Raw genomic sequence first — 461373 nt, forward strand, 5'->3', positions numbered from 1 at the left:
TGTTGCGCGACGCTCGGCGCTTTTGGTGCCGCTGGCCGGTGCCCCGGCGCTGCTCTCAGCGCAGTCTTCCATTCCCGGCTATTCGCCGTCGGCGGCGTATGCGCAGCGGCAGCTGGAGCAGGCGGCCATTGCCGGCCCGGTGGCGTCGCGCGCCAAGGCACACTCGGCGGCGCTCTCCAAGGAGCCACACATTGCCGGCACGCCGGCGCAGAAGCGCACCGCCGACTACGTCATGGCGCAAATGAAGGCCATGGGGCTCGAGACGGAGCTCCGGACGTATGACGTGTGGCTGCCGCACGCCACCTCGGTGAAGATCACGCGCATGCACCGTGATACCAGCGCACTCGACTTGGTGGAGCCGCCCATCGCGAGCGACCCGGCGACGCAGCTGCCGCAGTATCTCACCGTGAATGGCTCCAGCGGCGCCGGCGTGGGCGAAGGCGACGTGGTGTTTGTGAATTTCGGCCTCATTGAAGACTACGCCACCCTCGATTCTCTGGGCGTGAGCGTGAAGGGCAAGGTGGTGCTCTCGCGGTACGGCCGCAGCTTTCGTGGCATCAAGGCGCGCGAAGCACAAAAGCGCGGCGCGGTGGCGCTGCTCATCTACACCGATCCGCTCGACGACGGCTTCGTGACGGGCGATGTGTATCCCGAAGGCCCCATGCGTCCGCTGCAGGGAGTGCAGCGTGGCAGTGTGTTCAACGGCGCCGGCGATCCGCTCACGCCAGGCTATGCCAGCAAGGGCAACGCGCCGCGCCTCACCCCTGACCAGACGGAGCTGCCGCGTATTCCGGTGGTGCCCATCAGCGCGGCCAACGCGCAGGCGCTGCTGAGTGAGGTACGAGGCACCGATATTCCGCGCAATTGGCAGGGGGGGATGCCCATTCGGTATCACATTGGCGCCGGCCCGGTGCGCGCCCGCGTGGAAGTGACCACCGATGCGGCCACCGCCGGCACGAAGCAGATCTTCAATACGCTGGGGTATCTGCGCGGCACCGAGTTCCCCGACCAGTACGTGTACATCGGTGGGCATCGCGATTCGTGGGGCCCCGGCGCCGCGGACAACATCAGCGGTACGGTGAGCATTCTCGAAGCGGCCAATGCCCTGGCCGACATGGCGAAGAAGGGGCAGCGCCCCAAGCGCACGATTGTCTTTGCCACGTGGGACGCTGAGGAGTGGGGATTGGTGGGAAGCAGCGAATACGTGGAAGACGACTCGCTGCGTCTCAAGAAGGGCGCCGTGGCGTACCTCAATCAGGATGTGTCGGCGCAGGGGTCGCAGTTTGGTGGTGGCGGTAGCCCCAGCATGCGCGCGGCGCTGCGCGATGTGGTGAAGAGTGTGCCCGACCCGCGTGGTCGTGGCAGCGTGTATGAGGCGTGGCGGCTCACCACGGGCACGCGCGTGGATTCGCTGGAGCCGGCAATGGGCGACCCGGGCGGCGGCAGTGACTTTGCCGGCTTTTACAATCACTTTGGCATTCCCACTGCCGACTGGGGATTTGGTGGTCCGGCCGGTACCTACCATTCCGCGTACGACACGCACGCCTGGATGGAGAAGTTTGGTGACCCGGGCTTTTTGTATCACGCAGCGTCGGGACGCATTGGCGCGGCGTTCGCCCTGCGCCTGGCTAACGCCGAGGTGCTGCCGTACGACTACGCGGAGTTTGCCCGCACCATGCGTCGCTACCTGACGCCGGTGGAGCGCGGGCTCACGCAGAAGGGGTGGGCCACCGCCGGGGTGGGCACGTTGGGCGCGGCCATTACGAAACTGGAGAGCGCGGCGACCGCATTTGGCACGGCACGGGACGCGGCGCTGGAGAAGGGTGTGGCCAAGCCGGCCAAAGATGCGGCGAATGCGGCGTTGCTGACGGTGGAACGCAGCTTTGCCCGCGATCGTGGTCTCAAGAGCCGTCCGTGGTATCGCACGCTCATCTACGCATCCGACGTGGACAACGGCTACTCCAGCATGGTGTTCCCCGGCGTGAACGAGGCCATCCGATATGGCACGGAGGCCGAAACCAACGCGGAGATTACCGATCTCGTACAACGGTTCGAGGCGGCAGCCGCTGCGCTCGACACGGCTCGTGCCGCACTGACCGCGCCCGGCCGCTGAACTGTACCGGGTATTCCACGTTGCGTTGCGTATCGCTCTCGGAGTAAGGACCATCATGCCACTCGACCACCGCTCCGCCGCCGATGTTGCGGCGCTGCTCGCTACTGCCACGCCGCCGGTTGTCATTGATGTGCGGGAGCAGTGGGAGTACGACATTGCCCATCTCGAAGGCAGTGTGCTCATTCCGCTCTCCACGCTCCCCACGCGGGTGGACGCACTCGACCCTACGCGTACGTACGCCTTGCTCTGTCATCACGGCATGCGCAGTGAGATGGCAGGAAACTGGATGGCGCAGCACGGCTTTGCGCAGCTCATCAACATTGACGGTGGGATCGACGCCTGGAGTGTCGAGGTCGATCCGTCATTGGCGCGGTACTGAGCCGGGCACGAAGCCAATGAACACCGGGTGGCTGTTGACTGGCGCCGTTGGCGCGGCGGTGGCCCTCGGTGGGTGGGTCTGGCTGTGGCGTTGGCGGGTGGCGCAGCGTTTTGAGTCCAGCGATGCGGCACGTCGGCCGCGCGGCGCTAATGGGGTGGTGATTGGCGCCGAGGAGTTTTTCCTGCGCGGAACCAGCGACCGGGCGGTGTTGCTGCTGCACGGCTTCAATGACACGCCGCAGTCCATGGCGTACCTCGGCGCGCGGCTGAACGCCGTGGGGTACACGGTGCACGGACTGCGGCTCCCGGGGCACGGCTGTTCGTTGCCGGAGCTGGCCCGAGAGGCGCGGGCGGGTGCCTGGCGCGAGGCGGTGCAGTCGGCGTTCACGGCGCTCCACCTCGAGCACCGCCGGGTGTACGTGTGCGGCCAGAGCATGGGTGGTGCGCTGGCGGTGTTGCTGGCGGCGAGCCACTCCGAGATGCCGGCGGTGGCACTGCTGGCGCCATTCATTGGGCTGGAGCCGCGGTTGGGGTGGCAGTTCCGGCTGGCCCGTCTGAGTCCGGCGCCGTACCACAAAAGCCTTGGCGGGGAGCGGTCGCTGCACGATCCGGTTGCCCGCCGCGCGGCGCTGGGGCCGGGGATCGTCACCGCACAGGCGTTGCTGGCGCTGCGGACCATCGCGCTCGACGCACAGTCGGTGCTGGGGCAGGTGCGGGTGCCCACCTTATACGTGCAGAGCACCCTCGATAACCGGGTCAGTGCCGCCGCTGGTGAGAAGCATTACAACGCCATACAAGCGACAGATAAAGAACAGTTATGGCTTTCCGGGTCTGGCCACATCATTTCGGCTGACCTGGAGCGGGACCTGGTGGCCGACCGGGTGATTGCGTGGTTTGAGAGGCATCTGTGAGCTTGGCCGTTCTTGTGGGGCGGGTTGGGTGAACAGCTGGGCCCCCGCCTGCGGGGGCCCAGCTGTTGAGATAAAGCCCGCCCGACCCACGGAGCCCGGGGCCCAGCTGTTGATCGAAGCCCGGCGCCAAGCACTACGCCCGCCGCCGCCCCAAGCGACCCAAAGCATTGGGGAACAAAGCACTCCGGTATCCGGATTCTGCTCTTCCCGGGCGTGTCTGCAGCGCTGATTCAGCGGCTCGACCCGCCTGTTGTTCCACTTAGCCAGTCGCTCCCATGAAAATCTGCGTAGTCGCCGAAACAGCGCCCAACGAATCCCGCGTGGCGCTCATTCCCGACAGCGTCTCCAAACTGGTCAAGGCCGGGCACGAGGTGGTGGTGCAGGCCGGGGCCGGAGCACGCGCCCACTTCGACGATGCCAGCTACCTCGCCGCCGGGGCCTCCATTGCTCCCACCGCACTCGCCGCGCACGCCGGGGCCGAGATTGTCGTGCGGGTGCAGCGGCCAGATGACGCCGAAGTGACGCTTATCTCCGAAGGCGCGGTGCTGGTGAGCCTCATGGCCCCGGCGTCGGCCCTGGACACCGTGGTTGCGCTGTCGGCTCGCCGAGTGACCGCGCTGGCCCTGGAACTGGTCCCGCGCATTACCCGCGCGCAGAGCATGGACGTGCTCTCCAGTCAGGCCACCGTGGCCGGGTACAAGGCCGTACTCATTGGCGCGTCCTTGCTGCCGCGCTTTCTCCCCATGCTCACCACCGCTGCCGGGAGCATTACGCCGGCCAAGGCCTTCGTACTTGGCGCCGGAGTGGCCGGGCTGCAGGCGCTGGCCACCGCGCGCCGGTTGGGGGCCGTGACCAGTGGCTTCGACGTGCGCCCCGCCGCCGCCGAACAGGTCAAGTCACTCGGCGCCACCTTCGTGCAAAGCGATGTGGTGAGCGCGGCCAGCGAAGACAAGGGCGGCTACGCCAAGGCACAGAGCGACGACGAGGCGGCGCGGACCCTCGCGACGATCGCGAAGCATATCGCCTCGCAGGACCTCGTGGTCACTACGGCCCAGATCCCCGGCCGCGCCGCGCCTCGGCTCATTACGGCCGACATGGTGCGCAGCATGAAACCGGGAAGTGTGATTGTGGACCTCGCCGCCGACACCGGTGGCAACTGCGAACTCACCGTGCCTGGCGAAACGATTGAAGTGAATGGCGTGCAGGTGGTGGGCGCCACCAATCTGCCGGCCACCATGCCCACGCACGCCAGTCAGATGTTCAGCCGCAACGTGCTCACGCTGCTGCAGCACATCGTGAGCAACGAGGGCACGCTCACCATCGATCTTGCCGACGAAATCACCGGGGCCATGGCACTGACGCACGCCGGAACGCCGAAGAGCGATACGCCGAAGAGCGCTACGCCCACGAGGAGCTGACCTATGTCGATGACCGGATTCTTTCAGCTGTATGTGTTCATTCTCGCCGGCTTCGTCGGCTTCCTTGTCATTTCGCGCGTGCCGCATCTGCTGCACACGCCGCTCATGGCGGCGACGAATGCCATCAGTGGCATTTCGCTGGTGGGGTCCATTGTGCTCGCCGGCGGTCAGTACGGAAAATTGCCTACCATTCTGGGCGCCATTGCCGTGGCGTGCGCCATGACCAACGTGGTGGGTGGCTTCATCATTACCGACCGCATGCTCACCATGTTCAAGCGGCGTGACGACAAGCCGTCGTCGCCTGCGGACGGTGCGTCATGACCGACGTGCTCGCCATGACGGCAGCGGAAAGCACCGCCGGGAACGTGCAGGAGATCATTTCGCAGGTCACGTATCTCGCGGCCAGTGTGCTGTTCATGCTGGGGCTGCGCAGTCTCACGAAGCCTGACGAAGCACGTCGCGGGATGCAGCTGGCCGCCCTCGGGATGCTGCTGGCCATCATTGGGACCATGCTGCACCGGGAAATCCTCACGTACACGTGGATTGTCACGGGGCTCATTGTAGGCACGGTCGTGGGGTATCCACTGGGCAAGTTCGTGCCCATGACGGCCATGCCGCAGCGTATTGCCTTCTCGCACATGTTCGGTGCGCTCGCGGCGACGCTCGTAGGCATCGGCGAGTTCTACCACATGTATCAGGGTGAGCAGCCGTCCAACCCGTCGGCGAGTGACGCGCGCTTCAAGATGGCGGCGCTGGGCTTCGAGGTGCTCTTTGGCGCGCTCACGGTGTCGGGCTCGTTCATGGCCTTCGGCAAGCTGCAGGAGTTCATCACCGGCAAGCCGATCACGTTCAAGGGGCAGAACGTGCTCAACGGGCTGCTCTTTCTGGCCGCAGTGGGCTGCTTTGGGTGGTTGGTGGTGGAGCCCAACAACGTGCTGGCCTTCTACGCCATGGTGGGCATTTCGTTTGCCATTGGCTTCATGCTCGTGTTGCCCATTGGTGGCGCCGACATGCCGGTGGTGGTGTCGCTGCTCAATTCGTACGCCGGGTTGGCGGCGAGTGCCACCGGTTTTGCCATTGGCAACAATGTGCTCATCATTGCCGGCGCGCTCGATGGCGCCAGCGGGTTCATTCTGTCGATCGTGATGTCGAAGGCCATGAACCGCTCGTTCAGCAACGTGCTCTTTGGCGCGTTCGGGTCGGCTGGCAGTGCCGTGAGCGGCAAGACCAGCGAAGGACTCACGGCCCGCAGCGTGAGCGCCGAAGACGCCGCCGTGCAGCTGGCCTTTGCGCAGAAGGTGGTGATTGTGCCGGGCTACGGGATGGCCGTGAGTCAGGCGCAGCATCAGGTGCGCGAGTTGGCCGAGCTCATTGAGAAGAAGGGCGGGGAGGTGCGCTACGCCATTCATCCCGTGGCCGGCCGCATGCCGGGGCACATGAACGTGTTGCTGGCCGAAGCCAACGTGCCGTACGACCGCATGTACGACATGGACGAGATCAACGACTCGTTCGCCGAGGTGGATGTGGCGGTGGTGATTGGGGCGAACGATGTGGTGAACCCCGCCGCCAAAACCGACCCCGCGAGTCCCATTTATGGTATGCCCATTCTGCGCGTGAACGAGGCGCGGCAGATCATCGTGCTCAAGCGCTCCATGAACGCCGGTTTTGCGGGCATTGAGAACGAGCTGTTCTACGACGACAAGACCAGCATGCTCTTCGGGGACGCCAAGGGGTCGCTGACCAAGGTGATTTCGGAGATTAAGCAGCTGTGATTGGGGCCTTCGTGCGATCGGTTCACGGTGCCGGCGGATAGCCCCCGTGAATGCACGTGGCTAACTTTCCTCGGCTGGCCCCCGAACGGGCGGGTCAGTGCGCGATGTTCAACGTTTTGGAGCGGTCATGCCCGAGTTTGGAAGTTGGGGAGCCGATTGGTGGAAGCCGGTCGTCTTCGTGCTGGTTGCCGGTCATCTCACGAATATCTGCGTCACGCTCTTTCTGCATCGGTCGCAGACGCATCGCAGTGTGGTGTTCCACACCATTGTGGAGATGCCCATGCGCGTGTGGCTGTGGCTTACCACGGCCACCAAGACCAAGGAGTGGGTGGCTTGCCATCGCAAGCACCACGCCTTTGCCGACCGGGAAGGGGATCCACATAGCCCGGTAGTGGAAGGGTTGCGCAATATCCTGCTCAAGGGCGCCTTCTACTACCGCAACGCGGTGCGTCAGCCGGGCATGCTCGACAAGTACGGCAAGGGGACGCCCAACGACTGGATTGAGCGCCATCTGCTCGACAAGCGCTCCAACATGGGCATCTTTCTGATGCTCGCCATCAATATCTGGCTCTTTGGCTGGTTCATTGGCCCGGTGGTGTGGGGCATCCAGATGATCTGGATTCCCTTCTGGGCGGCGGGCATTGTGAACGGCGTGGGACACGCGCTGGGTTACCGCAATCATGATGTGAAAGATGAGAGCCGCAACATCACGCCCATCGCCATCATCATTGCCGGTGAGGAACTGCACAACAACCACCATGCCGACCCGCACAGCGCGAAGTTTGCACACCGCTGGTTCGAGTTCGATATCGGGTGGATGTACATCAAACTGCTGTCGCTCTTCGGGCTGGCCGAAGTGAAGTACGCGCGCGTCGGCGCGCATGTCCGCGTCGCGGAGTAACGATCATGGCTGATGTCACCTGCACGCGCTGCAGCACGACCCGTGAAGGGTTCGAGCGCCCGCCGTTCCCCGGCGCCATCGGCGCCCGCGTCGTCACCGAGATCTGCAAGGATTGCTGGGGCCAGTGGCTCAAGCAGCAGACCATGCTCATCAACCACTACGGCCTGAACGTGATGGACCCGCAGGCGCGCACCTTCCTCACCCGCAACATGGACGCCTTCCTCTTCAAGGGCGGCCAGGCGGACGACGTGGACACCTCCAAGCAGGGCACGATCACCTACTGATCTCCCCCCGTTCAATCGAAACGCCCCGGCCGATGACACTCGGCGGGGGCGTTCTGTTTCGGGGGGTTCTACCCCCTCTACTTCCGACGACCGGTCAGTTCACACCGGCGATGTAGCGGGCCAACCGACCACAGCTCGTGCATTTGAGCGTCACGTGCGAGTGCGGCTGTGGCGGGGTGCTGGCCGGGTCTCGGTCAATCTGACCTTCGCAGCTCGGGCAGCTCAGGGGAAGCCCAGTACGGTCCGTTGCAATAAGGTGCAGGGCCTGCGCTGGGTTATACGTGTTCGGTCGGGGCTTACGCATCACGCCTCCTCGCGGAAAGTACGCTGGCCAACAGTCCCTCCGGCCAGCGACGGAAAGGTATAACCACCTTTTTTTTCGCAACACCACTTTCCGTACTTTTGCGGTAACGGTTAACCATCTTTTAACTCTTTCGGTGGTTTTTCATTCGGAACGTTCGGTCCACTATTCATTAGGACTTGGCATCTTATACCCAAAAAATGAGTGCCCGAGCACCCTTGCGGAAAAAACCGGGATCGCTGAGGCTTCACCACTATGGCCACCACCACCCGACCCCAGCAGGACGCTTCGGTGCATTCCGAGGCGCATGAACCGGACCTCGACGAGGCCACCGCCGCCGCCTTGCGGTTGTGGGTCATCATGTCGCGCGCGCAGTCTGCCGTGACGACCCAGGCCGCGGCGCATGCGTCGCAGTATGGGCTGACGCTCGCCGAGTTCGGCATTCTCGAGGCGCTGTACCATCGTGGCCCCATGCTACTGGGCGAAGTGCAGAAGCGCATTCTCGTGTCGAGCGGCGGCATCACATTCCTGGTGGACCGCCTCACCGCCAAGGGGTTGGTGGAACGTCGGAGCTGCGACTACGATCGCCGCGCGCGCTATGCCGCGCTGACCCCCAAGGGGACCGAACTGGTGGCAGAGGTGTTCCCGTCGCACGCCCTCGTCATCGCCCGCGCCATGAGCGGTATTGGGACCGACGAGCAGACGGATGTGGCTAACCAGCTGCGTACTCTCGGGCGCGCCGCCGCCGCGCTCCCGCTCCCAGGCGGTCGAGAACAGGACAAATAGCTCAGTACCAAGAGGGCTGGCCGGAATAGAGAAGGGGCCGATGCAATGCATCGGCCCCTTCTCTATTCCGGCCAACTGCCATCGGTGTGGCTGCCGTCTGCTGTCTTTCAGTTAAGCCCCACTCTCCCCACCCGGCACCGTCGCTGCGGAAGCTACTTCCATTCCGCGATGAACAAGTTCGTCTCCCCCTGCTTCGTCGCCCCGCGATTGCTCGCAAAAATGAGCTTCTTGCCATCGGGGCTGAACATCGGGAAGCCGTCGAACTCGGGGTTCGTGGTGATCTGCTGGAGATCACCGCCGTCAAGCGCCACGGTGTACAAGTCGAAGTTGCGACTGCGCGGATTCTTGTGGTTCGACGAAAAAATGATGTGCTGCCCGTCGGGGGTCCACGACGGACCGAAGTTCGCGCCACCCAGCTTCGTGATCTGCCGCTGATCGCTGCCGTCGGCGTTCATGACGAACAACTCCATGCGGTTGGGGCGGATCATGCGCTTGGCCAGCAGATCCTGGTACGCCTTGAGCTCCTGCGGATTGTCGTAGTGCCAGGCGCGGTACACGATCTTCGTGCCGTCGGGGCTCCACCACGGGCCGCCGTCGTAGCCGGGCGTGGTGGTGAGGCGCTTCACGTCGCTGCCGTCCACATTCATCGTGTAAATGTCGAGGTCTCCGTCCTTGAGACTCGTGAACACGATGCGCTTGCCATCGGGACTCAGCACCCCTTCGGCGGTATACACGCCGTAGTTGGTGAGGCGCTTCATGTTCTTGCCGTCGATATCCGTGGTGTAGATGTCATACGGATCGATCCCCCACACGTAGCCGGCGCTCGGGTCGGGCTTGGGCGGGCAGGCGCTATCGGCGTGGTGCGTGGCACCAAAGAACAGCCGCTTGCTGCCGGGCAAAAACCACCCACAGGTGGTCTTTCCACCCTGCGACACCTTGGTGAGCTGCGAGCCGTCGGCGCGCATCACGTACTGCTGGTCACAGCTCCGGCCGTCGCGCGTGCTCTGGAAGGTGATGTACTTGCCGTCGGCGCTGAAATACGCCTCGGCGTTCTCTCCGCCGTCGGTGAGCTGCACCAGGCTGGTGAGATGCGCCTCGCCCGAATCAGACGCAATGGCTCGGCGCAGCGCCGACGCGCTCGCGGCAGGGGACGCAGGCTGGCTGCTGCAGGCAGCGACCATGGAGGCGGCAAACGCCGCGGCGGCGACTGAGCGCCGGGAAGTGGAGGTCAACGACATGCGCTGAACCGTAGTCCCGGGGGTGAAGGGTGGCAATCCGCATTTCTGCGGAAGGCGCCGGACCCTCGCTCCGGAGTTCAAGGATGGACCGCTGTGCCTGATCGGAGGAGGACTGGAGCTGAGGAGGTGGGGAGCACAGCAACAAAAAATGGGGTGTCCGGAAAGGACACCCCATCATGATTTTTGAATTACTTCTCCTCACCTCACCACGTCATTCCCTCCCTCAATCAGGCACAACCAGCCCCGATTCAGAGGGAGGCCCAGAGGTTCACGGCCCGCTACGGCGCGCCACGCCGGGCTTGCTGGGGGCCAGCTGCGCCCCGGCGGTGAACAGCTCCTGCTGGGTGCTGCCCTTGCGCATGATTTCCATGGCGCGGCGGAGCTGGTTGTCGTCCTTGAGGCTGCGGCGACGCACGAGCGTATCGCCAAAGGCAATCTTGGCCACGCGCTCCTCAATGCTGCGGTCCACATCGGTGGAGCCGGCGTCCCAGACGGCCTTGTCGATCTTGACCGTGTCGGCCACGAGGCGACGATACACTTCGTCGCGCCACGCGGGGTTCACCTCAAAGTTCGGCGCAATCTTCCCCTTCTGCTGTTCGGCCACGGCGGCCACGTGCGCGAGATACTTGCCGTACACCGGCAGCAGCGCACGACGCAGCTGCTGTTCGGCGGTGGAGAGCGTATCCGACTGCACGATCACGTCGGGGGTAATGGCGCCGCCGCCATACACCGTGCGACCGCTGGCCGACTTGAACACCGGACGCGCCTTGCGCACCGAGTCTGTCTCCAGGCTGTCGGGCATCACTTCAACAAACTGTCCGTCGGCGTTGATCTTCCGTTCCTTCTGAATGGACCGGCCCGACGGCGTATACCACTTGCCCGTCGTGATCTTGAGCGCGTAGCCGCCATCGAGGTTGTACACGCTCTGTACGAGCCCCTTGCCGAAGCTCGTGGTGCCAATCACCAGCGCGCGATCGTAGTCCTGCAGCGCCCCGGCCACGATTTCCGACGCGGACGCCGAGCCGCCATCGACCATGACCACGAGCGGGATCTCCGGCGCGAGTGGATCCTGCTGCGAGACGAACTTCTGGAACTCCGCCCGTCCACGTACCGACAACAGCTCCTTGCCCTTGGGGAGGAACAGGTTGGACATCGAGAACGCTTCCTCGAGAATGCCACCGGGGTTGCCGCGCAGGTCAATGATGAACCCCTTCGCGCCCTTCTTGCTGAGCGCCATGACGGCGTTGGCAATGTCTTCGGTGGTCTGCTCCGAGAAGCGTTCGAGCGGGATGTAGCCGGTGCGTTCATCGAGCATCATGCTGTAGCGCACCGCGGGCACATGAATTTCCGCGCGCTTGAAGCTGAGCTTCACCGGCTGCGGCACCCCCACGCGCAGGAACTGCACACTCACCGGCGTGCCAATGGGGCCGAGCAGCTTGTTCTGGACCTGCTGCGTGCTGAAGCCACGGGCACTGGTGGTGTCCACGAGGGCGATCTTGTCGCCTTCGAGCACGCCACCCTGTTCCGCCGGCGAGCCGGGGAAGACTTTGTTCACGGTCACATAATCGCCCACCTTCACGATCTCCATGCCAATGCCGGCATAGCGCCCGTTGGTGTTGCGCGAGAATTCCTCGAGCTGCTTGGGGGTAAAGAGCTCGGTGTAGGGATCATTGAGCTCCTTCACGAGTCCACGCGCCGCCTTTTCGTACAGCATCTGGGCGTCGAGCGTGTCCACGTACCGCAGGGCGACGAATGTCAGCACCTGGTCAAGCAATTGAGCCCCACCCCGGGTAGCGCGCGCCTGCAGGGCAAAGCCCGAGGCGAGCAGGGGGGCGAGGACGAGGCTGGCCAGGACGGCCTTGCGGTTACGGGTCATGCGGGTCTCGCGAAAAGGAGGATGCTACCAATATCACGTATAACGTACGTCTTTGACGGGGCGCTGTTCCCTGGTCTCAGATCTCAGATCGTCGAGCTGCGACCTGGAGGTGAGATCTGGGACTATTGAGGTGCGCTGGATATCGAGGGTGAGAGGCCCGATGCAAGCGAGTTGAGAGGTGCGAGTGCTTACGTCCGCTCGAGATTTGCGTGATGCCGTGGGGGCTGTGTGACGCCAATGCTCTGGTAACTGCCACTTCGGTAAGGAGTTACGGCCGGCCGGGGCAGACACCTCTCACCACTGACCTCTGAGCGTCTCCCACGCGGACGCCAGCACTCGCACCTCTCACCTCGCTTGCATCGGGCCTCTCACCCTCGATATCCATCGCACCTCGATCGTCCGACCTCTGACCTCCAAATCCCGCCTCGGCGGTCTCAGATCTCAGGCAATAGATGTCAGGTTTCCTCGCGCGGTCTCGAGCCCAAGACGTAGTCCACGTGCCATTGGCGGTCGTACTGGCGGATGGCAATGTCCCGCACCAGTCCGGCTGACAGCAGCATTTCGTGGGCTGGTTGTAGGACGCGCGAGAGGTGGCTGGGGTACCGCTGGGTGAGTGGCATCTGCTCGGCCAGCCGTTCCAGGGGGACGCGCCAGGAGAGGCGGCCGTCGGCCCGGGCCACCTCGAGAATGCGATACAGGCGGCGCGCCACGGGGCTGGAGAGGGCGTGGTAGCGGGCGGCCGAGAGGGTAATCACATGCCGGGCGGCGAGATTGGCCCGCAGGGTCGCCGAGAGCGTCACCCGGGCGTCACCTGGTTCGCCGGCGGCGAGGTTGCCGAAGAGATGCAGCTGTTCGCGGTCGGCCACTCGGCGGCGCTGCACCGATACCGTGCTGAGCACCGTGAAGCTGACATCCGACGCCCCCGACTGCGCGGACCAGTAGGCGCCATCGATGCTTTCGAGGGTGGTGCGCTCCAGGCGGCTCAGGGCGGCCCGCAGCTGCTCGTAGGTGCGGCCGTCGGCGCGGCGCCCCATGGAGCGCAAGAACGCGTGCAGTGTGAACGTCACCGCACCGTCCGGGGGCGACCCCCCTTCGTTGTATCGGTGCAGGATCTCCACGTACACGTCCTGGTCGAACGTGCCGGGGAGTCGATCGCCGGGAGCGGGGATGACGCGCCAGCGCCCGCCGTTCTCGGTCGTGTACGAGACGGGCGCATCATCGGCGGAATCGCTCAGGCGGAACAGCGGGAGATCCTCGAGCGAGCGATCGAGGACCACCCCGCGCACAGCCGGGCGCCTACGGGCGGCGAGAGTCATCGCCTGCAACTTGGCGGAGAGACGGGCGTTTCCGCCAGCCACCCCCCACGAGAGGGGCTGACGTCAAGGCTCGATGGTTCTTCCGAGGAGCGTATCCGCCGTGCACATTCGCCGCCATGAAAAAAGAGCTCTGGCTCCGCCTTCGCGCCTATCAGTTCGCGAATCTCGTGCCCCCCGATCTTTGGAACAAGGTCGCGGAAGCCTTTGGCGGTGGTGACGCCTCGACGAGGGCATTCGCCAGCAAGATCGCCCGCAAGCACGGGTGGACCACCAGCTTTGCACTGCGCGCCATTGCGGAGTACCGCAAGTTCGTCTTCCTCGGGGTCACGGGCGACGTGGTCGTGACGCCGTCGAAGGTGATCGATACCGTGTGGCACGAGCATGTGCTGTTCACCAAGGCCTATCGTGAATTCTGTCGCGATGTGTTGCAGCGCGACTTCGATCACCACCCCGAACTCCTTGCGACGGAGTCGCAGACCGCCCTGTTCGCGCAGCAGTATGACGCGACGTTGGAGCGCTACGAGGTCGAGTTTCGCGTACCGCCGCCAGTCGCGATCTGGGGAACCCCGAAGTTTCCGCGTGAGGCGTCCGCGGCGCGACGGCCCCAACCGGCCACGGCGACGGACGGTGGCGACGTGCCCTTGTACGCCCACTTTGATGGGCTGGGGGGCACCCCCGGCCACCACGACATGCCGGAGTTTGGTGGCGGCGGGTTCAGCGGTGGTGGTGGTGGCGACGACTGGGGGAACGAAGGCGCCGGCGGGGACGGTGGCGGGGATAGTGGCGGCGACGGCGGCGGATCCGGCTGTTCGTCAGGGTGCGGTGGCGGCGACTGACGGCAGCGCGCGATACACCTGCTCGTCCACAATGGCCGTCATACTCACCGTGAGCTGAATGTCGAGCTGCTCGCGGAGCCGCGCGGCCATGCCGTCGTCGAAGATGCGCAGCACCAGGCGAAGATCCGGCGCGATGGTGCGTGCGATCAGGCCGATCTCGAGATTCGCGAGGTCGTTGTTCACGATGGAGTACAGCGCTTTGGCCCGCGTGATGCCCACTTCCTGCAGTACACCCGGCACCCGGGCGTCGCCAATGTAGACGTCGGCGCCCAGTGCGCGCAGTGACTCCACCTTCGCGCCCTCCGCATTGAGTTCAATGACGAGCACGCGCTCGCCACGTGCAATGAGGCGCTCCGCCACGAAGTATCCCAGTCGCCCCAGGCCACACACGATGACATGTCCGGCGTGGGTATAGGTGCGACGGCCGAGGGCGAGCTGCACACGCCGCTTGATGACCCGATCGATGGTCAGCGAGAAGATCATCCAGATGAAGCAGGTGGCGCTCACGATAAGCGCAATGCCAATCAGCTTGCTCAGGGTGCTGGAATTCCGCAGGCTGATATCGCCGTAACCCACGGTCGCGATCGTCACGATGACGAAGTAGAGCGCATCGACCCATGACAGATCTTCGGCGTAGCGGAAGTAGCCGGTGGCGGCGACGATCACGACGCCAAAGCCCGCGCTCAGCCGACGCACGAGTGGATCGTCGTCAATTTTCCTGCGGCTGCTGATAGGCGCTGGTGGTCGTTCGTACGCGAACGTGTGCGAGAGCGGCGTGTCGAGTGTGTCAACCAACGCCGGCGCCGCCATCTTGAACGGGTTCACCACCCGCACATTGGGATTTGCGGCCTGCAGGTGCGGCGCGATGCTCTCGTTGGAGAGTGACAGGACGACCGGAAGCGTGGGGTGCACTGACAGCAGCGCCACCAGACACTGGAGATTGAGGTCGTCCCGATCGTCGAGGAGATACGCGGCGGGGAACGCGCCAGGATCAATGGCGCGCAGACGTTCAACAATGGACGCGAACGCTGGCGCGCTACCCGATGCGGCAACGGCCGGCAGGTGAATGACCTCCCGGCCGTCCGCGCGCGCCATGGACTCAATACGATGTGCCAGGTGTCCCGTGCCAACGAGAATGACCCGTGGCGGCGTCACGACGTCTGCACTCGAACGCGCGTGATTGGCTCCCGCCCGTCAGTCACGTCAGAGCATCTCCGGCTCGAGCGTCTTTTCGGTGGCCGTGCCATTCTCTCGGCTCACGTAGTAGCACTTGGCGCCTGCGCGCGTGGCCACGACGCGCTTCACGGTGTTGTCTTCGAAGTAGATGCCGGCGTCGTTGTCGCAGGCATAGCCTGGCTGCATCTCACCACTGCCAATGAGCTTCTGATACAACGGGCGCCGACCGGGCTCGGCGTCGTAATGCGGCGAGTGGCTGCCCTTGATGAAGCCCATGCACTTCACGATGGAGAGTGCTTTGGGGCGCGAGTCGGTGGTGCCTTCGTCAAACCAGCAGAGTGAGCCGGCGCTGGCACCGCCGAGGACGATGCCACGGTCCCACGCTTGACGCAGCACCACATCAATGCCCTGCGCTTTCCAGATGGCTTGCTGGTTGAGCGTGTTGCCACCGCTCACGACAATGCCATCCATGCTGAGCAGCACCTCTTCCCAGCTCTGCGTTTGCGACAGGCTTTCAATGAAGCTGTTCTGCACAAACGGCTCCACGTTGAGCGGCGCACACGACTGATAGAACGACAGCGACGCCTGCGGGCTGTCGGCGCTGGCGGTGGGCAGGAAGCAGATGCGCGGACGCGTCTTTCCCGAGAGCTGCGCCATGTAGCCAATGAACTTCGTGCGAAAGCCACCGCCGGCAATGAGGATCTTGCGGGTGGCGCGGGCGTCGGTGGCAACGGTCTCGGTCATGACGGGCGCGGGTGATGAGTGCGAGTGAGCGGTGGCGGGGAGCGCCATGGCGGCCGCGCCGAGTGTGGTGGTGGCAACGAAGTCGCGTCGGTTCATGGCATCACGCGGGTGGGGAGTCGTCGTGGTCGTCAGGGGCCTGTTCGGCGTCCTCGGCCTCCAACCGATCATACAACCGCTCAATGGTATCGAACCAGAGGCGACCGAGCTGTTGCTGTCCGTCGGCGGTCCCCGTGATGTCGGCGGGCATGGGCGGTGCACTCACCCCACCCGCTTCGTAGGCCGCGGCAATCACCTCCTTGCCCTCCGGCAGCGGCAACGGATGATCGTGCAGCCCGGCAAAGAGGTGCAGCCCGTCCACCTCCATCACGTACGCCAGCAGCAGCAGCTCGGCTTCGAGGTCGTGGGTAATGGCGTTCTCGTGCACAAACAGCGTGCGATCGCCGAGCCGGTCGTAAATGGTGGTGCCCACGCCGGGTTCAATGGTTTCCACCTGCCAAAAGCCCATGGTTGCGGCACCCTGCGCCTGCACGAGCGATACGACATCCGCGTCCATGCGCGCGCCCAGACGGGCCTGCTGCGCTTCCAGCCACTGCGCGGCCGCGGGCCGTTGGCCCGGCGTGGCTACGTAGTGGTGCAGCGCCCACATGGTGAAGAGGTCGCCTTCTTCTTCGGGGAGCTCTTCTTCGGCTGGCACGCCCCAGGCGGTCATGGCGGCGTCCATCCATTCGGCACCGAACTTCTTGTCGGTCCAGTCCACGATCTCCTGCGTCACGCGCTTGTCGCGCTGCAGGATCGTGGTGGCCCGCAGCAGTTCAGCGCGCTGCGCCGCTGGCAGCGCCGCTGCTTCGGGAGGCACCGCGGCGCCATGGCACTTCTTGTACTTCTTCCCCGAACCACAAGGACACGACGCGTTCCGATCCATAAGTAGGCCTGGCGGTTAAAGTCTGCTTCCTGCCTCCTGCCCCCTGCTCCCTCTCCCAACAGTGCGTCGGAGCACACGGAGTACGGAGGGCACGGAGCACAGCGGCAATCGATATAGCAGACTAACGAATCTTGCCTCCGGTCGTCGAAGTGAGTGGAGGAATTTTCATGATGAGACGACAGATTATTGCGATCTCCAAGCGGGCTCTGTGTGTCCACCCAATACTCGGCCACGGCTAAGACCACGCGTCCCAACGCGGGCGGGATGGGTGTCCTGCGATAAATGTCTGTTTCAAACAGACAATTTCAGCCGGGGGATGACGTCAGCCCTCGCGTCGGCGCGCCATAGACATTCCGTAGACAATCCGTCGACCGCACGAAGTAGCGTCGCCCCACGTTGGCACGGGGCCGACGCCACTTCTTCCTGCGATGGACACAAATGAACCGACTGCGACAAGCCACCGCGCTGTTGCTGGGGACGGTGCTCATGGCCGCCTGCCAAGCCGGGCCGGCAACGGCACCAACAGACGGGCTCGAGGCCGGGACGCCAGATCTGATGGTGATTGGCACGACCGATGATCTGGACGATGCACTGACCCGCATTCTGCCCGTGTTGGCCGCAACGCCCGGGGCGACCGGGCTCACGAAACACCTTGAGGCCGCCCGTGATGCCGCCGCGCGTGGCCAGGCCGTCCGGCTGCGAGAGCAGCTCGGGCTCGCGCTCCATGCCCTCGATGCCATGGAAGACGATACCGCACCAGCCGTGGCCGCCGATGTGGATGCCCTGCGGCTCATGCTCGATGCGCGATTCTGAACGCGCTTCCCTCACTCCATTCCTGACCACTACCCGACCATGCGCCTTCTCCGCCTGACCTCCCTGCTCGCCGCCGCACTCACGGTGTGTGCCACGCTCGCCCCCACCACGGTCTCCGCCCAGACCATCACCGCCTGTTCGGCCGATCGCTCGGGCACGCTGTACCGGGTTGGCATTCCCGGTGCCCCGGCCGATTGCACCAAGTCCAGCCACACCAAGGCCACCTGGAGCACCAACGGGTCGGCGCCGGACATCGTGGTGGACTCCACCTCAGTTTCCGCACCCGCCGGCACGCAGTTCAGTGGCAGTGTGACTTGCCCGACAGGCTACACCGTCATTGGTGGCGGCTTTGAAAGCTCTGGCGTGCCTACCACCGTCGGTGTCTGGACGTCCCGGCCGCACTACTACACGACCTATTCCTTCTGGCAGGTGCGCGGCTACAACTCGGGGGCCAATGGCTACAGCATGAAGATTCAGGCCATTTGCATGAAGCGACCCTGACGCAGCAACTGACCCGCTCCCTGAGGGGGCGGGTCGGTGCGGCGCGGGCTTCTCACGGCATTACGCCGAGAGCTGCGCATAGAAGGTGGCGGTATCAATGTTGCCGCCGCACACCACCAGTCCCACCGACTTGCCGGCCAATGATTCGCGCAACGGGTAGAGCAGCGCGGCCAGCGCCGCCGATCCGGCGGGTTCGGTCACCAGTTTGGCGGCGCGGAAGGTGAGGCGCATGGCGTCGCGAATCTGGTCGTCGCTGACCAGCACCACCTCGTCGACGAATTGTCTGTTCAGCGCGTACGAATACGGTTCGCAGCGCGGCGCCCCCAGTGAGTCGGCAATGGTTTGCACCTTCTCAATGGACTGCGGCGAGCCGGCGGCAAAGCTCCGGTGCATGGTGTCGGCGCCAAAGGGCTCCACGACGTACACCTTGGTCTGCGGCGACCGCTGCTTCACGGCGCAGGCCACACCACCGGTAAGGCCACCGCCACCGGCGGCCACAATCACGGCGTCGAGCGTACCACCAGCCTGCTCCACCTGCTCCACGAACTCGAGCCCTACGGTGGCGGTGCCGAGTGCGGTGCGCGGGCCCTCGTAGGGGTGCACAAAGGTGCGTCCTTCGGTGGCGACAATCTCGTGCACACGCGCAAAGGCGTCGTGCACGGTGTCCACCAGTTCAACGGTCGCGCCGAGTTCCTTGCACAGCGCAATGCGGTACGGGTTGGCGGTGCGCGGCATGACCACCGTGGCGGTGGTGCCCAGTTCGCGCGCACAGTAGCCCAACGAAATGGCGTGGTTGCCGGCCGACACGCCCGTCACGCCACGTGCGAGCTCCTCCGGCGTGAGCTCGAGCATTACCGTGAGAGCGCCACGCGGTTTGAAGCTGCCGGTCCGCTGAAAGAGCTCTTCCTTGAGCCACACCAGGGTGTCCGGCGCCAGACGCGCCGCCACCGCGTCGTCGAGCAGTTCACGCACGGGGGTGGTGATGACGCGCGTGCCCAGTCGTTCGCGGGCGGCGCGGATCTCATCGAGCGTGGGGATGGAAATGGGGGTGGTGGTCACAGGGGTGGTCGAGGGGCAGGCTGTCTGAAAGGGAACGGTGCTACGCCAACGAAATAACCTGCCCACTCACGTTTCGGGCGAGGGGGCTGGCCAGAAAGGCCACCACGTCGGCCACGCTGTCGCGCTCCACATAGTCGGTTTTGTCCCCCATGTCGGCCACGTTGCTGGCGGTGCGGATGGCGGTGGGGGCCACGGCGTTGGCGCGCACTCCGTGCGGCTTTTCCTCCAGGGCCACGGCGCGCATGAGAGTAAGCACCCCACTTTTGGCGGCGGCGTAGGCGGCCATGCCGGCGGGGTTCCCACCGGGGGTGGCGGCCACGCTCCCGAAGTAGACGAAGCTCCCCTTGGCGTCGCGTACGGCGGGGAGGAACGCCCGCGTGGTGGCAAAGGCGGTTTGCAGGTTGATGGTGAACTGCTTGGCCCAGGCGTCGGGGTCGGCTTCATCGAGCGGGCCGGTCATCCCGAAGCCGCCGGCCACGCACACCACGGCGTCTACCCGGTCGGCGTGCTGGGCTCGGTGCGCCCAGAGCACCTCGGCGGCGGCACTCTGCGCTGAGGCCGGGTCGGAGAGGTTGGCGGCGTGGGTGGAGATATGAGGAAAGCCCTGGCCCGTGAGGGCGGCGGCGCGTTCGGCCACCTGCTCCGGATTGAGATCGAGCAGCGCGAGGGAGGCACCGCGCTGGGCAAAGCCGAGGGCAATGGCTTCCCCCACCTGGCCGGCTCGACCCACGCCGGTAATGACGATGAGCTTGCCGGAAAAATCGAGTGTGGTCATGTGGTGGCCGAGTGGAGATGGGTGGCAGTGCGGGGCCCGGGCATTACGCGGGGAGTGGGTGGCCTGGGCACGTCGCGCGAACGCGGGGGACGCCTCAATGAATCGTGTGACGTGGGCCCGTTTTGTGCGAGTCCTGCGCCATGACCATCACCCGTCCTTTCATCCCACTGATTATGACCCGTTCCATCCGCCTTTGGGCGACGGCGCTGCTCGCCGTGACCACCATGACCAGCAGTGGCTGCTTTCTGTTGGCGGCCGGCGCCGGCGCCGGCGCGGCCGTGGCGTACACCAATCGCGGGGCCACCGCGAACATTGAAGGCGGCGTGAACGGCGTGTTTGATCGCGCGGTGCGCACCTTTGGCATTATGTCCATTACAGAAACCGGGCGCAGCACCGAAGACAGCGGCAACACCCGTCGCCTGGTGGGCAAAATGGGCGAGCACGAGGTGACCGTGGAAATCCAGCGTCAGAGCGACAACGTGTCCACGGTGGAAGTGACCGCGAAGAAGAACGTGGTGGACTACGACAAGGAAATCGCCACGCGGGTGCTGGAGACGATGGTGAAGTAGCTCGGAGTTGCCTCGGGTGCGCGCGCAAATGAGCGCGCTCAAGTACCATAAATACTAGATGAATACTGTCAGAGGCCTCACGCAGATTGTTGGTGCAGCATGCAAGCTGCTCAATGACAGTCTTCGGAGGTCTCTCGACTTTGTCCGTGTTGATTCTTCGCCCAACAAAATATCCTGAACCGTCAGGCTCAGTGTGAACTGTGAGTGGTACCATGTGCTGATCGCAGGTCCCCACTCAAGAGAGCCACCAGTATCCGCAGCATAAAGTCCTGGTGTGCAACCACCGAGAGAAATCCCTCTCCAACTGGAACGATGGGTATCGCTGAATGATCAACACCAAAGGACCGAATGATCGAATCAAACTAGTGTATGCGAAACAGTGAGTCCGTAAGACGCCCGAGATACGATTGCCAAGTCCTTAAGTGCCCAAAGGGCAATGCTTTGACAGTCAAGAGATGCTATGAAGCCATCTTCGCGCCTGAGCGACAAACATCCGCCACCCGCATGAAGGTGCACTTATGAAAGGAAGAAAACTGTTCTGTGTCGTCGTCAGCCTGAGTGCGTTGGCATGCGCTGATAGCACTCCAACCGAAGTGCAGAATCACGAAAGTATCGCCCGCGAGCCACTACTCGCATCCGGCCCGAATAGATGTAGCGGCCTCCCTCGTCGGACCACTTCGCTCGCGATAACCCCGGCGACAACTCAACTCCAGCCGGGGGGTCAACAGAAACTCACTGTCACGAATCAACTTGGCGAAGTCGTCCCTGATTGTGCTGTCACGTGGGCTAGCGCAGCCCCAAGTGTGGCAACGGTAAACGCGGCTGGAACCGCCACAGCGATTGCTCCTGGAACTGTCGTCGTTTCAGCGCGCTCAGGTGGTAAGAAATCCTTTCTGGCCAATGCACAGATTGTGGTATTGAATACATGTGGCGCACTACCCGCCAGTTTTGAAACGTCTCTGGAGTCTTGGTACCCGTTCTGTGGGAACGCCAATGAGCAAACAGGCAACGGTACTTTTGCGTCTGTTTTTGGCGCCACCTTGGTGGCCGATCGTACTGGACGTTCTAACGCCGCCTATCGATTCAACGGATCCAGCTACATCTCCCTAAGTCGTCCATTCTTCAACGGCGCGACCAACGTAAGCGCTATGAGTATGTCCGTTTGGGTGCGGCAGGACGTCCTTCACGACGGATACATCTCCGCAAAGGAAGGTTACTGGCGTGGGAAGGGCATTGTTGTGCTCGCGGATGGCAGCGTACTGTATTCGAATGCGGAACCAGAGCCCCAAGGCTATTTCACGCTAGTCACTGAACCAGGTCTCCTTGGTGCAAATACGTGGCATCATATTGTCTCCACGTTTGAACCAGGAATTATCCGGGTGTATGTGGACGGCGTGCTCCGTGGTACTGCTTCAGGGCCGTACAATACCTTTAACTTTTCGTGGCTTGCTGCAGGTAATTCAACAGCTACCAACTTGATTGGAGCTACTCACCCGGTCGATCTGGGCATCGTAGGATACTTTCGTGGTGATATTGACGATCTGGCGGTGTGGGGACGCACGCTCAGCGCAACGGAAGTCGCAACACTTAGCAAGTGGAATCCATAATTCTCCGTTCATTGAATCAATGACATGACACTGCGTTGGCGGCAGTGTGTTGCATCCTACTCACTGCGCACTGCCGTCTGATTCATCGTGCCCATCCTCCTCCGCACCCTCGGCGCCCCAAGCCTCCTCTCCGAGGCCAACGAACCAGTCCTCCCCAAGGGGAAGCCGCTGGCGCTGCTGGCCTACTGCGCGGCCGACCGGCGCCGGAAGCTGTCGCGCGACGAATGCGCGGCGCTGCTCTGGTCGGACATGCCCACCGAACGCGCGCGTCACAGCGTGCGCCAGGTCATCTGGCGCCTGCGCCGCGCGCTCGGTGAAGACTTCATCACCCGCGATGATCTGATCACGGGGATCGGGCCGGGGCTCGTCACCGACCGCGAACAGTTTCTCGAGGCGGTGCACAGCGACAACGCGGAGCTGGCGCTCTCCCTCTATGCGGGCCCGTTTCTGGATGGCATGGAGCTGCCGGGCGGTGAGGAGTTTGACGACTGGCTGCAATACGAGCGGCATCGTCTGCAGGATGCGCTGGTGCAGGTGGTGGAACGCGCCGCCGAACGCGCCCTCCACGATGAACGCCGGACCACCGCGCGTGCCTTGGTCGAACAGCTGGCCGAACGAGTTCCGAGCCATCTTGGCGTTCGCCGTCTGGCCATTGAAACGGCACTGGCTCTGGGCGATACGGCCAGCGCCAGGCAAGAGGCCGATGCGCTGGAGGCACTGGCCCACGCCGATGGCACGGTCCTCCCCGCCCGCGTGGCACAAACGGTGGCGCGCGCCCGGATGTCGTTCTCGCCTGCCGTGGAGAGCGCCCCGGACATCGCACTCGACTTTGTGGGACGCGATGGGCCATTCTCCGAAATACTGGGCGCCTGGCGCGAGGTGCAACGCGGCACCCCGCGGGTTCTACTGGTGCAGGGCGCTGCCGGCATCGGCAAGTCGCGGTTGCTGCAGGTGGTGCACCGGCGGTGTGCCGGGAAATCCACCCGCGCGCTCCTGGTGCGCGCCAACGCGGGAGAACAGGGCGTGCCCTTTGGCTACGCGTCGGCACTCGTGCGGGCGCTTACGTCGCTCCCGGGCGCGCTCGGCATTGGCGAGGCCTCGGTCAAGGAACTGGTGGCCCTCGACCCTGCTTCGGCGGCCTCCCTTCGCGCGGAGCCGGCCCCGTGGAACGCCGTCGAAAGTCCGCGCCGACGGGCCTTGGCGTTGCTGGATCTGTTGCAGGCCGTGACCGAGCAACAGCCGGTAGCGCTGCTTATCGATGACTGGCATTGGATGGATGCAGCGTCACGTGAAATGATCACGGTGGCGCTGGGGCGCTGTGAATCGGCGCCGCTGCTGGTGGTGATTGCGTCGCGGCACGGGCACGAACTCCCCGCCGTGCGTCATCCCGAACGCGTGACACTCATGCCGTTGGGGCTCGAGGACAGCGTGGAAGCGCTGCGCAGTACCGGCGCCTGGCCGAGTACACCGGAGGTAACGCAGTTTCTCACCATCACCGCCACAGCCAGTCGTGGCGTGCCGCTGGAGCTGTACGAGCGCCTCACCTTGGCCGTGGAGTCGGGGCTGCTGCAACTGCGTGAGGGGGAGTGGCACGCTGCCTCGTGGGAGGCGCTGGCTCACGAAGTCACGGGCGCCTCGCCACTCGCGCGTCGTTTGTTGGCCTGTTCACGGCATGAGCGACAGCTGCTGTTGGTGCTGGCGGTGGCCGGTACGCCGCTTTCGATGCCCGTGCTGCAAGACGCCTTGATGTCGTGGTCGTCGAAAGACCCATCGCTCCTTCACTCGCCACTTCCCCGCGAGGCGTTCGACGCCATGGTGGCCGTGCTGGAAGCGAAGGCGTTACTGCGTCACGACGGCCGGTATGTGCTGCTGGTACACGATACCATAGGCGAAGGGCTGCTCGAGCAGACCGGGACCGAGGAGCAGCGGCACGCGCACGGCGTGTTGGCGATGGCGCAGGAGCGCGCACTCAACGCGGGTGGCGCTCCTACTGCGGATGCGCTGCAGGCCGCATTGCTGCACGCGCTACAGGCTGGTGACGCGCCGCAGGCCGGCCGATTGCTGGCCCGACTGGTCAATGCGGTGCGCGCTCGTGGTGATGCCCGCAGCGCGCGGACGGTACTAATGGATAGCACCGGCGGCATCCCACGCGGCATTGATGAAGCGGTGGTGCTTCGCGCGGTTCCGCTTTGGCAACGCGGGGCGCGTCCGTCCGGCTGGGCGCTGGGTGTGGTGGGCATCGCCGTGAGTCTGGCAGCGCTGGTCATCACGTGGCGTGCCTCGGCAGCTCCCGTGGTGGAAGTACTGCAGGCGCCATCGTTGGCTGTTGCGGCACCGTCGTACGGTGACAACGTATTCCGCCTAACGCCTGCCCTCATGGTGGCGCGGGACACGCGGGGTGCCGACTCGGCGTTCGTGAAGGTGCGTTCGCTGGATAGCAACGCCGAGGTGGTGGCCGGTGCTGTGGCCTACGCCGGGAATGGCCCGGTGTCGCTGCAATCGTTGCGGGTGCGCTTTCAGGATTCCGTGGCGCGGCTCGTGGTGGAAATGGAAGGACATCGGCCGGCCGTGGTGACGGTGCGTCGGGACTACAACGGCACCGATCTGGCGGTGGGACGCTCGATCAAGGCCTCATTGCTGGAAGGAGATTTTGGCAAGCAGCATATCACACCAACCGCACGCACGGTTCGTGCGAGGGTGGGCGAGGATGTCTCTGGCGTGGTGCAGCTGCAATACACCTCGGTTCTTATTGCCGCGTCGGTGTGGGTGTCGTACACCCCCTCGTGGGGTGACCCGCAGCAACAGGGGCGCGAAGTGTTGCCGGTGCTCACCCCGACTCTGGCCGAAATCATCGATGTGCCCGTACAGTTCGTGGCCCCATCAACGCCCGGTCGCTACTGGATTCTGGTAACGGTGTCCGCCCAGCCATCGGGCGGGTTCACCCTGTCGGGGACCAGTTGGAGTGTGGAGCGGCCGCTCTGGAACGATGGCAATGACCTGGCACAGCTGTCGACCGCCCAAATTGAGCAGGCCAATCGCGAGGGGTCGATCATCACACCGTTCGCGTATCCCAAAGGATGGCAACGGACCCCAGGCGAATGCGAAACCGATCGGCGCCCCTCACCCGACACCAAGTTCTGCCTGAATTATCTGGGCGCGTTTGGTATTCCGGTGGTGGTGGAGCGGTGACGTAAATCCCCCTGGGGAATTCGCCCCATCCCACCGCGACAGCGGTTAGGTCGCCTGCCTGGGCGGCGACGGCTGAATGAGCTCGTCGGCGAACCGATCGATGAGCGACGTGTGGGCCAGGCGCTGGCGCCACTCCAGCGGAATACCGGACTCGCCGTAGAAGGCGCCGGCAATCTGCCCATAAATGGCCGCGGTGGTATCGGCATCGTCGCCCAGGTTGGTGGCCAGCAGGCAGCCATCGCGGAAGTTGTCGCTTCGGTAAAAGGCCCAGAGCGCCGCTTCGAGGGCATCAGCGGCGTAGCCGGTGCCGCGAATGGTGGGCGGCATCTTCTGCGTAAATGACCCGTTGGCAATGACCGCAATAGCCGGATGCAGTGGCGCTTCCTCCCAATAGCTCGGCACTGGAGTGTACTGCGGCGAGAGGAGTGCGTCTTTGGCGGCGCCACTCACTGCGCCCAGCAAAAGCGCGGCGAGGTAGCGGCAGCCGTCCACGGCGACAACAGCGCCATGCGTGGTGCGGGAGCTTTCGGCGGCCATGGCGATAGGGTCTTCGTGGCGCCCGAAAAAGAAGAGCGGCACAGGGGCGAGCCGCATGAGGGAGCCGTTGCCGGCAGACCACTCGTCGGTGCGTCCCGCGAAGGGATTACCGGTGGCCTGAAATGCGCGCAGCGCCTGTGACACCGTGTTGCCAATGTCGAAGCAGGTGCCCGTGCTGGAGAGATGCCCTTCGCGCCACCAGTTTACGTAGCGCTCCATCTGGTCTTTGGGATCGAAACCGCGGCATTCGATGAGACTTTCCGCCAGGCAGAGCGCCATGGAGGTGTCGTCGGTCCATTCGCCGGCTCTCAGCTGAAACGGGCCGCCGCCGGTCATGTCGGTCACCGGGGTGAAGGAACCGGGGCTCTTGAACTCCACCGTAGTGCCCACGGCATCGCCGACGGCGAGTCCGATCAGTGCGCCGCGCATGCGGTCGCGCAGGGCGTGAGAGAATTCAACGCGCGGGCGAAGCGGCTCCCAACGATCGTGGTGGTTCATGGAGACAAAAAGCCTCAATGGAAAATGTGGGACAACGCGTCACCGTTTGCTTCGGGACAAACGGTACCCAGACGCTGTACCCAGTCCTTGGTCATGACGCCTAGAGTACCGCGTGAATAAGCACTTGGGCGAGGGCGCAAGCCGCGACAAATGGCAGCAAAGGACGCCCATCTCCTGGGTAATTTTCCCCATCTCCCCACCGAACCATCCAGGTACCCTGCCTCATGTGCCCCCGCCCCCGCGGGGGCATTGTGCTTTCACAGCCCGGTCAGCGCGGACATGGGGTCCGCCGCGATCAGGGTTCTCTGGAGGCATACAGCTCATGATGTCCGCCACGCTTACCACGCCAATGGTCCTCGTTCGGCCACTCAACGCGCTTACGTCCCTGCACCTCATGGGGCAGCAGGCCATTCCGGCCCTCACCAGCGCCGATACGAAGGGTACTCTCTCACTGCTTCTGTACGTGGCGGCGCCCAACAGCGGACCGCCGCCACACCGGCACCGGGAACAGGACGAAACGTTCATTACCATCGACGAGGGCTTTGAATTCCTTGCCGGTGATATTTGGCAGGCCGTGCCGCCGCACACCGTGGTACATGTCCCCGCCGGCGCGCGACACACGTTCCGTAACAGCGGCACCACGCCGTCCCGCACCTGGGTGTTCACACGGCCGGGCGATATGGAGCTGTTCTTCGGGGCGCTTGCCGAAGTCAGCGCTGATGCCGAACGAACCGGTACGGATCCCGACCTGGCGCGTATCATGGCGCTGTACGACGAGTACGGCGTGGAGCCCATGCCATGAACCTGCTTGCACTCGCGCTGCTATCCGCCGGGCTCGATTGCTGGGCTCCCACCGTCGTGCAAACAGCCTCCTCGCTGTCGGCTGCGGAACGCACCGGCGTAGCGCCGCTCACGCACACGCTCGATCGCGCGGAACAGCTGCTGCGCGGTAACACCCACATCAATGCGCTTAGCGGTGTGCGCGCTCGGCTGCACCGTTTCATTGGGCACCCGGCCAGTCCCGGTGCCCCCCTCATGGCCGACGCATCGGTGTGGCTGCATCGCCGCGAGGAATTGTGGGGGCCGCAGTGCACACTGCGCTCGGGCGCCGACTACACCAGTCATGCCATGCTGTCGGCCCACGTCAATCAGCTCGACGCGCTCTTTGGGCTGCTGGAGAATCCGCAGGAGGTCACGGAGCGCGGCACGTTTCCACCGCCAGTCGTCACCGATTCCGTGCAAGGACATCCCATCTACGCGGGCCGCGTGCTATTGCTCACCCGCGAGGGTGTGCCGCCGCTTGTACCTGTGCCCGGCGACAGCACACGCTGGCGCGTGAATCCGGCGCTCTTTGCGGGCAGCCGCCGCGGCGAGGTGCGCGTCATTGCACTCTCCCTCGTGGTGAACAACGACGACGACCCGCAACTCCCCGCCATGACGCAATGGCTTACCGGCATGGACCTGCGCCCTTGGCGCGCCCTGATCACGCCCTGACCCAACACCACCATGCATCCCATAACGGTCACACTGCACCGCGCCGTGCTGCGCGTTGTCCTGAATGTCTTGCGGTACACGCGGCGCACGGCCATGTGGATACTGCTCATGACTCCGGCTCTCGCGCTACCCTCGCAAGCCGCGCCAGCCAACACACCCTTGGTGAACCTCTTCACCCGTGAAGCTGGCGCCCGCATTGCGGGGTTCTCCAGCGAGTTCGGCTCCATTTGGATTGCCGATAATCTCATCCCCACCGCCGAACAGCTCACGCCCACCGGCAAGCCCATCCACGATCTGGTGTGGAGCTCGGCCAGTAATGTGCCCTTTCCACACTGGATCACGATTGACCTGGGGCGGCGGCAGTGGCTCACGACGCTGGTGTTCAACAACGCACTCACTGAGGAACCCGACCACCCCGGGATCTCGGCCCGTCTACTGGAACTCCACGTGGGCGACACCCCTACCGAGCTGCGCAAGGTGGCGAGCTTTGAACTGCAGAAGAATACAAACGACCAGGCGGTGCAAATCACGCCGGTGGAAGCGCAGTACGTAAAGCTGGTGGTGCGCAGCAACTGGGGACATCCGTGGTACACCGAACTGGGGGCCGGTATGGCCTTTGACGATGGCACGCGCCCTGGCACATTGGCCGCTGCGCTGCGCAGCGATGGTCGCGCCGACGTATACGGCCTCTATTTCGATTTTGCGAGCGCCGTGTTGCGTGCCGAGAGCCGCGCTGCCATAGACGAGATTGTGGCGTGGCACACCACCAACCCCACCCGTGCACTGACGATTGAGGGACATACCGACAGCGTGGGTGGCGATGCGGCAAACGGTCCGCTGTCCCAACAGCGGGCCAGAGCGGTGGTGGCCGAGCTGGTGAAGCGCGGTGTGCCGGCGGCCAGACTGTCGGCAGCGGGTTTTGGCAGCACGCGTCCCGTGTCCGGCAACGACACGGACGCCGGTCGGGCTCGTAACCGGCGGGTGAGTGTGGTGGTGCAACCGTGAGTGCGGTGGCGGCCATGATACTGGGAGCGGTGTTGGCGGTGCAACCCATTACTCGTGCTCATCATCCGGCCAGCTCCTCGCCAGCGTCGGCCGCGCCTGCAGATTCCGCGTGGCGCGGCAGCTTCAGTCTCATTGAGCGCGTCACGCTCAACGCCGACACCGTTGAGGAGCTGGATGAAGCGCAGCGGCGCGCGGCGGTGGGCATGCAGGTCAATCAGGCGCGCGCCACTACACTGCGCAGCGAACGGCTGGTGCGGCTGGATGGCACACTGGTACCACGGATGGTTACGGGGGCGGCGGGCGCTCTGGTGCAGCGCGCAACGCTGGCAGTGTCATTGGCCAGTCATCTGCGCAGCACGGAGCTCATGCCCACCCGTGTGCGCTGCGAAACAAACGCCGCCGAGCAGCAGACCACTGTTGTGCGAACCATGGAGACCACTTCCACTGGCGTGGCGCAGGTGGAGGACGAGGTAACCGCCACGAATCTGGGGATCGAGGTGCTGGGGCCCAAGCTCATGGTGCGGTCGCGCATGGCGTCGAAGGTCATGGGTGATGATGTGTGCGGCTCACAACCGACGGACGCCACCGCGAATGATCAGCGTGACGAGTTCGAGCACGAGCAGGAGCTGGAGCGATACAGCGTGGATATCGCGCCCGACCCGCGGTATCCCAATGTGTCGGTTGGATCGCGCGTGGAGCGTCTGGGGGCGGTGACCCGCACCTGGACATGGGCGCTGACCCGCGGGCTGGCCACGGAAGCCTTGGCCATCGAGCGCGTGGTGTTTGAGCAGCAGGTCTTTCCCGATACGGGGCGTTGGCGCGCGCTCGGCCCAGACGGTACGGTGGACGGGAACGTGGTGCGGGTGCGCATCACGGTGCGCAATGACGGCGCCCGGGCGGTGGCGGATATGCTCACGCTCTCTGATCTGGCCGCACCGCGCGCCTTGCCCAATGGGCGAGTGCCGGTGCAGGTGGCGGCGCGCAGTACATCAACGGTGGAGTATGCATGGAACACGGCGGGGTGGGCGTGGGAGCCCAACGCGCGTGCCCTCGCTTCGCGACGCATTGAGGTGAGACTGGCGAGTGGTGTGGCAGGGGCAGAGGCCATCACCACGCCGGTGGTGGTGACCCCACGGCCCGTGGTGCTGGTGCATGGACTCTGGAGTGATGCCAGCACGTGGCAGCAGTACCCGGCGTTTCTGCGGCAGGCGCATTCCTTTGCTTGGGGGGCCTATGCGGTAGGCGATGGGCGGGTGGGGGGTCCCGAGCTGGTGCTGCGCACGGGCGTGCTCCGTGCCGGTGCGCTGCTCGACGAAACGAACAGTCTGTTTGTGAACGCCCATCTGCTGGCGCGATATGTGACGGCCGTACGCACGGGCAGCAATGCGTGGCAGGTGGATGTGGTGGGGCACTCCATGGGTGGTCTTATTGCGCGTCTGTATCTCACGATGGCCCCACCCGGACTACCGGGTACGCCAGCGGTGCGGCACCTGCTCATGCTGGGCACACCAAACCTGGGCTCACCGTGTGCGGTGCCGCTCAATGCACTGGGAGGCGGAGGCGTGGAGGCGTATCGGCAGCTCACCCCCGAGGTGGCAGAGGCATTCAACGCGCGAGTGCGCGACGTGCCGGCCGTGCAGTACGCCATTCTGGCCGGGGCGCCACTTCCCAAGTTTCCCTGTCAGGATGGTCCGTTGTCGTTTACCCCCAACGATGGCGTGGTGAGTGTGCCCAGTGCCTTTGCGTGGTACCATGACCGGGTGCGGTCGGGCAGTCTGCACACCGATATGACCGGGTCGGCAGGGGATTTCCGGCAATTTGTGTTGCCCCGGCTAGCGGTGCCGCCCAATGGGGATTGACCGGGGCGGCGGCGTGGCCGCCGCAACCCCGCAGACCAAGGGTGTGAAACTCCGGGGCGCCAGCCGGCATAGTGTAGGCTATGTCGATCGCTCTCACGCACGCCGAACAGCGCCGCCTAATGGCACTCTCCGACACGTTGCTGTCGCCACTGGCGGCCGCCGATCCGGACACGTGGCGCCGTGACGTGGACGAGGGGCTGCGGCTGGCCTTCGGGTGCGATCATGTCATGTTCGTCACCCCGGAGAGTGGGCGGGTCGTTTTCCGGTCGCCATCGATTGATGACGATGTGCTGCAGGTGTTCGCCGACCTTACCACGCCCGATCCGCGCACGGGGCTGTTCGCCAGCAAGGACCCCGTGGTGGACACGTGGTTCCAGGCGCGCCGCGCCGACCGCATGGAAGTCTTCACCGAGACGACCAACGCGAACATGCTGGCGCAGCTGGGGCATGACATGCGCCGCAGCGAGATTGCCAACACCGTGTGGCGTGGTGGCATGCTCGACTTTTTCGGACTCATGACCGACGATGACGGATCGGAAATGATGCTCATCACCGGCTACGAGCGACGGGGAGCGACGCGCCTGAGTGACGACGCCATTCGGCAGCGGCTGCAGCTCATTTTGCCGGCGTTCCGGGCGGGGCATCATGCGCTGGCCCGGTTTGGCGAGCGACGGGACGGGTTGATGCGTACGTTGGATTTCATGAGCGATGCGCTGCTGCTGCTGGACCGTGGCGGGCGTGAATTGCATCGCAATGTCGCCTGTCGTGCGTTGCTGTCTGCGGAGCCGCAGGCCGAGGCGTTGCTTGTGGCCTGTCGCCAACTGGCCTTTGCGGTGAGCAGCCCGCGGCTCGTGGTGGAGCGCGACGGGCCGGCGCCGGTGGAACGGACCCTGTCCACGGCGCAGTCGCGGTATACTGCGCGCGCGGTCCCGGCATCACGCGCCATGTGTGATGTGGACGGGGCGGTGCTCGTGTCGCTGGGGCGTGCAACGCCCGCCGCGGTGAGCGACGAGATGCTGCGTGAACGCTGGGGGCTCACACCACGCGAAATAGAAGTGGTGCGGCTGTTGGCCCGTGGCAGCAGTAACGCGGAGGTGGCCGCGGCCTTGGGAGTGAGCGCGTATACCGCGCGTAATCACACCGAGCGCGCGCTGCTCAAGCTCGGGGTGAGTTCACGGGCCCGGGTAGGGCCATTGCTGCGCGGTGAGATGTACGAGGGGTAAACCTTACCCCGCAAACCGCTCCACCGCTTCATCAATCAGCGTAAACAGCCGCCCGTCGTCATCACCATCAATGCGCCCCAGCAGCCCCTCGCGCCAGTCGGTGGGGATCCACGACGTGCCGTGCGCCGCGCCCATGGCGGCGCCCACAATGGCGGCAATGGTGTCGTTGTCGCGCGTATCGTTCACGGCCACGAGCATGGCTTCGCGTGGATCATGCCCATGCTGCGCTACGATGTGCAGCACGGTGGGCATGGTCTCCAGCAGGAACGCCCCGCTGTGCCACAACGGGCCGGTGGCACGTACGGGGGTTTTGCGCACAATGGCGTCGCGCACATGCGTATCGAGCAGCTGTGACAGACTGCCACGCCACCCGTGCAACGGGCCCAGCGTCACCCGCGTGTCGTACTCCTGATCGCTGTCCAGCACCCGCAGCACTTCGGTGTACGTCTCCAACCACTCGGCGGGGCTCTCCGGCAGGTCGCCGTTCAACAACCGCCACAACAACGCCACCCACGCCACGCTGCTGGCAACGGCCAGCGCATCGTTGTGCGTGACCGCGGCGCTGATGGCGGTATCCACCCAGAGCTGCATGCCGCCGGTGCGCAGATGCGGCAGTACCGTGGGCGCAATGCGCATGATGGCGCCGTTGCCGGCGCTTTGCTGTGTGGCCTCCCACCAGGGTGCGCCGCCGCGCAGGGCATCGCAAAAGTCCCGCGTGGCTCGGCCAATGCCAAAGATGCGGTCGTTGGCAATGCGGAACGCCAGCTCGTCGGGATTGAGCGTGCCATCGGCCAGCAGCTGCTCAATGGCGCGACAGGTGAGCTGCGTATCGTCGCTGGGAGTGCCCGCGCGCGCCCCGCCCGCGTAGCGCGTGGGCAGGTAGGTGGTAATGCGCCCGTGCTCGAGATCCCGCTCGGTAGGGAACATGCTCTCGGTGCGGTTGCCCAACGAATCGCCAATGGCCACGCACAACAGCATGCCACGCACGCGGTCGGCAATATCCGGCGCGTCAATGGGCGGGGCAGGCGGCAACACGGCCAGGCGGGCCGGGTCGAGGCGGGGAATCCAGCGGGAGTCGTCGAGCATGAGGTCACGTGAGGGGATACGGAAGCATAACGACGCACCACCTCACACCTGCACCCGTACTTGCCTGCAACGGCCGTTGCAGGCAAGCCGGTGCCGCTTCTACTTCTTCGTTGTTTCCACGCGCGCGCGTACCAGCACCGAGTCCGGCTTGGAGACCGGGGACACGGTGACGATGCCGCTCAGCCCTGTTCCTGTGGGCAGTGGCGCCACCACTCGCCACATCACCTGACCCACGTCCTTGGGCATCGCCGGGTCGGTGTACGGGGCCGACTCACTTATCAGATTGCCGCCTTCGATCTTGCCGGTGAAACGCGTCGTGTCGGTGGGGCGAGCATTGTTGACCGAGTAGCCGGTGCCATCGGCTTCGCTACGCGAGCTCCCCGTGCCGAGTACCGAGTCACCGACTTCCGCCTTCATGGTCCAGGTGTAATCACCGGCCATGGATTCAAACGTTGCCGTTGGCGCGGCGGCCATGGCGGTTGCGGTATCGGCTGCCGGAGCTTCTTCCTTGGCAGCACATGCAGACGTGAGCGCAACAAGGGCGAACAGTGCAGTCCATTGCTTCATAAAGCGGCTCCTGACGACGGTCGATCCAGCGGATGAGGCCGCACGTTCCCAGTTCGGCCCGTGCGGAACGGGGTGGGACCCGTAAAAATGTGGGATCCACTGTGATGGGCCGCCAGCAGATTGGCATGAGGGGTAAATCACGCGGGGAGCCCGCACCATTAACTTGGCGAGCTGAGCATAACTGCATGACGAGGACTGGCCCGTAGCGTCGGACAGCGCGTGCAAACGAGGACTGCGACGGTGGATGCGACAAACACTCTCCACCTCCGCGAGATCCAACCCCCCCAGCATGAACAGCCCCGCCGGAGCAGTACGCCGCTAGTCCATGCCGGAGCCAGTCCTCGTTTGCACGCACTGTCCGCTCAATCGGAGCAGTCCTCGTCATGCAGTTCTACGAGGCCAGCGGCGGTTCAACAACGCTGCCCCCGTGAAGGGGCCTAAACGGCCAGCAACTCCTCAATTCCCTCGGCGGTCGCTTCCAGCACCGCTTCCAATCCTTCCATGGTGTGGTCGCCCATGTGACCAATGCGGAAGGTGGTGCTCTTGAGCTTGCCGTAGCCGCCGCCAATGACAAAGCCGCGCTTGGCCACGGCTTTCACAATGGCGTCGGCATTGAGCGCGGGAGGCACGGTCACCGCAGTCACGGTGTGGCTGCGATGCTCGTCGGGCGCGTACACGCCAAAGGGTTCGCCAACACGCTGACGCAGTTCGTGCACCCAGCTGTAGGTATGCTCGGCCATTTGCGTATGGCGCTCCCATCGGCGCTCAATGGTTTCGCGCGCAATGTGCTCGCCCTGCACCGCCGTGGCGTACAACAGCGAGAGCGCCGGTGTGTTGGGGGTCTGGTTCTTGTGGATGTACTGCTCAAACTCCACGAGGTCGTAGTACAACCCGCGCCCAATCGCTTCACCGGCCGTGGCAATAAACCGCTCACTGGCCACACCAAACGCCAGACCCGGCGGTAACGCGAGCGCCTTCTGCGAGCCCGTGAGCACAAAGTCGAGATCCCACGCATCGGTCTCCACCGGCACACCGGCCAGGCCGGTCACGCTGTCCACCAGCACGGCGCAATCGTAGCGGTGCGCAAGCTGCGTGAGCTCGGGCAAACTGGTGAGCGTCCCCGTGCTGGTTTCGCTGTGCACCACCGTGAGCGCGGCATACGACTTGGCCTTGAGGGCACTCTCCACTGCATCGAGCGACACCGGGCGCGTCCAGTCGCCACCAATGACGGTGGACTCGCGCCCGCAGCTGTGCGCAATGTTGGCAAAGCGTTCGCTGAAGGCGCCGTTCACCAGACAGAGAATGGCGCCGGGGCGCGCGCAGCGAATGGCCGCTTCCATGAGCCCGGTTGCGCTGGAACTGCTCACATAGACCGGGCGCTGCGTGCGGAAGATGGGCTTGAGTCCCGACTGCACGCGCGCGAACAGCTGCTCAAACACCGCGCCGCGGTGCGGCAGCATGGGCTGCAGCATGGCTTCGAGCACATCACGGCGCACCTCGGTGGGGCCGGGGAGGAAAAACGTGCCAAACGCCATAGGACCAACCGGGGAGTGAGCGGAGCCTGCCAATGGTGGCGCGGCGATACCGGCCCTGCGAGCCATTACACGCGCGACGGATGCGACTCGAATAATAAGTCGTACAGCGCGTCAAAGCTGTCGGCTTCGGCGTCGGCCACGGCCACCACGTTGTCACGCCGCGCCACGCCGGTATACGCAAAGAAGTTGTCCACCACGCCACGCACGGCGGCGTCGGTGCTGCCGTCACCCACCATGGCAATGGGCGTCCGCAGCTGCAACTGCTGCACGACGCGCGGCTTCCCCTGCTGCGTGGCCAACGGCTGTTCGCCATCCAGCACGCTGTACGTGCCATCGGCATCCTGCGCCAAACTCACCGCGTGCACCCGGTCGGCGCGCACCCCCAGCTGCAGCGCCATCGGAATGATGCTGGGGCGCAGCCCACCGCTCAGCAGGTGCACCTGCACCCCGGCGCCGTGCAGCGCACCAATGAGACTCTTGGCGCCCGTCTGCATGGCCTGCTGATAGGCATCGGCCAACATCATCAACTCACCCGCCGTGGGACGAATGCGCGAGAGCCGCCGCGTGTACACGGCTTCAATGGGCATCTCGCCCGCCATGGCGCGCGCCGTCAGCTCTTCGCTTTCGGCGGCAATCTCCGGCCCGCGCAATGCCGCGAGCCAATCGATGCCCTCAATGTCGGCCAGCGTCGAGTCGACATCGAAGATGACCGTCTTGAAGAGTGGCTTGCCTGCGCGGTCCATGTCATCGCGGCGAAAGTGAGGCATACGGGTGATTCCGGGTCCGGTAAGTCGTGCCGAGCAGGCCGTGAAAACGGGCGAACTCGTGCAATCTGACTAGCGGTACCGAGAAGCGCTTTAGGAACGAACGTTCCGGACTACCTAGCCCAATACGTTGCCGGGGGCAAGCAGGCCGTACGGATCGAACTCGTTCTTGAGGGCGCGCATGACCCGTTGCTGGGCATTGCTGGCCTGCAGCGGCAGCCAGCGACTCTTGAGCTTCCCAATGCCATGTTCAGCCGCCACGGTGCCCCCCATGGCAATGACCTCGCGCAGGGTGGCATAGACCACCTGCTCAATACGGGCCAGTTCGGCGGCGTCCTGGGCAATGAAGTTCTGGTGCGGGTGGCCGTTGCCGGCGTGCCCGTAGGCAATGCCCCGCTGAATCCCGGCCTCGTCGGCAAAGCGGCGGGCCACCCCCAACGCTTCTGCCAGCCGCGGATAGGGGACCGCCCAGTCGGTGCTTACCTTGCGCCCGCCATGGGGGCGGCGGGCGGCGCCCCGCTCATTCATGGTGGCGGGTACCGCGTGACGCATGCGCCGAGCCTCCTGTTGCGAGGCCGGCGAGTCGTACACCCGAATGTCCTCGGCCAGCGCGCTATGCGCTTCGGCCAGCGCCAGCCATTCGTCCAACGGCAGTTCGCTTTCCTGCGCTTCGTTGGCGCCGGTTTCCTCCACGTATACCATGGCCGTGGCGGTGGTGGCCCAGCTGCTGCTCCCCTCGGCGGCGCGCGCAATATCCATGGCGCCCTGATCGAAAAACTCGAGGCAGCGCGGATGCACCAGGTGGCTGCGACGAGCGGCCACCACAAAGGCCAGCGCGTCGGCTTCCTGCTCAAAGGGCACCACCAGCCCGAGCACCTGCGCGGGGAGTGGGTACAGGGCAAACTCCGCCTCCACCACCACGCCCAGCGTGCCCTCGCTGCCCACAAACCACTCCACCGGATCGTGCGCGACCGGGTAGCCCACGGTGTTCTTTTCGAGCGCCGGGCGACGCAGCTGCAACGTGTCGCCGTTGGCCAGCAACACCGTCAGGGCGCGCACGTGCGGCCCCGTGGCGCCGTAGCGCAGTGAACGCGCGCCGCTGGCGTTGCAGGCAATGGCCCCACCCACGGTGCTCTCTTCTTCACTGGTGGGGTCGGGGGTAAAGAGCAGTCCGGCTGCTTCGGCGGCGCGACGTACATCGGCCACAATGGCGCCGGCACCCACCGTAATGGTGCGCGCGTCGGTATTGATGGCCCCAATGTGCGACAGGTTGCGCAGCGACAGCAGCAACCCGTGATCGGCAATGGACGCGCCGGTGGTGCTGCTTTGCGCGCCGGCCGGCGTAACGTGCGTGCGGTTGGCGGTGGCTTCGCGCAGCAACTCGGCCACTTCCTCGATGGTGGTGGGACGCGCGATGGCGTCGGCCAGCATCTCCAACCCCGAGGCGTCACGCGCAAAGGCGAGACGCACATCGGCGTCGGTGGTCAGTGTGGGCAGGGCGAACGGTACGCCAGCAACGACAGTGGTCACAATCCGTTACTCGTCGCGGAAGTGCACAACACTGGCGGTAATCACATCGGGCAGTTCCAGCAGCGCCCGGCGCGTCGTCTCGCTGACTTCACCATCTACCGACACGGCGGCCAGCGCGTCACCACCCTGCGCCAAACGCGCCTGGTGATATTCGGCAATGTTCACCGACTGTTCGCCCAGCAAGGTGCCCACACGCCCGATGACACCAGGCACATCGTGGTTGGTGAGAATGAGCAGCGTCTGCTTGGGGTTCACGTCAATGTGGAACGACCCGATTTGCGTCAGACGCGGCGTGCTGCCTTCAGGTGCCACGCCACTGACGGCCAACTGCTGCATGCCACCGGACAACGCCACTTCAATGGCGCGTGCCCCCAGCTCACTCGACTCCGCCACACTCAACTCCAGCCCGCGTGCTTCGGCCAGCGCCCGTGCGTTGATGAGGTTGAGGCGGTCCGTTTCGATGACGCCTTCCAGCACTCCCGCGGCCACGGCCGCGAGAATGGCGCCCGTACCGTGCGCGAGATCGGGGCTCACCCGCAGCGCCACGCGTCGAACGGCGCGCATGCCCTGGTCAGCCAGCACCGCACGTGCCACCGCCGCGGCGCGACGGGCCACCATCATGGCCGGCTGCAGATCGCCCCATTCACCGGCGCCGCCAGCCACGTTGATGCTCTTGCTGAGATCATTGCGAATCAGCGCATCGCGCACGGCGAGACACACATCACGTGACACGTTGCGCTGCGCTTCCACGGTGTTGGCACCAAGGTGCGGCAGCAGCAACAGGTTGGGAGCCTTCCGCAACGGCGAATCGGCCACCAGCGGCTCGGCGCTGAACACATCGAGCACGGCACCACGCAGCTGATCGGCTTCGAGTGCGGCGAGCAGCGCGGGTTCGTCCACAATACCCCCACGCGCCATGTTTACCACCACCGAGCGATTGGGGAGACGCGACAGTTCGCGCTTGCCAATCATGCCTTTGGTTTCGTCGGTGAGCGGGACGTGCAACGTGAGGATGTTCGCTTCGGCGAGCAGTGCGTCAAGCGACGGCGCGCGTCGCACGCGCAGCGCGGTGAAGCGTTCGTCGGCGATGTACGGATCGAAGGCCACCACGGTCATGCCGAAGGCGTGCGCGCGGGCGGCGACTTCACTGCCAATGCGGCCCAGTCCGACGATGCCGAGCGTCTTGCCCTTGAGCTCACGCCCGAGGAAGCTGTTGCGATCCCAGCCGCCGTTGTTCATCACATGATCGGCGCGCGGAAGTTGCCGCAGCAAGCCAATGGTGGCGCCAAAGAACAGCTCGGCCACCGCCACGGTGTTGCCCGCAGGCGCATTGATGACCGCAATGCCCAGCGATGTGGCTACATCGAGCGCAATGTTGTCGATGCCCACGCCGGCGCGTCCCACCACTTTCAGTTTGGTGCCCGCCTTGAGGAGATCGGCGCTGATGCGGGTCGCGCTGCGTCCCACGATCGCGTCGTAGTCGCCAATGCGCGCGAGCAGTTCATCCTTTGGCAGCGTGGGGACTTCGTCTACCTGCAGCAGGGGCTCAGCGGCGAGCAGCGCGAGGCCTTCCTGATCGACTTCATCGGTAACAAGAACGCGGAACATTGGGCTTGGTCGAGAGGGACAGCCGTGAGGCACGGATACTCTCTAAACTTAGATAGTATCCGTGGTGTTTCGTTCAGTTATCCATCGGGGTTGCCATACGGATCCCACCGGGATCGAACGGGAGCGTCAGACGCCCAACTGTCGGCGCAGGGTGTCCCGTAACGCCACGACGGTGTCGTCTTCGGCGGCCGGTGAGTCGTCGCGCACATGCAGCTCCACGCCGTCGGCAATGGTGATGCGTCGCCAGGCGGCCACGGGGTTGCCGTTTTTCTGCACCGGTTCGGCGGAGAGCGAGAGCGCCGGTGCGAGCGACGCCGCGACCCGACGTTCGAGCGCGTCGCCGGTGGTCTCCTTCATCTCGGCCTTGATGGCGTCGAGCGTTTGCCCTTCGCGCTGCCGGATCTTGATGGCGAGCAGCTGCAGCAGATGTCGATAGCCGTAGGTCGCGGCGGTGCCGGCGCCTTCCGGGCGATCGAGCAGGCCGTTGGCTACATAGAAGCGCACAGCGCGCGCACTGGGCATGGCCCGTGCCGACGCGTTCGTGGGCTTGACGCCGGCAGAATCGACGAGGGCCGCAGCATGTGCGGCGAGCCCGCGGGCATTCCACGGGGCGTGGCGCGCGTGCGCGCGAAGGAGCGGTACAGGAGACTCGGCCATGGACGGGCAAATATACGCGTCCGGCGGCGGACGTGCGGGTTAGACGGCGGCGGGGGTTGCCGGTGCCGTGAAGCCGAGGACAACGGCGTTGAATGCGTCGGGCGTTTCGTCGTGCGGGAGGTCGCCGGCGTGCTGCGGGGCGAACATCGCGGCGGGGGCGGCGGCACGCACCTGGGCCGATTCCTTGTACGGAGTCTGGCTGGCCTGCGTGCCCCACACCAGGAGCAGCGGGACCTGCAGCTGCCCGATGCTCTGCCGGATGTCGTGATTGAGGCGCATGCCCACAAACGCGGCCGGGGCGAACCGCGCGTTGGGCTGGTTGGCGCTGATCCAGTACAGATGCTCGGCCATGCGATCGAGGCCGAAGGCGTAGATGTCCTTGAGGAAGAACTTGATGCTGGCTCGCGAGACGAGGGCGCTGAAGAGCGCACGTCCGGGAACGGCGGTACGGAAGAGCGCCTGCACGGCGGTACCAGCGGCGCCGCCCACGTTGAAGAGTCGCGACACGCCGGCGGGGCCAATGGCCACTACGCTGCGCACGAGTTCCGGGTTCGCGTGGGCCACTGCCACGGCGTAGGTCCCGCCGAGGGAGGACCCTACGAGGTGCGCCGGCGTACCGACGACGTCCCGGAGGAAATCGTGAACGAGGCTGATGTATAGTTCGGCGGTGTACGGTATGGGCGGGCGATCGGAGGCCCCAAAGCCCAACAGGTCGATGGCGTAGCAGGTGTGCTGCTCGCTGAGCGCCGGTACGTTCTGGCGCCACTCGGCGTTCCATGCCGCGGCATGGATGGAGTGGATGAAGACGAGAGGTTCACCGTGGCCACGAACGACGTAGGCCACCTTCCAGCCTCGCCACGCATAGAAGCGGCGTTCCCCTCCAAGCGGATTCGGGAGGGTACTCATGTTGGGCTGACCGGAAGGAATACGGTGAAATGCACAAATCGCGCTGATCGCTGCCGACTCGCCTGGCCGCCCGTGTGACACTCCCCAGTATCACCCACCACCCACCGGAACGACCAGACGATTGTGTCGGCGCGATTGCGCGATTTGTGCCCGCCCACGAAGAGCGGTGTACTGCGTAGCTCCTGCAATTACTCGCTGAGACTAGTCGCGAAGGCCGTTCGGACACCAACCGTTGCCGCGTAATTAGCAATCGTAGCGAGGTCCACTGGCTTTTCGAGGAAGTGCAGCGCGCCCAGTCGGAACGACGCCTGACGATTGGAGTCGTCGGGGTACGCCGTCAGGACGAGTACCATCGCATCTGGCGAGAGCATGCCGGCGAGGGCCATGACCTGCAGCCCTCCGTCACGCTTTCCGCCAAGGCGCAGGTCCGTCACGATCAGATCGAAACGCTGTGTTCGGAGCTTGTCCAACGCCTCAGGAAGAAGCTCCGCGGACGTTATCGCGTTCCCATCTACTTCAAACAGTTCGACGAGGATATCGCGAATGCTCTGTTCATCCTCGACGACCAGCACGGACTTCACTGCTGCTTCGGTTTTCATGCTGACTACTAAGGCGAGAAGCGGGCCAGTTTATGGCACGATCAGTCAAGACATTATTTCACAATGATTTGCGCCATGGCACGGTCACGAAGCTGCTCTTTCGAAACTGACCGAAAATCGTCTGATGGGCACTTGGTGACTGATTTTCGGTCGACTGAAATCCGCTCAGTGTAGTTCTCCTCAGCTCCTCACCTCCCCACCTCCTTCATTCAGGCACTAACCGCAGTCGTGCCTGATTGGCGGAGGTGGGGAGGTCTGGAGATGACGAGGAAGCCTTAAAGAAAACGTTGTAGCATTCTTCAAACTGCTACAGCCCGAATTTCTTGAGCTTTTCGAGCAGGGTGGAGCGGGCAATGCCGAGGGAACGGGCGGCGGCGGAGCGGTTGCCGTCGTAGGCGTCGAGGGCGAGGCGAATGGTGTCGCGTTCGGCTTCCTCGAGGGTGCGCGGGGCGGTGGGGGCGCGAGGGGGCGCGGTGGCCGCGCTGTCGCTGGGGAGCCCCAGGTGCACCACATCAATGGGCGCGTGCTCGGCGAGGATGGCGGCGCGCCAGAGGGTGTTTTTGAGCTCGCGGATATTGCCCGGCCAGCGGTAGGCGACGAGGGCCTCTTCGGCGGCGCGGGTGAGGTTGGCGCCTTTCAGCAGAAAGCTGTGCGCCATGGGAAGAATTTCGTCCGGGCGGGCGCGCAGCGGCGGCAGGGTGAGGGTGAGCACCTGCAGCCGGTAATAGAGGTCGGCGCGAAAACGGCGGTCGGCGACGGCGTCAGCGAGGGGCTGGTGGGTGGCGCCAATGACGCGGGCGTTTGAGCGCAGTGAGGTGGTGCCGCCCAGGCGTCGGAAGGTGCGTTCCTCGAGAACCTTGAGCAGCCGAGGCTGTACGTCGCTGCTCAATTCGGCGATTTCATCGAGGAAGATGGTGCCATCGCCAGCCACTTCGAGGAGGCCGCGCTTGGCCTGGCGGGCGTCGGTGAAGGCGCCGCGCTCGTGCCCAAACAGCTCGCTTTCAAAGAAGGTGGTGGAGAGCGACGCGCAGTTGATCTCCACGAACGGCGATTGGTTTCGTGCCGAACGATCGTGAATCTGCCGGGCCACGTAGCCCTTGCCGGTACCAGTTTCCCCTTGCAGGAGCACTGGAGCGTCGGCGTTGCGGGCGGCCAGGTCGATGAGATCGTCGATGGTGGGGGCGAGGGACGGGGCGGAGGGGGCGTCGGCGCGCGCGTGGGCCCGCAGGACGGCGACTTCCTGCTGGAGGCGACCGCGTTTGGCGGCCCTTTCCACGGCGGCGGCGAGCGCTTCGAGGTCAACGGGCTTCTCGAGCAGATCGGCGGCGCCGTGGTGCATGGCTTTCACCGCGGTCTGCACATCGGCGTGGCCGGTGAGCACAATGACCGCGAGTTCGGGGTCATCGGCGAGCAAGGCGTCGAGGGCCACGATACCGTTGGCGTCGGGGAGCCGCAGGTCGAGCAGTACGACGTCTGGTGCATGTTCGGCGGCGAACTGTCTGCCCTGCGAAGCCGTGGCGGCCCCGCGGGCGGTGTAGCCGAAGGTCTCGAAGAATTCGACCAGCGTCCCCCGAACGGTGTCGTCGTCGTCCACGACGAGGATAGACAGCATCATGCGTCGATCACGTCGCTGCCGTGGCTGGCAGGGTCAGCGTGAGGGTGGTGCCGGTATCGTGCTGGCTGTCGATGCTGATGGTGCCGCCGTGTTCGTCCATGATGCGCTGGCAGAGGGCGAGGCCAATGCCTGTGCCACCGGCCTTGGTGGAGTAGAAGAACTCAAAGACGTGCGGCAGCACTTCGGCCGGGATAGGGGGCCCGCCGTTGGTGAGGCGGCAGCGCCAGCCGCCCACGGGGGAGACCTGGGTGGCGAGCAGCAGTTCGGTGCCTTCGGGGGCGGCGTCGCAGGCGTTGACCAGGATGTTGCGAAACACCTGCCCCAACTGTTCGGCGTCGAGCATGCTGCGCACCGGGCTGGCCGGCCGCAGGCGTTTGATGGTGAGGCGATGGGTGTCCAGGCGGGCACGTTCGCCTTCGAGGATGTCGTCCCAGACCACCTCGGGGTCGGCCGGTTGCAGGTGCACCGCGTTGGGGCGTCCGAATTCGAGCAGCGAGGTGACCATCTTGTTGAGCCGTTCCACCTCGCGCAGAATGCGCCCCACGTTCTTCTCCACCACCGGGTCTTCGCGGGAGCGGAAGCGGAGGAGCTGCGCCGCCGAGGAGATCCCAAAGAGCGGGTTGCGCAGTTCGTGGGCCACGCCGGCGGCCACTTCGCCAATGGCTTCAAGGCGGCGCTTGGACTCAACGCGCCGCACCAGCCAGGCGCGTTCGATGGCTACGGCGGTCTGGGCCGCGATCACGGCGAGCACCCGTTCGGTTTCCTCGATCGCCGATTCCGACTCCAGCGGTTCGGCGTAGAGGGTGAGGGCGCCCAGCACTCCCTCGGCGCTGACCAGCGGCGCGGTGATTTCGAGCCCGTTGGGGGTGGCTTCGCGCACCACGTTGCTGGTGGCGAGGGCGTCGAGCCAGGCGCGGGAGAGGCGCAGCTCGATCTCGTCGGGGGTGTAGGCGGCGTATCCCTGCCGATGGGCGATCTCGAACCGCCCCGATTCGTCGTCGGCAATGGCGATGACGAAGCCGGTGGAGGGGATGGCGCGCTTGAGCTGCAGCGCGACTTCCTCGTAGACGCGGTCGAGCGAGATGGCTTCGGCGAGCGCGATGCCGGTATTGATGAGGGCTTCGCGCGAGCGGTGGCTGGGCGTGATATCGACGGTGGCAAAGACAAAGCCGGTCACGACGTCGTTTTCGCGGAGCGCCGAGACCTGCATGAGGAAGACGCGTTCCTCGTCGGGGGAGCTGCAGGGGAATTCCCAGCGGACGGTGGAGACCTGGCCGTCCTTGAGCAGTTCCATGGCGTGCGCGATCTGCTCGCGCGAGGCGTCGTCGGCGACGCTGGAGAACACAGAGCACCCGATCACGGCCGATTCCGACGCGATGGCGGGTGCTCCGTTGTCTTCCGCGAAGCGCGACCAGGTGTTGTTGGTCGCGGTGATGCGCCCTTCGAGATCGACCGACCAGATCGTAAAGGGGAGCGCATCGAGCAGCCGCCGTGCGAACGACGGCTGCTCGGTGGTGACGTTCACCGGAACATCACCGACGCTTGGCGCCCTTTTTGGCGGCTTTCTTGGGCGCGGCCTTCTTGGCGGCCGGCTTTACGACCTTCTTAGGGGCCGCCTTCTTGGCCGGGGCGGCCTTTTTGGCGGGCGCCTTGGGGGCCGGCTTGGCGACCTTCTTGGGGGCGGCCTTCTTAGGGGCCGGCTTTACCGCCTTCTTGGGCGCCGGCTTGGCCGCCTTTTTGGGAGCGGGCTTGGCGGCCTTCTTGGCGGGCGCCTTGGCCGGTGCCTTAGCCGGTGCCTTGGCTGGTGCCTTGGCTGGAGCCTTGGCCGCGGGCGCCGCCTTCTTGGCCGGTGCCTTACTGGCCGGTGCCTTGGTGGCCGCTGCCTTGGGGGCGGCCTTGGCGGGTGCCTTTGGTGCTGCTGCCTTTGCGGGGGCCTTGGCCGGTGCCTTCTTGGCGGGCGCCTTGGCTTCCACGACCGGTTCGGCGGCGACAGGCGCGTCGACCACTTCTACCTTGGCGGCCTTCGGGGCCTTGGGGGCCTTGGGTTCCTTCGGAGCCTTAGGCTCCTTGGGGGCCTTGGGGGCTTTCGGGGCCTTGGCCGGGGGTTCGTCGCCGAGGTCGTCGATGCCATCGAGGCCGTCGTCCACGCCGTCTACCCCATCCTCAACATCATCGCCGTCCAGCGGATCGTCGGACTCGTCGTCGAGCAGCAGATCGCCATCTTCGTCGTCGAGTCCGGGCTCGTCGTCGGCGACTTCGAGCACCGGCGCCGGCTTGGGGGCCTTGGACTTGGGGGCCGGCTTGGGCGCGCCCGGGTTCTTGGGCGGACGGCCGGGACCACGACGCACGATGGGGCGGCCGAAGAGATCGTCTTCGTCGTCCTCTTCGTCGTTCAGGCCATCCTCTTCGTAGCCGTCATCGTCCTCGGCGTCCTCATCGTCCTCATCGTCGTCTTCGGCGCTATCCCACAGGGAATCGCCGTCCTCGGACGTGATGCCGTAGCCGTCTTCCTCGTCATCTTCGTCGTACGACGAGCGTCCGTAGCCCCTCAGATCAACCATCTCGTCACCGATCAGATGGAGCTTCTCCAACTCGTCGCCACGCGGCATGACGCCTCCTCTTCAGGCCTTAAGGAACACGGTAAACGCCCACGCGAAACGGTGTGCGTATTTCTCTTGCTCCTATTACACAGAAGCGGACGCAGAGTCAAGCGTTGGGCGGAAATTGGGGGCGGGGGTCAGGAGACCCTGGGCATTCCCGGGACGTCGCCGCGTGTGATCACGACCCGCAGCGCGTCGTAAATGCGCGGCTCCAACAGGCGCCCCGCCTGGGTGGCGAGGTATTCGAGCGTGGTGCCGGCGGTCATGGGGTCGCGGTAGGCGCGCTTGGAGGTCAGGGCATCGAAGGCGTCGGCCGCGGTAAGGACACGCCCGCCAATCGAGATCTCCTCGCCGGCCCGGCCGTGGGGGTAGCCGCCGCCGTCCCAGTGTTCGTGGTGGTCGCGGATGAAGTGCAGCGCGTCGCCGAGGTGGTGCAGGGGCTGCAGAATCTCGAGGCCGATTTTCACATGGTCTTTGACGTGGGCGAACTCGTCGACGGTGAGCGGGCCGTTTTTGTTGAGCACGGCTTCGCGGATGCCGATCTTCCCCACATCGTGCAGGCGGCCGGCGGTATGGATCAGCTCCACGACGTGGGCGCCTTCCCCCAATTCGGCCGCGATGGCCGCGCCCAACTCCGCCACCCGCTGGGAGTGGCCGCGCAGGTACAGGTCCTTGGCTTCCATGGCGTTGATGAGCGTTTCCGCCACGCTCACCGTGAGTTCACGCAGCGCCCCTTTTTCGCGCTCCAGCTGCAGGGTGCGCAGCGACACCTCTTCGCGGATCATCCGGTCCACCGCCCGACGCTCCATGGTGCGCATGCGGCGCATCATGGCCCGCTCCACGGCGGCCTGCAGGTCGGGGAGCTCCACGGGCTTGGTGAGGTAGTCGAAAGCGCCGTTGGAGAGCGCCTCGGTGGCGCTGGTGGCGTCGTTGACCGCGGTGAGCATGATGACGCCCAGATCCTGATCGGCCAGCAGCGCCTTGGGGACCACCTCAAGGCCACTCAGCCCAGGCATGCGCAGATCGCAGAGCATGAGCGAGAAGCGCTGGCGCTGCAACGCTTCCAGCGCCGCCACGCCGCTGTCGGCCGTCTCCACTTCAAAGCCGCGCGTGCGCAGAAACCGACTGAGCGCCAGGCGAATGGTGGTCTCGTCGTCCACCACCAGAATGCGGCGCAGCGAGTGATCGACCGTGGCCGCCACCGCGGCTTCAATGGCCTGCACTGCGCCATTGGGTTCGAGGTGCGGAGACGTGGTGTGGTCCATGGAGAGTATCATACAGCGAGGGCCGGAAGCACGATGGTGACTGTTGTCCCGACGTCGGGTTCGGAGTCCACGGTAATGGTGCCCCCGTGGGCGTTGATGATACCGTACGCCACGCTCAGCCCCAGCCCGGTGCCGATGCCCGCGGGCTTGGTGCTGAAGAACGGTTCGAAAATGCGACGGATGATCTCCGCCGGCATGCCCTTCCCCGTATCCGTGGCGTAAATGCTGACCTGATCGCCGTCGCGGGCGGTGCGCAGTGTGAGGGTACGTTCACTGCGCTCGTGCATGGCGTGTTCGGCGTTGCTGATGATATTGAGCAGCACCTGCTGCAGCTTCTGCGAATCGCCGCTCACCAGCGGATGCTGGGGGTCGAGTTCGAGCTTGAGCGACACCTTGGCGTTGCGCAGCGGATAGGAACGAAGCCGGATGGTTTGTTCGATCACGCTGTTCACATCCACCGGTCCGCTCCCCCGCTCCGTCTTACGCGCAAACAGCAGCAGATCGTTGATGACGCCCTTGGCCCGGTCGCTCTCCTGCTTGATGAGCTGCACCGACTCGCGCTGTTCGTCGCCCAGCTCCTCTTCCAGCAGGATCTGCGCGAACGCGGAAATGCCGGTGAGCGGGTTGTTGATTTCGTGGGCGACCCCCGCCACCAGTTCGCCGAGCGCGACCATCTTCTCCGTGGTCCGCAACTGTTCTTCCAGCCGGCGGTCCTGGCTCACGTTCCGCACGCTCACGACCTGCCCCAGCACGTCGCCATCGTGTCCGGTGAGCGGGCTCACCGTGACCACGGCGGGAAACTCCGTGCCATCCAGCCGCCGGTGCACATCGTTGGAGAGCCGAACGCCCGACGCCACCACGCCGCTGCGCATGTCAACACTTTCGCGGGCATCTTCGCCCACCACCAGATCCTCGAAGCGCATCTCCATGAGCTCCGACTGCGACCAGCCGTACTCCCGCGCGGCGGCCGGATTGGCATAGCGCACGCCCAGCCGGTCGAGAATGAAAATGGGGTGGTTGATGGTGGTGAGCGCGGTGGCCAGCAGATGTTCGCGCTCGCGGGAGAGTCGTTCTTCTTCGTCCAGCAGCAGGGCATCAATGGCCAGCGCCAGCGACGACGACAGTCGCTCCAGGGTGATGCGGTCGCGGCGCAGCAGCGGCGCGGCCTTGGGAGCGGACACCAGCAACACCCCCAACACACGATCGCGCGCCAGCAGTGGCACCAGATAGCCCCATTCATCGGGGACCAGCGTCTGCACGTCTCCCGAGGTGGCCTGACGCAGCGACGCAAACTCCATGGGCTTGCCGTCGCGTGCCACCTGCCCCAGGGGATCCGCCGCCAACGGTCGCACCCCCCGCAGGGTGTCCAGGGTGCCACTGCCGGAGATGTACTCCACCAAGCCGTCGCGCCCTCGCGCCACGCCAATGGCTTTCCCGATGGACGGGACGTTGCGGTCGAGGACGGCCAGCAGCTCCGCTGCCCCGTCCTCCAGATTCACCGCCTCCAGTGTGACCCGCGCCAGTTCGGCGGCGCCCTCAGCCCGCTGCCGCTGCAGATCCTGCAGCGAGAACAGCCGGGCCGTTTCCACCGCCGTGCCGGCGTGGCGGGCAATGATTGTGATGAGATCGAGATCCTGCGCATCAAACGGATGATCTGCCGCAGACATCAGCCGGATCACGCCGGCGCTGCGGTGCCCAAAGCGCACGGCGGCACACAGTTCCGTCGTCCCTCGTGGCGCATCCGGCCCCGCGTACAGATGCGAGGCGAGGCGTGAAATGCCGGTGTCGGCGGTCAGTCGCGCGAGCGTGAGGTCGGCGATGGGCGCGATGTCACTGCTGACCATGGTGCCGTTCTCGAGGCGCACCACGCGTCGCAGCTCCGTTCCGGACATGGTGAACACATCGCAGCTGCGACTGGGGAGCACCAGGTCCACCGCTTCGGCAATCCCGTTGGGGAGACTGTCTTCGCTGGCCAGCTGGGTGAGCTGTTGCTGGGCCCGGGCTAGCACCCTGAGCCGATGCGCACGCCGCTCCACCTCGTCCACGTACATGGTGTTGCGAAAGGCGAGGGCAAACTGCGCAGTGATGTCTGCCAGCAGCTGCTTTTCCCCTTCATCAAAAACGTGCGCGCCGGAGAAGCGGACCGACAACAGCCCCTGTGCGCGCTCCTCAATGAGGAGTGGCAGCAGCGCCGCCGAGTGCACGCCGGACTCCTGCAGGGAGACGTGCAGGAGGGTGTTTTCCTCGGCGTTGGAGAATTCCGACACGAAGACCGGCTCGCCCGAGCTGACGATATCGCCGAGGGCCGTGTGCCAGAAGTTCGCGGCGATCTGCTCGGCGTTCGCGTTGGTCACCCCCCACTGGGTTTCGAAGCGCGCCGTACGAAGGCGGGGATTGGCTTCGTACACGGCATAGCCAACGGCATGCAGTTCGTTGACGAGGACAGCGGCGAGACTGGCGTACAGAGCATCACGGTTGGGGGCGTTGGCGAAGGCCCGGGCCGACGCGGCCAACACGGCATTGGCATTGGCGGCGCGAGCCGCGTCCTCGGCGCGGGAGCGGGCCTCATCGGTGGCTTGGTGCGCCCGCTGCAACAGCTGTTCGGTGCGCAGCACGACGGCCCCCTGCGCGGCGAGATACTCGAGCAGCGCCAGGAGGTGCTCATCCACCGCCCCACTGGCCGGGTTCACTGCCGTGAGCATGGCAATCACCGCCCCATCGCGCACAATGGGCGCCACGGCCAGCTGCCGCATCCCCACCAGGCGCTGCACCTCGGGGTTGAGTCGCGGGTTGCCCTCCGCGTCGTTCATGTACTCGGCGCGGCGATGCCGGATGACGTCGCGGAAGATGGACGCGCCCTGTTTGAGGGCCAGGCGACGCCCGGCCAGCGCGGAGAGCGTTCCGCTGGGGGCGACGACGACGTAGTGCTCGTCGTCCACCATTTCTACGACCGCCGCCCCCTCGGCCTCAAAGAGCGTCCGCCCGGTGTCCGCGAGGCGACCGAAAAGTTCGTCTTTGGTCAGCGCGTGGCTGGCCAGGTCGCGCGCAAAGCGCGTGAGGACTGGCAGCAGGTCAGCCGGAGCGGCAGCCGCGGCGACGCTGGTGGTGACCTGCGGAGTGGTCACGGTCACGGATGCCTAACCCCTCAGGACAAAGGGCCAGCGGCTTCGCGAGGCCTATGCACGGCGGACACCGAGGGTACCGTGTCCACCCAAATAATACCGTTTTTCCGGGCGACCGGAGGGGCACTCCGAGGAATACCCCTCCGCGGTCGGCTACTTTTGCGCGTCGGCGACGGCGCGATCGATCTCGGCGCGGTGGACCTGGTAGTCCTCAAGCTGGGTGGCGAGTTGCGCCGCCAGCACCTTGAGCAGGCGCTGATCGAAACCCTTGGCGGTGGCGTTGTCCTGGGTCATGCGGGCCGCGCGAGCGGCCAGCAGCAGGCCGAGCAGGTTTTCGGGCTGCCCCTGCAGAATGGTGTCGGCCTGGGCCTTGGCGACGGCCGGGTTGTTGGTCACTTCGGCAATCCGGCCGAAGTGATAGCGCTCGTCGGCGGTGGGGCTTTCGAGCATTTCGTGCGACGCCAGCGCCATAGGGGCGAAGAAGGCCACCGAGTCCACCTTTCCGAACTCCGCGTATTCCATAATACGGGTGTAGAGGCGGTTGGCGCGCTCGCTGGGGGAAAGGTTGGCAATGTTGGGAGCGCCGGCGCCGCCCGCTCCACCGGCGAAGGGGGCGCCCGCGGGGGCCCCCTGCCCGTCGATGGCCTGGGTGGGGAGCGAGTTGGCTGAGCCGTCCACGGCCGATCCCTTGGCGGCGCCGAAGTTCTTGCCGGCGACCATGGCGATCAGGGCCAGCAGGGCGACAAAGGCCACGCCCCAGGGGAGCACGGCGGCGACGCCACCCGGCTGCGCGGCCTTCTGCGCGACGGGGAGGCCCTGGCCGAGGGGGGTGCCACAGCGGTGGCAGAAGCGGGCGCCTGCGGACAGGGCGGCCCCACAGGCGGCGCAGAACCCAGCGCCAGCGGAAGGATTTGGAGGAGTCATGAGCGGTGAAAGGTACTACTATACGGCATGGCCACGCCAAGCCGTTCCCTTGTCCCGACCAATCTGTCCGGCGCGACCGCAGCGGACATTCTCGAATTGGCCGAAGCGCAGCAGGTGCGCTTTCTGCGGCTGCAATTCACCGACATCCTCGGCGTCATCAAGAACGTCGAGATTCCCACCTCGCAGTTCAGGAAGGCCCTGCAGGGAGACATCATGTTCGATGGCTCCAGCATTGCCGGGTTCGTCCGCGTGGAAGAGTCGGATATGCTGCTCGCCCCCGATCTGAGCACCTTTCAGATCTTTCCGTGGGGGGATCCGTCGGCCCGGGTGGGACGCCTGATTTGCGACATCAACATGCCCGACGGGACGCCGTTCAGCGGAGACCCGCGCGGCGTGCTCAAGCGCCAGCTGGTGCGGGCCGCTGAGCTGGGGTACGTGATGAACGCCGGCATGGAAGCGGAATTCTTTCTCTTCAAGCCCACCGAAGATGGCCGGCCGGCCACGCACACCCATGATGTGGGCGGCTACTTCGATCTGGCGCCCATGGATCTGGGTGAAGATGCGCGCCGCGCCATTGTGGATGCGTTGGAGCAGATGGGCTTCGAGGTGGAAGCGTCACACCACGAAGTGGCGCACGGCCAGCACGAAATTGATTTCCGGTATGCGGACGCGCTCCGAACGGCCGACAACATTGCCACCTTTCGCTTTGTCGTAAAGCAGGTGGCTCGGCAGTTCGGGCTGATTGCGTCGTTCATGCCCAAGCCGGTGTTCGGGCAGAACGGCAGTGGGATGCACACGCACCAGAGTCTGTTCCGCAATAATCAGAACGCGTTCTGGGATCCGTCGCGCGAGTGGGCGCTGAGTGTGACGGCGCTGCACTACATTGGCGGGCTGCTCAAGCACGCGCGCGCGATGACGGCGGTGACGAATCCGCTGGTGAACAGCTACAAGCGCCTGGTGCCGGGATTCGAGGCGCCGGTGAATGTGGCGTGGAGTATGCGGAACCGTTCCCCCATGATTCGCGTGCCGGAGCGCCGTGGATCGGGGACCCGGTTGGAGCTGCGCACACCGGACCCGGCCGCCAATCCGTATCTCGCGCTGACCGTCATGCTGGCCGCGGGGCTTGATGGGTTGGCCACCGAAGCCGACTGGCGCGAGCCAGTGAACACGAATATCTGGGAGATGTCGTATCGCGAGCGTCGGCGATTACGGGTGGATGACCTGCCGCAGTCGCTGAACGAAGCGTGCGACGACCTGGAGAAGAACGAAGTGATCTGCGAAGCGTTGGGCGAGCATATCACGCAGCAGTATCTGGCGGCGAAGCGTGCCGAGTGGAACGAGTACAACCAGCGGGTGACTGAGTGGGAGCTGGATCGGTACCTGGCGAGATACTAGAGATCCAGCGCGTTGCACCAGATCGAGAGAACTGAGTACTGACAACTCGAGCTGAGCACTGAGAATTTGTACTGACAACTCTGGTGGCCTGCGGGAGTTTTCAGTTGTCAGTGGGAGTTTTCAGTTTTCAGTTCGAGTTGTCAGTTGTCAGTTACTTACACTTTGAGCCACCGGATACGGCGGAGCACACAGATGGATCGTCGGGGATTTCTGCAGCAGGGCGCGGGCGCGGTGGCGGGCGCGGCGTTGTCGGGGCTCGTGCCGCTGTCGGCGGCGAGTGGATTGGTGATGCCCAGCGCGACCTTGCTGGCGCCCGACGCGGTGCTGAGCCAGAAGTACCCGTTTACGCTCCCGGCGCTGGGCTACGCCAACAATGCGGTGGAGCCGGCGGTGGATGCGCAGACCATGGGCATCCACCACGATCGGCATCACGCGGCGTATGTAACCAATCTCAACAAGGCGCTCGAGTCGCAGCCAACGTTGCACGGCTATTCGCTGGGTGAGTTGCTGATGGGGTTGCGGCGGTGGCCGGCGGCGGTGCAGTCGGTCATTCGCAACAACGGCGGTGGTCACGCCAATCATGCCCTGTTCTGGAACCTGCTGGCGCCGGCCGCTGCGGCCACGGCCGCGGCGCCCAACGGCAAGCTGGGTGACATGATTGTGCGCGACTTCGGCTCACACGAGGCGGTAAACGCCGCACTCAAGACGGCGGCCGTGGGGCAGTTTGGCAGCGGCTGGTCGTGGCTGGTGAAAACTGCCACCAACCGGCTGGTGGTGCGCGGGTTGCCCAACCAGGATTCGCCACTGCTGGAAGGCGAACTGCCCATTGTGGGCATCGATGTGTGGGAACACGCCTACTACCTCAAGTATCAGAACCGTCGCGCCGATTACGTGGATGCGGTGCTCAAGCGCATCAACTGGGACGTCGCGGGCGCGCAGGTGCAGTAAGGCCCGTCGCCAGGAGGCGCGCGCGGAACGATTGTGGGGCCCATGTCAGTTGAGGCTGCATGGCACGCATCGTGATAACCACGTGGGGCACCTTTGGTGATGTGAATCCGTACCTGGCGTTTGGTACCGGATTGCGCGCGCGTGGGCACGTCCCGGTGTTGTGCATGCCGCCGTTCTACGAACCGGTAGTGCGGGCGGCGGGGTTGGAGTTCCGCCCAGCGGCGCCCGACGCCGATCCGGCGCTGGACGCGGAGATGGTGCGCCGCTGCATGCATCCGCGGAATGGTGCGCAAGCGATCTTCCGCGAGGTGCTTATCCCCTCGCTGGGCGAATCGCACGCGCGGTTGCAGGAGGCGGTGCAGGGGGCCGATTTGCTCATCAGTCATCCGGCGACGCTGACCGCGCCCATTGTGGCCGAGCAAACGGGGATCCGCTGGCTGAGCACCATTCTGTCGCCGCTCAACTTCATGTCGGCGCACGACCCCATTCTGCCGCCGATGGCCACGTGGCTTCGCCATCTGCCGTATTCCGTGCATGTGCGCTTTGCCGATTGGCTGGCGGATGGTGGCCGCCAGGTGGCGGCGCGTTGGATGGAACCGGTACAGGCGTATCGCGCGTCGGTGGGGCTGCCGCGTTCGGCGAACCCGTTGTTTGAAGGACAGCACGCGCCCTCAGGTGTCTTGGCGCTGTACTCGCGGGTGTTTGGCGGTCCGTACGCGGACTATCCGGCCAATACCGTGATCACCGGTCAGCTGCGCTACGATGCCTCGCACGGGGCCACGCTGGAGCCGGCGCTGCAGACGTTTCTGGAGGCCGGTGCGCCACCGGTGGTGTTTACGCTGGGGACGTCGGCGGTGGAGGTGGCCGGTCGCTTCTGGGAGGAGAGTCTGGCGGCGCTGCAGCGGCTGGGGCGGCGGGGGGTGCTCTTGGCGGGCCGCGCCGCGGCACCCCGGTTGCGCGCGTCGGCGCCGCCGTCGGTGCTGGTGGTGGAGCAGGCTCCGCATTCGCTGCTCTTTCCGCGCGCGGCAGCCATTGTGCATCAATGCGGCATGGGCACCGTGGGAACAGCGCTCGCCTCCGGTGTTCCCCAGCTGGCGGTGCCCTTTGCCAATGATCAGCCGGACAACGCGTGGCGCCTCACGCGCCTGGGCGTGGCGCGCACCGTGTACCCGTCGCGATATACGGGACGTCGCGCGGCAGAAGCGCTTCGCGAGCTGCTGTCGGACGCATCGTACGCCGCCCGCGCCCATGACGTGGCCAACGTGGTGCGGGCGGAAGATGGCGTGGCGGCAGCCTGCGATGTGGCGGAGCGCCTGCTGCCGCGCGCGGCGGCGGTGGCCTGAGGGTTTACTGTGGCAGGCGCGCCGAGAGGTTCCAGATGGTGTTGGTACCACCCAGACGGAATGTGAGCTGGAGATCCTGCCCGACCGTCGTCATGGTGTGAGAGAGTCCTCCCACCATGGTGGAGATGAGCTGGGCCGACCCATTGAGCCAGTTGTAGTACACCAGTCCATCATCGCGGACGATCCGACGACGCATCACACGTTCGATCACGTTGCCCTGCAGCGTGTATCGCTCGATGTCGGCCACGGCAAGACGCACCTCATACCGGTCGCCAACGACGACGTCTCCTGATTCCAGCCGTTCAATGAGCGTGTAGGTGGAGCCATCGTCCCGGGTGATCTCCTCTTCGTAGACCACCACCGGGAGCGTGATGTTGTTGATCCGCAGCACGGGGTAGCGCGTCCCGGCGGCAACGACCTGCACCGGTACAGAGCGCGACAGCGTTCCATAGCGCACCGTGATGCTGGCGGCGCCGGGGCTAATGGCCCGCACGTTGCCCGCGGCATCCACCTGCGCCACGCCAGTGTTGGAGGAGTGCCACGTGAGCGTCCGTCCCGTAAGCAGACGATTGTCGAGGCCACGCAGTGTGGCGGTGACGTTCGCGTGCTGATGCACCTGCAAGTCCAGTCGCCCGGTGCCGACGTCGATGGCCGTGGCCGGGTGCAATACCACGGAGAGCGTGCGGCGCTGCTGCACAGCGCGTGCGCCACTGCCGGTAATGGCCACGATGTCTGTGGTGCCTTCACGCAGGGCGGTCAGCACGCGGCCTCCGGTGATGCTGGCGACGGTTGGATCAGTCACCGTGAAGAGCACGTCAATGCTGGGCATGGGCCGCTGCTGCTGGTCCTTCACCACGGCGCTGAGTTCCACCACATCGCCGTCGCGCACGAGGCCGAGGTCCTGGATCTCAATCGATGTGGCGACGGGTGTGACTGGTGCGGGCGCCACGCTGTCGCCGGAGCAGGCTGCCACACCAATGGTCAGCATTGCGAAGCACGTACGGCGTACGCGGGACTGTCTGCGCGCGCGTGCTGCACTGTTGCAAATCGTTTGCATTGTCTTCTCTCCTGTTTTCCCGAAACTCGCGATACGTTGAGGGTCTCTCGCGATACCTTGCCTACGTTGTTTTCGTCACCGGGTTTCTCCCATGTCTCGAGTTCGTTGCGGCGGTTTGGTGCGGTGCATGCCCTTGGGCGCCGCCCTCCTGCTGTTGAGCGTCCTTTCCGTGCTGTTCGTCCCGCGACCCCTGAATGCGTGGGGCGACTACGGACACCGACTGGTGGGATTGGTGGCTGCTACCACGCTGCCGGCGGACATGCCGTCGTTCTTTACCGCGGCGGCACCGCAATTGGCCTATCTCAACCCGGAGCCGGATCGCTGGAAAGATCGGGCCGAACGGCAACTGGAGCCGGCCCTGGAAGGTGGGACGTCGCCCGACCATTTCATTGACAGTGATATGGTGACACCGCTCCAGCTGGCCGGTGCACTGGCGGCGCGGGATCGCTGGGCCTTTGCCGATTCCATTCGCGCGGCGGGGGTGTCGCCGCAGGTTATGGGGTTTCTCCCGTTCACCATGTTGGAGTACACCTCCCGGTTGCGCGGGGACTTCCGCTTGTGGCGCATTGCCCCGGACAGCACGGTGCGTGCGTGGATTGAACAGCGCATCATCGAAGATGCCGGCATTCTCGGGCACTTCGTGGCTGATGGCAGCAACCCGCACCATACCACGAAGCACTACAACGGCTGGGCGGGTGAGAACCCCAAGGGGTATACCACCGACAACCGGTTTCACGGACGCTTTGAATCGCAGTATGTGCAAGCGCATGTGCGCGAGCCCGATGTGCGCGCCGCGCTGACCGCCGCACCGCAGGTTTTCCCGCGCACCCGTGACGCGGTGCTCGCCTACCTCGATCGCACGCACCAGCTGGTGGATTCGCTCTATGCGCTGGAGCAGGCCGCGACCTTCCGTCCCGAAACCACGACAGCTGCCCAGAAAGCCTTTGCCACGGCGCGGCTGGCCGCCGGGGCGGCCATGTTGCGCGACTTGTGGTACACCGCGTGGATTACGAGTGCGCGCCCTGACTGAGCGCCATGGAAACGGCACGTAGCAGGTCCGGTGGCCCGAACGGTTTACTGAGCAGCGTGGTGTGGGCCAGGATCTCGGGTCGGACCATTTCGTCCGGGGCGTAGCCCGTCATCATCAGCACTCTGGTGCCGGGGCACTGCTCCAAAACGTTGGCCGCCAATTCGAACCCATTCATGCCTGGCATGACCACATCGGTGAGGACCAGGTCAAACTGGCCGCCGTCCTTCAGCGCCACGGCCAGCGCTTCATCGCCGCTTTCGCACGAGACCACGTGGTAGCCCGCATTCAGCAGAATGCGCACAATGAGCACGTTGAGCGTGGGTTCGTCTTCGGCCACCAGAATGCTGGCTTCCTTGCTACTGCTCTGAGCGCTCCGGACAAACACCGGTGCCTGTCCGGCGGGGGCGCAACGCGGCAGCAGGATCGAAAAGGTGGAACCACTGCCGGGCGTACTGGCCACCTCGACCCGTCCGCCGGCTTGCTCGGTAATGCTGTAGACTGTCGCGAGCCCGAGTCCGGTGCCGGTGCCGGGCTGTCTGGTGGTGAAGAACGGCTCGAAGATGTGCGGCAGGATGTCCTTGGGAATGCCCATCCCGGTATCAATGACATCGAGCCGCAGATACGCGCCGTTGGCGCTCGCGTCTGCACTGGCCATGAGGGCGCGTACGGCCTGGGCGCGAATGGTGCACCGCCCGCCATCGGGCATGGCGTCCCGCGCGTTGGCCACGAGATTCACAACCAGCTGGTCGAACTGTCGCGGGTCCAGCATGGTGTGCATGGGGACCGCATCGCACTCCACACGCACCTCCATATTGGCCGGCATGAGTCGCCGGAGCATGGGGCTCAGCGCGGCCAAGGCGTCGGCCACCGACAGCACCCGAGGTTGGAGCTGCTCCTTACGGGTGTAGGTAAGCAGCTGCCGCGTAAGTTCGGCGGCGCGCTCACTGGCCTGACGGGCGGCAATCAACTGGTGGCGGTCTGTTCCGCCCATGCCGCCGCCATCCAGTACCACATCCAGACTGCCGAGGATGATGGTAATGAGATTGTTGAAGTCATGGGCAATGCCGCTGGCCAGCCGGCCGACCGCTTCGAGCTTGAGCGCGTGCCGGAGCTGCACGTCGAGCGCCCGCGAGGCCGATACATCGGTGGTCACGCCGACCACGCCAACGAGTGTGCCGGTATCGTCAAAGAGTGGCGAATTCACCACGAACGCGGTGAAGGCGCTCCCGTCCTTGCGGCGCAGCGGAAACTCACCGGCCCAGCTCTCGCCCCGTGACAGTTGGGCCAGAATCTTTTCGGCCTCTTCGCGTGACGTGTTGCTGGTCGTGACATCCACCACCGGTTTACCGAGCGCTTCGTCGCGGGTCCAGCCGAACATGCGGCTGGCGTGCGCGTTCCAGAAGGTAATGCGTCCTTCGAGATCAGTGGCGATGACGGACTGCTGGACGGCATCAACCAATCGAGACTCGAGCGTACGCTCGAGAGCATTAGACATCGTGCGTGTGCGAAGAATTGACAGGGAGTGCTCTGCAGGCGGCGTCAATGGCGTGCAGCAGGCATTGCGCAGTGAACGGCTTCTCCACCACGCTGGTATACGGAGACTCTGTCAGCGAGGTGGGCCACCCTTCGCTGGTAAAACCCGACATCAGCACGACCGGGAGCTCCGGGTTCTGCTCGCGTAACCCGAGTGCGACCGCGTCGCCCCGGAGCTCCGGCATGTCGTAGTCGGTAAGGAGCACCTGCAACGACGTTCCCAGTTCGAGGCCGCGCGTCAGCGCCTCGCTGCCCGTGCTGGCAACGTCAACGATGAACCCCGCCGTGCTGAGCACCCGTTGCACGAGCAGTCGGACTTCGGGTTGATCTTCGGCGACGAGCACACGCGCGCCGCTGGACTGACAGGTGGCCGGTGCTGCGGCGATGGATTCGTCAAGCACGTCGGGCGGCGCTTCCGGGAGCCAGATGGTGACACAGGTGCCACGCCCCACCACACTCTCCACATGCACATGACCACCGTGATGTTGCACCGTGCCGTACACCATGGAGAGCCCCAGTCCGGTGCCTTCGCCCACTGGCTTGGTGGTGTAGAACGGTTCGAAGACGCGCCGCAGAACATCCGGGGGCATCCCGCTGCCGGTGTCGGTGACTCGAAGACGGATCCACTGTCCCACCGGGACAGGGGCGTCGGGCGGGTTGGTCTCTCCGACATCGTAATCGTCGAGCGCAATGGTCAACGTGCCACCATTGGGCATCGCGTCCCGCGCGTTGACGGCGAGATTCATGAGCGCCTGTTCAAAGCGGCCCGCATCCACCCGTACGAACCTGTGGCTGTGCGTCCGGACGTCGAGCGTCACGGTTGCCGGTACCACCCGTCCCAGCAGTTGCACCGCCTCCTGCACCAGCACGTCCAGTCGTTGCGGGGCGGAGCTGAGCGGCGTGCGGCGCGAAAAATCGAGCAGTTGCCGTGTGAGGGTGCTGGAGCGACTCGCGGATGATTTGATGCTGAGCAGGTCGTGGTACGCGGGATGGTCGGGAGAGAGCGCATCCAGTGCAAGGTCGGCGCTTCCCACGATGGCGGTGAGCATGTTGTTGAAATCATGCGCCACACCACCGGCGAGTCGCCCCAGTGATTCGAGGCGTTCCGCGTGGCGCATGCGTTCCTGCCGCCGCTCAAGCTGGGCAGCCATCGTGTCCACCGACGTGGCGATCTGGCCAATCTCTCCGGAGCGCTCGTCGAGTCCCGTTCGTGCGCTCAGATCGCCGGTGCCAAGCTTGCGGGTCGCGGCAAGAATGACGTCCACGTCGCGCAGCACGAGCAGTTGCGCGCCCACCCAGGCCAGCAGCAGCGCCACGAATGCCGTGCCGATCACCAGGGCAACCCGGGCACGGGCGCGCGCATTGGGCGCCGCGTAGGCCACGCTGGGCGGCATGGCAACGCCCAGACGCACAAAGGTGCCGGGGGCCGACTGCAGTTGCCGATGGGCGATGAGGCGCGTCACGCCATCGAGGGTGCGGCGAATGGTGAGCCCCTCGGCAGCCATGCCCTTGCGGCGGTCTTCTTCGAAGCGCGCATTCAGGCCGGGGCGCACCTGACCGATGTTCGGTGATTCCGGCAGGTGGGCAATGAGCAGCCCGGTGGAATCGGAAATCGTGACCAGCGTGCCCTGTGGCAACTCCACGTTGCGGGCCACGCGGTCCAGCCAGTCCAGACGGATGCCTACCGACAGCACCCCTGAGGCGCGTCCGCTGGCGTTGCGCAGGGGCAGGTTGAGCGGGAGCAGCGCCGGGTGCCTGGCACTGCCGGGGAGATACGGGCCGAGCGAAATACTGTCGCTGGCCATGACCGTCGTGAAGAGCGGGTTCTCACCAACGAACTGGCCGATACTGGCCGACGACTCGCCACCGCAATCCACGATGCCCTGCGCATTGATGCGCGTGGGAGTCGCCATATTCGGGGCGTAGCGTGATAGGCGCGCGAGCGCGCGCTCACATTGCACCTGTGTGCCCGAGGCAATTTCCGGGATCTCGGCCCAGCTGGCGATAATTCGTCGGCCGGCGGTAATGGCCGCGTCGTTGTCGGCACTGGCTTCGGCGAGCAACCCTCGCAGCCGTGCGCCCACGGCGTCGAGGGCTTCCGTGCGGTCCCGTTGAATCGTCCACACCGTAAAGACGGCCGCCGGGATATACGCGGCGACCACCAGCAGCAGCAAACGGGTGCGAAGACTGGACAGCGACAGGCGCACGACGTGTGAGAACGGACTGCGGGACTTCGAGACTCCACGAGGACGGCTTCGTCTGGCGTGGAGGGACAACATGTTGTGGTAACCTGCCAAGTCCGACGCTGAAGCGCCATGTTTTGTCACACAAATCCGTGCGAAATCATGCCGGATGTCTCATGCAAGGTGATACGTCGCGTTACGTTGCAGGGATGACCTCCTGGCTCTCTCGGTTGTTGGGTGCCGACACGCCGGATACCGGCACGCGCGATACCGGTACGCGGCGCATGGTGCGTGGCATTCCGGTGGAGTTGCGCAATTCACGGGCGGATATAGCTGATACTGAGGTACTGGTCCGTCTGGACGAGGCGCTGGCGTTGATTGCGCAATACCAGCCCATTCGCTTCCGGCACTTGCAGCGCGATGTTCGAGCCATTCGCGTGGAACGATTCCCCACCCGCGGGGCCTTTCTGCCGGCGGAGCGTGTGGTGCTCACCGAACTTACCTTTCTGGCCCGGCGGGATATTTCCGCGGCCCCGGTAGCGTCGAGCATTCTGCACGAGGGCGTGCATGCGCGTGTGCACGGGTTCCGGGCGCGTGTCATGGGCGGTTTCCCGGCGGGAGCCGACATGGCTCGGGAGGAGCGGTTATGCCGACGGGCCGAATTGACCTTTGGTCGTGTGCTCCCTGTCGATCTGGGGGTGCCGGTCATTGTACGGGCAGAGCAGTCGCTCGGATTGAGCGATCAGGAGGTGGCCCCCGTGGTGGATTGGGGGTTGGCGCGCGAGCGGCAGGACGCGGCTGACCGGGATGGCACGAGCGGTTCGCGGTCGTAGGTGATCCGGGATATGACTTCTCCTTCGGCCTCACGGCGTGAGTTTCTGCTGACCGCGACCGGTTGCGTGGCGCATGTGTTGCTGAATGCCGCCTGTGCGCCGCGCCACACGCGGGCCCGCTGGACGATGCCACTCAATCCTACGGTCACCACGATGCCGTTTGCGCGGCTGGATGCGGTGGCAACCAATGCATGGGCAGTGGTCTCTACGCCGCTTGGGGGCGATCGTACGACGTTCGCCAACGGCGGGATCATTGCCGGCCGTACGGGCGTCGTGGTGATTGAAGGGTTCTATCGCGAGGCCGGCGCCCAGTGGCTGGCGCAGCAGGCTCGCGCGCTCACCGGACGCTGGCCCACGCATGTGGTGGTGTCGCACTACCACGTGGATCATGCCTCTGGTGTGGGTGGCTATGCGCTCGACGGCGCGCGTCCGCAGTTACACGTGACGGAGGAAACGCGGGCCGCCGCGTTGGGGGGCACACCGGTGGCCCCGGCGCGCAGTGAGGCGTTATCGCGCGCGTTTGCGGATGTGGTCCTGACCCGAACGACCGGCGAAACGCGACTGGATTTGGGTGATCGTACGGTGACGCTGGAGCCGGTGCGTGGACATACCGCGAGTGATCTGGTGGTACACGAACACGACGCGGCGCTCACCTATAGCGGTGATCTGGTGTGGAACGGGATGTTTCCGAACTACGTGGATGCGAGGCCCAGGGCGCTGCACGCCAACGTGAACAGGCTGGTGGCGCTGGTGTCGAAGCGCCACCTGCTGGTGCCTGGGCACGGTGCTGTGGCCGACCTCGCGGCCATGACCCGCTATCGGGGGCTGCTGGACAGTCTGGAGCAGGCGGCCCGTACCGGATTTGCGGCGGGTCGGTCACCCCAGGAGACAGCGGCGGCTTACGTGGTACCACTGTCGCTTGGTGATTGGATGGCGAGCAAGACGAGCATTGAACGCGCCATGGGGGCGTGGTGGCGTGAACTTGGTACGCCGTGACTTTGATTGGAGACGGTGATGTTTGAACCCCTCGTACACGAGCGTTTGTCGCCTGAGGAGTCGGCGCAGCGGGGCGCGGCCTTTGCGGTGCACATGCAGCGTCGGCGCACCACGCGACATTTTTCGTCGGATCCGGTACCGCAGGAATGGATTGCGCAGGCCATTCGCGCCGCCGGGAGTGCGCCGAGTGGGGCGCATCAGCAACCGTGGACGTTTGTGGCGGTGAGTGATGCGGCGCTCAAGCAGCGGATGCGGGACGCGGCGGAGGCGGAGGAACGCCGGTTTTATGCCGAGGTGATTACCGACGAGTGGCGTGCCGCGCTGGAACCGCTGGGCACGGATTCGGTAAAGACGCATCTCACAGATGCCCCGTGGGTGGTGGTGCTCTTCCGGCAGTCGTTCGGATTTCACGCCGATGGACGCAAGCGCACGCATTACTACACGCAGGAGTCGTGTGGCATTGCGGCCGGGATGTTCATTACGGCTATCCATACCATGGGGCTGGTCACCCTGACCCACACGCCTTCGCCCATGGGGTTTTTGGGCGAACTCCTGGAGCGGCCGGCCAACGAGAAGGCCTTTCTGGTCCTGCCGGTGGGCTACCCGCAGGCGGGAGCGCAGGTGCCAGCACTGACGCGCAAATCAGACGCCGATACGGTGGTGTGGCGGTAGCCGCCACCCACCGGTTGGTAGATCAGTTGGCGAGCGCGACCAGGCGCTGCAGCGTGGCGATGTCTTCGGTCTTGGTGGAGAGCGTCATCCATTCGCGCAACCGCCCGTCGGCGCCGTAGACGGCGGCAATGAGCGGGGCGCGGTCGCCGCGGATGGGGCGCCCAATGACGCCTTCCCAGTCGAGGGCCACGGCGGCGCTGCTGTCCTTGGGGAACATGCCGCGGATGAGCCCCCGCAACAGGCGCGGGGCGCCGACCAGGTCGGCTACCGGAATGACGCTGGGTCCGCTGGGGGTCAGCGCCGCGCGAATGCGCTGGGTCCACCGTTCGGCAGCGGCGGCGCCGTTGCGGCCGGCCACAATGATGATGGAGGCGCGGCGGCTGATGCTCGAGTCGGTCACGAGCCGGTTGAACTGATCGAGCAGCCGGTAGGTGGGCAACTGGTCGGGGACCGAGGAGCCGCGGGCGGGTACGCGCCGCGCATCGCCGTGCGGATCCTGCGCGGCGAGCGACATGGGCGACATCAACAGCGCGGCACCTACGAGATGCCGAAGAGTTCTGGACATCGTGACCTCGGATGGGAACGAGCAGCCAGCCCAATACAGACGAACCGGGCGCGGCGCCGTCATTTTCCCGGTACCCTATGGCCGGTCGATTCGTTCGTCCCCGGCCACCATTCAACGAACTTCTCCCGACAAATGTTCATGCCTGTGGGTCTGCGGGGAGCCGGGCTGGCGGTCATAGTGACGGTGGCCCTGGCAGGATGTGCGGCCACGCCCGCGCCGCTGCGGGTTGAGGCAGTGGTGACCACGGCAGAGGCCGGGGAGCGGCTGGCCCCCCTGGCGGTGACGGAACTCCCCGTCGATTCGCGGGCCCGCGGCGGGGTGCGTATCCGCCTTGATCCCACCCGCCGGTTTCAGCCCATTGAGGGCTATGGGGCCGCGTTGACCGATGCCTCGGCGCTGTTGCTCACCGCGCTGCCGGCGCGGCTGCGGGATAGCGTGTTGCGGGAGTTGTACGCTCCCACGGCGGGGATCGGACTGTCCATGGTGCGTGTCCCCATTGGAGCCTCAGACTATTCCCCCGCGCACTACACGTTGCATGATGGCCCGGGGCAGCTGGCCGATACGCTGCTGGCCGGCGTGGTGTTTGCGGGGGAGGCGGCGCGGGTGGAGCTGTTACGGCAGCTCCGGCGCGCTCAGCCGACGCTGCGCATCATGGGCACGCCGTGGAGTGCCCCCGCTTGGATGAAGACGCCGCCCCGCTTGCCGGGCGGGACGCTGCGAGAGGAGGCGATGCCGGTGTACGCCCGGTATCTGCAGCGCGTGGTGCGCGCCTATGATTCGGCCGGGGTACCACTGGCCCTGTTGAGTGTGCAGAATGAGCCGCGTCATGAGCCTCCCGATTATCCCGGCATGCGCTTGTCGGCAGCGCAGCGGGCCCGGCTGATTGGCGGTCATCTTGGTCCGCTGTTGTCGCAGCTGCCCCGGGCGCCGCGATTGCTGGAGTGGGATCACAATTGGGATGCTCCGGAGGAGCCGCTGGCCGTACTGGCGGACTCGGCCGCCCGTCGGTACGTGCACGGGGTGGCATGGCACTGTTATGCCGGTGATGTGCAGGCGCAGGATTCGGTGCACGCGGCATATCCGGCGGTGGCGACCTACTTCACCGAGTGTGCCGGCGGTGACTGGGCGCCGACCTTTGGCGACAACCTGCTCTGGAATGTGCGCACGTTGCTGATTGGGGCCACCACGCACTGGGCGCGGGGGGTGATGTTGTGGAATCTGGCGCTTGATCCATTGCACGGGCCGCATCTGGGCGGCTGTACGAACTGCCGAGGCGTGCTCACGATAGATACCGTGGCGCAGACGGTGCAGCGCAACGAAGAGTACTACGCACTGGCGCACGCCAGTCGGTATGTGCGGGACGGTGCAGTCCGCATGGGCAGCACGCTCGCGGGCGCTGGCGATTCCTCGCTGGTGCAGGTGGCCTTTGCCAACGCCGATGGGAGTTCGGTGGTGCTGATGGCCAACTCGGCTCCGGCGGCGGTCCGGGTGGAGGTCGTGCGCGAGGGGCGTACCGTGGTGATGCAGGTGCCTGGGCGCAGCGTGGTGACGGTGCGTATGGGCGCGGTTCGCGACTAATCGCTCGGCACTTCCACCTGGCTGGATTGTGCCTGAACGGAGGAGGGAACGAGGGAGGAGGTGAGGAGCAAAGACGTTCGCTGTTCTCCGCGTCTCCGGGGCACCGCGGCTCCGATGAACTGGTCGTCGTTGCTGGTCCGGTTGGCCATTAGTGTGTAGAATCGCTGAAGCGCGATTCCTGTCCCGTTTGTCCGGAGTGACCCATGTTGATCAGTCCTGTCCTCGCTGCCGCCATCAATACGCAGATCGGGCACGAGTTTTCGGCGAGCCTGCAGTACTACGCCATTGCCACGCACTTTCACCGCGCGCATCTGCTGCAGTTGGCCACGTTGTTCTTCAAGCAGGCCGACGAGGAGCGCGAGCATGCCGTGAAGCTGCTCAAGTACGTGGTGGATACCGGTGGGGAGTTGCGGTTGCCGGCCACGAAGGAGCCGGTGCACACCTTTCCCAGCAGTGAAGCCGCCGTGGAAGCCGCGCTCACATGGGAGCTCGAGGTGACGGGGCAAATCAAGGGGTTGATGGATCTGGCGGCGAGCGAAGGCGATTATCTCGCGCAGAACTTCCTGCAGTGGTTTGTGGACGAACAGCTGGAAGAGGTGATGAAGATGCAGCGCCTGCTGGGCGTGGTCCGCATGGCTGGCGAGAAGCATTTGCTGAGCGTGGAAGCGTATCTGGTGCACGGCGCCTGATGCAGGTACGGGGGACCGGCGTGCTGGCGGCGCTCTGGCTGGTTATCAGTGGGTCGGCAGTTGGGGGGCAAGGCGGGCCGACCGCAGACAGCGTGGTGCCGGTGGCCGTCCCCCTCATGGTCCACCGTGTGGTGTCGGGCGAGTCGGTCGTGCTGTTGTCCGACAACCGCGTCACGCTCACGCCGACTCAGCGCAGCGTGGAGATTGCGTATGCGCCCCTCGCCGCGGCCGACACCGTTCCGGCCCGCTTCCGGTATCGACTGGCCGGTTACGACGACGAGTGGGTGAATGTGGGCGCGCGTCGCAGCGCGTATTACACCAAGCTCCCTCCGGGGAGCTATCGCTTTGTCGTACAGGTCACCGGCCCGCATGGGGAATGGTCGCCGCCGGGCGCCGAGCTGCTGGTGGAGGTGACACCGCGGTGGTGGGAAGGCACGCTCTTCCGGGTGGCGGTGCTGTTGTGTTGTCTGGCCGTAGGGTTGCTGCTGGTGTTCCGTCGAGTGCGCGTGCAGCGCACACAGACGCAGGAACTCGAAAGTGCGATGGCCGACCGGAGTGGCACGCTGGCGGCACGCGAGCAGGAGCTGGCGCGCCAGAACCATCTGCTGGCGGCACAGGCGCGGCAGTTGCAGGCACTCGATACGGCCAAGACACGTTTCTTTGCCAACGTGTCGCATGAATTACGCACGCCCCTCACGCTCACCATTGGTCCGCTGGAAGATCTGCAGGCGCGCGGCGGGCGCGACCCGCAGGAAGACCGGTGGGTGGATATTGCGTTGCGCAATTCCCGCCGGCTGCTGCGCCTGGTCAATCAGATTCTGGATGTGGCCAAGCTGGAAGCCGGACAGATGGAGCTTCGCCCGCGCCCTCTGGATCTCTCGCTGTTCGTGCGCGGGATCATTGGCGCCTTTGCATCGGTGGCGGAACGCAAGCATATCGCGCTGATGCTCGATGCTCCGCCGGTGCTCAAGGGGCTGTTCGATGCCGACGCCATTGAAAAGGTGCTGACAAATCTGCTGTCAAACGCCGTGAAGTTCACCCCGGACGGCGGGACGGTCCGCCTCAAGGTGGAGCGATCGATACGGGATGAAGCCCCGGCGGTCACCATGCGCGTCATCGACACCGGGCCGGGGATTCCGTCCGCGCAGCTGGCGCATGTGTTCGAGCGCTTTTACCAGGTGGATGAAACCGATGCGCGGCTGCAGGCCGGAACGGGTATTGGCCTGGCACTGGTGAAGGAGCTGGTGGAGTTGCATGGCGGGTCCATCACCGCCGACAGTGACCCGCGGGGGACGATGTTCACGGTGGAGATTCCGTACGGGGCGGTGGAAGAGGCCTCGGCGCGCGAGCCCCGCCCTGATCAGGTGACCGGTCCCAGCCGTATCCCGTTGCGCCCCACGCTCGAACAGCCGATTGCCTTTGAGGCCGACGAGGGGCAGGACGAGGCCCACGACGTGCCCACCATGCTGGTGGTGGATGACAGCGATGATCTCCGGGCCTACATCCGCGATCATTTCCAGCGGCACTACCGCATTCTGGAAGCTCGCGACGGGGCAGAGGGGATTGCCGTGGCGCGGCGGGAGCTGCCGGACATTGTCGTGTCGGACGTGATGATGCCCGGCACGGACGGCTTCACACTGGTGCGGACGCTGCGAGAGAGTCCGGAAACCGAGTTCCTGGCGATTGTCCTGCTCACGGCGCAGGCTGAGGATGAACAGAAGATCACTGGCCTCAAGACCGGCGCGGACGAATATCTGGTGAAGCCGTTTGACATGCGGGAACTGGACCTGCGGGTACGGAACCTCATTGCGGCGCGGCGGCGGTGGCAGGAGCGGGTGCCACGGCAGGGTGGGAGCGGGGCGGAGCTCGCTTCCGGGATTGTGGAGGCGGTGGCCGCCACGATTGCACCTACGCGGTACGACACCCCGGTGTCGGAGCCCGTTGCGGTCATGACGCAGGTGGATCTGCAGTTCCGGGAGCGGGTGTTGGCCGTAATCGACGGGCGGTTGTCGGATCCGGAATTTGGGGTGGCGGAGTTGGCCGACGCGGTGGCGCAGGATCGGTCGCACCTGTTCCGGCGGGTCAAGCATGTGTTTGGCACGCCGCCGTCCAACGTGCTGCGTGAGCGGCGGCTTGATGTGGGGGCCCGACTGCTGGTGTCGGAAACGGGCACGGTAGCTGATGTGGCGTACGCCGTGGGTTTCAACAGTGTGTCGTATTTCTGTCAGTGCTTTCAGCAGCAGTTTGGCGAAACGCCGGCCACGTATCGTTCGCGTCAGGTTGAAGCGCGAGGGTAGGTCGCCGCACGAAGGGTGTTGACGGGTGGTGGTGGATTCATCAGTGCCCACAGATGCCAATGGGGAGACCATGTACGCCGTCTATCAGAGCACCGGGTCCGGCGGCAACGAGCCGCGCACCAGTCCCTCCGCCCGCCTGGCGTTGGAGCTGCGCATTCTCGATGCCGACTACGCATCGCACCAGCCAGCACCGCAGCATGGTGTGCCCTCGGCGTCGGACGGAACCGGTCCGCTGGTGCTGGTGGTCTCTGGTGATGCCGACGTGCGCAACTATGTCCAGGAGCACTTGCAGACGCGCCCGGAATGGCGGACGGTGGAAGCCGACAGTGTGGCGCACGCCATCGAATTGCTGAAAACGCAGCGCCCGACGGTGCTGGTGCTCGATGCTCCCGAGGCCACCTTGCTCACGCACCAGGGGCCAGCCCGCTCTGGTCAGCTCCCGGTGGTCTTACTCGCCGATGCCTTTCCGGCGCACTTCGAAGCGCGCCAGGCCACGCAGGTGCTGCTACCGTGGCCGTTCGAGGTGAACGATCTTGTCAACACGGTCGCCCGGTTGGTTGGGCAGTACTAATAACGGGACGGCCCGGACCTTCATCCCCCGAGACATTGCTGCAGCATGGCGCGCAGTTCGGGGGTCGTGAAGGGTTTGGAAAGAATACCGCTCACGCCGGGATGCCCTTCGGGTGCCGTCTCGCCCGGATCGAGATTGCCGGTCATCACCAACACCGGTAGGGCCGGGCGTCGCGCGTGCACCTGGGCAGCGACTTCCCATCCCGACAGGACGGGCATGGACAGGTCGGTCAGTACCATCGCCGGGGCCGGTGTCAGCGTGTCAAACGCCTGCAGCAATTCTTCGGGCGTCGCGAAGCGGGTCACCTGATAGCCCAACCGCTCAATCAGCCGCGACGTGGCGCGCAGAACGGCCGGTTCGTCGTCAACCACGAGGATGTGCTGCGCGGGACCATTGGCGATGATGGGGGGGTGACTCGCCACTTGGGTGGCCACCGCGCTTGCCGGGGCAACCGCCGGTAGCAGCACCGCCATACGGGTGCCAACGCCCAGCGTACTTTCGCCGCGCATCACCCCACCCAGTCCGGTTACGGTCGCGTGCACCGTCGCGAGCCCAAGTCCCGTGCCATGCCCGGGGCGCTTGGTGGTAAAGAATGGCTCAAAGACGCGAGCAAGGGTGTCGCTACTCATGCCGATGCCGGTGTCTGACACCGTCAGCACCACGACGCGATCCGCCTGCTCCAGCAGCGTGTCGTGCAGATCCTCTCCGCCCAATCGCACATCAACCGTAATCGTTACCACGCCTCCGTCCTGCATGGCGTGCGATGCATTCGTGACGAGGTTGAGCAGCACTTGCTGCAGCTCCGCCGGCTCCGCCATGATATGGGCTGTCTGCATCACGTTGGTATGCAACGCGACCGATGATGGCAGAACGGCACGCAACAGGCGCTCACTCTCACCCACCAACGTCCCCAGATCGACGATTTCCCGCAGCCCTTGTGGTGGACGGGCGAAGCTGAGAATGCGTCGCACCAGCAAGCGGGCCCGGCTTGTTGTGATCAGAATATCGTCCAGCAGCGTGTGCGCTTCGTGCCCCTCGGCGAGCGTGCGGCGCGCATACTCGGCGCTGCTGACAATTGGCTGCAACAGATTGTTGAAATCGTGCGCAATGCCGCCGGTGAGCGTGCCGAGCGCGGCGAGGCGCTCCCGGCGATCGGCCTCGACTTCGGCGGCGCGACGGGCGGTGGCCTCGCGGGCCAACCCGTCAAAGAGGTAGCCGGCCGAAATGGCCACCAGTGCGCCCAGCGTGATCACACTGGCCGAACTGACCCACCAGAGGGGCGCCGCGAACGGGGTCGCCGCCGTCCAGGGCATGACGTTCAGCGGGATGATGAGGCCAAGGGTCAGTAGAATGGCCGTGGTGACGCCCACCGCCCAGAAGCCGGCCCCTACGCCGAGCAGCACACTGGCGAAGATGGGGAAGCAGAGCAGCCACGGAAAACCGGCGGCCACAAAGCCAAAATTGTAGAGGAAGAACAGGCCGAGCAGGGCCGGGAGGCAGACGAGCGCGCCGGCCCGCAGCGCGTAGGGCCATCGTCGCGCCACGGTGATGAGCACCACCAGCCCGTACACCAGGGTGTCCACGATGACGACCGTGAACACGCCGTTGGCCACCGCCACCGAGACCCCAACCGCGTAGGCCATGAATCCGAAGACGCAGACGCCCAACAGCAATGCGGCGAGAATGCGCTGCCGCCACGCTTCCAGTGGGGAGCCTTCGGGACGGGCAATCCACTCGAGGACGCGGCGAAGCTGCCGGCTGACCGCTTTCACGTCAGCGGGTCGTATTGAGGTTGTAGCGCATGATGCCCGCGTGCGGCCCGTGCGGGTCGCGCTCAAGTGTGTACACATCGCCGCGCGGACCGGGAGCGGCGGCCAGATGCGCGTTGAGCGCGGCACGCTCGGCCGCTGACAGCGAGAGTGCGAGCGCGGCGCAGGTGGCGGGGAGGTGGGCCGCGTGGCGCGCACCGACAATGACCCCGGCCACCGGCGCTTCGTCGAGCACGGCGCGAATGGCCACCGCGCCAATGGTGGTGTCATGGGTGGTGGCAATGGCGTGCATGGTGCGCAGCAGTGCCTGAAATGCCTCCCAGCCTCCAAACTCGTCGATGATGAGTTTGTATTTGACGAGCGAGCGGTTCTCGAACGGTTCGGTGGGCTCCGGAGCCCCCAGCCACCGCTCATGAAAGAACCCGCCCGCCAGGGCGCCGTAGCAGAGCAGGCCAATGTGTTCGGCCGTGCACAGCGCCGCCATGTCGCCAAGCGCGCGCCGGTCGAGGAGTGACAACTGCACCTGATGGGACACCAGCGCGACGCCGGCCTCGCGCATGCTGCGGACGTGCGGCGTATCGAAGTTGGTCAGGCCAAGGTGACGGATCTTTCCTTCCCGTCGCATGGCATCGAGGTGCACGGCCGCTTCGAGCCACCCGGGGGTGTTGTAGTCCCACCAGTGGAACTGCACGAGATCGAGGGTGTCCACCCCCAGACGCTGGCGCGATCGATCAATAAGTGCTTCGAGCTGCGAGCGCGTGATGGTGGCGAGGCGATCGCGATCGGGGACGCACTTGGTGTGCACGTGAATAGCCGGGGCGTTCGCGCCGTGGCGTGCGCTCCAGTTCCGCAGGAATTCACCAATGAGTTCTTCGACACCGGTATAGATGTCGGCACAGTCGAAGGTGGTGATCCCGGCATCTGCGAAGGCCATCATATCGGCGAGTGCGGCATCGCGCGCCACCTGTCCATGTCCGCCGGCGAGCTGCCAGCCGCCCTTGATCAGCCGGGAGATGTCGTAGCCGGGCGCCAACGCCTGGCGGGGGACGGTGGGCGAATCAGCCATGCGACGAGGAATCAGGAGGTAGCGGGACCAGCGTGACGTCGCCGTGGCGGAAGGTGGACGTGCCCACCCGGGTAATGCGAAAGCGTCCGCCGCAAAAGGGATCCGGGCAAGCGATCTCGGCGTCGGTGGTCATCCAGTCGTTCCGGTGGGTGGGGCGCTGTTTGGCCGGCAGCAGTGGAAGCAGGGCGGCCAGCGGGTACAAGGGGAACGATTGGCCCGGCGGAAACTCCAGGTTCTCGCCGCGAAGCGTGAACCAGTCACCGGCTTGGTGATTGCACACCATGGGTCGTTCGGTGGCAATCACTTCCACCTTGAGATCGAAGAGCGTGAAGGAGTCGTCGCCGGGCGTCGTCATGTCATTTGGGCTGCGGCACTACCCGGAGGTAGGGCGTAATCTCTTGCCAGCCATCAGGATAGATCTTCTTGGCATCATCGTTTGACACCGAACCAGCGATAATGACATCCTCGCCGGGCTCCCAATTGGCGGGGGTGGCCACCTTGTGGGAGGCGGTCAGCTGGAGGGAGTCCACGACGCGCAGGATTTCGTCGAAGTTGCGGCCGGTGGTCATGGGGTAGGCCAGGATCAACTTGATCTTTTTGTCCGGCCCAATGACGTAGACGGTCCGCACCGTCTGGTTGTCGGCGGCCGTGCGTCCTTCGGCGCTATCGCCAGCCCCTTCGGGGAGCATGTCGTACAGCTTGGACACCACCAGCTCGGTGTCACCGATCATGGGGAAATGCGGCGTTGCCCCTTGGGTGCGGGCGATATCGGCGGCCCAGAGGCTGTGCCGATCCACGGGGTCAACCGACAAGCCAATGACCTTCACGTTTCGCGTGGCGAACTCCGGTTCCAGCTTGGCGACGTAGCCGAGCTCGGTGGTGCATACCGGCGTGAAGTCCTTGGGGTGGGAGAAGATGATCCCCCAGGAGTCGCCGAGCCACTCGTGGAAGCGAATGGTGCCCTGAGTGGTGAGCGCTTCGAAATCCGGTGCGATCTGACCAATACGCATGGGAAGAATGTGGGTTGGGGTGTTGCCCTTCTGATGGGACCAGAGGAATGTACGGCGATGACCCGCCTCGTGTTCTCTCTCTTTCTGGCCATCACGGCAGTGACTGTCTGGTGGTTGGTGCGCGGGGTGCCTCAACCCGTCACTACCGCGATGGATGATGCACTCTTTGCGCCGTGCCCTTCGCGGTACGCGGCGGCCCGCACGGCAGGGGACTCGGCGCTGGTAGACGGGTACATTCTCAAGCCGCGGGCGCGCTTTTCAAAGGCGATCACCTGCGGAAGCGAGCGCAGCCGTCACGCTGAGGCTTCCCGTCGTTGAGGGGGGCCCTAGGGGGCAGCCACGGCAGGCCGACCCACTGGTGGGTTCGGCGTCCGGTCTAGCGTTCGGTGCGGCTTCTGCGTTGAATCACCGGACGGTCCAACCTCGTAGACATGGCCGGTGTCTCATCCCCTCGTGGGGAGACCTTTTCCCGGACCCAGACCTGTGCGTATGACTCCGACATCTTCCCTTCGACCCCTGAATATCCGGCGGCGGCCACTGCTCGCCGCAGGCGCCCTAGTTGGGGCCCTGCTGGTGAGCGGGTGTGCCAGCATGAACGCCGGCATTGCCAAGGATCCCCGCTTTCAGACCGGAGACGCTGGCGCCGTGGCGCGCGCGCGGGCTGACAGTGCGCGCTATCCCTATGTGAAGGCCGACATCGACTTCATGACCGGGATGATCCATCACCATGCGCAGGCCATTTATATCTCGCGGTGGGCCGTGGCCAATGGGGCCGATGCGGCCGTGCAACGGCTGACGGCGCGCATCATCAATGCGCAGACCGACGAGATCACGCTGATGCAGACGTGGCTCAAGGATCGCGGACAGCCGGTTCCCGTGGTGGATACGTCGGGGACCGTCACGATGCCGGCGGCAGCCGGCGCCGCGGCGGGTGGCCATGACATGAGTGCGCATATGGGGCACGATATGTCGGCCATGGGGGGCATGATGATGCCCGGCATGTTGAGCGACGCGCAGCTGAAGGAGTTGGAAGCGGCGCGTGGTCGTGACTACGATCGTCTGTTCCTGACGTACATGATTCTCCACCACCGCGGGGCGGTGACGATGGTGAAGCAACTGTTCGTCGTGGATGGCGCCGGACAGGACGAGACGATCTTCAAGTTTGCCAACGATGTTGAAGTTGATCAGAGCACCGAGATCAAGCGGATGTACACCATGATGCTCGAGCGGGGCTGGATTCCTCCGCAGTAGCCTCTGGTGCTTGCAGTTGCAGGCACGACCGGTTGTTGTTTCACTTTTCACTCTTCCTTTGGAACACATGCACTTCACTTCGTCACGCCTCGCTTCGGCGGCACTGGCTGGTGCGATGGCCACGCTCGCCGCGTGCGCGCCGGCCAAGAAGCCCCAGACGGCCCCCAATCCCGCCGCTGATCCGCGTAACACCCTGAAGGCCGGCCTGTTCGATGCGGGCGAATACACGTCGAACATGAAGGTGGTCGCCAAGGCGCAGTCGCCGAAGGGATTTCTGGGGATCACCAACTCCGATCTCGCCTTCACGGGCAACTACGTCATTCAGGGCAATTACAACGGCCCGGTCGTGTGGGACATCAGCAACCCGTCCAGCCCGCAGTTGGTGGTGGCCTACGAGTGTCCGGCGTCGCAGAACGACGTGTCGGTGTACAAGAACCTGATGTTCATGTCGGCCGAAGCGCAGAACGGCCGCGTTGACTGCAAGCCTGGCGGGGTGCGCGAGGCGGTGAGCAAGGAGCGCATGCGCGGCGTGCGCGTGTTTGACATCAGCAACATCAAGGAACCGAAGCTGGTGGCGAATGTGCAGACGTGCCGCGGGTCGCACACGCACACGGTGCTGGAAGATCCGAAGGACCGGAACAATGTCTACATCTACGTGTCGGGCTCCTCAGGCATTCGGTCCAGCAGCGAGTTGGAAGGGTGCGCGGGTGATCTGGCCGCCGCCGATCCGAACTCGTCGCGTTTGCGCATTGAAATCATCAAGGTGCCGCTGGCTGACCCCAGCAAGGCGGCCGTGGTGGGACGGGCCAACATCTTTACCGGCTTGACGGCGCCGCCATCGCACGGCCTCTCCGACGCCGACAAGGCGGCCGCGGCCCAGCAGCTGGCCACGGCGCGCGCGGCGGGGGCGTTCATTGCCAAGAATCCGCAGAGCGGTGCCGACATGGTGGCCCCGCCGCAGCTGGTGCGTCGCATGCTCGACGACGCCGCCAAGGCGCGTGGCGCGACGACCGTGACGTCGGCCGACAGTGCCACCGTGCGCGGCGGTCTGCAGGCAGCGTGGAACCAGATGTTTGCCGGAGCTGCTGGTGCGCCGGCCGGCGGGCGTCGTGGGGTGGAAGGCTCGCAGTGCCACGACATCACCGTCTACCCGTCGCTCGGGTTGGCCGGCGGCGCCTGTGAAGGGCACGGCCTGCTGCTCGACATCAGCGATCCGACGAACCCGACGCGTTTGGACGCGGTGGCGGACTCGAACTTCGCGTACTGGCACTCGGCCACGTTCAACAACGATGGCACGCAGATGCTCTTCTCGGACGAATGGGGCGGCGGTGGCGCGCCCAAGTGCCGTGCCGGTGACAAGCCGGAATGGGGCGCGAACGCGATTTTCGAGATCGTGAACAAGAAGCTGGTGTTCAAGAGCTACTACAAGATTCCCACGTATCAGACGTCGGCCGAAAACTGCGTGGCCCACAATGGCTCGCTGATCCCGATTCCCGGCCGTGACGTGATGGTGCAGTCGTGGTACCAGGGCGGCATTTCGGTGTTCGATTGGACCGACGCTTCCAACCCGAAGGAAATCGCGAGCTTCGATCGTGGTCCGATTGACGCGTCGCGCATGGTGTCGGGCGGCTCCTGGTCGGTGTACTGGTACAACGGCAACATCGTGAGCTCGGAGATTGCGCGCGGCATGGACGTGGCGCAGCTGGTGCCGAGCGAGTTCATCTCGCAGAACGAAATTGATGCGGCGAACACGGTGAAGTGGGACCAGCTCAACGCGCAGGGGCAGCCGAAGATCGTATGGCCGCCCAGCTTCCCGTTGGCGAAGGCGTTCACGGACCAGCTGGAGCGCAAGGGATGCGCGGCGCCGGCGGTGAGCGCGCTGCGGACGCAGATTGCCGCCGCCGAGAAGGCGAGCGGTGCGGCCCGTAACTCGGCGCTCGACGCCGCCGTCACGGCGGCCGAGGGCGCCCGTGGATGCGACGGCAAGAAGACAGACCTGCTGAAGAAGGCCCTGCAGGATCTGCGCGCGCCGGCGATGTAAATCGCTGTGCGGTACTGATGGCAAAGCGGCGCGCTCCGGTTTCCGGGGCGCGCCGCTTTACTTGTGCCACTCGTTCCGGCTAGGCAGCGCCCTCGGAGCTCTTGAGCAGTACGAGGCGTGGACGCTCGTCGTGGGTAGGTGTTTGCGGGGCGTCCGGGCGCAAGATCTGCTGGTGCAGCAGTTGAGCGACGATGCACATGGCACCTTCCTGCCGCAACTGCTTGGGTGATCGTGCCGTGTAGCGCACGATCTGTTTGCGCAGGGCCCCTGGTGTGGGATACCCCAGCACGTCGGCAATACTGGCGAAGGTCCGGCCGCGCTCGTCGATGTACAGGGCGGACAGCAGCAGGCGTGCCCACCCGGCAATGAGCTGTGGTGAGGGCAGCTGACGTGCCTCACAGAACTTTCGCAGGGTGCGCTCATGCATCTGCATGAGCGCGGCCACCTTGCTCGCGGGCAAGTGGGTATGGGCGTGACGCAATGCCCGCTTCAGGATGGTGGTCAGGTCGGTCGGACAGGCGTTGCCGCGCAGCGAAAACTCCTGTTCCACGGCGGTCAGAATCCGCTGTGCTGTCGCGTCGCTGTACGCTTTGGAGAGCGAGGTGCGAATGTCGTCGGCGCGCAACCCGTCGTTGGCGTCGAGCAGATCGCTCACGCCGAGCTGCGACAACCGGACAGCCGCCTGCATGCTGGACACGCCGGGCATGGCGACGGCGATCACCGGGATGTTGGGAAATCGCTCCCGCAGCACGGTATAATCGGTCCAAAAGGGGTCAAACCGATCACGCAGCACCGGTACGATCATGCACAGCGACGACCCCGAGCGCAGGATCTCCTGCGCCTCGGCGCCGTTACGGACCAAGGCCACGCGGGCCTCGCGTGCCACCGACCCACGAAAGACCGCCACGACAGGCTCCGGTAGTGCCCACGCCACGAGCGTGGCGGGCAACGGCAAGCGGAGGGCAGCAGTGCGCGTGAGTGGCATGGGCATGATCCGGCGGAGACTCAGACCAGCGCGGCCAGACGAACGAGCGCCGGATGCCGTTCGTGCTCCTGCCACACGGACGCACGCCGCGCAGACGGCGTGTGTTGGGCATCTGCTGCCGACAGCCGTTCACGCAACGTATCGGTACGGAATTGATAGTCGAAGAAGTCGTGCTCCGCGGCCAGCGCGCCGGCTTCCGCGAGATGCGTGTGAGCACCGGCGATGTCCTGCTCGCGGTGTTGCCACTCGGCCATGGTGATGAGCGCATAGGCGCGCTCGCGTGGCGCCAGCGGGGCGCTGAGCAAGGCCACGAGGGACTGCCGTGCGTTCTCGATTTCTTCGGCGGGGACGGTGAGTACAGGCGCGGCATCTCCGAGCAGGCAGCTGTTAATCGTTCGGGCACGGCCGGTGATGGCTGCGGCCTGCACGCGGAACTGCGCGCCAGTGGCGAGGGCCTCTCGATACGCATTGTTGAAGCCCGCAGCGGCGGCGTACAAGTCACCGACCTCCAGCGCGGTTTCGGCCATGGACACCACCAATTCCGCGCGGTGGGCACTGGCGTCTCCGAGTTGGTCGTACGCCGACCAGCTGTCGAGCAGGGCGTCAAGCCAACGTCGCCGTTTGCGCCGCGCAATGGCGCGCATTTGGTAGGCCGCCGCGGCGTGCACGGGCGCCAGGAGGCCGGCGGTACTTGCGAGCAGCGCGGAACACTGCTGCTCCACCAACGGATAATTCCCGCGCGCCACCGACAGGTTGATGAGTCCCAATTCTGCTGCCAAACGGGCGTCGCGCCACGGTGCACTACCGATCAGCGCGAGGGCTTCCTCAAAACAGGCCTGCGCGTCATCGAGTGCTCCGGCGACGCGGGCTATCCGTCCCCGGCGGGCCCAGCAAATCGCCAGCACTTCGCAGCGCTCTGCCTCGTACGCGTCGTCGTGTGGGCCGCGGGCCGTGTCGTGCTCGCCAAGCAACGCGGTGAGGGCGTTGAGTATGACCCCGGCCAACGACGGCTCGCCGAGGAATTCGGCCAGCGCCGACAAGCGGAGCCAGGGCTGAGCGGGGTGGGTCGGCAGCAGGTGCACCAGTTGCGCCGGGACACGCGCCAGGGCGTCGTACAGCCCCTCCCACAATGGCGACGACGGGGCGGTCAGCGTGGACTGTCGTTCCAATGTCGCCGCGAGAAACGCCAGCGAGACCAACTGTTCAGTACGGTGCGCATCGGACGCACTGCTGAGCGGTACGGCGGCGGCAGATAACCATTCACTGGCACTGGACGCACTAATGCGCGTCGGAGTCATGGAGGTCATACGCCCATGCTACGACATGGAGGGAAGCGAGAGTAGAGGGGAGTTGCGCCAAAGCGGACGTCAGCGGCCCGAAGTGGAGGGCCGCTGACGTCCGCTTCGGGCCGGACGAGGTCTTCGTCTCGTGAGGCCGCGCACGTCATTCTCCTTTCGTGAACGGTTTCTGGCGTCGAGGCAACGCCATATTGATTGAAATGGATCGAATTGCCGGTCGTGAGCGCCGGGACTGCGACGAGGCAGGACCGGCGCTCATGACTGGGGCCCCGGGCAATTGCCAAGCTCGACTATAAGCGGCTCGCGGAATATTCAGGCCGCTCACGTCCACTTCGGGCCGACCGCGTGCTCTTCATCGCGGCCCAAAATGTGAGACCGTAGCGGAGACCCCTTACCGGAGCCCCGCCCATGTGCCGTATGCCGACCCCCCGCCGTCTCTCCCTGGTCTTGATCCCCGCCGCGCTGCTGTCACTGAGCGCTTGTGCATCGCCAACGGAACCGCTGGTGGCCGAGGAGGCCGTGGTTCGTCGCCAAAACGTAGTGTGCATCGCCATGGGGGCGGATGGTTCGCCGGTCTTTTCGGAGCCGACAGGAACCCAGTGCCCGGCCGGGTTTGATCTGCAGCCCTGGTGGTAGGGGAAACGGGGGCGCCGTATCGCCTCCGTCGCGGCGCGGAGATAGCATTCGGTATGTCTCCGCGCAAAATGCCTCCCGACCAAGGCGGTTCGTCCAATTCCGAGCCGCCTGGTGCATCACCGCCCGCGTCGCTGGGGGACGCCTGGTTCCGTTTCGCCGGCAAACTGGCGGAATCGCTGGCCGTGCTGGGCGAGGAGCAGTACCTCATCCTCTCCATCCCCGGGCGTCAGCGATTCATTCAGTTTGGCGGCGGTCATCCGTTCATTGTGGAAACGGCGTCCAACGCCTTTCTCGACGATGACGAACGGCTGACGCGGGGTGATGAGGTACTGCTGGCCAAGCTTGGCTGGCAGCGTCCCACGTACAGTGCCGAGGATGTGGACGACCTTTCCGAGGACATGGATGGGTCGCCCAATTGGTATGTGCATGTGCACGAGGACGTGGTGCCCTTTGATGCGCTGGCCATGTTGGGGGTGCGGACGGCCATTGAGTGTTTCCGTCTTCCGGCCCCTTCGGCGTTGCGCTACCGGGCATTCCATGCCGAGGGCGTCCCCATTTTGCTACCAGGGCTGGAGCTCGCCCCTGAGGACCATGAGGATGATGTGCTGAGCGATCTGTCGGTTGCTCCTGGTGGCACGTTAGCCCAGCAGGTATTCGAAGCGTGTGCATTTGTGCCGGGCGCCGAAGTGGAGCCGGTAGACGAAACCGTGGCGGCGGTGGATATCGAGGGGCTCCGGCTGATGGTGGTGGTGGAGCCCGCCCTCGGTATCGCGCGACTGCTGTGCAATCTGTTTCCCGTGAGTCCCGACATGGACGATGTCACGGACACCCTGAACGCGCTGAACGCCGACCGTTTGGCATTCGGGTATGTGTATCTCAAGGACAATGACGTGCGCTACGGCGCCGATGTGGTGGTGGATCCCTTCTTCCCTGAGCTCCTGCCGGCGTCCATCAAGCTGGCGGTGGCGAGCATTGGCGCGATGATGCAGGGGGACGACGACGCATAGTAGCGTCGAGGGGGATCCCGGTAGGCGGACCGCAATGGTGATTCTCACGCACCACCTGTGGCGGAAACGGGATACACAACGGCCGTAAACGGGACCCCCCTCCGAGTCCGTTCACGGCCGCTGTGGCCCAACTCCCACCACTGCATGGTGCTACCCACGGGCGAAGGCCACGGTTCCAGCCGCTCGCGCGAGTGCTGTGCGCCAGATCACACGTGAGCGACGTCTCCTGAGCGTCATATGTGAATCACCGCTGGCTTGGCGAGCGATCGGAAAACTCCGGAATGTTCGGGTGGCCATCCCCCAATCGAGGCCTTTCGTCACGAACGTCATCTCAACGTCATCTCGCGACGAGAAAAATGCTCCCGGCGCGTCATTCGACACCGTTTTTCCGGCTCAGCACGGGTCGTGGCTATTGACGATGGTCACATACTGCAGGAGCCCATCACATCACCGACTTTTTCACCGTCTTCCGCCCCCGTCGCTGTGCAACCCAAAGACACCAACCGTGCCTTGCCGTTGGAGGCCTATCCCACCACGTCACCGTGTGTGAAGGTGTGTCAGTTGGATCTGGAGGACCGGTGTTACGGGTGCGGCCGCACACGGAATGAAGTGGCGCGCTGGTCCGGCATGACCCCGGAGGAGCGTCGTCTGGTGAACCGTCGCTTGGGCTTTCGCGGACATCCCGAACATCGCTGAACGCCACTCGATTCGATTGAGGACAAGCAATGGCCCTGGCCGATCGTTTTGAACAGATCGTGTATGGCCCCCGTCGCAACATGGATACGCCGGGGAGCAAGATCGACCGTCGAGAGCGGGTCCTTGGCTGTTTCCTGGGTGGCGCCGTCGGCGATGCGCTGGGTGCGCCGCTGGAGTTCCGCAACACCAAAGACATCTTCGCCGAGTTTGGCCCCACCGGGCTGCGCGATTTCATTCCCTGGTACGGGACTGTTGGCGGGATTACCGACGATACGCAACTGATGCTGTTTACCGCGGAAGCGCTGCTGCGAACGCGCGTCATGGGGCATGGCTACCGGTCGTATTATCCGCCCACCATTCTGCGCAATGCGTATCGCCGCTGGCTGATGACGCAGCGGCAGGAAGGGCCACCACCGGATCACCTCGAGACGGCGCGCGGCTGGCTGCTGGATGTGCCCGAATTGTGGGTGCAACGGTCGCCTGACCGGGTCAGCATTCAGTCGCTCAAGAAGAACAAGCTGGGCACCCCCGAAGAAGCCATCAACGATGGCAAGGGGTTTGGGGCCATTGCCCGCGTGGCACCGGCCGGCATGTTCATGCAGGATGATCCCTTCCGTTTAGGGGCAGAAGTGGCGGCCATTACCCATGGGCATCCCACGGCTACCTGCTCGGCCGGCTACTTCGCCGTGATCATCAATCACCTGATGCATGGCACGACCATTCGGGCCGGTGTGGAGGCGGCAGTGCGTCGGTCGGTGCCCATTGTGGGGCAAACCGAAACCATGGAAACGGCGCAGTATGCCGTGCAACGGGCCGACGAAGTACGCTTTGCCGGGATTGATCCGACCTGGTACGACGTAGAGCATTTTGGCGGCGGTACGCTGGCGCACGAAGCGATGGCGATTGCCATCTACTGCGCCATGAGTCATCCCGAGCCGACCCAGGAATCGTTCGAAAAGGCGGTGCGCTGGCGGTGAATCACAACGGCAACAGTGATACCACGGGCGCATTGACCGGGCAGTTGCTGGGGACCATGCACGGAGTGGGCGTCATTCCCCCACGCTGGCTGGAGCAGCTGGAACTCCGCGACGTGATTGTCGAAATGGCGGAGGACATGGCGCAGGAGCATGTGGTTGGCCCCGAGTGGAAGCGGAGGTATCCGCCGCTCTGATCGATTCTGAAGTCACCTCGAGGCGCACAACGTATTGACCGGTCTTGTCCCGAGGTCAATGTTCCGAGCTATGTCAGACGCTCTCCCTGTATCGGAAGGCCACGGCGGGCCCATGGACCCCGCGGGTTCGGTAGATGATCACTCATCCCGCCATGTCGTCGTAGACGTTCATCGTCTGCTGCATGACCTGGATGTCGGGGTGGTCGTGCAGGATCGGCAGTTGCGCATTGTGTACGCCAACCCCAAGGCGACAACCCTTCTGGGGATCACGACCGACGAAATCACCACGCGCACCACGGTGGATGAGCGTTGGGATGTCATTGCCCCCGACGGAACGCCAGTGCTCGACGACGCGCACCCTGGGCCGCGGGCCCTGCGCACCGGCGCCCCGGTGACCGGGGTGGTGCTGGGGGTGCGCCGATCTGATGCGGCGGAACGGGTGTGGATCATGGTCAGTGCCATCCCCGAATTCGACGCGCAGCAGCAGGTAGAGCGCGTCGTCATTTCCTTCAGTGACGTGAGCATGGCGCAGCGGTCGCTGCGCGCGCACGAGGCGATGTATCAGTCCGTGTTCCGGTCCATGTCGGAAGGGCTGGTGATTCACAACATGGACGGCACCATTCGGGCCGCCAATGCGGCGGCGGAACGGGTGCTGGGACTGACCGTTGAGCAGATGACGGGGCGGAGTCCAATGGATCCACGGTGGCGATTGGTGCGTACCGACGGCACACCGGTTGGCAGTGACTTCATTCCGTCCGAAATCACTACGCGGACGGGCGTCGCGTCGCAGGCCATTATCGGCGTGCATCGCCCCAGCGGGGAGTTGGCGTGGCTGGACGTGCACGCGGATCCGTTGCGCGAACCAGGCGAGGCGCACATGAGCGGCGTACTGGCCACTTTCACCGATATCACCGCAGAGCGCCTGGCGACGCTGGCGCTGGAGTCGAGTCGCGCGCAATTGCAGCGGGTGCTCGACGCTGTGCCGGGGATCGTCTACACCTTTCTGCATCGCCCCAATGGGCAGGGGCAGATCACCTTCGCGGCGGGGCGCATTACCGAAGTTACCGGGCTGGACGCGCAGCAGGTACGTGACAACCCGCAGCTCATCTTCAGCGTTATTGATGATGCATCGGCACAGCGGGTCTGGGAGAAGATTGAGGCGGCGGCCGCCGCGCGTGAGTCCTACGAGCAGGTCATCCAGTTCCGCCTCCCCGACGGCGAGGTGCGATGGGCGAGCACCTATGGCATTCCGGAAGACACCGCCGAGGGGCTGCTGTACACGGGGGTGGTGCTGGATGTGACGCGGGAACAGCGCATGGCCGATGCCTTGCGCAACAGTCAGCGTCGCGAAGCCATGGGTGAGATGGCGGGAGGGATTGCCCACAATTTCAACAACATGCTGGCGGTCATTCTTCCCAACGTCCAGCTGGCCCGTGAAGGGGCGACGGGAACTACGGCGCAGCATCTGGCTGACGCGGAACGGGCGGCCCTCAGTGCCAGTGATCTGGTGAAGCGCATGCTGGGGCTTGGACGTGTGGAGATGCGCGACGACTTGCAGGTGGATCTCGTCCCCATTGTGCGTGAGGCGCTGCATTTTTGTCGGCAGACGTTTGATCGCGCCATCACCATTGCCGACGATATTGCGGTGGCCGCGGCGCACGTGCGCGGTTCGGCCAGCAGTATGCAGCAGGTAGTGCTCAACCTGCTGTTGAATGCCCGAGATGCCATGCAGGGGGCGGCCCGCTCCGAACTCACGGTGCATTTGTCGCACGGCGCCGATGGGCAGGTGGTGCTGTCGGTCACCGATACCGGCGCCGGGATGAGTGCGGACACCTTGCGCCGTATTGGCGAACCGTTCTACACCACCAAGCCACCGGGGAGCGGCACGGGGTTGGGACTGGCGTCGGCGTTTCACTCCATCAACGAGGCGGGTGGCAGCTGGCGCGTGGCATCACAGACCGAACAGGGGACGACCTTCACCGTGCTGTTGCCCATGGTGGAAGCGGCTCCGGTGCCGGTCACGCCTCCTCCCGTGTCCGGCGGTGCGCTCGAGGGCACCATCCTCATCATTGACGATGAACCCATGGTGCGCTCGGTGCTGGCGAGGCAGATGACGCGCGCCGGTATGCGGGCCGAGCAGGCGGATGGGGCCGAAGCGGCGCTGGAGCTGTTGCGCGCAGGTGCCGTGCCAGACTTGCGCGTCATCCTGCTGGACTTGTCGATGCCCGGGCTCTCCGGGGAAGCCGCATTGCCACTGCTGCATGATGTCGCCCCCGGCGTGCCCATTGTTGCCCTCAGCGGCCACGTGCCCGACTCCATGATGCTCCCCGGCACGGTCGCCGTGCTGCAGAAGCCGTTGGGGCAGCACCAACTGGTGGACGCCGTGATGCGCGCGGTCGCCAGCGGCGCGTAGCGGTTGGGGGCGGCGTTACCGCATCGCCACAAAGAACTGGTACATGCCCCAGAACGTCGCGGGATGGCGTTGTTCGAACCGGGCCCACGCCTCGAGATGCCTTGCGGCACCGGCGGCGGGGTGCTCCCTCCGGAAGGCCTGTTGGATGTGGACCGGGAGCTGGAAGCCGAGGAAGCGGAGCTGTAATGCGTCCAGTTCCTCGGCGAGGGCCGGAATGGTGTACGTGCATTCCTGCACATGCATTACCAGGTCCCGACAGCCACTGAGCGAGAAAAAGTCGGTGGAATCGGTAACCGGCCGGGCAGCATGAGTGGCCGGGAGTGCCAGCAGTTTTTCCCGCGCGCGACGGACATCGTGGTCGGTCCCTGACCGTCGCTCATCCTCCAGCAGGCGGCGCGCCACCGTCACGGCCTGACGCGCGGTCTCACTGTACAGCGCAATCTTCATGATGCCCTGCGGATGCAGGCGCTTCGTGAGCTGCTGCCAACCTGCCCGTGGCTCCTGCAGGTGATGCAGTACGCCGGAGCAGAAGATCATGGCGAATTGCTCGGGCAAGGCGTCGAGGGCCAGGATATCCCCGTGCATGAATTCGACGTTGTTGATGCCCAGCGCCTGCGTTTGTCGTGCGGCAAAGCCAAGACTGGCGTGGCTGAGGTCGAGCGCCAGCAGCTGTGACGAGGGAAAGCTGCGCGCCGTGTGCGCCGTCTGTCGCCCGGTGCCGCAACCGGCAATCAGCAGGCGAAGGGTTTCCGGTGGTGCCGGGCGGCCGGTGAGCTCGGTGACCAGTGCGGACACGGTGGTGACGCGCGGGGTTCCCACGGTGGTCCATCGTGGATACGGGTGTGCTTCGTACATCGCACGCACCCGGGCCGATGTGTCCGTGGTGCTTGCCGGTGAACCGGTGTCGAGCGATGGCATGGCGTTGACCCGCTGCTGCTCATCCAGCCGCTCATGCACATGCGTGGTGATGATGGGCTCTATCCACTGGCCAAAGGGGTGCCAGCGGTCGTCCGGGATGTGCGCCAGCAGTTCCCACGATGGCAGATGGGTAAGCCGTCGATAGAGCGCGTACAGCAGCAGCATGGGCGCCGGCGTGTCACCGTACGCCCCAGCTGACGCAGCGGTGGTGAGCCACGAGGCGAGGTAGGCGTGTGCCGCGTTGACGAACTCGCGTTCATCGTCGAGCTCGCGCCACGCATACTCGCCGTTGAACGCCGACTGCCCCAACAACCACACGGCATCCCAGTGCCAGGGCTCCGTCGGCATTTCCCCTGTATGCAGCGCCAGCAGCACCCGTCGCGCAAAGGTACATACCCGCTCCGTGCGTAGACTGGAGATGACCACGCGCGGCAGCAGGGCGCGCACCAACGGCGCGGCACAGAACGTCTGCAATGCCGGGGCGAGTTGCTGCTCGTCGACCAGCGCTTCGGGAAGCGTGCTCCACCGCTCAAGTGCCGCGAACTCCGGCGTTGATTCAAGAAGCCCCAGCACCGCGCGCGCGATCTGCTGTGCATCGATGGCGGCATCCTGCAGCAGATCGAGCAGGACCCGATGAATGACCTCATTGCCGCCGTTCAACGCGACCCCTTCCAGCAGCTGCGCCAACAGCTGCTTTTCTTCGGCGGCGGTGAACGCCCGGTTGGGCGCCCCCAGCGCGTTGAAGAGCAGGATCAGGGCATCAGTGGTGCGACCGGCGGCATGAAGGTCGAGCGCATCGCGGGTGGTGGACATGCCGGGGAAACTACATCCGTCACCACATCGCGTGCGCGTGATCGTGTGCGTGATCGCGTGCGCTTCCACACGGTCACCGCCTGCAACGAGGGCTACCGCGCTGCGGTCACTCCGGTTTCGAGGGTGAGCGGCACGCCGAACTTGGGGAAGTAGGTGGCGGTGTCGAGAAAGTAGGTCATGCTGCCAATGCGGTCGCCGTCGAGGTCGAGCACCACGAGGGCCCAGGGTTGGGCGCCCCCGTTGCGATACTGGGCAAAGGCGGGCATGCCATTGGCCTGGGTGGGTACGAGCCGCGACCCCTTGCATCCGCACCCACGTCCTTCCAACCAGTCGGCAATGTCGGCGCGCCCCTGCAGCCACAGGTCGTAGGGCGGCATGCACATGGTGGCGTCTTCGCGCAGCAGCATGGTGAGCCGCGGCACATCGTAGGCTTCGAAAGCGGCGACAAACTGCTCAACCAGCAGCTGTTGCGATGCGGTAAGGGCACCGGGACTGGCACCGGTCCCGCGACGCTGCAGGTCGCTCAGTCGGTCCAGCTCCTGCATGCTGCGCCGCTCGGCCAGCGTGGCGCGCGCCCGCTGCAGCGCACTGTTGACGGCCGCGACGGTCATGTCCAGCGATTCGGCAACTTCGGCGGCCGACCAGTTGAGTACCTGGGTGAGGATGAGCGCGGCCCGCTGGCGAGGGGGCAGATGCTGGAGCGCCGCCACGAAGGCCAGCCGGATGCTTTCGCGGAGCACCGCCTGCTCGTGCGGGTCACTGTCGGCCGGGATGACCGACAGGTCGGGGATGGGCTCCACCCAATATTCCGCCGGCCTGGTGGCCAGCTCTTCGCGGGTGTTCCCGACGGGACGCATATCGAATGGTCGCCAGCGCGGCGAGCGTCCGCTGAGGACATCGAGGCACACGTTGGTGGCGATGCGATGCATCCAGGTGGACAGCTGCGCGCGCCCGTCGAACGACTCCCGCGACTTCCACGCCCGCAGCATGGTTTCCTGCACGGCGTCTTCGGCATCGGTGAGTGAGCCGAGCATGCGATAGCACAGACCCGTGAGGGCTGGGCGAAAGCGATCAAGATCGGAAGCGTGCATGAATCGGCAGGCGATGACGGGGCGGGGCGCGCGCGAACTGACGGACGAGCAACGGACGAGCAATTGACAGCGCTGCGCGAACAGGGCAAGTAGCCAAGCGTGGACAACGTAACGCATGGACTCGCGGGTCTGCTGGTCGCCGATGTGGCGCGGCAGGTCCTGACAGCACAGGGGACCACGGTGGGCACGAGACTGTGGCGCGCGTTGAGCGTGCTGGGTATCGTGGCCGCCGAGTTCCCCGATAGCGATCTCATCTACTCCGGCCCCGTGCTGGACATGGGATCCATGGGCTACCTGCTGCATCACCGAGGGCACACGCACACCATCGTCTGGGCAGTGGTGAGCGCCCTGCTGCTCTGGCAGGTGGCACGGTGGTGGGTGGGGCGCGCTGGAGAGCCCGTGCCCCGCGCGGCCTCGCGCACGCTGTTGGTGGTGGCCCTGGTGGGAACGCTGTCGCATCTGCTGCTGGACTATACGAACAGCTATGGCGTGCATCCCTTCTGGCCATTGGACGGCCGTTGGTACTACGGGGATGCGGTGTTCATTGTGGAGCCGTGGCTCTGGCTGGTGGCCATTCCGCCGCTGTTCTGGAACCGGCCGCGGGGCATTGGGCGGGTTCTGCTGCCCCTGTTCCTGGTAGCCATTCTGGCGGCGGTGCTGCTGCTGGGGCAGGTCGCGCGGGATGTGTCCGTGGTCCTGCTCGTGTTCGCGGCGCTATGGGCAGTGGGGCAGCGTTTCCTGTCTGTCACCGGACGCACGGTGTCGGGGGTAGTGGCGTGGCTGCTGGTGACGGTGGGCTTTTTCGTGGCCTCGTCGCGGGCCGAGGCGCGGGTACGCGATGCGGTGACGGTTGCGAGTGCGGCCAGTGGTGAGCGGGTGTACGATGTGGTGCTCAACCCGGGACCGGGTGACTGGGGGTGCTGGTCGGCCATGGTGGTAACGGGTACCGACAGCAGCTATCGGGTAACCACCGCATTCGTGGCTCCGTTTGCGTCGGTGCGGCCGCTGTCCACGTGCACGAGTGGCTATCTCACCGGGCGACTGGGGGCCGATGTGCTGGGTGCCCTGACGGTCCGCGACGTGGTGCCGTTTCTCGCCACGCCGCAGGTGCAATGGCGTTCCACGTGGCGCACCTCACGACAGGCGTTGTCCGCGCTGTATGCGACCTGCGAGGGATACGCCGCGTTGCACTTCATGCGGGTGCCGCTGTTTTTTGCCACCGGGAGCGGATATTCGCTCGACGACGCCCGCTTTGGATTGGGGGGCGGGTTCAGTCACGTGGACATTCCCACACCCGGGTGCTCACGGGGGACGTACTGGGTCCCGGGGTGGGTGCCGCCGCGGGGGGATTTGGTGGGGGGCCCTGATCAACTGGAAACTGAAAACTCCAACTGACAACTGACCACTTCCACTGACAACTGAAAACTCCGTGCGGGCCGCGGGAAGTTTTCAGTTTTGAGTTGGAGTTTTCAGTTCTCAGTTCGAGTTCTCAGTTGTCAGTTCTTCCCTAATCACCCCACCTGCCGGCAAACGGCGACGGGGCCTGGTTTGTAGTCGGCGGGCGCGGCAAAGACGCCAAATTCCTGCACGCGCGCGGGTTCGGTGGGGGCGAGGGTGATGCGCACGCGCAGGACCCCGGTGGCGCACGACAGACGCCATTCGCCGCGCAGGGCATTCTCGGCCCACATGGCGCCATCGGCGCGGCAGTTGCCCCCGGCGGCCTGCACCAGGCGGGCAATGGCGGCCGCTCGACGTGGCGCCGATTCATCACGATAGAGATTCATGGCCGCAATGCTATCGGCGAGCGGCTGCGTCCACCCCACGGTAATGAGCCGCGTGACCTGCTCGTGCATGACGGCGAGCACCGGTGAGGGCTGCACACGGCGTGGCGTGAGTCCGCCGCTGCGCACGAGTACTTCGTAGGCCGCATCAATGGGCCCGTTCCAGCCGGTGTACGTGAGATTGCCCAGTGCGATGATGCCTACGCCGTGTTCGGGGAGCCAGCGCATCTGTGACCCGAAGCCTGGCAGGCCACCACTGTGCGCCACGATGTGGTTGAACAGGCAATTCTGCGACACCCGCAGGCCATAGGCATACCCGCCGCTGGTGAGACTCAGGGTGCCGTTGGCCGAGCGTACGGCACTGGCCGGTGCGAGACGCCATACCTGCTGCATCTCACGCAACGACGAGCGCTTGAGCACCGGCGATTCGGCGCCGTCACGGGCGGGCCACGCGCTCAGCATGAGTCCTACCCAGCGACTGAGATCGGCACTGGAGGTGAGCATGCCGCCCATGGATCCGAACGAACCATCAGGCAGCGGCGGTTCTTCAAGCCACTGACCGTCTTGCAGGCGATAGCCATGCGCAACTCGAGCGGCCGGCACATCACGCGCTTCCATGGTGGTGCTGGTCATGCCGAGCGGGCGCAGCACTTTTTCCTGGATGTATTTCGCGTAGGGCATGCCGCCCACGTTGACCACAATGCGGCCAAGAATGGCGAAGCCGAAGTTGCTGTACTCGTACGCGACGCCGGGAGTATTGGAGAACGGAATGCCTTCGCGCATCATGCGCGACAGATCCGCTTCACTGGCCGACAGCTGCTGGTCGCCCCACGGATTGTCCTCGGGGAAGCCGGCGGAATGCGACAGCAGATGGCGCACCGTGACGCGCGGGGCGTCGCTGGTGGCATAGTGCAGCTGCCGCATTTCGGGAACGTACTTTTCCGCCGGATCATCGAGTGACAGCTTGCCGGCATCGCGCAGCTGCAGAATGGCCAGGGCGGTAAAGCTCTTGGTCATGCTGGCAATGCGGAACACGGTACTGGTGTCCACGGCGGCCTTGGAGGGGACCTCGCGCAGGCCGTGCGCGGCGACGTGCAGCAAGCGGCCGTCGACAATGATGCCGTAGGCGATGCCGGGGGCGCGCGTGCGTTCCATGAACGTGCGCATCACGCTGTCCACGGCCGGAATGGCGCGCGTGAGTTTGCCCAGCCGGTCGGGATCGTTGAACGCAGGCGTTGGCGCCACGCTCGACTGTGCGGCAGCAAGCGTGGGCGCGAGGGAGAGCGCCACGGCGACGGAGCGGGCGCGGGATGTCAGGCGAGTTGGCATGGGGAGGAAGTGCACTCCGAATAGTCGTTCGTCAATGCACGAGCCGGTACGGTGCGAGGCTACCTCGAGGACCCCGATGCCAGCTGCACATCACACTCCGGCAGCGATTCCAGGAAATGCGCCCCGAAGGCGGAGCTGGGGGTGTGGTAGCCGGGTTCTGGCGGGTGCACCAATACGCGTTGGGCGCACTCGACGGCGGCGATGGCGGTAAACCGGTAGCCTTCGGGCGTTACGGCGGTGCCTTCCAATGTCCGCCCGTCGGGGTGCGTCACCCGCCCCCAGATTTGCATGCGTGCGCGGGCGCGCACGGCGGCGTTGGGGCCGCTGACGCGCGCATCAATCTGCCGCTCCACGAGTCGCCGCACCGCAGGAATATCCAGCAGCGGTTGCAGGGCCCCTTGCACCGTCATGCCCAGTCGCGCGCTCACGGGGAGGGCGAGGTACGTGTGGATGGTGGGGATCTTGGTGGACCACTGCGCGGTGCTGACATCGCCCCACGGAATGGTGACCGACGTGCGCGGTTTGTCCCGGAACGGGATGACCCGCGTACGCCAGGCGCGGGGGACGGGAATGATGACGCCGTCCTGCCGGATGGCGCCGCCCTCTCCGCCGCCGAGGAGCATGGTTTTGAGCGTACCGCGACTGAAGCCACCTCCACCCGCGAATGCCAGTTCCAGCTGCGTGGCACCAGGCAGCGCGGCGGCGAGTCGGGCCGCCAGGCAATCGGTGGGAACCACATCGAATCCCACGCCCGGCAGTATGACGATTTCGCGCTGACGCGCAGCGGCATGACGATGCCGGCACGCTTCAAACACGGCAATCTCGCCCGTGATGTCGAGATAGTGCGCGCCCACTTCCAGGCACGCCTGCACCATCAGACCGCTGGTGCGAAAGAACGGCCCGGCGCAGTGCAACACCACGCTGACCCCGTCGAGCATCATCAGCAGTTCGTCGTGCGGCACCGGCGGCAGCGTCCCAGGTGGTGTGAGACGTGGCCGTCCCGGTGCGTGGCCGCTGAAGAGCGAAGCGACTCTCACCTCCAACCCGTACTGTCGGGCCAGTGGCATCAGCGCGTCGGCGCGTCGCCCGGCCAGAACGGGGCGGAGCCCACGGCGGACGCACTCCTCGACAATGAGTTGGCCGGTAAATCCATTGGCACCGTAGATGAGCAGCATGCGGAGCAATATGCGAGATTGCGCACATTCCGCACGATTCGGAGTGTGAGCCGCGGCTCATGCGTGTTGTATGGAGGGACATGCGGTGCGTCCTTCTACCGAACTCATCATGCCACCCGAGTCTGTTGCCCCGTTGGTCTTCCCTGATTCCGCGATGCCTGACCGGTCCCCCAAGCCGCCGTCCCCCGAACTGGTTGCGCGCATGCAGCGACTGGCGGCATTCATCGTGGCCAATGCGGAGCGGTCGCTGCCGTTGGCGGTGCTGGCCAAAGAGGCGGCCATGAGTGCGCACCATTTTCAGCGCGTGTTCACGGCGGTCCTCGGCGTGAGTCCTCGGCAGTACCAGGCGGCGCAACGGCTGCAGCAGTTCAAAACGCGCCTGCGCGACGGCGAGGCGGTACTGACTGCCACGTATGAGGCGGGGTATGGCTCCACGAGCCGGGTGTACGAACAGGTGACGGGCGGGCTGGGAATGACGCCGTCGGCGTATCGGGCGGGCGGTGCCGGCGAGAGCATCACGTACGCGGTGCGCACCACGGCGTTTGGTCAGTTGCTCATGGCAGCCACCGCCCGCGGTGTGTGTCTGGTGGAGTTCGGCGATGATGGCGATCTCCTGGTGGCGCGACTGCACGATGAGTTTCCGCGCGCGACGCTGGTGCCGGCCAGTGAATCGGCGCGTGAACCTCTCGACGCCTGGATGGATGCGTTGGACGCGCATGTGGTACAGGGGGCCCCGCGCCCGGAGTTGCCCCTCGATCTTCGCGGGACCGCGTTTCAGATCAAGGTGTGGCGCTTTCTCCTGAGCGTGAAGCCGGGGCGCGTGGTGAGCTACGGCGAACTCGCCGCGGCCATTGGGCATCCGGACGCCGTACGCGCCGTGGGGAGTGCCTGCGGGGCCAATCGTATTGCGGTACTCATTCCCTGTCATCGCGCACTGCGGGCCGATGGCAGTCTGGGTGGCTATCGCTGGGGACTGGAGCGCAAGCGCGTGTTGCTGGACAACGAAAAGCGGGGAGGCTGAGCGCCTCCCCGCTGGTGCTGCTGTTCATGACCGACGTCAGTTGCCGGTTTTCAGTTTGCGACTGGGGACGGTGAAGAGAAAGCCGGTGTACTGCATTTCTTCCCAGGTCTGATCGCCCCATTTCACGTTGATGGACGCGTCGGGGTTGCTGGGGTTGGTGGCCGAATTGTCGTACCAGGCTTTCGAGATGAGCTTGGCGCCGGCGGGAATTTCGAGTGGCTGCTTGAAGAAGTAGTACGTCTGCCAGTTGAAATCGTAGCGTGGTACGTCGAGCACCGTCTTGCGCGTGCCGTCGGCGAGTTGCAGTTCGTACGTCCACTTCTTGCCACGCAAATGCGTGTGTGGCAAGAGGCCGTGAATCATGACCGGCTCGGTAGGTTCGAGGACCGCTTCCACTGCCACGTTGTTGTTGCCGGCGGGCAAGGTGAAGGCGCCGTTGATGAAGGCGCTCATGCGCATTTCTTCCGAGGGCGCTTCGGTGGCGAACCGGAAGCCCACACTGGTGCGATCGGACATTTCATGACCGTGCGCCGTGTAGTGCATTTGGAAGGTGAGCACCGTGCCCTTGCGCACGCGAATGGCGGTGCCGGCCGGCATGTACATGGTGTTGGTACCGGGCGCGGTACCGCCAATGAGCGTGCCCAGCTGCCGCGGCGGCGGATTCTTGTCGCCGGGCTGACGCGGTGGGTCGGGGGGCGTTTCGTAGTGCGGCTGATTGACGAACAGAGGCTTGGGGCGCGCGGCCGGCGCCGCACCCGGTGCCGGTGCCGCGGTGGCGGTGGCGGCGGTGGTGACCTGCGTCTGCTGCGGCTGCGGCACCTTGGCGTACACGAGCACGTGGTGCACCACTTCGCGGGCGCCCGGCATGAACTCAATGGCCGTCACCCATTTGTCTTCGGTGAAATTCGTGGGAATTTCGAAGTACTGATAATCCACCGTACCCTTGGCGGGGACCGTGAAGTCGGTGGGCATGGTGACGATGGCGTCGGGCTTGCCAAGCTCCCAACCGGTGGTGTAGACCGGCTTGGCGGGCTGCTTTTTCAGGTCGCCCGGCTTGGCCCCGCCATCGATCCAGCGGAGAATGGTGCTCTTGTCGAGATCGGAGAGGCGGCGGTCATTGCTGAAGGTGCCGTGCGGACCCTCAGCGTGCCACGGCGGCATGTAGCCGGTTTTGACCGCGTCGCGGATATCCTTGACGTTCGCCTTGGCGCTGTCGTAGTCCATGAGCGAGAACGGCCCCAGTCCACCCTGTCGGTGGCAGCTGGTGCAATTCTCGTACAGAATGGGGGCGACGTCTTTGGCAAACGTCGGCGTGGCGTCCTGCGCCACCAGTGGTTCGCGGAACTGCAGCGATACGGCGCCAACCGTGATGGCCCCAACAAGGGCAATGGCCGGGGCACGCTGAAGAAAGCGCATGCAGGGACTCCGGTGGAATGAGGCAAGGGAAAATGCTGACCAGTACAAGCTAGGGCGAGGGGATCGAGCGGCCAGTGAAGAATGCGCCATGTCACGCGGCGCTAGATTGCGAGGAGCACGTTGGACCCAGGGTGCCGACGGCCCATTCAGCCTTTTGACCGGACATTCGATGATGCGCGTGGCAGATCAGAACGGACAGAGCGCCCAGCGGTGGGCATGCTCGTGGCGCCTGCTGGTCCTGGCGGTGGCTGGTGCGGTGAGCGTGCTGGCGATGCCGCGTGGCGTGCAGGCGCAGCCCTCGCTGGTGGTGCTCGTGCGTCATGGCGAGAAGCAGCCGGCGCCCGCTGACGATCCGTCGCTGAGTGACGCCGGTGTGGCGCGGGCGAGGGCGCTCAACGCGGCGCTGGCCGACGCCTCGCCCACCACCATCGTCGTGAGCCCGCGGAAGCGTACCGTCGAGACCGCCGCGGTGGTGCTGCAGCGCGTTGGGGTGGTGCCAACGGTGATTCCCCTCAACGGGCAGCACGTGCAAAACGTGGCTGCGGCCATTCTGCAGGCCAAAGGGGTGGTGCTGGTGGTGGGACACTCCAACACCATTCCAGCCATCGTGAACGCCATTGCCGGCACGACGCTCCCCGACCTCTGTGATGCCAGCTATGCCACCTTGTTTCTGGTGACCCCCGCCAGTGCCGGTCGCAAAGCGCAGCTGGTGAAATCGTCGTACGGCACCCCCGACACGATTGGTGCTGATCAGTGCGCTGGCATGACGCCGAAGTAACACGCGTAACTGCACTACCCGCCCCTGCGAGACGCGTCTTGTCCCAAAGGGTTTGCGATTCTGGAACGGCGCGTACATGGTGAGCAACGCTGTTCCCTATTCCCGCCAATACCCCGTGCCTCTCTCCTCTCTCCCCTCCTCCTCCCCCTCCCCGTCAACGGAATCGGCTGTCCCGACTTCCGATCGGTCCGGGCGAGATCCGTTGGGTGGGGGCCGCCGTTGGTGGCTGCTGCTGGGCGCTGGAAGCCTGGGGGTGGCGGCTCTCGTGTTGAGGACCGAGCGAGAACATGTGGCCCGCACGGCGCTGGAAAGCGGCCCGCTGCATGTGACGGTGCCCGCGGGTGCGCCAGCGCGCACGATTCCCCTGGCCGACGGTTCGCGCGTGACCCTGGCTCCGGGGAGTTCCATCGATAGCCGCGGCCCGTTTGGCGGGGCGGCGCGCACCGTGGATTTGCAGGGCGAGGCGGTGTTTACTGTCGCCACTGGTGAGGCGCCCTTTGTGGTGTATGCCTCGGGCGTTCGGGTGGAAGATGTGAGCACCGCATTCCTGGTGCGTTCGCTACCGGTGCGGGAGGGTGGGCGTACCGTGCCGGGGGTGCTGGTGGCCGTCACGCAGGGCAGTGTGCGGGTCAGTGCCCACGGATTGGCGTGGGCGGTGCCGGAGGGGCGCGGCCTCATGGTAGACAGTGCGGGCGAGCATGTGGCCATGGACCACAGCGAGGCGCTCAAGAGTGTCGCCTGGACCGGCGGGGCCCTGCTGTTTGAGCACGAGCTCATGCCCGAGGCGGTAGAGCGACTGGAGCGATGGACCGGGTTTCGCATTGTGCTCGATTCCGCGTACCGTGACACTCGGCTCTCCACGGCCATTGAGGGGGCGTCGCCCACGGATATGCTGGAGCTCGTGGCGCAGGCGTTACACGGCCGGGCCATTGCCCGCGGTGATCACTGGGAGCTCCGCCCCAACTGATCACGGGACCGCGGGGGGCCGAACGGCCCCCCGCGGCGCGTCGATCCCTTATTTTAGATGATGCTTCCCCTTGGCATCGTCACCATCTCCGATCGCGCCACCGCCGGTGTGTACGAGGACAAGTCCGGCCCGGCCATTCGCGAGGTGTATACGCGCTGGCTGGCCATGCCGTGGCAGGAGGCCTATCGCCTCGTGCCCGACGAGCAGCCGGCCATTGAAGCGGCGCTCTGTGAACTGGCGGATGTGGTACGCTGTCCGCTCATCGTGACCACTGGTGGCACCGGGCCGGCGCCGCGAGACGTCACCCCGGAGGCCACCATGGCGGTGTGCGACCGGTTGCTGCCGGGGTTTGGCGAGCAGATGCGAGCGGAGAGTCTCAAGACCGTCCCGACCGCCATCCTCTCGCGACAGATTGCCGGCACCCGCGGCGGTTCCCTGATCATCAATCTGCCAGGGAAACCCGCCGCGATCGAAGAATGTCTGCGCGCCATCTGGGCCGCCGTGCCGTACTGCGTGGAGCTCATTGGTGGCCCGCGCTTTGTCTGTTCCGATACCGCGCCCCGCTACCATCGCCCGTCGTAATTGTCGAACCGTGTTCACCCTCTTCCGTACACCATGAGCCTCGCCCCTGAACTGCTCAAGATTCTCGTCTGCCCCAAGAGCAAGGCCCCACTCGAATACCACGCCGGTCCGCCGGAGGTGTTGGTGTGCCGGGAGAGCCGGCTTGTGTACAAGGTGCAGGACGGGATTCCCGTGATGCTCATTGAAGAAGCCGAGCCCCTGGACGACGCCATGTATCCTCCCGCGGCGTAATCGATGACCGCACGGGATGTGTCGAACGACGCGGCCACGTGGCAGAGTGCCACGCGCGTGGTGCGCGCCGGTCTACCAGAGAAAGTGGCGGGGACCCCGTACCTGCCGGGGCCGGTGTTCGCGGCCCCCTACCACACGCCGGGTGATCCGTTGCTGTCGCCGTACACCTACGGCCGGTTTCACAATCCTTCGTGGACGCACTACGAAGCGGCGCTGGCCGAAATGGAAGGCGGGCCCTGTCTGCTCTTCCCCAGTGGCATGGCGGCAACGGCGGCGGTGCTGGCCACGCTGGTGCCACCGGGCAGTACACTCGTCATGCCGCAGGAGTGCTACTACACCACGCGCGTGATTGCGTCACAGCCGTTTCCGGGCGCCTGGTTCGCGTCGCAGGGGATCAAGGTGGTGATGGCGCCCACCGCTGGCGATGGTCTGTTGCGCGCGCTCGAACAGGAAGCCGCACACGGTGTGGCGATGCTGTGGCTGGAGACGCCCACCAACCCCGGGCTTGATGTGTGCGACATTGCGTTGCTCGCGGCCAAGGCGCACGAAGTGGGTGCACTGGTCGCCGTCGACAACACCACCGCCACGCCGCTCCTGCAGCAGCCGTTGGCGCTGGGAGCCGATGTATGTGTGGTGTCGGATACCAAAGCCATGACCGGGCACGCCGATCTGGTGCTGGGGCATGTGGCGGTGCGCGACGCGCAGCACGCCGAACAGCTGCGCCTCTGGCGCACGCGCATGGGGGTCATTCCGGGCCCCATGGAAGCGTGGCTCGCGCATCGCTCGCTGGGCACGCTCCACGTGCGGCTCATGCAGCAGTGCCGGTCGGCCATGGCCATTGCCGAATTCCTCAGCGGCTGTGCGCAGGTCTCGGGGGTGCGGTATCCGGGGTTGCCCAACGACCCCTCACATGCCATCGCCGCAAAGCAGATGAAGGCCTTTGGCGGCGTGGTGAGCTTTGAGCTCCCGTCGGCGGAGGCGGTTGCCCATTTCTTTGCGCATTCCCGGCTGGTGTACGAAGCCACCAGCTTTGGTGGCCTGCACACCAGTGCTGAACGCCGTGCCCGCTGGGGAGGCGATGCGGTCTCCGACGGGTTTGTGCGGATGAGCGTGGGGCTGGAGGATGTGCACGACCTGATTGCCGACCTGACGACGGCGTTGGCCCGTCTCTAGTCCGGCCACTTTCTTACGTCTCTGTCCCCGCCACTCATGTCTGACGGATTTTCCCGCCGCGGCTTTCTGGCTACCTCCTCCGTTGCGGCGGCGGGGCTCGCTGTTGGTGCGTCCGCGGCGCCCGCGGAGGCCTCGTCCGTTGTTGAGAATGCCCCCGACCAGCCAAAGCCATTCGCCTTCGATGAGGCGACGGTTGGTGAGCTGACCGCCCGCATGCAGCGCGGCTCGCTCACCTCCCGCGCGCTCACGGCGGCGTACCTGGAGCGCATTGCCGCGGTGGATCGGGCCGGTCCCACGCTGCGCAGCGTCATTGAAGTGAACCCCGACGCGTTGCGCATTGCCGAGGAGCGTGATGCCGAGCGTCGCGCGGGCACCATTCGCGGCGTGCTGCACGGAATCCCGGTGCTGGTGAAGGACAATCTCGACACCGGCGACCGCATGCAGACCACCGCCGGGTCACGGGCGTTGGTGGGTACGCCGGCCTCGGCCGACTCCACCGTCGTGGCCAAGCTGCGTGCCGCTGGAGCGGTGCTGCTGGGAAAGACCAACCTCAGTGAGTGGGCCAACTTTCGCAGCACGCGCTCCACGAGTGGCTGGAGTGGTCGCGGCGGGCAGACGAAGCATCCGTATGTGTTGGATCGCAATCCGTGCGGCTCGAGCTCCGGAACCGGGACGGCGATTGCCGCCAACCTGGCTACGGTGGGCATTGGCACGGAAACGGATGGCTCGATCATCTGTCCGAGCTCCATTTGCGGACTGGTTGGGCTCAAGCCGACGGTCGGGTTGGTAAGTCGCGCCGGCATTGTGCCCATTTCGGTGTCGCAGGATACGGCGGGCCCCATGACGCGCACCGTAACCGATGCGGCGCTGGTGCTGAGTGTGATTCGCGGTCGTGATGAGCGCGACGCGGCCACGGTGCAGCAGACCCTGCCAACGGACGATTACGTGAAGGCGCTGCGTCCTACGGCGCTGGAAGGCGCGCGCCTTGGGGTGTCACGCAACATGGCGGGCTTTCACCCTGCGGTGGACGCAGCATTCAACGCGGCCATTGCCGTACTGCGGGCCGCTGGTGCAGTCATCATTGACCCGTGCAACGTGCCCACAGTTGGCAAGTATGATGCCGCCGAGCTGGAGGTCTTGCTGTACGAGTTCAAGGACGGCCTCAACGCCTATCTGGCGTCGCGCGGCGACACGGTGAAGTACCGCACGCTGGAGGCGCTTATGGCGTACAACACCGAGCATGCCGCTGAAGAGATGCCGTGGTTTGCGCAGGAGTTGTTTGAGCAGGCGCACGCCAAGGGGACGCTGTCGGATGCCGCGTATCAGGAGGCGTTGCAGACGTGTCGCCGGTTGTCGCGCGACGAGGGGCTCGATGCGCTGTTTGCGCAGCACCAGCTGAGTGCCGTGATTGCGCCATCCAATGGACCGTCGTGGACTACCGATTGGGTGAACGGTGATCGCTACAGCGGCGGGAACTCCAGTGTGGCGGCGGTGGCCGGCTATCCTTCCCTCACGGTGCCCATGGCGTATACCGCCGGGTTGCCGCTCGGGCTGTCCTTCATTGGAACGGCGTACACCGAGAGCACCCTGTTGGGACTGGGCTATGCCTTTGAACAGAAAACCAAAGCGCGGCGTGTTCCCACGTTTGTGCGCTCCCTCTCGTAACCGCTGGTCATGACTGAGTCGTCTGCAGGAAAGCCGCCGCTGGCGGCTCTGGGAAGTTTGGCGCTTGCGTTGGTGGTTGGCGCGATCGCGTGGTACTGGTTCGGGCGTGCGGCCGATGCCGGCGTGCAGCGCCTGGAGCGGCTGGATACCATGCGGGCGTATTGTCAGGCGTTCTACGCGCAGGCGCGCGACAAGAACGACACGATTCGCGTGGATCGCGCGCCGGTGCCCGACACCATTGATGCCGGATCGAAGGATGCGTTTGATCGGTGTGGGGATTACCGCGGTCCCAGCATGCCCAACGAGCTGCCCAACCCCCGTGAGTTGAACGGTCAGGAAATGCCGCGCGGCCTGCGCTGACCACTCCTCTCTCTCCGGACTACACGCGCGTCATGAAAAAACTCCTGATCGGGGTCGTGGTTCTGCTGGTGGCTGGCCTGGTGGCGTTTCATACCATTGTGCCGGTGGTGGTGGACAGCCGCATGAACACGGTGGTGAGCCGCGAAATCCCGGCGGTGTCGCCGCAGGCGTCGGCGCTGCATCGCCGCATCTTTGTGGCTGACCTGCACGCCGACGAACTGCTGTGGGGGCGTGATCTGCTCGCGCGCGTGGACCGCGGCCATGTGGACTTGCCGCGGTTGCAGGAAGGGCGCGTGGCGTTGCAGGTGTTCAGTGCGGTCACCAAGACGCCGCGCGACATGAACTATGATCAGAACACCGGCGAGACGGACAACATCACGCTGCTGGCGATGGCGCAGCGGTGGCCGGCCGCCACACGGAGCAGCTTGCGGGCGCGCGCCGTGTATCAGGCCGAACAGCTGCAGGATGCGGTGTTGCGGGCCGGCGGGGCGATGACGCTGATCACGACCCGTGATACGCTCATGGCGTTTGCGCAGCGTCGCGCGGGCGACCCATTGCAGGTGGGAGCGCTGCTGGCCATTGAGGGGCTCCACGCGCTCGATGGTCAACTGGAGAGTGTGGACGTGCTGTTCAACTATGGCTACCGCATGATGGGGCTGACGCACTTCTTCGACAACGAAGTGGCCGGCAGTGCCCATGGCGTCACCCACGGCGGGCTGACGGCGTTGGGGCGTCAGGTGGTGCAGCGCATGGAGCAGCGGGGCATTGTGGTGGATCTGGCACACGCGTCTACGCAAACGGTGCAGGAGGTACTGGCAATGGCGACGCGTCCGGTGGTGGTGTCGCACACGGGCGTGGCGGCGGTGTGTCCGGGGCCGCGCAACCTCACTGACGCGCAGCTGAAGGCCATTGCCGCCAACGGCGGCCTCATTGGTATTGGCTACTGGGATGGCGCGGTGTGCCAGCCCACCATCGAAAACATCGTGAAAGCCATTCGCCATGCGGTGCAGGTCATGGGGGTGCGCCATGTCGCACTGGGCTCCGATTTTGACGGGGCCACGAAAACGCCATGGGACACTCGCGGCGTGATCGTCATAACTGACGCGTTGCTCAAAGCGGGAGTGAGCGAAGACGACGTGGCGCTGATTATGGGGGCCAATACGTTCGATTTTTTGATGCGCACGCTCCCCTCGGCGTCCTGACATGGACGCCAACCGCGCGTGGCTGTGGCTGCTGGTTGCCGGCCTGCTGGAAGTGGGGTGGGCCATTGGACTCAAGGCGTCCGATGGCTTTCGCCGGCCGGGCATTTCGGCGCTCACCGTGCTCGGCATGGTGGCCAGCTTTTATGGGTTGGCTCAGGCGCTCAAGGTCCTGCCCGTGGGTACTGGGTATGCAGTCTGGACTGGCATTGGGGCGGTTGGGACCGCCATTGCGGGCATTATCTGGTTTGGTGAGGCGCGCGATGCGGGGCGACTGATTTCCATCGCACTCATTGTGGCCGGTATTGTGGGGCTCAAACTGTCGGCGAGGTAGCGAACGTCACCGCCTCCGTATTTTTGCGTGCTGCAACAAATACCGTGAGACAGGTGTTCTTTAGCTCATGCTACAATTTGTCGCTATCGTTCCGGTGCTGCGCGTGTCCGATGTCGAGCGCAGCATTGCGTGGTACGTCGAGAATCTCGGGTTTACCCCGGCCCCGTTTCCGGCCGAGCCGCCCTTCGAAGGGTGCACGTTGCGTCGGGATCACACCGAGCTCATGCTCCGCAAATCCACAACACCCGTGGTACGGGCGCGCGACTCGTACGAGTGGGATGTCTACATCCGGCTGGATGGCGAAGCGCTCACGGAGCTGCTCGATCATGCGCGGCGGCGGACGCCGCTGGTGCGTGGTCCCGAAGTCATGCGTGAGGGAGCGGTGGAGTTCGAGCTGGAAGATCCGGACGGCTACCGGGTGTGCATTTCCGAAGTGCTGGCCGATACCCGCGGCTTTCCCCGCGCGGTGGCGTAACGCCGGTCAGCCGTCAGATGGCGCGCGCGTGAGCGTGATCACGCCCAGCGTGGCGACATTCGCGATAAGGGCCAGCACGCCGATGTTGATGTCGGTGAAGGCCGAGGGCATGGAGGGAAACGCGGTGGACATGGTGATGCCGGCCAGCGTCGTGTAGACCACCAGCCCAACGCCCACGGCAATGCCGGCACACGCGGCTCCCGCGTGACTGCGCCGCGGCCAGCGCAGCGAGACAATGACGGCCGGGAACAGCTGCGTGACAATGGCGTACGCGAAGAGCAGCAGCGTGACGATGGTCTGGCCGCCGCGGAACACGAAGTAGAGCGCCACGGTGGCCACCAGAGGGACCATGAGACGCGCCAGACGGACCTCACGTTCAGCACTGGCCGCGGCCGTGCCGGTGAACAGCCGCGCCAGAATGGTGGCGGCGGACATCAGAATGAGCGATCCGGGAACGAGCGCCGTGAGAACCCCCGCGGCACCCACGAGGCCCATGATCCAGGGGCCATACGTTTGCCGCGTGACCCGCAGCAGGGCGAGATCGACGTCGGCGCCCTCCAGGCCGGGCACCGCGGTAATGGCGGCAAAGCCAATGAAAAACACAAAAAGCAGGACGATCTGGTACAACGGCATCAGGATGGCATTCCGGCGGAACGAGGCCTCGCTGCGCGCCGTGAACACCGACCCGAACGTGTGCGGCCACATGTAGAAGCCGAACACCGTCATGAGCACGGTACTGGTGTACCAGGTGCCGGACAGCCCGGTGGCGGGGAACAGAAAGAGGTCAGGCCGTTGCGTGATGAGTATGTCAAACATTGGCCCAATGCCGCCGTACAACGTGTAGGGGAGCGCGATGCCCAGCCCCACGACTGAGACGAGGACCAGCGTGTCCTTGAGCGCGGCGGTTAGCGCCGACCCTCTCACGCCCGCGATGATGACGTACACCACCGTGGCACCGGTGCCTATCGGAATGGCCACATTGGGGCCGATGCGTCCATAGGAGGCTTCCGTGACGAGAATGCCCAGCCCCTTGAGCTGGAGCACCAGATAGGGAATGAGCGCACACACGCCCACGACGGCCACCACGCGTCCGAACCAGGGACTGTTGAAGGCCCGGGCGAAATACTCGGGCTGCGTGATAACCTGCCAAGCCGCCCCACGTCTCCAGATGGCCGGGAGCAGCCAATACGACGCCGTGTAGGCCACCGCCGCGTACCCAATGATGTAATACGCCGGCGCGCCGCGCGCGTAGGCCCATCCACTCCCACCCAGAAACGTGAAGGTGGTATAGATCTCGCCCGCCAGCAGCATGAAGATGAACACCGAGCCGAAGCCGCGGCTGGCGGCACTCCACTGCTCCAGCGACTGGGCGCCGCGGGCGCGCAGCGACAGCCCGAAGGCGGCCAGCAGCGCCAGCGTCATGAGTCCCAGGGCAATTCCGGCGTTACTCACGGGGCAGGGACGACCGTTCGCGCCAATCGATGAGCCAGAGCACAATCGACGTGCCCAGCACCCAGCCGGAGATCCAGGCCAACAGAAATGGCAAGCCGAGGATGCGCGGCTCGATGCGATTGGCAAACCAGGGTGCCCCCAGAATGGCCACCGCGGGGACCAGGGCCAGCAACCGAATGGGGTGACGCCGCACGATGGTCAGCTTACTCGCCGGCGGTGAGCAGATCGAGCGTGGCGGCGGTGAGATACCGCAGCCCTACATCCAGCGCCCGCTCATCGATCTGGAAGCGCGGATGATGGTGGGGATAGCTGATGCCGGCGTCGGCGTTCCCGGCGCCGACAAAGGCAAACACGCCGGGGGCCCGCTGCTGATAGGCGGAGAAATCTTCCCCACCCATGGTGGGGCGCATGTCCACGAGCATGTCAGGACCGAAGGTCCGTTCGACCACCTGCATGAGCCGGGTGCACAGCACGGGGTCGTTCACGACCGGGCGATAGCCCATTTCGTAGTGGAACTCCACGGTCGCCCCAAAGGCCTCGGCAATGCCCGTGATCACCCGTTCCATCTGCGCCGGGATGGCGCGTCGCACGTCGGGGTTGAAAGTGCGCACGGTGCCGGCGAGATAGGCGCTGCCCGGAATGACGTTGAAGGTGGTGCCGGCAATGAACTGCGTGACGGACAGGACCACCGGATCAAGCGGATCCACCGTGCGCGTCACCACCTGCTGCAGGGCGGTGACGATTTGCGCCCCAATGGCGATGGGGTCCACGCATTCGTGCGGTATGGCGGCGTGTCCGCCTTTGCCCACAATGGTGCACTGAAAGTTGTCGGGGGCCGCCATGGCCGGACCGGTGAGAATCCCGATGCGGCCGAAGGGCATGGGAGCCCAGAGATGCAGGCCGATGACCTGCGCCACCCCATCCATGACGCCGTGCTGGACCAGTTCTTCCGCGCCGCCGGGGGAGAGCTCTTCGGCGTGCTGAAAGATGAAGCGGACCGTGCCGGGCAACGCGTGGGCCTGGGCGGCGAGGACGGTGGCCAGGCCGAGTACGATGGCGGTGTGGCCATCGTGTCCACAGGCGTGCATCGCGCCGTCGGTGTTGCTGCGGTAGGCGACGTCGTTCTCTTCGTGGATGGGGAGCGCATCGATGTCGGCGCGCACGGCAATGGTGCGCCCCGGGAGGGCCCCGCGCAGTTCCGCCACAACGCTGGTGCGGGTGGGGTGGGAGACCTCGAGGCCGCCAATGGCGTTGAGCGTGTCCGCGATGAACTGGGAGGTGTTCACCTCATGGAACGCGACTTCCGGGTGCTGATGCAGGTGGCGACGCCAGGCGATCACCTGCGGGGCCATGGCGGCAACGGCTTCGAACGGAGCGAGCGTATCGAGTGCCGGAAAATCGGGGGTGCCCAGGAGACTGGTCATGCCGTGCGTCGGGGCCAAAGTGTAACCGGGGGGACAAAACCCGCGTACATTGCAGTATGCCTCTGATCCAGCCTCCCACGCCACCCACGCCCCCTACTCCAACTACTGTAGACGTCCCGGTCACCGGGCTGCCAACGGCGGTCGATGTGGGGACGGGGCAATCCATTCCGCTGGCCCGCCCAACGACCAAGGCGGACGTCGATGCCTTGCGCGCCAAACGGTCGGAGCTGTCGCGGCAGATCGAGAGTGCGACGGATCGGCGCGAAGATGTGGTGCAGGAGCTCGAAAAGGCCAACGAGTTCACGCGTCCGGGACTGCAGCAGCGCCTTGGCGTGCTCGATGAGCGCATTGCGCAGCTGGAGCGTGATATCGCGGCGAATGGGCGAGCACTGGCGAGCGCCCCTGGTGAACTGGCGCGTGAGGAGGCCGTGGCACCAACGGAGCGTTACGGTCCGTTTTCTTCGTCGCAGCTGACAGGTATTTCGATTGTCGGGACGGTGACGGTGCTGATGCCGCTGGCGGTGGCGGCGGCGCGCATGATGATGATTCGCGCCCGACAGCCCAAGCTGACCCCCGAAATGCTCGAGGCCACCCGTCGCATGGAGCGGATGGAGCAGGCGATTGATGCCGTGGCGGTGGAAGTGGAGCGCATCAGTGAAGGGCAACGCTTCGTGACGCAGCTCATGGCCGCCAAGCAGAAGGAGTCGGTGATGCTTGAGGGTGGCAGCACGAGCTGACCCCTCGAGAGGGATGGTCAGGCGGGCATGTCGTCGGCGACGCGATCGCCCAGCATGAGCGGCCGGCCTATCATTGGCGTGCTGATACTGCGTACGCTGATGCCGCGCAGCCGGTCGTAGTTGAGTCGGAACAGCGCGATGGCGGCGGGCAGATCGTGTTCGCTGCGCAGGCGATAGCTGATCCACCCGGAATGTGGCAGGGTGTGGTGCGGCTGTGCGCGTCCGGCTGCCACGAGGTCACGGCGCAGGCGGACGGAGACCAGCAGATCGGCAACGCCGCCAACGTGCACGTGGCCAATTTCCCGACGACTCACCCGGAACTCCACCCCACCAAAGCGGTGCGGTGAGACGGTCACCCCCTCCCACTGGCCCACCACTCCGGCCACAACGGCGCCATAATCCATGGTGCCCACACCGACTCCCGGCAAAGGTGGACAGACATTCCACGCAGAGAGCATGCAGCGGGAGCAGACCAAGGGCAAGTTTTTGGTACGCAGAGCTGCGATGGGCAAAGCGGGACGGTGAAGTGGGAGACGTGATGCCAGACGATGCGATGGCTATCGAATGTGAGAGTGTCGAGACAACCACGACGGTGAGAGGTCCGAGTAGTTACCTCCGCACGGATGTATCTCGCACTGGCTTGGGGTAACTGCGGGACGGCCGCTGTTCCAGCGGCGTCGGTGGGGGGCACGGCGGCGCGGACGAAGTGCTCGGATTTCGCAATGTCGCTGTCATCACGACATTCTCACATTCGATATCCATCGCAATCTCTGGATTCGCAGATCTCACCGTCTCAGTCCCATAAAATGCAAAACGGCCCCGCGGTCGTGAGACCGCGGGGCCGTTTTGTCTGTTGCCTTAGACCGGGAAGAGCATTTCGCGGTAGCGCGGCAGCGGCCACTGCTCGTCGGCAATGGCGAGTTCCAGTGCATCGCTGGCTTCACGCACTTCGGCCATGGTGTCGCACGCCGTCGTGGTGAGATACACGCCCTGTGCAGCGAGGTCATCGTGCAGATGCTCGGCCTTGGCGGTCACCTTGGCCAGCTCAGCGCGCTTCTTCTGCAACGTGGCGATGAGCTTGGACGTGGCGTTGGCGGCATCGACAATGGGCTGCATGTTGATGCCCGCGGCGGCGCCCTGCCCGGCGGCGCCGGCCAGCTGTCCCATGTACACGTACGACGCCGGCAACACCTGCGTATCCACGATCTGCTGCAGCGTGTGCAGCTCGATGAGGATGTCCTTCACGTAGCGCTCGAGGCGCACGTGGTAGCGGCTCTCCAGCTCGACATCGGAAAGAATGCCGGTGTTCTGGAAGAGCGCCTTCGCACCGTCGGTGCGCAGCTGCGCGAGCGCTTCCGGCGTGCGACGCAGGTTGAGCAGACCACGCTTGTTGGCTTCCACTACCCATTCGTCGGAGTAGTTGTTGCCTTCGAAGCGAACGGCAGCCGTTTCCTTGAAGGCCTTGGCGACTACGGCGAGCACCGCGTCGTCGGTGCTGTCGGCGGTCGCGATGGCCTTCTTGAGCTGGTCGATCAGGTCGCCAATGGCTTCCGCCACGGCGGCCTGCAGCAGCATGACCGGGAACGCGATGCTCTGCGACGCGCCCACGGCACGGAACTCGAACTTGGCACCGGTGAACGCGAACGGCGACGTGCGATTGCGGTCGGTGTTGTCCTGCTCCACTTCGGGGAGCTTGGCCACGCCGAGCTTGAGCATGGCCTGCTCGGCGCTGTTGCCCGACGTCTTGCCCGCGGCAATGTCTTCGACCACCTGCGTGAGCCCGGAGCCCAGGAAGGCGGAGATGATGGCCGGCGGCGCTTCGTTGGCGCCGAGGCGATGTTCGTTGCCCGTGACGGCAATACCGGCGCGCAGCAGGCCGGCATGCTTGTGCACACCCTTCAGCACGGCCGCCAGGAACAGCAGGAAACGCAAGTTCTGGTGCGGCGTCTTGCCGGGCTTGAGCAGGTTGGTGCCGTCGAGCGCGTTGTCGGCCACAATGGCCATGGACCAGTTGCAGTGCTTGCCCGAGCCGTTGATGCCGGCAAACGGCTTCTCGTGCACCAGCGCCTGCAGGCCGTGGCGCAACGCCACCTTGCGCAGCGTGGCCATGGTGAGGTGGTTGTGATCGACGGCCACTTCGGAGTCTTCGAAGTACGGCGCCATTTCGAACTGCGACGGCGCCACTTCGTTGTGCCGCGTGGTGATGGGCACGCCAAGCTTGTAGAGCTCATGCTCCACTTCGCTGATGCACGCCTGCACGCGCTCGGGGATGCCACCGAAGTAGTGGTCTTCGAGCTGCTGACCACGCGGCGGCGGCGACCCCACGAGGGTGCGGCCGGCCATCACGAGGTCGGGGCGCAGCGCAAAGTGGCCGCGGTCGATCATGAAGAATTCCTGCTCCACACCGAGCGTGGTGATGACGCGCAGCACGCCGCTGTCACCAATGAGACCCAACAGTTCGGTGGCGCGCGTGGAGAGCGTGTCGCAGCTGCGCAGCAGCGGCGTCATTTCGTCGAGCGCTTCGCCGTTGTAGCCAATGAACACCGACGGGATGCAAAGGTACTTCACCCCTCCCGTTTCGCTGATGAACACCGGCGAGGCCGGGTTCCACGCGGTGTAGCCGCGCGCTTCCCACGTGGCGCGCAGGCCGCCCGACGGGAACGACGAGGCGTCCGGCTCCGACTGAATGAGCTGTTCGCCAGTGAACGTCTCGATGGCGTGGCCGTTTTCGTCGAAGTTCAGGAAGGCATCATGCTTTTCGGCGGTGAGCCCCGTCTGCGGCTGGAACCAGTGCGTGAAGTGGGTGACGCCACGCGACATGGCCCACTCCTTGATGACCTGCGCCACGACGGGCGCAATGTCGGAGTCGAGCTTTTTGCCCAGGCGGATGGAGGCCGCGAGCTTCTTATAGACATCCTTGGGCAGCTTCGCGCGCATCTGGCGAATGCCGAAGGTGTTCATGCCGAACCAGGCGCTCGTGGGGAGCTGGACGCCGTTCTCCTCGGGGCGCGAGGTGTGGCGCGGCGCACGGTGCGAGATCTCGCGCATGGCGATTGCGCGAGGATTGTTGGTGTTGGCCATGGACGGGGCGGATAAGGAGTTCAGGCGACCTCTGGCGCAGGAGACCCTGGCGTCTGGTGTCGCGGGTTTTTTGCTTCAGGCGCAGAAATATTGCCAATTCAGCCGGTGTTTCCAACCGGGATCCGCGCGACTGCGCCCCATTTCGTGCAAAATGTGCACGGAGTGTGGTACGGATGAGCAATATTGTGATATGTCCCGTACAAAGACCAAAGATGGTGAGGGCTGTCCGGTGGGCGTCGCGGCGGCGGATCGGGTGTGGCTCCGGGTCCGGCGGGATGCTACTCTGGGAGGGTGCCCCGACTTCTTCCGTTTTTCCTGTCAGGCGCGGCTGCGGTACTGTGCGCTTGCGCCGACGCCCCCGAACCGGCGGCCAAGGCCCCGGTAACGTACAGCACGCCGGTGCCGCGTCCGGCAACGCCCAGCGATTCCCTCTGTCCGCGTGACGGCTTGTGGCGCGCCTGTCATCTCGAGGATCGCATCAACAAGTCGGGAATGATGATCAAGGTGCTCGACACCCTGCGGGTGACGCACGTCGATTTGCCGGGGACGCGGTACAAGATTGGCAAGACCGCCAAGCTGGTGGCGTACTTCTTTCCCGACTCACTGGCCGGCGCCCGGGCGACCGCGTCGCTGGACAAGCTGCGGCTTACGCCGCCGCGCGACAGCATCGGCCAGTGGCCCACGGCGCCTTTCGAGGCCATCCGGTCGGCGAACATGATTGCCGTGCTCTTTGAGGTGACGGCGGCGCAGGCCGAACGGGTGCGTCTGGCGCTCACGGCCGGGGCGCCGCAGAAGTTCAGCGCGCCGGCGCAAACCCCGCAGATGTTGCCACCGGCGACGGCGCGGTGAGGGCCCGCTGGGGGGTGGTGGCGCTGGTGTTCCTGGCGGCGGCTTGTCTATCGCCTGCCGCGGCGCAGGGGCAGGACACCGTCGCCGTTGACGCACGCAAGGCGGAGATCGCGGCCGAGCCGTTGGCCGTACGCTACCGGGCCCTGGCGCTCGGGATGGTGAGTTCGGCCACCTGGACGCAGGCGATGGGTGTGCCCGAGGGGTGGGACCGCACCTGGCAAGGCTATGCCAACCGGCTGGGCGATCAGCTGGGCTTTGGCGTGAGCGAGGAAGTGCTGCGGCTGGGGCTCGAGCACGCGACGCACTGGCGCTCGGTGACGCCGGCTTGTGAGGGCGCGCGTTCGGGCCGACCGTTTGTCGCGCGGTTTGGTGCGGCAACACGCTGCGGTCTGAGCAGCACGTTCGTGGCGCAGAACCGCGCCGGCGAGCGCCGCCCCAATGTGCCGCTGCTGGGCGCCGTGGTGGCGGCGAGTGCGTTGAGTCTCACCTGGCGCCCTGAGCGAAAGAGCGCCCACAAGGGACAGCTCTTCATGGTCACGCGCGTGGGGATCGTGACCGGGGCCATGGTGTTCAACCGTGGCCTCAAGGTGATGCGGAAGCGCTGAACGCGCCGGCATCGCCTTGAGGCGGTACTGCTCAGCTGGCCTTGCGCGATGGCGCTGCCTCTTGGCTCTCCAGCGCGGCACCGAGGGCCTCCGCCGTCCAGACGATGGCGTTGGTATAGAACTCGCCCAGCTTGTTCGGGTCGATGCCCATCTCCTTGGCAATCTCCGACGCGTTCTCAAACAGTCCCAGCTCGTACGACTCGGCGAAGTTGATCGCGTCGGCGTAGGGGCCGGTGCGATCGATGAGCGCTTCGGTGGCTTCGGTGCTGAGCACGACGCGCTCGAGGATTTCCGGGAGCGGCATACGGAACACCGCGTCGAGCAGTGAGAAGAGACCTACCAGGAAGAGCGTCCCCGAGTCGCGTCCACCGCCAGCGAGCTGTTCGCAGAGGCGACCGCGTTCGACGGCCTGACGCACCAGCTCCTGATCCACGCCCGTCTTGCTCTTGCGGGCGGCGGCGACAGCCACGGCCAGCCAGCGCAGGAAGGCATTGCGGCCAATGAGGCGCAGCGCCTGTCCAATGGAGGCCACACCGCGCCCGCCGAGGGCGGCGGAGTTGACGAGGCGGAGCAGCTGGAAGGTGAGGACCGGGTCGGTGGCGATCACGTCTTCGAGCTGGCGATCGCTGATCTTCTGGTCGCGGGCGAGCCCCATGAGCCGCATGGCCGCCACGGTGCTCTGTGGCATGTCGGCGGCGGGGAGGGGTTCGGGGCGGCTGAAGAAGGTGCCCTGGAAGCCGTCGAAGCCGCGTTCGAGGGTGGCCTCATACTGGGCAAGGTCTTCCACGTGCGACGCCACAAGACGCGGGCCGGCCTTGCCGAGTCCGCGGGTGATGCGGTCGCAGATGGCGTTGATGGTGGCCGGGTCGCCACTGCGGGAATCGATGCGGGCCCACGCCACGTGGGGGAGGAACGCTTCGGCGCTTGAGGGGGTGACCCCCACCTCATCCAGTGCCAGCGCGAACCCGGCGGCGATCGCGCGGGCGATCGCTTCGTTCACCTCGTCGTCTGGGGTGAGCGACGAGGGGAGCAGGATGACCACCGACCCCGGCTCGGCGACCAGAAAGGCATCGGCCAGGAGCTGCTCGCGCGTGCTGGCCACGAAGGCCGGCAGGCGGTTGCGCACGATGTCGAAGGTGCCGCTGAGGAAGCTCTGCGCGAAGGACCCCGGCCCGTCGGCATCATGGAATCGGATGTCGTATCCGATGAGCGAACCGGTACCACCAAAGACGGGCTGGCGAACAAGCGCGAAGTCAGACATGGAGAAAGCGAGGTGCGGCGTGATGCAAGGGGTGGCGCGGACACGGCGGTCCTGACGAGCTTCAGACGATCCAGATGCAGGGCGGGGCACGGCGCGAGGTGCGGACCGGATGTCCCTTGGTGGTAGTATCGACCCACATTCTCCCGAGATGAGTCTTTCGACGCTCGACGGTTCGCTGCACCGCGGTTGCGGGGGGCGTTATGCGCTCCAGACCGAGACGGTGACCATGCGTCTCAGTGGTATGGCGGCGGAGGTAACGCGCGAGTTTTACCGGTGCGAGAAGTGCGGACATGAAAATCGCACCATCGAGCAGCGGGACGCGGCCGAAAAGGCGGCGACGGAGCTGATCCGCGCCGAGCATAACCTGTTGATTCCCAAGGCGATAAAGCAGCTGCGGGAGTCGCTGGGGTTGACGCTGGCCCAGTTCGCGGAGCTGATCTACGGGACCCCGAAGGGGATCGTGGACGGTTGGGAGAAGGGGAAGTATTTGCAGAACCGGGAGGCTGACGCGCTGATCCGGGGGCTGGCGGACCGCGAGACCTTGGAGAAGCGGGCGGCCAAGGCGGGGGTGACGTTGCCGGTGGTGGAGGGGGCGGTGGGCGCGGCTCCCGTTCCGGCGGCGGTGGCGGCTGAGGCGGTCGCGGCCGAGCTCGCGGCGGTTGAGGGTGGCGCGGCGGAGCCGGTAGCGGAGGCAGCTCCGGCGGCCCAGTAGGGCTGCCGGGACTCTCGGCGCGAAATCCGTTTATGCTGCAGGCGCCGCAAGATAACGGCGGCGCTCAGGTGTCCGTGGGACGCGGTAAATGATGTTCTTGCAGTCAGTTACTGCGGTGCGAGCGGCGCACGTGATTTCTGTTATGCTGCAGAGAAACGCTGCATAACGTCCGCCTTGCAAGAGTTTCCTGCAGGCTAATAGGCGTTAGGTTGCGGCAATCGGCTCTCACTCACCGGACGGTTGATTGGTGCGCTCGCGAAACTCAGAGCAGGATGACTATCTCCTCCGCATGATCCAGCAGCTAGGGCGAGCCCTTGCCCGGATACGCGAAATGCTCCTAGGCGGCACCTCGACCGGCGCCGCCGTCCGCGCCGAGATTGCGGCGACCGCGGCAACGCTGTTCGGGCGAGACAGCGCGATGCTTGAGCGGCTCGATGCTGAGAGCGCGGTGCGGCTGATCGCGAGTCCCGAGCGTGTTGCGTTGTGGGTGCAATTGTTGGACGCGGAGGCGGAGTCTTGGGACCGCGAGGGTGGGTCAGCGCGCGCCAGCGCTTGTCGCGCGCGCGCGACGGCGCTTCGCCAAGCGTCGGAAAACGTGAAGTGAACAGCGGACATTCGCGCGGCCCCACCTAACCACGGTTGGTGACTGACGGTCACGGTAGGGAAGCGGCGGCTGCGCCGCCGCATCCTATTCGAGTGCCCGCAGCACAACCCAGCGTTAGGCAATCGCACCCACCTTCGGGCGAAGCCAAATGGTGATATGACATTCAACTCGCACTCGATCGATGGGACGCTACGGCGTACATGGATGTTCGCGCTCACGTCTTTGTTGTTGGGGTGTTACTCCTCTGCCACACCAATTGCCGACCGAGAATTTCGCCGAGCCCTCGCCGACGCGATTCAGGTTGTCGCAAATGTGTCAGCTCGTGACTCGGCAGTTGCCATAGCATTGCTTAGCCCACCTGCCGACTCAGCGACTTCCCGTGCTTCAGCAGGGGTTCGTGTTACGGGCATCAGCCGCGCCCAAGGAAAGGCAGTAGTTCGTGTGCTTCGGTGGGGCAAACTGGACCCTCCGGACCCGCCGATTTGTGCGTGGGCCGAGGATCAGGAGTACCAGTTCAGTCTCAGAAATCGTAGATGGTACTTCGATTCCGAACGGGTGCTCGTGTATGACGATGCGGCGTGCTAGCATGCCAGCTACGCGTCGCGACCGGTCGTCGCCTCACGTTGCATTGCTGTTGTAGCGCACTTCGGAGCGCGGCTGGCGGGCGCCGTGCTGGCGCACGTCGCCCGTCCGACCGCATTCTGCTTGATGCGCTGCAGCAGAACGCTGGGCGCTAGGCAGAATCAGGAGAGTACATGAATGATTTGCCGGCTGTGGTTGCATGGCTCATCGCCGGGGCGCTGGGGCTTGTCCTCGCGCCAATTTTGTGGCTCCTGCGAGCTCGCGGCGTACCGGTGGTACGTCACTGGCTTCTGCTGGGAGTCGGATGGCTTGTATCAGCCGCCGTCGTCGGCCCATTTATATTCGCCGTCGGTGCCGTCTTGTTGCCTGTAGCGCTAAACACGCTCCCGCCAAGCGAAACATTCAGCAGTTTACTCCTGGCGGTAGTGTATACAGGAGTAATGGCCTCAATCATGGCCGTGCTCTTCTTCGCGTTGCCCTACCTGCCAGTGCTGCTCCTCTGGGTGCGACTTGGTCACCGACTCGGGTGGCTCGAGTTTACGCAGCGCGGTGTGGTGGTCAGTTCGCTCTTGTTGGCGATGCCTGGGGCGCTCACAGGGATGGTGGCGTATGGCGTGATGGATGAGCCGTTCGGATACAAGGGCTGGGCGCTAGTCAGATTCGGAGGAGTGATTCATGCCGCCATCGCGCTCAGCCTCCTTGTGCCGCGGCTAGTATTCCCACCGCTTCGCGCAGGTCGCTTCGCCCCGCACGCAAATTCAACGGCGTCGTCTGCCTAACGGACCGTTGCAGCTGACGGCGGCGTGTTCGGAGTGAGTCCTTGCTCGCGGCGCTCGCTGGCCGTAACGTATGGAAACGCCGCCGCAGCTGAACGCTGGGGCGTTAGGTCGCACCTACAGGCTCGATCATTCCCCGCCGATGAGAATCTTGAAAGTCGTTCCCATTGTGCGGCGTCAGCACGGCGATCGGACCGAAGTGTTGGTCGTTGAGCATCCGCAGGCGGGCACGCAGCTCGTGAAAGGCACCGTCGAGGCGGGTGAGTCCGTGGCTGCTGCGGCGGTGCGTGAATTGGCGGAGGAGTCTGGTCTCGTCCAGGCGATGTACCGTCGGGATCTCGGCACGTGGGAGCAAGGGCCGCCGGATCAGGTCTGGCTTTTTTGCGAGATGTCGGTCGCGCGAGGGTTGCCGGACACGTGGACCCAAGTCACCGCCGATGACGGCGGCCACCGCTTCGCGTTCTGGTGGCATCCGCTCGCCGAGGCGCCAACCCCGAGTTGCCATCCCCTCTTTGTCGACGCGCTGGCGTTCCTGCGCACGCGCTGCCCTCCTGCCGGTCCCACCTCGACGCCCGCATGAACCAGCCTTCACTGTACACACCGCGCTTGATCCTGCGCCCCTATCAGCCCGCGGATGCGTCCGAGGTGCAGCGGCTCGCGGGCGCCGCCGCGGTCGCGGAGACGACGCTCAACATTCCGCATCCCTACGCGGACGGCATGGCCGAGGCGTGGATCGCGACGCATCGCGCGGCGTGGGAGGCCGGGACGGCGGTCACGTTCGCCATCACCACCGTCGACGATGCCCTGCGTGGTACGGTGAGCCTCCAACTGACGCGGTCGCACGGACGCGGGGAACTTGGCTATTGGATTGGGCAGCCCTACTGGGGCAGGGGGCTGGCGACCGAGGCGGTCACGGCGCTCCTACGGTTCGCGTTCGAGGACCTCCACCTCAATCGCTTGCAGGCCTCGTACTTGCCCCGCAATCCGGCGTCGGGGCGTGTCCTCGCGAAGGTCGGCATGCTGCGCGAAGGCCTGCATCGTGAGCGCTTTCGGAAAGGCGACACGTTCGAGGACGTGGTGGAGTGTGCCATCTTGCAGCGCGAGTGGCGCGCCGGCCGGGATCTCACGCGCGACGGTGCGACCTAACCATGCGTCGCTGCAGTCAAACGCTGCGAAACTCGGTGTAGCGACCGCGGGGCGCTCGCTGTAGCCTCAGGTGACGGAGCGAACGCCCCGCTTGCTGCGGTGTGGGCGTTTGCCGCAAAACGCAATCGTTAGACCAACTACCTTCCTCTGTCTCTCGTGCCATGTCACCTGATGAGCACTGTCCGGAGTGCGGCGCGCCCGTCGTGGGCCAACGGCTGGGGTGCCAGCAGCGGTTCGACGAGTGCCTCGCGCGCGAGTTCGATGACGACCGGTACGCGCGCGCGCAGCGCCTCATGGTCGATGCATACTCGCTCCAGCACCCGTCGGACTACATGCGTTCTGCGAAGTCGTTCGCGGCGCATCTCACGGGCATCTATGCGGCGCTGGAGCGCCGCGACGCGCCGGAAGTGAATCACGCGGTGCAGGCGTGGCTCAATGGGCCGAAGACCATGCCGCGTCCAGACCATCCGAGTGCACTACGCCGTGGTACACTTACGATCCTCCACGTCCACGAAGCTGGCGAGTCGGAAGAGCACGTTGTGCGCGTCCGCGAGTGGGCGCAGTCCGTGTGGGAGGCATGGCGGAGCTATGAGCAGATCGCAACGAAATGGATTGACGCCGCGATCGCGACCGTGCCCTCGCGCGCTACTCGTCCTCAGTGACGACCGGCGAAGATTTCTGCCGGAGTTGGTCTAACGCGAGCATTAGGCGGCGGCCGCGATGCACTCACATCTCACGATCAACGCAGGAATGGCCCATGAAAGGTTGGAGGCAAGTAGCGGCTGCGGCTTCGATCGGGATCTTTGCGGGCGCAGTCAGCGTCAAACTCGCCATGGCTGCGACCGCAAAGCCGCCAGCCTATTTGGTTGTGGAATACGAGATTACGGATCGTGACGCGTTCCAGGCATACATCAAGGGCGTAGAGTCGCTCCCGACAACCCGTGTGTTCTTGGCTCGCCACGCCAAGGGTGTACCCCTGACCGGTGAGCCGCCCAAGTGGATCGGAATCTTGAAATACCCGAGCCTTGAAGAGGCCTTAGCATTCGAGAACTCGACGCAGTACAAGGCTCTGGTCAGTGCCCGCGACAAGGGCACGAAATGGCGTGCGTACGTGGTCGAAGGGCTGCCGGAACAAGCGGCACAGCAATGACTATCCGGATGGTCTCACGCTGATGAAGTCACCTCCGCCTCACAAGCGTTTGCTGCGGTCGGGGCCTAACGCCTCGGCCCACGCGCCGTGAGACCGTCGCCACGCTTGGTATGCGGCGGCTCGCTTACACTCGGCGGCTGGTCAGTGGTCCACGCGGCGCACGCCGCTGCAGCCACTGCGGTGGTCAGTACGTTTGCCGTGCCGATGGCAATGGGTGCGCTGTTCGGTGGTGTAGCATCGGGCCTTCACGCGCTTGCCTCAAGAGGTGAGGGCTCTGACGTCGATTGGGTGGAACGCATCCGAGTCGGCGTCGTCTTCATCTGCGCCTACGTCCCGCTCCTTCGGTACCTTCGAGATCATCACGCGGCCAGCACGTGGTACGCTTTCGTCGGCGGGGCGCTCATCATGTACTCCTTGGTTCTCCTGCTCCAGCTGATCAAGGGACCCTCGCGGCCGTCAGCCGATAAGAGCGTCGGCGAAACAGACCACTCACGCCGTGCCGAACGGATCGCTGCTGCCGACGGGGCTGACTAGGGAGTGCGGCTGGCTCACTCCGTTCGTCTGCCGCATTGTTGAGAGACCCCGAGGCAGAACTTTGCGTTAGACCAACCGAGTGTTCTCACTGACAACAAGGAAGCAACCATTGAAGAACGCATTGAAGATCGCATCGACGATCACATTCCTGGCGCTCTGCCTTTCTGCTGCGACGTTGGCGGCCCAGCAGCCTGTTCCACGGCTGGTTGGGACGTGGCGCGTTATGGAGTTTTGCAACGTCGATACGCCGGGCGATACGACCTACCCACTTGGTCGACGACCGATCGGATTCTTCATCTACGATCCTGCGGGCAACCTCTCGATCCAGGCGATGCGGGCCGCACCATCCGGTGCGTTTATGCGGGACTCCATTCCGCTCGGCGGTATGGCGGAGTTGCTGTCCTGGTACTTTGGCTATTTCGGCACCTACACGATTACGTCCGACTCCACCGTCGTGCATCGTGTCAGGGGTGGCACGATTCCGAGCTACATCGGCACCGACCAACCTCGCAATTATTGGATTCGCGGCGACACCCTTTCGATCGGTGGCGGTGAACCGTGGTCGTGTCGCAAGCTCGTTCGCGTGCGCTCATGATTGGTGCGGACTAACACGAGCGTTCGCTACACCACCATCGATTCCGCTATGCCAGAATCCCGTCAGCTCCTGCAACACTTCCTCGCCGCCATCGCCTACCGAACACAGAAGGCGCTGCGCGACGCGCCAGTCGATTTCGCCGACTTCCGAGCCGGGACTCATGTGCGCACACCGCATGAGCTGGTCTGGCACATGACCGGCGTGATTGGCTATGCCCGCACCATGCTGCACGGGGGCGACTTCGCCCCACCGCGACTGGAATCGCTGGCGGCAGAGGTGGCGCGGTTTCACGAGACCCTCGCGGCCTTGCGCGATGATTTTGGCGATCCGGCACTGGCGGCGCGGATCAGCGATGCACAGTTCCTGCATGGCCCCCTCGCCGATACGATGACCCACGCTGGCCAACTGGCGCTCCTCCGTCGGCTCGCGGGCGCGCCGGTTCCGTCGGAGAACTTCATCTTCGCCGAGATCATGGCCGCGAACGTCGGGGAGGAGCAGCCGGCACCGGCCGCTCCAGATGCGTGGTGGCGGCCCGATCAACCGCCGCTTCCGCCGGCGCCGGATCCGCTGCAGGCACAGCGGGCCGGCGAACGAGGACGCGAAGCCGATGGGTGAGCGTGGGGCGCAAGGCCACATGCGGAGACGCCGGCTACCGGAGACGTCGAATGATTACGCTTCCTGTTCGCGAGCCGTGTGATCTGTATCTGGCCATTCGTGAAGACACGTGGAAGATCATCGCCCAGTGCGAGGCGGTAATGGTCGCGACTGAAGGTCGCGATAGACAGCTACCACGCACCGTCTCATCTTTGGGTCATGACCGAAAAACTCTACAAGCTGGTTGGCCCAGACGGACAGGAGGTGCTCAGTGCAGTACCGGGCACACTCGGCGGGAACCGCCGGCTGAAGATCTATGGGCACCTCGATTGCCGGAGCGCGATCGGCTCGCTCCCCACGGGATATGCGAAGCATCGGGTCTTCTTCGCAGACGAGGCGACGGCCATCGCAGCCGGCTACCGACCCTGTGGCACCTGCATGCAGGCGGAGTACGGTGCCTGGGTTGAGGAAGCCATGCGCTCAGGGCGCCTATAGCGTGGCATGTCCGGTGGCACACGTGCGCTGGAGAGGGCACGCGATCATTGGTGCCTCGCCGCGCTCAGCTTGTCGCTGCTCGCTTGCCGCTTACCGTTCAGCATCACCGCCTTCGCGCCCCGCGTTCGGCCAACCAGAAACCACGCTCAGCTTTCGAAGGAGATGCCCCACGTGAAGATCACGATCGAAGTGACGGTCGCTGCGCCTATTGATGCTGTGTGGAACGCCTGGATCACGCCCGATCGAATCACGCAGTGGAATGCGGCTTCAGAGGAGTGGTGCTGCCCGACCGCTGTCAACGATCTGCGCGTTGGTGGAACGTTCTCTTACCGCATGGAGGCCCGTGATGGCTCGATGGGGTTCGACTTCGAAGGCCAATACACACGGATCGTGGAACGCGAGTTGCTCGAGTACACGCTTGGTGACGAGCGCGTCGTGCGTGTGGAGTTCGCCCCAGGGAGTGGCGGGGTGACCGTCCGGCAGACCTTCGATGCGGAGAATGAGCACGCCGCAGAGCAGCAGCGCCAAGGTTGGCAGGCGATTCTGAATCGATTCGCGAGCCATGTCTGAACAGCCGGAACGATAGATGACACGTGGTCCGGGGCCATCGTCAACGGTCCCTGGAGCACCCCCTTCACTCGCCTCCCAACTGCCCCTCGTAGCATGTCGGACACATACCGTGCGTCAGCGAGATGTCCTTTCGCTGTGCCATGTACTGCTCAAGCCCTACCCACTCCCCGTCGCTCTTGATCTTGCGACACCACGCGCACATGGACAGCAGCGCTTGCAGCCGGCGCAGCTCAGCGGTCGTCTCACGCACCGAGAGGTCGTGCACGTAGAGCAGGCCGAGCGCGCTCATGAGGAAGAGTGCGACATCGATGCCCACACCATAGGACATCGGACGCGAACCGTTCACACTGATTCCCGACCTGGTCGAGAGGTACGCGACAATCGCGACGACGGCCAGCAGTGCGGCACCACCGGCTATGAACCCGGTTCGCCACGACTGAGACTCGGCAACCGTGTCATGACGCGGCACGGCAAAGGCACGCGCCGCCAGCGGCACGAGCAGGAACCAATAAAGCTGTCCCGCCTGGTTTTCACTTGGTACCAGCGCCGATGCCGCGAACAACAGACCGACCGTTGCAATAATCGTGAACGCCACCACGCGGATGGGCGCGCCCAGCCGTACGGCAAGCGCCTGCGCCAGAATGAGGGCCAAATACCCACCCGTCAGCGCGACGCCATGCCATTGCCCCGCTCCCGCGGCCGCTGTCACCGCCAGCGCCGACACAACGGTGGCGAGAGTGATGGCGCCGGCGAGGAAGCGGAGCTGATAGGCCTCGCCACCATCGCGGGCCCCGCCTGGCCGCAACCACGCCATTGGACGTCTGAGCCATCGGGCCCCCTGCGGCATTGCGACCAGCCATGCTTCCTGACTCGGCATTTCGACTCCGGGGAGGCACTGTGTAAGCGTCATGTAGGACAGGCAATTGCGGCACGTTGAGTATATGCCTCGCTCCCCTCCGTGGCGAGCACCGGCAATGAGGCATGGCGCGCGTCCCGCGCCCCGGGGCGTGTGCGGCGCGCATATTTCGTTGCCTATCCGCTTCTGGCGCCTCCGCATTCCACGGTATCACGCACTCTCCCGAAGGACGAGATGAATCCTCTGCGACACTCCGCCACTGCACTCGCGTTGCTCCTCGCGCTGGCCGGCGTGGCACGGCCCGTGTGCGCTCAGGCGACCACTCAAGGTGATGTGCTGGTCCTGACCACCGGGGGGACGATTGCCAGCCGCGCGACTGGCCCGATGACCGATGGCGCGTCGCTCGTTCGCGGTATTCCGGCGCTCGCGACGGTCGCGTCTGTTCGCGTGGACGAGGTGTTCCGCGTGCCGTCGTCACAAATGACGCCGCCGGACTGGCTCCGGCTTGTGAAGCGCATCAACGCCGAGCTCGCCTCGGCGCCGCGACTGCGTGGTGTGGTGGTGACGCACGGAACGGATACCATGGAGGAGACCGCCTTCTTCCTCAACCTCACTGTGCGCGATGCACGCCCCGTCGTGGTGGTGGGATCGATGCGCGGGGGAGATGAGGTGTCGGCCGACGGTCCGGCCAACATCCTGAATGGCGTGCGGGTGGCCGTGAGCGAATCGGCGAAGGGGCAAGGCGTGCTGGTGGTGCTCAACGAGGACATCAGCGCGGCGCGGGATGTGTGGAAGACGGACAACCGTCGCGTGGATACGTTTCGCTCACCCGAGCGTGGCTTCCTCGGCGCCGCTGACCCGGATAGCGTGGTCTTTTTCCGACGCACCGTGCAGCCCCACACGACCACGTCGGAGTTTGATGTCACGCGCCTTGAGACGCTCCCCGCCGTGGAGATCCTGACGGACTATGCCGGGTTCGACTCGACGGTGATGCGCGCCGCCATCGAGCGACGTCCGCGGGGCATCGTGTTCACCAGCTTTGCCGGTGGTCGTCTGAGTGGGGGCGGCCAGGCCGCGGTGCGCATGGCTGGCGCAGCCGGGATTCCAGTCGTCGTTGCGTCTCGTGTACCCGGCGGCCGCATCGTTGGTGCACCGCACAGTGGGCTGCCGCGCATCCTGGCCCGCGATCTCCCCCCGCATAAGGCCCGCGTGTTGCTCATGCTCGCGCTGACGCGTACCACCGACCGTGCGGGGTTGCAGCAGATCTTTGATCGCTACTGACACGCGCCGCTGGTGTTCCTCGGGCGCGAGACGCATACTCGGCAGATCCCTTCTGCGGAGCATGTGTTTCATGGTGCGTTTATCATCCGTCGTGCCACTGCTGACGGCGTCGCTGTTGTGTGGTGGCCTTCCACTCACGGCGCACGCGCAATCCGCCGCACCGGCGGCGCCACGGTTCGACGTGCTCATTCGTGGCGGTCGCGTTTTTGACGGGACGGGGAATCCGGCCGTTCCCGCCGATGTGGGCATTCGGGATGGACGGATCGTCGCCGTTGGCCGGCTACGGGGAGCCACCGCAACGCGCATCGTTGATGCGACCGGCAAGCATGTGGCCCCCGGGTTCATTGACATTCATTCGCACGCCGATGACGGCGCGAGCATTCAGGGGGGATTCCGGGACAAGGATGCGCGGTATCGCGCCGCCCCGAATCTCGTCACGCAAGGGGTGACCACGGTGGTGGTCAACCATGATGGACGCTCGCCGTGGCCCGTGGCGGATCAGCGCGAGTTTCTGGAGCAGAACGGCATTGGTCCGAATGCCCTGCTGATGGTTGGCCACGGGACGGTGCGGGCCCGGGTCATGGGGAATGACTTCCGCCGAGCGGCGCGTCCGGACGAAGTGGTGAAGATGCAGGAGCTGGTGCGACAGGCTATGCGTGAGGGGGCCATTGGTTTGTCGGCTGGACTTGAGTACGTGCCGGGTCGGTGGAGCACGACCGACGAAGTCGTGGCGCTGGCCAAGGAGATCGTGCCGTTCGATGGCGTGTACATCGCGCACCAGCGCGCCGAGGGCGGGGACCCCATGTGGTTCTGGCCCAGTCAGGACGCGCCGGGTGCTCCCACGCTCATGGATGCCGTGCAGGAGACCATCGATGTTGGTGAGCGTACGGGTGCCCGCGTTGTGGCGTCGCACATCAAAGCCAAGGGTGAGCATTGGCGCGGGACGAGTCAGTCCATCATTCAGTTGATTGAGCGCGCGCGGGCACGCGGCGTGGATGTCTGGGCTGATCAGTACAGCTACAACACCAGCGGAACCGACGGGAATACGGTGCTGCTCCCCGCGTGGGCCATCACGCCACCCACCGACGCGCGGGCGCCGCAAGGGACACGTACAGACTACTCGGCGGCACTGCGGGCGACGCTGGCCGACAGTGCGCGTGCCGTGATGCTCCGTCGCGATGTGACGCACGAGATCAGGCGCCGAGGGGGTCCGGAGAACGTGATGATCTTCGAGTATCCCGACACCACCGCCATTGGGCGGACGGTGGGACAGTTGGCGGCACGACGCGGCGTGTCGCCGGTGGAGATGGCCATTCAGCTGCAGCTCGAGGGGAACCCCTCACAGCGCGGTGGCGGCCGCATGCGCGGCTTCTCCATGGACGAAGGCGATATGGACCGCTTTGCCGCGCAACCCTGGGTGGCAACGGCCAGCGACGCCGGCATTGCCCTCCCGGAAGACGGCCCCAATGTCCACGCGCGATTCTATGGCACCTTTCCGCGCAAGCTCCGCCTCTACGCCATGGAGCGCGGCGTGATATCAGTGGAGAGCGCGATTCGCAGCATGACGAGCCTGCCGGCGCAGATTGTGGGACTCAAGGATCGCGGGCAGTTGCGCGAAGGGATGGTGGCCGACGTCGTGGTGCTGGACCTCAAGACCATCAGAGACCCGGCGACGTTTTTCGCGCCGCATCAATACGCCGAAGGGATTGAACTGGTGCTCGTGAACGGCGTTGCGGTGGCGGAGCAGGGGAAGCCAACGTGGAAGCTGCCGGGCAAGGTGCTGCGGCGGTAACGTGTGGGGGGCGCGGTGCGCTACCGCGGCACTCCCAACACCCGCAACACCGCCCCCATGACCGCGTTTGTCTGACGCGATTCGCTCTGATCGGTGATTGAGACCGCGATGGTAATGCCCGCCTCCGGGAATACCATCGCCGTCGTTCCCCAGAAGCCACTGTGGCCACGCCCGGTCTGACCGCCCACCACTGCGCCGAAGAGGCCCAGGCCATACCCGTTCATCTCCGGACTGCGCGGGCGCCGCATCGTGTCGAGCGTCGCTCCGTTCGCGAACACCTGGCCATTCAGGAGCGCGGTGAGGAAGTGCGCGAGATCGGCCATGGTGGCCACAATACCGCCACCACCATACAGGTCGAACGACGGGTCAATACCGTAGGCGTCGAGGCCACCGAGATACTGGTGCGCCCGATCTGAAACGCCCGGCGGCGTTGGCTCCAGCGTTTCCCACCAGGTATGGCGCAGTCCCAGCTGATCGAAACGCACCAGCGCGCGCACGGCAGGTCCGAGCGGCTGACCGCTGTATCGCTCCACGATCAAGCCCAGCAGCACATAGCCGCTATCGGAATAACGGAACTGCGCCCCCGGCGGCCCCACCGGCGCCAGACTGTCCACCAGCCACTGCAGCTGCTCGCGTGGCGTCCAGCGATGCTGCGGATCGGTGCGCAGTGACGCCACATAGCTTGGTACTGCGGGATGTTCATTGAACCCGGCCCGATGACTCAGCACCTGCTCAATGGTGATGACATCCGTTGCGTAGCCATCACGACGAAGCAGGGAATCCACCGCCGGTGGCAGATGCTTCGATAACGGGTCGCTGAGCGAGAGCCGTCCCGTTTCCACGAGCCGCAGCAGTGCAGCCGCGGTGTAGGTCTTGGTGTTGCTCGCCAGCCGGACGGGTTGGTCCGGTGTGAGCCGGATCTTGCGTGCGGTATCGGCGAGTCCGGCCGCGACGCTCCAGCGCTTTCCGGTGGCCTGCTGCTCCACCGCAATGATGATCCCCGGCATGCGCGGCCGAGCGGCAATGACACTGTCGGCGAGCTGCTGCAGGCGGGACTGCACCGAGTCAGATGCCGCCCGTGCGGGCGGCTGTGCCGCCACGGCGAACAGCGACACGAGAAGAAGCAGGGGAGTCATGGAACGCTGGATCGGGTGAGCAGTTGGACCAACCGGACAACGGGGATGCATCGCGCCGTGGCGGCGCTACTCGTCGCCCGAAGCGCCGCCCGTGGGATGCCCTGCCGTCATCAGCTTAGTGCGGCGTAATATGCGACCCGTCAGCTGGCGTTGTAGCCCGCACGACGGGAAGGACATCGCGCTCTGGACGTCTGTTGGCCATGATGTTGTTGAGGAAGCGCTGCCCTTCCGACAGGCGCTCCACTTCAATGGCAATGGCATCAACCGCCTGCACCAGCCGATCGTCGTTGCGCTCCGACAGCGCGTGATTGCGCCGCTGCTGTTCGGCCAACCGCTTGCCGCGCGCCACAGCAAAGCGCCAGAGCAACGCGCCCAATAGCAGAAAGCCACCGGCTTCCATTGCCATGAGGCGGAAATACTGCACACGTTGCGCTTGCAACAGATCGCCCGGGTCGAAGGGGGGCGGTGCCATTTCAAAGAAGGCCGGTGGCGCCTCTGCGTCCCCGATGCCCATGGGCAACTTCATCGCCTCATCGATCTGCCGATCTGCGTTCTGCAACGACTGCTCGAGTGTCTTGAGCCGGGCCCCCAATCGCTCCACCGTTGCTTCGTATTCCTTCACCATGCCCACTTCGCCACGGGCCTGCGCGTTCAGGCGCTCCTGCCCCACGCGACCCCGTTCTCGCATGGTGTTCTGATACTGCTGAGAGATGAGCTCGCGCCGCTCCTGCAGCGCCTGCAGGCGGGCCGGTGAACCATCAACGGTGACGGCGATGGGAGCGGGGCTGACTGAGGGCTGGGGCATGGGCGGGCTCGGCGGGAGGCCAGCGGAGGCGAATACGGGCGCGGACACGCCCGAAGGGCGTACGCGAGGGCGCCGAGGCCGGTTTCAGACGGCTCGCGCACCCTTGCCGAGTCGTGGATGCTGCCGTAGTTCACGGAGATGCAAATCTCATCCACTCTGAGCGCGGCGCTCGGCAGCCGCCGTGTCCGGCTTACCGCCGTATCCCTGCTGGCGTTGCTCGTGCCGTCGTTGGCCGGAACCCAATCGCGCGGATGCCCTCGCTTTGCCCGCGTCCCCGGCTACGGTGCGTGCACCAACACGGGGGGCAGCACCTGTGGATTCTGCACGTACCGCTGCAATGATGAGACCGTTGTGCGCTGGAACGTGTGCGGAGGATAATTGCGCGTGTCGTGATGGTGCTGGCGTTGCCGGTGTGGCTGCAGGGGTGCGACGATACCGTGAACGCGGCGGACGAAGCACCGCCGGCACTCCGGGCGGCGCTCGCGGCGCGCACGGTGTATCCGGCCAAGCGCGAGGAATGGCGCACCGATATCACGTCGTACACCGACAGCACCATGGAGCCCCGGGTCTTCCGGGCCAGCCAGGCCACGGTGGCGCTGCTGCAGGCGTCTCCCACGCGCATCTCGCTCTTTGAGCTGAACCGGAAGGGGATGCTGCTGTCAACGCGCCCGGCTCGTATTGATTCGGTGCTCAACGCTCAGGTGCCGCGCGACATTGTCTTGCCCACGGAACTGTCGCGCGTTACTGACGACGGGCAGGTCGATATCATCGATAGCGCCAGCAGCATCCTGATGCGCGAATCGATTGGCGGATTCATGTTCCGCCGCGACTTGCCATTGCTGCGCGGCGGGAGTGGCCGGCTGTGCACGGTGTCGCCGGCTACCCTGCTGCACGTTCGGGTTCTGGGAGAGCGGCGTACCCTTGAGGCATTTACACTCACGGCCATTGCCGCCGACGACGTGCTCAAGGGGCGCCACCGCTTTGTCGGGACACCGGGGACGCGTCTGCGATTCGGCACGGGTGATGCGCGTCGGTGTCTACTCCTCACCGAACGTGAGGTGCTGGTGGTGAGTGCGCCCGATGCGCCGGGGGCTGGTGTGCCTCCTCGTCTCGCACCACTTCGCGCGCCAGGCGCCGCGGCCCCCATGACTATCGATCAGATGAGCCCCGGTGCCTCACGCGATAGCGCCAACGTGTTGCAGCCGTTCATTGTGGACGCGGCCATTGTGGATGGCGGCTTTGTGGTGCTGGTGGGGATCGAGTCTGACCGGCAGGGGCGTATCCTCGACTACTACAACGAGCGCGGTGACTACCTGCAGAGTGCCATGCTCCCCTTCACCGCGTCCGCGATGACCGGCAGCGGGCCGCGCTTTCTGGCGCTGCATCAGGATACTAAGTTCCGCTGGTGGCTCTCGTCGTGGTTAACGCCCATGGCGGCGCGAGGCGCGACCCCGCCGCCCGAGCCGCGGCAGATCAACGCCACACCGGGACGTCAGCTGTTTGAGCTGCCGCGGCGGTCGGCAAAGCCGTAAGGCGCCCTGCGCTACTTTGGCGCCAACCGCACCACAATGACCTGCGCCCCGCCACACGCCAACGGGTGGGCGATATGCTGCGCGCGTGGGCGCGGCAATGCCGCCGGCAATGCCACCACATCGTGCAGCACCAGGCGTGGGGTAACGGTGTAGCGTCCGGGCACACTGAAGTCGAACACGTCGCTCAGCTCCAGGTTTGCGGTCCGTCGCTGACCGGAGCCCAAGCGCACGTATTCATCGCCATCGGGATCGCCACGCTTTACGGAGGCGCCTCCGTACGGGACCGGACGTCCGTCGCGCTCCACCTCAACGAAAGGCTGAAGCCACGCCTCTTCGAACGGTGTGCCCCAGTTGAGCAACGCGCGTGCCGTTCGGCTGCGGTTATGCAGAGTGACGGCAAAAAGCACAGGCTGCCCACGCTCCACCAGCGACGGCACACTCACGGTGCACACAATCACTGGTGGAGCAGCAGAAGGCTCAGCGGCGCCCACGTTGACGGGCATGGCAATGGCCAGCGCGACAAGGCTGTTCCGCGTGAGCCGAAGCACCACACTACTGCCGCTGCGGCGTGTTCTCCGCGAAGTACTCATGGTTATCCGCGTTATCGATGGCGCGAAGCGGATTGCTGAGCGCCAGACTGCGCGCCGCGCTCTGGCCGTAGGCCCAGTCGTCGGTGCCGGCAACAGCGTTGAAGTGGCTCATTTCGTGAATGAGCGTACCGCCACGCGAGTCAGTACCCGCCAACGGCGCACTCCAGAACGCCCTGCACACGTAAATCTTGTACGGCTGGCTCGGGTACACGTATGCGTAGTACGTCTTCTTGCAGCCGCAGTCGACGGTAATGGCCTTGGTGGCGAACGCGTTGTCGATGGCGGTGAAGTTGTTGCGTACGATGGTGGCGTTGGCGCTCGTCACGCCTCCAAACCACCAGGTATACCGGTCGCCGAGGGTGTTGCCCGCCAGGTACGCTTTGGACTGCGCCGCGTACGTGGCCGCCTGATTCAGGGCGGCCACCAGCTGTGTTTGCTGCGTCACGGTGCACTTGGAGTAGCTGATCAGGCTGGTCAGCGAGGAGAGACCGGTGGTGGAGATCCCGTTGGTGGCCAGTGTACGGCCGTACAACCGGACGTCCTGCCGCGCTGAGCGAAGACTGGGCTGCGCGCTGCTGGCAACCCGACTCTGGAACTCCACGCTGTAGCTGCCATCCTGTGCCAAGTCGTAGGCGCGCGACAGCTCAATGTCATACGTGAGCGTGGCCCCAGCCGCGATGCGGACCATTTCCGCCGCCATGACCGGTCCGCGCTTGATGTGCGGTCCTTCGTACCGCACCTGCTGGCCATTGCGCATCACCACGAATTGCGCCGTTTCCATGTCCTCCGAGGGCAGCTCCGTTTCGGAGATCTCCACCGCGGCACCCGTGAGATTCGTCACGGTGACACGGGCCATCACGGGGCCATTGCCGCGCTGCTCCGGCGCCAGTGACACGCGTACCTCGAGTCCGCTGCGCGACTGGGCTGAGGCGCCGTCCAGCGACGGCGGGGCTTCGGTCAGCGTGGAGCGATCGGTGCTGCAGCCAAGAGAGAAGAGGAGAACCGCGGTGGCGGCGGAAAGCGCCTTACGACGAGTAGCGTGCACAATTCGCTCCGAGGGAGGGGAGTGAGACGCGGCCGCTGCCGCCGCCTCGATACGCTATTCTACCGGCTGGTCCCACAAAAGCAACGAGAAGTCCCGTTGGTATGTAATTGGTACCGAATCAGGCACATGCTGGTCGAACGGCTCGGTGGTCGAGATATTCGCTTCGGAACTGGTCCGGCGGCGGCAAACGCCCCGCTGCCTCACAGGCATGCCTCCAGAGGTTGGCTATGAAGGGTGTTGGGCTCTTGTTGATGTGTGGGGCCGCCTTGGCGGCACCCCTGGCGGCACAGGTGGCACACGAGCCGCTTGTGCCACTCAACTTTCGCATGATTGGCCCGCATCGTGGGGGGCGAGCCACGGCGGTGACTGGCATCGCCGAGCAACCGCATGTGTTCTATATGGGCACCACCGGCGGTGGCGTCTGGAAAACCGATGACGCCGGCGCGCATTGGCGGAACATGACCGACGGCTTTTTGGACGTCGGCAACATTGGCGCGATTGATGTGGCAGACAGCGACCCCAATGTCATTTGGGTGGGTACCGGCTCGGCGTCCATTCGCGGCAATTCGTCCGTTGGTACTGGCGTGTGGCGCTCCACCGATGGCGGACGCACCTGGCTGTTCCGCGGCTTGCGCGAATCGGGGGCGATTGGTGAGCTCATTGTGCATCCCACCAATCCCGACATGGCGTGGGTGGCCGCAGTTGGGCATCCGTTTGGCAAAAATGGTGAGCGCGGGGTGTTTCGCACCGCTGACGGCGGCGCCACCTGGCAGCACGTGCTGGCGCTCGATGACTCCACCGGCGCGGTGTCGCTGGCACTCAACCCGGCCGATCCGCGCGAGCTGTATGCGGGTGCGTGGCGCGCAGAACGGAAACCGTGGACGATGATCTCTGGCGGCCCCGCCGGCGGCGTCTACAAGAGCACGGATGGTGGTGACCGCTGGACCAAACTGGGTGGTGGTTTACCCACGGGCATGGTGGGCAAAGTGGGGCTCACCATTTCGGCGGCCAATCCAGACCGGGTGTTCGCGCTGGTGGAGCATGCCACGCAAGGTGGTCTCTATCGTAGCGATGATCGTGGCAGCACATGGACCCGCGTCTCTGATGATTCCCGCGTGCGTTCCCGCCCCTTTTACTACGGTCACGTGGTGGCTGACCCCACCGATGCCGACAAGGTGTGGGTGCTCAACACGCCTTTGCTGCGTAGTACCGATGGCGGTCGCACGTTCACGCAGCTGCCCGTACCGCACGGCGACACGCACGACCTGTGGATCAATTCGCGTACGCCGCAGATTTTTGCCCTCGCTGATGACGGTGGTACCGTGGTCACGCTGAATGATGGCCGGACGTTCAGCACCATGTACAATCAGCCCACGGCCGAGCTCTACGAGGTCGTGGTTGACAACCAGCACCCGTACCGGGTGTACGGGTCGCAGCAGGACAACTCCAGCATCAGCGTGCCGTCACGTCGGCTGGGCAACACCCTCAGGCCGCAGCAGGAATGGGGCTATGCGGCGGGATGCGAAACGGGGCCGGTGGCACTGCACCCCGATCAGCCCAGCATCATTTTTGGTGGCTGTTACGGTGGGAACCTCAACCGCTATGATGTGGCCCGCGATTCGCGCGTGAGCGTTGGGCTGGGGCTGGAGAGTCAGCAGGCGGCGCCGAGTGTGTTGCGCGACCGATGGCAGTGGGTAGCGCCCATTGTGGTAAGCCCGCACGACCCGCGCACGGTGTATCATGCGAGTCAGTATCTCTATGTGAGTCGGGATGCTGGTGATACCTGGTCGCGCATCTCGCCCGATCTGTCGCGCAACGATACCACGGTGCAGCGCTGGGCCGGCGGTCCCATCACTCCCGACAACACGGGCGTGGAGATGTTTGGCACCATCTTCAGTGTGGTGCCTTCACGGCACGATGCGCGCACGATCTGGGTGGGCACCGACGATGGGCGCGTGCATCTGACACGCGATCATGGGGCTACCTGGCGTGATATCACGCCGCCTGAAATGCCGCGCTTCGCCACAGTCAATCGCATCGAGGTGTCTTCCCACGCGCCGGGGCGGGCGTTCGTGGCGGTACACCGGTATCGCATGGACGACTTTGCGCCCTACATCTGGCGCACGGATGATTTTGGTCGGAGCTGGGTACGGCTTGGCGCTGGTGCCAACGGAATACCCGCCTCCGCCTTCGTGCGGGTGGTGCGTGAGGATCCAGAACGGAAAGGGCTGCTGTATGCCGGCACCGAATTCGGCCTTTACGCCTCGCTCAATGACGGCGCCTCATGGCGCAAGCTGCAGGGCACGTTGCCCAGCTCACCCATAACCGACCTTCAGCTCCATCGTGGTGACATGGTGATCTCCACGCAGGGGCGTTCGTTCTGGGTGCTCGATGATCTGACGCCGCTACGGGAGCTTGCTGCGGATAGCGCTTCGCGCACCATGCGGCTCTTCACCCCTCGTCCTGCCGAGCGTGGTGCTATTGGCGTGGCGCTGCAGGAAGTGGATCTGGTGTTGCCGGATGACCGTCCGTTTGGCGCGCACCTGCAGTACACCCTGGCGCAGGCGCAGCCGGGGCTCGCGTTGGAGGTGCGTGACGCCGCTGGTCAGGTCGTACGCGCGTGGCGCGCGGACAGTGCGCTCCCGCGCGCTCAGCAGGCGCCCTCGAGCGCAGGGGCACATCGTGTGGTGTGGGACCTGCGCGGCCCGGGGCCGCGTTCGGCACGTGATCCCCTTGGCGCTGGGGGGCGCGGAGTAAAAATGCCCCCTGGGCAGTACATGGTGCGGCTATCAGCTGGCGGGATGGTTGAAGAGCGGCCGCTGCGGATTGTGCCCAATCCCACCGCTGGCCATACGCCGGCAGACTACAACGCGCAGTATGCGCTTTCGGTGGCGGTACGCGATACCATCTCGGTGCTCACGAAGACGCTGGATTCGTTGCGCGCCGTCCGTACGCGGGCCACGCAACTCAAGGCGCGGGCCGGCGGGGTGGCCGCCGTGGTGGCCCTTGCTGACACTGTGATTCGCGCGGCGGAAACCATTGAACGTGCCACGGGCGCTGCCACTGCCACGGGGCCCGTCGTTCCCGCCGGACTCGCCGTGCAATACCAGACGCTGTACGGTACGCTGGTCGGTGATGGCGGGTATGGCAGTGGCTCTGCCGAGGGACGTCCCAGTGCAGCGCGGGTGGCACGAGCGCAGGAGCTGGCAACGCAGTGGACGCGGCTGCGGGCGCAGGCGAACACGATTCTGGGAGAGATGCTTGGCCGGCTCAACGTGGCGGCGTCGCAGTCGGGCGTGGCGCAAGCTGCTCCAACGGTCGCGCCGGGAAAGCAAAAGGCGGTCTTCATATTGCTGGACGGAATCCCCGCTGATGTGGTTGAGCGCGTGGCCACACCCATGCTGGACGAGATTGCGAAGGCCGGCGGGTACGCGCGGGCGCATGTGGGTGGCGAGCTTGGTGGCGCCACCGAAACACCTACCGTCTCGGCGCCTGGCTATATGAGCCTGCTCACGGCCACCTGGGCCAACAAGCACAACGTCCGGGGGAACAGCAACCAGTCCCCCAACTATGCGTACTGGAACATCTTCCGCATTGTTGAGACGGTTGATCCGTCCCGGAAAACTGCGCTGTTCTCCACCTGGCTCGATAACCGCACGGTCCTCGTTGGTGAGGGACGCCCCGCTGCCGGCAACTTCCGGCTGGATCACGCCGTTGATGGGTTTGAAAAAGACACCGTGGCGTTTCCTCACGATGCCGCCTCTCGGTACATCCTCGCCATTGATGAGCGGGTGGCGTCCGAGGCGGCCTCGTTCATTGCGTCACAAGGTCCGGATCTCTCATGGGTGTATCTGCAACACACCGATGATGCCGGGCATGCACACGGTGACAGTGAGGCGTTCTACTCGGCGGTGCGGCAGGCCGACGTGTTGGTGGGGCGCATCTGGAACGCGGTGAAGCAGCGGCAGGCGCTGGGCGAAGACTGGATGGTTGTGGTCACCACGGATCATGGGCGTGATCCCCGGACAGGAAAAGGGCATGGTTTGCAATCCGCGCGGGAACGAACCACCTGGATTGTCACCAACAAGTCGGGGCTGAGTGAACGTTTCACGAGTGGATCCGCGGCCATTGTGGATATCGCTCCCTCCATCCTGCAGCATATGCGCATTCAGATACCGGCCGAGGTGGCCAAGGAGATGGACGGTGTGTCGTTCGTGCGGAAATGATGGTCCAGGCTACCCCATCACGTGCTGCTGACTAACTGTATCGCGCTGCTCAGTGGGGTCCTGGCGCTGCAGCCCCCCGCGACGCGTGTCGATTCGCTGGGGGTGCTGCAGGGCCGAGTGGTTGAGGCAAACACTGAAGTGCCAATTGGATCGGCCACGCTGGTACTTCGCGGAACCCGCGTGGGCACCCTGACGACGGACGATGGCCGCTTTGTGCTATCCGGGGTGCCCGTTGGCCCCGTCCGTGTGGTGGTCGGGCGACTGGGCTATCGGACGGATACGCTGTCCATCACCATTCGCCGCGGTGATACGACCCGGGTGACCATCCCGCTGCAGCCCGCCACCGCGCAGCTGCAGGCGGTGAAGGTGGCGGCGGCCGCAACGGAGCGCGACCAGTTCCGGCTGTCGGGAAGTCCCAGCGTCGTCACGGTGCGCGGCGAGACGCTCAAGCGTGTACCGGTTATCGGTGAGCCCGATGTGTTGCGCGTGGTGCAGCTGCTTCCTGGGGTGGTCGCCACCAACGACTTCACCGCGGGCTACAATGTGCGCGGTGGCGAGAGCGATCAGAATCTGGTGCTGCTCGATGGCTTCCCCATTTACAATCCATTTCACCTTGGTGGGTTGTTCGGCACTTTCATTGATGAAACCGTGGCGGAGTTCGAGTTGCTGCCCGGCGGGTTTCCGGCTCGTTACGGCTCCCGGTTGTCCTCTGTTCTGAGCGTGGTGCCAAAAGCCGAAGCGCGCAGTGGCGTACACGGGGCGGCGTCAGTCTCAGTGCTGGCCAGCACCTTGTCGTTGGGCGGCACCGTGCGGGGAGCGACCAGTTGGAACGTGGCGGCACGGCGCACCTATGCGGACCGTTTTGTTTCGCTGTTGAGTGAGCGGCAGCTGCCGTACTATTTCACCGATATGCAGGCGCATGTGCGTCATCAGCTGCGCAATGGCGGCACGTTGTCAGCGACGATGTATCGCGGCAAAGACGTGCTGGATGCCTCGCTGGCCGCGTTCGGCGATTCCACACAAGCTGGTGGCGGCGACATTCTCTTTGACTGGGGGAACTCCCTGCTCGGCGTGGCGTACACGCAGCCGCTCGGCGCGCGGTGGGGCGGAGATTCTACGCGGGTCATGCAGCGTCTCTCGTGGACCGGGTTCGGGACGACGCTGGATCTCGGCTCGGGGTCGTTTCGGTTTGTGAATCGCCTGAGCGATTCGCGGGCCTGGGGAGAAGTGACGCGCTGGCGTGGCGCGCAGGAGACGCTGCTGGGCTATGAATGGTCGGGGCTGCGCACCCGCTATGACGTGACCGCCGCGGCGTCGAGCGATCCCATTCTGGCGGTGGGGCAGCGCCCGTCGGCGGCGTCCGTGTATGTCGATCACACGGTGCGCGGGCGTCGCGTGGTGGCGCGCGCAGGTCTGCGGGGAGAAACGGTAACGGGCACGGGATGGGCGGGAGTATCGCCGCGGCTGTCACTCAAGTGGTTTGCCAATCCCAACCTTGCGCTCACCGTGGCTGGTGGAAGCACCACGCAGTGGACGCCTGCGCTTCGCAATGAGCAGGCACCCATTCGTATCTTCGACTTCTGGCTCACCGCCGATCGCAACACCCCGGTGGCGCGGGCCTGGCAGGGGAGTCTCGGAGGTGAACAGTGGTTCGGGGGAGAGCGCTTTGTGCGTCTCGAAGCATGGGTGAAGCGCTACAACGACCTTCCGTCCTCAAATCTGTTCAACGATCCCGATGTGCTGGGTGATGAGTTCATTGTGACTACGGGCCAGTCGTACGGCGCCGATGTGTTGGTGCGACAATTGGAAAGCGCGCGGGTTTCCGGATGGATTGCGTACTCCTACGCCGTGAATTGGCGCAACGGCGCCGATGGGCGCTTCGCACCGGTGCAGGACCGTCGGCACAACCTGAATGTGGTGACGTCGTTCCGGCCAGGTGGCGTGTGGAGCTATGGTGCACGACTGGGGGTGGGCACCGGCACCCCGTTTACGGATGTCGTAGGGCAGCTGGTCCGACGCCGCTACGACCCCATCACCAACAGCTTCGGCACGGGAAATCAGGAAGTACCGAGGGAACCCATAGGCGGCGTGCGCAACGGTGCTCGCTTTCCGCTCTTCCAGCGCATGGATCTGAGCGTCACGCGCACCAAACCGGGCAAGCGGACCTGGGCGCCGTATTTGTCGCTGGTGAATGCGTATAACGCGCGGAATGTGTTCACCCACTTTTTCGATTACAGCGACAACCCGCCAACACGTACCGCCATCTCGCAGTTTCCCTTCATCCCGACGGCGGGGGTGACGGTCTCATGGTGAATCCTCGGCGGTTAGTTCATGAGTCGTGGTGTAGGCTGCTGCACCGATTGTGGCACACGCACTGGCATGCCGCCACGGTGGCCGCCGCCGGCTGTCTGTCGGCGGTGCTGACAGGCTGTGAGTCTACGCCGGTGGAAGTGGCATCGCCTACGGCGGCCATTGTCATTCACGCCGTGTTGAATCCCGATGTCACGGAACAGGTCATTCTCGTCGAGTCGTCGCTTACGGGACGAATTGACATCAATGACGATCTCAAGTTCAATCCGCTCGATCCCATTCGGACAGCCGGTGGTGCTCCCATCTCCGGCGCTGAGGTCCGCTTGCTGACCGAAGGCGACAGTGTGGGCGTGCGTGCCGCTGAAACATTGGTTGGAACACGGGGCACGGGCCGGTACGTGGTGCCCCAGGCCGCACTCGCCGTCCAGCCTGGGCGTCGGTACCAGCTTCGTGTCCGTACTGGTGACGGGCGCGAGGTGACCGGAACCACGCTGGTGCCAGGGGCACCGGCCGGGTGGACGCCGGGCGCTGGCGCAGTGGCCACGCCGGTCCTGTTTGATCGCGGCCGCGATACCCTGCAGCTCCGCTGGCCCGCGGTGCGTGATGCACGGACCTACGCCATTCGCGTGGAGACGCCGTATGGACCGTGGGCGCTTTTTGCCGACTCTACCCAGTTCACGCTGGGGGGAGGGCTGCGAAACTTCTTTGCCGATGGACTACCCTCCGTCTGGCTTCCCGGCTTTGTCCAGATCGCCAGCGTGGTGGCCGTGGACGCCAATTTCTACGATTACAATCGCTCAGGCAACGATCCGTTTGGCGGGACAGGGCTCATCAGCAGTGTGCGTGGCGGCATTGGCCTGTTCGGAAGTGTGGTGAATATGCTGCGCCGAGAGGTAAGCGTGACCGAGCGCCAGCGTTTTCCGCTGGATGCGCGCTGGCGCGGGACGACCAGTAGTGGCGGCGTTGTCGAGATGGATCTCTGGGTGGACGTGGCCGGACCGACCGTCAGTTCGGTGAGCGGTCGCGAGGTGACGACTCCGCGGCGGTATCTGCTCGGTACGTTGCGCGGAGAAACCCTGCGTCTCGTGACGCTGGCGGCAGCCTCGAGTGCGGACACGGTATCCGTGTTGAGCGCCCGACTGGCCGGCGATTCACTCGTGGGCAGCTACGATACCCGCTTTGCGACTACCGGCCCCCGGGTGTTCCGGCGGATTGTGCGGTAGTCACGTATGTTCACAGCGCGTACCCGCCCGTAAACACTCCTGCACGGCCAACGATAATGACAGCGAGCCACACCATGGGTTTCAGCCGCGCGGTAGCTGCGGCGGCACTGGTCCTGCTGGGCATCGCCTCCGCACCAGTGGCTTCGGCACAATCAACCCCAGCCGCGGCACCAGCTCGTGCAACCGCACCAACGGCGGCACGGGACTCGGCGGATGCTCTCGCCACTTTCCGCGAGAACATTGCCGCCATTCATCAGCGTAACAAGCCGCGCTATCTCGCGACCTATGTGCATACGGAGCGCCTGGTACGCCATTCGCCCAATGCCTTGGAAACCGGATACGCCGGGTGGCCTGCCATTACCGACAGCGCGTGGCCTGATACTCTCATTGTGCGCGAGATGCGGGTGGTGCCCATAGCCCCCGGTGTGGTGTACGGCTACTACCGCTACATTGGCGTGCCGTCGCCCGGTGATACACTGACCGGGGTGTCCACGCGCGTGTTCGTGCGCACGCCGGAGGGGATGCGCATTACGGTGACGGCCTCGTGGAACGATGCCGTGCAGGCGGGGAAGAAATAGCGAAAAGCGCGTCAGGGGGCGCGTCGTTTGTCCAGTACAACGGCGCCGTCCTTCATGACCCACACGACCCGGCGTTGGCTCGTCGGCAATGAATCGGAGCCTACCATTGGCCCGTACCGCGAACTTCGCTTACACCGGCAGCAGCGGAAGAAAGACATTGAATACGGTGGATACCCCTGGTTCGGATTCCACGGAAATGTGTCCGCCGTGCCGCTGCACACCGCCATACACCATCGAGAGGCCAAGGCCGGTCCCGCGTTCCCCCTTGGTGGAGAAGAACGGCTCAAAGATCCGATTCAACTGGGATCGAGGGATGCCCACACCGGTATCGCGTACGGCGAGTCGGGCACACGGTCCTTCGGGGAGGGCGACTTGCGGCGCCGTGGAGAGCGACGCCGATGGGCCAGGCGTCTCCACCATTCCACTTTCAATGGTCACCGTGCCGCCCGCGGGCATGGCCTGAATGGCGTTGGTCACCAGATTGAGCAGCAGCTGATCAAGGAATGTGGCATCGATGGAAACGGCCAGAGGCAATTCGGTGAGCGCGAGCTGTACGGACACACCGGGCGCCGCGATGCGCTGGGTCATGGGATAGAACGCGCGAATGGCCTCGCTGAGGTCTATCCGTTGCGGGTGAACGACGTCGCGGCGCGCCACCGCGAGCAACTTGCGCGTCAGTGACGTAGCGCGCCGGGTAGTATCGAGAATGGCCATCAGCTCATCGGCAACATTCTCGCCGCGCGCCACCCCCTCCAGCGCGACCTCCGTATTGGCAAGGATGATGCTGAGGATGTTGTTGAAATCGTGGGCAACGCCTCCGGCGAGCATCCCCAGCGACTCCATGCGTTGCGCAGTCTGCAATTGCTCCGTGAGCTTCCGCTCGGCATCCAGCAGAAACGCGAATCCTACGCGGTCCGCAACCGACGCCACAAAGTCCTGTTCCTCGAACGTCCAGTCGCGCGGTACGTCGCGCTGCTCAACACACACAATGCCAAGGGCAAGGCCACGGGCGCGAATGCCGCTGTCGAGGAGTGCGCCAATGCGTAGTGGTTCGATGTACGTCGTGCGCAGATCGTCGAGGGCCGGATGCACGCGCGCATCGGTAATGACGAGTGACCGCTCTTCGTGAAATGCCGCCCAGTACTTCGGAGTATCTATGGAAGACAACTCGGTGCTGGGGAGCGGCTGCAGTCCGTTATCCCACAAGAGCACGCAGCGCATCGTCGCCCGGGTATCGTCGTAGCGCCAAATGCTTACACGTTCAACGCGAAGCGTTTGCGCTGTGCGTTCGGCGATCGCGGAGAGTTCGCTCTCAAGACCGGGCCAGTTGAGATTGGCGAGCTCGGCGAGCATATGTCGCATTGACATGTGACGACGGGACCGGGGGCCGAGGGGGGAATATCCGCGTGCGCACACGCCGCAATACTGGAGTATCTATCGGAGCCCCTCGTTCGTCGAGTCACAATACGCGTATGGCCACCAATTCATGGGCACGTAGGGTGTCTCCGAGATGCCATGGCGAGAATTCCGGGAATATTTTCACGAACTAGGAACGCACACGGTCACGAAGCCACGTATTGACGCTTGATTCGTACGTCCCTGTTCGCAAAAGGACCGGCGCCGGCGGCGTAGGCGTGTACTTCGGGCGTGCGGTCGGCGGGCGCGAGGCGGAGTGACTCCCGGAAGTCCTGATTCACGGTAGCGAGGGCCTGCAGCAGTACCTCATCGTCGGCGGCGCTCCAAGCGTCGTGTGGTGCGGACGTCTCTTCCACGGCAATCACGAGCCGCTTGTCGCCCGTGGCGTCTTCGGTGGTCCCCAGCTGAAACCCGTCAACGCGCGAGGCCAGCTGTGGCGTGCGGCAGATGGCATCCTGCACGTCGGTAGGCGGAATTTTGCAGCCGTACCAGCTCACACTCTGATCGGCGCGTCCGTACAGAAAGAGTACGGGCAAATCGAGTACTTCTGGCGCCAGCTGGGTGATGTCCACACCGTGCGCCGTCAGCACCCGCGCAATTTCCGCGTGGCGTACCACGTGCCCCAGATCCTGAATGTTGTAGCGAATCTTGGGCGCCAGATAGCCTGGGCGGCAGATGGTCACCAGCAGTTGGCCATCCGGTGTGGTCTCGAGAAAGAATTCCGCCGGATTGTATTGAAAGAGCATGGGGAGTGCGCCCTGCTGCTTCACCAGATCCCGCGCAATCTCCGGGCGGGCCTGTAGCAGGCGGCGCAGGGCGATGGTGTAGTCCGTTTCGGCCGCGATGTTGAGTTCAAGATCGGACGCGCCATACGATCCGTACACCCGGGCAACCCCCCGTTGCTGAAAGAGGGCGCGCATGGACTCACTCATCCCTTCGCCGCCGTAAATGAAGGAAACCTGAAAGGCATGCCAGTTCACGCCGGCGCGATCGAGCAACTGCCGGAGAAACGGGGGATAGCCCATCACCACGAGATGGTGCGTCTCACCAAACTCCCTGATCGTGTGCGCGATTTTGTCGATATCCGGACCAAGGGCCTTGAGATGCCCCATGGTGGAGAGCGCCATGGTGAGGTTGATGCCCGTGGCCCACGGACCCAGCGCGAAGGCATTGATGAAAAGCAGCGGACGAGATCCCACGAGCCGGCGCGAGAGTCCCATGCGAATGGTGCGGGCATTGGCGCGACGTTCTGCGGTACCGCGGACCCACGAGGTCGGTCGCCCGCTGCTGCCCGATGATTCGTCAAAGAGCACGCCGTGCGCAGGAATAACACCATCCATACACCGCTGACCGATGGCAAAGCGCTGCACGTAGCTGCGTTTGTCGGTCATGGGAATCCCTGCGTCTGCGCGTTCGTTCACCACGGTGGCATAGGCCGGTACCCGGCGACGCGCCTGGGCAAATCGGGCCCGTACACCAGCGCGGCCAATGGCCCAGCGTAGTCGTTCAAAGCCAGGGAGGAGCAAAACAGAGCGGCAGAGACCGGAGTGGTGCAAGCCATCGATCAGAGCCGTTAGCAGACGATCAGGTACCGAAGTCATGAGAACTGCTCCGTGTCATTCAGGAAGATGGCGGATGTCGGAATCCGCAGGCTGCGTGGCGGCTGGTCGCTGTACCCCATGCGCGCGAGCAGCCACATGGTGTTGGCAGGTCTGGACGGGCCGAGCATGGAGAGAAACCGCTGATGCGCGTCCGGGTTGGTGACCACCGAACCGAACGGGTGCAGGTGCACGCCCGCTTCCGACAAGAGCAGCCAGGCGTGTGCGAAGACCCGGCCGGCCCGTACCCAATCGGCAGGCGTGACGAAGGGCCCCGACCACCAGGCGAGCGTCCGGGTGCCGCGCATGCCGTGGGTGAGCAGTCGCTTGCCCAGCGCGGCCCGTGCCCCGTGCTGCCAGGCGCGATGGTTATCGAAGAAGTCCCGCAGCAACCAGCCAGGGAAATGCATGCAGCGTGACCAGAGGCCGTCGTTGGTTGCCTGCGCCTGCTGATCGGACGGACGAATCCAGCGGCGCAGTTCCGTGCGGGCCACCTCACTGTCCATATCGGCAAAGACGGCGTCGCGATTGATGGCTATGCCAGCGCGCACCTGTGCCCGGTCATGTGTCCAGCCAAACTGATGGCCTTCCGTGGCACTGCGCCGCTGAATGGTCTCCAGCACCTCGTTGTGCACACAGCTGCCGTCGTAGGGGAGACGTGAGGTCTGTCGTTCGCAGAGGGCGCTGCGTCGGGCCCGGGCATCGAGGCGCTTGGGGAGCGGCTCGAGCGACAGCATGGCGACCAGAACGGGCGCCCGCACCGTGTAGTCGATGGGCGCATCCACAAACTCGGCCGACAGGGCATACCCCTGCGCCGCAAATGCTATGGCCAGGTGCTCGGCGAACATGGACAGCGTGACCATGGTGAACGCCGACTGCGGATCCGTATTGGGTAGCTGGCGATCGGGGTCGCAACAGAGTTCGGCCTGCCAGGCGTTGAGCAACCGGAGCCGCCACGGCTGCATGTTGTGGGGCGACGGTGTCCAACGGGCGTAGTGCAGCGCCTCGGCCCAGCGTCCGTCGTGGTCGGCGGTGGCACGTACGGCCGGGGTGGTAGGCCACACGGGCGGCTTCACCAACCGAGGTGCGCAGGCCGCCAGCGCCAACGCTGACGAGGCCGCGCCCGTTGATCGAAGGAACTCCCGTCGCTGCACGCCGCCTCCCAGGGTCTGCGCCGCCCACGAACGGCGCCGGAACTGGCGCGGCGTCGGGGCGACCTACGAGTGGCAGTATCGGGGCGCTGCGAAAGGGGACCAATACGCCGTCTGACGTAGATGTCCTTGGGGTTGTCCTGAATATTCCGTCACATTTCCCGCCTCCCGGCCACTGTGCTGCGCATTTCCTGGTGTTCTGTTGGCAGCACGTTGGTGGTGGCCTGTGCACTTTCGATCGGTACGGCCACGGGGCAGGCACAGCCGGGGCCGTCTGCTCCCGTCGCAGCCAGCGTCGTACCGCGCGCGCCCAAGGTGGCTCAGGCCACCCGTCTGTCAGGCGCGGCGCCGCGCATTGATGGCGCGCTGGATGATCCGGTCTGGCAGTCGGCCACTCCACTACGGGATTTCGTCCAGCGCATCCCCGATGAGGGCGCCATCCCGTCGGAGCGCACCGAGGTGCGCGTGCTGTACGACGACCGCGCACTGTATGTCTCAGCGCACCTCCGACGCCAGGATCCGGCGGCTATTCGCACGTCGGTGACCCGCAGGGACGGCGAGAGCGATGCGGAGACGTTTACGGTCTCGTTGGACACCTACCTTGATCGCCGCACGGCATACAGCTTCACGGTGTCATCCGGAGGCGTGCGGGGCGATGCGTATCACTCCCAGGATAGTGAAGACAGCGGACGCGAACTCCAATTCGATCCCATCTGGAGCGCGCGGACACAGGTAGACAGCACGGGCTGGACGGCGGAGATGCGCATCCCCTTCTCGCAGCTGCGGTTCAATGCGGCCAGTGAACAGACGTGGGGGATGCAACTGACACGGTATGTGGCTGACAAGGCCGAACGGATTCAGTGGGCGCTCATTCCCATTGATGCGGCGGGGTTTTCGTCGCGGTTTGGTCGCCTGGAAGGTATTCGAGGGTTAGCGCCCGCCCGGCGCGTCGAGGTCCTCCCGTATATCGCTACCGAAGTGGCCTATCGCGCTGCCGACACGCGCGCCAACCCCTTTCTGGATCGTTATGGGGCCCGTCTTGGTGGTGATCTCAAAGTGGGATTGGGGCCCAATCTGACGCTGGATGCCACCATCAACCCCGACTTCGGTCAAGTGGAGTCGGACCCGGCGATTGTGAATCTCACCGCGTTCGAGCAGGTGTTTGAAGAGCGGCGGACGTTCTTCATTGAAGGCAATGAACTGCTCACCGGCCGTGGACAGAGCTTCATTGGCCGCCCCACGTGGTTCTACAGCCGCCGCGTTGGAGCGCCGCCGAGAGGGTCGGTACAGGGCGACTACGTGGATACGCCAACAAATACCACCATTACGACTGCGGCGAAGGTCACGGGCCGCCTCAAGTCGGGGCTGTCCGTTGGAGCGCTGGCCGCGCTCACACCGCGCGAGTTTGCGCGGAGCTATACAGCGGCCGACGAGTCCACGGGGCGCACCGCGGTGGAACCGCCCAGTTCCTTCGGCGTGATGCGCTTGCAACAGGAGTTTGGGTCGCAGCAATCGAACGTGGGCGTGTCACTGACGTCCGTGCAGCGTGCGTTGGATAGCCGTGGCGGGTTGGAGGCGCTCCTTCCGGGCAACGCCGTGGCCGGTGGTATCGATTGGAAATTGCGCTACAAGCAGGGCATGTACGAGATCACCGGATGGGTAGGCGGCAGTCATGTGTCGGGAAGCACCGCCGCCATTACTCGTCTGCAACGCAACAGTGCGCACTTCTTTCAGCGCCCTGACCAGCAGCACATCGCGTTTGACAGCACACGGCGTTCGCTCACTGGCAACAGCGCATCACTGCGTCTGGACAAGAACGCCGGCCGGTTTACGCTAGGTGGCATCCAGATTTCCGCCCGTTCCCCGGAGTTTGAAATCAACGATGCCGGTCAGATGCGCAGCGGCGACGATATCGATTTCAACGCCGATGTGCAGCTGCGCGATACCAAACCCAACAAGTATGTGCGGCTGTTCAATTTCGGCACGGCCACACAGGCGGGGTGGAACTACGGGGGCATTCGCCAGTACTGGCGCGTCTCGGAGAACGCGAGCGCCACGTTGCACAACTTCATGCGGGTGAGTGCCGGCGTGACCTTGCATATGGGGTCGCAGAGTGACGATCTCACGCGAGGTGGGCCACTGATGGCCACACCCAATGGCTATCAACTCACCGCCGCGCTGAACAGTCGCGCCAACGTGCCCACCACCTGGTCGGCGCGCACCACCTATTTCGACGACACCTTTGGCGGATGGAGTGTGAGTACGTCCACCACGCTCACGGTACGTCCCGCTTCACGCTGGCAGGCGTCCATGGACCCCACGTGGTCGCGGGTGGTGGACGGGCGGCAGTACATCGCAACGCGCAGTGGCGGGCGCAGCGCCACCTACAACCAGCGCTACATCTTTTCGTCCATTGAGCGCAGTACCGTCTCGGCGCGGTTTCGGTTGAACTATGCCTTTACGCCCAACTTCACGGTGGAAGGGTACGCCGAACCGTTTGCCGCCAGCGGCCGGTTCTACGATCATGGGGAGCTGTCGGCCCCACGCAGCGCCGAGCAGCGTGTGTATGGCACCGAGGCCAGCGGAACCTCCGTCATGGTGAACCCCGATGGCACGCGAACCGTGCGCGATGGCGCGTCAACATTTACACTACCAGCACTCGACTTCAACCGGCTCTCGTTTCGCTCCAACCTCGTGCTGCGTTGGGAGTGGTTGCCGGGAAGTACCGCGTTCCTGATCTGGCAGCAAAGCCGGGCTGGCCAGGACCCGACCGGTCGCCTCATTGGTGCCGGTGATCTGCTGGACGCCACGCGTTCCGCCGGAGACAATTTCCTGGTGGCCAAGCTGAGCTGGCTGTTCGGGGTACGGTAAGCCGGGACCACCGAGATGGGGCCGTTGTGACAGCCGGGTAGCCTGACCGGGTACAGCCCGGCAATCCCGCGCGATTTCCCCTGTCCCCACCCCATATGCGCCGCTTTCACCGTGTTTCCGTTGCCCTGCTGAGCGCTACGGTGCTGCTCGCGTCCGCTTGCTCCAATGGTACGGCACCCAGCGACCAGGTCACGGACTCGCTCACAGTGCTTCCCCGGGCGTTGAGCGGCGCGGAGCAGCAGGCCATCACGGCCGGCAATGACTTCGCGCTCCGGCTGCTGCAGCGTGTCACCAGTCAGCAGTCGGGGAACGTACTGCTGTCGCCACTCTCCGTGTCGTTGGCACTGGGGATGACCATGAACGGCGCGGCGAACGAGACGCAGAGCGAAATGCAGCGCACGCTGGGGTGGGGGAGTGCGAGTCGCGCTGACATCAACGTGGCGTATCGTGACCTCATGAGCATGCTGCCGAGCCTGGACGCGAGTGTCACGGTGAAGCTGGTCAACGGCATCTGGATGCGGTCCCCTCTCACGGCGGATACCGGATTCGTCAGTGATGCGCGCCGTTTCTTCGGGGCCCCCGTAAGCAGCCAGCCCACGCCGCGCGCCATGTTCGATGCGGTAAACGACTGGGGGAACCGGGAGACCAACGGGATGGTGCCCAAGGTGCTGACCCAGGAGCCGCCGGATGCGCTGGTGATGCTCCTGGCCAATGCCGTGTACTTCGCCGGGTCGTGGCGTAACCGCTTCGATTCGGCCCGCACTACGACCACTCCATTCTCGCGGGAAGGTGGAACACCGGTAACGGTTCCCATGATGTCGCGTGACGGTGGGTACCTGGGGTTCCGGGATCAACAGCTACAGGCCGTGGATATGGCCTACGGCAACAGCGCCTATTCCATGCTGGTCCTCATGCCAACGACGCAGGCGATCGGCCCCTTTGTCGCCACGCTCGACACCACCCGCCTGCGTCAGGTCATGACCGGACTGCGGCCGGCCGGCAGTGATGAGCTGCTGCGCTTTCCGCGCTTCTCCCTCACAGGCTCACTGGAACTGTCCCGTGATTTGCAGGCGCTTGGCATGGCACGCGCGTTCGACGGGGCTGCGCAGTTTCCGCGCCTGGTGCCCAACGTGGCAACCAAGCTGGACTTCGTGCAACACGCGGTGAAAGTCGATGTCGACGAAAAGGGGACGCGTGCTGCGGCGGTCACGGTCGTTGGCGTGGTGCGCACGTCGTTACCGGTGGGCTACGTGTTCAACCGGCCCTTCGTTTTTCTCATCCGCGAGCGGCTCAGTGGCACCATCCTGTTTACCGGTGTGGTGCGCAACCCGTTGGGCTGATCGCCCAACGGGTTGCGGGAATGGCCGCGTTACGCCGCCAGCAGCTCCTGCTCCAGTCGTGCATAGCTCGCTTCCATACCGGTGGTCATGCCGGTGCCGAGAATCATGTCGCGCAGCTCCTTGCTGGGGTACGTGATCAGGATACTGAGCAGCGTACCGCCTTCCACCGGCGTGAGCGTCATCTCGTTGCGCGTGGCCGGACCGTCGGTGCCAATCATCTGTTCGGAGGTCACGGCGCGATGCGGCGCCATGCTTTCGAGCAGTTCCCCCTCGAAACCAAAGCGCTGCGCTCCGTCGTTGGATGCCCATTCGTAGCGATAGCGCTCACCAACGCTCTTTGCGACTTGGCATACCGGCATGGTCCAGCCATCGGGGCCGGTGAGCCATCGCTGCATGAGCGCCGGCTCGTGATGGGCGCGCCACAGCTGCGCCGGCGTGCCACGCACCACGCGACTCACGCGCACCTGCGTATCGTTGAGCAGCTGAGCGTGCGTCGCGAGTGTGGCTGCAAACGTGGCCAGGTCGGTGAGCACATCGTCAATCTGGCTCATCGCCGAGCGCATCCCTTCCATCATGCCCATCTCCACCAGCTTCTCCATCTCCTCGACGCTGTTGAAGTAGGTGACACTCCGGAAGCGTGAGCCGGTTTCAGTGGCTTCGAACATGAACGTCATGCGCATGCCGGGCAGGTCGGTGTTGGGTTGCCCGTGCTCATCGGCAAAGCCGTCTTCCACTTCAATGAGCTGATGTGGCGTGATCGTGAGAAAGCGGAACCACCCGCGCGAGATGGTGCCATCGGGGCCGGTCATGTGGTAGTGCGAATAGCCACCCACCGCCATGTCGTGACGGGTGAAGGTGGCAGGCCACTCGCGCGGCCCCCAGAAGCGCTCGAGCTTGCGCGGATCGGCGTACGCATCCCACAACCGGGCCAAAGGCACCGGGTAGTCGGCCACAATGGACAGGGTGAGCGCCTCGGCGTTGGACACGACTTCGGTGATGGGCATGCGTTACTCGGGGAGTGAGGTGGTGGGGTCGGCGAACAGCTCGTCGAGTTGGCTGAAACGGGAGATCCAGAGCTGCTCGAGTTGCATGAGCAGGGTGCGCGCTTGCGCGAGGCGTTGCGGATTGCTGCGCACAATACGCTCCCGCCCTCGAGACTCCTTGCTCACCAGCCCGGCCTCCTCGAGTACCGCGACATGTTTCTGCACCGCCGCAAAGGACATGTCGTAGCGCGACGCGAGCGCGGAGACCGACGCGGGCTCTCCAGCCAACAGGCGGGCCACAATGTCGCGGCGGGTGGCGTCGGCGAGGGCGCGAAAGAGCTGGTCAAGCTCCGGATCGGTGAGCGATAAACGTGCAACCATATGGTTGTATGATACGTTAGGCATGCCGGACGCGCAAGTGCGACATTTCGGGTGTCTTCAGCCGAGGAGTCGTCGCATGAAATCCATTATCCCCGCGCAGGCCATTGATGTGCCGCACGAGATGACCACCACCGGTTTTGAATTGCCGGGCTATCGCATCCACCAATCGCTTGGCGTGGTACGCGGCGTAGTGGTGCGTTCGCGGTCGGTATTCGGCACCATCGGGGCCGGTTTCCAGACCATTCTGGGTGGCAATATTTCGCTCTTTACTGAACTGGCCGAACGTACGCGTCTGCAGGCGTTCGACACGATGCTGCATCAGGCGCATCTGGCCGGCGCCAATGCCGTCATTGGCGTGCGCTACGACGCCAACGAAATCATGAGCGGGGTGACTGAAGTGCTCTGTTACGGCACGGCGGTGCAGGTGGGACCAGCGGCACACGCGGAGTAAGCGCCCATGCCTCCAGCCAAGACCGCCGCACTGCTGAAGACACTGCAGGCGCGCTTCACCAAGCATCCCGAACGGCATGCCAGCCTTGCGTGGGCCGATGTCGAGGCTCGGCTCACCGGCAATGCCAGCGCGCTTAAGACGTTGGCCGCGATGGAGGAGACGGGCGGTGAGCCCGATGTGATTGGGCAGGACCCCACGACCGGCGCCTTTCTCTACTGTGACTGTAGCGCTGAGAGTCCGGCTGGTCGTCGCAGCCTGTGTTACGACCAGGCGGCACTGGACGCCCGCAAGGAGAACAAGCCCGCGGGCAGCGCCGTGGGGATGGCGGCGCAGATGGGGATCACACTGTTGACGGAAGCGCAATACCGGCAGCTGCAGCAGCTGGGGGCGTTTGATCTGAAAACGTCCAGCTGGATTGTGACCACGCCGAGTGTGCGTGCACTGGGTGGGGCGTTGTTTGGCGACCGGCGCTACGATCAGGTGTTTGTGTATCACAACGGCGCGCAGTCGTACTACGCGGCGCGGGGTTTTCGCGGGATGCTGACGGTCTAGCCGCTACCGCGAAAAATGCAGTAGTACGTTCGACCGGTCGCCCAGAAACAGTCGTGCATCCTGACCGGTGAACGCGCTGGTCCCCTTGATACTCGGGTCACCCAGGGCCTGCGCGTACCAGCTTGCGGCCGGCGCGTTGGGCAAGTCCTGGAGGCGCACCGGCATGCGCGGCACGGGCGCCGGTGCGGTCATGGAGGGGAGATACGTGACGTAGTTCCCCTCGGCGTCGAACACGCGCGCCCCCGACACGTTATTGAGCAGCAGTACAAAGGCGTTGATCTCCGTGTTCCACGACAGCGACGGCCCCCAGAAGCCTCCGCCATCGGCCTGTTGCCATGAGCGCAATGGTGGCAGAATGGGCGTGGCCTGACCAATGGGCGTTGGTGTCCACGACTGTCCGACGCGTGGTGAGCTGGTGCCCTGCAACCCCGGGCCGCGCCACTCGCCGTTGTGCCAGCGCACCGCCTTGCTGCGCCCATCGGCGTGCAGTGGTGCATCGAGGTCCTGCAGGGGAATGCGCGCCAGTTGAATGCCCTGGGTGGCGGGATTGGCGCCCGAGTAATCCGTAAACGCGATGTACGCGTACACGCTGTCGGGGCCTACGGCCATGCTGGGGTCGCCCACGCCGCCGGCAAAGAAGCGAATGGGTAAGTCGCAGTGAATGGGAAAGCTGCCGTCGCTGAGAATGAGGCCGAGATTCCGCCAGCTCTGCCCGTTGTCCGTGGATTTGGCGAGACCAATGTGCGGCACTGACAGATACGGTCGCTCGAACGGCGCCCCGCATCGTACGTACGGCCCCTCCTCGGTGTGATACAGTCCGTACAGCGCCCCGGTGGATGGGCGACGGTACACCGACTCAATCCAGCGCATGGGGGTGTTGGTGGGCCCCTCGCTGGTGTTGATGTCGTGCACATACCACTTGCGCGTGGTGTCCCACGCAAAGGTGGGATGGTCGTCGGCGAACCGCGCCAGCGTGAACTGCTGCGCGCTGGCCGCATCCCGGGCGCCGTTGCTGCGCCACGCGTGCTGGTTGGAGACAATCTGGTAGAACGTGTCGCCCACCCAGAACGACGGCCGGTTGCAATCACTGCCCACTGGGCTGCTGATGCGAAGCTCCGGCGCTGGCACCAGCGTGAGCGTCGGTGGCACGAAGGGGGGCGCCGCGGGCTCGGGGGTGGTGCAGGCGATGGTGAGGCCAGCGAGCGCGATGGCGACAAAGGCACGGGAGGTCATGCGGCCAATGTGCCGCCGAGTACCTGGTCGCGCGACTCACGATGGACCATCGCCCCAGCTCCCTGCTGCTATCGGCTCGCGTTTCGGACCCGATACAGGTAGCTGAACTTCACAAAGGCGCCGTCACTTGTGCGGGCGATATCGCCGGGACGCATGGTCTCGGAGGCATCCACCGCTGTCCCGTAGCCCACAAAGACCACAGTCCCGGGGCTGGGCAGGTAGCTGACCAGCCAATCGGCGCGCCCCAGCAACGACTTGCGTGCGCCCTGTACCGACAGCGCGCCCGTGGATGTGCGGCGGAAGAGCGGCTGCTCCGTCCGCGGGTCGCGCAGTGCACTGCGATCGCGCGATTCCACCTGGCCAATGAAACGGAGAAACAGCGCCCGCGAGAACTGATACTCGAGGCGCAGCCGCGGAACGACCTGCGTGCTGAACACCGTGCCGTCACGCTCGCGCACAAACTGCTGATAGCGCAAGAGCGTACCAATGCGCACCTGTGAAGAAGGGCGCAGGTCGAGCTGCGCTTCCACTTCCCGTCGCCGCACGGTGGAGGTTTCGAAGAACTCCGGCTCCGTGCCGGCCGTTGCGGTGAGCGTGGCGCCGGCGCGTCGCCATTGCGGCGTGTTCAGGGCAAAGGCCACGTTGTTCGTGATCTGCGCCACGTTTGGTGTAAAGCTGGCGGTGTCGCGTCCTGTGGCCGAGAGCACGGCATACGACGTGTAGCGACGCGGATCGAAGTCCACGCGTTGCAGGTCGGGGGTGATACTCACGCGCCATCCGCCGCGGATGGTCATGGAGTTATCAATGGACACGCGCATCTCCAACGGCGTGTCCCGATTGCCAAACCCGTTGTAGCTCCAGAGCGAGCTGGCACTCAGAAAGTGTTGCCGCTGATCCCACCATCCACCTTTGCTGCCGAACATGGTGTAACGCTGATTGATCTGCGCGCGCACGAAATCCACGCGATTCACGAAGCCGGTCTGGGTTTCGAATTGCGGACTGAAGCCTTGGAGATTGAAGCGATACCCCAACGCCCGTCCGGTGCGACCATGGCTGGCCTCCCACAGTGCGCCGGTGCGCGTCACGCTGTCGCGGGTCCTACTGGCAGCGTAGCGCAGGTCCAGACTGTACACGTTGGCGAACTGCAGCCGGGTGTCGAAGCCGGCCACGCGATTGAAGCGCGCCCCTTCGGAGCGGTCGGTAAACACAATGCCCGCATTGCTCTGTTCACCAAGATCACGGCGCAGTCGCACGATGTTGAAGCGCGGACTGGTCTTGCCATCGCTGCCGCTGGTGGGGGCGTCGATCGCCGACAGCAGCCCCACATCAGTGCGGGGAATCTTTCCCGTCAGCTTGATGGCGCCAAGCGGTTGCACAATGGAACGGGTATTCACCAGGCGATTGGGGGCATCAAACTGCTCGCTCCCTTCCACAAAGAACGGGCGGAGTTCCGGAAAGAAGAGGGCAAAGCGCACGTCGCCGGGAATCTGGCCCACGTCCGTTTCGACCTGGCTGAAGTCGGGGTTGGCGGTGGCGTTTACGGTGAAGTTCGAGGTAATGCCCCAGCGCACATCGCCGCTGGCTTCACTGCGGGTGCCGTAGCGCCATCCGTCGGAGTTCGGCCGCCCCGTCGTGGAGCTCACCGAGGTCGGCGTGAGGTCGAGCACCAGCCCGCGCTTCATGCCCGTGAGGCCACGCAGGTATCCCGATTGCGGCGTAAACGCCTGCAGCGAGCGGGAGGTGGGTGCCCACGTGTCCTGATAGCCGGTGCGTTGCGTCTGGCGTATGATCTGCACCCCCCAGTCCTGCGTCGATCCCATTTGAAAGCGGATGGACTTGAAGGGAATGCGCATCTCCACACTGAAGCCATCGTCGAGCAGTTGCCCTTTCGACTGCCATACATAGTCCTGCGACAGATCAACGGCTTGCAGCGACGCGCGTGAGACGCCGGGCCCGGCGGAGACATCACTGCGCATGCCGTCGGCTTGCACCCCGAACGCATTCACGGCAAAGACGAACGACCGGCGGTCGAGGAACGTATCCAAATGGATGGCCATCCAATCGTCGTTGGTAATGCGATCCCGCTCGGCCAGCGTGGCCCGGACGGTGCCGGGCGGGGCATAGGCGCGGATGCCGACATACAGGGCATCCTCGGCGTACCAGAGACGTACCTCGGTATTGTCCTGTGCCGGTCGCCCGTCCACGGGGCTGTACGACGAAAAATCGGTAAGCACCGACGCCTGCTGCCACGCCGACTCGGTGAGCGTGCCATCGATGGTGATGGAGTCCCGCAGGCGGGGGACATGCGCCGAGAGTTCGCGCGCGCGTCCTGAGAAGGTGCGGGCGACGACGGGGACCGGGGCGGGGGCCGCCTCCGGTGTGCTCCCGGTGGGACCGCTAACCTGCTGGAGCAACGCGAGCAAGACAGAAACCATGAGGGGATGTTAACTGCCTTGGGTCGTTGGGGCGATGTGCCGCTCACGCCGGTGGAGCGATGGGCGGCCAAGCGGCGTATGTTTGAGCGTGCCCCTCCTGACACTTCATTGTGACTGATCTCCCCACTGCGCTCGCCGCCGTTCTCGGTACCGCCTATCGCCTCGAGCGTGAGCTCGGCGGGGGTGGTCTTCGGTGTGCGTTCCTCTTTGAGGAAACTGCGCTCCGCCGGCGTGTCCGAGACGCCAAGCAGCGCGGGGACGGCGCTTCACAAAAGGCCACGCTGCATTGAGGAGTTCCTGGTGAACCGTTTGACCCGTGTCGTCTCTCCCACCGTCGCGCTGTTGGCGGTGGTCGTCGCTGCCTGCGCGCGTCCTGGTGCGGCTCGCGTCACGTCGGCGACACCCGCCGTATCGGTGCCAGCGGCGCCCGCGCCTGCCCCGCCCGTCGCCGCGCGCCCAGTGACCGTCGTCCCCAATCCCAATGCGCCCAAGGTGCTGGTGATTGCGACGGGCGGCACCATTGCCGGCGTGCAGAACGCGCCGGGAACATTGGGTTCCTATCGCGCCGGCACACTCACGGCGGAGCAGATCACGGGGTCGGTACCGGAACTCGCCCGTTATGCGCGGGTGGAGACCGAACAGTTCTCCAACGTGGCCAGCCCGCTCATCACGCCGGAGATGTGGGTCAAGCTCGCCAAGCGCATCAATGTGGTACTGCAGCGTGGCGATCTCGCTGGTGTAGTGGTCACGCACGGCACCGACCGCCTGGAGGAGACGGCGTTCTTTCTCTACCTCACCGTGCGCTCCAGCAAGCCGGTCGTGGTGGTGGGGTCGCAGCGCCCGGCCACGGGCATCAGCCCCGATGGTCCCATCAACTTGCTGAGTGCCGTGCGGACCGCCGCGTCGCCCAAGGCGACACAGAAGGGCGTGATGGTGGTGATGGACGACCGCATTCTGTCGGCGCGCGAATCACGCAAGCTGTATCAGCGCACCGGTGGCTTCAGTACCGGCGACATGGGGATGCTGGGAGTCGTTGCCTCGCAGGGGCCGGAGTTCTTCTTTGCGCCCGTGCGTCGCTTTGGAGAACGCAGTGAGTTCGACCTCGATGGCGTGGATACCCTGCCCAAGGTGGAGCTGACAATGTCGTACCCTGGTGGCACGGGGCAGACGTTCACCACCAACCCGAAGGGCGTGGTGGTGGCCACGACAGGAATGACCGCCGCCGAGAACGCGACGTACCGCGCGTTGCGGCAGACGGGAGTGGTCGTGGTGACCTCGTTTACGTCAGGGGAGAACGTGAATGGCGGCGGGGGTGGAGGCGATGGTCCGCCACCAGCGGCGCGCGTGGATACCACGGCGCCGCGTGATTCCGTTGCGCGCCCCGCAGCGCCTGCCGCGCCACCAGTACCGCCGGGTGTCGTTGCGCTGCACCTCACGGCCACCAAGGCGCGCATCCTGCTCATGGTCGCGCTTACCAAGACGAAAGATCCGCGCGAGATCCAGCGGATCTTCAACGAGTACTGACACGTCTTGATGACGGATCTTCGCGCGCAGCTCCAAACCACCCTGGGCGACGGCTACACCCTCGAGCGGGAGCTCGGTGGTGGCGGCATGTCGCGCGTGTTCGTGGCGCATGAGAACGCGCTGGGGCGCACGGTCGTGGTAAAGGTGATTGCGCCCGAGCTGGCCGAAGGGGTGAGCGCCGAACGGTTCGCACGGGAGGTGAAGCTGGCGGCGCGGTTGCAGCAGGCGAACATCGTACCGGTGCTCAGCACCGGCAGCTCGGGATCGCTGCCGTATTACACCATGCCGTTCGTGACTGGCGAATCGCTGCGGGCGCGACTGGCCAACGGCGTGCCGCTCACGGTATCGCAATCGCTCAGCATTCTGCGCGACGTCGCACGTGCCCTGTCGTACGCGCATGGACAGGGTGTGGTGCATCGGGACATCAAGCCGGAGAACATCCTGCTCTCGGGTGGCACGGCGGTGGTCACGGACTTTGGGATTGCCAAGGCGCTCAGTGCGTCGCGCACCATTGGCGACGGCGGTGCCGCTGCGCCAACGAGTGCGTCGCTCACGCAGGCCGGTGGTTCAATAGGCACGCCCGCCTACATGGCCCCTGAGCAGGCGGTGGGTGCTGATGTGGATCAGCGGGCCGACATTTACGCGTGGGGGGTGCTGGCCTACGAACTGCTCACGGGCGCTCATCCCTTTTCGGGCAAGGCGAACTCGGCGCAGATGATTGCGGCGCATCTCTCGGAAGCCCCGGTGCCGCTCACCCAGCGCAATGCCGTGTTACCGACCGCACTGAGTGACCTGGTGTTGCGGTGTCTCGAGAAGGATGCCGCGCATCGTCCGGCCAATGCGGAAGAAGTCTTGCAGAGCCTTGATGGCGTGGTAACACCAACGGGAACGACGGGCTCCCGTACGGGCGGCACGGTCACTCCGGCACGTGGTCCGCGCACGACTATGCTGATCGCGGGCGCTGTGCTCGTGGCGGCGGTCGCGGTGGCAGCGGTGGTGATGAAGCGTGGGGGCAATGTCGCGTCGTCCTCGGGCGCCGTCGCCAGCGCGGCGTCGGCTGCACCGAACCGCTCCATCGCGGTGCTGCCACTCGCCAATCTGAGCGGCGACAAGGCCGATGACTTTTTCGGGATTGGTCTTGCCGAAGAGATGACACGCGCTCTTTCAAAGACGGGCGTGCGCGTAATCGGTCGATCGAGCGCCGGCGCCCTGCAAGCGCGTGGCCTGGACGAAAGCGCCATCGCGCGCGAACTGGGCGTGGGCTCGTTACTTACCGGCAGTGTGCAGCGCGCCGCGGGGCAGGTGCGGGTGAACGTCTCGCTCGTGTCCGCCGGCGACGGTTCGGTCACGTGGACGGAGAAGTACGATCGGCCGCTCACCAATGTGTTTGCCTTGCAGGACGAGATCGCGCGGGCGGTGGCGACCAAGCTGCTCGGGGCGCTCGGCGGGGGACGCGCGGCGCAGGCCAGCCGGGTGGAGACCACCGATCCTGAGGCGTATGCGTGGTACTTGCAGGGACAGGTCTTGTTCGGCCGTCGCACGGCGGAGGCGGTGCGACAGTCCATCTCACTCTTCGAGCGTGCGGTGGCGCGCGACCCGAAGTTTGCGCGCGCGCAGGGCGCGCTGGCGTTAGCACTTACGTCGGTGCCGTTCTACGAGCAAGGCACGGCGCGTACGATATCGCCGCTCGCGCTCGCCGCAGCGCGCAAGGCCATCGCCATTGACTCCTCGGTAGCCGAGGCCTGGGTCGCCGTCGCCCAAGCGCAGGTGAATCTGTGGGAGAATCAGTCGGCTGAAGTGAACTTCCGGCGCGCTCAGGCCCTCGATTCCACGGTCGCGATCGCTTGGGGCTGGCACGGGCTGAGCCTCATGCATCTCGGCCGATTCGGCGAGGCACATGACCGCATGGCGCGGGCGCAGACGGCTGAACCCGCGTCACTGATTGCGCGCACATGGGGGGCGCAGCTGCTGCTGACGGAGCGCCGCTATCGCGAGGCGGATTCCGCCACGCGAGCCATCCTGTCGATGGATTCGACCTACGCCTTGGCGTGGGACGCACGCGGTGAAGTTCTGAGTTTTCTGGGACGGCACGACGAAGCGATCGCGGCTCTTCAGCGCAACCTCGAACGGCGTGCATCTAGCCTGCCGACCCAAACCGAGGGGATGCTTGCGTACGTTCTGGCACGAGCGGGGCGCGCATCCGAGGCGCGCCAGGTCATCGACCGATTGCGCGCGAAGAACGGGGGCGATCTACCCGCGATGGGGGTCGTCGCGGCGACGTTGGAACGGCTGGGCGATCATCAAGCTGCAGTTGTGACGCTGGATCGCGCGGCGAAGCAACCGGACAACTGGTTGAATATGGGTAACCGCGCCGAACGCTATGATGCGCTGCGAAAGGATCCGCGCGCGGATGCGATCATGAAGAGTATCGAGCAGTGAGCGATCTGCGCGCGCAACTGCAATCCACCCTTGGTGACGGCTATACCCTCGAGCGCGAGCTCGGCGGTGGCGGGATGTCGCGGGTGTTTGTAGCGCAGGAGCATGCGCTAGGGCGTGACGTGGTGGTCAAGGTGCTCTCCCCCGAGCGGGCCGCGTCGCTGAGCGCTGAACGTTTTGCGCGCGAGATCAAGCTCGCCGCGGCGCTGCAGGACCCGCACATCGTGCCGGTGCTGGCCGCGGGCGCCACGAACGAGGGGCTGCCGTACTACACGATGCCTTTCGTGCGCGGCGACTCGCTGCGCGCGCGGCTGGTGGCCGGCGCAGTGCCGGTGGCCGAGGCACTCGGCATTCTGCGCAACATCGCCCAGGCGCTGGCGTATGCGCACGAGCGCGGCATCGTGCACCGCGACATCAAGCCGGAGAATGTGCTGCTCTCGCGGGGCACGGCGGTGGTGACCGACTTCGGGATCGCGAAGGCGCTCTCGGCCTCCAGCACCAAGGCCGAGGGTAACACCCTCACCTCGGTGGGCACCTCCATTGGCACGCCGGCCTACATGGCGCCGGAGCAGGCGCTGGGCGATGTGAACACCGACGCCCGCGCCGATCTCTACGCGTGGGGCGTGGTGGCATACGAGGTGCTCGCGGGCGCGCATCCGTTTGCCGCGCGCAGCACGCCGCAGGCGATGGTGGCGGCGCATATCAGCGAAGCGCCGCCTTCTTTTGACGCGGCCCGGTTGGGTATACCGCGCGACGTCGCCGCGCTCGTCATGCAGTGTCTGGAGAAGGACCCCACGCAGCGCCCGCCGAGTGCGGATGCGCTGCTTGCTCGATTAGCCAGTGAGACGTCGGGAAGTGTCGAGCACGCGACGGTGCCGAGTCGGCGACGCGCGCCGTCGTTGCTGGTCAGCGCGGCGGTAGCCGTGCTTGCCATTGCCGGCTGGGCACTGCTTCGCCCGGGCGCCACCGAGCCGAGCGCGTCACGCACCGGCACCCCCGCCACCGACTCCACCGCGCCGGTGCGTTCGCTCGTCGTACTCCCCTTCGAAAGTGTGGGCGGCGACACGGCCAACGCGTACTTCGCCGAAGGGATGGCGGACGAACTGTCCAACGCCCTCACGAAAGTGCCAGGGCTCCAACTCACGGCCCGCAGTTCTGCAGCGGCATTCCGTGGCAAGAACGCCTCGGTGCAAGCGATCGGCAAGGCGTTGAACGTGGGCGCCGTGCTCGAAGGCACGGTGCGTCGTGCCGGGAGGAAGCTGCGCGTGTCCACGCAACTCACCAACGCCAGCACGGCTACGGTGATGTGGAGTGAGAGCTACGAGCGCGATGCGACGGACGTCTTTGCCGTGCAGGATGACATTGCCAACGCGATTGTCAGCGCGCTGCGCGTCACGCTGACCGGTGGTAACACCAACATTGCCCCTGCCGCGCGCGGTACCAGTAATCTCGAGGCGTACGATCTCTACCAGCGCGGCGTGTACTTCTACGAGCGCCGCGGGCCAGGGCTGTTCAGAGCACGCGAGTACTTCGAGCAGGCTATTCGGCAAGATCCGAACTTCGCCCGCGCGTATGCCGGGCTGGCATTGACGTGGCTCGGCCTCCCCATTTACACCGATGTGTTGATGCGCGATGCCCTGCCGCGAGCGCTGGACGCGAGTCAGCGGGCGGTGGCGCTCGACTCGATGTCGGCCGAGAGTTGGGTCGCCTTGGGGTTGGCCCATACGCATCAGCACCAGTGGCAATCGGCCGACCTCGAGACCGCACGCGCCGTACGACTCGATCCACGTAACGCGAACGCATGGCTCTATCGTCAAGGCCTCCTGAGCGCGATTGGTAGCGCAGAAGCGGCGGCCGAAGCAGCGCGCCGGGCCGCTGCGTTGAATCCGATGAGCGTCGGCACCCTAGGCAGCGCGTCGATGGCGCTATCGCTGGCCGGTCAGCACGCGGAGGCGATGGCGTTGAGCGACCGCGCATGGGAGATCGACTCTACGCTCGGCACACCGATCACCACGTCCCTCTTTGCCCTCTTGGACGGCGGGCGGCGGGCCGAGGCGAAGCGACGCGCGGAGATCGTGTTGCGGACAGCGACACGTCCGCAGGTGCTCGCACGCGCTACGTATGTGCTCGGTACGGCTGGTGAACGAGCGCGCGCGTTGACCATGGCACGGCAGTTGACCGAGCGGTTCGCGGGTAGCGTCGAGGGAGCGAATAGCCTTGGCACGGCGTGGTTGGCCGTGGGCGACACCGCCCGCGCGCTGACTTTGATGGAGCGTGCCGTCACGATTCCGGACTATTTCGTGCTTTCACACCTAGGCTTGCGGATGTACGATCCTGTCCGCCGCAGCCCCCGCTTCTCGGCCATCGTTCGCGAGCTCGGTCTCGACGTAGCGCTGTTCACGTCGCCCAACGGCGGGCGGCCGCGATGAGCGGGCGTTTGGCGGCGTCTTTCCGGCGGCCGGCACTTGTGTGCGGTAAGAAGACCGCGTAATTGTACCACATGTATTCTCGTCGACTGAAATCCCTCCTCGCGTCGTCCCGAAAGAGCGTGCTGCTGCTCGGGCCTCGACAGGTCGGGAAGTCCACGCTCATGCGCGCGCTGCACCCCACGCTCGAAATCAATCTCGCGCACGAGGCCACCTATCTCGAGTTCGCGCGCAATCCGCTCGAACTCGAATCGCGCCTCGACGCGCTGCCCGCGCCCAAGGAATCCGACGCCCTGCGCACGATCTTCATCGATGAAATCCAGCGCAGCCCGAGTCTGCTCAACACCGTTCAGTCGCTGCTCGACCGACCGCAGCATGGCCTGCGCTTTCTCCTCACGGGTTCGAGTGCACGGAAGCTCCGTCGCGGCGAAGCCAATCTGCTGCCGGGGCGGTTGCACGCATATCGCATGGGACCATTGACCAGCGCCGAGATGGGCTACGACGTCCCGACGACGACGGCGCTGATGCATGGTACCCTGCCGGGAGTCCTCGCGGAGGAGTCGGTGCGCGACCGCGAGAAAACGCTGCGCAGCTACGCGGCCATCTATCTCCGCGAAGAAGTCCAGGCCGAAAACCTGACACGAAGCCTCGAAGGGTTCGCTCGATTCCTCACGGTGATTGGGGAGTGGGCGGGGGCGCACCTCGATCTCGCCAAGATCGCCACGGCCGCGCAGGTGAGCCGTATGTCGGCGGGGCGCTGGCTCGACGTGTTGGAGGATACGCTGCTCATCCACCGCGTTGACGCGTTCGCCAAGAGCGCCACCCGCCGATTGGTGCAGCATCCCAAGGCGTACTTCTTCGACGTCGGCGTGCTCAACGGACTGCTCGGAAACTTCGTGGCCTCGCCCGATCGCATCGGTCGTTTGTTCGAGCATCTGGTCTACACGCAGCTGGTGCACAGCGCCGCCGCGTTCGACGAGGACGTGCGGGTCTCCGCCTTCCGCACTGAGCATGGCGCGGAAGTGGATTTCATCGTCGAGCGCGGAAGCGACCTCTTCGCCATCGAGGTCAAAGCCTCGCGCACCGTGGCGCCGTCAGACCTGGGCGGCTTGGCGCGCTTTGTCGACTACTATGGCAAGCCGCATCGGCGCATGGTGTGGTACCTTGGCAAGGAGCCCAAGCGCCTGGGAGACGTGGACGTCTTGCCGTGGCAGCAGGGCCTCAAGGCCATCGGATGGTAAGGACCTCGTGACGACCGACCTGCGCGCACAACTCCAATCGACATTGGGCGACGGCTACACCCTCGAGCGCGAGCTCGGCGGGGGCGGCATGTCGCGCGTGTTCGTGGCGCGCGAGAATGCGTTGGGGCGCGAGGTGGTGGTGAAGGTGCTGGCGCCGGAGCTCTCGGCGAGTGTGAGCGCCGAGCGCTTCACGCGCGAGATCGCGACGGCAGCACGGTTGCAGCAGGCGAACATTGTGCCGGTGCTGGCGGCGGGCACGTCGGATGGCGTGCCGTATTACACCATGCCGTACGTAAAGGGCGAGTCGCTGCGCGCGCAGATGGCGCGTGGCATGCCGTTGTCGATGCACGATCGGCTGAATGTGTTGCGCGATGTGGCACGCGCGTTGGCGTACGCGCACGGTGAAGGGGTAATTCACCGTGACATCAAGCCGGACAACATCCTGCTGTCGGCAGGCACCGCGGTGGTCACCGACTTCGGGATCGCGAAGGCCATTAGCGCGGCGCGTACCTACGATGGCCCGCCGGCGGGTACCAACGATGGCACGCTCACGCAGGCCGGGAGCAGCATAGGGACGCCGGCGTACATGGCGCCTGAACAGGCCGTCGGCGATGCCGTGGATCATCGCGCCGACCTCTACGCGTGGGGCGTGGTGGCGTACGAACTGCTCAGTGGCGCGCATCCGTTTGCCGGCAAGACGGGCACGTCCCAGTTGATCGCGGCGCATCTCACGGAAACGCCCGTTGCGCTCGCGATGCGATCGCCGGATGTGCCGCGCGAGGTGGTGGCGCTGGTCATGCAGTGCCTCGCCAAAGCCCCGGGAGATCGCCCGGCTTCGGCCCATGTACTGTTGGAACAGCTCGCGACCGTTTCAACGCACAGCGCCGAGCGGGCAGCCGCACCGTCCGGCGCCGCAACCGGTTCGCGTTCTTTCACCATGGTGGCGGCAGCACTGGTGCTGGTGGCAGGTGCCGCGGCACTTTGGTTCATGAACGGTCGCGGTGGCGACGGCGACACGCGCACTCCCGCTGCGGCAGGCGCGCCGGCGGAATCGCTCTCATCGCTGGCGGTGCTGCCCTTCGTGAACACGAGCGGCGATGCCAAGGATGAGTACTTCAGCGACGGCCTCACCGACGAACTTGCGCATGCGTTGTCCAAGCTGCCCGGGCTGCGTCTGGCAGGCCGCAGCTCCAGTTTTTCGTTCAAAGGCAAGACAATTCTCGCCCCCGACGTAGGCAAGGCGTTGGGCGTTGGTGCGATTGTGGAAGGCACGGTGCGCCGCGCTGGAGATCGCATACGCCTGACCGCGCAGCTCACGAGTACGCGCGACGGTCAGGTGCTCTGGAGTGATGCATTCGAACGTACCGGCGCCGACGTGTTTGCGGTGCAGGACGCGTTCACGAGTGCGATTGTTGCGGCGCTCACGCCACGACTTGGCCAGTCGCCGGGCCGCGGCATACGGTCCACTGCGACGGCGAGCGTCGCCGCACGCGGAACCACCGATGCGGTCGCATACGATCTCTATCTCAAGGGCCGCTACTACTGGGCGCAGCGTGGCGCCGGTCCACTCGACAGCGCGGTGAAGTATCTCGAAGCAGCGGTACAGCGTGACAGCATGTTCGCGCGCGGCTGGGCTGCACTGGCCTTGGCGTACGTGATCCGTCCCAACTTCAACTCCGACGTGGATTTCGCGCCATCTGATGCGAAGACGGAGATTGCCGCGCGTCGGGCACTGGCGCTCGATTCCACGAGTGCGGATGCACACGCGGCCATCGGCTTTGCGGCGATCCGCCAGTTCAACTTCGCGCAGGTCGCGACATCCATGGCCACCGCGCGACGACTTGAGCCGGCGAGCGCCATTGCCGCGCATTGGTCGGCCATCGCCTTTCACGTGCTGGGCGATACGGCGCAAGCCGACGAGCAGATGGAGCGGGCCCTCACGCTCGACCCGCTTTCGCCCACCACGTTCAACACGCGTTCCCGCATGCTCTCGGAGCGACGCCAGTTCGCGCGAGCGCTTGAGAACGACGCCAGGGCGGCGCAGCTGAGCACCACCTTTCTGACCAATTCGGCCCCGCCGTTGATATGGGCGGGACTGGCGGACAGTGCGTTTCGCGTGACGAAACGCGCCCTCGTGTCGGATCGGACCCGTGGTCGATTGGGGTACGCCATCCTGGCCGCCGCGGCTGCTGGCGAATGGAATGCCGCGCGCGCGTTGCAGCGGCAGATCGCTGCGCGTGGTGCCGACGTGCGATCGTTCGATCGCGCGGTCGCCGCGCTGGTGTTTGGTGATCGTGCTACGGCAGCCGCACTGTTTGTCGACCATCTCGAACAGGATGGCGCGCTCGCGAACCTGGCCTTCTCCGTCTGCTATCCTCCATACGACGGCATCCGCGCCGAGCCCGCGTGGAAGGCGTTCCTGGCGCGGCATCAGTTGAAGGAATGTCCGTACACATCGCCGTGGCCGATTCGGCCGGCGCCGACGGTGCCACGCTGAGGCGCATGGGAGGGTCGTCTATTCCGTCGTCCCTCCGCGTGGCGCTCATTGGGTTCGGTCCCGGCGGGGCATACTTCCATGCGCCGCTGATTGCGACGACGCCGGGACTGACGCTCAGCGTCGTGGTCACTAGCGATGAAGGTCGTCGCGCGCAGGCGCTGCGCGATTATTCCGGCGTTGCCGTAGTCGCCTCCGCGGCGGAGCTGTGGGACCGGTCGAGCGAGATTGACCTCGTGGTGATCGCCACACCGAACCGCAGTCATGCGCCGCTCGCACTGGCGGCGTTCGACCACGGAATCCACGTGGTCGTCGATAAGCCGTTCGCCGTGACCGCCGCCGAGGGGCGCACTGCGGCCGATGCCGCGCGCACCGCGGGACGACTGCTCATTCCCTACCAGAATCGCCGTTGGGACGGCGACTTTCTCACGGTGCGTGCCTTGCTCGCACAGGGAGCATTCGGCACCGTCCATCACTTTGAGAGCCGATTCGACCGCTGGCGTCCGCAGCCAACCGGCTCATGGCGTGAGTCCAGCGAACCAGGCGTGGCCGGTGGTCTGCTGTACGATCTCGGGAGCCATCTCATTGACCAGGCGTTGCTGCTCTTCGGCCCGGTGGCCGGGGTGTACGCCGAGCTGGACATGCGGCGGCCGGGCGTCACGGCAGAGGATGACGTGTTCGTGTCGCTCACGCACGTGAGCGGCGTGCGGTCGCACCTGCATGCCAGCGCGCTCGCGGCGCAGGCCACGCCGCGCTTCCGTGTAAGCGGGTCCGCGGCGTCGTTGGTGAAGTGGGGCCTCGATGTGCAGGAGGCGGCGCTCAAGGCGGGGATGAAGCCGGGCGGCGACGCGTGGGGTCAGGAGCCGCCCGAACGGTGGGGCATGCTCGGCACCGAAACGGCGAGCGCGCCGGTGCCAACACACCCCGGCAACTATCCGGCGTTCTATGCAGGTGTCGTCGCCGCCGTTCGCGGGGACGCGCCGCCCCCCGTGCAAATACACGAGGCCATCGCCATGCTCGATGTGATCGAAGCGGCGCAGCGCTCGGCGCGTGAGCGGCGCGTGGTGGAGCTGTCAGCGTCGAGCGCGTAGCGACCGTCAGCTCCGGCTGGCGACCGCCATCTCCAACGCCTCGGCCACTCCGTCCGACTCCACGTCGGCCACGATATGCTTTGCCAGCGCCTTGGCCACCGGCTCGGCGTTGCCCATAGCCACGGGCCACCCGACGATGCCAAGCGCCGGTGTGTCGTTGAGGCCATCACCGACGTACATCACTTCGTCGAGCGCCACGCCGTACTCGGCGGCGATCACCCGTAGCGCATATCCCTTGTCCACGCCGCGCCGCGTGAGATTCACGAACACCTGGTCCGGGAGTGCCGGACCCATGGCCGGAGAGATTTCCAACCCGTCGTGCGGCTCGGCCACGAGCGCGTCCAGCTCGTGGTGCGCCACGATCCACTGCGCGCGAACGATGGGCGGCGACAGCGATTCGTACGGCTGCGGCGCATAGGGCAAGCCAAGTACTTCGGCATGCACGCGTGCCACCCGCGTCTCGCTTTCCGTGACGTACTGCGAGTCCGTATAGAGTTCGAGCAGGCGATTCTTTTCGCGCGCGCGCGCGATGAGCATTTTGATGATGTCGTCGTCCAGCACCGCCGACTGCGAATGCCCGTCGTGCAGGCGCACGATGCTGGCGCCGTTCTGGAAGCAGTGCCATCCGGTGGCGTTCACCCGCTGCGCCAGCTCGCGCGTGACGCCAAAGCCCGGACGCCCCGAGCACATGGTGAGCTGAATGCCGGCGCTGCGCGCCATCTCCACCGCGTGCCAGACGGCATCGCGCACGGTGCCGGATTCCCCGAGCATGGTGCCATCTACGTCGAGGCACACCATGCGCACAGGGCGGCGTGAGCCGGCGCCGATGTCCCCGGCGTGCTGCTGTTGTGCGCTGCTCACCGCGCTGACGAAACAGAGGGTGCCATGGCCGCCGCGATTCCGGCGGCGTCTTCGCCAACGATGAGATGTACAACACCGCCGTCCATGCGCATCACACCGCGCACACCAGCCGCGGTGAGCGCGGACTCATTGAGTCGTGATGTGTCGTGCAATACCACGCGCACCCGAGTAAGTGCCACGGCGTCGGACTCGGCGATGTTGTCGGTGCCGCCGAGGGCGGCGGTGATGGCGGATGCGCGGGCGCGGTGGCCGTCGGTGATGACGACGGTTGGTGTGTCAGAAATGGCAGCCGGTGCGACAACGGATACGGGCGCAGACGCCGCCGGCATGGCACTCATGTACTCCTCCATGTCGGTCTTGAGGTTCTCCGATCGGGTCCCGAAGATCGCCTGCATGCCATTGCCCACCTGCATCACGCCGGATGCGCCCAACGCCTTCAGGGTCGAGGCACTGGCGCGAGAGACATCGTGCAAGTCCACCCGCAACCTGGTGATGCAGGCGTCGAGGTTACGGATGTTCTCCGGGCCGCCAAAGGCCGCCACCAGTTGGGCCGCCATACTATCGTCCACGCCCGCGCGAGTGCCCGAGGCTCGCTCCGCGTCTGCCGTGTCGTCAGACACCGAGGCACCGTCTTCCACCTCACGCCCCGGGGTCTTGAGGTCGCGCTTGAGGATCATGGTGCGGAACAGCGCGAAGTACATCGCCGCCCACAGGGGGCCCAGCCAGAGAAACCAGATCCCGCGCGTGGAGTTGGGGAAGAGGACGATGTAGTCGATCAACCCGTGCGAGAAGGTGGTGCCGTGCCGGATGCCCAGCTCCACCGCGACGAAGTACGCCACGGCGGCCAGCAGCGCATGCATGGCATAGAGCAATGGCGCCGCGAACATGAACGCGAACTCGATGGGCTCCGTGATTCCGGTGAGGAACGATGTGAGCGCCGCCGAGATCATGATGCCGCCCACCTTGGCGCGATTCTCGGGACGCGCAGTGCGCCACATGGCGAGGGCCGCGGCAGGGAGTCCCCACATCTTGAAGAGGTAGCCGCCCGCGAGGTAGCCAGCGGTGGGGTCGCCCGCGGCAAAGCGCGGGATCTCTCCGGTGAGCACCTGCCCTGTGGCCGGATCGGTGAACTGCCCCACCTGGAAGAAGAACGGCACGTTCCAGATGTGGTGCAGGCCGAAGGGAATGAGCGACCGCTCCACGACGCCGTACACGGAGAACGCCAACGCGGGATTGCTGTTGGCGGCCCAGTGCGAGAACACGTCGATCTGGTGGCCGATGGGCGGCCACACCACGCTGAGCACGATGCCGGTCACGACGGCCGCGAGGGCGGTGAGAATGGGCACCGATCGCTTGCCGGCAAAGAAGCCCAGATACGACGGCAGCGTGACGCGATAGTACCGGTTGTACAGCAGCGCCGCGATGGTCCCAATGAGGATGCCGCCAAACACACCCGTCTCAATAGACGGCATACCCATGATCTGCTTGGCCTCATAGCCCACCAATGGGGCCATGACGCCCATGGTCGCAATCATGACTGCGAACCCCACCACGGCGGCCAGCGCCGCCACGCCGTCGTTGCCGGTTAGACCTAGCGCGACCCCGATGGAGAAGATCAGCGGCAGGTTGCCAAAGATGGCCCCCCCTGCCTGCGCCATCACGCTCGACATGGCGGCTGGCAGGATGCTGAACTTGGCACTGCCCAAGCCGAGCAGCAGGCCCGCGGCCGGGAGCACCGACACGGGGAGCATGAGCGACTTGCCGATTTTCTGAAGCCACCCGAAGGCGGCGCGACCCTGACTCATCTGGATGAACTCATGTTGGAGAGCTGCGTCATGTATCGCGTCATGAACCGGATCATGGATGACGCTGCGCGACGATCGCTCGCACTTCGGTACCATCACCCGCCTCGAGGGCCAGACGCGCCGTCTCCCGGCACTCGGCCAGCGAGAGCGAGCGCACACGCGCCTTGACGGCTGGCACCAGCGGGATGTCGGCGCTGAGTTCGTCTACACCGAGCCCGATGAGGATGGGCACCGCGTGCAGATCACCTGCGAGCGCGCCACACACTCCCACCCAACGCCCGTGGGCGCGGGCGCCCGCCACCGTGCGCTCGATGAGTCGCAGCACCGAGGGGTGTAGCGCGTCCACCTGTGGCGCGAGCCGCGGGTTGGTGCGATCCATGGCCATCGTGTACTGCGTGAGGTCGTTGGTGCCAACCGAGAAGAAGTCGGCCTCGCGTGCGAACTGCTCCGCAATGAGCGCGGCGGCGGGGATCTCCACCATGATGCCCACTGGAATGGGCGCTACACCCAGCGCCTCACGCTCACGCTCCACGAGCGCCTTCGCCGCGCGCCACTCCGCCAGCTTGGCAATCATGGGGAACATCATCGCCACTTTGCCGGACGTGGACGCCCGCAGAATGGCCCGCACCTGCGTGCGGAACAACTCGGGACGCGCCAGCGTGAGACGCACCCCTCGTTCACCGAGAAACGGATTCAGTTCGGCGGCGACATCGAGGTACGGCAGCGGCTTGTCGCCACCAACATCGAGTGTGCGGATGACGAGGATGCGGTCGGGACCCAGTGCGCGGGCTACAGTGCGATAGCTCTTGGCCTGTTCGTCTTCGTCGGGGGCGGTGCGCCGGTCCATGAAGAGGAACTCGCTGCGCAACAGCCCCACTCCTTCGCCGCCAACGTCGGCGACGCGCGCGCCTTCGCTCACGGCACCGATGTTGGCCACCACTTCCACGCGATGCCCGTCGGTGGTGGTCGCGGGTTCCATGGCCACGGCGAGGTCGCGCTCGCGGCGTTCGCTGTCAACAGCCTGCCGCGCAACGATGCGGCTTTCTTCGTCGGCGCTGGGTGTGGTGTTCACGGTGCCGCGGTCGCCGTCTACCACCACGCGTGTACCCGCCGGCACGGCAAGAATGCGGGGATCTACGCCGGCCACCGCCGGTAGCCCCAGTCCGCGGGCGAGGATGGCCACGTGCGACGTGGCGCTCCCCATGGTGGTGCACAGCGCGCGCACCTTGGTGCGGTCGAGCGCGGCCGTGTCCGACGGGGTGAGGTCTTCGGCCACGACAATGGAGTCGGCGGGAACGTCCACCGGCGCCGAGCCGCCAACCAGGAGCTGCAGCACCCGGCGCCCCACATCGCGAAGGTCGGTGGCGCGTCCGCGCATGACGGCATTGGAGAGCGCGGAGAGCCGGTCGGCTTGTGAGGTGTAGGCCTGTCGCCAGGCCCAGGCGGCGGAGTCGCCGGCGCGCACCAGTGCGGCGGCGCGGTCGAGCACCTCCGGGTCTTCCAGCAGCTCCTGATGCGCCGCGAAGATGGCCGCGTGGTCGGCATCAGCCTCTTCGGTGAGGCGTTGCCGTAACCCTTCCAGTTGCACATGCGCGGCGCTCAGCGCCGACTCCAGCGCGCGTTGCTCCTGTGCAGGGTCAGCGCCCCGCTGCTCGACCACCGTGTCGTCGTGGCGCAGGTGGAAGACGTGCCCGATGGCCAGCCCCGGCGACGCGGCGACGCCGCGCAGGACGCCTTCGGCGACGGGCTCGGTGGTGGAGGGGACGATAGCCACGGGAGCTACGGGCGCGGCTTCTGCGTGTGCCTCGCCAGCACCCGCATCAAGATCGGACGCGAGCAATGCGACCAGCGCCTGAATGGCTTCGGCGGCGTCGCTGCCGCGCCCAACCACCGTGAGGGTGTCTCCGCCGCCCACTTCGAGGGCCATGATGGAGACGACACTGCGCGCGTTGGCCTCTTGCTCGCCTTTGTGCAGCCGGAGGTCCGCGGCAAAACGCCGGGCCGCCGCGGCGACCACTGCGGCGGGACGCGCGTGCAGCCCCGTGCGCGCGCCAACGACGACCGGGGCGGAGGTAATGGCCGAGTCTGCGGAGGCGGGCGCTGCGATGGTGCCCGGGTCGGTCGTGAGCTCCACCTCGAACAGCACGTCGTGCCCTGCCACCACCATCCCCGAGCGAGGCCGCAAGGCGGCCACGCGGTCCATGTTGGAGACGATCACCTCAGTGAGCAGCGATCGGGCGCGTCGAGCGACGTCGTCAATGTCGAAACGGAGGAGCACGTCGCCGGCGCGCACCTGCTGGCCGGCTTTCACGGCGGGGTGGAACCCGGCCCCCTGCAGCAGCACGGTATCCAGTCCCACGTGGATGACGATCTCGAGGCCCGACGCTTCAAGAGTCACCGCGTGGGAGGCGCGATGGACCTGCCGCACCACGGCATCGCAGGGGGCCACGACTTCGCTCCCGAGCGGGTCGATGGAGAGCCCGTCGCCGGCGAGTCGTTGGGCAAAGACCGGGTCGGGTACGTCCTCGAGGGGGACGATGACGCCCGAGACTGGGGCGAGCAGGGCGAGCGTCGCGCGACCAGTGATCGGCGCGAGGGTGGACTCCGGCATCAGATGGACGTGGCTGTGAGGGGTGAGGGCGGCGAGGAATCGTCGCTCCAAGTGCAGCCGCATGGAAGGGGGTTGTCGCTGGGGGGGCGCTTGACGAGATGTGCAAAAGGTATACTTTTTATACCAAAGAAGGGGGTTTTGTGGAGTTTGAGTTCGACCCGCTCAAGAGCGCCAGCAACTTCGCCAAACACGGCATCGACTTCGACGCCGCGCAGGCGCTGTGGCGTGACGACCGACTGCTCGAAGTGCAGGCGAGGACGACCGATGAACCACGGTGGCTCGTCGTGGGACGTATCGCGGGCGTCGCCTGGTCGGCGGTGGTCACGTATCGTGATCACCGTGTTCGTCTGATATCCGTGCGCCACGCGCGCGCTGAGGAGGTGGCGTTGTATGAAGGCGAAGGACTTTGACCGCAAGTTCGACCGCGAGGTCGACATCACGGACGATCTCGATCTGTCCACTGCGCGTCGCCCGACGCAAGCACCGCGTCGCGTGAACGTCGACTTTCCCGTCTGGATGATTGACTCGCTCGACCAGGAAGCTGCGAGACTCGGCGTCACGCGGCAGTCGATCATCAAGGTATGGATCGCCGAACGTCTCGAGAAGCGGGCGTCGTGAGCATCCGCAGCGGTCGCTCGTGACATTCGCGACACTGACGGCGACCCTCGCCGACCGCTACCGCCTCGACCGCGAGCTCGGTCAGGGCGGCATGGCCACGGTGTACCTCGCGCACGATCTCAAGCACGACCGCGACGTCGCTATCAAGGTGCTGCGCGACGATGTAGCGCAGTCGGTGGGGCGCGAGCGTTTTCTGCGCGAGATTCAGCTGGCCGCGCGGCTGAGTCATCCGCACATCCTGCCGCTCTACGATTCGGGCGACGCGGATGGTGCGTTGTACTACGTGATGCCCGTGGTGCAGGGGCAGTCGCTGCGCGATCGGCTCGACACGCAGCGTCAGCTCCCAATCGCCGAGGCAGTGCGCATTGCCAGCGAAGTGGCGGCGGCACTCGACCACGCGCATCGCGTGGGCATTGTGCACCGTGACATCAAGCCGGAGAACATCCTCCTGCAGAACGGCCACGCGCTCGTGGCCGACTTCGGGATTGGCAAGGCGATCAGCGACGCGCCGGGTGACACGCTCACGCAGATGGGGATGAGCGTGGGCACGCCGGCCTACATGAGTCCCGAGCAGGCCGTGGGCGAAGAGGTGGACGGCCGCAGTGATCTCTACAGCCTGGGGTGCGTGCTGTACGAGATGATCGCGGGAGAACCGCCGTTCACCGGTCCGACGATGCAGGCCGTAATTGCCAAGCGGTTCGTGCAGACGCCGGTAGAAGTCGCGGCGCTGCGTGAAGGTGTACCGGGGCCAGTGTCGCGCGCGGTGAGCCAGGCGCTCGCGCGCGTCGCCGTCGACCGTTACGAGACGGCGGCGCAGTTCAGCACGGCGATCAATGCTCCCGAAACGGTGTCGGTAAAACCAGCCGCGCCAGCCAAGTCACTAGCAATTCTGCCGTTCGAGAATCTCAGCGCCGACCCCGACAACCAGTACTTCGCCGACGGCATTGCGGACGACATTCTCGATGCGCTCGTGCCGATTGACGGCCTGCATGTCGCGGCGCGCAACTCGGCGTTCTCGTTTCGCGGCAAGCAGACGGTACTCGCTGAGATCGGCGACGCGTTGCAGGTTGCGACGGTACTGCAAGGGAGTGTGCGCAAGGCAGGCAATCGCATGCGCCTCGCGGTGCAACTGGTGTCGGTGAGCGACGGCTACCACTTGTGGTCGGAGCGCTTCGATCGCGAACTCACCGACGTGTTTGCCGTACAGGACGAAATCGCGGCAGCCATTGCGGCGAAGTTGCAGGTCACATTTGTGCCACCGACTGAGCCTTCAGGGAGGGTGACCAGCGCTCAGGTGGAGGCGTTTGAACTGATCGCAAAAGGCCGAGCGCTGACGGCGCAGCGAGGTCGAAGCTTGTTGGCAGCACGTGAGTGCCTTGAGCGCGCTATTCAGCTTGACCCGCTAAACGCAGAAGCGCATGCATCACTGGGTGCCGCACTGATGGAGTTCGTGCGCTTTGGCCTGCTCCCGGTAACGGAGGTTCGCCCGTTGGTGCAGGCAGCGCTCGCGCGCGCGCTGGAACTCGACGCCACGATGGCCGCTGCGATGGGGACGATGGGCATGGTATCCCTCTTTCTGGACCACGATCCGAGAGCTGCATTTTCCTGGTGGGAGCGCGCATTAGTATTGCAACCGCGGTTGGTTGAAGTCCGTGCGAGCTATGCACTGCATGGCTTGCTGATGTGGCACGGTGACGACGATGAGCGCGCCTTGACTGAGCTCGCGCGAGCGGCGACCGAGGACCCACGAAGCGCTTTCTGTGCGGCCCATTACGGCGTTGGCCTCGCGGCGGCCACGCGGTTTTCCGAGGCGACTGTGGAAGTGGAGCGCGCGTACTCGCTTGATCCGCAGGCGTTCCTCCCTCAATACGGACGGGTTGCCGCACTCTCGCGAACGGCGGATGCCGCTCGCACCGTCGAAGCCGCCAGAGTGGCCTTCGCCTCAGTCGGCCGGCATGTGCTCATCCTCGGCTGGCTCACAAAGTCATACGTAACCCAGGGCGACCGTATTCGAGCCGAGGGCCTGTACGCTGAGCTTCAGGCTCGCGCGCTCACTGATGATGTCTCAAACATGGCACTTGCGCTCGCGGCTGATGCCCTGGGTCGAGTGGACGAAGCGATCACGTACGCACTTGAGTCTGTCCGCTGCTGTGATTTCACCATCCCTTTTTGGACGCGAAGCGCGTTTTCGAGCGACGCCTTGCGCGCCCACCCGCGGTATCCGGAACTGCTGCGGGCGATGGGGCTGTGAACCGGCGACGATCCCTTTCCCTGGTGCTGCTCACGCTGTGCGGCTGCGGCGCCGGAGCGGCATCATCCCCGGTTGCCCCCGTGCCGCCGCCAGTCGTGTGGACCACCACCGCCATCAGCGCGCCGCGCGTGCAGTATCGCACCTTCTCCAGTGTGATTGCGCGCGCCACCGTGAGCTAACACGTCTACACGCCGCCGCAATACGACAGCGACGCGGCACGACGCTTCCCGGTGCTCTACTGGCTGCACGGCAGCGGAGGAGGACTCGGGGGCATCGCCATACTCACGGCGTATTTCGACGACGCTATTCGCGCGGGACGCATTCCGCCTATGCTCGTGGTGTTCCCCGACGGCATGGCGTCGAGCATGTGGGCCGATTCCAAAGACGGACGCGTCCCCATGGAGTCCATGGTGGTGCGCGACTTGGTGCCGCACGTTGACGCGACCTTTCGCACACTGGCCACGCGCGACGGGCGGTTGCTGGAAGGGTTCAGCATGGGCGGGCTTGGCGCGTCACGATGGGGACTGCGCTACCCCAAGGTGTTTGGCGCGATGACCATGTTCGCGGCGGGCCCGCTGGATCTCGACTTCAATGGGCCACGCGCGACGGGAAATCCCGCCGAACGGGCGCAGATCCTGCGCGACGTGTACAATGTGGGGCACGATACCATGACGCTCCTCGAGGGGCTCGGCGATCGGAACTTTGCGTTTTATCGCGCGGTGTTCGCCGCACGCTGAGACGCCGCGCTACGGCACCAACGACACCAAGCGGCTTCCGTTCGTGCGTACCGCACTGAAATGACGCCGGTCGGTGGTGAAGATCTCGCGCGCACCGAGTCGTTCGGCAACGGCAATGACCGTCGCATCCACGAAGCCCAACGGGACATCGATATACTCGCGCATCAGGGCCGATGCACGCATCACGTCGTCCGACTCCACCGGTTCGACAATCAGCTCGCCGTTGGCCACCGCTCGCACGAACGCCTGCTCCGCCTGCGCGCTGATGCGCGTTTGCAGCAAGTAGCACACTTCGGGTAGCACGGTGATGGGCACGCGAATGTGACGCGCCTGTGCCGTCCACCACGCGGTCACGCGCTCGTGCCACGCATCGCTGCGATCGATCAGCGCATATAAGGGCCCCGTGTCGGCAATGACCATCAGCCGTGCGGATCCTTCCAGAGCAGGGTGTCCACCTGCTCGGACGTGTCGCTCCTACCGCTGGAAAACTGACCCGCGATAGACGGCAGCGGCGACGTCGCCCCCGGGACGGCGAGGTACATCGCGACGGCCTCACGCACGAGCGACGCCGTGCTCACGCCCGTACGCTGCGCGGCCCGCTGCAGCTGGAGCATCATCTGGTCGTCAAAGAACACGGTAGTGCGCTTCATGCCATATGTATGCTGTATATGCATGACTATGTCAAACTCGCGGATGGGAACCCGTTCCTCCGGCGCCGACTTCTCGCTGTATGCATACCACGGTACGCTCCCGACTCCTTCTCCTTCTGCCAGTCCTGACGTTGGCGCTTGGCGCATCCGCCGGGCCTCGCCGCCCCGTCGCGGACCCCGTGTCCATGCCAGCGCCGGTCACGCTCTTCACTTTCGACCGCGCCGACGAAGCCAACTGGGCTGTGGTGAACGACGGGGTCATGGGTGGCCGCTCGGCGGGGTTCGTGGCTGTTGAGCAGGGCGCTTTGCGCTTCACAGGCACGCTGGTCACACAGGGGGGCGGCTTTACCTCGGTGCGGGCGCGGCGCGCCGTGGACCTCACCGGGCAGGTTGGCATCGAACTCCGCGTACGAGGCAGCGGCCGCCAGTTCGAGGTGGAGCTCGACGACGGCGAGCGCGCCTATGGCCGCACGGTCTCGCGGCGGGCGCCGTTTGCGACGTCGGCCGAATGGACGTTGGTGCGCGTGCCATTCAGTGTGCTACGAAGCACGATTTTCGGGCGGGAGGTGAACGCCCCGCCCATCAATGTGGCGCGCATCCGCGGCATGGGGTTGTACATGGCCGATGGGAAGGATGGCGCCTTTCGCCTGGAAGTGGACTACGTGCGGTCGTACGGGGCGGGTACCGAGTAGCGGTGTCGCTCCATCGTGAGCAGAGGCGCGCCATATTATCGGCAATGACCGCCTCTTCTCTGTTCACGATCCGGAAATACTTTGAGCGATAACCCGACGCCGATGCAGCGCCTGAGCGCGGCATTGTCCGACCGCTACCGTGTCGTTCGCCAGCTCGGCGAAGGCGGCATGGCCACCGTGTACCTGTGCGAGGACATCAAGCACGATCGCCAGGTGGCGCTCAAGTTGCTCAAGCCCGAACTCGCCGCCGTGCTCGGCGCCGAGCGCTTCGTGCAGGAGATCAAGACCACCGCGGCGCTGCAGCATCCGCACATATTGCCGCTCTTTGACAGCGGCGCGGCGGATGGATTCCTGTTTTACGTGATGCCGTTCATCGACGGCGAAACGTTGCGCGCCAAGCTCGATCGCGAAACACAACTGGGTGTGGAAGACGCGGTGCGGATCGCGCGTGATGTTGCCGATGCGCTGCACTACGCGCACACGCGCGGCATCGTGCACCGCGATGTGAAGCCGGAGAACATCCTGTTGCACGACGGCCGGCCCATGGTAGCGGACTTCGGCATCGCGCTGGCGGTAAGCGCCGCCGCGGGTGGGCGCATGACCGAGACGGGGCTGAGTCTCGGCACGCCGCACTACATGAGCCCCGAGCAGGCCACGGCCGAGAAGGAAATCTCGGCGCGCAGCGACGTGTATTCGATTGGCAGTGTGCTGTACGAAATGCTCACGGGCAATCCGCCGTTCACCGGCGCGAGTGCGCAGCAGATCATCATGAAGATCATCACCACGCCTGCCGAAGCGGTGACGGTGTACCGCAAGTCGGTGCCGCCGAATGTCGCGGCGGCGGTGGCCAAGTCGTTGGAGAAGTTGCCGGCCGATCGCTTCGAGACGGCGAAGGCTTTTGCGGAGGCGCTCGGCAATCCGGCGTTTACGGATGTTTTCTCGAACGCTCAGTCCCGGGGGGTGCGTGGCGGCGCATCATCCCGCTCCGCCGTCGCTCGATGGGGAGTGCTGGGCTGGGCGGTCGGCGCAGCCGGCTTGGCACTCGCCGCCTGGTCGTGGCGCGGCACGAGCGGACCGGATGACGAGCAAGCGAGCGCCACGTACTTGAATGTCGCGCTGGCTGACTCCACGTCGCTTGCCAATATCGGCCCGCTCGGCAGTGGGGTCGAGGCGATTGCCTTGTCGGCAGACGGACGGCTGCTGGTGTACGCCGCAAGTAGCGCGAGCGGCGTACAGCTCTATCGCCGGGATCTCAATCGATTCACGACGGAACCGATCAAGGGTACGGAGGGCGCTTACGCGCCGATGCTGTCGCCGGACAACAGGTGGGTGGCGTTCTTCGTCGGCAACGAGTTGCGCAAGGTGCCCATTGACGGTGGCACGGCGGTGTTGTTGGCCACGGTTCCCGAAATGGAGGGTGCCAGTTGGAGCCGTGACGGGCGCATCCTGGTGGCCGCACGAGAAGGGGACGTGCTGGGCTGGGTACCGGAGTCAGGTGGCACCATTGCGCCCATCCCCAATCCCTCCCGTGCCAATCGCCAGTCACCGCAGCTGCTGGCCGATGGACAGCACGCCCTCGTGTGGGCGGCAGGGCTGGCCGTGCCGCCTGGCGTCTATGCCGTGAATCTGGTAAGCGGTGCTCTCGTGGCCATCACCATGTCGGGGCCGAAGGCTGCCGACTCACTCGGCTCCGACCTGCCGTTGCGAGGCACGCAGCCCGGGCTCTTGCCCTCCGGCTACCTGACCTTCGTCACGTCGGCCGGGATGATGGCGGTTGCGTTCGACCCCTCCACTCTGGGTGTGCGCGGCCGTCCGGTCGAGGTGCTCAGTGGCGTGGCGCATTACGCCGTCGCGAACACGGGGATGCTGGTGTACGCGCCGAGCGACGGTGCCGATCGCAGCGCGCTGGTGTGGGTCACTCCGGACGGCGCCGTCGACAGCCTTGGCTTTAGTACGCAACGCTACGGCACGTTTTCGCTGTCACCCGATGGTCGCCGATTGGCCGTAATCGTGGAATCAACCAGCCTCGCGAATGAACTCTGGGTATACGACCTCCAGCAACGCGCCCGGGTGAAGGTGCGAACGCAGGGCTTCGTACGGTCGCCGTCGTGGTGGCCGGACTCCCGGCGCATCGTGTTCAACGAGTATGCCCTCGCTCCCGGAACGCCCATCATCGCGGTCCGCCAGTTGGTGGAAAGTGCCGGCGAGCGCGACACGTTGGGGGTGGGGTGGGAAGTGTCGGGCATTGCGCCCGATACCACGATCGCGGTGGGCACCAAAGGCTTCGGGCGTGGCGCCTGGATTTTCCCGTTGACCAAGGGCCAGCCGCCTGTTTCGCTGGATTCGTTTCCGACAGCGTGGGGACCCACGGTCTCGCCGGATGGTCGATGGATTGCTTATACGTCGAATGAGGCGGGGCAGTATGACATCTACGTCGCTCCCACGGCGCGGCGCGGAGAGCGCCGCAAGGTCTCACTGGGGTTTGGCGAAGAGCCCGTGTGGTCGCCACGTGGAGATAAACTGTTCTATCGGGCGGGAACGGAGTGGTACGGGGTGTCCGTGCCAACGGGCGCGCAAACCGAGTTCGGTCGTGCCGCGCCGGTGTTCCGCGGGCCGTACGCCAACGTGCTTGACCGATCGCACGACATCTCGCGGGATGGCCGTCGGCACCTGGTGCTCCTGGGCCCACCCAGGCGCCCCACGACGCATCTCAACGTGATTCAGAATTGGGTCGTGGACGTGCGCGCCAAGGTGGCGGCGCAGGACACGGTGCGTCGGTGATCTCCCGAACCAGCCGCTCCTACACTTCTGCCATCGCCTTCGCCCTGCCCGCGCTCTTCGCGTTGCGCAGCGGGAGCGCGGCAGCGTCTGACACACTGCCGGCTATCGGATACCACGACAACTCCGTCGCGGCCGGGCGCGATCGTGCCGGCGTTCGCGAGGTAACGTTCGAGATCCGCCGCGGCCTCTGGCGCCCCAACGGACCTGATCGTCCCGGTACGCGGATGCTGGCCTTCGCCGAGCCGGGACAGCCGCTCCGCTTGCCGGGGCCGCTCGTGCGCGTCAGCGCCGGCACCAGGCTCGCGATCACCGTGCGCAACGGCAGCGACAGCATTGTCGTGCTGCGCGGACTCTCCGCCAATCCCACGGACTCGCTCGTGCTCGCACCGGGCGCGAGCGGCACCGTGCGATCGATCGCCGACCAGTCAGGCACGCGGTTCTATCATGGCACCTTCGCCGGTCTGACGCTCAAGAACCTGCGCGGTGATGACGCGCACCTGGCGGGCGCGATCATCGTCGATCCACCGGACCAGCGGCGGCGGGACGCGGTCTTCGTCATCAGCTCGTCGTTCCATGGCCGCGATTCGCTGGGCCGGGTCAGCACGGAGCGCGAACCGATCTGGATCGTGAACGGCCGACCGTGGCCCTTCACGCAGCGACTCACAGGCGCGGTGGGCGACTCGCTCCGCTATCGGGTGCTGAACGCGTCGTGGGACGCGCATCCGATGCACTTGCACGGCACCTATTTCCGCGTGGTGGCGCGCGGCGGGCCCTGGCGCGACACCACGCTCGCGCCGGACGCCGAGCGCATGGTGGCCACCGAGCTCGTGCCGTCCGGCGCCACGATGGCGATGGCCTGGATGCCCGATCGCCCCGGCACCTGGTTGATGCATTGCCATTTCACCTCGCACGTGATGCAGAACATCGGCTTCGGCAGCGATTCGTTGTCGCCGGCGGAGTACGACGCGAGGCTCCTGCATCCCCATGGTGGGGATCCGAACCGGCACGTGGAGCAGGAGATGGGCGGGCTCTTCATGACCATCACGGTGCCGCCGCCGCGCGGCTGGACCCTGCCGACCGCGCCGCGCAAGGTGATCACCTTCGACGTGCCGCGCGATTCCGTCGCGGGCGATATGATGCCGGCGTTCTCTCCAACGGTGACCGATGGGGCCACCGTGTCGCAGCCCGAAGTGCGCGCCGGCCCGGGTGGCATGCTGCTGCTGCATCAGGGCGAGCCCACCACGGTGCGGGTGCGCAACCGGTCGGGCGAACACACGGCCATTCATTGGCACGGCATGGAGCTCGAGAATCTCTATGATGGCGTGGTCGGGCTGGGCGGAACACCGGGCAAGCGCACGCCAGCGGTGGCGCCGGGCGAAAGCTTTGACGCGTACATGACCCCACCGCGCGCGGGGACGTTTATCTACCACACGCACTTGATGGAGGTGCGGCAGCAGCAGCGCGGCCTGTACGGGGCCATGATCGTGTTGCCGGCTGGTGCAACCTGGGACGCCTCGCGTGACCATGTATTCGTGCTGGGCACACTCCGCGACTCGGGGCCCATGCTCAACGGGGCGAAGGTCTCGCCCACGCTCGATATCGCGGCTGGTGTGACGCACCGGATGCGGTTCATCAACGTGACGACCGGGAGCTCGAGCGCGCGCTGGCAGCTGGTGCGCGCGGATTCGACGCTCACGGAATGGACCCGACACGCCAAGGACGCGGTCGACCTGCCCGAGGCACAGCGCATCAGCGTACCGGCCCGTCAGGCGGTGAGCATCGGCGAGACGTACGACGTCCTCTTCTCACCGAGCGCGCCGGGCGAGTACCGCCTGGAGATCCGGCTCGCGTCGGGCAGACTGCTGGGGCAGCAGACTATCCGCGTGGTGGCGCGCCCGTGAGGCGGGGGGCGCGCCCGCCTCACGAATCACGCCGTCATTTGCCGCCCGACGCGGTCAGCCGACGCAGCTCTCCGAACCACCCCTGCAGGATGAAATACCGCACTGCGGCCGCTCCACCACCGGCGACGGTCGTCTGTACCGGCGCCGTGTAGACGAAGTGCTTGCCGTCCGGGTGCAGGTCCCAGTTCCAGACGCCATCCACATCCAGCGCGACGACGAACTCGGGTGCTTGTATGACTACGGACGGCGTGCGATCCACGCGCACCCGATAGAGCGAGTCCAGCTGCGGCGAGGGCCGCCAGTAATACAGATACCGCCCGTCCGGTGACCAGCGTGGTGCGCGCGACAAACCTCTCGACACGGCCCACTTGCCCACCGGCGTGGGGAAGTCGCGGAGCCACACGGACAGATCGCCTCCGCCTTCAGTGGAGGTGTAGGCGAGCAACCGACGATCAGGCGAGACCCGCGACTCGAACTCGTTCTCCGGTGACCGCAAGTAGGGCACCGGGGTGCTTCCGCTGTCTGGGCGCATGAAGAGGATGTCCCTCCGCCGCTCAGGCGAGAGGCTGGTAAACAGCAGCAGCGTATCGTCGAGCCACTGGTCGGCGATGATCTCGCGCGACCTGAGCGTAGTGATTCGGCGCGCCGGCGCGTGATTGTCAGCGAACGTGATGAACAGGTCTTCAGCGGCCGGATTGGAGTCCGCACGCGTCATGAATGCAATGCGTTGGCCGTCCGGCGACCACACCGGACTGTCGCGATCGCCGTCGAACGTCAGTTGTGTGTACGTCCTGGTATTCACGTCCAGCGTGAAGATCTCGGAGTCGCCGCTCCGCTGTGCCGAGCCGACCGTCATCGCCAGCGCGCGCCCGTCGGGCGAGAACCGCAGGTTCGTTCTCCGGCCCGTCGGCAACCGCAACGTGTCATGGGCGCCGCCCAACGTGACCAGCACCGGTACGTTGAGGCCTCCGATGTTGGCGGCAGCGTCGCGCTGCACCACAACGCCGTTCTGCGACATCGCGTAGCCGCGCGCCAGACCGGTCCTGCCCACCCGTTCGAGCACTCGCACCGGCGTCCCCGTCGCCATATGTGTTGCCAGATCGAAGGCGACGGCAAACAGCCCCCCCTCCGGCGACACAAAGAGCAGGTGCCCGGACGGCGCATACATGGGCGCATCACCGACTGGAAGCACCACGCTCACCGAGTCCTTCGCGAAGTCGTAGTACGACACCTGGTCGTTTTCCGCGAAGAGCAGGCCGGCGCCATCGGGGAGCGCAAAGATCGACGAACTTTTGACCTTCGGCATCGGCACGACGGGACCGCCCGCGGCCGGCACCCGGAACACCCCCGTCGGCCCAGTGAAGACGATGGTATCGGGATGGCCCCACTGCGGGAGAATCGGATCGAGCTTGCCCGCCGGGACCACCGTCACCGCGCCGCCACCGCCCACGGGGATCTTCACGAGCGAGCGATCGGAGGTGCGTTGGAAAGCGAGCCACTGTCCGTCGGGAGAGAACGTGGGGAACAGCCCGCTCTCGCTCCCGGCCAGCTTGCGGAAGCCAAGGTCCACGTCGAGGGTGCGCACGTAGATCGCCGTCCCGTCACTCCCCTCGCGGGCCGACAGGGCGAGCGTCCGGCCATCGGGGGAGATGGCGATATCGTTGGTCCCTGAGATCTGTAGCGTACCGAGGGTCAGGTCGTACCGACGGAACGGCTCCTCGGGCATCGTGCGCATCCAGCCGGCCGCCGCCGCGCCGAGCGCCAGCACGGCAACCACCGACGCTACCACCGTGGCCAGCCGTCTACTGCGCCCCTCAGGGGAGGCCTGCGCACCGCCCACCGCCGCCGTCGCGGCCAGCGCAAACGCCGGATTCCCCAGCGCCTCTGCAAACGCCTTGGCGCTTTCGAAACGATCGGCCGGCAGCTTCTCCAACGCCTTCGCCACCGCTGCCGCCACGTTGCCTGGCACGGACTTGCGATACTTCGTCACCGCCGCGGCCGGCTCGGTGATGATCTTCATGATGATCTGCTGCGCCGAGTTGCCCATGTGCGGCGGCTCGCCGCAGAGCATCTCATACAGCACGCTCGCCAGCGAGTATACGTCGCTGCGCCCGGAGATTTCCTTCTCCGCGGTGGCCTGCTCGGGGCTCATGTAGTGCGGCGTCCCGAGCGAGAGCCCCGTTTCGGTCATACGCCCGCCCGCGGCCGCGCTCACTGCCAACGCGATACCGAAATCCGCGATGAGCGGGCGCCCGCCCTGCATCAGAATGTTCTCGGGTTTGATGTCGCGGTGGATCACGCCGCGCGCATGCGCGTAGTCGAGCGCATCCAGCACCTCGCGGGCGATGCGCACCGCATCGTCGATGCCCAGCTGGGTCTCGCGATCCAGCTTGCTGCGCAGCGTCTCTCCGTCAATGAACGGCATGACGTAGAACAGGAACCCATCCGCCGTACCGCTGTCGAACAGCGGCAGGATATGCGGATGGCTCATGCTCGCCGTGGTCTTGATCTCCACTACGAATCGTTCACCGCCGAGCACCGCCGCCAACTCCGGCTTGAGCACCTTGACCGCCACCAGGCGATCGTGCTTGAGGTCCTGTGCGAGATAAACCGTGGCCATGCCGCCCGCGCCCAACTCGCGCTCAATGCGGTAGCGGTCGGCGAGGGCGGTGATCAATCGTTCGGGAATGGGACTCATAATGGCGGAAGCTATGCCGCCGAGGCCGCTCTCGCGACCAACGCCGCCGTCAGCGCGCCTCCATCAGTCTCCGTCGCAACTCCCGCGCCCAGTTGCTCACCAGCACTCCTCTCGCTTCCCCGCTCGTTGGCTGGAGGATGAGGAACTGCGTGCCGTCGGGCGTTACGTCATACGACGGATGCGTAGGATCGGCGACGCCCTGCAAGGACAGCGCGAGGCGTCGCGCGCTGACGCGCACGTCGGGGCCCGCGGTGAGCGACGCGGCGACGATGCCGCCAGGGCCGCGATAGTAGAGGGTGCGACCGCTGGCGTCGAAAAGGGGCTCGCTTCCGCCGGCGTCACTCACCTGCACGCGCGGGCCGTCGCCGGGAAAAGGGCGCAGGTAGATCTCGGCGCGGCCGCTCACGTCGGACTGGTAGGCGAGCCACTTCCCGTCGCGCGAGAGGCGCGGCATGATCTCCGAACTCGGCCCGACGGCGATCGGGCGTAAGGTGCGGTCGCCGGAGAGGTCCATGGCGTAGATGTCGCGCGGATAGCCGGCGCTGGGGGCGGTGCGGATCACGAGCCAGCGGCCGTCAGGGGAGAGCAGCGCCTCGTTCACCTCGCCGTTGCCCTTCAGGTCGCGTGACGAATTGAAGAGCGTGTCGGTGCTCCCGCTGCCGTCAACGGCGACCGAGAAAATCCGCCCGTCGCCGCCGATCAATGCCTTGTAGATGACGCGTCGGCCATCGGCCGACCACTCCGGTGCGGACGCGACGCCGATCGTGGTGAGCCGCGAGAATGTGCCGGCAGCGCGATCGAGCACCCAGATGTCGGTGCCATCCTTGCCGCCCACCACGACCGCCAGGCGACGGCCGTCGGGCGAGAAGCGCGGATCGGTGTGGATCGCACTGTCGGGCCGGATCGTGATTCGCGACGTGCCGCTCGCGAGGACCAGTTGTGACGACGCGTTGCCGGCGATGTAGGCCAGCGTCCCCTGAGGGCTGAGGCCGGCGGCACCCACCGATCCGACGAGCGTCACCGGGTCGCCGAGGACCTTGAGCGAGGCCGCGTCGAAGCGCGCGGCGGTGATGTCCCCACCGAGACCGAGGTAGACGAGGTGATCGTCCACCATCCCGATCGCGACCCGACCCGGGAGCGGTAGTTCGGTGACCGCTCCGGTGGCGAGGGTGATCGCCACGAGGTTCCCCTTGGGCGCCGCGTTCGCCGTCCCCACGATCACCGTCTTCCCGTCCGGCAGCACAACGGGATGGAATGCGGGTTGCGATGCTGTCGAGTCCGTGAGCGGAGTGACCGCCCCGCCGCGCGCGGGGATGGTACTGAGGCCGTTATAGCTTCCGATGAGCACGGTGCCGTCGGCCATCCACGCGAGGCCCATGATGTCCCACCCGCCGGTGCCGCCGAGCAGTGAGGGCGTTCCGCCCGTGGCGGCGGTGCGGTAGATGTCGTAGCCCTCGTTGTAGACGAGCTCGCGGCCGTCGGGTGAGAAGGCGTACCACCGCAGCGCGCGCGGCGCGAGGCGCACGCGGGCATCGAGCGAGTCCAGGCGCTGGACGATCGTGGCGTATCCCGCCGTCCCCTGCGTCACGTACGCCACACGGTCGCCCTGCGGCGAGATGACGATGGGGAAGCCGCCGGTCATGAAACGTTCGCCGGCCGGCGCGTCGATGGGCAGGCGGAGCACCGGTGCCTCGCTCGGCGTGGGGGGCTGCGCTCTGGTCCACGCGAACACCCCGACGGCGCCGACCATGGTGATCCACGCCGCGCGCTCCATCCACCTACGGCGCGTGCTTGGCGCCGCTGCGCTCGCGGTGATGTATCGCCCACCGCTGCTCGTGTCGCCCTTGCCCTGCAGCGCCTCGGCGAACTCGGCGGCCGTCGCAAAGCGGTCGGCGGCGAGCTTCTCGAGCCCCTGCATCACGGCCGCTTCGACGTGGGGAGGCACGGCCTTACGCTGCGTCGCGAGGGCGCGCGGTTGCTCGGAGAGCAATCGTGCCACCACGGCCTGCACGCTCGGACCGGTAAAGGGCGGTTCGCCCACGAGCATCTCGTAGGTCACGACGGCGAGCGCGTAGACATCGGCGCGCGCATCGACAATCCGTTCGCCAGTGGCCTGCTCGGGGCTCATGTACTGCGGGGTACCGAGCGAAAGGCCGGTCTGCGTCATGCGCTGTCCGCCCGCACTCTGGACAGCGAGGGCGATGCCGAAGTCGGCAACGAGTGCGCGTCCGTCCTGAAGGAGGACGTTCTCGGGCTTGATGTCACGGTGGACGATGCCCTGGCGGTGGGCGAAGTCGAGCGCGCCGGCCACTTCGCTCGCCAGCCGCACGGCGTCTGCCACCGGCAGTTGCCCTTCCCGTTGCATCCGGGCGCGCAGCGTCTCCCCAGCCACGAAGGGCATGACGTAGTACAGCAGCCCGTCGGCCACGCCCGAATCGATCAGCCCCAGGATGTGCGGGTGCTGCAGCTTGGCGGTGACCTTGATCTCGGCCAGGAAGCGCTCGGCGCCGAGCGCGGCGCCGAGGTCCGGGTGGAGGACCTTGATGGCGACTTCGCGTTCGTGGCGAAGGTCGTGCGCGAGATAGACCGTAGCCATGCCGCCCGCGCCTAACTCCCGCTCAATGCGGTAGCGGTCGACAAGGGCGGCCATCAATCGTTCGGGAATTTGACTCATAAAGGCGGAAGCTATGCCGCCGAGGGACCTCGCGCGACGAGCTCCGCCGTCACCATGCTGACGTTTCGTTCACGCGCGACGCACACGCCTTACGCTGGCGTCGTGTGTTGGCGAGCGCGACTTTTACCGCATGCCCATCCCCGACCGTCTCGTTGCCGCCCTCGCCGACCGCTATCGCATTGAGCGGGAGCTCGGGGCCGGCGGCATGGCCACCGTTTATCTCGCTGCGGACCTCAAGCACGAGCGGAAGGTGGCCATCAAGGTCCTCAAGCCCGAACTCGCGGCGGTGCTGGGCGCCGAGCGCTTCGTGCAGGAGATCAAGACGACGGCGGCGCTGAGTCATCCGCACATCCTGCCGCTGTTCGATTCCGGCGAGGCGGGCGGCTTCCTGTATTACGTGATGCCCTACATCCAGGGCGAGACGATCCGCGAGCGGCTGAACCGGGAGACGCAGCTCGGCGTGGACGAGGCGGTGCGCATCACGCGCGAGATCGCCGATGCTCTGGACTACGCGCACCGGGCCGGGGTGATCCACCGGGACATCAAGCCCGAAAACATTCTGCTGCACGATGGCCGCCCGATGGTGATGGATTTCGGCATCGCGCTGGCGGTGAGCGCGGCGGCGGGCGGGCGCATGACGGAGACGGGGCTGAGTCTGGGCACGCCGCACTACATGAGCCCCGAGCAGGCCACAGCCGACAAAGCCATCACGGGGCGCAGCGACATCTACTCGCTGGCCAGCGTGTGTTACGAGATGCTGACGGGTGAGCCCCCGCACATGGGGAATTCGGCGCAGCAGATCATCATGAAGATCATCGCCGAACCGGTGCAGCCGGCGACGGCGCTGCGCAAGGCGGTGCCGCCGCATGTCTCGGCGGCGCTGGGCCACGCGCTGGAAAAGCTCCCGGCCGATCGCTTCGACAGCGCGAAGGCCTTTGCCGAAGCGCTCGCCGATGTTCACTTCGCCGAAGGCGCCAGGGTCGTCGCCGCCACGCCGTTGAAGCGTCGCGGCGCCGTCCTCGCACTCGGCGCAACGTCGACCCTCCTCGCCTTGCTGGCACTCGCCGGGTGGCTGCGAAAGCCGCCAGCCGTGGAGCGCCCGGTGACGAAGTTCATCATCGATGCGCAGGCGATGGTAGAGGATGTCGACGTCTCGCCGGACGGAGGGTTCGTACTGTTCGGACTGCAGCAACTGGGGGTGATGCGGTATCGTGCCCTCGATCACGACACACTCGTGCCGCTGCCGTTTCAGGTCATACCGCCGAGGATCACGCGCGATGGCCGGTCGCTGGTGGGCGTCACGATCATGGGCGATCTGATCACGGCGGGCTTGCCTGCCGGCGCACCGCAGGTGCTCGCGAGGCCTGGGGTTGGCGCTTCGGCGATCCCGGGGAATGACGGCTTTGTGTACCTTGGGCTGGCTGGCGGTGGACTGGGCCGGATTCCGGAGAGCGGCGGCGCCATCGATACCCTGATCGCCGACAGCCCATCCGACGCGCGGCACGAGCCGCTCGATGTGCTGCCGGATGGGCAGACCCTGCTCATTACGCGCTACCGGGGCTTCGAAGATTCCCTCGCGCTGTTCAACATCGCGAAGCGCGCGGCGACGCCGCTCTTTCCCGCCCATCGTGTGCAGTCCGCCCGCTATATGCCGCCGGGCTACCTTCTGTACAATGACGGGAACCAGCTGGTTGCGCGGCCTTTCAACGCGCGCACGCAGACACTCGGCGAGGGAACGATTCCCATCGCGAGCGGACCACAACGGCGCCAGCTGGCGTTCGGTGTTGGCGGAACGACGCTGGCCTATGCCACGAGAGGGGGGGGGACGGGCATGCTCGTCCTCTCTGATCGGCAGGGCAACCGGCGGGTGCTCCCCAATCTTCCGGCCGGCGACTACAACTCGCCGAAAGTCTCCCCGGATGGACAACAGATCGCGGTGATGCACTTCGCACCGACAGGGGAGCGCGACCTGTCGGTGTATCGCTTGCCCGCGGGCCCGCTCACCAAGGTCACGCACACGGGCGATGTCCTGCTGGAGGGCTGGATCGGCGGCGGTGAGCGCGTCGCATACACCCGCACGGGAAAGGTCGGCGACGTATTCTGGCGCCGCGCCGATGGCTCGGGAGAGGAGCAACTCCTGCTGCACCGCGACCGGATCGGGTCCCCGACGTTCTTCTCCGATGGGCGGCAGGTACTGTACCGCGATCGGAACCAGCTGAAACTCGCCACGGTCGGTGCAGACGCCGAGACGGATCGGAGCGTACCCGGCATCCGGGGAGTGGAGCTGACCGTATCGCCGAACGGCCGCTGGCTTGCCTTCACCCAGCGCGATGCCGGCACCCAGCTGTACGTGCAGACACTCGCCGACTCCGGATGGCGGCAACAGGTGTCCCTGCGCAGCGCGCTCGATCCCCGCTGGTCACAGGACGGACGCTCGCTGTATTTCCTCGACGGCGCGAATCTGATGGAAGCGACGCTGTCGTTCGATGACGAGGTGCGGGTGAGCTCGCTGCGGACACTGCCGTTCTACGACCAGACGGGTGCCACCTGGGATGTGTTTCCCGATGGCAATCAGTTCGTGATGACGCGACAGACGGACGAGTCGGGGACGCGATCGGGTGAGGTCACCGTGATCGCCAACTTCGACGTGCTGCTCGCGCGCCTCGCGCGAATGCCCCGATGAGCGCCGCCGCCGATCGCCTCGCCGCCGCCCTGGCCGACCGCTACCGCATCGAGCGTGAACTCGGGGCCGGCGGCATGGCCACCGTCTATCTCGCTGCGGACCTCAAGCACGAGCGGAAGGTGGCCATCAAGGTCCTCAAGCCCGAACTCGCGGCGGTACTGGGCGCCGAGCGGTTCGTGCAGGAAATCAAGACCACGGCCGCGCTCTCGCATCCGCACATTTTGCCGCTCTTCGACAGCGGCGAGGCCGGCGGCTTTCTGTACTACGTCATGCCCTATATCCAGGGGGAGACGATTCGTGAGACGCTGAATCGCGAGACGCAGTTGGGGGTGGATGATGCCGTGCGCATCACGCGCGAAATTGCCGACGCGTTGGATTATGCGCATCGGGCCGGCGTGATTCACCGCGACATCAAGCCCGAAAACATCCTGCTGCACGACGGTCGTGCAATGGTGATGGACTTCGGGATCGCACTGGCCGTGAGCGCCGCGGCCGGCGGGCGCATGACGGAGACGGGATTGAGTCTCGGCACGCCGCACTACATGAGCCCCGAGCAGGCCACTGCGGAGAAAGAAATCTCCGGGCGCAGCGATGTGTACTCGCTGGCGAGTGTGTTGTACGAAATGCTGGCCGGTCAGCCGCCGCATCTGGGCGGCAGCGCGCAGCAGATCATCATGAAGATCATCACCGAGCCGGCGGCGCCGGTGACCGCCTACCGAAAGACCGTGCCGCCGTATGTGGCCGCCGCGGTGGGGAAAGCGCTGGAGAAACTGCCCGCGGATCGGTTTGCGAGCGCCAAGGAATTCGGTGCGGCCCTGAACGACCGCAGTTTCACCACGGCCATGACGGCCGCGTCTGCGTCGGGTAGGTCGCCGCAGCGCGACAAACGCTTCCTGATCGCGTCGGTGGTGGCGGCCGTCGCCCTGATGGCCGCCGTGGCCGGCTGGTTGCGACCGCGCGCGACGCCGGTCGTCTCGCGGTTCAGCGTGGCGCTGACGGAAGCGCCGATTGCCGAGGGAGGTTCGCCCGGCAGCCGGGCGACCCTGTCACCCGACGGGCGCACATTGGCGTGGGTGAGTGGCGAGGGCACGGACGCCCGCCTCTGGGTGCGGCCATTGGACCAACGGCGCGGCACGGCGCTCGCAGGGACAGAGGGGGCCGGTGATCCGTCTTTCTCCCCCGACGGCAAGCGCATCGCATTCACGTCCGGCACGACAAAACGCTCGCTGCGCGTCGTGCCCGTAGGAGGCGGTCCGGTCCTCGTGCTGACCGATTCCCTGGTGGGTCCGGCCGGGGTAAGCTGGGCCGACGATGGCTACATCTACTACGACGGCAATCTTCAGGGCGACGGCCTCGCGCGGATTCGCGAGACAGGCGGCAGTCCGGAAATTGCGACGGTTCGCGACACCAGCCGGAAAGAGGTGGCACATTATCGGCCCTCGGCGTTGCCCGGTGGCCGCGGTGTGCTCTTCTTCGCGCTGGGTGTACGGTCGGTCGGTGTGCTCGATGCGAGAACGGGGAAGCACAAAATGATCACCCGCGCGGAGGCTGCACTCTACGTCGAGACCGGTCATCTGCTGACGGTCACCACGGATGGCTCCCTCCTCGCGACGCCGTTCGACCTCGAGCGCCTGGAGTTGCGTGGAGAGCCCATTCTGTTGGCGGGTGGGCTTCTCAAGCGTGGCAATACCATCGATTTCGCCGTGGCGCGTGACGGGACGCTCCTGTACGCCGAGGGAGCGGATCAAACCGCAGCGAGCGAGTTGGTGTGGATCACGCGATCCGGTGTGGTGACCGCCGTGGATTCTTCGTGGCGTGGCACCTTTTTCAGCCCGGAGGTCTCGCCGGACGGGCGCTTCGTGGCCGTGGGGATGGGTGCTGCCAGCGGATCAACCGTGGTCGTCAAGCGACTCGATCGCGGTGCCGAGATCCGTGCGGCGCAGGGCACGTGGTCCACGTGGATGCCAGACAGTCGGAATCTGTTGATCTGGGGATCTGCACCGGGAGGAAGCAGCATCGGCATCGTGCCGGCGGATGGCAGCAAGCCACCGCAGTGGCTCGGTATCGATGGCCGCTTCCCGCGTGCCTCGCCCGACGGGGCGTGGATTGTTTATACGACCCGACCGAACCGGGTGGTGGCGCGTCGGCTGACCGGCGATACAAGCCAAGTTGTCCTGGCGTCCGAACAAGGAACCATCACGTTTGCTCCGGTGCTTTCACCCGACGGTCGTTGGTTGGCCTATGTCTCGCGGGACAATGGCGAACAGCTGTTCGTGCGACCGTTTCCCGACGCCGGCTCCGCCAGGTACGCCGTCGCCAGCACCAGCCGCATCAGCCAGCTCCCGTTCTGGTCGCCGAATGGGCGTGAGCTGTTCTGGGCTGGCGCCGACGGCAAGCTGATGCGCGTGTCCCTGGCGCCGGGCGCGGCGTTCGAGCCCAGCGTGGCGGAGCCGGTGTTCACCACGCCGCCAATGCTGTTTTCGGGCGGCGGGGTCACGATGGCGCCCGACGGCCGGTTCCTGGCGGTGCGAACGGCGGGTGGTGAAGCGGACAGGCCGGACGAATTGGTGCTGGTACAGGGGTTTTTTGAGGAGCTGAAGCGGGTGCGTCCGCAGTAGGCGGCGGGCGCAGGTCCATTCGGATTCTCAGGCGCGTGCCAGTTTCGCGGCCGCTCGTCGCTCTCTCGCTTGCCCAAGGTTGGGCGAGCATATTACTATATTCTAGTATAGAGAATCTCCCGCCTTTCTCCTCCGCTCCCTCCCCGCCTCACTCCCCCGAGCAGGAGTCCATATGCGCGTTCCATCCCTGTCACTGTTTGCCCTCACGACGTTGATCGTGGGCTGCGGCGAGGCCTCGGCGCCTGCCGATGCCAACAAGACCGACACCAAGGCTGACGCCAAGGCGGTGGTCTTTACCGAGTCGGCCTGGAAGCCGCCGCTTGAAGCCGATATCCCCGCGGATTCAATGGGGGCTTCCATCAAGCGTGGTCTCTATCTCCTGCGCTTCACGCCGGAGAGCCTCCCGAACTACGCGACCTCGAACCTCCGCTGTACCAGCTGCCATCAGCAAGATGGCCTCAAGCTTGAGGCCGCGCCGCTGACCGGTTCCCACGCGCGGTTTCCCAAGTACATGCCGCGCTCGGGCACGGTCATCGCGCTTGCTGACCGTGTGAACTACTGCTTCACCCGCTCGCTCGCCGGCAATGCCATCCCCGCTGAGAGCCGCGAGATGACCGACATCCTCGCGTACCTCGCCTTTATCTCCAAGGATATCCCAGTGGGCGTCAAGATCGCCGGGGCCGACGGGATTCTGTCGATGAAGGACACGCTCGTGGGTGATGTTGCCCGGGGTGAGGCGCTTTTCACCGCCAAGACCTGTGTGACCTGCCACGGCGCCAATGGTGAGGGGAACGGTCCCATTCCTGCCCTGTGGGGGGCCAAGTCGTACTCGGTGGGTGCCTCCATGACGCGCCACGAGCGGGCGGCCAGCTTCATCATGCACAACATGCCGCAAACGGCACCGGGATCGCTCACCCCGCAGGAAGCGTTCGACCTCTCGGCGTACATCAATTCCCATCCGCGCCCAGACTCGCCCGGCAAGGAGAACGACTGGCCAATGGGCGGCGCCCCCGCCGACGTGCCGTACAACACGGCGGGGCACAAAGCCTTCAATCCGCCGCCGCTCCTCCCGCGCGCCAATCCGCGCGGCGCGCTGGTGCCGAATCCGCCGGTTGTCGGCCGCGGTGGTCGCTGACGGTTCCCATGATCGATACGCCCGATTCCACTGACGCCGCTGAGGCGGCGTCGCCGGCGCTCACGCGCCGCGATCTCCTCGCTGGCGCGGTGGGTACCCTTGGGGGGGCCATGCTCGCCGGACTTCCCGCAGTCCTCGGTGCGCAGCAAGCCGTGGCGCCCGCGGCGCCTGCCGTACCCACCGACGCCACCAAGCTGCAGGGTGCGCCCACCTCGCCGCTCGGTGAGCGAAGCCCCTTTGAGACGCCCAAGCGCGGTCCCACCGGCGCCACTACGGGCTCGTCGCTTACGCCGCTGCAGGATCTCACCGGCAACATCACGCCGAGTGACCTGCACTTTGAGCGCCATCACGCCGGTATCCCCGCACTCGATCCCGAGCGTCATACACTCACCATTCACGGGCTCGTCGAGCGGCCGCTCACCTTTTCGGTCGCCGACATCAAGCGCTTCCCGCAGGTGGTGCGCACGCACTTCGTCGAATGCTCCGGCAACGGGCGCGCCGCCTACCGTGCGCCCAAGCCGGAGATGACGGCGCAGCAGGTCGCCGGCATGATCAGCACGACCGAGTTCACCGGCGTGACACTCGCCACGCTCTTTCGCGAGTGCGGCGTGAAGCCCGAGGCCAAGTGGTTCCTCGCCGAAGGGGGAGATGCCTGTGTGATGACGCGCTCGGTGCCCATCGAAAAGGCCTGGGACGACGCACTCATCGTCTGGGCACAGAATGGTGAACCCCTGCGCCCCGCACAGGGCTATCCGCTCCGCCTCGTGCTGCCGGGATGGGAAGGGAACATCAACATCAAGTGGGTGCGCCGCCTCGAACTCGGTACACAACCGTGGATGACGCGGTGGGAAACGTCGAAGTACACGGACCCGCTGCCGAACAAGACCGCGCGTCGCTTCACCTTTGAGTGCGACGTGAAGTCCATCATCACCAGTCCCACCGTTTCCGACCGCGTATCGGCGAAGGGGTGGCACACCGTCTCCGGTCTCGCCTGGAGTGGCCGCGGCCGCGTCCAACGGGTGGAGGTGAGCGTCGATGGTGGCACGACCTGGACCGACGCGCAGCTGCTTGGCGAGCCGCAGTCGAAGTCGACGGTACGCTTTCAGCACATGTGGGAGTTCTCAGGGCGCGAGAGCGTGTTGCTCAGCCGAGCTACTGACGATGCCGGCTACACGCAGCCTACGCGCGCCGCCGTGATCACCGCGCGCGGCCTCGGCACTGACTACCACTTCAATCAGATCGTGGGGTGGAAGGTGGTTGGAGACGGCACCGTCACGTTCCACGGGGAGACCTGAGTATGCGCTCGCTTGTGATCTTGGGACTCGTCGCGGGTCTCGCCGCCTGTGGCTCGAAACCGGCAGACAATGCGCCCGCGCAAGGCACGCGCTACGGCCTCGGCACGCCGGCAAGCGACTCGCTCATCCGTGCGATGGACATCGACATCGGCCCCGATGGCGCTGGTCTCCCGGTAGGACAGGGGACCGTGGCCGACGGCGGCACCCTGTATCAGGCGCAGTGCGCCATGTGCCACGGTGCCAAGGGCGAAGGGATGGAGCCTGCCTTTCCCCGCCTGCTCGGCCGCGTTCCCGCTGCCGAGGACTTCACCTTCTCGAGCGATCCCAAGCTGCCGCACACCATCGGCAACTACTGGTCGCACGCGACGACGCTGTTTGACTACATCCGCCGGGCGATGCCGCACACCAAGCCCGGCTCACTCTCCGACGACCAGGTGTATGCCTTGACGGCCTACCTGCTGGCCATGGATGACGTGATTGCGGATGACGCTACTCTCGATGCGGCCGCGCTGCGTGCCGTAAAGATGCCATATGCTGACCGGTTCGTCGCGGACGACCGCGCCCCCGGCAAGCCGTAGTCCTTCCTCCAACGTTGGAGCATTTCATGTCGCTTTCCGCTTCTCCCACGCTCGCGCCGGACAATCCGGTGCCCATGCTCGAGGCGCCCAGGACGCCCTGGGTGTTCTACGGGATTCTCTTCGGGATTCTCGGCGCCGCTTCCATCATCGTGTGGGGACCCATCGGCGTCTCTGGCACCTATCCGCGGTTCATCGGTGCGATCACGGAACTCTTCAATCCGGCGTACGCGGAGTCCAACCCCTACCTGAAGAAGATGGGGTCGCTGATGAAGCCCGAGACCTTCATCGTGCTCGGCCTGCTGATCGGCGGGTTCCTCGGGGCCCGCGCCAACAAGGAAAAGACGCCGGCGTGCGAGATGGCGCATCCTGGAGAAACCACCAAGGCCAAGCGTTATCGTGATGCCTTCATCGGCGGGTTCCTCATCGTCTTTGGCGCCCGTATCGCTGGCGGGTGCACCAGCGGTCACATCATCTCCGGCATTACCCAGTTGTCAGTGAGCGGGTTCATCTTCGCCATCGGTGTCTTCGCCTCCGGCATCATGTCAGCGAAGATGCTCAACAGCCGCCGCGCGGCAGGAGCCTGATCATGCTCGTTTCGTTCCTTGCCATCCTGATCGGCGTGGCCATGGGCTTCTTTATCCAGCGCGTGAAGGCCTCGAGCCCGGCGATGATCGTAAAGAACCTCCGGCTCGAGAACCTGTCGGTCATCAAGTTCATGGCTCTCACCATGGCTGTCGGCATGGTGCTGGTGTACGGCATGTCGCTCGTGGCGCCGCAGGTCCTGCACTTCGACGTGAAGCCCACTTACGTGCTCGGGGTGCTGCTCGGTGGCCTGGTGTTTGGCGTCGGCTTCGGTGTCGGCGGTTATTGCCCCGGTACCAGCGTCGTTGGCATCGGTGAAGGGCGCAAGGACGCCGTCGTCGCGGTCGTTGGCGGCGTGGTCGGCGCACTCGTCTTCACGCTCGTCTACACGACGCTCATCGATCCGATCGTGAAAGTGGCGAACCTCGGCAAGATCACTCTCGCCGACGTGACCGGCGTCAATCCTTTCGTGATGGCCCTCATCGTGGCCGCCATCTTCGCGGCCGTGATCAAGATCCTCCCCACCGATGTGCGGAAGGCCTGAACGCGACGCGTGACGTGGCGGACAGCACAGAGCCCCCGGCGGAACTATCCGCCGGGGGCTCTGTGCATCCGTCCGCTTACTTGATCGGGCGGAAGGTGAACCCCAGCAGAAGCGAGGTTTCAGAGAGCGAGTTGCTCACCAACGTGCCGGGGATGGCCTGCGGCCGAAACATCGCGCCCGTGATGGTATTCTCGAGCGCCTTGTAGGCGGCGACGTTCAGCTCCACGCCCTTCGCGATGGCCACTCCGACTCCGCCCGTGATGTGGTGTTGCACAACCGCCGGCGCGGCGATGTTGAACATCGACTGCTCGTCGGGAATCGGGTTGCCCGAGTAGTGGTAGCCACCACGCAGCGTCACCTTGTTGCTGGCCTTGTACTGGGCGCCCGCGGCAACCACGGTGATGTCCTGCCAGCCGAACCCTTGCACGGAGCCGTCGCCCGCATAGCCCTTGGCTTCGAAGCCTTCCGTACTGCCGTAGGTCACGTACTTGGCGTCGAGCCCCATCTGCAGGCGCTCGGTGGGCGCAACCGCGAGTCCCACGCCATAGATCGCCGGGACGTCCATGCGGAACGAGACGGTCCGCGCGGTTCCGAAGTTCGGGAGGTTGGGATTTGCGTGCGTCATCTGGAACTTGAAGTCAGTGAAGATCTGCGGCGATGTGTACGCGAGTCCCATGGTGACCTTGGGCGATACGACGTACTGCAGCCCCACCTGAAAGCCGAAGCCGAACACGGCGTCCGCGGCGGCCGCCGACGGATAGAAGGAGCGATCATCCTGGGTTCCTGGCCGGTTGTCCGGACCTGGATCGAAGTCCGGCGCCGCGATCGGCATCGGATCCACGGCCAGCGATTGCCAGTCGATGTTGGCGGCGACACCCAGGCTCAGCTTCTCTCCCGCCTTCCACGCGAGCGCAGGCGAAATCTTGAGCAACTGGAAGTTGGAGTAGACCTGCCCGAAGCCGTTTGGCCGCGGCATCAGGATGGGGTTGGACGGATCGGCCGCGTAGTTCACGCCGAAGCCGCCGATGCCGAGCCCCGAGAGTCCGATGACCAGCCCGTTCTCGAGGCGCGTGCTGAACCCGAAGGCCGGAATGGGACTCCAGTCGGAGTCGCTGGTGGTACTCCCGGACATCGTACCGAACGTGGACGATACGGTGCGATCGGGCTTCAGAAGTTCGAACCCCATCTCGAGATTCGTGCCGTCGAAAGAGGCGAGGCCGGCCGGGTTGGAATAGAAGGCGCCCAGCAGGCTGGCGTTGGAGGCAATGGCAACGCCGCCGAGCGCGGAATTCACGGCGCCGACGCCGTGCAGGAGGTGTCCATCGGTCGCGTGTGCGGTGCCGGGCACACTGATCAAAGAAAAGGCCGCGAAGGCCAAAGACCAGGAGTATCGCATCGTGGGGACCTCGAGAAGAGTTGGAGAAGGTGGTCGGGCAGGGCTACGGGGAGCATCAAGGGGTCGGCGGGAGCCGGCCGATGGCGCGCTCAAGTGCGCCACTGAGAGCGGGATCGGGCGGGAAGGCGCGTGCAAACGCGTCGCGCAGTGCACCGCTGTCTGATTCCGCGGGTATGGAGACGGCGTTGTCCGCCTCGGCAAGGCGCGCCAACCAGAAGCGACGATAGGCGCCGGCGCGCTCCGGGAGACGCCGGTCGAGCAGCGCGGCCCCACAGCGAACCGCGGCGAGGCTCGCACGTCGGGCGGCTGTGGGATCCCCCACGCGAAGGCCAGCCTCGCGCGCGGCCCGTGAGACGGCCGGGAAGCAGGACTCGCGGGTGAAGGCGAGCAGCGGTGCATCGGTGACACTGTCGGACGCGAAGCTCCCGACCGCCGCGAGGTTGTCCTTCCGGTCGGCGGTGCCGGCGAAGAGCCGCCCCTCGGCGCCAAGGGCGGGCGCGACGATGAGACGTCCCTCGTCGAGTCGTTCCGCCACCAGCCAGGGCGCAAGCGCCGGGAGGTAGCTAGAGTCGAGCATCGCCTGCCACGCAGCCGTGCGCGCTGCTCCAGGGGGAGTCGGTCGCACGGCGCCGAGTGCATCAGCGAGCGTCGGCAAATAGGCCCGGCGCGATGTCGGAGAGAGCACCTGTCTCAGGGCGCCCACGAGCAGCGTGGCGCGCGGTACCGGTGCCTCATCGCTGGCGGCGACGCGCAGCGCGTCGCCCAGCGCCAGGCGATCGGCGGACGGATAGTACAGGGGGAGGAAGTGGAGGATTTCCCACTCGCGCGACCCGGCGAGGGCACGGGAAAGTTCGCGTTCGGCAGCCCCGGGGGCGGCGCCGCCCGACGTGAAGGCGAACGCGCCGACTCCGGCGAGGCGCAGGTCGGCCAGCAGGGCAAACCACGCCTGCGCCGCCTCGGAGGATACGATGCGCCAGCGCACTGCGGCGGCGGGCGACTTGGCTGCCGTGGTCGGGGACACCCTCCCGGTGCCGCCCTGTGCCCAGAGCGGTGAGCTCACGGCCAGCCCGACGGCCAAGGTAACGGCGGCCCGCGCTCCCGGGACCCGAATCTTCGAGGATAGCATATGCATTATTCTGCATATAGAGAATTGATACGCTTTGCAATCCTCTTTTTTGACTGGGCGCGTGGGTATTCCCCCGACCGGGCCCCGCCAAGTCGCCGGTGCGGTCGCACGCAGCTCGGGTACTGAATTACCTTACACGCACATGGTTTCCAGCGTACGCCCAATTTCCAAGCGCGAGCCAACCGCCGCGCTGCTCGCCATGGTAGCGGGCCGTTTCCGGGCGCTCGCCGAACCGGCGCGCCTGGGGATCCTGCATGAGCTGGAGGCGGGCCCGCTCACCGTCACCGAGCTGGTGCAGCGCACGGGGCTCGGGCAGGGCAACCTCTCCAAGCATCTCCAGCAGTTGCATGCGACGGGCTTCGTCAGCCGCACGCGCAAGGGACTCTTCGTGTACTACGGGCTGGCCGACGACAACGTGCTCGCCCTCTGCGAGATCATGTGTGGCCGGCTCGAGCACGACATCGCCGCCGCCCGCGCGACGGTCAGCACCCCTCGCGACGAGTAGGCGGGCGGCCGGTGCCGCCACGTTATCTCAACGACCGGAATCCTGGCTCGCCTTTACCCGTGCGCGGCGAAGCACATCCTGCGCCCGTGGGTCACGCCGCAGCGCCTCGTATCGGCGCATATGCAACAAATCCAGTACGCGCGAGCTGTTGGAACTGACCGCGCGGTCCCACCACTGCACCGCCCGCTCGATGTCGCCAAGGGCAAAGAACACTTCGGCGATACCATCCTCGCGCACGTATTCGCGCACCGATCGTGCGATCGCAGCGTTCAGTTCGACTCTGGCGCTGACCGTATCGCCCGCGGCGAGGAAGGCCGCGGCGAGACCCGTAAGGTTCCCGCCGGAGCGGGCTTCGCGTTCGGCCGGAGTAACGCTCCGAAGGCGGTTGAGCGACATGCGACGGGCACTGTCTGCACGTCCCGCCTGCTGCAGTTGTCGAATCGCGCAGGTCGCCGATGGCGAACCCTCCAACTGCGCGATCAACAGGCACCGCTGTTCGCGCTGGGCCGGTGATAGTCGAGCGAAATGCTCCTGGACGAGCGACTGGCGCAACAGCGCGATGGCGCCGGGATTTGACCGTATACCGCGCTCAAGGACGGCAAAGGCGGAATCGCCAGACTCCCCGAACTCACTCGACAGCAGCCGACTGTACGATCTGGCGGCCTGGACGTTCGTCGAGTCAATCGCCAACGCCCGTTCGAATGCACGACGAGCGCTGACCGGATCCCAGTCGTACCACATGTGCAGCTCACCGGCCTGCGCGTGTGCGTCGGCCGATGACGGGTCGAGCGCGAGAGCACGCTCGACCGCGGGACGCATGCGCGGGAGGACCTCGAGTGGCGAGACGAAATCGTCCGCCAGAGTTGACAACGCGTGGGCCAGCGCTGCCCAGCCACCGGCATAGAGGGAATCCTTCTGAATCGCCAGCTCCGCCAGCGACACGGCCTGCCGTAGTGACGCGGCAGTGAATTGATCGGTCAAAAAGTACGACCGTTGCACCAGATCCAACGCCTCGGCGCTGCGCGTGCCGCGCGCCTCGACCTTCGCCTTCACCTCAGGTGAGAGGGTGAGCCTGAGCGCGCCGGCAATGGCGTTCACCAGCTTGTCCTGCAGGGCAAACTGATCCTGATCGCTTTCTTCGAACGTCTCTGACCACTGCACGGACTCGTCGGTCGGATCGATTAGCGACGCCGTCACGCGGAGCCGATTTCCCGATCGCATCAGCGAGGCGGTGAGCAGCGAGGACACATCGAGTGTCTTGCCCGCTTCGCCCAGCGGTTTGCCCTGCATGGTCTTGGACGACGAATACGCACGCACCACCAGCCCGGGTATCTTGCTCAGGCGCGTGGTGAGTTCGCCGGACAGGCCGTCGGCGAGGTAGGCATGGGCGGTGTCGCTGCCCATTTCGGTGGGGAGCACCGCGATGCTGCGCGGCGCGCTTCCGGCAGCGTCCACCACCTTCGTCGATGCGAACCACGCTGCTCCCGCCAGCGCCACGAGCGCGGCCGCGGCCGCAATCCAGCGCCCGGCACGCGAGCGCGCCGGCGTGGTTGCCGTGGACGCGGCGGTGGTGGCGATTTCGCTCGACACCGCTGCCACCGCTGTGGTGGGCGCCGAACCACCACTCGGCGTGGTGATCTGATCCAGCCCGTGCACCAGATCCAGCGCTGTTTGCGGCCGGTCGGCGGCGCGCTTCTCGAGACAGCGCATGACCAGATTGCCGAGCGCCGGCGGAATGGTCTGCCGCCGGCGCGTGATGAATTCCGGCGTCTCGGTTACATGCGCCGCGAGCAATCCCTGCGGCGTGCGCCCGCTGAACGGCGGTTGGCCGGTAAGCAGCTCATACGCCAACACGCCGAAGGCGTAGATATCCGCGCGGTGATCGACCGCCGGGTCGGCGCTGGCCTGCTCCGGCGACATGTAGGCCGGCGTGCCGAGGGCGACGCCCATGGAGGTGGTGTTGCCGGCTTCGCTGTTGCTGGAGGCCGAGATGGCCTTGGCCACGCCAAAATCGGTGATCATCGCGCTGCCGCCCGACAGCAGCACGTTGTCGGGTTTGATGTCACGATGCACAATGCCCCGATCGTGCGCGTAGGCGAGTGCTGAGGCGATCTCGCGCAACAGGCGCATGGCTTCGCTGAGCGGCAGCTCCCCCTGACGGGCGATGCGGGCGCGCAGCGACTCGCCCTCCACCAGCGGCATGGTGAAGTAGGGCAGTCCGCCGGCATCACCGGCGGTGAGCAACGGCACGACATGCGGATTCTGCAGCCGCGCGGCCAGCGCGATCTCGCGCTTGAAGCGTTCAAGCGACACCTGCCCGACCATCTCCTCGGGCAGCACTTTCACCACCACCCGTCGGTCCAGCGCGACTTCCGTGGCGACAAACACGCGCGACATCCCGCCACCACCGAGTTCATGCTCGAGGGTATAGGCGGTGCCAAGGGCGAGCTGTAGCTGTTCGCGAAGTGGGAAAGCGGTCACGTATGCGGGTGTTGGGATCGAAGTGTGGAGTATAATGAGGCTTGGGTCGGTGGTTGCGCGATGTTGATGTACGGGGCTTCACGTTTTGGCGTGCCGGCCACATTGCGCCGGTACCTTCGTCACGCAACGTTACCGAGACATGCCCCGGCCAACGTCCTCCTGATCGCGTGACCCCTTTCGACCGCCTCACCACCGCCCTCGCCGACCGCTATCGCGTAACCCGCGAACTCGGCGCCGGCGGCATGGCCACGGTGTATCTCGCGCACGACCTCAAGCACGAGCGCGACGTCGCCATCAAGGTGCTCCATCCCGATCTCGGCGCGGCGCTTGGCGGCGAGCGGTTTCTCACCGAGATCCGCACCACCGCGCGGTTGCAGCATCCGCACATTCTCCCGCTGCTCGACAGTGGCGCGGCGGATGGGCTGCTGTACTATGTCATGCCGCTCGTCACTGGCGAGACACTACGCGCGCGCTTGGAACGCGAACGCCAGCTGCCCATCGCCGACGCGGTGCGCATTGCACGCGAAGTAGCGAGCGCCCTCGACTACGCGCACCGTCAGAATGTGATTCATCGTGACATCAAGCCGGAGAACATTCTCCTGCATGATGGGTCGGCGCTCGTTGCGGACTTCGGCATCGCCTTGGCTGTGCAGAGCGCCGGCGGCCAACGCATGACGCAAACCGGTCTGAGCCTCGGTACGCCGCAGTACATGAGCCCCGAGCAGGCGATGGGCGAACGTACCATCGATGCGCGCAGTGACATCTATGCGCTCGGCGCGGTGACCTACGAAATGCTCGCCGGTGACGCACCGTTTATGGGTAGCAGCGTGCAAGCGATCGTGGCCAAGGTGTTGAGTGAAAAACCGACGTCGTTGCACACGCTGCGCGATACGGTGCCGGAGCACATCGAGGTCGCGGTGCTCACGGCACTCGCCAAGCTCCCCGCCGATCGCTTTGCCAGTGCGGCGGAGTTTGCGGCCGCCTTGGGCGCCAGCACATCAACCATCACGGTCTCCGGTGCACGTCGCGCAGCGCCGCCCTCACGCGCCGCACGTGTCGCGCGCATTGCGCCGTGGGCGCTGGCGGTGGGTTTCGCCGCCGCCCTCGCGGTCGTCTATGCCCGTCAATCGGGCACCGGCGTGTCGAACAACGCACCCAGTCGTCAGCAGGTCACGCTCTGGCAGTATCAGATGCCCTCGCCGCTCGATGCCGGCGCCACGCGTCTTGGCAATGAAGCGGCCATCGCGCCCGACGGCTCGGCGATCGTGTTCACCGACTCGACGCCCGCCGGTCGCATCCTCATGCGCAAGGCGCGCGACGCTACCGACGCCTCGCCGATTCCGGGGACCGAAGGAGGCATCGCGCCGTTCTATTCGCCCGATGGCAAGTGGATTGCGTTCCTGACGCTCAAGGGGCAGCTCCGGAAAGTCCCCGCCGCCGGCGGTGGAGCGGTCACGATCGTGGAGTCCAATATCGCCAGCGCGTTCGGCGGGAGCGCCTGGCTGGACGACGGCAGTATCGTGTACAACATGGGGCGCGACCTCAAGCGCATCTCGGCCGATGGGGCAACGATGCCTTCGCTCAACATCGCCGCATCGGGTACGAGTGCGGGCGGCCAGAACGACGTGGTGTCCATTGATGCACTCCCCGGAGCGCGGGGGTTTCTGTTCACCGTCTGCCGGAGCGCGTGCGCGGTAGGCTCGGATACGTGGGTGTACGACATGAAGGGCGACAGTGCGCGCCCGTTGTTGCCGCGGGCGCTGGGCGCGTGGTATTCGCCAACCGGGCATGTCCTGTATACGAGCCGCGACAACGGGCTGTACGCGGTGCCATTTGATGTCGCCACGCTCACGGTCACCGGCGGCGCCTTCGCGGTCATCGACGGCGTCCTCCCCACGAAGTTTGCACTGTCGCCGTCCGGCGCCGCGCTCTACACCATCGATCGCACCACGGCCTCCGCTTCAGGGCTGGTGTGGGTGTCGCGCGACGGACGAGCGGAGCCAGTCGATAGCTCGTGGCGCGCGCGCTTCGACTATCCGGCCGTCAGTCCCGACGGTCGCGCGATTGCCGTGAGCGTGCGCGACAAGACGACCGACCTGTGGATGTGGCGGAGCAACGGTACCCGCACGAAGGTGCAAAGCTCTGCCCCCACCAACTGGCGCCCGAGTTGGAGCGGCGACGGGCAATCGTTGGCCTTCGTCACCGTGCGCGATGTGAACGCCACCGACTCGCTGGCGGCGACCCCCGCAATGGCCCGCGCCGATGGTACCGGTGGTACGACGCCGTTGGTGGGAGGTCGAGTCAACTACTTCGAGGTGGAACTGTCACGCGACGGGCAGTGGATGGTGCTGCGTTCCGACGAAGCGGGGACCAGTGCGGCGCGCCTGTCGCGACTGTACGCGCGCCGGCGTACCGGAGACACGACCTTGCGCCTGGTGCCCACCGGAGACGTCTCGGCGTTGCAACCTGCGCTCTCCCCCGATGGCCGATGGTTGGCCTACGGCTCCGGCGCCGTGGTAGGTAGTCGCGAGATTGTCGTGCAGTCGTTCCCCGATGCACAGCAACGCGTGGTGGTGTCCGTCGCCGGAGGCTCCGAGCCCCGCTGGTCAGGCAACGGCCGCGAACTGTTCTATACGCTCGGCGGTCAGATGATGGCGGTGTCGGTGCCGCCCGGGCCTGTCTTCACTCCCGGGCCGCCGCGCGCGCTCTTCTCCGTCGCGGGGTACGTCTCGGCGCGTAACCGCGCGCAGTACGATGTTTCGCCCGACGGCCAGCGCTTTCTCATGATTCGCCGCGGTTCGGCGTCGCAGGTGGTGTACGTCGAGAACTGGTTCGCCGAGTTGTTGGCGAAGGCGAAGCAGTAGTGAGAGTTGACCATGGACACCGGCTATGCTGACTGACTGTCGCGAAATGTTGGCGCGGACTCGTACCGCAATCTTTGTTGCTGCCCTGCTCGCACTCTTCAGCGCCAAGGCCGTCGCCCAGCCGGTACAAAGGCCCGGTCCCGATCGCCCCAACGTCGTGCTCATCATCACCGACGACATGGGCTACGCGGACCTAGGCAGTTACGGTGCCCGCGACATCCGCACCCCCAACCTCGATCGTCTGGCGCGTGAGGGGGTGCGCTTTACCGACTTTTACGCCAACGCCTCCACCTGCACTCCCACCAGAGCGGGGCTTATCTCGGGACGATACCAGCAGCGTTATCTGCTCGAAGCGCCCCTCGGCGCGAATGGTGCTGCCTCTTCTGCAGGCCGTGGTCTCGAGGCGTCCCCGTATTCGTTGCCACGACTGCTCAAGTCACGCGGCTACGCCACCGCGCTCTTTGGCAAATGGCACCTCGGCTACACCGCCACGCAAAGCCCCAACGCGCACGGTTTCGACACCTTTTTCGGGCTCAAAAGTGGCTATCACGACTACTGGCGCCACAACGACAGTCGTGGTCAGCCCGATCTCTGGGAGAATGACACTCCGGTCACGGTGTACGGTTACACCACGGACCTGATCACGGCGCGGACGGTGAAGTTCATTGAAGCGCACGCCGCAGAGCCGTTCTTCATTGACGTGGCGTACAATGCCCCGCATTGGCCCTTCCAGCGCCCTGAGACGCCAAGTGTTGCTGCCAATAACGCGCGCTTCGTGAAGCCGGCCGATTCGCTCACCAGTTCGCGTGCGGACTACGTTGCCATGGTGGAGCGTGTCGATCGTGGCGTTGGCGAAATTCTCGCTGCGCTCGAGCAGCAGGGGCTGACCCGCAACACGCTGGTGATTTTCACCAACGACAATGGTGGCGAGTGGCTCTCCGACAACACGCCGCTGTTCAACCGCAAGTGGACCACGTGGGAGGGAGGCATTCGTGTGCCCGCCATGGCGCGCTGGCCAGGGCGTATCCCGCCAAAGCAGGTAACGCCGCAGGTCGGTATCACGATGGATCTCACCGCGACCATCCTTGCCGCCGCCGGAGTTGTGGTGCCTGCCGAAGCAAAGTTGGACGGCGTGAACCTGCTGCCCCTGATGGAAGGGCGCACGCCAGCCATGGAGCGCACGTTGTTCTGGCGAGCCGCGGTGGGCGCTGGCATCATGCGCGCGGCGCGCGACGGCGAGCACAAGATTGTGGTGGATGGCGACCACCTGTTTCTCTACAACGTGCGTCGTGATCCGGGGGAGCGCACCGATCTCGCGCGATCACGCCCCGATCTCGCCCGCGCCCTGCGCCTCAAGCTCGAATCGTGGGAGGCACAGGTGAACGCCGAGGCGGCGACGCGTCGGTAGTTGGGTCAGTGCGTCCTCATAATTTGTCTCCGGCAGCTCTCCATTGCGTTCATGGCCCGCGCCTGTCACGGCTAGAAGCCGCTGCCGCCGAGGAGTCGGAACGAATCGAGGCGTGGATTGACGATCGTGTTGAAGATTGACCCGAAGGTGTAGCTCACCCCGACGAACGTGAAGTACTGAAAGCCCGTGGCGAGTGCGCGTTGACGGACGAGAATCTCTTCGTTGCTGAGCTGAGCGCCCGGCAGGTAGATCTGATCGCGCACACGCGAGTAGCGTCCGTCGAGCGTCAGCGCGAGTCCGCGCACCAGCTGCAGCCGCATGGAGCCGCCGAATGACAGTTCGTATCGATTGAGATCGTGAAGGAACTGTGAGCCACGCGCCGAGAGATCGAGACTCCCCCACTTCTGCCGCACGTTGGTGGCAACGGTGAGCACGTGACTCGGGCGTTGTTCGGCCGTGCGTCCCAGTACCGTGCGCTCGAAGTACTGGAAATCGTTCCAGGTCACGGCGTAGCTGGCCGTCAGCTGTCGGCGCGTGGCCTCCTGCCATGGAAAAAGATTTGCTTCGACGACCGGGCCGCCTCGGATCGCCATTTTGGTGTTGAGAAAGTCGCTCCGTCGCGCCGACCCGACGACCCCCAATGACCAGCGCGGCGAAATCGAGCGCACACTCCGGAGCCGTGCGCCTTCGTTGCGCAGGATATTCGTGAACTGTGTTGCGTCACCGTCACGCCCGCGGAGTGTGAATCGGGATTCGTTGTATTCCGTCTCCACGCCCGCCACCAGCTTCCAGCGATCCGTAATCCGCCGGGCTTCGAAGGTCGCGCCGAGATTGGTGAAGCGCTGTTGCTGCTCACCATTGAGGAACGTGTTGACACTGGTTTCGAAGGTCCAGAAGTCCCACGGATCGCGAGTCGTCGCGGACGTCTTTTCCTGTGCCGCAGGCTTGGTATAGTTGATCGTGAACTGCGAGGCCAGCGACGTCTGTTTGATGAAGGGGTAGAGTCCGCGCACGAACAGCGTCGAGAGTGCGCCCCGGATGTCGTCTTCAGAGGCATTCGGCAGCGTGTTCACGGTCAATGTGTCGACCAGACCAGCGAAGCGTTCGCGACCGATAAACGCCACAGTCCATTCGGTGCCACCGCTGCCGCTGGTCAACGTACTCACCAGCAATTGCACATCGGCAAAGAGCCGGTCGCGCGTCCAGTCGGCGAAAGGCAGTTCCACGATGTAATAGTCGAGCGCGCATCCGGGCAGCCCCGGGCAGTCGAGGAACACGCGCAGTGCAGGTTGCGTCTTCGGCAGCACAGGTGATGTGGTGGCCGTTCCGCTCCCCGTGCTCGACTGCGCCCGCAGCGGCAGTGGGGCGAGTGCAATGCTGCCAAGTATGACAGCCACTGTGGCCGCGACTGAACGTCGAGCAATGAAAGTGAACATGAGAGACGGGCCGAGGGGAGCCGTTCCAAGTCATGGCAACAACGGCGTGATGGCGGAACGCGCGATCGTTGATAACTCATCGGCGTGCAATACCGTCACAAATCCTCAGCTCGTCCCAACCGGCCCAGCGTTTCCGAACCCGATGACAACGGACTTTGCGGCGGGGGGATGCTCCGCTGACGCCCGAAGTGCCGGCGGCTAGTGCCCCGGTAATTCCGGCATGCGGGTCTCCCCCGACGTCACGCCCAATCGCGCAATGATTTCGGTGGCGGACGGATAACGCGAGGTGAGTTCGTGTACAGGTCCCGCCTCGAAGCAGCCAGGCGAGAAGCCGGGGGCCATGGTGCATCCGTACAAGGCGTAGTCACCACCGGGTTGGAGTGCTCCCGCCTGCCATGTTCCTGCCGGCACAACACACTGCACTGCCTGGCCGGCGAGTGGATCGGTGCCCATCAGCACTTCGCTGGTGCTGCCGTCGTTGTGCAGCAGATACAATACGAACGGATCACCCGCGTACGCGTGCCATACCTCGTCGTGCGTCAGACGATGAAAGCGCGACACACTCCCCAGGCTATCAGCGAAGAGCCCAATCATGGCTGTGCCGACAGGACTGCCGCTGGCAAGTGTGTCCGCGGTTCGCCACGTCTCGCGATACAGGGTGCCTTCGAGGGGCAACCGCAGAAACCGGTACTGGCGGAGCAGCGCCATGGTGGCGGCTGACACGGGCTGTCCGCTGACATGGTCGAGCTCCATGACATCTACGATGGCCGCCGCCTTGATGGGACCATAACAGTGCGGATACAGCTCACCGGGCGCGTCGGCCTTGGGCGCATCCGAAGGCAGCGGAGCCGGTGGTTCGTACACCAGCGGTGCAGTAAGCAACGTCGGATCAATGACCAGTACGACGACGTCTGGCACGCCGGCAAAGTAGGCATGGGCCGTGGGCCGCACCTGATGCGCACGCGACAGATGGATGAACCCCTCCTGGCCGAGACTGTCGGCGCGGTACTCACCGCTGGCCAGCGCGCCGTTGGCGGCCGCTCGGCTGCACAGATGAAAGACCGCGTGATCGGTGGGTGTCATTATGCCCCGAACTGCCGCAAGTGATGATCAAGATGCTTCCACGCCAGCTGCCCCCACTGCGGGCCGGTCATGGGGCCAAAGAGCGGGTGCGGCGGCCACGTGGGGCGTGAGGCTTCCCGCGCAAAGCGTTCGATCAGCGCGACAATGGCCTCGCGTTCGTCGCCCCATTCAGCCGGTGGGCGCGCAATGAGTTCGCGTGCCGTGGGGGCGCCCTTGGGAAACGGGATAACGTTGAGGAAAAGCCACTTCACGAGACCCAGTCGGGCCAGCGGTACGTTCTTGGCGGCGCAAGGCAAGTCGCCGTAGGCCATGCGCAGGGCATCCGCGCAATGGGCCAGCATTTGCGGCGCGGTCATGCGCCCCCACGCCGGCAACGCCGAAGGAGAAAGCTGGGAGATGCGCGCCGCAAGAGCCGTGCGGGTGCTGTGGTCGGCGAGGGTTGGCATATGAATCGTGTGATGAATCGAACGATGAACAGTACAGTGTAATGACTGTGCTACATCTTGCGCCCAAAGAAGTCGATTGCCGCTTCAAACGTGCGCATCCACGACTCGTGACGCAGAAACCCGTGCACTTCATCGGGGAACACCACCTGCTCCACGGGCACCTGCTGCGCGCGCAGCTGCTGAATGAGCGTGAGTGTTTCCACGAAGCGCACATTGCGGTCGTCGTCACCGTGAATGAGCAGTACCGGCGCGCGCCAGTTCTTCACCTGCGCCATGGGCGATGCCAGAAACGCCGTGCGTGTTGCCAGTCGGTTGGCGTGCACATCATAGTCCGGCACAAAGGTCTGAATGCCCACGTTCCAGTCGTGCACGCCGTGGATGTCCACCCCCGCCTTGAATAGCTCCGGATTGCGCGTGAGCCCCATGGCCGTGAGATAGCCGCCGTATGAACCGCCCCAGAGTCCAATACGGGTGCGATCTACATCAGGGCGGGCCCCCAGCCACTTGGCAGCAGCCACGACATCGCCGTATTCGCTCCCACCGGTCGCCCCTTGGCGAAGCGCCTCGCGGAATTCCATGCCGTAGCCAATGCCACTGCGATAATTGAGCGACAGCACGATGTAGCCGCGCAGTGCCATGGCCTGATTGAGTGCGTACGCGTGGTGGTAGTAGGCGCCGTAGTTCCACCCCAGCAGCATCTGACGGCGCGACCCGCCATGCAGGAAAATGACCGTGGGATACTTCTTGCCCGGCTGGGCATTGGGGGGCAGGAACAGTTGCCCGTACGACGTCACGCCGTCGGCGGCGCGCAGTGATACCGCGGTGGGGGTCACCAGCGACGCGGCGGGAAAGTCGGCGGGCATGCTCTCCGGGGCCAGCATATTCCAACGCGACGTTTGCAGCACAGCCGCGTGCGCCGGCTGTTTGGCATCGCTCACCAGCGCGTACGTGCTACCCTGGCTGGAGTACACCGGGCTCCACGCAATATGAGCCCCTGACGCGGTGGGTACCGGTGCGGCCGAGCCGTCGGCCACCACACTCATCACGTGGCGTCGGTCGATGTCGCCGATATTGGTGTTGTATAGCACGCGGGTTCCATCGGGACTGGTGGACACGAACTCCACTTCACCGTTGCCGGGAGTGAGTTCCTTGGCTGCGCCGCCGTTGGCGGAGACGCTGTAGAGGTGTACCCACCCCGTGCGTTCCCACGGAAAGACAATGCGGTCGCCCGCCATCCACTGCAGTTGGTTGTCCGCCACGATGGCCCAATAGGCACTGCCGCGTCCTGCCGTGGCCCGAAAGACTTCTCGCGCTTCACCAGTGGCGGCATTGGCCACCATGATGCCCCACGGCTGTGCAGATCGGGTGGCGCGGAATCCGAGGCGACGTCCCGCGTACGGCACGCGCAAGAACGCCAAACGCGATCCATCACGCGACCACACCGGCGCGTTATCCGTGTCGGTGCTGGGCGCCATCCAGCGCAATGCCTTGCTGCTCAGCGTGTACACACCCACAAAGCTGTGCGTCCCACGATTGGAGACGAACGCAAGCTGTTCGCCATTGGGTGACCAGCGAAGCGAGCCTCCGCTGCCACGCATGCGCAGCAGTTGTGACACGCGCACCGAATCGCCAGACGACGGCGACGCCATCCAGATGGCGCCGCGACGGAGAAACGCCACACTGGTTCCGCGCGACGAGGGCGTGGGACTGGACCCTTCCATCAGTCGTGTGGCCGGCGTGCCATCAAGGCGTACACGCCAGATGGCTTCTTCGGCGCCGGCCGGGTCGCTGGTGGGGTTGGGAGTTTCTCCTGCGCGGTTGGGGCCACCGCCACGCACAAAGTAGAGCGTGCGGCCATCGGCTGAAAACGCCAGCGATGTGAGATCCTGCCCGTCGTCCTGCGTGAACGCGGTAACCTGTCGTGCGTTGGGCTGCGTGGAGTCGGTAACCCAGATATTGCGCACGCCACGGGCGTTCAACACGAAGGCCACCGCATTGGCGGCGGGGGCGGCCACCAGGGTCGCGGCAAACGGTGCGCCGTCGATTTGGCGGATGGTGGGCTGGGCGGCCATCCGGTGCGGCACTGCCAGCGCTGCCATGAAGAGCGCAGCGCGCAGTGGATGACGAAGCGTACGGAGACGGGTGACCTGGCGAATGGCGCGGCGCATGGTGGCATTCAGCAGAGGGGAGCGTCTGGCGCCTGAGGGGCAAGCCAGCATCACGAACGGCCCCAAACATAGCTGCCGGGTGCGCGGTCGGTGATGCGTCCATCGACCCGGACATCAACTCGGCGCCGATATTCGTCGCGGCGAACGGAAACGTTGCTGCCATAACCCGCGTACGGCACCGGGTATTACTGTTCAGCAACCCGCTCCCTGGCTCTCATCCCCGCGCATGACTGTCCCTCTCATTGCTGCCCGCGACCTGACCCGACGCTACGGGGCGGTTACGGCCCTCGACGCGCTGTCGGTTACCATGGAGCCCGGCATTACCGGGCTGGTGGGAGCCAACGGGGCCGGCAAGAGCACACTGGTGAAAATTCTGCTGGGCATTGTGGACCCCAGCAGCGGGAGCGCCGGGGTCATGGGGCACGATGTGGTGCGCGACCGCGCGCAGATCCGGGCGCTGGTGGGATACATGCCGGAGCACGATTGCCTGCCTCCCGATATGAGCGCCACCGAGTTCGTGTCGTTCATGGCACGGTGCAGTGGGCTGCCAGTCACCGCGGCTCGCGAACGGGCGGCCGAGGTGTTGCGGCATGTCGGGCTGTTCGAAGAGCGCTACCGTCCCATGGGGGGCTACAGCACCGGCATGGCGCAGCGTGTGAAGCTGGCGCAGGCGCTGGTGCACGACCCTCGTATTCTCATTCTGGATGAACCCACCAACGGGCTCGATCCGGAAGGACGTGACGAAATGCTCGCCCTGGTCTCCCGGACCGGTAGGGAATTCGGGATTTCGGTGCTGGTGTCGTCGCACCTGCTGGGTGAACTCGAGCGCATCTGTGATCGGATTGTGCTCATTGAACAGGGGCGGCTGCTGCGCGCCGAGCAGGTGGGCGCGTTGACCACCGAAACCGGCACGCTGGTGGTGGAGCTCGACGGCGATGCCCCAGCCGTTGATCAGTTTGTGGCGCAGGTGGCGGCCAGGGGGTTGCTGGTGCAGCGCGAACGGCAGCGGGTGTTGGTGGAGATTCCCGAAAATGTTGATGCGGCGGGCATTCAGCAGGCCCATGACATTGTGCGCGACGCGGCGGCCGCCAGTGATGTGGGGCTGCTGCGCCTCGAGCGCCGACGCGGCCATCTGCAGGATCTGTTTGCGGGGGCCAATGCATGAGTGATGTGGCACAGACCGCCGTGTCGCAGGCAACCAGTACCATTCATGACCTCGGCTACCGCCGCTACGAAGGCGCGCGGGAGGGAAGTCGCGGGGCGTTTCGTGCGCTTTTCTGGCAGGGCTTCCGCGCCATGTTCGGCCTGGGGCGGCCGTGGAAAACCAAGGCCATTCCGGTGTTCGTGAGTGTGGTGACCATGCTGCCGGCGCTGGCCTCCGTGGCAGCCAGCGGGGCCACGCAGGGGCAGCTCCCCATTACGTACGCCAACGTGATTGGGGCGCAGTCGCTGCTGTTTTTGCTCTTCAGTGCCGCGCAGGCGCCGGAGATGTTGTGTCGGGATCAGCAGCACCGTGTGCTGCCGCTGCTGTTCACGCGCGACGTGACGCGTACCCACTACGCTCTGGCACGATTGCTGGCGCTGTTCAGTGCCATGTTTCTCGTGGCCGTGGCGCCATTGCTCATTCTGTACCTCGGCGAGATTGGCGTGGCGAAAGATCCCGGCGCCGTTTTTGACAAGATGGGTGGCAAGATTGGGCCGGTGTTGCTTTTCGCCACGTTGCTGGCCTGGGTCATGAGCACCGTGAGTGCGTTTCTCGCCAGCCTGACCCCGCGACGTGCGTACGCCACGGCGTCCATCATTGGCGTGTTTCTTTCCACCGTCGTGATTTCGCAGGGGCTGCAGGATCTGGCCGGTTTGTCAGAAGCCACCACCAAACTCATTGATCCCATTGAAACGCTGCGCACCACGGCCATGCAGCTGTTCGGGGAAACGAAACGGTGGATGGAACTCACGCCCCCGCCCTCGGTGTGGGTGCACGTGGCGCTGCTGACCACGCTGGGAGCCGTTGCGGCGATTGGTCTGGTGTGGCGCGTGCGTCGGGTGTCGGTATGACCGCCGCCCTGTCCAGCAGCACGCCACTGGTGTTTGAGCATGTGTCGCACTGGTACGGCGATGTCGTGGCGGTGAACGACATCTCGGCGGTTGTCGAGCCTGGGATTACCGGACTGCTGGGCCCCAACGGCGCCGGCAAAACCACGCTGCTGCAATTGGCGGCGGGGCTCATGCGCCCCAGTGGCGGGACGGTGCGCGTCTTTGGGGAATCGCCGGTCAAGAACCCCGGCATCTTCCGGCATGTGGCGCTGGTTCCGGAACGCGAAGCGTTGCCGGGCATGCTCTCCGCTCGCGCCTTTGTGGAAGCGCGCGCCACGCTGCTGGGGCTGCGCGACGTGCACGGCGCCGCCAAGGCGGCGCTCGAGATGGTGGAGATGGACACCGTGGCCGATCGCGCGGTGGCGGGTTTCTCCAAAGGTATGAAGCAGCGCACCAAGCTGGCCGCGGCACTCGTGCAGCGGCCACGCCTCGTACTGCTGGATGAGCCCTTTAACGGACTGGACCCGCGCCAGCGATTGCAGATGATGCAGCTGCTGGAAGCGCGCGCGGCGGAGGGTGTCGCCGTGCTGCTCTCCAGTCACATCCTTGAGGAAATCGAGGGGGTGGCGTCGCGTATTCTGGTCATGCTCTCGGGGCGGCTGGCGGCGAGTGGCGACCATCGCACGCTGCGTCGCATGATGACCGACCGACCGCACACTGTCCGTATTCGCGCCAGCGATGTGCGTACGCTGGCGGCTCGTCTCGTGGCACAGCCAGCGGTCATGGGAATTGATGTGGAGGGCACCGACGCGATGCATGTCCGTACCACCGACTACACCGCGTTCTCGCGGCTGCTGGTGCGCGCGGCGCAGGGTGATACCAGCAGTGGTGCCGCCAACGCCGCGCCCATCACGCTGTATGATGTGCAGCCCACCGACGAATCACTCGAACACGTGTTTGCCTATCTGGTGGAGCGCTGATGACCGTTCCCGTTTCCATGACACCCGCGCCGGCCTTTGGTCGCGTGTCGCTGATGCGCACCGCGCTGGTGCTCATGCGCCTGGCCTGGGCCCGTACCGGGTCGTGGCTGTTGCTGTTGGGCGTGAGCGCTCTGTTGTTGTTGCCGGTGCTCTTCTCGCTCATCTTCGCCAGCCGCGGCGCGCTGTCGGGTGATCCGGTGGATTTCCTGCTGGCCCGGTACGACACCATCGTGTCAGGGCTTGCCACGCCGCTCATTGCGCTCTTGCTGGGTACCAGCGCGTTCAGTGCTGAAACCGATGATGGCACGTTGCTGTACATCGTGACCACCACAACGCCGCGCTGGTGGATTGTGTCGGCGCGCCTGCTCTTTGCCGCGCTGCTTACAGGAGTGCTGGCCAGTTTGTCGGTGCTGGCGTCAGGATTTGTCGCCGTTGGCTTGAGCAATCCGGAGGGGATCGTCACGGCATTCTCCGTGGCGGTGTTCTACGGCGGCGTCACGTACTCGGCGTTGTTCACCATGCTCGCGTTGCTTACGCGCCGCTCCCTGGTGATGGGGCTGGTGTACGTACTGTTCTGGGAAGGGGCGCTCAGCGAGACCTTCCAGGCCATTCAGTTTCTGAGTGTGCGCAAGTGGATGACCGCCGTAGCCGAGCCGCTCATTGCAGGGGGCGGCGATGGCGTGGGGCCGTCGGCCACGTACGCACTCATTGCCGCCGCCGTCGTGGTGGTGCTCACCGTGTACGTGGGCGGACGCCGGCTGCACGAACCGCGCATGGGGCGGATCGGGTCGTAGGTCGTCAGCGATCTTTCTGCGCCATGGCGGCGCGCAGTTCGAGATCGGGGAGCACTTTGCGCAAGACGGCATCCACACTGGCCAGTCGGACGGCCGGTTGGCGTTCAGCGAGCAGCTGATAGCGCAGGTCGCTGTCAATGTCGATCATGGACGCAATCGTCCAGGCCAACTGCGATGGATCGTCGGGGAGTGTGGGGAGGGGGCCCGACTCACCGTTGATGGCGTGCACCGCCTTTACGACGCGCTTGAAATTCTGCGCCACGTCGTCGGAGGTGACGGCCAGTACCACCGCATTGGCGCCGGGGGTGTCGGCAACAAACGAGACCTCGGCGACATGATACGGCGCGTCGTCGGGCACAAACTCGTCGAGGGCAAAGCGCTCACGCCCCACAATGACAATGTTGGCACGGCCGTCGGGCATCATCTCCACCTCGGTCACTTCCGCCACGCAGCCCATCCGCCCAAGGGGCAGGTCGCGTTCGGGGACACCACTGATGCTGGTGAGTATCCCGAATCGCGAGTCGCCCTCGCGAATGTCCTTGAGCAACTGCCGGTAGCGCGGCTCAAAGAGGTGCAACGGCATCGTCGTGCCCGGGTAGAGCACGACGTTCAACGGGAAAATGGGCAGGCGCTGATCTGACATCAGCGAAATGTGGCGATTCGCTCGACGCTGTGCCGGTGGGAGCGGAAGCCATCGTCGGCGCCGCGCCCCAGGGCAACAAGGGCCGTGATGGTGGCCGTGGCCGGGATGCCCAGAATCTCCTTCACCTGGTCCGCCTGGAAGCCGAGCATGGGTGACGTGTCGAACCCCTCGCTCTTGGCGATGAGGAGCAGGTAGCCCAGGGCAATATTGGACTGGGCATTGGCCCAGACGCCGCGGGCTTCGGGGGTCATGGGGCCGAAGGTGTTCTTCAGCATGGCGATGGTGCCGGCCTTCTTGTCGGCGGGCAGATCGGGGTGCACCACCTCGTCGAGATGGGCCATGGTGTCTTCCATGTCGGCGTACATCGCCACGACCACCGGCGCATCACCTACCTGCTTCTGCCCGTAGGCCGCCGCGCGGAGCTGGTCTTTGGTGTTCTGATCGCGCACCACGACAAAGCGCCACGGCTGGAGATTGAAGGCCGACGGGGCGCGACCGGTGAGTTCGAGGAGCGTATGGATTTCCTCCTCAGTCACCGCAACGTCGCGGTAGCTCCGAACGGAATGGCGGGCGAGGGCGGCGTCGGCGGCGGAGAGGCGGGGGGTTGAGACGCCGTGTTCACCGGTCAGGAGGGCAAGCGCCGCGATATCGTTGGTAATCATCTTAGTGTTGTCCTGTTGTTGCGAGGTTGTTCGTGAAAACAAGGATTGAGGCAAAGAAAAGGTTCCAGGTACGTACGGTTCAGCTTCCGGGGCAATTCTTCCGGATGCTGTGCAGCAGTTCGGTGAGGCGATGGCGGTCGGCGTCAGCCAGCCCTTCAAACACCGATAGTTCGGCCTGAGCGACGCTGGGTGCGGCGAGTTCGAGCAGTTCGCGACCTTTGTCGGTCAGGAGCGTATGCACGACACGACGGTCATTCTTGTCGCGTGATCGCGCCACTAACCCGGCAGTATCAAGCCTGTCGAGCATTCTGGTCACGTCAGGACCTGGAGCGGCCAGTTGACGCCCCAGTTCACTGCAGCCAGCCCCAGCCCCGGCATGCCGATCGATCACGACCAGCAGTTCGAACTGGGCCGCGGTGATACCGAAAGGGTCGAGCGCTCGGGACAGCGAACGCTCCACGTGCGCCGCCGCCGCCCGGAGGGCGAAGACGGAGCTGGCCATGCAGGCCGCCGAAGGAGCGTTTGGGGTGTCGATCATCTCACAACTAAGTTTGTCGTTAAAACGAATATTGTCAAGCGCTGCATGCTGGCCGGCGCGCTTCTGCCGCTTTTATGCGCAGATACGCTACCACTGACCGCCGGCGCGCCATACATTGCCACTCCTCGCGGACGTTCGCGAGTCGTGCGGCGCCGTCGCCAAGTGGTAAGGCAGGAGACTGCAAATCTCCCACCGTCGGTTCGATTCCGACCGGCGCCTCTCATAACGCAGTTTGGAGTTTTGAGTGGTCAGTTGTGAGTTCGAAGAAGCGGGCGATTCCCTTTGGGAGCCGCCCGCTTTTCGTGGCGGTACAGTCGGACGCTAGTTCCAGAAGGCGCTGAAGTCGTAGAAGCTGGCGCCGCCCTGCGGATCATAGATGCGAATGACCGCCGTATAGCCGTTCCACGCCGAGGGCTGCTGCACAATCTGCACACTACCGCGACCGGCGTTGCGGTCGAGTGTGAGCGTGACATCCCGCGACGGCAACCCACTGCCGCGGATGTTGCTGTTCACGTCGTCCACCCGGTTGCCGCTCCGGGTAATGGCATCCACCCGGCGACCGGAGATGCGGATCTCCACCACATCGTCCACGCGACCGCTCCAGCGCAGCGCACCACTGGTATTGTTTCCACCGCGGTCATCGTAGCCACCGCGGTTGTCGCGGTCGCGGTCACGATTCCCGTTGCCGTTCCCCGGGCGATAGTCGCAATCCTGGCGCCCACCGCGCCCCCAGCCGCCCCCGCGTCCGTTGTTGTTGGGGCCACAGTCGTCATTGCGCCCCCAGCGATCATCGTCGCGACGGTCGTTGCGATTGTTGCGGTCATCACGGTCATCGCGACGGTTCTCAAACCGGTCATCGCCCGCCCAGTATGCCAGCACGCGATAGTTGTCGGCGCCACTGCGGGGGTCACGAATGCGGATGGTCGTGGTGTAGCCGTTGCGGGCAGAGGGCTGCTCCACCACATCCACACTGCCGCGGCCATCGGCCAGGCGCACCAGCACATCGCCCCGGCCACGCGGGAGCGGATCGTTCACGCGGGCGCGGTTGGGCAGCCTCGCGTCAGGGCCGGTCGTCCGGACATCACGGCCGCGCATGGTGATGTACACCTCGCGGTCCACCCGTCCGGTCCAGGTAAACAGCTGACGGTCAATTGGCGCGGCATGAGCCACAGTGGCCGCCACGACGGTGGCCAGCAACGCGCCGGTGGCCAGCGCGATGGGGAGGAGGCGGGGCGCCTCAACAGCGAGGGAGCGAAGGCGACGGGTCGAACGAAGCACGGTCATGGTGTCCTCTCGGTGACAGGTGCCTCTCCTTAAAGCATCGGGAATGCCACAATGCCGTGCCATGGGACCAAGCGTGGCACCGGACCCCGTACATGGGGTGTAAGTTGTTGTGCCTGCTCTGCTTCCCCGCTCTTGTGAAGCGTGCAGTGCCACGCGTTATTGCCCTCAACGCGCTTCCCGCTGTCCGAAATTCCGGACAGTTTCTGTGACCGACGGCGGACGACTGAGTGACGACACCCCTCCTGCTCATTTTGGTGGCGGCGATGGCCTTTCTGGCCACGCACGTCGCTTACGAATGGCTGGCCAAACGGCTGCTGATCGTGTCCGGCGCCGAATACCTGGTACTGGGCGTGCTGCTCGGACCACAGGTCACCGGTCTGTTCTCTCCCGGAGCATTGGAGGCGTTTCAGCCCATAGTCATCCTCGGCATTGGCTGGATGGGGATTACGACTGGCATGCCATTGCGGCTCCAGCAATTGGTGCGCATTCCTGCCGTGACGTATCGGCTCGCCCTGGTGGAGAGTGTGCTGACCTTCTCACTGGTCGCGGCCGGTGCCACCAGCGCTCTGTCGTACGGTTTTCAGACGACCACCACCCTGGTACTGGCCCCAGCCATGATTCTGGGGGCGCTGGCCGTGGCGTCTACCCCGGCGGGGCTCGATGTCGCGTTTGGCCGTGGCCGCCGCGGAGCCCCTGTTCTGCGCCAGATCGAAGTGGCGCACGGGATGGATGGTTTGGTGAGTGTGCTGGTGTTTGGTGTGCTCACTGCCTTCCTGCACACCGAACAGCCCGTAGTCATGCGTGCGCTGACCACGACGGAGTGGGTAGTAGTCACCCTGGGTATTGGCGTGGTGGGCGGCGCCCTCTTTCACCTGTTCCTTGGCGACGAACGCAGCACCGACCGGCTCTGGGTCGCGCTCGGTGGCGCCGTGATTCTCACGAGTGGCGCTGCCGCCTACCTCAACCTGTCACCGTCGCTGGCCACGCTGATCATGGGGATGGTCCTGGTCAACTCCCTTCGGCAGCCGGCACCGGTCTTGGAGGTGCTGCGCGCCGGTCAACGGCCGCTGTACTACGTGCTCTTGCTGCTGGCCGGCGCGTCCTGGCGCCCCGACGCGAATATCGTGTGGTGGTTGATCATTGCTCACTACGTCATTCTCCGGACGCTGGCCAAGCTGTGGGGCACCGGGATTGCGACCTGGTTCAACCGCGCTCAGCAAAGCGTGGGGCTGGACTGGGGGCGCGCCCTCATTGGGCAAGGGCGGCTGACCATCGCACTGGCTCTCGACTACTCCCGGCGTGACCTCCCCTTTGGCGAAGTGATCTTCACCTGCGCGGCGGTCTCGGTGCTGTTTACCGAATTCTTTGCCGCGCGGTTCGTGCGTTCGGCGGCTGAGCCGCTGCTCGCGCCGCTGCAACAGCTGTCGGTAACGACCGACGCGGTGGTGGACAGCGTCACGGAAACCGTGGCGCACGCCCTGCCGGGCCTGCGCCGTACGACCACGCCTCCCGTGGCCGTGCCGGACGAGGGACAGTCGTAATGCGTCGCCTGGTCATTCTGCTCATTCTGTACGCCGTCATGCGGGGCGTGTTCGAGCTGGCCAGTGCGTCCGCCGGCACGCCAACGTTGATGCTGTTCGGCTTCCTGATTCTGGGAGCCTACAGCGTGGGAGAGCTGGTCAAGCCCCTCGGGATCCCGAAGATCGTGGGATACATGGCGGCTGGCATTCTGTTTGGGCCGTCGGCTTTGGCGTATGTCTCAAAGCCGGCGCTGGCAGAACTCACCCCCGTGAGCAATCTCGCGATCGCACTCATTGCTTTCCTGGCCGGCGCAGAGTTGCAGTGGTCGGAAATTCGTCAGCGCGGTGTGGCGATCCTCAAAATGATGTCGGCCGAACTGCTGCTCTGTTTTGTGGGAGTGGCAGGCACTTTGGCATTGTTGCGTGGACAGCTGCCGCTCCTGGCGCAGGCGCCGGCGGCCGAGGTCTTTGCCTTCTCCCTGCTGTTCGCAGCCGTCGCGGTGGTGCACTCACCGGCGGCAACCATTGCCTTGCTCTCCGAATCGAAAGCCAACGGCCCGGTGGCACGCTACACGCTTGGTGTGGTGCTCGTCATGGACGTTGCCGTTGTGCTCATCTTCACCGCAGTATTGTCGTCCGCTCGCGCCCTCGTCCCGCCAAGCGGTGGCGGAGGAGGCGTCCAGGTCGGAACGGTACTCTGGGAGATTGGTGGGGCCGTGCTGGTGGGTGGCGTGTTGGGGGCGGCCGTGTCTCTCTATCTGCGCTTCATCAGCCGAGAGCTGATGATTCTGGCCTTGCTGGTAGCCTTGTTGGGGGCGGAGCTGGCGCGCGTGCTCCATGTGGAAACGTTGCTCACGCTGCTCGTGGCCGGCTTCGTCACCGAGAACGCCGGTGGGGGGCGCGGCGAGAACTTCCGGCACGCCATGGAGCGCGCGGCGGCGCCCATTTTCGTGGTGTTCTTTGCCTTGTCCGGGGCGCGTATTGATCCGCTGGCGGTGCTGCCGTTATGGACCATCGTGGTGCCAATCGTCCTCGTGCGCATCGTCGCCATTTGGGGGGGCATCCAGCTTGGCGGGCGGTGGGCCAAGCTGGATCCGGCCATTCACCGGCACGCGTGGTATGGCCTGGTTTCTCAAGCGGGCGTGGCGTTTGGGCTGGCGGCCGTCGTTGCCGACGTGTACCCGGCGCGCGGTGAGACGCTCCGCGCGTTATTGCTGGCCACGATTGCGATCAATCAGACGATTGGGCCGATCCTCTTCCGCTTCGGGTTGCAGCGCGCGGGGGAGCTGAATGCGGAGAGCCCATCTACGCCGTTGCAACAAATACAGACTCACAACGCTCACCCGTAAACCGGAACGGATCGGTTTCGGGTTCTGGGTGAGCGTTGTGAATCTGGGTTCCCGTGAACGGTCGCGCGCTACGCCCGCACCTGTGACTGCACCCCACGCGCGAACATGGCTTTGCCGATGCGACGCAGCCAGCCTGTGCGCTTCTGCGGCAGTGGCGCAACATCATCGTCGTCAAACAGCGACGCACGATACGGGGCGACGGCATGCTCGGCGTGCGCAATGACGGTGCGGACCTGAGCTTCGTCGAGTGGTTCGAACGGCTTGAAATGAAACGGGTGCCGCTTGGCGTCGTCCGCAAAAGCGTGAATGGCCGGGAACTCGCGCGACAAGCGGGGCATGAGCTCCAAGACACTGGCCAGCAGCATTTTGGGGCTGGGTTGTTCGCCAAATGAATACTGCAGGTAACGATCCTGAGCGAGCCGCCAGAACGCATCGGTAGCTTCATTGATGCTTACGGCATCGTACTCGAGCGCCGTGCACATGAGCCCCCAGAGCACATGCTGCTCGCGTCCCGACATATTGCGCGTGGGTGACTCGGGCGCCTTGTGCCAGTGGCGTAAAAACCCCCGGTCGAGCACGTAGCCGGTGGGAAAACCGTGGCGCCACATGCGGAGATTGAACTCGGTCCATTCACCCCAGAATTGCCGACGCGGATTGAATCCGCCGATATCCGAGAACAATCGGCGATAACCGGCGACCAGCATGCCTTGCACGGGCATGTAGCGTATGCCATCAACATCCACGTGCGGCGTGGAGTCGCGGGGCTTGAAGCGCGTGTCGGTGTCTTCTTCGTACGACGGCAGTCCGACTATGCCGACCGGGCGCGTGCGGAGCGTGTCTTCGATGGCGCGCAGCACATCGCCATGCAAGGTGAGGTCATCGTCAATGAACGCCACCAGCGGTGTGCGACAGACGGACAGTTGCACGCGACGACCACCGCCAATGGTAGGATCGGTGGAGTTGATGTAGACCCGCACCGGAAGCGATGGCGCCATGGCGCGGATGCGCTGCTCCACGGCCATGGGTTCCTCGTCGGTGGCCGAGTTGTACACGATCACCACCTCGAAGGGCTGCCCGGTGGGCAGCACGGCGAGGGATTGCAGCAGCCGTCCCAGATACTCTACGCGTGATGGAATGGTGAGCATGGTGAACGTCCACCGCGGCGAGGTGGCAATAGCGCTGCCATTGGCAACCACCGATGCCATTACCGGGGTGCCCCAAGCAACGGCAGAACGCACGGAACGAGACGATCGAGCATTTCCATCCACCCTCCAGCCCCCTCGGCGTCGAGTACGACAACACCAGGGAGCGCGCTGAGCACCGGATGAGGACCCCGGTGCGGGTTGCGAATGACAAAGCCACGGTCGGCCTCCGCCAATAGTGACACGTCGTTTTCCTCATTGCCAATGGCTACAACCAGAGGAACTACCCCATTGTTGCCAAATTGGTGCCGTAGCGCACACAATGCTGGGCCTTTGCCGCCCGCCGTGGTGAGGGTGAACCATCGCCCCCCCCTTCGCAACTGCAGCCCGCGGGCTGCGCTCACCTCACGCAGGTGGGATAACTCGGGTGGGGACCACTCGTGCGGGTCGAGTAACACGCTGTGCGTGCGCGCGTGCAGTGCCCGTCGCACCGCGGCACGGGTGCGAAAGCCCAGCGCCTGCAGTGCGCCGAACGGTTGTTGTTGTGTATCGGCGCGAATGAACGCGGGCTCATCTTGCATGCGCGCACGCAATTCCGTCGCGGTCAGTGCGTGCTCGAACGTACGGAGGGTCCGGCGTCCGTGTTGCTCGATGTTTGTCGTGTGCACGCCATCAGGGATGGTCGCCACGTCGAGCGCATGACGGGCGCCATCTTCGGCAATGCAAGGGCCGGGCAGGCCGAGTGCCCTCTGCAGCACCGTGAGCTCACGCAGTGTGCGACTGGAGGCCAGCCCCAGGTGCACCGGGCCGCCCCACTCGGCGGCAACGTGCCCCAACTTGTCGCGCAGCGCGGCCGGTGAGGCCGGGAGCGTGCCCTCGTCGCTAAGCAAGGTGCCATCGACGTCGCTGAGCAGCAACAACGGCACACGCAGCGGGGTCATTCCGGCACGGGGGTGCTAACGGCACCGGAGATGCTCGTGCGCGTGGCCATGCGCGCCAGCAGCGTAGCGCCAATGATGCCAGTGAGCAGGGAGCCAGCCAGCACGCCCACCTTGGCAGCGTCCAACTGCGCACTTTCTCCAAAGGCAAGCCCTGCAATGAAGAGCGCCATGGTAAAGCCGATCCCGCCCAGCACCGACACCCCGAACAGGCCACTCCAGCTGCAGCTGGTCGGGAGTTCGGCCCAGCGCATTTTTACCGCCAGCCACGCGGCGCCAAAGATGCCGAGGGGCTTGCCAATCAGCAGGCCAAGCATGGTGGCGATGACCGCGGGCTGTGTGGCAAATGACGCCATATCCGCAGGGAGTGTGACGCCCGCGTTGGCCAGTGCAAAGACGGGGACGATGCCAAAGTTGACCGGTCGAGCCAGTACTTGCTCCAGCTGATGCTGCACGCAGTGCGCGCCCCGCGAGGGAATGGTGATGGCGAGCAGCACGCCGGCGATGCTGGCGTGCACACCGGATTTGTACACGGCGATCCAGAGCAGCAGTCCGCCGATTACATAGGGCCACACGGTGTGCACCTGCTTCTTGTTGAGCCAAAGCAGTCCACCCATGATGGCCAGAATCGCGGCGAGTGCCAGCGTGACGACGCTCGGGGTGTAAAAAATGGCGATCACCACGACCGCGCCGATATCGTCGGCAATGGCCAACGCGGCGAGAAAGATGCGCAGCGGAGCTGCCACCCGGTCGCCGAGCAGCGCCACGATGCCCAGCGCGAAGGCAATGTCGGTGGCCATGGGGATCCCCCAGCCGCGCGTGGCCGGGGTACCCACTGCAACGGCGGTATAAATGGCGGCGGGTAAGAGCATGCCGCCCAAGGCACCCACCACTGGCAGTGCCGCCTGACGCACGGACGAAAGGGCACCGTCCTGCAGCTCGTGCTTGATCTCGAGGCCGACGAGCAGGAAGAACACGGCCATCAGGCCGTCATTGATGAAGTGCATGGCCGACCACCCGGCCACGTCCACATGCAACAGGTGATGGTAGCTGGCCTGCCAGGGAGAGTTGGCCCAGATGAGGGCGGCGGCTGCACAGAGCAGCAGCAGCAGACCACTGAGCGCCTGGCTCGGCGGTGGCGCCTTCTCGGAGACGTAACCTTCCTCGATATCCATCACATTTTCTTCATGCATTCACGAAGAATAGTCGGCAGATTAAGGCTGGGACACCGCAAATGTGCTGATTGACGGATCACGCGGTGGTGCGTGTTGTATGTAGGAGATACGCTGCGGCGCCATTGGGTGGCCCGGCGAGTTGACTCGCCTTCCGGATTTCGTGTGCTCATGATGTCACCACGCATGCTCCTGCGCCCGTCTGTGCTGGCACCGCTTGTGGCGGTGGTGGTCGCGAGCGCGTTTGCGGGTGGCCGGTGGTATGAACGGCGTGATTCGCAGGCGCGGGATGAGTGGGCTGATGCGCGGCTCTTGTCCACCGCCATCGATTCCGTACGGGCCAACGCCCTCGATTCGCTCCCCAGCGACGAACTCATCCGGAGAGCGGTCTCCGGGATGCTGCGCGAGTTGCAGGACCCCTATGCGGCCTTGCTCCGGCCGGAGAGTTTCGATCGGTATCGCGGCGCCCTGCAAGGCAACGGTCGCGGTCTCGGGCTTACGCTGCGCCGGGGTCCTTTGGGGATGGCAGTGGCGCGGGTGGCCGCTGGCTCGCCCGCCGAAAAGGCGGGAGTGCGTGCGGGTGATCGCGTTCTGCTGGCCGATGGCGTCCCGGTCGGGGGCGATTCCACCCGGGCTGGTCGAGAGCAAGGGGGCGATACCACTCGGACTGCGTCCGACGCGGTCGTACTGACCCTCGTACGTGCACCACAGGGTGACACAGTGCAGGTCACGGTGAAGCGCGCTGCCTGGCATCTGCCGGCGGTCACCGAGCACGGACTCTTGTCCGACTCGGTGGCGTACGTTCGGCTGGTCACCATCTCGGCCCGTTCCTCATACGAGTTGGAGCAGGCGGTGGAGGGAGCCGTCCAGCGGGGTGCTCGCGCATTGGTGCTCGACCTGCGCGGCAACACCGGGGGCCTGTTTGAAGAAGGGGTCCGGGCGGCGGGGCTGTTCTTGCCGCGCGGCGCCGTGGTGGCGTCGCTGGTGGGGCGCGGTGGTGCCAATACGGAGCCGTACCGGGCGCGCGATTCACGGTGGAGCGACATGCCGATCACGGTGCTGGTGGACGAGCGCACGGCCAGTGCGGCCGAAGTGATTGCGGCGGCGTTGCACGATCATCGCCGGGCGCTGCTGGTTGGCGCGCGCACCTATGGGAAAGGCGTGGTGCAGCGCGTCGTGCGCCTGTCGCCCGATCTGGCACTTCGTCTGACGACCGCCCGCTGGCTCACGCCGAACGGTGTGTCGCTGGAACGGCGCCGTGGCAAGGGACTCAACCTGCACGGCGGCCTGGTGCCCGATGTCCTGCTGGACGATCCGGCCCGTCGTGACCTGGCCGCGGTCCCGGCGGAGTGGAGCGCGCGGGCGGCGTATGCGGTGGCCACCGCCGCCGACTCGTTGGCCATGTATGCCTTGCGCGAAGGGTGGGGCATTACCCCGCTTATTGCCCTGGAGGTACGACTGCGTGCCGCCTTGGCGCAGATGGCACCGGCGTCGGCCCGCACGGTGGAGCAGCGGGCCGACTGGGTGAGTGTAGCCACGCGACTGGCAATGGTCCGCATGCTCGAAGTGGAGCGGGCCGGGGAAGCCCTCCTGCGCTACGCGGTACGCGATGATGCCGCGTTGCGCGCCGGCGTGGACGTCGTGGCTCCGGGAACCGACATTTTGCCGGCCATCACGACACCGCTTCCTCCACGCATTTCGTCGCGGTCGCTCGGCCTGCGGTTGGCATTGCCGTGAGTGATTGGTCGTGAGTTGCCAGGCATGCTGATGCCCCTGCGGCCATGACCCGCCGTTGGTGGCTGCTGTCGGCCCTGAGTCTGGTGGGCGGCGTCGGTGCTTTCGTGGGGGGGACCAGCGCCCTCGATGCGTGGGTCGTGACGAGATTCCGCGGCGCCCAGCTGTTTCCGGATGCGGAATTCACGGCGACCTCACTGGCTACGCGCGGCCCCCGTCCGCGCATTGAAACCGTCCGCGTTGGACGGACCCAGGATACACTGCTGGCGGTGCACTTCAGCGCCATGTGGGCGGCGCCGGCGCTGGGAAAAACGGGCAAGGTGTATCTCGCTGGACCGTCGGGGACCGTGACCGCGCGAACGGCGCGCATCGTGGAGCGGCGCGCCTTTCGCGCGCCCCGTACGCCGGGGGCGTCTACATTGCGCCCGGACTCCAACTGGCGCTACGGCTGGGCGTATCTTGCGGTGGTGCCACACGATTCGCGCCAGGCGGCGTTGCGTTTCCGTGGGTGGCTGCTGCTCGACCTTCCGACCCCTTAGCTGCGTTCGATGCACCAATTGCTGCGCTGGGCCCGTTGTCTTGTTGGCGGGAGTATGGCTCTGGTCGCTGCGTTTGCCGGTACGGCGTTTCCCGCCTACGCGCAAACGACACCGGATCCCAAGCCGCTCCGCGGGACGTCCGGCACCTGGCAGGACCCGACGGCGGATACCCTGGTGTCGCGCGCCATTGCGCGTCGCGGCCTCCAACTCGCCGACAGCTCGCTGCTCAGCTATCGCGCGGATGCCCACGGGTTCCTGGCGTTTCTCGCGCAGTTGGGCGAAGGGATCATCATTCCCCCTCGCGTGGTGCAAAGCGAAGAACTCGCGCTCAGCATTGCATGGTGGCAGCCGGGGCGGAGTGCGCAGCGACTGGTGGGCCGACGCGATACCACGTTGCTGCCGGCCGACGTTGGGTATTACCGCGACCGCTACGGCGTCGTGCTCGACAATCTCCCCGATCGTATTCGGCTGGGAGACGGACAGGATGTGCGCGATGTGCCGCACCCGCTCGGCGCTGGTGCGATGGCGCAGTACGAATACACCATGGGCAGTCCGGTGCACATTCGTATTCCCGGTCGCGAGATTCTCGTGGACGAGGTGAAATTCCGTCCGCGCAACGGATCGCTGCCGGCGGCGATCGGGTCGGTGTATCTCGATCGCGAGACGGCGGCGGTGGTGCGTCTGAGTATGACGTTCACGCGGGCGGCCATCATTGACAAGCGTATCGAAACACTGGTGGTGACGCTGGAGAATGGACTGGTGCGCGAACGCTATTGGTTGCCGCGTCGTCAGGAAGTGGAAGTGTCGCGTGGCAGCACATGGTTTGACATCCCGGCGCGCGGCATCGTGCGCGGACGCTGGGAGATTTCCAACTACGAAGTGAATGAGCAAATCCCGACGCTCACAATGCTGCAGCCGCGTTGGAGTTCGGCGCCGCGCGATTCCTTGCGCGCGCACCCGTTTGAAGGGCGAGTGATTGATGCGTTGCCTCCCGAGATTCAGATCGCCAGCAGTGAAGAGGTGGTGCGTGCCAGGGTGCAGGCGGAGGCCGCGGTGCGGGCCTCTCTGCTCGCGCGCCCGGCTACGGCCTCGGTGACAGGACGCGGGGTCAGTGATCTGGTGCGCATGACGCGCGCCGAAGGGCTGGCTCTGGGACTTGGCGGCGCACACAAGAGCGCCACCGGATTCATGATCATGGGGCGCGCGCGCTACGGCTTTGGAGATGAACAGCTCAAGGGCCAGGTGGCCATTGGTCGCGCGCCGGCCTTTGGTCGCTTGCCTACGTTGCAGCTGTTCGCGGAGCGCGAGTATCGCGATCTGGCGATGGCCGAGCGCGCGGGAGTCACCAATTCGCTGTCGTCGTTGCTCTTCTCCAGTGATTACACCACGCAGGTGGATACGCGGGCCGCCGGTGTGTTGTATCGGCGGTCGCCAACCAGCGCGTTCACCTGGCGGCTGGCGGCAGAGCGTGATGAGGCCACCGGACGGTACGGACGAGGAGCCACGCGCACCTTTGCGCCCACTCTCGCTGCGTGGACCCTGCGGGGCGGGCGACTTGAAGTGAGTGGCGGGGGAGGGACTGTCCCCGCTCATGCCACATCGCGTCGGGCCGTGTGGATGTTGTCGGCCAGTGCAGGTGCATACGAGGGCACGGTGCCGACAGTGTTGAACCCGCTGGTCGATCCCATGCCCGGTGTGCCACTGGTGGGGCGTGCTGTTCGCCCGATCGTGGCGCGGGCACAGGGTCTGGTGCACATCACGCAGCCGGTGGGTGGTGACCGCGCCGTCATGCTCCAAACACTGGCGGGTGTTGCCGGTGGGCGTGACCTTCCATCGCAGTGGCTGGTGTTCGCCGGTGGTCCCTGGAGCGCTCCTGGTTATGACTGGCATACGTTCGGATCGCGCGCGCTGGTGTCGCAGCGGGTGGAGTTTCGGTCGCCGGTGCCGGCGCCCTCCATTCCGCTCCGGCGGTTTGGCAAGTCACCGCCGCATGTCACGCTGGCGCCGTTCGTTCAGCTCCTGGCCACCGCCTCGGGAACGGTTGAACGACCCGTGGTCGCGGGGGTGTATCCGTCGGCGGGCGTAGGCGTGTTGTTCTTTTACGACTTGTTGCGGGCCGATGTCTCGCGCGGCCTGCGCAACGGCGCGTGGCGCTTTTCCATTGATATCGATCGGACGTTCTGGGGGATTCTCTGAGCAGCTCGCGCACATCAGGTTCGCCGTTGGCCAAGGCGTACGATCAGGCGTACTTCGACAAGTGGTACCGGCATCCTGGACACCGTGTCAAATCACCGGCCGAGCTGGCGCGCCAGGTCGCGTTCGTGTTGCACACGGCGGAGTTTGTGTTGGGGCATCCCGTGCGCACTGTGCTGGATGTGGGATGCGGCGAAGGGCAATGGCGCGCGGCACTGCGACGGTATCGGCCGCGGGTACACTACGATGGAGTGGACCCGAGCGCGTACGCGGTGACGCGCTACGGTCGGGCCCGCGGCATACAGCTGGGCGGTATCGAGGATCTTGATGCATTGCCGTTGCGCGACCAGTACGATCTGGTGGTGTGTTGTGGCATGCTGAACTATCTCGCCGCGCCGTCGCTGCAGCGGGGGGTGGTGCAGGTGGCGCGACGCACCGGTGGCCTGGCGTACCTTGAACTATTCACCAAAGAAGACGCGTTCGAAGGCGACACCAACTGGCCTGCCCCGCGGGCTGCCTCGTGGTATCGCGCCGCGATGAAGCGTGCCGGGCTGTGGGCGGTAGGTATGCAGTGCTACGTGGCGAACGCATCCCGGGATCGTGTCTCTGCGCTGGAGCGTGTGTAATGGCATCTGATGCCGGTTGGCAGGAGTTCCTGCGCGCGCGGAAAGCGGAGCGGCAGGCGTGTGATGCACCGCGGCCGCTGCGCGCGATGGCGGAAGAGTTTGCGAATCGGGCGTTGGCGCTGATGTTTCCGCAGTTCGCGCACCCGTCGCGCCTGGGCGCCGAGGGGGTGGACAATGAAGCGGCGCATCTGGAGGCCTTGTTGCGCGCGGCCATTACCCCTCTGGTGCCCAACGCGGATGCTGTGGTTGCGGCCTTTCTGGCACGGATGACGGCGGTGCATGATGCGCTGGTGCTCGATGCCAATGCCATCACGAGTGGTGATCCGGCGGCGGGCAGTCTCGAAGAGGTCATCATTGCGTACCCGGGGTTTCTCGCCACGGCGGTGCACCGTGTCGCGCACGAGCTCTATCTGCTGGAGGTGCCACTGTTCCCGCGCGTGCTGTCGGAATGGTCCCATCGGGAAACGGGCATCGATATCCATCCCGGGGCGCGCATTGGTGCGGGCTTTGCCATTGACCATGGCACCGGCGTGGTGATCGGAGAGACCAGCGAGATTGGCGATCGGGTGCGCATTTACCAGGGCGTCACGCTGGGGGCGCTCGCGGTGAGCAAAAAACTGGCCAACCGCAAGCGGCACCCCACCATTGGCAACGAAGTCGTGATCTACGCCAACGCCACCATTCTTGGCGGCACCACCGTGGTGGGTGCAGGGTCGGTGATTGGCGGGAATGTCTGGCTCACGCAGTCGGTGCCGCCGCGGTCGGTGGTGCAGTTCAGCAGTCGGGTCGAGCAGCGTGATGGTGACGACGGTTTGGAGTTTCACATCTAGCGGGAGCGGCACATGAAGGCAGCGACAATTCTCGAGACCATTGGCCATACGCCGCACGTGCGCATTCAACGCCTCTTTGACGCGCCCGTCGAGGTCTGGATGAAGCTTGAGCGCGCCAATCCCGGCGGCAGTATCAAGGACCGCATAGCGCTCAGCATGATTGAGGACGCCGAACGTCGCGGGCTGCTGACGAAGGACAGTGTGATCATTGAACCCACATCGGGGAACACCGGCATCGGGCTGGCGATGGTGGCGGCCGTGAAGGGGTACAAGCTCGTGTTGGTGATGCCGGAGTCCATGAGCATCGAACGCCGGCGCATCATGGCAGCCTACGGCGCCACCTTCGATCTCACGCCGCGCGAGAAGGGAATGAAGGGGGCCATTGCACGGGCGCAGGAGCTGTTTGAGGCAACGCCCAATGCGTGGATGCCGTCGCAGTTTGATAACCCCGCCAATATTTCGGCCCACGTGGAAACCACCGCCCGGGAAATCCTCGCGGACTTTCCGGAGGGGCTGGACTATCTCATTACCGGCGTGGGGACCGGCGGGCATATCACGGCGGTGAGCGAGGTACTCAAGGCGGAGTGGCCACATCTGCAGACGTTCGCCGTGGAGCCGGCCAAGTCCGCGGTGATCAGCGGCGGCCCGCCAAGCCCGCACCGCATTCAGGGCGTGGGCGCCGGATTCATTCCCGCCAATCTGCGCGTGGAGACACTGAACGGCGCCATTCAGGTCACCGAAGAAGATGCGTTTCTGTACGCGCAACGGGCGGCGCGCGAAGAAGGGCTGTTCATCGGCATTTCCAGCGGCGCGTCGCTGGCGGCCGTGGCCCAGAAGATCCCCGAGATGACAAGCGGCGCGCGCGTGCTCACGTTCTGCTACGACACGGGCGAAAGGTACCTATCCATCGACGGCCTCTTTACGGCGTGAGATCTCAGATCTGAGAGTCAGAGTTGAGAATCGAAACAATGCGATGGATATCGAAGGTGAGAGTGTCGAGATAACCACGACGATGAGAAGTCCGAGTGGTTGCCTCCGCGCGCCTGTGCCCCGCACAGGCTTGGGGTAACGGCGTCCGGGGGTAACGGCGGGGACGACCGCTGTTCCAGCGGCGTCCGTGGGGGGCACCGTCACGCGGACGAAGTACTCGCACCTCTCACCGTCGTGGTTATCTCGATACTCTCACCTTCGATATCCATCGCACTTCGCGACTCTCAACGCTCTCAACACTCTCAGTTCGTCGTCTTGCCTCTGTCCTCGCACTTTCTCAGCATGGATCTCTTGTCGGGCGTGATTGGTTTGGTGTGTGGCGTGCTGCTCGGTGCACTTGGCGCCTGGCTGGTGACGCGCGCGCTGTCGCGGGCACATGTCGCCCGCGCAGTGAGCGAGGCGGAGTCGGGATTGCGGGCGCAGCTGGCGCGTCATGAGGCCGAGTCGGCGTTGACGGCGCGTCACGGCAACGTAGCGGAGCTGCTGGGGCCTATTCGCGATACGCTGGCGCGCTACGATGAGGTGCTGGCCCAGTTGGGGCGTGCGCAGGCTCAGGTGGCGGGGCAGATTGGCGAACGGCTGGATGCCGTGGTGCTGTCAGGTGAATCGCTGCGCCGCGAAACGCAGCAGCTCTCGCAGGCGCTGCGGGCGCCCACCGTGCGCGGGCAGTGGGGGGAACTGCAATTGCGCCGAGTGTGTGAGCTGGCGGGGATGCTGGCGTACTGCGACTTCGAACCCCAGGTGTCGGTGCGTACCGACGACGGCGTACAGCGCCCTGATCTCATTGTGCGGCTTCCGGGTGAGCGCCGATTGGTGGTGGATGCCAAGGCGCCGCTGTCAGGCTACCTCGAAGCCATGGCGGCGCCGGATGACCGGCAGCGCACGGCACGGTTGGTCGATCATGCGGCGCAGGTCCGTGCGCATGTGCAGAAGTTGAGCGCCAAGAAGTACTGGGCGCAGTTCGCCGACGCCCCGGACTTTGTGGTGCTCTTTCTCCCGGGCGAAGCGTTTTTTGCGGCGGCGCTCGATGCTGACCCAACGCTACTGGAGAGCGCGTTGGGCGAGCGCGTGTTGCTGGCCACACCCACCACGCTGATCGCGTTGCTCAAGGCCGCGGCCTACGGGTGGCGGCAGGAGCGCGTGGCCGAACAGGCGGAGCAGGTGGCACTGCTCGGGCGTGAGCTGCACGACCGGCTCGGGGTGTTTGACGAGCAGCTGGTGGAGATGGGGCGCGGTCTGCAGCGCGCGGTCGTGGCGTACAACCGCGCACTGGGCAGTCTCGAGTCGCGCGTACTGGTGTCGGCGCGCAAGCTGGGGGAGCTCAGTGGCGCCGATACGGTGTTGCCGGAGGTGCCGTTGCTCGACACGGCGGTGAAGGGGGCGGAGTGACGGCACTCGTGGCTACGCGGGTGGTACGCCGCGAACGCAAAGGGTCGTCGCTGCCGGTCGTGGTGGACACCCCCGATGGCGAGTGGTTCCTCAAGCTCACCGGCGCCTCGCAAGGCACGCTCCCGCTGGTAGCGGAAATGATCGTCGGCACGCTGGCGGAGCAGATTGGCTTGCACGTGCCATCACGCCGTTTGGTAGAGCTTCCGGCCGAGGTGCCCAGCGACGATCCGAACGACGAACTGCGCGATCTGTTGCGCGCCAGCACCGGCGTGAATCTGGCCTTCGCGCTATTGAGTCAGGCGCGTGATCTTACGCCCCCGGAATTCGAGCGGGTTGATGTGGCCACCGCCGCGCGGGTGCTTTGGTTGGATGCGCTGGTGCAGAATCTCGATCGCACGCCGCGCAATCCCAATCTCATGATGCGCCGCGGCACCGTGTGGTGCATTGATCACGGGGCCTGTCTCCCCTTTCAGCACGATTGGAGCGCGGTCACGGAGCAGACGCCGCAGCGCTCCTATGATGTGGACGCCCATCTGTTCGCGTGGGCCGCGCCTCTGCTACCCGATGTGCACGCGCAGTACGCGCCGGTGCTCACCCGTGACGTGTTCCGGGCCGCCGTCGCCGACGTCCCCGACGCCTGGCTGGGAGCCGATCCCGTGCGCCGCCGGGAAGGGTATGTGGCGTTTCTCTGGAAACGATTGGGGAACAGCGGTTTGGGTTGAGTGCTGCGGTTCGGGTTTGGACCTGCCACCTCAGTTCTGGACCACCACAGCGGTTCTGGACCACCACTGCGGTTGAGGAACACGGCGGTTTGGGTCTCTGCGGAAGTGCCGCCCGGCTGCGCCGTGGCGGCACGTTCTGGTGGTTGATATACCGGCCACTGCAGTTGAAGTGAGACCACCACCAAAGGAATGCGCCCGCCCGGCAAAGCCGGCGGGCGCTTCCATTTCCACCCCAACTGCGGTGTTCCTCAACTGCAGTGGTGGTCCAGAACTGCAGTGGTGGTCCAGAACTGCAGGAGAGGTTTCAAACCCGAACCGCAGTGGCAGGCAACACAAACCGCCGTTGCCCTTACAGCGACCCCAGCAGATCGTCGATCGCTTTGCGATCCGCGTCTTCCAGCGATTCGGCGCCGTGAATGATCCGCTGCAGAATGTCTACGGCTTCTTCGGCGAGGTTGTCGGGGTGCCGACGATCCTTCGCGAAGCGCACGATGTGCCCCAACAGGATCGTCTCGAACGGCGCCTCTTCCTCGTCGTCGTCGTCCTCGTCGTCATCTTCGTCGTCGTCATTATCGGCGCCCAGTGAGGCTTCGTAGCTGGGCACGCTCTCTTTCCAGGGCTCCGCGTTGTGCACGTCAGCCTCGAGCAGCGAGCGCGGCACGAGCGCAAACAGACGACACTGCAGTCCGGGATCCTCTTCGTAGGCGAAGAGCCCCAGGGGCACCGGTTCGTCGAACAGGTGCAGCTCCACCAGCCGCGCAATGGCCTCGGCCGGCATCGCACTGCGGGCCACCATGCGTCCATCAATGAACGCGCCGAGCGCCGACGAATCGGGCGCACGCGGATCATCGAGTTGGGTGATGGTGATCGTCACCGGCTCGCGCGTCGTGACAAAGACCGCCGGGCGGGCTTCGCCGTCCTCGTTGAGCGGGACGTCCTCGGGGGGATCAAAATTGTCAGCAGACATCGGCAGGAACCATCGAAGGCGCACGGAAACGGGCTCTCTCGCAGGTTAGGCACCTGACGGGCGCCCCGGAAGGGGACCACGGGGTGACATCACACCGTGGAGACCACCTCATTCACGTCGATATTCTCAAAGACGGTCCCCAGCCAGCGCAGCACCGGCCACAGCTCCGCGACAATGATGGCGCTGGCAAGCAGCGTGGCGGCTAGCACCGACCAGCCACCCCAGTCGTTGGTGATCCAAAGGATGAGCGCGCCCAGCCCCACCGGAAACACCAGCGCCACGGCGGCCACCAGCGTCGTCGCACCGGTCGTGAGCAGATTCTGCCCCATCGTTTCAAAGCCCCGTGACTCCGTCCCCAATCGCACCCAGGCCGGAAACAGCAGAGCGGTCCCGTTCTGAATGGTGAACATGAGCGCGTTGAACGCCGGGACGCCCACCGCGATCGACACCAGAATCGGCACCGTGGCGCCACTGTTCAGGAACAGCTCCGGATCCTGCAGAAACATGACCAGCGGCACCGTCATGAGTGACCACACGGTGATGGAGTGCAACACCGTGACCGCCGCAATCTCGGCGGCGACAATGCGCCACCCTTCCAACGGATAGGTCTTGAGGACGGTGAGTCGTGGCAGATCGAGGCGCAGGTCGAATCGCATCCAGAGCGGTCCGATAAAGAGCAACATCGCGCCCCAGCCGATCGTGACGCCCACAAAGGCAGCGCCCGCGCCATCGGAGGCCGATCGGGACACGACGGCGAGCGCGCCGAGCCCAATGATGAACGAGACGAGCTGCGTCTTCCACGAGCCCCCGCGCAGCGCCGCCACCACATTCTTCCACGCAATGGCGACCTCGGGACGCCCCGTCAGCGCGAGACGGGGGACCGACACCAGCTTCCCCTTCTTCGAGCGCGCCTGCCCCATCTGTGAGGCCCGGAAGCGTTGAATACGCTCGGCCCGGTGCTGCGTGGCCTCCAAAGCGGCTTCCTCGAAGGACGTGTCGAGCCGCACCACCCAGAAGTAGTGCCCCGTCACAATGAGGCCAGCCCAGAGCAGCGACATCCCCCACGCCGCCGTGCCGGCGGTCATGATGGGTTCAATCAGCACCCGCACCGGCAACAATGCACTCCACGGCACCGGCGCCTTGAGTGCGTCGGTGATGGCGGTGATGAGCATTTTGATGCCGCCGGTGCTGGCCAGACGGATACCCGGCAGTTCCATCAGCAGGCCGTACACGACCGCGCCAATGAGCCCACCGAAAATGAGCAGCGGCAGCACACCACGTTTGCGCCCCGCTCCCCCGTGCTCCACGGCGTTGGCCCGCACAATGGACGCGCCCATGCGATGCATGGCCAGTGTGGAGAAGAGCATCCACCATCCCAGCGCCCGCTCCCAGGTGGCCAGCTGCGTGGCGTTGCCGCGGAAAATGACGCTGAAAATGATGGTGTTCACGAAAATGGCGAGCTGCATGCGCAGCAGCTTCGTGTGCACCAGCCCGCGTCGGGAGACCGGCGCGGGAAAGAGGAATTGCACCTCGGATGGCGTGAACGCGAGTGCACTGCGGTCGGCGCCAAAGATCCACCAGCGGGCCGACGACAGCAGCGCCAGCGTGCTTCCCACGACCAGCGTGATGTCGGAGGTCAGGATGGAGGCAAGCGGCGCTCCGCCGGCGCGCGTGTTGCGGAAGAGTGCCCAGTAGAGATAGAGCGCCCCCAGCGCGACCGCGACGAGATAGCGGGGGCTGCGCACGCGGGCCGCCTGCGAACGCAGGCGATTGATGAAACTCCGCCAGTACAGGAAGAGCATGGCCTGTGCCGGAGCGGGCTGCCGCTCGGCAACGGTCGTGCTCATGGCGACGGTGGCCGTGGCTACCGAATCAACGGGGATGCTCACGGTCTCAGGCCGCGCCGCTGATCAGCCCGTTCGGCGAGCCATTGGACGTCCCGTCGCCGGTGAGCGCAATGAACATCTCTTCCAACGTCCGTCCGGCCAAATCGGGACGCGCGCTGACGATCTCCTCGATTGTCCCCAGCGCGACCATCTGCCCCCGCCGGATGACCAGCAGGCGGGTGCACAACTCTTCCACCAGGTGCAGCAGATGGGAGCTGAGGATGACGGCCGTCCCTTCGCGCGCCCGAGCGGCAATGGTTTCCTTCATGCGCCGGATGCCCACCGGATCGAGCCCGGTGAGGGGTTCGTCGAGCAACAGCGCCGCCGGGCGATGCAACAAGCCACAGGCAATAGCGAGCTTCTGCTTCATCCCGCGCGACAGCTCCGGCGGCAGCGCGTCCTTCTTGGCCGTGAGCTCCAGCTCTTCCAGTAATTCAGGAATGCGCGGTGCTGCATCAGTGACGCCATAGAGGCGCGCCACAAACTGCAAATGCTCGGTGACCGTCAGGTAATCGAACAGCTGCGGTTCGTCAGGGATGAATGCGAGGCGCGCCTTGGCGGCTACCGGCTGACTCTGCAGATCAATGCCCGCGACGGCAATGCTTCCCGACGTGGGCTGCAGAATGCCTGCCAGCGCACGCAATGTCGTGGTCTTGCCCGCCCCGTTGGGACCGACCAGCCCCAGCACGTCACCGGGGGCGACGTGGAACGACAACGACTGCACGGCAACGGTGTCACCGTAGAGCTTGGTATAACCGGAAACGTCAATCACGAAGAGACAATCACAGAGAGGAGGGGGTCAGGACCAGCGGTGCCGTCAGCGTAGTGGAGAGCGTGGCGCCCGCCGACAGACAACGTTCGATGGTGTTGTTGCGTGCCGCCGCAATGGTGCCCGCCGCGGCGCCACCCGCGGCCCCGATGACGGCGCCTTTCGTGCCACCGCCCATAACGCGCCCTAGAATGCCACCGATGATCGCGCCGGTAATCACCTTCCCCTGGTCGCTGCCGCCTTTCGACACCTTCCGCTCGGTAACCGCGCCGTCCACCACGCGCACCGTGCCCTGGGCAGGGTAGAACTCTCCATCCACCTGCACCCCGCGCAGTCGGAACGACATCTCACCCGTCGTGGAATCGACCCGCGCCAGCTCCACCAGCACCGGGGTCCCCGCGGCCAGCAACGCGCCATCCGGGCTGGTCACTTCCCGGTCGAGTGAGACAACAAAGCGGTCCCCCGGCCGGTTGGCTAACGAACAGATGGCGGCGTTGGTGGCGCCGCTGAGTTGCACCCCCTCGCCAATCATCCGACCGCGAGGCACTGGCGCTGGCGTTGGCGCCTCGGCCACCGGCGTTGGGGCCGGTGTGGGGGCCGGGATTGCGGCGGTTGGTGCCGGGAGCGGCGCCGGCGCGGGGCGTGGGGTGCGCGGGGCAGCCGGTGCTGGCGATGGCACCGCGACGGTGGGGCGCGGCGACGGGCGCGGCGCGTCCGGCAGCGGCAGCGGGGCCGACGGCGAATTGCTCACCGCTGTATCGCCAATGGCCACGTTCGGGGTGGCCGACGACGCCAGCGTGAGGTCGCGTGACAACGCGGAGTCGATGGCCGCCGAGCGCTCAGGGCGCGCATCGCCACAGGCGGCAAGCAGCGCCCAGGCGCTGAAGCCTGTCGCCACGCGATATACCAAGGCCCGCCGCGGGGTCAACACTCGAGGAAGTTGCGCCATGGACTGGACGATAGTCGGAAAGAGGAGTGCTCCGCCATGCTTTCATGGGGGGCGCCCTCCCGGTTGTGTAAACATTCTGTCGGGTATCGTACGCCCGCGCCCGGTCCGCGTTCCCCCATTATTCGCTTTACTCGCATGCGCTTCACCGATGTCGACGTGACGCCGCCGCCCACGGCGCAGCACGTGTTCATCGCTCGTCAACCCATTTTCGACGGGCGCGACAGGCGCGTGGCCTACGAGCTGCTCTACCGGGCCAGCCGGGAAGCCACCCACGCCTACGTCGGTGATGTATCCCCCGCGCTGATGTGCGGGGATACGGCCCTGCATGCCCTGCTCTCCATTGGCCTGGAGAAGTTGACCGCCGGGACGCGGGCGTATGTGAATGTCACGGAAGAGCACCTGCTGGGGGAGCTGTACAAGATCTTTGACCCGGCTGCGGTGGTGCTCGAACTGCTCGAGACCGTAGACGGGTCACCGGCTGTGGTAGACGCCTGCCAGCGGGCGGTGGCCGACGGCTACACCCTTGCACTCGACGACTACGACGGCCGTGCCTCTCTGGACCCACTGCTGGCGTTTGCGAAAATCGTGAAGGTGGACGTGCTGGCCACTCCCGATATTCGCACGCTGGCGCCCATGGTGGCGGCGCTCAACGCGCGTGGCATCACGGTGCTCGCCGAACGGGTGGAAACGCAGGAGGCTCTCGCCGCCGCGCGCGACGCCGGCTTCGCGCTGTTCCAGGGGTACGTCTACAGTCGCCCGGAAACTCTGGACGGTCGCGCGGTCAATGTGCAGCAGGCCACCGTCTTTCACATCATGGCGCTGCTCAACGAACCGGACGCCACCGACGGAGCGCTGGAAGAGGCCTTTCGCAGCCACCCGTCGCTCTCCCTCTCGCTCCTCCGCATCGTCAACTCGGCGTCGTTCGGCGGACGCGGCGTGGATTCCATTCCGTATGCCATCCGTTTGGTGGGGCGCGAGGCCCTGTCGCGCTGGATGCTGATCATGCTGGTGGCCAGTGTCGGATCGCGCAGCCCGGTGGCGCACGAGGCCGTCATGGAAGCACTGGTGCGTGGTCGCTTCTGCGAAACGGTGACGGCCCAAGGCGCCAGTGGCGACCCGGCGGCGCGCTTCCTCGTTGGGCTGCTCTCGCGCATGGATACGCTGCTGGGGCTGCCCATGGCGCAGGTGCTGGAGCGTCTGCCGGTGAGCAATGATGTCAGGGACGCGCTGCTGGAGGGCACGGGCCCGCACGCTGGCGTCCTGCGGTTGGCTGACGCCTACGAAAGCGCCGAGTGGGCCATGGTGGACATGCTGGCCACCGACACGCAACTCTCTTCGCTTTATGCGGAAGCGGTGACCTGGGCCAACGAACGGTTGGCCAAGATCACTAGCTGAGCCTCTCGCGGCGCTCGCGGCCTCACATCAGGCCGCGTGCGGCCTCAGTAATTCCGCTTGATCGGCGTGGCGATATCCGCGACCATCGAATCGGCCTTCTGCGCCGCCATCCCCGCCGCACTGCCGGCGGCCTCCGGTGTGTTCGTATAGGGGAGCAGAATGGAAATGCGGCGGTTGGCAGCGGACAGCGGATCGTCGGGCACGCGCAGCTTGGTATCGGCATAGCCGCGCACTTCCACTACGCGCTCCGGCGCCACGCCGGTGGACTGCAGCACGCGACGCGCGGCATTGGCGCGGTCGGCGGATAGCTCCCAGTTGGTGTACGCCGCATCGGCGCTGAACTTGGCCCCATCCGTGTGGCCTTCCAGCACCACCGACTGATTGATGGTGGCCAGCTCGGAGCCCACCAGCTGCAGCGTCAACATCGTGGCCGCGTTCATGCGCGACGAACCGTTGGGGAAATACACATCGCCACGTCCGGATTCGACCAGTTCGATGCGAAGGCCCTCGCGGGTCACCTGCACATCCACCACCGCGTTCAACTTCTTCAGCGAATCGCTGGCCGCGAGTTTGTCCAGAATGGTCTTGCGGATGTTCTCGAACGTTTTCTGTTCCGTCGAGCGCACAATCATGCGCATCGGCGTCTTCTGAATGGGATTGGGCGCGCTGCCGGTACTGAGTGGGCTGGAGCCGGCTCCGAAGCCTTTCTTGTAGCCGACGGGATTGGCGAAGTAGCCTTCGATGGCCTGCTTCGTCTTGTCGTCCATCCCAAGAATCCACATCACCATGAAGAAGGCCATCATGGCGGTCACGAAGTCGGCGTACGCCACCTTCCATGAGCCGCCGTGGTGTCCGCCACCACCGGCGACCTTCTTCTTGACGATGACGATCTTCTTGCCGCCGCGCGCCGCCATGGTTTAGGCCGCCTTCTTGCGCGTCAGCTCTTCCAGTTCCGTGAAACTCGGGCGTTCGTGCGGTTCGATGTTCCGCCGCGAGAACTCCACCGCCGTCATGGGCGCATCGCCGCGGGCGAAGCAGAGCAGCGCGGTGCGAATGCACAGCATGTAGTCGTGCTCGGCGTGCAAGCGCATTTCCATGGCCTTGGCTACCGGTCCGAATACGCCGTACGCCAGCAGAATGCCGAGGAACGTTCCTACGAGGGCGGCGGCCACTTTTTCGCCGATTTCCGAGGCGGCACCACCAATCGAGCCCATCGTGATGATCACGCCGAGCACGGCGGCCACGATGCCGAAGCCGGGCATGGCGTCACCCACGGTGGTGATCGCGTGAGGGGCCAGCATGCCCTCGTGGTGGTGCTTGTCGAGGTCCGTATCGAGGATATCGGCCAGGTTGTGGTCTTCGACGGTACCGGTGAGCAGCACCTTGAGCGTGTCGCATAACAGCGACAGCGCGTGGTGATTGTTGAGGAACGACGGATACTTCTGGAAGATGTCGCTCCCTTCCGGATTTTCGATGTGCGACTCCAGACCCACCAATCCATCCTTGCGGGCCTTCTGGAACACCTCGTAGAGTACCTGCAACAATTCCGCATACGCTTTCGCGCCGTACGGGTTAGGCTTGAGCAGCCCGAGCAACTGGGCCATGCACGCCTTCAGCACGGCAGGCGGGTTGGCAATGATGAGGGTGCCGAGGCCGGCGCCGCCAAGAATCAGGAACTCGTTGGGCTGATACAGCACGGCGAGGTCACCATGGTGCATGACATAGCCACCGATGACAGCGCCGAACACAACGACCAGGCCGATGATGACGAACACGGGGAATGTCCCGGGAAGCGAGTGGGGGATTCAGTGAGTGGCGAGCCCGGGCAACCGCGAGGTGCGGAGCACTGGCTCGCCATTCATGACGATCTGTTGCGCGGATTGGCGCACGCCATCAGCAACCGGCTCGCCACCATCACGGCGGCGGCGGGCGTGCTGGATGTGAGCGAGACGCCCGACCCGCGATTCCTGGACGGTCTGCGCAGCGATGCCGACCGACTCGACGGACTGCTGACGCTCCTGCGTCAACTCCCCCGACGTGCCGATGCGGGAGTGGAGCCCATGCTGCTGACCGACGCCCTGCAGAGTGCCATTCGGCTCGTGGAGGAGCACGCGCTCATGCGCGGCCGGTCCGTTGCCACGGTGCTCACGGGCGACGTGATGCCCGTGCGGGCGGAACCCGGCGCCGTGCTCCACGCGATGTGTGTCGCGCTGCTCGCGGCGGCCCGCTTGGGGACGGGCGCCATTGTGGCCGAACTCGAGACCGTCGGTGACGAGGTGTGCTTCGTGGCGCGCCCGGACCACCGAGGCGAAAAGCCCGCTGAGGACCTGCTCGAGCACGACGTGAGCGCGATCCGCTGGCTGCTGACGGGAAGCCAAGGGCGAAGCGCCCCCCTGACGGATGGATGTGCGCTGTATCTGCCCACGCTTCAGGCGTCGCGGCGTCGTCCCGGTTGACATCAGCCCTGCGCCTCAGGTGCGGGCGCTGGTGTCGCCACGGGCAGCGTGGCGGGTGCCAGGACGGACGCGCCGGATGTTTGTGGCGCGCCCAACGCGGCCAGCCAGTCGGCGCCTACCGGCGAACTGGCGGCGCGCTGATTCTCCTGGGCGACCTGTTGCGCAATTTCACCGCGCAGAATCTTGACGTCGCTGGGCGCTTCAATGCCAATGCGCACGCCCCCGCGGTCGCAGGACACGACCACGATACGGATTCCGCCGTCAATGAGGATGGAGTCGCCTTCACGGCGTCCGAGAATAAGCATCGTCAGACCAGACTGATCAGGGTGTCCAGCATCTCTTCCGCGGCTTTGATCATTTTCGTGGCCGCCTGATAAGACTGCTGTACGCGCAGCATGTTCACGAGCTCTTCGTCCGTGTTCACACCGCTCACAGACTGGCGACGCAGGTCGGCCTGATCGGTCAGACCGGCCGCCACGGCAGCATCATCCGTGGCCGACGACGTCTGAATGCCAAGCCGCGTCACCAGCCCGCGGAAAAATCCAATGAACGAGCCGGTTTCCGTGGCACCGGACGGAGAGGTCCACGTGACCGTGGCATCGGTCATGCGCAACGACGACAATCCCTGCGCAACCCCGTTGTCGGTGGGCCCATTCACTGATCCCGACGCGGCAATCCTGGAAGGGTCACCAGCGACTACGCTATGCAGCTTGAGACTGGCCGCCGACACCGGCGCTGCCAGTGTGCCGGGATCAAAGAAGTTGCCCGCTGCCGTCCCGGGGATGGTGGTACCGTTGAACGTGTAGCCACTGGTGTGCAGATCGTTGACCGCCGTGGCCAACTGATTGGCCATGGCATCAAGACGCCCGCGGGTATTGGGAATTTCGGTGTTCAACACCGTCACCATGGCCGACAGCTCGCCGGCCAACGGCGCCAGTCGATCGGGCGAACTCCCCAGGCGAATTCGCACCGGGACATCCGTGAGCGGCGTAGCCGGGAGCGGATTGGGCGTTTCGAACTGTACCGACAGCGGCGTGGCGGTATCGCCTTCCACCAGCATCGAGTTGCCAATGAGGACCGACACCGAGCCGTTCGGCTGCGGCACCACCCGCGTGCCGGCAATCTTCGACAGCTCATCCAGCTTGAGATCGCGCATATCGCGCAGATCATTCGCCATGTTGCCGTTCGATTCGGCACCCACAATGCGCACATTCAGTTCGGCCACCTGCGTGGCCACCGAGTTGATGCGCTCCACGGTGTTGCTCAGTCGTTCCAGCGTACTGCTGCGAATGGTCGTGAGCTGCGTGTCGTAATCGTTGAAGAGCTGCGCAACCTGTCGCCCGCGCTGCTGTACCACCGCGCGCGCCGCCAGGCTGTTGGGCTGCGCCGACAGATCACTCCACGAGTTCCAGAACTGGTCGAGCGCATTGGCCATGCCGGCGTCGTTCGGTTCGCCAAACACCGATTCCACCTGCGAGAGCAGGTCGCGGCGCATGGCCGCGTCACCGGACAAGGTGTTGGAGGAGCGGAACGACTCATCCAGCAGAATGTCACGCTTGCGAGTGATGGTGGACACGTTGACGCCGGTGCCCACATTGCCGTACGGGAAGCGCACCGGCGTGTTCGCCGACAGCACGGCTTCCTGACGCGAATAGCCAGGCGTCTCCGCGTTCGCGATGTTCTGCGATACGGTCTGGAGTGCCGTCTGGTGCGTGAGGAGCGCGGTGCGCGCGATGCTGAACAGGCCGGAGCTCATGGGTCAGACCGTCCGGTTGACCAGCACGCCACGCGGGGCGCCGGTCGTGGGCGGCACGACGCCTTCCGAGGCGTACGTGGACGGACTGGCCGGCGCACCGACCAGCGTGCGCACATGCGTGTCCGTGGTGGTCAGCGCTTCGCGCAGCATCTTCCGGTTCATGCCCACCTCGCGGGTCAGCATGTCGGCTGACTGCTGCAGACGGGCGCGCGCGTCGCGGAACCGATCATCTACCAAATCGCCCAGCAATTCCTCCACCTCGCGCAGCGTGCACTCTTCGGTACCGCCCAGCAGCACGTTGAGCTGACGACGGCGCGTCCGGGCCTGCCCCAGCGTGGCGAGGATGCGGTGCGTGGCAAAGGTGCTGTCGTCGACGCCCTGGATGTCGTCGGCAGCAACCGCCGTCCGCTGACGGCGCATCTGCGCGATGAGATCATCGAGCAAGCGCCGTTCGCTGATCAACGCGTCATGGAGCGCGTCGAGCAGTGCCGAGGACTGCAAGCCAACGCGTGACGCGGGTTCGTGTGCGTACAGAGTCGTGGGCGACATCAGCGGGTGGTGTTGCTTGAAGGCGACTGGGAAGACGAGGCCGCGACGCGACCCCGTAACTGGCGATAGACCGACTCGGCGAGACCGCCTTCCCATTGGCTTGGAGTTTCGGCAGCTAGGTGCTGATCCAATAGTCCCGTGAACATGTCTTCTCCGGCGCTGGCTGAAACGATTCCGTCCTGCTGTGGAACGGTTTCGCGCATCGCCTTGAACAGTTGTTGCACAAACAGCCCCTCGAGCTGCTTGGCGGTCTCGCGCAGCTTCTGGTCGGTGGCCTGGTCAATGACCGGCGGCGTGGGCGCCGCGGTGGCGACATTCATGCGGGCGCGGGCTGCGATGGGATCGATCATCGGACGATGATCTCGGCGGTCACGGCGCCCACTTCCCGCAGGGCGGCGAAGATGGCGGCGATTTCGCTGGCGGGAGTCTGCACGGCGTGCAGCGCCGAGGCGACGCGCTGCACCGCAATCCCGGCGGGGAGGCGTACACTTCCGGGAATGGCGGCAGTGTCGTTTGGCGCGAGATTGCCAATGGCGAGGGTAATGGCGCCGTGGCTCACGGTGGCGGCCCCGACCACCATGTCGCCACCGGCTACCACCGTGCCGTCGCGGCCATCAATGATGATGCGCGGTCGTGCCTCAGGTGCAATCGCGAGATCGCGGATCTTCGCCATTGCGACCGGCTTCTGCACCGAGTCGGGAAGCGTGACCATCACCGAGCCTTCGTCTTCCACGGTTGCCGTCTTTTCACCCATGGCGCCGTTGATGGCGGTGGCGATGCGCATGGCGGTCCCGAGATCCGGTTCGCGCAGCAGCAGCCGGGAGTTGGCGGCAATGGTGGGGCGTGGCAGATCGGCTTCGAGCACACCACCGGTGGGAATACGGGCGGCGGTTTCGTGCGTGGGCTGGTAGCGGGTGGTGGAGCCGCCCTGGCTGATCAGCATGGAGCCCTGCGCCGAGGCGAGGGGCGGCCCATTGGGGTCGGCGACCAGCGGCGTCATAAACAGTGTCCCGCCGCGGAGCGACCGGGCATCACCCATGCTGGAGACCTGCACCTCAAAGCGGCCACCGGCGCGCAGGAAGGGGGAGACCTCAGCGGTTACCAGCACTGCGGCCACGTTGCGCATGCGGATCAGATCGGCCGGCACTTCCACGTTGAAACGACGCAGAATGTTGATCACGCTCTGCACCGTGGGGCCGCCGGTCTGACCGCCAATCGCGCGGTCGCCCGTGTTGTCGAGTCCCACCGCCAGCCCATAGCCCACCAGGCGTACCGGGAGGGCGCCCTCGGCTGACGTGAGGTCGCGGATTTTGATGTCATTCTGGGCGCTCGCCGTGGTGGGCATGAGCAGCAACAGGACGGAGGCGGCAACGACGGTACGCACGAGGGCCTTCGCGAGACGCGTGGTGTAGTGGGCGAGCATGGGCGTAAGCAGAGAGAGCAAAAGCGACGCGGTCACGGCCACACGATCCCGAGCACCTTGCTCACGATGCCCTGCTTGGGTTTGCCGAGCGGTCCCGGCGAGGCATAGCCGAGTTGGACATCGGCCACGCGGCTGGACTCGACCACGTTGGAGACGGAGACATCCTGCGCGCGCACCCAGCCGGTGAAGACGATGTCCTGCATGGCCTTGTCCACGTCGATCTTCTTGGTCCCCTTGACCTGCAGCAGGCCGTTGGCGCCCATGGCCACCACGCGGACGCTCATCTCGTTCTGAAAGCGATTCTCACGACGGGCCTGTCCCCGCTGCGTCTGATCGGCCGAGTTGCGGGCGTCGATGTTGACGTTCTGCGAGGACGACGGCAGACGTGCACTGAGCCCGAAGCCGCGATTGCGGGTATCCTGCGCGGTATTTTCTTTCACCGCCGTACTGATGGTATAGTCATCCACCAGCACCGTGATGATGTCGCCTACCGCGAACTGGCGACGGTCGGACACCCAGCCGTTGCGCACAGGAATGGCCGATGTCGCGGTCGTTGCAGCGGCGCCGGAGGCGGGCGTCGCGCTGGCCGTGGCGGGCGGAACCGCGCCCGTAGCCGGTGGTGCGGCCTGCGCAATGAGCGCCGCAGGCCAGAGCACGAGGGCCAGTGGAGTGAGCAGCCGTGAGGTAAGACGCTGACGGGACATGACAGTCTCAGCGGAGGCGAACAGTGTTCGGCGCAATGGCAACGCCATCAAGCCGGCGAGTACGATTGATGCGGACGCCCACCGGGGCGCCGGCGGTGGCGGTGTTGGTCGCGACACCGTTGATGACCAACGTGATCGGACCATCCTGCCAAATGGCTTTGACCGTGGCGCCACTCTCGATGAGTGGCGCTGGCGACACGGCGGGTGCGCGAAGCACTTCGCCGGCCATGATCGGGCGACGGGTGACCCACCCCGGCAACGCGCGGGTGGTGTCGGGCGACTGGCCGTTCCAGCGCCAGGTGATGATCGTGTCCACGACCGCAATGTCGGTGAGCTGCAGCGCTTCGCCGCGCGCCAACGCGCGCGTGGCCACGGTGAGCGATACGCGACGCTGATCGCTCTTGAGCGGCGTTGCCGCCGCCGTCTGTGCGTGCAGCACGAACGGCAGTACCAGCAGAGCGCCAAGCGCCACCAGATGCCGGGACACGAACGACATGGTCAGTTCACGATGTTGTTGGCGATCTGACCCATCTCGTCGGCCGTCTTGATGGACTTGGAGTTGATTTCGTAGGCGCGTTGCGCCGCAATCATCTCCACCATTTCCTGGACGATCTCGACGTTCGAGCCTTCGAGGCTGCCTTGCTGCAAGCGTCCCATGCCTTCGTCGTTCGGGAAGCCCACCACCGGCTGCCCTGACGCCGTCGTGGGCGCGAGCAGATTCTGGCCGAGGTTGAGCAGACCGCTCGGGTTGGCAAAGCGCGCCAGTTCGATGCGACCGATTTCGGTGGGCATGATCTCATTGCCACGGCGCACGCTGACGACACCCGTATTGGAGATCGTGAGTTCGGTGCCGTCGCCCGGAATGCGCACGGGCGGCTGAATGGTGTAGCCGGCGCCGGTGACCAGCACCCCCTGATCGCTGATCTGGAAGCTGCCGTCGCGCGTGTAGCCCAGCTCGCCGTTGGGGAGCTGCACCTGGAAGAAGCCTTCGCCTTCAATGGCCACGTCGAGATTGCGCCCCGTCTGTTCAATGGGGCCTTGTTCGTGCAGGCGCTGCACGCCCGAGAGGCGCGTGCCACGGCCCACTTGAATGGCCGGAAGCGTTTCGGCTTCCGTGCCGCCAATGACCTGGGTGCCCTGAATGGTCTGGTAGAGCAGGTCTTCGAACTGGGCTCGGCTGCGCTTGAAGCCGGCCGTGTTCACGTTGGCAAGATTGTTGGCAATGACTTCGGTACGGGTCTGCTGCGCCATCATGCCGGTAGCGGCGGCGCGAAGTGCTGGATCCATGGGTCAGGTCTCCTTAGACGGGCTTGGCGAGGTCGTTCACGGCAATCCCGCGCGCCGCGTCAATCGTGGACAGGGTCTTCTGGGCTGCCTGGTAGCGATGCAACACGCTCAGCATGTCGGTCATCGCCGTGAGGGCATTCACATTCGATTCCTCGAGGAAGCCCTGTTTGATATCACGATCCTCAGGGGCGATGGCCTTCCGGGTCGCATCGGGGACGAACATCGTGCCCCCTTCGTGCTGGAGATCCGCGCCGCTGGCCACCGTTTCGACGCGCAGCCGCGTGAGCGGCTTGCCATTCACTTCGATGAGGCCGGCCTTGTTGATCTCAACCTGTCCCGGCGGGATGGAGATGGCTCCGCCGTCGCCCAGCACGGGGTTCCCCTTTTCATCCACGAGCTGCCGTTCGGCGTTCAACTGGAAGCTGCCGTTGCGCACGAGGCGTTCACCATTCGGGGTCTGCACCACGAAGAAGCCGTCGCCGTTGACCGCGAGGTCGAACGGGTTGTGCGTCTGGGTGAGCGTCCCCGGCGTGAGGTTGACCGCCGTATCAGTGGCCGCCAGCGCATTGCCCATGAGGCGCGAGAAGGCGGTTTCCGCCTTGAAGCCCTTGGTGGAGGCGTTGGCGAGATTGTTGGCGAGCACGGCCTGTCTGCGTTCCAGCATCTGGAGCGCGGAAGCGGCACTGCTCATTCCGTTTGTTTGGACGGGACCTGGCATGTCGTGGTCGGGAAATGGGTACACGAACTCACCAGGGGGAAAAGCAACGGTCGGGCCAAACGGCGCCCGACCGGAAAGATTTTCGTAAGTTGTTTGTTTGTAATAATTTAGGATCGCATCCCGGCAAAAGCTGCCGTCAACGAAACGCGACACCGGCACGGCAATTCGTGCCGCTTCCCCCTTTGCCCGGTCGGCTTTGCCGTGCCGTTACCGAGTGGTGCCGATTTCCAGCAGCATGGAGACCGCGTCCAGGGGCAGCCCGGTTTTCCAGGCAATCTCGGTGGGGGCCGCGCCGGCCGCCGCCAGCGCCCGCACAGCACGTGGCGTCCGACTGCCGCGCCCGCCCAGCTTGATCGTGGGTGCCGCCGCTGCCGCCCGGTGCCCTCCTGATAACGTGGCTCGCTTACTCCGCCGCTTCCGTATGGACGCCAGCCCCCGTCGCCCGGCATCGATGAGCAGCACCAGCCCCGCCGCGCCTCCCAACGCGGCAAAGGCTATAAACCGCTGCTCACGCGACACGTTCGGCGACATGAGAAACGCGCCGACCACCAGCCCCAGGATCGTGACGCCAATCCCCAGCGCCGCCACCTGCAGTCCTTCTTTCAATGCCTTAGACATAGTGCGATCCCCCCGGTTCGCGAATCAGACGTCACGGAGCGGCTTGAGCTCCACGCGCAGCTTGCTCAGCGCCTTGCTGCGAATCTGCGACACCCGTGACTCGGTGAGTTCGAGCACCTTGGCGATCTCGTGCAGCTTGAGCTCTTCGAAGTAGTAGAGCGACAGCACCACCCGCTCCTGCTCCTTGAGACGGAGAATGGCGTCTTTGAGGTGCGACACTTCCTGCTCGTGGGTCAGCGACTCTTCCACGTCACCATCGAGTTCGCTGGTGAGCGTCTCGGCCGGCACGGGCGACGTATTCTCGCGGTCACCCGGGGCCCGATCGAGCGGAATGTGGTGGGCGCCTTCCACGTCGGCCTGCCAGCGCCAGAGCGTATCGAGATCCACGCCCAGCTGTTCGGCGAGTTCGCGATCTTCCGGCGCGTGTCCATGGACGCGCTGGTAGGCCTCACGGGCGGCCGTGATCTCGCGCGTCTTGCGGCGGATGGAGCGCGGCACGTGATCCTGCTTGCGCAGCTCATCGAGAATGGCCCCGCGAATGCGCGGGGCGGCAAACGTGCTGAACGCCAGACCGCGCGTCGCGTCAAATCCTTCCAGTGCGGTCATGAGGCCAATGGTGCCGGCGCTGACCAGTTCATCAAAGTCCGCCCGCACCGCCAGCGTGCGCGATACCTGCCGCGCGACGTGGTGCACAAGGCCCAGATGTTCTTCCAGCAGACGGTCGCGGGCGACCTGATTGCCGGCCTGGTACGACTGCCAGAGCTTCGCATTCATGGCGGTGGATGCTGAAGGAGTAGCGAGGGTCACGGTCAAGCTCCGGAACGGGAGAGGGGGCGAGCCGCCAATACGCGCATCACGACATCGTGAGCAGCGATGGCCGCTGGCGATCCGGCAGCCGCATCGGGGAAGGGCATCCCGGCGCGGAGCGCAGCATCGAGTGTGGGGTCGGCCGGAATGGCTCCGGCCAGGCGCAGTGTGAGTCCCAGGAACTGACGGGCACCGGCGTCGATGGCGTCGTAGCAGCGAGCGGCGTCGCTGCCTTCATGCCGATTGACGAGCACGTCCACGGGAAGGGCACTGTGCCGCTGCACCACGGCCTTACACAGTGCGTAGGTCGCCGCGAGTCCTACCGGATCACTGCCGGCAGACACCGCCACGAGTCGTTCATCGGCGTGAGGCGCGATCGCGCCCAGCACCGTTTCCAAACGGGCCCCACAGTCCACCACCACAAGGTCCATTTGCTCGGCGAGGGCACTGACCCGACGCATGCACGCCTTTCGCTCCACCGCATTCATGGGTGTGGAAGACGTGTCACCAGCGAGTCTTGGCGCACCGCCGGCAACCAACGTGAGCGTCGCGCTCACGGGGGTGGCGACATCCTGCGACGTGGCGCGACCGCCACGCAAATCCGTCCAGCTGGCCCGTGGCACGACGCCAAGGGTCAGGGCCAACGGTCCTACAAAATCATCGGCGTCCACCAGCAACACGCGCTTACCTTCACCGGCCGCGCTCACGGCCAGTAACGCTGACAGCAACGTGGTCCCCGACCCGCCGCGTCCGCTGGCGATGAGCAACGTGGGCGTACCACCCCCTTCGGCGCCGCGCGCCGTGCGTGCGGCACGGACGGCATCGGCCTGTGAGAGCGTTGCAACCCCACGTGGCGGAGACATGAGCTGCGCAGACATCAGGCCGGCATCCAGTCAGACTCGGCGTCCGCCGAGAGACCCCAGGTGCGCAGGAGACGTGGGACGCCGGGCTTGAGATCGGCTGGCACATCCTGTCCGTCGGTGATCCAGCGCGTGGGCATTTCGAGCGACAGCGCGAGATCGGTGACCCCACGCTCACTGGGCACTTCGTCCAGCTTGGAGATGAGCAGGTGCGTGGTGCCGCAATGCGCCCGCGAGGACGCATAGGCGCGGCTGATATCCACCGCGAGATCGGCGCGCAGCGACGCGGGGAGCACCAGATGCACTTCGTCGGGCGCGATGGTATCCAGCAACGACCGCCACCGCTCGGTGAGTTCGGCGCTGGCGGGGCTACGGCCCGGTGTGTCAATGATGATGACATCGCACTCCTGCGAGAGGCGCTTGATGGCGCTCTCCACTTCGCGCGCGTCATACACCACTTCAAACGGGACGTTGGCGAGCTCCGCATAGGTGGCCAACTGTTCCATGCCGCCCACGCGATACGTATCGATGGTGAGTAACCCCGGACGCGCGGCGCCAAACATGCCGCGACGCACGGCCAGCTTGGCGGCGGTGGTTGTCTTGCCGGCACCGGTGGGCCCCACCAGCGCAATGCAGTATGGACGACCGTCGGCCTTGCGCAGTGTGGTCGGAAGTGGCTTCGGCTCCAGATGTCTGCGCACCGCATCAATGGCGTAGCTCGGCGCGGCCAGCACTTCCACCATGGGCACGCCACCATCGCGCACCGTGCGCGAGTGCAGAATCATGACATCGTCGCCCAAGGTGCGGCGGGCCCGATCGGCCACGCGCGACAGGTCGGCGCCCCGAAAGCGTTCGGCGGAGGTGAGATTAGGCATTGGGCATCTCCCAGGTTGCAACACTGCTCAGGGTGATCTGCGCGGGGAGCTCGGCGAGCGAGACCACGGGCAGGCTGGGCAGCACCGGTTCAATGAGGCGGCGCACACCCACGCGCAGTGACGGCGGGGTGATGAGCGGCATGGGGCGACCATCCACGGCGTAGGTGGTGGCGAGGTTGTTGAGGTCGCGCAGCATGGCGGCCAGCGATTCGGGGGTGAGCACCGGCGCGTTGGGCTGCGAGTTGCGCGGTGAGAAGAGCCCCAGCAACGCACTTTCCAGTCGCGAGCCAATCGTGATGCCGCGTACGGTGCCCGTCTGGTCGGCAAAGAGCCGCGCAATGACGTTGGTGAGCGACTTGCGCACCACTTCGGTGAGCGCTTCCGGATCCTTGGTAGCTTCCGCGCCGTCGCCAATGGCTTCGAGAATCGTGACGAGATCGCGAATGGGCACGCGCTCGCGCAGCAGGCGCTGCAACACGCGATGCAGCACACTGAGCGACACCTTGCCGGGGATGATTTCTTCCACCAGCGCCGGGTGCGATTTCTTGAGCGTCTCCACCATCTCCTGCACTTCCTGGCGCCCCAGCAATTCGGCGGCGCTACCCTTGAGCGTTTCCAGCAGGTGCGTTGCCACCACCGTGGTGGGTTCCACCACGACATAGCCCAGCGCTTCGGCTTCAGCACGGCGCGCGGCGGCCACCCACCGCGCCGGCATGCCAAACGACGGATCAATGGTTTCCATGCCGTCGATCTCGGCCACGACGCCGCCGGTGTTCAGGGCCATCATGAAGCGCGGCAGCACTTCGGCGCGCGCCACTTCGGAGCCGCGCAGCTTGATCACGTATTCGTTGGCCGGCAAACGGATGTCGTCGCGAATGCGAATGGGCGGTACCAGAATGCCCAACTCCAGCGCAGCCTGTTTGCGCAACAGTGAGATGCGCTCCAGCAGATCGCCGCCCTGACCTTCATCCACGAGCGGAATGAGCGCGTAGCCCACTTCCAGTTCGATGGGATCGATCTGCAGCAGATCATGCATGGGATCGGGGGCGGCTGGCGCTTCCGTGATTTCGCCGGTGGTCGGCGTCATCACGAGCGACAGCGCTTCACGTTCCTTCACTTTCTTTTCCGACACCTTGGCCAGCGTCGCCGCACCGGCGGCCATGGCGAGGAACGGAAACATGGGCAGGCCAGGGATGAGCGAGAACGCCAACAGCACACCGGCCACCATCCACATGGCGCGTGGCTGCGATCCCAGCTGCGTGCTGAGCGCGGACCCCATCTTCTCACTGCTCGTGGCCGCGGTGACCATGAGACCGGCCGCCGTGGAGATGATGAGCGCCGGCACCTGCGACACCAGGCCATCACCCACGGTGAGGAGGGTGTACGTGCTGGCCGCCTTGCCGATGTCCATGCCACGCTGGATGACACCGATGAAGATGCCACCCACGATGTTCACGATCACCACGAGGATGCCGAGAATCGCGTCGCCCTTCACATACTTGGAGGCGCCGTCCATCGCGCCATAGAAGTCGGCGGTGCGGGCAATTTCGTCACGACGGATGCGCGCATCCTTTTCGTCGATCAGGCCGGCCGACAGATCGGCGTCAATGGCCATCTGCTTGCCGGGCATCGCATCGAGGGTGAAGCGCGCCGCCACTTCGGCAATACGCCCGGCACCCTTGGTGATGACGATGAAGTTGATGCCGATCAGAATGAGAAAGATGACAATACCGACGGCGTAGTTGCCGCCGATAACGAACTGCCCAAACGACTCGATGACCTTACCCGCGTGCGCTTCCGTGAGAATGAGGCGCGTGGACGAGACGTTGAGCCCAATGCGGAAGAGCGTCAGCAGCAGCAGCAACGCCGGGAAGCTGCTGAAGTCCAGCGGATTGGTGGTTTGTAGCGCCACCAGCAGGACGACCAACGACGAGCCGATGGATGCTGCGAGAAACAGATCGAGGAGCGTAGGCGGCAACGGCACGATGATCAGCGCCAGGATCGTGACGACGACCAGCGCGAGGGCGAACTCGGCGACCTTGCCCTTGAGGGCGACCGGGGCGGGCAGGGCGGAGGTGGTCATGCGGCCACCGTGCCGCGCCACTTGCTGCCAAACCGTTCACGCTGGCGCATGACGAAGGCCAGCACTTCGGCAACGGCGAGGTACATCTCCACCGGAATCATGGTTCCCACTTTGGCGACTTTGATCATGGCGCGGGCGAGGGGCTTGTTCTCGATCACGGGGACCCCGTGCTGAAACGCGAGCTCCTTGATGCGCTGGGCGATTTTACGTTCGCCCAGCGCGACGATGTACGGCGCCGGCGCGACGGCCGGGTCGTACTTGATGGCGATGGCGATGTGCACCGGGTTTACCACGACGACGTCGGCGGTTTTCACGGCGGAGAACATGGCGCGGCGGATACGCTCGCGAGCGAGGGCCCGACGGCGCCCTTTCACTTCGGCATTGCCTTCCTGCGCCTTGCCCTCTTCCTTCACTTCCTGCTTGGTCATCTTCAGGTCTTCATTGGTCTTCCAGCGCATCCAGCCGTAGTCGGCGAGCGCGAGGACCAGGAACATCATGCCCGCGTTCTTCATGAGCGCGTATCCGTACTTCTGCATGAGCTCCATGAGCGACATGGGCGAGGTGTTGAGCGCCAGCCCCTGAATGTCAGGCCACGCCTCGGAGAGCGTGGCGTATACGGCGTAGCTCACGATGGTCATCTTGAGCAGCGCCTTGGCCATCTCGATCCACCCCTGCGTACCGATCAGGCGGCCCACGTTGCTGAGGGGATTGAGACGGCTGAACTTGGGTTCGAGTGTCTTCGTGGTGATCAGACCACCGGTCTGCATGGCCTGTACGCCAATGGCGATCACGGCGAGTGATGCCATGGCGCCAACGGTCGCCACGATCACACGGAAGCTCATGACCTGCAGGTAGGTGATGAGCCCCGGGCCATCGTGCGAGGCGTCACCGGCCTGCGACAGCGTGCCGCCCATGGTATCCATGAGGAAGCGCCAGAGCGGTGGCCAGGCGAACGAGAACACCATGAGGGAGCCGAGCAGGAACGCGGCGGTGACGAACTCGGGGCTCTTCGCGATCTGTCCTTTCTCGCGGGCGTCCTCGAGTTTTTTACCAGTAGGTTCCTCTGTTTTTTCGCCGGAGTCGTTGTCGGCCATGGTTAGCGCCTCCCCGCCAGCTCAGGGGCCAACTGCGCCGCCCGAACAAAAGAGTCTACGGTGAGGCCATAACCGGTGGTCCATTCACCCAGCGCCTGCACAACCAGTCCGAGCGAGCCGGCAAAGGTGAGCAGACCAATGCCGATTTGCAGCGGAAAGGCCAGGCTCATGACCTGCAGCTGCGGCGCCGCGCGACCGAGGACGGCCAGCGCGAGGTTGGTGAGCAGGACTGCGGCAATGACGGGCGCCGCGAACTGCATGCCGCTGGCAAAGATCGTGGTGCCCGCTTTGACCAACTGCAGGAAGCCCTGGTCGAGGGCGAGCGGGGCGCCCAGCGGCATGACCGCGAAGCTGCGCGACACGGCCTGCAACATGAGGATGTGCCCGCCGGCAATGAGCAGCAGGGTGATCGTGAGCAGCTGCATGAACGACGCGAGCAACGCACCCTGCGTGTTGTTCACCGGATCGAAGATCGCGGCGCCGGAGAGGCCGATGGTGTTGGTGGCCAGTTCGCCGGCGAATTCCGCGCCGGCCACCACCACGGCGGCGGCGAAGCCCAGGGCGAACCCGACCGCGGTTTCGGTGAGGAACGTGGCCGGCGTAATGGCGAGCTGCGCGCGGTTGGCGGTTTCCAGCGCGCTGGGGAGCAGCATGACGGAGAAGATCACGAGCAGCGCGGTACGCAGCCGCATCGGGACCGACTTGGCCGACCAGGCGGGCGCCACGAGCAACAGTCCGCCCACCCGCAACGCCGTCAGCACGAGGGCTGTGGCGACACCGGGAGCGAAGAAGTCGGGGAGACCGAAAATCGGCGAGTTCACTGGAGCGAGCCGGGAGGAGAGGGTTCGCTCAGGCGACCATCGCGGGAATGCCGCGAATGATCTGAGTGGTGAACTTGATGAGGATCTGCAGCAGCCAGGGGAGCCCGACGATGAAAGCCCCGCCCACGAGCACGAGCTTGGGGACGAAGACGAGCGTCTGTTCCTGGATCTGCGTGACCGACTGGATGATCGCGATGACCAGCCCGACGCCCAGTGCAATGAGCAACAGGGGCGCGGCGATCATGAGGGCGGTCATGATCGCGTCGCGGGAGAGGTCGATGACGAGCTGATGGGTCACGGTGTGTGGCTTCAGGAAATGGAGAGTGCTGCCGACACCGGAAAAAGCAGGGTTGGTGCCAGAATGCCCCAGTTCGCCGAATATCTTGTAAGTCATTCATTGATAGGTGCTTACGTGCTGCTGTGCAGCGCTGGCGCACCAGTCGTCTGAGGGTCGGCATCGGCAAAGATTGCCGAGTGCATCGATGCGACCCGTATCACCAAAAGTGCGGGCGGCAAATGCTGCATGGTAGGTCAGTTTGACCGATAGGAAGTTCTTGCACGCCATCGGTGGGGGTAATGCGAAACGGGCCGCCCGGAGCAATCGCCCCGTTCGGCCCGCGTTCGTTGTCGGTGACAGATCCCCCCGGACAGCCACCAACTCCCACAGCCTACGTCCAACGTCCATCGTCCAACGTCCTGCGCCCTGCGCCCTGCATCCTGCGTCCTGTCTCTACTTGAAGCTCTGTACCAGGCTGGTGATGGTCAGACTCCACCCATCCACGAGCACGAACAGCAGAAGTTTGAAGGGAAGCGAAATCATCGCCGGTGGCAGCATGAACATGCCCATGCTCATCAGCACACTCGCCACCACGGCGTCGATGATGATGAAGGGCAGGTAGATCGCGAAGCCAATCTGAAAGGCGGTGCGCAGCTCACTGGCCACGAAGGCCGACATGAGGACATGCAGCGGCACATCGTCCACGGTGGCGGGGCGCGGCATGCGACTGAGTTCCACGAACGTCTTCACGTCCGACTCGCGTGTCTGGCGCAACATGAATTCGCGCATGGGCTTCACGCCTTCTTTCATCATCTCCACCTGACTCATCTTGCCGTCGAGCCAGGGGGTAATGGCGGTGCGATTCATTTCGCTCAAGGTGGGTCCCATGACGAACCCGGTAAGCAACAGCGCCATGGCGGCCAGCAGCTGACCAGGTGGGGCGCTTTGGGTACCCATGGCCTGCTTGAGAAACTGCAGCACAATCAGGATGCGGGTGAATCCCGTCATCATGAGAATGAGCGTGGGGAGGAGCGTGAGCAGCCCCATCATCACCACAATGCCCACGGTGCCGTTGAGTCGGAGGCCGCCGTCCTCGCCGTTGCCGCCGAGCTTCACATCCATCTGCGGCATCATGCGCATGATGGCGTCGTCGGCGGCGATGGGGGCGGGCGATGCGGCCTGCGCGGTACGCTTGGGGTCCTGCGCGGAGTCCACCACCATGGCGTTGGTGGGGCGCCGGGCGGCCGCGGCCTGCGCGGTCAGGTCGGCGCCATTGCCCGGACGGGGCGCCCGTGGCGCCACCGGGGCTCCATTGTTGATGATGCGCGCCGGCTGGCCCTTGGTGATGGGGGCCAGAGGCGGCAGATCGAGTGGCGGCAGGTCGATGACCGTTGGCGCCTGCGCCGCCGTAGCGGGCGTGCTGGCTGTCGCGGGTGTGGCGGCAGGCGTCGCGGTGACGGCGGGTTGCGTGACGGGCGGTGTTGGCGGTGCGGCCTGTGCCGTCAGTTGCGAGGCCCCTGAGAACAGCAGGAGGCCGGCCAGGGCGACCAGGCGTGCGGCGGCCGAATAGGTGACCGGGGCGCCGTGGCGCGTGGTCAGTGGCGCGGTCAGGAAACGCGGAATCTCCGACCGTTCGGCGAGCGAGAAGGGGGCTACCGTGACGACGGGCGCCGACGCGGGCGCCTCTACTGCGGGAGCCGCCGTCGTCGTCACGGCCACTGGTGCTCCGATGACATCCTTCGCGATGGCCTTGCCCAGCATCGTGCCGAAGCGGGTCGCCATCCCTTCCCCTGGCAGCGTCGGGCTGAGCGACGCGAAGGCCGCGGTGGCTTCCGCGCTGGACGCCAACGGCTGCGGTACGGTGCTGCTGGCAATGATGCGCTGCCGATCGGATTCCTCGAGTTCAAAGAGGGGGGTCACGGTGCCGTCGCAGACGGAAAGCGCGACGACCTTTTCGCCCACGCGCACCACGGTAAGGCCGGTCTTGGGGCCGAGCGGCACACGCTGCACGACCTCAACGGCCACGCGCGATTTGGGCCCAAGCGCGCCAGTGCCCCAGCGCTTGAGTGCCCAGAGGCACACTGCGCCAAGACCGAGCACAAAGGCGAGGGCCGCAACAACCCCGAGAACGGCGGTCAGCATGAGACAGCTCGAAAATTCAGGTGGTGGGCGGCACGTAGTCAGTCATCGTGCAGCTCACGCGGCGTTCGCCGCGCTGGGGGCACCGGCGTTGGCCAACACCCGGGTGATGCGCACCCCAAAGTGTTCACCAAGTACCACCACTTCGCCTTCCGCGAAGCGGCGTTCGCCCACGTAGATCTCAATCGGCTCGCCGGCAAGGCGGTCGAGCTGAATCACGGAGCCGCGACCGAGGCGCAGAATCTCCTGCACCATCATGCTGGTCCGCCCGAGTTCGATGGAGACGGGCAGCGTGAGGTCGAGCAACATGCCAATGGGCACTTCGGTGTTGCCCAGCATCGTCTGCTCGAAGTCCGTGAACTGCGGAGCCCGCGCCGCGGGCGCCGCAACGGGCGCGGCACCGCCTTCGTTCAGCGAGGACAGTGGCTGGCCGGCTGCTTTGGCGGCCTGAGCGCTGGCTACCAGGGCATCAATTTCAGCGGGATTCATGAGCGCGGGGAGTCTGGAGTCGAAGCGGAGGAGGGGAGCGCGTCCACGATGCGCACCGCGAGATTGCCGTTCACGCGACCCGCGTGACCGATAAAGCGTTCCTGCGAACCGGCGCGCACAATGACGCGCGCGTCCTTCGGAATCCCGGTGGGGATGATGGTGCCTTCCACGATCTGCGCGATGTCGCGCATGGCCAGCTGAAAGTCGGGCAGGCGAGCGGTGAGCGGCACCTTGGTGGCGCGCAGAGCAGCTTCACTGCGCAAGCGGGTCTGCTCGCGCTCCTGCTCGTTGGTGGCCAGCAACGCCATACGCTGTTGCCCACTCGAGGTGAAGAACTTGTCCAGCACCGAGAAGGGGAGGCACAACAACACCAGACTGCTCACGCTCCCCGTGCTGAATTCCACGTTGGCCACCAGTACCGGATCTTCCCGGTTCACCACCTGCAAAATTTCCGGCGACGACTCAAAACCCGTGATGTTCAGTTCCATGGGCACATGGTCCTGCCAGATCTCCTGCAGCAACGACGTGACCCGGTCGGCCACACTGCGCACCGCCATGCGTTCAATGGGCGTCAGCGCGCGTGTGAGCGGCGTGCCCGTGCCCTCCCCACCGAACAGGCGGTCCACGATATATGTGCTGAATTCGGGGCCAATGTCGATAACGCCCTTCTGACCGGTGCCCTGAATGTCGAAAATGAACGACGAACACGGCATCGGGAGGGAGAGCGTGAACTCGCCGAACGAGAATTGCTCCACGCTCTGCAGGCGCACTTCGATCTGGCCGCGGACGCGCGAGATGAGCCAGGCTTCCAATCCCTTCACGAGGCGTTCGTACATGGCCTCGAGGGTGCGCAAGCGCTCCTTGGAGACGCGGTGCGGACGTCGGAAGTCGTACACCTGCACATCGAGCGCCGCGTTGGAGAACGGGGTCCCGACGGCGGCGTTGCCGGCCGTCCGGTTACCACCGCCCAGCAGGCGATCGATGTCTGTTTGCGAAAGGGTTTCCGAGCTCATCGCGTAGTCTGGTGGCTTACTGGACGACGAACTGGGGGAAGTACAAACTCTTGACCGCCTTCTTGCCGAAGCGCCCGTTGATGGCACTCACCAGCTCCGTCTTGAAGCCGTCACGACGGGAAATTTCCGTCAGCTCTTCCACGGTCTTGGTGCCCAGCGCGGTCAGGATGATGTCGCGCAGCTCGGCGTCACGCGTCTTGAAGTCTTCGCCGGCCTTGGCGTTGCCCACCTCAATGGCCACCGAAAGCAGCAGGTAGCGTGCGCCACCACTGGCGGCCGGATTGAGCACGAGGTTCTCCAGCAGATGCACGGCGGCCCCCGCTTCGCCTTCCTTGGCCGCCCCTTCGCCCTCCGCGGGCGCGCCATGATCGCCTTCAGCGTCTTCTTCCGATGGAGCCTCGCCATGCTCGCCGGCAGCGGCCACCACCGGCGTGGCCTTGCCCATCTTCTTGGCCACCATGGGGCCGACAAACACGGCGCCGGTGGCACCACCGACCAGAAGCCCCACGGCCACCATGCCAATGAGGACGGGGAGCTTGGGCTTCGCAGCGGGTGCGGCGTCAGCAGCAGGAGTTGGTTCGTTAGCCATGGAAAGAACGGACTAGGGTGAATTCGACAGTCCCCTAGAAAGCAGTGTCCGTGCCAACCGCACCGCTCATCGGCGAGTTGTCCGTAAAGTATTGTTATTGAACACTTTACGGGCGAATGCGGCAAAAAGGACCGCTTGGGTGCGGGAGGGCTTGCCCCCGGCAAAAAGCGCAAAGCGCACATACGTCGGCAGAAAATGCCGGGCGCTGATTGCTCATTCAACCAACTCAAGAGCATTCCAATTTATGGTAAACGCACGACGCGGGAGCCCCTCAGGGCCCCCGCGCCATCACTCAGTCAGCGTTACCGCTTGATGCCCATGAGCTCCTGCAGGAGCTCGTCGCTGGTGGAGACCACCTTGCCGTTGGCCTGGAAGCCGCGCTGCGCCACGATCATGTTCGTGAATTCCTGCGCCAGATCCACGTTCGACATTTCGAGCGCACCGCTGGTCATCTGCGACTGCGACCCTTCCAGCGCAAAGCCCAGCACGCCGCTGCCCGAGTTGGCCGATTCCTGCAGCATGTTGTCACCGATGCGGAGCAGACCCGACGGGTTGTTGAAGTCGGCGAGCACGATACGGGCGAGCGGCGACGTCGTGCCGTTCGTGAAGAAGCCCGTGATGAGCCCGAAGCGGTCAATCGAGAAATTCTGCAACGTGCCGGCCGTGTAGCCGTTCTGATCGCGCAGCACGGCGGTGGAGGCCGTGGAGGCAAACTGCGTGATACCGTTCACGCCGCCACCCAAGCTGAGGTCGATGCGCACGGGGTTGGCACCCGGCACCGCGAAATTGAGCGAGGCAATGACGTCCGTATTGAGAATACCTGCCTGGTCGAACGTGAACGTCCCGCTGTTTTCACTGGCCGTGGCGGTCGTGGGGCTCATGAAGTAGCCCACGCGAATCATGGAGTTGGACGGCATGTTCGACGTGAACTGCACGGCCGGCGGCGGGCCCGCCGAAAAGGCGAAATCGGCCGGTGACACGTACTCCACACCAGTCGTGCTGTACACCTTTACGTTGGCATCAAGGATTTCGTACCCGGCCGGCGGCGTTGGCAGCTCGATGTCGCCCGGCGGAGAGGACCCGTCCGTTTCCACTTCAAAGGTCTGCGCCGAGGCAATGGGATCAATCTGCCAATCCCACGAGTTCGGGCCCGTCTTCCACATCTGCAGCTTCACGTCGTGCTTCGTACCCTGCGAGTCGTACACACCGATTTGCGTTTCCGTCCACGCCTTCTCGTTGATGGGATCGGCGCGCACCAGCGGATCGGAGAAGTCGCCCTGAAAGACCGGGGCTGAGGCGTTGAGGTTGCCGGCGAGCGTCGCTTCGGTGGTGGGCTTGGCCGACACCTTCTGACCGAACGGCAACTTGATGTCCTGAATACCATCCAGCTGCAAGCCGTTGTTGTACATGCGGCCCTGCACGATGAAGCCGTTGGCAGGCGAAACGAGCTGGCCTTCCGCGTCTACCTGGAAGTTGCCGGCGCGGGTGTAAAAGCTCTGGTTGCCCTTGCGGACCACGAAGAACGAGTCGCCCTGAATCGCCACGTCGGTGTTGAGACCGGTGGTTTCAAGATTGCCCTGATTGAAAATCTGGTCGATGGATCCGATCTGCATACCGAGACCGATCTGCACCGGGTTGATACCACCCTGATCGCCAGGCGGACGGCTCGCGCCCTGCAGCAACTGGGCGAACCCTTCCTTGAAGGTGACGCGACCGGCCTTGAAGGCCACCGTGTTCACGTTGGCGATGTTGTTACCGATGACGTCCATGCGCACTTGGTTGTTGCGCAGGCCGGAAACGCCGGCATAGAGGGAGCGAAGCATGTGTGGGGTGTCCTCGGGTGAAGGGTCGCGGTCAGCCGCGAATCTGCGTGAGCTGTGACATGGGCAACGTGAGACTGTCGCCGATAATCAGGATGGGGTTCCCATTCTCGTACTTCATGCCGGTGATCCGACCGGCCGTGTACGTCTTGACTGTCTGGTACTGGCCGCCATCCGTTGCGACCTCGAACTTGTAGCTGTACTTCCCGGCGGGCAGCTTGGGCTCCGTGAAGAGCGATCCCAGCTCGAACGACTGTTGCCCCGCCTTGTCCACCGTGACGAACGCGCTGCCAACCACCGTGCCTTTGCTGTCGGTGATCGTCACTTTGGCCGGCCCTGTGCGCACACCGGTATCCACCACCAGTGTGCCCTGTCCTTCGCGATCGACGAAGGTGGTGTTGCCCACGGTCACGCCGGTTTTGCCAACCGTGGCCATGGCCATTTGCCCTTCCACGAGCTGCGCCAGTTCATCGGCGCGCGCATTCTGCGTTTCCTCGAGCTTCGAAATGGCGTCGGCGACCTTGTCGTCCTGCCCGGCCTGTGCTTCGAGGGTCTTGTTCATCTGGATCAGCTGCTCCACAGTGGAGAACTGGGCGAGCTGCGCCGCCATGTCCTTGCCATCCATCGGATTGAGCGGATCCTGATTCTTGAGCTGGGCGACGAGCATCTTGAGGAACTCGTCCTGGCCCATGGCCCTGCTGTTCTGCGGGAGTGTCCGCGGCCCCGACGGCTCGGCGGCGCCGACCGGTGGTTCGGCGGCGGGTACGCCGGTACTGCTGGTGCCATCGGCCGCCGTCGTGTTGAAGGCGGGAAACGCGATGGTGTTGCGAAGTGCCGAGATCATCAGAGGTTCTCGAAGAGGAAATCGGGCTGACGCGAGCGCTGCTGACGCTCCTGCTGCTCGCGCTGGTCACGTGCACGCGCCGCCTGATCCCGGCGCGACTCATCCTGGTTCCACTCACGCGACGGCGCGCGATCGCGCTGTCCGTTGTTGGCGGTGCCATCCTGCGCCGACGACTGCTGCGCGCCGTTCACCTTGAGGGCATCACGCTCGGCGTTGACGGCACGGACCGCCTCACTGCTGTCCGGCGCCTTCAGGCCGCTGATCTTCACCGTATCCGCTTCCAGTCCGTGACGGCCCAGCGCTTCCTGCAGATCCGCGGTGCGCAGACGCATCCGGTCGGCGGTGGCCGCATCGGTGGTGATCTGCGTGCTCACCGTATTGCCGCGCAAATCCACCGTAACCTGCTGGTTCACGCCGTTGGCGCCTTCCACGTTCAGCGTCATCCGATTGAGCGGCGTGGCCGGCGCGTCGGCGCGCATTTGCTGAATGTCCGACACGCGTTGTGCCTGCTCGCTTCCGGCCGCGGGACTCGCCTGCGCGGCGCGTTCAATACCCGTGACACTGGGGCTGTTCACGGTACCGGTCGACGTACCAAACGCAGGGGTGCCATCCTGCTGTTGTTTCTCGTGGCCCAGCTTGCGGCCATTGTTGAGTGGCTTGCCCTGTTCGTCGCGTTCCCCGCGGCCGAAGGCGTTGCCGTTGCCTTGTCCATCCGGGGTCCGCGATGTCTGCTGCTGGGCCGCATAGGCGGCAACGCCCACGCTCGGGGCGTCGGTGGCGGGAGCCGCGTCGGCCACACGGGCCACGCCAGCCACCTGCGCCACACCGGCCACCTGGGCTACACCGGCCGCGCTGGCCGGGTTGGCCATCTGCGCGCCGCGTGCGGAGGCCTGCGCCGACGCCTGGAGGCGCTGCGCATCAACGCGCGCCGTCAGATCGGCGGGCATGCCATTCCCCTTGGCCAACTCAAGATGGCCGGGGTCCTGCATTCCCAACGTGCGTAACCCCTCTTCGCGGGCAATACGCTGCAGTCGCGCAAAGCCATCGGGATTATCCCACGAGCCATCGATGATCACATCCACCGCTTCGCCACGCGTATGCGCGGAGTCGCGGGTCCAGGTTACCACCGGGCCACCGCGTGTGCGCCCCTGCTCGTACAGCCAATCCTGCCGTTCCTGTGAGCGGGCACTTTCCACGACTTTCACATCGTGACCGTATTCATTCTTCATCCGCTCCACGACCCGTTCCACGCGGGTGCGCAGCTCGGGAGCAACGGCTTCCAAATCTTTGACGGGTGTGGTGGGGTTGGCCGCACTGGCAGCGTTGGCGGCGGCGAGCGCCGAGGCGTGTGCGGCATGGGCCATGGCCGTGGCTGACGCGTGCGCCGTGGCGTTCAGGGCTCCGTTGGCATCGTTGTCGTTCCACGACGGTGCTCCCTCCACCGCGGCGCCCTCGCCAGTGAGCGACGCGGCGGCGGTATCCGCCATGATCATCTGTGCTGCCCGTTTGGCATCGGCCAGCCGGATTCCCGTGGGGGTGCCCGCCTGCGCGAGGATGGAGTCGATGATAGCTCGCGCGTCGGCACCCTTGGCATCACCAACGGCCAGCAGCTGCTCCAAAGAGGCTCCGCGGCGGGTGGCAACGCGATTCAATGCATCCAGTGCCCGTTCGTTTTCATGACCGCTCAGGTTCGAGGCGGCACGGGCCAGGCCGGCGAGTCCTGCCAGGCCGTTGCGCTTCTCGTCACGCGCCTTGGAGTACGCCGCCAGATCCACGACATCGGTTGTGCGGTTGTCTGACGCCGCCTCCTGTGGTAACACCTTGAGCATGCCATATCGCAGCGCTTCCTGCGCGGCGTCCTGTGACGTGCTGCCGCTCGCGGCTTCCTCCAGCAACGGTCCTTCCAGCAGCGTGTCCACGAGCGTGGCGCTCTCGTCCGGCTGTTGTTGCGCGAGTTCACCGCGGGCCTTTTCGCCTTGCCCGTTCAGCAGCGCCAGCAGCGCCGCGAATTCAGCGTTGTTGACGCGCGGAGTGTCATCCCTGTCGCTGCTTTCGCGGGTGTCGCGAACGGGCTCGTCGCGCGCAACGCGGTCGGCTCTTGGCGCGGCCGCACGCGGCGCGGGTGCCTTGGGGATCGCCTGCATGATGTTCATGGCGCTCATGGCGTAGGATTCCCGGGCGATTTCACTGCGCCCTTGGTAATGGCGGCCGCGCGGCCGGCGGAGAACGCGGAGAGAATGGCCGCGGCCTGCCGGTCGTTCATCATGGCGAGAATGGCGCGCACATCGCCGTCGGTCATCTGATCGAGGACCTTGGCGGCATCCTTGGGGGCCATGGCGCCGAAGATCTTGGCCAGGCGCGCTTCGGGCAGGGCCGTCTGCAAGGCCTGATCGCGGGCATCCTTGACCGATGCCGCCGCGGACGACGTCGTGGACGGCTTGGGGGTTGGCGGGGCAGGCGTCGACGTGTGCGACTCGGCCTTGGCCGGTGCAGGGGCATGTGCGGAGGCACCGCGTGCGGCGGGGCCGTGATCGGCCGGCGCGTGGGAGGTCCCTGCCTTGCGGGCCGCTTCGAGAGCCCGGAGGCTGTCGGCCGGTGTCATGGGCGCCTGCTCGGCCAGCAACGTGCTGTCGGCCGCGCCGTGAGCGGTGCTGTCCTCGCCTGCCGCGTGTTCCGTGCTGTCGTGCGCCGCTGAATCGGCGTGCGTCTTGAGGCTGTCGGCAATCCGCGTGGAATCAGCGACGTACTTGGCGGAGGCCTTCATGTACGAATAGCCAGATCCGCCGCCGATGCCGGCCAGCAAACCAATGACTATGGGGATGATCATCGCCTTCATCAAATCATTCCGGTCGGAGAGGGGTCACTCGGCATTCTCTGCCGAGCGGCTGTTCTTTTCTTCCTGCTTGCGGGCAAACTGTGTCAGGGCCACTTCGTCCATCTGCACCCGATCCTTCGTGGCTTCTCCCGTGCGCCAGACATCGGTGTGGCGCTCCTTCAGTCGGTCGAGAACCCGTCGATCACGTGCGGCTTCTTCCAGCATCGCTTTTGCCTTGTGCACACTGGCATCTGCGGCCTTGCAGACGTCGCCGGCGATCACCAGCCGCTCATCCAGAGAAGCGAGAACTGTGCCAAGCTGATGCAGGTGGCCAACGCGCGCCTCGGACTGCGTGGTGGCGTGGAGCTGTGCCACCGAATTGGCGCGGAGGGCGGCCAGGGACTCCTGCGCTTCGGCCGCTTCATCAGCGGTTTGCTGGGCTGACGCCAGCTGCCGGGCCTTGGCCTGCTCATGCTGTTCGCGCAACTCGAGGATGCGCTGCAAACGGAACTTGAAGCTCACCTACCGTCTCCGGACCGACGCTTCAATGACTTCCGCGATCTGGGCCAGCTGGGTGTAGGTGTCGCCGTAGTGTGTGATCTCGTCCGGGCGTTGCTGCAGAAACTCCAGCACCTTGTGTCGATAAGCGACCGCCGCGTCCACATAGGGATCACTCCCTTTCTGATACGCGCCCACCATGATGAGATCCTCCTTCTCGCGAAACGCTGCTTCGAGGCGCAGCATGGCGCCGCCCGACCGGCGTTGGACCTCATTCGTGATGTGGTCCTTCACACGACTCTTGGAGTCGAGGACATCGATGGCCGGGAAGTGATTCTGCGCGGCCAGTCGCCGGGTGAGCACGATGTGCCCGTCCAGAATGGAACGGGTGGCGTCGGCGACCGGCTCGTTGAAATCGTCGCCGTCCACCAGTACCGTGTAGATGCCCGTGATGCCGCCACGCTCGCCGTTACCGGCGCGCTCCAGCAGCCGCGGGAGATTGGCAAACACCGAGGGCGGATAGCCCTTGGTGGTCGGCGGCTCGCCGGTGGCCAGACCAATCTCGCGCCAGGCCATGGCAACGCGAGTGACGGAGTCCACCATGAGCAGGACCTGCTTGCCCTGATCGCGGAAATACTCGGCAATGGCTGTCGCCACGAGCGCGCCACGGGCGCGCACCAGCGCGGCCTGGTCGCCAGTGGCCACGATCACGACGCTGCGGGCCAGCCCTTCTTCGCCGAGGGAGTTCTCGAGAAATTCGCGCACCTCGCGGCCACGTTCACCCAGCAGGGCAATGACGTTCACATCGGCCTGCGCATGGCGCGCAATCATGCCGAGCATGGTGCTCTTGCCGACGCCGGAGCCGGCGAAGATGCCCACGCGCTGGCCGCGACCAATGGTGAGCAAACCATCGATGGCACGCACACCCGTTTCGAGCGGGCGATCAATGGTTTCGCGCATGAGCGGATTGGGCGGCTCCGCGGAGAGCGGTACGCGTTCGATGGTATCGAGCTTGCCCTTGCCATCAATGGGATGGCCGAGGCCATTGAGAACGCGTCCCAGCAGTCCAGGTCCCACATCGACGCCAAATGTGCGCCCCAAGGGCTGTACACTGGCGCCGGCGTGCAGGCCATCCAGCTCGCCCAGCGGCATGAGCAGCACGCTGCGCTCGTTGAAGCCCACCACTTCGGCCAGCACCGACCGCTCGCGCGAATGGCTCGTGATGCGGCAGAGCGATCCCAGTCCCACATCGATACCAGTGGCTTCCACCACCAGTCCTACGACACGGGTTACCCGGCCGTATTCACCAAAGCGCTCGGTCCGGTCAATGCGATCGAGCATGATATCCAGCGCCGTTTCGTTGGGGGCGTAGGCCGTATGCGAAAACGCCGGCGTGGCGTAGGCGGGGGTCATCATGCCTGCACCTGCGCGAGGGAGCGGTACACCCGTTCGAGCGCCGTATCCACGCGGCCGTCAATGATGCGCTCGCGGCCTTCGGTGAGGCAGCCGCCGCGGGCAATGTTGGCGTCCCCCATCCAGCGCATGGTGCGGGCGCCGTTCAGGTCGGCATCAATGACGAGGCGGCAGGTCGTGAGGTCTTCCGGATTCAGGCGCACGGTGATCTCCTGATCCACGGCGTATTGGGCGAGAGCGCTGGCCACAAGGCCCGCCACAAACGACGGATCCGCCACGATCTCCCGCTGCACCACGTGTCGAGCCACACTCACCGCGAGTGCGGCGATGTTTTCTTCGATGTTGTTCAGCCAGCGGGCCTCATGCAGGGCCACGGATTGGGCGGCCTGATCGAGGGCCCCCAGCGCGCCCTGCAACGACTGCTCGAGCGTCGCACGCGCCGACCGCTCACCGTCGACGCGCCCGCGGGCGTAGGCATCTGCTTCAATGCGCGCCCGCTCTGCCGCGAGGCGCAATTCGAAGTTGGCTTCAATGGCCCCGACATCCACAACGGATTCCCGCCGGGTCTCGGCGGCGTCTGGGACGGCGGACTGGAATACATCATGTGCTACGAATTCATCGAGCGACCACGGGGTAGCGTTCATGTGTCTCGGGTCAGACGATGACATCGTCGGTGCCTGCGCTCAGCACGATTTCGCCGGTCTCTTCGAGGGCTCGGACCTTGGAGACGATATCGGTCTGGGCCGCTTCGACGTCGCGCATCTTGACCGGTCCGAGGAACTCCATCTCTTCCTTGAGCCCCGCCACGGCGCGCTGCGACATAGTGCCCATGATCTTGGCCTTGAGATCCGGGCTTGCCGCCTTGAGGGCGAGCGCGAGTTGCTTGACATCCACTTCGCGCAGCAGTCGCTGCAGGGACTTGTCGTCGAGCGAGGAGAGATCTTCGAAGACGAACATGAGGTTCTTGATCTGATCGGAGAGATGCGGATCCTTCTCCGAGACCAGATCGAGGACTTCCTTCTCGAGCGAGCTGCTGACGAGGTTGAGAACCGCGGCCACGGCGGCCGGGCCACCAACGCTCGACATGCCTTGGGAGAACGCCAGATCCGCTTCGTTGCCGATGGCACGCTCAACCAGCGAGATCATCTCAGGCGAGACCTTTTCCATCCTGGCAATGCGAAACATCACCTCGCCGCCCAGCGCCGGTTCGAATTCACGAATGATGGCGGCCGTGTGCGCGGGATCGAGGTGCGCCAGAATGAGCGCGATCGTTTGCGGGTGTTCTCCGCGCAGCGTGTTGCCCAGCTGCTGCGGATCGGCACGACGCAGACGCCCGAAGCGGTCACTGTCGGCCAGCTGCCCCTGAATACGCTTGAGAATCTGCTGGGCCTTGGCCGGGCCGAATGCTTTTTCCAGCACGTCCTTGGCAAACTCCACGCCACCCGTGCTGAGGGAATCCACGCCGAGCGTGACTTCCAGCCACTCGTTGAGGACGAAGTCCACGGTGGCGGGAGGCACGCGATCGAGTTGCGCCATTTCCAGTGCCACAATTTCCGCTTCTTCCGGATGCAACGCGGAGGTCAGCGTGGCCGCGGCTTCGGCACCAATCGCCATGCAGACGATGGCCACCTTCTGACGCCCCGTGAGTCGTTCGGGGGCCCAGCGCTCCGTGGCGTTCTTCGAGATTGCGATCATGGTGCTCATCGGGGCTTACTGGCGCAGCCACTGACGGGTCACACGAAGTGCGGCGTCGGGACGCTGCTCCACGGTGGCGATGGCTTGTTCACGCTCAGGGGTGGTGGGCATCGGCGGCAGCTTGATGGGCGCGCGACGCTCCTCGATTTGCTCAGGCTGATCATAGCCGTCCTGCATGTCCTGCATATCCTGCATGGCCGTCTGCATCTGCGAGCTGGCCGGCAATTCGGCGTACGCCGTGCCCGGTGTCAGGGCGTTCGGCTGCGTTCCGGCGTCGAGCGCCTTGTTCTTCTTGGGGCGTAGCATGAACACGGCGGCCAAGCCGAGGATGAGCAGCACGACCAGCGCGGCCAGTGCGACGACCGGCTTCGGGTTGGCCTGGATCTTGGCAATCATGTCCTGCGGGGCCGCGGTGGTGTCGGGGGCGGTCACCACCGGCTGCGGCATGTCAAAGGGCGCACTCACCACGGAGATCATGTCGCCGCGCAGCGAGTCCACGCCGAGCGCGTTGCGTACCAGTGCTTCAATGCGCGTCAGCTCTTCCGGGGTGCGCGCGGTGATGACGGGCGGGGCCGGTTCGGTGGCGGTGGTGTCGAGTGGCGGGAGTGTGACTTTGTCGGCCACGAGCACGGCAACGGTAAGCTTCTTCACGTTGCCAATGGCGCCGCTGAAGCTCTCCACACTCTTCGTGTTTTCGTACGAAGTGGCGGAGGTGCTGTACCCGGCGCCCTGCTGCGGATTGCTGGGCGTCACTTCGGCCTTCTGTTCGGTAGACATCGCCTGCTTTTCCGGGTCCACCGCCTGCACCGTGCGCTCGACCTTGTCGAAGTTGATGGCCGCGGCCACCTGCACGCGGGCGTTGCCACTGCCCACCAGACTGGAGAGCAGCTTGTCCGCCTTCTGCTCCATGTACGTTTCGACTTCCTTCTGCACGGTGAGCTGACGGCTTGTCAGTCCGGCCAGTGAGCCTTCGTCCTGCATCGTGAGCGCCTGTCCCCGCTCATCCACGATGGTGACGTGCTCGGGCTCCAGCCCGCCCACGCTGCTGGCCACCAACTGCGCAATGCCCTGCACGGTGGCATGTGCGGGGGCGTCACCGCTGTTCATCGTGAGCGTCACCGAGGCTTTGCTCGGGCGCTCGCTCTGCTTGAAGGCTTTGTCTTCTTCGAGGGCGAGGTGCACCTTCACGCCCTTCACATTCTTCATCTTGCTGATGGTGCGCTCGAGTTCTCCCTCGAGGGCGCGACCATAGTTCACCTTCTGGGTGAAGTCGGTCATGCCCCAGGTGGGCTTGTCGAACAGTTCGAGGCCGGGGCGCCCGTTGTTCGGCACTTCACCCGCCGCCAGTTCCACCCGGGCCTTCGCCAGTTCCTCACTGGGCACCTTGATGGTGCTCCCGGTGCGATCAAGCTCAAAGGGAATGTTGGACTCAGTGAGCTTGTCGGTCATGGCCTTCACGTTTTCCACCGGGATGTCCGCGTACAGCGGCACCATGGTGGGCGCAGTGGCCCAACGCGATACGCCAAAGATCAGGCCAGTGAGCAGCACGCCTATCGCAATCAAGGCGATTTGGCGTCCGCGGCCGGCAAACGATTCGAAGAGGGAGTTCATCAGCGTGGGTAACTCAGGACTGCATGGAGATCACGGTGCGATACGCTTCCACGACTTTGTTGCGGAGCTCGATCATCATGTCGAGGGCAATGCCGGCTTCTTCGCTGGCCGCCATGACCTGATGCAGCTCCACGTTTTCGCCATTGGCAAAACGCTGCACGAGATCTCCCGCGCGATCGCGCGTGTCGGACACTTCGTTGATCGCTTTGGTGAGCGTATCGCCAAACGAGTTGTTGCTCTCGCCCGTGATGGGGAGCTGCTGCGTCAGCGCCTTGTCCTGGCCGAATTCGGCCAGGCCGCGCGCGTAGAGATCGAGACGGGTCTGCATGAGCGGGTCCGTTCAGGAAGAGAGCTTAGGCGCGGACATCGAGACGAACACCGCGCGCCGCGGGGGGCGTCTGCGGTTCCGTGGCGGCCTTGAAGCGGCTGTACGTGAGCGGGCCGAGGTTGGCGGTCTTGGCAAAGAAGTTCCGCTCCTCGGTGGTCAGCACACTCCAGAACGCGGGGTCGGTGCCAGCCGGTGCGTCAGCGGGCACGATTGACTGCGCGGCGCCTTGTCCGGCGATGGGCGTCTGCGGCTTGAGCGCATTGGCGTTGGCCGTGCGCGCCTGCTGGGTGGCCAGGCTCGCACGATCAAGGCCGTTCTGGCCAGCATTCTGCGTGCGCGCCGACTCGGCGCGGTTGGCGCCGAGGTTCGGGAGCAGCGGAGTGGAGTTGATGCCGTTGATGCTCATAAGACCGATCGGGTGCTGCGAGGAGTGAGACGAACGCGAGGAGAAAGGAGCGGCGGGCCGGGACTCAATGCGGTGTCGGAGAGGAGGAGGAGGAGGAGGTGACCTCGTACTGAATCCCGGACCCGCCGCAACAGGTGGTTAGCTGGGTGATGAACTCGTCAGATGTCGAGGGCCGCGCGGAGCATCGACTTGGCGGTCGTGAACACGGCCGCGTTGGCTTCGTAGATGCGCTTGGCATCCATGAGCTTCACGAGCTCCTGCGTGGTATCCACATCGGGGTAGCGCACGTAACCGGCTTCATTGGCGTCCGGATGCCCGGGCTCGTAGACCAAGCGTCCCGCACCCTGGTCTTCGGCAATGCCGGCAACGCGGACACCGAACTCACCGCCAATGGGGCCACCGACCCCTCCCTGAGCGGAGAGCACCGGTACTTCAATGGCTTTGGGGCCGTCTTCCATGGCGGGTGCGTCGAAGGCGGGCGAGCCGAAAACGCCATTGCTGGCGCTGCTCGAGCCCATGGCCTGTGCGGCCGGATTGCCGGGGTTGTAGACGGCGGTCTGCGACGACGCGGCCTCGAGAATGACCTCGCGGCGCTTGTATGGCTGGCCATCGGCGCCGCGCGTGACGTCGGCGTTGGCGATGTTCTGGGCAATGACTTCCATGCGCTGCCGTTGGGCGGCGATCCCGCTGGCGGCGATGCCCATGGACTTGAACATGGGGCGTACCACCTGCTGCCCCGGAATGGGCAGGAGGGCAGGCTGGCGGATCGGATTGATCGGCATCAGCCGTTACCTCCCTTGATGGCGGTGCGCAGGCTGGCGTAGGTCTTTTCGAGGAGGCGCGACGTCGCGAGAAAGCGCAGCTGTTCGTCGGCGAGGGCCACCATCTCGTCTTCCACGTTGACCGGATTGGCCGTGGTCTGGGGTTGGCCGGCTTTGGCCTCGAGGGCAAAGCCGTCCCCGTTCTGCAGCGTCGCCTTGGAGACGCGATCCGCGATACCCCGTGACCGCTCGACACTTTGGTCGAGTGCTCCTTTGAGCGACGTCGCGCGGGTGGTGCGATCGATGAGTCCGAAGAGCATCAGTGGGTACCGGAGTGAAAGGGCGAGCGAATCCGGTTCCGATAAAAGCAATGGGCGGGCCACAAGGCTCAGGTTGCCGCTCTACAAGTGTGGTTATTCAATAAGTCTATGTTTTACATAGTGTTAGACGGCGGGTGACAGGGGGCAGGAGGCAGGGGGCAGGTTCTGCCGGGGACGACAAAAACCGGCAAAACGGAAGTTTTTGCCGGTTGGAATGTGATCCAAGTTGCCGTGTGGACATCTGGCGCTTGCCCGGCAACACATGCCGAGTGGGAAGGAAACCCTCAACTCGAAACGCAAACTCAAGACCCGGAACTGATCAGTTTCGGGTTATGAGTTCAGGCTGCGGGTGATGGGTGACCGCCTGGATGGCCAGTCAGTCTTCGCCGTCGTCCTTGCCCGGGCCGTTCAGCTTGTTGCGCAAGGTGCGCACGCTGATCCCCAGGAGTTCTGCTGCCTTCGTGCGGTTATTATCGGCAGCTTGTAGCGCATGCTGAATGAGCACGCGTTCGGCATCGGCGACATTGAGGGAGTTGAGGGCAATCCCGTTGCCGTTGGTCCCCCCGGCGCCCGCGACGCCGGGGGCGCCGGGAGCGGCGGCGGCACCGGAGACGGCCAGCATGGGAACGGCCCCCGGGGTGGCAAACGCTCGGGGGCGCATGTTGGGGGCGCCCAGAGAGTGTGCCAGACCAAACCGCGTCCCTTCGAGGCAATGGGGCTGGATGACCGGATCGGGGGTCAGAATGACGGCGCGCTCAATGACATGCTGCAGTTCGCGGACGTTGCCTGGCCACGGATAGTGCTGCAGCGCCTCAAGGGCGTCCGGCGACAGCCCTTCGATCTTCTTCCCCAGTTCGGCGGCCACGCGCATGGCAAAGCGCAGGGCGAGGACTGGAATGTCCTCGGGGCGATCGCGGAGCGGCGGAATAAGGACCGGAATGGTGGACAGTCTATAGTAGAGGTCTTGCCGGAACGTCCCGTGATCGGCTTCCATGGCCAGATCGCGGTTGGTGGTGGCCACAATACGGACATCCACCTTGATGGGTGCCGTTCCACCCACGCGCTCGAATTCCTGCTCCTGCAACACTCTGAGCAGCTTGGCCTGCAGATCAAGGCGCATTTCCGAGATTTCGTCCAGCAGCAGCGTCCCGCGGTTGGCGCGTTCGAAGGCCCCCTCCACGCGCTTGATGGCCCCGGTAAAGGCGCCCTTTTCATGGCCAAAGAGCGCCGATTCCACCAGTCCTTCGGGGAGGGCGGCGCAGTTGAGCTTGATGAACGGCTTATCTCGACGCTCGCTTTGGTCGTGGATGGCGCGGGCGAACAGCTCCTTGCCGGTACCGGACTCTCCCTGCAACAGCACGGTGGCCCGGGTCGGGGCCGCCATGCTGACCGTTTGCAGGATGCGGCGGATGGTGGGTGAATCACCAATGATCTGCCGTTCGTTGCGGAACTGCATGACCTCCTTGCGGAGGGCTTCGTTCTCGCGGCGCAGGCGCACGAACTCCAGCGCCTGGTCCACGGCCAGCTCCAGCTGCTGCGGGCGGACGGGCTTGGTGATGTAGTCAATCGCCCCGGCCTTGATGCTGGCCACCGCGTGCTCGATGCTGGCATGCCCCGTAAGCATGATGAGCGGGATGTCATACCCCTCCCGCGTAAGCAGCTGGATGAACTCCAGCCCCGTCAGCCCCGGCATTCTGTAGTCGGAGATGATGAGGTCGATCCCGCCGCGCTCGAGCACCTGCAGGGCCTCGGGCACGCTCCGGGCGCCAACGGGCGAATGACCGGCCTGGGCGAGGGTGTCCTCGAGAATCAGGCCGACTGCCGCTTCGTCGTCGACGTACAGGATGGTGGCCATGGGTTCTGGAGGGGGAGACCGGCCGCCGGGTCCCAGAGTGGCGCTCACTGTGAGCTTTTTTCCGACACTGTGACCCCCGACCACTGCGTGCGTCCTTCTTCGGAGACGCACCCGGCAAAAATAGCCGCATGGCCGCCAAAACGCTAAAGTCCGTTCTGGATCAGGCGTTATGGATGAGCCAGCTAAAGGTCAACCGGGGGCTTCCGATACTCAGTTATAGACGGTCACTCCTTTCGGAGATCGACCGGCCCCCGATCAGCCCCGGTGCCAATGCGCGTCACCAATTCGATCATCACCTCCCGGAGTCAGCTCCGCCTGCAGCAAGGCTTGCAGGGCATCGATCGTGCGCGTGACGATATCGCGACCGGCGTGCGGATCCGGAAAATGTCGGATGACGCGACCAGTGGCGGTGAATTGGTGCGCATCGGCAGCTCCATGCGCGCGATCACCCAGTTCCGTCGCAACGCAGATGCGGGCATTGCGCGGGCCGTCGCGGAGGAAGGGGCACTCAATCAGCTCACCAACGTGCTGACGCGCGGTATCGAGTTGGGCATCAGTCAGTCCACTGCCACGGCCAATGCACAATCGCGCCTGATTGTGAAGCAGGAGGTGGATTCCCTGCTGAACTATGCGGCGTCACTGGGCAACACCCGGATTGGCGATGAATATCTGTTCGGCGGGCATCGCAGCGGTGAAGCGCCGTTTGCCACGCCAACGCCGACAACCGGCTCCTTCAGCGGTCTGCTCGATGCCGCCGGTGACCCGGTCAACCCGAGCGGTTCCATCTCGCTCGAGATCGGCGATGGCAAATTCATTACGCCGAATCACAACGCCACCGAGGTCTTTCTCGACACGGATGCGCTGGACGCCCTGCGGGAACTCTCCACGGCGCTGGGGAACAACGATCCCGCGGCCATTCAGGCGGCCAGCAGCCGCCTGCTGGCCGCCAACAGCAATGTGCAGGCCTTGATCGGCACGCAGGGCGCGCGCGTCAACGAGATGGATGACGCCAAGGTGAACCTCGAAACGATCGAAGTGAATCTCAAAGCCAGCCGGGCCGACCTGCGCGACACGGAAGTGGACAAGGCCATGGTGGAACTGGTTGGCAAGCAGACCCTGTATCAGGCGGCCATGAGCGCGACCTCGCGCATCCTTGGGCTCAGCCTGGCCAATTACCTCTGACGTACATGAGTCACGCCGTCATGGAACAGTCGCCGGAATCCGTTACGATCACGCACACGTTCGGGACCCTTGAGGTGCCCCGGGAGGCGGTGATGCGCTTCGTGACGCCCATGTGGGGATTTGAAGGGCATCAAGAGTTCGCGCTCTTGCCGGCGGCGCGGGCCGGGCTGTGGTGGTTCATCTCCACGGGCGACACCCCCACTACCTTCGTGCTGGCCGATCCATTCATCGCCAGCGACGGCTACAGTATCGATCTGGCCGATGCCGAGCGTGAGGCGCTGGCACTGCACGACGAGTCCGACGCGCTGGCGCTGATCCTGCTCTCCATGCCGTCCACGCCGGACCAGCCCGTGGCCGGCAACTTTCGCGCGCCCCTCGTGTTCAACATGGCGGAGCGATTGGTGAAGCAGGTGGTAAACCGCGACGAACAATATCCACTCACGATGGCGGTGGACCTGACGCGGTATCCGGCTCAGGCCGACGGGCTGCATCTGAGCTGAGGCGAGGCAGGGAGCGTTCACGCTGGTGACGCTCCTGATTGCGAAGTGGGCACTCCTGCGCCATGCTTCCAGCGCATGAATGGGTGCGGACGCTCGCACTCCCACGAGCCACTCCCGTCGCTTGGCAGGCAGGCATGCGCGATCTTCGCGGCAAGACCATCTGTGTCATTGGCGGCGCCGGATTCATCGGCTCGCACGTCGTAGACGAACTGCTCACCCGTGATGTCGGTCAGGTCATCGTCTACGACAACTTCTGTCGTGGATCGCTGGACAACCTCACCGACGCCCTGCGCGATCCCCGGGTGCGCGTGTTTGAGGCCGGCGGCGACATTCTGCAGTCGGACATCCTCTCCCAGGCTGTTGGCGAAAGTCAGTGTGTCGTCCACCTCGCGGCGCTCTGGCTCCTGCAATGTCACGAGTACCCACGCGCCGCCTTTGACGTGAATGTGCGCGGCACCTTCAACGTGATTGAAGCCTGTCGCGATCATGGCATTGAGCGGCTCGTGTACTCGAGTTCGGCCTCCGTGTACGGCGATGCGGTGGCGCTGCCCATGACCGAGCAGCACCCCTTCCATAACGACACCTTCTACGGGGCCACCAAGATTGCCGGGGAAGCCATGGTGCATGCGTTCGCGAAGCGCTACGGCCTCTCCACCGCCATGCTGCGCTACATGAACGTGTACGGCGCCCGGCAGGACTACAAAGGCACCTACATTGCCGTGATCATGAAGATCCTCGATCGGCTCGATCGCGGATTGCCCCCCATCATCCACGGCGATGGCGCGGCATCGTACGATTTCATCTATGTCAGCGACTGCGCGCGCGCCAATGTCCTGGCGCTCGAAAGCGACCGCTCCGACGAAGCGTACAACGTCGGCAGCGGCACGCAAACCTCGCTGCGCGAATTGGCAGAAATGCTGCTCCTGCTACGGGAATCGACGCTGGCGATCCAGTACGAGCCTCAGGCGCAGGTATTCGTGACCAATCGGGTGGGTTGCCCGGAGAAAGCCGCGCGTGACCTTGGCTTTCGAACTACCATTGCGCTACCCGACGGTCTGTCGCGCCTCATCGCGTGGCGCGATGCGCATCGGGCGCGGGTGGCGGCACAGGCCGCCGCGCACCGGTGATCGTTCGCGCCCACCGGACGCCCTGAGCCATGTGCGGCATCGCCGGTATACTGCAGATGGACGGAGGGCCGGTCTCGGGCCCCGTCCTTCAGCGCATGACGGACGTCGTGCGACATCGTGGGCCCGATGGGGAAGGGCAGTGGTTGGGCAACGGAATTGGCCTCGGACACCGACGGCTGGCCATTCTGGATCTCACGCGCGCCGGCCACCAGCCCATGCACGCCGGCGACGAAACGCTGGTGATTTCGTACAACGGCGAAATCTATAATTGGCGTGAACTGCGCGACGAGCTACGGCAGCGCGGCGCCACGTTCCGCTCCAACACCGATACGGAAGTGGTGCTGGAAGCGTATCGCGCCTGGGGGGATCGGTGCGTGGAGCGCTTCAACGGCATGTTTGCCTTTGCGCTCTGGGATAGGCGGCGCTCTCGCCTGCTGCTGGCACGCGATCGCTACGGCATGAAGCCATTGTACTACTGGTGGAACGGGCGCACCCTGCTGTTTGCAAGCGAGGTGAAGTCGTTACTGCAGCACCCCGACGTCCGCGTCACGGTGGATGAAACGGCACTGGTGGAGTACTTCACCTTTCAGAACATCCTCAGTGACCGCACGCTCTTTGCGGGGGTGACGCTGCTCCCGCAGGCTCACACCCTGACCGTCTCCCTGGGGGACGCCGCATCGTTTCGCACGCAGCGGTGGTGGGACTACTGCTTTACGGAAGAGAAAGGGGTTGCCGAGGCTGAGTACGTGGAGGAGTTGGACCGACTGGTGCGCCGGGCAGTGGAACGCCAGACATCGGCCGACGTGGAAGTGGGGACCTACCTCAGTGGCGGCATTGACTCGGGCGCCGTGACCTGCATTACCGCGCTGCAGCACCGCCACGTGAAGACCTTCACCGGTGGCTTTGATCTGTCATCTGCTTCCGGTCTCGAGCTGGGCTTTGACGAACGCACCAAAGCGGAAGCGCTGGCGGCCACCTACAAGACGGAGCACTACCAGGTGGTGCTAAAAGCCGGGGACATGGAAACCGTCTTGCCGGAGCTGGTGTGGCATCTGGAAGATCTGCGCGTGGGGCAGAGTTACCCCAATTACTATGTTGCTCGGCTCGCGTCGCGCTTTGTAAAAGTGGTGCTGTCCGGTGTGGGCGGCGATGAGATTTTCGCCGGCTATCCGTGGCGCTACTATCGCAATGTGCGGAACGACGATGCCGCGCAGTTCCTGTCGCGCTACTACGAATCGTGGCAACGCCTGCTGCCGGATGCGCATCGTACCACGTTCTGGCGCCCCGAATTGCAGGCGGTACAGCAACAGCATCCGCCCGAGCAGGCGTTCCGATCGGTGCTCCGCCGGCAGTCGTTCCTGGCCATGGCGCCCGACGATTATGTGAATCGCTCGCTGTACTTCGAGCTCACCACTTTTCTACACGGGCTGCTGCTGGTGGAAGACAAGCTGTCCATGGCGCACAGCCTGGAGACACGTGCGCCATTTCTGGACAATGATCTGGTGGACTTCGCCCTGCGTGTGCCCGTGCGCTACAAATTGAAGCACGTGGACCGCATTGTCCGTCTGAACGAAAACGATTTGCGCGAGAAGATGGCGCAGCTGTCGAACACCCGTGGTGACGGAAAGGTGGTGTTGCGCAAGGCGCTCGCGCGCTATGTACCCGCCGGATACGCCAACGACCGCAAGCAGGGGTTCTCCGCCCCTGATGCCAGCTGGTTCAAAGGGCAGAGCATCGACTACATCCGCACCCTGCTCGGTACCCGGGAGGCCCGTCTGTACGACTACATCGACCCGGATACCACGCGCATTCTGCTCGATGAGCACATGTCAGGGCAGGTGAATCATCGCTTGCTGATCTGGTCACTGCTCTGCTTCGAGTGGTGGCTGCGACGCTTCCGCGACAACGAAACGGCCGTGGTGGCCTGAGGTCTTCTATCTGTGAATCACTTCCCCATTACCCGCGCCATCTTCGACGACGACGACCTGGCCAGCATTCAGGAACCGCTCAAGAGCGGCTGGGTGGTGCAGGGACCGTTTGTGGCGGCGTTCGAACGCGGATTCGGTGAGTGGACGGGGGCGCCACACGCAATGGCGACCACTTCGTGCACCACCGCGCTGCAGCTGTGCATGGCCGCCCTTGGGGTGAAGCCGGGCGATGAGGTCATCGTGCCGGCGTTCACCTGGGTCTCCACCGCCAATGTGGTGGAGCATCTTGGTGCAACGCCGGTGTTTGTTGATGTGGACCTCGACACCTTCAACATCAATCCGGCGGCGATCGCTGCCGCCATGACGCCACGAACGGTGGGCATCATTCCCGTGCACCTCTTTGGTGAACCGGCGCCCATGGATGTCATCATGGCCCTGGCTGCCACGCATGGGTTGTGGGTGGTGGAAGATGCCGCCTGCGGTTTTGACAGCTGGCTCGATGGTCAGCATGTCGGCACCTTCGGTACGTTCGGCTGCTTCTCGTTTCATCCGCGCAAGTCGATCACCACGGGCGAAGGTGGCATGGTCATCGGGGGCAGCGCCGAGCAGGCTGCTCTCATTCGCACACTGCGCGATCACGGGGCCAGTCGCACGGATCTGGAGCGGCACGCGCGGCGCCATTCGTTCTTGCTGGCGGAGTATCATCATGCCGGCTTCAACTACCGGATGACCGATATTCAGGGCGCATTGGGCACGTCGCAGTTGCGCAAAGCGTCCGCCATCATGGCGGGGCGACGACAGGCCGCCGCGTGGTATGACGCGCTCCTGCAGGGCGTTGAATGGCTGCGGCCACCACGCCGGGATCCCCGCGTTCGTCATGGGCAGCAATCGTACGTGTGCCTGTTTCAACCGGAGCCGGTGACCCTCGAGGCCGGGGGGCGCCTGTTCGATCGCCGCAATGACGGTATGTCGGCCCTCGAGTCCCGCGGCGTGATTACCCGGCAAGGAACCCACGCTCCCCCGCACCTGGACTATTACACCAACCGATACGGATACCGCCCTGCGGACTTCCCCAACGCCTGGCTGGCTGAACGGTGCACCATCACGTTGCCCATGTACGCCGGCATGACGGCGAGTGACTGTGAACAGGTTGTGCAGGCACTGCACGAGACCTTTGCCGGTACCGTATGACCACCTCGTCTACGCAGCAGCAGACGTCGGACGCGTTCGGATACAAGTGGGCCCGTCGCGACAGCTATGAATCGCCAGCGGTGCGCGATGCGTCGCGGGCGTGGCTCCTCTCCCGCTACTGTGGGGGGGACGCCGCGGTGCTCGACGCGTGGCTGGCCGGCGGCCCCAAAACCATTCTGGATGCCGGCTGTGGCGCCGGCTTCTCGGCCTTGCTGCTGTTTGGAGAGCGACTCCGCGACCATGACTATGTGGGCGTCGATATTTCGTCGGCGGTAGAGGTCGCGGCACAGCGATTCGCCGAAGCGGAGATTCCGGCGCGCTTCATGCGCGCGGATATCGCCACGGTAGACCTTCCGCCGGCCTCGGTTGATCTGTTGTTCAGTGAAGGCGTATTGCACCACACGGACAATCCGGCCACCACCTTGCGTCATCTGGCCGGATTGCTGCGCGACGGCGGACGGGCGCTGTTTTATGTGTACGCCAAAAAGAGTGTTGTGCGGGAGTTTACCGATGATCACATCCGGCAGCAGTTGATGCCTCTGAGTGATGCCGAGGCCTGGGCGGCCCTGGAGCCACTCACCAAACTCGGCATCGCGTTGGGAGCGCTGGAGGGTACCATTGACGTGCCCGAGGATATCCCGCTGCTGGGGATCCCCAAAGGCAGCTACCCACTGCAGCGATTTTTTTACTGGCATGTGTGCAAGGCGTTCTATCGCGCCGACTTCAGCGTGGACGAGATGAACCACATCAACTTCGATTGGTTCAGACCGGCCAATTGCCACCGGCAAACCCCCGAGGAGGTGCGCGCCTGGTGCACCGCGGCCGGACTGGAGGTGGAGACGCTGCGTGTTGAGGAGGCCGGTATGACCGTGGTGGCTCGGCGTGTCTCAGCCGGTGCAACGTATGTCTGAGCGTCCCGCCGCCCTCTTGCAGGAGCTGCGACAGCTGTACGACGCCCAAACCGCGCGCTTGCGCGCGGAGCATCAGCGCAGTGTTCCGTTTGGTGATCTCGTGTCCGACCGCTGGGCGCGTGCGCGCACCCTGGGGTTTGGCGAAGGCGCGAGTATCTATGACAGCGCGCTGGTGATTGGTGAGGTGTCCGTTGGTGAACGCACCTGGATTGGGCCGCACACCGTGCTGGATGGTTCCGGTGGATTGACCATTGGTGACACCTGTTCCATTTCCGCCGGTGTTCAGCTGTACACCCACGATTCGGTGGCCTGGGCATTGTCCGGCGGCCGTGCCGAATACGTCCGCGAACCGGTGCACATTGGCGATCACTGCTACATCGGCCCCCTGAGTGTCATTGCCAAAGGGGTCACCATTGGCGCGCATAGTCTGGTGGCAGCCAACTCCGTGGTGACCAGATCGGTCGCACCGTTCAGCATCGTGGGGGGCGCTCCGGCGCGGGTCATCGGGCGAGTAGAGCTCACGGCCACCGGCGAGGTCACGTTGCACTATGGCAATGGCCCAGCGGGTGAGGGGGAGGCTTTGCGTGACTGATCCCGTGGTGGCGATCACGCTCGATGTGGACTGGGCCCCCGACGCCTGTATCGATGACGTCGCGTCAACGCTGCTCGATGCCGGTGTACGGGCCACGTGGTTCATCACCCATTGGTCTCCTGCCATTGCCCGCTTGCAGGCACATCCAGAGCAGTTCGAGCTCGGCTGGCATCCCAATTTTTTCGCCGGCTCCACGCACGGAGCTTCCGAGGCGGAGGTCCTGGCCCACTGTGCGACCTGGCTGCCAAACGCTCGCGCGGTGCGTACGCACGGGCTGCTCCAATCCACTCGACTGCTCGATCTGATGCGCCGCACCACGCCACTGCGCGTGGATGTGAGCCTCCTGCTGCGCCATCAGCCGCATCTGGCCCCGCATCGCCTGCCGCTGCCGTCGGGGGAAATCATTCGACTGCCATTCTGGTGGGAAGACGATGTCGAGATGGTCGCGAAGACACCGCTCTGGGCGTTGGCTACGGCATTCCGTGATGGCGTGCCAGGCTGGCGTGTCCTCAATTTCCACCCCATCCACGTGGCGCTCGACGCGGCGTCCATGCACCCCTATGAAGCGCTGAAGCGCCGAGTGCCCTCTCTTCAGGAGGCCACCGCCGATGATCTTCGCGACGCCCGGGGTGAGGCCGGCGAAGCGGGGAACCCCCGGCAAGGTGGGGCCGGTCAGGCGTTTCGCGAAGCGGTGATGTGGCTGCGCGAGCGGGGCGGCGGGGCAACGGTCTCGCAGCTGGTGGCGCCGCTGTTGGACTAGAGCACCCCCGTCGCTTTCCGATGTATGGCAGGGGAGGTGGGAACTCGGTCCCGGAAGAAATTGCCGGACGGCATGATCTGGCGCCGATCCAAGTTATAGGCTGACTCTGTAAGATTCTGTATTGTAAGGGCTTAGGCTAGCGTCTGCATTGGCACACCTGTTGCAAAACGGGAGCGCATGCTCATCCTCCATGCCATCCTCCTGGCCGTGCTCACCACGCTGGCACGCTTGGCCATGTTGTCCGATGCGACGAATTCGTCGAACGACAATGTGGGATCGGTGCGCGTGACGGCTGCCCAGCGTAAACAGCGCTGGCTGGGCTTCACGACCGAAAACTCCATTATTCAGGGGACGTACGGGTACCCCCCACTCGTCTACTGGATTGTCAGTCATTTTGACCGAAAACGCTGGGCGCAGCTGCGCTATTGGCTGAATTACCTCGCCGATACCGCCACGACGCTCCTCGTCTGGGGCGCCATCCTCTGGTTGGCTCCCGACCTGCCCCGCGAAGTGGCCTTACTGGTTGCTCTCGCGTTTGGGCTGAACACCCTGCTTTTGCCCGGTGTCGAGCACGCCCGGGTGTCGGCCCCCAATGCGCGGGCCATGGGGCTGCTGTTCAATACGCTGTGGATTGCCGGGCTCACGACCCTCGTGGCGCGCCCTGACCTGGCCGTGCCTGTCGCGCTTGCCATGGTGCCGTTGTCGTGGCTGACGGTGCTCACCTCGCAATTCGGCATGCAGTCCATGGTGGGACTCTCAGTGTGTACGGCCCTGGTGGCCTGGTCGCCGTGGCCGGTCGTGGCGCTGATGGCCGGTGTTGGCTCGGGCTACGCAGTGAAGGGGCTCGGCGTACGCGAAACGCTGCAGCACAAGTTTGTACACTGGCGCTGGTATAGCGTGGTCCAGCGCACCGTGGCCAATGCCGCCAGCTATCGCGCACGCCCGTGGCGTGTACGTACCGCGGCAATGCTCACGCTGTTTGCCTCTCCCTTCCGGAACGGCTGGACGTTGGGCACGGAACTGCAGCGGTCAGCGTGGTGGAAAATGCTGGCTGGAGTGGCGCCATTCCTTGCCTTTGTGGGCATGACCATATCGGCAGGTAGCGTGGACAGCGCGCTAGCCGCGCCGCTCACGCGCGCGTTGGCCATCGTATGCGCTTCCGCCGGCGTTCTGTTTTTTCTCACCACGCAGCCCCGACTGGTTTTCCTGGGGGAAGCCGAACGCTATATCGAACACGCGCTCGGGGGCATCGCCGTGTTGAGTGTGCTCTTTGCCGCCGGTCAACCGGAGCGTGCCCTTGCGGCCGCAGTGCTCGGCGTGGTCGTGGCCGTTACCCTGCTGGTGGCGCAACTGGCTCATCGGCAGTGGACTACCGCGCAGATCATGATGCAGTATCCCGCCTTGGGCTTCGGCGGCGAACGGGAGATGCTGAAGCGGTTCGTATCGCTTGGGGTGCCGGTGCGTATTGCCACCGTCCCTGTGAAGGCGGCCTTTTTGCTGCATGATCTCCTGCTGGATGAAGCCATGCCCGGAAGTGAACGTGTGTCCTTCTACTTCCAGCACGTCGTGCAACCCGGCGATGACCGTTTTCGCTACATGATGGACGACACCGTGGACGGCAATGAGTATCTGCGCGACGATCTTCCGGCTCTGGTTCAGAAATACGGAATTGATCTCATCGTCGTAGACAGCGCGTGGCTGTACGATCACACGAATACCGCTCCCATTCTCGAGACCCTGCGCCTCCGTCAGGTCCAGTACACCAGCGGACGTTTCGCCGTCCTTTCTCTGCAGGATCTCAAGCCCAATACCGCGGCCACGGGTGCAGGCAGCACCGTGGACTTGCTTTTTCCCAAGCCAAAGTCGGCACGTGAGATTGCGCGCGAGCGGGCAATGGCTGCGGCAGCCGCGTCGGCATGACGGAGGAAACCGGGGTGGTGGCGCAATCCCGTGCAGCAGAGCCATACGACTGGGCCATTGCCGAGGCGCAGCGGCAGGCGGTGCCAAAACAGAGCGCGGTAGAGGGCAAATCTGCACTGGTACGCGCGCTGCGATCCACGGGGCTGCTGCGTGCAGCGGCCGTTCTGGACACTGGCAAGAGCACTGGCGCCACCAGCCATGCCGACCTCACGTCGTGCGACGCCGCGCTCGCCAGCCTGCTGCAGCAGCACGGGACCCCCGCCATTCCTTCGGTCACTCTTGACCTGCAGGGTGCCCCGCGCTTCTTCGTCACGAGTACGAATCTCTCGTCGCTGGCTGAAGCGCTGCGCACCGAGCATGGTCCCACGGGCGTTGATGCAGAGTTGCGACTGTTTCTCGACGAAGCTCTCGTCAAAGGGGACTGTTTTGTTGACGCGTCGCCAGGGCTTGGGTTTGCGAGCCTCACTGCAGCCACCTGTGTGGAGCCCGTCCCGGTCATTGCCATCGCCCCATCGGAGGAAGCGGCCGGTGACCTGCAGAACTCGGCACGCTTAACGGGTTGTGCGGAATGGATCACAGTCCAGTCTTCTGCCCCACTCGATGCCGTGACGTACCCGCCCCTCGCATCCACGAGCTATCTCATCGTGCATGCCGGCGAGGCGCACAATGTGGCACCGCTTCTCGCGGGGGCGCAGCACGTTCAGCAGCGCGGGCTCATTGGCGCAGTCGCCTGGTCGCGCACCAGTGATGGCGCAGCGGTCGCCGAGGCGGTGCTGACGGTCCTTGGCTTCTCGCACTTCATCCTGTCGGAGGATGAGGACGGGATGCAGTTGGTCCCCGCGCAGCCCGACACGATGGCCACCACGATCTTCTCCATGAGCGCGGCGTTCATGGAGCGTGCCGAACGTGTCGCACCAGTCGCCCCGGCTGCGGGCGATGGTGCGTTGCAGCAACCCAGTGAGGCGCTCTTTGACGCCATCACTGACACGTTGGCCCCCGGTGCGCGCGAATTGGGCGGTGTGCCCAGTAAAGGACAGCTGGCTCTGGCACAACTGGAGTTTGCATGGGCATCGGCGCAAATCGTTTCGTTCGATATCTTTGATACGCTGCTCGTCCGCAAGGCGTCGGCGGCCACCGATGTGTTTCTGCATCTGGCGCGCTACGAGCCATTTCGCGATGTGCCTCTTGCACCGCTTGCACTCTCGCAGGCTCGGCAGGATGCCGAAGAGGAAGCGCGCCGTCGCGGCTATGCGGAGCACGGCTCTACCGAAGTGACCCTGCGTGATATTCATACCGTGCTGGCCGGCATGCTGGCGCTGCCAGACGCGGCAGTGCCCCGCATGGTGGATGCAGAATGCACGGTTGAACGCGCGCTCTGTGAAGGACACGCGCTACTGCAGCGGTGGTTTGCCCGCGCCGTCCAGGACGGAAAGACGGTGTGGTGCCTGAGCGATACCTACCACGATGCTGACTTTCTGGCCGAGCTGTTGACGCACTGCGGCTATGATATGCGTGGCATCACAGTGGTCAGTTCGGCCAACCTGCGGGCCAGCAAGAGCGAGGGGACCATGTTCCGCCGCGTGCTGTCGGAGACCGGGGTCGACCCATCGCAGATACTCCATGTCGGTGATCACCCCGTTGGTGACGAGTCCGTGCCGTTGTCATTCGGTCTGGTGGCGGTAGCACATCCGTGGGCCTCCATTCGCTCCGACGATGGCTCGGCTGACACCGCTGCCGATTCGGTGGCTCTCGGTCTTGCTGCGATCGGTGCGCGTACGCTGGAGCCGCCCGCGCCCTTCTGGTTTCGCTTTGGCTTTAGCGTGGCGGGGCCGTTGCTCACCGGGTTTGCGCTGTGGCTGCGCGAGCGTTTCCGTGCTGACGGCATCACGCGCGCGTACTTCCTGCTTCGCGACGGAGAAATTCTGCACGCGGTATACGAGGCGCTGGGCGCTGGTGATCCGTCGCACGACGGAGGGCCCACCTCGTCTCTTCTGGAGAGTTCCCGCCGCGCGTTTGTCCTGCCGGCCTTCGACGCACGCCGTAGCACGCTGTGGAGCCAACTGACCGCGACCGAGAACGCACGGCCGGCGCGTGAGTTTCTCAGTCGATTGGGCGTAGATGCGAATCGTATGGCGTCGGCATTTCCAGCGGCTGGTTTTGCGTCATGGGATGAGATGGTTGATCCACAGGACCGTGCGGCAATGATGCGGGTGTCCCGCCTGCTGCAGCAGCCGGCGGTGGAGCAGGCGCTGCATGCACGGTCGGCTGAAGAGCGGGCGTTGCTGATGGGCTATCTCGCGCAGGAAGGGGTGCTGGATGGTGGGCGCGTCGCGCTCGTCGATATCGGATGGAACGGGACCATTCAGAAATCCCTCATGGCCGCGTTGGAGCTTGAGCACCGCTCGGCGTCCATCTCCGGCTACTACCTTGGCACGTTAGGCACCGCCCATGTGGAAATGGGTGGGAGTGCGATGGCTGGCTACCTCTTTGAAGCCGGGCGTCCACACGCGCGTCAGCAAACCATCATGCAGCTGCCGCAGTTGCTGGAATTCGTGTGCAGCACTACGCGTGGCAGCCTGCGCGCCTTTGAACAGCGACACGGACGTGTCGAGCCGGTGCACAGTGCTGTGGATCACGATGCGGCCCAGCAGGAGGCCCACGAACAGCTGCGCGATGGTGTGCTGGAGTACGCAAAGCGTTTCCGCGAGGTGGCCACACCGCTAGAGACCGCCGCCATATCGCCAGATGCCGCCATGAAGCGATTGGCGCGCGTCATCCTGTCTCCCACGGCTGAGGAAGCCGCCACAATTGGAAGCGTCCGTCATGGCGAGGGAATGGCGACAGGCCGAGCGCGTGCGCTGGCGGAGTTCTCACCCGATGCGTGGACCGTACAGGCCGTCCATCGCGATCTGATGCAGTCGTACTGGCCAGCCGGATTGTCGGCGCGCCGCAGTGCGCAGGCGCAGATTCTGCGCACGCTGCAATGGTTGTCGCAGGGAGCGCAGGAATGACCCGCGGCGTCTTGCACGACCACACGCGACCGCTGGTGCTGGTGGTGGGAACCGACCCCGCGGCGCGTGAGCGCACGCTTGCGTCGCTGGCTGAGCAGTCAGTCACCGTTCGTGTGCTCGCACCAGGGGAATCGGTGGCCACGATCTCGAGCAGTCTGCTCGTGCTGGTGGCGGCGGGGGCAGAACTTGATGCGACCGCGTGCGAGCGTTGCGCGTGGTATCTGGCGACGCATCCTCGTGCCGGGTGGGTGTCTGGCGGTACGTATTCCGAGTCTGCGCCCGATACGTCGTTGCGCATGATGCTCAACGTGGTGGCGTTCCGCACAAGCGAGGTGCGGCAGGCACTTGGCGATGCCGTGTGGCGTCTCGCCGGTGACTCCGGTCGTGCCACACCGGGGATCACGCTGCGTAGTGTGGTGTCGCTACTGCGCACTGGCGCGGTGGGAGGATGGCTCGATCCGGTCCTGCGCGATGTCTCCTCGGGTGCCGAGGCCGAGGGCGACCTGCTGCAGGCAGAGGCGTCGCTCGCGCTGCTGTCGCTGAGTGAGCGCGATCTGGTGGAGCCGCGGCTGCTGGTGCCGTCGGGCATTCCTCTGCAGCGGGTGGAGGCGCCCGTGGTACCCACCTTGCCGGTGGTTTGCCACGATGCCAGTGGCGAGCGTGTGCTGGCCTTGCTGCAGGGATTCCCCATGGGCGGGTATGCGGCCTTCAATGCTGATCTCATTCCGCGTCTAGCCGCGCGCGGTCACGTGGTCACCACGGCGCTGCTCGAGTGGTGGCGGAGTGACTGGCGGCTCGCGCAGGTGCGTGCGGTGGCACCGGACATTCATCATGTCCCATCGGTCGTACCGTTCAGTGGCATTGTTGCCTACCTGGAGCATCTCATTCGCAGCCGCGGGATCACCGTGGTGTTCATGAGTCACTCCTTTCTCGGGTACCGTCTCCTCATGACGCTGCGAGCCACATTTCCCGACGTGGCGTTCGTGGACTACGTCCATACGGAATGGTTTGAAGCCCCGATGTACGGTAGCTATGCCACCATGTCGGCGCGGTGGTCACATGCGCTTGATGCGCAGGTGACCTCCAGTGCGGCCCTGGCGGCACAGATGATCCGTGACGGAGCCGACGCCTCGCGTACGCAGGTGGCACACATTGGAGTGGATACGGCCTGGTGGTCCCGCGACGGGGTGGACCAGGAAGAGATTCGCACGGCGTTCGGAGCCAACGGCAACAGTATCGTCATGCTCTTTGCCGGGCGGGTGTCCCCCGAAAAGCGTCCGCTGCTGGCGGTGGATGCGCTCGAGCGCCTGCGGGCGGCAGGGCATGACGTACGACTGGTCGTTGCCGGTGACGGTCCGCTGCTGCGGGAGCTGCATGACGCCGTGGTTGCCCGCGGGCTCGAACCGTGGGCCAGTCTGCTTGGTGAAGTGGACGAAGACACGTTACGGCAGGTGTACGCCGCCGCCGATCTGTTCTTTGCGCCCAGCGAAATTGAAGGCATTGCGCGCACCCTGTACGAAGCGATGGCGATGGGCTGTGTCCCGGTGGTCTCCGATGTCGGTGGCCAGCGTGAGCTGGTGGTGCCCGGCACGGGTTCGCTCGTTGCACCGCTGCCCGGAACGGTGGAGAGTTATCTCCCGGCGCTCACCAGCTGGTGCGACCGGCGCGCGCGCGAGCGGGCCTCGGCGGCGGCGCGCCAACACATCGTGGCGCACTTCGACAGCGCGCACACTGTACACGCCATTGAACAGGCGCTGCACGCCGCCCGACAGCGGGTGCCCCGGACGGGGGTGGCAGCGCCGGCGGAGCTTACAGAAGAGGTGGCCGTGCTCGGACTGGAAGTGGCGCGCCGGCACGCGGCGGCGATCGCCGCCGCCATGAACCGGAAGCTTTAGTCGGCAGATCTTGCCGCACACGCCGCAGCAGGCTTGGAAGCGTACGTGTAACGTGTTGATCTGCAAGGACTTGAAGGAGGCACGGTTTATGCAAAAGCATAGACCGTTCGGGTTCGTTCCTCTCCGGCTTCCCTGTGCATATGGACAGCACGTCCTCAGCGGTCAGTCGCATCGCTCCGCCATTGAATCTTGAAGCACGCAAACCGCGGGTTTGCGTGTCGCTTCCGTACGCGTCCCAGCTCCTGACCGGAACCGCGATGTATTTCGGCGGGGCCGAAGTGCGAGGCACCACGTTCCTCAATGGGCTGGCGGCCACGCAGGCGTGGGATGTCCATGCGGTGGTGGTGGGGCCGCCAGCGCCGCCGATGCGCCTCGCCAATGGTGTCACGGTGCACACCAAGCTTGAAGCGCCGTGTCGCATTACGGTCCCCCTGGCCACCCCGGCCGAGACGGTATGGGGGCGCGTCGCGGCCGATGTCTATCTCGCCTTTGGCGCCAATGAAGCCTCCGCGGAGGTGGCGCACTACTGTCGGGCCGCGCAGCGACCGCTGGTGTTGTCCATTGCCTCCGACGCGGCGTTTGATGCCACCGTGTACGAACTTTCCATCGTGTGTGATGCCTATGGTGTGGTTGGGCACTTTCCGTGGTATGCCATCAACGGCGCGCACACGGTGGTGGTGCAGACCGATCACCAGCAGGCACTGTACCGCGCGCGCTACGGCTCCGACGCCGTGCTGATTCGCAACCCCGCGCCACAACAGGGGCACCGGCCCCCGCGCACGGCCGTTGCGAACGGGGGACGAATGCTGTGGGTGGGGCGCGTGGATCCCAACAAACGATACGAAGAGGCACTGCTGCTGGCCGCCGCGCTCCCCCATCGCGAGATGATCATGGTGTGCAACAACATCCTGTCACTCGGCGAAGGCACGATTGATGAGTTGCAGACAGCCATGCCGAATCTCATGGTGGCGGATCAGGTGGCCCTCCCGGATATCGAAGGACTCTTTCGCTTCTCCGATGTGCTGGTGAACACCTCAGTGGTGGAAGGATTCCCCAACACGTTCCTGCAGGCGGGCCTGGCCGGCATCCCCATTGTGTCCATGGTTGTGGACCCGGATGGCATGCTGTCGCAGCACGGTTGTGGCCGGGTGTCTGACGGCACATCCGCCGGGATGGCGCACACCGTCGAGACGCTGCTGGCAAACGACAACGCCTACGCTGCCGCCGCAACGGCCTGCAGCGCGTGGGTGCATGGTCGCCATGACGCCAGCGCCCGCGTGGCCGAACTGTCGGCCGTGCTGGCACAGGCGCTCGCCTTATCACCGGCCGGTGATCTGGCGACCGGCGCCGCCGCCTGACGAACCTCTCACATCACGAACGCTATCATGTGCGGTATTGCCGGCATTCTCGCCCCGTTTCCTCCTGAACGACTTCGCCGCGCCGCCCTGGCGCTGGCGGATGCGCAGCGGCACCGCGGTCCCGATGGTGCCGGCGTGCAGGTCCAAGGCCCCGTCGCGCTTGCACACCGGCGACTGTCCATCATTGACCTGGAGGCGGGTGCCCAGCCGCTCAGCAATGAAGATGGGACCATTTGGATCACGTTCAACGGCGAGATCTACAACTACCAGGAGTTGCGGCACACGCTGCTGCAGCGTGGCCACCAGTTCCGCACGCGGTCTGATACCGAAGTCATCGTGCACGCCTACGAGGAATGGGGCGACGGCTGCGTGCAGAAACTCCGTGGCATGTTTGCCTTTGCCATTACCGACACCCGTCGGCATCGCCTGTTCCTCGCGCGCGATCATTTCGGGATCAAGCCGCTGGTGTATCTGGAGCAGGGCCACTGGTTCGCCTTTGCCTCTGAGTTGCAGGCGTTCCACACGCTCGAGGATGCCGCCGTTGACCTCGATATTCGCGCCATCGATGAGTATCTCGCGTTGCAGTACATCCCGGCGCCGCGCACGGTGTACCGCCAGGCGCGCAAATTGCCGCCGGGGCACACCATGTCGGTGGATTTCGACGGTCGGGTCCAAGGTCCGCAGCGCTACTGGCGTCCCGAATTCCGCGTCGGTGTGGACATGCCGGATGGCGAGTGGATGGAGCTGTTTGAGGCCACGATGCGCGACTCCGTCCGGGCGCACCTCGTCGCCGATGTACCCGTGGGGGCGTTCCTCTCTGGTGGGCTCGACTCCACCGGCGTCGTCGCGCTGGCGCAGGAGCTGACCCGCGAACCGGTGCATACCTACAGCATCGGGTTCCGCGATCCGGCGCACGACGAGTCGGCCTGGGCTCGCGAGGCTGCCGAGCGATTGGGCACCATACATCATTCCGAGATGCTTGAGGTGGACGCGCTCGATTCGCTGTCCGCTCTCGTGCAGCATTACGGCGAGCCGTTCGGTGACAGTTCGGCGGTGGCCACGATGGCCGTATCGCGCCTCGCGGCGCGGGACGTCAAAACGGTGCTGACCGGCGACGGTGGTGACGAAGGCATGGCCGGCTATCACTCGCACATGGCCTGGCTCACCGCGGCGCGTGGTGCCGGCGGAGAGTTTCCGGCCCGTCCGTCCGTCCAGACCTGGCAGGGAATGATTCACTACTGCGATCCCGCGCTGCGGGCGCAGCTGTGGCAGGGCAATCACCGCGGCAACACGCTGCTCCCCATCGAATCGTTTGAGGCGGCGTGGGCCGAGGCCCGTGATCTGGGTGCCGTGCAACGGCTCCAGTACATGGATGCCATGACGTATCTGCCCAATGACATCCTCACGAAGGTGGATATCGCGAGCATGTCGGCGTCGCTGGAAACGCGCACGCCACTCATTGATGTGCCGTTATGGGATGTCCTGACGCAAATGCCGGAGCGCCTGAACGTGGCCATGAATCCCCACGGCACACTGTCGGGGAAGCACATGCTCAAGCGGCTGTTGTCCCGCTATTTCCCGGAGCCGTTCGTGCACCGGAAAAAGCAGGGCTTTGCGGTGCCGCTCTCGCGGTGGTTCTCCTCGGAAGGTGAGGCGCGTCATCTGGTGGATGAGCGACTCATGGGCAGCGGGTCCATGTTGCACACGTTGTTCGATCCGACCGCGGCGAGAACGCTGCTGGACGGTGGGCGCTACGGCCCGCTCTGGGTCCTGCTGGTGCTGGAGGAGTGGCTGCGCCAAATGCAGTCGCACGCCGGGGCCGCAGATCCGCTGTCCTTGGCGTCGGAGACGGTGCACCTGCAGGAGTCGCCCATGGCACCGGCCGAGCGGCCCAAGGTGCTCATTGTTGCGGACGTCCCGAACTGGATCTTTGAACGGCACGCCCGCACACTGCAGACGCTGCTCGCCGATGAGTTCGACATTACGGTGCAGTATCACACCGAGGATTTCGACGAAGACGCGTGGGATCTGATTTACGTGATGGAGTTCGAGCTGGTCCCCGACGAGAAGTTCACGCAGCCGTGGAAGTACGTGACGGCGGTGCGTTCCCATGTCTCCTGGGACCATCTGGCGGCACCCATGCTGGCGCGGTTCCTTCGCGAACACTTTCAGCAGACGCACGTGGTGTCGCAGCGACTGCACCGGGAGCTGGTGCCGTGGCTTCCCACGATCACCACCATCAGCCACGGCATAGACGGGGCGCTGTTCAACTATGCGCCTCGCCCGCCAATGCAGGGACGCCCGCTGCGCGTGGGCTGGGCCGGCAATCGTCGTACGGCCGTGAAAGGCTTTGCGGAGTTCATTGAGCCGCTGGCCGCACTGGACGGCGTGGAGCTGGTGTTCTGCGGCTACGCCGATCGCAATCTCACACGCGAAGAAATGGCGGCCTGGTATCGCGAGGTGGATGTCTACGTGTGCGCGTCGCAAAGCGAAGGGAGCAACAATACCCTGCTGGAGGCTGCGGCGAGCGGATGTGCCATCATTACCACCGACAACGGGACCGTGCCGGAGTACCTGCGTCACCACGAGGAGGCGTTGATCGTCCCGCGCACACGCGAAGCATTTGCGGCGGCGGTCATGCAGCTGCGCGACGATGAGGCCTTGCGCCATCGATTGTCCGTGGCGGCCTCGGCGGCGGTGCTCCCCGCCTGGACTTGGTCGGTGAAGAGCGAGGCGTATCGTGCATTCTTCCGTGACGCGCTGGTCCATCAGGACGATGCGCGTCGGCGCATGGCCAGTACCACCCATACCGGTCGTCGGTGGATCCTGCGTTGCACAACGGCACTGGAAGCCGCGCTGGCGCACAATCAATTCGATGAAGCCATGCAGATGGTGGAACAGCTGATGGACGTTGACAGCGGCAATCCCGTCTGGATGGAGTTGCGAACCATGCTGGCCGACGGGGCGGCACTCACCGCAGCGTAGGTGACCGCCTGCGGTCAGGGCATGGCGCGAGGGCTCATCGCGCCCACGGCTCGCTGCAGTTCATCCAAGGCCCCTGCCCAGTCGCGGGGGCCCGGTTGCCGCACGAGCCGTGCACTCGGGTACCATGCGGTTCGGTCGCTGCGGAGCCCCCATCGCCAGTCAGGCGCATAGGGCAGCAGCACGAATACCGGGAGCTGCATCGCTCCAGCGAGATGCGCCACGGCAGTATCCACGGAGACCACGGCATCGAGGGTCTGCAGGAGTCGCGCCGTGTCGAGCCAATCGCCGCCGAGCGCAGGCTGTTCTGCGTGGTCGAGCGCCGGCGGGATGGGCTCCCCCATCTGCAACCACACCCACTGTATGCCGGGGATCTCGGCAAGTCGCGCCGCGTGGGACGCATCCAGGTCGCGCAACACGGTCGAGAGGAACGCCGGATTCCCGTGCGTGACCAGCCCCACGCGACGGTCAGCGTGCGGTGCGGGCGCCCCATCGCTCATCTCCGCGTGCAGGTAGGGCACCACATCGCCCGCCACGTCGGTATCGCTGCCAAGCCGGTGGGGCAACGACAGCAGCGGGACATACCAGTCGGTGCGGGGCAGCAGCCCTGTGGCCACCGCGTCAAATCCGCTGGCTTGTAGCAGGCGCAGCGCCGAGGGCGGACATTCCACGATGACCCGTGCCGCCCCGCGTGCTTCCAGGCGCCGCACGTACCGCACAAAATGAAACAGGTCGCCAAGACCCTGTTCCATCACCACGGCGATAGTGGCGCCCGCCAGGGGCTCACCGTGCCACGCCGGAACGCCCTCCGGTCCCTGGGGGAGCCCGCGGGCTTCGAAGGCGTCCCACCCTGCCTGACAGGCGCCTGCAATAAGGTGCGTAAAGGCCCGCTGCACGGAGGTGAGCGCATGGTCAGGCCGCAGGCGTTCGGCCTTCGCCAGCCACTGCCGTGCTCCGGACAGATCACCCAGCGCGTGACGAATCTGGGCGGCCGTCAGCAGTAACGCCGGAGCGGCGGTGGTCATGCCGATGGCCTTTTGTACCATCGCCCAGCCGCGTTGAGGATCGCCGTTGGCGCGTAACGCCGACGCCAGCGCACCAAGTGCGGCCGCATCGCGTGGCAGCATACGCACGACACGTTCAAAGCACGGCTGCGCCTCCTGCGGAGCCCCTGTCTCCAGCAAACCCGTGCCCAGCGCATACAACCCAGCGGCATCGCCCGGCGGCGCCGTTGTTGCGGCCCGTTGCCACAGTTGCCGCTCGGCCAGGACGTCGCCGGCCAGTCGTCGGGCGTTGGCGGCCACTTGTACCAGCGCAAACGATTCCCGGTGGAGCTGCCAGGCTTCTTCAAACCGCTCGCTGGCCTCATGAAAGCGCCCGGCATCGAGTGCCGTCTGGCCGGCTTCGAGGAGCTGTTCAAGGGTCATGGGAATTCTGCGGGGCAATCCATGCCCGCAATGTGACGATTTTCGCCACGGTGGTGAAGGGCATGCCGGAACTGTGAGGGTTTGTTCCCGCCAACCGAATCCGTGCGAAACTCGCGCTCAAGTTCTGCGCACTTGGTGCGACACTCGTAACTGACCGCGATTCACCACTCGAATCGGGACCGAGGCACGGATGCCTCAGAATTACCATCAAGGAGGATACCACCATGCGTATTAACACGAACGTCGGCGCCATCACTGCTTCCCGCAATTCTTTCGTCAACAACATGGCGACGGAAAACAGCATGCGGAAGCTGAGCTCTGGTCTCCGTATCAGCCGTGCGGCTGACGACGCGGCCGGTCTCGCCATCGCCAACAAGCTGCGTACGCAGAGCCGTTCGCTCGCGCAGGCAGCGGCGAACGCCGAGCAGGGCAACGCGATGCTCCAGATCGCGGAAGGTTCAGCGCAGACCATCCAGCGCATCATCGAGCGTCAGAAGGAACTGATCACGCAGAAGCTGAACGGAACCTCCAGCTCCGCCACCAGCACCACGATCAACGCCGAAATCACGTCGCTCGCCACGGAAGCCACGCGTATCCAGAACGCCAGCAACTTCCAGGGAACGTCGGTCTTCGCGTCGCTCACCTTCCAGGTGGGAGATGCTGACGCCGCGGGCAACAACGCGGTTACGGTGACGGCCACGCTCACGCAGACGGTGCTCTCGGGCACGTCGACGCTCGCCAATGCCGATACGGCACTGGACGCCGTGAACACGGTACTCGGCAACATCGGTGCCGGTCAGAACGTGCTTGACTACACGGTGCAGAACCTCAAGTCGGCGGTGGTGAACATCCGCGCGGCCGAGTCCACCATCCGTGACGTCGACATGGCCGAAGAAATGGCCAACTTCACTCGCAACAACATCCTCTCGCAGGCCGCGCAGGCGATGCTGTCGCAGGCGAACCAGGGCAGCCAGAGCGTTCTCCAGCTCCTCCGCTAAGCCTGAGTTCTTCCACAGGTGAGTAGCCCCGGGGTCGGCAAGGTTGCCGGCCCCGGGGTTAGGCCTTACGCAGCAGGACCGAGGCAGTCATGACAACACCTTTGAACTTCGGTGGGCTCAGCAGCGGCGTCCAGTGGAATGACATCGTCGACACGACGATCAAAGCGCTGGAAGCACGCACGCTTACGCCCATCACCGACAGGATCACCAAGCGCGCCGCGCAGAAGGAAGCATGGAACAGCTTCCAGAAGCTCGTCGAAACGCTCAATACCAATGCCACCGCAATCCGTCGCACGGGTTTCGGGGGTTTTGTCGCGACGGTGCCACCGAGTCCGACCACCTCGCGGACCCTGCTCACGGCCACGCCGGGACTCACCGCGACGCCGGGACGGTATCGCGTGGAAGTCCTGCAACTCGCCGACACCGCCAAGCTGGCCGGTGGGTCGGTTGCTGATACCGCCGCCGCCCGGAATCTCACGGGCACGCTCGATATCAACGGCAAAACGATCACGCTGGCCGCGACGGACACGCTCGCCGATATCCGCACGAAGATCAATGAAGCGGACGCCGGCGTCACGGCGACCATCATGAGCGAAGGGGGCACGGCGGGACGCCTGGTCCTGACGTCCAAGACGGCTGGAGCCACCGGGATCAGCATCACCGATGGCACCGGCGGGATGGCGCGTGAGCTGGGCTTCCTGGACACGCGATCGAAGCCGGTATCGTCGGCCACCTCGACGGCCGCGGCGGCGTTGGGATTGGCCGTCTATCCGCAGCCGGCGAGCATTCGCGTGGGCAATACGCTCATCACGGCGAACCTGGCCACCGAATCGATCGCCGCCATCGCGGCGAAGATCAACGCGGCGGGTGGCTCGGCGTCGGTGGAGTCGGAGCAGTACGGCAGTGAAACCCGATTCCGGTTGGTGACGGATGGCAACGTGACGGCGATCGATGGCGATGCGGATTCGCAGGCCATCGTTGACGCCTTTGGCTTCACGGCCGGTGTCGCGGGGACCATCCGTCAGACGGTGCAATCGCCGGTGTACACGGATGCCGCGGACAACGTGGCAACGTCGGCGTCCTTGCTGACCGGGCTCAAGTTGGATGGTGCCTCATCCAACCTTGCCGTGGGTGACGCGATCAACATTCGCGGCATGCGGGGCGATGGGACGGCCGTTACCATTGGCATCGTGGTCGGTGCCACCGATACCATGCAGACGCTGCTCGACAAGATCAATGACGCCAGCGACGGCTTTGGCGGGGGGACTCGCACGGCCACGGCGGCTCTGGGCGCTGATGGACGCATCCGTCTGACCGACAACACGGGCGGCGCCTCGCGTTTGTCGATGACGCTGGGTGTGACGCAGGTGGATGGCACGAGCGGCACGTTGGGCGCGGCGGTGGTATCGACCGTTGGTCGGAGTCGGGAACTGCAGACAGGCAAGGATGCCATTCTTCGGGTCGACGGCCGCGAGATTGTCCGCCAGACCAACAGCATCACGGACGCCATTGAAGGCGTCACACTCCAGCTCAATGCGGCCGAGGTTGGGACGGAGACCGACGTCACGATTGATCGTGATGTCAAGGGTGCCGTGGACGCGGTGCAGAAATTCACGGACGCCTACAACGCCATTCGCAAGTTCTTTGACGAACAGCGTCAGCCCGGTGCTCCGTTGTTTGCCGACTCCATGCTCCGCGGCGTTGTGGACAGCTTTACGGCGGCCCTGCGTACGGAAGTGGCGAGCAACGCGACCTACTCGCGCCTGACTATCGCAGGCGTCACGCTGGACCGTACCGGTGTCTTGACGTTCAATGCGGATACGCTGCGGACGGCCATGTCGTCCGTCCCGGAAGAGGTTGAAGCCCTCTTCGGCTTCAATGGGGTGGGCGGCGCCTTTGTGACGGCAACGGACAACGCCACCCGCTTCGGCGATGGCCCCATCAGTCTGCAGATCAACAGCATCAACGAGAACACCGTCATTTTGCGGCTTCGCGAGGTCGAGGCTCAGAAGCGACTCGACCTGCGTCGTGAGCAGCTTATTGCACAGTACACCCGCATGGAAGAAGCCATGTCGCGGTTACAGGCACAAAGCGGATCGCTCTTGGCGAGTGTTCAGGGACTCAACGGCAACAACTAGTCGCCGATCACGACATGCTGAGCACAGACGGACTGTCCGTGCTTCAGCAAGTCGGAGAGCAGCCGATACTCCAGTGTGTACCCCACCAGTCCTTTACGACTTCAGCCACACACTCTCAATGTCGTACGCTGCCCCATCGGCGAGTCATCGCGATAGCTACCGTGAAATGGAGATCCAGGCGGCAGGCGCCGAAAAGCTCCTCTGCATCGTCTTCGAGCAGCTCGTGGTGAATCTCGAGCGGGCCCGCATTTCCATGGAACGGCAGGATATCGAGCTCCGAGTGGTATCGCTGCGCCGCGCCCGCAATATCCTGACCGAGTTGCTGGCGACACTGGACTTTGAGAAGGGCGGGGCGATCGCCATTCAGTTGGCCGATCTGTACCAGTTCATGCTGTATGAGTTGGTGGACATCGGGCAGCGTGGCGATGTGGTGACTATGCGCAAGCTGGTCAACATCGCGTCGCAATTGCGCGATGGATTTGTGGGCGCCCAGCAGCAGCTGGCCTCCCAGAAGCAGCTGCGGTCGGCGTGAGCCGAGTCACTCTCCAGTCGTCCTCCTCTCCATGCGCACCTCCTCCGTTCCGGTAGTTGCCCGTTCCAGCCGTCTGCACGCCGCCCAGTCGGCACTGGCCTTGTGCGCCAGCGCGGATGAGTTGGCTCGCGCGGTGGAGCGGGAGGTGGTGTCGCCTGCCGACGACCACCGCCTGTTTGCCCTGCTCGAGCAGCGGGATGTCATGTTGCAGGATCTGGCCGAGCAGCTGGTGGTGCTTCGGCTGGAACGGCCCACGGCCGACAGTGCGCTGTATGCGGCCACGGAGCGGGTGGTGGATGATGCCGATGCGCTGGTAGCCGAAGTCTGTTCGGCGGTCGCCTCCTCGCATCGCCTCACGGTAGATCTGGCTACGAAAGTGGCCAAGCGCAGCGAAGAAATCCGCGCCGAACTCGACGCGGTGCAGCGGGCCTCGACCGCCAGTGTCGCGTACGGCCGTCCGGCCGGCGCTCACGTGGTGGATCGTCGCCGCTAACGCAACGCCTGACGCGCATGGCTGGTACCCCTGAACGTTTCGACCTGCTGTTGCAGGAAAAGCTCGACGAGTTGGACCAGGCGGCCGATCAGGAAGCCCGGTTGGCAGTGGATGAGGTGGAGTTGTTGCGGTTGCGGGCGGCTCACCTCGCCACCGCGCGGTCCGGCGGACCGTGGCACGCAGGGCCCGCCGTGCAGTACCAGCAGGACCCCGCCGTACAGGGTGTCGTTGCACCACCCACGTTGGACATCCGATTCCCGGCCCGCGTGCCGTGATCGGAGCCGGCGGAGGCTGAACAGGCCGCCGTCGGGCGACAGGGACGTCGCATTCCGTAGTTTGGAAACTAATCAAGGGTAAAGTTACGGCCCCTTGATGCCGATAGTCCCCAGTGAGGAGGAGGATCCTTATGAAAATCAACGGTTACAGCGACAACCTGCGGCCGACGCCAGTCGGCACCCCGGCGGTGCAGCGCCCGGCCCAGGAAGTCACGCAGGCCCCGGCGATCAAGCCGGTGAAGTCAGATTCGGTCCAGATCTCGGACGAAGCGCGGCGGCTCAGTGCCGACGCCAAGGAATCGCTCAACCCTGAGCGAGTCGCCGAGCTCCGGCAAAAAGTTCTGTCCGGCGCCTACAACACGCTCGACGTGGTGGACCAGGTAGCCCGGCGCATTCTGACGCGCGGCGATCTCTAGCCAGATCGCACCGCGCGCTCTCCACACCGGCTTTGTCAGGAGATCGGTCGTATGAAGTTTCTCGTGGTGGACGACTCAGCGACGATGCGTCGCATCGTCATCAATTCGCTGCAGCGCATCGGCTACAATGACACCGTCGAAGCCGGCGACGGTCAGGAAGCCCTTGCCAAGTTTGACAGCTCGATCAAGTTCGTCATTACCGACTGGAATATGCCGAACATGACGGGCACCGAATTCACGAAGGTGCTGCGTTCCCGCGACGACGGCCGCCACGTCCCTGTACTCATGGTGACCGCGCGATCAGTAAAAGAAGACATCCTCACGGCGATGGAAGCGGGTGTCAACAATTACATCGTCAAGCCATTCACCCCCCAGGTGCTCAAGGAGAAGATTGATGCGCTCCTGCCTGCGGTGGCCGCCTGAGGAATGATAAAATGAGTGATCCCCGTGCCCAAACGGCCTACTACGAATCCGAAGCGGCCCTGCGCCTTGTAGACAAGGAGCTGGATACCCTTCGTGATGGTGCGGAAGCCGTCTCCCGATTTGTCTCCGTAAGCCTCTCGGATCTTCCGCTCATCCTCGAGCGTGCCAACAATCAGATCCGGTCGGTACTCGCGCATCTGCGTGAAACACGCAATGCCCTGCAGACCACCACGTTCGACAAGCTCCAGACCACGCACGACAAGATCAAGGAAGTCACGTCGGCAACTGAAGACGCGGCCACCAACATCATGGATGCGTGCGATCGGGCCAGTCAGATCGTGGATGAGTTGGACGCCATCGATGCCGAACCGGCACCGGATCGTGAGAAGGCCGGGGCGCTCCGCTCCACCTTGCGCGACGAGCTCTTCATGATGATGGGCGCTCTCCAGTTCCAGGACATCACGTCGCAGCAGCTCGCTCATGCCTCGTCGGTCCTCGTGGAAATGGAGAATCGGCTGGCCGACATCGCCAACCTGTTTGACTCCAGCATCTCGATTGAGCGTCCCTTGGCTTCGCTCAATACGGTGGACGAAAAGACGTATGATCCGAACGCCACCACGCGGAACGCGGAACAGCGTCAGAATCTGGCCGATGAGATCTTCACCTCGGTGAAGGCACCCGCCGCCTGATCTTCACATGGTTCGCACCGTGTAACTCGCCCCCCGGGTTGCGCGATGCTGCTGAACGGCCCGTACGCTTGCGTGCGGGCCGTTCGTGTCTGTCTGGTGCCGGAACCCGACTGGCCCTGCCGATTGCAGGTCACAGTAAACCTGCACGACCTCCGAGCCGATACTCCTCACCGGACGCGGCGTCTTCCTGGCGCCGCATTGTAGTGCCCACTCGCACTGGCATGGCCTGTGTCTCCACTGAATCTTGATGATGCCGCCACGCTGCTCATGCAGCTTGAGGCGACCGATACTGCCGATCTCGCCGTCCTTCGGGATGCGCTGACTGATCTCGCTTTCGAGAATCGGGTCCCGCTCCGTGCCCAGCCCCATGTGGCGCGCGCCGCACGGGTGCTGGGGTCTGTCGTCAACGGGACTGCAGCCGATGTGTCCGCAGCGTTCGCCGAAGTGGGGCAGGCCATTGAGGCCGCCATGAAGGCGAGCGAAGGGCAGGTAGTGGAGGTGGGAGCCGACCCGGTTGCTCATGCCATGTCCGAGACGGTTGGCGGTGCGACGGCGATTGCCGTGGCCAGCGGGGCCACGCCCTCACTGACGTTGGCCCTGGTTGACGAAGTGCCACCCACACCGGTCGTGGTCGCGACGGCCGCCGTGGCGACGCCCGCCCTGGAGACATCCGCGGTGGTGCCCCCCGTGGCCGCCGCGCCCGCGGTCGCGCGCAACCGGCAGGAAGATCGACTCCCTGATGACGCCGACCGGGATCTGCTCCCGGACTTCCTCACGGAGAGCAACGAGTGCATCACCAACTCGGAAGCCGCGCTGCTCCAGCTGGAGGCCAACCCCTCTGACGAGGAAGCGGTCAATACCGTCTTCCGCGCCTTCCACACCGTCAAGGGTACCTCGGCGTTTCTGGGACTGACCCGCATCGCCGAATTCGCTCACGAAGCCGAGTCGCTGCTGAGCCGCGTGCGTGACAAGGAAATTGCGTATACGCGTGGCTGCGCTGATCTGTCGCTGCGCTCCGCCGACATGCTCAAGGCGCTCCTGATGGTGGTGGAGAAAGCGCTCAACGGGGACGGCCGCATGCCGATTCCCGAAGGGTTCTTCGAGCTGCTGGACGCGTTGGCCGGCTACGATCCTGCCCGTGACGCCGACGGCGTCCAGCTCGCCGTGTCAAGCGGTAGCGACGACATCTTCCCCACGCTTACGGACGGTGCCGATGACGCGGGAGCGCTGAGCGGTCCGGTGAGTGGTATTGCCGTGGCCAGGAAGCCCGAGGCGCCTGTTGCGCAGAGTGCGAACAACGCCTCTACCGGCAACAGCGGCAGCAATGCCGACGCCACCATTCGTGTGCGTACCGATCGCCTCGATCGCCTCATCGACATGGTGGGAGAGCTGGTGATCGCGCAGTCCATGATTGCTGGTGACGACACGTTCGGGAGCGGCACGCAGCACGAGCTGCTCCGCAAGGTGACCCACGCGGGCAAGATCGTGCGCGAGTTGCAGGACTTGTCGATGTCCATGCGCATGGTGCCGCTGCGCCCCACCTTCCAGAAGCTCGCCCGCGTGGTGCGCGATACCGCCACCAAGGCCGGCAAGACGGTGCAGTTCGTTACCGATGGTGACGAGGTGGAAATCGATCGGACGATGGTCGATCGCCTCGGCGATCCGCTGGTGCACATGGTGCGGAACGCCGTTGATCACGGCGTGGAACCGCCCGCTGAGCGTACGGCCAACGGCAAGCCCGGCCTGGGCGTGGTGCGACTGCACGCCTACCACGCCTCCGGCAATGTGGTGGTGGAGCTCGTGGATGACGGTCGCGGCCTCCACCGCGACAAGATCGTCAAGAAGGCGATCGAGAAGGGACTGATTGAGACCGACAAGGGGATGACCGACAGTGAGGTCTTCAACCTCATCTTCGCCCCCGGATTCTCCACCGCCGAAAAGATCACCGACATCTCCGGCCGCGGCGTGGGCATGGATGTGGTGCGGCGGAATCTGGAGGCGATCCGCGGCCGTATCGACATTACGTCGGCGCCTGGCAAGGGCACCACGTTCTCCATCCGGCTGCCGCTCACGCTGGCCGTGACGGATGGCATGCTGGTGCGCGTCGGCGACGAACGGTTCATCATTCCGCTGACGCATATCCATATGTCCTTCCGTCCGGAGCCGAGCATGCTCTCGACCGTCGTGGGCAAGGGCGAAATGGTGCACCTGCGCGGCGAACTCATGCCGATTCTCCGCCTGCACCGCCTCTTTGATGTGGCGAATGCCGTGCAGAACCCGCTGGACGGACTGCTCATGATCGTCGGGGATGGCGCCAAGCGGACGGCGCTGCTGGTGGATGAACTGCTCGGTCAGCAGCAGGTCGTCGCCAAGACGCTTGGCGATGGTCTGGGCAAGGTGGCCGGTGTGAGCGGTGGCGCCATTCTGGGTGACGGACGCGTGGGACTCATTCTCGACGTCAACGAGACCGTCGCTCTGGCCCAGTCCACCGATTGTTCCGCCCCACGGCACGAACGCGAAGCGGCTTGACGCCGCCGAGCGCGGCCAGGGCAGTTCCCTGGCCCCAAGGTCCCAGGGACAAACAGTGAAGCTCCGAGGCTGGAGCGCCGATACCTAACCGACAGGAGTCAGTGGACTCCGGTTTCCCTTCATTTTTCGAGCGAGCCATGAGCACGCAGAGCCTGCAGGTCATGAATTCCGACACCTCCTCCCTCGCGACGCTCGCGCCCACCCGCGCGGGCAAGTACCTCACCTTCTACCTGGCCGGCGAAGAGTACGGTCTGGAGATTCTCAAGGTGAGCGAGATCATCGGACTGCAGCCCATCACGCGCGTGCCCCGCATGCCGGAGTTCGTGCGTGGCGTGATCAATCTGCGGGGCAAGGTGATTCCCATTACCGATCTGCGGATGAAGTTCGGCATGGGCGCCGAAGATTCCGAAGACAGCTGCATCATTGTGGTGCAGATGCGCGGCATCCAAACCGGTATCGTGGTCGATCGCGTGAGCGAAGTGGTGGCCATCGCCGAAGCGGACATTGAGGATGCGCCCAGCTTCGGCTCCGGCATTCGCACCGAGTTCCTGCTGGGCATCGGCAAAGCCGGCGGTCGCGTGAAGCTGCTGCTCGACATCGACAAGGTGTTGGCCACGGCGGAAATTGCTGCGCTGCAGGACGCGCAGGCACACGCCGACTGAGCGGTGATGCTGCCGCTTTCGAGGCTGTCATCATGACGGCCCCCGCCACGCCATCGCTGTTGGCTGAATGTGAGCTGACAGCCGCGCAGTTCGCGCGCATCACTGCGGTGCTGCACGAACACGCGGGTATCCGCATGCGCGAAGGAAAGGAAGGGTTGGTGCGGGCCCGCCTCACCAAGCGGCTGCGAAAGCTCGGATTGAACGATTTCTCCGCGTATCTCGATTTCGTGGAGCGAGAGCCCGGGCGCAAAGAGTTCGCCGAGATGATCGACGCGCTCACGACGAACAAGACGAGCTTCCTGCGCGAGGTCTCGCACTTCGATTTCCTGCGCGACGCGGTGTTCCCGCAATTGCCGGGGCCGGTCCGCATCTGGAGTGCCGGCTGCTCCAGCGGCGAGGAGCCGTACACGCTGGCCATGTTGTGCAATGAGGCTTTCGCCGATATCGCCAAACGCGACGTCCGTATCCTCGCCACTGACCTGAGTCATCGGGTGCTTGCCCAGGCCAAGGCCGGTGTCTACCCGGCGGAAAACATGGGCGACGTCCCAGCCCCGTGGCTCCAGAAGTATTGGAGTCGGAAGCAGGACGCGGGTGGTCGTCCGGTGTTTGAAGCCGAAAAAAATCTTCGCCGCCTGGTGAATTTCGCCAAGCTGAATCTGATGGAACGATGGCCGATGCAAGGCCCGTTCGATGCCATTCTCTGCCGCAATGTCATGATCTACTTCGACAAGGCTACTCAGCAGCAATTGGTGGAGCGGTATTGGCAACTGTTGCGTCCGGGCGGGCATCTGTTCGTCGGACATTCCGAAAGTCTCACCGGTCTTGCACACAAGTTCCGCTATGTGCAGCCGGCCGTGTATGTGAAGTGATCATGGGGACCACCGTTACCGCACGCGCCAGTGAGCGCGTCGTCGGCGTCGCCGATCTCAAGGTGTCGAACGTGGCTGGTGAGCGTCTGATCACGTATGCGCTGGGCAGCTGCCTGGGCATCGTGGTGCACGATCCGGTTGCCAACGTGGCTGGCATGCTGCACGTGATGCTCCCCACCGGCACGATCGACCCGGCCAAGATGGCGGACAAGCCGGCCATGTTCGTGGATAGTGGAGTGCCGCTACTCTTCAAGGAGTGCTACAAGCTGGGGGCCAAGAAGGAGCGGATGCAGGTGAAGGTGGCCGGAGGAGCACACGCCGGTGCCCGTGAGGAAGATGATCGGTTCCAGATTGGCAAGCGCAACATGATCGCGTTACGCAAGCTGTTGTGGAAGAACGGTGTGATGGTGCATGCACACGACACCGGCGGCGTGCAGACGTCCCGGACCATGTGGGTTGAGGTGACCAGTGGCGAGGTTACGCTCAAGATCAACGGCGCCGAAAGCAAGCTCTGATGAGCGGACTGATCTATGGCCTTTAACGTGCTCGTGGTCGACGACAGCGCCGTCATGCGGCAGATGGTCGTGCGGACCCTCAAAATGAGTGGGATCCCGCTGGCCTCGGTTCTCGAGGCTGGGAACGGCGAAGAGGGGCTGTTTACGCTCCAGGAACAGTGGGTAGACCTGCTGCTGCTGGACATCAACATGCCCGTGATGAATGGCGAGGAGATGCTGCGACGTGTCCGCGCCAATCCGGAAACGGAAAACCTGCCGGTGATCGTCGTGTCAACGGAAGGCAGTGAAGCTCGCTTGCACACGCTCACGGAGCTTGGTGCGGCGATTGTCCGAAAGCCCTTCGCGCCGGAAACCCTGCGCGACACCATTTTGCGCATTACTGGAGTGACAGATGTCGAGTACTACGGTGCAGTCGCTGTCCCGAGCGACGACAGCGACTTTTGAAGATCTGGCACTTCTCTTCCCCGAGATGGAGCTGTCGCCTGAACAGGCGGCAGCGCCCCTCGATGTGGCGGTGTCGGTGGAGTTCCGTGGTCCGCTGACGGGGCGATTGGTCGTCCGCGTCTCGCAGTCCATCATGCCCACCATCGCCGCCAACATGCTGGGAGCGGAAGAGTCCAAACAGTTGCCGCTGCAGCGGGATGCGCTGGGGGAAATCGGCAATGTGATTTGCGGGAACGTGCTTCCCCTGATCGCTGGCGCCGACAAGATCTTCAACCTGGCCGCACCCGTCGTCGCGGAAGGAGGCAGTCTGCCGCATCGCGATGAGGACGAGCCGGTGGCGAGTGTGCAGGTGGGCGTGGAAGACGGTCGCGCCGAGGCGATCCTGTATCTGTTCAGCGCCAACGCGACCCGCGCCGCCTGATTCACGTGTCGACTCTCCTCACCCAGTCGCCCGCCTCTGGCGGAACTGCTCCGGCCCGAACGCCGGGAGTGATCCGCGTGCTTGTGGTGGACGACTCGGCGCTGGTGCGTCGCATTCTGACCGAAGCACTCTCCAAGCACGACGATATCGAAGTCGTGGGCACGGCCACGGATCCCTATGTGGCGCGCGAACGGATCGCCCAGCTCCGCCCGGATGTCATCACGCTCGACATCGAAATGCCCCGCATGGACGGACTCTCGTTTCTGTCCAAGCTCATGCGACATTTCCCGTTGCCGGTGGTGGTGTGCAGTTCACTGACGCCCCAGAACAGTGAGACGGCGCTGCGGGCCTTGTCGTTGGGGGCGGTGGAAGTCATTGCCAAGCCGGGTTCGTCCCTGGCGGCAGGCGACATCACCGAGGAACTGACCCGAGCGGTACGCGCCGCCTCGCACGCCCGCGTGGTCAAACGCGTGGAGAGTGCAGAGCCCCCGGTCACTGCACGCGCGGCAATCGCGTCGCTCAACACCACGAACAAGATCATCGCGCTGGGCGCGTCCACCGGTGGCACGCAGGCCCTCGAACAGGTCCTGCGCCGCTTCCCTGTGGATGCACCAGGCACCGTGATTGTGCAGCACATGCCTGAGCATTTCACGCTGAGTTTTGCCAAGCGCCTCGATTCCGTGTGCGCCATGCGCGTGCAGGAAGCGAAGGATGGGGACTATGTGGTGCCAGGGCTGGCGCTGGTGGCACCGGGCGGGAAGCACCTGGTCGTGCAGGCCAGTGGTGCACGGTGGGTGGCGCGCGTCAAGGACGGTCCCAAGGTGCACCACCAGCGACCGGCCGTGGACGTGCTCTTTCAGAGTGTGGCTCGCAGTGCCGGCCGGAACGCCGTTGCCGCCATCCTCACGGGGATGGGTGCCGACGGTGCCAAGGGCATGCTCGCCATGCGTGAAGCTGGCGCGTACACGGTGGCGCAGAATGAGGAGACGTGCGTCGTGTACGGCATGCCGCGGGAAGCCGTCAAACTGGGCGCCGCACAAGATATCCTCCCGCTGGACCGGGTGGCCGATGCCTTGCTGCACGCCGTGCACCTCGGCGCGCACGTCTAGCGTATCGGGGACGCCCGTGATGCGCTGATCCCGCGCCGCTGCTGGAATGCCCAGTGAGGGGAACGGCCAAAGGGGCCCGACGGCGAGATGCCGACGGGCCCCTTTGGGTCATGTCCCGGGGGACGGATTCAGCTTGCTGGAAGACGGAGCGTGACCACAGTGCGGTCGTCGTGCCGTTCGGCCGTCATGGAGCCGTTCAAGGCGCCAACAAACGCGCCGACAATGGCGAGCCCCATGCCGGCCCCGCGAACGCCAGCCTTGCCGCTGACCAACGGCTCGGTGGCCACGTCGGCCACATCGGCGGGAAATCCGGGGCCATGGTCTTCCACCGCCACGATCATGTGCTCCCCGTCCCGCGCGGTGCGCACCAGAATGGGGCTTCCCGCCGGCGCCGCGTCGTGCGCGTTCTGCAGCAGTTCCAGTACGACGTCCCGCCACCAGATCGCGTCGGCCTGAATGGTAGCCCCTGAGGTGGCCTCAAGTTGCACCGGCCGGGCTGGCACACTGGCGCCAAAGAGCGCCACCGCATCCTGAATGCCGGCGTCCGCACCGATGGGCGTGCGTTTCATCGATCCGGCGCGCGCGAATCGGGTGACCCGCTGCAGGTACTGCACCATGCTCTCCGCCGCGCGCTGAATCTCAGCGACATCGGCGTAGGTTGGTGAGTCGGGCGGCAGGTCGGACAGCAGTAACTCGCTGTAGGTGCGCACAACCGTGGAGAAGTTGTTCAGGTCGTGTGACACCTTGCGGGCGAACCGGACAATCGTCTCGTTCGTGACCGCATTTGTCGAAAGAGGCATATCAACCATAGAATATGCAGATCCGTTCGTGAGCCGACGAGGGGAAGCGGCCAAACGGGCTGCGAGGCAACGACACACTTGGCCGCCACAGGCGACGGCATGGTGTTTTCTTCATCAGAGACCAGCACATGACCAACCACGTCCTGCGAATCCTGTCGTTTGTGAGTGTCGTCACCTTGACCGCCGGACTGGAGGCGCAATCCGCTCCCAGCGCGGCCCAGCAAATTGCCGCGGCCACCCTGGCACTCCCCGAAAAAATGCGCGATGGCGCCGGCGTGATGGGTTACCGGACGCCGGGCAAGTTGGAGCTGTTGCGCCCCGCCAAGAACGGGATGCTCTGCCTGGCCGACGATCCGGCGGAGGCCGCGTTCCATGTGTCCTGCTACGCGACCTCGATGGAGCCGTTCATGGCGCGCGGGCGAGCGTTGCGGGCCGAGGGCGTGAAGGGCGCCCAGGTGGACACGGTGCGATTCGCCGAGGTCAAGGCTGGGAAGTTGAAAATGCCCACCGCCCCTGCGGCGCTGTACCAGATTTTCGCCAAGGGCTACGATGCTGCGACCGGCACCGTAAAGGAGGGGGAGAATCTGTTCGTGGTGTACGTGCCGTTTGCCACCGAAGCGACGACCGGACTGAGCACGGTCCCCTCAGATACCAAGCCGTGGCTGATGCTCCCCGGGACACCCAAGGCGCACATCATGTTCAGCTCCAAGATGTAAGTGGCACGCCCCACTGCCACGGCCAGTACGCTGACCCGGGCGCGGCTGACGCGCGCGCAGGCGGAATTGTCGGCCCGTGACCCGAAGATGGCGCTGGCCATTGAGCGCGTAGGGGCGTGCACGCTGCTGCCGCGCCGCGAGGGGTCACACTTCGGACACCTCGCACGCAACATCATTTTTCAGCAACTATCGGGCAGTGCCGCCAGCACCATTCACGGGCGCTTCACGGCGCTCGTGGGTGGCGATGCCCAGGCCCCCGATCCGCGTGCCATTCTGGCCACGTCCGAGGACGCGTTGCGGACGTGCGGACTCTCACAGGCCAAGGTGCGCGCCGTGCGGGACCTCGCCCAGCACGTCGTGGACGAGCGATTGCCGCTGCATGCACTCCACACGATGGACGATCAGCAGGTCATCGATGCGCTGGTGCCGGTGCGTGGCATCGGCCCCTGGACGGCGCAAATGTTTCTCATGTTCCGGCTGGGGCGGCCTGATGTCTTGCCGGTGCTTGACCTCGGCGTGCGCAAAGGGGCGCAGCGCATTTATCGCACCCGGGCGCTGCCGGATGCCGTGCGACTGGAAAAGCTCGCGCGGAACTGGCGTCCCTGGGCAAGCGTTGCCAGTTGGTATTGCTGGCGGGTACTCGATCTCGAGGACGCTGGCGGCTGGTAGCGTAGGTGGCTCTGCAGGAGTGACGCAATGCCGGAGTTTCGTCAGCGGGTACGGGTGCCAGTGTCGGCGCAGGAGCTGTTTGCGTGGCACGAGCGTCCGGGCGCCTTTCTTCGCCTGTCGCCGCCGTGGGATCGCCCCGAGGTGGTGTCGCACGTCGGGGGAATTCGCGATGGTGCCAAGGTTGAGTTACGGGTACATGCCGGCCCCATTCCCACCACGTGGAAGCTCGAGCACCGCGACTATATCGCCAACGAGCAGTTCCGCGATGTCATGATTGCAGGGCCGTTCACGTCGTGGGTGCACACCCACCGCGTGGAGCCGGACGGTCCGTCAGCCAGCGTGCTCGACGATCACATCGCGTATGAGCTGCCGTTGGGGACGCTGGGTGAGGCGGTAGGCGGAGGGTTCGCCGCCAGCACACTGGCACGGGTCTTTGCCTACCGGCACGCCATTACGCTGGGTGATCTGGAACGGCACGCGGAGTATGCGAGCCGGCCTCGTCTGCGGGTCGCCATTACCGGGGCGACGGGATTCATTGGCAGCCAGCTGGCAGCGTTCCTGAGCACGGGCGGCCACGAAGTCATTCGCATTGGTCGAGGGGCGGTACAGCCCGGTGTGGTCGATGTGTCGTGGAACCCATCACGCGGCCAGTTGGACGCGGGCTCTCTGGAAGGGGTGGATGCGGTGATCCACCTGGCCGGGTCCAGCATTGCCGAACGGTGGACGGCCGCGCACAAGCAGGCCATTCGCGACAGTCGCGTGGAAGGCACCTCGTTGCTGGCGCACACGCTGGCGCAGCTGTCGCGCAAGCCGCGCGTGCTGCTGAGCGGGTCGGCGATTGGGGTGTACGGCAACCGCGGCGACGACGTGCTCGACGAGCGCAGCGCCTTCGGCACCGACTTCCTTGCCGATGTGGGCAAGGCGTGGGAAGCGGCCACCGCGCCGGCTGAACGCGCGGGCATTCGGGTGGTGCACCTGCGCACAGGCATTGTGCAGGGAGCGGCTGGTGGCGCACTCGCCAAGCAGGCCCCGCTCTTCAAGTTTGGTGTGGGCGGCCCGTTGGGGAGCGGCACACAGTGGCTCAGTCCAATCGCTCTGGATGATCACCTTGGCGCCATGCACTTCTGTCTCATGCGCGATGACATATCGGGCCCCGTGAACCTGGTGGCACCGGAGGCGGTCACCAACGCCGAGTTTACGAGGGTGCTGGCTGAGGTCTTGTCGCGTCCGGCGCTGGTACCGGCCCCGGCCTTTGCCCTTCGGCTGGCACTGGGCCGTGAGATGGCCGATGCGACGGTGCTGACCAGTCAGCGGGTGCGTCCCACGGTGCTGGAGCGGGCCGGCTTCCGTTGGCGGTTTCCAACGCTCAAGTCAATGCTGCAGTTTGAGTTAGGGGCTTGATAGTGGTGCCGTTTCTTGCTTCCTCCAATTGGAACAGCAGTTTCTGAACTGGCCGCCTGTGCTTTTTTGACACTTTTTGTGCGCTGAATCGTAGGTTCAGTACACATGAACGCCATCATCGTAGAGAGTGTCCTCTTCGTCGCCCTGCTGGCGGTGGTGGGGACGCTTTTACTAAGAGCGCTGGGCATTACGCCCTTCGGTCGCCGCATCCGGCAAACGGCGAACCGCAAGCGCATCGATAAACAGGCCGAACTCACCTGTCCCATTCACGGGATGCAGCGCGAAGAGGATCTCGTGCGCCTCCCCACCGGTGAGCCGTTGTGTTCCCTCTGCTACAAGGAAGCTGTCCATGGCGACATCTCTTGATGACAAGCTCGACGGGCTGCGCGATTCGTTCACCAGTTCCGTGCGCAACAACCTCCAGAACTCCGACAACGGCAACGGCGGGCGCAACGTGAAGCGGTTGGCGTTGGCGGCAGTGGGGCTGGTGGTGGCCATTCTGCTGGTGCGCCCCACGGTCGCGTACATCGAACCCGGCCACGTGGGCATCGTGATCAACCGGGCTGGTGGCGGCGTGTCGCCTACGCCGTTGGGCCCCGGATTCCATCTGCGCAATCCGCTGTTCACGGCCATCACGGAGTATCCCACATTCATGCAGACGCTGGTGCTCACGCGGGAAAGCACAGAAGGTTCGCCCAACAACGACGAAATCAACGTGAACTCCATTGAGGGGCAGCCGTTGTCACTCGATGTGTCCATGTCGTTCGAACTCGACGGCTCAAAAGTGCCGGCGCTGTATCAGACCTTCCGTACGGACATCCAGACCATTTCGCACGGTTTCATCAAACAGGCCGTTCGTCAGTCGCTCCAGGAGACCGTCGGGCAGGAGATGATTGCCGATATTCTTGGTCCCAAGAAGGCGGAAACGGTCGCGCAGACGCAGATCGCGTTGCAGAAGCGCCTCGATCCTTACGGCATTTCGGTGCGGCAGTTCACGCTCAACGAGTTCCGCGCACCGAAAGCGGTGATGGATGCCATCTCGCTCAAGAACGTCATGTCGCAGCAGGCGCTCACAGCCCAGAACGAATTGCAGAAGAACACGTTCCAGGCGCAGGGTGACAGTATCAAGGCGGCGGGTCGTGCCAAGGCCATCATGGCGGAAGCCGAAGCGCAGTCGCGGGCGAACGAATTGCTCTCGCGTAGCATTACCCAGACGCTGGTGCAATACGAGATGGCCAAGCGGTGGAACGGCCAGATGCCGCAGGTCACTGGTGGCGCGATGCCCATGATGCAGTTGCCGGGTGTCACCAAGAACGAATAGCTTGGTGGTATGCCGAATGTGAATTTCGAGACGTTGCCCAATGCGGCGCGTCTGTGGGTCTTCGCTGCGGCGGCTCCGGTAACCGGAGCCGCCGCAATCGCGTTGCACGCCATGGTGGACGAGCACCTGCGCAACTGGCGCGCGCACGGGGCACCACTGGTGTGCGCGCGCGACTGGCGTGACGATCGTTTTCTGGCCGTCGCGGTGGACGAGGCGGCTACCGGTGCCTCTGGCTGTTCCATTGACGCGCTCTTTCACGCGCTGCGTGACATTGAAGCGCAGGTGGGTAGCTCGCTGGTGGCGAGCGGACAGCTCTACTGGCGCGATGCCGCGGGCGTGGTGCAGGTGAGCGACCGGCCTTCGTTTCGAGCGCTCGCGTCGGCTGGTGGTGTGACCGTGCAAACACCGGTCTTCGATACCACCGTCACCACGGTTGGTGCGTGGCGTTCTGCTTTTGAAAAGCCGGCAGCCGACAGCTGGCACGCGCGGTTCATGCCATAAGCGGTCCTCATTCACTCATCACCTCCCCACCTCTCCACCACCTCCGGTCGGGCCCGTACCGGATCGACGGAGGTGGGGAGCTCAAGAGGTGAAGAGAAACCAGCTACCGCAGCCAATCGTCGAGATGCGCCGCCACGAAGTCATCATCGACGAGTTCCGGATACAGCGCTGGCAAACGCGCCAGCATCTCACTTTGCCCCGGTGACAAGCGCTCGTGCGTGTCGAACGTCCACGTGCCGCGCACCAGCCCCTGGCGGCGGAGCACCTCGAGAATGCCCGGCAGGCACCCCGTGTAACTGTTGGCGGCATCAAAGATCACCGCGTTCGCCATGGTGAGTGCCGCGCCGCGTGTGAGCCATTCGCGCGGCATGACCTCACTGCCACTGGCGCGCCACGCCTGAATCTCCTGTAGCATCTGCACGGCACGTGAGGTCCACACCGCCCACTGTCCGAGCAGTCCACCAACAAAATGTCGCGTGTACGCCCGTCCACCGCTGGTGACCGGAATATCCGTCACCAGATCGGGCACAATGGCATCGTCGTTGCCAGTGTACAGGGCAATGTCATCGCGCCCTGCATCGGCCAGCGCGCGCACCACCTCCAGCGTGGCGTAGCGATCGAACGGCGCCACCTTGATGGCCACCACGTTGGATATCTCGGCGAACTCGCGCCAGAACCGGTAGCTCAAGCGGCGGCCGCCCACCGCGGGTTGCAGATAGAAGCCAAAGAGCGGAATGGCGTCGGCCACCCGACGGCAGTGCGCCAGAATGGCGTCGTCGGTGGCGTCACGCCATGCCCCCAACGACAGCAGCCCGCAGTGGTATCCCAGTGCCAGCGCCACCTGCGCTTCGCGCAGTGCCTGGGCGGTATCCCCAATGAGCCCCGCGATGCGTACGAACGGACGCGACTGCTCGCCCAACGCGTCGTTGGCCGTGTGCGCCGCCAACTCCAACACGGGGCGGTAGAGCCCGATCTTGGCATCGTGAATGGGGAAGCCGGTGGTGTGGACGCCCACCGCCACGCCCCCCGCACCAGCCGCCACGTAATAGCGAGTGAGTGCGCGCTGATGCATCTCGTCCATGTCGCGCGACGGCGTCAGGGCCAGCGGATGCGCCGGAATGACCAGCCCACCCTGCAACGCCGCTCGCACGTTGAAGGGCGCAGGCGCGTCAATAGGTGCCATCGCGCACCTCGAATTTCGTGGGCTTGTTCAACAGTTTACCATTGCTGCGAATCCAGGCCACCGCCCACGCGCACAGCGTATCCAGCGGCAAGGGGGTGAAGGGGAGCATTTCCTCCAGACGATCCACATTGCCCACCAGCGCGTGGTCTGATTCGCTCCCCGTGAACACCGGCGACACGCCGGCATGTGTCGCCAGCCGTTCGGCCACGTCACGCACCCGCACCATGGGGCCGGTGATGTTGAGCGCCAGCGCCGGGGCATTGGCCACCAGCAACGCACGCAGCGCCAGACGGTTGGCATCGCCCTGCCAGATGGTGTTCACCCAGCCGGTGGTGAGATCGATGGGTTGCCGCTGCAGTACCTTGAGCGCCAGTTCCGTGATCACGCCGTAGCGCAGATCACACGCGTAGAACAGCCGAAAGAGCAGCAGCGGTGACGCACTGCGGCGCATGATGCTTTCAAAGACGCGCTCGCGCCCCACACAGCTGGCGGCGTACTCCCCATCCGGCAGCAGCGCATCGCCCTCCTGCGAGCCCCCATGGGCGACAGCGCTGGGGCCATACACGTTTCCCGTGGAGAAGCAGACCAACCGCGACCCCGCGTACCGTTCGGCGGCGTGCACACTCGCCACCACATTCTGGGTCCACGTGCCCACCGGATCGCCGGCGGTGCCGAACTTCTGTCCCGCCATCCAGATCACGTTGGCGGCGTCGGGGAGCCCCTCCACCGCCCGCGGGTCGGAGAGGTCGGCGCGGTGCACTTCGACGCCCGCCGTTTCGAGGCCATCGGCCACCGCGCGGTCGCTGAAGCGCGATACCGCAATCACTCGGCGCGAGCGGTCGGCAATCGCGCGCCGCGCCAGACGCGCGAGCGACGGTCCCATCTTGCCGCCGGCTCCAAGGATCAGCACGTCGCCACTGAGCGACTCGAGGGCGTGCACCGTTTCCTCGTCGGGCGCCGCGAGTCGCGCTTCGAGCGAGGGCTCAGAGGTGGGCGCGCTGTCGAGTGGGCTGGCCATGGGAGTCTCGTGTGAGTCGGTGGCAGCGCGCCTGAGCGCCAAGTGCGCTGTTGCCGCTATACGGCGACGGCAGTCTCGGCGGGCACCGGCGGCATCGGGATCCCCAGTTCCGCCGCCAGCGCGCGACGGCCCGCGTCAATACGCTCACGGGCCATGAGCTTGAGGCGGCCAACGTCGTCGAGCGTCATGCCGGTGGTGTCGATGGGCTCGAGTACCTGCGCCAATGCGCGGGCCCGCAAAAAGCGGAAGGTCCCCTTGGCCATGGCGTTCCGCGTGCCAGCCACGGCAATAGGGAGAATGGGCACCCCACTTTCAATTGCCAGGCGGAACGCGCCGTCCTTGAAGGGGAGCATCTCCTGCGTCTTGGAGCGGGTGCCTTCCGGGAAGATCATCACGCTCACTTTCTTGGCCAGCCGATCCCGACACTGCGCGATGGCGTCCAGCGTGGAGTCACGGTTGCCGCGCACCAGCTTGATGTCACCGGCCATCTGCATCATCCAGCCCATGCAGGGGATCTTGAACATGGTGTCCTTGCTCAGCCACTTCATTTCCCACGGAAAGCAGCTGATGAGAAAGACATCGGCGTACGACTCGTGGTTGGCCACCACCACGTACGGACGACGCGGGTCGGCGAGCGACCCGCGCACCCGAAACGACCAGAGCCCGTTCAGGCGCATGGCCGTCACCCCCACCAGCCGGAACATGCGGCCGGCGGCGTAGCGCCCTTTGTCAAACGGGGCGGTGAACAGAAAAATGACACCCACGACGGGCGTCCCCAGCATCACCACCAGCACCGTTTCGGTCCACGCCCACCAGTTCAGCATCGTGCCCATCATCAGAATCCTTATCAGGCCGAAGTAGCGGCAGCATAGCGCTTGAGACGCGCCACCATAGCGGCAAGTCCGCTTTCGCGAGCGCCGAGTCCAATGTCCTGCATGAGCAGCCGCACGAAATCGCCCGGCAGGGCCAGGGTTGTCGCGGGCGGCTGATCGTTGACGGCCGCAAAGGTGATGGCCAGCACGGCCGCCACGGTGGGCGACTGCCGGGCGTTCACGTCGGCGTAGAAGTGCATCGTGCCGTCGGCCTTCCACTCGGGGAAAATATCCACCCGGGTCTGGCACTCCGGCACCGTAAAGTCGGCGCGGTCGAGGGCGGCAAACCGCTCCGGGAGCGGCTCCAGCTTCTTCGACCAGGATAGCAGCGCCTGCATCTTGTCTTCCCGCTCCAGCATCCGGAACTGCTTGAGGGTGCGGGCAAGAGAAGGGGGCAGGGTATCGGGAGCATCGGACATGGCTCAAAAGTAGCCTATCCGCGCGCGCCCGTGACCCTGCCCCCTGCTGCCTGCTGCCTGCTTCCTGCTCCCTGTGCCGGTCGCCTTACCGTGGCAGGTCGATGGACGGACTCCGGCCAAAGAAGCCCACCGGCTTGATGGCAAAGCTGTGCCAGGCCACCGGCATCACTGGCCAGTCTTCCGGCCGTGGGACGTGGTGGAAGCCGAGGGTGAGCCACGTGACGACGTCGGTATTGGCAATCGCCCGGTTGGCCGACGTCCAGCGGGTCAATCCATCGCCGGCGACGCTGTTGGTGGGGTAGTCACCGCTGGCGTACAGTTCGGCCGGTGCATACGGCGTGGTCCACAGCGTGTGATCCACAAAGCCCGCGCGTTTGCGCATGTAGTCGTCGGGGGACATGAGCGACATGGCGCCATGCCCTTCGATTTCGTAGCCCACTGGCCAGCCGAACGGATTCATGACCGCCGGGTTCACAATGCGCCACACTTCCGGCGCGTTCATGGCCGACATGCGCATACCGTCCTTTTCGGTCTGGGCGGTGAGCGTGTTCACCGTCCAGATGCTGCGCCGCGGATTGTCCTTGGGCAGCGTGGTGGTTTGCAGTTTGTCGACCAGCAACGAGTTCTGCGTGCCGTCCACGTCCATGTCGAGGCGGAACGAGAAGAAGTGGCTGTGGTTCACACCGACGAGCTTGTTGGCAATGATGCGGCCGTAGTCGTTGTCCTTCGGTGTGCCCGAGGCGGCCTTCACCTGGTCCATGCCGGTGGCGCCAAGATTCACCGTGATGGAGCCATCCTGCTGCAGCACCCAGTCAAAGAGGTAATCGTAGTTGCCGGCGTTCATGTACATGCGCAGCACGAGGTCGGTGCGCGGGCGCGCTTCGTTCACCCCGCCGCCGGCGCGCGTGTGGCGCCAGGCCACGTCGCCGGTGTTGCGCTCAAAGAGACAAGCTGTGCGCTGGCGTTCACGCGGCGCGCCTTTTTCCGTGACGACGTAGCTGTGGAAATAGGTGGCGTAGCGTGGGCACTCCACCCCCGGCTCCAGTGAGCTGGCAATGCCGCCAAAGGCAAACGGATAGGTGCCGAGGTCGAAATAGCCCTGATAGTTCCACGGGTCGGCGGCGTCCATGTACGGTACGAACAGCTCCGACAGTGAGCCCTGATACATGACTGAGCGTTCCTTGCCGCCATCAACATAGCGCACACGCGAGACCACCAGTCCGCGCCGCATGTCCATGCGGAAGTGGAACTTCCAGTTCTGCCACTCCACTTCGTGGCCATTCAGCGTGTACGTGGCGCCCTTGGGTTGCACCATTTCCACGGGGTTCACCGGCGCACGGGTGGCGCCGATCTCTTCCGGGGAATGTCCATCGGGAAGACCGCTGCGCGCCCCCCCAACATCCAGCACGCGCAAGACTTTTTCGTTGGTGAGATCGACCACGATCACCAGCCCATCAAACGATTCGCCATAGCCGGAGATGCGATTCCGATCGTCGCCGCACGACAAATGCAAGACCCGGGCGTTCCGCTCCTCGGGCAAATCGAAGTACCCGTTGTTGGCCGGACTGCACCCCACGTGAGTGAAATCGGTGACGCCGCGCTTGCGCAGTGCTTCCTTCACCCGTGGGTCTTTCATGGCCAGCGCGTCCGCGGCGCGCGACTCCGGGCCACTGGTCATGTACTGCTTGCCGGGGAGCTGCGTCCACGAGACGACGTTCTTGCCGGTAATGTCCACCACGGCTTCGTACCCGAACTTGCCTTGCGTGAGGTGCACCAGCGCTTCACGCTTGAGTGGCTGTCCCGGTCGCCACGCCAGCACCTCGCTCTTCACCGGCTCCTTGAGCCCCTCGTACAGCAGTCGGAAGGTGGAGTCGAGCTTCCCGGACGACTGCAGGGCGTCATAAATGGCCCAGTGTTCACGCGCCGAAAGCTGGTCCAACGGATGCAGCGGGGTCTGGCCGTGCAGGGCGGCTCCTGCCGGTACGAGCATCCCGGCCACCGTGACCATGGCCGCTGTCGCCGATTGGCGAATGGAACGTGAACAGTACCGCACGTGGGATCTCCAGAGTTCAAGACGGGATGAAAGCACCGGGCGTGGCGAAGGTCGCGCCTCGTCACTGCCCGCGCAATCACTGCTTCGGGTGTGATTCACCGGGGCGCTTCCGCATTTGACGTCCTGTCATTCTGGGGCAATGGTTCACAGACTGCCTGTTATTTCGATTTCATCCGGAGCCAAGTTGCCTCGCCACGTTGGGCCGAACGTTCTGCTGCTTTGTGCTGCCGGGGTCCTTGGGGCCTGCGGAAACGGAGAGGGTGCTGCCACTGCGGTGGGGACCCTCGAGATGATCGAGGTGGACGTTGGCCCGCTGCAGCCGGCGCGCGCGGTGCGTGTGCTGGTGCAGGAGGGGGATGTGGTGCGGGCCGGCGATACACTCGCCGTCTTCTCCACCCCGACGCTCACGGCCAGCGTGGCGCAGGCGGAGGCGCGAGCGGCGGCCGCGGACCAATCTTCCCAGGAGCTGTCGAGCGGTGCTCGGCCGGCGGAAATCGCCCGCGCGCAGAAGGAGCTGCAGGCGGTTGAGGCCGAGGCCACGCGAGCGGCGGCCGATCTGGCCCGGCTGGAGCCGCTCGCGGCCCGAGGAGACGTAAGTCGGGCGACGCTCGACGCGGCGCGAGCAGCGGCTGGCGTGACGGCCAACCGTCGGGATGCCGCGCGCGAGGCGCTTCGGCTCGTGCGCGATGGGGCGCGGGTGGAACGCCGGGCGGCCGCGGCCGCGGAAGCGCGCGGGGCACAGGCCGCGGCCGATGGCTGGCGGGCCACGGCCAATGATCTGGTGCTCGTGTCGCCGGTGAACGGCGTGGTCTCCAGCCGCAATGTGGAGCCGGGCGAAGTGCTCTCGGCCGGGCAAAGTGCGGTCACAGTGGGACAGCCGGACCGGCCGTGGGCGCGCATTTATGTGTCGCAGTTCGTGTTGCCGCAGCTCAAGGCGGGGGACACGCTGTTGGCACGGCTCGATGGCGATACCACGGCCTATGCCGGGCGCATCACGGCCATTGCCTCCAAGGCGGAGTTCACGCCACGCGTGGCGCTTACCGAACAGGAGCGCGAGGATCTGCTCTTCGGGGTGAAGGTGGAGTTCACCGCCAACACCGAACGGCTGCGCGCCGGCTTGCCCGTGACGGTGACGCTGCCCTCGGTATCCCGTTCGTCACCGCGTTGACGTGACAACAGGCGTGGGACCGACGACATCGGTGGTGCGGACACAGGCACTGCACAAGCAATTCGGATCGCTGGTGGCGGTGCATTCGCTCGATTTGGAGATCCGGCGCGGCGAAGTGTTTGGCTTGCTCGGTCCGAACGGATCGGGAAAGACGACGACTATTCGCATGTTGTGCGGCCTGGTGCTTCCAACAAGTGGTACCGCTGAGGTGGCCGGTTTTGACATTACCACCGATGCGGAGAAAGTACGGCGGCGCATTGGCTACATGTCGCAGCGCTACGGTCTGTACGATGAGCTCACCGTGGCGGAGAATCTGCGGTTCTATGCCTCGGTGTACGGGCTGGTAGGGAAAGCGCGTGACGTGCGTCTGGCTGAACACGTGGAGTTGCTGGGGCTGGGGGAACGCTTGCGGCAACGGGCCGGCACACTAAGTGGCGGGTGGAAGCAGCGGTTGGCGCTGGCCTGTGCCACGGCGCATCACCCTGATCTGGTTTTCCTGGACGAACCCACGGCCGGTGTGGATCCGGCGGCGCGGCGTACGTTCTGGCAGACCATTTATGATCTGGCGCAAGCAGGCACCACGGTGCTGGTCACCACGCATTACATGGACGAAGCCGAGCGGTGCCAGCGGCTCGCCTTTCTGTCGCGCGGGCATCTCATTGGGCTGGGCACTCCCGCCGAAGTGGTGCAACAGTTCGGCGCCAAGACGGTTGAAGATGTGTTCGTGATGCTGCAGCAGCGCGATGAGCAGGCCGCGCACGGAGGCGTGTCGTGAACGCGCTGTACGAGCGAATCCAGCGGTGGACTGCGTGGCCAATGTTGTGGAAAGAGTTTCTGCAACTGCGGCGGGACCGGCTCACCTTTGCGCTCATGACCGGCCTGCCGGCCATTCAGCTGCTGCTCTTCGGGTACGCCATTCAGACGGACGTACGCAAGCTGCCCACGGTGGTCGTGGATGAGTCGCGCACCAGTGAGAGTCGCGCGCTCATTCAGGTACTGCAGAATACCGACAACTTCCGGGTGGTGCAGGCGGTTGCCAATCGCGGCGAAGCACAGCGTTGGATTGAGCGCGGCGCGGCGCGGGTGGCGCTGGTCATTCCGCCGGAGTACCAGCGCAATATCCGTGGTGGGCATACCGGTGTGGCGCAATTGCTCATTGATGCCGCCGATCCGCAGTCAAGCGGCGCGGCCATTGCCGGGGCACAGCTGGCGGCGCAGGCGCGTGGTGCACAACTGCTGGCGCAGCGCTATCAGTTGCGGCCGCCGGTGGAGATTCGCGTGCGCCCGTGGTACAACCCGGCGCAGAAGAGCGCGGTGTTCATTGTGCCTGGCATTGTGGGGATCCTGCTCACCATTACCATGACGCTCATTACCAGTACGGCGGTGGTGCGTGAGCGCGAACGTGGGACGCTGGAACAGCTCATCGTGACCCCCATTGGCAAGATGAGTCTCATGCTGGGCAAGCTCGTCCCGTTCGTGCTGGTGGGGTATGTGCAGATGTCGGTCATTCTGCTGCTGGGGGTGCTGTTCTTTGATATCCCCGTGCGCGGCAACCTGCTGCTGCTCTATGCGCTGGCGCTGGTGTTCATTGTGGCCTCGCTGGGCGTTGGGCTCCTCATCTCCACGGTGGCGCGCAGTCAGGCGCAGGCGATGCAGCTGAGCTTTTTCTTCATGCTCCCCAACATTCTGCTGTCCGGCTACATCTTTCCGCGCGCTGCGATGCCCGAGCCGGCGCAGTGGCTTGGCCTGTTGCTGCCGCTCACGTTCTTCCTGGATATTCTGCGCGGCGTACTGCTCAAGGGCGTGGGCGTCCGCGATTTGTATGTGCAGCTGGGCGCGCTGGTGGTGCTGGCCAGTGTGCTGTTCACCGTGAGCGTGAAACGGTTCTCCAAGACGCTCGACTAGCTGCAGAGGGGAACGGCGGTTGGGGAGTCAGATGCCTCGGACAGGCTGGACACGATAGGGGCCTTCCAGTCGGCTGACCTCGTCGTGCGTGAGCACAAGCTCCACCGCACCGAGCGCCTCTTCGAGCTGTGCGAGTTTTGTGGCGCCCACAATGGGGGCGGCCACGGCGGGTTTGCTGAGCAGCCAGGCGAGGGCAATCTGCGCCATGGGCACACCACGTTGCGCCGCAATGTCGCGCACCGCATGCACCACGTCCCAGTTCACCTGGTCGTCGTACAACGTGTGTCCGTACGAGTCGGTGGCCGCGCGGGTGGAGGCACTGCGGTCGTTCACGCCACTGCGGGACCCGGCCAGCAGTCCACGCGCCAGTGGCGACCAGGGGAGGCAGCCAATGCGCTCCTGCGTGCAGAGCGGAATCATTTCCCGCTCTTCTTCGCGGTAGAGCAGGTTGTAGTGGTTCTGCATGCTGACGAAGCGCGCCCACCCGTGGCGCTCACTGGCACTCAGTGCCTGCGCGAACTGCCAGGCGTATCCCGAACTGGCGCCGATGTACCGCACCTTGCCGCTGTGCACGAGATGGTCCAGTGCGGCGAGCGTTTCCTCAATGGGCACGGTGGGGTCGAACCGATGGATCTGATACAGGTCGATGGTCTCGACGCCCAATCGCCGAAGACTCGCTTCGCAGGCCTGCACGATGTGTTTGCGGGACAGCCCCTGCGAGTTGGGGCCATCGCTCACCGGGAAATACACCTTGGTGGCGATCACCAGTTCGTCGAGTCGTCCGTACTCACGTAGCGCCCGTCCGGTGACCTCCTCGCTCACCCCCAAAGAGTACATGTTGGCGGTGTCGAAGAAGTTGATCCCCGCCTCGATAGCCCGCCGGAAGAAGGGGCGGGCGTCGTCCTCGTCCAGGACCCAGGGGCGCCAGGCGGAGGCGCCGTAGCTCATGCAGCCGAGGCAGAGTCGGGAGACGGACATCCCGGTGTGGCCGAGTGAGGTATAGAGCATGGGGCTGGGTGGTGTTGGGGAAAGCCACTGCGATTCGGGTAGGAGCTGCTCCCGCAGTTCTGGACTGCCACGGCAGTTTGGGACTGCCACTGCGGGTGAGGAATACGGCGGTTTGGGCCTTTAGGGAAAGTGCTTCCCCGGCGTCGCCGGGGAAGCACTCCCTTGGCGGTTGATATACCCGCCCCTGCAGTTGACGTGACAAAACCACCAGGAAATGCGCCCGCCAGGCGAAGCCGGCGGGCGCTTCCATACCGACCCCAACTGCCGTGTTCCCCAACCGCCGTGGCAGTCCCAAACTGCGGTGGCAGTCCAGAACCGCCGTGGCAGGTCCAAACCCGAACCGCAGCTAAACAAAAATGCGGGGAACCGTATTCCTGTCTCAGCGATAGAATATGTGGTCCCTGTCCGTATTCCGTTTCCGGTCCTCGCCATGCTGATTCGCCGTCCCGACGATATCCCCTCCTCCGAAATCACCCCGGAGTCGCTGTACCAGAACCGTCGCCAGTTCATGGGCACCGCCGGCGCGCTGGCGTTGGGCACGGTGCTCAGCCCGGCGGCGCTCGAGGCCATGGCGCGCACCGGCGGGGCGCAGGAGGACAAGGTCACCCCCGAAGAGGACGCCACCAGCTACAACAACTTCTACGAGTTCGGGACGGACAAGGAGGAGCCCAAGGTGCTCTCCCGCGGATTCGTGTCGACCCCGTGGACGGTGCAGGTGGAGGGGCTGGTTAAAAAGCCGCGGCCGTATTCGTACGACGAGCTGGTGGGCAAAATCGCCGTGCAGGACCGGACCTACCGCATGCGTTGCGTCGAGGCCTGGTCCATGGTCATCCCCTGGCGCGGGGTGCAGCTGCGCGACGTGATCAACCGGGTGGAGCCGCTGCCGAGCGCCAAGTTCGTGGAGTTCACCACCCTGTTCGACCCCAAGCGCATGCCCGGCCAGCGCAGCGCAGTGCTGCCGTGGCCGTACAAGGAGGCGCTTCGCATGGACGAAGCCATGCATCCGCTCGCCCTGCTGGCCACCGGGATGTACGGCAAGTCTACGCTGCCGCCCCAAAACGGCGCCCCGCTGCGCCTGGTGACGCCGTGGAAGTACGGCTTCAAGGGCGTCAAGAGCATCGTGAAGATCCGCTTCACCGATCGCATGCCCAACACCACCTGGAACGACGCCAACCCCAGCGAATACGGCTTCTACGCCAACGTGAATCCCACCGTGGATCACCCGCGTTGGAGCCAGGCCAAGGAACGCCGCATCGGCGAATTCCTCAAGCGGAATACGCTCATGTTCAACGGCTACGCCGATCAGGTGGCGTCGTTGTACAGCGGTATGGATCTGCGTCGGAACTACTGATCCCTTGGCCCCAGACCAGTCCAAAATCGAACACCTCGTCCGCCGGGTCATCCGCCCGGCCATGTGGGCGCTGGTCATTCTGCCAGCGCCCATGCTGGTGGCCCAACTCCTCCTCGATCAGCTGGGGGCCGACCCCATCGACAAGCTGGAGCGGCTCACCGGGCACTGGGCGCTGCGATTTCTGATTGCCTCGCTGGCCGTGACCCCGCTCATGCGCCTGACCGGCTGGGGATGGCTGGTGGCCCAGCGCCGCTTTCTGGGGCTGGCCGCCTTTTTCTGGGCCATCGGGCACCTGAGCGTCTACACCGTGCTCGACTGGTTCTTTGACTGGCAGGAAATCACCAAGGACATTCTCAAGCATCTGTACATTACGGTCGGAATGACCGCTTTTGTGCTCATGGTCCCGCTGGCGCTCACCTCCACCAAAGCCTCCATCAAGCGGCTGGGCGGTGTCCGCTGGAATCGGCTGCATTCACTGGTCTACGTCTCGGTGATTGCCGGGTGTCTTCATTTCTTCTGGGCCGTAAAGAAAGATGTAACCGAGCCGCTGATCTACGCAGGTATCGCGATGGTGCTGCTCGCCTTCCGGGTGGTCTGGCAACCGCCGGCCCGGCGCTGAAGGAATTCGCACCCACAGAGTGACGGTCATGCCAGCTGGGACGTCCTGCAAGGGACAACTTCGTCCTGCACTGCTCTGCTGCCATGACTGTTCCCGACGACGTCGAACGACGTCGCGCCAATCAACGTCCTACCCCCTATGATCGCCGCGTAACCGGTGGGGGCTTGTCCGCAGGCATTCCCGCCGTGGAGCCGGGACCAGAGAGCCCGTTGGGGGCGCTGGCGCGGTGGGACCGCGCGGTGCTTGGCGTGCTCATGGCGTATGCCGCCACCCTGGCGGTGTGGTTCAGTACCTCCCAGACCCCGCTGGCGCGCGGCCTCCTGGTGCGCCTGCTTCTCCCGGTGCCGGTGGCCGGCGTGGCCATGCTGCTCGCCTGGCGAGCCAGTCGGGACCTCACGCTCGATCATGGCACCCGCCGGTTCTGGCGCCTCATGATGCTGGCCACCGCGCTCGTTCCTACGGAACAGCTGGCCCGCCTGGCTCCCGCCCCTGGTATCAGCCCCTGGCAGGACGCGCTCTGGCTCGGCACCGCGCTCTCGGCGCCGGTCGTGATGTTTTATGCCCTGCTGCAGCTGCCCAGCGCACCGCGCGCGCCCGTGGATCGGCTCAAGCTGTATCTCGACATGGCAACGGTGGCGGTGGGCGGCGTGCTGTTGGGATGGTACAACTTCTCCACGATCACCTCCATTACCACCGACGCCGGTCGGCTCTGGTTCGTGCTGTTGCACGTGCAGGGCGTTTTTGACTTGGTGCTGGTGCTGGTCGCCTCAATCATTTGGCGTCGCACTGCGCTTCAGCACCGCGCCAATACGCTGGTCATCATTGGCGCCGCGCTGCTCGTGCACTTCCTCGGCCATACGGCGGCCGTGGTGCAAATGCTTCATGGCATGCTGGTCCCCGATGTCATGCATATGGTAAGCCCCATCGCCATTACGCTCGTGGCGGCGGCGGCCTGGGTCAGTAGTGTATCCGTAATGCAGCGCGAGGCGCGGCGCCCACGCGACAAGCGCGGCCCCTCGTCGAGTATCCTGCCCTATGCCGCCGCGTTGCCCGGTTTTGCGCTGCTGCTGAAGGTGGCGTACGAACAGCAGGCGCAGCCTCTGGTGGGATTGGTGATCGGGGCCGTGGCGCTCACCGTGCTCGCCTTCGCCAGACAGTTTGTCTCCACCCGTGAAGCGGTCATGGCACTGGCCGAATCGGCGGCCCGCGAGAATGAGGCCCGGTTCCGTGCGCTCGTGCAGCACTCCAGCGACGTCATCATGATCGTCGATCCGGATGGCACCATCCGGTACGCCAGCCCCTCGATGGCCACGGTGTTTGGGCATACCCCTTCCGCGCTGGTGGGCACCAATCTCCTCGTGCTGCTGCACGACGAGGATTATGTGGTGGGCTCCCGCTTTCTCGATGAGCTGGCCCGCACCACGGTCCGCACCGGGCACTCGTCGCCGGGGGTCCTCAAGTGCGAGTGGCGCCTGCGCAACGCAGCCGGTGCCTGGATGACGGTGGACAACGTGGGCACGAACCTGCTGCGCGAACCCGTCATTGGCGGGCTGGTGCTCAATACGCGCGATGTAACTGAGCAGAGTGTCATCAAGCAGCAGTACATGCATCAGGCGTTTCATGATCCGCTCACGGATCTCGCCAACCGTTCGCTCTTTCTGTATCAGGTGGGCCATGCGCTGGCGCGGCAGTCGCGTCATTCGCATCCGGTTACGGTGCTGTTCCTCGATCTCGACAACTTCAAAACGGTCAACGATTCGCTGGGCCATGCCTTCGGCGACCGTCTGCTTGTGGAAGCCGCCCGGCGGCTCGCCACCTGCGTGCGGGCCAGCGATCTCATCGCACGGCTGGGCGGCGACGAGTTTGCCGTGCTGGTGGAAGACGCGGAGTCGGTGGACGAAGTGCTCATCGTGGCCACCCGGATCGGCGAAGCGCTCTCGCGCCCGTTCATGCTGGGCGGAAAGGAAGTGTTCGTGAACGCTTCCATCGGGATTGCCCGCTCCACGAGTGGGGAGGGGTCCGACGAATTGGTGCGGAACGCCGACGTGGCGATGTACGTGGCCAAGACGCGCGGGAAGGGGCAGCATGTGCTCTTCGAACAGCAGATGCACGCGGCCGCGTTGGAACGTCTGGTGGTGGAAGCTGATCTCCGTCGTGCCATTGAGCACGAGGAGTTCTTCCTGCAGTACCAGCCCATCGTGGAGCTGGCGACGGGCGACATTGTAGGGGCCGAGGCGCTGGTGCGCTGGATGTGCCGTGATCGCGGCACCGTCCCCCCAGGGGTGTTTATTCCCATTGCCGAGGAAACGGGGCTGATTGTCCCGATTGGGCGCTGGGTGCTCCGTCGTGCCTGCCGTGAGGCCCAACGCTGGACTCGCGAACGTGGCATGTCGTGTCGGATTACGGTGAATCTGTCGGGTCGGCAGCTGCAGGATGCCAGCGTGGTGGACGATGTCCGACTTGCGCTTGAGGAGTCGGGGCTTGATCCCACGCAGCTCGTGCTGGAAATCACCGAGAGCATGCTGATGCACAACACCGAGCTGTCGATGGAGCGCCTGATGGCGCTCAAGGCACTCGGGGTGTCGCTGGCCATCGACGACTTCGGAACCGGTTATTCTTCCCTGAGCTATCTGCAACGCTATCCGATCGACATTCTGAAGATCGACAAGGCGTTTGTGGATGTCATCGATAAGGGAGGCGAAGGACCGGTGCTGGCACAGGCGATTGTGGCGCTAGGGGAGACGCTGCGGATGAACACCGTGGCGGAAGGGATCGAAACGGAGGCGCAGCGGGGAACGCTGCTCCGCCTGGGGTGCGAGTTTGGACAGGGGTATCTGTTCGCACCGCCCATCGATGCCGAGGACTATTGGCAGTTGCTCCTCGCCCGCGGCGCGCGCACGCCCATGACCAGCGGCCGGCATCGCGAGCGGCGTGCCGAAGCCGCGTAAGCCAACCGCACCGCCTCGGCGGACGCCCGTGGCCGCCGCAGCGCCGGCGTTGCCCCCCCAGACTGAGTGGCCGGACCTGTTGGATGTCTTTGCCGTGTGTGCTCCCGGTTTTGCACCACTGGTGGCCGCCGAGTGCGAAGCCTTGGGGTTCACCCCGGTGTCGGTTGAGCCAGCCGGGGTCGCGCTGTTGCTCACGCGTCGCGATCTGTTCCTGCTCAATTGCTGGTCGCGCTGCGCCAGTCGCATCGTGGTGCGGCTGGCCACCTTCGAGGCGCGCGACTTCGCCACGTTGGAGAAGCAGGCGGCGCGGGTGCCGTGGGTCCGTGTGATCGCGCCTGGCGGACAGGCGCGCATTCGCGTCACCTGCCGCAAGTCACGACTATATCACTCCGATGCCGTGGCGGAACGGGTGGGGCGTGGCATTGCCGGGGCGATTACGGGCTCTCAGGTTATCGGGCGCGCGCGCGACGACGAAGAAGACGATGATGAGGTGGCGACGCCTTCTCAGCTGATCGTGGTGCGCTTCGATCACGATATCTGCACGATCAGCGCGGACACGTCGGGCGCGTTGTTGCACCGCCGTGGCTGGCGGCTGGCCGTGGCCCGCGCACCGCTGCGAGAAACGCTGGCGGCGGGAATGCTGGCCGCGTTGCCGTGGAACGGCGAGGTCCCGTTGGTCGATCCGTTTTGCGGATCGGGCACGATTGGCATTGAGGCCGCGCTGCGGGTCCGCAACATGGCGCCCGGCGTGTCCCGGTCGTTTGCCATGGAGCAGTGGCCGGGAGCCGATGCCGTGCTTATGCGGGCCATGTACGCGTCGGTGCGTGAGGCGGCCCGTGCAGCGGCACGCCCCAGTGCGGGCGTACCCATCGTGCTGCGCGACCGGGATAGCGGAGCCATTGCCGCGGCGCGTGCCAACGCCGAACGAGCGGGCGTGCTGGATGATCTCGTTATCGAGCAGGGCGCGCTGTCCGACACTGATCTGGCGGCCATTGGCCCGCGCGGGGTGGTGCTGACCAACCCTCCCTACGGTCTACGCGTGAGCGAGGGGGCGGACCTGCGGGGCCTCTACGCGCGCATGGGCGATGTGTTGCGCGCCGGTGGACGAGGCTGGCGCTTTGCCATGCTGGTGCCCCCCGACAAAACACTCACCGGTCAATTGCGGGTGCCCATGGATCCGCTGCTGCGCACCACGAACGGTGGGCTCCCGGTGGAGCTCATGGCGAGTGAGACGCTGGCGGCGCACCGTCGCTAGCGCACCCGCCGGCGCTCAACCGCTACCGCCTTCACTCGGCGGAAATGGACTTGACGTGTCGGAGCAGTTTCTCGTGCGGTACCGCGAAGTTGCCGCTCACGCGCGCGCCGGCCGGCACGGACTTCGTTACGACGGCACCGAGGGAGATGGAGGCACCGTCGCCAACGGTGAGCCCATTGGAGATCATGGCACCGGGGCCAACCCACACATCGTTACCCAAGGTGACACTGCCGGCGACCATGGCGTGCGCCACAATGAGACAGCGTTGTCCGGTGTGCACACCGTGGGCGATGTGCACGAGATTGTCCACCTTGGTGTCGTTGCCGAGCTGCGTGTGCCGGAAGTGAAAGCCTTTGTCGAGGCAGCTGTTACCACCCACTTCCACGCGGTCACCCAGGACAACTGACCCGTCGTGAAAGACCGGGAGCAGTCCGCGAGAGGTGCGTTTGTACTCGTAGCCTTCGGTGCCAACCACCGCGTTGGCGCGGATAATGCACTCTGCGCCCATGGTGACATCGGGCAGAATCACGGCGCCCGGCTCAATGATGCACCGTGGTCCAATGTGCACATTGCATCCGCTGATGGTGGCGCGCGGGTGGATGACCGCCGTGGGATCAATGAAGGTGGGACGCTGAGTCGCGTGCTCCCGTCCCGCCACATTGAGCGTCTGATAGAAATCGTGCCGGGGATCGTCCGTCACAATGGCCACCCGTCCGGTGCCCAGCACGGCCTCTTTCAGCGCCGGGGTCGTCAGCACCACGGCAATGCCCGCATTGTCGGCCACCGCGGAGAGGAACTGCGCATCGTCCAGAAACGCCAGGCTCTGCGCCGCCGCCGGTTGTGTGGCGAGCGCAAAGCCGTGACAAACAAAAGGGGCGGGTGCCTTGAGCCCCGTTGCCCGCTCAAGCACCGTTTCATCAATGAGCATAGACCGCTCCTGGTCCGGGAATGCGCGACGGATCAGACGCGGAACGTATCGGCGCGCCAGTTGGTGATCTGCTGCTTGATTTCCTTGCCCTTGAGACCGGGATTGGCGATGACGTTCTGCACCAGTCCGGCCAGTTCCGCATCGCCGGCAAAACGGAGCGCAATGTAGTGGCGCGGTGAGAAGGTCGCCGCGGCTTGCTCCGCCAGCGCGGCGGGGAGCACGCGCTGATAGCGCAGCTGTTCTTCCAGTCGGATGAGTCGATCCTGCGCCCGGAGCGGCGACAGACGCGACACAGAAACGACGCCGAACATGGCCAGGGCCCCGATCAGGAAGTAGGTGGTGTCGTATCCCGGGTTCTTGAAGAAGCGGGTGAGGCTCCACACCAGAAACACCAGCGCGAGTGGGCTGGTGAAATAGTGATAGAGCGGGTTGTACTGCGCGTGATTGCTGTATGACTGCGAGCTGTTGGCCATGGTCCTGTAAGTATGCGGTCAGTGAAAGGTCAGCGGTGCGGCAAGACTACCTGCTCAATGCTACGAACGGCGGCGGCGAAGCGCTCCTGCCATGAACCGCTGATCCGGACGTACTTTGCCCCAAAGCGCTCCAGCGTCTCCTCGAACAGCGCCTGGACTTCCTCGCGACGTGTGCCCCGGTCACGGATTCCATCGGGAACCCACGGGACATCGATTTCGAGCAACAGGTACAGATCCGGCCGGCGGGCCTGCGCGGCCTCTTCAAGATAGGGCTCACATTTGCCGTGGTAATGCCAGTGATATACCACGGTGCTCAGCAAATCGGTGTCGTGTACCAGGAGCGAGTGGCCGTCGGCACGCGCCTGGGCCATGCCGGCATCTTCCAGCGCCGTCTGCCCCCGCACGAGGGCGGCATGATCGTCGTAGACCAGTGGCGAACCCTTGGCGGCGGCAAATTCACGCACGTATTCCCCCACACAAGGCACGCCAAAGCATGCCGCCAGCTGAGCGGCAAGGGTGGTCTTGCCCGTGCTCTCCGAGCCAGTCACCACCACGCGTGTGAGGGGCGTCATGCGTGTACTACCCCGGTCTGCGAGGGCTGGCTGCTCCGCCGCCACTGCACGTAGCCGAGCATGGCCAGTCCGAGGAAGACGGCGTACAGCACGGCGGTGAGTGGCAGGTCGCGGTTGATGAACAGGCCGATGTACACCACGTCCACCGCAATCCAGAGCAGCCAGTTCTCCAGCAGCTTGCGCGTCATCATCCACTGGGCCACGAGGCTGATGGCCACCAGCAGCGAATCGAGCCAGGGGAGGGCCGCCCCGGGAATGCGCGACGTGATCAGAGCGAGAGTCACCCAGGTCACGATCACCAGACCGCCCAGCATCGCGGCGAGACGTGACGGTGTACGGGTAACGGGGAGTGGCGTGCTGGCCTGCGCGCCACGGGTCCAGTGCCACCACCCGTATAACGACAGCACGAAATAGACGACCTGGAGGCCAGTGTCGCTGTACAGGCCGGTGCGGGCAAAGACCACCATGTAGAACAGCGCGTTGAGGACGCCCAGTGGCCAACTCCACAGGCTCTGGCGCGTGACCAGCCACACGTTGGCGACCCCCGTGATGAAGCCGAACGCCTCGGCGCAGGACGACCCATGCAACGACAGCCACCGGCAGAGCGAATCGAGCATGGTTGAGCTTTCCTGGACGAGGACACTGGTCATGTACGGCAAAGCTAATTACCGTTCCGGCACATGACCGGGGTGCCGGCGCCGCCAGTGAGCGTCCGGCTGAGATAACACCCGTCGAACCTGATCCGGTTTGCACCGGCGTAGGGAGTCCAACGTGTCTCGTCGCATCCTTGCGCGCCTCGTGCGCGCCGGGCGACCGGAGGCCAGCGTGTCGCGTGGTATTGCGCACGGCATGGCCACGGCAGTCGCCCTTCCGTTCTTCCTGTCTGCGTCTTCGTCTGGCCTGGCGGCTCAGGCGAGGCCCGACTCCACCCGTGCCGACAGCGCCGCGCGCCGTATTGAAGGCGTGTCGGTGCAGGCTATCCGGGCCGGGAGTACGGCCCCCATCGCGCAGAAAACCCTTGAGCGGGCGGTGCTCACGCAGCGGCACTACGGGCAGGACGTGCCCATGCTGCTCATGAACGCCGCGCCCAGTCTCATTGCCCACACTGAAACGGGCACCCAATGGGGCTACAGCTACCTGCGACTGCGCGGGCTTGATCAGACGCGCATCAACATCACCATTGATGGGGTGCCGCTGAACGACATGGAGGATCAGGTCCTCTATTTCGCCAACTTTGCCGATCTGTTGAGCAACGTGCAGAGTGTGCAGGTGCAGCGCGGCGTGGGAACCAGTACTGCCGGCACCGCGTCGTATGCGGGAAGCATCAACTTCGAGACGGTACCGGTGGCGCGCCAAGACGCCGGCGGCGATGTGCAGTTACAGATGGGGAGCTTCGGTGCGCAGCGCGCCACCGCGAGCTTCAACAGTGGCCTGCAGAACGGGTTTGCGACGTATGGCCGCGTGAGTGCGCTGCGCACCAATGGCTACCGCGATCACAGCGGCGTGGCCGGACGATCGGCGTTCCTGGGGGCCGGGTGGTTTGGCACCCGGGACATCGTGAAGCTGACGGCGCTGGTGGGGCAGTTGTACGACACACTCAGCTACACGGGCGCCACCCGCGAAGAGCTGGCCACGAACTGGCGGTTCAACCCGCTCGCGCCCAACGAACGCGACAAGTTCGGGCAGCAGCTGGTGTCACTGGCCTGGTCGCGCTCGCTGAACAACGGCGGGTCGCTCAACACGACCGTGTACCGCAACTCGGCGAGCGGCAACTACGACTACTTCGAGCTCCCGGATCGGTATCGGTTCAATCTGGCGCATACGTGGTATGGGGTGACCAGCGTGTACAACGTGGAGCGTGGGGCGCTCACGGTGAACACCGGCGTGAATGCCAACACCTATCAGCGCGCGCACCGCGGCTATTTCCAGCCCAGTACCGAGTTGTACGACAACACGGGACACAAGCAGGATGCGAGCGGCTTCGTGAAGCTATCGTACGCGGCAGGGCGCGCGACGTGGTTCGCCGACATGCAGGGGCGGTGGGCGCGGTTCCGCTACGAGCCCTCGGCCAACGCGGAGATCACGGAACGCAGCATCGACTGGACGTTCTTCAATCCCAAGGCCGGCGTTACATACGCCCTCGGCGCGGGCGTGTCGGCGTTTGCGAGCTATGGCATCACCGGCCGAGAGCCGGCGCGGAACGATCTCTTTGCCGGCGACGATGACCTCAACGCGGGCAACGTGGACGCCTACGGCGATTTCACGCGGGTCAAGCCGGAGCAGCTGCGCGACTTCGAGCTGGGGCTCAATCTGCGCAAGACGGCCTTCGACTTGTCGGCCAACGTGTACAGTATGGATTTCCGCAACGACATTGCGCGCATTGGAGCGCCGACGGCCAGCGGCTCCATTTTGCGGCGCAACGTGGGGAGCAGCTACCGTCGCGGGCTTGAGCTTGACTGGGCGTATCGTGGAATCGATCGCGTCGTGCTGGCTGGCAACGCCAACTGGAGCACGAACCGCATTGCGCAGTTCACCGACAGCTCACGCGGTACGCCGGTGGTGCGCCGTAATGTGGAGCCGCTGCTCACGCCGCGCTTCACCAGTGCCCATCGCGTGGAAGTCACGCCGGTGTCCCGGTTGTGGCTGAGCCTTGAGGGACGCTACCAGAGCCGTGCCTTCCTCGATAACACGAGCAGCCCCGATCGCGTGTTGCCGGACTACTACACGCTCGATGCCACCGCGCGCGTGTCGGCAGGGCCCGTCACGTTTACGCTACGCGGCCAGAATCTCGGTGACACGCGCAAGTTCGGCAGCGGTGCGGTGTCGAGCAGCGGGCGGGTGCGCTACTTCATTTTGCCGGCGCGCGCGGTGTTTCTGACGGCGGCGTACGACTTTTAACAGCTCGTCGGAGGCACGGAGGGCACTGAACCAGCTGTTCTCCTCTCCTCAACGGCTCTCCACCTCCCTCGGTCAGGCCCGGACCAGATCGAGGGAGGTGGGGAGCATTGGAGGTGAAGAGTGCTTGAAGAATGCTTCTGGTGTGGAACTCCGCGTCCTCCGTCCCCCCGTGCCTCCGACGAGCTGTTCAGCGGTGCTGGCAAACGCAGCGAGCGGGCGGTAGCGTGAGAGATGCGTCCATTTCTCCTAGCCGCCGCGCTGTTCGCGCCGATTGCCATGCAGGCCCAGCCGCTGCGCCCGCAGGTAGACGCGTGGCGTAAGGCCCACGAACGCGAGATCCTCGACGAAGCGTTCGCTCTGCTCGCCATTCCCAATGTGGCCAGCAATCAGGATGACATTGCCAGGAACGTGGCCTTCCTGACACAGGCATTCGCCAAACGAGGCGTCACGCTCGTCGAGCTGCGGGCGCCGAGTGGGGGGAGTCCGGCGCTCTTTGGCGAGATCAAGGTGCCGGGGGCCACGCGTACGGTGGTGATGTACGCGCACTACGATGGACAACCGGTGGCGGGAGGCGGCTGGGAGAGTGAGCCGTTCACGCCCAAGTTGAGCCGGTATGCGAACAGCGCCCCCACCGTGGATGTGCCGTTGCCGGCGCCGGGTGATACCGTTGATCCCGAGGTGCGTATCCGGGCCCGGTCGGCTAGCGACGACAAGGGGCCCATTGTGGCCATGCTGGCGGCACTCGACGCCATGAAGGCGCTCAATCAGCGGTCCACGGTGAACGTGAAGTTCTTTCTGGAAGGTGAGGAGGAGGCCGGCTCCAACCATCTGGGTGAGCTGCTGCGCACCCACAAGGACAAGCTGCAGTCGGACGCGTGGCTGTTCTTTGACGGCCCGGTGCATGTGAGCGGTACGCCGCAGATCGTCCTGGGGGTGCGTGGTGTGATGGGCGCCGAGGTGACCTTTTATGGCGCCAATCGCGCGCTGCACAGTGGGCACTACGGCAACTGGTCGCCCAATCCGGCGGTGGCGGTGGCCACGTTCATTGCGAGCATTCGCGACAACGACGGGCGTATCAAGATGCCCGGGTTCTACAACGATGTGCCCGCCCTGACGGCGGGGGACCGGGCGCTGGCGCGCGCGTTGAGCGTGACCGACGACAGCGTGCGGAGCTCGCTGGGGCTGTCGCGCACCGAAGCGAACAGTGCGCCGCTGGGCGAGCGCATCATGCAGCCAGCGCTGAATATTCGTGGAATTCGTGGTGGCAACGTGGGCGCCGGGGCCAGTAATGCCGTGCCCACCAGCGCCAGTGTGAGTATTGATTTCCGGCTGGTCCCCGACCAGCAGCCGGCCCGCATTCGCACGTTGCTGGAGCAGCATCTGGCAGCGCTGGGCTACACGGTGGTACGGGATGCCAACGCCGCCAGCCGCAGCAACGACCGTTCGCGGCTGGCGTATGTGAGCTATGACAGCGGCTACACGGCCGTGCGTGTTCCCAGTGCGTTGCCGGTGGTGCAGGCGGTCAAACGGCTCATGGCCCGCAGCTACGGGCAGGAACCGTTCACGCTACCCATCCTCGGCGGGTCCTTGCCTCTGTTTCACTTTGTGGAGCAGCTGGGCGCGACGGTGATCACGGTCCCCACCGTCAACGCCGACAACAGTCAGCATGCCCCCAACGAGAACCTGCGTGTGCGCAATCTGTGGGACGGCATCGGGCTCATGGTCGAATTGATGTCGAGCCTCGGGAAGGAGTGGGGCCCGCGCTCATGATTCGTTGGAACGTGCGATTCAGTCCGTGTCGGCGCTCGCTTCGAATGCTGCGGCCTTGCCAATCTGATGGGCCAGCACGGCCAGCAACGCCTCGGTGCGAAACGGTTTGGCCACGAAGTTGACCCCTTCCTGGAGGCCAAGCGTCTCCTCGTTCGAGGTGCCGGCGAACCCGCTACAGTAGACAATGGGAAAGCCCGGACGTTCGGCGCGAATCCGCTCCACGAGTTCACTGATCGGCATCTCGCCCGGCATGAGCAGGTCGGTCACGAGGGCATCGAACGATCCGGGGAACTCCTGCCACGCGTCCCACGCCGCGTCGGCGCTCGATGTGCTGTGCACCGTGAATCCATGGGCGGCGAGCACGCGGTTGAGCGCTCCGGATACGGCGGCATCGTCTTCTGCGATCAGCAACCGCGCCTGCGGCTGAACGCGCAAACGCTTAGGCCGCGCCACGGCCGGCGCACCGCCCGGGAGAGGCGGCGCCACGGCCGGCGCACCGCCCGGGAGAGGCTGCGCCAACACGGACAGTGGCGTACCTCTCATGGGCAAGAGCACGGTGAATACCGCGCCCCCGGTGTCCCGATTCGCCACCGAAACCGCGCCCCCGTGCATCAGGGCGATGTCGCGAACCGTGGCCAATCCGAGCCCGGTGCCTTCATGCTCGGCCTTGGTGGTGAAGAACGGCTCGAAAATTTGCGGCAGGACCTCGAGGGGAATGCCCGTTCCGGTATCCGCCACTTCGATACAGACATACCGGCCCGCGTTGAGGACCGGGGTGTAGCCCATCCCTGCCTCGTCCGTGAGCGTGACCACGCGAGTGGTAAGCGTGAGCCGGCCGCCGGATTGCATGGCGTCGTTGGCGTTGAGGCCGAGGTTGATGACCGTCTGCTCCAACTGATGCTCGTCCGCCAGTACGCCCGTGAACTCCGAGGTCGGATCCACATCGAGTTCGACGTCACGCCGCAGCAGACGCGACAACATTGAGGCGGCCGACCGGACAACGCTGTTCACTTCGCACCGTCGGCGCTGTGACTCACTGCGCCGACCGAAGGCCAGCAACTGCCTGGTGAGGGCGCGGCCGCGTTCGACGTTCGAGAGGATTTCGATGGTCAGCGCTTCCGTGTCGGGCGCGGTCTGCGGCAACACCTCAGCGGTCAGTCGAATGGCTGCCAGCAGATTGTTCATATCGTGGGCCACACTCGACGCGAGGCGCCCGACGGTCTGCACCCGCTGCATCTGCAGCTCCTCGCTCTGCAGCTGCTTCCGCCGGATTGCGTGGCGGAGGATGCGCCCGAGTCTTCGACCGTTCAGGTCGTTCTTCGGCAGAAAATCGTCGGCCCCGGCGGACAAGGCGGCCTCTCCCACTTCCGCGTACGAGCCCGTGAGCACGATGATCGGTGCATCGGCGGCGACAGAAGCCAGGAGGCGGATGGACTCCACGCCCTTCGCGTCCGGCAGCGACAGATCCGACACGATGGCATCGTACGCCTGCCGCTCGAGTTCGGCCAGCGCCGCCGTGACCCGGTCGACATGCACCACCTCGAACGGCTCGGCCGTGTGGTCACCCCCCAGCGCGTCCCGAAAGAGCAGGGCATCGGACGCGGAATCCTCCACGAGCAACAACCGGCGGCGGGCCGATGGGGCAGCCGGCTGTCCGGCAAGCGGGACCGGAGAGCCGGGCGGCACAATGGTGCCGCACCAGAACCGCATGGTCAGGCTTATCATCGCCACGAAGGCGTCATAATCCGTCGGCTTGCGGAGATAGCAGTTGGCATGCGTGGCATAGGTCGACTGCACATCACTTGGCGATTCCGACGTGGTCAGAATGACGATGGGAATCGAGCGCAGCTCAGGGTCTGCCTTCACGCGCCGCAGCAAGGTGCGGCCGTCCATGCCCGGCAAATTGAGGTCGAGCAATATGAGATCCGGGCGCGGGACCTCCTCAAACGGGCGCTCGCGACGCAGAAACCGCAGCGTATCCGTACCGTACTCCACCGAGTGCAGGACATGCGGGACCCCCGATTCCTTGAGCGCGAGCTCGGTCATCAGGCGGTCGCTCGGCGAGTCTTCGACGAGAAGCACGTGGTACGGTCCGTCTCGTCCGTGGGAATCAGCGCTCAGCATCGTGTCCTCGGGTGACGGGCAACGTGAAATGGACGATGCACCCTGCGCCGTCTTCGGGTTGCGTGAGCCAGATGGAACCCCCGTGGCGCTCGACGATCCGCCGGCACAGCGCCAACCCGACCCCGGTTCCGGCATACTCGTCGCGCGTGTGGAGCCGCTGGAAAATCTGGAACACGCGTTCGGCGGCAGCCGGCGGTACGCCGATCCCCCAATCTCGTACACGGACTTCGACCCGGTCGGCGTGCGTGAGGCTCGAAATCGTCACGCGTGGCGCCGCACGACCGGCATACTTGAGGGAGTTGCCGATGAGGTTCTGGAACAGTTGAATCATCAGCGTGCGGTCCGCGTCGACCGCTGGGAGGTCTGCCACCTCGATGATCGCGCCCGTTTCCGACACGCTATGAGCGATGTTGGCGAGCGCATCCTCGACGACCAGTCGCAAAGGCACCGTGGCGACGTTCGCGGTCCCTGATCCCACTCGTGAAAACGTGAGCAGATCATCGATAAGGGTACGCATACGAGTCGCCCCTTCGGTCATATGTCTGATAATGACGTCGGCATCGTCGTCGAGGCGACCCGTGTATCGGCGACCGAGGATCTGCGCGAACCCCGCGACCGCACGCAGCGGTTCCTGGAGGTCGTGTGACGCGGCGTAGGCGAACTGCTGCAGGTCGTCGTTGCTGCGCTGCAGTTCACGGGACTGGTGCTCGAGTTGCTGGCGCAACGTCACCGAATCCGTCACGTCCTGGTTGAAGAACATCATCCCCCCCACGCGACCCTCGTCGTCGTACCAGGGGCGTGCTTCCCACGCGATGTACTGGATCTCTCCGGACTCGCGCACGAACGGATCCTCCGGATGGCTGCACACGGTGCCGGACAACACCTGCTGGTGAATCTGCTTCCAGCGCTCGGGGATCTCGGGAAACACGTCGTAATGATGCCGTCCGACGAGCGAGCCTTCGGGAAGCGCGTAGAGCTCCGTCCAGCGCCGACTCGCTTCGATGTACGTGATGTTGGCATCGAGCATGGCGATGGCGGCCGGTGCATTGCGGATGAAGTCGCGCAACTTGGCGAGGCGACTCGCTCCCGCCTGCTCGGCCAGCACCTCGGCCGTGACATCCACACAAATGCCGATGATACGACGGCTCCGGTCCCCACTGTCTCCGTTCAGCTTGGCCGTGGCGCGGATGATGCGCTGTGAGCCGTCGCGCTGTCGCACGCGATACGTCGACAGAAAATCCTTCGTGCCGGCGATGGTCTCCTGCAGGCTGCGCTCGGCTTCGGCCCGGTCCTCCGGGAGCATGGCATTACGCCATACTTCGTAGCTCGGTGTGCACTCCTGCGGGAGATCGAACAGCCGGTGCATCTCGTCGTTCCACGTCAGCGTGTCATCATCCACCCACCAGTCCCACACACCGATCCCCGCGAATTGCGTCGCGAGCGCCGTACGCTCCAGGGCCACGTCGCGTTCATGGCGCGCCCGCACGAGCTCGGAGACGTCCTGAAACGTGCCGAAGAGCCGCGCGCTCCTTCCCTTCTCCGTCTGCGCCGGGTTGCACCGGGCGATGGCGAAGCGCCGTCCGCGCTCGGTGGATGCCAGCTCCACTTCGATCTCGAAGGCGATCCCGTCGTTTATCGCGCGGGCGAGCCCCGCGTCGAATCGACGCCAGCTATCCGTTTGAAAATGTGCCTGCACGTCGCCGAACGAGGGGACGGCGTCGCTGACGGGCAGTCCGAACAGGCGGAACATCTCATCGGACCACTGCAGCCGTTGCGTCCGGAGGTCGAGGCTCCAGCTGCCGGTGTTCGTGATGTACTGCGCCATCTCGAGCTGAACGCGCGCCCTCATCAGATCGGCGGTGCGATCGGCGACGCGCTGGTCGAGGTCTCGATGGAGCCCCTGCAGTGCTGCTTCCTGGTCGCGCAGGTCCTGCGTGTCGGTACTGATGCCGTACCAGCGGGCGATGGTGCCGTCTTCCAGCACCTCGGGAACGGCGCGGGTGGCGAACCATCGATAGGCGCCGTCGTAACGCCGGATCCGAAAGTCGATGTCGAGATCGGAGCGCGGGGCGACGGCCGCCTGCCACGCATCATTGGTGTGTTGGCGATCGTCGGGGTGGATCGCGTCGAGCCACCCGAAGCCAAGTTGCTCGGCGGCCGGACGACCCGTGTAGGCTACCCATTGCGGGCTCAGATAGTCGCATGAACCATCGCCACGACATGTCCACACGAGATTGGGGACGAGTTCGGCGATCCGGCGAAAGTCCAGATCCGCTTGACTTGGGAGTGGAGTCACTGGGAGGGCGAGGCGCGGGCAGGCCGTACCGCGCCTGAGGCAGGTCGAACGGGCCCGTCGGTACGGGCAAGTGTTCGGTCAATCTTGCCGCCAATTTCTCGCAAAACAATATAAGTGTGTGATAATTCATATTCCAGATTCGAGATTTTGTTGTCACCCCGCCGCCTTCCCCATCCGGCACTTGTCGCTGCAATAGCGCACCGACTCCCAGTCGCGCTCCCACTTCTTGCGCCAGCTGAAGGGGCGCCCGCAGCGAACGCACAGCTTGTCGGGGTGCCCGTTTACCGCGCCGGGCTGTTTGCCGGTCTTTCGAGATTGCGCCATGGCTCCCCAAGCCGCGCGCGGGGGTGCAGAGTTCCCAGATGACGTCGCCCATCAATCCCGCCGACTTTCCGGCCAGCAATCAGGACCTTCTCTATTCGGACTACCGAAAAACAGAAGAGCTCGGCACTCTGCGTCAGGTTGCGCGCGCGCTGGCAGCTGAGACCAATTCGCAGAAGGTGCTGGATACGCTGTGCCAGCTATCGATGGTCCGTGGACGTGCTAATGGCGCTGCAGTGGCGCAGATAAGTGGTGATAATGGCGTATATTCCGCTTGTGCCGGGCACGCGTTGTCGTTGCTGGGGATCACCTTCCCGCTGGAAGGGACGTTCACCGGACGGGTGGCTCGCGAGCATCGCACGCTCTCCATTGCCAACCCGTTGGAAAGCTCCCCCTTCTTTGCCCAGCTGCTCCCCACGCTGGGCATTGGGCCCATTCTGCTGCTGCCCCTGCTCGCCAACCAGCAGCTCTTCGGGGTGTTGTCCATTACGCGGGACGTTGGCCACCCCCTCTTCGACGAGGTGGATGAAGAGCGTCTCGGGGTCATGGCCGACCTGGCCGCCCTGGCCCTCTGGAAGGCCAGTCTGCTCGAGGAGGCGCGTTCGGCCGACGCGGCCAAGACGAGCTTGCTGGCTACGCTGTCGCATGAGCTGCGCACGCCCCTCACCGCGCTCGAAGGGTATGGCGAACTGCTGGAAGACGAGATTCTGGGCTCCCTCACCGACGCGCAGCGCGATGTCATTGTTCGGCTGCGTACCGTGGGCCGCCACCTGGGGAGTCTCATTGAGGACATCCTCACCTTTGCGTCGCTGGAGGCCGACCGGCTCACCGCCCGCAACGCCCCGGTGCGTCTCGACGAACTGCTCGATTCGCTGCACCCCTTCCTGGAGCCGCTGGCCCGCGAAAAGGGGATCGAGTTCCTCCTCGACCTTGAGCCCGGGCTCCCCACGCTCGTGACCGACGAAGCCCGGGTGCGCCAGATTCTGCTCAACCTGTGCCAAAACGCCATCAAGTTCACCGAGGTGGGCCGAGTCACGCTACGCGTGTCCCGGGGGTCGCCGGCCCCTGACGGTGGGGCCACGGTCCGTCTGGCCGTGCGTGATACCGGTGTGGGGATTGCCGCCACCGACATGCAGCGGCTGTTTCGGCCGTTCTCGCAGCTGGAGGACTCCCAGACCCGCCGTGCCCGAGGCACCGGGTTGGGGCTCTACATTGCCCGCCGACTGGCCACCATGCTGGGGGGGCGTATTGAGCTGGTGTCGCGCCCGGGCGAAGGATCCACCTTTACTCTGGTCCTGCCGCAGAACCACTGACGCCGCATAACCGCCGTTGCCAATTTTGCCGAGTTTGCCGGCGCAGTTGTGTCGCGCAGCCCACTACATTTCGTGTTTATGTCAGCTATTACGAGCGTATTCAACGACGGCATCTTTGCCGAGCAGTTCGAGAAGTACCGCCGGGACCCCGCGAGCGTCGATGAGACGTGGCGCCAATACTTCCGGATTGCGGAGTCGCTGTTTGGTGGTGCCGCCGGCGCCGCTCCGGTGGCGTCGGCAACGGACACCGCGCTCCTGACCAAGGTTGCCGCGGCCGCGTCGCTGCAGCAGGCCATCCGCATGTACGGACACTATGCCGTGCAGCTGGATCCCCTTGGATCCCCGCCGGCGGGCGCCGATGAACTGAGCCCGGAGTTTTACGGACTCACCGACGCCGATCTCGCCAGCATTCCCGGCGCGGCGCTGGGTGATGATCGGTACGCCACGGCGAAAGATGTGATTGAGCGCAAGCGCAGCGTGTATTCGGGGCGCGTGGGCTACGAAGTGTGGCACCTCGAAGTGAACGAGGAGCGCAACTGGTTCCGTCGCGCCTTCCGCGACGGAGTGCTGACGCGCCCGCTCACGGCTGACGAAAAGAAGCAGGTGCTGCAGCGCCTCAACGAAGTGGACGGACTGGAGCGTTTCCTCGGGCGCGCCTATCAGGGCTACAAGCGCTTCTCCGTGGAAGGCACCGATACGCTCATCCCCATGCTCGATGCCATGATCGACGCGTTGGGACGTGAAGGGGCCAACGAGGTGGTGATAGGCATGGCGCACCGCGGCCGTCTCAACGTGCTCACGAACGTGATGGGCAAGCCGTTCGAGGCGCTGTTCGCCGAATTTGAAGGGCACCACGAAGCGGCCGATGAGAACGCGACCGGCGACGTGAAGTACCACATGGGCTACAACGGCGCGCGCACGGTGGATGGCCGCGACGTGAAGCTGCGTCTCATGCCCAACCCGTCGCACCTCGAAGTCGTAAACCCGGTCATTGAAGGGGTAGTACGCGCGCTGCAGCGCGAGCCCGGCAAGCCGGGGGAGCGGAATGAGCATGTCGTGGTGCCGGTCGCCATTCATGGTGACGCCGCGTTTCCGGGCGAAGGCATCGTGGCGGAGACGCTGAACATCTCGCATCTCAATGCGTACCGCACCGGCGGTACGATTCACATCATCGTGAACAATCAGGTCGGCTTCACCACCGACCCGTCCGATGCGCGCTCCACGTATTACTCGTCGGATCTCGCCAAGGGATTCGAAATCCCCATCTTCCACGTCAACGCCGACGACGCCGAGGCGTGCATCATTGCCATGCGGCTGGCGTGCGCGTACCGCGCGACGTTCAAGAAGGATGTACTGATCGATCTGGTGGGCTACCGTCGTCATGGGCACAACGAAGGCGATGAGCCCATGTACACGCAGCCGACGCGCACGGCGGCCATTCGGAAGCATCCCACAGTGCCGCAGGTCTGGGCCAGCCGTCTGGTGCGCGAAGGGGTGATGGGCACCGATGATGCTGCCGCGGTCGAGCAGGCGGTGTCGCAGCGGTACGCCGAGATTCACAGCCGCTTCAAGCAATCGCTGCTGGGCAGTGAAAAGCATGCGCCGTGGCCGGCCGAAGCGGTGGTCGTCCCCAAGCCGGTGGTCACCGCGCTGCCCGCTGAACGGCTGCACTTCGTCAACGAGTCGCTGCTGCAGTGGCCGGCCGACTTTGCGGCCAATCCCCGCCTGGCCAAGCAGCTGGAACGTCGTCGCGACACGATGGGCGAGCAGGGTGGCATTGAGTGGGGGCACGCGGAAGCGCTGGCCTTTGGCTCGTTGCTGCTCGATGGCATGTCGGTGCGCATTACCGGGCAGGACGCCGAGCGCGGGACCTTCTCGCACCGGCACTCGGTGCTGAATGATGTGAATACCGGCCGCAAGTACGCGCCGCTGGCCAACATTCCCGGCGCCAAGGGCGCGTTCGAGGTCTACAACTCGGCGCTCTCCGAAACCGCCGTCATGGCCTTCGAATACGGCTACAGTGTCATTGCGACCGATACGCTCACGCTGTGGGAAGCGCAGTTCGGCGATTTCGTGAACGTGGCGCAGCCGATCATCGATCAGTTCATTGTGGCCGACCGCGCGAAGTGGGGGCAGGACAGTGGATTGGTGATGCTGCTGCCGCACGGCTACGAAGGGCAGGGGCCGGAGCACTCCAGCGCCCGTCTGGAGCGCTTCCTGCAGCTGTGTGCCGAAGGGAACATGACGGTGGCTTACTGCAGCACGCCGGCGCAGTACTTCCACTTGTTGCGTCGTCAGGCGTTGCGGAAGCACCGTCGTCCGCTGGTGTGCATGCAGCCCAAGTCGTTGCTGCGGTTGCCGCAGGCGGCGTCGCGGTTGGATGACCTGGTGCAGGGCGCGTTCCAGCCGGTCATTGATGATCCCATGACGGCGCAGCATCGCGACGAAGTGCGGCGCATCGTCTTCTGCACGGGCAAGCTGTACTACGATCTCGCGCTGTCGCCGTCGCGCAATCCGCAGGTGGCACTGGTGCGTGTGGAAGAGCTGTATCCGTGGCCGCACGAGGAGATCCAGCGCATCATGGATCTGTATCCGGCGGTGGAGCAGGTGGTGTGGGCGCAGGAAGAACCCAAGAATCAGGGCGCGTGGACGTACGTGCAGCCGCGGCTGCGCGCGTCGGCCGGTGCCGCCGTTGGGGTGCGCTACGTGGGCCGACCCGAGCGGGCCAGTCCGGCGGAAGGCTTTGCCGATGCGCACCAGGCCGAACAGGCACGCATTGTGGCGATGGTGATGGATACGGGTGAAGTGCTGGACGCACGCCCGGCCATGACCGCTACTCACTGAGAGCAAACACCATGCAGATGGCTTCGTTGAAGAAGCTGATGATGAGCGCCGCGGCCATAGCCGCGGCGTTCGTCGCTCAGCCCCTCGAGTTGACCGCACAGGTCGCTCCCGATCGCGGTGCGGCCGCACTGGGGTCCGTGTTGGCGGGTATTGGCACGACATCGCGCGTGCTCACGGTGGCGGCCCACCCTGACGACGAAGACACGCCCATGATTGCGTGGCTGGCCAAGGGACGCCACGTGGAGACGGCGTACCTCTCGCTCACGCGTGGCGACGGCGGGCAGAACCTCATTGGGAACGAGCTGGGCGAAGCGCTGGGGGCCATTCGCACGCAGGAGTTGCTGGCGGCGCGACGCATTGACGGCGCCACGCAGTACTTCACGCGCGCCTACGATTTCGGGTTCAGCAAGAACGCCGAAGAGACATATCAGCACTGGCCCAAAGACAGCATTCTGGGCGATGTGGTGCGCGTGGTGCGGGCGTATCGGCCGCACGTGATGATTGCGTTTTTCAGCGGGACGCCGCGTGACGGACACGGGCATCACCAGGTGAGCGGGCTGCTGGCGCGCGAAGCGTATGACCTGGCCGGCGATACCGTGCGCTTTCCGGTAAAGGACTTCGGGGTGCCCTGGACGCCGCAGAAGTTTTATCGCAGTGCCCGCCAGACTCCCGACAGTGCCACGTTGCGGGTGAATACCGGTGAGTACGATGCCTTGCTGGGGCGGTCGTACTACGAGATTGCGGCGGAGAGCCGGTCGCAGCACAAGAGCCAGGGGTTTGGCGTCTTGCAGCGGAAGGGCGTCATCTGGGGCTATCTATCGCGTGAGGCCTCGCGCGTGGGGCCAGCCGACGCGCGTTCGGAGCGCTCGCTGTTTGATGGCGTGGATACCACGTGGGCCCCGTTGCGGGCGCAGTTGCCGGCCTCGGCGCAGCCGGTGCTGGACTCTGCACTGAGTACGGTGCGAGACGCGCGCGCGGCCTACCGTGCCGATGCGCCAGCGCCGATGGTGCCGATATTGGCGCAGGCGTTGCGGCAGTTCCGCACGGTGCGCGGCAGCTGGCGCAGCGGCCCACCGCTGCTGATTGCCGGGCCTCCCGGGAGTCCGTCGAGCGTCGCGCGACGCCCGGCCGATGCTGCGCCGGCCGCGCTCTGGGATGCCCTGTCGACGACGGAAGAGCGCACCGAGCGGGCCCTCGTGCTGGCGGCGGGAGTGGTGGTGGAAGCCACGGCGCCACGAGCCACCTTTCCCGCGCGCGAACCGGTGAAGCAGGCGGTGAACGACTCACTGCCGGTCACGGTCACCGTGTTCAATCGCGGCACCACGCCGGTGCTGTTGCGCAACGCGAGTGTGTTCGGGCTGGGGCTGCGCCCGGGGGAAACGGGGGATCTCACGGTGGCGCCGGACAGTGCGGCCACGCTCAATCGGTGGGCGGTGGCATTCGTCTCGAACAGTCCGTGGTGGCGCGTGTACGGCCGCAAGCAGCAGGACTGGTTTCAGGCGCCTATCGATGCACGCCACGAAGAACAGCACCAGGAAGAGCGCGCGTCCATCGTGCAGGCGCGCCTCGAGATTGCGGGGCAATCGGTGGCGGTGAATACGCCGGTGGTGTATCGCTACGCCGATCCCATCAAGGGCGATATGCAGGTGCCGGTGAGTGCGGTGCCGGGCATTACGATCAATCTCGCGAGCGTCATGGAATACATCCGCGCCGGCGTGCCGGTGGAGCGGTACATCCCGGTACGCATACAGTCCAGTTATCCGCACGAGACCACGGTGTCGGTGCAATTGGAGCTCCCCGCGGGACTCAAGGCTGACAGCACGGAGCGTGTGCGCACGCTGGCCGCCGACGGCAGTACCATCCTGCAGTTCCGTGTGCGGGGGATGGTGAAGGAAGGGCAGCAACAATTGGTGGCGCTGGCGTTGCACGACGGTGCCATGAGCACGAGCGGCGCATACCTCATCAACTACGATCACATCACGCCCATGCGCCTGTACGGAGCGTCGGGGATGTATCTGTCGGCGGTGAATGTGAAAATCCCACCGCGCGCCCGGGTGGGCTATATCGCCGGCGTAGGCGACAAGGGGATCGAAGCGTTGGAGCAGCTGGATATTGCCGTGGAGAAAATTGAGCCGTCCATGGTGTCGGCCACCAATCTCTCGCGCTTTACCAGCATTGTGGTGGGACCGCGCGCTTACGAAGCCAGTGAGGCACTGGTACGCAATAATCCCCGGCTGCTGGAGTACGCCCGGCAGGGTGGTACGCTGGTGGTGCAGTATGGTGCGCAGAATATGAACGCGCTGCCGGGCATCACGCCGTATCCGCTGCAGTGGGCACCACGCGCCGCGCGCGTGACCATGGAAACGGCACCGGTCACGGTGCTGCAACCCACGCATCCGCTGCTCACGTTCCCCAATCGTATTGGTGCGGTAGACTGGGAAGGATGGGCGCAGGAACGCGCGACCTACATGCCGAGCACCATCGACAAGCGGTATACGTCGCTGCTGCGGATGAACGATCCGGACGAGCCCGCGAACGACGGCGCACTGCTGGTGGCACCGGTCGGCAAGGGGCGCTACGTGTACGTCACGCTGGCGCTGTTCCGCCAGCTACCGGCGGGGGTGCCCGGGGCGGCGCGGTTGTTGGCGAATTTGGTGGGGGGAGGGGTGGTCCTGCAGTAGACAATGCGGTTTGGGTTGCCTGGAACCGCGGTTCGGGTTTGGAACGTCCACTGCAGTATTGGAAGACACCTGCGGTTCTGGACTGCCACTGCAGTTGAGGTGCCCCGCAGTTGAGGTCTGTATGGAAGCGCCCGCCGGCTTTGCCGGGCGGGCGCATTCCTTTGGTGGCTGTCTCACTTCAACTGCAGTGGCCGGTACATCAACCACCAAGAACGTGCCGCCCCGGCGAAGCCGGGCGGCACGTTCCGCAGCGACCCGAACCGCTGTGCTCTTCAACTGCGGTGGCAGTCCAGAACTGCAGGAGTCTTCCAATACTGCAGTGGCAGGTCTATACCTGAACCGCAGTGGCAGTTTCTGCTCGACCGAGGCTGAGTGCCCACCCCACTACCACCACCACCACGGCACCAATCACGTTGTGCCAGAGGAAGCTGACCTGGGGGGCCCCGAAACTGACGGCGGCTACAACGGCCATGCCGGCCAGCAGGCCAACGAACGCGCCGATGGCGCGGGTCCGCTTGATCATCGCCAGCAGGAAGACACCGAGGATGGAGCCGTAGAAGAAGGATCCGAACCGGTTGACCACCTCGATGAGTGACCCAAGCGTGGCGGCGTAGGTCGCCACTACCATGGCAAAGACGCCCCAGATGGCGGTGCTGATGCGCCCCACCTTGAGAAAGTGGGCGTCGCTCGCCTCCGGCTTGTACCACCGCTGATAAAAGTCCACCACACTGGCCGTGGCGAGGGAATTCAGCTCCGCGGCAATACTCGACATGGCGGCCGCCAGCACGGCGGCGAGAAAGACTCCGGCAAAGCCAAGCGGCAGATGATCGAGCACCAGCCGCGGAATGATGTAGTTCACGTCGCGTGAGCTCTCCCCGGTGGCCTCGGTGACCGCCGCCAGTGCCTCCTTCCGCACCACATCCACCTGATCGTTGTGCGCCTTGAACGTATTCAGGGGTGCCGAGCCGTGTACGGTGGCGGCCTCACGGGCCGCCTGATCGCGCGCCGACAACGCGGCGGTATACCGCGACGCCAGCGCGGCATACGCCGCCGGCCGCTGTTCCCGCAGCATGGCATCGTGGCGTGGATTGTACAGCATCGGGGCCGGTGAGAAGGTGTAGAACAGAAACACCAGCACGCCGATGATCAGGATGAGCGCCTGCAGCGGAATCTTCCAATAGGCGCTCATCAGGAGCGAGCTGCGGGCTTCGTCCACCGAGCGGGCCGCGAGATAGCGCTGCACCTGACTCTGGTCGGTGCCGAAGTAGCTGAGCATGAGGAACGTGCCGCCCAGAATGCCTGACCAGAACGTGTAGGTCTCCGTAAGTGAGAATGAAAAATCGAAGACGCGCAGGCGGCCCGTGGCGCCAGCAATATGGAAGGCCTCATCGAGTGGTACGGGGAGCCGCCACACCAGGACCACGACAATGGCCAGCAAGGCGGCGACGATGATCACCATTTGCTTCACGTCGGCCCACGCAACGGCCTCGACGCCCCCAAGCACTGTGTACCCAATGGTGGGCACCCCGATGAGCAACACGCACCAGGTCAGGTCCCAGCCAAAGATGGCACTCAACACCACACTGGGGGCCGCGATGATGGTCCCGGCGGACATCCCCCGCGACAGCAGGAAGAGCAGAGACGTGAGCGAACGAGTCTTGGCGTCGAACCGACGCTCGAGATACTCGTATGCGGTATACACCTTTGCGCCGTGCAGAAAGGGGACCAGCGTCACCCCCAGCAGCACCATGGCAATGGGCAACCCAAAGTAGAATTGCACGAAGCGCAGGCCGTCCGTGGCGCCCTGCCCCGTCGTGCCAATGAGCGTCACCGCGGACAGCTGCGTCGCCATCACGCTCAGGCCGACGGCCCACCAGGGGAGGCTCCGGCTGGCGAGAAAATACCCCTCGATGTTCTTGGTGCCGCGTGTCCGGCGGAGGCCGTCAAAGACCACCACGAACAGATACACCGCGACTATGACCCAGTTGATCCAGTGCATCGTGAGGCGGTCAGAGCGTATACCGTGACTGCATGAGCCACAGGAGGGCGAGGGTAATGCCCTGAATGACCAGGACGCGGATGAGCGTACGCTTGAATTGCGACATGCCCCAAAGGTACAGGGAAACCCGCATCGTCGTGATGACGACCGTTACACGGCGAGCATACGCTTTTGTCACCGGCCGATCCTCGGACGGGCGCGAGGGGCCAGAGGACTCAGGATTTGGTTCTGGCGTTTGACCACCGGGACCAATACGCGCTACAATACAGTGGTTTCTGCTTTGCGGAAACGATCGCGTCCTCCGGGCAGGCTCAGTCGCAACGGTGCCACTGACGTATCGGATGGCGCCCTCAGCTATGCGATGACCCAACCTCTCAGCTCGGCAGACTTGATGCAGGACGGCTCCGAACGCGAGCGTGCGCGCCTTGGCGCACTGCTCGAATCGTTGCCATCAGCTGCCGCGCTCTTCCGACACGATGGATACGCCATCACGGTCAATACGCGCGGGCGAGCCATGTTTGTCGTGGATCCGCTGGCGCCCATTGTTGCGCAACACGCGAACGTGATGCTGCAGCCGTTTGGTCCCGCGGCGCAGGAAGCCATTCGCTTTGCTTCGAACGGTCGTCCCACGGAAACCATGCTGGTGCCGTTCGGTCGCGATGGACGCATGGCCGATATGCGTGTCCTTGTGTTCGATCATGACTTGCTGCTGGTCTCGGCGGTGGACGTCACGGCGCGCGAACAGGAACGCGTGCACGCCACGCGCGCGGAGCGGGAGTTGCGGGCGTTGTTCGATCTCACGCCGTCATCGGTGCGTGTCGTGGATGTCACCGGTCGTCTGCAGCAGGTGAACGACAACGCCTCCCGCGAGCATGAGGACCGTCAGCCGGTCACCGTGCGCGAGCTGTGGGAAATGGACGCCCCGCATGATGTGGTCCACCATCGCCCGCTGTCGTTTCTGGATACCCCGGCCATGCGGGCGCTGGCTGGGCAGACGGTTCGTCGACAGCTGTTGGAAGTGCGTCGTCAGGGGGGGCGCCGCGTGGTGGAGTCGTACGCGGCACCCATGCATGGTGAAGATGGACGCATTGTTGGCGTGCTGCTGCTCGATCGCGATGTCACCGACCGCGAACGGCTCGAAAAGATTCTGCACGATCAGGAAGGCGAACAGCGCGCCCTCAGAGCACAGGTGTCGCAGGATGAGCGGGAGTTGGAGCGCCTGGTGGAAGAGCGCTCACGGGCGTTGCTGGCCTCGCAGGAAGAGCAGGTGCGCGAGCGCCGTCTCTCCGCCGTGGGACAGCTGGCGGCCGGCGTTATGCACGATGTGAACAACGCGCTGAATCCCATCATGGCGGCCGCGTATCTGCTGCGACATCACGCCGAGTCGCCGGAAGCGGTACGCGACTACGCCGACCGTATTCGCAAGGCCGCCGAGATTGGCGCAGCCACGGCATCGCGAGTGGGACGGTTCATTCGTCAGGAGCCCGTGCACCCTGGCGGCGATGTCGAAGTCGATCTGTCGCTCCTCGCCGAGGAAGTCCTGGACCTTACCGAGCCCATGCGGCTGCAGCGGTCGAGTGAAAGCCGCGAGGTCCGCATCGTGCGTATGTTCACGGAGGGCGCCATTACCCGGGGGCTCCCCGGGGAAATTCGTGAAGCGCTGCTCAACCTCGTGCAAAACGCCATCGATGCCATGCCGGACGGCGGCACGCTGACGGTGCGCACGTCGGTGGAGGGGAGTGATGCCTGCATGGCTGTGCGCGACACTGGGGTAGGAATGACGGCGGACGTTCGTGAACGGGCCTTCGAGCCATTCTTTACGACGAAGGGGGCCAAGGGCTCCGGCCTTGGTCTGGCCGAAGTGTACGGCATTGCGCGTCGCCATCGCGGCACGGCGACCATTTCATCCGTGCCGGGCCGCGGCACTGAAGTCATGGTGCGCTTTCCGCTGCAGAAAGCGGCCGCGCCTGAGGTCGCCGCACCGGAAGAGATTCTCCCCACCCGCCCCAACCGCATTCTGGTGGTGGAAGATCACGACGACGGTCGGGAGTTCCTGCGCCGCATCCTGCAGGGAGACGGGCACACCGTGGTGGCGGTCGCCAGCTGTGCCGACGCCCGGCAGGCCCTTGCGTCGTATTCGTCCCAGCCAATTGATCTCATGCTCACCGATGTCGGTCTCCCCGACGGCAACGGATGGGAGCTTGTGAAATTCGTCAAATCGCACTACCCCACCATTCGGGTGGGGGTCATAACCGGCTGGGAGCCAAGTGTTGGCCCCGAAGAGGCCGATGGTGCGGAATTCGTGCTGCGCAAACCGTTGCGGGCACCTGAACTGAAGGCCCACATTGCCGGGACGCATGCTCCCGCATCACCAACCGAGTAAAATCATGTCGGAATTGCCCTCCACGATCCGCGTCCTGGTTGCCGAAGACAATGCGCTCGAGCGCTCCACCCTGGTGGACCTCCTGAGTGCGCTCGGGCACATGGTCGTTGCCGAAGTGGACAGCGGTACGGAAGCCATTGAAAAGGCGCAGCAATTCACCCCCGACGCCGTGCTGCTCGACATGCACATGCCCGGCGCCACGGGAGTGCAGGCGGCGGAAGGCATCGCCAGTGCGCTGCCAGGAACGGCGGTGGTGCTGATCACGGGCGACTTGTCGCTCACGCTGTCCACGGCGGATGTGCTGCGCTCGACCGCGGTCGCGCTGCTGCCCAAGCCAACCCCGCCCACCACGCTCGACGCCACGCTGCGCATGGCCGTGACCCGGGCTCGCGAGCTCCTGGCCGCCCGCCGCGAAGCGGCTGAGGCCAAGGAGCAGCTGGAAAACCGCAAGCTCATCGAGCGGGCCAAGGGCATCCTGATGCGCCGCACCGGCAGCAGCGAGCAGGAAGCTTATCGCATCATGCAGCGTTCCAGTCAGGATCGCAGCGTGCGCATGGTGGATATTGCCCGTGCGGTCATTGACAGCGAACCGGGCATGAAGAGCTGACGGTTACGACATGGGCTTGAGCGGCCCCGCCACCTGCTTCACCAGCTGATACAGAAAATCGAGCCCATCGTAGAACGCCTTGACGCGCAGCTTCTCATCGCGGCCATGCGCGTTGGTTTCGCCGGCGGCGGAGAAGATGCCGCTCACGCCGTAGGTGGGAATGCCAGCGGCCCGTAGACGGTAGCCGTCGGTGGCGCCGGTGCTCATGGTGGGAATGACCGGCACTCCGTTGAACATCTGCTTGGTGAGCGCTGTCGTTGCCTGCAGCAAGGTGGCGTTGATGGGCGCCGGTGCGCCATCCATGCGATCGGCACGATCACCGGCAATCTGCACTGTGCTGTCGCCAACGACGCGTTGCAGGACGGCCTTGACCGCTGACGCCTTGCTGGTGGGCGCAATGCGGCAGTTCACGTTCGCCGAGACAAACTGCGGCAACGCGTTGGGAGCATGCCCGCCATTCAGCATGGTGGCCACACAGGTTGTGCGCAGCATGCTGGCGTAGCGCGGATCGGTGCTGATAATCCGTGCCGCCGCCGTGTCGGCCGGGTTGGCCGACAGCGCCCGCATGGCCGCCGCCAACGACGGCATTTCCACCTTCGCCGTTTCCTCAAAAAACGGACGCGTCACCTCGTTGAGTTCGACAGGGAACGTGTACTGCTGAATTTTGAGGAGCGCGGCGGCCAGCGAATAGATCGCGTTGTCCTTCCGCGGGACACTGGAGTGGCCGCCGGTGTTTCGCACCGTGAGTGTGAAGTCGGCGTAGACCTTTTCCGCCGCCTGAATGGAGTGAAACAGGGGCTTGTCGTCGGGGCCCAGTGACCCGCCGCCTCCTTCGTTGATGGCGTATTCGGCGTCAATGAGTTCCTTGCGGTTCTCAATCAGCCAGGTGACCCCATTGGCATCTCCCCCTTCCTCGTCGGCCGTGAGGGCGAGGATGAGATCGCGCTCCGGTACCCACCCCTCCTGCTTGTAGCGCAACAGGTTGGCGGTGAGAATCGCGGCCATGCTCTTGTCGTCGGCCACCCCGCGGCCCAGGAAGTAGCCGCTCTCCTCGCGCATCACGAAGGGGTCATTCGCCCAGTCGCTGCGCTTGGCCTGCACCACATCGAGGTGGGCGAGCAGCAGAATGGGTTTGCCCCGTCCGCGTCCGCGGTAGCGCACGACCAGGTTCTGTTTGGCTGGTTTGTCGGCCGGGCCCACCAGATGGATGTCAGCGGCCGGGAAGCCGGCGGCCTTGAAACGAGCCGCCACGGCTTCCGCCGATTTGGTCACGCTGCCCACGGAGTCAGCGGTGTTGATCTCCACCATTTCGCGGTAGATGGCGCGGGCCGCCGCCTGCTGCGGAGTGAGTGTGGTGGGCGCACCCGGTGCCGGGCGCAGAATGGGCTGGGCGGCGGCCGCGCTGGACGTCGCGGCAAGCAGCAGAACGGTTATCACGGGGCGAGCGGCGGGACGCATACGGGCGGGCTTGAAGGGTGAGGCGCGAAGCAGTCGGTCAGAAACATCGGGGCCGGGACGCCGCCGCGCCAATGGCCTGGGAGAAGGTCAAACCCCAACACGACGACGCCCCGCGCCGTACATTGGGCAGTCCCCCAACCCCGCCTATGTCCAGATCACGTCGCGACTTTCTGAAGACTGGCGCTACCGTGGCCGCCGGAACGCTGGTTGCCACCTCGCCGCTGATGGCCGAGTCGTCCCGACTCGTCATTCCCTCCGCCGACCTGCCCCACGCCGATGACCCGGTCATCAAGGCGCTCATGCAGGTGGCCCTCGATACTGCCAAGTCCGGCGGTGCCAGCTACGCCGATGTACGCGTGGCCGCGCGCCGACAGCAGAACGTCAACACCCGCGATCGTATCGTGCAGGGGGTGAGTGACACCGACACCTTCGGGCTTGGCGTACGCACGCTGGTCGATGGCGCGTGGGGCTTTGCCGCCACCAGCCGTCTGGATAAGGACAGCGTGGCCAACGCCGCCAAGGCGGCCGTAGGGCAGGCCCGTGCGAATCGTGCGTCGCAGCTGCGGCCGGTGCAATTGGCACCAACACCCGGCAACCAGGTGGGCGAGTGGAAGAGCCCCATCAAGACCGATCCGTTCACGGTGCCCATCACCGACAAGGTGGCCTACCTGCTCGCCGCCAACGAAGCGGCGCTCAAGGTAAAGGGCATCCGCAACGTGAATTCGAGCATGTTCTTCCTGCGCGAAGAGAAGACGCTCATGACGAGCGACGGATCGTACATCGTGCAGACCATCTATCGCACGTCACCCAGCATGACGGTGACGGCGGTGAGCCCCGACTTCCGTGACTTCCAGTCGGTGCAGGGGAACGAGATTGCCCCCATGGGGCTGGGCTACGAACACGTGGTGGACAGCAAGCTGGCCGAACATGCGCCGCGCTGGGCCGAATTGGCCGTACAAAAGCTGAGTGCCAAGCCGGTGGAGCCCGGGCGCTATGACCTGCTGCTGCACCCGTCCAACTTGTGGCTCACGGTGCACGAAGTCATTGCGCACCCCACGGAGCTCGATCGTGCGTTGGGCTTTGAAGCCAACTATGCGGGCACGAGCTTCATTGCCCCGCCCAAGGATGTGCTCGGCAAGCTGCGCATTGGTACTGACTTGCTCAACATCGTCGGTGATCGTGAGCAGCCCGGCTCGCTGGGCGCCATTGGCTGGGACGACGAAGCGGTGAAGCCGGTGAAGTTCGACATCATCAAGGACGGGGTGTTCGTGGATTATCAAACCACGCGCGAACAGGCCACCATGATGAGCGACTATTACCAGAGCCAGGGCAAGCCGGTACGCAGCTACGGCTGTTCGTACGCACAAAGCTGGGCTGATGTGCAGTTCCAGCGTATGCCCAATGTGAGCATGGTGCCCGGCAAGAACGACGATACGTGGGAGAGCATGATTGCCAAGATGGACAAGGGCATTGCCATTGTCGGCGATGGCTCCTTCTCCATTGACCAGCAGCGCTACAACGGACAGTTCGCCGGCCAGGTGTTCTACGAAGTGAAGGGCGGCAAGATCGTCGGACAGCTCAAGGATGTGGCGTACCAGTTCCGCACGCCGGAGTTCTGGAAGTCGCTCAAGGCCATTGGTGGCCCGAAGAGCTATCACCTGGGTGGCGCGTTTGGCGATGCCAAGGGTCAGCCCGGTCAGTCCAACTCCGTGAGCCACGGCTGCGTGCCGTCGCTCTTTCAGCAGGTCAACATCATCAACACCGGGAGGACGGCATGAGCGACTTGGCTCCCCGGTCACTCTTTGCGCCGCCCAGCATCCTGTCCCGTCAGGAAGCGCAGGAAGTGGCGCAGCGTGTCCTGCGAAATTCCCCCGCGCCGGAAACGCGCGTGAGCATCAATAGCGCCGCGCGCGCCGATACGCGTTTCGCGCTCAATCAGGTGACCACGTCAGGCGAAAATCAGGATACGCAGGTCACCATCACTGCGTACGATGGCAATCGTGCCGCGAGTGTGAACACCAACCGTCTTGACGAAGCCTCGTTGGCGGCGGCAGCCAAGCAGGCGTACGAGATTGCCAAGCTCGTGCCGCCCAACCCCGAGCGTATGCCGGAGTTGGGGGGGCAGGAGTATCCGCCCATGCGGGAGCGGCAGATGTCGTTGCCCACGCCGGAAGAGCGCGCGGCCGCCGCGAAGATCGTCACCGAGTTGGCGCGCAAGAACGAGCTGATTGCCACCGGCTTCATCGAGTGCCGTGCCGGCGCGAGTGCGCTGGCCAACTCCAAGGGGTTGTTCGCGTACGACGCCACGTCGTCGGTGACGATGACGAGCACGGTGCGCTCTCCCGATGGCACGGGCTCCGGCTGGGCCTGCACGGACGGCAATAGCTTCGCCGATCTTGATCCGCAGACGCTGGCTGTCACGGCGGTACAGAAGGCCAAGGATTCGCGCAGCCCGGTGGCCATTGAACCGGGACGGTATACCACCATTCTTGAGCCCACGGCGGTAGGCAACCTGGTGCAGCTCATTGCCGGTGCCATGCAGGCGCGCGCCGCCGACGAAGGGCGCTCGTTTTTCACCAAGCCTGGCGGCGGTAACAAGATCGGACTCAAGGTCGTGGACGATCGCGTTACGCTGCTCACCGATCCGGCCGATTCGCCCAGCCTCAACGGCGGCTACGACGAAGATGGTCTGGCGCTGGAAAAGGTTGTGTGGATTGAGAACGGCGTGGTGAAGAATCTCAATTACGATCGCTACTGGGCCCAGAAGCAGGGCAAGCAGCCCACGCGCGCCGGAGGCGGCGGGTTCCGCGGCGCCGGTCGTTCGCTGCGCATGATGGGCGGCACGTCGAGTGTGGCCGACATGGTGAAGAGCACTGAACGTGGCGTGCTGGTCACACGCTTCTGGTACATCCGTCCGGTGGATGCCCGCACGATTCTGTACACGGGGCTCACACGCGACGGCACGTTCCTCGTGGAGAACGGCAAAGTCACGCGCCCCATCAAGAACTTCCGCTTCAACGAAAGTCCCATCTTTTTCCTGAATAATCTCGACGCCATGGGGCCCAGCATCCGCATCAACGCCAGCGAAAACCTTGGCGCAGGCGGAGCGGTGTACATGCCCGCCATTAAGGTGCGGGACTTTACCTTCTCGTCGCTCTCAGACGCCGTATAAAACTACGAAACAGCGTCATGGTTATGGGTTATCGGGTCACCGGGTACCTGCGGATAACGGCAATTCCCGCAGGTACTCGATGACCCGATAACTCATGACCCATAACGTTTTTACGGAGTTAAACGGCCTGTACGAAGACGCACCCTGCCTGTTGTGCGAGTACGTTCGCAAAAATGCCGCTCGGTTGCATGATGACGCCCGGGACGAGCATGCTCATGGCCTTCTTGCGTGATTCTGCCGCATCCAGCTTGTCCTGCTTCTGGATCATGCTCACCACCGAGCGGAAGGCGAGACCACACCCCAGCGCAATGGCACCGGCTCCGATCTGCTGGTCGAGCATATAGGCACGCATCGTCGGCGGAACATCCTTCCCGGGAGCTGGGAGGACGGGGTTGTGCAGAAGCGTCTTCTCGTCGTCGTCCTTGAGCTTTTCGGCTTCACCCACTCCGTAAGTGGTCCAGAAGTCCTGACTCATGGCGAGAAAAATGGCGTTGTGCCGAATGACCATGACGCTCGATAAGCCGCCGGCCGGCACCTTGAGCACGTCGGTGAACTGGCGCTGCCAAATGCCCGAACGCAGTACGCCTACGCCACCTTCGACTTCCGGAATGTCGAACATGGCCTTGTGGGTCCCCGTGATCTTCTTGACCCACGTGGTGTCCCACGGCTCAGCCTGCTGCTGTTCCCATTCGGCAGCGTGATCAAACGTGAAGGACGAGTGGCCGCGTGAGGCCACGCCGCTGCCACCCATGGCAACCGAAGGGAACACCGCCAGTCCGGAGGCAGTGAGACCCGCGTGCTTCAGGAAATCGCGACGGGCGGTGGACATACGTCGTTCTCCAAAAATGAAGGCAGCATGAAGGCCACATGGCGACACGATGTATTGCAGATGCTGTGTCGTTGAACCTATGGCCAGATTGATGTGTCAGTGCACATGATGGCGCCGTGCGGGACAAATGTCACGCCCATTGCCGTTCATTTCTCCCTTCCTCCCTCCCACCAATGCGTCGCGGACCCGTTCCTCGCGGGAATGCCGGTGTCGCGTTCACCCTCCTGATTGGTGGTGTAGCCCCCATGGGAGTGCAGGCTCAGACGACGGTCCCGCCACCCCGGCCGCCAGCTGCCGCGGCGGCCGCCGACACCACGGTCGTGACTGCGGCCCCCAACGATGCGCAGGATCGTTCAGCGCAAGCTGGCACGAACGTTCGCGTTGCTGTTGCCGCGTGTGTGGCCAAAACACCGCTTGCCGTCGCATTGATCTGACGTATCGCGCTCCAACCGTGGCGCCCGCCATTGAATGGAATCTGTTTCACTTTTGGCTCGCAGTATCTGCACAACACGCGCTTGAACAGTTACTACGGTTGTGAAAATCCACGGCGGTTATCCCCGCCCTTTCATCCACTTCACCCGCGAATAGGCCACTGCGAACCCGGCGCGTTGGGCATTCTTTTGTGACGAGCTGCCGGGCGCGGCTCCCATCATGGCGAGGTCGCATCCTGCGGCATGGGCGTAGGCGAGACGCGCGTCGAGGAGGGCACGCTGGGCGCCGCGGTTCCGTGCGTGGGGGAGCGTACTGGCGCCGGCAAAGAGGGCAACGCCCTCGTAGATGTGCAGGCCCCCGGTCGCGATGGCGTTGCCGTCCTCTTCCGCCATAAAACATATGGTACCCTGTGCGCGTGCATTGACGCGCCCCAGCGCGCGGACGAACTCGGCGACCTCGGCATGTTCGCCCCAGCCACCGGCAGCGATACTCGCCCAGTGGTCGGCTTCATCGGCCGACGTCACGCGGACAGTGATGGCGGTGGTTGGCGTTTCCACGACGGGCGCGCGCACGGCCTGCACCAACACGGTTGACCACTCCACCGCTTGGTAGCCGCGCGCCGCCAACAGCGACAGGATCACGGAGTCCGCCATCGGACTCACTTCATGGAAGACATCCGCGCCGCGCGCGCCAAAGAAGGCCTGCAGCGCGTCCATCTGTGCATCGGTGGGCGTGCTGAAGAGCCCCAGCCCAAAGGTCTGTGTGAGAGGCGATCCCACGCCATCGAACATGGCCCACGTGCCATCCACATCAATCCATTCCGCGCCCAGATCGGGGCTCAGGGAGGCTCGAGCCTCGACAAACGCCGCGTTGGCGTGAGCCTCCGTGCGTTCAAGGCGACGGGCGAGGGGCACATCTGCAAGGAGAAGCATGGGGGAAATATGCCTCTCGGGAGACGAACAGCGACCGCCTCAGATCATCTCCCTATATTGCACCCATGCTTCAGACCTTGCTTCTCCTTCGCGCGCTGCAGGAGATCGAACCGCCACGCGGGTATACCGGCGGAGGCGTCCCCAAGGGCGGCGTGATGATCATCGCCCTCATTTTGCTGTATTTCCTGCCGACGATGCTGGCGCATGCCGGCGGCAAACGTCGGAAGTTGAAGATCACGGCCATCAATGTGCTGCTGGGCTGGACCGTGATCGGATGGATTGCGTCGATGCTGATGGTGTGGGCCTACGAAGCGCCGTTGGAAGACGAGGAAACGTTGACCCCCTGAATCCGCTGGCCGCTGCTCACGGCACAAACAGACAGCTGGATTTCGCCGGTACCTGCACTGTGCTGCGGCCGCCGGCAACGACCGGGGCCCCACACACGCCAAGCGCATCCCGCCCCGCCATGGCGGACGGCACCACGACGGACACCGCTACCGTGTCGTTGTTGAGGGCCACCGTGGCGCGACCTCGCCGGAAAACAAACTGCTGATCCGTGACCACCAGATGCTCGGTGCGCGCGCGGCGCAGATCCGGCATGGCGGCGCGGGTGCGCAGCAGCGTCTGGACATGCTGCCAGACCGCCTGCTGGTCAGGTGTACGCCCGCTGGCTTCAAAGGCGTTCAAGGCATCACTCGTCCACCCGCCCGGAAAGTCCTTGCGATTGTCGGGGTCGGGGCCGCCGGGAATCGCAATCTCATCGCCGTAATACACCAGCGGCGTGCCACGCGTCGTGAGCACCGTCGTGAAGGCCAGCTTCAGCCCTGCCACTGTGGCCCCCTTTTCGCCCATGAAGCGCGAGACGTCATGCAGCCCCAGGAAGGGCATGAGCGCATCGGGCCGGTCGTAGAGGCGGTCGCGCATCAGCATCTGGGCAATCCCCTTGATGGGCTTGCCGCCAATGAAGGCGTCACGAATCGGATAGTACAGCGGGAAATCGAAGAGGAAGTCCACACCGGTGCGGATCCCGTCGTGCGTAGTGTTGGTCCCCTCGAAAAAACGGATCATGGCCGGATCCCCGTCAAACACTTCGCCGACCACACGCAGCGACGGATACTGCTTCTTGATGGCCGCCATCCAGTCACGCCAGAAGGCGACCGGCACATACGGCCAGGTGTCCTGCCGTATGCCATCCATCCCGCTCATCCCCACCCACCACAGCGTGTTCTGGATGATGTAGCGCGCGACTTCAGGGTCATCCTGATTGAAGTCGGGGAGAATGTTGATGAACCAGCCATCCAGCGTCGCGCGACGGAGCGAATCGTTCGCGTAGCTATTGGCCAAGGTCCATGTCTGCCACGTGTTGTCGGGATGCTTCGCCTGCGTCCCGTGGAACCACGTTGGGGTGGGTGCGTTCTTCACCCACGGGTGATACGGACCGGTATGATTGGCCACCATGTCCAGCACCACTTTGATGCCCTGCGCATGCGCAGCATCCACCAGCCCCTTGAAGTCGGCCATCGTGCCAAGGTGTTCATCCACCGCATACATGTCGGTGGCACCGTAGCCGTGATACCCAGTCGTGGGCTGCTTGTCGTACACCTCGAGCGTGTCCGTCCCATCGTTGTTGTCGTAGATGGGGTTCATCCAGATCGTGGTAATGCCAAGCTGCTTGAGATACGGCAGCTTCTGACGGACTCCGGCAAGGTCGCCGCCATGGTAGTAGCGTCCCTTGCTGCGATCCAGAATGGCCGGTGACTTGGCAGGCCGGTCGTTGGTGCTGTCACCGTTGGCAAACCGGTCGGGCATGAGGAGATACACCACATCGTCTACGCCAAAGCCCTGAAAACGCCCCAGCGTCGGCAACTGCGCTGATACCGTGAACGGCGCTTGCACACTGCCCTGCGCGGTCCGCAACGTGAGCGGGTACGCGCCAGGCGCGGTAGTCGGTGCAATCCGGACATCCACGAACGCGTAAGTGCCCTGGGCATTCACGGTCACGCGTCCGCACGCCAGTTTCGGACAGGTGACCCGCGCTCCGGAGAGATGCTGGCCGCGAATGAGCACCCGCACCGGGTTGATGGTGTGATTGGCCCACCAGTTGGGGGGCTCCACCTTCTCCACCTGCGGAGCCTGTGCCCCCACACTCGCGCTGGCGAGCACGCCGGCGCTCAGAGCGCAGGCGGATTGCCACCACAACCGCGATACCACTGCATGCCACGTCATCTCAGGCGGTCTCCTGCGGAACCTGTACTCGCAGCACCAGTACCGCGGCCAGCGCCATGAACGCCCCGCCAGCCACGACAGCCGCCATGCGGTTGTTGTTCAGCATGCTGTTCATCACCCAGCCAAAGCCCAGAGAGGCCACGATCTCGGGAATGACGATGAAGAAATTGAAGAGCCCCATGTACACGCCGGTCTTTCCCTTGGGCAGCGACGTGGACAGCATCACATAGGGCATGGAGATGGTGCTCGCCCACGCGATGCCCACGCCCACCATCGACAGCAGCAGCAGGTTGGGCGAGGTAATGACCGACACACTGCCCAGCCCCGCGGCACCGGCCAGCAGGCAGAGTGCGTGCGTGGTGCGTGGGCCGAAGCGCTTCGAGAGCGACGGCAGGAAGAACGAGAACAGGAAGGTGACGGCCGAGTAGGCGCCAAAGCACACCCCGCCCCACTCCACACCCTGCTGGTACCGCGGGTCACTGGTGTCGGTCGCGCCAAACACGTTGGTCGCCACCGCCGTGCCGAAGTACAACCACATGCAGAAGAGTCCCAGCCAGGTGCACACCTGCACCAGCGCCAGCTGCTTCATGGTGGTGGGCATGGCCTTGGCGGCGGCGACAATGTCACGCACGCCGGCGGCAAAACCGGCACTCGCCGCCTTTTCCCGCTCGAACGCCGCCAGATCCTCCGGCGGCTTCTCCTTCGTGGTGAGCACCGTGTACATCACCGCGCCGAAGAAGGCGAAGGCACCGACATAAAACGAGAGGCGCACGGTGGTGGGAATCGTACCCGGTGTGCTGGCCGCGACGCCAAACCAGTTGGTGAGCATCCAGGGCATGGCCGACGCAATCACCGCACCCAGCCCAATGAACAGCGACTGCATGGCAAAGCCACGTGTCCGTTCGTTGGCGGGGAGCAGATCGGCCACAAAGGCGCGGAACGGCTCCATGGAAATGTTGATCGATGCGTCGAGAATCCAGAGCAATCCGGCCGCCATCCACAGCGTACTGCTGTTGGGCATGGCAATGAGCGCCAGCGAACTGAGAATCGCCCCGATCATGAAGAACGGTCGGCGACGCCCCCACCGGGGCGACCACGTGCGATCGCTCAGGTGCCCAATGATGGGTTGTACGATGAGCCCCGTGAGCGGCGCGGCCAGCCAGAGCATGGGGATTTCATCGGGCTTGGCACCAAGGTATTCGTAGATGGCACTCATGTTCGCCATCTGCAGTCCCCAGCCGAACTGAATGCCGAGGAACCCGAAGCTCATGTTCCAGATGGCCCAGAAGTTCGTGGGCGCACTGGTGGCGGGCGCAGCGGCGCCTGCAGCGGCAGTACCAGCGGCGGAAGCGCTCATCGTTCGTAGGTCGTCGTGAGCGTCCGCAGACGCTCGGTGAGATCGGGCGTCAACTGCGCCCAGGTAAAGCGGAAACCCCAATTGCCGGCCTGACGCCCCGGCAGGTTCATGCGGGCATCGCTCCCAACGCCCAGCACATCCTGCAACGGAACGAGCACCGTGCTGGCTACCGATGCCAGCGCGGCGCGAATGAGCACCCAATGCATCTCGTGGCCATCGGTCCCGAGGTAGCGTTTGGCGAAGTCCTTCTCCCGGGCCACCGCGTCGGCGGCGCGCGTGGAGTCGCCCTCACCGGTGGACTGCCACCAGCCCATGGTGGTGTCGTTGTCGTGCGTGCCGGTGTAGACCACCAGGTCGCGCACGTACCGATGGGGGATGAAGTTGGAATCCTGTCCGTCGAACGCGAACTGCAGAATGGCCATGCCGGGGTAGTGGAACTGCTCGCGCAGCGTCTCCACCTCCGGGGTGATGAGCCCAAGATTCTCCGCCACGATGGGCATGGGGCCCAACGCCGCCGTGAGCGCGGCGAAGAGTGAGGCGCCGGGGCCCTTCACCCAACGGCCATGCACGGCCGTGGGCGCATCACCGGCGATCTCCCAATAGGCTTCGAAACCACGGAAGTGATCCAATCGCACGAGATCAAACTGCTGCAGCCCGGCGCGCATGCGTGCGATCCACCACGAATAGCCGTCGGCCTGCATCCGCTCCCAGTCGTACAGCGGATTTCCCCACAGCTGCCCGGTTTCGCTGAAATAATCGGGCGGCACTCCCGCCTGCACCTTGAGTGTGCCGTTGGCATGGAGCTGGAACTGCGTGGGGTTGGCCCACACATCGGCAGAGTCGTGCGCTACATAAATGGGCACATCGCCCATGAGCTTGATGCCGCGGTCGCGACAGGCCTGCCGCAGCGCCTGATACTGGCCAAAGAACACGAACTGCTGCTTGTAGATCCGGTCAATTTCCGGTGCCAGCGTTGCCCGCCAGCTGCGCAACGCCTCCGGTTCGCGCTGCGCTGCGCCGGCATCCCACTGTGGCCACGCCACGCCGCCATGCGCCTGCTTGAGCGCCATGAAGAGCGCGTAGTCGGGGAGCCAGTGCGCCTGCTCCTGGACAAATCGGCGCACCTCGTCGGTGAACGGCACGGTGTCCAGCCACGCGGCGAGCGCCGCCTGCTTGGCCGGAATGACCGCCCCGAAGTCCACGACGTGCGGATTGCCCGACGTCGGCTCGCCGGTAAATCCGGGCACGTGAATGAGCAGCGGATTGCCGGCAAACGCGGAAAAGCACTGGTACGGGGAATCGCCGTAGCCGGTGGGACCGAGGGGAAGCACCTGCCAGATCTTCATGCCGGCATCGGCCAGCCACTGTACAAAGCGATGCGCGTCCGGGCCAAAGTCGCCAATACCGCCGGCGCCTGGAAGTGAAGTAGGATGAAGCAGAACGCCAGCGGCGCGGGGGAACAACATGCGGGTGGTGGTCAGAGGAAACGATTACTGGGGAAGTCGGGCCCACACGTACTGCACGGCCAGATCGGTGGTGCTCCAGAGTTGCACGTCACCCCCGCTGCCATAGCGCACCGGCTGTGGCCGGCCATTGGGAAACGCGTAACTCCACAATTCACTGCGAAAGCCGGACGCGGCGACGGCGTCACGTACTCGGGTAGCCGCCATGCGCAGCAGTTCGGCCGACGCCGCATCCTGGGTCAGTAACGGCAAATGGCTGGCCACGCCGAGCAGGAAGAGATTGACCTCGCGCCCCCACACCACTTTGGGGCCGTGGTAGGCATCGTCTACGAAGGCCTGCCAGATGGCCGGAGTCGCGTACGCGTCACTGGCCACCACCGCCCCTACGGCCGGCACCAGCAACCCCTCCGGATAGTCGCGGGCAAAGAGCGAGACATCGCGCACGAGGGCGGCTCGGCCGGCCCCGGTCACGGACGCCGTGCCCATCAAGCCATCAAGAAAGAGGCGGGTGGCAGGATCGCTGTTCGCCACGCCAATAGGCGCACCACGCGAATCCAGAGCGACGGCCAGAAACTCAAGGCCGGCACCACTCGGTGGAAAGGCGCGCCAGTAGGTCTGCTCTTCGGCGGGCATCGCGCGAACACGCGCCGCCACCCGTTGTTGCACTTCGGCCGGCGTGAGTCGGACGACGAACGCTTGCATCGCTCCCTGCCAGGTGATCCGCGCCTGAGTGAGTGCACTGCTGTCTCGCAGGTAGCGGGCCAGCGTGGGGCTGCGTTGCAGCGCCGGCGTTGTGGTCAGGGTCCTTGGCGTCAGCACCCCGATCGACGACAGCGCTCGCAGAATGCGCTGCATCGCGTCCAACGCGTGCGGGATGTAGATCGCGTTCACATCCATGGCGTACTTGCCATTGGCATAGCCGGCGCCGCTGTCGCGCCAGCTCTGCGCAAACCACCGCGGGGCACCGTCGTACGTATTCGCCGTGGCGTCGCGCGGCGCGAAGGCGACAAAGTTTTCCGTAACCGGGTTGGCCGCATACGGCGCGCTCCGGTCGGCGACCACCGCGAGTGCGGCCAGCATACGGGCCAGCCTTGTCTCGGTGCCTTCCCGGCCCAGCAGCCACGTGCGCTTGCGGGCCGGCGGAACGCGCGGATCCTCGAGATAGCGCGCCATCATGATGGGGAGCTGGTACTCGTCATCCACCATGTGATAGTTCTCGCGCGTCACCCGTCGGTCCCGCAGACGCTGCAGCGCCTGCGCACGCAGGGCATCGGCACGCGGCGCACGGGCGGTATCGGCCGCACGGAGCAGCGCCGTCGCTTCGGCGGCCGCTTCGCGGATCGCCTGGCCGCCCAGCGCCTCTTCGTGGCTTACTTCACCGCCTGCCGAGAGCTTGCGCAGCGCCGCGGCAATGACAAACTCGCTCATCTCGGGGCGCCAGATGGGTTGCATCATCAGCGCCGACACCAGCATGTCGCGTCCGAAGTACGTGGCGTAGGTGGGAAGCCCCGCCATCAGCTTTTCGCGGGACGCGAGCAACTCCACCCCGGTGATCTGACGCTCAATCCAGCGCGATCGCGTGGCATCACCGCGTCGCTGCATGTCGCCCGCCCACGCCAGGAAGTCATCGGTAAAGATCTCCTGACGGGTCAGTGGCGAGAGGGCTCGGCCGGTCGTGCTCACCGTTACGCGGAAGTGCAGTGGTGCACCCGAGGTGGTGCGCAGGACGACCTCCTCGCTCCGCGCCGATGCCAGAGCGGTCCCACGGAGCGGGGTAATGGTCACGCGCATCGTGTCGAGTGCGTCCAGCGAGAGCTGCTCGATGCTGGCGTCACCGGCGGCAGCGGCCGTGCCGGCGCGCGGCGCAACAAGTGAGGGCGTGACGCGCCGGCGCAGAGCGTCCACGGACGAGGCCCGTAACAGCACCAGGGCCTGGCGTTGCACCGCGGGCGATTGAGCGGCCACCTGCTGCAGCAGCTGCACAAACTCCGGCACGGCATAGGGCGCCTCGCTGAACGGCCTGGCGTGCTCCTTGAAATACTGCACATCCCGTTCGATCCGCATGGAGCCGAGGACGAACCGCCCCAGGTGCAGGGCGGACGCGCTGCTGCGCACCTCGTAGCTCAGGGTCTTGCGCCGCCCCGTCTTGGCCACCTGGGCGCCGGCACTTTCCCACTGCAGGTCGGCCGCCGCGCCGCGGGGATCGCGGACGGAAAATCCGATGCTTTCGTTTTCCCCGTTGGCGAACAGGTGTACGACTCGCCCCTCGCGGCGATCGAGATAGATCTGGAGGGTATTGCGTTCCGCGTCTCGGAAAAATCTGGTGGTGTATCCGGCGTACGCGGCACTGTCATCGAGTCCAGGCTCCGGAAAGGCGAGCACGGACGACGAAGGCTGGAGGGCGGCGGCCAGTTGGGCGGCCACGGCAAACGCAAAAAGGCTCACGAACGACCGGTGCGAGGCGTGCGTTGGAAGTACTTGCTGCGGAACGACTTAGGGAGGAACCGCCAAGGGGGGCGGCCGTCGTTCCGGGGCGGGGAGGCAGGGAGGGAGTGACGCAATCGGCATGGGAAATGTTCTCCAGCCGACATGTAACGCATGAAACATAGATCAGCCGAGAAACTTGCGCGGGGACCGTGTCCGCGCCAGCGGCGAGGCCTAAAGTGGATTAAAAAGACGAATCAATCCCACTTCAGCCTTGACAGGCTCTGTACAAACTTGTTTCATAGCGTTTCACATCCCTTCCGATACGCGACTCACCCCTTCCCTCCGAGTCGCGGGTCAGTTTGAGCCCCAGCCGCTGCCGGTCACTTCCCCGTGGTCGTCGGCGTTATGAACCTCCCCGGTTCACCCACCACTGGCGACCAATCCCTTCATATAGATGGAGTCCGGACCGTACGGTCCGAATTGTATCGAAAATGAATCCCACCCGGTCGCAGTTTCCCAGCCCCATGGAGGCATGAGTTTATGGCGGTAGGCGTCCGTTGGTTGGCCGCGGCAGCAGCGGGTACGCTGCTCTCGGCGAGCCAGGTCAGTGCCCAGCAAACGGGCAGAGTCTCCGGCCGCGTGGTTGATTCCGCGTCGACTGGCGTTCTCGCAAATGCATCGGTCCAGGTTGTCGGGACGCAGGTTGGCACCTACACGCGTAACGACGGCGGCTTCCTGCTGCCCGCCGTGCCCGCTGGCCAGCAGCGCCTCCGCATCGCCCGCATCGGCTACACGGCCAAGGAAGTCACGGTCACCGTGACCGCCAATGGTCAGGCCGCTGTGGAAGTGGCGCTGTCCGCGATCGCCTCCCAACTCACCGCCGTGGTCACCACGGGCTATGGTCAGCAGCGGAAGGAAGCCATCACCGGCGCCGTTGCCACGGTCAAGGGCGACGACGCGAACGTGGGCGTCCAGCCCAACGCGACGGGCCTGCTCACCGGCCGCGTGGCTGGTGTGAACGTCATCGCGAACAACGGTGAACCCGGCGGCGGCGCTCAGATCCGCATCCGTGGCGGCACCTCCATCTCGGCCTCCAACGATCCGCTGTACGTGATCGACGGCGTGCCCATTCAGAACGATCAGACGGAAGCGTCGGGTATCGGCATTGGCGGCGGCGCGGCACTCGCGCGTAACCCGCTCAACATGCTGAACCCGAACGACATCGCCAACATCACGGTCCTCAAGGACGCCTCGGCGACGGCCATCTACGGCTCGCGTGGCGCCAACGGCGTGGTGCTTATCGAGACCAAGCGTGGCTCGGCGGGCGTGTCGTCCATGGAATACGAGACGTTCGTCGCGGCCTCTTCCCCGTCGAACACGCTCGACGTGCTCTCCGGCAGCGAGTATCGCACGTTCGTCCAGCAGCAGGTCACCGCGGGCAAGCTCGCGGCGAGCGCGCTGACGAATCTCGGGACGTCCAACACGGACTGGGAAAAGGAGCTGATGCGGTCGAGCTCCACGGTCAACCACAATCTCTCGTTCTCGGGTGGGACGTCGACGACGCAGTATCGTGCGTCGCTCAACTATCTCGACCAGAACGGCGTCGTGGTCTCCAACGGCTTCCGCCGCTTCCAGGGACGCCTCAACGCGACGCATGCGGCGCTCGACGGCAAGCTGCGCGTCAACTTCAACATGACGTCGTCCAAGGTGGACAACGACTACCTCCCGTTCGAAAACACGGGTGGCTTTGAAGGCGGCGTGTTCACCAACATGGTGATCTTCAACCCGACCCGCCCCATCACGACGACCACGGACGGCGTCACGTCGTTCTACGAAATCGGCCCGGGCCGTCAGTCGGTGCGTAACCCTGTCGCCATTGCCGAACAGGTGGCCGACGTGGCCACCACCAACCGGACGCTCGGCAACATTCAGGCGACGTACAGCCTGACGGACTACCTCACGGCTTCCGTGAACGTGGGCTCCGACCGCACGAGCGGCGTGCGCAAGACGTATTTCCCGCGTGCCAGCGCCGTCGGCGCCGAGTGGAATGGACGTGCCCGTCAGGTGAACCGTGGCCTCAGCAACAACACGCTGCAGTCGCTGCTCACCTTCGCGCCGCGCCTGTCGGACACGCAGGAACTCGAAGTGGTCGGTGGCTACGAATACAGCGACTTCGACAACGGCGAATTCGGTGCGGAAGGCCGTAACTACCTGACCGACGCGTTCAGCTTCAACAACCTCGGTGGTGGCGGCACGCTCATTGCGCCGTTCTCCTTCCGTGAGCAGAGCCGCCTGGTGTCCTTCTTCGGCAAGGCCAACTACAGCTTCAAGGATCGGTACTTCCTCACCGGCGTGATCCGCCGTGACGGTTCGTCGCGCTTCGGTGAAGGCAACAAGTGGGCCGTCTTCCCCGCCGTCTCCGTGGGCTGGAAGATCAGCGACGAAGGCTTCATGCAGGGCAAGGGCTTCTCCAACCTGCGTCTGCGCGCCGGCTACGGCTTGCAGGGTAACCAGGCCGTGTCGCCGTACGCGTCGCTCATCCTGCTGGAGCCGAATAACGGTGCTCGCTATCCGTTCGGTGATGTCGTCACCACGGGTGTCGTGCCCACGCGGAACGAAAACCCGAATCTCAAGTGGGAGCAGACGGCGCAGTACAACGTCGCCGCCGAGTTCGGTTTCAAGGACAACAAGTACACGGGTACCCTCGAGTACTATCGCAAGAACACCGAAGACCTCCTCCTCACGGTCGCGGTGCCGCAGCCGGCCCTCGTGCCGACGCGCCTTGAGAACGTGGGCAGCCTGCACAACACCGGTATCGAATTCAGCTTCGACGCCAACCTGATCGAAAAGAAGAACCTGACGTACACCACCGGCATCGTGGCCTCGATCGAGCGCAACGAAGTGGATGATCTTGGCGGCCAGACGTTCATCCGGACGTCGGGTATCTCCGGTCAGGGTCAGTCCGGCAACACGGCCCAGCGTCTGATTCCGGGCCAGCCCCTTGGCACTTTCTGGGGTCCGGAGTTCGTGAACGTGAACGCCGAAGGCAAGCAGGTGTTCAACAACTACAAGGTCACCCGCACCAACGGCGCGGTCACGAGCCGCACGCTCGATGGCACCACCACGGCGCCGGATGCCGATGACTTCGGCATCATCGGCAACGCCAACCCGGCCTTCAGCCTCGGCTGGCGCGGCAACCTGCGTTGGAACAAGTGGGATATGAGCTACCTGTGGCGCGGTGAGTTCGGCCGTGACGTGTTCAACAACACGGCGCTGGTCTACTCCACGCAGTCCGCCGTCCTGCAGGGGCGCAACTTCCTCAAGAGCGCGCTGGATCAGAAGGACGGCATCACTGAGCCGGCCATCTACTCGTCGCGTTGGATCGAAGACGGTTCGTTCTTCCGTCTCCAGAACGTCACGGTGGGCTACACGTTCAAGATTCCGGGAACGCGTTCGAATACGGCGCGCTTCTACGTCTCGGGCGACAACCTCCTGCTGTTTACGCCGTACAGCGGCTACGATCCTGAAGTGTTCGTTGATGCCGGCCTCGCGTCGCGTGGCGTTGACTATCTCGTTTACCCGCGTGCCCGGACGTTCACGTCGGGACTCCGCGTCCAGTTCTGATCACTCCGGACGACACTGAACCGATCATGAAAAACTCCCGTACTCTCCGAACCGCGTCGTTGTGGCGCGCCGGTCGCATCAGCGCCGCGTTGTTGGCGGCGCCGGTGACGGTGTTCTCCCTGCAGGGGTGCACCGATCTTGAAGAAACGCCCACCAGCGCCATCACCCCCAACAACTTCTACAAGAACAACGTGGAAGTGCTTGGAGGGTTGGCCTCGGTGTATGCCTCGCTGCGCAGCACCATGTGGGGCTACTACAATCTCAGCCAGGTCTCGTCCGACGAAACGGTCGTGCCCACACGTGGCAGCGACTGGTTTGACAACGGCCGCTGGTTGGACCTGTACCGCCACACCTGGACGCCGACCTCGGGCTCTGGCCTCGAAGACATCTCGGGTGTCTGGAACGACCTGTTCAGCGGCGTTGCCCGTTCCAACGTGGTGCTCGGCGCGCTCGAGACCACTGAGGTCCCGAACAAGGCCGCGGTCGTCGCCGAACTGCGCACGCTGCGCGCGTTCTACTACTACCTGCTCATGGACTTCTTTGGCGGCGTGCCCATTGTCACGACCACCGAAGTCAAGCCTCGCGAACAGGCGTCGCGTGCCGAGGTGTTTGCCTTCATCGAGAAGGAACTCACTGAATCGCGTGCCTCGTTGCCGGCCACCTGGCCTGCCGAGAGCTATGGGCGCATGACGCAGGGCGTGGTGGATGCCATGCTCGCGAACATGTACCTGAACGCGCAGGTGTTCACCGGCACGGTGACGCCCACGGGTCTCACCCGTGGCGCCGCCAAGTGGAACGAAGCGGTCACGGCGGCGGATCGGGTGCTCAACTCGGGTCGCTACAGCCTTGCCGGCAACTGGCGCGCCAATTTCTCGCCGACGAACGAAAGTTCGCCCGAGAACATCATGGTGGTGCGCATGACGAGCTCGATTCCGGGTATCGGCATGTCGCTCCAGATGCGTGGCTTGCACTACAACTCGTTCAGCCTGTCGCCGTGGAACGGGTTTGCCACCATCGCCACCACGTACAACTCGTTCGATGCGGCTGACGATCGCCGTGGCGTGTTCCTCGTGGGTCCGCAGGTCAACCTGGAAACGGGTGCGCCCATCAACGACCGCGCTGGTAACCCGCTTATCTTCACGCCGGAAATTGTCGACGTGACGCAGGCGAAGGAGAACGAAGGGGCGCGTATCTACAAGTACCCCATCGATCCCACGGCCAAGGACGGCGACAGCCATGGCAACGACTTCGTCTACTTCCGCCTCGCGGAAATGATCATGGTCAAGGCTGAAGCGCTCAACGAACTGGGGCAGACGGGTACCGCCGTGAGTCTCGTGAACCAGGTGCGTGCCCGCGCTTTCTCGCCCGCCAAGCCGCTCCCGACCAGCATCTCGCAGGCAGCCCTGCGCGAAGCCATCTTCAACGAGCGTCTGTACGAGTTCATTGGTGAAGCCAAGCGCCGTCAGGACATGATCCGCGCCGGGACGTACACCAACGCCCGCCTCTTCAAGCAGGCGTCGTCGCCCTATCGCATCCTGATGCCGATTCCGCAGAACCAGATCGAAACCAACCCCCTGCTCAAGCAGAACCCCGGCTACTAAGCTGGTGGGGTAGGTTCACGGTAGTGACCACGGCCTGCGTTCGCCTTCGAACGCAGGCCGTGGCATTCGTGGCAGTTTCCCCCTCGAGATGTGAATTCGCTCATGCTGCGCCTGTTGTTGGCGCTATCGGTCCTGGCGGTTGTTGGTTGCGGTGAGTCCACCGCGCGCCGCGCCGAGGCGCCCCCGGTTGACTCCACGTTGTTCACGCAGATGCCCTCCGCGTACACGGGGGTCCGATTTACCAATCGCGTGGTGGACTCGCAGGAACGCAATGTCTTCACCTACCGCAATTTCTATAACGGCGGTGGAGTCGCCATTGGCGACCTGACGGGTGATGGTCTTCCGGAAGTCATCCTGACGTCCAATCAGGAAGGGCCCTCGCTGTATCTCAACGAAGGCCAGTTCCGCTTTCGTGACATCACCGACGCATCGGATTTTGACGATGCGCAACCCTGGACCACTGGGGTTACCCTCGCCGACGTGAACGGCGACGGCAAGCTGGACATTTATGTGAGTCATGCCGGTGACGGTGAACCGGCGACCCGCGCCAATACCCTCTGGATCAACCAGGGGCTGAACGCCGATTCGGTGCCAACCTTCAAGGAAATGGCCCGCCAGTTCGGCATCGCCGACGAGGGCTGGTCTACCCACTCGGCGTTCTTTGACTACGACCGGGACGGCGATCTCGATCTGTTGGTCATCAATAATTCGCCCCGTCCGGTGAACAGCTTCGGCCTGCGCAACACGCGCGACGAACGGCATCCGTATGGCGGCCACCACTTCTATCGCAACGATGGGGAGCGCTTCACGGAGGTCAGTGAGGCAGCTGGACTCTTCAGTGCCGAGATCGCCTTCGGACTCGGTGTCGGTGTTGGCGATGTCAATCGCGACGGCTGGCCCGACGTCTACGTGTCGAATGACTTCTTCGAGCGCGATTATCTGTACCTCAATCAGCAGAATGGCACGTTCAAAGAAGTGCTTGACCAGGTCATGCCGGTCTCGAGCTACTTCTCCATGGGTATGGATATCGGCGATGTGGACAACGACGGGTGGCCCGACCTGTACACCACCGATATGATGCCGGAGGATGAATTCCGCATCAAGACCACCGCGATGTACGAAGGGTGGGATGTGTACATGGCCAAGGTCCGTGACGGGTACCATCACCAGCTCATGCGCAACATGCTGCAGCGCAACAATGGCGATGGCACCTTCAGCGATGTGGGGTATCTCACCCGGACGGCCGAGACCGACTGGAGCTGGAGCGCCCTCATTGCCGATCTCGATCTTGATGGGCGCAAGGACGTCTACGTCACGAATGGGCTCGCGCGCGATGTCACGTCGCAGGATTATGTGGCGTTCCTGGCTGATCGCACCACGATGGAGCGCGAGGCCAGCGGTCCGCGGGTGGACTTCATGCGCCTCATCAATGCCATGAGTTCCACCCCGATTGCCGATTACGCGTTCCGCAATGACGGCAACTGGACCTTCAGCAATCAGGCTGCCACGTGGGGGCTGGCCGCGCCCAATATCTCCAGCGGAGCCGCGTACGGCGATCTCGATGGCGATGGCGCCCTCGACCTGATCGTGAACAACGTGAACGCCGAGAGCTTTGTCTATCGCAACAATGCGCGCACGTTGCTCAAGGACCGGCATTGGTTGCAGGTGCGTCTTGCGGGCGAGGGCAAGAATCCCTATGCAGTGGGCGCGCGCGTCACGGTGCACGCCGGACCGGATCTCTACATGCAGGAGCTCTATCCGGCCCGTGGGTTCCAGTCGAGTGTCGATTACGCCCTGACCTTCGGACTCGGAAACCATACCACGGCAGACTCGGTGGTCATTCTCTGGCCGAACGGTACGCGGAGTGCTGCCACCGTGACCGCCATCGATACGGCCATCACCATTGCGCAGCGCGGTGCGGCCGATCGCAGCCCGCCGTACGTGGCGCCCGCGGTCAGTCCACTGCTCGTGAACGTCACGGCGACCTCCGGTCTGGCGTTCACGCACGCCGAGAACGACTACGTGGATTTCGACCGGGAGCGCCTGATCCCGCGCATGCTATCCACCGAAGGGCCGGCACTGGCAGTGGGTGACGTGAATGGCGACGGCCTCGACGATGTGTACGTGGGGGGGGCCAAAGAACAGCCGGGTGCGCTGTTTGTGCAGTCGGGCAACGGGACGTTTACTGCGGTTTCCAACGCTGCCTTCGTGAGCGATGCCGCCTCGGAAGATGTACATGCGCTCTTCTTTGATGCCGACCGCGACGGCGATCGGGATCTCTATGTGGTAAGCGGCGGGAACGAGTTCAGCGAGGACAGCCCGGCTTTGCAGGATCGTCTGTATCTGAACGATGGTCGTGGACGCTTCACACGCGCGGAGGCGGCCTTGCCGGCTGCGCTCATCAGTGGCAGCGTCGTGGCTGCCGCTGACGTGGACGCCGATGGTGATCAGGATCTGTTCGTGGGCGGCCGCAGTGTGCCGTGGCGCTATGGCGCCGACCCCAGAAGCCAACTGCTGCTCAACGATGGGCGTGGCCGCTTCACTGACGTAACGGCCAACGCGCCCGGGCTTCAGAACATTGGCATGGTGACCGATGCGCTGTGGCACGATGTGGATGGCGACCGGAAGCTCGACCTCGTGGTCGTCGGCGAGTGGATGCCTGTGGTGGTGTATCGCAGCACCGGCAGCGCCCGATTTGAGCGACTCCTGGCGCCCGGGCTCGAAAACAGTGAAGGCTGGTGGAATCGAATCATTGCCGCCGATCTCAACGGTGACGGGCGCAGTGAGTTTGTGCTTGGGAATCTGGGGCGAAACTCGCGCCTGCACGCGAGTGCCACCGAACCGCTCACCATGGTCGTGAAGGACTTCGACAACAACGGCTTCGTGGAACAGATCATCGGCATGTACAACGGCGACAAGCAGTATCCGCTGGTCCTGCGCGATGATCTCATCAAGGCGGTGCCCCCCTGGAAAGCGCGCTTCCTGAATTTCAAGGATTATGCGCTGCAAACGCTCGATGACGTGATCCCCGCCGCGGAACGGAAGGAGGCGGTGGTCAAACAGGCCTATCGTTTCGAGAGCGTGGTCCTGCATCGTGATGCCAACGGCGCCTTCCGGTTCGAGGCGTTGCCATTGGATGCGCAGATGGCTCCGGTGTACGGGATCGTGGCACAAGATCTCAACGGTGATGGCCGCACCGATCTCATGCTTGGTGGCAACTTTGATGGGGTCAAGCCGGAAATCGGTCGTATGGCGGCGAGTGAGGGGCTCGTCCTCCTCGGTGCTGACGGTGGCGGATTCACGGCCCTCCCTCCGTCCCGTAGCGGCTTCCGCGTGGCGGGACAAACCCGTGGGATGGCGCGCGTCACCACGCGTGGTCGCTCCCGCATCCTCGTGGCGCGGAACAACACGACGCCCCTCGTTTTCTCGGTAGAACGCCCATGAACGTTTCGCCTTTGCGATCGCTGCGGTACCGGTCCCTCTGCGGCGCCGCGGTCGTGTGGTTGGTAAGTGGCTGTCAATCCACTCCTGCGGTCTCCATGGAGACGCTCAATTCGGCGGCGCTGCTGCACGAGTCCATGGGTGAACTGACCAGCACCATGGTCTACGACATCTTCAGCCCGCCTCAGGCCAGCCGGGTATACAGCTACGCCAGCATCGCCAGCTACGAAGCCCTGCGGCAAGGAGACACGACGTGGGTCTCTTTGGCAGGGCAGACGCGCAACATGCCCCCGGTGCCGGCGCCGGATCGCACCAAGGAATACTCATGGGCCTTGGCCGGCGTCCGTGCGTTCCTCACGGTCAGTCATCAGCTCACGTTCTCTCGTGAACGCATGGATTCCGTGCGTATGGTGATCTCGCGCCGCTACGAGCAGGCGCTCCCGGCCGATGTGTACGCCCGCAGCATTGCCTATGGTGATACCATCGCGACGCACGTGCTGGCCTGGGCGGGCTCCGATGGCTTCAAGCAATCGCGCGGCATGCCCAAGTTCAGCATTACCAAACAAGCCGGTCGCTGGATTCCGACGCCGCCGGCCTACATGGACGCCGTCGAGCCGAACTGGGGAACCATTGCCCCCTTTGCCATGGATTCCGGCAGTCAGTTCCGTCCGTCGACCGCCATTCCCTTTGACTCTGCCAAGGGCACGGCGTTTTACACGCAGGCGCTGGAAGTGTACGACACCGGAAAGACGCTGACCGACGAACAGCGCGCCATCGCCTCCTTCTGGGATTGCAACCCCTACGTGATGAACGTGCAGGGGCACACCATGTTCGCCACCAAGAAGATTACCCCGGGTGGCCATTGGATGGGCATTGCCGGCATCGCGTCGCGAAAGGCCAACGCCTCCCTGCTGCAATCAGCCGACGCCTATGCCCGCACGGCCATGGCACTGGCCGACGGCTTCATTGCCGCGTGGGACGAGAAGTATCACTCCGGAGTCATCCGTCCGGAGTCGGTCATCAACGCCTATATCGACGAGAAGTGGATGCCCTTGCTGCAGACGCCGCCGTTCCCCGAGTATCCCAGCGGGCACAGCGTCATCTCCACATCGGCGGCGCAGGTGCTCACCGCGATCTATGGTGAAGGATTCGCCTTCGCGGATTCCACCGAAACCCCGTACGGACTTCCCGTGCGCTCATTTCCGAGCTTCGAAGCGGCGGCCAATGAGGCGGCCATCAGCCGACTCTACGGCGGCATTCACTACCGGCAGGCGATCGAAGAAGGACAGCGACAGGGAAAGCTGGTTGGGCAGCATCTGCTGGCGCGGATTGCCACGAAGCCAGGAACCACCATCGCCACCAAGTGAACGCGGTGCGCGCGAAACATCGGAGCCGCCTGTCGCGGTGCGGGATAGCCGCGCTCACGGTGCTCCTCGCGTGCGGCGATCAGAATGCCGCGGGCACGGACAAGCCGTCCAGTCAGCGTCCGGCCTCGCCGCGCCTTTTTGAACTGCTCCCGGCTTCGCGCACCGGTGTGACCTTTGTCAACACGCTACCGGAGTCGCCCGAGTTCAACATCTTGAACTATCTCTACTACTACAACGGCGGTGGCGTTGCGGTGGGGGATGTGGATGGCGACGGCAAGCAGGATCTGTATCTGTCGTCCAATCTCGAACCGAATCGACTGTACCGAAATCTCGGCAATTTTCGCTTCGAAGAGATCACGGACAAAGCCGGTGTTGCAGGCCCACCCGGTTGGAAGACCGGTGTCTCAATGGCCGACGTCAACGGCGATGGTGCGCTCGATATCTATGCGTCCGCCGTGAACTACCTCTCGATGAAAGGGCACAATGTGCTCTACATCAATGACGGCACCGGCACCTTCACCGACCAGACTGCGGCGTATGGTCTCGAGTTCTCCGGATTCTCCACACAGTCGCTGTTTTTCGACTACGATCGGGACGGCGATCTCGATCTCTACCTGCTGAATCATTCCGTACATACTGAACGGCAGATTGGCGTCGCCGCGCGGCGTGATGTCCGGCATCCGGCGGCCGGTGACCGACTCTACCGCAACGACGGAGGGCACTTTACCGATGTCAGCACCGCGGCGGGAATTTACGGAGGCGTGGAAGGATTCGGCCTGGGTGTGGTGGCCAGTGATGTGAACAGCGACGGCTGCATGGACCTGTACGTCGCCAATGACTTTCAGGAGAACGACTTTCTCTACCTGAACGATTGCCGGGGACATTTCACCGAAGTAGGGACCTCGGCGTTCAGTCACACGAGTCGCTTCTCCATGGGGGCGGATGCCGCCGATATGAACGACGACGGCCGCCCTGATCTCATGACCGTCGATATGCTGCCGGAGCAGGAGGCCATCTTCAAGACCTCCGCCAGCTACGAAGGGTGGAATCTTTTCGAGATGCGGCTGCGGGCCGGCTACGGCGTCCAGTATCCGCGCAATGCCCTGCAGATCAATCGGGGCGATGGTTCCTTTGCGGAATCGGCCCTCCTGGCGGGCGTGGCGGCCAGTGATTGGAGTTGGGGGCCGTTGTTTGCCGATCTCGATAACGATGGGCGGAAGGATCTGTTCATTACCAACGGCATCTACCGGCGCCCCAATGATCTCGACTACATCAACTATGTCGGAAACGAGGCGGCGCAGTCGGCGTTGACCCGCGGCGTCACACGCGAGGAGAATCAGGATCTCCTCAAGCGCATGCCCCAGATTCCGCTGGCCAATCACGCCTATCGCAACGAGGGCGGTTTACGCTTTACGGATATGGCGACGGCCTGGGGGCTGGATGACCTGGGCTTCTCCAACGGGTCGGCCTATGCGGATCTCGATGATGACGGTGCGCTCGACCTCGTGATCAATCGCATCAATGCGCCGGTCGCCATTTACCGAAGCCGCATGCGCGAACAGTCGGACCCGGGGCACTACCTGCAGGTGAAGCTGGTGGGCCGCCGTGGCAACACCGATGGCATTGGCGCCAAAGTCATTGCGGTGACCGGTGCGCACCGGCAGTTGGTGGAGCAGCAGCCAGTGCGTGGCTTTCAGTCCAGTGTGGACAGACGGCTGCATCTGGGCTTCGGTGCGGACTCGGTTGCCGATTCGGTCACCGTCATCTGGCCTGACGCGAGCTATCAGCACTTCACCAACGTGGTGCTCAACCGCACGCTCATCGTGGTACAGGACAGTGCGGCCGGACAATGGCGCTACGAGCGACCGGCGGTTGTACCGCCACGCGACAACGCGCCGGCCCTTGGGGCCGCGGTGCTGCACGTGGAGAATGACTTCCTTGATTACAATCGCGAGCCGCTCATGCCGCACGTGGTGTCGGCGGAAGGGCCCGCGCTGGCCGTGGCCGATGTCAACGGTGACGGTCTCGACGACATGTATGTGGGGGGCGCCAAGTGGCAGCGCGGAACCCTGCTGTTGCAGCGCCCCGACGGCCAGTTCCGTTCCTCCAGTATCCCCACGTTTGCGGCCGACAGCACGGCCGAGGACGTTGATGCCACGTTCTTTGATGCCGATGGAGATGGCGACCTCGACCTGTACGTCGTCAGCGCCGGCAACGAATTCTGGAACGAGTTTGACGCACTCGACGACCGACTCTATCTCAACGATGGGCGCGGCAATTTCACCAGGTCGCTGAACGCTCTGCCTCGCGATGTTCGCGAGAATGGCAGTACCGTGACCGCCGCCGACTTTGATGGCGACGGAGATCAGGATCTCTTCGTCGGCTCCCGCGTGGTGGCCCGCGAGTATGGCCGCATTCCGCGCAGTCATCTGCTGCGCAACGACGGCACGGGGCGATTCAGCGAGGTCACCGACGCGGTGGCACCTGGTCTCGGGAACGCCGGTCTCGTCACGGACGCTCGCTGGGCTGATGTGAACGGCGACACGTTCCCTGACCTGATCGTGGTGGGCGAGTGGATGCCGGTGCGGATCTGGTACAACACCAGAGGACGTCTCGCAGAGCGTTCGGGTACCACCGGGCTTTCCGGGTCGGACGGATGGTGGAACAGCGTGACCGTAGCCGATCTCAACGGAGACGGCGCGCCGGATCTTGTCCTGGGCAATGCCGGCCGCAACGGCTTCCTCAAGGCGTCGGCCCGCGAACCGGTGCGCATGTACGTGCACGACTTCACCGGCACGGGGGCCACCAAACAGATCATCACCCGCGCTGTGAATGGCGTAGCCTACCCGCTTCCCGGCCGCGATGATCTGGTGAAACTCATGCCGGCGCTTCGTCCCAAATACCCGTCGTTCACGGCCTTTGGTGCCAGTCGCCTTGAAGAGATTTTCGAGGCCGCCGACCTCGCGAAAGCCGAGGTACGGGAAGCGCGCACGTTTGAGAGCGCCGTGGCGCTCAATGATGGGCGTGGGGGGTTCACGCTGACCCCGCTTCCTGTTGAGGCCCAGCTGTCGGTGATGTTTGCCTCGCTCGTGCTGGACGCCAACGGCGATGGCTACATGGACATTCTGCTGGCGGGCAACCAGTATGGGGTGCCGCCAGTCCTCGGGCGCTATGATGCCAGCCGAGGAGCGCTGCTGCTTGGTGATGGGCGAGGTGGCTTCCGAGCGGCGGGTTCATCAGTCACCGTTCCGCTTGATGGACAGGTCCGCGGCCTGGCCTTGGTGCATCGTTCGAACAAGCCGCCGCTGTTGGCCGTCGCACGAAACGGTGCGTCGCTGCAACTTCTGTCGTTCCCCGGTTCTTCTCCCCTGACGCCCTCCCGATGACACAGCTGACCACGCTCGACTATGTCGTGATGGGCATCTACTTCGTCGTGGTCCTCGGTATTGGCTGGGCACTGCGGCGCATGATGCGCACCTCGACGGACTTCTTCCTGTCGGGTCGGTCGCTCCCGCCGTGGGTTACGGGCCTGGCGTTCCTCTCGGCCAATCTCGGGGCCCAGGAAGTCATTGGCATGGGCGCGTCGGGGGCGAAGTACGGTATCGCGACCAGTCACTTCTACTGGATTGGCGCCATCCCCGCCATGGTATTCGTGGGCATCTTCATGATGCCGTTCTACTATGGCTCGAAAGCCCGCTCCGTGCCGGAGTATCTCAAGCTGCGCTTCGATGAGAAGACGCGCACGTTCAACGCGCTTGGCTTTGCGGCAATGACGGTGTTTTCGAGCGGTGTCTCCATGTACGCCATGGGGAAGCTGCTCAACCTGCTGCTCGGGTGGGACTTCGATACCAGTATCATTGTGTCGGCGGTCATCGTGCTGGCGTATGTCATGCTCGGCGGTCTCACGAGCGCGATCTACAACGAAGTGCTGCAGTTCTTCATGATCGTGTTCGGCTTTGCGCCGCTTGTGTGGGTGGGGCTCAAGCAGGTAGGCGGATGGGATGGCCTTACGGGCAAGCTGGCAGCTGCCGCGACGCAGCGCGGACTTCCGGAATACGCTTACACCAACGTCTGGCAGGGGATGGGGTCCGCGAGCACCAACTCCATTGGTATTGAGTGGTTCGGCATGGTGATGGGATTGGGCTTCGTGCTCTCCTTTGGCTACTGGTGCACGGACTTTCTGGTGGTGCAGCGCGCCATGGCGGCCGACAGCATGACGGCCGCGCGTCGCACGCCGCTCATTGCCGCCGTGCCCAAGATGTTCTTCCCGTTCCTCGTCATCCTTCCCGGCATGATTGCGCTGGCCATGGGTGACAACATCATTCCGGCCAAGCTTACGGCCGCCGGGGTGCCGTTGCTCGATACCAACGGGAATGTGGTGCTCGACTATGATCTCGCCACACCCATGATGCTGGTGAAGCTGTTCCCCACCGGCATGCTGGGTCTTGGCCTCACCGCCCTCATTGCCTCGTTCATGTCCGGCATGGCCGGAAACGTGACGGCGTTCAATACGGTGTGGACCTACGACATCTATCAGGCGCACATCAGGAAGCACGCGAGCGACGAGCACTACCTGTGGATGGGACGCGTGGCGACAGTGGGCGGCATCGCGCTGTCGGTCGCGGCCGCGTACGTGGCCGGTGCGTTCAACAACATCATGGAGTTCCTGCAGCTCGTCTTTGCGTTCGTGAACGCGCCGCTGTTCGCGACATTCGCGCTGGGCATGTTCTGGAAGCGCAGCACCGGGCACGGCGCCTTCTGGGGGCTCTTTGCCGGCACGGTGGCTCCGGCCATCCATCACGGCATTTCGCTGGCCAACGGCGCTGAGGTTGGCGTGAAGGGTGGGTTCTTTGGCGTCGTGCTCAACTATCCCAGTGAAATGGCGCAGACCTTCTGGACGGCGATTGCCGCCTTCACCACCTGTTTCGTGGTGACCATCGTCGTGAGCCTGGCCACGCCGGCCCGAAAGGAATCGGAGCTTGAAGGCTTGGTGTACTCACTCACGCCCAAGCCCACGGACGATGCGCGGGTGTGGTATGAGAAGCCCAGCGTCTTTGCCGTGGCGGTGCTGGTGGTGATGGTTGGCTTGAACGTGGCCTTCTTCTAACCGGAGCAACGACGATGAGTGGTGGAGCTGGTGGGATGGATCTCCGCCTGCCGATCGGCGGGCTCTTCGTGGTGCTGGGCGTCATTCTTGGCGTCTTCGGCATCATGACCAATGGAGACGTGGCCATGTACGAGCGCAGCGCCGGGCTGAACATCAATTTGGTATGGGGCGTCGTGATGCTTGGCGTTGGCCTCATCTTTCTCGGGCTGGCGCAACGCGCCGCCCGTCGCTGACCCGCACACCGGTTATCCCAGGTGTGCCGGCCCGCGTCGCAGGTGGAAAGCGCGATCAATCAGCCAATGGGCCCGATTGCGCTGCGGCGCAATGAGCCGGTGTTCGATATCCAGAATGGTGTCGATGATCGGCTCCCAGATGTCACGGTTACGCGCCATGCGCCGCTCGTGCGTATCGGCATGGGTGGCTTCGAGGAACACGGCCACGTCGAGTCCGTTCAGCATCAGCACGTAGGTGCCTTCGACAATCAGCACCTGCACGCCGTTGAACGCGCGGGTCTCCTGGTCGAAGCGGTTCTCCGGATAGTTCACTACCGGCGCCGTGACCGTGGCCCCGCGGCGAAACGCGGCCATGTGGTCGGTGATCAGGTTCAACTGCACCTCCTGCGGTCCCACATTGCCAAGATCCTGCAGGCGGAACGCGTGGTTGGTGCGGGGCGGCCGGATGAAGTAGTTGTCCTGATGAATGAGGGCAGTGGCGATACCCCGGGCGGTAAGTGCGTCGGCCAATTGCGTGGCCGCCGTACTCTTGCCGCTCCCCGATTCACCCGCCACGCCAATCACCAGCGGCGTGCTTCCAAGCCGATGTTCGGTGACCAGCTGCGCGACGAGTTCAGAGACGGCGGCGCTGTTCAACGGGTCCATGGGAGATCCACCTGGTTGAAGCGTGCCGTTTCCAGGAAGACAAACCCGGTGGCCGTATATGCCATGCCTTGGGTGCCAAGGGCTTCGCCCGTTACGCCGTGGAAGTACTCTTCGAAGTCGAAGTGTGACAGGCGGGCCAGATGCGCTGCCGTGAGCGCGTGCAGTGTCGCCACATCGGCGGGGCGACCATGACGCGCGAAGGCCAGTGCCAGCCACCCCAGCCACACGGGCCAGATGCCGCCGTTGTGGTACTCATGCGGGCGATTCCGAAAGCCGTGCAGGTGGTAACGGGCGAGCGGCTCCCAGTCCGGGTCTCCTTCGGCAATGACCGGCGAGAAGGCCGGGGGAAGCGCGTTGGCGTTCAGGAACGTGTCGCGCATGGCGTCCAGAATGCCCGTCGTCCGGTCAGGCACGAGATCGCTCAGCGCGAGCAGGGCGCAGGCGGCAAGATCCACGTGCTCGTCGGTCCGCACGGGCGAGATGGCCGCCACCGGGAAACGTCGAGCGCCACCGTACTGCCAGTCACCAGCGGGCCAGAAACGTTCGGCAATCGTGTGGCCAATCGCCTCGGCCTTGGCGACCCACGCTGGCTCGTTGGCGACCGTCCCCAGCAGACGAAGTCCCCACGCCCGCAGCACCTGATCGTACAGGATGTAGCCATCGAAGGGGTATTCGTCGGCCCAATTACCACCGGCCGGGACATACAGCAGGTGGCGGCCGTTGTATTCAATGCCGTCGAGCAGGGCGATCACGCGCGTGACGGCCGCACGATAGTCTTCGAAGTTCGCCTGGCCATGCTGACACGCGGCGCCCACACCCACCAGAAACCAGGTGGCCGAATCGAAGCGCGGGGCGAGCGTCCCGAAGCTCACGTGACGTGTGTCGTCGGCCTCCACCCGGAAGTTCGAGGCAATCTGCCCCTGCGGTCCTTGCAGGTCGCGCAGATGCTCGAGCGTTCGCACCAAACCGGCCGTGATCGGCGCATCGCCAATCGTGAGCCCGGCCAGTCCCGCCATAATCGCGTCGCGCGCGAAAATGGCGGCGTAGTTCGCCACACTGCTGCGTGAAGCGCGAATGCCCAGAGGCGTCGCGAGCTCACGGAGCAGCGTGATGGAATCGTTGAGAGGAAGATCGTCCTTCATGGAGAACCGATGGCCAGTACAATGACTGCGGGGTCGACGTCGGCGTCCGCGGGGAGTGCCCCCCAGCGTCCGCATTTGTCGTTCATGTCCATCGTGAACATGAACGTTGGATTCTTCGGAATCCAGTACAGCTTTGGGCTCCAGCAGAGCAACATGAGCCCCATTTACCGGTATCTGGGGGCCGACGAGGCCAGTTTGCCGCTGTTGTATCTGGCGGGGCCGGTCACGGGGCTCATTGTGCAGCCCATCATCGGGGCAATGAGCGACCGGACCCTGAGCCCACGCGGCCGGCGAACGCCGTTCTTTCTGGTCGGGGCGCTGCTCTGTTCTCTGTCGCTGCTGGCCATGCCCTTCAGTCGTACGCTCTGGATGGCGGCCGGCATTCTGTGGATTCTGGATGCGGCGAACAACATCACCATGGAGCCGTACCGTGCGTATGTCTCCGACCGGCTGAATGACGGTCAGACCTCGTTGGGCTTCCTGACGCAAAGTGCCTTCACGGGACTCGGGCAGACGCTGTCGTACATCACACCGTCCCTGTTGGTCTTTCTGGGCATGAATCGGGATGCGGTGAACGATCGGGGAATTCCGAACATCACCATGCTCGCGTTCCTCATGGGCGCCGTCTTTTCGACGGCGTCCATTCTGTGGTCGCTCAAGCAGGTCCCCGAGTTGCCGCTCACGCCCGACGAGCGCCGTCACATCGAACAGATGCCGCGGGGCTTCGGCAACACCCTGCGGGAAATCGTGGACGCCTTGCGCGACATGCCCACGACCATGCGACAGATGGCGGTCATGAAGTTCTTCCAGTGGTACGCCATGTTCTGCTACTGGATCTACATTGCACCGGCGCTCGCCCTCACGCTGTTCGACACCAAGGATGCCACTTCCGCCGGCTTCCGTGAGGCCGGGTTGGTAACGGGGCAGGTGGGCGCCTTCTACAACTTCATCGCCTTCGTAGCAGCGTTTGCCATGGTGCCCATCACGCGCCGCATCGGTGCGAAATGGATGCACACGATTGCCCTGGTTGCCGCATCCGTGTCCATGATGGCCATTCCCGCCATCGACAACCGCGCTCTGCTTTTTGTCCCCATGCTGGGGATCGGCCTGGGCTGGGGGAGCATGATGGGCAATCCGTACGTGATGCTCTCCGACTCCATTCCGCGCAATCGCGTGGGCGTGTACATGGGCGTGTTCAACATGTTCATCGTCATCCCCATGCTGATTCAGAATCTCACCCTGCCGCTGTACTACGAGTCACTGCTCGGGGGCAATCCGGCCAGTGTCATTCGTCTCGCGGGCGTGTTGCTGGGGTGCGCAGCGGTCGCCTGCGCCTTCGTCACGGTGAAGAAGGCGTCCACCGCCGTCGAGGCGTCGTGATGAAGCCGCGGCATGTGCTGAGCGCGATGCTCCTGGCCAGTTGTTCGACGGCCGAGCAACCGAGGGGCGCCGCGCGCATTCCTGCCGATAGCACCGGCACAGCGCTCGCCGTGACGCCGTACGATCCCTCGCGCGATCTCGGTGGGTTGTTCGTGGACGCGCAGATGATGAGCATCTACCCTGATTCAAAGACGCTGGTAGACGCGACCCCCAAGCGCGATCCGCAGCAGATTGCCGATGCGTATCTGGCAGAGAAGACCAAGGCCAACTTCTCGCTCAAGAACTTCATGAAGCGGGAGTTCGCGGCGCCGACCTCTCCCAACGTGGCTGCCTCCGACGCGGTCCAGCGAACCATGGAGGAGCATATTGCCGATCTGTGGCCGGTGCTCACCCGTCAGGCTGATGTGAACGATCCCCGGTCGTCGCTCCTCCCGCTGCCCAAGGCGTACATCGTGCCGGGTGGACGATTCCGCGAGGTGTACTACTGGGACTCGTACTTTACGATGCTTGGATTGATCGAAAGTGGCCGCACGGAGCAGATGGGGCAGATGCTGGATAATTTTGCGCATCTGGTGCGCACCGTAGGTCACATTCCGAACGGCAATCGCACCTATTATCTGAGTCGCAGTCAGCCGCCCTACTTTGCGGCCATGGTGGGCCGGTACGCACAGGCGACCGATAGCCTGAAAGGCGCGGCGTATCTCGAGGCCATGGAAGCAGAACATCGCTTCTGGATGGATGGGGCAGATACGCTCCGCCCCGGGTCCGCCTACCGACGGGTCGTTCGCCTCGCCGACGGCAGTGTGCTGAACCGCTATTGGGATGACCGTCCCGAACCACGACCGGAGTCGTTCAAGGAAGACTTCACGACGGCGCAGACGCTTCCCGAAGCCCAACGTGAACTGTTCTACCGCAACGTGCGCGCCGCCGCCGAAAGTGGCTGGGACTTCTCCAGCCGGTGGATGCGGAATCCGCAGTCCCTGGTTTCGTTGGAGACCACGGCGCTGGTTCCGGTAGATCTCAACAGTTTGCTGTACCATACCGAGCGCACCATTGCGGCGCTCCGGCGTGTCCGCAACGCCAAGGGTGACGATGACGTGGCCGAACGATTCGAAGAATTGGCTGAAGCACGCAAGGCGGCCATTCTTCGCAACATGTGGGATGCCGGCAGCGGCTTCTTTTACGATGTGCGCTGGAGTCGTGGGGAACGGGTGACCGATCGCCCCACGATGGCCGCCGCCGCGCCGCTGTATTTCGGCATCGCGACCGCGGAACAGGCCGCCCAGGTCGTGGCGCGGTTGCGGACCGATTTCCTCAAGCCCGGCGGCTTCACCACCACGCTGATTGCCTCTGGCCAACAGTGGGACGCACCCAATGGCTGGCCGCCGCTGCAGTGGGTGGCCATGGAAGGCGCGCGTCGCTACGGCCATGCGGAGTTGGCCAATACTGCGCGCGCACGGTGGCTGGCGCTCAACCGCAAAGTGTACAAGGCCACCGGCAAGCTCACGGAGAAATACGACGTCTGGGATCTCTCCAAGCGCGCCGGCGGCGGTGAATACCCAACGCAAGATGGCTTCGGATGGACCAACGGCGTGGCACTGACCCTCTCCCGGCAGCAGCAGAAGTGAGAGGGGAGATCGCCGAATCGGGAGTCCGAGGTCAGCAGTCGGACGTCAGAGCGTGCGATGGATATCGAGTGTGAGAGTGTCGAGATGACCACGACGATGAGAGGTGCGAGCACTTCGTCCGCGCGGGGAGTGCCCCTCACGGGCTTACGGTAACAGCGGGGACGACCGCTGTTCCAGCGGCGTCCGTGGGAGGCACGGCAGTACGGACGCCAGCACTCGCACCTCTCATCGTCGTGGTCATCTCGACCCTCTCACCGTCGATATCCATTGCACTTCGCGACTCGCAACGATCTGACCTCTGACTCCAGCCTCGGCGGTCTCGCCTCCGACCCACCCCGAACCCCGAAGAAAAGCCGCAGCTAAGTCGTTGTCTCACCGACGTTTCCGCGTCTCGGCTTTTGTCAGAGGGTCAGGCGATACTGCGTGCACACCTCCACATGGAGCTCGTGCATGAACGCAGCACTACAAGTCGATCACCACGCCGTCGACGCTGGCCAATCGCCCAATGCCCAGTCCGGAACCATTGTCCGGGCCCTCGTAACCATCAGTGGCACCGCTCTCTCCTCCGAGGCCCGCGCGCCGCTCAGTCTTTCCTTTGTCATCGATCGCAGCGGCTCCATGAGCGGCCCGCGTCTTGACGCCGCGCGGGTCGCCGTGGCGCATGCCCTCGAACGCTTGCATCCCGACGATGTCGTCTCGGTGGTGGCCTTTGATGACGTGGTGGAAACCGTGGCCGCGCCCGATCGGCGCGCTCGCCAGCCACTTCTTGTAACGCAGGTACAGAACATCGACGCACGCGGATGCACCAATCTCAGCGGTGGATGGCTGCGGGGGCGCGAGCATATGCAATACGCGCAGGGCGTCTCTGGCGCGGCCGATAGGGCGTCGCGGCGCATCCTGTTGGTCACCGACGGGCACGCCAATCAGGGGATCACCGATCCCGCCACACTCATCGAGCTGGCGCGCACCGCGCGCAACATGGGCATCACCACCTCCACCATCGGTATTGGGGAGGGATACGACGATGCACTGTTGCGTTCCATGGCCGACGCCGGCGGCGGCAACGCGTGGTACATCGAGCGCCCCGATCAGTCCAAGGATGTCCTTGGCGAGGAGCTCGGCAACTTGCTGTCCGTAGCGGCGCAGGGGCTTACCGTCACGCTCACGCTGCACGAAGCGGTCTCGGTGTTCATGACCCACTCCGACTGGCCAGTGGCCACCCCGTCCGCTCACACCTACTGCTTTGACCTCGGCGACCTGTACGCCGCCGAACCAAAGCCGTTGCTGGTGGAACTCTTTGTCCCCGCGCATCGGCTGGAGGAACTGGCGGCTGCCGCGCACCCGCTGGCCACGATGACCATCAGCGCGGATGTCGTGACGGCTGCCGGAAGTGTGGAGCACCGCGTCATGCACCTTCCCATGGCATCCACCATGGAAGGGCAGCAGAGCCTGGTCCCGGACATCGAACACGCGGTGCTGCTGGCCAACACCGCCAAGGCGCGTGAACACGCCGCACGTTTGCAGCGCGAAGGCAATGCCGCCGCCGCCGAAATGGTGATGCGCGAGGCACGCAACAGCGTGCTCGAAAGCGCCGTGGCATCGGACATCAAGTACAGTCACCGGATCAACTACGAAGCTGACGATCTGGCACAGCTGGCCGATCAGTATCAGCAAGGCACCTACACGGAACTGGATGCGAAGTACCAGATGCAACGCAGCTACAACGCTCGCCGCGGCAAGGCGCAGTACAACGAGAGTCTGCGTCGCAAGCGTCCCGACGCCTAACACGTCGGGCTGCCCATTGGTCGCAGGGCATTGGCCCTTGGCATAGCGTTGTCGATCTGGCTACGTCACGACTGCCGTCGTCTCGTGCCTGGCATCGTGAGTTCGTGCAGCGCTATGCTGCGGGTACCCTGGGCGAGGGAGAAGAATCCAAGGGCGCCCATGCAACCGCCCCGCTGGATGCCGCCGCCCATCCGGGCTAAGTTGGCCGGAGCGCGGTTCACCCGTCACGTCTCTCCCGCTCACTCCCCATGCGTTTCTCTGTCGGCTCGTCGCTGCTTGCCGCCTCTTTTGCGATCGGCGTCTCCTCGGTCGCCCAGGCACAAACGCTGCGCCCATCTACGACGGGGCTCAGTGTGGCCGTGACGGCGACGTCGGCGCGCGCCACCAGCGAAACAGATGGCGATGAAAGCTCCAGCAACGGATTCATTCCGCGCCTCGACATCAGCTATGGTGCCACGCCGCGCTTCAGTCTGGTGGCGGCCATTGGCCGCAGTGCACCGGTACTGGATGGGGCGGACTATTCCGTGCGCAATGTCGATATGGGGATGCGCTACCTTGGGTACGCCGGGCGCGTTGTGCGTCCCTTTGTCGAAGGCGGGCTTTCCGTGCGGAAGTTCTCCCTCGACAACACCTTCGGCGATATCACGTCGCAGGATGTCGGACCGTGGTTCGCCGCTGGCGGCATGTGGTTTCCCGGGTCTCGCGTCGCGCTCGAAGGCGCGCTTACCTACAGCTCGGTGCAATTCGAGAGCTGGCGTGTACCGGCGGGATCGCCCAATCTCCTGCCCGTTACGCTGCGTGAGCTTGGCGTGCGCGCCGGGTTGCGGTTGTTTCAGCGGGCACGGTAACCGGTACCTCGCGTCCTCAGGAAGCCGTCAGCTGCGCTTGCACAAACCGCAGGTCACTCGGCGCCAACGACAACTGCTGCAGGTCGGCCCAGTTGCCCCATTGCATGGCCACATGCTCCAGGCATTGCGGCTCCCCCAAAATGTCTGTGGGAAGAAACACGATGTCGTAGCGGGACTGTGCATCGGCAATGACCAGCAGCGGTGCCCCGACGGCGCCAACATCCACACCGAGTTCCTCGCGTAACTCCCGGTGGATGGCCTCGAGGTCGCTCTCTCCCGGCTCGCATTTCCCGCCGGGGAATTCCCAGAGGCCCCCGTGCTGCTTGTGGAGCGGGCGCTGGCAGACCAGAAATTCCGTGGTGGCATCGTGGCCGCGGCGAATCACCGCGGCCACCACGCGAAGGCGCGCCACCTCGCTCATCAGGGCGTGATGCCCATGAGGTACTGTCCGTACCAGCCAAGGTAGCGGTCGTAGCGATCCTTCACGAAGCTGGGGCGGCTGATGCCGTGGAACTGCCCCGGATACACCACCAGCTGAGTTGGGACTCCCACTGATTTCAGCGCCTGGTACATCTGTTCACTGCCACTGATCGGGACGTTGAAGTCCTTCTCGCCACCCATGTACAACGTGGGCGTGGTAATCCGGTCGGCCTTGTAGAACGGATAGCTGAGCTTCTCCCAGAGCTTCGGGTTCTTCCACGGTGCGCCGAGCTCGTTTTCGTACTGGTAGATGTACTGGTCGGTGCCATACATCGACGTTTGCAGCGCGCTGCCCGCGCCACTGGTGGCGGCCTTGAAGCGGGTGGTGGTGGCAATGGTGTAGTCGGTGAGAATGCCACCGTAGCTCCAGCCGCCAATGCCCAGGCGAGTGGGATCCACGAAGCCCAGAGAAATTACGTGATCCACACCGGCCAGCAGATCCTGGACTTCCTTGTTGCCCCAGTCGGCAAAAATGGCCTTCTTCCACCCCTGCCCACGGCCGCTGCTGCCGCGGTAGTTCACGGCCAACACCACGTATCCGTTGGCGGCAAAGAGCTCGCGCTCAAAGTTGAACAGATGCTGATCCTGTCCGTTCGGTCCACCATGAATGCGCAGCAGCATCGGGTACTTCTTGCTGGGATCAAACCCGGCGGGTTTCACCAGCAGGGCTCCCACGGTCAGCCCGTCCTTGTTCTTGAACTGCACGTCTTCCGTGGTCGCGACCTGCAACTGTGCAAACACGCTGTCGTTCACATGCGTGAGTGTGCGCAACGCGGCATTGTCCCAGGCATGCACTTCGGCCGACCGTCTGGCGGTACCGGTATTCAGTACCACGCGTCCGCTTGAAGCCACGTCGTATGCGGTGACCACGCGTCGCCCGTCAACCAGGCGCGTCACGGCACCACCGTTCACCTCCACCTGCGCCAGATGCTGGGCACGATCATCGCCCAGCAGGAATCGCAACCCGGTGCCATCGGCCGTCCAGGTCAATGCCGAAACATCCCTGTCCAACGTGGTAGCGAGCAGGCGGGCGGCTCCGCCGGCGCTGGGAACTATGGCAATGGTATTCTGGGCATACGCTGAGAGCTGTGGTTCACTGGCCTGCAGATACGCAATGGACGCGCCATCCGGGCTCCATGCCGGACTCGCATCCGGTCCGTTCCACGTGGTGAGCCGTACGGGCGTGGCACCGGGCGTCGCATCCACCACGTAGATGTCACTGTTGTTGGCACGATCAGCATCGGCAGCGGCGCGCTCACTAACAAACGCGAGCCGCTTGCCATCGGGCGACCAGCGCGCCTGACGATCATCGTAATCGCCGGTCGTGATCTGCACCGCTTTCTTCGTGCTGACATCCACCACCCACACATGATCGCGGCGGCGGTCCAGATAGCCGTCGCCGTCGCGCTTGAACGCAAAGCGATCAACGACGATGGGCTTCGGGTTCTTGTTCTTGAGCGAGTCGGGTTTGCTCTCTTCCGGGTCGGGATCATGCGACACCACTACAATACGCGACCCATCCGGTGACCATTCGTATTCGGCAACGCCGCCTTTGAGATCCGTCAGTCGAACTGCCTCGCCTCCCGCACGATCGAGCAACCAGATCTGTCCCCCCTTCGATTCAAAGCGGCCCGAAACGAACGAGAGATAGCGATTGTCCGGGCTCCAGCGCGGATTGCTTTCGCCTTCCGGGGAGCCGGCCATCTTGAGGGTGCGTGTGCCGTCCCAGCTCACCATCCAGACGTCGCTGTCGCTGCGGTCCTTGGCCGAATCCACCGTGGTGATGGTGTACGCCACCCACTGTCCGTCGGGGGAGATGCGACCGGCGCCCACGTCGCGGAATTTGTAGATGTCGGCCGAACGGAGTGGGCGCGGGGAGGCTGGCTGTGCCGCAACAATCAAGGGGGCCAGCACAGTCAGCAGCTGAAGCGGGAGCAAGCGCATACGCATGTTCTCGAGGAGGAAAGTCGGTGAACCCACGCCGGCGGACTTCGGGGCCAAACTCAACCCGTCGGCATTACCCGCTTCGGGGCGTACAATTCCAGATCGCGCCCCATCAGCAATGTGGCCAGCACCACCGCTGCACTGATCCAGAACGGGCTCTGCTTGCCGAACGCATCAAACGCGACGCCCAGAATGATCGGGAAGACCACGCGCGTGACGCCGCCAAAGGTCTGCTGCACGCCCATGTACAAGCCGCGCTCTGCGCTGCTTACCACGCGCGACAGCATGGCCGTGACACACGGAAATGTGAAAGCGGTGCCCAGTGGCAATAGCCCCACCGACAACGCCAGCACCGGCAGATTGGGGGAAATGGACAGCCCCACCAGCCCGGCCGCCAGAAACAGCAAGCCGGCGCGGCTCAGTCGCGGCTCCCCAATGCGGTCTACCAGCTTGCCAAGCATAAGTGCGCGCACCACCACGCTCAGCACGCCGATGTACATGAAGAAATAGCCAATGGTCGCTTCGGTGACTCCAAAGCGATCGGCCAGGAACAACGCGAGAATTGCGGTCGTACCCTGGAAGGCCCCAATGGCCAACGCATAAATCAGAATCAGTCGCGACGCCGGTTCGGAGGGGTGACTGACCACCCGGAACACCGCCTCGCGCGAACCTTTGGGTTTGCTCGTGCCGGGGGCCGCGCCGGGTTTGCGGATCTCAGTGAGATACTTCCAGGCGAACCCCATATTCACCACGCACAGGCCAGCTGCCACCAGCCCCGGTGTGTGCTTGCTGAACAATTGCATCCAACTGCCAATCACCGGGCCCAGTGCCACCCCGGCGTTCGTGGCCGCAGACAGCCAGCCCAGACTCTTGGCCCGATCTTCCGGACGCGTGGCGTCGGCCACGTACGCCTGAATCACACTCACGGTGCCGCCGCCCGCCCCTTGCACAATGCGCGACAGAAACAGCAGCCACAAACTGTCGGCGTAGGCAAACACAACATAGGCGATGGCACTGGCACCCAATCCCACCATCAACGCCGGACGGCGTCCGTACTTGTCGCTGAACCGCCCCCACACCGGAGCGCTCAAGAGCTGTGCAATGCTGAACGAACTCACCAGCAAGCCCACGACCGCACCACCCGCCCCCAACGACTTGGCATAGAAGGGCAGGAGCGGCAGAATCATCAACAAACCCAACATGTCGATGAATGCCGTGACCATCAGGACGGCGAGTTTCCCAAACGCAGACTTGCCGTCGTCTACCGGATGCTCGTCGGTGTGGTGTGATGGTGCGTTGCTATTGCTCACAAGGTGGGGTTATTCGGACTTGCCAAGGGCGGCCGGCGCCACGCTGCGCCCAACAACACCCGCGAGCGCAATGATGGTCAGCACGTAGGGAATCATCTCCACAAACTGACTTGGTACGAGCTGCGCGCCCTGCAGTTGAATCTGCAACGTCTCGGCCCCGGCGAACAGCAGGCAAGCCACCGCCACGCGCACAGGCTCCCAGCGCCCAAAGATCACCGCCGCCAGCGCAATGAAACCTCGACCGGCCGTCATGCCATCGGTGAACTGGTGCTGGTCGAGCGCCAGATAGGCACCGCCCAGACTGGCCAACGCACCGGCAAGATAGAGCCCCTTGAGGCGCATGGGATTCACGGCCACCCCCAACGTGGCCGCCGCTTCCGGCTTCTCACCCACGGCCCGTGCCCGCAACCCAAAGGGCGTACGGTACAGCAGCCAGCCAAGCGCCGGCAGCGCGGCGAGCCCAATCCACACCACCGGATTCATGAAACTCGACAACATGACGTTGCTCACACCTTCGCCACCAAAGCCTGGCACCCGCGGAGAGTTGCTGGAGCTGTCAAACACCAGACGCAGGAAGTACCGTGTGCTTGCCGCGACGAGGAGATTGATGGCCACGCCCACCACCACCTGATTGGCCCGGAAGCGAATCGTGGCGATCGCCAACAGGCTCGTGATCAACGTGCCCGCCACCAGCGCCCCCAGCAGGCCAGCCCACGGACTATTGCCGTAATAGCTGCCGAGGGCCGCACCAAAGGCCCCCGAGAGCATCAGCCCTTCCAGTCCCAGAGCAATCACCCCCACCCGTTCGGACATGACACCGCCCGCCGCCGCCAGCAAATACGGGACGGCAATGCGAATGGCCTGCAGAATGAACGCCAGAAGCATCATGTGGAGGCTCCCTGGGCGTTGCGCTGGCGCGTGAGCGACGCCGTGACACTTGCTGCGGCTGCACGGAGCTGCTTCTGCACTTCAGGCACCGCCGTGGCCACTGAGAGGATGACCGCCGCCGTGAGAATATCGGTCAGCTGCTTGGGCACCACCGCATTCACGGCCAGTCCGCCCTGCGACAGCGTGGCAAACAGCAGCGCCGCGGCGAGAATGCCGAACGGATGGTTGCGTCCCACCAACGCCACGGCAATGCCGAGGAAGCCGGCACCACCGGCGAAGCCTTCTTCGTAGTAGCCCTTATAGCCCAACACGAAGTTCACGCCGCCCAATCCCGCCAGCGCGCCCGAGAGCGCCATGGAGAGCAGCAGCACCCGCGGGACCTTCACCCCACCATACTCGGCGGCCTCGGGCTGCAGCCCCACCGCGCGCAATTCGTAGCCGCTGCGCGTGCGGAACAGATACCACCACGCCACCAGCGCTGCGGCCACCGCAAACACGATGGTGAAGTTCACTGCACTGCCCCGGAACATGGCAAAGGCATCGGCCAGTCGCGGCACATTGCCCGCGGCAATGTCGGGCGTGCGCAAAGTCTCCGGCAGGTGGAGCTTGGCCGACACAATCCAGTTCAGCAGCGCGAGCACAATGAAGTTCAGCATGATGGTCACGATCACTTCACTCGCGCCGAAGCGGGCGCGCAGCGCACCAGGCACCGCCCCGACCGCGCCCCCCACGAACATGGCGCTCAGCAGGCACAGCGGCACCGCAATCACCGCGGGTAGCGACGCCGGGAGCAGCAGCCCGGTGACCGCCGCACCGAAACCACCTGCGGCCAGTTGCCCTTCCGCGCCTACGTTGAACAAGCCGGCGCGCCCCGCCAACGCAAAGGCCAGACCGGTGCAGGTGAGCGTGGTGGCTTTGTACAACACCTGTCCAATACCGTACGCGTTCCCCCACGTGCCTTTCACCAGCAGTGCCCACACCGCGCCCGGGGATTCGCCGAACGACAGGATGAGCAGATCGCCCAGCACCGCGGCCAACCCCATCGCCACGACCGGCGGCAATACGGCTTCCAGCAGGCGTGTCCGGGTCATCGACACCGTTGTGGCGGTCGCACTCATGCGGCCGCTCCGGTCATGTAGGGCCCGAGCAGTTCGGCCGAACAGTCGGCGGCTGGCAGGATCGTGACGAATCGGCCACCGTACATCACGGCAATCCGATCGGACAGCGCAAGCACCTCCGGCAAGTCAGCACTCACCAGCAGAATGCCTTTGCCCGCATTGCGTGCCGCCCGCAGCTGCTCGTGAATGAACTCGATGGCACCCACATCCACGCCACGTGTCGGTTGCGCGGCCAGCAACACGGTGAACTCGCGTCCCATCTCCCGGGCAATCACGATCTTCTGTTGATTGCCCCCGGACAGCGCCCGTGCCGGCACGTGGGCTATGGGAGGGCGGATGTCAAAACGCTGAATCTGTTCGGCGGCATTGGCCGCTATCCGCGACCGATCGAGGCCCGTGCGTGTGGCGAAGTGGTGCTGCCGGCCGAGGATGAGGTTGTCGGCAATGGAGTAGTCCAGCACCAGCCCGCGACGATGGCGGTCTTCAGGAATGTGCGATAGCCCGTAATCGGCCCGGTCGCGCACCGACAGCCCGTGGCAATCGTGCGTGCCGAGCTGAATGCGGCCACTCTGCCATGTTCGCAAGCCGGCAATCGCCTCCAGCAATTCGGTCTGACCGTTCCCTTCCACGCCGGCAATCCCCACGATCTCCCCGGGGTGGATCTCCAGGGAGAGATCATTCACCGCGACGGTCCCGCGATCAGACATTACGCGCAGACCGTGTACTCGCAGCGCCGGCGCAGCGCCCGCCGTGGTGGCGGCTGCCCCGTGCGCCGTGCCGTGTCGCACCGCCCCCATGGCATCGAGATGCAGATTGACATCGCGACCCACCATGGCGCGGGCAATATCGCGTGGCGTAGTGCCCTGCGTGGCAAGCTGCGAGACCGTCGCGCCGGCTCGCATGACGGTGATGTTGTCCGACACCGCAATGACTTCGTCGAGCTTGTGCGTGATCAGCACGACCGTACCGCCATCCGCGCGCAAGGCGCGCAGCACCGTCCACAACTCCTGCACTTCCGGCGGTGACAGCACGGCCGTGGGCTCGTCGAGAATGAGCACCTTGGCCCCGCGATACAGCGCTTTGAGAATCTCCACCCGCTGCGCTTCGCCAACGGTGAGATCGGCAATGCGGGCCCGCGGATCCACATGCAGTCCGCAACGCTTGCACAACGATTCCACTTCCAGCACGGCGCGGTGCAGATCAATCGTCATGCCCTTGGTAGGCTCCGACCCCAGCACCACATTCTCTGCCACCGTCAGGGTGGGCACGAGCATGAAGTGCTGGTGCACCATGCCGACTCCGGCCGCAATTGCCTCGGTGGTCTTCCAGCCGGTCACTTCACGGCCATGTACTTCCACCGTCCCGCCATCAGGGGCGTAGAGGCCGGCCAGCACGCGCATCAGAGTACTCTTGCCGGCGCCATTCTCGCCAACGAGCGCATGGATCTCGCCCTGGTGTACTTCCAGCGAGGCGTCCCGATTGGCCACCACGCCGCCAAAGGTCTTCACCACGCCCCGCATGCGAATGGCCGGCGCCCGTGATGCCTCAGCGCTCATCACTTCTGCTCCCGCGTGGACGGCACGGCAATGCGTCCTGCCACGATATCGGCCGTCAAGGCATCCAGTCGTGCCCGTACCGCGACGGGAATGAGCGCCTTGTTGTTGTCGTCGTAGATATACCCCACGCCGTTCTCCGCCAGACCGAACTGCTGGACTCCGCCGGTGAACTGCTGGTCCTTCACGGCCCGCACGGCGGCCAGCACCGACGCATCGATGCCTTTCACCATGCTCGTGAGCACGTAGCCGGGGGCTTCGTTGAACTGATCCGCGTCTACGCCAATCGCCAGCTTGCCGGTGGTGCGGGCGGCTTCAAACACGCCAAGGCCGGTTGAACCGGACGCGTGAAAAATCACGTTGACACCCTGATTGTACATCGCCAGCGCCATCTCCTTGCCGCGCCCGGGATTCCGAAACGCTTCGGGGGTGACCCCGGCGTAGTTCGCAATGACGTCGCACTCCGGGCACACATGTTTGACGCCCGCCCGGTACCCCGCCTCAAACTTGTGAATGAGGGCGATGTCCATGCCGCCCACAAATCCCACCTTTTTGCTCTTGCCGACCAGCGCGGCCAGGGCGCCCACCAGAAACGACCCTTCTTCCTCGCGGAACTTGAGCGCCCGGAGGTTGGACGGGAGCGGCAGCGGATTGCCCACGCTGTCCGATGGCACGGACATATCCACGTTGGCGAAGCGCACATTCGGATATTCCTTGGCCAACGCCAGCACATCATCGGTAAAGATGAAGCCCACGCCGATGACCAGGTCCATCCCTTCGGCGGCCAGCAAGCGCAGGCCGGCTTCCCGGTCGGAGCCTTCGCCCGGTTCGATGTACGTAACGCGCGCGCCAAGCTCACGCTGTGCGCGCTCGCCCCCGAGATAAGCGCCGTCGTTGAATGACTTGTCCCCACGACCGCCGACATCGAAGACGATGCCGACATCGAGGCCGTCGGTGGTGTCCGCAACGGTGGCACCAGACGGGCGGACCGTGAGGAGGGCGAAATGGGCGAGGAAGAGCGCCCCGATCAGATAGAGGGTGCGGCGCATGGCCACGAAGGTTCGCCGTCTGGGCCCCGGACGGGAAGGGCCCAAAACGAAACGGCGGCCCCAGGAGTTTCTCCCGGGGCCGCCGTTGTCCGTTCCCTGCTTCCAACGCCCTGCCTGCTGCTCCCTCTTGGTAGCTACTTGATCGCCTTATACCGGTACGCGTAGATCTTCGCGCCCGTCGCCTTGATCTCCACGTTCTTGCGATCGCCCTTTTTGAGCGCGCCTGACTCCGCCGTGCCCGTGGCCACGACCGCTCCCGCTTCATCGAGAAATTCAGCGGTCACGTTGTACGACCCCGTGGCTGCAACCTGCTCCAGCGCCAGCGTCAGCGTGGCTTCGTTGGCGCCCCGGGAGAAACCGGCGACTTCCACCTTGACCGGCAGATTCTCGGCGAGCGTCTGGTACTTCACCAGCGAGTCCGTCCACGCCTTCTTCTCCGCCGGCAGCTTGGCCGCCTTGGCGAGCCCCTGCGACGCGTAGGCGAACATCATCCACCCATCGTAGTTGTTCGGGTCAAGCGCCACCAGCTTCGCGCTGGGAGCCCACATCTCCTTGAAGCGATCCTTGCCATAGTACGACGCGGCCACGTTACGCAGGCCGTCGCGGCTGTTCGGATTCTTCTGCACCGACAGCTCAAACAGCTTGAGCGCATCGTCGGCCTTGTTCGCGCGCGTGGCCACCACACCACCAACGGCCAGCACGATGTCGCTCTGCTTGTCCGGGTTGGCCAGCATGTCCGCATACACCTGCGACATGTTGGCCGTATCCTTGGCCAGCGTCAGGGCTTCGGCCCAGTTGTTGTAGTGGTTCGCCACATCCGGGCTGTCCGGCGCCGCGGCAATGAGCGTCTTGAACGTCTCGGCCGCCTCCTTGGCCTGCGCCTGCTGGTCGGCCCCCTGTGCTGTCGCCGCCTGCTCCAGCTGCGTCATGGCCAGATAGTACATGGAGCCGTTCTTGAGATCGCGGTACACCGTATCGGCGCCCGAGCGATCAATGACGTGCTTCCAGTGCATCATGGCCGCCTTCTTCTCGCCTTTCTGATTGGCCACATTGGCCAGCACATAGTGGGCGTACGGTCCATCACTCATCAGCATGGAACGCTTGGCGTAGTACTCCGCCGAGTCGAGGCTGCCGGCGCTGGACGCCGAAAGCGCGGCCTGCGTCTGCGCCAGCCACAGTTCGTTCTGGCGCTGGGCCTTGATGTCGGCTTCACAGGCTGGCGCCGCCGCCACGATCGCCTTGTATGCAGCATCAACGGCCACCACAAGATCGATCGTCTCGGTGGGGTTGGTCACGAAGCCCAGCGAGCTGCGCACCGGCGTGGCCGTGATCCCAGGCTCCAGCGCCCACAGCTTGAGCACTTCGCTAAGCATGAACTGGTAGCCAATCACGTTCTTCGCGAAACGCTCCGGCTTGGTATCCAGCTCCTTCATCATCTGCCCCAGCAGCTTCTTGCGCTGCTCAGGCGTCTGCGCGGCCTTGGCCTGCTGGTACGACAGCGACTGGATCGCCAGCTCCTTGGGCTGGTTTACGTCGATGGTGCAGGTGGCGGATACACCGCCTGGCTGCGCGGCTGCGGTCGCTGAAACGATTCCGGTGAGCGACACAGCGGCCACGGCACCAGCCATGAACGTCAAACGCATGACGTCTCCTAAAAGCGAAAAGAGGCAGGGAATCTGGCCGGTAACCCGGCCAGGGGTTCAGTTGGGGACCCGATGTCCTTTACTTGAAACTACTATGACCGAACGGATCCGCACCCGGTTCCTTGTGATTGGCAGCGGAGTGGCTGGTTTGCACACGGCGTGGCGGGCTTCGGCCCACGGGTCGGTGACGGTGCTCACCAAGCGCACCCTCTTCGACTCTGCCACCGCGTACGCACAAGGGGGCATCGCCGCTGCACTTGGGGCCGGCGACAGCCCGGAGCTGCACCGGGAAGACACCCTCGCAGCCGGCGCCGCCCTCTGTGACCGCGAGGCGGTGCAGGTGCTGGTAGATGAAGGCCCGACCCGAGTTCGTGAGCTCCAGGCCGCCGGCGCCCGCTTTGATCTCGACCCCGACGGCGATTTCAAGCTGGGCAAGGAGGCCGCCCACTCACGCCATCGCATTGTGCACGCCCACGGTGACCAGACTGGGGCCGAAGTGGCCCGCACGCTGGTGGCCAAGGTGCGGGAGGCCCAGTCTATCCAGGTTCAGGAAATGGCGCGGGTCCTCGACTTGCTCCTGGTGGAAGACGAGTTCGGGGTCCAGTGCGCCGGGGTTCGGGCCTCCATTTCGGGCCGACCGGTCGAAATCGTGGCCGACGCCACGGTCCTCGCCACGGGCGGGTGCGGACAGATTTTCCGCTACACCACCAACCCCCAGGTGGCCACCGGCGACGGCTTTGCCATGGCCCACCGGGCCGGGGCCCGACTGGCCGACATGGAATTTGTCCAGTTCCACCCCACGGCGCTGGACACCCCGGAAAATCCGCTGGCGCTCATTTCGGAGGCGGTGCGCGGGGAAGGGGCCATTCTGCTCAACGGACGGGGGCAGCGTTTCATGCCCAGCCGCCACAAGCTCGCCGAACTGGCCCCCCGCGACGTGGTGGCCCGCGAAATTTTCCGCGAGCAGCAGGCCCATGGCCGCGTCTTTCTCGACGCCACCAAGCTGGGGGAGGGGTTCCTCACTCGGTTCCCGGGCATTTCGGCGCTCTGTCGGGCCCGTGGTATCGACCCCCGCTTCGAACCCATTCCGGTAACCCCCGCCGCCCACTACATGATGGGCGGTGTGGTGACCGATCTGGCGGGCCGCTCCAGCATCTCGCGGCTGTACGCGGTGGGGGAAGTGGCCCGTACCGGTGTCCATGGTGCCAACCGGCTGGCGTCCAACTCATTGCTCGAAGGGTTGGTGTTTGCCGAGCGCGTTGCGCGCGACATGGTGCAGACACCGGAAGAGCTCGCTATCCCCGAACTCACCTCGTGGGATGTCCCGCCGCTGGATGATCGCGGCGCCGCCCAGGTCGCCGCTGACGAAATCCGCCAGATCATGTGGGATCACGCCAGCATTGCCCGCACAGCGGCCGGCCTCCGCCGCTGCCTGAGCGCGCTCCAGCGCGTGGGGGAACGGCTGACCCCCGGGGCGACCGAAGAGCGTAACCTGCTTACCACCGCCACCCTCGTGGCCGAAGCCTCGCTGCTGCGCAAGGAGTCGCGGGGAGGCCACTTCCGGAGCGATTTTCCCAAGACACGTCGGAAGTGGCAAGGCCGACACATTACGTGGTAAGAAAGGAAGCAGGTGGCAGGATGCACCCTCTACTCCCCGCTCCCTGCTCCCTGCTCCCTGCTCCCTGCTCCCCGCTCCCTGCTTCCTGCTCCCTGCTCCCTGCTCCCTCGTCTTCATGACCGTCCTCGAAGCGCACTACGATCCCGCCTTGGCCGCACAAATCCGCGACCTCGCAAAAGCGAAGAACGCGGTCATTCTCGCGCACAACTACGAACGTCCCGAAATCCAGGACGTGGCCGACTACGTCGGCGACTCACTTGGGCTTTCGCGCGAGGCGGCCAAAACCGAAGCCGATGTCATCGTCTTCTGCGGCGTGCACTTCATGGCCGAAACGGCGGCCATTCTGTCGCCGCAAAAAACCGTATTGCTCCCGGATCTCGCTGCCGGCTGCTCGCTCGCCAGCACCATTGACGCCGAGCAGCTTCGCGCCTGGAAGGCCGAACATCCCGGCGCTGTGGTGGTGGCCTACGTGAACACCACCGCCGAAGTGAAAGCCGAGAGCGATTACTGTTGCACCTCCGGCAACGCCGTGGAAGTGATCAACGCCATTCCGGCAGACAAGGAGATCCTCTTCCTGCCGGACATGTTCCTCGGTGCGCATGTCCGCCGAGAAACCGGCCGCGACAACATTCACGTGTGGATGGGCGAGTGTCACGTGCATGCCGGTATCGACCCCGAGCACATCACCCGCACGCGCGCGCAACATCCCGGCGCCGAATTCCTCATTCATCCCGAATGCGGCTGTGCCACCTCGGTGGTGGAGGCCATGAGTGCCGGCGCCGTCTCCAAAGACAACGCCCACATTCTTTCCACCGAAGGAATGATCAAGCGCCCATCGCAAACCCATCACGATACGTTCATCGTGGCCACGGAAATCGGGATCCTGCACCGGCTGCGTCGGGAGAATCCCACCAAGCACTTCATTGCCGCCAACGATCGGGCTCAATGCTCGTATATGAAGGTCACCACGCTGGCCAAGGTGCGCGATGCGCTGCTGTACATGCAGCATCGCATCACCGTGCCCGATGACATGGCGGCCCGCGCGCGCACGGCTATTGAACGGATGGTCAGCATTGGAGGCAATACCGGCGTCAGTCCCTTTGGTCCAGAGGATCCAGGCGAATGAACTCCTTCCACCCGCCCCTGCGTCCCACGCCGCCCACTTCCCAGGCGGCCATCGTTCCTCGCACCATCACGCCGCTCGACACGCGCGCCGTGACCAGGTCGTCGCTGGCGTTTCCGCTCAGCGCCGAGGACACCAGTGAACGCGTGCGGGTGGCCCTGCAGGAAGACGAAGCCTTCAACGACGTGTCCACGATCGCTACGGTGGTCAGCACCCGGCACGTACGCAGCGCCATTGTGGCCCGTCACGACGGCGTGATTGCCGGCATTCCGCTCGCCATCGAAGCGTTTCGTCAGCTCGATCCGTCCGTCACCATTCGCGTGGAAGCCGAAGATGGCACGCGCGTGGCGGCGGGGGCCACCGTGCTGGCTCTCACGGGACATGCGCGAGGCATGCTCTCGGCCGAGCGGACGGCCCTGAACTATCTGCAGCACCTCTCGGGCATCGCCACACTCACGGCCCGGTTCGTGGACGCCATCGCTGGCACCCGGGCGCGCATTCTCGATACCCGCAAAACCACTCCCGGGTGGCGTACCCTTGAGAAGTATGCGGTCCGTGCCGGTGGTGGCACCAACCATCGCCTTGACCTGCGCAGCGGTGTCCTCATCAAGGACAACCATTTGGCCGCCATTGGTGGTGATGTCGCCATGGCCGTGGCGCGCGCGCGGGCGTTGGCCATTCCCGGCACACCGGTGCAGGTGGAGTGTGATACGCTCGATCAGGTTGAGGCCGCCCTGGCCGCCGGGGCCGACTGGGTGCTGCTCGACAACATGGCCCCTGATGTCCTGCGCGACGCCGTGGCGCGCTGTCAGGGCCGCGTGACCACCGAAGCGTCCGGTGGAGTCAGCCTGGATACCGTTCGTTTAATTGCCGAATCCGGTGTGGATCGTATCTCGATTGGTGCGATCACCCATTCGGCTCCCGCTCTCGACCTCGGCCTCGATTTCGATGGTCTCTGAACCACGCTGAGGCTTCTGCCATGCCTGTACGACTCCCACCGCTCACGGAACACGCGTCCCGTATTCTGCTCGAAGGGATCGTGGACTACGCCGGACTCTTTCCACCGGCAGCACTCGGTATTCCGGCCGCTGTGCGCAACTTTGCGCACTACCGCGCCGGCAGCGCCGGGTGGATGCTGGGACGGTTCATTTGCCCGGCCAATCAGCTGGATGTGTTCTCGGACAAGGCCGACCCGCTCCTTCCGCGTGACGCCGGCGCCATTCCCTGGCGCCTGTCCGTCACCGCCAGTGGCAACGTCGTTGCCGACCTGCACGCCATTGCCGCCTTCAACGAACGGCATCGGGTCTGCTTCGACGAGTGCGGAGCCAAGGTGGACGCCTACGAGGTGAAAGTGACCTCCGTGCAGGAGATCATGACCCTGCATGCGCAGTTGCCCGCGGCGCTCGAGGTGTACATGGAGCTGCCGCTTGACGGCGACCTTGACGCGCTGATGGAGGCCCTTGCCCGCACCGGCCGTCGGGCCAAGATCCGCACCGGAGGCATCGTGCCGGACGCCTTCCCCGCGCCTGCGCAGATTGTGCGCTTTCTCCGAGCGCTGGTGACACACGATGTCCCGGCCAAGGCGACGGCCGGGTTGCACCATCCGCTCCGCGGCACCTATCGCCTGACTTACGATACCGATGCGCCCAGCTGCCGCATGTTCGGGTTTCTCAATGTCCTGCTCGCGGCGGCCGTGATCGCCAACAGCGGCACCGATCATGACGCCATGCTCATGCTCGACGAGGCTGATGCCTCGACCATCATGTTCAGTGAAACACACCTCGCTTGGCAAAGGCCCGGAGGGGTGATCATGCTCAACCGGCCGCTGTTGCAGCAGGTGCGGGAGCGTATACTGCTGAGTGTTGGCTCCTGCTCGTTTACCGAACCGGTTGACGAGAGTCGTGCCCTTGGCTGGATCTAGTATGCCCTCATCTTCCACCCGTGTGCTTACCACCTCCGGCGTCTTGCTCGGCGCCCTCGCGGGTGCGGCGGCGGCGTCGGTGCTGTACGGTGTGCTCGATGCCAATGGTTTCGGACAGACCATCTTTCGGACGCGCCTGTCCATGCTGCTGGTGGGCATTGGTACGCTGCCGTTCTTCACACTCGCCGGCGCCATTCTCGGCGGCGTCACCATGCGGCGGCTCGCGCCCAGCCTCTCGGCGCGTACCTCGTCTTCGTCTTCGTCTTCGTCGGCATGAGCGCTCTCGTCCCACCGCGCAGCTGGGTAACCAGCGCCAACGGCCACCTGGATTTTGCGTTGCAGAATCTTCCGTTTGGCATCTTTCGTCGCGCGGCCAGCAACGAAGCGCCGCGAGTTGGTGTGGCCATCGGCGACGCCATTCTCGATGTCGCAGCGTGTCTGGCGGCCGGGTTGTTTGATGAGCAGTCAGAACTTACGAGGCAGGCGGCTCGTACCTGTGCGTCACCGGCACTGAATGCGCTCATGGCGCTGGGGGCAGACGCCCGGCGCGCCCTGCGCGACGCGGTCATGGCGCTGTTGCATGAGGACTGTGCGGTGCACCGGCAACAGATTGCCCAGCACGCTCTGGTGCCACAGCAGGACGCCGAGCTGTTCCTGCCGGCGCAGGTGGGGGATTACACCGACTTTTATGCCTCGGTGCATCACGCCACGAATGTCGGCGCCATGTTCCGCCCCGACAATCCATTGCTCCCCAATTACAAGTGGGTGCCCATTGGCTACCATGGGCGCGCCTCCAGTCTGGTCGTCTCGGGAACACCCGTGCGCCGTCCCAACGGCCAGCGCAAAGGGCCCACCGACGATGTCCCGACCGTTGGCCCCTCCCGTTCACTCGACTACGAACTGGAATTGGGCGCGTTTGTCGGAACCGGTAATGCGCTGGGGGAGCCCATCCCGATGGCCAGCGCCGAGTCGCATCTCTGGGGGCTGTGCCTGCTCAACGACTGGTCCGCGCGTGATCTGCAGGCGTGGGAGTATCAGCCACTTGGCCCCTTCCTGGCCAAGAATTTCGCCAGCACGATCAGTCCGTGGGTGGTGACGCTCGAAGCGCTTGCACCCTTCCGTGCGCCGCTTGCGCCTCGCGCGTCGGGCGACCCGGAGCCGTTGCCGTATCTCACCGATGCGCGTGATGCCACACAGGGGGGCTTTGCCCTCACGGTGGAAGTGTGGTTACGCACCCCGCGCATGCGCGACGAGCAGGCGCCACCGGTGCGCATCTCACAGGGCAGTGCCCTCGATCTGTATTGGAGCTTCGCGCAAATGCTAGCGCACCATGCAAGCAGTGGCTGCAACCTCCGCCCGGGCGACCTGTTGGGCAGTGGTACCATCTCCGGCGCGACCCCTGACAGTCGCGGATGTCTGCTGGAGTTGACACGGCGTGGGGCAGAGCCGCTGTCGCTCCCTAACGGGGAAACACGCGGCTTTCTCCTCGATGGCGACGAAATCACCATGACGGCGTACGCCGAACGGGACGGGGTGGGACGCATTGGCTTTGGGCGATGCGTGGGAGAAGTACGGGCGGCACCGGCCCTCGCCGGAACGTGACCTGTGCAGGGGGCGTTGGTAAAAATGATGTCCGATCTGATGTTCGCGCGCTCGCAGATGGCGATGTCGCTGGCGTTTCATATTGTGTTTGCCGTGGTGGGCATTGGGATGCCGGCGCTCATGGTCATCGCCGAATGGCGGTGGCTCAAGACCCGTGACGCCGTGCAGCTCGAACTCGCCAAGCGCTGGGCCAAGGGTACCGCCATTCTGTTTGCTGTCGGGGCGGTGTCCGGCACGGTGCTCAGCTTTGAACTGGGGTTGTTGTGGCCCACGTTCATGGAGCATGCCGGCGCGGTAATCGGTATGCCCTTTTCGCTCGAAGGGTTTGCCTTCTTCACCGAAGCCATCTTTCTCGGTATTTACCTCTACGCCTGGAAGCGAATCCCGCCGCGCGCACACTTCGCCGCTGGTGTCGTGGTGGCGTTCAGTGGCGCGCTCAGTGGGGCCTTTGTGGTGTGCGCCAATGCGTGGATGAATGCGCCCGCGGGTTTCGAGATGGTGAACGGGCAGGTCACCAACGTCGATCCGCTGGCCGCCATGTTCAATGCGGCCGCGCCATCGCAAATCGTCCACATGACCCTTGCGGCGTACGCCGCCACCGGATTTGCCGTCGCCGGCATTCATGCGTTCGCTCTGTGGCGCGGTACACCGCATCGCGCGTTCCATCGCGCCGCTCTGCAAATTGCGCTCACCATTGGCCTCCCCACCGCGTTGTTGCAGCCGCTCAGTGGCGACTGGAGCGCCCGCGATGTGGCCAAGCGCCAGCCCGTAAAACTGGCGGCTATGGAAGGGCATCTGCGTACAGGGCCGGCCGCCTTTGTCATTGGCGGCTGGCCCAATGAAACCACGCTCACGCATACCGGTGCTATCGAAATTCCCGGCGCCCTGTCCCTTCTTTTGCACGGGGATGCGCAGGCGGTCGTTCCGGGCGTGGACAGTGTGCCGGCAGAAGACCGGCCGCCTCTGGGCATCGTGCATCTCGCCTTTCAGATCATGATTGCCTGCGGTACCATCATGGCCGCCCTGTCGCTCTTTGGTGCCTACCGCTGGTGGCAGCGCCGCCGGGAGCGTGGCGTGGCGCTCCCCGACGATCGCGCCTTTCTCATGGCACTCATGCTGGCCTCACCGCTGGGATTCATTGCGCTCGAAGCCGGGTGGACGGTTACCGAAGTGGGGCGGCAGCCCTGGATCGTGCAGGGTGTGTTCCGCACCGCCGATGCCGTGACGCCCATGCCCGGATTGGGCGTCACCTTCGCGCTGTTCACCGCGCTCTATCTCGGGCTGGCGGTCGCCGTGGTGTTCCTGCTCTGGCGGCAAATTCTCAAAACCGGCGTGACGCAGACACCGATCGATCTCACGAGCGAATTACCCATCCCCTCCCGCATGACCGGGGCCCATCCCGCGCCACGTGGCTGATCGCCTGTGAACACCACGGCACTCACGTGGACGCTGCCGCACATCGTGGCCGGCGTCATGGTGCTTTCCCTCAATGCCTACGTGCTGCTTGGCGGCGCCGACTTCGGCGGGGGCGTGTGGGATTTCTTTGCCCGCGGCAATCGACGCGAAGAGCAACGGGCGCTGATTGCCGAGGCGATTGGCCCCATCTGGGAAGCCAACCACGTCTGGCTCATTCTGGTGGTGGTGCTGCTGTTTTCCTGTTTCCCTAAAGCGTTCGCCCACCTCTCCACCGAGTTGCACGTCCCCATCACCATCATGCTGCTCGGGATTGTGCTGCGCGGATCGGCGTTCACCTTCCGCTCCTACGACAGCAAGAAGGACACGGTACAGCGCCGGTGGGGGCGCATCTTTTCCATGGCCAGCCTGCTCACGCCGGTCATTCTGGGGGTCTGCCTCGGCACGGTAGCCAGCGGAAAGATCCCCATGCGCACGCGTGAGGCCGCCGCCGCCCTGTCGTTCACGGAGCGCTTTATCAACCCGTGGTGTGCCTCCCTGTTCCCGTGGGCCGTTGGGGCGCTCACGCTGATGCTCTTTGCGTTTCTGGCGGCCAGCTATCTCACCGTGGAAGCCCCGGACGAGGCCCTCAAGAACGTCTTCCGGCGCCGCGCACAGCAATCGCAAATCGCGCTGTTGCTCACCGCCTTTGCCACGCTCCTCCTGGCACGCTTCGAAAATCCGCTGCTCTTTACGGGCCTCACCCGCGGCACCACCGCCTGGGCCATGCACGCCATCACGGCACTCAGTGCGGTCACATCGCTCTGGGCGCTCAAAACCCGTCGGTTTCAGGTCGCCCGACTGGCCGCGGCGGCCCAGGCCAGCTTCATCCTTTGGGGATGGGCGTGGACCCAGTTCCCCTGGCTGCTCCCCCCCGACCGCACCATTACCGCCCTGGCCGCGCCGCGCATCACCCTGCAGTTCACCCTTGGCGCCCTGGCGGTGGGGACCGCCATCCTGCTCCCGAGCTTCGTCTACCTGTTCCGCGTCTTCAAGAGTGGCGAGACCGCCTTCGGCGACCAGCACGGATAACCGTCACACCCTTTCCGGACCGCCGGTCCATGTCGTAACTTGCCGCCCATGCGCCCAGACCTCATTCGCGTGGTTCTCGTTGACGACCATCAGATCGTTCGCTCCGGATTGAAGGCGGTGCTGTCCACCGCCAAGGACATCACCGTCGTCGGTGAGGGTGGATCCGGCAAGGATGCCCTCGTGCTGGCCGAACGTCTCGATCCCCATGTCATCGTCATGGATCTCTCCATGCCCGACATGGACGGCCTCACCGCCACGCGCGAATTGCAGAAGGCCAACGCCACGCGTGTGCAGGCGCCCGATGAGCCGGTCACCCGCCGGGTGCTGGTGCTCACCATGCACACCGAGGACGAGCATCTGGTTGCCTTGCTCGAAGCCGGCGCCGGCGGCTATCTGCTCAAATCCGTCGCCGACCGCGAACTTGTGGACGCGGTGCGCACCGTGGCTGCCGGCGACGTGTATGTGCAGCCCACCGCCGCGCGGGCCCTCGCCCGTGGTCTTGCCAAGCGCGATGGCAACGCCGAAGAGCGCACCCGCTTCGAGAAGCTCACCGACCGCGAACAGGTGGTACTCAAGATGGTGGCCGAGGGGTATACCGCCCCGGAAATCGGCGAGCATCTGACCATCTCGCCCAAGACGGTGGATACCTACAAGCAGCGCATCGGCGAAAAGCTCGGCCTCACGCACCGCACGGACTACGTGAAGTTTGCGCTCAAGCTGGGGCTGCTCAAGAACGACGCCTGAGCAGCCGTCCACTCCGCGTCAGTCCGTCAGCCCCACCGCGCGCGCCTGCTCGTCACGCGTGAGACTCCACTGCGGTAACGGCGGGACCGCGACATCCAGCACCGCATCGCTGGACGCATAGCCCTGCTCGGCGCGCACCCGCTGCGCCACACTTCGGCGCAGGTCGTCGATACGATCGCCGGCGTCGCCTTCAAGCTCCGTTCGCAGCGCCCGGAAACGTCGGCCGCTCTGCAGGCAGAAGAGCTCCGTGAGGGCAATCTCGCGGGCGCACGCGTCCACCCCGCGCTCCGCGATGAGCTTCTGCGTGCGGGCAATGGTGGTCGCCCTGGCGTACAGCTCAATCGCCATGTCGGCCAGTCGTTCCACCACCAGCTGCCGCTGCAGAATCTCCTTGCGGTGCGTCGTGATGGCCTGTTGGGTGGCTTTGGCCAGTTCGGCTACGTGCCGCTCCACAAAGTCGGCCTGCGTCTTGAGCGCGGGATGGAGCGCCACCTGAAAGCGATCGCGCTTGCCGAACGCACTGGCCACTTTGTCGGCGGCAAAGCTCGACACGAGCACCCAGTTTTTCATGGGGCTCTTCATCGCGCCGGCAATTTCCTTCAGCTCTTCGGCGGGCCCCTGAATGCCGTTGAGGCCAACAAAGAGTCGCAGAATCTCGTTGGCGCCTTCAAAAATGCGATTGATGCGCGCATCACGCAGATAACGCTCGTACGGCCACGGCTTCACGAAGCCGCGCCCACCTGCCAGTTGCACGAGTTCGTCGGAGCTGCGCCACACCAGTTCACTGGCAAAGACCTTCACGCAGGCGGCTTCCAGCGACGCGTCCACGGTTTCCGTGTCGAGCGCCGCTGCCAATGCCCCCACCATGGCATCGGCGGCATACGTCTCGCTGGCGATGGTCGCCATCTTGCGCTGCGTAATCTCAAAGCTGGCCAGCGCGCCGCCAAACTGCGTGCGCGCCTCAGCGTATCGCGTGAACTCGCCCAGCAACTTCTTGCACGCCGTTGTGCACCCCGAAGCCAAGGATAACCGCCCGGCATTGAGGGCATTCACCGCCACGCGGAATCCCTTGCCCACCTCGCCCAGGACATGGTCATCGGGCACAAAGAGATTCTCAAACACCAACTCGGCCTGCGTCGAGGCGCGAATGCCCAGCTTGCGAATGGTGCCATCGACCCGAAAGCCCGGCATGTCGGGGCGCACGATGAAAGCCGTGGGGCGCATGACCGTCTCGCCGTTCTTGAGGACCGGCGTTTGCGCAAACGTGGCAATGACTCCGGCGCGTTGCCCGTTGCCAATCCAGTGCTTGCGGCCGTTCAGCACCCATCCCGTGTTGTCGGCGCTGCGTTCGGCGCGCGTCACGATGTGTTGGGCGTCCGATCCCGTCTCCGGTTCCGTGAGGGCGTAGGCGGCCAGCGTTTCGCCACGGGCGAGCCCGGGCAGATACCGCGCCTTCTGGGCCTCGTTGCCGGCTATGACCACCGCCTTGCTTCCCAGCCCGCAGTGCACGCCAATGAGCACGCCCAGTGAGGCGTCGATGGAGGCGACGGCGCCAAACACCCGTGCGTAAGCACTCGCCGACAACCCCAGACCGCCGTAGGCCTTGGGGATGGTCAGTGCCAGCAGGCCGGCGTTGGCAAACCCCTTGATCACCGCCTCATCAATCCCTTCCTGTTCATCGAAGCGACGGGCATCAATGAGCCCCGACGCCACCATGTCGTTCACCGCCGACACGAGACGCTGCACGGTGGCCGCTTCGTCGGCGTCGCGCGCGTCGAGCGTGGCAGGGTAGGGGAAGAGCAGCGATTCGTTGATGTCGCCGGCAAACAGATCGCGCAGGAACGATGGCTTGCTGGCCGCTGGGGCAGACGAACTCATGGCGGGAACTCCCGGGGGCAGACACGTACGACGCACACACAGGGCATGTACAACGGGGCGCCCCATCTGGAGCGCCCCGCTGACAAAGCTAGTATACCGACCGGCCGCGCGGTCAGGGCGCTCGTTTCAACCCGGTCGTGGCGGCCGTGATGGTGATCGTGACCGTGGAGGTCTTCCCTTCCGGTTGCCCGTTGCTGTTGAGCGCCCGCAGCGTGATCGTGGTGGTGCCCACGATGGAGGCGTTGATGGAAATCACCGTTCCCTGGGAGTTGGCCTGCGCCGTGGCCACCGACGGTGTTGTGCTCTGCACGTTCACCGACCGGTTGAACAGCTGGTTGCCGTTGGAATCCAGCAGGCGAATGGCGAAGGACTTGTTGGCCGCGTTCAGCGCAAAGGAGTACGTCGCCGGCGACACCGCAATCGAGTCCACCGGAATAGGCTGGATGGTCACCGACGCGTTCCCCGACCGGTTCTCGCTGGTCGCCGTGATGGTCACGCTCCCCGGCGCGAGCGTCGTTACCAGTCCTGTCCCGGAGACCGTGGCCCGCGTAGGGTCGCTGCTCACCCACTCCACGGTGCGATCCGTCACGGTGGTGCCGGTGGAGTCTTCGATGGTGGTGGAGAGCTGCACCGTCCCCCCCTGAATCACGCTCGACGACGTGGGCGACACACGCACGATGGTGACTGGAACACGCGTGACCTGCAACGTGAGTGTGTCCGTGGCCCCTTCCGCATTGATGGCAATGCGTGCCGTGCCCAGCGCCAGCCCGGTCACGAGTCCGGTAGAGTTGACCGTGGCTATGGTGGGCGTCGCGCTGGTCCAACTCACCACACGGCCGGCCGGAATGTTGCCGCCCACCGAGTCGGTGAGCACCGAGGCGAACTGCCGCGGAATGCCGAGTCGCAGCGAGCCGCTGGTGGGCGTGATCCGAGCCGTCACAATTCGGGCATCCACCACTTCCACGTTGGCCTGGCAGGTCACGCTCGGGTACTCCACCGACGACGCCGTAATCCGCGAGGTCCCGGCCCGGCGGCCCGTCACCAGCCCTGATCCGCTGACCGTCGCCGCCACTTCGTTGTCGCTGCTCCACGCAATCGGGCGATTGGTGTTGGACAGCACATTGTTCGCCGTATCACGCAGCGTAACCGCCGGTTGCGTCTGCTGGCTGACGGTGATCTTGGTGTTCGTCGGATTGAGCGAGCAGCTTCCCACCGGAATTTCCGTCACGATCACATTGGCCGTACCGGTTGTCTGGTCGGACTCGGCACTGATGATCACGTTGCCCGGCGCCAGCGCGGTGACCACGCCATTCTGGTCAACCGAGGCCGTGGCCGAGTTGCTGGAGGCCCAACGGAACGTGCGGCCGGAGATCACCACATTTTGCGAGTTGCGCGCGACGGCGGTGAACTGCCGAGTATTGGTGCGCCGCAGCGTCACCGTGCTCGGGCTGAGCGTAACCGTAGCCGCCTGTTCCGGGGTGACGGTCACCTGCACCGAGGCCGACTTGCCATCGGCGGTGGCCGACACCTGGGCGGTACCTACCGACACGGCGATGACGTTGCCTTCGGACGTGACCGTGGCCACCGCTGAGTTGCTGGACGAGAACGACACCCGCTTGTTGCGGATGGAGTTGCCGTCGCAGTTGAAGGCCGTGCCCACAATGGTGGTGGCGCCATTCACGGGTAGCGTGATGGACGCCGGCGCCACACTGACCGAGCAGGCCGTGGGCGGCTTGAGTGCATCACAGCCCACGGTGCCGCCCAAGGCGATCACCAGCAACGCGGTGCCCACGCGACGGGTACCCTGAACTCGCGAGAATGACACAACTCGGTCTGCGACCCGCATGCAGCTCCGTCCTGGAAACAAAGAGTGGGAAACGGCGGACCCATGCGGGCCAGCCGAGGAGATTACCAACAGTAGGACGCCCGGTCGTTAGAAGCCGTAACCGTTACGCCACGGGCACATGGGCACTCGGGCTGTCCCTCCAACCTGACGGGACATTATCCAACCGGCAAGCGGCGTACCACGAACCCGTGCCCGGCGTTACCAACGCGTTTCTACCCAATTCGCGATAATCCGTTCGAACCGCGCACCGCGTGGCGTGGCCATCCCGCTGCGGGAGCCACGGAGTGGCCCGATCCGTAGCGAGACCCTCGGGCATCCGTGCAAGTTACGCCGTACCGATGTCGATACCTGATGAAACTGCCCGCGCACAGGAACACACCACCCAGTGGCTGATGGTCGCGGGCTGGGTGGTCGGTGCCGCCCTGCTGCGTACGCTGCTGTCGGCCAGTGTGCCGCTGCTCCCCGATGAGACCTACTACTGGGAGTGGACCCGGCGACTTGAGGCCGGCTACTTTGACCATCCTCCCGGCATTGCCCTGCTGATCACCCTCGGCGTAAAGCTCTTTGGCAACACGGTGGCAGGGGTGCGCGCTGGCCCCGCCATTGCCGCGCTCGTCACCCATGTCGCCGCGGTGATGTGCGCATGGCAACTGGCCGGTCGCGGACCGGCCGGGGCCATCGCGGCGCGGCGCGCGGCCATGCTCATGACCGTGCTCCCCATTGCCACCCTGGGGCTGGTGTTGGCCACCCCCGACGCCGCCCTGTTTGCCACCGCCATGCTCGCGCTGCTGGCGGTCGAACGCGCCCTGGCCACCCCTGTCCGTTCGCTCGCCAGCCTGGCGTGGTGGGTGCTGGCCGGGCTCGCTCTGGGCGGCGCCTTCGTGTCCAAGTACACTGCCGTGCTGCTCCCCATGGGGCTGGTCATCGCCTGCCTCGTGCACCCGGCGCTCCGCAAGCGCTATCTCGATGCCGGCCCCTGGGTGGCCAGCGCCATCGCGCTCGCCCTCTTTGCCCCGGTCGTGGCCTGGAACGCCTTCAATAACTGGATCTCCTTCCGGTTCCAGTTGGGGCACGGCTTCAATGCGGCGGCGCGTGGCAACCCCCTCTCCCGTGAACTGGAGATGCTGGGCGGGCAGGTGGGGCTCGCCTCCCCCATTCTCTTCGGCTTGCTGGCCATGGTGGTGTGGTTCGCCCTTCGTGACGGATGGGTGGCACGCCACACTGCCCACCCCACCGATGTCGGGGTGCGCAGGTTTGCGCTGGCCGTCATTGCCGTGGTCCCGCTGGGATTCTTCGCCGTCAGTGCGTGGCGGCGGCCGGTGGAGGCCAACTGGCCCGCCATGATCTATCCCGGCGCCATGATGCTTCTGGCCACCAGCGACCGCCCCAGCCTCCAGGGGGCATGGTGGCGCCGTGGCATCTGGGTGGCCGCCGGCTTGCTCATAGTCGTGGCGCTGCAAGCCTACACACCCATTCTGCCGCTGAAGCCCCGCAAAGATCCTATCGCGCGCGCCCACGGTTGGACCACGTTGGCCGCCGCCGTACAGCAGGCCCGTCAGGACCCCTTCCTCGACGGCACCATTGATCGCTGGATCGCTGCCGATCGCTATCAGGACGCCTCGGAGATCGCTTTCCATCTCGCCGACCAACCCACTGTGTTTGCGCTCAACCTCGGTGGCCGCACCAATCAGTACGACGTGTGGCCCAACGCCTGGCAGAAGGTACGCCCCGGCGACGGATTGGTCGTGGTCTTCGATGCGGATGCCAAAGGTGATTCCCTGGCCGCCGTGGTGGGGAGCTGGTTCAAGGCATCACAGCAGGGCGCCTTGGTCTCCCTCACACGCAACGGGGGCGAGGTGGCGACGCGCCGCCTCTGGCTCTATCGCATTGCGCGTGATGTGCCGCGGGAAAGCCCGACGCATCCGCCACAGCCCACGACGGCGGCACCGTGAACACTATGCCATCGGTGGCCGCCCTGCTGGCCGTGGCGCTGGGAGGGGCGGTGGGAAGTGTGGCTCGCTATGTCACCACGCTTGCCCTCACGCCAGTGACCGCCACGTTCCCCTACGCCACGCTGCTGGTGAACGTGATTGGATCGTTTCTCATCGGGTATTTCGGTCGCGTTTTTTCTACCCCCGAGCATGACCCCGTGGTGCGGCTCGCCCTCACCACCGGGCTGTGCGGCGGCTTCACCACCTTCTCCGCACTGAGCGCCGAAACGGTTACCCTGCTGCAGCAGGGGCGAACCGGGCGCGCCATGACCTACATCGCGCTGTCGCTGGCCCTCGGACTCGGCGCCACGGCGCTGGGGCTCATGGCTGGCCGCAAGTAAGCTCTCGCCGCGTCGGCACAACGCGCCTTCACCGTCATCCAGACTCCTTCATGTCGCCTATTCCCGCCGATCTCGCCCAGTACTGCGATGCCCACGATGCGGGCGCGCTGGACGAACTCTTTGCCTTCCTGCGCATCCCATCCGTATCGGCGCGCTCGGAACACAAAGCCGACTGCGCCGCCGCGGCGCAGTTTGTGGCCGAGGCGCTTACGCGCATTGGATTCACCACCAGCGTGGAACCCACTCCCGGTCATCCCATTGTGGTCGGCGAGTGGCGCAAGGCACCAGCCGGCGCTCCCACGTTGCTCATCTACGGGCACTACGATGTCCAGCCGGCCGAACCGCTGGAGCTGTGGACCTCGCCGGCCTTTGAACCCACCATCCGCGACGGCCGTATTTATGCGCGCGGTTCGGTGGACGACAAAGGACAGTTGTACCTGCACATCAAGGCGCTCGAAGCCCATCTTGGCGCGCGCGGCACGCTCCCCGTCAACGTGATTGTGCTGGCCGAAGGCGAAGAAGAAGTGGGGAGCGTGAACCTCGAGCACTTCCTCGAGCGCGAGAAGCAGCGACTGGCCTGCGATGCCGTGGTGATCTCCGACAGCACCATGTTTGCCCCCGGTATTCCCAGCATTCTGTCATCGCTGCGTGGCATGGCGTATCTCGAGATCAACGTGCGCGGCGCCAACGGCGACCTGCACAGCGGCATGTACGGCGGCGCGGTGGTCAACCCGGCCATGGCGCTCGCCCGCATCCTTGCCACCATGCACGATGACACCGGGCGCATCGCCATCCCGGGCTTCTACGACGAGGTGCGGCCGTTCCCTGATCACGTGCGCGCCCAGATGCGCACACTCCCCTTCAGCGACGACGCGCTCATGCACGAGGTGGGCGTCACCGGACTTGGCGGCGAACCCGGATACACCACGCTCGAACGGCTCTGGACACGCCCCACCTGCGAAGTGAACGGACTGCTCAGCGGCTATACGGGAGAAGGCGCCAAGACCGTGCTGCCGGCGGTGTCCATGGCCAAGGTGAGCTTCCGTCTCGTGCCCGACCAGGATCCCGAGAAAATCGCCGAGTTGGTGCAGGATCATGTCGATCGCGTCGCCCCGCCGGGGGTGACCGTCATGGTGGAGCATCTGCACGGTGGTCGTCCGTGGCGCGCCGATTTGCAGGGTCCCATTATCGATGCCGGCAAGGCAGCGCTCACCGCGGCGTTTGGGCGCGAGCCGGTCATTACCGGCGAAGGGGGCAGCATTCCGGTGGTGGGCGACTTTGAGCGCATTCTGGGTGCGCCCGTGCTGCTCATGGGCTTTGGCCTTCCCGGCGAAAACGCGCACGCTCCCAACGAGTGGATCAGCCAGGAGAATTACCAGCTTGGCATCCGGGCGGCGGCGGTGCTGTACGAGGAGTTTGGCGTGCGCGGTACGCGCTGAGTGAACTCCAACCCCTAACCCAAACACAAAACCCGGAACTGATCAGTTCCGGGTTTCGCGTTCGAGTCTTGGGTTCTGGGTCGCTGAACTACTTCACATCCACCACTTTCACGCCAGCCGTCGACGCGCCGGCACTCACGTAGCCAATGGCGCCGGGCGTGGCCTTCACGTACGCCACTACGTCGTCATCACTCGCCTTGGCCGGCGGCGGCACATCCTTGCCGGAAAAAATCTGCTGCTGCCAGTACGACTCAACAGCACTCACGGCGCGGCCGAGCACCGTTTTGCTGAACGTGGCACGCACCGGGCTGGTCTTCGCCTGATCCACCGGTTGCGCCGCGGTGCCGTTGGGGAACTTGGTCGTTTGCTTGAGGAACAGCTTGGCCGTCACGTCGGCCGGAAGATCGGTCGTGCTGTTCGCACTGTTCACGATCACCTTGAAATCTTGCGCGGCGGCGGGGGCCGCGCTCAACGCGATGGCCATGAAGGCCACGGCCAGAGTCTTGAATGAAGGTTTCATGGTGGATCCCTTAGAAGCTGAAGGCGACGGACAGCAAGCCGTAGTACGTCTTCGAGGCCGGCGCAAGCGTGGCCACGAACGGCGGGGCCGTCGGCGGAATCACGCTCGGGACAGGTACGTCGAAGGCGTAGCCGTCGATCTTGTGCGCTTCGAGCTTGAAGGCCACTTGGGCGGACGGCTTGTAGGTCACGCCGATCGCGATGTCTTTGTTGAGCGGCAAATCAAGGTTCGGCAGCGGTGAGAGCTGGAGGTTGTTGTTGCCACCGCTGTACTCCACGGCAAGCGTCAGCTTCTCAGTGGGCATGACACCGGCCGACGTGTACCACGAGTTGACCTTGATGTAGTTCGGGTCCTTGCTGTCAAATGCGCTGTATTCCCCGCGGACAAACGCCTTTTCGAAAGTACCGTCCGCTGACAACATGTACGTGGTCGCCCGCGGCGGGCGCGTCGAATCCGGTAACCCAGCCGCTGGCGTCTGCTGATAGTTGGCCAGGAACCCACCCACCTTCACACCCTCGATGGGCGTGTTCAGCCACAGCTGCGTACCTACCATGTTTTCATTGCGCAGGTTGAACACCAAGTTCCGTGATTCAAAAGGAATCTGCCCCTTCAGGTCAAACCCGCCTCCAAAAGCGTAGCCTTCCACCGACCAGTCGTTGCCAAGGTCGACCTGCTTGCGAACTACCACACCATCAATGAACTCCAGCGTCTCGCCATATACCGCCGACCCAACACGATAGAAGGGCAGCAGCGTGCCGATGAAGCGTACTTCGTTGAACAGACCACGCGGCAGCGGGTTCCGGCCAAGCTTCACCGAAGCGCCGTTGTCGAAACGGTGTTCGTAGAATGCCCACACCGGCTCCACCACCGGCTGAATGGACTTGAGCGGGCTTGTACCGAAGTTGCGATGTAGCAACTGGGTGACCACGCGATCCTTGTCCGAAATCTTGTAGCCGAACTGCAGGGCAATCGCGCGGTAGTCCGACGTGCCGTCGCGATTCAGGCCGAAGTATGGCAGGCCATCGGTCTTGCCGTAGCCAATGTTCGCCGACCCGTGAATGGACAGCTTGTCATCCTGCGCCGAGGCCAGGGCTGGCGTCAAGGCGATCAGTGCGCACGCGGCAATGCGCGAAAATTTGTGGCTCAACATGAGTGTCGGGGGGGTGAGTATTTTCAACGCGGATACTGGGCGCCGCAGCAGAGAGACGCCCCGCGAAAAGGATGTCAGAACGAGCCGAGAATGTCGTCGGACCCGCTGTCGTCATCAAAGGGAATGAGAGCCGAGGCGCTCACCGGAAAGACATCGTCGCCTTTCGCTGCACCAGCGCCCACGGTCGCCTTGCGGGCGTTCGTGGCAACTGGGCGTTTGCGTGCCGGGGCCGGGCGAGCCGGCGCTGAGGCCGCGCGACGCGCGGCACTGGTGGTCACCGCCGCGTGGGTCTGCGTCCGCGAACCCACGTCAAACTGCGACGCCAGTTCCTGCATCTCGGCCGCCTGCGCCGAGAGTTCTGCCGCCGCGCTCGCCGATTCTTCGGCGTTGGCGGCAGTGCGTTGCGTCAGGCCACTGATCTGCGACATCGCCGTCGTGACTTCCGCGAGCTCCTTTTCCTGCTCCGCGGCGCCTTCGGCAATATTGTTCATGATCGTGGTGGCACGCAGCACACCCGTACGGATCTCTTCGAGGCGACGCTTCACGCTCTCGTTGAGCTGCACACCCGTCTCCGCCTTTTGCACGGATTCCTCAATGAGCGCCGCCGTATTCCGCGACGCTTCCGACGCGCGGATGGCCAGGCTGCGCACTTCATCGGCCACGACCGCGAAGCCCTTACCCGCGTCGCCGGCCCGTGCCGCTTCGACCGCCGCGTTCAGAGCCAGCAGATTCGTCTGGAACGCGATTTCGTCAATCGTCTTGACGATCTTGGCCGTCGAGTCCGCGGACTTCTTGATTTCGGCCACGGCATCGGCCAGCGCCGTCATGCGCTCAACACCCTGCTCGGTGGTTTGCGTCGCCTTGTCCATGGCGGCGCGGGCTTCCGCCGCGTCCGCCGCATTGGCCTTGGTACGCTCATCCACCACCGCGATGCGGTTCGACACCTGATCGATGGCGCCCGCCTGGTCGGCCGCGCCGCTCGCCAACTCCTGGCTGCCGTCACCGATCTCCCGTGCCGCCGAATTCACCTGGCTGATGGCCGTGGTGAGCGACGCAAACACTTCGGCAATATTCTCGAGCGCGGTGTTGAGGGACTCCTTGATGGCGGCATGTTCGCCCACGTAGTTGCCCTTCACGCGCGCCGACAGATCCTTGGCCGCCACCAATGCCAATACATCCTTGGCCTCGGTAATGGGCTCAATGACCGCATCCAGCGTGGCGTTCGTGCCGGTGATGAGTTCGGCGTACGCGCCGCGGAACTGCTCCGGGTTGCCACGCTTGGAGAGATCACCATGCTTGGCCGCTTCAATGACCGTGGCAATCTCGCCCGTCACGCCCCGCAGCGTCTCCGTGGCGCCGTTGATGCTGCGCGACAAGACATCGTGTTCGCTGCGCACTTCCACCTGCGCCGTCAGATCGCCACTGGCCAGACGATCGGCCGCATGGGCCACGCCGCCGATGTAGCCAATCATGCCGCGGAATGCTTCCGCCAATTCGCCAATTTCGTCCTTTGACGAAATGTCCACCTGCACGTCAATTTTGCCGCGCGCCAGGTCACGGCCCGTATCCGACAATTGGCGCATCGCTCCAATGACACTGCCCAGCGTGCCCCACGCCAACACACCCAGCACCGCCAGGGCAACCACCAGCACTCCGGTGGTGACCAGCAGGGTCGTGCTCTGCAAGCGGTCCGCCCCCACGAATGCCGACGCAATGGCCTTTTCGCGATCGGCAATCTGATCGGTCAGCGACTTGGACAGCGTGGCATACTTCTCCTTCACGCCAGTCATACCGCCCATGAGATCTTCCATGGAGCCGGTGATCATGCCGACGCTGGTGCTCTTCGCCTGCTCCGTGTACGCCACGAAAGCGGCAACCGTGGCTTGCGCCGCAGCGCTATCGACGGTCGCGTTCTTCCCCAGTGAATCACCCTTGGCGGCAAACGCCGCGATGACCGAATCCGCCTGGGAGATGGCCGCCGTATCACTGGCGCCAACCGCGTCGCGCAGCGCGCGCTGGTAGCTCTCCAGCAGCGCAAACTGTGCCCGGGAAAGGTCCAACGCCGGCGAGTGGCCGTTTCGGATGGCGGTGAGTTCCGCCTGTGCACGCCGACCGAGGACTGTGGAAATGCCAAGGGTGGCCAGAAATCCCACCGCCGCAACGACGGGGAGCGCGAGGATTTTGGCCCGAAGCGACAGAGTACGAAACATAGGTATCCGCAGGTGACTACAAAGAGGAACGGGGCAGGGTGCCAAGTCGCACCCTGAGCTGTCACCTTTGGTATCGGGCGTCGGGAATTGTTCTTTAGTGAACGCCACGAAATCGTCACACCGCCGGCACAACCGTCACGGTCTGCGCGGATTTTCCAGCTGGGGTATTTCAGGAAATGAAAAACGACGGCGCCGGGAGCATGCTCCCGGCGCCGTCGTCTTTTTTTGGTCGTGCAATTACAGGCCGTCGAGCAGCGAATCGTTATTCGACGTGGCGGCAATGCGCTTGATGAGCCACTCCATGCCTGCCTGCGGTGGCAGCTGGTGCAAGCCACGGCGCAGCAGATGCACTTTCTCCAACTGATCGGGACGATACAGCTTCTCCTCGCGACGCGTGCCACTGGTGGCAATGTCGAAGGCCGGGAAGATGCGGCGGTCGGCCAGTGAGCGATCAAGCTTGATCTCACAGTTGCCGGTGCCCTTGAACTCCTCGAAGATCACGTCGTCCATGCGCGAGCCGGTTTCAACCAGCGCGGTGGCGATGATCGTGAGCGAGCCGCCGCCGTGTTGCGGTGCAATCATGCGCGCCGAGCCGAAGAACGCCTTGGGCTTCTGCATGGCAGTGGCATCAAGGCCACCGGACATGGTACGACCGGTTCCTCGATCGACCGTGTTGTGCGCGCGGGCGAGGCGGGTGATCGAGTCGAGCACGATGACCACATCCTTCCCTTGCTCGACCAGACGCCGAGCGCGTTCCAGCGTCATCTCCGCCACTTCCACATGGCGCTTGGGCGGCATATCGAAGCTGGAGGCCACGACTTCGCCGTACCCCCACGTGATCATCTCACTCACTTCTTCCGGCCGTTCGTCCACCAGCAGTACGAGCAGCGCGGCTTCCGGATGATTGATGCTCACGCCTTCGACAATGGCCTGCAGCAGCGTGGTCTTGCCGGCCCGGGCCGGTGCCACGATGAGCGCGCGTTGGCCGTAGCCAATGGGCGCAATGAGATCGATGGCCCGCCGCGTGAGCTCAGGGCCGGTCTTGGCCGGACGTCCGGTCTCCAACGTGAGCTTCCGGTCAGGATAACTCGCCGTGAGGGTGTTGAAGTCGGGGCGCTTTTCCAGCACAACGGGTGATCCGTCGTTGAGCTGCTGCACCTCGACCACCACAAAGCGGCCGCGATGATCCCGGCCGTACGTGACATCGAGCTTGTCGCCACGACGCAGCTGGTGCAGCCGCACCAACGCGGGGGGAACGAACGGGTCGGTGGGTTCCGGGAGGTAGCTGTTTTCCGGACGACGCAAAAACCCTCCGTCGCGCGACGCATCAAACCACCCCGCCATCGTGCCTTCCACGGCCACCGGCGTTTGCGGCGCCCGATCAAAGCCGACATCCTGGGCGGCGCCACCTGCGGCGCCCGGGGCCCCGCCACCGCCGCCTCGACGGAAGCGGTTCCGGCCACGGCGACCATTGCGACGGTCGTTGTCGAAGCCCCCCTGACGCTCGGGGCGCTCCGGACGATCTCCGCCAAATTCTGCCGCGGGACGCTCCGGACGTTCAACGCGCTCCGGACGCTCCGGCCGTTCCGGGCGATCGGGACGGTCCACGCCCGGCGGACCACCCGGACGCTCGCCACGATCACGATTCCGGTGACGACCACGACGACGTCCGCCACGCTCACGACGATTGTCAAACGGGCGATCCGGACGATCGGGGCGCTCCGGGCGATCGGGGCGCTCCGTACGGTCCGGGCGCTGTTGTTCGGTGCGTTCCGGCCCATCGGTACGGTCGAAGGCCCGATCGTACCGGTTCTGCGGCTCCTGCCGTTCGCTGCGCTCGGCGGGATCGTACACCGGTGGCACATAGCGCTCAGCCCGGAATTCCGGGGCGGCCGGCGGCCGGGGCTCGTTGCGCGGCTCCGGTGTGGTCTCGGGGCGCGGCTCCGTACGGGTCTCGCTCCGTGGCTCAGCGGCGTCGCTGCCGGCCACTCGCCGAGGGGTGCCACGCGCGGGGCGGCGTTCGCGAACCTCGGCGCGGGGCGCGTCCGGGGCAGGGGTGGGGGCGGGGGAAGGGGCGGCGGCGGCAGGCGGTGCCGCGTCGATAGCGTCGCCCTTCGGCTTTCGCGGAGCGCGCGGCCGACGGGGCTTGGCGCCCTCGTCGACGGCTTCGGCCTTGGCGGCCGGCGCGGGTTTTTCGATCTTTGCGCGCTTCACCGGCGCGTCAAGATACGGATTGTCGTCCCCAGCGATCTCGGGGTTCGGCTGCGTACGCGGCCGGCGGGCTGGACGTTTCGGTTCGGTCATTCGACTACTGCGAGTGGTACTGGGCGCTCATGTCCGATCGGACCGAGCACGGCTCTCGCCTACGCTGCAAATCGCAGCGCAGGGCGAAGCCTGAGGGACGGACCCGCGAACGGGTCGCGAAGCGCGGAAGCGCAGAGTGATGCGGGCTGCTGGGGGACGGAATTGTGCCGTCACACTGCCGGATACACGCAGGCGGGCATCCGGTACCGCTGAGGGGAACGCGCGGAGGTCATGCCTCCGGTCTCTCGAAAGGGCCGATGTTCGGCTCAACCGCAGCGCGTCATTGCAAGGCGCCGCAGCACAGAACGTCCTCCGAGTTCCTGTGAGTATTACGAGGCAAGGCCAATCGCGCAACCCTTTGGGGGGAGTTGGAGTTCATGGAATGACGGGAATGTTACGGTTTCCCCTGCATATTCCCGGCCGCCCCATTCCGGCCCCTTCTAGTTTTCCCCCATGATTGCACCCCTCTCTGACTTGCCGGCGGCCCTCGCTGACGCCGTCGCCGCCTACGAAGCCTCCGGCAACATCGGTGGCCTCATGGAGCGCCTCCATCATATCCGTGATGGCGCCACCCCCGATGCCCTCGTGGCCGCCACCGAGCCGTGGCTGCATATGCCCGAGGTGGCTGGCCCTCTTTATGAACGCATCGTTGACCATCAGCCCAACAATGCCCGGGCCCTGGTCATTCTGGCCAACGCCTATTGGCTCTCCGGTCGCGGCCCCGAAGTCGTGGGGGAACTCGCCTCCCGCGCCCTCTCCGCCGACCCTGATAACCGCGGCGCCTGGCACATGTGGGCCCTTACGGAAGGCAATCAGCGCGATCGGACCATCCGCTGGCTGCAGGTCACGCAGCGCTTCCCCGACGACATGCTCGCCAAGGCCGCGCTCGCCGATAACGCCGCGTCACTCGCCGCCGCCGAACATGACCGCGAAGCACTCGACCTGGCCATTGGCGCCTACGAAGAGCTCTGGAACAACTCCCCCACCGAGCAGCAGCGCGCCGCCCTCGAGACGGCGCTCAACACACTCCGCAACTACCAGTTCTGAGTCCCTGATGTCCGATACCACTGCCGGCGGCCCCCCGCACGACCACTCCACTGGTCCCGAAAGCGCCGCCCTCGCGGAGTTCCGTCAGTTTCGCGAGCGCATGAACACCCGCATCCTCGGCGAAAACAATCTCGTCATCAATCGCTTCTTCAATCTCGACGGCCGCGCCTACGAAGGCGGCGCGCTGTCCGTCAAGACGAAAGAGTTGCTCGGGCTGGTGGCGTCACTCGTCTTGCGCTGCGATGACTGCATCACCTACCACATCGTGCGCTGCGCCGAAGAAGGTGTGAGCCGCGACGAAATCTTCGAGACGCTCAGCATCGGCCTCATCGTGGGCGGCAGCATCGTCATTCCGCATCTCCGCCGCGCCGTCGACCGGTGGGATGATTGCGAGCGGATGCGACAGGCGCAGGCGTAAGCGAACGGACTGCTGAACAGCCGTCGGAAGCAGGGAGAAGACATCCGACGCAAGGCAAATGGGGGCAGCTACGGCTTCGCCACCGTCTTCGGATTCCCATCCGACACGAACCGCGCCCACTTTCCGCTGGCCTTGTCCATTTCGTTCAGCGTCGTCGTCAGCTTCGTGCCGCCCTGCAGCGGCACGCGCGGCAACGCCTTCGGATTGAACTGCGGATCGAACGGGCTGCGGGCCGGTCCACCGGCCACTTCAAACACGGCCTCGTGGCTGTACACCACGGACCGCTTCCCTTTCTTGTCGTACCACGAGCCGCGCAGCGTGAGCGCCCGGTTCTTGGGCCACAAGCCGTACGGCAGCGCCATGCCGCGCACCTTGTAGCCGGGTACGGCACTGTCAATCGCCATCGCGCCCCGCGCAAACTGCTCCTGCACCACGGCGTCGGGATACTTGCTGAGCTTCGCATGCCACAGCGTGTGATTGCACAGCTCGAAGCCCTGCTTCACCAGAAACTGGACCTTGGGGAAGCGCCATTCCGTCTTTTGCCCCTGAATACCCTTGTCGCCAAAAAAGGCGTGCCCCGCCTCGGCGGCGGGGAGCATGCAGAACAATCCCTTGGCCTTCCAGTCGGGGTGGGTCTTGAGGAAGTCCATCAGAATGCCCACCGCACTCGTGGGGTCCACCACCAGCTGCCCGTTGCGCTCGAGATAGCGAAACTGACTGGGCGAGGCATCGTCGAACGTGAACAGCACCGGGGTCTTGCCGGCCGGCACATCGAACGTCTTGTCGAGAATCTCCGACAGATTCACCGGGACGTAGCCGCGGGCATGCAGTTCGGCGAGCTCGGCCCGGAAACGCTCGCGCGACACCTTGTACGAACCGTCCGCTTCCCCGACTTGATGCCACTCCACAATGGGGAAACGGCCGAGCTCGTTTGGGGTGCGTGGTCCAGTGGGGGACGAGGCCGTCCCGGCCGACACTCCCGACAGGGCGTTGGGGGGCACCTTGGACGGTGAGGCGGGGGGCTGCTTGGCACTTTCCCCCCGCTCGACTCGTACGAATGGGAGCGCTGCCGCCGGCCAGGCAAGAACGGACGACAGCGCGACAACCGCGGCCACCCTCCGCGGTGTCTTGGATGGCAGGGCCCGAAGGGTGAAACGGAACACGATGTTGGTCTGGCTGGCCATGAGGCAGTGGCGGCGATCGACGGCGGAGAACGACAAGCGATGAGTGATCAACCTAACGAGTCCAGGGAGCCACTTGCGGCTTCCGTGAGTGCGCCCGCACCATCGGCGCGCCCACGGTGGCGCTTGCGTGCGCCCCGGCTTGGCAAGGTGTTGCTGTACGGTGTGGCGGCTGCCATTGCCGGCGCCCTGATCACGACGTCGTGGTGGTGGAGTTGCGGATGGCAATCGTGCCCCACGCCGCAGCAATTGCAGGCCTGGCGCCCCACCGAAGGTGGTACGCTGCTGGCCCGCGATAGTGCCTTTGTCAGTGCCCTCTCACCGGTACGTCGGGTCAACGTGCCGCTATCGCGCGTGCCGCGGCATGTCACCGCGGCCTTCATTGCCGTGGAAGATCGTCGCTTTCACGAGCATCACGGTGTGGATTGGTATGGCGTCGCCCGTGCCATGGTCAGCAACGTACGGGCCGGTGGCGTACGCGAAGGCGCGAGCACTATCACCATGCAGCTCGCCCGCAACGTCTTTCTCGGCAACCGCGCCGCCGAACGCAGCTTCGGCCGCAAGTTTCTCGAATGGCGATACGCCGGCTTGCTCGAAGCCGCACTCAGCAAAGACGATATTCTCGAGCGCTACCTCAACGCCATTTATCTTGGCAACGGCGTGTATGGCGTTGAAGCGGCCAGCCGTGATCTGTTTGGCAAAAGCATCGCCGAGGTCACGCTAAGCGAAGCGGCCATGCTGGCAGGGCTGCCCAAGGCCCCGTCAAGCTATTCCCCGCGCAACAGTCGCAAGCGGGCGCTTGCGCGCCGGGCGATCGTGTTTGGTGTGCTCGAGCGTGAACGAATAGCCGATGCCGGCACCATTGAGGCGGCACGGCGCGCTCCGTTCAAGATTGCCAAACGCGAATTCGTTCCTACCCGTCCAGTCGATTCCTGGGCGGTGGAAGCGGTACGCGTGGTGCTCGATTCCCTGCGCACGGCTGGCGTGATTCCGCGCGCTCTCAACGACGCCCAGCTGCGCGTCTGGACCACCATCGATCGCCGGGCCCAATTGAGCGCCGAACGCGCCATCGCCGCTGGCGCAGCCGCCATCGATGACGAACGCCGCTGGGGTGGTTTTGACGTCCGCGGTGAAAATCGCACACAGGGCGCTCTGGTCGCTCTCGATCCCATGAATGGCGCCGTACGCGCCATTGTGGGTGGGCGTCGCGTCGAGCGCAAAGGCTTCAATCGTGCACTCCGCGCTCAGCGGCAACCGGGCTCCACCTTCAAACCGTTCGTCTACGCCGCGGCGCTGCAGCAGGGCTTTACTCCCGCCACCATGGTGGAGGACCAGCCGGTGGAAATTGACACGGGCAACGATGTCTGGCGCCCGTCCAACTACGGCGACAGCTACTCCGGTCGCATCACGCTGCGTGATGCGCTCAACCGCTCGGCCAACGCGGCAACTGTGCGCGTGAGTCGTGATGTGGGGGTCGCGAAAATTGCGGCACTCGCGCGGGCGCAGGGCATTACCAGTGACTTGCCGATCGTGCCGGCCTTGGCGCTCGGTGCCGCGTCAGTGACCCCCATGGAGATCACAACGGCCTACGCGGCCTTCGCCAACGGCGGCGCACGCGTGGTGCCCTATCTCATCGACAAAGTTGAAGATCCGTTCGGGCGGGTGCTGTGGCAGGCCCCTCCGCGTCGCAACCGAACCGTGCTCGCCGCCACCGACGCGTTTCTCGTCACCTCATTGCTGCAGAGTGTGGTGGATCGTGGTACCGGACGTCCGGTACGCGACGCAGGCGTTCGCGGACCAGTGGCCGGGAAAACCGGGACGACCAACGACGGCGCTGATGTCTGGTTTGTGGGCTATACCCCCTCGCTGGTCGCGAGTGTCTGGCTGGGCGCCGATCGCCCGCAGCCACTGGGCTGGAACGCCAGCGGCGGCCGACTGGCGGCACCGGTGTGGGCGCGTTTTCTGCGCGATGGGTGGCGCAGTCCGGAGGAAGATATTGCCTGGACGGCTCCCGCCGGCATTGAGACCAAGCAGATCGATGTCGGCACCGGCAAGCTGGCGAGCGACTGGTGTGGTCCCTCGCGTCGCGAGTTCTTCAAGACCGGCACCATGCCCACCACGTCGTGCGAAAACGAAGTGACGTGGGCCATGCGTGACGCGGAACCGCCGGATTGGCACGAAGACACCGACGGTACCGGTACTGTGGATCCGGAAATGCTGGGGAACGCGGTTGAGGCAGTGCTGGAAGCCACACAGGCCAACGAACAGCTGCGCGCCGTCTCAGGGCGCGTGATGCGCGAAATCCGTCGCGCCGCCGAACGCGAACGTCAAAGCATCGAACGCGATCGTCGCAACGCCGAGCGGCAGCAACGCAATCTTCCGCGTGCTCCCGCTCCGCCTGCGGCTCCAGTGCCTCCGCGCAACTAACCCAGCACGCCGAGCCAGTCTTTCGCGCTCCCCGTGTAACCGGGGAACATCGTCGAGGTATCGGTTGCGCCGAGATGTTTGTTGGCGATCTCGGAGAACACCGCACGGAAGTCGGTCGTGAGCGCCAGGTCGCGCCCTTCGTACAACTGCTCGGGGGCGAGCCCGGGCCACCGGCCGTGCACCTTGCGCGCGCTCCCCAGCGCACCGCCCAGCACGAACATCGCGCCTGCGTGGCCATGATCGGTGCCCCCGGTGCCGTTCTGTCGCACCGTGCGCCCAAACTCCGAGCAGGTGAGAATCACCACGTCGCCCATGCGATCGCCAAGATCGGTGACCAGCGCGGCAATGGCGTCGCTGAAATCGCGGAGCCGGTTGGCCAGTTGCCCCTGCGCGCCCCCCTGATTCACGTGCGTATCCCAGCCGCCCACGTCGGCAAACGCCACTTCCAGCCCCACGCCCGCCTTGATGAGCTGCGCAATCTGGAGCAGGCGCTGACCGAACGGTGACCGCGGGTACGCCGCGCCCGCGGCTGGCTTGTATTGCAGCGGGTTGGCCGCGCGCAGCACTTTCAGCGCTTCAAACATGTCGCTGCCGCTGCCGTGAATGAGATCGGCGTTGCCCGTGCGGTACAATGCTTCCAGGCGCTTCTCCGCGTCGCCGCCATTCGTGCGAATGGAGAACTCCTCAATGGCGTTCATCGCCACCACGGGAGAACTCCCCTCCAGAATGCGCGGTGTTTGCGCTGACATGGCGACCGCGCGAAAGGGACTGGTGGCAGCGCCGGGTGCACACGATTCGCAGGTGCCCTTGACGGCGAGATAACGATTGAGCCAGCCATCGGTGGTGCCTTTGCGGTCGGGCGTGCCGGTCTCCATGTAGTCCTGCGCATCGAAGTGCGAGCGTGTGGCACTGGGACTCCCCACCGCATGCACCGGGGCCAGCAGCCCGCGGTCCCAGAGGGGTTTGAGGCTGGCCATGGCCGGATGCAGGCCAAAGTACCCGTCCAGATCAATGGCGCCGCCGGTGCCGTTGCCACGCGCTGGCGAGGGAATGGCGAGCTGCGGACGTGCGGCGTAATAGCCGCGGTCACCGAATGGCACGAGCACGTTGAGCGCGTCGGCTGCTCCGCGTTGAAACAGCACAATGAGCGTCTTGCCGCGGGCGGCGCGCGGCAAATCCATGGCCAGTGCGGTGCGACGCAAAAAGCTGGGCGAGAGCCCAAGGGTGAGCAGTGATAACGCACCGCCCTTCAGAAATACGCGACGATCCATGAGTCAGGTCTCCGTAGCGGTGGTCAGCGACGCTGAAATTCGGGAGCGCCCAGGGCAAGCCCCACAATGAGCGCCAGCCCGGTGGGGGCCACCGTGGCTCGACGGGCCGCCGGTGTCATTCTCGGCTCGTCATCGTCCGGGTCGGTGAGCAACGTGTCAGTGCCAGCACCGCGGGCCGCAAGAAACGGATTGGTGCCGGTCATCAGCACCTGGCGTGTATCGCTGGAGACGGCGCCACCCAACAGATCACGAATCACGCCTTCGACCTGCGCCTCGCGATTGAGTGACGCCAGCGTGCGATACGACGGCCACTGCGCCAGTCGCACACCGGCCATCCGCCCACTGGCTACCGTAAGCCCGAAGTTGATGCGGTTGAGAATGGCGCCGGTGTTCATCCAGGCGCTCCCCACTTCGGGATAGCCGTTGGGTGCCTGGTGGCCAAAAATGGGTTGCCCAAGCCGGCTCACCACCTGCGCGGTGCGCGGCGTCCCGTCGGCAGGGGCCTGTAAGGCGCGCAACGTACTGGCCACCAGCTCAAACGGGCTTTTCACCTTGGCGCGATAGGCCGCTGTGCTGAAGAACTCCGGGCTCGTAACGATGGTGCGCACCGTTTCGCGAATATCCCCGTCGGTGCGACGGAACGTCGCGGCCGCGCGCGCCACCAACGCCGGCGGTGGGGTATCGCTCACCAGCCGTCGCGCCAGCTTTGAGGCAATGAACGTGGCCGTCTGCGGGCGCGATGCGAGCAGGTCGAGCACGGCCTCGCCTTCTTCCACCCCACGCCCCGCCGGGAAACTCTTCCCCAGAATGGTCTTGGCCCCAGCGTCGTGCACCTGACCACGAAAGACAAACCCGCCACCCTGCGCACCACGCTCCAGTGTCCAGCCGGTCAGCGCCTGCGCCACGGCAATCACATCCTGCTGCGTGTAGCCGCCGTCCACGCCCAGCGTGTGCAGCTCCATGAGTTCACGGGCGTAATTCTCGTTCAAGCCGCGGCGGCGCTGCGCCAGTTGCTGTAGAGCCGGATTCTGCGCCATACGATCCATGACCCGCTGCCGCGCCACGTCGGCGCGACGTTGTGCGGCCCGGCTACCAGCTCGGGCGTTGGCCCGCACCGGCTGCAAGGTGGGACGTCCGCTGTCGGCCACACTCTGCCAATTATCGAGGTAGTAGAGCATGGCCGGGCTCTTGGCCACCGCCCCCAGCAGCGCCCGGAAATTGCCCAGGGCATGCTGCCGTATGGTGCGGTCATAGTCCGTCAGGAAATAGCGGGTCCGATCCTTTCCGGCGAACACGTTGAAGTGATTCTCCCAGAAATCCACCAACACCTCTTCCAGCTGGCGCTCGCTGACCACAGCACGCGCCACCCGACTGGAGGCGAGCTCGCCCAGAAACTGCGTCGATCGGCGCGCCTGCTGGCGCAGCCGCGCCGAGTCTTCGGCTGAGACAACCCCGTTGCCGCGACGCGCCAGTGCGGCGAGCGCGACGTTGGCGGGTGGGTATTCTGCCAACAACTGTTCCGCCGTCATGGACACCGTCTGATAGCGGCCCATCAGCGCCGTCGTGACGCTGTCCGGCAAACGCTCCGGATGCAGTTGCTGCTCAATCCACGCATCTACCCCAAACCGGCGCACCGCCTCCACATCCCCCGGGCGCGGCCCGAACGCGAGGCGGTGCAGCACGTGCTGGACCTGTTGATCCGCCGTCTGTTCGCGGGGCAGACGCGCCTCGGCTGACAGCCGTTCCGGTGCGGCCCCTTCGAGCACCTGACCGGTCGCACTGGTGCCCCCGGCGGGTGAGGCGCAGCCACTCAGGAGCCACGCGGCACTGCACACCGGCCACACGAGACGGTGCCAACCACGCGTCACGAGAAGGGACGAACGGCGACCAACGGCATTCTGTACGGTCTGGCGCGATTTGGCGAAGCACAACGGCATGCGAACACTCCAGTGAAGTCCCCCGTTTGGACGCTGTGGGGACGATCCCGTTAAGCGGCGGTGATCGATGACCCCTGTGAAGTCATCCGAACCCTGTGCCTTCAGCGTATATCTTACCGCATGCATTCTTCTGCCCCGTCGGGACGATTCGAGCGATTGCTCGATGCCGCCTTTGCCACTGGTACCCTTGCCGCGATCGCCACCGGTGGGACGTTGCTGGGGTTGGGATGGCGTGAGGGGGAGGCGGGGCGGGTGTTCCGGCTGGCCGGGCGTGGACTCCTTGAGCGATTCGGGGTGGTCTCGGCCGCGGCCCCGCTCACCTCGGTGGCGCTCGGGTACCTGCATCATCTGCTGATCGCCTCCCTCTGGGGATTTCTGCTTTCCCTGCTTCTGCTGCCGCTCCGCGGAGCCCTTCGCTTCGTGGCCGCCGGCGTTGCGGCCGTGGGATATGTCGTGCTCGCCGCACTGTTTCTCCCGCCTGCCCTCCGCATTGGCTATGCAGTGACGTCGGACATACCCAGTGGGGTTCCTATAGGGGCGGCGTTGGCGTTGGCGTTGCTGGGAGGCGTCTGGTTGGAGGCCGCCCAGCAGGAGCCCTGACGACTATCCGGTCCGTTCCAATTGTGACTCGGTCGCAACACCCGGAGCACTCCGGAAGGCCGTTGGCACCAGTTATGCTCAGGAGTCGTTGCTCAATAGCAGGTGGAACGTCCTTCTCACGTGGACGGCGCACGTGACGAGGCGGAGCCCCACCGGTCCTTGCAGGACATTTTTTCAGGAGGTAGACATGGACGTCCTCGTACGACTCGAGGAGCGTCCGAGCGATTCGCCGGTACTTGCGCACGTGAACTCCATTCCCGTGCTTCCGTTCGGAACTCGCTCGCGGCGTGAAGTGGTAACGCTGTACGGACAGGCCGATGCCCAGTCACTCGCACTGGCACTGGCTGCCACGTTCGAGAGTGAGCGCATGGAAGCCTCGGCGTCAGGGGTTGTGCGTCACCTTGGTGTCTGGCCGGACCGCGGGGCAGTGGGTGATTCAGCGTGGCGCGATGGTGCCACTGGTCGCCTCGTCACACAGGATCTCGACATCCCGTTGCTGACGCTTGAAGCACGGGCCTCTGAACTGCTCGGAGCCTGTGGGACCACCATTCGGCGCGTGGCCGCAGGACTCGCCATGTCCGACTGGCCGGAAGGAACCGAACGGGCGTTGACCTTCTCGCTCGCAAGTGGTGTCAGTGGCGGCGGCGCGCTGGACGATGAGGCCGGCACCGAGAATTGGCTCGACTCGCTCCGACAGGCGGATGCGTACTCGTACGATGAAACGGAGGCAGACTGATCGGCCTTGTCTTGTCTGAACTTTCGCAGGAAAAAGCGGGCGAATCACTCCGGTGATGCGCCCGCTTTGTATTTGCGGTCAGATAGAACTGAAGACTGAAAACTCCCACTGCCAACGGAAAACTCCAACTCACAACTGAAAACTCCCCTCACGACGCAAGCGCCAGGCGGCGAGCAGGAGTTATAAGTTCTCAGTTGGAGTTCGCAGTTCTCAGTTGGAGTCTTCAGTTCTCAGTTCTTGAAGCTCAAATCCTGAATTTCAAATCTCACTGCTCATCTCTCCGCCAAATCCAGTCAGGCTTCCCCCGACCGTTCGTCCGGCCCAGCATGCTTGCTCCCCTCCGGTCCGGGGCGCACCGTCCAAGTGGTCAGTTCACCACCCCGGACCGGCCCACGGCATTCCCTGCGAATCGCCGCGACCGTCGGGATCACTTGCGGACCGTCTCCCTGTTCGTGCGGTTCGCTCACCACGCCGAGTGGCGTCCCCCGCCACCGGCCGTCAGGAGGGACGATGCGCGACTACGACAGCGCCGGCATCAGAAACATCGCCGTGGTTGGCCACGGCAGTAGCGGCAAGACCAGTCTCGTGGATGCACTCTGTTTTGCTGCCGGCTCCAGCAAGCGCCACGGCAACATCAAAGACGGTACCGCCCTCACCGATCATCTCCCCGAAGAGATCGACCGCGGCTACAGCATCAGCCTCGGGTGTGCCTATGCAGAATGGCAGGACAGCAAAATCAATTTCATTGACACCCCGGGCTCGCTCGACTTTCAGGGCGATGCGGTCGCGGGACTCGCCGCCGCAGATGGCGCGCTCTGTGTAATTGGCGCGGCCAGCGGTGTGGAAGTGGGCACCGAGCGCATGTTCCGCGCCGCCATGGCCAAGCAGGATCCGGTGCTCTTTGCGGTCAGTATGATGGACAAGGAACACGCCGACTTCGATCGCATTTACCGGCAGATCAAGGAGCGGCTGACCAGCAAGGTGATTCCGGTGGAGATCCCGTGCGGTGAAGGTGCCAGCTTCCGTGGTGTCATCAATCTGTTCACGCAGCGCGCCTACATGTACACCACCGGCACCAAGGGGGAGTTCGTCGAGGCCGACATCCCTGCCGAGTGTCAGGGGCAATTCGAGATCTACCGGCAGGAGCTCATTGAAGCCATCAGCGCCACCAATGACACCCTGCTCGAGCGCTACCTCAACGGGCAAGAGATCTCCCGCGACGATGCCATTCATGGCATGAAGGACGCCATGGCCCGTCTGGATCTCTTTCCGCTGTTCTGCGTGTCCAGCGAGAACATGATCGGGGTGCGGGCGCTGCTCACGGAGCTGGTGCAGCTCATGCCCAACGCGTGGGAGATGGAGGAGATCCATGCGCTGACGGGCGCGGAAGGGCACAATCCTGTGCAGTTGCACGCGAAAGACGACGGCCCGTTCGCGGCCCTGGTGTTCAAGACGTTGGCCGAACCCCATGTGGGCGACGTGACGTACTTCCGCGTGCTGTCGGGGAAAGTCACCACCGGACAGGATGTCTTCAACGCCAGCCGTGACGGCGCTGAAAAGCTGGGGCACCTTTCGGTACCGCTGGGCAAGGAACGCGTGGAAATTGCCACGCTGCACGCTGGCGACATTGGCTGCGTGGCCAAACTCCGCAACACGCACACCAACGATACGCTCTCCACTCGCGAACACCCGATCCGGTTGCCGGCCATTTCGTATCCCGAACCGGTGGTCCACTTCGCGGTCCGGGCAACGATCCGCGGCGAAGAGGACAAGCTGCAGCAGGGGTTGCACCGGCTGCACGATGAAGATCCCACCTTCGGTGTGCACTACAACCCGGAAACACACGAAACCATCGTGGGCGGGATGGGAGAACGTCACCTCGACGTGGCCATGGCGGTCCTCAAGCGCAAGTTCGGGGTGAGTGCTGACCTCGCGAAGCCGCGCATTGCGTACCGCGAAACCATCACCGCCAAAGCCGAAGGGCAGGGGCGCCACAAGAAACAGAGCGGCGGGCGTGGGCAGTTCGGCGATTGCTGGATTCGCCTCGCCCCCATGCCGCGCGGCGAAGGTTATCTGTTCGACGACAAGATCGTGGGCGGAGTGATTCCATCCAAATACATCCCGGCCGTGGATCGTGGGGTGCAGGAGGCCGCTGCCCGCGGGGTGCTGGCCGGGTTCCCCCTCGTGGATTTCCGCGCGGAGGTGTACGACGGCTCCACCCACTCGGTGGATTCGAACGAAATGTCCTTCAAGATGGCCGGCATTCTGGCGTTCAGGAACGTGGCCAGCAAGTGCCGACCGGTCATTCTTGAACCGCTCGATCTACTCGAAATCACCGTGCCCGATCGGTACCTGGGAGACGTGCTGGGCGATCTCTCCGGACGTCGCGGCAGCATTCTGGGCACCGACAGCAACGGCAAGGAGGCCATCGTACGCGCGGTGGTGCCGCAGTCGGAGTTGCATCTGTATGCCACGCAACTCTTCTCGCTCACCCACGGCTTTGGCATGCTGTCCCGTCGTTTCAACGGATACGATCAGGTGCCACACGATGCGGCGCTCAAGGTCATCGCCGAGCACGCGCGGGAAATGGAAGACGCCGACGTGTAGACGCGGAGGCGGTACGGTCAGTACACGGTGGACCACGCCCGTTGCTTGGTGCGGACGGGCGTGGCCAGTGAGGAGAATGCCTGATCAACGGCACAGCGCGAATACGCCATGGTGGCATTCCCGCGGAAGCGGGTGCCCGTCCCGTTGGCATTCCGCGACATCGCCGCGCCATGCAATGACATGTTGCCCGCGATGTCAAGTTCATCCCGAACGACAATGAGCCCAACAAAGGCAAAGTTGCCCGTGATCTTGAGACTGCCGTTCACCAGCAAGACGCCTTGCCCGCGGCCGTTTGATAACTGCAGGTTCCCTGCGGCATAAATGATGGGGAAATAGCCGTAACACCCGGCAACACTCCCCGTTCCGCGGGTGGGCTCACCCCAATTGCTGCTGTAGCTGAAACATTCCGTGCTGTTGCCGCTCGGTGTTGGTGAAGGATTTCCGGAGACCAGCACGTTGGCCCGTGCCACCAGTGAGTTCCAAGTCTCGGTCCCGAACGTGTTGTAGGTGCTGGTGTCCCCTGCGCGGGGATCGGCCTTCGTCCCCCCCACCGCCTGCGAACTGGGTTTCTGCACCTTGATGCTCGCGCCCGGCCGGTATGACACCGCCACCGTATCTCCTCCGGTACCGGCGCAACTGGTCCACCCTGGCGGTGTCGTGTTTTTCCCGGTGACGCTCGGAGAACCTTGGATGTCCACCGCGCCATACGACGTGAGCAGCCCGCCGGGCTTGACCGACGGTGCGCTTACTTGAACGAGCAGGCTCACCTGGCGCTGCGCCTCCAGCAGCCCATTGTCGATCCCGGCACGACCAACTGAAATCACATTGAAGGTGCGCGAGGTGAGCCGCTGAATGCGCACGGTCGCGCTGTCCCCGCTCGCCACTCCCACGATGGTGGAGTCGATCGCCCCGTTGGCCATGGCACTGCGCGCCGGTGTCCAGTTGGTGAGCTGCAGGTTGAGCCCGTACTCGGCCACCGACAGCGCCCGCTGCTGAATCTGCGCAGCGCGCGAAGAACGCGCTTCCTGAAAGGCGGTCATCATGGCGGCCGATGAGAGCACAGCCAGCACCACCATGGCGACCAACACCAGCAGCAGGGCGGTCCCGCGCCGCGGTCGACTGCCGCGACGGCGGACGCTCGGCGACATCATCGCCGGTTCCTCATGGCAACGCTCAGCTTCACGGAATCGGTGACGATTGTCGCCGACGGGTCCGACCCGCCTTGCCCTTGAGCGCGCAACGCGAGATCGATGCGGGCGATGCCGCGGCTGTTGCCGCCCACTGCCACCGTGGTGCCGGTACTGTCGAAGTAGCTCAACGCGAAACCGCTGGCACCACTGGGGGCTGGTGCCACAAACGGGCCACCCACAACAACCCCCTGCGTCCACTGGCCCGCCTGAATTTCCTTGCGTTGCAAGTACCAGCGTCCCGATGTCTGCTGAGCCAGTTCATAGCGGGCCGTCCGCGTGAACCGCAGTGCCGATCCCGTGACCACCGAATCGGGGAGTGTCGGCGTCACGGTGAAGCGATAGCGCGACTTGCCGGCATCAAGGAGGACATCGGTGTAGACCGAGGTGAGGCACAGCCCTGCACCAGCTGAGACAGCGGTGATGCGATGCGCGGACCAATAGTCACCCGATACGCCCGACGAGTCGTGACGCAACGCAAAGACGGTATCGCCTACCGCTGGCGTAACGACCCAATTGGAGGTCGAGGTCCGCGCCGTATTGATTGGCGGGACGTCTATCGATGACGATGACGTCTTTTCGCAGACGAAGGACGTGCCGATGGTACTGCGGAAGGTGAGCGACGAGGCCGAAAACGCCGAAATGTCGCCGCCTACCGAGGAGACCCCACGCAGTTCCGTCGGCATCGTGGAGAGCGCGGTGCGTAGTTCGCGGCGCACCTGTGCCTGATCCGACATACGCTGGAAAAACCGTTGTTGCCGCATCATGAGTTGCGCGACCATGGTCCCCATTACACCCAACAGGGTCACCGTGATGATCAACTCCACCAGCGTGAAGCCCACACGATGGCGCGCGCGAGGTGGCCTCCGCGCTACTGACACGGGACCAGCGTCGTGTAGGTGTACGGCGTCTTGAGGCGCGGCAGGACCAGTGAAAGGGTGACCCGTCGCGTGGCCCCACTGCCGGACACGGTCCACGACTCCTGAATCCCGCTTGAGACCCCGCTCCCAGTGGGAGTGGCAGACAGCGCGGAGCAAGGGACACTCAGCAAGGAGTCCAGACGTCGCTGGGCAATGCTGGCCGCCATCATCTGGCGACGCCCGGCTCCCATCTGCTGCGAGATGCTGGTGGAGGACCCCAGCAGCCCCAACACGGCAACCGTCATCATGACGGCGGCGATCAACACTTCCACGAGCGAGGTCCCGTTCCGTGGTCGGGCGATGGCCCGGCGAGCCTGTGGGGAACCGGTGCTCACAGCACACACCCCTTGGCCATCACGGTCCCCGCGCCGGTGAGGCACACCGTATCGGCCAGGGTGCCAATCTGCAGCTGATACCGGGCCACCGAGGTGGTCGTGGGGGTAATGAGTCCCCGGGCGTCGTACACAATGGTCGTGGGGGCGCCCGACAGCGGCGTCAACATTGCGCCCGTGGTGCGCTCCAGACGCAAGGGGCCGTAGATCTGCAGCGACTGCGCACTCAGCCCCGTCGTGGCGCTCACAACGATGGTGCTGTTGGACAGCGTCACACTGGCGGTCTTCCCTTTCTGGACAGACGCGGCCCGCGCCGCGGCCAACGCCGAGACGAACTGTTCCCGCGCCGCCCGCAGCCCACTGCGCTCACGGAGTTCCGAGATCGAGGGTACCACCATTGACGCGACCACCGCGAGCACGGCAATCACGGCCAATAATTCGGGCAAAGAGAAACCGCGGCGTCGTCGCACGAGGTATTCCGGGTTGGGCGAGTACAAATGCGTGAAGGCAGAGCCCCGACCTCCGGAAGGAGAACGGGTGATTCTGTGATCTCTCTGCTCTCCCTGTGATATCGGCAGCACGCGGCGTGACCTTGAGCGGGTGCCCCACATTCCGGAAGGGACAAAACGCGAAAAGGCCACGGTTTCCCGTGGCCTCCCCCGTTTTAAGCCCCGCAGCCAGCGCTTAGACCTTGTGGTACATGAGTTTAGCCGCCTCGCGCCGGTCGGTGGCCATGTAGATCTCAAAGTCACTGAAGAACGCCGGAGCTTCCTGCTGCAACACCCGCAGCACCATTACCGCGAGGCGACGGATCTCCACTTCCGCCCCTTCGCTGGAGCGCAGCTCCAGCAGCGTGCGCCACGCGCGTGCGTTGCCGGTCACCACGATCTTGGTTTCGGTGCTGTTGGGCAGCACGCCGCGCGCCGCTTCCCGCGCCATCTTGCGACGGTGCACCTTGTCATCCACCCAGGCGTAGCGCGTCATGAGAGAATCCACGAGCCCGATATAACTGTCGAGCGCCGAGGACACCTGACTGGTCCACGCCTCTTCGAGCGGCGCGTCGCCAATGATGGCGGGCGGCATCACGAATTGCGCATCGCTTTCGTCCACGTAGCGCTGGGACAACTGCGAGTACGCAAAGCCGGCGCGGTGACGGACCAACTCGTGCGTGAGCGAACGGCTCACCCCTTCCAGCAGCAAGGAAAAGTTGGCGTGCTCCAGCACACTGCCGTGTCCCTGTTTCTTGATGTTCTCGATGTACTCGCGCGTCGAGCGACCCGCCGGGTTCCGCTGGCTCATGTAGCACAGGCGGCCGGCAAACTCCGACAGTCGCTCGCCGTCGGTTGACTCGCCCATCCACTGCACCGGCATGTGGGCCGGCTCAGCAAACTGGGGGCGGGCAAGCACCGTGACCTTGGGTTCACGAAGAATGGCGGCAGCGGAGAGCGGCATCGAATGGGAGAGCAAGAGGGGTGGTATTGGGGCAGCCAGTGTCTCACGGCACCGCGCTGCGACTATAGTTTAACCAGAGCTGGGGCCGCTGTCGGTCCCAGTCCGCATTTTCCCTCCGTTGCACCCCATGTCCGACCGTCCAAGCTCCCGCTCAGTCCTGCAGGAGATCCAACAGACCCGCCCGTTCCGCTCCCGGGCGCAGGAGGCCACGATTGCCCTCATGCGCACCGCCTCGGTCATCTCCCGTCGGTATGCACGACTGGTTGAGCCCCACGGTATCAGTCTCGCCCAGTACAACGTGCTGCGCATTCTGCGAGGCGCCGGCCCCGATGGCTTGCCCACCCTGGCGATTCGCGACCGCATGATCGACGAGGGCTCCACGGTCACCCGGCTGCTCGACAAGCTCGAACAGGCCGCCCTGGTGAGCCGCGACCGGAGCCGCCCCGACCGCCGTCAGGTGCTCTGTCGTATCACCCCAGCAGGCGAGCAGCTCCTGGCCCAACTGGACCCCGTCATGGACAGCGCCGACGTGACCTCAATGGCCGTGCTCGACGACGAACAGCTGGCGCGGTTCATTGACCTGCTGGCCACAGTCAGAACGGGCCAAGACTAGAAACGCGTACAAGCGTTATGGGTCATGAGTCATCGGGTCACCGAGTGACGGCGGTGAAAACACGCCAAACCGCGGTACCCGCAGTTACTCGGTGACCTGATAACCCATAACCCATGACGCCTTTACACGCCGTTTCACGTCTGCAGTCTGTATCGTCCCCAGTCTCGCGTCTTTTCGATCTGAGCCAGCAGTGCCGCCGCCTCGGCCGGTAGTGCCGGCGCCTCCGGGTCATGCCGAAGGACGTCAAAGGGCACGTCTCCCGGTCGCGCCACTTTGCAGCCGGGGTTGAGAACGCCGCTCGGGTCGGCGGCGTCCTTGATGTGCGCAAAGGCGCCCAGCGCCTCCAGTCCCCACACGCGCCCCAGGAGCGGCGCCCGCAGGCGGCCATCGCCATGCTCGCCGGCCAGCGTGCCGCCCAGCGAGGCCGTGAGCTCGCAGACGCTGTCCAGAATGCCCTGCACCCGGTCGCGCCAGCCGGGAGCCGTCGTGTCCACCAGCGGGTTCACATGGGCATGGGCATCACCGGCGTGTCCGAAAATCACCCCCAGGGTGCCAAACCGGTCGAGCGTGGCGCGCACGCCCCGCACGTAAGCCGGGAACTGCTCGGGAGGGACGCAGCCGTCTTCAATGAACTGCATGCTCCGCAGCCGCGGCGCCAGCTGCGACAGAATGGGGCTGGCCGCGTGGCGCAGTGCCCAGAGGCGATGCTCTTCGGCAGGATCTGCTGCCTGATGTATCTCTATAGCGCCATGTTGACGCCATAATCCAGCCAATTGCTGCAAACTCCCGCCGCACGTGGAAACGGTATCCCCTTCCACTTCGGCAATCAGCACCGCCTCCGCGCTGGCCGGCACTCCTGTGGGGCCGCCCCGCGACGCGACATCCAGAAACGTCCGGTCCAGCAACTCGCACGCCGTCGCGCCCGCGTCGGCGGCCAGCCCGGCGCACACGGTCGCGGCTTCCAGCGACCCGAAAGTGGCCAGCACCGTGGCCGTGGCGCCGGCCACCGGGAGCAGCGCCACCTCCACCTCGGTGAACAGGGCCAGCGTCCCTTCGCTCCCCACCAGCACATCCACCAGATGCCCGCCGGGCGACAGCGCCGCCGCCAACCCGTACCCCGACGATTCCTTGCGCACCCCCGCGTGCCGAAGCTGCGCCAGCGGCACCCCGCGCCCAATCTCCTCCATCGCCTGCACCAGCCGACGCACCGCTGGCAGCGCGGTTGGGAGCGGCCGCTCGCGGTGAATCCACGCGTCGGTGCCGTCGTCAAATACACAGCGCACCCCCAGCACCCACGGGCGGGTGGCTCCAAAGCGCAGCGTGCGCGCCCCCGCCGCATTGGCCCCCACCATGCCGCCCAGCGTGCAGAACGCCCCGCTGGAAGGGTCCACCGGAAAGCGGAGCCCCACGGCGCGCGCCGCCGCATCCAGCGCGCCACGCAACACCCCCGTACCGGCCACCACCCGCCGAGCCTCGAGCTGCACCGGTCCCAGGCCGTTGAGTCGCGACAGATCTACCACGACACCCGGACCCACCGCGCCCGCCGCCATCCCGCTCCCGGAGCCGCGCGGAATGAGCGCCGCCCCCGTGCGCTTGGCCCACCGCGCCAACGCCGCCACATCCTCCGTACTCGCCGGTACCGCCACCGCCGCCGGCAGACAGCGCGCGATACCCGCCCCTTCGGCGTACAACGCCCGCGCCATCAGGTCGGTACGGAAGACGCCACCAAAGTCGGTCGGCCGATCGGCCGCATGCAAGGCAGAGAAATCAGTCACTCGCGCAACCTCTCGCCGCCCACGAGTCGCGGCAAGGTCCCTGGTCGATTGCCCGTCCAACTCCGTCAATCACAAGCATTCTCATCCGTGAGTCCGAACTCGGTGACGCAATCGCCCTCCTCGCGTATCTTCTCCGGTATGAGCCTGCCTGCCCCCGTTTACGACGCCCTGTCCCGCCGCGACGCGGCGCGCTTCTGCGAGGCGATCCTGCCCGCCGTCTCGCGCACCTTCGCCTTGGGCATCAAGGTGCTGCCGGGTGATTTGGGGCAGGCCGTGCTCGACGCGTATCTGCTCTGCCGCATTGCCGATACCGTGGAAGACGCCCCCGGCATTGATCCGCAGGTGAAAGCGGCGCTCTTCGACGATTTTCTCGCCGCGTTCGACGATCCCACCGCGCTGGCCCGCTTCAACGAGGGCGTGCAATTGCTCACGGGCGACGAGGCGCATCTCACCCTCACGCAAAACACGCCGCTGGTCTTTGCGCACTTTCAGCAGCTGCCGCCCAATACGCAGGCGCTGGTGAGAAAGTGGGTGGCCGAGATGGCGGTGGGGATGCGCAAGTTCGTGCTGCTGTACCCCAATGGCATCCGCATTCAGACCATCGACGAGTACAAGGAGTACTGCTACTACGTCGCCGGCACTGTGGGGTACATGCTCACCGATCTGTGGCACGAGCATTCGCCCAGTATTGGCTCCAAGCGCTACGAAATTTTGCGCGAGCGGTGCCGTGCCTTTGCCGAAGCGTTGCAAACGGTGAACATCCTCAAGGATGTGGCCATCGATGCGGAGAAGGAGAACTCGGTGTACGTGCCCGAAGAGCTCCTGCGCGCGCACGGCAGCTCACAGAGCAGCATTCTGGCCCCCGAGCTCATCGCCAGAAACCGCGAAGCGCTCTCGCAGCTCATCAAGCTGGCCTGGCATGATCTCGAAGAAGCGCTGGTGTATCTGCTCGACATTCCGCGGCGCGCCGTGAGCATCCGCCTCTTCTGCATTCTGCCGCTGCTCCTGGCCTACGCCACACTGCGCGACCTGGTCAAAAGCAACGCCATGCTCACCCCTGGCGGCAGTGTGAAAATCACACGCCGCGAAGTGAAGAGCCTGCTCATGACCGGCAGCATGCTGGTCATGAGCAACGCGGGGGTACGGTGGCTGGTCGCGCGCGTACGCCGCCGCAGCTTCGAGTTGGCGTTCGCGGGCTGAACGTCCCGCCCGGGTTACAGGCTCCCCGACCCACCCTTGAGCATGCGATCCAGTAAACTGGGCGACTGCTCCAGTCGCCCCTGCTGCGCTTCGTCCAGCAGATACTCCACGCGCTGTTGCACACGCCCCACCATGAGCCGGAACTGCTTGGTGAGCATGCGCCACGAAAACCACGTGACGCCCGCCGAGATCGTACCCAGCAGCGCCAGCACCACCGCGGCCACCTGCGGCACCACCAGCGATAGAAATACCAACGGCAGCGCGGCGATGAACATGATGAGCAGCATGCCGGCCGCGGTGCCAATGGTGGCGTTGCGCACCGAGCGACGGGCACCATCCACCACGGCATCAAAGCGCAACACCGAGCGCGTGTCGTCCACCTTGGTGGCACTGATCACCAGCTGATCGAGTCGCACCAGATCAAAGCGCCGGCCGCCGGAGCCCAGCGACCGAAAGAAGTTTCCCAACGGATCACGCCGCGGTTCCCATACCATGCGATCACTCGTGCGGCGGACCGCCACCATGAATTCGCCGCGCGGCAGAAATGCCTCGAGGTTCCGCAGCAACTGCTCCGGCGTACCGGTTACCGTGCGCTGCGCACTCACAACGGATGGTCCGAGCGAGGACAAAATCGCCCCGCTGCTCTCGGGCGCCAGCGACACCTGGGCGCGCTCCTCGGCGATGGCCTGACGCACATGATTCACATCGAGCCCAACCTCCTTGGCAATCTCCACCAGCCGCGCTTCGCTGATGGTGTCGCCCGGCTCGGTGGTGGAGCTGCTCTGCAACTCCGACGCGCGCGCCAGGACCCGCTCAAGGGACGTGCGGGGAAGTTCACTCATTGGGTACGCTCGTGGGCCACGTTCATATGCCACTCAGGACGATATCGATTTGCCGCACCAGCGCATCGCGAATGATGGGCGGCAGTGCAAACGTCTTGTCAAAGGCGGCTGCCACCGACCCGGTGACGCGCTGGCCAGCCTGGGCGAGATAATAGCTGTGATACGCCGACACGAGCTCCGGCGCGAGACGCGCCAGCAGAACAGCGCCCGCCTGCACCTGCGCCGCTGAGACATAGCGATCGGCCACGCCGGTGCGCTGCTCGGCCGGCGTCGTGTTGTCGCTCACGACCGGACCAGCCAACGCGCCGGTGACTTCGTGCGCCAGCACCAGCAACGCCTGCGCCGCATCGGCGGGGCGCGCCGGGTAGGTGACCGCCACCATGGTGCGCCCGGTATACCCCGGCCCGGTGCGCCCCTCACCGCCAATAGGAAGCGACAGCACCAGGTCGCCCTGCCGCTGCGACGTATTGTTCAGGAAGCGCTCAAATTTGGTGCGATACACCTGCTGCCAGAGGCTATCCACTGCGGTAATGGTGGCTGCACGCTCGCGCAGCAGTCGCTGGTGCTCCGGGAGAAAGAAGCGCGTGGCTTCGTCCTGCACGCCGGAAAGAAACAACCGCAGCCACTCCCGATCGGCCGCCGTCGTGAACACCGAGGCAAACTGCTGCATGCGTATGGCCGCTTCCCGGGTGGGCGCCCGCCGTGGGTCACCGGCCAGCTGCAGAAACTGTTCAGCGCTGGCCCGGAGCTCCTCCCAATTGGCGTACCCGAACGGCAGAAACTGCGCGTTCAGATAGCCGTTGCGGCGCAGTCCCTTGATGAGCGTCTCCCGATTGCCATCGAGCGCCGTGAGCAGGTTGCGCTGATTCTTGAGGACCGTGATGGAATCACGATATCCGCGACGGTACAGCGGTACCGTGGCCGAGTCGTCACTGAGCATGGCAAACGCGTGCAGCCACAAGTCTACGTGCGGCACGGTGCGCACCGGCCAGCGGAGCGGCGGCTGAGCGGTGCCGAGCGTGGGGTCGGCGGCGTCGGCTATCGGAGCGGCCGCCGGGGTAGCCGTTGCGGCGGGCCCGGCGGAGGCGCAGCCGAGGAACAGGCTGGCGCTCAGGCAAAGAAGCAAACGGAATCGCATCCTCTCAATACACACAGAGAGGGGTTCCGGATTCAAGACGGCAGAGCGCAGCGATAAGGAGCAGGCCTCGTTTTGCAGTCCCTGCGAGTCTTGCCATCATCACCAGTGACGGGGGAGGCACCGCTCAAAGACCTTACGGGGACTGTCCCGTGGATTCGGACAGGGCGTCCGACGAGGACTGCGACGGCGCAGGCGACGGCGAACGCCCGCCTCCTCAAGATCACCAAGAAAAATGCACTGCATGGCCGGAGCGGTACGGCACCTGAAGAATGCCGGGGCCAGTCCTCGTTTGGACGCCCTCGCCGCCCAGACGGAGCAGTCCTCGCAATGCAGTTCCAATCCAAGTGCCGACATCACCCATCCCGCGGTAAGCACCGCGGTACTGCCGTAGCAGACGGAAACAGCCGAACCTGACGTCGCAAACGGTCTAAATGGTCCTACCCGCTCCGCCCGCAGGTCACGCAGAACTTCCAGTGCGCTTCGAGCTCGGTGCTGCAGGCCGGACACTGCCGCTTGGTCTGATCCATGCCGCAATGCGGGCAGAAGGTCACCTTGCGACCTTCGGGGAGCCGGTTGTCGCAAAAGCGGCAGCAGGGCTTGGTGCTCTTGACTGGCGCCGACGGCGTGGCCGCGGCGGACGGGGCCGGAAAGAGGTCGTGTTCGTCGCTGGGGCGCGGCGCGGGGATGGTCACGGAGGCGCCACTGCCGGAGGGGTTGCCAGCCTGGGTGAGCTGCAGTGTGCTCGTGGCCCACGACCGGACCATAGCCATGGTGGGCGACGGAAACGCCAGCGCCTGCCGGCAGGCGTTCTGGAGCTCCGGATCGGTCAACAGGTAGCCACGCTCACCGGCAATGAGGCGCAGCAACGCCGACTCAAACGCATCGGCGCCACCGTTGGCCATCTCGCGGCGCACATCACGGAAGGGGAGCAGCCGCTCCTCAAGGTCGCTGAGGGTAAACCCCTGCGCCAACAGTTGCGGGTACTGCGTACGAATCGTGCGCGACAGCCGGAACGCCAGACGATCGAGGTCGTCGAGAGAGCGTGCGACGACGGTCACTTGGAGTCGCCCGTCCCGTACCGGGTATCAACGTCGTTCCCCATACGCTCACGCGTCTCGCCGCCGATACGCTCAATGACGCGTTCGGCGACGTTCTTTTCGTGCTGTTGCGCATCCTTCCAGCCGTAGCCGTAACCGATGGCCAGACCTACCAGAAGAGCGAGAAAGAACTTGAACATGGGCACCCAGGGTGACCCCAGCGCCCCTGCGCCGGGAGAATACTCACCTCAAGGACGCGCCGCCGAACTGGACGGTAACGGCGGAGCGGGAACAAACCGTTCCGCCACGGGAAAGGGGGACAGCGCCTGTGAGCGGGTTTTGGGCCCCTGCGCGGCCAGCCATTCCTCAAACTGCGACGGCACCAGCCCTTCCGACGCATTCTGTTCGGCGGCGGCGCGCGTGGCGAGGTGATTGGCGTATTCGTTCTGCGGGTGTCCGGCATGCCCCTTCACCCAGCACCACTGCGACTCGTGCAGCGCAATGGACGCCACGGCTTCCTGCCACAGTTCGACGTTCTCCACCGCCCCGTCTTTCCGGCGCCAGCCGCGGGCCATCCAGCCCTTCACCCAACTGGTCATGCCGTCCACGATGTAGCGCGAGTCGGTTGTGAACTGCACCGAGAGCCGGTTCCCCTTTCGCGACATGGCGGCGTAGCTGTCGATCACCGACCGCAAGGCCATGCGGTTGTTGGTGGTATCCGGCTCGGACGCCCAGAGGTCAAACCGGGAGACGGACCCGTCGGCCTTCCGGAACTCGATCAGCGCCCCCAGCCCCCCCGGCGTTGCTCCGCTCTTGCCATTCCCCAGACACGACTCGTCGGCGTATACGGCCACCAACGGGTAGCGGGCGCTCATCGCACCGCTTCCATGGAGTCGATTTCCGCAATAACGAGTTCGAGGCGTGCCCCGGTGCTGGGATGGCGGGCCACAATCACTTCGCGTCCACTCTCCACGCGCAGGCGCTCCGGAATGACGGCGTACTCCGTGCCCCGACGCATGACGGTGATGCGCGCGCCATCAATGATGGCACGTTCGAGCAGGTCGTACTGGGCGGTGGTGGGCTGCATCAGGTGGTGCCAAGGGGAAACGACAACAAGACGGTCTCCAGAATGGTTGCCGCCTGTGCAATCTGCTCCACTTCCACCCATTCGGTGGCCGAATGCGCGCGGGCAATGTCACCCGGGCCAAAACACAACGCCGGAATGCCCTGCTCAGCGAAGAGTGCGGCATCGGTCCAGCAGAAGAGCCCTTCAATGGCACCGTGCACCCCGTGCGTCACACACGCGGCGCGCATGGTCTGCACCAGCGCATGATCCACCGCGAGATCAAGCGGCGGCTGCGCTCCGCCCGAGGTGCAGGTGGCATGGAATCGCGCATCCCGCGCCCGTAGTGCGTCCAGTAGCGCCTGAATCTCCGCGGTCACCATCGCGGCATCTTCACCGGGCAACGTGCGACGTTCCAGGCGCACGAGGCACTGCTCGGCATAGGTGGACCAGCCCGTACCACCTGCGACAATCGGCGCATGAATACTGGCACGACCCAACAGCGGATGGATACGCGAGGTCAGCACCTCCTGCTCGAACGTGTCGAGGGCGGTAAGAAAACGCGCCGCCATGCGGTTGGCATCAATCCCGACCTCGTATTGGCTGCCGTGTGCCGCGTGTCCACGCACCAGCACTTCCAGCCAGGCGAAGCCTTTGTGCGCCGGCACCACGGCCAGGCCTGTCGGTTCGGTAATGATGGCGCCGGTCGCCGTGAGCCCATCGGCGAGCAGCGCCTTGGTGCCAATGCTGGCAAACTCTTCATCGCAGACGGCGGCGATGATCACTTCACGGCGCAGCGTGCCAGCGGCAGATGCACGCGCCGCGGCCACACACATGGCGGCGATGCCCGCTTTCATGTCCGTCGCGCCTCGCGCGTACAGATTGCCGTCGCGCGTGACCGGCGTGAACGGGTCGTGCGTCATGCCGTCAACGCCTACGACATCGAGGTGCCCGTTGAGCACCAGCGGTGACACGCCGGCCGGACCAATGCGCGCCACAACGTTGCTGCGACCGGGCTCCACCTCGGTGAGCGTCGTGGCACATCCCCACCCTTCAAGGACCTCAGCGAGAAACGCCGCGCACGCCTGTTCTCCGGGCGCACCGGCCACCAGGCTGGGGTTCCGCGAGTCTATCGCAACGAGCGCTTCCGTGAGCGCAACCGGATCGAGCGGAAAACGTGAGGGCACACCCGCAGTCTAGCGCGGGGCGTCGCTGTTGTGCAACACGAGTCGGGGGGGCGAGGCAATCGCTGGATGTGTGCCGGAGGCTGGGGGACCACAACAGCCGGGCGCCCTGCGGGCGCGACAACAGCCTGAGCTACGGCATGACAACAGCATGACAACAGCATGACAAAGCAACGAACAGAAAATGCACCGCTGTCACTGTGCTGCTCATCCGCTATTCCGCAGTGCTCATGCTGTTGTCATGCCGTAGCTCATGCTGCTGTCCCGGCAGTCGTCGCTGTTTCCCCGGCAGCCGTTGCCGCTACCCGGCCACCGCACCACCAGCCTCAACCCGCACCCCTGCTCGCGCTACGCGCCACGGCAGCACCTCTCCTAATTCCGCCACGGCGGCACGCACGCCTGCGGCCACTCCCACTGGCGACAGCGCCACCACGCAGCCGCCGCCGCTTGCGCCGAGGGCTTTGAACCCTGTGGCGCCAGCGGCGCGCACTGCGTGTTCAATGGCATCAATGCGTGCGGTGGTAATGGCCGGATGCAGCGATCGCTGGTGTGTCCAGTGTTCATCCACCAACGCCGCCAGATCGGACACACTGCCCACGTGCAGCGCTTCAGCCATCTCGCGCGCCAGCTGGGCCATGCGATCCAGCGCCTGCACCACGCGCGGTACCCGATCGCGATAGGCTTCAAGCACCGCGGTGATGGTTTGCGCCGAAATGCGCGATTCCCCGGTGTAGATCACCGTGAGGCGTGCTTCGAGGGCGGCGATGGCGACCTGGGACAGGGGGATCGGCGTTGCCACCCGCGTGCGTCCCAACGTCAAGGCAAGGGCGCCACCATAGGCCGCCGCGAAATGATCCTGGAATCCACCGGCCACTCCCAGCTCGTCCACCTCAGTGGCGCGGCTCGCCTCAGCCAAGGCGTGCGCGGTGGGGGCTTGGTGCTGCGCCGCGGCAATCGCTGCTTGCAGCGCCACACCAGCGGCCGATGAGCCACCCAACCCTGCGCCAACCGGAAAGTCACTGGCGATCGCAACGCGGACGTTGGTCATCCCCGCCCGTCGCAGCGCGGCCGCGACCAGCGGATCAGGCGCTGGTGCAGGTTCGTCGGACGACGACGCATGAAGTGTGACCGTCGCCCGCCGTTCGATGGCCAGGTTACAAACAAACCCGCCTCGCTCTTCGGGGAAGGGAGGGACATCTGTCCACCCTCCGCCGAAGTCGAGGCGGGTTGGCGCCGACGCGACGATCACGTCGGATTACTTCTTCTTCGCGGGCGCTTTCTTGGCAGGAGCCTTGGCCGGGGCCTTGGCGGCCGGCTTGGCCGGAGCCTTGGTGGCCGGAGCCTTGGCCGCGGGCTTGGCCGGAGCCGCCTTTGCGGCTGGCTTGGCCGCAGGTGCTGCCTTGGCGGCCGGCGCGGCCTTGGCCGGAGCCTTCGCCGCTGGTGCCGCCTTGGCCGGAGCCTTTGCTGCCGCCGGTGCTGCTTCCTTCTTGGTGGGCGCCGGTGCGGGGGCCGCCTTGGCTGCCGGCGCGGCTTTGGCGGCTGGTTTGGCTTCTACCTTGGGTTCCGGCTTGGCCTCAACCTTGGGTTCCGGCTTTGGCTTGGGCGCGGGCTTGGGGGGCAACGGCGCAAAGGTGACCTTGTCCGACGGCTTCTGCGGTTCGATACGCATGGCCGCCCGGGCTTCGAGGGCCGCTTCGGCCGCTGCTGCCGGGGCCTGCACCGCCTTGGGCATCTGCCCCAGCGGGACCGGCTTGGGGGGCGCCGCCTTGGGCTGCGGGGCAGGGAGCGCGCCGTGTTTGGCGATGTACGCGGCCTCGGCCTGCGCAATCAGCGCGTCGGCTTCGTCCTGGTTCATCTGGCCACGGCGGACCATGTAGTTGATCAGATCGCGCGCACTCTCGATAACAAAGCTGCTGAGGCCAGCGGCCGCACCAACAACGTCACGCATAGCGCCAGCCATCCGGCTACCCGCTTCGAGACTGATCTCATGGGCCCGCGCGGCCATTTCCGCTGCGGTATCGCGGGCGTCCGCCGCACGATGCCCGGGGCCGCGGCGCGGCGCTGGGGCAGATGCCGGCGCGTCGCCTTCCGCGAGGGTTTCGTCGTCAGCCTGGGGCAAATCGGCCATAGGTGGAGCGCACTCCTTCCGCCATACATGGAGGTCGAGGTGGTCGCTTCACGGAATTCGGGGGAGTCGTACAGTTGCCACCCGAGTGGTCCGCGTCCACCGGAACGGGGGTAACTATATGATTTTCAGTCATCTATGCAAGGCGTAGCACGTGCTTTCCCGGCGATACGCTCATATAATTGCGCAGCGACCCACTCCGCTCCAAACTCATAAGATAGATGAAATGCGCAAATTGTCTCCAGATCGTGGCACTCCAAAGAGTATTTATAAGAACACTATAAAAACACTAACGTGACATTGCCACTTTTTGGCGTACGGGTCCTCGATCTCTCCCGGGTGCTGGCCGGACCGCTCTGTTCCATGATGCTGGGCGACCTTGGCGCCTCCGTCATCAAGGTCGAACGCCCCGGCGCCGGCGACGATACTCGCGGTTGGGGGCCGCCTTTTGCGGAAAATGGACAGTCCGCCTACTTCCTGAGCGCCAATCGCAACAAGCTCTCCCTCGACGCCAATTTCGCCGATCCGATCGATCGTGCCCTCATTCTCGACCTCATCAGCGAAGCCGATGTCGTCGTCGAGAACTTCATGCCCGGGGCACTCGCCCGAAACGGCATTGATGCTGACGCGTTACTGGCGCAGTATCCGCAATTGCTCTGGTGCACTATCTCCGGGTTCGGGCCCGCCAGTGATCGCCCGGGCTACGACTTCGTGGTCCAGGCCGAAAGCGGCTGGATGGCCATTACTGGAGAGCCCGAGGGCGATCCCATGAAAGTCGGTGTGGCCATGGTCGATGTGACCACCGGCAAGGACGCCGCGATCGGAATCCTGGCCGCTCTCGCCGCGCGCGAGCGGGCAGGCGCCAGCGGGCTCCCGGCCTCGATGCGCCGTGTGCACGTCACCCTGCAGTCCAGCGCGCTGGCCGCCTTGGTCAATGTGGCGCAAAACACCCTGGTCAGCGGGCAGGAGGCCCGGCGGTGGGGGAACGCCCACGCCAATCTGGTTCCCTACCAGCTCTTCCAGACCGCCGACCGTCCGGTGGTCATTGCGGTCGGCGCCGACAGTCAATGGACGGCGGCCATGCAGGCGCTCGATCTCCCAACGCTCGGCGATAACCCGGCGCTCGCCACCAACGCCGGCCGGCTGGCCCAGCGCGACCATGTGGTTGCCACCATCGCGGCCCAGCTTCGGACCGCTGGGGCGGCCCACTGGATGGAGCGACTCACCGCCGTCGGGGTGCCCTGCGGCGTGGTGCGATCGGCACGCGAAGCCGTCACGGAATCGCTCAATGAAGTACCTTTCAGCGTTACCGACGCGGCACGCGTTGGCATGCCTCCACTGTGGAATGGTCGGGTTCGCTTCGAGCCGCCCTTTTGTGGCGAACACAGCGTTACGGTGCGGGAAAAACGCTGGGCTTCATTCGAGAAACTGACGTGACCCTCCACACAAAATCTGTGATATCGCTGTGACCTCTTTGTCTCCCCTTCGTCTTTTCCGCGAGACGTTCAGCAGGTGTCGCGATCAACGGAACGCAAGTTCCGGGTCGAGGTTGTGCGGCAGGGGTGTCAAACCCGTCCGATCGGCGTTATCCTAGCGCCGTGACTATGACGGAATCCGAAATCCCACCAAACGACGTCGATAACGATCAAGACGTCATCTCCCGGGTCCTTGCGGGAGATCGCGAATCGTTCGCGTTGCTGATTGGCCGGTACAGTGATCCGCTGTATCGACATGCGCTTGGCATGACGGGCAGCCCTGACGTCGCCGAGGACATTCTTCAGACATCGTTCATCAAGGCCTATCACCATCTCGGTGAAGTCCGTGGTCGCTTCGATGCCTGGTTGTTCCGGATCGTTGCAAACGGGTGCAAGGATTGGCTGAAGAACATTCGGCGCACGCACCTGAGCTACGACGAAGACGACCAGCCCTCTGGCTTCGCGAGTCCCGATGAGGACCTCGACCGCACGGAACTGCGGCAGGATCTCGATGCAGCACTCTCGCAGCTGGCGCCGTCTCTTCGGGAAGCCTTCATCATGAAGCATGTTGAAGGTCGCTCCTACGAAGAAATGGCGGACCTCCTGGGTACTACAGTTGGCGCCCTGAAAATGCGCGTGCATCGGGCACGTGAAGCACTTCAGGCCCTGCTCGAGGAGAAATACGCGTGATGCTCGACCGACACGAATCGCACGAAAATCTGAATCCCAAAGCTCGCGATTCTCGCGATGCGGCGGTGTCTGCTGAGCGTCCCCTGGCGGATCGCGAAGTGCCCCTTCCTGGCGTTTCCGCGGCTGACACGGCGGCTGATACGGTTCAGATGTGGCTCGATGGCGAGGCGACCGAAATGGAAGCCCGCGCAGAAAACGACAAGGCAGTGGAGTTCTGGGCCCGCGTGGCCAAGGACACCGACACGATGCGTCAGGTGAAGGCCCCGGCTCACTTCACGGCCAACATCATGGCCGCGCTGTCAGCAAAGGCGCCGCTGGCGGACTGAGTCTGCTGCCGTTCGATGTGAAAAACGCCGCCCGGGAAACCCGGCGGCGTTTTTCTCTTTGCCGAACCGTCAATTCGAAACTCGAACCCACGTCCCGCACCTGATCAGTTCCGGGTTCTGGGTTCGAGTGACGGGTTCGGGTTTCACATGTGAATCGCTCTCCCCAGCGCACTGAGCGCCGCTTCCTTCACGGTCTCGCTCAGCGTGGGGTGCGAGTGCACCGTGATCGCAATGTCCTCGGCGCTGCCGCGGTACTCCATGGCCAGCACCACCTGCGCGAGGTTGTCGGCCACGTGCGGGCCGAGCATGTGGCACCCCAGAATTTCGTCGGTGCTCTTGTCCACGATGAACTTCACGAAGCCCTGCGTCTCGCCCATGGTGCGCGCGCGACCGTTGGCGCTGAAGGGAAACTTGCCCACGCGGTAGGCACGGCCACTGGCTTTCACTTCCTGCTCGGTGAGTCCCACCGTGGCAATCTCGGGCCACGTGTACACCACGCCGGGCATGGTGCGGTAGTGCATGTGCACCGGCTTGCCGGCAATCACTTCGGCAGCAATGGTGCCTTCTTCTTCGGCCTTGTGCGCGAGCAGCTTGCCGCCCACCACATCACCAATGGCATATACGCCCGGCAGGTTGGTGCGCAGCTGGTCGTCCACCAGAATTTCGCCGCGCTGGCCCATGGCGAGTCCCAGTGCCGCCGGGTCCACCCCGCGCAGCGCCGGCTTGCGTCCCACCGACACCAGCACGTAGTCGCCTTCAATACTTGAGGCCGCGCCGTTCTTTTCCACGTGCACGGTTACGCCGTCGGCGCGCACGTCGGCCCCGGTGACCTTGGTGCCCGTGTGGATCTCCAGTCCCTGCTTCCGGAAGATGCGGTCGGCTTCCTTCACGATGTCGTCATCGTTGCCAGGAAGAATGGTGGGCGCGTATTCCACCACCGTCACCTTGGCGCCCAACCGACGCCACACGGAGCCCAGCTCCAACCCAATCACGCCGCCGCCCACCACAATGAGGTGCTTGGGGACCTCGGGAATGGTGAGCGCGCCCACGTTGGAGAGCACGCGCTGCTCATCGAAGGGGAGGAACGGCAGCTGCACCGGCACTGACCCCGTGGCAAGAATGACGGACTTGCCCTGCCAGGCGGTGATGGTGCCGTCGGCCGCCTGCACCTCCACCACGTTCCCCGGCTTGAGCGTGCCCCAGCCCTTCGCCCAGGTCACCTTGTTTTTGCGGAACAGGAACTCGATGCCCTTGGTGTTTTGCGCCACCACGTCGGTCTTGCGCGCCATCATGGCCGGCAGGTCCACCGCGGTGCCATCCACCTTGATGCCATGTTCGGCGGCGTGCAGGCGGAGCCACTCGTAATGCTCGCTGCTTTGCAGCAGCGCCTTGGACGGAATGCAGCCCACGGTGACACACGTGCCGCCGAGGGTCGTATCTGCTTCAATGCAGGTGACAGTCAGCCCGAGCTGCGCGGCGCGAATGGACGCCACATAGCCACCGGGGCCGCCACCGAGGACGACCACGTCGGCGGTCTGGATGTTGGGGGAGGTCATGGATTGCAAGATAATGGGGGGACCGTCACTGTCGAACGGGTTCTGGGTTTGCGCTAACCGGTGAAAGCTGAAATGCCGGTCTGGGGCAGTGAGACCCATAACCCGGAACCCGAACCCAGAACCCAGAACTGATCAGTTCCGGGTTCTGGGTTCGAGTTTTGGGTCGTGAGTATCTGCCGTCCATTTGTTACCCGGGTCACAGTCGCGCGTCCTGTACTTGACGGCACGAATCTCGCTGTTACCAATCCTATCGTTAGCAACGGCCCCAACCTTCGCGTTGAAAACGTCTGTTAACGAAGCCCGACGTCCCGGCGGAAACGCTTAGGGGCGTCGTGGTGCATTTGGGGGTGGATTTTGGAAAACTGACAACTGAAAACTCAAACTGACGACTGAAAACTCCCACTGAAAACTGAAAACTCCCAGCCGGGGCCAGGAGTGATCAGTTGTCAGTTCACGTTGTCAGTCGTCAGTCGAAGTTTTCAGTCTTCAGTTCTGAAAACCCTCAGTACACCAGCATCGCCCCCGGGTCTTCCATGAGCTCCTTGAAGCGCACGAGGAAGAGCACGGCCTGCTGCCCGTCAATGATGCGGTGGTCGTAGCTGAGCGCGACGTACATCATGGGGCGAATCTCCACCTTGCCATCAATGGCCACGGGGCGATCCTGGGTCTTGTGGAGCCCCAGAATGCCCACCTGCGGGTAATTGATGATAGGCGTGGAGATCAAAGAGCCGAACACGCCGCCGTTCGTAATCGTGAACGTGCCGCCGGTCAGATCATCCATGGACAGCTTGCCGTCGCGCGCCCGCTTGGCCACGGCGCCAATGTCCTTGCCGATCTGCACAATGCTCTTGGTGTCGGCATCCTTGATGTTCGGCACCACGAGCCCGCCGTCGCTGGCGACGGCGATGCCCATGTTCACATAGTGCTTGTAGACAATCGTGTCGCCATCGATCTGCGCGTTCACCACCGGGTACGCCTTGAGCGCCAGCGTGGCCGCCTTGGCAAAGAACGGCATGAACGACAGCTTCACGCCCTGCTCCTTCTCCACGCGTTCCTTGAGTCGCTCACGCAGGGCCGTAATGGCCGTCATGTCGATCTCGTTGAACGTCGTCAGGTGCGCCGTGGACTGCTGCGACTGCAGCAGGTTCTCGGCAATCCGCTTGCGGCGCGTGGTCATCTTTTCGCGCGTCTCGCGGCTGCCGGCGCTCACGGCCGGCGCGGCGGCCACGGGGGCCGGCGCCTTTGGAGCGGGTGCGGCCGGAGCGGCCGGCGTGGCCGCCACCGCGCCCATCACATCCGCCTTGCTCACCACCCCACCGCGCCCCGTACCCGCCACGTCGGCCGGGGTGATACCGCTTTCCGTGGCCAGGCGGGCCGCCGCCGGTGACACCTTGGCCTCAGCGGCCGGTGCTGTCACGGCAGGAGCAGGTGCCGCTGCCGGGGCAGCCACCGCAGCCGGAGCAGCCGCTCCCGCGCCCGTGCCGGCCCCGAGCTCACCGAGCACGTCGCCCACCGCCACCACATCGCCTTCGCCCTTCGCGCGCGACGTCAGGACGCCGGCCTCCAGGGCCGGCACTTCGACGGTGATTTTGTCGGTCTCGAGTTCGATCAGCGAATCGCCAACCGCCACGGCGTCGCCAACATTCTTGAGCCAGCGCGAGACAGTCGCCTCGACGATCGATTCGCCGAGGGGGGGAACCTTGATGGACGACATGAGCGGAACCTGAAGTGGATCGATGTAGGGAGCGAGCCTTGAATATATGGAGCGGTCAGGAGGAATTGCTCCCGGCTTACTAGATTCCGGCGTATGAGCCTCTTCCACACCATGCGGGCCCTCACCTTCACCGCCCATGGCGGCCCCGAGCAGCTGGTCGTCCGTGACGACCTGCCTCGCCCGTCGGTGCACGCCACCGATGGCGTCCGCGTGCGTATCCATGCCGCCGCGCTCAACCGGCTGGACTTGTGGGTGCTGCAGGGGATCCCCGGCTCCAAGGTGAAGCCCGGCTGGGCCCTGGGTTCCGATGGCGCCGGCATTGTGGAGTCGGTGGGTTCGGCGGTCACCTCGGTCAAGGTGGGCGACCGCGTGATTCTCAACCCGGGGGTGGTAGACCGCACCTGCCGCTGTGAGTACTGCCGCGACGGCGACCAGCCGCTCTGTCTCTCCTTTGGCGTCTTGGGGGAGCACTACCCGGGCACCATTGCCGACTACGTGGTGGTGCCCGAAGCCAACGTGCGCATCATTCCCGACTGGCTGCCGTGGGATGTGGCCGCGGCGTTCCCGCTGGCCACGCTCACCGCTTGGCGCATGATCGTCACGCGCGCCAAGGTGCGCCCCGGCGAACAGGTGCTCATTTGGGGCATTGGCGGCGGGGTCGCGCTCGCCGCCCTGCAGATCTGCAAGCACATCGGCGCCACCGCGTGGGTCACCTCCAGCAGCCCGGACAAGCTCGAACGCGCCATGCTGGTGGGCGCCGACCATCGGCTTGACCATCGCGAGCCGGAGCTGGGCAAAACCATTCGCGCCATGACCAACAAGCGGGGCGTGGATGTGGTGATCGACAGCGTGGGGGAAGCCACCTGGCCGCAGTCGCTCATTGCCCTCGGCCGACGCGGCCGGCTGGTGACCTGCGGCGGCACCAGTGGCCCCATTGTGCAGGTCGACGTGCGCCGCATGTTCTGGAACCAGTGGACCCTCATGGGCTCCACCATGGGCAACGACGCCGAATTCGACGCCATGACGGAGTTCTTCCGGCACGGGTCGCTGCAGCCCCCGGTGGACTCGGTGTGGACCCTCGAGGACGCCCCGCAAGCCTACGCCCGCCTCGCCTCAGGGGCGCAGTTCGGCAAGGTGGTCATTCGGCTGGTGCCGGAGGGGTAACCCTGTGGCCGCCAACGATTCCAGCGCCAACGGCGCTCCGCCCGACGACCCGTCTGCCAACTCGGCCACTCCGTCGGCGAAACCGGCCGGCGCCAACGCCCGTTTTACCCCTGACGAAGAGAAAGCCATGCGAGTCGTGGTGCAGGGGGGCGGGATGCCCGAGTGCCCGCGTTGTACGGTACGCATGACGCACCGGCCTCTTGGTGGTGGCTCTTTCGGCCTGGGTTATCATCGTCAGCGCGAATGGCTGCTGTGTCCGTCGTGCAAACGCAGCGCCATTTTTGATGTGCGCCGCGGCACGAGGTTGTGACATTGCACGAACCAGTGGAAAACGACAGCAATCGCACTAACGTTAGGTCAGAAATCACCGTTGGTGACGTGCTCGCGCCCACGTGGCTCGCACGTTCGTAGGACCCACATCTCCAACTGACCGCTTTGCAGCAGCTTTCTGATACCCTTCTCGTTGCCACCGCGGCAACGCAGGACGGCTCTGGCGCCGGGACCGTGACCAGCACCTTCTCCGAGCGGCTCGAACAGAGCTTTGCGCTGCTCGGCGAGTTCGTGCCGGCGCTATTTGGTGCGCTGGTCATCCTCTTCGCCGGCTATCTCGTCGCGAAGGTGGTGGAGAAGGGCACCGCGCGCCTGCTGCGCCGCATGCGCTTCAACCAGCTGCTCGAACGCGGAGGCGTGCTGCAGGCCGTGGAGCGGTCGGGGTCGCATCTCAACCCGGCCAAGGTCATTGCCAACCTGCTTTTCTGGGTGGTGATGTTCGCGGTGCTCCTCATTGCCGCCAGCGCCATTGGGCTCGACTCGCTGGCCAATGTATTCACCGAGCTCATGAGCTATATCCCGAGCGTGATCGCGGCCATCGTGATCATCATTCTCGGCATCGTGCTGGGCGGTTTTGTGGGCGGGCTGATTATGGCGTCGGCCGGCGGGTTGCACGGCGGCCCGTGGCTGGCTCGCATTGGCCGTGGCGGTGTGATTGTGCTGGCGGTGTTCATGGCCCTGCAGGAGCTGGGCATTGCCACCGAAATCGTGACCACCGCCTTTGCCATTCTCTTTGGCGCCGTGGCGCTGGCACTGTCGCTCTCCTTCGGGCTGGGCAACCGCGATCTGGCGGGGCAGGTGACGCGCGAGTGGTATGAGCGGTACCAGGCCGAGCGTCGCGCGATCGACGCCGAGGCGGCAGCCGAAGAGGCCGAAGAACTGGCCGAAGAACATTCGGAAGACGCGGCCGACGAAGCGGCGGAAGCGGCCGAGGCCGCGCAGGCGGCCGTGCGGCGCGAGGCGCAGGCGCGCGTCGCCCTCAATCGCTCAGCGTTGGATCGCCCTGCGTTGGATCGCACCGCGACCACGTGATTCCCTGACGGTCCCGGACGGTTGCGAGGTGTTATGAAGGGCGTGGTACAAGCATGGTCGATGGGTGTGGTGTGCGCCGTTGGGCTGTTCAGCCCCGCATCGGGACGGGCGCAGCAGGGCACGGCGGCAAAGCCGTCGGCGGCGAAAACCGTCCCCAAGGCGCCGATGGACAGCAACGCCATCGTGCTGCGCAAGCTGGCCGACGACGAACGGTGGGCCGTGGGGCGTCTGACGACGCTGCGGGCGCGCTATCTGCGCAAGGCCGACTGGGCCGATCTGGGCGACCGGTGTTCGCCGGGCGCGCTGCGGGTCTTCCCGCGCGATACCACCCCCGGCGGCCGCGATTCGGTGCAGGTGCTGGCCGAGGACATGGAGCGAATGGTTGTAGGGCGTGGAGCGGGGAGTCCGCTCAATACGCCCGAGGCGCGCGCGCTGTTGCGGGTCGTGGTGGGGTGGGAAGCGGGTATTGACCGTCCCAACTGGGATGTGGCCGGTACCGCCAAAACGCGCCAGGCCATTGCCACCGGGCTCACCGGCGAAGTGCCCGATCCGGCCGGACCGGGGTGTTTGCCGTCGCCGGCCATGGGCGATACGGTGACGTTCGTGGTTCCGGGGTTCACGGACATGGACTTCCCCAATGCGCCGCGCCCGCGGGTGAAGGCGTATTTCGGCCCCGAGGGGCAGCTGCGGGTGCGCGACGAGTTCTTTGCGGCGGTCGGGAGCAAGAATCCCACGGCGGAGCTCCGGTACATCGTCGTGGCGCCCATGGTGCTCTGGAAAGGGTACGCCATGGTGGGCGTGCGTCGCCCGCAGGAGTTGGGAGGCGTTCAGGTAGACGGCTCCAACCGCGGGGGGGCGGCATACCTGTTCCGGCAGGTCGGTAAAGAGTGGCGGCTACTGTCGATCGTACGCACCTGGGGTGGGTGAACGGCACGGAGTCGCCGGCCTGCTGCCGTGTCCCGGCGACTCCGTGGAGGGGTTTGGGGAACTCGCCTCGCTCCCGGCACTGCCGCAGGTGTCCAAAGTCAATCCCCGCAAACGATTTACGTGCCCTGAAGTTGGCCCGTTTGCCCCTGTGATTGAAGGCAAGAGGCGGGTAATTTTCACAGGTTGTATTCCTGCCGTGTGTGACCCATTTCCCGCCGTCTCATGACCGCACCGAACGCCCGCGAACGCATCCTGCCGCGCCTCATCGACGAGGAGATCAAGGAGTCGTTCATCAACTACTCCATGAGCGTCATCGTGTCGCGCGCCCTGCCGGACGTGCGCGATGGCCTCAAGCCCGTGCATCGCCGCGTGTTGTACGCGATGAACGAGCTCGGATTGATGCCCGGGCGTCCCTTCAAGAAGTGTGCGACGGTCGTAGGTGACGTGCTCGGCAAGTACCACCCGCACGGTGACAGCAGCGTGTACGACGCGCTCGTGCGTATGGTGCAGACCTTCTCGCTGCGTTATCCGCTGGTGGACGGGCAGGGGAACTTCGGGTCCATGGACGGCGACGGGGCGGCCGCGTACCGCTACACCGAAGCGCGCCTCACGCGCCTGTCGGTGGAAATGCTCAACGACATCGACCAGAACACCGTCGACTTCGCGCCCAACTTCGACGACCGGCTGGAAGAGCCGCGCGTGTTGCCGTCTGGCTTCCCCAACCTGCTGGTGAACGGTTCGTCGGGCATTGCCGTGGGCATGGCCACGAACATCCCGCCGCACAATCTCAAGGAAGTCATCGAGGCGGTCATCACGATCATCGACAACCCCGAGATCGAGCCGCAGGCGCTGCGCAAAATTGTCAAAGGGCCTGACTTCCCCACCGGCGGCTATGTGTACGGCCGGGCCGGCATTGCCGACTATCAGGACACCGGTCGCGGCCGCATCGTCATGCGCGCGCGTGCGGTCATCGAAGAAAAGGAATCGAGCAGCAAGTCGCAGATTGTCATCACGGAGCTGCCGTATCAGGTGAACAAGGCCAAGCTCGTGGCCGACATCGCCGAACTCGTGCGCGAGCAGAAGCTCACCGGCATCAGCGCGCTGCGCGATGAGTCGGACCGCGACGGCATGCGCGTGGTGGTGGAGCTCAAGCGCGATGCCATTCCGCGTGTGGTGCTCAATCAGCTGTACAAGCACACCGCCATGCAGAGCACGTTCGGCGTGATCATGTTGGCACTGGTGCCCGATGTGAACACCCGGCAGCTGGTGCCCAAGGTGCTCACGCTCAAGCAGTGCCTGGAGCATTACGTGACGCACCGGCACGAGGTCATCGTGCGCCGCACGCAGTTCCAGCTGGACAAGGCGCTGGAGCGTGAGCACATCCTGGAAGGGCTCAAGATCGCCGTCGACAACATCGACGAAGTGATCGCCCTCATTCGGGCCGCCGAAGACACGCCCATCGCGAGCACGCAGCTCCAGACGCGGTTCGGACTGTCCGAGCGGCAGGCGGAAGCGATCCTCAACTTGCGCCTTGCCAAGCTCACCGGCCTCGAGCGCGACAAGCTGGAGCAGGAGCTGCGGGAAGTGCAGGCCGAGATCATCGAGCTGCGCAGCATTCTCGAGTCGAAGCCGCGCCGCATGGAGATCCTCAAGGGCGAACTCCTCAAGGTCTCCGAGACGTACGGCGACGAACGCCGCACCGAGATCGTGAGCGACGAAGGCGAGTTCTCCATCGAAGATCTCATTGCCGAAGAAGAGATGGTGGTGACCATCACGCACAGCGGCTACTGCAAGCGGACGCCACTGTCGTTGTACAACCGCCAGGGGCGCGGCGGCCGCGGCAAGGCCAGCGCCGATCTCAAGGAAAACGACTTCATCGAACGCTTCTACGTGGCCAGTACGCACACGTACATGCTGATTTTCACCGATGACGGTCGCTGCTTCTGGCTCAAGGTGCACGAATTGCCGCAGGCCGGGCGAAACACGCGCGGCAAGCCCATCGTGAACCTCATCAACGTCACCCCTGATACGCGCATTCGCGCCATCGTGGTCACCAAGGAGTTCTCGGATACCGAGTTCCTGCTCTTCGGCACGAAGAACGGCACGGTGAAGAAGACGGCGCTCTCGCAGTACTCCAACCCCCGGTCCAATGGCATCAAGGCCATCAAGATCGAGGAAGGCGACGAGCTCATGGATGTGGCAGTGACCAGCGGCAGCAACGATGTGGTGCTGGCCACGCGCGACGGTCTGTCACTCCGTTTCCACGAGAGCGATGTCCGCGAGATGGGTCGTGATACCACCGGCGTGAAGGGCATCGAGCTCAAGCTCAACGACACCGTGGTGGGAATGGTCGTCATCAAGCGGGAGGCCACGCTGCTGGTGGTCACCGAGCGCGGCATGGGCAAGTGCAGCGAGGTGAGCGAGTACCGCGTGCAGAAGCGTGGCGGCAAGGGCATCAAGACGCTCGATCTCACGCAGAAGACCGGTCATGTGGTGGCGCTCATGGAAGTCGTTCCCGAAGATGAGCTCATGCTCATGACGAAGGCCGGCATCGCCATTCGCTCCAAGGTCAGCGAAATCCGGGTCACCGGCCGCATTGCTCAGGGAGTGAAGCTCGTGGCGCTCGACGACCAGGACATGGTCATGGCCGTCGCGCGCGTGATTCCCGAAGACAAGGATGATGGGGACGAGGGGGCCGAGGGCGCGGGCGACAACGCGGGCAGCACGGGCGGCGACAGCGATGCCGGTCCCGAGCTCGCGCTGGGTGACGGCGAGTAAGACGCCGTCGTCAATCTTCATCGGAGACCGCAGGTCCGGGGCACGTCCCCGGACCTCGCTCCGACTCAGTAGTGGGCAGCGCACAGGGCGCTGGCCGTGACCTCATGGGGTGGGAATGGCGACGTCGCGCATCCTGGTAGCTGATGACGACGAGGCGGTGCTCGAATCCGTGACCTGGTTGCTCCAGGAGAACGGATACGATGTCGTTCCCGCAAACGGCGGCACCGCGTGCCTGGAGCAGCTCGAGAAGAAGTCTCCCGACCTTCTCCTGCTCGACATCCTCATGCCGGATGCTGACGGCTGCCAGCTGCTGGAGCGCATCAAGGGCGAAGAGCGCTGGCGCGACCTGCCAGTGCTCATGCTCAGTGCACAGCCCCCCGAAGAAGCCTCCGTGCGGTCACTGGGGCTCGGTGCCGCCGATTTCATCCGCAAGCCGTATCGCCCCAAGGAGCTGCTGGCGCGTGTTCAGGCGCAGTTGCGCATGGGGGCCCTGTTGCGCTCTACGCGCGCCGCCTTGCTGCGCTCTGAGGAACAGCTCCATCGCGCACAGCAGGACGCCGACAGCCGCCGCAAGTTGGTGGACATCCTGCACGAGGTCACCGGTGACCTGTCGGTGAGCGAGCTGTTTCACCTGCTGGTCCGTCGCGCCGCCCGGGCCCTGGGAGTGTCGCACTGTTCCGTGGTGTTGGCCCGGCCCGGTGACGCGCATGCCACCGTCGTGGCGGCCTTTGAGAATCCGGGGCTGCAGCAGCTCGTCGTGCAGCTCGATCGCTACCCGGAACTCAAGGCGGCGCTGGAAAGTGGCCAGCCCGTGCTGGTGGAAGACCTCGATACGCACGAGCTGTACGAAGGGGTGCGCCACGTGTGGGGCATCGAAGGCATCGAGATCCCCATCCGTTCGGTCATTGCGCTGCCGTTCTCCATTGATCGCGGACAGTACGGCGTGTTCCTCGTGCGCCGCACGCGCGACCAGGAACGGTTCGGCCCCGCCGACCTCGAGTTTGCCCAGGCCGTGATCACCGCCGCCGTGGCTGTCATCCAGCGCGCGCAGATGGTGGAAAGCACCATGGCCGACAACGCGCGCCTGGAACAGCTCGCGCAAACCGATCCGCTCACCCAGCTGCTCAATCGGCGGGCGCTCACCGAACGCATCACCGCCGAAATGGAGCGGGCGCTGCGCTACGACAGTACGCTGGCGCTGCTCATGATCGACCTCGATCACTTCAAGCGCGTCAACGATACCTACGGCCACCTCGTGGGTGACGACGTGCTGCGCGATGTGGCCCAGCTGCTCAGCGACACCATTCGTGGCAGCGATATCGTGGCCCGGTACGGTGGCGAGGAATTTCTGGTGCTGCTCCCCGAAACCGACGACGCTGGAGCGGAGTCGTTCGCCGATCGCATTCGGGCCGCCGTGGAAGAACACCAGTTCGCCAGCGATTCCCTGGGTGGCGAACCGCTGCGCCTCACCGCCTCAGTGGGCGTGGCCGTCTATCCGGCCGCCCGCATTGAAAGCGTGGAAGACCTCTTCGCGCGCGCCGACGCCGCACTCTACCGCGCCAAAGCCGACGGCAGAAACAGAGTCAGAATGTAGAGCGGCCTCCGGATCTTCTCGTACTGAGTGATCCAGTTTGAGACGAGGACAGTGAGAGCGTTGAGACCATCGAGGTGCGATGGATATCGAATGTGAGAGGGTCGAGACAACCACGACAATGAGAGGTCCGAGTGCTGGCGTCCGCTCGTAACGGCGGGGACGACCGCTGTTCCAGCGGCGTCCGTGGGGGGCACTCACGTGCGGAGGCAACTGCTCGGACCTCTCACATCGTGGTTGTCTCGACCCTCTCACATTCGATATCCATCGCACCTCGATAATCGCAACGCTCTCACCTCCCCGTCCCGCCTCGGCAGACTGACCTCGCACGTCTGGACACGGGACCCGAAAGCGCCTATCGCCGTATTCTGTCCAGTTCCACTTTGACGCAGCGGTCCTGGATCACGTCGATCCCTGCGCGCGCCAACTGCTCCGCCACCTGAGCGTGCCGTATGCCCAGCTGCATCCACACCACGCTGGGCTTGTGCGCCAGGATCTCGTCGAGATGACGCGGCACATCATTGGGGCGCCGGAAGAGCTGCACCATATCGACCGGTGGTGAGATGGTCGCCAGTGAGCGATGTATTGGCGCCCCCAGAATCTCCTGGATGTCCGGGTAGTACACGGGCACCGGAATGATCTCGTAACCGGACTGCTGCATGCGTTCCGGGACATAAAACGCCGGACCACCCACCATCGCCGGCTTGATGCCGATGACGGCCACGCGCTTCACACGCTCGAGTATACGCAATACATCCGCCGTGCTTTCCAGCAGATGGTCCCGCCATGACGGAGCCGTCGCAATTACATTCTCCTGCACGATCTCCCTCCCCGGATTATCACCACTGGAGTACCCCCAATGCGTATGCTGGTGCTCGGGGCGGGGCTGCAAGGCTCCGCCTGCGCGTTTGATTTGCTGCAGGAACCCACGGTTACTCACGTCACCCTCGCCGACGTGCGCGTGGCGACGTTGCCCTCTTTTCTGCAGCAGCGCGCCGATGCTCGACTCGCGTGTGTCGCGCTTGATGTTCGTGATGCACACGCGGTCCGCGCGGCCTTTGCGCAGTGCGATGCGGTGTTGAGCGCGATTCCGTACTACTTCAACGCCGCCCTCGCACGAATTGCTGTCGAGGTTGGCGTGCACTTCGCCGATCTTGGGGGGAACACGCAAATCGTGCAGGAACAAAAGCAACTGCACGACGCGGCGTGTGCCAAGGGGATCAGCGTGATTCCCGATACCGGGCTCGCCCCCGGCATGGTCAACGTCGTCGCACAACATGGCATCGACCAATTCGACACGGTCGAGTCCGTACAGCTCTATGTCGGTGGACTCCCCCAGGTGCCGGAACCACCACTCGGCTACCAGATCGCCTACTCCATCGAAGGGATGGTGGACTACTACACCACGCCTTCACTCGTGGTGCGCGATGGGACTCCCACCACCGTGTCAGCGCTTTCTGAAGTGGAGTTCATCAAGTTCGAGGACGGTGTCGGGACTCTCGAAGCGTTTCACACCGCCGGCGGCCTGTCCACCATGGTCTATCGCTACGCGGGAAAAATTCCGGTCATGGAGTACAAGACGCTGCGCTATCCCGGCCACGCCGCCGTGATGCTGGCCATTCGTGATCTGGGGTTGCTGAGCACCACACCGGTGGATGTCAAAGGGCAGCAGATTGCGCCGCGCGATGTGTTTGTGAAGGTGGCCGGCGAGGCACTGCGCAAAGGCAAGCCCGATCTCGTCGCCCTGCGCGTGGTGGTGGTCGGCAGCAAGGACGGTGTCTCCCGCACCCGTGCGTGGGAGGTCGTCGACCGCTACGACAGTGCCCACGCCATTTCGGCCATGATGCGCACCACAGGCTACACCCTCTCGATCACCGGGCAACTGCAGGCGGCCGGTGCGATCGCGCCGGGGGTGCATACCCCGGATGAATGCATTCCCGCCGAGCGGTACTTCGCCTTGCTGGCGGCGCGTGGGGTCATGGTGCGCGAAATCGCTACACCCGAAACTCCGTAATCAGGCCGCGTACGCGTAGGCTGGCCGTCTGCAGCATCTCCGCCGTCGCGCTCACTTCCTGCGCCGAGGCGGAGGTCTGCTCGGTGCTCGCCGCCACCTGTTCCGCGGCGGCGGCGTGTCCTTCGGCGGTATCGCGCGCCGCTGTCAGCGACCGTTGCACCTGACCGAGTGATTGCCGGTTGGTCTCCACCGCGTTGGTCACGCGCGCGGTGGCAACATCCACCTGCGCCACGGCGTGCTCAATGCGCGCGAGCGCGCCGCCAACCGCTTCGGCCACCGTTTCCACGTCACGCAGCCGGGTCGCACCGGCTTCCACCGCCCCGGAGGCACTGGCGATACGCGAGCGGAACCGCTTGACGTTCTCCGTGACTTCGTTGGCGGCATTGGCACTCTGTTCCGCCAGAGCGCGGACCTCCTGTGCCACCACGGCAAACCCACGTCCGGCGCTGCCGGCGCGTGCCGCCTCAATGGCCGCATTGAGCGCCAGCAGGTTGGTCTGCGTGGCGATCTCGGAGATGACACTCACGAAGTCGTCAATCACACTCGTGGAGTCGCGCAGTGCCATCATTTCCTGACGCGACGCGGCTACCACTTCCCGTGCGTTGAGCAACGTATCCACGGCCACCTGCACCTGATCGCGGGCGCTGTTCGTGGTCGTGCGGATCTCGCGGCCCACTCGGTCGGTTTCGTCCGCTGCCTCACCAATCGTGGCGCCGGCTTCCGCCAGCTCCTTTACCGTTTCTCCCGCATGCTTGAGCGCAGACAGCTGCACACCAGCGCCGTGCGAAATGTCCATCACGGCCGTGGTGACATGCTGCGATGACGCCGCGGCCGACGAGGCCGACGCGGACAATTCGCTGGCGGCCAGCGTTACCTGATCGGCTTCTTCCTGCACCCGCGACAGCAGGATGCGCAGCCGTTCACGCGCCTGCTGCATGGCATCAATAAGCTCGGCGTATTCCTGGGCCACGCCACCAAAGCGGAGATCAATCTCCGGGTCGCGCAGATCGCCGGCGCCAATGGCCATCATCTCGTCGCGCAGCTGCACCAGCGGATCGGTCACGGCCCGCGCCGTGGACAACCCGAAAAAGGCGGCTACGCCAAAGGCCAGGGCCACCACCACGGCGAGACTCGCCTCGGCATTGAAGAGGCCGTCCCGCATGGACTCCATGGAGGCGTCCGCCCCGCTGCGTGCGCCTTTGCGCAGGGCCTGCAGTTCGTTCTCGATGGCGTCCATGTCGCGCGTGGTTTGCGCGAGCACGCGGTCGGCGTTGGCCGTTTGCCCCGCCACCTGCCACGCGCGTGTCACCGCAATGCGCACTTCGAGGGAGGCCTGCAGTCGTCCGATGTTCTCCAGGTGCCGCCGTTCGCTCGAGTTGAGCGCACCACGGCCCAGGGCATCATTGCGCAGCTGTTCGGCCTGCGTCACCAACGTGCGATACACCTGTTCGTCGTCGCTGGTGCCGGTGCTGAGGTAGCGCAGCCCGGCGACCAGTTCGCGCAGCACGGTGTTGGTGGCGCGTTCAATGAACTCCGACCGGTCGGCCAACGCGCGGACCGTGTTTTCGGCGTCGCGATTACTGCGCGAGAGCCCGTACCAGCCCAGGAGACCGGCCACGAGCAACAGCGTGATGGAAATCCCGAAGCCCGCAATGAGTCGGGCGCGAATGGTGGTGAGGCGCCAGATACCGCTCATGGCCGACCTCCCGATCCGCTGGCCGGCCCCGTGGGGGGCTCA

Annotated in this window: 389 protein-coding genes, 1 tRNA gene, 2 pseudogenes and 1 riboswitch (2 of these 393 cut by a window edge); of the genes and pseudogenes, 211 read left to right on the forward strand and 181 right to left on the reverse strand. The window is 65.0% G+C overall.

The features are described from left to right. The 9 genes from GEMMAAP_RS01260 to GEMMAAP_RS01300 form a co-directional block, all read left to right on the forward strand. Positions 1–2113 carry the 3' portion of a M20/M25/M40 family metallo-hydrolase gene (locus tag GEMMAAP_RS01260; RefSeq protein WP_053333910.1) on the forward strand. 20 nt of this gene lie to the left of the window's left edge, so only the last 2113 of its 2133 coding nucleotides appear in the window; the start codon falls outside the window, past its left edge; the stop codon is at positions 2111–2113. Between the two features lie 55 nt (positions 2114–2168). Then, on the forward strand, positions 2169–2492 hold the full coding sequence (locus GEMMAAP_RS01265) for a rhodanese-like domain-containing protein (RefSeq protein ID WP_026849112.1): 324 nt from the start codon (positions 2169–2171) through the stop codon (positions 2490–2492). Between the two features lie 16 nt (positions 2493–2508). After that, on the forward strand, positions 2509–3402 hold the full coding sequence (locus GEMMAAP_RS01270; protein WP_053333911.1) for an alpha/beta hydrolase: 894 nt from the start codon (positions 2509–2511) through the stop codon (positions 3400–3402). Between the two features lie 275 nt (positions 3403–3677). Further along, a complete protein-coding gene (locus GEMMAAP_RS01275; RefSeq protein WP_026849113.1) occupies positions 3678–4820 on the forward strand; it encodes a Re/Si-specific NAD(P)(+) transhydrogenase subunit alpha in 1143 nt (380 codons plus the stop codon). A 3-nt stretch (positions 4821–4823) separates the two neighbouring features. Then, on the forward strand, positions 4824–5141 hold the full coding sequence (locus tag GEMMAAP_RS01280; protein ID WP_043580121.1) for a proton-translocating transhydrogenase family protein: 318 nt from the start codon (positions 4824–4826) through the stop codon (positions 5139–5141). A gap of 14 nt (positions 5142–5155) precedes the next feature. Continuing rightward, positions 5156–6592 carry an NAD(P)(+) transhydrogenase (Re/Si-specific) subunit beta gene (locus tag GEMMAAP_RS01285; RefSeq protein ID WP_043580387.1) on the forward strand — a complete coding sequence of 479 codons (1437 nt, stop codon included), beginning with the start codon at positions 5156–5158 and terminating at the stop codon, positions 6590–6592. Between the two features lie 127 nt (positions 6593–6719). Then, a complete protein-coding gene (locus tag GEMMAAP_RS01290; protein ID WP_043580389.1) occupies positions 6720–7493 on the forward strand; it encodes an acyl-CoA desaturase in 774 nt (257 codons plus the stop codon). A gap of 5 nt (positions 7494–7498) precedes the next feature. Then, entirely contained in the window at positions 7499–7777 is a 279-nt protein-coding gene (locus GEMMAAP_RS01295; protein ID WP_053333913.1) for an oxidative damage protection protein, read from the forward strand. Positions 7778–8333: 556 nt separating this feature from the next. Continuing rightward, positions 8334–8864 carry a MarR family winged helix-turn-helix transcriptional regulator gene (locus GEMMAAP_RS01300; protein WP_053333914.1) on the forward strand — a complete coding sequence of 177 codons (531 nt, stop codon included), beginning with the start codon at positions 8334–8336 and terminating at the stop codon, positions 8862–8864. 152 nt (positions 8865–9016) lie between these two features. Here the strand turns inward: GEMMAAP_RS01300 and GEMMAAP_RS01305 are convergent, their stop codons facing one another. From GEMMAAP_RS01305 to GEMMAAP_RS01315, 3 genes are all read right to left on the reverse strand, one after another. Then, positions 9017–10102, reverse strand: a complete 1086-nt coding sequence (locus GEMMAAP_RS01305) for a TolB family protein (protein ID WP_043580122.1) — start codon at positions 10100–10102, stop codon at positions 9017–9019. A 268-nt stretch (positions 10103–10370) separates the two neighbouring features. Then, complete coding sequence (locus GEMMAAP_RS01310; protein WP_053333915.1) at positions 10371–11978, reverse strand: S41 family peptidase; 1608 nt, start codon at positions 11976–11978, stop codon at positions 10371–10373. Between the two features lie 455 nt (positions 11979–12433). Next, positions 12434–13294, reverse strand: coding sequence for a replication initiator protein A (locus tag GEMMAAP_RS01315; RefSeq protein WP_082820963.1), 861 nt, complete (start codon positions 13292–13294; stop codon positions 12434–12436). Between the two features lie 116 nt (positions 13295–13410). On the opposite strand from GEMMAAP_RS01315, the gene GEMMAAP_RS01320 reads away from it, so the two are divergent. Continuing rightward, a complete protein-coding gene (locus GEMMAAP_RS01320; RefSeq protein ID WP_053333916.1) occupies positions 13411–14130 on the forward strand; it encodes a glycine-rich domain-containing protein in 720 nt (239 codons plus the stop codon). Here GEMMAAP_RS01320 and GEMMAAP_RS01325 read toward each other — a convergent pair. The 3 genes from GEMMAAP_RS01325 to GEMMAAP_RS01335 are packed head-to-tail and all read right to left on the reverse strand — an operon-like array spanning position 14107 to position 16906. Continuing rightward, a complete protein-coding gene (locus GEMMAAP_RS01325; RefSeq protein ID WP_026849118.1) occupies positions 14107–15285 on the reverse strand; it encodes a potassium channel family protein in 1179 nt (392 codons plus the stop codon). The genes GEMMAAP_RS01320 and GEMMAAP_RS01325 overlap by 24 nt on opposite strands. A 48-nt stretch (positions 15286–15333) precedes the next feature. Further along, the gene (locus tag GEMMAAP_RS01330; RefSeq protein WP_026849119.1) at positions 15334–16146 is read right to left on the reverse strand and encodes a Type 1 glutamine amidotransferase-like domain-containing protein; all 813 of its coding nucleotides are present in this window, start codon (positions 16144–16146) and stop codon (positions 15334–15336) included. Positions 16147–16150: 4 nt separating this feature from the next. Continuing rightward, entirely contained in the window at positions 16151–16906 is a 756-nt protein-coding gene (locus tag GEMMAAP_RS01335) for a hypothetical protein (protein WP_043580123.1), read from the reverse strand. A gap of 504 nt (positions 16907–17410) precedes the next feature. On the opposite strand from GEMMAAP_RS01335, the gene GEMMAAP_RS01340 reads away from it, so the two are divergent. Together GEMMAAP_RS01340 and GEMMAAP_RS01345 are read left to right on the forward strand one after the other, a co-directional pair. Next, positions 17411–17785 (forward strand): hypothetical protein, encoded by a 375-nt coding sequence (locus GEMMAAP_RS01340; RefSeq protein ID WP_026849121.1) that lies wholly within the window; start codon positions 17411–17413, stop codon positions 17783–17785. 39 nt (positions 17786–17824) lie between these two features. Continuing rightward, entirely contained in the window at positions 17825–18286 is a 462-nt protein-coding gene (locus tag GEMMAAP_RS01345; protein WP_026849122.1) for a hypothetical protein, read from the forward strand. Between the two features lie 60 nt (positions 18287–18346). Here GEMMAAP_RS01345 and GEMMAAP_RS01350 read toward each other — a convergent pair whose 3' ends face one another. Next, positions 18347–19345, reverse strand: a complete 999-nt coding sequence (locus GEMMAAP_RS01350; RefSeq protein ID WP_026849123.1) for a threonine ammonia-lyase — start codon at positions 19343–19345, stop codon at positions 18347–18349. A 40-nt stretch (positions 19346–19385) separates the two neighbouring features. Then, positions 19386–20120 (reverse strand): SDR family NAD(P)-dependent oxidoreductase, encoded by a 735-nt coding sequence (locus GEMMAAP_RS01355; protein ID WP_053333917.1) that lies wholly within the window; start codon positions 20118–20120, stop codon positions 19386–19388. Positions 20121–20293: 173 nt separating this feature from the next. On the opposite strand from GEMMAAP_RS01355, the gene GEMMAAP_RS01360 reads away from it, so the two are divergent. The 3 genes from GEMMAAP_RS01360 to GEMMAAP_RS01370 all read left to right on the forward strand — a co-directional run bounded on the left by GEMMAAP_RS01360 (position 20294) and on the right by GEMMAAP_RS01370 (position 25485). Further along, complete coding sequence (locus GEMMAAP_RS01360; RefSeq protein ID WP_158514684.1) at positions 20294–20689, forward strand: DUF3568 family protein; 396 nt, start codon at positions 20294–20296, stop codon at positions 20687–20689. A 518-nt stretch (positions 20690–21207) separates the two neighbouring features. After that, a complete protein-coding gene (locus tag GEMMAAP_RS20455) occupies positions 21208–22296 on the forward strand; it encodes a LamG-like jellyroll fold domain-containing protein (protein WP_082820964.1) in 1089 nt (362 codons plus the stop codon). Positions 22297–22383: 87 nt separating this feature from the next. Continuing rightward, on the forward strand, positions 22384–25485 hold the full coding sequence (locus GEMMAAP_RS01370) for an AAA family ATPase (RefSeq protein ID WP_026849126.1): 3102 nt from the start codon (positions 22384–22386) through the stop codon (positions 25483–25485). Positions 25486–25530: 45 nt separating this feature from the next. On the opposite strand, the gene GEMMAAP_RS01375 is transcribed toward GEMMAAP_RS01370, so the two are convergent. Next, the gene (locus tag GEMMAAP_RS01375; RefSeq protein WP_043580399.1) at positions 25531–26451 is read right to left on the reverse strand and encodes an ADP-ribosylglycohydrolase family protein; all 921 of its coding nucleotides are present in this window, start codon (positions 26449–26451) and stop codon (positions 25531–25533) included. A 391-nt stretch (positions 26452–26842) separates the two neighbouring features. Between GEMMAAP_RS01375 and GEMMAAP_RS01380 the strand changes: the two genes are divergently transcribed. The 5 genes from GEMMAAP_RS01380 to GEMMAAP_RS21190 all read left to right on the forward strand — a co-directional run bounded on the left by GEMMAAP_RS01380 (position 26843) and on the right by GEMMAAP_RS21190 (position 32101). Further along, the gene (locus tag GEMMAAP_RS01380) at positions 26843–27322 is read left to right on the forward strand and encodes a cupin domain-containing protein (protein ID WP_026849128.1); all 480 of its coding nucleotides are present in this window, start codon (positions 26843–26845) and stop codon (positions 27320–27322) included. Next, entirely contained in the window at positions 27319–28014 is a 696-nt protein-coding gene (locus tag GEMMAAP_RS01385; protein WP_026849129.1) for a hypothetical protein, read from the forward strand. Before GEMMAAP_RS01380 ends, GEMMAAP_RS01385 begins: the two co-directional genes overlap by 4 nt. A gap of 12 nt (positions 28015–28026) precedes the next feature. Beyond that, a complete protein-coding gene (locus GEMMAAP_RS01390; RefSeq protein WP_026849130.1) occupies positions 28027–29019 on the forward strand; it encodes an OmpA family protein in 993 nt (330 codons plus the stop codon). Beyond that, positions 29016–30878 carry an esterase/lipase family protein gene (locus GEMMAAP_RS01395; RefSeq protein WP_026849131.1) on the forward strand — a complete coding sequence of 621 codons (1863 nt, stop codon included), beginning with the start codon at positions 29016–29018 and terminating at the stop codon, positions 30876–30878. Before GEMMAAP_RS01390 ends, GEMMAAP_RS01395 begins: the two co-directional genes overlap by 4 nt. A gap of 80 nt (positions 30879–30958) precedes the next feature. Then, the gene (locus GEMMAAP_RS21190) at positions 30959–32101 is read left to right on the forward strand and encodes a helix-turn-helix transcriptional regulator (protein WP_026849132.1); all 1143 of its coding nucleotides are present in this window, start codon (positions 30959–30961) and stop codon (positions 32099–32101) included. Between the two features lie 3 nt (positions 32102–32104). On the opposite strand, the gene GEMMAAP_RS01405 is transcribed toward GEMMAAP_RS21190, so the two are convergent. From GEMMAAP_RS01405 to GEMMAAP_RS01475, 15 genes are all read right to left on the reverse strand, one after another. After that, entirely contained in the window at positions 32105–33187 is a 1083-nt protein-coding gene (locus GEMMAAP_RS01405) for an ADP-ribosylglycohydrolase family protein (protein WP_053333918.1), read from the reverse strand. A 99-nt stretch (positions 33188–33286) separates the two neighbouring features. Further along, on the reverse strand, positions 33287–33754 hold the full coding sequence (locus tag GEMMAAP_RS01410; protein WP_026849134.1) for a hypothetical protein: 468 nt from the start codon (positions 33752–33754) through the stop codon (positions 33287–33289). 437 nt (positions 33755–34191) lie between these two features. Then, positions 34192–35289 carry a pyridoxal-phosphate-dependent aminotransferase family protein gene (locus tag GEMMAAP_RS01415; protein ID WP_026849135.1) on the reverse strand — a complete coding sequence of 366 codons (1098 nt, stop codon included), beginning with the start codon at positions 35287–35289 and terminating at the stop codon, positions 34192–34194. 65 nt (positions 35290–35354) lie between these two features. Then, positions 35355–36056 carry an HAD-IB family phosphatase gene (locus tag GEMMAAP_RS01420; RefSeq protein ID WP_053333919.1) on the reverse strand — a complete coding sequence of 234 codons (702 nt, stop codon included), beginning with the start codon at positions 36054–36056 and terminating at the stop codon, positions 35355–35357. A gap of 114 nt (positions 36057–36170) precedes the next feature. Continuing rightward, positions 36171–37583: an FAD-binding oxidoreductase gene (locus GEMMAAP_RS01425; RefSeq protein WP_026849136.1), complete on the reverse strand. Its 1413-nt coding sequence runs from the start codon at positions 37581–37583 to the stop codon at positions 36171–36173. Between the two features lie 6 nt (positions 37584–37589). Next, positions 37590–39191, reverse strand: coding sequence for a phosphoglycerate dehydrogenase (serA, locus tag GEMMAAP_RS01430; RefSeq protein ID WP_026849137.1), 1602 nt, complete (start codon positions 39189–39191; stop codon positions 37590–37592). 126 nt (positions 39192–39317) lie between these two features. Beyond that, complete coding sequence (locus tag GEMMAAP_RS01435; RefSeq protein ID WP_053333920.1) at positions 39318–39848, reverse strand: MerR family transcriptional regulator; 531 nt, start codon at positions 39846–39848, stop codon at positions 39318–39320. A gap of 39 nt (positions 39849–39887) precedes the next feature. After that, positions 39888–40754: an alpha/beta fold hydrolase gene (locus GEMMAAP_RS01440; RefSeq protein WP_026849138.1), complete on the reverse strand. Its 867-nt coding sequence runs from the start codon at positions 40752–40754 to the stop codon at positions 39888–39890. A 188-nt stretch (positions 40755–40942) separates the two neighbouring features. After that, entirely contained in the window at positions 40943–41353 is a 411-nt protein-coding gene (locus GEMMAAP_RS01445; RefSeq protein WP_026849139.1) for a response regulator, read from the reverse strand. 307 nt (positions 41354–41660) lie between these two features. Next, positions 41661–42968, reverse strand: coding sequence for a sigma-54-dependent transcriptional regulator (locus tag GEMMAAP_RS01450; RefSeq protein ID WP_026849140.1), 1308 nt, complete (start codon positions 42966–42968; stop codon positions 41661–41663). Positions 42969–42975: 7 nt separating this feature from the next. Beyond that, the gene (locus GEMMAAP_RS01455; RefSeq protein WP_026849141.1) at positions 42976–44493 is read right to left on the reverse strand and encodes an ATP-binding protein; all 1518 of its coding nucleotides are present in this window, start codon (positions 44491–44493) and stop codon (positions 42976–42978) included. A 7-nt stretch (positions 44494–44500) separates the two neighbouring features. Continuing rightward, a complete protein-coding gene (locus tag GEMMAAP_RS20755) occupies positions 44501–45577 on the reverse strand; it encodes a hypothetical protein (RefSeq protein WP_179947318.1) in 1077 nt (358 codons plus the stop codon). A gap of 128 nt (positions 45578–45705) precedes the next feature. Then, the gene (locus tag GEMMAAP_RS01465; RefSeq protein WP_053333921.1) at positions 45706–46833 is read right to left on the reverse strand and encodes an HD domain-containing phosphohydrolase; all 1128 of its coding nucleotides are present in this window, start codon (positions 46831–46833) and stop codon (positions 45706–45708) included. 8 nt (positions 46834–46841) lie between these two features. After that, on the reverse strand, positions 46842–49964 hold the full coding sequence (locus tag GEMMAAP_RS01470) for a GAF domain-containing sensor histidine kinase (RefSeq protein WP_026849142.1): 3123 nt from the start codon (positions 49962–49964) through the stop codon (positions 46842–46844). Between the two features lie 144 nt (positions 49965–50108). Continuing rightward, the gene (locus tag GEMMAAP_RS01475; protein ID WP_075071377.1) at positions 50109–50879 is read right to left on the reverse strand and encodes a zinc-ribbon domain-containing protein; all 771 of its coding nucleotides are present in this window, start codon (positions 50877–50879) and stop codon (positions 50109–50111) included. A 27-nt stretch (positions 50880–50906) separates the two neighbouring features. Here GEMMAAP_RS01475 and glnA point away from each other — a divergent pair, with 27 nt between their 5' ends. From glnA to GEMMAAP_RS01490, 3 genes are all read left to right on the forward strand, one after another. After that, positions 50907–52274: a type I glutamate--ammonia ligase gene (glnA, locus tag GEMMAAP_RS01480; RefSeq protein WP_053333922.1), complete on the forward strand. Its 1368-nt coding sequence runs from the start codon at positions 50907–50909 to the stop codon at positions 52272–52274. A gap of 288 nt (positions 52275–52562) precedes the next feature. Beyond that, positions 52563–53222, forward strand: a complete 660-nt coding sequence (locus tag GEMMAAP_RS01485; RefSeq protein ID WP_053334028.1) for a superoxide dismutase — start codon at positions 52563–52565, stop codon at positions 53220–53222. Positions 53223–53281: 59 nt separating this feature from the next. Next, positions 53282–54565, forward strand: a complete 1284-nt coding sequence (locus GEMMAAP_RS01490; protein WP_043580129.1) for a glycosyltransferase — start codon at positions 53282–53284, stop codon at positions 54563–54565. A 4-nt stretch (positions 54566–54569) separates the two neighbouring features. Here GEMMAAP_RS01490 and GEMMAAP_RS01495 read toward each other — a convergent pair whose 3' ends face one another. Then, positions 54570–55553: an Ig-like domain-containing protein gene (locus GEMMAAP_RS01495; protein WP_026849146.1), complete on the reverse strand. Its 984-nt coding sequence runs from the start codon at positions 55551–55553 to the stop codon at positions 54570–54572. 160 nt (positions 55554–55713) lie between these two features. On the opposite strand from GEMMAAP_RS01495, the gene GEMMAAP_RS01500 reads away from it, so the two are divergent. After that, a complete protein-coding gene (locus GEMMAAP_RS01500; RefSeq protein ID WP_145978938.1) occupies positions 55714–56652 on the forward strand; it encodes a phospholipase C/P1 nuclease family protein in 939 nt (312 codons plus the stop codon). Here GEMMAAP_RS01500 and GEMMAAP_RS01505 read toward each other — a convergent pair. Both GEMMAAP_RS01505 and GEMMAAP_RS01510 read right to left on the reverse strand, forming a co-directional pair. Further along, the gene (locus tag GEMMAAP_RS01505) at positions 56630–58147 is read right to left on the reverse strand and encodes an ATP-binding protein (RefSeq protein WP_075071378.1); all 1518 of its coding nucleotides are present in this window, start codon (positions 58145–58147) and stop codon (positions 56630–56632) included. The two genes, GEMMAAP_RS01500 and GEMMAAP_RS01505, sit on opposite strands and share 23 nt — an antisense overlap. Next, the gene (locus GEMMAAP_RS01510) at positions 58140–60392 is read right to left on the reverse strand and encodes an ATP-binding protein (RefSeq protein WP_053333924.1); all 2253 of its coding nucleotides are present in this window, start codon (positions 60390–60392) and stop codon (positions 58140–58142) included. The genes GEMMAAP_RS01505 and GEMMAAP_RS01510 overlap by 8 nt, the downstream gene beginning before the upstream one ends. 185 nt (positions 60393–60577) lie before the next feature. Between GEMMAAP_RS01510 and GEMMAAP_RS01515 the strand changes: the two genes are divergently transcribed. From GEMMAAP_RS01515 to GEMMAAP_RS01525, 3 genes are read left to right on the forward strand one after another with little or no spacing between them, the layout of a single operon-like run. Next, a complete protein-coding gene (locus tag GEMMAAP_RS01515) occupies positions 60578–61201 on the forward strand; it encodes a hypothetical protein (protein ID WP_026849148.1) in 624 nt (207 codons plus the stop codon). A 12-nt stretch (positions 61202–61213) separates the two neighbouring features. Further along, entirely contained in the window at positions 61214–62197 is a 984-nt protein-coding gene (locus GEMMAAP_RS01520; protein WP_082820970.1) for an MBL fold metallo-hydrolase, read from the forward strand. A gap of 18 nt (positions 62198–62215) precedes the next feature. Beyond that, positions 62216–62869 carry a nitroreductase family protein gene (locus GEMMAAP_RS01525; RefSeq protein ID WP_043580130.1) on the forward strand — a complete coding sequence of 218 codons (654 nt, stop codon included), beginning with the start codon at positions 62216–62218 and terminating at the stop codon, positions 62867–62869. A gap of 22 nt (positions 62870–62891) precedes the next feature. Here GEMMAAP_RS01525 and GEMMAAP_RS01530 read toward each other — a convergent pair whose 3' ends face one another. Then, positions 62892–63434: a hypothetical protein gene (locus GEMMAAP_RS01530; RefSeq protein ID WP_145978939.1), complete on the reverse strand. Its 543-nt coding sequence runs from the start codon at positions 63432–63434 to the stop codon at positions 62892–62894. A gap of 138 nt (positions 63435–63572) precedes the next feature. Between GEMMAAP_RS01530 and GEMMAAP_RS01535 the strand changes: the two genes are divergently transcribed. From GEMMAAP_RS01535 to GEMMAAP_RS01550, 4 genes are all read left to right on the forward strand, one after another. Continuing rightward, positions 63573–65012, forward strand: a complete 1440-nt coding sequence (locus tag GEMMAAP_RS01535; RefSeq protein WP_145978940.1) for a glycoside hydrolase family 30 protein — start codon at positions 63573–63575, stop codon at positions 65010–65012. A gap of 203 nt (positions 65013–65215) precedes the next feature. Continuing rightward, the gene (locus GEMMAAP_RS01540; protein ID WP_026849151.1) at positions 65216–65701 is read left to right on the forward strand and encodes a ferritin; all 486 of its coding nucleotides are present in this window, start codon (positions 65216–65218) and stop codon (positions 65699–65701) included. After that, on the forward strand, positions 65701–67998 hold the full coding sequence (locus tag GEMMAAP_RS01545; protein WP_026849152.1) for a hybrid sensor histidine kinase/response regulator transcription factor: 2298 nt from the start codon (positions 65701–65703) through the stop codon (positions 67996–67998). Before GEMMAAP_RS01540 ends, GEMMAAP_RS01545 begins: the two co-directional genes overlap by 1 nt. Positions 67999–68041: 43 nt before the next feature. Continuing rightward, positions 68042–68569: a response regulator gene (locus GEMMAAP_RS01550; protein ID WP_145978941.1), complete on the forward strand. Its 528-nt coding sequence runs from the start codon at positions 68042–68044 to the stop codon at positions 68567–68569. 20 nt (positions 68570–68589) lie between these two features. Here the strand turns inward: GEMMAAP_RS01550 and GEMMAAP_RS01555 are convergent, their stop codons facing one another. Genes GEMMAAP_RS01555 through GEMMAAP_RS01570 form a run of 4 tightly spaced genes read right to left on the reverse strand, consistent with a single transcriptional unit; the run spans position 68590 to position 72414 of the window. Further along, the gene (locus GEMMAAP_RS01555; protein WP_026849154.1) at positions 68590–70341 is read right to left on the reverse strand and encodes an ATP-binding protein; all 1752 of its coding nucleotides are present in this window, start codon (positions 70339–70341) and stop codon (positions 68590–68592) included. A gap of 1 nt (position 70342) precedes the next feature. Next, positions 70343–71404 carry an aldo/keto reductase gene (locus GEMMAAP_RS01560; protein ID WP_026849155.1) on the reverse strand — a complete coding sequence of 354 codons (1062 nt, stop codon included), beginning with the start codon at positions 71402–71404 and terminating at the stop codon, positions 70343–70345. After that, a complete protein-coding gene (locus GEMMAAP_RS01565) occupies positions 71397–71759 on the reverse strand; it encodes a TIGR04076 family protein (protein ID WP_026849156.1) in 363 nt (120 codons plus the stop codon). The genes GEMMAAP_RS01560 and GEMMAAP_RS01565 overlap by 8 nt, the downstream gene beginning before the upstream one ends. Position 71760: 1 nt before the next feature. After that, a complete protein-coding gene (locus GEMMAAP_RS01570; RefSeq protein ID WP_026849157.1) occupies positions 71761–72414 on the reverse strand; it encodes a peroxiredoxin in 654 nt (217 codons plus the stop codon). A gap of 57 nt (positions 72415–72471) precedes the next feature. Here GEMMAAP_RS01570 and GEMMAAP_RS01575 point away from each other — a divergent pair, with 57 nt between their 5' ends. From GEMMAAP_RS01575 to GEMMAAP_RS01585, 3 genes are all read left to right on the forward strand, one after another. Continuing rightward, positions 72472–72732: a hypothetical protein gene (locus GEMMAAP_RS01575; protein WP_026849158.1), complete on the forward strand. Its 261-nt coding sequence runs from the start codon at positions 72472–72474 to the stop codon at positions 72730–72732. Positions 72733–73005: 273 nt separating this feature from the next. Continuing rightward, on the forward strand, positions 73006–73665 hold the full coding sequence (locus GEMMAAP_RS01580; protein ID WP_053333926.1) for a DUF305 domain-containing protein: 660 nt from the start codon (positions 73006–73008) through the stop codon (positions 73663–73665). Positions 73666–73732: 67 nt separating this feature from the next. Then, positions 73733–75706 (forward strand): LVIVD repeat-containing protein, encoded by a 1974-nt coding sequence (locus tag GEMMAAP_RS01585; protein WP_053333927.1) that lies wholly within the window; start codon positions 73733–73735, stop codon positions 75704–75706. Positions 75707–75785: 79 nt separating this feature from the next. Here GEMMAAP_RS01585 and GEMMAAP_RS01590 read toward each other — a convergent pair whose 3' ends face one another. After that, entirely contained in the window at positions 75786–76697 is a 912-nt protein-coding gene (locus GEMMAAP_RS01590) for a helix-turn-helix domain-containing protein (RefSeq protein ID WP_026849159.1), read from the reverse strand. 14 nt (positions 76698–76711) lie between these two features. Then, the gene (locus tag GEMMAAP_RS01595) at positions 76712–77998 is read right to left on the reverse strand and encodes a hypothetical protein (protein WP_026849160.1); all 1287 of its coding nucleotides are present in this window, start codon (positions 77996–77998) and stop codon (positions 76712–76714) included. A 408-nt stretch (positions 77999–78406) separates the two neighbouring features. Between GEMMAAP_RS01595 and GEMMAAP_RS20215 the strand changes: the two genes are divergently transcribed. The 5 genes and pseudogenes from GEMMAAP_RS20215 (at position 78407) to GEMMAAP_RS01620 (ending at position 83912) form a co-directional block, all read left to right on the forward strand. Then, complete coding sequence (locus GEMMAAP_RS20215) at positions 78407–78625, forward strand: hypothetical protein (protein WP_158514685.1); 219 nt, start codon at positions 78407–78409, stop codon at positions 78623–78625. Positions 78626–78678: 53 nt separating this feature from the next. After that, positions 78679–79632, forward strand: a complete 954-nt coding sequence (locus GEMMAAP_RS01600) for a TY-Chap domain-containing protein (RefSeq protein WP_043580136.1) — start codon at positions 78679–78681, stop codon at positions 79630–79632. A 546-nt stretch (positions 79633–80178) separates the two neighbouring features. Continuing rightward, positions 80179–80328 (forward strand): DUF1289 domain-containing protein, encoded by a 150-nt coding sequence (locus GEMMAAP_RS21140; RefSeq protein WP_343125108.1) that lies wholly within the window; start codon positions 80179–80181, stop codon positions 80326–80328. A gap of 80 nt (positions 80329–80408) precedes the next feature. After that, positions 80409–81499: pseudogene (locus tag GEMMAAP_RS01610) on the forward strand (ADP-ribosylglycohydrolase family protein). A 70-nt stretch (positions 81500–81569) separates the two neighbouring features. After that, complete coding sequence (locus GEMMAAP_RS01620) at positions 81570–83912, forward strand: hybrid sensor histidine kinase/response regulator (protein ID WP_158514686.1); 2343 nt, start codon at positions 81570–81572, stop codon at positions 83910–83912. Between the two features lie 15 nt (positions 83913–83927). On the opposite strand, the gene GEMMAAP_RS01625 is transcribed toward GEMMAAP_RS01620, so the two are convergent. Both GEMMAAP_RS01625 and GEMMAAP_RS01630 read right to left on the reverse strand, forming a co-directional pair. Next, on the reverse strand, positions 83928–85643 hold the full coding sequence (locus GEMMAAP_RS01625) for a class I SAM-dependent methyltransferase (RefSeq protein WP_026849165.1): 1716 nt from the start codon (positions 85641–85643) through the stop codon (positions 83928–83930). A 92-nt stretch (positions 85644–85735) separates the two neighbouring features. After that, on the reverse strand, positions 85736–86734 hold the full coding sequence (locus GEMMAAP_RS01630) for a sigma-70 family RNA polymerase sigma factor (RefSeq protein ID WP_043580137.1): 999 nt from the start codon (positions 86732–86734) through the stop codon (positions 85736–85738). A gap of 99 nt (positions 86735–86833) precedes the next feature. Here GEMMAAP_RS01630 and GEMMAAP_RS01635 point away from each other — a divergent pair, with 99 nt between their 5' ends. Then, a complete protein-coding gene (locus GEMMAAP_RS01635) occupies positions 86834–88129 on the forward strand; it encodes a metal-dependent hydrolase (RefSeq protein ID WP_026849166.1) in 1296 nt (431 codons plus the stop codon). Positions 88130–88245: 116 nt separating this feature from the next. Here GEMMAAP_RS01635 and GEMMAAP_RS01640 read toward each other — a convergent pair whose 3' ends face one another. Further along, the gene (locus tag GEMMAAP_RS01640) at positions 88246–89844 is read right to left on the reverse strand and encodes a serine hydrolase domain-containing protein (protein WP_075071381.1); all 1599 of its coding nucleotides are present in this window, start codon (positions 89842–89844) and stop codon (positions 88246–88248) included. A 59-nt stretch (positions 89845–89903) separates the two neighbouring features. Continuing rightward, positions 89904–91019 (reverse strand): saccharopine dehydrogenase family protein, encoded by a 1116-nt coding sequence (locus GEMMAAP_RS01645; protein ID WP_043580138.1) that lies wholly within the window; start codon positions 91017–91019, stop codon positions 89904–89906. Between the two features lie 154 nt (positions 91020–91173). On the opposite strand from GEMMAAP_RS01645, the gene GEMMAAP_RS01650 reads away from it, so the two are divergent. Then, positions 91174–92040 carry a bifunctional transcriptional activator/DNA repair enzyme AdaA gene (locus GEMMAAP_RS01650; protein ID WP_043580139.1) on the forward strand — a complete coding sequence of 289 codons (867 nt, stop codon included), beginning with the start codon at positions 91174–91176 and terminating at the stop codon, positions 92038–92040. 36 nt (positions 92041–92076) lie between these two features. Here the strand turns inward: GEMMAAP_RS01650 and GEMMAAP_RS01655 are convergent, their stop codons facing one another. After that, positions 92077–93456, reverse strand: a complete 1380-nt coding sequence (locus GEMMAAP_RS01655) for a c-type cytochrome (RefSeq protein ID WP_053333930.1) — start codon at positions 93454–93456, stop codon at positions 92077–92079. 169 nt (positions 93457–93625) lie between these two features. Between GEMMAAP_RS01655 and GEMMAAP_RS01660 the strand changes: the two genes are divergently transcribed. The 10 genes from GEMMAAP_RS01660 to GEMMAAP_RS01705 all read left to right on the forward strand — a co-directional run bounded on the left by GEMMAAP_RS01660 (position 93626) and on the right by GEMMAAP_RS01705 (position 101220). Beyond that, positions 93626–94234 carry a phosphoglycerate mutase family protein gene (locus tag GEMMAAP_RS01660; protein ID WP_053333931.1) on the forward strand — a complete coding sequence of 203 codons (609 nt, stop codon included), beginning with the start codon at positions 93626–93628 and terminating at the stop codon, positions 94232–94234. Between the two features lie 268 nt (positions 94235–94502). Next, the gene (locus tag GEMMAAP_RS01665; protein ID WP_158514687.1) at positions 94503–95201 is read left to right on the forward strand and encodes a FecR family protein; all 699 of its coding nucleotides are present in this window, start codon (positions 94503–94505) and stop codon (positions 95199–95201) included. Between the two features lie 60 nt (positions 95202–95261). Next, positions 95262–95783, forward strand: coding sequence for a molybdopterin adenylyltransferase (mog, locus tag GEMMAAP_RS01670; protein WP_026849170.1), 522 nt, complete (start codon positions 95262–95264; stop codon positions 95781–95783). A 33-nt stretch (positions 95784–95816) separates the two neighbouring features. Next, on the forward strand, positions 95817–96014 hold the full coding sequence (locus tag GEMMAAP_RS01675) for a Trm112 family protein (RefSeq protein WP_026849171.1): 198 nt from the start codon (positions 95817–95819) through the stop codon (positions 96012–96014). A gap of 3 nt (positions 96015–96017) precedes the next feature. After that, entirely contained in the window at positions 96018–97187 is a 1170-nt protein-coding gene (locus GEMMAAP_RS01680) for a cystathionine gamma-lyase (protein ID WP_053333932.1), read from the forward strand. 36 nt (positions 97188–97223) lie between these two features. Then, a complete protein-coding gene (locus GEMMAAP_RS01685; protein ID WP_043580142.1) occupies positions 97224–98852 on the forward strand; it encodes an amidase in 1629 nt (542 codons plus the stop codon). A gap of 9 nt (positions 98853–98861) precedes the next feature. Beyond that, entirely contained in the window at positions 98862–99212 is a 351-nt protein-coding gene (locus GEMMAAP_RS01690; protein ID WP_026849174.1) for a hypothetical protein, read from the forward strand. Between the two features lie 32 nt (positions 99213–99244). After that, entirely contained in the window at positions 99245–100414 is a 1170-nt protein-coding gene (locus tag GEMMAAP_RS01695; RefSeq protein ID WP_026849175.1) for a dipeptidase, read from the forward strand. A gap of 1 nt (position 100415) precedes the next feature. Then, positions 100416–100745 (forward strand): DMT family transporter, encoded by a 330-nt coding sequence (locus GEMMAAP_RS01700; RefSeq protein ID WP_026849176.1) that lies wholly within the window; start codon positions 100416–100418, stop codon positions 100743–100745. Between the two features lie 67 nt (positions 100746–100812). Further along, positions 100813–101220 (forward strand): VOC family protein, encoded by a 408-nt coding sequence (locus tag GEMMAAP_RS01705; protein ID WP_043580143.1) that lies wholly within the window; start codon positions 100813–100815, stop codon positions 101218–101220. A gap of 6 nt (positions 101221–101226) precedes the next feature. Here the strand turns inward: GEMMAAP_RS01705 and GEMMAAP_RS01710 are convergent, their stop codons facing one another. Genes GEMMAAP_RS01710 through GEMMAAP_RS01720 form a run of 3 tightly spaced genes read right to left on the reverse strand, consistent with a single transcriptional unit; the run spans position 101227 to position 104024 of the window. Further along, a complete protein-coding gene (locus GEMMAAP_RS01710; protein ID WP_202969178.1) occupies positions 101227–102672 on the reverse strand; it encodes a sodium:solute symporter family protein in 1446 nt (481 codons plus the stop codon). Continuing rightward, the gene (locus GEMMAAP_RS01715) at positions 102665–102865 is read right to left on the reverse strand and encodes a DUF3311 domain-containing protein (RefSeq protein WP_202969179.1); all 201 of its coding nucleotides are present in this window, start codon (positions 102863–102865) and stop codon (positions 102665–102667) included. The genes GEMMAAP_RS01710 and GEMMAAP_RS01715 overlap by 8 nt, the downstream gene beginning before the upstream one ends. A 10-nt stretch (positions 102866–102875) precedes the next feature. Beyond that, positions 102876–104024: an amidohydrolase gene (locus GEMMAAP_RS01720; RefSeq protein WP_043580441.1), complete on the reverse strand. Its 1149-nt coding sequence runs from the start codon at positions 104022–104024 to the stop codon at positions 102876–102878. A gap of 128 nt (positions 104025–104152) precedes the next feature. On the opposite strand from GEMMAAP_RS01720, the gene GEMMAAP_RS01725 reads away from it, so the two are divergent. Then, a complete protein-coding gene (locus GEMMAAP_RS01725; protein WP_145978945.1) occupies positions 104153–104833 on the forward strand; it encodes a hypothetical protein in 681 nt (226 codons plus the stop codon). A gap of 17 nt (positions 104834–104850) precedes the next feature. Here the strand turns inward: GEMMAAP_RS01725 and GEMMAAP_RS01730 are convergent, their stop codons facing one another. Continuing rightward, positions 104851–105291, reverse strand: a complete 441-nt coding sequence (locus GEMMAAP_RS01730; protein WP_202969180.1) for a luciferase domain-containing protein — start codon at positions 105289–105291, stop codon at positions 104851–104853. 400 nt (positions 105292–105691) lie between these two features. After that, positions 105692–107914, reverse strand: a complete 2223-nt coding sequence (locus tag GEMMAAP_RS01735) for a glutamine synthetase III family protein (RefSeq protein ID WP_026849178.1) — start codon at positions 107912–107914, stop codon at positions 105692–105694. A gap of 291 nt (positions 107915–108205) precedes the next feature. Between GEMMAAP_RS01735 and GEMMAAP_RS01740 the strand changes: the two genes are divergently transcribed. Both GEMMAAP_RS01740 and GEMMAAP_RS01745 read left to right on the forward strand, forming a co-directional pair. Beyond that, entirely contained in the window at positions 108206–108763 is a 558-nt protein-coding gene (locus tag GEMMAAP_RS01740) for a hypothetical protein (protein ID WP_145978946.1), read from the forward strand. After that, on the forward strand, positions 108760–109368 hold the full coding sequence (locus GEMMAAP_RS01745; protein ID WP_145978947.1) for a hypothetical protein: 609 nt from the start codon (positions 108760–108762) through the stop codon (positions 109366–109368). The genes GEMMAAP_RS01740 and GEMMAAP_RS01745 overlap by 4 nt, the downstream gene beginning before the upstream one ends. A 31-nt stretch (positions 109369–109399) precedes the next feature. On the opposite strand, the gene GEMMAAP_RS01750 is transcribed toward GEMMAAP_RS01745, so the two are convergent. Further along, positions 109400–110629 (reverse strand): EAL and HDOD domain-containing protein, encoded by a 1230-nt coding sequence (locus GEMMAAP_RS01750; RefSeq protein WP_026849181.1) that lies wholly within the window; start codon positions 110627–110629, stop codon positions 109400–109402. A gap of 148 nt (positions 110630–110777) precedes the next feature. Here GEMMAAP_RS01750 and GEMMAAP_RS20220 point away from each other — a divergent pair, with 148 nt between their 5' ends. The 11 genes from GEMMAAP_RS20220 to GEMMAAP_RS01810 all read left to right on the forward strand — a co-directional run bounded on the left by GEMMAAP_RS20220 (position 110778) and on the right by GEMMAAP_RS01810 (position 118387). Next, positions 110778–111341 (forward strand): type II TA system antitoxin MqsA family protein, encoded by a 564-nt coding sequence (locus tag GEMMAAP_RS20220; protein WP_026849182.1) that lies wholly within the window; start codon positions 110778–110780, stop codon positions 111339–111341. Positions 111342–111630: 289 nt separating this feature from the next. Continuing rightward, entirely contained in the window at positions 111631–111945 is a 315-nt protein-coding gene (locus GEMMAAP_RS01760; protein WP_043580147.1) for a hypothetical protein, read from the forward strand. A 1022-nt stretch (positions 111946–112967) separates the two neighbouring features. Then, positions 112968–113306: a hypothetical protein gene (locus tag GEMMAAP_RS01765; protein ID WP_026849184.1), complete on the forward strand. Its 339-nt coding sequence runs from the start codon at positions 112968–112970 to the stop codon at positions 113304–113306. Between the two features lie 139 nt (positions 113307–113445). Then, positions 113446–113883, forward strand: a complete 438-nt coding sequence (locus GEMMAAP_RS01770) for an NUDIX hydrolase (RefSeq protein ID WP_053333933.1) — start codon at positions 113446–113448, stop codon at positions 113881–113883. Then, the gene (locus GEMMAAP_RS01775) at positions 113880–114449 is read left to right on the forward strand and encodes a GNAT family N-acetyltransferase (protein ID WP_043580148.1); all 570 of its coding nucleotides are present in this window, start codon (positions 113880–113882) and stop codon (positions 114447–114449) included. Before GEMMAAP_RS01770 ends, GEMMAAP_RS01775 begins: the two co-directional genes overlap by 4 nt. Positions 114450–114610: 161 nt before the next feature. After that, a complete protein-coding gene (locus GEMMAAP_RS01780) occupies positions 114611–115111 on the forward strand; it encodes a DUF5946 family protein (RefSeq protein WP_026849185.1) in 501 nt (166 codons plus the stop codon). Positions 115112–115281: 170 nt separating this feature from the next. Further along, positions 115282–115599, forward strand: coding sequence for a DUF1330 domain-containing protein (locus tag GEMMAAP_RS01785; RefSeq protein WP_158514688.1), 318 nt, complete (start codon positions 115282–115284; stop codon positions 115597–115599). 613 nt (positions 115600–116212) lie between these two features. After that, positions 116213–116728, forward strand: coding sequence for a lipocalin-like domain-containing protein (locus GEMMAAP_RS01795; RefSeq protein ID WP_145978949.1), 516 nt, complete (start codon positions 116213–116215; stop codon positions 116726–116728). Positions 116729–116776: 48 nt separating this feature from the next. Continuing rightward, entirely contained in the window at positions 116777–117343 is a 567-nt protein-coding gene (locus tag GEMMAAP_RS01800; RefSeq protein ID WP_026849189.1) for a DinB family protein, read from the forward strand. Between the two features lie 198 nt (positions 117344–117541). After that, positions 117542–117817 (forward strand): Ada metal-binding domain-containing protein, encoded by a 276-nt coding sequence (locus GEMMAAP_RS01805; protein WP_026849190.1) that lies wholly within the window; start codon positions 117542–117544, stop codon positions 117815–117817. A gap of 162 nt (positions 117818–117979) precedes the next feature. Next, entirely contained in the window at positions 117980–118387 is a 408-nt protein-coding gene (locus tag GEMMAAP_RS01810; RefSeq protein WP_343125109.1) for an SRPBCC family protein, read from the forward strand. Positions 118388–118451: 64 nt separating this feature from the next. Here the strand turns inward: GEMMAAP_RS01810 and GEMMAAP_RS01815 are convergent, their stop codons facing one another. Continuing rightward, entirely contained in the window at positions 118452–119201 is a 750-nt protein-coding gene (locus GEMMAAP_RS01815; protein ID WP_026849192.1) for a hypothetical protein, read from the reverse strand. Positions 119202–119477: 276 nt separating this feature from the next. On the opposite strand from GEMMAAP_RS01815, the gene GEMMAAP_RS01820 reads away from it, so the two are divergent. After that, positions 119478–120524: an asparaginase gene (locus tag GEMMAAP_RS01820; RefSeq protein WP_075071384.1), complete on the forward strand. Its 1047-nt coding sequence runs from the start codon at positions 119478–119480 to the stop codon at positions 120522–120524. 70 nt (positions 120525–120594) lie between these two features. Then, a complete protein-coding gene (locus GEMMAAP_RS01825) occupies positions 120595–122316 on the forward strand; it encodes an N-acyl-D-amino-acid deacylase family protein (protein WP_043580150.1) in 1722 nt (573 codons plus the stop codon). Between the two features lie 20 nt (positions 122317–122336). Here GEMMAAP_RS01825 and GEMMAAP_RS01830 read toward each other — a convergent pair whose 3' ends face one another. Both GEMMAAP_RS01830 and GEMMAAP_RS01835 read right to left on the reverse strand, forming a co-directional pair. Beyond that, positions 122337–123452, reverse strand: a complete 1116-nt coding sequence (locus GEMMAAP_RS01830) for a serine hydrolase domain-containing protein (protein WP_053333935.1) — start codon at positions 123450–123452, stop codon at positions 122337–122339. Positions 123453–123567: 115 nt separating this feature from the next. Then, complete coding sequence (locus GEMMAAP_RS01835; RefSeq protein ID WP_026849195.1) at positions 123568–124257, reverse strand: hypothetical protein; 690 nt, start codon at positions 124255–124257, stop codon at positions 123568–123570. A 138-nt stretch (positions 124258–124395) separates the two neighbouring features. Between GEMMAAP_RS01835 and GEMMAAP_RS20225 the strand changes: the two genes are divergently transcribed. Both GEMMAAP_RS20225 and GEMMAAP_RS01840 read left to right on the forward strand, forming a co-directional pair. After that, complete coding sequence (locus GEMMAAP_RS20225) at positions 124396–124635, forward strand: hypothetical protein (protein WP_145978950.1); 240 nt, start codon at positions 124396–124398, stop codon at positions 124633–124635. 14 nt (positions 124636–124649) lie between these two features. Continuing rightward, positions 124650–125789, forward strand: a complete 1140-nt coding sequence (locus tag GEMMAAP_RS01840) for a hypothetical protein (RefSeq protein ID WP_026849196.1) — start codon at positions 124650–124652, stop codon at positions 125787–125789. 11 nt (positions 125790–125800) lie between these two features. Here the strand turns inward: GEMMAAP_RS01840 and GEMMAAP_RS01845 are convergent, their stop codons facing one another. Both GEMMAAP_RS01845 and GEMMAAP_RS01850 read right to left on the reverse strand, forming a co-directional pair. Continuing rightward, on the reverse strand, positions 125801–126379 hold the full coding sequence (locus GEMMAAP_RS01845; protein WP_145978951.1) for a hypothetical protein: 579 nt from the start codon (positions 126377–126379) through the stop codon (positions 125801–125803). Continuing rightward, a complete protein-coding gene (locus GEMMAAP_RS01850; RefSeq protein WP_053333937.1) occupies positions 126342–127424 on the reverse strand; it encodes a M35 family metalloendopeptidase in 1083 nt (360 codons plus the stop codon). Before GEMMAAP_RS01850 ends, GEMMAAP_RS01845 begins: the two co-directional genes overlap by 38 nt. 227 nt (positions 127425–127651) lie before the next feature. Here GEMMAAP_RS01850 and GEMMAAP_RS01855 point away from each other — a divergent pair, with 227 nt between their 5' ends. From GEMMAAP_RS01855 to GEMMAAP_RS01870, 4 genes are read left to right on the forward strand one after another with little or no spacing between them, the layout of a single operon-like run. Then, on the forward strand, positions 127652–131650 hold the full coding sequence (locus tag GEMMAAP_RS01855; protein ID WP_053333938.1) for an alkaline phosphatase family protein: 3999 nt from the start codon (positions 127652–127654) through the stop codon (positions 131648–131650). A 21-nt stretch (positions 131651–131671) separates the two neighbouring features. Continuing rightward, positions 131672–133963 carry a TonB-dependent receptor gene (locus GEMMAAP_RS01860; protein WP_026849197.1) on the forward strand — a complete coding sequence of 764 codons (2292 nt, stop codon included), beginning with the start codon at positions 131672–131674 and terminating at the stop codon, positions 133961–133963. 47 nt (positions 133964–134010) lie between these two features. After that, entirely contained in the window at positions 134011–135183 is a 1173-nt protein-coding gene (locus tag GEMMAAP_RS01865; protein WP_026849198.1) for a DUF4249 family protein, read from the forward strand. Positions 135184–135239: 56 nt separating this feature from the next. Then, positions 135240–135761, forward strand: coding sequence for a hypothetical protein (locus tag GEMMAAP_RS01870; RefSeq protein ID WP_158514689.1), 522 nt, complete (start codon positions 135240–135242; stop codon positions 135759–135761). Between the two features lie 129 nt (positions 135762–135890). On the opposite strand, the gene GEMMAAP_RS01875 is transcribed toward GEMMAAP_RS01870, so the two are convergent. The 3 genes from GEMMAAP_RS01875 to GEMMAAP_RS01885 form a co-directional block, all read right to left on the reverse strand. Further along, on the reverse strand, positions 135891–137129 hold the full coding sequence (locus GEMMAAP_RS01875; protein WP_082820982.1) for a sensor histidine kinase: 1239 nt from the start codon (positions 137127–137129) through the stop codon (positions 135891–135893). Positions 137130–137323: 194 nt separating this feature from the next. Then, positions 137324–138778, reverse strand: a complete 1455-nt coding sequence (locus tag GEMMAAP_RS01880) for a phenylacetate--CoA ligase family protein (protein WP_145978952.1) — start codon at positions 138776–138778, stop codon at positions 137324–137326. Beyond that, positions 138775–139851 (reverse strand): nitroreductase family protein, encoded by a 1077-nt coding sequence (locus tag GEMMAAP_RS01885; protein ID WP_145978953.1) that lies wholly within the window; start codon positions 139849–139851, stop codon positions 138775–138777. The genes GEMMAAP_RS01880 and GEMMAAP_RS01885 overlap by 4 nt, the downstream gene beginning before the upstream one ends. 252 nt (positions 139852–140103) lie before the next feature. Here GEMMAAP_RS01885 and GEMMAAP_RS01890 point away from each other — a divergent pair, with 252 nt between their 5' ends. After that, positions 140104–142797 carry a DUF5916 domain-containing protein gene (locus GEMMAAP_RS01890; protein WP_026849201.1) on the forward strand — a complete coding sequence of 898 codons (2694 nt, stop codon included), beginning with the start codon at positions 140104–140106 and terminating at the stop codon, positions 142795–142797. A 95-nt stretch (positions 142798–142892) separates the two neighbouring features. After that, the gene (locus GEMMAAP_RS01895; protein WP_053333941.1) at positions 142893–144137 is read left to right on the forward strand and encodes a serpin family protein; all 1245 of its coding nucleotides are present in this window, start codon (positions 142893–142895) and stop codon (positions 144135–144137) included. A gap of 29 nt (positions 144138–144166) precedes the next feature. Here GEMMAAP_RS01895 and GEMMAAP_RS01900 read toward each other — a convergent pair whose 3' ends face one another. Both GEMMAAP_RS01900 and GEMMAAP_RS01905 read right to left on the reverse strand, forming a co-directional pair. Then, on the reverse strand, positions 144167–145141 hold the full coding sequence (locus GEMMAAP_RS01900) for an SRPBCC family protein (RefSeq protein WP_026849202.1): 975 nt from the start codon (positions 145139–145141) through the stop codon (positions 144167–144169). A gap of 3 nt (positions 145142–145144) precedes the next feature. Beyond that, positions 145145–145501 carry an ArsR/SmtB family transcription factor gene (locus GEMMAAP_RS01905; RefSeq protein ID WP_026849203.1) on the reverse strand — a complete coding sequence of 119 codons (357 nt, stop codon included), beginning with the start codon at positions 145499–145501 and terminating at the stop codon, positions 145145–145147. Positions 145502–145577: 76 nt separating this feature from the next. Here GEMMAAP_RS01905 and GEMMAAP_RS01910 point away from each other — a divergent pair, with 76 nt between their 5' ends. Together GEMMAAP_RS01910 and GEMMAAP_RS01915 are read left to right on the forward strand one after the other, a co-directional pair. Then, the gene (locus GEMMAAP_RS01910) at positions 145578–145952 is read left to right on the forward strand and encodes a YbjQ family protein (RefSeq protein WP_053333942.1); all 375 of its coding nucleotides are present in this window, start codon (positions 145578–145580) and stop codon (positions 145950–145952) included. A 6-nt stretch (positions 145953–145958) separates the two neighbouring features. Further along, positions 145959–146504, forward strand: a complete 546-nt coding sequence (locus tag GEMMAAP_RS01915; protein ID WP_026849205.1) for a DUF4256 domain-containing protein — start codon at positions 145959–145961, stop codon at positions 146502–146504. 3 nt (positions 146505–146507) lie between these two features. On the opposite strand, the gene GEMMAAP_RS01920 is transcribed toward GEMMAAP_RS01915, so the two are convergent. Beyond that, entirely contained in the window at positions 146508–147737 is a 1230-nt protein-coding gene (locus tag GEMMAAP_RS01920; protein WP_026849206.1) for a glycoside hydrolase family 183 protein, read from the reverse strand. A 68-nt stretch (positions 147738–147805) separates the two neighbouring features. After that, the gene (locus GEMMAAP_RS01925; RefSeq protein ID WP_075071385.1) at positions 147806–150172 is read right to left on the reverse strand and encodes a DUF5916 domain-containing protein; all 2367 of its coding nucleotides are present in this window, start codon (positions 150170–150172) and stop codon (positions 147806–147808) included. A 300-nt stretch (positions 150173–150472) separates the two neighbouring features. Between GEMMAAP_RS01925 and GEMMAAP_RS01935 the strand changes: the two genes are divergently transcribed. The 6 genes from GEMMAAP_RS01935 (at position 150473) to GEMMAAP_RS01960 (ending at position 161384) form a co-directional block, all read left to right on the forward strand. After that, positions 150473–151696 (forward strand): asparaginase, encoded by a 1224-nt coding sequence (locus GEMMAAP_RS01935; protein WP_075071386.1) that lies wholly within the window; start codon positions 150473–150475, stop codon positions 151694–151696. Between the two features lie 9 nt (positions 151697–151705). After that, positions 151706–154135, forward strand: coding sequence for a serine/threonine-protein kinase (locus tag GEMMAAP_RS01940; protein ID WP_026849210.1), 2430 nt, complete (start codon positions 151706–151708; stop codon positions 154133–154135). Beyond that, positions 154132–156561: a protein kinase domain-containing protein gene (locus GEMMAAP_RS01945; protein ID WP_026849211.1), complete on the forward strand. Its 2430-nt coding sequence runs from the start codon at positions 154132–154134 to the stop codon at positions 156559–156561. The genes GEMMAAP_RS01940 and GEMMAAP_RS01945 overlap by 4 nt, the downstream gene beginning before the upstream one ends. A gap of 71 nt (positions 156562–156632) precedes the next feature. Then, entirely contained in the window at positions 156633–157799 is a 1167-nt protein-coding gene (locus GEMMAAP_RS01950; RefSeq protein ID WP_053333943.1) for an ATP-binding protein, read from the forward strand. Positions 157800–157806: 7 nt separating this feature from the next. Further along, positions 157807–160296: a protein kinase domain-containing protein gene (locus GEMMAAP_RS01955; protein WP_158514690.1), complete on the forward strand. Its 2490-nt coding sequence runs from the start codon at positions 157807–157809 to the stop codon at positions 160294–160296. Positions 160297–160301: 5 nt separating this feature from the next. Then, complete coding sequence (locus GEMMAAP_RS01960; protein ID WP_026849213.1) at positions 160302–161384, forward strand: Gfo/Idh/MocA family oxidoreductase; 1083 nt, start codon at positions 160302–160304, stop codon at positions 161382–161384. A 6-nt stretch (positions 161385–161390) separates the two neighbouring features. Here the strand turns inward: GEMMAAP_RS01960 and GEMMAAP_RS01965 are convergent, their stop codons facing one another. Genes GEMMAAP_RS01965 through ptsP form a run of 3 tightly spaced genes read right to left on the reverse strand, consistent with a single transcriptional unit; the run spans position 161391 to position 166661 of the window. Beyond that, positions 161391–162245 (reverse strand): Cof-type HAD-IIB family hydrolase, encoded by an 855-nt coding sequence (locus GEMMAAP_RS01965; RefSeq protein WP_053333945.1) that lies wholly within the window; start codon positions 162243–162245, stop codon positions 161391–161393. Next, on the reverse strand, positions 162242–164050 hold the full coding sequence (gene ptsG, locus GEMMAAP_RS01970; RefSeq protein ID WP_026849215.1) for a PTS glucose transporter subunit IIBC: 1809 nt from the start codon (positions 164048–164050) through the stop codon (positions 162242–162244). The genes GEMMAAP_RS01965 and ptsG overlap by 4 nt, the downstream gene beginning before the upstream one ends. A gap of 52 nt (positions 164051–164102) precedes the next feature. Next, entirely contained in the window at positions 164103–166661 is a 2559-nt protein-coding gene (gene ptsP / locus GEMMAAP_RS01975; protein ID WP_075071598.1) for a phosphoenolpyruvate--protein phosphotransferase, read from the reverse strand. Positions 166662–166801: 140 nt separating this feature from the next. Here ptsP and GEMMAAP_RS01980 point away from each other — a divergent pair, with 140 nt between their 5' ends. The 5 genes and pseudogenes from GEMMAAP_RS01980 to GEMMAAP_RS01995 form a co-directional block, all read left to right on the forward strand. After that, complete coding sequence (locus GEMMAAP_RS01980) at positions 166802–167071, forward strand: BrnT family toxin (RefSeq protein ID WP_026849216.1); 270 nt, start codon at positions 166802–166804, stop codon at positions 167069–167071. Next, the gene (brnA, locus tag GEMMAAP_RS01985) at positions 167052–167279 is read left to right on the forward strand and encodes a type II toxin-antitoxin system BrnA family antitoxin (RefSeq protein ID WP_026849217.1); all 228 of its coding nucleotides are present in this window, start codon (positions 167052–167054) and stop codon (positions 167277–167279) included. Before GEMMAAP_RS01980 ends, brnA begins: the two co-directional genes overlap by 20 nt. Before the next feature lie 19 nt (positions 167280–167298). Continuing rightward, entirely contained in the window at positions 167299–169530 is a 2232-nt protein-coding gene (locus tag GEMMAAP_RS01990) for a protein kinase domain-containing protein (protein WP_053333946.1), read from the forward strand. 23 nt (positions 169531–169553) lie between these two features. Further along, positions 169554–169709: a hypothetical protein gene (locus GEMMAAP_RS20460; protein ID WP_158514691.1), complete on the forward strand. Its 156-nt coding sequence runs from the start codon at positions 169554–169556 to the stop codon at positions 169707–169709. A 15-nt stretch (positions 169710–169724) separates the two neighbouring features. Further along, a pseudogene (locus tag GEMMAAP_RS01995) lies at positions 169725–170267 on the forward strand (alpha/beta hydrolase); the annotation flags it as partial. A 9-nt stretch (positions 170268–170276) separates the two neighbouring features. Here GEMMAAP_RS01995 and GEMMAAP_RS02000 read toward each other — a convergent pair. Beyond that, the gene (locus GEMMAAP_RS02000; protein ID WP_026849218.1) at positions 170277–170687 is read right to left on the reverse strand and encodes a type II toxin-antitoxin system VapC family toxin; all 411 of its coding nucleotides are present in this window, start codon (positions 170685–170687) and stop codon (positions 170277–170279) included. Further along, entirely contained in the window at positions 170687–170917 is a 231-nt protein-coding gene (locus GEMMAAP_RS02005) for a ribbon-helix-helix domain-containing protein (RefSeq protein ID WP_145978954.1), read from the reverse strand. Before GEMMAAP_RS02005 ends, GEMMAAP_RS02000 begins: the two co-directional genes overlap by 1 nt. 185 nt (positions 170918–171102) lie before the next feature. On the opposite strand from GEMMAAP_RS02005, the gene GEMMAAP_RS02010 reads away from it, so the two are divergent. The 3 genes from GEMMAAP_RS02010 to GEMMAAP_RS02020 all read left to right on the forward strand — a co-directional run bounded on the left by GEMMAAP_RS02010 (position 171103) and on the right by GEMMAAP_RS02020 (position 176291). Then, positions 171103–171609, forward strand: coding sequence for a CIA30 family protein (locus tag GEMMAAP_RS02010; protein ID WP_053333948.1), 507 nt, complete (start codon positions 171103–171105; stop codon positions 171607–171609). Positions 171610–171711: 102 nt separating this feature from the next. Further along, positions 171712–174390, forward strand: a complete 2679-nt coding sequence (locus GEMMAAP_RS02015) for a protein kinase domain-containing protein (RefSeq protein ID WP_053333949.1) — start codon at positions 171712–171714, stop codon at positions 174388–174390. Further along, positions 174387–176291 (forward strand): multicopper oxidase domain-containing protein, encoded by a 1905-nt coding sequence (locus GEMMAAP_RS02020; protein WP_145978956.1) that lies wholly within the window; start codon positions 174387–174389, stop codon positions 176289–176291. Before GEMMAAP_RS02015 ends, GEMMAAP_RS02020 begins: the two co-directional genes overlap by 4 nt. A 34-nt stretch (positions 176292–176325) precedes the next feature. Here GEMMAAP_RS02020 and GEMMAAP_RS02025 read toward each other — a convergent pair whose 3' ends face one another. Together GEMMAAP_RS02025 and GEMMAAP_RS02030 are read right to left on the reverse strand one after the other, a co-directional pair. After that, positions 176326–178989 (reverse strand): protein kinase domain-containing protein, encoded by a 2664-nt coding sequence (locus GEMMAAP_RS02025; RefSeq protein ID WP_053333950.1) that lies wholly within the window; start codon positions 178987–178989, stop codon positions 176326–176328. 49 nt (positions 178990–179038) lie between these two features. After that, positions 179039–181663 carry a protein kinase domain-containing protein gene (locus GEMMAAP_RS02030; protein ID WP_082820987.1) on the reverse strand — a complete coding sequence of 875 codons (2625 nt, stop codon included), beginning with the start codon at positions 181661–181663 and terminating at the stop codon, positions 179039–179041. 130 nt (positions 181664–181793) lie between these two features. On the opposite strand from GEMMAAP_RS02030, the gene GEMMAAP_RS02035 reads away from it, so the two are divergent. From GEMMAAP_RS02035 to GEMMAAP_RS02065, 7 genes are all read left to right on the forward strand, one after another. Then, positions 181794–184346, forward strand: a complete 2553-nt coding sequence (locus tag GEMMAAP_RS02035; RefSeq protein WP_075071387.1) for a protein kinase domain-containing protein — start codon at positions 181794–181796, stop codon at positions 184344–184346. Next, on the forward strand, positions 184343–186964 hold the full coding sequence (locus tag GEMMAAP_RS02040) for a protein kinase domain-containing protein (protein WP_075071388.1): 2622 nt from the start codon (positions 184343–184345) through the stop codon (positions 186962–186964). The genes GEMMAAP_RS02035 and GEMMAAP_RS02040 overlap by 4 nt, the downstream gene beginning before the upstream one ends. Before the next feature lie 172 nt (positions 186965–187136). Beyond that, positions 187137–188099 (forward strand): c-type cytochrome, encoded by a 963-nt coding sequence (locus GEMMAAP_RS02045; RefSeq protein ID WP_053333954.1) that lies wholly within the window; start codon positions 187137–187139, stop codon positions 188097–188099. 8 nt (positions 188100–188107) lie between these two features. Continuing rightward, positions 188108–189394: a sulfite dehydrogenase gene (gene soxC, locus GEMMAAP_RS02050; RefSeq protein WP_026849224.1), complete on the forward strand. Its 1287-nt coding sequence runs from the start codon at positions 188108–188110 to the stop codon at positions 189392–189394. 2 nt (positions 189395–189396) lie between these two features. Further along, entirely contained in the window at positions 189397–189972 is a 576-nt protein-coding gene (locus GEMMAAP_RS02055; protein ID WP_053333955.1) for a c-type cytochrome, read from the forward strand. Positions 189973–189998: 26 nt separating this feature from the next. Further along, positions 189999–190556 carry a YeeE/YedE thiosulfate transporter family protein gene (locus GEMMAAP_RS02060; protein ID WP_053333956.1) on the forward strand — a complete coding sequence of 186 codons (558 nt, stop codon included), beginning with the start codon at positions 189999–190001 and terminating at the stop codon, positions 190554–190556. Positions 190557–190558: 2 nt separating this feature from the next. After that, positions 190559–191098 (forward strand): YeeE/YedE thiosulfate transporter family protein, encoded by a 540-nt coding sequence (locus GEMMAAP_RS02065; RefSeq protein WP_053333957.1) that lies wholly within the window; start codon positions 190559–190561, stop codon positions 191096–191098. A gap of 76 nt (positions 191099–191174) precedes the next feature. On the opposite strand, the gene GEMMAAP_RS02070 is transcribed toward GEMMAAP_RS02065, so the two are convergent. Both GEMMAAP_RS02070 and GEMMAAP_RS20465 read right to left on the reverse strand, forming a co-directional pair. Further along, positions 191175–192494: an OmpP1/FadL family transporter gene (locus GEMMAAP_RS02070; RefSeq protein WP_158514692.1), complete on the reverse strand. Its 1320-nt coding sequence runs from the start codon at positions 192492–192494 to the stop codon at positions 191175–191177. A gap of 55 nt (positions 192495–192549) precedes the next feature. Further along, on the reverse strand, positions 192550–193620 hold the full coding sequence (locus GEMMAAP_RS20465) for a hypothetical protein (protein WP_026849227.1): 1071 nt from the start codon (positions 193618–193620) through the stop codon (positions 192550–192552). A gap of 142 nt (positions 193621–193762) precedes the next feature. Between GEMMAAP_RS20465 and GEMMAAP_RS02080 the strand changes: the two genes are divergently transcribed. Beyond that, the gene (locus GEMMAAP_RS02080) at positions 193763–194125 is read left to right on the forward strand and encodes an ArsR/SmtB family transcription factor (protein WP_043580152.1); all 363 of its coding nucleotides are present in this window, start codon (positions 193763–193765) and stop codon (positions 194123–194125) included. Positions 194126–194152: 27 nt separating this feature from the next. On the opposite strand, the gene GEMMAAP_RS02085 is transcribed toward GEMMAAP_RS02080, so the two are convergent. Further along, complete coding sequence (locus tag GEMMAAP_RS02085) at positions 194153–196606, reverse strand: serine/threonine-protein kinase (protein ID WP_053333958.1); 2454 nt, start codon at positions 196604–196606, stop codon at positions 194153–194155. A gap of 167 nt (positions 196607–196773) precedes the next feature. Between GEMMAAP_RS02085 and GEMMAAP_RS02090 the strand changes: the two genes are divergently transcribed. Both GEMMAAP_RS02090 and GEMMAAP_RS02095 read left to right on the forward strand, forming a co-directional pair. Then, on the forward strand, positions 196774–199470 hold the full coding sequence (locus GEMMAAP_RS02090; protein ID WP_053333959.1) for a protein kinase domain-containing protein: 2697 nt from the start codon (positions 196774–196776) through the stop codon (positions 199468–199470). A gap of 46 nt (positions 199471–199516) precedes the next feature. After that, positions 199517–200878, forward strand: a complete 1362-nt coding sequence (locus tag GEMMAAP_RS02095) for a sulfatase family protein (protein WP_158514693.1) — start codon at positions 199517–199519, stop codon at positions 200876–200878. Between the two features lie 71 nt (positions 200879–200949). On the opposite strand, the gene GEMMAAP_RS02100 is transcribed toward GEMMAAP_RS02095, so the two are convergent. From GEMMAAP_RS02100 to GEMMAAP_RS02115, 4 genes are all read right to left on the reverse strand, one after another. Beyond that, positions 200950–202275, reverse strand: coding sequence for a hypothetical protein (locus GEMMAAP_RS02100; RefSeq protein WP_145978958.1), 1326 nt, complete (start codon positions 202273–202275; stop codon positions 200950–200952). 237 nt (positions 202276–202512) lie between these two features. Further along, on the reverse strand, positions 202513–203397 hold the full coding sequence (locus tag GEMMAAP_RS02105; RefSeq protein ID WP_053333960.1) for a cupin domain-containing protein: 885 nt from the start codon (positions 203395–203397) through the stop codon (positions 202513–202515). Then, the gene (locus GEMMAAP_RS02110) at positions 203397–203843 is read right to left on the reverse strand and encodes a DUF1569 domain-containing protein (RefSeq protein ID WP_075071389.1); all 447 of its coding nucleotides are present in this window, start codon (positions 203841–203843) and stop codon (positions 203397–203399) included. Before GEMMAAP_RS02110 ends, GEMMAAP_RS02105 begins: the two co-directional genes overlap by 1 nt. A gap of 50 nt (positions 203844–203893) precedes the next feature. After that, a complete protein-coding gene (locus tag GEMMAAP_RS02115) occupies positions 203894–206011 on the reverse strand; it encodes a S9 family peptidase (RefSeq protein WP_053333961.1) in 2118 nt (705 codons plus the stop codon). Between the two features lie 226 nt (positions 206012–206237). Here GEMMAAP_RS02115 and GEMMAAP_RS02120 point away from each other — a divergent pair, with 226 nt between their 5' ends. Genes GEMMAAP_RS02120 through GEMMAAP_RS02135 form a run of 4 tightly spaced genes read left to right on the forward strand, consistent with a single transcriptional unit; the run spans position 206238 to position 209819 of the window. Further along, on the forward strand, positions 206238–207176 hold the full coding sequence (locus GEMMAAP_RS02120; protein WP_026849233.1) for an ABC transporter ATP-binding protein: 939 nt from the start codon (positions 206238–206240) through the stop codon (positions 207174–207176). Further along, positions 207173–208066, forward strand: a complete 894-nt coding sequence (locus tag GEMMAAP_RS02125; protein WP_053333962.1) for an ABC transporter permease — start codon at positions 207173–207175, stop codon at positions 208064–208066. The genes GEMMAAP_RS02120 and GEMMAAP_RS02125 overlap by 4 nt, the downstream gene beginning before the upstream one ends. After that, positions 208063–209025, forward strand: a complete 963-nt coding sequence (locus GEMMAAP_RS02130) for an ABC transporter ATP-binding protein (RefSeq protein WP_026849234.1) — start codon at positions 208063–208065, stop codon at positions 209023–209025. The genes GEMMAAP_RS02125 and GEMMAAP_RS02130 overlap by 4 nt, the downstream gene beginning before the upstream one ends. After that, positions 209025–209819: an ABC transporter permease gene (locus GEMMAAP_RS02135; protein WP_053333963.1), complete on the forward strand. Its 795-nt coding sequence runs from the start codon at positions 209025–209027 to the stop codon at positions 209817–209819. The genes GEMMAAP_RS02130 and GEMMAAP_RS02135 overlap by 1 nt, the downstream gene beginning before the upstream one ends. Before the next feature lie 4 nt (positions 209820–209823). Here GEMMAAP_RS02135 and GEMMAAP_RS02140 read toward each other — a convergent pair whose 3' ends face one another. From GEMMAAP_RS02140 to GEMMAAP_RS02150, 3 genes are all read right to left on the reverse strand, one after another. Next, positions 209824–210462: an LON peptidase substrate-binding domain-containing protein gene (locus GEMMAAP_RS02140; protein ID WP_026849235.1), complete on the reverse strand. Its 639-nt coding sequence runs from the start codon at positions 210460–210462 to the stop codon at positions 209824–209826. Beyond that, positions 210462–211124 (reverse strand): nitroreductase family protein, encoded by a 663-nt coding sequence (locus GEMMAAP_RS02145; RefSeq protein ID WP_053333964.1) that lies wholly within the window; start codon positions 211122–211124, stop codon positions 210462–210464. The genes GEMMAAP_RS02140 and GEMMAAP_RS02145 overlap by 1 nt, the downstream gene beginning before the upstream one ends. Before the next feature lie 79 nt (positions 211125–211203). After that, positions 211204–211662 carry a MarR family winged helix-turn-helix transcriptional regulator gene (locus GEMMAAP_RS02150; RefSeq protein ID WP_053333965.1) on the reverse strand — a complete coding sequence of 153 codons (459 nt, stop codon included), beginning with the start codon at positions 211660–211662 and terminating at the stop codon, positions 211204–211206. Positions 211663–211810: 148 nt separating this feature from the next. Here GEMMAAP_RS02150 and GEMMAAP_RS02155 point away from each other — a divergent pair. Beyond that, positions 211811–211881: transfer RNA gene (locus GEMMAAP_RS02155), tRNA-Cys, on the forward strand. 102 nt (positions 211882–211983) lie between these two features. Here GEMMAAP_RS02155 and GEMMAAP_RS02160 read toward each other — a convergent pair. Then, positions 211984–212946 carry a hypothetical protein gene (locus tag GEMMAAP_RS02160; protein WP_026849237.1) on the reverse strand — a complete coding sequence of 321 codons (963 nt, stop codon included), beginning with the start codon at positions 212944–212946 and terminating at the stop codon, positions 211984–211986. Between the two features lie 227 nt (positions 212947–213173). On the opposite strand from GEMMAAP_RS02160, the gene GEMMAAP_RS02165 reads away from it, so the two are divergent. Then, positions 213174–214487, forward strand: coding sequence for a cation:proton antiporter (locus GEMMAAP_RS02165; protein ID WP_026849238.1), 1314 nt, complete (start codon positions 213174–213176; stop codon positions 214485–214487). Further along, positions 214487–215815, forward strand: coding sequence for a cation:proton antiporter (locus tag GEMMAAP_RS02170; RefSeq protein WP_026849239.1), 1329 nt, complete (start codon positions 214487–214489; stop codon positions 215813–215815). Before GEMMAAP_RS02165 ends, GEMMAAP_RS02170 begins: the two co-directional genes overlap by 1 nt. Before the next feature lie 68 nt (positions 215816–215883). Here GEMMAAP_RS02170 and GEMMAAP_RS02175 read toward each other — a convergent pair whose 3' ends face one another. The 3 genes from GEMMAAP_RS02175 to nhaA are packed head-to-tail and all read right to left on the reverse strand — an operon-like array spanning position 215884 to position 219088. Then, positions 215884–217053: a glycosyltransferase family 2 protein gene (locus GEMMAAP_RS02175; protein ID WP_158514694.1), complete on the reverse strand. Its 1170-nt coding sequence runs from the start codon at positions 217051–217053 to the stop codon at positions 215884–215886. Next, positions 217020–217898, reverse strand: a complete 879-nt coding sequence (locus GEMMAAP_RS02180; protein WP_026849241.1) for a hypothetical protein — start codon at positions 217896–217898, stop codon at positions 217020–217022. Before GEMMAAP_RS02180 ends, GEMMAAP_RS02175 begins: the two co-directional genes overlap by 34 nt. After that, positions 217895–219088 carry a Na+/H+ antiporter NhaA gene (nhaA, locus tag GEMMAAP_RS02185; protein ID WP_238588172.1) on the reverse strand — a complete coding sequence of 398 codons (1194 nt, stop codon included), beginning with the start codon at positions 219086–219088 and terminating at the stop codon, positions 217895–217897. Before nhaA ends, GEMMAAP_RS02180 begins: the two co-directional genes overlap by 4 nt. 150 nt (positions 219089–219238) lie before the next feature. On the opposite strand from nhaA, the gene GEMMAAP_RS02190 reads away from it, so the two are divergent. The 8 genes from GEMMAAP_RS02190 to GEMMAAP_RS02225 all read left to right on the forward strand — a co-directional run bounded on the left by GEMMAAP_RS02190 (position 219239) and on the right by GEMMAAP_RS02225 (position 228090). Next, positions 219239–220804, forward strand: coding sequence for a S41 family peptidase (locus GEMMAAP_RS02190; RefSeq protein WP_043580154.1), 1566 nt, complete (start codon positions 219239–219241; stop codon positions 220802–220804). Positions 220805–220848: 44 nt separating this feature from the next. After that, positions 220849–221340 (forward strand): hypothetical protein, encoded by a 492-nt coding sequence (locus tag GEMMAAP_RS02195; RefSeq protein ID WP_026849242.1) that lies wholly within the window; start codon positions 220849–220851, stop codon positions 221338–221340. 54 nt (positions 221341–221394) lie between these two features. After that, complete coding sequence (locus GEMMAAP_RS02200; protein ID WP_026849243.1) at positions 221395–223536, forward strand: hypothetical protein; 2142 nt, start codon at positions 221395–221397, stop codon at positions 223534–223536. 26 nt (positions 223537–223562) lie between these two features. Beyond that, on the forward strand, positions 223563–224159 hold the full coding sequence (locus GEMMAAP_RS02205; protein ID WP_026849244.1) for a class I SAM-dependent DNA methyltransferase: 597 nt from the start codon (positions 223563–223565) through the stop codon (positions 224157–224159). Next, complete coding sequence (gene epsC, locus GEMMAAP_RS02210; protein ID WP_053333966.1) at positions 224159–224989, forward strand: serine O-acetyltransferase EpsC; 831 nt, start codon at positions 224159–224161, stop codon at positions 224987–224989. The genes GEMMAAP_RS02205 and epsC overlap by 1 nt, the downstream gene beginning before the upstream one ends. Positions 224990–225001: 12 nt before the next feature. Beyond that, positions 225002–225919 carry a cysteine synthase A gene (cysK, locus tag GEMMAAP_RS02215; RefSeq protein WP_026849246.1) on the forward strand — a complete coding sequence of 306 codons (918 nt, stop codon included), beginning with the start codon at positions 225002–225004 and terminating at the stop codon, positions 225917–225919. A gap of 342 nt (positions 225920–226261) precedes the next feature. Further along, positions 226262–227368, forward strand: a complete 1107-nt coding sequence (locus GEMMAAP_RS02220; RefSeq protein WP_043580157.1) for a DNA recombination protein RmuC — start codon at positions 226262–226264, stop codon at positions 227366–227368. Next, positions 227365–228090 (forward strand): HipA family kinase, encoded by a 726-nt coding sequence (locus GEMMAAP_RS02225; protein ID WP_043580158.1) that lies wholly within the window; start codon positions 227365–227367, stop codon positions 228088–228090. The genes GEMMAAP_RS02220 and GEMMAAP_RS02225 overlap by 4 nt, the downstream gene beginning before the upstream one ends. A 349-nt stretch (positions 228091–228439) precedes the next feature. On the opposite strand, the gene GEMMAAP_RS02230 is transcribed toward GEMMAAP_RS02225, so the two are convergent. The 4 genes from GEMMAAP_RS02230 to GEMMAAP_RS02245 form a co-directional block, all read right to left on the reverse strand. Continuing rightward, positions 228440–229057, reverse strand: a complete 618-nt coding sequence (locus tag GEMMAAP_RS02230; RefSeq protein WP_026849247.1) for a hypothetical protein — start codon at positions 229055–229057, stop codon at positions 228440–228442. Positions 229058–229146: 89 nt separating this feature from the next. Next, positions 229147–230946 (reverse strand): putative ABC exporter domain-containing protein, encoded by a 1800-nt coding sequence (locus GEMMAAP_RS02235; RefSeq protein WP_043580159.1) that lies wholly within the window; start codon positions 230944–230946, stop codon positions 229147–229149. 4 nt (positions 230947–230950) lie between these two features. After that, entirely contained in the window at positions 230951–231715 is a 765-nt protein-coding gene (locus GEMMAAP_RS02240; RefSeq protein ID WP_026849249.1) for an ABC transporter ATP-binding protein, read from the reverse strand. 10 nt (positions 231716–231725) lie between these two features. Next, on the reverse strand, positions 231726–232661 hold the full coding sequence (locus GEMMAAP_RS02245; protein ID WP_145978959.1) for a hypothetical protein: 936 nt from the start codon (positions 232659–232661) through the stop codon (positions 231726–231728). Between the two features lie 135 nt (positions 232662–232796). On the opposite strand from GEMMAAP_RS02245, the gene GEMMAAP_RS02250 reads away from it, so the two are divergent. Beyond that, on the forward strand, positions 232797–234056 hold the full coding sequence (locus GEMMAAP_RS02250) for an EAL and HDOD domain-containing protein (protein WP_026849251.1): 1260 nt from the start codon (positions 232797–232799) through the stop codon (positions 234054–234056). Positions 234057–234100: 44 nt separating this feature from the next. Here GEMMAAP_RS02250 and GEMMAAP_RS02255 read toward each other — a convergent pair whose 3' ends face one another. Next, positions 234101–234970, reverse strand: coding sequence for a flagellar motor protein MotB (locus GEMMAAP_RS02255; RefSeq protein WP_053333967.1), 870 nt, complete (start codon positions 234968–234970; stop codon positions 234101–234103). A gap of 3 nt (positions 234971–234973) precedes the next feature. Then, a complete protein-coding gene (motA, locus tag GEMMAAP_RS02260; RefSeq protein ID WP_026849252.1) occupies positions 234974–235831 on the reverse strand; it encodes a flagellar motor stator protein MotA in 858 nt (285 codons plus the stop codon). A gap of 33 nt (positions 235832–235864) precedes the next feature. Here motA and GEMMAAP_RS02265 point away from each other — a divergent pair, with 33 nt between their 5' ends. After that, positions 235865–236512 (forward strand): nitrogen regulation protein NR(II), encoded by a 648-nt coding sequence (locus GEMMAAP_RS02265; RefSeq protein WP_026849253.1) that lies wholly within the window; start codon positions 235865–235867, stop codon positions 236510–236512. A 2-nt stretch (positions 236513–236514) separates the two neighbouring features. Here the strand turns inward: GEMMAAP_RS02265 and GEMMAAP_RS02270 are convergent, their stop codons facing one another. The 35 genes from GEMMAAP_RS02270 to GEMMAAP_RS02445 all read right to left on the reverse strand — a co-directional run bounded on the left by GEMMAAP_RS02270 (position 236515) and on the right by GEMMAAP_RS02445 (position 268980). Continuing rightward, complete coding sequence (locus tag GEMMAAP_RS02270; protein ID WP_075071391.1) at positions 236515–236817, reverse strand: carbon storage regulator; 303 nt, start codon at positions 236815–236817, stop codon at positions 236515–236517. A 2-nt stretch (positions 236818–236819) separates the two neighbouring features. Next, complete coding sequence (gene flgK / locus GEMMAAP_RS02275) at positions 236820–238268, reverse strand: flagellar hook-associated protein FlgK (protein WP_026849254.1); 1449 nt, start codon at positions 238266–238268, stop codon at positions 236820–236822. Between the two features lie 3 nt (positions 238269–238271). After that, the gene (locus GEMMAAP_RS02280) at positions 238272–238817 is read right to left on the reverse strand and encodes a flagellar protein FlgN (protein WP_026849255.1); all 546 of its coding nucleotides are present in this window, start codon (positions 238815–238817) and stop codon (positions 238272–238274) included. Then, a complete protein-coding gene (locus GEMMAAP_RS02285) occupies positions 238817–239167 on the reverse strand; it encodes a rod-binding protein (protein ID WP_053333968.1) in 351 nt (116 codons plus the stop codon). Before GEMMAAP_RS02285 ends, GEMMAAP_RS02280 begins: the two co-directional genes overlap by 1 nt. Next, complete coding sequence (locus GEMMAAP_RS02290) at positions 239164–240276, reverse strand: flagellar basal body P-ring protein FlgI (RefSeq protein ID WP_145978960.1); 1113 nt, start codon at positions 240274–240276, stop codon at positions 239164–239166. Before GEMMAAP_RS02290 ends, GEMMAAP_RS02285 begins: the two co-directional genes overlap by 4 nt. Beyond that, a complete protein-coding gene (locus GEMMAAP_RS02295) occupies positions 240273–240944 on the reverse strand; it encodes a flagellar basal body L-ring protein FlgH (RefSeq protein WP_026849257.1) in 672 nt (223 codons plus the stop codon). The genes GEMMAAP_RS02290 and GEMMAAP_RS02295 overlap by 4 nt, the downstream gene beginning before the upstream one ends. A 7-nt stretch (positions 240945–240951) precedes the next feature. Then, the gene (gene flgA, locus GEMMAAP_RS02300) at positions 240952–241440 is read right to left on the reverse strand and encodes a flagellar basal body P-ring formation chaperone FlgA (RefSeq protein WP_026849258.1); all 489 of its coding nucleotides are present in this window, start codon (positions 241438–241440) and stop codon (positions 240952–240954) included. A 2-nt stretch (positions 241441–241442) separates the two neighbouring features. Next, on the reverse strand, positions 241443–242231 hold the full coding sequence (gene flgG / locus GEMMAAP_RS02305) for a flagellar basal-body rod protein FlgG (protein ID WP_026849259.1): 789 nt from the start codon (positions 242229–242231) through the stop codon (positions 241443–241445). Between the two features lie 13 nt (positions 242232–242244). Further along, positions 242245–242922 (reverse strand): flagellar hook-basal body protein, encoded by a 678-nt coding sequence (locus GEMMAAP_RS02310; protein WP_053333969.1) that lies wholly within the window; start codon positions 242920–242922, stop codon positions 242245–242247. 234 nt (positions 242923–243156) lie between these two features. Next, positions 243157–243567, reverse strand: coding sequence for a hypothetical protein (locus tag GEMMAAP_RS02315; RefSeq protein WP_043580162.1), 411 nt, complete (start codon positions 243565–243567; stop codon positions 243157–243159). Positions 243568–243591: 24 nt separating this feature from the next. Next, positions 243592–244374 (reverse strand): sigma-70 family RNA polymerase sigma factor, encoded by a 783-nt coding sequence (locus tag GEMMAAP_RS02320; RefSeq protein ID WP_145978961.1) that lies wholly within the window; start codon positions 244372–244374, stop codon positions 243592–243594. A 2-nt stretch (positions 244375–244376) separates the two neighbouring features. Next, positions 244377–245252 (reverse strand): MinD/ParA family ATP-binding protein, encoded by an 876-nt coding sequence (locus GEMMAAP_RS02325; RefSeq protein WP_026849261.1) that lies wholly within the window; start codon positions 245250–245252, stop codon positions 244377–244379. After that, on the reverse strand, positions 245252–246109 hold the full coding sequence (locus tag GEMMAAP_RS02330; protein ID WP_053333970.1) for a flagellar biosynthesis protein FlhF: 858 nt from the start codon (positions 246107–246109) through the stop codon (positions 245252–245254). Before GEMMAAP_RS02330 ends, GEMMAAP_RS02325 begins: the two co-directional genes overlap by 1 nt. Continuing rightward, complete coding sequence (flhA, locus tag GEMMAAP_RS02335; RefSeq protein ID WP_053334032.1) at positions 246102–248192, reverse strand: flagellar biosynthesis protein FlhA; 2091 nt, start codon at positions 248190–248192, stop codon at positions 246102–246104. Before flhA ends, GEMMAAP_RS02330 begins: the two co-directional genes overlap by 8 nt. Then, positions 248189–249286: an EscU/YscU/HrcU family type III secretion system export apparatus switch protein gene (locus tag GEMMAAP_RS02340; RefSeq protein ID WP_026849263.1), complete on the reverse strand. Its 1098-nt coding sequence runs from the start codon at positions 249284–249286 to the stop codon at positions 248189–248191. The genes flhA and GEMMAAP_RS02340 overlap by 4 nt, the downstream gene beginning before the upstream one ends. Positions 249287–249288: 2 nt before the next feature. Next, positions 249289–250107, reverse strand: coding sequence for a flagellar biosynthetic protein FliR (locus GEMMAAP_RS02345; RefSeq protein ID WP_026849264.1), 819 nt, complete (start codon positions 250105–250107; stop codon positions 249289–249291). A gap of 28 nt (positions 250108–250135) precedes the next feature. Beyond that, complete coding sequence (locus GEMMAAP_RS02350; protein WP_238588173.1) at positions 250136–250501, reverse strand: flagellar biosynthetic protein FliQ; 366 nt, start codon at positions 250499–250501, stop codon at positions 250136–250138. Positions 250502–250837: 336 nt separating this feature from the next. After that, positions 250838–252526, reverse strand: coding sequence for a flagellar type III secretion system pore protein FliP (fliP, locus tag GEMMAAP_RS19920; protein WP_082820996.1), 1689 nt, complete (start codon positions 252524–252526; stop codon positions 250838–250840). A 54-nt stretch (positions 252527–252580) separates the two neighbouring features. Further along, positions 252581–253012 carry a flagellar motor switch protein FliN gene (gene fliN, locus GEMMAAP_RS02365; protein ID WP_026849267.1) on the reverse strand — a complete coding sequence of 144 codons (432 nt, stop codon included), beginning with the start codon at positions 253010–253012 and terminating at the stop codon, positions 252581–252583. Beyond that, positions 253009–254025, reverse strand: a complete 1017-nt coding sequence (locus GEMMAAP_RS02370; RefSeq protein WP_026849268.1) for a flagellar motor switch protein FliM — start codon at positions 254023–254025, stop codon at positions 253009–253011. The genes fliN and GEMMAAP_RS02370 overlap by 4 nt, the downstream gene beginning before the upstream one ends. A 16-nt stretch (positions 254026–254041) precedes the next feature. Beyond that, positions 254042–254614, reverse strand: a complete 573-nt coding sequence (locus GEMMAAP_RS02375) for a flagellar basal body-associated FliL family protein (RefSeq protein WP_075071392.1) — start codon at positions 254612–254614, stop codon at positions 254042–254044. 302 nt (positions 254615–254916) lie between these two features. Next, on the reverse strand, positions 254917–256437 hold the full coding sequence (locus tag GEMMAAP_RS02380; RefSeq protein ID WP_043580166.1) for a flagellar hook protein FlgE: 1521 nt from the start codon (positions 256435–256437) through the stop codon (positions 254917–254919). Between the two features lie 31 nt (positions 256438–256468). Next, the gene (locus GEMMAAP_RS02385) at positions 256469–257278 is read right to left on the reverse strand and encodes a flagellar hook assembly protein FlgD (RefSeq protein WP_026849271.1); all 810 of its coding nucleotides are present in this window, start codon (positions 257276–257278) and stop codon (positions 256469–256471) included. After that, positions 257278–259440, reverse strand: a complete 2163-nt coding sequence (locus tag GEMMAAP_RS02390) for a M15 family metallopeptidase (protein WP_026849272.1) — start codon at positions 259438–259440, stop codon at positions 257278–257280. Before GEMMAAP_RS02390 ends, GEMMAAP_RS02385 begins: the two co-directional genes overlap by 1 nt. After that, positions 259437–260105 (reverse strand): MotE family protein, encoded by a 669-nt coding sequence (locus GEMMAAP_RS02395; RefSeq protein WP_158514695.1) that lies wholly within the window; start codon positions 260103–260105, stop codon positions 259437–259439. The genes GEMMAAP_RS02390 and GEMMAAP_RS02395 overlap by 4 nt, the downstream gene beginning before the upstream one ends. 33 nt (positions 260106–260138) lie before the next feature. Continuing rightward, positions 260139–260615, reverse strand: coding sequence for a flagellar export protein FliJ (fliJ, locus tag GEMMAAP_RS02400; RefSeq protein WP_026849274.1), 477 nt, complete (start codon positions 260613–260615; stop codon positions 260139–260141). Beyond that, the gene (locus tag GEMMAAP_RS02405; RefSeq protein ID WP_026849275.1) at positions 260616–262007 is read right to left on the reverse strand and encodes a FliI/YscN family ATPase; all 1392 of its coding nucleotides are present in this window, start codon (positions 262005–262007) and stop codon (positions 260616–260618) included. It lies immediately after the preceding gene. Then, positions 262004–262648 carry a FliH/SctL family protein gene (locus GEMMAAP_RS02410; protein WP_026849276.1) on the reverse strand — a complete coding sequence of 215 codons (645 nt, stop codon included), beginning with the start codon at positions 262646–262648 and terminating at the stop codon, positions 262004–262006. Before GEMMAAP_RS02410 ends, GEMMAAP_RS02405 begins: the two co-directional genes overlap by 4 nt. A 10-nt stretch (positions 262649–262658) precedes the next feature. After that, a complete protein-coding gene (gene fliG / locus GEMMAAP_RS02415; RefSeq protein WP_075071599.1) occupies positions 262659–263699 on the reverse strand; it encodes a flagellar motor switch protein FliG in 1041 nt (346 codons plus the stop codon). A gap of 15 nt (positions 263700–263714) precedes the next feature. Beyond that, positions 263715–265310, reverse strand: a complete 1596-nt coding sequence (gene fliF, locus GEMMAAP_RS02420) for a flagellar basal-body MS-ring/collar protein FliF (protein WP_026849278.1) — start codon at positions 265308–265310, stop codon at positions 263715–263717. 13 nt (positions 265311–265323) lie between these two features. Beyond that, on the reverse strand, positions 265324–265638 hold the full coding sequence (fliE, locus tag GEMMAAP_RS02425) for a flagellar hook-basal body complex protein FliE (RefSeq protein ID WP_053333972.1): 315 nt from the start codon (positions 265636–265638) through the stop codon (positions 265324–265326). Between the two features lie 25 nt (positions 265639–265663). Next, positions 265664–266044 (reverse strand): hypothetical protein, encoded by a 381-nt coding sequence (locus GEMMAAP_RS02430; protein ID WP_026849280.1) that lies wholly within the window; start codon positions 266042–266044, stop codon positions 265664–265666. A 158-nt stretch (positions 266045–266202) separates the two neighbouring features. Next, on the reverse strand, positions 266203–266826 hold the full coding sequence (locus GEMMAAP_RS02435) for a flagellar basal body rod protein FlgC (RefSeq protein ID WP_026849281.1): 624 nt from the start codon (positions 266824–266826) through the stop codon (positions 266203–266205). Then, the gene (locus GEMMAAP_RS02440) at positions 266826–267125 is read right to left on the reverse strand and encodes a hypothetical protein (protein WP_026849282.1); all 300 of its coding nucleotides are present in this window, start codon (positions 267123–267125) and stop codon (positions 266826–266828) included. The genes GEMMAAP_RS02435 and GEMMAAP_RS02440 overlap by 1 nt, the downstream gene beginning before the upstream one ends. A 376-nt stretch (positions 267126–267501) precedes the next feature. Further along, positions 267502–268980 carry a sigma-54-dependent transcriptional regulator gene (locus GEMMAAP_RS02445; protein ID WP_026849283.1) on the reverse strand — a complete coding sequence of 493 codons (1479 nt, stop codon included), beginning with the start codon at positions 268978–268980 and terminating at the stop codon, positions 267502–267504. A gap of 270 nt (positions 268981–269250) precedes the next feature. Between GEMMAAP_RS02445 and GEMMAAP_RS02450 the strand changes: the two genes are divergently transcribed. From GEMMAAP_RS02450 to asnB (GEMMAAP_RS02510), 13 genes are all read left to right on the forward strand, one after another. Beyond that, entirely contained in the window at positions 269251–270162 is a 912-nt protein-coding gene (locus GEMMAAP_RS02450; protein WP_026849284.1) for a flagellin N-terminal helical domain-containing protein, read from the forward strand. Positions 270163–270167: 5 nt separating this feature from the next. After that, a complete protein-coding gene (gene fliW, locus GEMMAAP_RS02455; protein WP_026849285.1) occupies positions 270168–270662 on the forward strand; it encodes a flagellar assembly protein FliW in 495 nt (164 codons plus the stop codon). A 134-nt stretch (positions 270663–270796) separates the two neighbouring features. Then, positions 270797–271789: an NAD-dependent epimerase/dehydratase family protein gene (locus GEMMAAP_RS02460; RefSeq protein WP_026849286.1), complete on the forward strand. Its 993-nt coding sequence runs from the start codon at positions 270797–270799 to the stop codon at positions 271787–271789. Between the two features lie 29 nt (positions 271790–271818). After that, positions 271819–273717, forward strand: coding sequence for an asparagine synthase (glutamine-hydrolyzing) (asnB, locus tag GEMMAAP_RS02465; protein ID WP_026849287.1), 1899 nt, complete (start codon positions 271819–271821; stop codon positions 273715–273717). A gap of 12 nt (positions 273718–273729) precedes the next feature. Next, positions 273730–274908 carry a DegT/DnrJ/EryC1/StrS family aminotransferase gene (locus tag GEMMAAP_RS02470; RefSeq protein ID WP_043580169.1) on the forward strand — a complete coding sequence of 393 codons (1179 nt, stop codon included), beginning with the start codon at positions 273730–273732 and terminating at the stop codon, positions 274906–274908. Continuing rightward, positions 274905–275819 carry a class I SAM-dependent methyltransferase gene (locus GEMMAAP_RS02475; RefSeq protein ID WP_043580171.1) on the forward strand — a complete coding sequence of 305 codons (915 nt, stop codon included), beginning with the start codon at positions 274905–274907 and terminating at the stop codon, positions 275817–275819. Before GEMMAAP_RS02470 ends, GEMMAAP_RS02475 begins: the two co-directional genes overlap by 4 nt. Continuing rightward, on the forward strand, positions 275812–276411 hold the full coding sequence (locus GEMMAAP_RS02480; RefSeq protein ID WP_075071393.1) for an acyltransferase: 600 nt from the start codon (positions 275812–275814) through the stop codon (positions 276409–276411). Before GEMMAAP_RS02475 ends, GEMMAAP_RS02480 begins: the two co-directional genes overlap by 8 nt. After that, positions 276404–277171, forward strand: coding sequence for a polysaccharide deacetylase WbmS family protein (locus GEMMAAP_RS02485; protein WP_026849288.1), 768 nt, complete (start codon positions 276404–276406; stop codon positions 277169–277171). Before GEMMAAP_RS02480 ends, GEMMAAP_RS02485 begins: the two co-directional genes overlap by 8 nt. Before the next feature lie 177 nt (positions 277172–277348). Then, a complete protein-coding gene (locus GEMMAAP_RS02490; protein ID WP_043580173.1) occupies positions 277349–279091 on the forward strand; it encodes a hypothetical protein in 1743 nt (580 codons plus the stop codon). Next, entirely contained in the window at positions 279088–282102 is a 3015-nt protein-coding gene (locus GEMMAAP_RS02495; protein WP_026849289.1) for a hypothetical protein, read from the forward strand. The genes GEMMAAP_RS02490 and GEMMAAP_RS02495 overlap by 4 nt, the downstream gene beginning before the upstream one ends. Beyond that, positions 282099–283997, forward strand: a complete 1899-nt coding sequence (locus tag GEMMAAP_RS02500) for a glycosyltransferase family 4 protein (protein WP_026849290.1) — start codon at positions 282099–282101, stop codon at positions 283995–283997. The genes GEMMAAP_RS02495 and GEMMAAP_RS02500 overlap by 4 nt, the downstream gene beginning before the upstream one ends. Before the next feature lie 215 nt (positions 283998–284212). Continuing rightward, positions 284213–285355 carry a glycosyltransferase gene (locus tag GEMMAAP_RS02505; protein ID WP_158514696.1) on the forward strand — a complete coding sequence of 381 codons (1143 nt, stop codon included), beginning with the start codon at positions 284213–284215 and terminating at the stop codon, positions 285353–285355. Positions 285356–285382: 27 nt separating this feature from the next. Then, positions 285383–288340, forward strand: a complete 2958-nt coding sequence (asnB, locus tag GEMMAAP_RS02510) for an asparagine synthase (glutamine-hydrolyzing) (protein WP_053333973.1) — start codon at positions 285383–285385, stop codon at positions 288338–288340. A 14-nt stretch (positions 288341–288354) separates the two neighbouring features. Here asnB (GEMMAAP_RS02510) and GEMMAAP_RS02515 read toward each other — a convergent pair whose 3' ends face one another. Beyond that, a complete protein-coding gene (locus GEMMAAP_RS02515) occupies positions 288355–289764 on the reverse strand; it encodes a tetratricopeptide repeat protein (RefSeq protein WP_026849292.1) in 1410 nt (469 codons plus the stop codon). A gap of 224 nt (positions 289765–289988) precedes the next feature. Between GEMMAAP_RS02515 and GEMMAAP_RS02520 the strand changes: the two genes are divergently transcribed. The 15 genes from GEMMAAP_RS02520 (at position 289989) to GEMMAAP_RS02590 (ending at position 302277) form a co-directional block, all read left to right on the forward strand. Beyond that, complete coding sequence (locus GEMMAAP_RS02520) at positions 289989–290762, forward strand: flagellin N-terminal helical domain-containing protein (RefSeq protein ID WP_026849293.1); 774 nt, start codon at positions 289989–289991, stop codon at positions 290760–290762. An 89-nt stretch (positions 290763–290851) separates the two neighbouring features. Further along, the gene (fliD, locus tag GEMMAAP_RS02525) at positions 290852–292900 is read left to right on the forward strand and encodes a flagellar filament capping protein FliD (RefSeq protein ID WP_082820998.1); all 2049 of its coding nucleotides are present in this window, start codon (positions 290852–290854) and stop codon (positions 292898–292900) included. Positions 292901–293018: 118 nt separating this feature from the next. Next, complete coding sequence (gene fliS, locus GEMMAAP_RS02530; protein WP_043580175.1) at positions 293019–293432, forward strand: flagellar export chaperone FliS; 414 nt, start codon at positions 293019–293021, stop codon at positions 293430–293432. A gap of 31 nt (positions 293433–293463) precedes the next feature. After that, positions 293464–293925: a hypothetical protein gene (locus tag GEMMAAP_RS02535; protein WP_026849296.1), complete on the forward strand. Its 462-nt coding sequence runs from the start codon at positions 293464–293466 to the stop codon at positions 293923–293925. Positions 293926–293942: 17 nt separating this feature from the next. Beyond that, positions 293943–294200 carry a hypothetical protein gene (locus tag GEMMAAP_RS02540; protein ID WP_026849297.1) on the forward strand — a complete coding sequence of 86 codons (258 nt, stop codon included), beginning with the start codon at positions 293943–293945 and terminating at the stop codon, positions 294198–294200. 131 nt (positions 294201–294331) lie between these two features. Then, entirely contained in the window at positions 294332–294616 is a 285-nt protein-coding gene (locus GEMMAAP_RS02545; RefSeq protein ID WP_026849298.1) for a flagellar biosynthesis anti-sigma factor FlgM, read from the forward strand. A gap of 51 nt (positions 294617–294667) precedes the next feature. Continuing rightward, positions 294668–295039, forward strand: coding sequence for a response regulator (locus GEMMAAP_RS02550; protein WP_026849299.1), 372 nt, complete (start codon positions 294668–294670; stop codon positions 295037–295039). A gap of 11 nt (positions 295040–295050) precedes the next feature. Next, complete coding sequence (locus GEMMAAP_RS02555) at positions 295051–295728, forward strand: hypothetical protein (RefSeq protein WP_026849300.1); 678 nt, start codon at positions 295051–295053, stop codon at positions 295726–295728. Positions 295729–295956: 228 nt separating this feature from the next. Next, positions 295957–298257: a chemotaxis protein CheA gene (locus GEMMAAP_RS02560; RefSeq protein ID WP_053333974.1), complete on the forward strand. Its 2301-nt coding sequence runs from the start codon at positions 295957–295959 to the stop codon at positions 298255–298257. A gap of 137 nt (positions 298258–298394) precedes the next feature. Next, on the forward strand, positions 298395–298919 hold the full coding sequence (locus GEMMAAP_RS02565) for a chemotaxis protein CheW (protein WP_026849301.1): 525 nt from the start codon (positions 298395–298397) through the stop codon (positions 298917–298919). Positions 298920–298951: 32 nt separating this feature from the next. Next, positions 298952–299788, forward strand: a complete 837-nt coding sequence (locus GEMMAAP_RS02570; RefSeq protein ID WP_053333975.1) for a CheR family methyltransferase — start codon at positions 298952–298954, stop codon at positions 299786–299788. A 2-nt stretch (positions 299789–299790) separates the two neighbouring features. After that, positions 299791–300303 carry a chemotaxis protein CheD gene (locus tag GEMMAAP_RS02575; protein WP_026849303.1) on the forward strand — a complete coding sequence of 171 codons (513 nt, stop codon included), beginning with the start codon at positions 299791–299793 and terminating at the stop codon, positions 300301–300303. Between the two features lie 15 nt (positions 300304–300318). Continuing rightward, positions 300319–300747 (forward strand): response regulator, encoded by a 429-nt coding sequence (locus GEMMAAP_RS02580; protein ID WP_026849304.1) that lies wholly within the window; start codon positions 300319–300321, stop codon positions 300745–300747. Continuing rightward, positions 300695–301168, forward strand: a complete 474-nt coding sequence (locus GEMMAAP_RS02585) for a chemotaxis protein CheX (protein WP_082820999.1) — start codon at positions 300695–300697, stop codon at positions 301166–301168. Before GEMMAAP_RS02580 ends, GEMMAAP_RS02585 begins: the two co-directional genes overlap by 53 nt. 68 nt (positions 301169–301236) lie before the next feature. Then, positions 301237–302277 carry a protein-glutamate methylesterase/protein-glutamine glutaminase gene (locus GEMMAAP_RS02590; RefSeq protein ID WP_026849306.1) on the forward strand — a complete coding sequence of 347 codons (1041 nt, stop codon included), beginning with the start codon at positions 301237–301239 and terminating at the stop codon, positions 302275–302277. 128 nt (positions 302278–302405) lie between these two features. Here the strand turns inward: GEMMAAP_RS02590 and GEMMAAP_RS02595 are convergent, their stop codons facing one another. Continuing rightward, the gene (locus tag GEMMAAP_RS02595; RefSeq protein ID WP_158514697.1) at positions 302406–303077 is read right to left on the reverse strand and encodes a sensor histidine kinase; all 672 of its coding nucleotides are present in this window, start codon (positions 303075–303077) and stop codon (positions 302406–302408) included. A 128-nt stretch (positions 303078–303205) separates the two neighbouring features. On the opposite strand from GEMMAAP_RS02595, the gene GEMMAAP_RS02600 reads away from it, so the two are divergent. The 6 genes from GEMMAAP_RS02600 to GEMMAAP_RS02625 all read left to right on the forward strand — a co-directional run bounded on the left by GEMMAAP_RS02600 (position 303206) and on the right by GEMMAAP_RS02625 (position 307685). Further along, on the forward strand, positions 303206–303793 hold the full coding sequence (locus tag GEMMAAP_RS02600; RefSeq protein WP_053333976.1) for a hypothetical protein: 588 nt from the start codon (positions 303206–303208) through the stop codon (positions 303791–303793). Next, the gene (locus tag GEMMAAP_RS02605; protein ID WP_053333977.1) at positions 303794–304462 is read left to right on the forward strand and encodes a DNA-3-methyladenine glycosylase family protein; all 669 of its coding nucleotides are present in this window, start codon (positions 303794–303796) and stop codon (positions 304460–304462) included. It abuts the gene before it with no gap. A gap of 27 nt (positions 304463–304489) precedes the next feature. After that, positions 304490–305863 (forward strand): TIGR01777 family oxidoreductase, encoded by a 1374-nt coding sequence (locus tag GEMMAAP_RS02610; protein ID WP_026849310.1) that lies wholly within the window; start codon positions 304490–304492, stop codon positions 305861–305863. 105 nt (positions 305864–305968) lie between these two features. After that, positions 305969–306229 carry a hypothetical protein gene (locus tag GEMMAAP_RS02615; protein ID WP_026849311.1) on the forward strand — a complete coding sequence of 87 codons (261 nt, stop codon included), beginning with the start codon at positions 305969–305971 and terminating at the stop codon, positions 306227–306229. After that, on the forward strand, positions 306213–307184 hold the full coding sequence (locus GEMMAAP_RS02620; protein WP_026849312.1) for a prohibitin family protein: 972 nt from the start codon (positions 306213–306215) through the stop codon (positions 307182–307184). The genes GEMMAAP_RS02615 and GEMMAAP_RS02620 overlap by 17 nt, the downstream gene beginning before the upstream one ends. A 9-nt stretch (positions 307185–307193) precedes the next feature. Beyond that, positions 307194–307685, forward strand: coding sequence for a hypothetical protein (locus GEMMAAP_RS02625; RefSeq protein WP_026849313.1), 492 nt, complete (start codon positions 307194–307196; stop codon positions 307683–307685). Positions 307686–307788: 103 nt separating this feature from the next. On the opposite strand, the gene GEMMAAP_RS02630 is transcribed toward GEMMAAP_RS02625, so the two are convergent. The 5 genes from GEMMAAP_RS02630 to GEMMAAP_RS02650 form a co-directional block, all read right to left on the reverse strand. Next, positions 307789–308868: a dihydrodipicolinate synthase family protein gene (locus tag GEMMAAP_RS02630; RefSeq protein ID WP_026849314.1), complete on the reverse strand. Its 1080-nt coding sequence runs from the start codon at positions 308866–308868 to the stop codon at positions 307789–307791. After that, positions 308855–309886, reverse strand: a complete 1032-nt coding sequence (locus GEMMAAP_RS02635) for an NAD-dependent epimerase/dehydratase family protein (protein WP_026849315.1) — start codon at positions 309884–309886, stop codon at positions 308855–308857. Before GEMMAAP_RS02635 ends, GEMMAAP_RS02630 begins: the two co-directional genes overlap by 14 nt. A gap of 56 nt (positions 309887–309942) precedes the next feature. Next, positions 309943–310722: a lysophospholipid acyltransferase family protein gene (locus GEMMAAP_RS02640; protein WP_053333978.1), complete on the reverse strand. Its 780-nt coding sequence runs from the start codon at positions 310720–310722 to the stop codon at positions 309943–309945. A gap of 11 nt (positions 310723–310733) precedes the next feature. Next, positions 310734–311177 carry a SufE family protein gene (locus GEMMAAP_RS02645; protein ID WP_026849316.1) on the reverse strand — a complete coding sequence of 148 codons (444 nt, stop codon included), beginning with the start codon at positions 311175–311177 and terminating at the stop codon, positions 310734–310736. An 85-nt stretch (positions 311178–311262) separates the two neighbouring features. After that, a complete protein-coding gene (locus GEMMAAP_RS02650) occupies positions 311263–313230 on the reverse strand; it encodes a copper amine oxidase (protein ID WP_145978963.1) in 1968 nt (655 codons plus the stop codon). 289 nt (positions 313231–313519) lie between these two features. Between GEMMAAP_RS02650 and GEMMAAP_RS02655 the strand changes: the two genes are divergently transcribed. The 3 genes from GEMMAAP_RS02655 to GEMMAAP_RS02665 are packed head-to-tail and all read left to right on the forward strand — an operon-like array spanning position 313520 to position 316303. Beyond that, positions 313520–314398 carry an HlyD family secretion protein gene (locus GEMMAAP_RS02655; protein WP_026849318.1) on the forward strand — a complete coding sequence of 293 codons (879 nt, stop codon included), beginning with the start codon at positions 313520–313522 and terminating at the stop codon, positions 314396–314398. 13 nt (positions 314399–314411) lie between these two features. Continuing rightward, positions 314412–315173, forward strand: a complete 762-nt coding sequence (locus GEMMAAP_RS02660; RefSeq protein WP_026849319.1) for an ABC transporter ATP-binding protein — start codon at positions 314412–314414, stop codon at positions 315171–315173. 41 nt (positions 315174–315214) lie between these two features. Continuing rightward, entirely contained in the window at positions 315215–316303 is a 1089-nt protein-coding gene (locus GEMMAAP_RS02665) for an ABC transporter permease (protein WP_082821001.1), read from the forward strand. Positions 316304–316330: 27 nt separating this feature from the next. Here GEMMAAP_RS02665 and GEMMAAP_RS02670 read toward each other — a convergent pair whose 3' ends face one another. After that, on the reverse strand, positions 316331–317311 hold the full coding sequence (locus tag GEMMAAP_RS02670; RefSeq protein WP_026849321.1) for an aldo/keto reductase: 981 nt from the start codon (positions 317309–317311) through the stop codon (positions 316331–316333). A 430-nt stretch (positions 317312–317741) separates the two neighbouring features. Between GEMMAAP_RS02670 and msrP the strand changes: the two genes are divergently transcribed. From msrP to GEMMAAP_RS02690, 4 genes are all read left to right on the forward strand, one after another. After that, positions 317742–318662 carry a protein-methionine-sulfoxide reductase catalytic subunit MsrP gene (gene msrP / locus GEMMAAP_RS02675; protein ID WP_026849322.1) on the forward strand — a complete coding sequence of 307 codons (921 nt, stop codon included), beginning with the start codon at positions 317742–317744 and terminating at the stop codon, positions 318660–318662. Positions 318663–318666: 4 nt separating this feature from the next. Next, positions 318667–319281 carry a protein-methionine-sulfoxide reductase heme-binding subunit MsrQ gene (locus GEMMAAP_RS02680; RefSeq protein WP_026849323.1) on the forward strand — a complete coding sequence of 205 codons (615 nt, stop codon included), beginning with the start codon at positions 318667–318669 and terminating at the stop codon, positions 319279–319281. 83 nt (positions 319282–319364) lie between these two features. Beyond that, the gene (locus GEMMAAP_RS02685) at positions 319365–322229 is read left to right on the forward strand and encodes a putative bifunctional diguanylate cyclase/phosphodiesterase (protein ID WP_082821002.1); all 2865 of its coding nucleotides are present in this window, start codon (positions 319365–319367) and stop codon (positions 322227–322229) included. Continuing rightward, entirely contained in the window at positions 322213–323484 is a 1272-nt protein-coding gene (locus GEMMAAP_RS02690) for a THUMP domain-containing class I SAM-dependent RNA methyltransferase (protein WP_158514698.1), read from the forward strand. Before GEMMAAP_RS02685 ends, GEMMAAP_RS02690 begins: the two co-directional genes overlap by 17 nt. Positions 323485–323515: 31 nt before the next feature. Here the strand turns inward: GEMMAAP_RS02690 and GEMMAAP_RS21045 are convergent, their stop codons facing one another. From GEMMAAP_RS21045 to pnuC, 4 genes are read right to left on the reverse strand one after another with little or no spacing between them, the layout of a single operon-like run. Further along, a complete protein-coding gene (locus GEMMAAP_RS21045; protein ID WP_026849324.1) occupies positions 323516–324412 on the reverse strand; it encodes a UDP-3-O-(3-hydroxymyristoyl)glucosamine N-acyltransferase in 897 nt (298 codons plus the stop codon). Between the two features lie 32 nt (positions 324413–324444). Further along, complete coding sequence (locus GEMMAAP_RS02700) at positions 324445–324885, reverse strand: DUF6526 family protein (protein ID WP_026849325.1); 441 nt, start codon at positions 324883–324885, stop codon at positions 324445–324447. A 29-nt stretch (positions 324886–324914) separates the two neighbouring features. Continuing rightward, on the reverse strand, positions 324915–325457 hold the full coding sequence (locus tag GEMMAAP_RS02705) for an AAA family ATPase (protein ID WP_043580178.1): 543 nt from the start codon (positions 325455–325457) through the stop codon (positions 324915–324917). Further along, positions 325454–326107: a nicotinamide riboside transporter PnuC gene (gene pnuC, locus GEMMAAP_RS02710; protein WP_053333982.1), complete on the reverse strand. Its 654-nt coding sequence runs from the start codon at positions 326105–326107 to the stop codon at positions 325454–325456. The genes GEMMAAP_RS02705 and pnuC overlap by 4 nt, the downstream gene beginning before the upstream one ends. A gap of 25 nt (positions 326108–326132) precedes the next feature. Further along, a riboswitch (TPP riboswitch) is annotated at positions 326133–326238 on the forward strand. On the opposite strand from pnuC, the gene GEMMAAP_RS02720 reads away from it, so the two are divergent. Together GEMMAAP_RS02720 and GEMMAAP_RS02725 are read left to right on the forward strand one after the other, a co-directional pair. Next, positions 326229–328355, forward strand: coding sequence for a TonB-dependent receptor (locus GEMMAAP_RS02720; protein ID WP_043580180.1), 2127 nt, complete (start codon positions 326229–326231; stop codon positions 328353–328355). Its footprint overlaps the riboswitch before it by 10 nt. Positions 328356–328586: 231 nt before the next feature. Continuing rightward, positions 328587–330125, forward strand: coding sequence for a M20/M25/M40 family metallo-hydrolase (locus GEMMAAP_RS02725; RefSeq protein WP_075071394.1), 1539 nt, complete (start codon positions 328587–328589; stop codon positions 330123–330125). Positions 330126–330143: 18 nt separating this feature from the next. Here the strand turns inward: GEMMAAP_RS02725 and GEMMAAP_RS02730 are convergent, their stop codons facing one another. The 3 genes from GEMMAAP_RS02730 to GEMMAAP_RS02740 all read right to left on the reverse strand — a co-directional run bounded on the left by GEMMAAP_RS02730 (position 330144) and on the right by GEMMAAP_RS02740 (position 334869). Next, positions 330144–332207 (reverse strand): response regulator, encoded by a 2064-nt coding sequence (locus tag GEMMAAP_RS02730; RefSeq protein WP_158514699.1) that lies wholly within the window; start codon positions 332205–332207, stop codon positions 330144–330146. A gap of 28 nt (positions 332208–332235) precedes the next feature. Then, entirely contained in the window at positions 332236–334545 is a 2310-nt protein-coding gene (locus GEMMAAP_RS02735) for a PAS domain-containing protein (RefSeq protein WP_026849328.1), read from the reverse strand. A gap of 153 nt (positions 334546–334698) precedes the next feature. After that, complete coding sequence (locus GEMMAAP_RS02740; protein WP_075071395.1) at positions 334699–334869, reverse strand: DUF2256 domain-containing protein; 171 nt, start codon at positions 334867–334869, stop codon at positions 334699–334701. A 38-nt stretch (positions 334870–334907) separates the two neighbouring features. Here GEMMAAP_RS02740 and GEMMAAP_RS02745 point away from each other — a divergent pair, with 38 nt between their 5' ends. The 3 genes from GEMMAAP_RS02745 to GEMMAAP_RS02755 all read left to right on the forward strand — a co-directional run bounded on the left by GEMMAAP_RS02745 (position 334908) and on the right by GEMMAAP_RS02755 (position 341704). Next, positions 334908–336179 (forward strand): sensor histidine kinase, encoded by a 1272-nt coding sequence (locus tag GEMMAAP_RS02745; protein ID WP_053333985.1) that lies wholly within the window; start codon positions 334908–334910, stop codon positions 336177–336179. 78 nt (positions 336180–336257) lie between these two features. Further along, positions 336258–339023: a 2-oxoglutarate dehydrogenase E1 component gene (locus GEMMAAP_RS02750; protein WP_053333986.1), complete on the forward strand. Its 2766-nt coding sequence runs from the start codon at positions 336258–336260 to the stop codon at positions 339021–339023. 17 nt (positions 339024–339040) lie between these two features. Next, on the forward strand, positions 339041–341704 hold the full coding sequence (locus GEMMAAP_RS02755; RefSeq protein WP_158514701.1) for a PIG-L family deacetylase: 2664 nt from the start codon (positions 339041–339043) through the stop codon (positions 341702–341704). A gap of 328 nt (positions 341705–342032) precedes the next feature. Here the strand turns inward: GEMMAAP_RS02755 and GEMMAAP_RS02760 are convergent, their stop codons facing one another. Continuing rightward, positions 342033–343703 carry a sodium:solute symporter family protein gene (locus GEMMAAP_RS02760; protein WP_026849330.1) on the reverse strand — a complete coding sequence of 557 codons (1671 nt, stop codon included), beginning with the start codon at positions 343701–343703 and terminating at the stop codon, positions 342033–342035. Between the two features lie 361 nt (positions 343704–344064). Between GEMMAAP_RS02760 and GEMMAAP_RS02765 the strand changes: the two genes are divergently transcribed. Together GEMMAAP_RS02765 and GEMMAAP_RS02770 are read left to right on the forward strand one after the other, a co-directional pair. Then, positions 344065–346086 carry a hybrid sensor histidine kinase/response regulator gene (locus GEMMAAP_RS02765; RefSeq protein ID WP_026849331.1) on the forward strand — a complete coding sequence of 674 codons (2022 nt, stop codon included), beginning with the start codon at positions 344065–344067 and terminating at the stop codon, positions 346084–346086. Positions 346087–346090: 4 nt separating this feature from the next. After that, entirely contained in the window at positions 346091–346693 is a 603-nt protein-coding gene (locus tag GEMMAAP_RS02770; RefSeq protein ID WP_026849332.1) for an ANTAR domain-containing response regulator, read from the forward strand. A gap of 3 nt (positions 346694–346696) precedes the next feature. On the opposite strand, the gene GEMMAAP_RS02775 is transcribed toward GEMMAAP_RS02770, so the two are convergent. Continuing rightward, the gene (locus GEMMAAP_RS02775) at positions 346697–348151 is read right to left on the reverse strand and encodes a M20/M25/M40 family metallo-hydrolase (protein ID WP_026849333.1); all 1455 of its coding nucleotides are present in this window, start codon (positions 348149–348151) and stop codon (positions 346697–346699) included. 146 nt (positions 348152–348297) lie between these two features. Here GEMMAAP_RS02775 and GEMMAAP_RS02780 point away from each other — a divergent pair, with 146 nt between their 5' ends. After that, positions 348298–349929 (forward strand): metallopeptidase TldD-related protein, encoded by a 1632-nt coding sequence (locus tag GEMMAAP_RS02780; RefSeq protein WP_043580184.1) that lies wholly within the window; start codon positions 348298–348300, stop codon positions 349927–349929. Next, positions 349926–351323, forward strand: coding sequence for a TldD/PmbA family protein (locus GEMMAAP_RS02785; protein ID WP_053333987.1), 1398 nt, complete (start codon positions 349926–349928; stop codon positions 351321–351323). Before GEMMAAP_RS02780 ends, GEMMAAP_RS02785 begins: the two co-directional genes overlap by 4 nt. Positions 351324–351441: 118 nt before the next feature. Here GEMMAAP_RS02785 and GEMMAAP_RS02790 read toward each other — a convergent pair whose 3' ends face one another. Then, positions 351442–352152 carry a twin-arginine translocation signal domain-containing protein gene (locus GEMMAAP_RS02790; protein WP_026849336.1) on the reverse strand — a complete coding sequence of 237 codons (711 nt, stop codon included), beginning with the start codon at positions 352150–352152 and terminating at the stop codon, positions 351442–351444. A gap of 173 nt (positions 352153–352325) precedes the next feature. On the opposite strand from GEMMAAP_RS02790, the gene GEMMAAP_RS02795 reads away from it, so the two are divergent. Then, positions 352326–352586 carry a hypothetical protein gene (locus GEMMAAP_RS02795; RefSeq protein ID WP_026849337.1) on the forward strand — a complete coding sequence of 87 codons (261 nt, stop codon included), beginning with the start codon at positions 352326–352328 and terminating at the stop codon, positions 352584–352586. A 117-nt stretch (positions 352587–352703) separates the two neighbouring features. Here GEMMAAP_RS02795 and GEMMAAP_RS02800 read toward each other — a convergent pair whose 3' ends face one another. Further along, positions 352704–353516: a GNAT family N-acetyltransferase gene (locus GEMMAAP_RS02800; protein ID WP_043580186.1), complete on the reverse strand. Its 813-nt coding sequence runs from the start codon at positions 353514–353516 to the stop codon at positions 352704–352706. A gap of 65 nt (positions 353517–353581) precedes the next feature. On the opposite strand from GEMMAAP_RS02800, the gene GEMMAAP_RS02805 reads away from it, so the two are divergent. Then, positions 353582–353863: a superinfection immunity protein gene (locus GEMMAAP_RS02805; protein ID WP_043580188.1), complete on the forward strand. Its 282-nt coding sequence runs from the start codon at positions 353582–353584 to the stop codon at positions 353861–353863. 16 nt (positions 353864–353879) lie between these two features. On the opposite strand, the gene GEMMAAP_RS02810 is transcribed toward GEMMAAP_RS02805, so the two are convergent. From GEMMAAP_RS02810 to GEMMAAP_RS02825, 4 genes are read right to left on the reverse strand one after another with little or no spacing between them, the layout of a single operon-like run. Beyond that, on the reverse strand, positions 353880–355742 hold the full coding sequence (locus GEMMAAP_RS02810; RefSeq protein WP_053333988.1) for an alpha-amylase family glycosyl hydrolase: 1863 nt from the start codon (positions 355740–355742) through the stop codon (positions 353880–353882). A 1-nt stretch (position 355743) separates the two neighbouring features. Further along, positions 355744–357099 carry an MFS transporter gene (locus GEMMAAP_RS02815; RefSeq protein WP_082821005.1) on the reverse strand — a complete coding sequence of 452 codons (1356 nt, stop codon included), beginning with the start codon at positions 357097–357099 and terminating at the stop codon, positions 355744–355746. Further along, positions 357096–358565, reverse strand: coding sequence for a 4-alpha-glucanotransferase (malQ, locus tag GEMMAAP_RS02820; protein WP_026849339.1), 1470 nt, complete (start codon positions 358563–358565; stop codon positions 357096–357098). The genes GEMMAAP_RS02815 and malQ overlap by 4 nt, the downstream gene beginning before the upstream one ends. A gap of 24 nt (positions 358566–358589) precedes the next feature. After that, on the reverse strand, positions 358590–361007 hold the full coding sequence (locus tag GEMMAAP_RS02825) for a hypothetical protein (RefSeq protein WP_043580190.1): 2418 nt from the start codon (positions 361005–361007) through the stop codon (positions 358590–358592). Between the two features lie 621 nt (positions 361008–361628). Between GEMMAAP_RS02825 and GEMMAAP_RS02830 the strand changes: the two genes are divergently transcribed. The 7 genes from GEMMAAP_RS02830 to GEMMAAP_RS02860 all read left to right on the forward strand — a co-directional run bounded on the left by GEMMAAP_RS02830 (position 361629) and on the right by GEMMAAP_RS02860 (position 376362). After that, entirely contained in the window at positions 361629–364613 is a 2985-nt protein-coding gene (locus GEMMAAP_RS02830; protein WP_158514702.1) for a SusC/RagA family TonB-linked outer membrane protein, read from the forward strand. Between the two features lie 26 nt (positions 364614–364639). Further along, positions 364640–366214 (forward strand): RagB/SusD family nutrient uptake outer membrane protein, encoded by a 1575-nt coding sequence (locus GEMMAAP_RS02835; RefSeq protein WP_053333989.1) that lies wholly within the window; start codon positions 364640–364642, stop codon positions 366212–366214. A 102-nt stretch (positions 366215–366316) separates the two neighbouring features. Then, positions 366317–369658, forward strand: coding sequence for a VCBS repeat-containing protein (locus tag GEMMAAP_RS02840; protein WP_043580552.1), 3342 nt, complete (start codon positions 366317–366319; stop codon positions 369656–369658). Continuing rightward, on the forward strand, positions 369655–371022 hold the full coding sequence (locus GEMMAAP_RS02845; protein WP_026849342.1) for a vanadium-dependent haloperoxidase: 1368 nt from the start codon (positions 369655–369657) through the stop codon (positions 371020–371022). Before GEMMAAP_RS02840 ends, GEMMAAP_RS02845 begins: the two co-directional genes overlap by 4 nt. 5 nt (positions 371023–371027) lie before the next feature. Next, positions 371028–374408, forward strand: coding sequence for a VCBS repeat-containing protein (locus GEMMAAP_RS02850; protein WP_158514703.1), 3381 nt, complete (start codon positions 371028–371030; stop codon positions 374406–374408). After that, entirely contained in the window at positions 374405–376129 is a 1725-nt protein-coding gene (locus GEMMAAP_RS02855; protein WP_026849343.1) for a sodium:solute symporter family protein, read from the forward strand. The genes GEMMAAP_RS02850 and GEMMAAP_RS02855 overlap by 4 nt, the downstream gene beginning before the upstream one ends. 35 nt (positions 376130–376164) lie before the next feature. Further along, entirely contained in the window at positions 376165–376362 is a 198-nt protein-coding gene (locus GEMMAAP_RS02860) for a hypothetical protein (protein WP_043580556.1), read from the forward strand. A gap of 12 nt (positions 376363–376374) precedes the next feature. Here the strand turns inward: GEMMAAP_RS02860 and GEMMAAP_RS02865 are convergent, their stop codons facing one another. Together GEMMAAP_RS02865 and GEMMAAP_RS02870 are read right to left on the reverse strand one after the other, a co-directional pair. Next, positions 376375–377007, reverse strand: a complete 633-nt coding sequence (locus GEMMAAP_RS02865) for a uridine kinase family protein (RefSeq protein WP_026849344.1) — start codon at positions 377005–377007, stop codon at positions 376375–376377. Next, positions 376995–378149: a glycoside hydrolase 100 family protein gene (locus GEMMAAP_RS02870; protein ID WP_026849345.1), complete on the reverse strand. Its 1155-nt coding sequence runs from the start codon at positions 378147–378149 to the stop codon at positions 376995–376997. Before GEMMAAP_RS02870 ends, GEMMAAP_RS02865 begins: the two co-directional genes overlap by 13 nt. 84 nt (positions 378150–378233) lie before the next feature. Here GEMMAAP_RS02870 and GEMMAAP_RS02875 point away from each other — a divergent pair, with 84 nt between their 5' ends. The 4 genes from GEMMAAP_RS02875 to GEMMAAP_RS02890 all read left to right on the forward strand — a co-directional run bounded on the left by GEMMAAP_RS02875 (position 378234) and on the right by GEMMAAP_RS02890 (position 383790). Next, entirely contained in the window at positions 378234–379529 is a 1296-nt protein-coding gene (locus tag GEMMAAP_RS02875; RefSeq protein ID WP_043580192.1) for an MFS transporter, read from the forward strand. Further along, positions 379529–381157 carry an alpha,alpha-trehalase TreF gene (gene treF / locus GEMMAAP_RS02880; protein WP_026849347.1) on the forward strand — a complete coding sequence of 543 codons (1629 nt, stop codon included), beginning with the start codon at positions 379529–379531 and terminating at the stop codon, positions 381155–381157. The genes GEMMAAP_RS02875 and treF overlap by 1 nt, the downstream gene beginning before the upstream one ends. Before the next feature lie 450 nt (positions 381158–381607). Then, positions 381608–382942 carry a vWA domain-containing protein gene (locus GEMMAAP_RS02885; protein WP_053333993.1) on the forward strand — a complete coding sequence of 445 codons (1335 nt, stop codon included), beginning with the start codon at positions 381608–381610 and terminating at the stop codon, positions 382940–382942. Between the two features lie 248 nt (positions 382943–383190). Next, a complete protein-coding gene (locus GEMMAAP_RS02890; RefSeq protein ID WP_026849348.1) occupies positions 383191–383790 on the forward strand; it encodes a hypothetical protein in 600 nt (199 codons plus the stop codon). Positions 383791–383806: 16 nt separating this feature from the next. On the opposite strand, the gene GEMMAAP_RS02895 is transcribed toward GEMMAAP_RS02890, so the two are convergent. From GEMMAAP_RS02895 to GEMMAAP_RS02930, 8 genes are all read right to left on the reverse strand, one after another. Beyond that, complete coding sequence (locus tag GEMMAAP_RS02895) at positions 383807–384211, reverse strand: (deoxy)nucleoside triphosphate pyrophosphohydrolase (protein ID WP_026849349.1); 405 nt, start codon at positions 384209–384211, stop codon at positions 383807–383809. After that, positions 384211–386214: a S9 family peptidase gene (locus GEMMAAP_RS02900; RefSeq protein ID WP_043580560.1), complete on the reverse strand. Its 2004-nt coding sequence runs from the start codon at positions 386212–386214 to the stop codon at positions 384211–384213. The genes GEMMAAP_RS02895 and GEMMAAP_RS02900 overlap by 1 nt, the downstream gene beginning before the upstream one ends. Before the next feature lie 59 nt (positions 386215–386273). Then, complete coding sequence (locus GEMMAAP_RS02905) at positions 386274–387524, reverse strand: MFS transporter (RefSeq protein ID WP_043580194.1); 1251 nt, start codon at positions 387522–387524, stop codon at positions 386274–386276. Between the two features lie 9 nt (positions 387525–387533). Further along, positions 387534–388412: an ABC transporter permease gene (locus GEMMAAP_RS02910; protein WP_026849351.1), complete on the reverse strand. Its 879-nt coding sequence runs from the start codon at positions 388410–388412 to the stop codon at positions 387534–387536. Next, positions 388409–389530, reverse strand: coding sequence for an ABC transporter permease (locus GEMMAAP_RS02915; protein ID WP_238588176.1), 1122 nt, complete (start codon positions 389528–389530; stop codon positions 388409–388411). Before GEMMAAP_RS02915 ends, GEMMAAP_RS02910 begins: the two co-directional genes overlap by 4 nt. Next, the gene (locus GEMMAAP_RS02920) at positions 389527–391086 is read right to left on the reverse strand and encodes an ABC transporter ATP-binding protein (protein ID WP_043580196.1); all 1560 of its coding nucleotides are present in this window, start codon (positions 391084–391086) and stop codon (positions 389527–389529) included. Before GEMMAAP_RS02920 ends, GEMMAAP_RS02915 begins: the two co-directional genes overlap by 4 nt. Next, a complete protein-coding gene (locus tag GEMMAAP_RS02925) occupies positions 391086–392132 on the reverse strand; it encodes a BMP family lipoprotein (RefSeq protein ID WP_043580562.1) in 1047 nt (348 codons plus the stop codon). The genes GEMMAAP_RS02920 and GEMMAAP_RS02925 overlap by 1 nt, the downstream gene beginning before the upstream one ends. A gap of 134 nt (positions 392133–392266) precedes the next feature. After that, positions 392267–393775, reverse strand: a complete 1509-nt coding sequence (locus tag GEMMAAP_RS02930) for a hypothetical protein (RefSeq protein WP_026849354.1) — start codon at positions 393773–393775, stop codon at positions 392267–392269. A 94-nt stretch (positions 393776–393869) separates the two neighbouring features. Here GEMMAAP_RS02930 and GEMMAAP_RS02935 point away from each other — a divergent pair, with 94 nt between their 5' ends. From GEMMAAP_RS02935 to GEMMAAP_RS02975, 9 genes are all read left to right on the forward strand, one after another. After that, positions 393870–395393 carry an L-aspartate oxidase gene (locus GEMMAAP_RS02935; protein ID WP_053333994.1) on the forward strand — a complete coding sequence of 508 codons (1524 nt, stop codon included), beginning with the start codon at positions 393870–393872 and terminating at the stop codon, positions 395391–395393. 115 nt (positions 395394–395508) lie between these two features. Next, on the forward strand, positions 395509–396519 hold the full coding sequence (gene nadA / locus GEMMAAP_RS02940) for a quinolinate synthase NadA (RefSeq protein WP_026849355.1): 1011 nt from the start codon (positions 395509–395511) through the stop codon (positions 396517–396519). Further along, on the forward strand, positions 396516–397475 hold the full coding sequence (gene nadC / locus GEMMAAP_RS02945) for a carboxylating nicotinate-nucleotide diphosphorylase (RefSeq protein ID WP_082821008.1): 960 nt from the start codon (positions 396516–396518) through the stop codon (positions 397473–397475). Before nadA ends, nadC begins: the two co-directional genes overlap by 4 nt. A gap of 20 nt (positions 397476–397495) precedes the next feature. Then, complete coding sequence (locus GEMMAAP_RS02950) at positions 397496–398437, forward strand: hypothetical protein (RefSeq protein WP_026849357.1); 942 nt, start codon at positions 397496–397498, stop codon at positions 398435–398437. Position 398438: 1 nt separating this feature from the next. Continuing rightward, on the forward strand, positions 398439–398714 hold the full coding sequence (locus tag GEMMAAP_RS02955; protein ID WP_043580198.1) for a hypothetical protein: 276 nt from the start codon (positions 398439–398441) through the stop codon (positions 398712–398714). Beyond that, the gene (fahA, locus tag GEMMAAP_RS02960; protein WP_026849359.1) at positions 398711–400039 is read left to right on the forward strand and encodes a fumarylacetoacetase; all 1329 of its coding nucleotides are present in this window, start codon (positions 398711–398713) and stop codon (positions 400037–400039) included. The genes GEMMAAP_RS02955 and fahA overlap by 4 nt, the downstream gene beginning before the upstream one ends. Before the next feature lie 27 nt (positions 400040–400066). Further along, a complete protein-coding gene (locus tag GEMMAAP_RS02965; protein WP_053334036.1) occupies positions 400067–401455 on the forward strand; it encodes a cytochrome ubiquinol oxidase subunit I in 1389 nt (462 codons plus the stop codon). A gap of 6 nt (positions 401456–401461) precedes the next feature. After that, on the forward strand, positions 401462–402523 hold the full coding sequence (locus GEMMAAP_RS02970; RefSeq protein WP_145978964.1) for a cytochrome d ubiquinol oxidase subunit II: 1062 nt from the start codon (positions 401462–401464) through the stop codon (positions 402521–402523). 48 nt (positions 402524–402571) lie between these two features. Next, positions 402572–403267 (forward strand): response regulator, encoded by a 696-nt coding sequence (locus GEMMAAP_RS02975; RefSeq protein ID WP_026849361.1) that lies wholly within the window; start codon positions 402572–402574, stop codon positions 403265–403267. An 18-nt stretch (positions 403268–403285) separates the two neighbouring features. Here the strand turns inward: GEMMAAP_RS02975 and GEMMAAP_RS02980 are convergent, their stop codons facing one another. Together GEMMAAP_RS02980 and GEMMAAP_RS02985 are read right to left on the reverse strand one after the other, a co-directional pair. Then, complete coding sequence (locus GEMMAAP_RS02980; protein ID WP_053333995.1) at positions 403286–405145, reverse strand: acyl-CoA dehydrogenase family protein; 1860 nt, start codon at positions 405143–405145, stop codon at positions 403286–403288. Positions 405146–405257: 112 nt separating this feature from the next. After that, positions 405258–406970 carry an Ig-like domain-containing protein gene (locus tag GEMMAAP_RS02985; protein ID WP_158514704.1) on the reverse strand — a complete coding sequence of 571 codons (1713 nt, stop codon included), beginning with the start codon at positions 406968–406970 and terminating at the stop codon, positions 405258–405260. A gap of 359 nt (positions 406971–407329) precedes the next feature. Between GEMMAAP_RS02985 and GEMMAAP_RS02990 the strand changes: the two genes are divergently transcribed. The 3 genes from GEMMAAP_RS02990 to GEMMAAP_RS03000 are packed head-to-tail and all read left to right on the forward strand — an operon-like array spanning position 407330 to position 410762. Next, positions 407330–408943, forward strand: coding sequence for a glycosyltransferase family 39 protein (locus tag GEMMAAP_RS02990; RefSeq protein WP_026849363.1), 1614 nt, complete (start codon positions 407330–407332; stop codon positions 408941–408943). A gap of 5 nt (positions 408944–408948) precedes the next feature. Next, positions 408949–409323 carry a fluoride efflux transporter CrcB gene (gene crcB / locus GEMMAAP_RS02995; RefSeq protein WP_053333996.1) on the forward strand — a complete coding sequence of 125 codons (375 nt, stop codon included), beginning with the start codon at positions 408949–408951 and terminating at the stop codon, positions 409321–409323. A 50-nt stretch (positions 409324–409373) separates the two neighbouring features. Beyond that, positions 409374–410762: a dipeptidase gene (locus tag GEMMAAP_RS03000; protein WP_026849365.1), complete on the forward strand. Its 1389-nt coding sequence runs from the start codon at positions 409374–409376 to the stop codon at positions 410760–410762. Between the two features lie 88 nt (positions 410763–410850). On the opposite strand, the gene GEMMAAP_RS03005 is transcribed toward GEMMAAP_RS03000, so the two are convergent. The 4 genes from GEMMAAP_RS03005 to rho all read right to left on the reverse strand — a co-directional run bounded on the left by GEMMAAP_RS03005 (position 410851) and on the right by rho (position 416946). After that, on the reverse strand, positions 410851–411282 hold the full coding sequence (locus GEMMAAP_RS03005) for a type 2 periplasmic-binding domain-containing protein (protein WP_053333997.1): 432 nt from the start codon (positions 411280–411282) through the stop codon (positions 410851–410853). 10 nt (positions 411283–411292) lie between these two features. Continuing rightward, positions 411293–412432, reverse strand: a complete 1140-nt coding sequence (locus tag GEMMAAP_RS03010) for a hypothetical protein (RefSeq protein ID WP_026849366.1) — start codon at positions 412430–412432, stop codon at positions 411293–411295. 74 nt (positions 412433–412506) lie between these two features. Further along, positions 412507–414642, reverse strand: a complete 2136-nt coding sequence (locus GEMMAAP_RS03015; RefSeq protein ID WP_053333998.1) for a methyl-accepting chemotaxis protein — start codon at positions 414640–414642, stop codon at positions 412507–412509. 237 nt (positions 414643–414879) lie between these two features. Next, a complete protein-coding gene (gene rho, locus GEMMAAP_RS03020) occupies positions 414880–416946 on the reverse strand; it encodes a transcription termination factor Rho (RefSeq protein ID WP_053333999.1) in 2067 nt (688 codons plus the stop codon). Between the two features lie 453 nt (positions 416947–417399). On the opposite strand from rho, the gene GEMMAAP_RS03025 reads away from it, so the two are divergent. Both GEMMAAP_RS03025 and GEMMAAP_RS03030 read left to right on the forward strand, forming a co-directional pair. Further along, positions 417400–417993 carry a tetratricopeptide repeat protein gene (locus GEMMAAP_RS03025; protein WP_026849367.1) on the forward strand — a complete coding sequence of 198 codons (594 nt, stop codon included), beginning with the start codon at positions 417400–417402 and terminating at the stop codon, positions 417991–417993. Between the two features lie 100 nt (positions 417994–418093). Then, the gene (locus GEMMAAP_RS03030) at positions 418094–418411 is read left to right on the forward strand and encodes a carboxymuconolactone decarboxylase family protein (protein ID WP_053334037.1); all 318 of its coding nucleotides are present in this window, start codon (positions 418094–418096) and stop codon (positions 418409–418411) included. Positions 418412–418479: 68 nt separating this feature from the next. On the opposite strand, the gene GEMMAAP_RS03035 is transcribed toward GEMMAAP_RS03030, so the two are convergent. Continuing rightward, positions 418480–419631, reverse strand: a complete 1152-nt coding sequence (locus tag GEMMAAP_RS03035) for a polysaccharide deacetylase family protein (protein WP_158514705.1) — start codon at positions 419629–419631, stop codon at positions 418480–418482. A gap of 48 nt (positions 419632–419679) precedes the next feature. Here GEMMAAP_RS03035 and GEMMAAP_RS03040 point away from each other — a divergent pair, with 48 nt between their 5' ends. Continuing rightward, complete coding sequence (locus GEMMAAP_RS03040) at positions 419680–422019, forward strand: penicillin-binding protein 1A (RefSeq protein ID WP_053334000.1); 2340 nt, start codon at positions 419680–419682, stop codon at positions 422017–422019. On the opposite strand, the gene GEMMAAP_RS03045 is transcribed toward GEMMAAP_RS03040, so the two are convergent. Beyond that, positions 422016–423290, reverse strand: a complete 1275-nt coding sequence (locus GEMMAAP_RS03045) for a DUF1501 domain-containing protein (protein WP_043580200.1) — start codon at positions 423288–423290, stop codon at positions 422016–422018. The genes GEMMAAP_RS03040 and GEMMAAP_RS03045 overlap by 4 nt on opposite strands. A gap of 23 nt (positions 423291–423313) precedes the next feature. Further along, positions 423314–425227 carry a DUF1800 domain-containing protein gene (locus GEMMAAP_RS03050; protein ID WP_053334001.1) on the reverse strand — a complete coding sequence of 638 codons (1914 nt, stop codon included), beginning with the start codon at positions 425225–425227 and terminating at the stop codon, positions 423314–423316. A gap of 120 nt (positions 425228–425347) precedes the next feature. On the opposite strand from GEMMAAP_RS03050, the gene GEMMAAP_RS20470 reads away from it, so the two are divergent. The 3 genes from GEMMAAP_RS20470 to GEMMAAP_RS03065 all read left to right on the forward strand — a co-directional run bounded on the left by GEMMAAP_RS20470 (position 425348) and on the right by GEMMAAP_RS03065 (position 429170). Beyond that, positions 425348–425827: a hypothetical protein gene (locus GEMMAAP_RS20470; RefSeq protein WP_158514706.1), complete on the forward strand. Its 480-nt coding sequence runs from the start codon at positions 425348–425350 to the stop codon at positions 425825–425827. A gap of 187 nt (positions 425828–426014) precedes the next feature. Then, on the forward strand, positions 426015–426563 hold the full coding sequence (locus tag GEMMAAP_RS03060; RefSeq protein WP_026849372.1) for a hypothetical protein: 549 nt from the start codon (positions 426015–426017) through the stop codon (positions 426561–426563). Between the two features lie 510 nt (positions 426564–427073). Continuing rightward, on the forward strand, positions 427074–429170 hold the full coding sequence (locus tag GEMMAAP_RS03065; RefSeq protein WP_026849373.1) for an elongation factor G: 2097 nt from the start codon (positions 427074–427076) through the stop codon (positions 429168–429170). Between the two features lie 17 nt (positions 429171–429187). On the opposite strand, the gene GEMMAAP_RS03070 is transcribed toward GEMMAAP_RS03065, so the two are convergent. The 5 genes from GEMMAAP_RS03070 to thyX all read right to left on the reverse strand — a co-directional run bounded on the left by GEMMAAP_RS03070 (position 429188) and on the right by thyX (position 433061). After that, positions 429188–430321, reverse strand: coding sequence for a hypothetical protein (locus tag GEMMAAP_RS03070; RefSeq protein ID WP_026849374.1), 1134 nt, complete (start codon positions 430319–430321; stop codon positions 429188–429190). Next, on the reverse strand, positions 430318–431199 hold the full coding sequence (locus GEMMAAP_RS03075; RefSeq protein ID WP_026849375.1) for a PulJ/GspJ family protein: 882 nt from the start codon (positions 431197–431199) through the stop codon (positions 430318–430320). The genes GEMMAAP_RS03070 and GEMMAAP_RS03075 overlap by 4 nt, the downstream gene beginning before the upstream one ends. Before the next feature lie 29 nt (positions 431200–431228). Continuing rightward, entirely contained in the window at positions 431229–431612 is a 384-nt protein-coding gene (locus GEMMAAP_RS03080) for a type IV pilus modification PilV family protein (RefSeq protein WP_145978968.1), read from the reverse strand. Further along, positions 431609–432220 carry a prepilin-type N-terminal cleavage/methylation domain-containing protein gene (locus GEMMAAP_RS03085; protein ID WP_082821013.1) on the reverse strand — a complete coding sequence of 204 codons (612 nt, stop codon included), beginning with the start codon at positions 432218–432220 and terminating at the stop codon, positions 431609–431611. The genes GEMMAAP_RS03080 and GEMMAAP_RS03085 overlap by 4 nt, the downstream gene beginning before the upstream one ends. Before the next feature lie 73 nt (positions 432221–432293). Then, positions 432294–433061 carry an FAD-dependent thymidylate synthase gene (gene thyX, locus GEMMAAP_RS03090; protein ID WP_053334002.1) on the reverse strand — a complete coding sequence of 256 codons (768 nt, stop codon included), beginning with the start codon at positions 433059–433061 and terminating at the stop codon, positions 432294–432296. Positions 433062–433188: 127 nt separating this feature from the next. On the opposite strand from thyX, the gene GEMMAAP_RS03095 reads away from it, so the two are divergent. Continuing rightward, a complete protein-coding gene (locus GEMMAAP_RS03095) occupies positions 433189–433674 on the forward strand; it encodes a MarR family winged helix-turn-helix transcriptional regulator (protein ID WP_043580204.1) in 486 nt (161 codons plus the stop codon). Between the two features lie 134 nt (positions 433675–433808). On the opposite strand, the gene GEMMAAP_RS03100 is transcribed toward GEMMAAP_RS03095, so the two are convergent. After that, complete coding sequence (locus GEMMAAP_RS03100) at positions 433809–435449, reverse strand: FAD-binding oxidoreductase (protein WP_145978969.1); 1641 nt, start codon at positions 435447–435449, stop codon at positions 433809–433811. A 138-nt stretch (positions 435450–435587) separates the two neighbouring features. On the opposite strand from GEMMAAP_RS03100, the gene GEMMAAP_RS03105 reads away from it, so the two are divergent. Then, entirely contained in the window at positions 435588–436649 is a 1062-nt protein-coding gene (locus tag GEMMAAP_RS03105; RefSeq protein WP_026849379.1) for a phytoene/squalene synthase family protein, read from the forward strand. A 14-nt stretch (positions 436650–436663) separates the two neighbouring features. Here the strand turns inward: GEMMAAP_RS03105 and GEMMAAP_RS03110 are convergent, their stop codons facing one another. The 9 genes from GEMMAAP_RS03110 to GEMMAAP_RS20760 all read right to left on the reverse strand — a co-directional run bounded on the left by GEMMAAP_RS03110 (position 436664) and on the right by GEMMAAP_RS20760 (position 444041). After that, a complete protein-coding gene (locus tag GEMMAAP_RS03110) occupies positions 436664–437491 on the reverse strand; it encodes a hypothetical protein (protein WP_026849380.1) in 828 nt (275 codons plus the stop codon). Between the two features lie 22 nt (positions 437492–437513). Then, entirely contained in the window at positions 437514–438629 is a 1116-nt protein-coding gene (locus tag GEMMAAP_RS03115) for a hypothetical protein (RefSeq protein WP_026849381.1), read from the reverse strand. A gap of 437 nt (positions 438630–439066) precedes the next feature. Beyond that, positions 439067–439687 carry a zinc ribbon domain-containing protein gene (locus tag GEMMAAP_RS03120; RefSeq protein WP_026849382.1) on the reverse strand — a complete coding sequence of 207 codons (621 nt, stop codon included), beginning with the start codon at positions 439685–439687 and terminating at the stop codon, positions 439067–439069. Then, on the reverse strand, positions 439684–439866 hold the full coding sequence (locus GEMMAAP_RS03125) for a hypothetical protein (RefSeq protein WP_145978970.1): 183 nt from the start codon (positions 439864–439866) through the stop codon (positions 439684–439686). The genes GEMMAAP_RS03120 and GEMMAAP_RS03125 overlap by 4 nt, the downstream gene beginning before the upstream one ends. Before the next feature lie 48 nt (positions 439867–439914). After that, entirely contained in the window at positions 439915–440541 is a 627-nt protein-coding gene (locus GEMMAAP_RS03130) for a ribonuclease H family protein (RefSeq protein ID WP_053334003.1), read from the reverse strand. After that, positions 440538–440753, reverse strand: coding sequence for a hypothetical protein (locus GEMMAAP_RS03135; protein ID WP_026849384.1), 216 nt, complete (start codon positions 440751–440753; stop codon positions 440538–440540). The genes GEMMAAP_RS03130 and GEMMAAP_RS03135 overlap by 4 nt, the downstream gene beginning before the upstream one ends. Next, the gene (locus tag GEMMAAP_RS03140; protein WP_053334004.1) at positions 440753–441916 is read right to left on the reverse strand and encodes an ArgE/DapE family deacylase; all 1164 of its coding nucleotides are present in this window, start codon (positions 441914–441916) and stop codon (positions 440753–440755) included. Before GEMMAAP_RS03140 ends, GEMMAAP_RS03135 begins: the two co-directional genes overlap by 1 nt. A 298-nt stretch (positions 441917–442214) precedes the next feature. After that, positions 442215–443162: a GHMP family kinase ATP-binding protein gene (locus tag GEMMAAP_RS03145; RefSeq protein WP_145978971.1), complete on the reverse strand. Its 948-nt coding sequence runs from the start codon at positions 443160–443162 to the stop codon at positions 442215–442217. Between the two features lie 6 nt (positions 443163–443168). Beyond that, positions 443169–444041 carry a hypothetical protein gene (locus GEMMAAP_RS20760; protein ID WP_053334005.1) on the reverse strand — a complete coding sequence of 291 codons (873 nt, stop codon included), beginning with the start codon at positions 444039–444041 and terminating at the stop codon, positions 443169–443171. Positions 444042–444332: 291 nt separating this feature from the next. Between GEMMAAP_RS20760 and GEMMAAP_RS03155 the strand changes: the two genes are divergently transcribed. From GEMMAAP_RS03155 to GEMMAAP_RS03165, 3 genes are all read left to right on the forward strand, one after another. Next, the gene (locus tag GEMMAAP_RS03155; protein ID WP_043580206.1) at positions 444333–445475 is read left to right on the forward strand and encodes a CaiB/BaiF CoA transferase family protein; all 1143 of its coding nucleotides are present in this window, start codon (positions 444333–444335) and stop codon (positions 445473–445475) included. A 167-nt stretch (positions 445476–445642) separates the two neighbouring features. After that, complete coding sequence (locus tag GEMMAAP_RS03160; RefSeq protein WP_026849386.1) at positions 445643–446203, forward strand: RNA polymerase sigma factor; 561 nt, start codon at positions 445643–445645, stop codon at positions 446201–446203. Then, positions 446200–446529, forward strand: coding sequence for a hypothetical protein (locus GEMMAAP_RS03165; RefSeq protein WP_145978972.1), 330 nt, complete (start codon positions 446200–446202; stop codon positions 446527–446529). Before GEMMAAP_RS03160 ends, GEMMAAP_RS03165 begins: the two co-directional genes overlap by 4 nt. Positions 446530–446672: 143 nt before the next feature. Here GEMMAAP_RS03165 and lpdA read toward each other — a convergent pair whose 3' ends face one another. After that, a complete protein-coding gene (gene lpdA / locus GEMMAAP_RS03170) occupies positions 446673–448085 on the reverse strand; it encodes a dihydrolipoyl dehydrogenase (protein WP_026849388.1) in 1413 nt (470 codons plus the stop codon). Between the two features lie 502 nt (positions 448086–448587). Continuing rightward, positions 448588–449799 carry a 2-oxoglutarate dehydrogenase complex dihydrolipoyllysine-residue succinyltransferase gene (odhB, locus tag GEMMAAP_RS03175; RefSeq protein WP_026849389.1) on the reverse strand — a complete coding sequence of 404 codons (1212 nt, stop codon included), beginning with the start codon at positions 449797–449799 and terminating at the stop codon, positions 448588–448590. Positions 449800–449892: 93 nt separating this feature from the next. Here odhB and GEMMAAP_RS03180 point away from each other — a divergent pair, with 93 nt between their 5' ends. The 6 genes from GEMMAAP_RS03180 (at position 449893) to GEMMAAP_RS03205 (ending at position 457624) form a co-directional block, all read left to right on the forward strand. Next, positions 449893–450963: a zinc-binding dehydrogenase gene (locus tag GEMMAAP_RS03180; RefSeq protein WP_053334007.1), complete on the forward strand. Its 1071-nt coding sequence runs from the start codon at positions 449893–449895 to the stop codon at positions 450961–450963. A 4-nt stretch (positions 450964–450967) separates the two neighbouring features. Then, the gene (locus GEMMAAP_RS03185) at positions 450968–451273 is read left to right on the forward strand and encodes a hypothetical protein (RefSeq protein WP_026849391.1); all 306 of its coding nucleotides are present in this window, start codon (positions 450968–450970) and stop codon (positions 451271–451273) included. 125 nt (positions 451274–451398) lie between these two features. Next, positions 451399–452325, forward strand: a complete 927-nt coding sequence (locus tag GEMMAAP_RS03190) for a mechanosensitive ion channel family protein (RefSeq protein ID WP_026849392.1) — start codon at positions 451399–451401, stop codon at positions 452323–452325. 33 nt (positions 452326–452358) lie between these two features. Next, complete coding sequence (locus GEMMAAP_RS03195; protein WP_026849393.1) at positions 452359–453252, forward strand: hypothetical protein; 894 nt, start codon at positions 452359–452361, stop codon at positions 453250–453252. Positions 453253–453474: 222 nt separating this feature from the next. Continuing rightward, positions 453475–456030 carry a DNA gyrase subunit A gene (gene gyrA, locus GEMMAAP_RS03200; RefSeq protein WP_026849394.1) on the forward strand — a complete coding sequence of 852 codons (2556 nt, stop codon included), beginning with the start codon at positions 453475–453477 and terminating at the stop codon, positions 456028–456030. Between the two features lie 115 nt (positions 456031–456145). Further along, positions 456146–457624, forward strand: coding sequence for a diguanylate cyclase (locus GEMMAAP_RS03205; RefSeq protein WP_026849395.1), 1479 nt, complete (start codon positions 456146–456148; stop codon positions 457622–457624). A gap of 352 nt (positions 457625–457976) precedes the next feature. Here GEMMAAP_RS03205 and GEMMAAP_RS03210 read toward each other — a convergent pair whose 3' ends face one another. Further along, positions 457977–458441, reverse strand: coding sequence for a CoA-binding protein (locus tag GEMMAAP_RS03210; protein ID WP_238588177.1), 465 nt, complete (start codon positions 458439–458441; stop codon positions 457977–457979). Positions 458442–458480: 39 nt separating this feature from the next. Here GEMMAAP_RS03210 and GEMMAAP_RS03215 point away from each other — a divergent pair, with 39 nt between their 5' ends. Then, the gene (locus GEMMAAP_RS03215) at positions 458481–459635 is read left to right on the forward strand and encodes a saccharopine dehydrogenase family protein (protein ID WP_026849397.1); all 1155 of its coding nucleotides are present in this window, start codon (positions 458481–458483) and stop codon (positions 459633–459635) included. Here the strand turns inward: GEMMAAP_RS03215 and GEMMAAP_RS03220 are convergent. Further along, positions 459616–461331, reverse strand: coding sequence for a methyl-accepting chemotaxis protein (locus GEMMAAP_RS03220; protein ID WP_026849398.1), 1716 nt, complete (start codon positions 461329–461331; stop codon positions 459616–459618). The two genes, GEMMAAP_RS03215 and GEMMAAP_RS03220, sit on opposite strands and share 20 nt — an antisense overlap. Beyond that, on the reverse strand, positions 461328–461373 hold the final stretch of the coding sequence (locus GEMMAAP_RS03225) for an ABC transporter substrate-binding protein (protein WP_026849399.1). Its footprint extends 1022 nt past the window's final position; 46 of the gene's 1068 nt are visible here — the last part of the coding sequence; the start codon falls outside the window, past its right edge; its stop codon occupies positions 461328–461330. The genes GEMMAAP_RS03220 and GEMMAAP_RS03225 overlap by 4 nt, the downstream gene beginning before the upstream one ends.

Origin of the sequence: Gemmatimonas phototrophica, from assembly GCF_000695095.2 — a bacterium.
In the GTDB taxonomy this organism is placed as follows: Bacteria; Gemmatimonadota; Gemmatimonadetes; order Gemmatimonadales; family Gemmatimonadaceae; genus Gemmatimonas; species Gemmatimonas phototrophica.

Bases quoted from the DNA above. Each gene is read 5' to 3' on its own strand.
- GEMMAAP_RS01265 (WP_026849112.1), top strand. From the start codon at position 2,169: ATGCCACTCGACCACCGCTCCGCCGCCGATGTTGCGGCGCTGCTCGCT.
- GEMMAAP_RS01270 (WP_053333911.1), top strand. From the start codon at position 2,509: ATGAACACCGGGTGGCTGTTGACTGGCGCCGTTGGCGCGGCGGTGGCC.
- GEMMAAP_RS01275 (WP_026849113.1), top strand. From the start codon at position 3,678: ATGAAAATCTGCGTAGTCGCCGAAACAGCGCCCAACGAATCCCGCGTG.
- GEMMAAP_RS01280 (WP_043580121.1), top strand. From the start codon at position 4,824: ATGTCGATGACCGGATTCTTTCAGCTGTATGTGTTCATTCTCGCCGGC.
- GEMMAAP_RS01285 (WP_043580387.1), top strand. From the start codon at position 5,156: ATGACGGCAGCGGAAAGCACCGCCGGGAACGTGCAGGAGATCATTTCG.
- GEMMAAP_RS01290 (WP_043580389.1), top strand. From the start codon at position 6,720: ATGCCCGAGTTTGGAAGTTGGGGAGCCGATTGGTGGAAGCCGGTCGTC.
- GEMMAAP_RS01295 (WP_053333913.1), top strand. From the start codon at position 7,499: ATGGCTGATGTCACCTGCACGCGCTGCAGCACGACCCGTGAAGGGTTC.
- GEMMAAP_RS01300 (WP_053333914.1), top strand. From the start codon at position 8,334: ATGGCCACCACCACCCGACCCCAGCAGGACGCTTCGGTGCATTCCGAG.
- GEMMAAP_RS01305 (WP_043580122.1), bottom strand. From the start codon at position 10,102: ATGTCGTTGACCTCCACTTCCCGGCGCTCAGTCGCCGCCGCGGCGTTT.
- GEMMAAP_RS01310 (WP_053333915.1), bottom strand. From the start codon at position 11,978: ATGACCCGTAACCGCAAGGCCGTCCTGGCCAGCCTCGTCCTCGCCCCC.
- GEMMAAP_RS01315 (WP_082820963.1), bottom strand. From the start codon at position 13,294: ATGACTCTCGCCGCCCGTAGGCGCCCGGCTGTGCGCGGGGTGGTCCTC.
- GEMMAAP_RS01320 (WP_053333916.1), top strand. From the start codon at position 13,411: ATGAAAAAAGAGCTCTGGCTCCGCCTTCGCGCCTATCAGTTCGCGAAT.
- GEMMAAP_RS01330 (WP_026849119.1), bottom strand. From the start codon at position 16,146: ATGAACCGACGCGACTTCGTTGCCACCACCACACTCGGCGCGGCCGCC.
- GEMMAAP_RS01340 (WP_026849121.1), top strand. From the start codon at position 17,411: ATGAACCGACTGCGACAAGCCACCGCGCTGTTGCTGGGGACGGTGCTC.
- GEMMAAP_RS01345 (WP_026849122.1), top strand. From the start codon at position 17,825: ATGCGCCTTCTCCGCCTGACCTCCCTGCTCGCCGCCGCACTCACGGTG.
- GEMMAAP_RS01355 (WP_053333917.1), bottom strand. From the start codon at position 20,120: ATGACCACACTCGATTTTTCCGGCAAGCTCATCGTCATTACCGGCGTG.
- GEMMAAP_RS01360 (WP_158514684.1), top strand. From the start codon at position 20,294: ATGACCCGTTCCATCCGCCTTTGGGCGACGGCGCTGCTCGCCGTGACC.
- GEMMAAP_RS20455 (WP_082820964.1), top strand. From the start codon at position 21,208: ATGAAAGGAAGAAAACTGTTCTGTGTCGTCGTCAGCCTGAGTGCGTTG.
- GEMMAAP_RS01375 (WP_043580399.1), bottom strand. From the start codon at position 26,451: ATGCGCGGCGCACTGATCGGACTCGCCGTCGGCGATGCCGTGGGCACT.
- GEMMAAP_RS01380 (WP_026849128.1), top strand. From the start codon at position 26,843: ATGATGTCCGCCACGCTTACCACGCCAATGGTCCTCGTTCGGCCACTC.
- GEMMAAP_RS01385 (WP_026849129.1), top strand. From the start codon at position 27,319: ATGAACCTGCTTGCACTCGCGCTGCTATCCGCCGGGCTCGATTGCTGG.
- GEMMAAP_RS01390 (WP_026849130.1), top strand. From the start codon at position 28,027: ATGCATCCCATAACGGTCACACTGCACCGCGCCGTGCTGCGCGTTGTC.
- GEMMAAP_RS21190 (WP_026849132.1), top strand. From the start codon at position 30,959: ATGTCGATCGCTCTCACGCACGCCGAACAGCGCCGCCTAATGGCACTC.
- GEMMAAP_RS01405 (WP_053333918.1), bottom strand. From the start codon at position 33,187: ATGCTCGACGACTCCCGCTGGATTCCCCGCCTCGACCCGGCCCGCCTG.
- GEMMAAP_RS01410 (WP_026849134.1), bottom strand. From the start codon at position 33,754: ATGAAGCAATGGACTGCACTGTTCGCCCTTGTTGCGCTCACGTCTGCA.
- GEMMAAP_RS01415 (WP_026849135.1), bottom strand. From the start codon at position 35,289: ATGGCGTTTGGCACGTTTTTCCTCCCCGGCCCCACCGAGGTGCGCCGT.
- GEMMAAP_RS01420 (WP_053333919.1), bottom strand. From the start codon at position 36,056: ATGCCTCACTTTCGCCGCGATGACATGGACCGCGCAGGCAAGCCACTC.
- serA (WP_026849137.1), bottom strand. From the start codon at position 39,191: ATGTTCCGCGTTCTTGTTACCGATGAAGTCGATCAGGAAGGCCTCGCG.
- GEMMAAP_RS01435 (WP_053333920.1), bottom strand. From the start codon at position 39,848: ATGGCCGAGTCTCCTGTACCGCTCCTTCGCGCGCACGCGCGCCACGCC.
- GEMMAAP_RS01440 (WP_026849138.1), bottom strand. From the start codon at position 40,754: ATGAGTACCCTCCCGAATCCGCTTGGAGGGGAACGCCGCTTCTATGCG.
- GEMMAAP_RS01445 (WP_026849139.1), bottom strand. From the start codon at position 41,353: ATGAAAACCGAAGCAGCAGTGAAGTCCGTGCTGGTCGTCGAGGATGAA.
- GEMMAAP_RS01450 (WP_026849140.1), bottom strand. From the start codon at position 42,968: ATGATGCTGTCTATCCTCGTCGTGGACGACGACGACACCGTTCGGGGG.
- GEMMAAP_RS20755 (WP_179947318.1), bottom strand. From the start codon at position 45,577: ATGCCGCGTGGCGACGAGTTGGAGAAGCTCCATCTGATCGGTGACGAG.
- GEMMAAP_RS01465 (WP_053333921.1), bottom strand. From the start codon at position 46,833: ATGGACCACACCACGTCTCCGCACCTCGAACCCAATGGCGCAGTGCAG.
- GEMMAAP_RS01475 (WP_075071377.1), bottom strand. From the start codon at position 50,879: ATGACTCCTCCAAATCCTTCCGCTGGCGCTGGGTTCTGCGCCGCCTGT.
- glnA (WP_053333922.1), top strand. From the start codon at position 50,907: ATGGCCACGCCAAGCCGTTCCCTTGTCCCGACCAATCTGTCCGGCGCG.
- GEMMAAP_RS01485 (WP_053334028.1), top strand. From the start codon at position 52,563: ATGCCCAGCGCGACCTTGCTGGCGCCCGACGCGGTGCTGAGCCAGAAG.
- GEMMAAP_RS01490 (WP_043580129.1), top strand. From the start codon at position 53,282: ATGGCACGCATCGTGATAACCACGTGGGGCACCTTTGGTGATGTGAAT.
- GEMMAAP_RS01495 (WP_026849146.1), bottom strand. From the start codon at position 55,553: ATGCTGACCATTGGTGTGGCAGCCTGCTCCGGCGACAGCGTGGCGCCC.
- GEMMAAP_RS01500 (WP_145978938.1), top strand. From the start codon at position 55,714: ATGTCTCGAGTTCGTTGCGGCGGTTTGGTGCGGTGCATGCCCTTGGGC.
- GEMMAAP_RS01505 (WP_075071378.1), bottom strand. From the start codon at position 58,147: ATGTCTAATGCTCTCGAGCGTACGCTCGAGTCTCGATTGGTTGATGCC.
- GEMMAAP_RS01515 (WP_026849148.1), top strand. From the start codon at position 60,578: ATGACCTCCTGGCTCTCTCGGTTGTTGGGTGCCGACACGCCGGATACC.
- GEMMAAP_RS01520 (WP_082820970.1), top strand. From the start codon at position 61,214: ATGACTTCTCCTTCGGCCTCACGGCGTGAGTTTCTGCTGACCGCGACC.
- GEMMAAP_RS01525 (WP_043580130.1), top strand. From the start codon at position 62,216: ATGTTTGAACCCCTCGTACACGAGCGTTTGTCGCCTGAGGAGTCGGCG.
- GEMMAAP_RS01530 (WP_145978939.1), bottom strand. From the start codon at position 63,434: ATGTCCAGAACTCTTCGGCATCTCGTAGGTGCCGCGCTGTTGATGTCG.
- GEMMAAP_RS01535 (WP_145978940.1), top strand. From the start codon at position 63,573: ATGCCTGTGGGTCTGCGGGGAGCCGGGCTGGCGGTCATAGTGACGGTG.
- GEMMAAP_RS01540 (WP_026849151.1), top strand. From the start codon at position 65,216: ATGTTGATCAGTCCTGTCCTCGCTGCCGCCATCAATACGCAGATCGGG.
- GEMMAAP_RS01545 (WP_026849152.1), top strand. From the start codon at position 65,701: ATGCAGGTACGGGGGACCGGCGTGCTGGCGGCGCTCTGGCTGGTTATC.
- GEMMAAP_RS01560 (WP_026849155.1), bottom strand. From the start codon at position 71,404: ATGGCTGATTCGCCCACCGTCCCCCGCCAGGCGTTGGCGCCCGGCTAC.
- GEMMAAP_RS01565 (WP_026849156.1), bottom strand. From the start codon at position 71,759: ATGACGACGCCCGGCGACGACTCCTTCACGCTCTTCGATCTCAAGGTG.
- GEMMAAP_RS01570 (WP_026849157.1), bottom strand. From the start codon at position 72,414: ATGCGTATTGGTCAGATCGCACCGGATTTCGAAGCGCTCACCACTCAG.
- GEMMAAP_RS01575 (WP_026849158.1), top strand. From the start codon at position 72,472: ATGACCCGCCTCGTGTTCTCTCTCTTTCTGGCCATCACGGCAGTGACT.
- GEMMAAP_RS01580 (WP_053333926.1), top strand. From the start codon at position 73,006: ATGAACGCCGGCATTGCCAAGGATCCCCGCTTTCAGACCGGAGACGCT.
- GEMMAAP_RS01585 (WP_053333927.1), top strand. From the start codon at position 73,733: ATGCACTTCACTTCGTCACGCCTCGCTTCGGCGGCACTGGCTGGTGCG.
- GEMMAAP_RS01590 (WP_026849159.1), bottom strand. From the start codon at position 76,697: ATGCCCATGCCACTCACGCGCACTGCTGCCCTCCGCTTGCCGTTGCCC.
- GEMMAAP_RS01595 (WP_026849160.1), bottom strand. From the start codon at position 77,998: ATGACCTCCATGACTCCGACGCGCATTAGTGCGTCCAGTGCCAGTGAA.
- GEMMAAP_RS20215 (WP_158514685.1), top strand. From the start codon at position 78,407: ATGCCGACCCCCCGCCGTCTCTCCCTGGTCTTGATCCCCGCCGCGCTG.
- GEMMAAP_RS01600 (WP_043580136.1), top strand. From the start codon at position 78,679: ATGTCTCCGCGCAAAATGCCTCCCGACCAAGGCGGTTCGTCCAATTCC.
- GEMMAAP_RS01620 (WP_158514686.1), top strand. From the start codon at position 81,570: ATGTCAGACGCTCTCCCTGTATCGGAAGGCCACGGCGGGCCCATGGAC.
- GEMMAAP_RS01625 (WP_026849165.1), bottom strand. From the start codon at position 85,643: ATGTCCACCACCCGCGATGCGCTCGACCTTCATGCCGCCGGTCGCACC.
- GEMMAAP_RS01630 (WP_043580137.1), bottom strand. From the start codon at position 86,734: ATGCACGCTTCCGATCTTGATCGCTTTCGCCCAGCCCTCACGGGTCTG.
- GEMMAAP_RS01640 (WP_075071381.1), bottom strand. From the start codon at position 89,844: ATGCCAACTCGCCTGACATCCCGCGCCCGCTCCGTCGCCGTGGCGCTC.
- GEMMAAP_RS01645 (WP_043580138.1), bottom strand. From the start codon at position 91,019: ATGCTGCTCATCTACGGTGCCAATGGATTTACCGGCCAACTCATTGTC.
- GEMMAAP_RS01650 (WP_043580139.1), top strand. From the start codon at position 91,174: ATGCCTGACCGGTCCCCCAAGCCGCCGTCCCCCGAACTGGTTGCGCGC.
- GEMMAAP_RS01655 (WP_053333930.1), bottom strand. From the start codon at position 93,456: ATGCGCTTTCTTCAGCGTGCCCCGGCCATTGCCCTTGTTGGGGCCATC.
- GEMMAAP_RS01660 (WP_053333931.1), top strand. From the start codon at position 93,626: ATGATGCGCGTGGCAGATCAGAACGGACAGAGCGCCCAGCGGTGGGCA.
- mog (WP_026849170.1), top strand. From the start codon at position 95,262: ATGCTTCCCCTTGGCATCGTCACCATCTCCGATCGCGCCACCGCCGGT.
- GEMMAAP_RS01675 (WP_026849171.1), top strand. From the start codon at position 95,817: ATGAGCCTCGCCCCTGAACTGCTCAAGATTCTCGTCTGCCCCAAGAGC.
- GEMMAAP_RS01680 (WP_053333932.1), top strand. From the start codon at position 96,018: ATGACCGCACGGGATGTGTCGAACGACGCGGCCACGTGGCAGAGTGCC.
- GEMMAAP_RS01685 (WP_043580142.1), top strand. From the start codon at position 97,224: ATGTCTGACGGATTTTCCCGCCGCGGCTTTCTGGCTACCTCCTCCGTT.
- GEMMAAP_RS01690 (WP_026849174.1), top strand. From the start codon at position 98,862: ATGACTGAGTCGTCTGCAGGAAAGCCGCCGCTGGCGGCTCTGGGAAGT.
- GEMMAAP_RS01695 (WP_026849175.1), top strand. From the start codon at position 99,245: ATGAAAAAACTCCTGATCGGGGTCGTGGTTCTGCTGGTGGCTGGCCTG.
- GEMMAAP_RS01700 (WP_026849176.1), top strand. From the start codon at position 100,416: ATGGACGCCAACCGCGCGTGGCTGTGGCTGCTGGTTGCCGGCCTGCTG.
- GEMMAAP_RS01705 (WP_043580143.1), top strand. From the start codon at position 100,813: ATGCTACAATTTGTCGCTATCGTTCCGGTGCTGCGCGTGTCCGATGTC.
- GEMMAAP_RS01720 (WP_043580441.1), bottom strand. From the start codon at position 104,024: ATGGCCCCGCAGGTGATCGCCTGGCGTCGCCACCTGCATCAGCACCCG.
- GEMMAAP_RS01725 (WP_145978945.1), top strand. From the start codon at position 104,153: ATGCCTCTGATCCAGCCTCCCACGCCACCCACGCCCCCTACTCCAACT.
- GEMMAAP_RS01730 (WP_202969180.1), bottom strand. From the start codon at position 105,291: ATGCTCTCTGCGTGGAATGTCTGTCCACCTTTGCCGGGAGTCGGTGTG.
- GEMMAAP_RS01735 (WP_026849178.1), bottom strand. From the start codon at position 107,914: ATGGCCAACACCAACAATCCTCGCGCAATCGCCATGCGCGAGATCTCG.
- GEMMAAP_RS01750 (WP_026849181.1), bottom strand. From the start codon at position 110,629: ATGTCTGACTTCGCGCTTGTTCGCCAGCCCGTCTTTGGTGGTACCGGT.
- GEMMAAP_RS20220 (WP_026849182.1), top strand. From the start codon at position 110,778: ATGAGTCTTTCGACGCTCGACGGTTCGCTGCACCGCGGTTGCGGGGGG.
- GEMMAAP_RS01760 (WP_043580147.1), top strand. From the start codon at position 111,631: ATGATCCAGCAGCTAGGGCGAGCCCTTGCCCGGATACGCGAAATGCTC.
- GEMMAAP_RS01765 (WP_026849184.1), top strand. From the start codon at position 112,968: ATGGCCTCAATCATGGCCGTGCTCTTCTTCGCGTTGCCCTACCTGCCA.
- GEMMAAP_RS01770 (WP_053333933.1), top strand. From the start codon at position 113,446: ATGAGAATCTTGAAAGTCGTTCCCATTGTGCGGCGTCAGCACGGCGAT.
- GEMMAAP_RS01775 (WP_043580148.1), top strand. From the start codon at position 113,880: ATGAACCAGCCTTCACTGTACACACCGCGCTTGATCCTGCGCCCCTAT.
- GEMMAAP_RS01780 (WP_026849185.1), top strand. From the start codon at position 114,611: ATGTCACCTGATGAGCACTGTCCGGAGTGCGGCGCGCCCGTCGTGGGC.
- GEMMAAP_RS01785 (WP_158514688.1), top strand. From the start codon at position 115,282: ATGGCTGCGACCGCAAAGCCGCCAGCCTATTTGGTTGTGGAATACGAG.
- GEMMAAP_RS01800 (WP_026849189.1), top strand. From the start codon at position 116,777: ATGCCAGAATCCCGTCAGCTCCTGCAACACTTCCTCGCCGCCATCGCC.
- GEMMAAP_RS01805 (WP_026849190.1), top strand. From the start codon at position 117,542: ATGACCGAAAAACTCTACAAGCTGGTTGGCCCAGACGGACAGGAGGTG.
- GEMMAAP_RS01810 (WP_343125109.1), top strand. From the start codon at position 117,980: ATGCCCCACGTGAAGATCACGATCGAAGTGACGGTCGCTGCGCCTATT.
- GEMMAAP_RS01815 (WP_026849192.1), bottom strand. From the start codon at position 119,201: ATGGCGTGGTTGCGGCCAGGCGGGGCCCGCGATGGTGGCGAGGCCTAT.
- GEMMAAP_RS01820 (WP_075071384.1), top strand. From the start codon at position 119,478: ATGAATCCTCTGCGACACTCCGCCACTGCACTCGCGTTGCTCCTCGCG.
- GEMMAAP_RS01825 (WP_043580150.1), top strand. From the start codon at position 120,595: ATGGTGCGTTTATCATCCGTCGTGCCACTGCTGACGGCGTCGCTGTTG.
- GEMMAAP_RS01830 (WP_053333935.1), bottom strand. From the start codon at position 123,452: ATGACTCCCCTGCTTCTTCTCGTGTCGCTGTTCGCCGTGGCGGCACAG.
- GEMMAAP_RS01835 (WP_026849195.1), bottom strand. From the start codon at position 124,257: ATGCCCCAGCCCTCAGTCAGCCCCGCTCCCATCGCCGTCACCGTTGAT.
- GEMMAAP_RS20225 (WP_145978950.1), top strand. From the start codon at position 124,396: ATGCAAATCTCATCCACTCTGAGCGCGGCGCTCGGCAGCCGCCGTGTC.
- GEMMAAP_RS01840 (WP_026849196.1), top strand. From the start codon at position 124,650: ATGGTGCTGGCGTTGCCGGTGTGGCTGCAGGGGTGCGACGATACCGTG.
- GEMMAAP_RS01845 (WP_145978951.1), bottom strand. From the start codon at position 126,379: ATGAGTACTTCGCGGAGAACACGCCGCAGCGGCAGTAGTGTGGTGCTT.
- GEMMAAP_RS01855 (WP_053333938.1), top strand. From the start codon at position 127,652: ATGAAGGGTGTTGGGCTCTTGTTGATGTGTGGGGCCGCCTTGGCGGCA.
- GEMMAAP_RS01870 (WP_158514689.1), top strand. From the start codon at position 135,240: ATGACAGCGAGCCACACCATGGGTTTCAGCCGCGCGGTAGCTGCGGCG.
- GEMMAAP_RS01875 (WP_082820982.1), bottom strand. From the start codon at position 137,129: ATGTCAATGCGACATATGCTCGCCGAGCTCGCCAATCTCAACTGGCCC.
- GEMMAAP_RS01880 (WP_145978952.1), bottom strand. From the start codon at position 138,778: ATGACTTCGGTACCTGATCGTCTGCTAACGGCTCTGATCGATGGCTTG.
- GEMMAAP_RS01895 (WP_053333941.1), top strand. From the start codon at position 142,893: ATGCGCCGCTTTCACCGTGTTTCCGTTGCCCTGCTGAGCGCTACGGTG.
- GEMMAAP_RS01900 (WP_026849202.1), bottom strand. From the start codon at position 145,141: ATGCCCATCACCGAAGTCGTGTCCAACGCCGAGGCGCTCACCCTGTCC.
- GEMMAAP_RS01905 (WP_026849203.1), bottom strand. From the start codon at position 145,501: ATGGTTGCACGTTTATCGCTCACCGATCCGGAGCTTGACCAGCTCTTT.
- GEMMAAP_RS01910 (WP_053333942.1), top strand. From the start codon at position 145,578: ATGAAATCCATTATCCCCGCGCAGGCCATTGATGTGCCGCACGAGATG.
- GEMMAAP_RS01915 (WP_026849205.1), top strand. From the start codon at position 145,959: ATGCCTCCAGCCAAGACCGCCGCACTGCTGAAGACACTGCAGGCGCGC.
- GEMMAAP_RS01920 (WP_026849206.1), bottom strand. From the start codon at position 147,737: ATGACCTCCCGTGCCTTTGTCGCCATCGCGCTCGCTGGCCTCACCATC.
- GEMMAAP_RS01925 (WP_075071385.1), bottom strand. From the start codon at position 150,172: ATGGTTTCTGTCTTGCTCGCGTTGCTCCAGCAGGTTAGCGGTCCCACC.
- GEMMAAP_RS01940 (WP_026849210.1), top strand. From the start codon at position 151,706: ATGACGGATCTTCGCGCGCAGCTCCAAACCACCCTGGGCGACGGCTAC.
- GEMMAAP_RS01950 (WP_053333943.1), top strand. From the start codon at position 156,633: ATGTATTCTCGTCGACTGAAATCCCTCCTCGCGTCGTCCCGAAAGAGC.
- GEMMAAP_RS01960 (WP_026849213.1), top strand. From the start codon at position 160,302: ATGGGAGGGTCGTCTATTCCGTCGTCCCTCCGCGTGGCGCTCATTGGG.
- ptsG (WP_026849215.1), bottom strand. From the start codon at position 164,050: ATGAGTCAGGGTCGCGCCGCCTTCGGGTGGCTTCAGAAAATCGGCAAG.
- ptsP (WP_075071598.1), bottom strand. From the start codon at position 166,661: ATGCCGGAGTCCACCCTCGCGCCGATCACTGGTCGCGCGACGCTCGCC.
- brnA (WP_026849217.1), top strand. From the start codon at position 167,052: ATGAAGGCGAAGGACTTTGACCGCAAGTTCGACCGCGAGGTCGACATC.
- GEMMAAP_RS02000 (WP_026849218.1), bottom strand. From the start codon at position 170,687: ATGGTCATTGCCGACACGGGGCCCTTATATGCGCTGATCGATCGCAGC.
- GEMMAAP_RS02005 (WP_145978954.1), bottom strand. From the start codon at position 170,917: ATGAAGCGCACTACCGTGTTCTTTGACGACCAGATGATGCTCCAGCTG.
- GEMMAAP_RS02010 (WP_053333948.1), top strand. From the start codon at position 171,103: ATGCCAGCGCCGGTCACGCTCTTCACTTTCGACCGCGCCGACGAAGCC.
- GEMMAAP_RS02015 (WP_053333949.1), top strand. From the start codon at position 171,712: ATGCAGCGCCTGAGCGCGGCATTGTCCGACCGCTACCGTGTCGTTCGC.
- GEMMAAP_RS02025 (WP_053333950.1), bottom strand. From the start codon at position 178,989: ATGAGTCCCATTCCCGAACGATTGATCACCGCCCTCGCCGACCGCTAC.
- GEMMAAP_RS02030 (WP_082820987.1), bottom strand. From the start codon at position 181,663: ATGAGTCAAATTCCCGAACGATTGATGGCCGCCCTTGTCGACCGCTAC.
- GEMMAAP_RS02035 (WP_075071387.1), top strand. From the start codon at position 181,794: ATGCCCATCCCCGACCGTCTCGTTGCCGCCCTCGCCGACCGCTATCGC.
- GEMMAAP_RS02040 (WP_075071388.1), top strand. From the start codon at position 184,343: ATGAGCGCCGCCGCCGATCGCCTCGCCGCCGCCCTGGCCGACCGCTAC.
- GEMMAAP_RS02045 (WP_053333954.1), top strand. From the start codon at position 187,137: ATGCGCGTTCCATCCCTGTCACTGTTTGCCCTCACGACGTTGATCGTG.
- soxC (WP_026849224.1), top strand. From the start codon at position 188,108: ATGATCGATACGCCCGATTCCACTGACGCCGCTGAGGCGGCGTCGCCG.
- GEMMAAP_RS02055 (WP_053333955.1), top strand. From the start codon at position 189,397: ATGCGCTCGCTTGTGATCTTGGGACTCGTCGCGGGTCTCGCCGCCTGT.
- GEMMAAP_RS02060 (WP_053333956.1), top strand. From the start codon at position 189,999: ATGTCGCTTTCCGCTTCTCCCACGCTCGCGCCGGACAATCCGGTGCCC.
- GEMMAAP_RS02065 (WP_053333957.1), top strand. From the start codon at position 190,559: ATGCTCGTTTCGTTCCTTGCCATCCTGATCGGCGTGGCCATGGGCTTC.
- GEMMAAP_RS02070 (WP_158514692.1), bottom strand. From the start codon at position 192,494: ATGCGATACTCCTGGTCTTTGGCCTTCGCGGCCTTTTCTTTGATCAGT.
- GEMMAAP_RS20465 (WP_026849227.1), bottom strand. From the start codon at position 193,620: ATGCTATCCTCGAAGATTCGGGTCCCGGGAGCGCGGGCCGCCGTTACC.
- GEMMAAP_RS02080 (WP_043580152.1), top strand. From the start codon at position 193,763: ATGGTTTCCAGCGTACGCCCAATTTCCAAGCGCGAGCCAACCGCCGCG.
- GEMMAAP_RS02095 (WP_158514693.1), top strand. From the start codon at position 199,517: ATGTTGGCGCGGACTCGTACCGCAATCTTTGTTGCTGCCCTGCTCGCA.
- GEMMAAP_RS02105 (WP_053333960.1), bottom strand. From the start codon at position 203,397: ATGACACCCACCGATCACGCGGTCTTTCATCTGTGCAGCCGAGCGGCC.
- GEMMAAP_RS02110 (WP_075071389.1), bottom strand. From the start codon at position 203,843: ATGCCAACCCTCGCCGACCACAGCACCCGCACGGCTCTTGCGGCGCGC.
- GEMMAAP_RS02115 (WP_053333961.1), bottom strand. From the start codon at position 206,011: ATGCGCCGCGCCATTCGCCAGGTCACCCGTCTCCGTACGCTTCGTCAT.
- GEMMAAP_RS02120 (WP_026849233.1), top strand. From the start codon at position 206,238: ATGACTGTCCCTCTCATTGCTGCCCGCGACCTGACCCGACGCTACGGG.
- GEMMAAP_RS02125 (WP_053333962.1), top strand. From the start codon at position 207,173: ATGAGTGATGTGGCACAGACCGCCGTGTCGCAGGCAACCAGTACCATT.
- GEMMAAP_RS02130 (WP_026849234.1), top strand. From the start codon at position 208,063: ATGACCGCCGCCCTGTCCAGCAGCACGCCACTGGTGTTTGAGCATGTG.
- GEMMAAP_RS02135 (WP_053333963.1), top strand. From the start codon at position 209,025: ATGACCGTTCCCGTTTCCATGACACCCGCGCCGGCCTTTGGTCGCGTG.
- GEMMAAP_RS02140 (WP_026849235.1), bottom strand. From the start codon at position 210,462: ATGTCAGATCAGCGCCTGCCCATTTTCCCGTTGAACGTCGTGCTCTAC.
- GEMMAAP_RS02145 (WP_053333964.1), bottom strand. From the start codon at position 211,124: ATGATTACCAACGATATCGCGGCGCTTGCCCTCCTGACCGGTGAACAC.
- GEMMAAP_RS02150 (WP_053333965.1), bottom strand. From the start codon at position 211,662: ATGATCGACACCCCAAACGCTCCTTCGGCGGCCTGCATGGCCAGCTCC.
- GEMMAAP_RS02160 (WP_026849237.1), bottom strand. From the start codon at position 212,946: ATGACCGTGCTTCGTTCGACCCGTCGCCTTCGCTCCCTCGCTGTTGAG.
- GEMMAAP_RS02170 (WP_026849239.1), top strand. From the start codon at position 214,487: ATGCGTCGCCTGGTCATTCTGCTCATTCTGTACGCCGTCATGCGGGGC.
- GEMMAAP_RS02180 (WP_026849241.1), bottom strand. From the start codon at position 217,898: ATGACCCCGCTGCGTGTGCCGTTGTTGCTGCTCAGCGACGTCGATGGC.
- nhaA (WP_238588172.1), bottom strand. From the start codon at position 219,088: ATGCATGAAGAAAATGTGATGGATATCGAGGAAGGTTACGTCTCCGAG.
- GEMMAAP_RS02190 (WP_043580154.1), top strand. From the start codon at position 219,239: ATGATGTCACCACGCATGCTCCTGCGCCCGTCTGTGCTGGCACCGCTT.
- GEMMAAP_RS02195 (WP_026849242.1), top strand. From the start codon at position 220,849: ATGACCCGCCGTTGGTGGCTGCTGTCGGCCCTGAGTCTGGTGGGCGGC.
- GEMMAAP_RS02200 (WP_026849243.1), top strand. From the start codon at position 221,395: ATGGCTCTGGTCGCTGCGTTTGCCGGTACGGCGTTTCCCGCCTACGCG.
- epsC (WP_053333966.1), top strand. From the start codon at position 224,159: ATGGCATCTGATGCCGGTTGGCAGGAGTTCCTGCGCGCGCGGAAAGCG.
- cysK (WP_026849246.1), top strand. From the start codon at position 225,002: ATGAAGGCAGCGACAATTCTCGAGACCATTGGCCATACGCCGCACGTG.
- GEMMAAP_RS02220 (WP_043580157.1), top strand. From the start codon at position 226,262: ATGGATCTCTTGTCGGGCGTGATTGGTTTGGTGTGTGGCGTGCTGCTC.
- GEMMAAP_RS02230 (WP_026849247.1), bottom strand. From the start codon at position 229,057: ATGTCTGCTGACAATTTTGATCCCCCCGAGGACGTCCCGCTCAACGAG.
- GEMMAAP_RS02245 (WP_145978959.1), bottom strand. From the start codon at position 232,661: ATGGCGCAACTTCCTCGAGTGTTGACCCCGCGGCGGGCCTTGGTATAT.
- GEMMAAP_RS02250 (WP_026849251.1), top strand. From the start codon at position 232,797: ATGCGCTTCACCGATGTCGACGTGACGCCGCCGCCCACGGCGCAGCAC.
- GEMMAAP_RS02255 (WP_053333967.1), bottom strand. From the start codon at position 234,970: ATGGCGGCGCGCGGCGGCAAGAAGATCGTCATCGTCAAGAAGAAGGTC.
- GEMMAAP_RS02270 (WP_075071391.1), bottom strand. From the start codon at position 236,817: ATGCTTATTCTCGGACGCCGTGAAGGCGACTCCATCCTCATTGACGGC.
- flgK (WP_026849254.1), bottom strand. From the start codon at position 238,268: ATGAGCTCCGGCCTGTTCAGCATCGCGCGCACCGCGCTCCTCACGCAC.
- GEMMAAP_RS02280 (WP_026849255.1), bottom strand. From the start codon at position 238,817: ATGTCGCCCACGACTCTGTACGCACACGAACCCGCGTCACGCGTTGGC.
- GEMMAAP_RS02285 (WP_053333968.1), bottom strand. From the start codon at position 239,167: ATGATCGATCCCATCGCAGCCCGCGCCCGCATGAATGTCGCCACCGCG.
- GEMMAAP_RS02295 (WP_026849257.1), bottom strand. From the start codon at position 240,944: ATGTCCCGTCAGCGTCTTACCTCACGGCTGCTCACTCCACTGGCCCTC.
- flgA (WP_026849258.1), bottom strand. From the start codon at position 241,440: ATGTCGTTCGTGTCCCGGCATCTGGTGGCGCTTGGCGCTCTGCTGGTA.
- flgG (WP_026849259.1), bottom strand. From the start codon at position 242,231: ATGGATCCAGCACTTCGCGCCGCCGCTACCGGCATGATGGCGCAGCAG.
- GEMMAAP_RS02310 (WP_053333969.1), bottom strand. From the start codon at position 242,922: ATGAGCAGTGCCGCTTCCGCGCTCCAGATGCTGGAACGCAGACAGGCC.
- GEMMAAP_RS02315 (WP_043580162.1), bottom strand. From the start codon at position 243,567: ATGTCTAAGGCATTGAAAGAAGGACTGCAGGTGGCGGCGCTGGGGATT.
- GEMMAAP_RS02325 (WP_026849261.1), bottom strand. From the start codon at position 245,252: ATGTCTGCGCAGCTCATGTCTCCGCCACGTGGGGTTGCAACGCTCTCA.
- GEMMAAP_RS02330 (WP_053333970.1), bottom strand. From the start codon at position 246,109: ATGCCTAATCTCACCTCCGCCGAACGCTTTCGGGGCGCCGACCTGTCG.
- flhA (WP_053334032.1), bottom strand. From the start codon at position 248,192: ATGACCACCTCCGCCCTGCCCGCCCCGGTCGCCCTCAAGGGCAAGGTC.
- GEMMAAP_RS02340 (WP_026849263.1), bottom strand. From the start codon at position 249,286: ATGGCCGACAACGACTCCGGCGAAAAAACAGAGGAACCTACTGGTAAA.
- GEMMAAP_RS02350 (WP_238588173.1), bottom strand. From the start codon at position 250,501: ATGACTTACAAGATATTCGGCGAACTGGGGCATTCTGGCACCAACCCT.
- fliP (WP_082820996.1), bottom strand. From the start codon at position 252,526: ATGCTGACCGCCGTTCTCGGGGTTGTTGCGGCCCTCGCCTTTGTGCTC.
- fliN (WP_026849267.1), bottom strand. From the start codon at position 253,012: ATGAATCCCGCTGAAATTGATGCCCTGGTAGCCAGCGCTCAGGCCGCC.
- GEMMAAP_RS02370 (WP_026849268.1), bottom strand. From the start codon at position 254,025: ATGAGCTCGGAAACCCTTTCGCAAACAGACATCGATCGCCTGCTGGGC.
- GEMMAAP_RS02375 (WP_075071392.1), bottom strand. From the start codon at position 254,614: ATGGCTAACGAACCAACTCCTGCTGCTGACGCCGCACCCGCTGCGAAG.
- GEMMAAP_RS02380 (WP_043580166.1), bottom strand. From the start codon at position 256,437: ATGCTTCGCTCCCTCTATGCCGGCGTTTCCGGCCTGCGCAACAACCAA.
- GEMMAAP_RS02385 (WP_026849271.1), bottom strand. From the start codon at position 257,278: ATGATCTCGGCACTTCGCAACACCATCGCGTTTCCCGCCTTCAACACG.
- GEMMAAP_RS02390 (WP_026849272.1), bottom strand. From the start codon at position 259,440: ATGAGCGCCATGAACATCATGCAGGCGATCCCCAAGGCACCCGCGCCG.
- GEMMAAP_RS02395 (WP_158514695.1), bottom strand. From the start codon at position 260,105: ATGATCATCCCCATAGTCATTGGTTTGCTGGCCGGCATCGGCGGCGGA.
- GEMMAAP_RS02405 (WP_026849275.1), bottom strand. From the start codon at position 262,007: ATGATGACCCCCGCCTACGCCACGCCGGCGTTTTCGCATACGGCCTAC.
- GEMMAAP_RS02410 (WP_026849276.1), bottom strand. From the start codon at position 262,648: ATGAACGCTACCCCGTGGTCGCTCGATGAATTCGTAGCACATGATGTA.
- fliG (WP_075071599.1), bottom strand. From the start codon at position 263,699: ATGATCGCAATCTCGAAGAACGCCACGGAGCGCTGGGCCCCCGAACGA.
- fliF (WP_026849278.1), bottom strand. From the start codon at position 265,310: ATGAACTCCCTCTTCGAATCGTTTGCCGGCCGCGGACGCCAAATCGCC.
- fliE (WP_053333972.1), bottom strand. From the start codon at position 265,638: ATGCAGACCCGTCTCGATCTCTACGCGCGCGGCCTGGCCGAATTCGGC.
- GEMMAAP_RS02430 (WP_026849280.1), bottom strand. From the start codon at position 266,044: ATGAGCATCAACGGCATCAACTCCACTCCGCTGCTCCCGAACCTCGGC.
- GEMMAAP_RS02435 (WP_026849281.1), bottom strand. From the start codon at position 266,826: ATGCCGATCAATCCGATCCGCCAGCCTGCCCTCCTGCCCATTCCGGGG.
- GEMMAAP_RS02440 (WP_026849282.1), bottom strand. From the start codon at position 267,125: ATGCTCTTCGGACTCATCGATCGCACCACCCGCGCGACGTCGCTCAAA.
- GEMMAAP_RS02445 (WP_026849283.1), bottom strand. From the start codon at position 268,980: ATGGCCACCATCCTGTACGTCGACGACGAAGCGGCAGTCGGCCTGATT.
- GEMMAAP_RS02450 (WP_026849284.1), top strand. From the start codon at position 269,251: ATGCGCGTCACCAATTCGATCATCACCTCCCGGAGTCAGCTCCGCCTG.
- fliW (WP_026849285.1), top strand. From the start codon at position 270,168: ATGAGTCACGCCGTCATGGAACAGTCGCCGGAATCCGTTACGATCACG.
- GEMMAAP_RS02460 (WP_026849286.1), top strand. From the start codon at position 270,797: ATGCGCGATCTTCGCGGCAAGACCATCTGTGTCATTGGCGGCGCCGGA.
- asnB (WP_026849287.1), top strand. From the start codon at position 271,819: ATGTGCGGCATCGCCGGTATACTGCAGATGGACGGAGGGCCGGTCTCG.
- GEMMAAP_RS02475 (WP_043580171.1), top strand. From the start codon at position 274,905: ATGACCACCTCGTCTACGCAGCAGCAGACGTCGGACGCGTTCGGATAC.
- GEMMAAP_RS02480 (WP_075071393.1), top strand. From the start codon at position 275,812: ATGTCTGAGCGTCCCGCCGCCCTCTTGCAGGAGCTGCGACAGCTGTAC.
- GEMMAAP_RS02490 (WP_043580173.1), top strand. From the start codon at position 277,349: ATGCTCATCCTCCATGCCATCCTCCTGGCCGTGCTCACCACGCTGGCA.
- GEMMAAP_RS02495 (WP_026849289.1), top strand. From the start codon at position 279,088: ATGACGGAGGAAACCGGGGTGGTGGCGCAATCCCGTGCAGCAGAGCCA.
- GEMMAAP_RS02500 (WP_026849290.1), top strand. From the start codon at position 282,099: ATGACCCGCGGCGTCTTGCACGACCACACGCGACCGCTGGTGCTGGTG.
- asnB (WP_053333973.1), top strand. From the start codon at position 285,383: ATGTGCGGTATTGCCGGCATTCTCGCCCCGTTTCCTCCTGAACGACTT.
- GEMMAAP_RS02515 (WP_026849292.1), bottom strand. From the start codon at position 289,764: ATGACCCTTGAACAGCTCCTCGAAGCCGGCCAGACGGCACTCGATGCC.
- GEMMAAP_RS02520 (WP_026849293.1), top strand. From the start codon at position 289,989: ATGCGTATTAACACGAACGTCGGCGCCATCACTGCTTCCCGCAATTCT.
- fliD (WP_082820998.1), top strand. From the start codon at position 290,852: ATGACAACACCTTTGAACTTCGGTGGGCTCAGCAGCGGCGTCCAGTGG.
- fliS (WP_043580175.1), top strand. From the start codon at position 293,019: ATGTCGTACGCTGCCCCATCGGCGAGTCATCGCGATAGCTACCGTGAA.
- GEMMAAP_RS02535 (WP_026849296.1), top strand. From the start codon at position 293,464: ATGCGCACCTCCTCCGTTCCGGTAGTTGCCCGTTCCAGCCGTCTGCAC.
- GEMMAAP_RS02540 (WP_026849297.1), top strand. From the start codon at position 293,943: ATGGCTGGTACCCCTGAACGTTTCGACCTGCTGTTGCAGGAAAAGCTC.
- GEMMAAP_RS02545 (WP_026849298.1), top strand. From the start codon at position 294,332: ATGAAAATCAACGGTTACAGCGACAACCTGCGGCCGACGCCAGTCGGC.
- GEMMAAP_RS02550 (WP_026849299.1), top strand. From the start codon at position 294,668: ATGAAGTTTCTCGTGGTGGACGACTCAGCGACGATGCGTCGCATCGTC.
- GEMMAAP_RS02555 (WP_026849300.1), top strand. From the start codon at position 295,051: ATGAGTGATCCCCGTGCCCAAACGGCCTACTACGAATCCGAAGCGGCC.
- GEMMAAP_RS02565 (WP_026849301.1), top strand. From the start codon at position 298,395: ATGAGCACGCAGAGCCTGCAGGTCATGAATTCCGACACCTCCTCCCTC.
- GEMMAAP_RS02570 (WP_053333975.1), top strand. From the start codon at position 298,952: ATGACGGCCCCCGCCACGCCATCGCTGTTGGCTGAATGTGAGCTGACA.
- GEMMAAP_RS02575 (WP_026849303.1), top strand. From the start codon at position 299,791: ATGGGGACCACCGTTACCGCACGCGCCAGTGAGCGCGTCGTCGGCGTC.
- GEMMAAP_RS02580 (WP_026849304.1), top strand. From the start codon at position 300,319: ATGGCCTTTAACGTGCTCGTGGTCGACGACAGCGCCGTCATGCGGCAG.
- GEMMAAP_RS02585 (WP_082820999.1), top strand. From the start codon at position 300,695: ATGTCGAGTACTACGGTGCAGTCGCTGTCCCGAGCGACGACAGCGACT.
- GEMMAAP_RS02595 (WP_158514697.1), bottom strand. From the start codon at position 303,077: ATGCCTCTTTCGACAAATGCGGTCACGAACGAGACGATTGTCCGGTTC.
- GEMMAAP_RS02600 (WP_053333976.1), top strand. From the start codon at position 303,206: ATGACCAACCACGTCCTGCGAATCCTGTCGTTTGTGAGTGTCGTCACC.
- GEMMAAP_RS02610 (WP_026849310.1), top strand. From the start codon at position 304,490: ATGCCGGAGTTTCGTCAGCGGGTACGGGTGCCAGTGTCGGCGCAGGAG.
- GEMMAAP_RS02615 (WP_026849311.1), top strand. From the start codon at position 305,969: ATGAACGCCATCATCGTAGAGAGTGTCCTCTTCGTCGCCCTGCTGGCG.
- GEMMAAP_RS02620 (WP_026849312.1), top strand. From the start codon at position 306,213: ATGGCGACATCTCTTGATGACAAGCTCGACGGGCTGCGCGATTCGTTC.
- GEMMAAP_RS02625 (WP_026849313.1), top strand. From the start codon at position 307,194: ATGCCGAATGTGAATTTCGAGACGTTGCCCAATGCGGCGCGTCTGTGG.
- GEMMAAP_RS02630 (WP_026849314.1), bottom strand. From the start codon at position 308,868: ATGGCACCTATTGACGCGCCTGCGCCCTTCAACGTGCGAGCGGCGTTG.
- GEMMAAP_RS02635 (WP_026849315.1), bottom strand. From the start codon at position 309,886: ATGGCCAGCCCACTCGACAGCGCGCCCACCTCTGAGCCCTCGCTCGAA.
- GEMMAAP_RS02640 (WP_053333978.1), bottom strand. From the start codon at position 310,722: ATGATGGGCACGATGCTGAACTGGTGGGCGTGGACCGAAACGGTGCTG.
- GEMMAAP_RS02645 (WP_026849316.1), bottom strand. From the start codon at position 311,177: ATGTCCGATGCTCCCGATACCCTGCCCCCTTCTCTTGCCCGCACCCTC.
- GEMMAAP_RS02655 (WP_026849318.1), top strand. From the start codon at position 313,520: ATGATCGAGGTGGACGTTGGCCCGCTGCAGCCGGCGCGCGCGGTGCGT.
- GEMMAAP_RS02665 (WP_082821001.1), top strand. From the start codon at position 315,215: ATGTTGTGGAAAGAGTTTCTGCAACTGCGGCGGGACCGGCTCACCTTT.
- GEMMAAP_RS02670 (WP_026849321.1), bottom strand. From the start codon at position 317,311: ATGCTCTATACCTCACTCGGCCACACCGGGATGTCCGTCTCCCGACTC.
- msrP (WP_026849322.1), top strand. From the start codon at position 317,742: ATGCTGATTCGCCGTCCCGACGATATCCCCTCCTCCGAAATCACCCCG.
- GEMMAAP_RS02685 (WP_082821002.1), top strand. From the start codon at position 319,365: ATGACTGTTCCCGACGACGTCGAACGACGTCGCGCCAATCAACGTCCT.
- GEMMAAP_RS21045 (WP_026849324.1), bottom strand. From the start codon at position 324,412: ATGCTCATTGATGAAACGGTGCTTGAGCGGGCAACGGGGCTCAAGGCA.
- GEMMAAP_RS02700 (WP_026849325.1), bottom strand. From the start codon at position 324,885: ATGGCCAACAGCTCGCAGTCATACAGCAATCACGCGCAGTACAACCCG.
- GEMMAAP_RS02705 (WP_043580178.1), bottom strand. From the start codon at position 325,457: ATGACGCCCCTCACACGCGTGGTGGTGACTGGCTCGGAGAGCACGGGC.
- pnuC (WP_053333982.1), bottom strand. From the start codon at position 326,107: ATGACCAGTGTCCTCGTCCAGGAAAGCTCAACCATGCTCGATTCGCTC.
- GEMMAAP_RS02725 (WP_075071394.1), top strand. From the start codon at position 328,587: ATGCGTCCATTTCTCCTAGCCGCCGCGCTGTTCGCGCCGATTGCCATG.
- GEMMAAP_RS02740 (WP_075071395.1), bottom strand. From the start codon at position 334,869: ATGGCGCAATCTCGAAAGACCGGCAAACAGCCCGGCGCGGTAAACGGG.
- GEMMAAP_RS02745 (WP_053333985.1), top strand. From the start codon at position 334,908: ATGACGTCGCCCATCAATCCCGCCGACTTTCCGGCCAGCAATCAGGAC.
- GEMMAAP_RS02750 (WP_053333986.1), top strand. From the start codon at position 336,258: ATGTCAGCTATTACGAGCGTATTCAACGACGGCATCTTTGCCGAGCAG.
- GEMMAAP_RS02755 (WP_158514701.1), top strand. From the start codon at position 339,041: ATGGCTTCGTTGAAGAAGCTGATGATGAGCGCCGCGGCCATAGCCGCG.
- GEMMAAP_RS02760 (WP_026849330.1), bottom strand. From the start codon at position 343,703: ATGCACTGGATCAACTGGGTCATAGTCGCGGTGTATCTGTTCGTGGTG.
- GEMMAAP_RS02765 (WP_026849331.1), top strand. From the start codon at position 344,065: ATGACCCAACCTCTCAGCTCGGCAGACTTGATGCAGGACGGCTCCGAA.
- GEMMAAP_RS02770 (WP_026849332.1), top strand. From the start codon at position 346,091: ATGTCGGAATTGCCCTCCACGATCCGCGTCCTGGTTGCCGAAGACAAT.
- GEMMAAP_RS02775 (WP_026849333.1), bottom strand. From the start codon at position 348,151: ATGCGTCCCGCCGCTCGCCCCGTGATAACCGTTCTGCTGCTTGCCGCG.
- GEMMAAP_RS02780 (WP_043580184.1), top strand. From the start codon at position 348,298: ATGTCCAGATCACGTCGCGACTTTCTGAAGACTGGCGCTACCGTGGCC.
- GEMMAAP_RS02785 (WP_053333987.1), top strand. From the start codon at position 349,926: ATGAGCGACTTGGCTCCCCGGTCACTCTTTGCGCCGCCCAGCATCCTG.
- GEMMAAP_RS02790 (WP_026849336.1), bottom strand. From the start codon at position 352,152: ATGTCCACCGCCCGTCGCGATTTCCTGAAGCACGCGGGTCTCACTGCC.
- GEMMAAP_RS02795 (WP_026849337.1), top strand. From the start codon at position 352,326: ATGCGTCGCGGACCCGTTCCTCGCGGGAATGCCGGTGTCGCGTTCACC.
- GEMMAAP_RS02800 (WP_043580186.1), bottom strand. From the start codon at position 353,516: ATGCTTCTCCTTGCAGATGTGCCCCTCGCCCGTCGCCTTGAACGCACG.
- GEMMAAP_RS02805 (WP_043580188.1), top strand. From the start codon at position 353,582: ATGCTTCAGACCTTGCTTCTCCTTCGCGCGCTGCAGGAGATCGAACCG.
- GEMMAAP_RS02810 (WP_053333988.1), bottom strand. From the start codon at position 355,742: ATGACGTGGCATGCAGTGGTATCGCGGTTGTGGTGGCAATCCGCCTGC.
- GEMMAAP_RS02815 (WP_082821005.1), bottom strand. From the start codon at position 357,099: ATGAGCGCTTCCGCCGCTGGTACTGCCGCTGCAGGCGCCGCTGCGCCC.
- malQ (WP_026849339.1), bottom strand. From the start codon at position 358,565: ATGTTGTTCCCCCGCGCCGCTGGCGTTCTGCTTCATCCTACTTCACTT.
- GEMMAAP_RS02835 (WP_053333989.1), top strand. From the start codon at position 364,640: ATGAAAAACTCCCGTACTCTCCGAACCGCGTCGTTGTGGCGCGCCGGT.
- GEMMAAP_RS02840 (WP_043580552.1), top strand. From the start codon at position 366,317: ATGCTGCGCCTGTTGTTGGCGCTATCGGTCCTGGCGGTTGTTGGTTGC.
- GEMMAAP_RS02845 (WP_026849342.1), top strand. From the start codon at position 369,655: ATGAACGTTTCGCCTTTGCGATCGCTGCGGTACCGGTCCCTCTGCGGC.
- GEMMAAP_RS02855 (WP_026849343.1), top strand. From the start codon at position 374,405: ATGACACAGCTGACCACGCTCGACTATGTCGTGATGGGCATCTACTTC.
- GEMMAAP_RS02860 (WP_043580556.1), top strand. From the start codon at position 376,165: ATGGATCTCCGCCTGCCGATCGGCGGGCTCTTCGTGGTGCTGGGCGTC.
- GEMMAAP_RS02865 (WP_026849344.1), bottom strand. From the start codon at position 377,007: ATGGACCCGTTGAACAGCGCCGCCGTCTCTGAACTCGTCGCGCAGCTG.
- GEMMAAP_RS02870 (WP_026849345.1), bottom strand. From the start codon at position 378,149: ATGAAGGACGATCTTCCTCTCAACGATTCCATCACGCTGCTCCGTGAG.
- GEMMAAP_RS02875 (WP_043580192.1), top strand. From the start codon at position 378,234: ATGTCCATCGTGAACATGAACGTTGGATTCTTCGGAATCCAGTACAGC.
- treF (WP_026849347.1), top strand. From the start codon at position 379,529: ATGAAGCCGCGGCATGTGCTGAGCGCGATGCTCCTGGCCAGTTGTTCG.
- GEMMAAP_RS02885 (WP_053333993.1), top strand. From the start codon at position 381,608: ATGAACGCAGCACTACAAGTCGATCACCACGCCGTCGACGCTGGCCAA.
- GEMMAAP_RS02890 (WP_026849348.1), top strand. From the start codon at position 383,191: ATGCGTTTCTCTGTCGGCTCGTCGCTGCTTGCCGCCTCTTTTGCGATC.
- GEMMAAP_RS02895 (WP_026849349.1), bottom strand. From the start codon at position 384,211: ATGAGCGAGGTGGCGCGCCTTCGCGTGGTGGCCGCGGTGATTCGCCGC.
- GEMMAAP_RS02900 (WP_043580560.1), bottom strand. From the start codon at position 386,214: ATGCGCTTGCTCCCGCTTCAGCTGCTGACTGTGCTGGCCCCCTTGATT.
- GEMMAAP_RS02910 (WP_026849351.1), bottom strand. From the start codon at position 388,412: ATGATGCTTCTGGCGTTCATTCTGCAGGCCATTCGCATTGCCGTCCCG.
- GEMMAAP_RS02915 (WP_238588176.1), bottom strand. From the start codon at position 389,530: ATGAGTGCGACCGCCACAACGGTGTCGATGACCCGGACACGCCTGCTG.
- GEMMAAP_RS02920 (WP_043580196.1), bottom strand. From the start codon at position 391,086: ATGAGCGCTGAGGCATCACGGGCGCCGGCCATTCGCATGCGGGGCGTG.
- GEMMAAP_RS02925 (WP_043580562.1), bottom strand. From the start codon at position 392,132: ATGCGCCGCACCCTCTATCTGATCGGGGCGCTCTTCCTCGCCCATTTC.
- GEMMAAP_RS02930 (WP_026849354.1), bottom strand. From the start codon at position 393,775: ATGCGTTTGACGTTCATGGCTGGTGCCGTGGCCGCTGTGTCGCTCACC.
- GEMMAAP_RS02935 (WP_053333994.1), top strand. From the start codon at position 393,870: ATGACCGAACGGATCCGCACCCGGTTCCTTGTGATTGGCAGCGGAGTG.
- nadA (WP_026849355.1), top strand. From the start codon at position 395,509: ATGACCGTCCTCGAAGCGCACTACGATCCCGCCTTGGCCGCACAAATC.
- nadC (WP_082821008.1), top strand. From the start codon at position 396,516: ATGAACTCCTTCCACCCGCCCCTGCGTCCCACGCCGCCCACTTCCCAG.
- GEMMAAP_RS02950 (WP_026849357.1), top strand. From the start codon at position 397,496: ATGCCTGTACGACTCCCACCGCTCACGGAACACGCGTCCCGTATTCTG.
- GEMMAAP_RS02955 (WP_043580198.1), top strand. From the start codon at position 398,439: ATGCCCTCATCTTCCACCCGTGTGCTTACCACCTCCGGCGTCTTGCTC.
- fahA (WP_026849359.1), top strand. From the start codon at position 398,711: ATGAGCGCTCTCGTCCCACCGCGCAGCTGGGTAACCAGCGCCAACGGC.
- GEMMAAP_RS02965 (WP_053334036.1), top strand. From the start codon at position 400,067: ATGTCCGATCTGATGTTCGCGCGCTCGCAGATGGCGATGTCGCTGGCG.
- GEMMAAP_RS02975 (WP_026849361.1), top strand. From the start codon at position 402,572: ATGCGCCCAGACCTCATTCGCGTGGTTCTCGTTGACGACCATCAGATC.
- GEMMAAP_RS02980 (WP_053333995.1), bottom strand. From the start codon at position 405,145: ATGAGTTCGTCTGCCCCAGCGGCCAGCAAGCCATCGTTCCTGCGCGAT.
- GEMMAAP_RS02990 (WP_026849363.1), top strand. From the start codon at position 407,330: ATGTCGATACCTGATGAAACTGCCCGCGCACAGGAACACACCACCCAG.
- crcB (WP_053333996.1), top strand. From the start codon at position 408,949: ATGCCATCGGTGGCCGCCCTGCTGGCCGTGGCGCTGGGAGGGGCGGTG.
- GEMMAAP_RS03000 (WP_026849365.1), top strand. From the start codon at position 409,374: ATGTCGCCTATTCCCGCCGATCTCGCCCAGTACTGCGATGCCCACGAT.
- GEMMAAP_RS03005 (WP_053333997.1), bottom strand. From the start codon at position 411,282: ATGAAACCTTCATTCAAGACTCTGGCCGTGGCCTTCATGGCCATCGCG.
- GEMMAAP_RS03010 (WP_026849366.1), bottom strand. From the start codon at position 412,432: ATGTTGAGCCACAAATTTTCGCGCATTGCCGCGTGCGCACTGATCGCC.
- GEMMAAP_RS03015 (WP_053333998.1), bottom strand. From the start codon at position 414,642: ATGTTTCGTACTCTGTCGCTTCGGGCCAAAATCCTCGCGCTCCCCGTC.
- rho (WP_053333999.1), bottom strand. From the start codon at position 416,946: ATGACCGAACCGAAACGTCCAGCCCGCCGGCCGCGTACGCAGCCGAAC.
- GEMMAAP_RS03025 (WP_026849367.1), top strand. From the start codon at position 417,400: ATGATTGCACCCCTCTCTGACTTGCCGGCGGCCCTCGCTGACGCCGTC.
- GEMMAAP_RS03030 (WP_053334037.1), top strand. From the start codon at position 418,094: ATGAACACCCGCATCCTCGGCGAAAACAATCTCGTCATCAATCGCTTC.
- GEMMAAP_RS03045 (WP_043580200.1), bottom strand. From the start codon at position 423,290: ATGGATCGTCGCGTATTTCTGAAGGGCGGTGCGTTATCACTGCTCACC.
- GEMMAAP_RS03050 (WP_053334001.1), bottom strand. From the start codon at position 425,227: ATGCCGTTGTGCTTCGCCAAATCGCGCCAGACCGTACAGAATGCCGTT.
- GEMMAAP_RS20470 (WP_158514706.1), top strand. From the start codon at position 425,348: ATGCATTCTTCTGCCCCGTCGGGACGATTCGAGCGATTGCTCGATGCC.
- GEMMAAP_RS03060 (WP_026849372.1), top strand. From the start codon at position 426,015: ATGGACGTCCTCGTACGACTCGAGGAGCGTCCGAGCGATTCGCCGGTA.
- GEMMAAP_RS03065 (WP_026849373.1), top strand. From the start codon at position 427,074: ATGCGCGACTACGACAGCGCCGGCATCAGAAACATCGCCGTGGTTGGC.
- GEMMAAP_RS03070 (WP_026849374.1), bottom strand. From the start codon at position 430,321: ATGATGTCGCCGAGCGTCCGCCGTCGCGGCAGTCGACCGCGGCGCGGG.
- GEMMAAP_RS03085 (WP_082821013.1), bottom strand. From the start codon at position 432,220: ATGTGGGGCACCCGCTCAAGGTCACGCCGCGTGCTGCCGATATCACAG.
- thyX (WP_053334002.1), bottom strand. From the start codon at position 433,061: ATGCCGCTCTCCGCTGCCGCCATTCTTCGTGAACCCAAGGTCACGGTG.
- GEMMAAP_RS03095 (WP_043580204.1), top strand. From the start codon at position 433,189: ATGTCCGACCGTCCAAGCTCCCGCTCAGTCCTGCAGGAGATCCAACAG.
- GEMMAAP_RS03105 (WP_026849379.1), top strand. From the start codon at position 435,588: ATGAGCCTGCCTGCCCCCGTTTACGACGCCCTGTCCCGCCGCGACGCG.
- GEMMAAP_RS03110 (WP_026849380.1), bottom strand. From the start codon at position 437,491: ATGAGTGAACTTCCCCGCACGTCCCTTGAGCGGGTCCTGGCGCGCGCG.
- GEMMAAP_RS03115 (WP_026849381.1), bottom strand. From the start codon at position 438,629: ATGCGATTCCGTTTGCTTCTTTGCCTGAGCGCCAGCCTGTTCCTCGGC.
- GEMMAAP_RS03125 (WP_145978970.1), bottom strand. From the start codon at position 439,866: ATGTTCAAGTTCTTTCTCGCTCTTCTGGTAGGTCTGGCCATCGGTTAC.
- GEMMAAP_RS03130 (WP_053334003.1), bottom strand. From the start codon at position 440,541: ATGAGCGCCCGCTACCCGTTGGTGGCCGTATACGCCGACGAGTCGTGT.
- GEMMAAP_RS03135 (WP_026849384.1), bottom strand. From the start codon at position 440,753: ATGCAGCCCACCACCGCCCAGTACGACCTGCTCGAACGTGCCATCATT.
- GEMMAAP_RS20760 (WP_053334005.1), bottom strand. From the start codon at position 444,041: ATGGCCGATTTGCCCCAGGCTGACGACGAAACCCTCGCGGAAGGCGAC.
- GEMMAAP_RS03160 (WP_026849386.1), top strand. From the start codon at position 445,643: ATGACGGAATCCGAAATCCCACCAAACGACGTCGATAACGATCAAGAC.
- lpdA (WP_026849388.1), bottom strand. From the start codon at position 448,085: ATGACCTCCCCCAACATCCAGACCGCCGACGTGGTCGTCCTCGGTGGC.
- odhB (WP_026849389.1), bottom strand. From the start codon at position 449,799: ATGTCGTCCATCAAGGTTCCCCCCCTCGGCGAATCGATCGTCGAGGCG.
- GEMMAAP_RS03180 (WP_053334007.1), top strand. From the start codon at position 449,893: ATGAGCCTCTTCCACACCATGCGGGCCCTCACCTTCACCGCCCATGGC.
- GEMMAAP_RS03195 (WP_026849393.1), top strand. From the start codon at position 452,359: ATGAAGGGCGTGGTACAAGCATGGTCGATGGGTGTGGTGTGCGCCGTT.
- gyrA (WP_026849394.1), top strand. From the start codon at position 453,475: ATGACCGCACCGAACGCCCGCGAACGCATCCTGCCGCGCCTCATCGAC.
- GEMMAAP_RS03205 (WP_026849395.1), top strand. From the start codon at position 456,146: ATGGCGACGTCGCGCATCCTGGTAGCTGATGACGACGAGGCGGTGCTC.
- GEMMAAP_RS03215 (WP_026849397.1), top strand. From the start codon at position 458,481: ATGCGTATGCTGGTGCTCGGGGCGGGGCTGCAAGGCTCCGCCTGCGCG.
- GEMMAAP_RS03220 (WP_026849398.1), bottom strand. From the start codon at position 461,331: ATGAGCGGTATCTGGCGCCTCACCACCATTCGCGCCCGACTCATTGCG.